The sequence below is a fragment of the Flavobacterium sp. FlaQc-47 genome, assembly GCF_044006475.1.
In the GTDB taxonomy this organism is placed as follows: domain Bacteria; phylum Bacteroidota; class Bacteroidia; order Flavobacteriales; family Flavobacteriaceae; genus Flavobacterium.
In genome coordinates, this window is record NZ_JBIPCQ010000002.1 from 173,014 (window position 1) to 634,386 (window position 461,373).

General features: G+C 33.5%; 392 protein-coding genes, 4 tRNA genes and 1 pseudogene (1 of these 397 only partly in view). 183 read left to right on the forward strand and 214 right to left on the reverse strand.

The features are described from left to right. Positions 1-503 precede the first annotated feature (503 nt). The 3 genes from ACHRVX_RS06810 (at position 504) to ACHRVX_RS06820 (ending at position 3,155) form a co-directional block, all read left to right on the forward strand. A complete protein-coding gene (locus ACHRVX_RS06810) occupies positions 504-941 on the forward strand; it encodes a hypothetical protein (RefSeq protein WP_395330571.1) in 438 nt (145 codons plus the stop codon). Positions 942-1,102: 161 nt separating this feature from the next. Further along, on the forward strand, positions 1,103-2,191 hold the full coding sequence (bioB, locus tag ACHRVX_RS06815; RefSeq protein WP_395330573.1) for a biotin synthase BioB: 1,089 nt from the start codon (positions 1,103-1,105) through the stop codon (positions 2,189-2,191). An 82-nt stretch (positions 2,192-2,273) separates the two neighbouring features. Then, positions 2,274-3,155: a cupin-like domain-containing protein gene (locus tag ACHRVX_RS06820; protein WP_395330575.1), complete on the forward strand. Its 882-nt coding sequence runs from the start codon at positions 2,274-2,276 to the stop codon at positions 3,153-3,155. Between the two features lie 717 nt (positions 3,156-3,872). Here the strand turns inward: ACHRVX_RS06820 and ACHRVX_RS06825 are convergent. The 3 genes from ACHRVX_RS06825 to ACHRVX_RS06835 all read right to left on the reverse strand — a co-directional run bounded on the left by ACHRVX_RS06825 (position 3,873) and on the right by ACHRVX_RS06835 (position 16,825). Continuing rightward, a complete protein-coding gene (locus ACHRVX_RS06825; RefSeq protein ID WP_395330577.1) occupies positions 3,873-7,718 on the reverse strand; it encodes a T9SS sorting signal type C domain-containing protein in 3,846 nt (1,281 codons plus the stop codon). Between the two features lie 173 nt (positions 7,719-7,891). Beyond that, positions 7,892-13,216: a T9SS sorting signal type C domain-containing protein gene (locus ACHRVX_RS06830; RefSeq protein WP_395330579.1), complete on the reverse strand. Its 5,325-nt coding sequence runs from the start codon at positions 13,214-13,216 to the stop codon at positions 7,892-7,894. Between the two features lie 483 nt (positions 13,217-13,699). Beyond that, entirely contained in the window at positions 13,700-16,825 is a 3,126-nt protein-coding gene (locus ACHRVX_RS06835) for a T9SS sorting signal type C domain-containing protein (protein ID WP_395330581.1), read from the reverse strand. Between the two features lie 309 nt (positions 16,826-17,134). Here ACHRVX_RS06835 and ACHRVX_RS06840 point away from each other — a divergent pair, with 309 nt between their 5' ends. Together ACHRVX_RS06840 and ACHRVX_RS06845 are read left to right on the forward strand one after the other, a co-directional pair. Then, positions 17,135-17,596, forward strand: a complete 462-nt coding sequence (locus ACHRVX_RS06840) for a regulatory protein RecX (protein ID WP_395330583.1) — start codon at positions 17,135-17,137, stop codon at positions 17,594-17,596. 364 nt (positions 17,597-17,960) lie between these two features. Next, positions 17,961-22,607, forward strand: coding sequence for an Ig-like domain-containing protein (locus ACHRVX_RS06845; protein WP_395330585.1), 4,647 nt, complete (start codon positions 17,961-17,963; stop codon positions 22,605-22,607). Between the two features lie 61 nt (positions 22,608-22,668). Here the strand turns inward: ACHRVX_RS06845 and ACHRVX_RS06850 are convergent, their stop codons facing one another. From ACHRVX_RS06850 to ACHRVX_RS06960, 23 genes are all read right to left on the reverse strand, one after another. Then, on the reverse strand, positions 22,669-23,835 hold the full coding sequence (locus ACHRVX_RS06850) for a beta-ketoacyl synthase N-terminal-like domain-containing protein (RefSeq protein WP_395330587.1): 1,167 nt from the start codon (positions 23,833-23,835) through the stop codon (positions 22,669-22,671). A gap of 139 nt (positions 23,836-23,974) precedes the next feature. Continuing rightward, positions 23,975-25,246 (reverse strand): adenosylmethionine--8-amino-7-oxononanoate transaminase, encoded by a 1,272-nt coding sequence (gene bioA, locus ACHRVX_RS06855; protein ID WP_395330589.1) that lies wholly within the window; start codon positions 25,244-25,246, stop codon positions 23,975-23,977. Between the two features lie 26 nt (positions 25,247-25,272). Then, positions 25,273-25,926, reverse strand: coding sequence for a dethiobiotin synthase (bioD, locus tag ACHRVX_RS06860; protein ID WP_395330591.1), 654 nt, complete (start codon positions 25,924-25,926; stop codon positions 25,273-25,275). A 167-nt stretch (positions 25,927-26,093) separates the two neighbouring features. After that, positions 26,094-26,708: a hypothetical protein gene (locus tag ACHRVX_RS06865; protein WP_395330593.1), complete on the reverse strand. Its 615-nt coding sequence runs from the start codon at positions 26,706-26,708 to the stop codon at positions 26,094-26,096. After that, positions 26,698-27,201, reverse strand: coding sequence for an RNA polymerase sigma factor (locus ACHRVX_RS06870; RefSeq protein WP_395330595.1), 504 nt, complete (start codon positions 27,199-27,201; stop codon positions 26,698-26,700). Before ACHRVX_RS06870 ends, ACHRVX_RS06865 begins: the two co-directional genes overlap by 11 nt. 7 nt (positions 27,202-27,208) lie before the next feature. Further along, the gene (locus tag ACHRVX_RS06875; protein ID WP_395330597.1) at positions 27,209-28,072 is read right to left on the reverse strand and encodes a TraB/GumN family protein; all 864 of its coding nucleotides are present in this window, start codon (positions 28,070-28,072) and stop codon (positions 27,209-27,211) included. A 53-nt stretch (positions 28,073-28,125) separates the two neighbouring features. Continuing rightward, entirely contained in the window at positions 28,126-28,320 is a 195-nt protein-coding gene (locus ACHRVX_RS06880; protein ID WP_395330599.1) for a hypothetical protein, read from the reverse strand. Between the two features lie 219 nt (positions 28,321-28,539). Continuing rightward, positions 28,540-29,676 carry an aminotransferase class I/II-fold pyridoxal phosphate-dependent enzyme gene (locus ACHRVX_RS06885; RefSeq protein WP_395330601.1) on the reverse strand — a complete coding sequence of 379 codons (1,137 nt, stop codon included), beginning with the start codon at positions 29,674-29,676 and terminating at the stop codon, positions 28,540-28,542. A 78-nt stretch (positions 29,677-29,754) separates the two neighbouring features. Continuing rightward, on the reverse strand, positions 29,755-30,393 hold the full coding sequence (locus ACHRVX_RS06890) for an NAD(P)-dependent oxidoreductase (protein WP_395330603.1): 639 nt from the start codon (positions 30,391-30,393) through the stop codon (positions 29,755-29,757). A 186-nt stretch (positions 30,394-30,579) separates the two neighbouring features. Next, positions 30,580-30,861, reverse strand: a complete 282-nt coding sequence (locus ACHRVX_RS06895; RefSeq protein WP_395330605.1) for a F0F1 ATP synthase subunit epsilon — start codon at positions 30,859-30,861, stop codon at positions 30,580-30,582. Positions 30,862-30,947: 86 nt separating this feature from the next. Further along, the gene (gene atpD / locus ACHRVX_RS06900; RefSeq protein WP_089481317.1) at positions 30,948-32,459 is read right to left on the reverse strand and encodes a F0F1 ATP synthase subunit beta; all 1,512 of its coding nucleotides are present in this window, start codon (positions 32,457-32,459) and stop codon (positions 30,948-30,950) included. Between the two features lie 233 nt (positions 32,460-32,692). Continuing rightward, positions 32,693-34,255, reverse strand: a complete 1,563-nt coding sequence (locus ACHRVX_RS06905; RefSeq protein ID WP_395330607.1) for a G-D-S-L family lipolytic protein — start codon at positions 34,253-34,255, stop codon at positions 32,693-32,695. Between the two features lie 82 nt (positions 34,256-34,337). Next, on the reverse strand, positions 34,338-37,127 hold the full coding sequence (locus tag ACHRVX_RS06910; RefSeq protein ID WP_395330609.1) for a carboxypeptidase-like regulatory domain-containing protein: 2,790 nt from the start codon (positions 37,125-37,127) through the stop codon (positions 34,338-34,340). Between the two features lie 302 nt (positions 37,128-37,429). Then, complete coding sequence (locus ACHRVX_RS06915; protein ID WP_395330611.1) at positions 37,430-38,347, reverse strand: hypothetical protein; 918 nt, start codon at positions 38,345-38,347, stop codon at positions 37,430-37,432. A 605-nt stretch (positions 38,348-38,952) separates the two neighbouring features. After that, positions 38,953-39,567: a hypothetical protein gene (locus ACHRVX_RS06920; protein ID WP_395330613.1), complete on the reverse strand. Its 615-nt coding sequence runs from the start codon at positions 39,565-39,567 to the stop codon at positions 38,953-38,955. Positions 39,568-39,913: 346 nt separating this feature from the next. After that, entirely contained in the window at positions 39,914-40,306 is a 393-nt protein-coding gene (locus tag ACHRVX_RS06925; RefSeq protein WP_395330615.1) for a hypothetical protein, read from the reverse strand. Positions 40,307-40,629: 323 nt separating this feature from the next. Next, on the reverse strand, positions 40,630-41,028 hold the full coding sequence (locus tag ACHRVX_RS06930) for a hypothetical protein (RefSeq protein ID WP_395330617.1): 399 nt from the start codon (positions 41,026-41,028) through the stop codon (positions 40,630-40,632). A 342-nt stretch (positions 41,029-41,370) separates the two neighbouring features. Then, positions 41,371-41,769, reverse strand: a complete 399-nt coding sequence (locus ACHRVX_RS06935; protein WP_395330620.1) for a hypothetical protein — start codon at positions 41,767-41,769, stop codon at positions 41,371-41,373. A 4-nt stretch (positions 41,770-41,773) separates the two neighbouring features. After that, positions 41,774-48,049: an FG-GAP-like repeat-containing protein gene (locus ACHRVX_RS06940; RefSeq protein WP_395330622.1), complete on the reverse strand. Its 6,276-nt coding sequence runs from the start codon at positions 48,047-48,049 to the stop codon at positions 41,774-41,776. Between the two features lie 6 nt (positions 48,050-48,055). After that, complete coding sequence (locus ACHRVX_RS06945; protein ID WP_395330623.1) at positions 48,056-48,502, reverse strand: T9SS type A sorting domain-containing protein; 447 nt, start codon at positions 48,500-48,502, stop codon at positions 48,056-48,058. A gap of 240 nt (positions 48,503-48,742) precedes the next feature. Further along, positions 48,743-50,593, reverse strand: coding sequence for a glutamine--fructose-6-phosphate transaminase (isomerizing) (gene glmS, locus ACHRVX_RS06950; protein WP_395330625.1), 1,851 nt, complete (start codon positions 50,591-50,593; stop codon positions 48,743-48,745). Positions 50,594-50,603: 10 nt separating this feature from the next. Beyond that, positions 50,604-52,217: a DUF4270 domain-containing protein gene (locus ACHRVX_RS06955; RefSeq protein ID WP_395330627.1), complete on the reverse strand. Its 1,614-nt coding sequence runs from the start codon at positions 52,215-52,217 to the stop codon at positions 50,604-50,606. Between the two features lie 21 nt (positions 52,218-52,238). After that, on the reverse strand, positions 52,239-53,045 hold the full coding sequence (locus ACHRVX_RS06960; protein WP_213302755.1) for a glycogen/starch synthase: 807 nt from the start codon (positions 53,043-53,045) through the stop codon (positions 52,239-52,241). Positions 53,046-53,123: 78 nt separating this feature from the next. Between ACHRVX_RS06960 and panC the strand changes: the two genes are divergently transcribed. The 5 genes from panC (at position 53,124) to ACHRVX_RS06985 (ending at position 59,303) form a co-directional block, all read left to right on the forward strand. After that, positions 53,124-54,002, forward strand: a complete 879-nt coding sequence (gene panC / locus ACHRVX_RS06965; RefSeq protein ID WP_395330630.1) for a pantoate--beta-alanine ligase — start codon at positions 53,124-53,126, stop codon at positions 54,000-54,002. A 14-nt stretch (positions 54,003-54,016) separates the two neighbouring features. Next, the gene (gene panD, locus ACHRVX_RS06970; protein WP_026727479.1) at positions 54,017-54,367 is read left to right on the forward strand and encodes an aspartate 1-decarboxylase; all 351 of its coding nucleotides are present in this window, start codon (positions 54,017-54,019) and stop codon (positions 54,365-54,367) included. 312 nt (positions 54,368-54,679) lie between these two features. Continuing rightward, positions 54,680-55,834: an alpha/beta hydrolase gene (locus ACHRVX_RS06975; protein WP_395330632.1), complete on the forward strand. Its 1,155-nt coding sequence runs from the start codon at positions 54,680-54,682 to the stop codon at positions 55,832-55,834. Beyond that, a complete protein-coding gene (gene radA / locus ACHRVX_RS06980) occupies positions 55,834-57,195 on the forward strand; it encodes a DNA repair protein RadA (RefSeq protein WP_395330634.1) in 1,362 nt (453 codons plus the stop codon). The genes ACHRVX_RS06975 and radA overlap by 1 nt, the downstream gene beginning before the upstream one ends. A gap of 143 nt (positions 57,196-57,338) precedes the next feature. Continuing rightward, complete coding sequence (locus ACHRVX_RS06985) at positions 57,339-59,303, forward strand: transglycosylase domain-containing protein (RefSeq protein WP_395330636.1); 1,965 nt, start codon at positions 57,339-57,341, stop codon at positions 59,301-59,303. 116 nt (positions 59,304-59,419) lie between these two features. On the opposite strand, the gene ACHRVX_RS06990 is transcribed toward ACHRVX_RS06985, so the two are convergent. Then, positions 59,420-60,169 (reverse strand): LytR/AlgR family response regulator transcription factor, encoded by a 750-nt coding sequence (locus tag ACHRVX_RS06990; protein WP_395330638.1) that lies wholly within the window; start codon positions 60,167-60,169, stop codon positions 59,420-59,422. Beyond that, positions 60,166-61,986, reverse strand: a complete 1,821-nt coding sequence (locus tag ACHRVX_RS06995; RefSeq protein WP_395330640.1) for a histidine kinase — start codon at positions 61,984-61,986, stop codon at positions 60,166-60,168. The genes ACHRVX_RS06990 and ACHRVX_RS06995 overlap by 4 nt, the downstream gene beginning before the upstream one ends. A gap of 202 nt (positions 61,987-62,188) precedes the next feature. On the opposite strand from ACHRVX_RS06995, the gene ACHRVX_RS07000 reads away from it, so the two are divergent. The 3 genes from ACHRVX_RS07000 to ACHRVX_RS07010 all read left to right on the forward strand — a co-directional run bounded on the left by ACHRVX_RS07000 (position 62,189) and on the right by ACHRVX_RS07010 (position 65,693). Beyond that, on the forward strand, positions 62,189-63,271 hold the full coding sequence (locus ACHRVX_RS07000) for a VWA domain-containing protein (protein WP_395330642.1): 1,083 nt from the start codon (positions 62,189-62,191) through the stop codon (positions 63,269-63,271). An 82-nt stretch (positions 63,272-63,353) separates the two neighbouring features. Next, positions 63,354-63,989: a murein L,D-transpeptidase catalytic domain-containing protein gene (locus tag ACHRVX_RS07005; RefSeq protein WP_395330644.1), complete on the forward strand. Its 636-nt coding sequence runs from the start codon at positions 63,354-63,356 to the stop codon at positions 63,987-63,989. A gap of 57 nt (positions 63,990-64,046) precedes the next feature. Beyond that, positions 64,047-65,693: a DUF4139 domain-containing protein gene (locus ACHRVX_RS07010; protein ID WP_395330646.1), complete on the forward strand. Its 1,647-nt coding sequence runs from the start codon at positions 64,047-64,049 to the stop codon at positions 65,691-65,693. Between the two features lie 121 nt (positions 65,694-65,814). On the opposite strand, the gene ACHRVX_RS07015 is transcribed toward ACHRVX_RS07010, so the two are convergent. From ACHRVX_RS07015 to ACHRVX_RS07035, 5 genes are all read right to left on the reverse strand, one after another. Then, entirely contained in the window at positions 65,815-66,852 is a 1,038-nt protein-coding gene (locus tag ACHRVX_RS07015) for an aldo/keto reductase (RefSeq protein WP_395330648.1), read from the reverse strand. 945 nt (positions 66,853-67,797) lie between these two features. Next, positions 67,798-68,097: a type II toxin-antitoxin system RelE/ParE family toxin gene (locus tag ACHRVX_RS07020; RefSeq protein WP_395330650.1), complete on the reverse strand. Its 300-nt coding sequence runs from the start codon at positions 68,095-68,097 to the stop codon at positions 67,798-67,800. After that, positions 68,090-68,338, reverse strand: coding sequence for a hypothetical protein (locus tag ACHRVX_RS07025; protein ID WP_395330652.1), 249 nt, complete (start codon positions 68,336-68,338; stop codon positions 68,090-68,092). The genes ACHRVX_RS07020 and ACHRVX_RS07025 overlap by 8 nt, the downstream gene beginning before the upstream one ends. 112 nt (positions 68,339-68,450) lie before the next feature. Continuing rightward, positions 68,451-69,395, reverse strand: a complete 945-nt coding sequence (locus ACHRVX_RS07030; RefSeq protein ID WP_395330655.1) for an OmpA family protein — start codon at positions 69,393-69,395, stop codon at positions 68,451-68,453. A gap of 121 nt (positions 69,396-69,516) precedes the next feature. Then, positions 69,517-70,278 (reverse strand): exodeoxyribonuclease III, encoded by a 762-nt coding sequence (locus ACHRVX_RS07035; RefSeq protein WP_395330657.1) that lies wholly within the window; start codon positions 70,276-70,278, stop codon positions 69,517-69,519. A gap of 118 nt (positions 70,279-70,396) precedes the next feature. On the opposite strand from ACHRVX_RS07035, the gene ACHRVX_RS07040 reads away from it, so the two are divergent. Then, on the forward strand, positions 70,397-72,199 hold the full coding sequence (locus ACHRVX_RS07040) for a GNAT family N-acyltransferase (RefSeq protein ID WP_395330659.1): 1,803 nt from the start codon (positions 70,397-70,399) through the stop codon (positions 72,197-72,199). 295 nt (positions 72,200-72,494) lie between these two features. Here the strand turns inward: ACHRVX_RS07040 and ACHRVX_RS07045 are convergent, their stop codons facing one another. The 4 genes from ACHRVX_RS07045 to ACHRVX_RS07060 form a co-directional block, all read right to left on the reverse strand. Next, on the reverse strand, positions 72,495-72,959 hold the full coding sequence (locus ACHRVX_RS07045) for a DUF2752 domain-containing protein (protein WP_395330661.1): 465 nt from the start codon (positions 72,957-72,959) through the stop codon (positions 72,495-72,497). Beyond that, positions 72,934-73,317, reverse strand: a complete 384-nt coding sequence (locus ACHRVX_RS07050) for a DUF4234 domain-containing protein (RefSeq protein WP_395330663.1) — start codon at positions 73,315-73,317, stop codon at positions 72,934-72,936. The genes ACHRVX_RS07045 and ACHRVX_RS07050 overlap by 26 nt, the downstream gene beginning before the upstream one ends. Before the next feature lie 14 nt (positions 73,318-73,331). After that, the gene (locus tag ACHRVX_RS07055; protein ID WP_395330665.1) at positions 73,332-73,703 is read right to left on the reverse strand and encodes a DUF805 domain-containing protein; all 372 of its coding nucleotides are present in this window, start codon (positions 73,701-73,703) and stop codon (positions 73,332-73,334) included. Positions 73,704-73,886: 183 nt separating this feature from the next. Continuing rightward, positions 73,887-74,828: a 2-hydroxyacid dehydrogenase gene (locus tag ACHRVX_RS07060; protein ID WP_395330667.1), complete on the reverse strand. Its 942-nt coding sequence runs from the start codon at positions 74,826-74,828 to the stop codon at positions 73,887-73,889. A gap of 104 nt (positions 74,829-74,932) precedes the next feature. On the opposite strand from ACHRVX_RS07060, the gene ACHRVX_RS07065 reads away from it, so the two are divergent. From ACHRVX_RS07065 to ACHRVX_RS07075, 3 genes are all read left to right on the forward strand, one after another. After that, positions 74,933-75,625, forward strand: a complete 693-nt coding sequence (locus ACHRVX_RS07065) for an aspartate/glutamate racemase family protein (RefSeq protein ID WP_395330669.1) — start codon at positions 74,933-74,935, stop codon at positions 75,623-75,625. 3 nt (positions 75,626-75,628) lie between these two features. Continuing rightward, positions 75,629-76,774: a Na+/H+ antiporter NhaA gene (gene nhaA, locus ACHRVX_RS07070; protein WP_395330671.1), complete on the forward strand. Its 1,146-nt coding sequence runs from the start codon at positions 75,629-75,631 to the stop codon at positions 76,772-76,774. 69 nt (positions 76,775-76,843) lie between these two features. Further along, positions 76,844-77,377 (forward strand): hypothetical protein, encoded by a 534-nt coding sequence (locus ACHRVX_RS07075; protein WP_395330673.1) that lies wholly within the window; start codon positions 76,844-76,846, stop codon positions 77,375-77,377. Between the two features lie 155 nt (positions 77,378-77,532). Here the strand turns inward: ACHRVX_RS07075 and proC are convergent, their stop codons facing one another. The 7 genes from proC to serS form a co-directional block, all read right to left on the reverse strand. Continuing rightward, a complete protein-coding gene (proC, locus tag ACHRVX_RS07080; protein WP_395330675.1) occupies positions 77,533-78,309 on the reverse strand; it encodes a pyrroline-5-carboxylate reductase in 777 nt (258 codons plus the stop codon). 100 nt (positions 78,310-78,409) lie between these two features. Then, positions 78,410-79,759, reverse strand: coding sequence for a magnesium transporter (gene mgtE, locus ACHRVX_RS07085; RefSeq protein ID WP_395330677.1), 1,350 nt, complete (start codon positions 79,757-79,759; stop codon positions 78,410-78,412). Next, positions 79,743-80,528 carry a 16S rRNA (adenine(1518)-N(6)/adenine(1519)-N(6))-dimethyltransferase RsmA gene (gene rsmA, locus ACHRVX_RS07090; protein WP_213302846.1) on the reverse strand — a complete coding sequence of 262 codons (786 nt, stop codon included), beginning with the start codon at positions 80,526-80,528 and terminating at the stop codon, positions 79,743-79,745. Before rsmA ends, mgtE begins: the two co-directional genes overlap by 17 nt. Positions 80,529-80,750: 222 nt before the next feature. Then, positions 80,751-81,062: a DUF4286 family protein gene (locus ACHRVX_RS07095; RefSeq protein ID WP_395330679.1), complete on the reverse strand. Its 312-nt coding sequence runs from the start codon at positions 81,060-81,062 to the stop codon at positions 80,751-80,753. 147 nt (positions 81,063-81,209) lie between these two features. Continuing rightward, positions 81,210-82,991 (reverse strand): tetratricopeptide repeat protein, encoded by a 1,782-nt coding sequence (locus tag ACHRVX_RS07100; protein WP_395330681.1) that lies wholly within the window; start codon positions 82,989-82,991, stop codon positions 81,210-81,212. A gap of 90 nt (positions 82,992-83,081) precedes the next feature. Beyond that, on the reverse strand, positions 83,082-83,924 hold the full coding sequence (gene lgt / locus ACHRVX_RS07105) for a prolipoprotein diacylglyceryl transferase (RefSeq protein WP_395330683.1): 843 nt from the start codon (positions 83,922-83,924) through the stop codon (positions 83,082-83,084). A gap of 85 nt (positions 83,925-84,009) precedes the next feature. After that, complete coding sequence (gene serS / locus ACHRVX_RS07110) at positions 84,010-85,281, reverse strand: serine--tRNA ligase (RefSeq protein ID WP_395330685.1); 1,272 nt, start codon at positions 85,279-85,281, stop codon at positions 84,010-84,012. Positions 85,282-85,537: 256 nt separating this feature from the next. On the opposite strand from serS, the gene ACHRVX_RS07115 reads away from it, so the two are divergent. Then, entirely contained in the window at positions 85,538-86,140 is a 603-nt protein-coding gene (locus tag ACHRVX_RS07115) for a DapH/DapD/GlmU-related protein (RefSeq protein ID WP_395330687.1), read from the forward strand. Between the two features lie 247 nt (positions 86,141-86,387). Here ACHRVX_RS07115 and ACHRVX_RS07120 read toward each other — a convergent pair whose 3' ends face one another. The 5 genes from ACHRVX_RS07120 to ACHRVX_RS07140 all read right to left on the reverse strand — a co-directional run bounded on the left by ACHRVX_RS07120 (position 86,388) and on the right by ACHRVX_RS07140 (position 91,108). Continuing rightward, a complete protein-coding gene (locus ACHRVX_RS07120) occupies positions 86,388-87,815 on the reverse strand; it encodes a tetratricopeptide repeat protein (protein ID WP_395330689.1) in 1,428 nt (475 codons plus the stop codon). Between the two features lie 39 nt (positions 87,816-87,854). Beyond that, entirely contained in the window at positions 87,855-89,393 is a 1,539-nt protein-coding gene (locus tag ACHRVX_RS07125) for a patatin-like phospholipase family protein (RefSeq protein ID WP_395330691.1), read from the reverse strand. Positions 89,394-89,717: 324 nt separating this feature from the next. Beyond that, positions 89,718-90,260, reverse strand: a complete 543-nt coding sequence (locus ACHRVX_RS07130; RefSeq protein ID WP_395330693.1) for a hypothetical protein — start codon at positions 90,258-90,260, stop codon at positions 89,718-89,720. A gap of 68 nt (positions 90,261-90,328) precedes the next feature. After that, entirely contained in the window at positions 90,329-90,499 is a 171-nt protein-coding gene (locus ACHRVX_RS07135) for a hypothetical protein (RefSeq protein ID WP_395330695.1), read from the reverse strand. A gap of 294 nt (positions 90,500-90,793) precedes the next feature. Continuing rightward, positions 90,794-91,108, reverse strand: coding sequence for a hypothetical protein (locus ACHRVX_RS07140; RefSeq protein WP_395330697.1), 315 nt, complete (start codon positions 91,106-91,108; stop codon positions 90,794-90,796). Positions 91,109-91,324: 216 nt separating this feature from the next. Between ACHRVX_RS07140 and ACHRVX_RS07145 the strand changes: the two genes are divergently transcribed. From ACHRVX_RS07145 to ACHRVX_RS07160, 4 genes are all read left to right on the forward strand, one after another. Further along, positions 91,325-91,720: a helix-turn-helix domain-containing protein gene (locus tag ACHRVX_RS07145; RefSeq protein ID WP_395330699.1), complete on the forward strand. Its 396-nt coding sequence runs from the start codon at positions 91,325-91,327 to the stop codon at positions 91,718-91,720. Between the two features lie 203 nt (positions 91,721-91,923). Next, a complete protein-coding gene (locus tag ACHRVX_RS07150; RefSeq protein ID WP_395330701.1) occupies positions 91,924-92,472 on the forward strand; it encodes a hypothetical protein in 549 nt (182 codons plus the stop codon). Between the two features lies 1 nt (position 92,473). After that, on the forward strand, positions 92,474-93,031 hold the full coding sequence (locus ACHRVX_RS07155) for a YdeI family protein (protein ID WP_395330703.1): 558 nt from the start codon (positions 92,474-92,476) through the stop codon (positions 93,029-93,031). An 85-nt stretch (positions 93,032-93,116) separates the two neighbouring features. Further along, positions 93,117-94,019, forward strand: coding sequence for a PhzF family phenazine biosynthesis protein (locus tag ACHRVX_RS07160; RefSeq protein ID WP_395330705.1), 903 nt, complete (start codon positions 93,117-93,119; stop codon positions 94,017-94,019). Positions 94,020-94,051: 32 nt separating this feature from the next. On the opposite strand, the gene ACHRVX_RS07165 is transcribed toward ACHRVX_RS07160, so the two are convergent. Both ACHRVX_RS07165 and ACHRVX_RS07170 read right to left on the reverse strand, forming a co-directional pair. After that, complete coding sequence (locus ACHRVX_RS07165; protein ID WP_395330707.1) at positions 94,052-95,182, reverse strand: DUF664 domain-containing protein; 1,131 nt, start codon at positions 95,180-95,182, stop codon at positions 94,052-94,054. 143 nt (positions 95,183-95,325) lie between these two features. Continuing rightward, positions 95,326-95,553 (reverse strand): CDGSH iron-sulfur domain-containing protein, encoded by a 228-nt coding sequence (locus tag ACHRVX_RS07170; RefSeq protein ID WP_213302895.1) that lies wholly within the window; start codon positions 95,551-95,553, stop codon positions 95,326-95,328. A gap of 776 nt (positions 95,554-96,329) precedes the next feature. Between ACHRVX_RS07170 and metG the strand changes: the two genes are divergently transcribed. The 12 genes from metG (at position 96,330) to ACHRVX_RS07230 (ending at position 108,891) form a co-directional block, all read left to right on the forward strand. Continuing rightward, positions 96,330-98,387: a methionine--tRNA ligase gene (gene metG, locus ACHRVX_RS07175; protein ID WP_395330709.1), complete on the forward strand. Its 2,058-nt coding sequence runs from the start codon at positions 96,330-96,332 to the stop codon at positions 98,385-98,387. Positions 98,388-98,636: 249 nt separating this feature from the next. Beyond that, complete coding sequence (locus tag ACHRVX_RS07180; RefSeq protein ID WP_395330711.1) at positions 98,637-98,912, forward strand: hypothetical protein; 276 nt, start codon at positions 98,637-98,639, stop codon at positions 98,910-98,912. A gap of 411 nt (positions 98,913-99,323) precedes the next feature. Beyond that, positions 99,324-100,757, forward strand: coding sequence for a hypothetical protein (locus ACHRVX_RS07185; RefSeq protein ID WP_395330714.1), 1,434 nt, complete (start codon positions 99,324-99,326; stop codon positions 100,755-100,757). A gap of 262 nt (positions 100,758-101,019) precedes the next feature. Beyond that, the gene (locus tag ACHRVX_RS07190) at positions 101,020-101,295 is read left to right on the forward strand and encodes a hypothetical protein (protein WP_395330716.1); all 276 of its coding nucleotides are present in this window, start codon (positions 101,020-101,022) and stop codon (positions 101,293-101,295) included. Positions 101,296-101,813: 518 nt separating this feature from the next. Further along, entirely contained in the window at positions 101,814-102,701 is an 888-nt protein-coding gene (locus ACHRVX_RS07195) for a DMT family transporter (RefSeq protein WP_395330718.1), read from the forward strand. Positions 102,702-103,032: 331 nt separating this feature from the next. Next, a complete protein-coding gene (locus ACHRVX_RS07200; protein ID WP_395330720.1) occupies positions 103,033-103,740 on the forward strand; it encodes an HAD family hydrolase in 708 nt (235 codons plus the stop codon). Next, a complete protein-coding gene (locus ACHRVX_RS07205; protein ID WP_395330722.1) occupies positions 103,740-104,369 on the forward strand; it encodes a CatA-like O-acetyltransferase in 630 nt (209 codons plus the stop codon). The genes ACHRVX_RS07200 and ACHRVX_RS07205 overlap by 1 nt, the downstream gene beginning before the upstream one ends. Before the next feature lie 110 nt (positions 104,370-104,479). Beyond that, positions 104,480-105,619 (forward strand): OmpA family protein, encoded by a 1,140-nt coding sequence (locus ACHRVX_RS07210; protein ID WP_395330724.1) that lies wholly within the window; start codon positions 104,480-104,482, stop codon positions 105,617-105,619. A 170-nt stretch (positions 105,620-105,789) separates the two neighbouring features. Then, on the forward strand, positions 105,790-107,232 hold the full coding sequence (locus ACHRVX_RS07215; RefSeq protein WP_395330726.1) for a hypothetical protein: 1,443 nt from the start codon (positions 105,790-105,792) through the stop codon (positions 107,230-107,232). Positions 107,233-107,325: 93 nt separating this feature from the next. Continuing rightward, the gene (locus ACHRVX_RS07220; RefSeq protein WP_065451911.1) at positions 107,326-107,844 is read left to right on the forward strand and encodes a ferritin; all 519 of its coding nucleotides are present in this window, start codon (positions 107,326-107,328) and stop codon (positions 107,842-107,844) included. An 80-nt stretch (positions 107,845-107,924) separates the two neighbouring features. Beyond that, positions 107,925-108,110, forward strand: a complete 186-nt coding sequence (locus ACHRVX_RS07225; protein WP_395330728.1) for a hypothetical protein — start codon at positions 107,925-107,927, stop codon at positions 108,108-108,110. A gap of 88 nt (positions 108,111-108,198) precedes the next feature. Continuing rightward, positions 108,199-108,891 carry a DUF2461 domain-containing protein gene (locus ACHRVX_RS07230; RefSeq protein WP_395330730.1) on the forward strand — a complete coding sequence of 231 codons (693 nt, stop codon included), beginning with the start codon at positions 108,199-108,201 and terminating at the stop codon, positions 108,889-108,891. Between the two features lie 59 nt (positions 108,892-108,950). On the opposite strand, the gene ACHRVX_RS07235 is transcribed toward ACHRVX_RS07230, so the two are convergent. Further along, on the reverse strand, positions 108,951-109,280 hold the full coding sequence (locus tag ACHRVX_RS07235; protein WP_395330733.1) for a single-stranded DNA-binding protein: 330 nt from the start codon (positions 109,278-109,280) through the stop codon (positions 108,951-108,953). Positions 109,281-109,456: 176 nt separating this feature from the next. Between ACHRVX_RS07235 and ACHRVX_RS07240 the strand changes: the two genes are divergently transcribed. From ACHRVX_RS07240 to ACHRVX_RS07250, 3 genes are read left to right on the forward strand one after another with little or no spacing between them, the layout of a single operon-like run. Continuing rightward, entirely contained in the window at positions 109,457-110,986 is a 1,530-nt protein-coding gene (locus ACHRVX_RS07240; protein WP_395330735.1) for a GNAT family N-acetyltransferase, read from the forward strand. After that, positions 110,983-111,330 (forward strand): hypothetical protein, encoded by a 348-nt coding sequence (locus tag ACHRVX_RS07245; RefSeq protein WP_213303774.1) that lies wholly within the window; start codon positions 110,983-110,985, stop codon positions 111,328-111,330. The genes ACHRVX_RS07240 and ACHRVX_RS07245 overlap by 4 nt, the downstream gene beginning before the upstream one ends. 12 nt (positions 111,331-111,342) lie before the next feature. Beyond that, positions 111,343-113,736 (forward strand): M28 family peptidase, encoded by a 2,394-nt coding sequence (locus ACHRVX_RS07250; RefSeq protein ID WP_395330738.1) that lies wholly within the window; start codon positions 111,343-111,345, stop codon positions 113,734-113,736. A 60-nt stretch (positions 113,737-113,796) separates the two neighbouring features. Here the strand turns inward: ACHRVX_RS07250 and ACHRVX_RS07255 are convergent, their stop codons facing one another. Then, a complete protein-coding gene (locus ACHRVX_RS07255; RefSeq protein ID WP_395330740.1) occupies positions 113,797-114,192 on the reverse strand; it encodes a rhodanese-like domain-containing protein in 396 nt (131 codons plus the stop codon). 148 nt (positions 114,193-114,340) lie between these two features. Between ACHRVX_RS07255 and ACHRVX_RS07260 the strand changes: the two genes are divergently transcribed. The 10 genes from ACHRVX_RS07260 (at position 114,341) to ACHRVX_RS07305 (ending at position 124,504) form a co-directional block, all read left to right on the forward strand. Next, positions 114,341-115,231, forward strand: a complete 891-nt coding sequence (locus ACHRVX_RS07260) for a LysR family transcriptional regulator (RefSeq protein WP_395330742.1) — start codon at positions 114,341-114,343, stop codon at positions 115,229-115,231. Then, positions 115,228-115,677: a GNAT family N-acetyltransferase gene (locus ACHRVX_RS07265; protein ID WP_395330744.1), complete on the forward strand. Its 450-nt coding sequence runs from the start codon at positions 115,228-115,230 to the stop codon at positions 115,675-115,677. Before ACHRVX_RS07260 ends, ACHRVX_RS07265 begins: the two co-directional genes overlap by 4 nt. A 146-nt stretch (positions 115,678-115,823) precedes the next feature. Then, a complete protein-coding gene (locus ACHRVX_RS07270) occupies positions 115,824-116,648 on the forward strand; it encodes an SDR family oxidoreductase (protein WP_395330746.1) in 825 nt (274 codons plus the stop codon). A gap of 155 nt (positions 116,649-116,803) precedes the next feature. Then, positions 116,804-117,280: a methylated-DNA--[protein]-cysteine S-methyltransferase gene (locus ACHRVX_RS07275; protein WP_395330748.1), complete on the forward strand. Its 477-nt coding sequence runs from the start codon at positions 116,804-116,806 to the stop codon at positions 117,278-117,280. Between the two features lie 137 nt (positions 117,281-117,417). Further along, positions 117,418-118,131: a 3'-5' exonuclease gene (locus ACHRVX_RS07280; RefSeq protein ID WP_395330750.1), complete on the forward strand. Its 714-nt coding sequence runs from the start codon at positions 117,418-117,420 to the stop codon at positions 118,129-118,131. Between the two features lie 62 nt (positions 118,132-118,193). Beyond that, on the forward strand, positions 118,194-119,294 hold the full coding sequence (locus ACHRVX_RS07285) for a winged helix DNA-binding domain-containing protein (RefSeq protein ID WP_395330752.1): 1,101 nt from the start codon (positions 118,194-118,196) through the stop codon (positions 119,292-119,294). A 98-nt stretch (positions 119,295-119,392) separates the two neighbouring features. Next, a complete protein-coding gene (locus tag ACHRVX_RS07290) occupies positions 119,393-120,832 on the forward strand; it encodes a nucleoside recognition domain-containing protein (protein WP_395330754.1) in 1,440 nt (479 codons plus the stop codon). 577 nt (positions 120,833-121,409) lie between these two features. Further along, entirely contained in the window at positions 121,410-121,871 is a 462-nt protein-coding gene (gene tnpA / locus ACHRVX_RS07295) for an IS200/IS605 family transposase (protein ID WP_395330756.1), read from the forward strand. A 227-nt stretch (positions 121,872-122,098) separates the two neighbouring features. Then, a complete protein-coding gene (locus ACHRVX_RS07300; protein ID WP_395330757.1) occupies positions 122,099-122,830 on the forward strand; it encodes a hypothetical protein in 732 nt (243 codons plus the stop codon). A gap of 69 nt (positions 122,831-122,899) precedes the next feature. Beyond that, entirely contained in the window at positions 122,900-124,504 is a 1,605-nt protein-coding gene (locus tag ACHRVX_RS07305; protein WP_395330759.1) for a fumarate hydratase, read from the forward strand. A gap of 172 nt (positions 124,505-124,676) precedes the next feature. Here the strand turns inward: ACHRVX_RS07305 and ACHRVX_RS07310 are convergent, their stop codons facing one another. The 3 genes from ACHRVX_RS07310 to ACHRVX_RS07320 all read right to left on the reverse strand — a co-directional run bounded on the left by ACHRVX_RS07310 (position 124,677) and on the right by ACHRVX_RS07320 (position 126,963). Then, entirely contained in the window at positions 124,677-125,171 is a 495-nt protein-coding gene (locus ACHRVX_RS07310) for a PAS domain-containing protein (protein ID WP_395330761.1), read from the reverse strand. A gap of 98 nt (positions 125,172-125,269) precedes the next feature. Next, positions 125,270-126,352: a DNA polymerase IV gene (gene dinB, locus ACHRVX_RS07315; protein WP_395330763.1), complete on the reverse strand. Its 1,083-nt coding sequence runs from the start codon at positions 126,350-126,352 to the stop codon at positions 125,270-125,272. 104 nt (positions 126,353-126,456) lie between these two features. Then, entirely contained in the window at positions 126,457-126,963 is a 507-nt protein-coding gene (locus ACHRVX_RS07320) for a hypothetical protein (RefSeq protein ID WP_395330765.1), read from the reverse strand. Between the two features lie 157 nt (positions 126,964-127,120). On the opposite strand from ACHRVX_RS07320, the gene ACHRVX_RS07325 reads away from it, so the two are divergent. Both ACHRVX_RS07325 and ACHRVX_RS07330 read left to right on the forward strand, forming a co-directional pair. Continuing rightward, positions 127,121-127,855: a metallophosphoesterase family protein gene (locus ACHRVX_RS07325; RefSeq protein WP_395330767.1), complete on the forward strand. Its 735-nt coding sequence runs from the start codon at positions 127,121-127,123 to the stop codon at positions 127,853-127,855. Between the two features lie 50 nt (positions 127,856-127,905). Then, positions 127,906-128,433 carry a DUF6646 family protein gene (locus tag ACHRVX_RS07330; RefSeq protein ID WP_395330769.1) on the forward strand — a complete coding sequence of 176 codons (528 nt, stop codon included), beginning with the start codon at positions 127,906-127,908 and terminating at the stop codon, positions 128,431-128,433. Positions 128,434-128,618: 185 nt separating this feature from the next. On the opposite strand, the gene ACHRVX_RS07335 is transcribed toward ACHRVX_RS07330, so the two are convergent. The 7 genes from ACHRVX_RS07335 to ACHRVX_RS07365 form a co-directional block, all read right to left on the reverse strand. After that, positions 128,619-131,399, reverse strand: a complete 2,781-nt coding sequence (locus tag ACHRVX_RS07335) for a M4 family metallopeptidase (protein WP_395330770.1) — start codon at positions 131,397-131,399, stop codon at positions 128,619-128,621. 367 nt (positions 131,400-131,766) lie between these two features. Continuing rightward, positions 131,767-132,420, reverse strand: a complete 654-nt coding sequence (locus ACHRVX_RS07340) for a 3-oxoacid CoA-transferase subunit B (protein WP_395330771.1) — start codon at positions 132,418-132,420, stop codon at positions 131,767-131,769. A 96-nt stretch (positions 132,421-132,516) separates the two neighbouring features. Continuing rightward, the gene (bla, locus tag ACHRVX_RS07345) at positions 132,517-133,413 is read right to left on the reverse strand and encodes a class A beta-lactamase, subclass A2 (protein ID WP_395330773.1); all 897 of its coding nucleotides are present in this window, start codon (positions 133,411-133,413) and stop codon (positions 132,517-132,519) included. Between the two features lie 164 nt (positions 133,414-133,577). Beyond that, positions 133,578-134,279, reverse strand: coding sequence for a CoA transferase subunit A (locus tag ACHRVX_RS07350; protein WP_395330775.1), 702 nt, complete (start codon positions 134,277-134,279; stop codon positions 133,578-133,580). 402 nt (positions 134,280-134,681) lie between these two features. Continuing rightward, positions 134,682-136,988, reverse strand: a complete 2,307-nt coding sequence (locus ACHRVX_RS07355) for a penicillin-binding protein 1A (RefSeq protein ID WP_395330777.1) — start codon at positions 136,986-136,988, stop codon at positions 134,682-134,684. Positions 136,989-136,998: 10 nt separating this feature from the next. Continuing rightward, the gene (locus ACHRVX_RS07360; RefSeq protein WP_395330779.1) at positions 136,999-137,478 is read right to left on the reverse strand and encodes a gliding motility lipoprotein GldH; all 480 of its coding nucleotides are present in this window, start codon (positions 137,476-137,478) and stop codon (positions 136,999-137,001) included. Next, positions 137,462-138,838, reverse strand: a complete 1,377-nt coding sequence (locus tag ACHRVX_RS07365) for a stage 0 sporulation family protein (protein WP_395330781.1) — start codon at positions 138,836-138,838, stop codon at positions 137,462-137,464. The genes ACHRVX_RS07360 and ACHRVX_RS07365 overlap by 17 nt, the downstream gene beginning before the upstream one ends. A 410-nt stretch (positions 138,839-139,248) precedes the next feature. On the opposite strand from ACHRVX_RS07365, the gene ACHRVX_RS07370 reads away from it, so the two are divergent. Next, positions 139,249-144,696, forward strand: a complete 5,448-nt coding sequence (locus ACHRVX_RS07370) for a T9SS type B sorting domain-containing protein (protein ID WP_395330783.1) — start codon at positions 139,249-139,251, stop codon at positions 144,694-144,696. Between the two features lie 41 nt (positions 144,697-144,737). Then, the gene (locus ACHRVX_RS07375) at positions 144,738-145,709 is read left to right on the forward strand and encodes a type IX secretion system membrane protein PorP/SprF (RefSeq protein WP_395330785.1); all 972 of its coding nucleotides are present in this window, start codon (positions 144,738-144,740) and stop codon (positions 145,707-145,709) included. A gap of 31 nt (positions 145,710-145,740) precedes the next feature. Here ACHRVX_RS07375 and ACHRVX_RS07380 read toward each other — a convergent pair whose 3' ends face one another. The 10 genes and pseudogenes from ACHRVX_RS07380 to ACHRVX_RS07425 form a co-directional block, all read right to left on the reverse strand. Next, positions 145,741-145,971, reverse strand: a complete 231-nt coding sequence (locus tag ACHRVX_RS07380) for a ferredoxin (RefSeq protein WP_395330787.1) — start codon at positions 145,969-145,971, stop codon at positions 145,741-145,743. Beyond that, positions 145,971-147,212, reverse strand: coding sequence for a peptidase U32 family protein (locus ACHRVX_RS07385; protein WP_395330789.1), 1,242 nt, complete (start codon positions 147,210-147,212; stop codon positions 145,971-145,973). The genes ACHRVX_RS07380 and ACHRVX_RS07385 overlap by 1 nt, the downstream gene beginning before the upstream one ends. A 9-nt stretch (positions 147,213-147,221) precedes the next feature. Next, the gene (locus ACHRVX_RS07390) at positions 147,222-148,586 is read right to left on the reverse strand and encodes a rhodanese-related sulfurtransferase (protein ID WP_395330791.1); all 1,365 of its coding nucleotides are present in this window, start codon (positions 148,584-148,586) and stop codon (positions 147,222-147,224) included. A gap of 201 nt (positions 148,587-148,787) precedes the next feature. After that, complete coding sequence (locus ACHRVX_RS07395) at positions 148,788-149,198, reverse strand: BrxA/BrxB family bacilliredoxin (protein ID WP_056247939.1); 411 nt, start codon at positions 149,196-149,198, stop codon at positions 148,788-148,790. Positions 149,199-149,340: 142 nt separating this feature from the next. Continuing rightward, positions 149,341-149,766 carry a metalloregulator ArsR/SmtB family transcription factor gene (locus ACHRVX_RS07400; RefSeq protein WP_348079925.1) on the reverse strand — a complete coding sequence of 142 codons (426 nt, stop codon included), beginning with the start codon at positions 149,764-149,766 and terminating at the stop codon, positions 149,341-149,343. 306 nt (positions 149,767-150,072) lie between these two features. After that, entirely contained in the window at positions 150,073-151,236 is a 1,164-nt protein-coding gene (locus ACHRVX_RS07405) for a lycopene cyclase family protein (RefSeq protein WP_395330794.1), read from the reverse strand. An 18-nt stretch (positions 151,237-151,254) separates the two neighbouring features. Beyond that, positions 151,255-151,719 (reverse strand): thioredoxin family protein, encoded by a 465-nt coding sequence (locus ACHRVX_RS07410; RefSeq protein ID WP_395330796.1) that lies wholly within the window; start codon positions 151,717-151,719, stop codon positions 151,255-151,257. A 307-nt stretch (positions 151,720-152,026) separates the two neighbouring features. Continuing rightward, positions 152,027-154,287, reverse strand: a pseudogene (locus ACHRVX_RS07415) (TonB-dependent receptor domain-containing protein). Positions 154,288-154,546: 259 nt separating this feature from the next. Beyond that, entirely contained in the window at positions 154,547-155,458 is a 912-nt protein-coding gene (locus ACHRVX_RS07420) for an NAD(P)/FAD-dependent oxidoreductase (protein WP_395330798.1), read from the reverse strand. A gap of 11 nt (positions 155,459-155,469) precedes the next feature. Next, the gene (locus ACHRVX_RS07425) at positions 155,470-155,823 is read right to left on the reverse strand and encodes a MerC domain-containing protein (RefSeq protein ID WP_395330800.1); all 354 of its coding nucleotides are present in this window, start codon (positions 155,821-155,823) and stop codon (positions 155,470-155,472) included. 92 nt (positions 155,824-155,915) lie between these two features. Between ACHRVX_RS07425 and ACHRVX_RS07430 the strand changes: the two genes are divergently transcribed. The 3 genes from ACHRVX_RS07430 (at position 155,916) to ACHRVX_RS07440 (ending at position 158,998) form a co-directional block, all read left to right on the forward strand. Next, the gene (locus tag ACHRVX_RS07430) at positions 155,916-156,308 is read left to right on the forward strand and encodes a Fur family transcriptional regulator (RefSeq protein WP_394775009.1); all 393 of its coding nucleotides are present in this window, start codon (positions 155,916-155,918) and stop codon (positions 156,306-156,308) included. A gap of 74 nt (positions 156,309-156,382) precedes the next feature. Continuing rightward, the gene (locus ACHRVX_RS07435; RefSeq protein ID WP_395330802.1) at positions 156,383-158,251 is read left to right on the forward strand and encodes an Nramp family divalent metal transporter; all 1,869 of its coding nucleotides are present in this window, start codon (positions 156,383-156,385) and stop codon (positions 158,249-158,251) included. Between the two features lie 93 nt (positions 158,252-158,344). Then, positions 158,345-158,998 (forward strand): metal-dependent transcriptional regulator, encoded by a 654-nt coding sequence (locus ACHRVX_RS07440; protein ID WP_395330804.1) that lies wholly within the window; start codon positions 158,345-158,347, stop codon positions 158,996-158,998. A 281-nt stretch (positions 158,999-159,279) separates the two neighbouring features. On the opposite strand, the gene ACHRVX_RS07445 is transcribed toward ACHRVX_RS07440, so the two are convergent. The 6 genes from ACHRVX_RS07445 to ACHRVX_RS07470 all read right to left on the reverse strand — a co-directional run bounded on the left by ACHRVX_RS07445 (position 159,280) and on the right by ACHRVX_RS07470 (position 164,939). After that, entirely contained in the window at positions 159,280-159,678 is a 399-nt protein-coding gene (locus tag ACHRVX_RS07445) for a hypothetical protein (protein ID WP_395330806.1), read from the reverse strand. A 163-nt stretch (positions 159,679-159,841) separates the two neighbouring features. After that, positions 159,842-160,624 (reverse strand): enoyl-CoA hydratase/isomerase family protein, encoded by a 783-nt coding sequence (locus tag ACHRVX_RS07450; RefSeq protein WP_395330808.1) that lies wholly within the window; start codon positions 160,622-160,624, stop codon positions 159,842-159,844. Positions 160,625-160,634: 10 nt separating this feature from the next. After that, complete coding sequence (locus tag ACHRVX_RS07455) at positions 160,635-162,050, reverse strand: sensor histidine kinase (protein WP_395331624.1); 1,416 nt, start codon at positions 162,048-162,050, stop codon at positions 160,635-160,637. 141 nt (positions 162,051-162,191) lie between these two features. Next, positions 162,192-162,731 (reverse strand): CopD family protein, encoded by a 540-nt coding sequence (locus ACHRVX_RS07460; protein WP_395330811.1) that lies wholly within the window; start codon positions 162,729-162,731, stop codon positions 162,192-162,194. 89 nt (positions 162,732-162,820) lie between these two features. Further along, complete coding sequence (hemH, locus tag ACHRVX_RS07465) at positions 162,821-163,834, reverse strand: ferrochelatase (RefSeq protein ID WP_395330813.1); 1,014 nt, start codon at positions 163,832-163,834, stop codon at positions 162,821-162,823. A 232-nt stretch (positions 163,835-164,066) separates the two neighbouring features. Further along, positions 164,067-164,939 (reverse strand): AraC family transcriptional regulator, encoded by an 873-nt coding sequence (locus ACHRVX_RS07470; RefSeq protein ID WP_026982335.1) that lies wholly within the window; start codon positions 164,937-164,939, stop codon positions 164,067-164,069. A gap of 228 nt (positions 164,940-165,167) precedes the next feature. Between ACHRVX_RS07470 and hemA the strand changes: the two genes are divergently transcribed. The 12 genes from hemA (at position 165,168) to ACHRVX_RS07530 (ending at position 176,270) form a co-directional block, all read left to right on the forward strand. Next, positions 165,168-166,418, forward strand: coding sequence for a glutamyl-tRNA reductase (hemA, locus tag ACHRVX_RS07475; RefSeq protein WP_395330816.1), 1,251 nt, complete (start codon positions 165,168-165,170; stop codon positions 166,416-166,418). Between the two features lie 152 nt (positions 166,419-166,570). Next, positions 166,571-166,975, forward strand: a complete 405-nt coding sequence (locus ACHRVX_RS07480; protein ID WP_395330819.1) for a GxxExxY protein — start codon at positions 166,571-166,573, stop codon at positions 166,973-166,975. A 105-nt stretch (positions 166,976-167,080) separates the two neighbouring features. Then, positions 167,081-168,049 (forward strand): hydroxymethylbilane synthase, encoded by a 969-nt coding sequence (gene hemC / locus ACHRVX_RS07485; protein WP_395330821.1) that lies wholly within the window; start codon positions 167,081-167,083, stop codon positions 168,047-168,049. Continuing rightward, complete coding sequence (locus ACHRVX_RS07490; protein ID WP_395330824.1) at positions 168,050-168,724, forward strand: uroporphyrinogen-III synthase; 675 nt, start codon at positions 168,050-168,052, stop codon at positions 168,722-168,724. Between the two features lie 122 nt (positions 168,725-168,846). Beyond that, the gene (gene hemE / locus ACHRVX_RS07495) at positions 168,847-169,872 is read left to right on the forward strand and encodes a uroporphyrinogen decarboxylase (RefSeq protein WP_395330826.1); all 1,026 of its coding nucleotides are present in this window, start codon (positions 168,847-168,849) and stop codon (positions 169,870-169,872) included. Between the two features lie 77 nt (positions 169,873-169,949). Beyond that, on the forward strand, positions 169,950-170,648 hold the full coding sequence (locus tag ACHRVX_RS07500; protein WP_395330829.1) for a hypothetical protein: 699 nt from the start codon (positions 169,950-169,952) through the stop codon (positions 170,646-170,648). Positions 170,649-170,651: 3 nt separating this feature from the next. Further along, positions 170,652-171,029, forward strand: coding sequence for a hypothetical protein (locus ACHRVX_RS07505; protein ID WP_395330831.1), 378 nt, complete (start codon positions 170,652-170,654; stop codon positions 171,027-171,029). A gap of 3 nt (positions 171,030-171,032) precedes the next feature. Then, on the forward strand, positions 171,033-171,584 hold the full coding sequence (locus ACHRVX_RS07510; RefSeq protein WP_395330834.1) for a GNAT family N-acetyltransferase: 552 nt from the start codon (positions 171,033-171,035) through the stop codon (positions 171,582-171,584). A gap of 339 nt (positions 171,585-171,923) precedes the next feature. After that, entirely contained in the window at positions 171,924-172,847 is a 924-nt protein-coding gene (gene hemF, locus ACHRVX_RS07515) for an oxygen-dependent coproporphyrinogen oxidase (RefSeq protein ID WP_395330837.1), read from the forward strand. Positions 172,848-173,253: 406 nt separating this feature from the next. After that, entirely contained in the window at positions 173,254-173,712 is a 459-nt protein-coding gene (gene tnpA / locus ACHRVX_RS07520; RefSeq protein WP_395330839.1) for an IS200/IS605 family transposase, read from the forward strand. A gap of 655 nt (positions 173,713-174,367) precedes the next feature. Further along, positions 174,368-175,309 carry a DUF4421 family protein gene (locus ACHRVX_RS07525; RefSeq protein WP_395330842.1) on the forward strand — a complete coding sequence of 314 codons (942 nt, stop codon included), beginning with the start codon at positions 174,368-174,370 and terminating at the stop codon, positions 175,307-175,309. Between the two features lie 58 nt (positions 175,310-175,367). After that, on the forward strand, positions 175,368-176,270 hold the full coding sequence (locus ACHRVX_RS07530) for a fructose bisphosphate aldolase (RefSeq protein WP_395330844.1): 903 nt from the start codon (positions 175,368-175,370) through the stop codon (positions 176,268-176,270). 97 nt (positions 176,271-176,367) lie between these two features. Here ACHRVX_RS07530 and ACHRVX_RS07535 read toward each other — a convergent pair whose 3' ends face one another. Further along, positions 176,368-178,134, reverse strand: a complete 1,767-nt coding sequence (locus tag ACHRVX_RS07535; protein WP_395330846.1) for a hypothetical protein — start codon at positions 178,132-178,134, stop codon at positions 176,368-176,370. Positions 178,135-178,137: 3 nt separating this feature from the next. Then, entirely contained in the window at positions 178,138-178,770 is a 633-nt protein-coding gene (locus tag ACHRVX_RS07540) for a hypothetical protein (protein WP_395330849.1), read from the reverse strand. Positions 178,771-179,039: 269 nt separating this feature from the next. Here ACHRVX_RS07540 and hemB point away from each other — a divergent pair, with 269 nt between their 5' ends. The 3 genes from hemB (at position 179,040) to ACHRVX_RS07555 (ending at position 180,961) form a co-directional block, all read left to right on the forward strand. Next, the gene (gene hemB / locus ACHRVX_RS07545) at positions 179,040-180,032 is read left to right on the forward strand and encodes a porphobilinogen synthase (RefSeq protein WP_395330851.1); all 993 of its coding nucleotides are present in this window, start codon (positions 179,040-179,042) and stop codon (positions 180,030-180,032) included. A 1-nt stretch (position 180,033) separates the two neighbouring features. Next, a complete protein-coding gene (locus ACHRVX_RS07550) occupies positions 180,034-180,435 on the forward strand; it encodes a c-type cytochrome (RefSeq protein WP_395330854.1) in 402 nt (133 codons plus the stop codon). Between the two features lie 76 nt (positions 180,436-180,511). After that, complete coding sequence (locus ACHRVX_RS07555) at positions 180,512-180,961, forward strand: GyrI-like domain-containing protein (RefSeq protein WP_395330857.1); 450 nt, start codon at positions 180,512-180,514, stop codon at positions 180,959-180,961. A gap of 63 nt (positions 180,962-181,024) precedes the next feature. On the opposite strand, the gene ACHRVX_RS07560 is transcribed toward ACHRVX_RS07555, so the two are convergent. Together ACHRVX_RS07560 and ACHRVX_RS07565 are read right to left on the reverse strand one after the other, a co-directional pair. Continuing rightward, entirely contained in the window at positions 181,025-183,085 is a 2,061-nt protein-coding gene (locus tag ACHRVX_RS07560) for a M13 family metallopeptidase (RefSeq protein WP_395330859.1), read from the reverse strand. Positions 183,086-183,289: 204 nt separating this feature from the next. Continuing rightward, complete coding sequence (locus ACHRVX_RS07565) at positions 183,290-185,350, reverse strand: M13 family metallopeptidase (RefSeq protein ID WP_395330862.1); 2,061 nt, start codon at positions 185,348-185,350, stop codon at positions 183,290-183,292. 203 nt (positions 185,351-185,553) lie between these two features. On the opposite strand from ACHRVX_RS07565, the gene ACHRVX_RS07570 reads away from it, so the two are divergent. The 5 genes from ACHRVX_RS07570 to ACHRVX_RS07590 all read left to right on the forward strand — a co-directional run bounded on the left by ACHRVX_RS07570 (position 185,554) and on the right by ACHRVX_RS07590 (position 189,915). After that, entirely contained in the window at positions 185,554-186,477 is a 924-nt protein-coding gene (locus tag ACHRVX_RS07570; protein WP_395330864.1) for a DMT family transporter, read from the forward strand. A 200-nt stretch (positions 186,478-186,677) separates the two neighbouring features. Further along, positions 186,678-187,343 carry an SCO family protein gene (locus tag ACHRVX_RS07575; RefSeq protein WP_395330866.1) on the forward strand — a complete coding sequence of 222 codons (666 nt, stop codon included), beginning with the start codon at positions 186,678-186,680 and terminating at the stop codon, positions 187,341-187,343. A gap of 104 nt (positions 187,344-187,447) precedes the next feature. Then, positions 187,448-187,687 (forward strand): FeoA family protein, encoded by a 240-nt coding sequence (locus ACHRVX_RS07580; protein WP_017495803.1) that lies wholly within the window; start codon positions 187,448-187,450, stop codon positions 187,685-187,687. Continuing rightward, positions 187,687-189,786, forward strand: coding sequence for a ferrous iron transport protein B (gene feoB / locus ACHRVX_RS07585; RefSeq protein WP_395330868.1), 2,100 nt, complete (start codon positions 187,687-187,689; stop codon positions 189,784-189,786). Before ACHRVX_RS07580 ends, feoB begins: the two co-directional genes overlap by 1 nt. A gap of 6 nt (positions 189,787-189,792) precedes the next feature. After that, positions 189,793-189,915, forward strand: a complete 123-nt coding sequence (locus tag ACHRVX_RS07590; protein WP_395330870.1) for a FeoB-associated Cys-rich membrane protein — start codon at positions 189,793-189,795, stop codon at positions 189,913-189,915. 472 nt (positions 189,916-190,387) lie between these two features. Here the strand turns inward: ACHRVX_RS07590 and ACHRVX_RS07595 are convergent, their stop codons facing one another. The 3 genes from ACHRVX_RS07595 to ACHRVX_RS07605 form a co-directional block, all read right to left on the reverse strand. Continuing rightward, a complete protein-coding gene (locus tag ACHRVX_RS07595) occupies positions 190,388-191,041 on the reverse strand; it encodes an HD domain-containing protein (RefSeq protein WP_395330872.1) in 654 nt (217 codons plus the stop codon). Positions 191,042-191,213: 172 nt separating this feature from the next. Then, a complete protein-coding gene (locus tag ACHRVX_RS07600) occupies positions 191,214-192,206 on the reverse strand; it encodes an acyl-ACP desaturase (RefSeq protein WP_395330874.1) in 993 nt (330 codons plus the stop codon). Between the two features lie 52 nt (positions 192,207-192,258). Further along, the gene (locus tag ACHRVX_RS07605; RefSeq protein WP_395330877.1) at positions 192,259-192,999 is read right to left on the reverse strand and encodes a lysophospholipid acyltransferase family protein; all 741 of its coding nucleotides are present in this window, start codon (positions 192,997-192,999) and stop codon (positions 192,259-192,261) included. Positions 193,000-193,205: 206 nt separating this feature from the next. Here ACHRVX_RS07605 and ACHRVX_RS07610 point away from each other — a divergent pair, with 206 nt between their 5' ends. The 5 genes from ACHRVX_RS07610 (at position 193,206) to ACHRVX_RS07630 (ending at position 197,211) form a co-directional block, all read left to right on the forward strand. After that, positions 193,206-193,475, forward strand: a complete 270-nt coding sequence (locus tag ACHRVX_RS07610; protein ID WP_395330879.1) for a hypothetical protein — start codon at positions 193,206-193,208, stop codon at positions 193,473-193,475. Further along, complete coding sequence (locus ACHRVX_RS07615) at positions 193,463-194,215, forward strand: hypothetical protein (protein WP_395330881.1); 753 nt, start codon at positions 193,463-193,465, stop codon at positions 194,213-194,215. The genes ACHRVX_RS07610 and ACHRVX_RS07615 overlap by 13 nt, the downstream gene beginning before the upstream one ends. 51 nt (positions 194,216-194,266) lie before the next feature. After that, positions 194,267-194,671, forward strand: coding sequence for a ribonuclease P protein component (rnpA, locus tag ACHRVX_RS07620; RefSeq protein WP_395330883.1), 405 nt, complete (start codon positions 194,267-194,269; stop codon positions 194,669-194,671). 81 nt (positions 194,672-194,752) lie between these two features. Then, positions 194,753-195,571: a DUF4349 domain-containing protein gene (locus tag ACHRVX_RS07625; RefSeq protein ID WP_395330885.1), complete on the forward strand. Its 819-nt coding sequence runs from the start codon at positions 194,753-194,755 to the stop codon at positions 195,569-195,571. A gap of 2 nt (positions 195,572-195,573) precedes the next feature. After that, positions 195,574-197,211, forward strand: a complete 1,638-nt coding sequence (locus ACHRVX_RS07630; RefSeq protein ID WP_395330887.1) for a S41 family peptidase — start codon at positions 195,574-195,576, stop codon at positions 197,209-197,211. A gap of 62 nt (positions 197,212-197,273) precedes the next feature. On the opposite strand, the gene ACHRVX_RS07635 is transcribed toward ACHRVX_RS07630, so the two are convergent. From ACHRVX_RS07635 to ACHRVX_RS07650, 4 genes are all read right to left on the reverse strand, one after another. After that, complete coding sequence (locus ACHRVX_RS07635) at positions 197,274-198,269, reverse strand: hypothetical protein (RefSeq protein WP_395330889.1); 996 nt, start codon at positions 198,267-198,269, stop codon at positions 197,274-197,276. Positions 198,270-198,632: 363 nt separating this feature from the next. After that, the gene (locus tag ACHRVX_RS07640) at positions 198,633-199,535 is read right to left on the reverse strand and encodes an alpha/beta hydrolase family protein (protein WP_395330891.1); all 903 of its coding nucleotides are present in this window, start codon (positions 199,533-199,535) and stop codon (positions 198,633-198,635) included. Then, entirely contained in the window at positions 199,532-200,011 is a 480-nt protein-coding gene (locus ACHRVX_RS07645) for a hypothetical protein (protein ID WP_395330893.1), read from the reverse strand. Before ACHRVX_RS07645 ends, ACHRVX_RS07640 begins: the two co-directional genes overlap by 4 nt. Before the next feature lie 59 nt (positions 200,012-200,070). Beyond that, a complete protein-coding gene (locus tag ACHRVX_RS07650) occupies positions 200,071-200,259 on the reverse strand; it encodes a hypothetical protein (RefSeq protein WP_395330895.1) in 189 nt (62 codons plus the stop codon). 291 nt (positions 200,260-200,550) lie between these two features. On the opposite strand from ACHRVX_RS07650, the gene ACHRVX_RS07655 reads away from it, so the two are divergent. Further along, entirely contained in the window at positions 200,551-200,880 is a 330-nt protein-coding gene (locus tag ACHRVX_RS07655) for a helix-turn-helix transcriptional regulator (RefSeq protein ID WP_395330897.1), read from the forward strand. On the opposite strand, the gene ACHRVX_RS07660 is transcribed toward ACHRVX_RS07655, so the two are convergent. From ACHRVX_RS07660 to ACHRVX_RS07710, 11 genes are all read right to left on the reverse strand, one after another. Next, on the reverse strand, positions 200,881-201,327 hold the full coding sequence (locus tag ACHRVX_RS07660) for a GNAT family N-acetyltransferase (RefSeq protein WP_395330899.1): 447 nt from the start codon (positions 201,325-201,327) through the stop codon (positions 200,881-200,883). A gap of 21 nt (positions 201,328-201,348) precedes the next feature. Further along, positions 201,349-202,317 (reverse strand): DUF4837 family protein, encoded by a 969-nt coding sequence (locus tag ACHRVX_RS07665; protein ID WP_395330901.1) that lies wholly within the window; start codon positions 202,315-202,317, stop codon positions 201,349-201,351. A gap of 47 nt (positions 202,318-202,364) precedes the next feature. Then, complete coding sequence (locus ACHRVX_RS07670) at positions 202,365-204,203, reverse strand: LysM peptidoglycan-binding domain-containing protein (RefSeq protein ID WP_395330903.1); 1,839 nt, start codon at positions 204,201-204,203, stop codon at positions 202,365-202,367. Positions 204,204-204,313: 110 nt separating this feature from the next. After that, positions 204,314-205,501: a phosphoglycerate kinase gene (locus ACHRVX_RS07675; protein ID WP_395330905.1), complete on the reverse strand. Its 1,188-nt coding sequence runs from the start codon at positions 205,499-205,501 to the stop codon at positions 204,314-204,316. 144 nt (positions 205,502-205,645) lie between these two features. Next, positions 205,646-206,620, reverse strand: coding sequence for a type IX secretion system membrane protein PorP/SprF (locus tag ACHRVX_RS07680; protein ID WP_395330907.1), 975 nt, complete (start codon positions 206,618-206,620; stop codon positions 205,646-205,648). A 44-nt stretch (positions 206,621-206,664) separates the two neighbouring features. Further along, positions 206,665-224,199, reverse strand: coding sequence for a T9SS type B sorting domain-containing protein (locus ACHRVX_RS07685; protein WP_395330909.1), 17,535 nt, complete (start codon positions 224,197-224,199; stop codon positions 206,665-206,667). Positions 224,200-224,329: 130 nt separating this feature from the next. Further along, positions 224,330-229,081, reverse strand: coding sequence for a PorP/SprF family type IX secretion system membrane protein (locus ACHRVX_RS07690; RefSeq protein WP_395330911.1), 4,752 nt, complete (start codon positions 229,079-229,081; stop codon positions 224,330-224,332). A 1-nt stretch (position 229,082) separates the two neighbouring features. Then, positions 229,083-230,462 (reverse strand): gliding motility protein SprC, encoded by a 1,380-nt coding sequence (gene sprC / locus ACHRVX_RS07695; RefSeq protein WP_395330913.1) that lies wholly within the window; start codon positions 230,460-230,462, stop codon positions 229,083-229,085. Between the two features lie 71 nt (positions 230,463-230,533). Beyond that, entirely contained in the window at positions 230,534-230,950 is a 417-nt protein-coding gene (locus ACHRVX_RS07700) for a hypothetical protein (RefSeq protein ID WP_395330916.1), read from the reverse strand. Positions 230,951-231,053: 103 nt separating this feature from the next. Further along, positions 231,054-232,346, reverse strand: coding sequence for a hypothetical protein (locus ACHRVX_RS07705; RefSeq protein ID WP_395330918.1), 1,293 nt, complete (start codon positions 232,344-232,346; stop codon positions 231,054-231,056). 213 nt (positions 232,347-232,559) lie between these two features. Then, complete coding sequence (locus ACHRVX_RS07710) at positions 232,560-233,012, reverse strand: hypothetical protein (RefSeq protein WP_056247778.1); 453 nt, start codon at positions 233,010-233,012, stop codon at positions 232,560-232,562. Between the two features lie 433 nt (positions 233,013-233,445). Between ACHRVX_RS07710 and ACHRVX_RS07715 the strand changes: the two genes are divergently transcribed. The 4 genes from ACHRVX_RS07715 (at position 233,446) to recA (ending at position 236,823) form a co-directional block, all read left to right on the forward strand. Beyond that, on the forward strand, positions 233,446-234,594 hold the full coding sequence (locus tag ACHRVX_RS07715) for an ATP-binding protein (protein ID WP_395330920.1): 1,149 nt from the start codon (positions 233,446-233,448) through the stop codon (positions 234,592-234,594). A gap of 6 nt (positions 234,595-234,600) precedes the next feature. Further along, the gene (locus ACHRVX_RS07720; RefSeq protein ID WP_395330922.1) at positions 234,601-234,984 is read left to right on the forward strand and encodes a DoxX family protein; all 384 of its coding nucleotides are present in this window, start codon (positions 234,601-234,603) and stop codon (positions 234,982-234,984) included. A 128-nt stretch (positions 234,985-235,112) separates the two neighbouring features. Further along, positions 235,113-235,622, forward strand: a complete 510-nt coding sequence (locus ACHRVX_RS07725; protein ID WP_394772966.1) for an acyl-CoA thioesterase — start codon at positions 235,113-235,115, stop codon at positions 235,620-235,622. A 193-nt stretch (positions 235,623-235,815) separates the two neighbouring features. Further along, complete coding sequence (recA, locus tag ACHRVX_RS07730) at positions 235,816-236,823, forward strand: recombinase RecA (protein ID WP_213304110.1); 1,008 nt, start codon at positions 235,816-235,818, stop codon at positions 236,821-236,823. A 555-nt stretch (positions 236,824-237,378) separates the two neighbouring features. Here the strand turns inward: recA and ACHRVX_RS07735 are convergent. Then, on the reverse strand, positions 237,379-238,137 hold the full coding sequence (locus ACHRVX_RS07735; RefSeq protein WP_395330924.1) for a lysophospholipid acyltransferase family protein: 759 nt from the start codon (positions 238,135-238,137) through the stop codon (positions 237,379-237,381). Positions 238,138-238,373: 236 nt separating this feature from the next. Between ACHRVX_RS07735 and ACHRVX_RS07740 the strand changes: the two genes are divergently transcribed. Both ACHRVX_RS07740 and trpS read left to right on the forward strand, forming a co-directional pair. Next, the gene (locus ACHRVX_RS07740; protein ID WP_395330926.1) at positions 238,374-238,751 is read left to right on the forward strand and encodes a GxxExxY protein; all 378 of its coding nucleotides are present in this window, start codon (positions 238,374-238,376) and stop codon (positions 238,749-238,751) included. Between the two features lie 191 nt (positions 238,752-238,942). Next, entirely contained in the window at positions 238,943-239,917 is a 975-nt protein-coding gene (gene trpS / locus ACHRVX_RS07745) for a tryptophan--tRNA ligase (RefSeq protein WP_395330928.1), read from the forward strand. 76 nt (positions 239,918-239,993) lie between these two features. Here trpS and dprA read toward each other — a convergent pair whose 3' ends face one another. Beyond that, a complete protein-coding gene (gene dprA / locus ACHRVX_RS07750; RefSeq protein ID WP_395330930.1) occupies positions 239,994-241,094 on the reverse strand; it encodes a DNA-processing protein DprA in 1,101 nt (366 codons plus the stop codon). A 255-nt stretch (positions 241,095-241,349) separates the two neighbouring features. Between dprA and ACHRVX_RS07755 the strand changes: the two genes are divergently transcribed. Continuing rightward, a complete protein-coding gene (locus tag ACHRVX_RS07755) occupies positions 241,350-242,312 on the forward strand; it encodes an SPOR domain-containing protein (protein ID WP_395330932.1) in 963 nt (320 codons plus the stop codon). A gap of 136 nt (positions 242,313-242,448) precedes the next feature. Beyond that, positions 242,449-242,895, forward strand: coding sequence for a hypothetical protein (locus tag ACHRVX_RS07760; protein WP_395330934.1), 447 nt, complete (start codon positions 242,449-242,451; stop codon positions 242,893-242,895). A gap of 39 nt (positions 242,896-242,934) precedes the next feature. On the opposite strand, the gene ACHRVX_RS07765 is transcribed toward ACHRVX_RS07760, so the two are convergent. The 8 genes from ACHRVX_RS07765 to ACHRVX_RS07800 all read right to left on the reverse strand — a co-directional run bounded on the left by ACHRVX_RS07765 (position 242,935) and on the right by ACHRVX_RS07800 (position 254,714). Then, complete coding sequence (locus tag ACHRVX_RS07765) at positions 242,935-243,696, reverse strand: hypothetical protein (protein WP_395330936.1); 762 nt, start codon at positions 243,694-243,696, stop codon at positions 242,935-242,937. A gap of 68 nt (positions 243,697-243,764) precedes the next feature. After that, on the reverse strand, positions 243,765-246,044 hold the full coding sequence (locus ACHRVX_RS07770; protein ID WP_395330938.1) for a helix-turn-helix domain-containing protein: 2,280 nt from the start codon (positions 246,042-246,044) through the stop codon (positions 243,765-243,767). Between the two features lie 100 nt (positions 246,045-246,144). Beyond that, positions 246,145-246,723, reverse strand: a complete 579-nt coding sequence (locus tag ACHRVX_RS07775) for an OmpH family outer membrane protein (protein ID WP_213296207.1) — start codon at positions 246,721-246,723, stop codon at positions 246,145-246,147. A gap of 246 nt (positions 246,724-246,969) precedes the next feature. Then, on the reverse strand, positions 246,970-247,818 hold the full coding sequence (locus ACHRVX_RS07780; RefSeq protein WP_395330941.1) for a class I SAM-dependent methyltransferase: 849 nt from the start codon (positions 247,816-247,818) through the stop codon (positions 246,970-246,972). A gap of 97 nt (positions 247,819-247,915) precedes the next feature. Next, positions 247,916-248,380, reverse strand: a complete 465-nt coding sequence (locus ACHRVX_RS07785) for a hypothetical protein (RefSeq protein WP_395330943.1) — start codon at positions 248,378-248,380, stop codon at positions 247,916-247,918. Between the two features lie 182 nt (positions 248,381-248,562). Further along, positions 248,563-250,434: a tRNA uridine-5-carboxymethylaminomethyl(34) synthesis enzyme MnmG gene (gene mnmG, locus ACHRVX_RS07790; protein WP_395330945.1), complete on the reverse strand. Its 1,872-nt coding sequence runs from the start codon at positions 250,432-250,434 to the stop codon at positions 248,563-248,565. Between the two features lie 483 nt (positions 250,435-250,917). Continuing rightward, positions 250,918-251,337, reverse strand: coding sequence for an rRNA maturation RNase YbeY (gene ybeY, locus ACHRVX_RS07795; protein WP_395330947.1), 420 nt, complete (start codon positions 251,335-251,337; stop codon positions 250,918-250,920). After that, complete coding sequence (locus tag ACHRVX_RS07800; protein WP_395330949.1) at positions 251,334-254,714, reverse strand: hypothetical protein; 3,381 nt, start codon at positions 254,712-254,714, stop codon at positions 251,334-251,336. Before ACHRVX_RS07800 ends, ybeY begins: the two co-directional genes overlap by 4 nt. 163 nt (positions 254,715-254,877) lie before the next feature. Here ACHRVX_RS07800 and gltX point away from each other — a divergent pair, with 163 nt between their 5' ends. Together gltX and ACHRVX_RS07810 are read left to right on the forward strand one after the other, a co-directional pair. Further along, the gene (gene gltX, locus ACHRVX_RS07805) at positions 254,878-256,383 is read left to right on the forward strand and encodes a glutamate--tRNA ligase (protein WP_395330951.1); all 1,506 of its coding nucleotides are present in this window, start codon (positions 254,878-254,880) and stop codon (positions 256,381-256,383) included. A gap of 189 nt (positions 256,384-256,572) precedes the next feature. Further along, a complete protein-coding gene (locus tag ACHRVX_RS07810; protein ID WP_395330953.1) occupies positions 256,573-257,553 on the forward strand; it encodes an SPFH domain-containing protein in 981 nt (326 codons plus the stop codon). Between the two features lie 22 nt (positions 257,554-257,575). Here ACHRVX_RS07810 and ACHRVX_RS07815 read toward each other — a convergent pair whose 3' ends face one another. The 5 genes from ACHRVX_RS07815 to ACHRVX_RS07835 all read right to left on the reverse strand — a co-directional run bounded on the left by ACHRVX_RS07815 (position 257,576) and on the right by ACHRVX_RS07835 (position 262,169). Then, a complete protein-coding gene (locus ACHRVX_RS07815; protein ID WP_395330954.1) occupies positions 257,576-257,830 on the reverse strand; it encodes a DUF6327 family protein in 255 nt (84 codons plus the stop codon). A gap of 2 nt (positions 257,831-257,832) precedes the next feature. After that, positions 257,833-258,183: a competence protein gene (locus ACHRVX_RS07820; protein ID WP_395330956.1), complete on the reverse strand. Its 351-nt coding sequence runs from the start codon at positions 258,181-258,183 to the stop codon at positions 257,833-257,835. Between the two features lie 75 nt (positions 258,184-258,258). Next, positions 258,259-258,585 carry a YtxH domain-containing protein gene (locus tag ACHRVX_RS07825; protein WP_394772987.1) on the reverse strand — a complete coding sequence of 109 codons (327 nt, stop codon included), beginning with the start codon at positions 258,583-258,585 and terminating at the stop codon, positions 258,259-258,261. A 91-nt stretch (positions 258,586-258,676) separates the two neighbouring features. After that, on the reverse strand, positions 258,677-259,156 hold the full coding sequence (locus ACHRVX_RS07830; RefSeq protein WP_395330958.1) for a hypothetical protein: 480 nt from the start codon (positions 259,154-259,156) through the stop codon (positions 258,677-258,679). 895 nt (positions 259,157-260,051) lie between these two features. Then, a complete protein-coding gene (locus tag ACHRVX_RS07835; RefSeq protein ID WP_395330960.1) occupies positions 260,052-262,169 on the reverse strand; it encodes a glutamine--tRNA ligase/YqeY domain fusion protein in 2,118 nt (705 codons plus the stop codon). 131 nt (positions 262,170-262,300) lie between these two features. Between ACHRVX_RS07835 and ACHRVX_RS07840 the strand changes: the two genes are divergently transcribed. The 4 genes from ACHRVX_RS07840 to ACHRVX_RS07855 all read left to right on the forward strand — a co-directional run bounded on the left by ACHRVX_RS07840 (position 262,301) and on the right by ACHRVX_RS07855 (position 263,342). After that, on the forward strand, positions 262,301-262,519 hold the full coding sequence (locus ACHRVX_RS07840; RefSeq protein ID WP_395330962.1) for a hypothetical protein: 219 nt from the start codon (positions 262,301-262,303) through the stop codon (positions 262,517-262,519). Next, positions 262,520-262,813 carry a hypothetical protein gene (locus ACHRVX_RS07845; RefSeq protein WP_395330964.1) on the forward strand — a complete coding sequence of 98 codons (294 nt, stop codon included), beginning with the start codon at positions 262,520-262,522 and terminating at the stop codon, positions 262,811-262,813. It abuts the gene before it with no gap. Between the two features lie 5 nt (positions 262,814-262,818). Then, the gene (gene folB, locus ACHRVX_RS07850; protein WP_395330966.1) at positions 262,819-263,178 is read left to right on the forward strand and encodes a dihydroneopterin aldolase; all 360 of its coding nucleotides are present in this window, start codon (positions 262,819-262,821) and stop codon (positions 263,176-263,178) included. Positions 263,179-263,271: 93 nt separating this feature from the next. After that, a tRNA-Cys gene (locus ACHRVX_RS07855) sits at positions 263,272-263,342 on the forward strand. A gap of 254 nt (positions 263,343-263,596) precedes the next feature. Here ACHRVX_RS07855 and ACHRVX_RS07860 read toward each other — a convergent pair. The 3 genes from ACHRVX_RS07860 to rnr are packed head-to-tail and all read right to left on the reverse strand — an operon-like array spanning position 263,597 to position 267,161. Then, complete coding sequence (locus tag ACHRVX_RS07860) at positions 263,597-264,274, reverse strand: LysE family translocator (protein ID WP_395330968.1); 678 nt, start codon at positions 264,272-264,274, stop codon at positions 263,597-263,599. A 14-nt stretch (positions 264,275-264,288) separates the two neighbouring features. Further along, positions 264,289-264,957, reverse strand: a complete 669-nt coding sequence (locus tag ACHRVX_RS07865; protein ID WP_395330970.1) for a head GIN domain-containing protein — start codon at positions 264,955-264,957, stop codon at positions 264,289-264,291. A 23-nt stretch (positions 264,958-264,980) separates the two neighbouring features. Next, positions 264,981-267,161 carry a ribonuclease R gene (rnr, locus tag ACHRVX_RS07870; protein ID WP_395330971.1) on the reverse strand — a complete coding sequence of 727 codons (2,181 nt, stop codon included), beginning with the start codon at positions 267,159-267,161 and terminating at the stop codon, positions 264,981-264,983. 194 nt (positions 267,162-267,355) lie between these two features. Between rnr and ACHRVX_RS07875 the strand changes: the two genes are divergently transcribed. Together ACHRVX_RS07875 and rpiB are read left to right on the forward strand one after the other, a co-directional pair. Further along, positions 267,356-267,589 (forward strand): DUF2007 domain-containing protein, encoded by a 234-nt coding sequence (locus ACHRVX_RS07875; protein ID WP_395330973.1) that lies wholly within the window; start codon positions 267,356-267,358, stop codon positions 267,587-267,589. Between the two features lie 858 nt (positions 267,590-268,447). After that, entirely contained in the window at positions 268,448-268,879 is a 432-nt protein-coding gene (gene rpiB, locus ACHRVX_RS07880; protein WP_055096766.1) for a ribose 5-phosphate isomerase B, read from the forward strand. Positions 268,880-269,037: 158 nt separating this feature from the next. On the opposite strand, the gene ACHRVX_RS07885 is transcribed toward rpiB, so the two are convergent. After that, the gene (locus ACHRVX_RS07885; RefSeq protein ID WP_395330975.1) at positions 269,038-269,307 is read right to left on the reverse strand and encodes a DUF1294 domain-containing protein; all 270 of its coding nucleotides are present in this window, start codon (positions 269,305-269,307) and stop codon (positions 269,038-269,040) included. An 81-nt stretch (positions 269,308-269,388) separates the two neighbouring features. On the opposite strand from ACHRVX_RS07885, the gene ACHRVX_RS07890 reads away from it, so the two are divergent. After that, complete coding sequence (locus ACHRVX_RS07890) at positions 269,389-270,207, forward strand: BRO family protein (protein WP_395330977.1); 819 nt, start codon at positions 269,389-269,391, stop codon at positions 270,205-270,207. A gap of 122 nt (positions 270,208-270,329) precedes the next feature. Continuing rightward, positions 270,330-272,453 (forward strand): Tex family protein, encoded by a 2,124-nt coding sequence (locus tag ACHRVX_RS07895; protein ID WP_395330979.1) that lies wholly within the window; start codon positions 270,330-270,332, stop codon positions 272,451-272,453. A 99-nt stretch (positions 272,454-272,552) separates the two neighbouring features. On the opposite strand, the gene ACHRVX_RS07900 is transcribed toward ACHRVX_RS07895, so the two are convergent. Together ACHRVX_RS07900 and ACHRVX_RS07905 are read right to left on the reverse strand one after the other, a co-directional pair. After that, positions 272,553-273,947 carry a glycosyl hydrolase family 8 gene (locus tag ACHRVX_RS07900; RefSeq protein ID WP_395330981.1) on the reverse strand — a complete coding sequence of 465 codons (1,395 nt, stop codon included), beginning with the start codon at positions 273,945-273,947 and terminating at the stop codon, positions 272,553-272,555. Positions 273,948-274,054: 107 nt separating this feature from the next. Continuing rightward, on the reverse strand, positions 274,055-274,255 hold the full coding sequence (locus tag ACHRVX_RS07905; protein WP_395330983.1) for a twin-arginine translocase TatA/TatE family subunit: 201 nt from the start codon (positions 274,253-274,255) through the stop codon (positions 274,055-274,057). 211 nt (positions 274,256-274,466) lie between these two features. On the opposite strand from ACHRVX_RS07905, the gene ACHRVX_RS07910 reads away from it, so the two are divergent. The 6 genes from ACHRVX_RS07910 (at position 274,467) to ACHRVX_RS07935 (ending at position 280,198) form a co-directional block, all read left to right on the forward strand. Then, the gene (locus tag ACHRVX_RS07910) at positions 274,467-274,967 is read left to right on the forward strand and encodes a peptidase (RefSeq protein WP_395330985.1); all 501 of its coding nucleotides are present in this window, start codon (positions 274,467-274,469) and stop codon (positions 274,965-274,967) included. Positions 274,968-274,978: 11 nt separating this feature from the next. After that, positions 274,979-276,463: a GH3 auxin-responsive promoter family protein gene (locus tag ACHRVX_RS07915; protein ID WP_395330987.1), complete on the forward strand. Its 1,485-nt coding sequence runs from the start codon at positions 274,979-274,981 to the stop codon at positions 276,461-276,463. Between the two features lie 15 nt (positions 276,464-276,478). Next, the gene (locus ACHRVX_RS07920; protein ID WP_395330990.1) at positions 276,479-276,817 is read left to right on the forward strand and encodes a hypothetical protein; all 339 of its coding nucleotides are present in this window, start codon (positions 276,479-276,481) and stop codon (positions 276,815-276,817) included. Continuing rightward, entirely contained in the window at positions 276,801-277,283 is a 483-nt protein-coding gene (locus ACHRVX_RS07925; protein ID WP_395330992.1) for a hypothetical protein, read from the forward strand. Before ACHRVX_RS07920 ends, ACHRVX_RS07925 begins: the two co-directional genes overlap by 17 nt. 105 nt (positions 277,284-277,388) lie before the next feature. After that, the gene (locus tag ACHRVX_RS07930; RefSeq protein WP_395330994.1) at positions 277,389-279,068 is read left to right on the forward strand and encodes a DUF6909 family protein; all 1,680 of its coding nucleotides are present in this window, start codon (positions 277,389-277,391) and stop codon (positions 279,066-279,068) included. Positions 279,069-279,214: 146 nt separating this feature from the next. After that, on the forward strand, positions 279,215-280,198 hold the full coding sequence (locus tag ACHRVX_RS07935; RefSeq protein WP_395330996.1) for a UDP-glucuronic acid decarboxylase family protein: 984 nt from the start codon (positions 279,215-279,217) through the stop codon (positions 280,196-280,198). 54 nt (positions 280,199-280,252) lie between these two features. Here ACHRVX_RS07935 and ACHRVX_RS07940 read toward each other — a convergent pair whose 3' ends face one another. The 6 genes from ACHRVX_RS07940 to ACHRVX_RS07965 form a co-directional block, all read right to left on the reverse strand. Further along, a complete protein-coding gene (locus tag ACHRVX_RS07940; RefSeq protein WP_395330998.1) occupies positions 280,253-281,440 on the reverse strand; it encodes a glycosyltransferase family 4 protein in 1,188 nt (395 codons plus the stop codon). Then, positions 281,440-282,528, reverse strand: coding sequence for a non-hydrolyzing UDP-N-acetylglucosamine 2-epimerase (wecB, locus tag ACHRVX_RS07945; RefSeq protein ID WP_395331000.1), 1,089 nt, complete (start codon positions 282,526-282,528; stop codon positions 281,440-281,442). Before wecB ends, ACHRVX_RS07940 begins: the two co-directional genes overlap by 1 nt. A 210-nt stretch (positions 282,529-282,738) precedes the next feature. Continuing rightward, positions 282,739-283,260, reverse strand: coding sequence for an ORF6N domain-containing protein (locus ACHRVX_RS07950; RefSeq protein ID WP_395331002.1), 522 nt, complete (start codon positions 283,258-283,260; stop codon positions 282,739-282,741). A gap of 43 nt (positions 283,261-283,303) precedes the next feature. Continuing rightward, positions 283,304-284,614, reverse strand: a complete 1,311-nt coding sequence (locus ACHRVX_RS07955; RefSeq protein WP_395331004.1) for a phenylacetate--CoA ligase family protein — start codon at positions 284,612-284,614, stop codon at positions 283,304-283,306. Further along, positions 284,614-284,916 (reverse strand): HigA family addiction module antitoxin, encoded by a 303-nt coding sequence (locus tag ACHRVX_RS07960; RefSeq protein ID WP_395331006.1) that lies wholly within the window; start codon positions 284,914-284,916, stop codon positions 284,614-284,616. The genes ACHRVX_RS07955 and ACHRVX_RS07960 overlap by 1 nt, the downstream gene beginning before the upstream one ends. 10 nt (positions 284,917-284,926) lie before the next feature. Next, positions 284,927-285,208 (reverse strand): type II toxin-antitoxin system RelE/ParE family toxin, encoded by a 282-nt coding sequence (locus ACHRVX_RS07965; protein ID WP_395331008.1) that lies wholly within the window; start codon positions 285,206-285,208, stop codon positions 284,927-284,929. Positions 285,209-285,303: 95 nt separating this feature from the next. On the opposite strand from ACHRVX_RS07965, the gene purD reads away from it, so the two are divergent. Further along, complete coding sequence (gene purD / locus ACHRVX_RS07970) at positions 285,304-286,578, forward strand: phosphoribosylamine--glycine ligase (RefSeq protein ID WP_395331010.1); 1,275 nt, start codon at positions 285,304-285,306, stop codon at positions 286,576-286,578. Here the strand turns inward: purD and ACHRVX_RS07975 are convergent. Then, complete coding sequence (locus ACHRVX_RS07975; RefSeq protein ID WP_395331012.1) at positions 286,570-286,800, reverse strand: uracil phosphoribosyltransferase; 231 nt, start codon at positions 286,798-286,800, stop codon at positions 286,570-286,572. The genes purD and ACHRVX_RS07975 overlap by 9 nt on opposite strands. Positions 286,801-286,941: 141 nt before the next feature. Here ACHRVX_RS07975 and ACHRVX_RS07980 point away from each other — a divergent pair, with 141 nt between their 5' ends. Then, a complete protein-coding gene (locus ACHRVX_RS07980; protein ID WP_395331014.1) occupies positions 286,942-287,871 on the forward strand; it encodes a DUF6427 family protein in 930 nt (309 codons plus the stop codon). Here ACHRVX_RS07980 and upp read toward each other — a convergent pair. Continuing rightward, a complete protein-coding gene (gene upp / locus ACHRVX_RS07985) occupies positions 287,866-288,519 on the reverse strand; it encodes a uracil phosphoribosyltransferase (protein ID WP_395331016.1) in 654 nt (217 codons plus the stop codon). The genes ACHRVX_RS07980 and upp overlap by 6 nt on opposite strands. A gap of 111 nt (positions 288,520-288,630) precedes the next feature. Here upp and ACHRVX_RS07990 point away from each other — a divergent pair, with 111 nt between their 5' ends. Both ACHRVX_RS07990 and ACHRVX_RS07995 read left to right on the forward strand, forming a co-directional pair. After that, a complete protein-coding gene (locus tag ACHRVX_RS07990; protein WP_395331018.1) occupies positions 288,631-289,236 on the forward strand; it encodes a DUF4254 domain-containing protein in 606 nt (201 codons plus the stop codon). A 39-nt stretch (positions 289,237-289,275) separates the two neighbouring features. Next, positions 289,276-290,286 (forward strand): glycosyltransferase family 9 protein, encoded by a 1,011-nt coding sequence (locus ACHRVX_RS07995; protein ID WP_395331020.1) that lies wholly within the window; start codon positions 289,276-289,278, stop codon positions 290,284-290,286. A gap of 84 nt (positions 290,287-290,370) precedes the next feature. Here ACHRVX_RS07995 and ACHRVX_RS08000 read toward each other — a convergent pair whose 3' ends face one another. The 3 genes from ACHRVX_RS08000 to ACHRVX_RS08010 all read right to left on the reverse strand — a co-directional run bounded on the left by ACHRVX_RS08000 (position 290,371) and on the right by ACHRVX_RS08010 (position 292,524). Continuing rightward, positions 290,371-290,769, reverse strand: a complete 399-nt coding sequence (locus ACHRVX_RS08000) for a hypothetical protein (protein WP_395331022.1) — start codon at positions 290,767-290,769, stop codon at positions 290,371-290,373. A 245-nt stretch (positions 290,770-291,014) separates the two neighbouring features. Next, a complete protein-coding gene (locus ACHRVX_RS08005) occupies positions 291,015-291,182 on the reverse strand; it encodes a hypothetical protein (protein ID WP_395331024.1) in 168 nt (55 codons plus the stop codon). Between the two features lie 289 nt (positions 291,183-291,471). Further along, positions 291,472-292,524, reverse strand: coding sequence for a 2Fe-2S iron-sulfur cluster-binding protein (locus tag ACHRVX_RS08010; RefSeq protein ID WP_395331026.1), 1,053 nt, complete (start codon positions 292,522-292,524; stop codon positions 291,472-291,474). A gap of 128 nt (positions 292,525-292,652) precedes the next feature. Between ACHRVX_RS08010 and ACHRVX_RS08015 the strand changes: the two genes are divergently transcribed. From ACHRVX_RS08015 to atpG, 12 genes are all read left to right on the forward strand, one after another. Then, positions 292,653-294,113: a DUF5687 family protein gene (locus ACHRVX_RS08015; protein WP_395331028.1), complete on the forward strand. Its 1,461-nt coding sequence runs from the start codon at positions 292,653-292,655 to the stop codon at positions 294,111-294,113. A gap of 98 nt (positions 294,114-294,211) precedes the next feature. After that, positions 294,212-294,907 carry an ABC transporter ATP-binding protein gene (locus ACHRVX_RS08020; RefSeq protein ID WP_395331030.1) on the forward strand — a complete coding sequence of 232 codons (696 nt, stop codon included), beginning with the start codon at positions 294,212-294,214 and terminating at the stop codon, positions 294,905-294,907. 88 nt (positions 294,908-294,995) lie between these two features. Further along, positions 294,996-297,614 carry a tetratricopeptide repeat protein gene (locus ACHRVX_RS08025; RefSeq protein WP_395331031.1) on the forward strand — a complete coding sequence of 873 codons (2,619 nt, stop codon included), beginning with the start codon at positions 294,996-294,998 and terminating at the stop codon, positions 297,612-297,614. 5 nt (positions 297,615-297,619) lie between these two features. Then, positions 297,620-298,030 carry a polymer-forming cytoskeletal protein gene (locus ACHRVX_RS08030; RefSeq protein ID WP_395331033.1) on the forward strand — a complete coding sequence of 137 codons (411 nt, stop codon included), beginning with the start codon at positions 297,620-297,622 and terminating at the stop codon, positions 298,028-298,030. Next, the gene (locus ACHRVX_RS08035; RefSeq protein WP_213296132.1) at positions 297,996-298,223 is read left to right on the forward strand and encodes an AtpZ/AtpI family protein; all 228 of its coding nucleotides are present in this window, start codon (positions 297,996-297,998) and stop codon (positions 298,221-298,223) included. The genes ACHRVX_RS08030 and ACHRVX_RS08035 overlap by 35 nt, the downstream gene beginning before the upstream one ends. Before the next feature lie 37 nt (positions 298,224-298,260). Continuing rightward, positions 298,261-298,671 (forward strand): hypothetical protein, encoded by a 411-nt coding sequence (locus ACHRVX_RS08040; RefSeq protein ID WP_244860252.1) that lies wholly within the window; start codon positions 298,261-298,263, stop codon positions 298,669-298,671. A gap of 119 nt (positions 298,672-298,790) precedes the next feature. Next, complete coding sequence (atpB, locus tag ACHRVX_RS08045; RefSeq protein WP_395331035.1) at positions 298,791-299,960, forward strand: F0F1 ATP synthase subunit A; 1,170 nt, start codon at positions 298,791-298,793, stop codon at positions 299,958-299,960. A 33-nt stretch (positions 299,961-299,993) separates the two neighbouring features. Beyond that, positions 299,994-300,191, forward strand: coding sequence for an ATP synthase F0 subunit C (gene atpE, locus ACHRVX_RS08050; protein ID WP_008465835.1), 198 nt, complete (start codon positions 299,994-299,996; stop codon positions 300,189-300,191). Between the two features lie 90 nt (positions 300,192-300,281). After that, the gene (locus ACHRVX_RS08055) at positions 300,282-300,782 is read left to right on the forward strand and encodes a F0F1 ATP synthase subunit B (RefSeq protein WP_213296126.1); all 501 of its coding nucleotides are present in this window, start codon (positions 300,282-300,284) and stop codon (positions 300,780-300,782) included. A 4-nt stretch (positions 300,783-300,786) separates the two neighbouring features. Next, the gene (gene atpH, locus ACHRVX_RS08060; protein ID WP_395331038.1) at positions 300,787-301,320 is read left to right on the forward strand and encodes an ATP synthase F1 subunit delta; all 534 of its coding nucleotides are present in this window, start codon (positions 300,787-300,789) and stop codon (positions 301,318-301,320) included. A 37-nt stretch (positions 301,321-301,357) separates the two neighbouring features. Next, positions 301,358-302,935, forward strand: coding sequence for a F0F1 ATP synthase subunit alpha (atpA, locus tag ACHRVX_RS08065; RefSeq protein WP_395331040.1), 1,578 nt, complete (start codon positions 301,358-301,360; stop codon positions 302,933-302,935). Positions 302,936-303,025: 90 nt separating this feature from the next. After that, positions 303,026-303,886, forward strand: a complete 861-nt coding sequence (gene atpG, locus ACHRVX_RS08070) for an ATP synthase F1 subunit gamma (protein WP_395331042.1) — start codon at positions 303,026-303,028, stop codon at positions 303,884-303,886. A 110-nt stretch (positions 303,887-303,996) separates the two neighbouring features. On the opposite strand, the gene ACHRVX_RS08075 is transcribed toward atpG, so the two are convergent. Then, a complete protein-coding gene (locus ACHRVX_RS08075; RefSeq protein ID WP_395331044.1) occupies positions 303,997-310,974 on the reverse strand; it encodes a T9SS type B sorting domain-containing protein in 6,978 nt (2,325 codons plus the stop codon). 795 nt (positions 310,975-311,769) lie between these two features. On the opposite strand from ACHRVX_RS08075, the gene ACHRVX_RS08080 reads away from it, so the two are divergent. From ACHRVX_RS08080 to ACHRVX_RS08125, 10 genes are all read left to right on the forward strand, one after another. Then, complete coding sequence (locus ACHRVX_RS08080; protein ID WP_395331046.1) at positions 311,770-312,216, forward strand: GNAT family N-acetyltransferase; 447 nt, start codon at positions 311,770-311,772, stop codon at positions 312,214-312,216. A 94-nt stretch (positions 312,217-312,310) separates the two neighbouring features. Then, positions 312,311-313,771 carry a lipopolysaccharide biosynthesis protein gene (locus ACHRVX_RS08085; protein WP_395331048.1) on the forward strand — a complete coding sequence of 487 codons (1,461 nt, stop codon included), beginning with the start codon at positions 312,311-312,313 and terminating at the stop codon, positions 313,769-313,771. A gap of 29 nt (positions 313,772-313,800) precedes the next feature. Continuing rightward, positions 313,801-314,235 (forward strand): dUTP diphosphatase, encoded by a 435-nt coding sequence (gene dut, locus ACHRVX_RS08090; RefSeq protein WP_213296114.1) that lies wholly within the window; start codon positions 313,801-313,803, stop codon positions 314,233-314,235. Positions 314,236-314,724: 489 nt separating this feature from the next. Next, positions 314,725-315,741 carry a sugar phosphate nucleotidyltransferase gene (locus ACHRVX_RS08095; protein WP_395331051.1) on the forward strand — a complete coding sequence of 339 codons (1,017 nt, stop codon included), beginning with the start codon at positions 314,725-314,727 and terminating at the stop codon, positions 315,739-315,741. A 211-nt stretch (positions 315,742-315,952) separates the two neighbouring features. Continuing rightward, positions 315,953-317,305 carry a tetratricopeptide repeat protein gene (locus ACHRVX_RS08100; protein ID WP_395331054.1) on the forward strand — a complete coding sequence of 451 codons (1,353 nt, stop codon included), beginning with the start codon at positions 315,953-315,955 and terminating at the stop codon, positions 317,303-317,305. Between the two features lie 14 nt (positions 317,306-317,319). Beyond that, positions 317,320-318,102 carry a DUF4292 domain-containing protein gene (locus ACHRVX_RS08105; RefSeq protein WP_395331056.1) on the forward strand — a complete coding sequence of 261 codons (783 nt, stop codon included), beginning with the start codon at positions 317,320-317,322 and terminating at the stop codon, positions 318,100-318,102. 23 nt (positions 318,103-318,125) lie between these two features. Next, the gene (locus ACHRVX_RS08110) at positions 318,126-319,406 is read left to right on the forward strand and encodes a peptidoglycan DD-metalloendopeptidase family protein (RefSeq protein ID WP_395331058.1); all 1,281 of its coding nucleotides are present in this window, start codon (positions 318,126-318,128) and stop codon (positions 319,404-319,406) included. A 103-nt stretch (positions 319,407-319,509) separates the two neighbouring features. Beyond that, on the forward strand, positions 319,510-319,902 hold the full coding sequence (rbfA, locus tag ACHRVX_RS08115; RefSeq protein ID WP_213296106.1) for a 30S ribosome-binding factor RbfA: 393 nt from the start codon (positions 319,510-319,512) through the stop codon (positions 319,900-319,902). A 1-nt stretch (position 319,903) separates the two neighbouring features. Next, the gene (locus ACHRVX_RS08120; protein WP_395331060.1) at positions 319,904-321,103 is read left to right on the forward strand and encodes an ABC transporter permease; all 1,200 of its coding nucleotides are present in this window, start codon (positions 319,904-319,906) and stop codon (positions 321,101-321,103) included. A gap of 171 nt (positions 321,104-321,274) precedes the next feature. Further along, positions 321,275-322,699, forward strand: coding sequence for an MATE family efflux transporter (locus ACHRVX_RS08125; protein ID WP_395331062.1), 1,425 nt, complete (start codon positions 321,275-321,277; stop codon positions 322,697-322,699). A 92-nt stretch (positions 322,700-322,791) separates the two neighbouring features. Here ACHRVX_RS08125 and dusB read toward each other — a convergent pair whose 3' ends face one another. The 36 genes from dusB to hutH form a co-directional block, all read right to left on the reverse strand. Beyond that, positions 322,792-323,784, reverse strand: coding sequence for a tRNA dihydrouridine synthase DusB (dusB, locus tag ACHRVX_RS08130; protein WP_395331064.1), 993 nt, complete (start codon positions 323,782-323,784; stop codon positions 322,792-322,794). Positions 323,785-323,936: 152 nt separating this feature from the next. Continuing rightward, complete coding sequence (locus ACHRVX_RS08135) at positions 323,937-325,229, reverse strand: phenylacetate--CoA ligase family protein (protein WP_395331066.1); 1,293 nt, start codon at positions 325,227-325,229, stop codon at positions 323,937-323,939. Next, on the reverse strand, positions 325,226-326,893 hold the full coding sequence (locus ACHRVX_RS08140; protein ID WP_395331068.1) for a C45 family autoproteolytic acyltransferase/hydolase: 1,668 nt from the start codon (positions 326,891-326,893) through the stop codon (positions 325,226-325,228). Before ACHRVX_RS08140 ends, ACHRVX_RS08135 begins: the two co-directional genes overlap by 4 nt. Positions 326,894-326,918: 25 nt before the next feature. Beyond that, positions 326,919-327,473 (reverse strand): protein adenylyltransferase Fic, encoded by a 555-nt coding sequence (gene fic, locus ACHRVX_RS08145; RefSeq protein WP_395331070.1) that lies wholly within the window; start codon positions 327,471-327,473, stop codon positions 326,919-326,921. Between the two features lie 98 nt (positions 327,474-327,571). Next, positions 327,572-329,092 carry a phytoene desaturase family protein gene (locus tag ACHRVX_RS08150; RefSeq protein ID WP_395331072.1) on the reverse strand — a complete coding sequence of 507 codons (1,521 nt, stop codon included), beginning with the start codon at positions 329,090-329,092 and terminating at the stop codon, positions 327,572-327,574. A gap of 1 nt (position 329,093) precedes the next feature. Next, positions 329,094-332,774, reverse strand: coding sequence for a 1-acyl-sn-glycerol-3-phosphate acyltransferase (locus ACHRVX_RS08155; RefSeq protein ID WP_395331074.1), 3,681 nt, complete (start codon positions 332,772-332,774; stop codon positions 329,094-329,096). Positions 332,775-333,012: 238 nt separating this feature from the next. Beyond that, a complete protein-coding gene (locus ACHRVX_RS08160) occupies positions 333,013-334,200 on the reverse strand; it encodes a DUF2062 domain-containing protein (RefSeq protein WP_395331076.1) in 1,188 nt (395 codons plus the stop codon). A gap of 18 nt (positions 334,201-334,218) precedes the next feature. Next, positions 334,219-334,704, reverse strand: coding sequence for a hypothetical protein (locus ACHRVX_RS08165; protein ID WP_395331078.1), 486 nt, complete (start codon positions 334,702-334,704; stop codon positions 334,219-334,221). 3 nt (positions 334,705-334,707) lie between these two features. Next, complete coding sequence (locus ACHRVX_RS08170; protein ID WP_395331081.1) at positions 334,708-335,079, reverse strand: 3-hydroxyacyl-ACP dehydratase; 372 nt, start codon at positions 335,077-335,079, stop codon at positions 334,708-334,710. A 6-nt stretch (positions 335,080-335,085) separates the two neighbouring features. Beyond that, positions 335,086-335,700, reverse strand: a complete 615-nt coding sequence (locus ACHRVX_RS08175; RefSeq protein WP_395331083.1) for a porin family protein — start codon at positions 335,698-335,700, stop codon at positions 335,086-335,088. 36 nt (positions 335,701-335,736) lie between these two features. Continuing rightward, complete coding sequence (locus ACHRVX_RS08180) at positions 335,737-336,372, reverse strand: hypothetical protein (RefSeq protein ID WP_395331085.1); 636 nt, start codon at positions 336,370-336,372, stop codon at positions 335,737-335,739. Further along, complete coding sequence (locus ACHRVX_RS08185) at positions 336,338-336,964, reverse strand: outer membrane lipoprotein carrier protein LolA (RefSeq protein WP_395331087.1); 627 nt, start codon at positions 336,962-336,964, stop codon at positions 336,338-336,340. The genes ACHRVX_RS08180 and ACHRVX_RS08185 overlap by 35 nt, the downstream gene beginning before the upstream one ends. 97 nt (positions 336,965-337,061) lie before the next feature. Continuing rightward, positions 337,062-337,847, reverse strand: coding sequence for a polysaccharide deacetylase family protein (locus tag ACHRVX_RS08190; protein WP_395331089.1), 786 nt, complete (start codon positions 337,845-337,847; stop codon positions 337,062-337,064). Further along, positions 337,844-338,905: a beta-ketoacyl synthase N-terminal-like domain-containing protein gene (locus ACHRVX_RS08195; protein ID WP_395331091.1), complete on the reverse strand. Its 1,062-nt coding sequence runs from the start codon at positions 338,903-338,905 to the stop codon at positions 337,844-337,846. The genes ACHRVX_RS08190 and ACHRVX_RS08195 overlap by 4 nt, the downstream gene beginning before the upstream one ends. Before the next feature lies 1 nt (position 338,906). Continuing rightward, on the reverse strand, positions 338,907-340,112 hold the full coding sequence (locus ACHRVX_RS08200) for a beta-ketoacyl-[acyl-carrier-protein] synthase family protein (RefSeq protein ID WP_395331093.1): 1,206 nt from the start codon (positions 340,110-340,112) through the stop codon (positions 338,907-338,909). A gap of 133 nt (positions 340,113-340,245) precedes the next feature. Beyond that, positions 340,246-340,503 carry a phosphopantetheine-binding protein gene (locus ACHRVX_RS08205; protein ID WP_012023174.1) on the reverse strand — a complete coding sequence of 86 codons (258 nt, stop codon included), beginning with the start codon at positions 340,501-340,503 and terminating at the stop codon, positions 340,246-340,248. Positions 340,504-340,505: 2 nt separating this feature from the next. Continuing rightward, a complete protein-coding gene (locus ACHRVX_RS08210; RefSeq protein ID WP_395331095.1) occupies positions 340,506-341,123 on the reverse strand; it encodes a 3-oxoacyl-ACP synthase in 618 nt (205 codons plus the stop codon). Positions 341,124-341,209: 86 nt separating this feature from the next. Then, positions 341,210-341,893: a hypothetical protein gene (locus ACHRVX_RS08215; RefSeq protein ID WP_395331097.1), complete on the reverse strand. Its 684-nt coding sequence runs from the start codon at positions 341,891-341,893 to the stop codon at positions 341,210-341,212. A 146-nt stretch (positions 341,894-342,039) separates the two neighbouring features. Further along, on the reverse strand, positions 342,040-343,176 hold the full coding sequence (locus tag ACHRVX_RS08220; protein ID WP_395331099.1) for a beta-ketoacyl-[acyl-carrier-protein] synthase family protein: 1,137 nt from the start codon (positions 343,174-343,176) through the stop codon (positions 342,040-342,042). Positions 343,177-343,290: 114 nt separating this feature from the next. Beyond that, the gene (locus tag ACHRVX_RS08225) at positions 343,291-343,740 is read right to left on the reverse strand and encodes a thioesterase family protein (RefSeq protein WP_065451727.1); all 450 of its coding nucleotides are present in this window, start codon (positions 343,738-343,740) and stop codon (positions 343,291-343,293) included. Next, entirely contained in the window at positions 343,715-345,004 is a 1,290-nt protein-coding gene (locus ACHRVX_RS08230; RefSeq protein ID WP_395331101.1) for an ABC transporter permease, read from the reverse strand. Before ACHRVX_RS08230 ends, ACHRVX_RS08225 begins: the two co-directional genes overlap by 26 nt. Then, positions 344,994-345,746 (reverse strand): ABC transporter ATP-binding protein, encoded by a 753-nt coding sequence (locus tag ACHRVX_RS08235; protein ID WP_395331103.1) that lies wholly within the window; start codon positions 345,744-345,746, stop codon positions 344,994-344,996. The genes ACHRVX_RS08230 and ACHRVX_RS08235 overlap by 11 nt, the downstream gene beginning before the upstream one ends. Positions 345,747-345,752: 6 nt before the next feature. Next, positions 345,753-346,751 (reverse strand): BtrH N-terminal domain-containing protein, encoded by a 999-nt coding sequence (locus ACHRVX_RS08240; protein WP_395331105.1) that lies wholly within the window; start codon positions 346,749-346,751, stop codon positions 345,753-345,755. Beyond that, entirely contained in the window at positions 346,751-347,155 is a 405-nt protein-coding gene (locus ACHRVX_RS08245; protein ID WP_395331107.1) for a hypothetical protein, read from the reverse strand. Before ACHRVX_RS08245 ends, ACHRVX_RS08240 begins: the two co-directional genes overlap by 1 nt. Before the next feature lie 15 nt (positions 347,156-347,170). Continuing rightward, on the reverse strand, positions 347,171-347,479 hold the full coding sequence (locus ACHRVX_RS08250; RefSeq protein ID WP_395331109.1) for a hypothetical protein: 309 nt from the start codon (positions 347,477-347,479) through the stop codon (positions 347,171-347,173). Then, complete coding sequence (locus ACHRVX_RS08255; protein ID WP_395331626.1) at positions 347,480-347,938, reverse strand: ABC transporter permease; 459 nt, start codon at positions 347,936-347,938, stop codon at positions 347,480-347,482. It abuts the gene before it with no gap. Positions 347,939-347,946: 8 nt separating this feature from the next. Next, the gene (locus ACHRVX_RS08260; protein ID WP_395331112.1) at positions 347,947-348,378 is read right to left on the reverse strand and encodes a hypothetical protein; all 432 of its coding nucleotides are present in this window, start codon (positions 348,376-348,378) and stop codon (positions 347,947-347,949) included. Beyond that, positions 348,378-349,511: a beta-ketoacyl-ACP synthase III gene (locus tag ACHRVX_RS08265; protein WP_395331114.1), complete on the reverse strand. Its 1,134-nt coding sequence runs from the start codon at positions 349,509-349,511 to the stop codon at positions 348,378-348,380. Before ACHRVX_RS08265 ends, ACHRVX_RS08260 begins: the two co-directional genes overlap by 1 nt. Positions 349,512-349,527: 16 nt before the next feature. Then, a complete protein-coding gene (locus ACHRVX_RS08270; RefSeq protein ID WP_395331116.1) occupies positions 349,528-350,430 on the reverse strand; it encodes a dialkylrecorsinol condensing enzyme DarA in 903 nt (300 codons plus the stop codon). A gap of 44 nt (positions 350,431-350,474) precedes the next feature. After that, on the reverse strand, positions 350,475-352,115 hold the full coding sequence (locus ACHRVX_RS08275; RefSeq protein WP_395331118.1) for a phytoene desaturase family protein: 1,641 nt from the start codon (positions 352,113-352,115) through the stop codon (positions 350,475-350,477). A gap of 393 nt (positions 352,116-352,508) precedes the next feature. Next, positions 352,509-353,387, reverse strand: coding sequence for a lipid A biosynthesis acyltransferase (locus ACHRVX_RS08280; RefSeq protein WP_395331120.1), 879 nt, complete (start codon positions 353,385-353,387; stop codon positions 352,509-352,511). Continuing rightward, complete coding sequence (locus ACHRVX_RS08285) at positions 353,387-353,641, reverse strand: acyl carrier protein (protein ID WP_213296048.1); 255 nt, start codon at positions 353,639-353,641, stop codon at positions 353,387-353,389. Before ACHRVX_RS08285 ends, ACHRVX_RS08280 begins: the two co-directional genes overlap by 1 nt. After that, the gene (locus tag ACHRVX_RS08290) at positions 353,634-354,869 is read right to left on the reverse strand and encodes a beta-ketoacyl-[acyl-carrier-protein] synthase family protein (RefSeq protein WP_395331122.1); all 1,236 of its coding nucleotides are present in this window, start codon (positions 354,867-354,869) and stop codon (positions 353,634-353,636) included. Before ACHRVX_RS08290 ends, ACHRVX_RS08285 begins: the two co-directional genes overlap by 8 nt. A 192-nt stretch (positions 354,870-355,061) precedes the next feature. Further along, positions 355,062-355,793, reverse strand: a complete 732-nt coding sequence (fabG, locus tag ACHRVX_RS08295; RefSeq protein WP_395331124.1) for a 3-oxoacyl-ACP reductase FabG — start codon at positions 355,791-355,793, stop codon at positions 355,062-355,064. Between the two features lie 96 nt (positions 355,794-355,889). Further along, positions 355,890-357,116: a WG repeat-containing protein gene (locus ACHRVX_RS08300; protein ID WP_395331126.1), complete on the reverse strand. Its 1,227-nt coding sequence runs from the start codon at positions 357,114-357,116 to the stop codon at positions 355,890-355,892. A gap of 38 nt (positions 357,117-357,154) precedes the next feature. After that, the gene (gene hutH / locus ACHRVX_RS08305; RefSeq protein WP_213296041.1) at positions 357,155-358,675 is read right to left on the reverse strand and encodes a histidine ammonia-lyase; all 1,521 of its coding nucleotides are present in this window, start codon (positions 358,673-358,675) and stop codon (positions 357,155-357,157) included. A 101-nt stretch (positions 358,676-358,776) separates the two neighbouring features. Here hutH and ACHRVX_RS08310 point away from each other — a divergent pair, with 101 nt between their 5' ends. Then, positions 358,777-360,039, forward strand: a complete 1,263-nt coding sequence (locus tag ACHRVX_RS08310) for an NAD(P)/FAD-dependent oxidoreductase (RefSeq protein ID WP_395331128.1) — start codon at positions 358,777-358,779, stop codon at positions 360,037-360,039. On the opposite strand, the gene ACHRVX_RS08315 is transcribed toward ACHRVX_RS08310, so the two are convergent. From ACHRVX_RS08315 to ACHRVX_RS08350, 8 genes are all read right to left on the reverse strand, one after another. Beyond that, entirely contained in the window at positions 360,036-360,632 is a 597-nt protein-coding gene (locus ACHRVX_RS08315; protein ID WP_395331130.1) for a GNAT family N-acetyltransferase, read from the reverse strand. The two genes, ACHRVX_RS08310 and ACHRVX_RS08315, sit on opposite strands and share 4 nt — an antisense overlap. 6 nt (positions 360,633-360,638) lie before the next feature. After that, positions 360,639-360,797 (reverse strand): hypothetical protein, encoded by a 159-nt coding sequence (locus tag ACHRVX_RS08320; protein ID WP_395331132.1) that lies wholly within the window; start codon positions 360,795-360,797, stop codon positions 360,639-360,641. Positions 360,798-361,488: 691 nt separating this feature from the next. Then, positions 361,489-362,094: a hypothetical protein gene (locus ACHRVX_RS08325; RefSeq protein ID WP_395331134.1), complete on the reverse strand. Its 606-nt coding sequence runs from the start codon at positions 362,092-362,094 to the stop codon at positions 361,489-361,491. A 441-nt stretch (positions 362,095-362,535) separates the two neighbouring features. Continuing rightward, on the reverse strand, positions 362,536-362,928 hold the full coding sequence (locus ACHRVX_RS08330) for a helix-turn-helix domain-containing protein (RefSeq protein ID WP_395331136.1): 393 nt from the start codon (positions 362,926-362,928) through the stop codon (positions 362,536-362,538). A 192-nt stretch (positions 362,929-363,120) separates the two neighbouring features. Then, on the reverse strand, positions 363,121-364,806 hold the full coding sequence (locus tag ACHRVX_RS08335) for a sodium/sugar symporter (RefSeq protein WP_395331138.1): 1,686 nt from the start codon (positions 364,804-364,806) through the stop codon (positions 363,121-363,123). Positions 364,807-364,938: 132 nt separating this feature from the next. Then, positions 364,939-365,994: a UDP-glucose--hexose-1-phosphate uridylyltransferase gene (locus ACHRVX_RS08340; RefSeq protein ID WP_395331140.1), complete on the reverse strand. Its 1,056-nt coding sequence runs from the start codon at positions 365,992-365,994 to the stop codon at positions 364,939-364,941. 15 nt (positions 365,995-366,009) lie between these two features. After that, positions 366,010-367,170 (reverse strand): galactokinase, encoded by a 1,161-nt coding sequence (galK, locus tag ACHRVX_RS08345; RefSeq protein WP_395331628.1) that lies wholly within the window; start codon positions 367,168-367,170, stop codon positions 366,010-366,012. 54 nt (positions 367,171-367,224) lie between these two features. Then, entirely contained in the window at positions 367,225-368,280 is a 1,056-nt protein-coding gene (locus ACHRVX_RS08350; protein WP_395331143.1) for an aldose epimerase family protein, read from the reverse strand. 91 nt (positions 368,281-368,371) lie between these two features. On the opposite strand from ACHRVX_RS08350, the gene ACHRVX_RS08355 reads away from it, so the two are divergent. Beyond that, positions 368,372-369,370: a GntR family transcriptional regulator gene (locus ACHRVX_RS08355; RefSeq protein ID WP_395331145.1), complete on the forward strand. Its 999-nt coding sequence runs from the start codon at positions 368,372-368,374 to the stop codon at positions 369,368-369,370. A gap of 335 nt (positions 369,371-369,705) precedes the next feature. On the opposite strand, the gene ACHRVX_RS08360 is transcribed toward ACHRVX_RS08355, so the two are convergent. Further along, positions 369,706-370,395 (reverse strand): NUDIX domain-containing protein, encoded by a 690-nt coding sequence (locus ACHRVX_RS08360; RefSeq protein ID WP_213296024.1) that lies wholly within the window; start codon positions 370,393-370,395, stop codon positions 369,706-369,708. A gap of 619 nt (positions 370,396-371,014) precedes the next feature. Here ACHRVX_RS08360 and ACHRVX_RS08365 point away from each other — a divergent pair. From ACHRVX_RS08365 to ACHRVX_RS08390, 6 genes are all read left to right on the forward strand, one after another. Beyond that, positions 371,015-372,562, forward strand: coding sequence for an alpha-N-arabinofuranosidase (locus ACHRVX_RS08365; protein ID WP_395331148.1), 1,548 nt, complete (start codon positions 371,015-371,017; stop codon positions 372,560-372,562). 318 nt (positions 372,563-372,880) lie between these two features. Then, on the forward strand, positions 372,881-374,572 hold the full coding sequence (locus tag ACHRVX_RS08370) for a ribulokinase (protein ID WP_395331150.1): 1,692 nt from the start codon (positions 372,881-372,883) through the stop codon (positions 374,570-374,572). Then, entirely contained in the window at positions 374,556-375,257 is a 702-nt protein-coding gene (locus ACHRVX_RS08375; protein ID WP_395331153.1) for an L-ribulose-5-phosphate 4-epimerase, read from the forward strand. The genes ACHRVX_RS08370 and ACHRVX_RS08375 overlap by 17 nt, the downstream gene beginning before the upstream one ends. Positions 375,258-375,417: 160 nt before the next feature. After that, positions 375,418-376,926 carry an L-arabinose isomerase gene (gene araA, locus ACHRVX_RS08380; protein ID WP_395331155.1) on the forward strand — a complete coding sequence of 503 codons (1,509 nt, stop codon included), beginning with the start codon at positions 375,418-375,420 and terminating at the stop codon, positions 376,924-376,926. A gap of 136 nt (positions 376,927-377,062) precedes the next feature. After that, positions 377,063-378,247, forward strand: coding sequence for an aldose epimerase family protein (locus tag ACHRVX_RS08385; RefSeq protein ID WP_395331157.1), 1,185 nt, complete (start codon positions 377,063-377,065; stop codon positions 378,245-378,247). Between the two features lie 332 nt (positions 378,248-378,579). Beyond that, positions 378,580-379,041 carry an OsmC family protein gene (locus ACHRVX_RS08390; RefSeq protein ID WP_395331160.1) on the forward strand — a complete coding sequence of 154 codons (462 nt, stop codon included), beginning with the start codon at positions 378,580-378,582 and terminating at the stop codon, positions 379,039-379,041. A gap of 130 nt (positions 379,042-379,171) precedes the next feature. Here ACHRVX_RS08390 and ACHRVX_RS08395 read toward each other — a convergent pair. Continuing rightward, a tRNA-Leu gene (locus ACHRVX_RS08395) sits at positions 379,172-379,251 on the reverse strand. 301 nt (positions 379,252-379,552) lie between these two features. Here ACHRVX_RS08395 and ACHRVX_RS08400 point away from each other — a divergent pair. The 4 genes from ACHRVX_RS08400 (at position 379,553) to ACHRVX_RS08415 (ending at position 383,251) form a co-directional block, all read left to right on the forward strand. Then, the gene (locus ACHRVX_RS08400; protein ID WP_213295997.1) at positions 379,553-380,494 is read left to right on the forward strand and encodes a ribose-phosphate pyrophosphokinase; all 942 of its coding nucleotides are present in this window, start codon (positions 379,553-379,555) and stop codon (positions 380,492-380,494) included. Positions 380,495-380,630: 136 nt separating this feature from the next. Then, on the forward strand, positions 380,631-381,242 hold the full coding sequence (locus tag ACHRVX_RS08405) for a 50S ribosomal protein L25/general stress protein Ctc (protein ID WP_395331162.1): 612 nt from the start codon (positions 380,631-380,633) through the stop codon (positions 381,240-381,242). 584 nt (positions 381,243-381,826) lie between these two features. After that, the gene (gene pth, locus ACHRVX_RS08410; RefSeq protein WP_395331165.1) at positions 381,827-382,501 is read left to right on the forward strand and encodes an aminoacyl-tRNA hydrolase; all 675 of its coding nucleotides are present in this window, start codon (positions 381,827-381,829) and stop codon (positions 382,499-382,501) included. A gap of 138 nt (positions 382,502-382,639) precedes the next feature. Further along, entirely contained in the window at positions 382,640-383,251 is a 612-nt protein-coding gene (locus ACHRVX_RS08415) for a superoxide dismutase (RefSeq protein ID WP_395331167.1), read from the forward strand. Between the two features lie 561 nt (positions 383,252-383,812). Here ACHRVX_RS08415 and ACHRVX_RS08420 read toward each other — a convergent pair. Together ACHRVX_RS08420 and ACHRVX_RS08425 are read right to left on the reverse strand one after the other, a co-directional pair. Further along, on the reverse strand, positions 383,813-385,711 hold the full coding sequence (locus ACHRVX_RS08420; RefSeq protein WP_395331169.1) for an amidophosphoribosyltransferase: 1,899 nt from the start codon (positions 385,709-385,711) through the stop codon (positions 383,813-383,815). 81 nt (positions 385,712-385,792) lie between these two features. After that, positions 385,793-386,716 carry a PfkB family carbohydrate kinase gene (locus ACHRVX_RS08425; protein WP_395331171.1) on the reverse strand — a complete coding sequence of 308 codons (924 nt, stop codon included), beginning with the start codon at positions 386,714-386,716 and terminating at the stop codon, positions 385,793-385,795. Between the two features lie 245 nt (positions 386,717-386,961). On the opposite strand from ACHRVX_RS08425, the gene ACHRVX_RS08430 reads away from it, so the two are divergent. After that, a complete protein-coding gene (locus ACHRVX_RS08430) occupies positions 386,962-387,522 on the forward strand; it encodes a hypothetical protein (RefSeq protein ID WP_395331173.1) in 561 nt (186 codons plus the stop codon). 2 nt (positions 387,523-387,524) lie between these two features. On the opposite strand, the gene ACHRVX_RS08435 is transcribed toward ACHRVX_RS08430, so the two are convergent. Then, positions 387,525-387,920: a hypothetical protein gene (locus tag ACHRVX_RS08435; protein ID WP_395331175.1), complete on the reverse strand. Its 396-nt coding sequence runs from the start codon at positions 387,918-387,920 to the stop codon at positions 387,525-387,527. Next, the gene (locus tag ACHRVX_RS08440; RefSeq protein WP_395331177.1) at positions 387,907-388,491 is read right to left on the reverse strand and encodes an RNA polymerase sigma factor; all 585 of its coding nucleotides are present in this window, start codon (positions 388,489-388,491) and stop codon (positions 387,907-387,909) included. Before ACHRVX_RS08440 ends, ACHRVX_RS08435 begins: the two co-directional genes overlap by 14 nt. 539 nt (positions 388,492-389,030) lie before the next feature. Between ACHRVX_RS08440 and ACHRVX_RS08445 the strand changes: the two genes are divergently transcribed. Beyond that, positions 389,031-389,378 (forward strand): DUF6249 domain-containing protein, encoded by a 348-nt coding sequence (locus ACHRVX_RS08445; protein WP_395331179.1) that lies wholly within the window; start codon positions 389,031-389,033, stop codon positions 389,376-389,378. Between the two features lie 56 nt (positions 389,379-389,434). Here the strand turns inward: ACHRVX_RS08445 and rnhA are convergent, their stop codons facing one another. Further along, positions 389,435-389,911 (reverse strand): ribonuclease HI, encoded by a 477-nt coding sequence (rnhA, locus tag ACHRVX_RS08450; RefSeq protein ID WP_089477971.1) that lies wholly within the window; start codon positions 389,909-389,911, stop codon positions 389,435-389,437. 211 nt (positions 389,912-390,122) lie between these two features. Further along, entirely contained in the window at positions 390,123-390,686 is a 564-nt protein-coding gene (purN, locus tag ACHRVX_RS08455; RefSeq protein WP_395331182.1) for a phosphoribosylglycinamide formyltransferase, read from the reverse strand. A gap of 175 nt (positions 390,687-390,861) precedes the next feature. Between purN and ACHRVX_RS08460 the strand changes: the two genes are divergently transcribed. The 16 genes from ACHRVX_RS08460 (at position 390,862) to ACHRVX_RS08535 (ending at position 409,721) form a co-directional block, all read left to right on the forward strand. Continuing rightward, entirely contained in the window at positions 390,862-391,098 is a 237-nt protein-coding gene (locus ACHRVX_RS08460; RefSeq protein WP_007137004.1) for an acyl carrier protein, read from the forward strand. Positions 391,099-391,341: 243 nt separating this feature from the next. Further along, on the forward strand, positions 391,342-392,595 hold the full coding sequence (gene fabF, locus ACHRVX_RS08465) for a beta-ketoacyl-ACP synthase II (RefSeq protein ID WP_395331185.1): 1,254 nt from the start codon (positions 391,342-391,344) through the stop codon (positions 392,593-392,595). A gap of 9 nt (positions 392,596-392,604) precedes the next feature. Beyond that, positions 392,605-393,345: a ribonuclease III gene (gene rnc / locus ACHRVX_RS08470; RefSeq protein ID WP_395331187.1), complete on the forward strand. Its 741-nt coding sequence runs from the start codon at positions 392,605-392,607 to the stop codon at positions 393,343-393,345. Between the two features lie 125 nt (positions 393,346-393,470). Then, positions 393,471-393,959 carry an IPExxxVDY family protein gene (locus ACHRVX_RS08475; protein WP_395331189.1) on the forward strand — a complete coding sequence of 163 codons (489 nt, stop codon included), beginning with the start codon at positions 393,471-393,473 and terminating at the stop codon, positions 393,957-393,959. A 5-nt stretch (positions 393,960-393,964) separates the two neighbouring features. Further along, on the forward strand, positions 393,965-395,395 hold the full coding sequence (pyk, locus tag ACHRVX_RS08480; RefSeq protein ID WP_395331191.1) for a pyruvate kinase: 1,431 nt from the start codon (positions 393,965-393,967) through the stop codon (positions 395,393-395,395). Positions 395,396-396,063: 668 nt separating this feature from the next. After that, positions 396,064-397,719 carry an arylsulfatase gene (locus ACHRVX_RS08485; RefSeq protein WP_395331193.1) on the forward strand — a complete coding sequence of 552 codons (1,656 nt, stop codon included), beginning with the start codon at positions 396,064-396,066 and terminating at the stop codon, positions 397,717-397,719. 72 nt (positions 397,720-397,791) lie between these two features. Beyond that, positions 397,792-398,805 (forward strand): HAD family hydrolase, encoded by a 1,014-nt coding sequence (locus tag ACHRVX_RS08490; protein WP_395331195.1) that lies wholly within the window; start codon positions 397,792-397,794, stop codon positions 398,803-398,805. Between the two features lie 97 nt (positions 398,806-398,902). Further along, complete coding sequence (locus tag ACHRVX_RS08495; protein WP_395331197.1) at positions 398,903-399,730, forward strand: hypothetical protein; 828 nt, start codon at positions 398,903-398,905, stop codon at positions 399,728-399,730. Between the two features lie 35 nt (positions 399,731-399,765). Next, the gene (locus ACHRVX_RS08500; protein WP_395331199.1) at positions 399,766-401,217 is read left to right on the forward strand and encodes a DUF1254 domain-containing protein; all 1,452 of its coding nucleotides are present in this window, start codon (positions 399,766-399,768) and stop codon (positions 401,215-401,217) included. A gap of 138 nt (positions 401,218-401,355) precedes the next feature. Beyond that, entirely contained in the window at positions 401,356-402,843 is a 1,488-nt protein-coding gene (locus ACHRVX_RS08505; RefSeq protein WP_395331202.1) for a DUF1254 domain-containing protein, read from the forward strand. Positions 402,844-402,921: 78 nt separating this feature from the next. After that, positions 402,922-403,698 carry a DUF2490 domain-containing protein gene (locus tag ACHRVX_RS08510; RefSeq protein ID WP_395331204.1) on the forward strand — a complete coding sequence of 259 codons (777 nt, stop codon included), beginning with the start codon at positions 402,922-402,924 and terminating at the stop codon, positions 403,696-403,698. A 12-nt stretch (positions 403,699-403,710) separates the two neighbouring features. Further along, positions 403,711-405,111 (forward strand): DUF2252 domain-containing protein, encoded by a 1,401-nt coding sequence (locus ACHRVX_RS08515; protein ID WP_395331206.1) that lies wholly within the window; start codon positions 403,711-403,713, stop codon positions 405,109-405,111. A 282-nt stretch (positions 405,112-405,393) separates the two neighbouring features. Then, the gene (locus tag ACHRVX_RS08520) at positions 405,394-405,978 is read left to right on the forward strand and encodes a DUF4136 domain-containing protein (RefSeq protein WP_395331208.1); all 585 of its coding nucleotides are present in this window, start codon (positions 405,394-405,396) and stop codon (positions 405,976-405,978) included. A gap of 127 nt (positions 405,979-406,105) precedes the next feature. Then, entirely contained in the window at positions 406,106-407,290 is a 1,185-nt protein-coding gene (locus ACHRVX_RS08525; protein WP_395331210.1) for a helix-turn-helix domain-containing protein, read from the forward strand. Positions 407,291-407,346: 56 nt separating this feature from the next. Further along, positions 407,347-408,318 (forward strand): transporter, encoded by a 972-nt coding sequence (locus ACHRVX_RS08530; protein ID WP_395331212.1) that lies wholly within the window; start codon positions 407,347-407,349, stop codon positions 408,316-408,318. A 221-nt stretch (positions 408,319-408,539) separates the two neighbouring features. Further along, entirely contained in the window at positions 408,540-409,721 is a 1,182-nt protein-coding gene (locus tag ACHRVX_RS08535) for a BamA/TamA family outer membrane protein (RefSeq protein ID WP_395331214.1), read from the forward strand. A 351-nt stretch (positions 409,722-410,072) separates the two neighbouring features. Here ACHRVX_RS08535 and ACHRVX_RS08540 read toward each other — a convergent pair whose 3' ends face one another. Both ACHRVX_RS08540 and ACHRVX_RS08545 read right to left on the reverse strand, forming a co-directional pair. After that, a complete protein-coding gene (locus ACHRVX_RS08540; RefSeq protein WP_395331216.1) occupies positions 410,073-410,933 on the reverse strand; it encodes a lysostaphin resistance A-like protein in 861 nt (286 codons plus the stop codon). A gap of 79 nt (positions 410,934-411,012) precedes the next feature. Then, on the reverse strand, positions 411,013-411,810 hold the full coding sequence (locus ACHRVX_RS08545) for a helix-turn-helix domain-containing protein (protein WP_395331218.1): 798 nt from the start codon (positions 411,808-411,810) through the stop codon (positions 411,013-411,015). Between the two features lie 245 nt (positions 411,811-412,055). On the opposite strand from ACHRVX_RS08545, the gene ACHRVX_RS08550 reads away from it, so the two are divergent. The 6 genes from ACHRVX_RS08550 to ACHRVX_RS08575 all read left to right on the forward strand — a co-directional run bounded on the left by ACHRVX_RS08550 (position 412,056) and on the right by ACHRVX_RS08575 (position 420,930). Then, positions 412,056-413,252, forward strand: a complete 1,197-nt coding sequence (locus tag ACHRVX_RS08550; protein WP_395331220.1) for an aminopeptidase C — start codon at positions 412,056-412,058, stop codon at positions 413,250-413,252. A gap of 275 nt (positions 413,253-413,527) precedes the next feature. Further along, complete coding sequence (locus tag ACHRVX_RS08555) at positions 413,528-414,487, forward strand: DNA-methyltransferase (RefSeq protein WP_395331222.1); 960 nt, start codon at positions 413,528-413,530, stop codon at positions 414,485-414,487. Between the two features lie 10 nt (positions 414,488-414,497). Next, on the forward strand, positions 414,498-416,504 hold the full coding sequence (locus ACHRVX_RS08560; RefSeq protein ID WP_395331224.1) for an ATP-binding protein: 2,007 nt from the start codon (positions 414,498-414,500) through the stop codon (positions 416,502-416,504). Between the two features lie 6 nt (positions 416,505-416,510). Beyond that, positions 416,511-417,860: a hypothetical protein gene (locus tag ACHRVX_RS08565; protein ID WP_395331226.1), complete on the forward strand. Its 1,350-nt coding sequence runs from the start codon at positions 416,511-416,513 to the stop codon at positions 417,858-417,860. Continuing rightward, the gene (locus ACHRVX_RS08570; RefSeq protein WP_395331228.1) at positions 417,861-419,975 is read left to right on the forward strand and encodes an AAA family ATPase; all 2,115 of its coding nucleotides are present in this window, start codon (positions 417,861-417,863) and stop codon (positions 419,973-419,975) included. Next, on the forward strand, positions 419,968-420,930 hold the full coding sequence (locus ACHRVX_RS08575; protein ID WP_395331230.1) for a hypothetical protein: 963 nt from the start codon (positions 419,968-419,970) through the stop codon (positions 420,928-420,930). Before ACHRVX_RS08570 ends, ACHRVX_RS08575 begins: the two co-directional genes overlap by 8 nt. 72 nt (positions 420,931-421,002) lie before the next feature. On the opposite strand, the gene ACHRVX_RS08580 is transcribed toward ACHRVX_RS08575, so the two are convergent. The 5 genes from ACHRVX_RS08580 to rseP all read right to left on the reverse strand — a co-directional run bounded on the left by ACHRVX_RS08580 (position 421,003) and on the right by rseP (position 423,941). After that, on the reverse strand, positions 421,003-421,392 hold the full coding sequence (locus ACHRVX_RS08580) for a helix-turn-helix domain-containing protein (protein ID WP_395331232.1): 390 nt from the start codon (positions 421,390-421,392) through the stop codon (positions 421,003-421,005). Between the two features lie 367 nt (positions 421,393-421,759). Further along, entirely contained in the window at positions 421,760-422,044 is a 285-nt protein-coding gene (locus tag ACHRVX_RS08585; RefSeq protein ID WP_395331234.1) for a transcriptional regulator, read from the reverse strand. 284 nt (positions 422,045-422,328) lie between these two features. Beyond that, positions 422,329-422,402: transfer RNA gene (locus tag ACHRVX_RS08590), tRNA-Asn, on the reverse strand. 38 nt (positions 422,403-422,440) lie between these two features. After that, positions 422,441-422,514, reverse strand: a tRNA-Asn gene (locus ACHRVX_RS08595). An 83-nt stretch (positions 422,515-422,597) separates the two neighbouring features. Further along, positions 422,598-423,941, reverse strand: a complete 1,344-nt coding sequence (gene rseP, locus ACHRVX_RS08600) for an RIP metalloprotease RseP (RefSeq protein ID WP_395331236.1) — start codon at positions 423,939-423,941, stop codon at positions 422,598-422,600. A 342-nt stretch (positions 423,942-424,283) separates the two neighbouring features. Here rseP and ACHRVX_RS08605 point away from each other — a divergent pair, with 342 nt between their 5' ends. The 7 genes from ACHRVX_RS08605 to ACHRVX_RS08635 all read left to right on the forward strand — a co-directional run bounded on the left by ACHRVX_RS08605 (position 424,284) and on the right by ACHRVX_RS08635 (position 427,741). Next, positions 424,284-424,604: a hypothetical protein gene (locus ACHRVX_RS08605; RefSeq protein WP_395331238.1), complete on the forward strand. Its 321-nt coding sequence runs from the start codon at positions 424,284-424,286 to the stop codon at positions 424,602-424,604. A 63-nt stretch (positions 424,605-424,667) separates the two neighbouring features. Beyond that, on the forward strand, positions 424,668-424,802 hold the full coding sequence (locus ACHRVX_RS08610; protein WP_395331240.1) for a class IIb bacteriocin, lactobin A/cerein 7B family: 135 nt from the start codon (positions 424,668-424,670) through the stop codon (positions 424,800-424,802). A 64-nt stretch (positions 424,803-424,866) separates the two neighbouring features. After that, entirely contained in the window at positions 424,867-425,769 is a 903-nt protein-coding gene (locus ACHRVX_RS08615) for a hypothetical protein (protein ID WP_395331242.1), read from the forward strand. Next, complete coding sequence (locus ACHRVX_RS08620; RefSeq protein ID WP_395331244.1) at positions 425,756-426,391, forward strand: ATP-binding cassette domain-containing protein; 636 nt, start codon at positions 425,756-425,758, stop codon at positions 426,389-426,391. Before ACHRVX_RS08615 ends, ACHRVX_RS08620 begins: the two co-directional genes overlap by 14 nt. 126 nt (positions 426,392-426,517) lie before the next feature. After that, on the forward strand, positions 426,518-426,733 hold the full coding sequence (locus ACHRVX_RS08625) for a hypothetical protein (protein ID WP_395331246.1): 216 nt from the start codon (positions 426,518-426,520) through the stop codon (positions 426,731-426,733). Positions 426,734-426,873: 140 nt separating this feature from the next. Then, entirely contained in the window at positions 426,874-427,341 is a 468-nt protein-coding gene (locus tag ACHRVX_RS08630; protein WP_395331249.1) for a hypothetical protein, read from the forward strand. 220 nt (positions 427,342-427,561) lie between these two features. Next, complete coding sequence (locus ACHRVX_RS08635; RefSeq protein ID WP_395331252.1) at positions 427,562-427,741, forward strand: hypothetical protein; 180 nt, start codon at positions 427,562-427,564, stop codon at positions 427,739-427,741. A gap of 185 nt (positions 427,742-427,926) precedes the next feature. Here ACHRVX_RS08635 and ACHRVX_RS08640 read toward each other — a convergent pair whose 3' ends face one another. The 4 genes from ACHRVX_RS08640 to ACHRVX_RS08655 all read right to left on the reverse strand — a co-directional run bounded on the left by ACHRVX_RS08640 (position 427,927) and on the right by ACHRVX_RS08655 (position 430,993). Further along, the gene (locus ACHRVX_RS08640; RefSeq protein ID WP_395331254.1) at positions 427,927-428,697 is read right to left on the reverse strand and encodes a hypothetical protein; all 771 of its coding nucleotides are present in this window, start codon (positions 428,695-428,697) and stop codon (positions 427,927-427,929) included. Positions 428,698-428,700: 3 nt separating this feature from the next. Beyond that, positions 428,701-429,480, reverse strand: coding sequence for a hypothetical protein (locus ACHRVX_RS08645; RefSeq protein ID WP_395331256.1), 780 nt, complete (start codon positions 429,478-429,480; stop codon positions 428,701-428,703). Then, entirely contained in the window at positions 429,477-430,208 is a 732-nt protein-coding gene (locus ACHRVX_RS08650) for a hypothetical protein (protein WP_395331258.1), read from the reverse strand. Before ACHRVX_RS08650 ends, ACHRVX_RS08645 begins: the two co-directional genes overlap by 4 nt. Positions 430,209-430,576: 368 nt before the next feature. Beyond that, the gene (locus ACHRVX_RS08655; RefSeq protein ID WP_395331260.1) at positions 430,577-430,993 is read right to left on the reverse strand and encodes a helix-turn-helix domain-containing protein; all 417 of its coding nucleotides are present in this window, start codon (positions 430,991-430,993) and stop codon (positions 430,577-430,579) included. A 171-nt stretch (positions 430,994-431,164) separates the two neighbouring features. Between ACHRVX_RS08655 and ACHRVX_RS08660 the strand changes: the two genes are divergently transcribed. The 8 genes from ACHRVX_RS08660 to hflX all read left to right on the forward strand — a co-directional run bounded on the left by ACHRVX_RS08660 (position 431,165) and on the right by hflX (position 442,608). Next, complete coding sequence (locus tag ACHRVX_RS08660; protein WP_395331262.1) at positions 431,165-431,458, forward strand: hypothetical protein; 294 nt, start codon at positions 431,165-431,167, stop codon at positions 431,456-431,458. Positions 431,459-431,694: 236 nt separating this feature from the next. Beyond that, positions 431,695-432,765: an NADH:flavin oxidoreductase/NADH oxidase gene (locus ACHRVX_RS08665; protein ID WP_395331263.1), complete on the forward strand. Its 1,071-nt coding sequence runs from the start codon at positions 431,695-431,697 to the stop codon at positions 432,763-432,765. 175 nt (positions 432,766-432,940) lie between these two features. Beyond that, positions 432,941-433,981, forward strand: a complete 1,041-nt coding sequence (locus ACHRVX_RS08670) for a Gfo/Idh/MocA family oxidoreductase (RefSeq protein ID WP_395331264.1) — start codon at positions 432,941-432,943, stop codon at positions 433,979-433,981. 473 nt (positions 433,982-434,454) lie between these two features. Then, positions 434,455-435,675 carry an MFS transporter gene (locus ACHRVX_RS08675; protein ID WP_395331267.1) on the forward strand — a complete coding sequence of 407 codons (1,221 nt, stop codon included), beginning with the start codon at positions 434,455-434,457 and terminating at the stop codon, positions 435,673-435,675. A gap of 287 nt (positions 435,676-435,962) precedes the next feature. Next, positions 435,963-438,800, forward strand: a complete 2,838-nt coding sequence (locus ACHRVX_RS08680; RefSeq protein ID WP_395331268.1) for a carboxypeptidase-like regulatory domain-containing protein — start codon at positions 435,963-435,965, stop codon at positions 438,798-438,800. 19 nt (positions 438,801-438,819) lie between these two features. Next, complete coding sequence (locus ACHRVX_RS08685) at positions 438,820-440,169, forward strand: DUF5689 domain-containing protein (protein ID WP_395331270.1); 1,350 nt, start codon at positions 438,820-438,822, stop codon at positions 440,167-440,169. Positions 440,170-440,304: 135 nt separating this feature from the next. Continuing rightward, positions 440,305-441,171: a hypothetical protein gene (locus ACHRVX_RS08690; protein ID WP_395331272.1), complete on the forward strand. Its 867-nt coding sequence runs from the start codon at positions 440,305-440,307 to the stop codon at positions 441,169-441,171. 192 nt (positions 441,172-441,363) lie between these two features. Then, positions 441,364-442,608, forward strand: a complete 1,245-nt coding sequence (gene hflX / locus ACHRVX_RS08695) for a GTPase HflX (protein WP_395331273.1) — start codon at positions 441,364-441,366, stop codon at positions 442,606-442,608. A gap of 338 nt (positions 442,609-442,946) precedes the next feature. On the opposite strand, the gene ACHRVX_RS08700 is transcribed toward hflX, so the two are convergent. From ACHRVX_RS08700 to ACHRVX_RS08725, 6 genes are all read right to left on the reverse strand, one after another. Further along, positions 442,947-443,897 carry a DUF3078 domain-containing protein gene (locus tag ACHRVX_RS08700; protein ID WP_395331275.1) on the reverse strand — a complete coding sequence of 317 codons (951 nt, stop codon included), beginning with the start codon at positions 443,895-443,897 and terminating at the stop codon, positions 442,947-442,949. Between the two features lie 78 nt (positions 443,898-443,975). Further along, complete coding sequence (locus tag ACHRVX_RS08705) at positions 443,976-444,485, reverse strand: DUF2480 family protein (protein ID WP_395331276.1); 510 nt, start codon at positions 444,483-444,485, stop codon at positions 443,976-443,978. 72 nt (positions 444,486-444,557) lie between these two features. Then, on the reverse strand, positions 444,558-444,881 hold the full coding sequence (locus tag ACHRVX_RS08710) for an SUF system Fe-S cluster assembly protein (protein ID WP_055097577.1): 324 nt from the start codon (positions 444,879-444,881) through the stop codon (positions 444,558-444,560). Between the two features lie 103 nt (positions 444,882-444,984). Then, on the reverse strand, positions 444,985-445,410 hold the full coding sequence (locus ACHRVX_RS08715; protein WP_395331279.1) for a SufE family protein: 426 nt from the start codon (positions 445,408-445,410) through the stop codon (positions 444,985-444,987). 2 nt (positions 445,411-445,412) lie between these two features. Next, positions 445,413-445,838: a hypothetical protein gene (locus tag ACHRVX_RS08720; protein WP_395331281.1), complete on the reverse strand. Its 426-nt coding sequence runs from the start codon at positions 445,836-445,838 to the stop codon at positions 445,413-445,415. Between the two features lie 10 nt (positions 445,839-445,848). Beyond that, complete coding sequence (locus ACHRVX_RS08725; RefSeq protein WP_395331283.1) at positions 445,849-447,063, reverse strand: aminotransferase class V-fold PLP-dependent enzyme; 1,215 nt, start codon at positions 447,061-447,063, stop codon at positions 445,849-445,851. A 222-nt stretch (positions 447,064-447,285) separates the two neighbouring features. Between ACHRVX_RS08725 and ACHRVX_RS08730 the strand changes: the two genes are divergently transcribed. Continuing rightward, a complete protein-coding gene (locus ACHRVX_RS08730) occupies positions 447,286-448,635 on the forward strand; it encodes a serine hydrolase domain-containing protein (RefSeq protein WP_395331285.1) in 1,350 nt (449 codons plus the stop codon). A gap of 424 nt (positions 448,636-449,059) precedes the next feature. Here the strand turns inward: ACHRVX_RS08730 and sufD are convergent, their stop codons facing one another. The 7 genes from sufD to ACHRVX_RS08765 all read right to left on the reverse strand — a co-directional run bounded on the left by sufD (position 449,060) and on the right by ACHRVX_RS08765 (position 454,322). Next, positions 449,060-450,376, reverse strand: a complete 1,317-nt coding sequence (sufD, locus tag ACHRVX_RS08735) for a Fe-S cluster assembly protein SufD (protein WP_395331288.1) — start codon at positions 450,374-450,376, stop codon at positions 449,060-449,062. 120 nt (positions 450,377-450,496) lie between these two features. Continuing rightward, positions 450,497-450,865 (reverse strand): four helix bundle protein, encoded by a 369-nt coding sequence (locus ACHRVX_RS08740; RefSeq protein ID WP_395331290.1) that lies wholly within the window; start codon positions 450,863-450,865, stop codon positions 450,497-450,499. A 44-nt stretch (positions 450,866-450,909) separates the two neighbouring features. After that, positions 450,910-451,656, reverse strand: coding sequence for a Fe-S cluster assembly ATPase SufC (gene sufC / locus ACHRVX_RS08745; RefSeq protein WP_132032515.1), 747 nt, complete (start codon positions 451,654-451,656; stop codon positions 450,910-450,912). Between the two features lie 14 nt (positions 451,657-451,670). Then, on the reverse strand, positions 451,671-452,159 hold the full coding sequence (locus tag ACHRVX_RS08750; RefSeq protein WP_395331293.1) for a flavodoxin family protein: 489 nt from the start codon (positions 452,157-452,159) through the stop codon (positions 451,671-451,673). 32 nt (positions 452,160-452,191) lie between these two features. Next, positions 452,192-452,398, reverse strand: coding sequence for a DUF2683 family protein (locus ACHRVX_RS08755; protein WP_395331295.1), 207 nt, complete (start codon positions 452,396-452,398; stop codon positions 452,192-452,194). 75 nt (positions 452,399-452,473) lie between these two features. Continuing rightward, positions 452,474-453,922: a Fe-S cluster assembly protein SufB gene (gene sufB / locus ACHRVX_RS08760; RefSeq protein ID WP_395331296.1), complete on the reverse strand. Its 1,449-nt coding sequence runs from the start codon at positions 453,920-453,922 to the stop codon at positions 452,474-452,476. A gap of 70 nt (positions 453,923-453,992) precedes the next feature. After that, on the reverse strand, positions 453,993-454,322 hold the full coding sequence (locus tag ACHRVX_RS08765; RefSeq protein WP_089350107.1) for an iron-sulfur cluster assembly accessory protein: 330 nt from the start codon (positions 454,320-454,322) through the stop codon (positions 453,993-453,995). Between the two features lie 409 nt (positions 454,323-454,731). Here ACHRVX_RS08765 and ACHRVX_RS08770 point away from each other — a divergent pair, with 409 nt between their 5' ends. Next, the gene (locus ACHRVX_RS08770; RefSeq protein ID WP_395331299.1) at positions 454,732-455,589 is read left to right on the forward strand and encodes an MBL fold metallo-hydrolase; all 858 of its coding nucleotides are present in this window, start codon (positions 454,732-454,734) and stop codon (positions 455,587-455,589) included. A 75-nt stretch (positions 455,590-455,664) separates the two neighbouring features. Here ACHRVX_RS08770 and ACHRVX_RS08775 read toward each other — a convergent pair whose 3' ends face one another. The 4 genes from ACHRVX_RS08775 to ACHRVX_RS08790 form a co-directional block, all read right to left on the reverse strand. Continuing rightward, complete coding sequence (locus ACHRVX_RS08775; protein ID WP_395331302.1) at positions 455,665-457,254, reverse strand: T9SS type A sorting domain-containing protein; 1,590 nt, start codon at positions 457,252-457,254, stop codon at positions 455,665-455,667. Positions 457,255-457,421: 167 nt separating this feature from the next. Next, positions 457,422-459,980, reverse strand: coding sequence for a LamG-like jellyroll fold domain-containing protein (locus ACHRVX_RS08780; protein WP_395331304.1), 2,559 nt, complete (start codon positions 459,978-459,980; stop codon positions 457,422-457,424). Positions 459,981-460,162: 182 nt separating this feature from the next. Then, entirely contained in the window at positions 460,163-460,843 is a 681-nt protein-coding gene (locus tag ACHRVX_RS08785) for a hypothetical protein (protein ID WP_395331307.1), read from the reverse strand. Between the two features lie 2 nt (positions 460,844-460,845). After that, positions 460,846-461,373: the final stretch of a T9SS type A sorting domain-containing protein gene (locus ACHRVX_RS08790; protein ID WP_395331309.1), read on the reverse strand. 3,900 nt of this gene lie beyond the right edge of the window; the window shows 528 of its 4,428 coding nt (coding positions 3,901-4,428); the start codon falls outside the window, past its right edge — the gene reads right to left on this strand; it ends in the stop codon at positions 460,846-460,848.

Consider the following 461,373-nt stretch of genomic DNA (forward strand, 5'->3'; position numbering starts at 1 on the left):
GCTGGGACAAAATTAATCTTTTACATTTTTTTTCTACCAATATGTAATCTCTCCGAGATATCTTTTTAATGCGTTAAATATACATTTGAAAAAACAAATCATTTTTCTACCAACATATAATCTCTCCAAGATATCTTTTTTATGCGTTAAATATACATTTGGAAAAAACAAATTATTTTCTACCAATATATAATCTCTCCAATATATCTTCTATAAGCTAAAATATACTCGGAAGAAACAAAATTCATTTACAATCTTCGCAACATACTCCGCTAGGAGTTAAATATTGGTAACAAAAACATCGACGCAAAACAAATAAAATTCCCATCGGGACTATACTTTTAGTAAATAATTTTTTAAATATCTGCGTTACTTTTTATTACTTTTCTAATGACCATTTCTTTTCCTTCACTTTTAAATCATCGTAGCTATATTTTTATTAAATTTGATATAGAACTCTGTTTATCAAAGATTTAATATTAACTTCTATAAAAATAACCATTATGAATTTACCTAAAGAAATTACCAACGGTTTTTTGATTTTCCTCGGAATAGGCATTTATTTTTTATTGATGAGTTTATTAGGGCTTTCTCATTTATTTTACCTGAGAACCTTAAATGTATTTTTTATCTTTTATGGTGTAAACAGAACGATGCAAATGAATCTGAAGGAAGGTGAAACTAATTTTGTATCGAATGCGGTTTCTGCAATGACAACTTCTGTAGTGGGAGTTTCATTTAGTGTCCTGGGATTATTAATTTACAGTTATGCCAGAGGTGGCGATGCTTATGTTGAAACGCTTTCTAAAACTTTTATGTTTGGCGGAGACCCATCTGTACCTACCTATTGCATTTGCCTGCTTTTTGAAGGACTTGCCTCATCTGTCATTGTTACTTTAATGATGATGCTGTACTGGAATAATAAATATGTAGCCGATTAATTCTTAGAAATAAACAAAATCGCCCTAAAATCATCATCACAATTATATGATTTTAGGGTGTTTTTTGTTTTTAGAATATCTCCTAAGAAATCATTTACAAAATTCAACGTTTGGTGATTAAAACAATTTAATTACTTTTGATTCACAAAAACAATGTATCAATGAGCATTACAAAACACAACTGGACTAAAGACGAGATAATCGCCATATATAATAAACCTTTGATGGACCTGCTTTATGAAGCGGCAACAATACACAGAGAAAAACATGATCCTAACGTTGTTCAGGTATCTACTTTGCTTTCTATTAAAACGGGAGGATGTCCTGAAGATTGTGGTTATTGCCCTCAAGCTGCGCGCTATAATACAGGAGTTGAAGGAAATGATTTAATGAGTGTAAGTCAGGTTAAAGCTCAGGCTTTGCGTGCAAAATCAAGCGGATCATCGCGTGTTTGCATGGGTGCGGCATGGAGAAATGTAAAAGATGGTGAAGAGTTTGATCAGGTTTTAGAAATGGTTCGTACTATTAATAAACTGGATATGGAGGTTTGCTGTACTTTAGGCATGATTACCGAAAATCAGGCGCAGCGTTTAGCAGAAGCCGGTTTATATGCTTACAATCATAATTTAGATACCTCTGAAGAATATTATAAAGATGTAATTTCAACCCGTGGTTTTGAAGATCGTTTGCAGACTATTGAAAATGTTCGTAAAACGAACGTTACGGTTTGCAGCGGAGGAATTATAGGAATGGGAGAAAATATCGAGGACAGAGCGGGAATGCTTGTAGCACTTTCAACTTTAAATCCTCAGCCGGAATCTGTGCCAATTAATGCTTTGGTTGCAGTTGAAGGAACTCCGATGGAAGAAGAAAAACCTGTTGAAATCTGGGAAATGATCAGAATGGTGGCTACTACCAGAATCGTAATGCCGGATACACAGGTTCGTTTGTCTGCAGGAAGAACTAATATGAGCCGCGAAGGTCAGGCAATGTGCTTTTTTGCCGGTGCCAATTCTATTTTTGCAGGAGATAAATTGCTTACAACGCCAAATCCTGATGTTCAGGAAGACATGAAAATGTTTGACCTACTAGGTTTGATTCCGCAAAAGCCATTTGTTAAGGTTTCACAACCTCAAACAGTAGAAGCTGCCGATTCTCAGTTTACTCCGCTTGGCGAAAAACCAAGATGGTCAAGACCGGGACATACAATTGAACGCAACCTTGAAGCTTCGATTAAAGCAAAAATTTAATTAAATGAGTTAATACTTCTCGACAAATATTTTTAAATTGCTTGTAGCACTGAGCTATAAGCAATTTTTTTATTTTAAAGAGATGAAGTTACAACAAATCCAAAGGGTAAAAAAGATCTCAAAATCTGATTTTATTTCCCAATATGTCAAAAAACAAATTCCCGTTGTTGTTGAAGAGCTAACCGAAGACTGGCCGGCTTATCATAAATGGAAATTAAACTATATCAAAGATATCGCCGGCGATACTGTCGTTCCTTTATACGACAACAGACCTGTTAATCATGAAGATGGCTTTAATGAAGCGCATACTAAAATGAAAATGGGCGATTATATCAATTTATTAGAGTCAAGGCCTACCAATTACCGTATCTTTCTTTATAATTTAATGAAGGAAGTTCCTACTTTAAAGAGTGATTTTTTATGGCCGGATATTGGTTTGAGATTAGTCAAGCAGTTGCCAATGTTATTTTTTGGCGGTGAAAACTCAAGGGTATTCATGCACTATGATATTGATTATTCGAATATTTTGCATTTCCATTTTCATGGAGAAAAACAATGTATGCTTTTTGCGCCGGATCAATCCAAATATATGTACAAGGTTCCGCACGCTTTAATTTCACGAGAAGACATTGATTTTGACAATCCCGACTATGAAAAATTTCCTGCCCTTGAAAATGCCGAAGGTTTTATCACGAATCTTAAACATGGAGAAATGTTATACATGCCCGAAGGTTACTGGCATTATATGAAATATTTAACTCCCGGATTTTCTATGAGTTTGCGTTCTTTCCCTAAAAGTATTGTCAACTTATCTAAAGCGGCTTATAATATTTTTATTATGCGTCATTTTGATATTTTAATGCGAAAAGTAAAAGGTCAGAAATGGATTGATTACAAAAATGAGAAAGCAATGCAGAATACCCACGGAAATTTAGAAAAGACGTTTTTAAGAAAAGTGTCGTAATATTTTTTATTATAAACTATAATTTCTGCGTTCTATTAATCGTTTTATAATTTCTTCTATAAATAATACTTCTCTCCGGGACTCTAAAAACTCGAGTGGATTGTTATATTTATAGCCAATGATTCATAGGGTTTATAAAGCTCCAGCGGAGCGATATCTTTTACGTTTCTTATTTTTATATTTCACTCTTATGGGGTTGTAGGTCGTTATCTATAAATTTTCTACAAATATAACGTCCCTCTGGGACTCTAAAAACTCCAGCGGAGTGTTACATTTATAGCCAATTATTCATAGCGCTTATAAGCTCCAGCGGAGCGATATCTTTTACGTTTCTTATTTTTATATTTCACTCTTATGGGGTTGGTTGTATGTCGTTAACTATAAATTTTCTATAAATATTACGTCCCTCTGGGACTCTACGAGCTCCAGCGGAGCGTTATATTACGCAGATCTGAAATAATAAGTTTCAAAACCTTTAAAAAAATAGGCTGAAAGCCTAAAAGCACTAGCGTAGTGCAGCGCACTACGAAATTAATTCAGAATAAAATTAGCATGAAATGATAAAAGAAAATTCCGATTAAGCTTTTCGCCATTACAAGGCTTAAATAAAAATCGTTAACGATTCATATTGCTCTTACCCTGCTAGTGATAGAGTTCAGAGCAATCGGTTTTGAAAAATTACATTTGCACATATTCAATCGATAGCCTTTAGTTTTTCTAAAACACAATCTTTCTCGTCACGATAAAATCAGTTTCTAAAATGACTTTCACTAATACAACCTGATTATTTATTGATACATTTTGAATTTGCAAATCGCAAGCATTTATTTTCTTTTTATTGTAAAGTAGTTTTCCAGTGATGTCAAAAACAGTAACTTCTTTTATGTTTTCTTTTGATGATTTTATGTTGATTACTTTATTTGTAACTGAAACTAAAATTTCGTTTTCGGGATTTTCAAAATCTTTTGTTCCTAACGTTTTATCTGTATATTTTATAAGGAATCGATCTTCAAAAGTTCCTGCGATCGTGGTGAACGTATAATTGCTGCTTTGTAAGTTGTGCGTAATTCCGGTTGTTTTATCTTCAATATAAATGGGTTGATTGCTTATATCACCATCAATGTTATCAATTGATATTGTGAATTCTCCCGCAATTTTTGTTTTATATCCTAACGGAATTATATCATTATCTGTAAAGGGTAAAGCACGTCCCTGAATTACTAGATTTTTATGATCAGTAATACTATAAAAATCTAAATATTGATTTCCATTAAAGGATTCTGCATCATAATCTTCATCGTATGAATTTGTTGCTCCTTGGATATATCCCAGTAAAATTTGCTTGAAAACTCCTTGTTTATTTTCAAAATTTAGCCAGACACGTTGTTTTTCAATTTGGTTGGTATTGTTCAGTTTGGTATTTTTTGCGGGTTTGAAAAAACTTGAATTTTTGTTTTGTATTCGCATACTATTATTAAATTCGGCATTGCCTGAATTTTTGCTTGCCACAAAAAAAGCTTGTCCGGAAGCAATTGTTCCGTCCGGAATAGTTTCATTAACTCCTGCAGAAACCGAACTTCGTGTTCCTACACCGCCCAACAAATTATAAACGGCGTAATCACTTGAAGAATATTCACTAAAATTATAGGGCGTATTATGTGTCCAGAAATAAAGCGCTCCTTTTAAGTTTGCTTTATTGCCCAACAAAAATAAATCAGCATTTAGAGCTGATGGATAAGGATTTCCGATTAGATTATAAGTATCAATTCCTACATCTAAATCAATTTTTCCGTTATTGGGAATTCCTTTAAATGTTGCTTCAAATTGTGAAGGAACGGTTGTAGAAAAGTCTTGTGGTCCGCGAATAATATATCCTTTTCCGGATGTCATCATATTAGAAGAATTTTCATCTTTCCAATCTCCCAATTGATAATCAAACGAAAAATATTTATCCCATAATGTATTGGGAGAAACATCTATTAGTTTTTGATCCTGAACCGGCGATGACCAATAGGTATAATCGAATTTTAAAATGGGGGAAGATTTTCTTTTTACACCTACAATTCCAGTATTTACCATATCATCATCTGACTGATATAAGCTGGCTGAATCTTCTAAAATTAATGTTCCAAGTCCTGAATAATTAAATTCAAGACTTAAAGTATTGGAACTTAAAAGTGTTACGGTTTTCCCGATTTCAACTGAACAGCTACAAACATTTACCGAAGTTAAATTGTGATAATCAGCGTTGAAAGTCAATTCTTTTCCGCCTGACGGTAAACCATTTGACCATGAAATACCATTCCAGGTTGTAGATTCCAGGCAAAGTTTAAGGCGCGCAATTCTATGTTTCGAAAGCCCTGAAACGGAATTAAAATCTCCGCCAATCATTAGTCTGTGATCTGATGTAAAAGCCATTGTATTCAATTTTCCATTTAAATCTGCATTGAAAGCATCATCATATTCTCCTGAATTTTGTAAACGAATCAATCGCAAAGAGGAATGGGTTTTATAAGTTCCTGAAAAAGTACCTCCAACCAAAATTCGATCATCGGGCTGAATTAAAAGACTTAAAACATCACCATTACTAAATCCTGAACCGGAATCAAAAGTAGTATCTAAACTTCCGCCAGGATGTAATCTTAAAATTCGTTTTTGAGAGTTTCCGTTGTAACTTAAAAATGTTCCGCCTATGATTATTTTTTGATCTGATTGTAATGCTATTGTGTAGACAAATTTGTCAAAACCAGTTCCAATATTAAAATCAGAATCAATGCTTCCGTCATAATTCAAGCGAACTAATCGAGAAAAGGATTGACCATTAAAAGTATTAAATCTTCCGCCTACCAGAATTTTCCCATCTGACTGAACCAATATTGCTTCAATAATTGCATCTGCGCCAAGACCTGGATTAAAACCCGGATCACGTATACCATTCTCTAATAACCTTACTATTCTTCCGGCTGGTACATCATTATAAGTTGTAAAATTTCCTGCAACAATTACTTTTTCATCCTGCATCGCTACTGCATAGACCTGAGTTTTAAATCCATTACCAATATTGAATGTATTATCAATAGCTCCATCAGATAAAATCCTGACAATGCGGTTAGAAATAATATCATTGTATTTTGTAAAATTTCCTCCTAAAATGATTTTCCCATCTGATTGCAAAACTGCGGTTTTTATAAGATTATTGGCTCCGGATTGTCCTGAATTAAAGGTTGCATCAGATGAACCATCTTCTAAAAGCCTGACTATTCTTGGTGCAAAAAGGGTATTGAATTTAGTAAAATTGCCAAATACCATTGTCTTTCTGTCTTTTAATGATAGCACTTTATGAACCGCATTATCAAAACCAACTCCGGAAGCTAAATATGATGTATCATGTTCTCCTTTTGCATCAACTTTGGCTAATTTACCTTGATTTTGACCATCAAAAACTAAAAATGAACCTCCGATATACCAAGATCCATCTAGAGCGTTTTCGAAAGCAAAAACAGCTGCAGATGCTGGTCCTGAGCCTATATCGAAATTTGAATTTAGAGTTCCGTTTGAATTTAAAAGAAACATTCGGTTTACTTCATTTCCATTATATAAACCTTTGAAAGATCCTCCAACCATTATATTGCCGAAATTATCTGTTTTAATAACCTGAACAGCATCTGTATTTAAACCAGATCCTGATAAAAAGCTTTGATCCATTGTGGCATCTTTATTAAGTCGGATAATTCTATTTGCAGTGATTCCGTTATAAGCTGTAAATTTTCCGCCTAATATAATTTTCCCGTCGGGCTGTAAAATCATGGCGTTAACATCTTCATTAAAGCCTGAACCACTATTAAAACCAGTATCAATGCTTCCATCCGAAAGTAAACGGGCAATCTTGTTTACAGTAAGTCCATTAAATGAAATAAAATTACCTGAGATTACAATTTTATTATCTGATAAAATTACAACATCTGTAATATTCAAAGCGGCGCCTGATCCCGTATTGAAAGAAGTATCTAAAACTCCGGTTGGTAAAATTCTGGCGATTCTGTTTACTGTAACATTGTTGTATTTAGTAAAACTTCCTACGACTATAATTTTCCCATCAGACTGAGGACAAACTTTGTAGATGATTCCGTTAGTCGCTCCTATCGCGGTATTGAATGTTGTATCCTGTGAACCATCCGGGTTTAACCGAATAAGTCTTCCTGCATTATTGCCATTATAAGAGGTAAAATTTCCTGCAACGATTATTTTTCCATCTGCTTGAATAAGCGAAGTATAGACTTTACCATTAAAACCTGTTCCTAAGTTAAAACTATCATCGATTGATCCGTCCGGATTTAACCTGGTTAAATATGACGTTGGAATTCCGTTGAGATTTAAGTATTCACCACCAACGATAAGTGTATCATCTGATTGTAATGATAAAGTCCGAACTGTTTTGTCGAAACCATCGCCGTTTAATCCGTTATCAAGGGTATTAAAGGTGATGTCTAATTTTCCTTGTTGCGCCTGAACCTCAGCGAATAAACCAAGAAATAGTACTAAAAAAAGTAATTTTCTAATCAAAATAAAGAAGATTGAATTACAGCTATTTATTATAATTGTAAGAATTAACTGCAATTATAGTGTTTTTTATCCATCTTTCCATAATAAGATTAAGTGATAATTTCGATCTTCTCCAAAAAAAAATCCATTCCGCATAACGGAATGGATTTTACAAAATAAGTAGTTTAAATGTTTTACTTGAATATTATTTTTTTAGTTTTTGCCGAATTATTTTCAAGAATAACTTTTACTAATAAAACCTGATTGCTGAATGGTAAATTTTGTAATTGCAATTCTGTTGTTCCCACTTTATTTTTGTCATAAAGAAGTTTTCCGGTTATATCAAAAATAGTAACTTGTTTGATGTTTTCTTTTGTTGAAGTCACTTTGACAACTTTGTCTTTAACTGAAACTATAAGATTATTGTCAGCGTTTTCTACATCTCCAATTCCTAATGTTTTGTTGGTATAACGCAATACGAAACGATCTGTAAAATTCCCTGTCGCAGTTTTAAAAGTGTAATTACCAGCTGTCAAATCGTGTACTTTACCGGTTGTTTTATCTTCAAGATAAATGTTTTGATTGCTTAAACTTCCATCAGTTCCATCTATTGCAATAGTAAAGTCACCTTCAATTGTAGTACGGTATCCTAAAGGAACTGTATCAGCATCTGAAAATGGTAATGCACGTCCCTGAATTACATATTTATTGTCGTTAGCCAAACTATAAAAATCAATGTAATCATTACCATCAAAAGTTAAACCGTCATAATTTTTATCAAATTCATTACTGGCTCCATCAACATAACCCACAAGCAGTTGTTTGAATGCACCGCCGTCATTTGTCATATTTAACCATACACGATTTGCTTCTGTTCCGTTTGATGTTGTTCCCGGTTTAAAGAATTGTGTATTATCTACAGATCCTGAACGCATTGAATTATTAAAAGTCACGGTACCTCCTGATGTTCCGGCACTTGCAAAAAATGATTGACCTGCCGCTATTTTACCAGATGGTATTGCAGCATTATTTCCTGGTATTGAACCACTAATTGCAGCTAAAGTCCCTGTTCCTCCTGTAAGATTATAAACAGCATAATCATTTGAACTGTATAAATATCCAGGTGCAAAAACTACCGGTGTATTATGAGTCCAGAAATAAAGAGTTCCATTTAGAAAAGTATTTGCTGCTAAAAACTTCTTAGCATCTAAAGCTGAAGGATAAGGATTACCAATTAAATAAAACTTATTTGCCGCCAGTGTTTCTCCTGAAAGATCTCCGTTATTTGGAACTCCAATAAAAGAAGCTTCATAATCTGCTTTTACAGTTCTTGAATAAGTTTGCGGACCACGAATAATGTACCCTTTACCAACAGTCATTACTGTACTTGAGTTTGTACCTACCCAATTATCTCCATCAAATCCAAAATACTTATCGAATAAAGTTAAAGGGGAAACACCAAGTAATGTCTGAGGACTTACCGGTGTTGACCAGTATGTAAAATCGGCTACGCGAATTTGTGGCGTTATACGTTTATATGTAATATTACCGGTATTAATAGTAGGACTATCATTTAACTGAAGCAAACCTGAATGGTTTTCAAATACTAAAGATCCTGTCGTAGCTACATTTATTGCATTTGTAACTGTTAAAGTATTATCGCTAAAAACCGATAAAGAAGCATTCGCATTTATTGTAAGTGCCTGCGCAGCACCATTTACTCCAGTTCCTGAAATAATAGGTTTTCTTGTTACATTAGGAATCACTACGCAATCTGCAGCACTAGGAATTCCGCTTGGACTCCAGTTTGTTGCTAAATCCCATCTAGTGCTGGTTGCACCAGTCCATGTTTTAACTGTAGCTGCTATAATATTTACTACTGTTATTGGTGATGTACATCCTGAACTATTTTTAGCCGTAACATTGTAAGACCCTACTGCAAGACCTGCAAATATTCCTGTTGTATTTGTATAGGTTGAGCCGTTAATACTATAAGTTGTTCCGGCTCCTGTTGGCGCTGTAATAGTAATAGTTCCTGTATTTACTGCACATGTTGGCTGAACTGTTGTTACAGTAGGAGCTGTTTGCAAAGGATTTATTGTTACTGTAAAAGTAGTTCCAAAACTAGAACAGTTACCTGCATTTTTAAAACTAATAGTTCCTGTGTAAGTTCCTGCAGCAGTATTAGCAGGTACTGAGATAGAAATTGGGTTAGTAATGGCAATATCAGTAACATTCACAAAAGAATTAGTTGGAGTATTGCTCCATACAATACTATATCTATTTGGAGTTCCTGTCGCAGAAGTATATGCTAATGGCGTAGTTTGAATTGTTGATTTTGTACATACGTCAGTTGCAGCAGCTGCAACAGTTGCAGAAACAGTTGATGTTACGGTAGTTGAAATACAAGTTGTTGTAGTACAACCATTTTTATATCGAACATAATAGGTTGTATTTGCTGTAGGAGTCAAAGTTATACTATCACCTTCTCCTACTAATGTTCCTCCGCAAGAATCTGAAAACCATTGTGCATAACCGCCATTTCCTCCTTTATTTCCTCCACTAACAGTTAGAGTAGTTGGATTCCCGGCACAAATTGAGACCGGAGCTGTTATTGTAGTAGGTGCAACAGGTATTTGATTTACCGGAACAATAACGATTGTTTCGCTAGTGTACATTCCAGAAGTTACAGTTCTTTTATACCAAGTCGTAGTGGTAAGTAAGCCCGGAGTATAATCTCTGACATTATTAACTCCCGGTGCAGCTGTAAAACCTGATGTTGCACCTGTTGTACTTACTGACCATGAAAAAGCATAAGTACCATTCCCGCCTGTAGGATCTGAACCTGTAATTAAACCAGGACTTGTATTATTGCAAATTGGTTCTGTGTAAGTAGCCTGAATACTCAGTCTTTTTACTGTACTGTAACAAGGATCTCCAAAAACAGCATTTGTTGCCGGAATCGTTGCAGTTGTATTTCCAAGAAATGTTGTTGCTATTGTTCGGCTATTAACAGCATCACAAGTTCCCAAAGTAAAAGGTGCGGGTAAACCTGAAGGTAATCCGTAACTTGCAAAATCAACATTTATAAAAACAGTACCATAAGGAGCACTGAAAAGAGGACTAGCATTTTCAGCATACGAATTGGCTACTTTTCCATATATCCCTTTTGCATAAGAAGCGAAATTTTTATCAATTGCCGGATAAGCAGGTGTTCCATTAATTGTAATTCTTCCTGAACCGGTAAAATAAGTGTCATTAGTATTTGCAGCTCCTGAACCTGAAGCTCCCCATGTACTTGATAACGGACCTGAACCATTAAGAGTTAGTGTACCCGCTGTATGTGTTGTGATTGTATTTAGATTTATAACAGCCCCAGAATTAACAACTAAATTATTTGTTATTATTGTATTTCCGGCAAATGTTTTAGTGCCACCAGAAAGTGTTAAGTTACCGTAAGTAACACCTGCAACACTTTGAGTTCCTCCTATAAAACTAATAGTACTTGCTGCACCAGCATTAAAAGTTCCACTGCTCGCAAAGTTCCCGCTTATGTTTAATAAACTTGTTGCACTATTCACTAATGTCAGGGAAGCTGAAGCATTTATAGTTAGATTATTGACAACTGCGGTTATACCCGCCGCAATAGTAGGCATGTTGGGAGTTCCTGTCGGAATAATTACATTCGTTGAATTTGTAGGGACTACGTTTCCACACCAGTTTGAAGCGGTATTCCAATCTGTACTTGTTGCGCCTGTCCAATATCCTGCAGTACAAGCAGCAGTAGATGCATTAAGGATTCCTGAAGCAGTAGTACCAAAATAAGCAGCACTTTTATTAGTAGCAGCAGAAGCTGTACTTCCCCAAGATCCTGCATTCTGACCATTACTACTATATGTTAACGTTTTAGCACTATGTGTAAATGAATTTAAACTAGCTTTTGCACCTGATGCTAATGAAAAATCATTAGAAACCGTTGTGGATTTGCTTAAAGTAACTCCAGCAGTATTTGCGATAGATAGATTATTAACAGTAGCTGGTAATAATGCTCCTGTAACCTGAGCAGACGAACCATTAAAAGTATAATTAGCAAGAGGGCTAAAAGTCGGATTTAAATTTGTCGATGAAACAGATCCATTCAATCCATTCACATTTGCAGTTATAACATTTGCTCCTGAATTTACTGTAACTATAGCAGATCCGGCAACTCCTCCTGATGAAGAAACCTGAAAAGTTCCAAAATCAATCGTTCCTGTATTGTTTACTATAAGATCTCCAGTCCAATCAGCCTGACTAGCCGGATCTGCAGTATTTAGTGTTAGATTAGAAGCTAATTTTAATGTACTTCCTGCATTAACGATGTACTTTGCCCATATAGCAGCACCAGCAGTTGGTATATTAATAGTTTGGGTTCCTGCACCATTAAACGTTATAATTCCATTTTTAACCTGTCCGGTTGTTGTTATTGACGCAGCACCTGCAGTATTACTTAAATTTCCTGCTAAATATATATTAGTAGTTCCTGAAGTTCCTGCATTAAAATCAAGAACACCAGCTGTTTGGGTATAATCGCCTAAAATTGTAAATACAAAACTAGAAGCATTATTTAAAACAAAAGTACCTCCTGATAATCTAAAATCTTTGTTCACAGTGATATTTCCTAAAACTGATTTAGTACCACTCCCTGAAATGATAAGATTATTATAAGGCGACGCCGCAAATACTGATTGATTAGTTCCATCATAATTTACAGTTGATCCCGTTCCGTTTAAATTTAATGTACTTGTTCCCGGTCCGGTTTGAGAAAAAGCAGTTGCGTTAGCAAGCAAAAGAGTACCGGATTGAGCACCACTTGCCATTGAGAAAACAGGATTATTATTGGTGTTTTCATTCACGGCTCTGATTTGACCCGTAATATCAAGAGTACCACTTTCAAGATTGAAAATTGCATTATTAGTATTTGTATTTCTGGTACTATTAAGAGTTATATTCCCAGAAACATTAAAGGTTGTAATATTTGAAATTAAGGTAGTTGTAATTAATACTGTAGGATCACTTGTTGTTAAACCAACAATAACAGAACCAACAGAAAGAGTTCCACCGCCATTAATGGCTATAGTACGAAAACTTGAATTAGAAGAATTTATGGTTATTGCGTTGGTGACTATTAATGTAAAACCTGAGTTTACAGTCAGAGTGCTTGTATTAGTATTAAATACCAATGATTTGCATCTAGCATTTGCAGTTACTGTAATTAAATTACTATTTTCAATAATAACGTCGTCACTAGTCATAGGAATAGCTCCCGCTGAACCGCCGCCAGAAGTAGATGACCATGTATTAACATCATTCCAATTTCCCGATTGTCTTGAAAAGAAAGTCGCAGCATTAGAATATGACACAACAAAAAACATCGCCACACAAAGTAATTTTAAACCTGGAATAAAAGACCTTTCTGAAGAAGAAGAATTAAATTTTAAAAATAAAGAACGAACGAACAAAAGTAATTTTTGAATCATACAGGTATTGGGTTTTATATTTTATTTTTGGAATATTTCTTAAAAAAGCAAAGAGGTGTTTTTTAATAATCTATAATTTTCCATCAACATTATTTTGCCTTTTAATTTCTTAAAATATTTTCCATTCGTTTGAAAGCATTTATTTACAAAATAAATCTTCAAAAAGAAACAGGCAAAAACTAACCCAACTACATCAAAAACACAATCATTTAAATTTCAACACTAAAAAGATTTGTCAATCTTCCTTCAAGAAATTATGCGTCAAATAAAGTGCAAAAAAGAGGGTTTCGCAAGTCTTTTTTTTCAAAAACATGCTTATCCGACAAAATGCAAAAATATCCGATGAAATGCATTTTATTGGTTTTAAAAAAAATGTTTCAGCTAAAAAAACTTACTTTTTGAAAGCTCATTTTTTAATTTTTTGCATAAAAAAATCCATTTATAAATCTATAAATGGATTTTTTTAACTGAAAAGTGAATTATTTAGTAAATTATTTTTTTCGAATGAATATTCTGAGAATCTAAAATCACTTTTACAAGCAGTACCTGATTTTGAACTTTTAAGTTATTAATTACTAAATTATTACCTGAAATATCCGTTTTTTTATAAACTTGTTTACCGGATAAATCATAGATAAAAACGGTGCTTATATTTTCATTTCCGAAGGAATTTATTGTAATTATTTTATCTTTTACAGCAATCAGTAAATCAGTATTTTGAGCGTCATTATCTCCTACTCCTAATGATAAATTGCTATACTTTAATACAAATCGATCATCATATGTTCCTGATCTGGTTGTAAAAGTATAATTGCCTGCACGCAGATCATGAATAACATTTTCGACTTTGTCTTCAAGATAAACAGGATGAGTTTCTAAATCGCCTTCTGCATGATCGATTCCAATTGTAAAATCACCGGTAATTGTACTGCGATATCCCAAAGGAACCACATCTGTATCCTGAAAAGGCAACGCTCTGCCCTGAATAACATAATCATTCTCAGCATCTACACTGTAAAAATCCAGGTACGGATTTGCATTGAAACTTTTACCATCAAATCTGTTTTCGTACTCATTGGTAGCTCCATCAACATATGCCACTAACAATTGTTTGAAAGCGCCGCCTTCATTTGTCATGTTCAGCCAAACACGATGCGCTTCAATTTCTTCCTCTTTTGAATTTTCAGATTTAAAAAACTGATTGTTGTTTGCGCCTCCAATTCTCATTAGATTCGTAAATGCAATAGTTCCGGGAGCATTCGCACTTGCAAAAAAGGATTGACCGGCAGCAATTCTACCCGAAGGAGTATTGTTATTATTTCCGGGAATACTTCCGGTTGGTGCCGGGGCAGTTGCAACTCCGCCACTCAAATTATAGCTTGCATAATCATTTGAATTATATTGATATCCCGGTCCAAAAACGACTGCGGTATTATGGGTCCAAAAATACAGCGTACCATCTAAAAATCCATTTGCTCCAAGGAAAGTTTCGGCTTTTAAAGCGGACGGATATGGATTTCCAACTAAATAAAAATTACCTGTTTGTACTGTTTCCGCAGAGATGTTGCCATTATTTGGAACACCAATAAACGATGCTGTATAATCAGCACCCACAGTAGTCGAATATGTTTGTGGCCCGCGGATGATGTAACCTTTACCAATTACCATACTTGAACTTGCAAGAGTTGGTACCCAAGATGTTCCGTCAAATCCAAAGTATTTATCAGATAAAGTCAAAGGAGAAACATCCACTAATTTCTGCGGATTAACCGGTGTGGACCAGTAGATAAAATCCGCAAGACGGATGTTTGAGGTCGTACGCTTATAAACGATATTACCCACGTTAACGGCATTTGTTGTTTGTAACAAACTTGAATTATTTTGAAATGTTAAAGTTCCTCCGCTATTTGTCAGCGCGTTAGTTAAAGTTAAAGTATCAAAAGCCACAATCGAAACATTAACTCCTGGATTTACTGTACAGCTGCAAGCCGTAATTTCTGTTCCCGAACCCGGAGATGTATAATTTCCTGCAAAAATAATGTTTTGATCAGCAGTTGGTGTACCGTTAGACCAGGATGTGGTATAGGTATTGGTAACCAATCCCGGTACTACGGCATTAGCTGAACTTGCAGATGTACAGGTTCCGTTACTAACAACAAATGTATATGTATTGGCAGATAGTCCTGAAACGGTTGCGGTTGTTCCTGTATATGGTTTTACAATTGCACCCGGATTCATAGTCAAAGTACCACCCGAAGGTAATCCGCTTAAAGCAACTGTACCAGTAGGAACCGTACAAGTAGGAAGTGTTATTGTTCCAATGACCGGAGCTGCCGGTAAAGTATTCACCGTCACAGTTGCAATGCTGGAATTTCCAGAAATACAAGGTCCGTTTTGAACAACGGCTCTAAATTGAGTTGTTTGTGTTAATACTCCTGATGTATATGTTGTAAGTCCGGCAGTACCTGAAATATCTGTCCATACTGTAAAAGGACTTACCGAAGATTGCCAGTTCACTACTGTTCCCATTTGTCCTGACAATAATAATGCTGCACTTGTAAAGCCACTACAAATTGTTGATCCTCCCGCAATTGAACCTCCTGCACTTGCTGCCGAAATTGTTACGTTTGCCACATTTGTCACTGAAATAGTTGAGGAACAAACTCCGGATGCCAATGCAGTAATTGTTATGGCACTAGTTCCTACCGTGGTTAAACCCACAGCGGTAAATGTTCCTGTACCTGCTGTACTTACTGTCATCACTGCTGTTAATCCTGTTAGTGCAGGACTACTGCGATTATAAGTTGCCGTATATGTTCCCACAGGTAAATTAGCTGCGCTACCTGTTACTGTAATTATAGAAGTTCCTACTGTTGCGCACGCATTACTTGCTGCTGCACCTGTCGTGCTGTAGGTTGGGCATGTATAGGTTACTTTTATTTGTCCATTTCCGCCATTTCCGCCTTTATTATTTCCAATACCCAGCAAAACCAAACCGCCGCCGCCGCCGCCGCCCGGTGTAACTCCATTAGCTCCATTACCGGCTAAAGTCGCTCCCGAACCTCCAGCTCCACCGCCTGTAACAGCAGCTGCGCCATTAACACCATTTGCATCATTACCATTTGCAGCGGTTCCGGCACCTCCTCCTGCACCTCCTGAAAATAATAATCCCAGTACAAGACTTCCGTTAGATCCTTTTCCGCCGGAAAAAGTTGTGCCCGCGCCACCTGCACCACCAATTCCTGCAGCACCACCAGTTCCGCTTGTACCTCCAACGCCACCATTAGCTACTACAGTTGAAAAACTGGATGCTGTTCCACTAATACCACTTGCATTAGTTCCTGCAGCTCCGGAGCCAACCACATAACTTATTGAAGAATTTGGAGTTACGGTAATTGTAGCTTTACTATAACCACCGCCACCGCCACCACCCGCAGACGTACTGGTATCATTTCCTCCTCCGGCTCCTCCGGCTCCCCAACATTCGGCTGTTACGGATGTAAGTCCTGCCGCCACTGCAAATGAACCATTGCTTGTAAATGTATTTGTGGTCTGAGACCATGAGAAAATGTAAATAAAAAAGGCAAATAAAGATAGTTTTAGTCTCATAATAGTAGGATTAAAAATTAACGGCTATAATTTATTATGTACTATCTATAGGAAATACTGAAAAAAAAGATTTTTTTTGCGACTTTAAGATTAGTCTGAAATCAGCATTTATTACAAATAAAGTACTGTATCTAAGTTACTGAAATAAAGCGATTTATATTTAAAAAAGTGGTATTTACTTACGAAAATTATAAATACTTGAATTATTTAACTTAGTTTTCCCAAAAAAATACAGTTTTAGTTGTAAATTCTTACTTTTTATATAAAAAAAACAAAATTTTATCATTTTAAAAATAACCGGTTAAAGTCATGACAAATAAAGAAGCTTTGTTAAAATTAGAACACTTTTGCGCCTATCAGGAAAGGTGTCATTCTGAGGTTGTCAATAAATTATACAGCCTCAAAATGACAGCTGACGAAATAGATGCTATTGTGGTTCAGTTAATTGAAAGTAACTTTTTGAATGAAACACGCTTTGCATGCAGTTTCGCCAGAGGAAAACATCGCATAAAACATTGGGGAAGAATCAGGATTACAAATGAGCTTAAAATGAGGCATATTTCACCTTTCAATATCACTATGGCATTGAAAGAAATATCAGCTGAAGAATATGAAACGACTTTCGAACAACTTTCTGAAAGATGCTGGAATGGTATTCAGGAAAAAAATGTGCTCAAAAAGAGAAAAAAATTCTGTGATTATATGTTAAGAAGGGGTTATGAAAGTTTTTTAGTCTACGATAAAGTTACTTTTTTAGAGAAGGAATTTTAACCAATATTTGGACAACAAGAAAAAGCAGAAAACCTCTTAAATTTTCTTACTTTTGAATAACTTGATTTTTAGCATATTTTGCGAAATAATCAACTCAACTCGCTTTTTTTTCAATAAAATTTTGTAAATTCATATTTTCAAGCCTATAATTTACGACTTTTCTTATATTTAAAACTTGATATTTATAGGAAATAGCTTGAATATGCATTTTTCACAATGCAGTTCATCGACTTTATTTAACACTTTATCGATTATATATAAGTTCTAAAAACCTTACTGTTTAGTAACACGTAGATGTGTCTATATTTGTGCGGGCAAATTTTATCCTATGCCAGCATAACAAATTGTATAGAAAACATTTAACATGAAAAAAACTTTACTTTTACTTTTATTTTTACCTTTTTTTGGATTTAGCCAAATTGACCTGGTAAAATGGAATGCCGCTAATGCTAATACTTCAAGCCCAACTTATTCTGCTGCCAATATTACATCACAGGATTTATCAGCAAATAACGGAATTACCATCGCTTATACTTCTTACAGCAGCAGCGATACTTTTTTTCAAACCAGCAGCTGGCCAACTCCGGCGGATAATGGTGGAGAATATAACCCAAGCAAATATATTCAGTTTACAATAAAACCCAATACAGGCTATAAAGCTGATTTAAGCACTTTTACTTTTCAGGTTAGATCCGGTTCAGGAAAATTTAGAGTTAAATATTCTAAAGATGCTTCGTTTGCCACTGGTGTAAAAGATTTAATCTTAGAAACTACGACACCAAGCTCATGGACAACTTACAGCGCAAATTTTTCTGCAGAGATAAACCCGGTATTACCATCTGAAATAGTGTATGTTAGAATCTACTCTTATAGCACTTATAACACTTTTGATGTAAAAACGGGAACCGATACTAATAATATTGTACCTGTCATCAGAGGAACTATAAGTACTTTTGACTCTTCTAAAGTGTTGGCTATTAATGATTACGTAAGCACACTAAAAGAATTAGCAGTAAATATCAATCCGTTAAACAACGACGTGAAAAAAGAAACTGTTACTGCCTTAACAATATCTAATCCGGCTGCATCTGAAGGAACTGCCATAATCAATCCGGATAAAACCATCACTTTTAATCCTGCACAGGGATTTACCGGTACATCTACTTTTAACTATACGATAACAGCACCAACAGGAACTTCTACCGCAAGTATCAAAGTAACAATTTCAAATGCCACAGATGATAATTTATCTCTATGGAATGGTTCCTCATCTAGTTTCAATCCTATTACCAGCACTTATGTAAATTCTAATTCACCGGTAACTTCAACAGGAGCTTCACTTGGTTATGTATACGAAAATACGACAAGTGCCTTTTTTCAAACAGGAAATTGGCCGGATCCATCTCAAAATGGAGGTAATTTAGATCTTAATAAATACATTCAGTTTAAAATTAATCCAGCTGATGCAAATCACCAGTTAAACCTGAAACAATTTAATTTTAGCTATAGAGGATCAACAAACGGTCAACGATTTGAGGTAAGATATTCGAAGGACGTTAATTTTGCAACGGGAGTAAAAGTTTTAGTTCCTCAAACAAATAGTGTCGCATCATGGACAGCAGTAAGCACTACTTTTGCTACAGATATAAATCCTGTTCTTCCTAACGAAACGGTATACATAAGATTTTATGTATCTAACACTTACAATACTTTTGATATATTAAACGGAAATGGTAATAGTGTAGGTCCTGTAATTACAGGAACGGTAAAAGATATTAATACCTTGACGGCAAACAATGATTATGTGACACTTCCGGGAGGTCAGTCTACCGTTATTCCTATTATCACGAATGATATTATAGGTGGTTCTGCACTACAACAAATAACAGTCACACAACCAACAAACGGAACTGTAACTGTTAATGGTACTACAAGTGTAACTTTTACGCCTTCAAGTTCTTTTGCCGGAACAACTTCATTTAATTATACCTTAAGAAACGCAGCTTCAAATTATTCATCTGGAACTGTTGGCGTAACGGCAGCTTGTACTGCAGCTTTAACTGCAGGAACAAATTACTGGAAAGGATATGTTTACAATTATACCGGAAACACTCCAGCTGCCACTACTTATGCAGGTTCTGTAGCTGAAAAAGCTAATTTTGACCGAAACATCGCCGATGGTGTAATTACCGGAGACGCTACTGTTGCAGCAGATGCATTTTGTAGTACAGCACCAAGCGATAAGTTTTTTGTACGCTATTTAATGAAAGCTACTACAACAGCAGAGACTTATAATATTACATTAGGTGCAGATGACGGGGTTAGATTATACATTGACGGAACGTTAGTTAATGTGACTCCAGCAAATTCCTGGAGTGATCATAGTTATGTAGGTTACTCGGCACAATATACTTTTACTGCAGGTACACATGACTTTGTGTTAGAATATTATGAAAATGCAGGCTCATCAAGAGTATCATTTTCATACGGTGCTGTAAAAGGTAATCCAACAGTTTACGGAGATAATAAATGGAATGTTTATGGTTATACTTTAGCAGACATCTCTTTACCAGCTGCAAGTTATGCCGGAACTTATGTAGATAATAACTTAAACATAAACACACAGACATTTTGGGACAGAACTAAATCACCATCTTATACTGCTGGCTGGCAAGGTGCTCCTATGAATATTGATCAATTTGCAATTACATACAAACGTCAGGGTTTTCCTTGTGGACGTTACCAGATACAGTTAGTAAATTGTGATGACATTGGAGAAATTTATATTGATGGCGTAAAGGTTTACACTCAATCAGGATATACCAATGCTTCAGTATTAATAAATAGCGGACAACAATATAGTTTAAACAAAAACTCTAAAATTGACGTACGCCTTAGAGAAGATGCAGGTGATGCTAACCTGGCAATTAATTTTATTGATGTTCCTTTTAGTTATGACGGATCAACTGCTCCCCCGGCAAACTCATCGATCATAATCAACAATAACTATACGCTGACAAATGATTTAGAAGTTTGTTCCTGTACGGTAGCTGCTGGTAAAACACTAACTATTGCAACTGATAAGGTCCTTACAGTAAATGAAAACATTACTGTAAATGCAACTGGCAAAATTGTAGTTCAAAACAGTGGTTCATTAGTACAAACAAATAATAGCTCTACTTATACCGGTAGTACAACTTCGTTTGAAGTTAACAGAAATACAACACCTATTAATCGTTTTGATTATACATATTGGTCTTCTCCGGTAATTAATCAGACTTTATACAATTTATCTCCAAACACTTTATTCGACAAATATTTAGAATATGATGCATCAGCAAATGACTGGAAATATTTAAATGGCGGAAATTATGTTATGCAGCCTGGAAAAGGATATATTATTAGAGGACCACAATCATATGCTGCAATTGGGAATCCACAAATTTATCAGGGAAAATTTATTGGAGTACCAAACAATGGTATCATTACCACTCCGGTTACAAACAAGGCTGGTAATGCAACGACAACAAATTTATTAGGTAATCCATATCCATCGGCTTTAAATGCAGATCAGTTTTACGCAGATAATAGTGGTGTAATTAAAGGAACTTTTTACCTGTGGACGCATTCAATCACACCGGTTCCTAATGCAAACGGTCAATTTGTTTATAGCGATTCAAGCTATATCTCGTACAACGCAACTGGTTCAACCGGAGCAGGAGATTTTACAAATTGTCCTACTTGTGGAGGTAATAAACTTACCGGAAACATTGCTTCAGGACAAGGATTTTTTGTAGAAGCAAAAACAACAGGAAATGTTGTCTTTAATAATGCATTAAGAGTAAAAACAACAGCAAGTAATAATCAGTTTTCAAAAACGGCAAAAACTGTAGTAGAGAAAAACAGAGTTTGGCTGAATCTTAAAAATAATGACGGCGCATACAACGAAATGCTTTTAGGGTATATCACCGGAGCAACAAATGAATTAGATGACGCTTACGATGGAGATTCTTATGCATCCGGAACAGCATTGTATTCAATATTAGGCGAAAATAATTTAGTTATTCAAGGACGTGCTTTACCATTTGAAGAACAAAAAGAAATAATTCCGTTAGGATATATTGCAAGTTCAGCTACAGAATATACAATTGGTATTGAAAGTGTAGACGGGTTATTTAGCAGTAAAAATGTTTATTTATTAGACAAAACCAATAATGTAGTAACCAATTTATCTGAATCAAGATATACTTTTGCAACTGAACCGGGAACGTTTAATGATCGTTTTGTCCTTTCATTTTACAAAAAAGCTACTATAGCGCCTAACGAAGAGCCAAAACCTGCAGATCCGGTAACAACTGAACCTTCGACTCCGGTAGTAACCGAGCCTGAAACTCCTGTAGTAACTCAACCGGAAACTCCTGTAGCAACGCAACCGGAAACTCCCGTAGCAACGCAGCCGGAAACTCCTGTAGCAACGCAACCGGAAACTCCTGTAGCAACGCAACCTGAGAATCATGTAGCAACTCAACCGGAAACTCCCGTAGCAACGCAGCCGGAAACGCCTGTAGCAACACAACCGGAAACTCCTGGAGCAACGCAGCCTGAGAATCCTGTTGCAGCTCAACCGGAAACGCCTGTAGTAACACCTGAAAATCCTGTGGCAACGCAACCGGAATCTCCAGTAGTGACTCAGCCTGAGAGTCCTGTAACAACAACGCCGGGTGGAAATCCAACTCCTGAAAATCCAACGCTGGAAGTTCCAGGTATACCGGAAATTACCAAAAAGGAAATCATCATTTATCAGTCAAATAATCAAATCATGATTGAATCTGATCTTTTAAATATTGAATCTGTTTATGTTTACGATGTTTTAGGCCGAAATATTTTTAATAAAGAAAATGTACATACAACATCTTATTCAACGGATCAATTATCGATTCAGCATCAGGTGATAATTGTAAAAGTCAGGACAGAAGACAACAAAATAATTACCAAGAAAGTAATTTTCTAATAACAAAAAACCATTCGTTGAGGCGAATGGTTTTTTTTATTCCTTTTCTTTATTTCTAAGTTTATGGCTTTTCAATCAAAATACTAACCGCATTTCCACCAAAACCAACAGCATTAATTAAAATTCTTTGAATCGATTTCGTCTGATTTTGTTTTGTTCCAAAAGGTACTCCGATAAAAGTATCATGCTGAAACATTAATAGCGCCAGTTCTACACTCAGTATTCCGGATGCTCCAAAAGTATGTCCGATCTTCCATTTGTTTGTTGTCAGTAAAGGCAATTGAAATCCAAAAACTTTTTCGATGGCACGTAATTCCGTTAAGTCCCCTTTTATGGTTCCGGGAGCGTGCATGACAATAACATCGATACTTTGCAAATCAACATCTTTCAAAGCCATTTTCATAGATTTCTGAAAACAGGTTGCTTCCGCAGAAATTGAAATATTATGCTCTAAGATTTCCGTTGCATATCCTACTCCTGTAACGTAAGCAATTGCATTTTCCTTTTCGCCGGATTCTAAACAACAAACTGCCGCACCTTCGCCTAAAATCATTGTATTCTGTGTTTTTTCAAAATCAAAAGCGAGATTCGGCCAAAGTTCATCGTCCTGATTAATTCTGGAATATATTTTTAAAGCACGCATTTGAGCAATCGTAAAATTGGTTAAAGGAGCTTCACTTCCGCCCACCAAAAATTTATCCGCCATTTCGGATTTCAACCAGGCAACACCATTTAATACTGCATGAAGTGCCGTTGAACAGGTTATGGAATGTGAAATTTCAGGACCATTGCTTTGTAAATCGTGCGCTATCCAGGAAGAAATATTTCCTAAAGTAGTTGTTGGAGAAGCCAGAGTTTGTGCTTTTCCGGTATCAAGATATTCTCTATAATGTTTTTCGAATAAATCTGTGGCACCGCGGGAGGAACCAATATTGATTCCGAAGATATCATCTGAATTCCATCCTGCCTGTTGAACCGCTTTTCTGGAAGCTGCTATAGCAAATAAAACCGAATCATCTAAAAACTTATATTTAATATCCGATTCTCTTAAGGCAGCTATAAGCTGCGTCGATTCGGCATCAAGACAAGCTACGGAAGTTTCCTGCTGATCTAGAAACTGCTTGGAAAAACAATGTTGATGGTCAAGATATCTTTCCCAAATTCCTTCGGCAGTATTCCCTAAAGGTGAGATCGAAGAAAAAGCTGTTATAGCAATTTTAGTATTCAAGGTGATATTTTTTTATCAAAGTTCTCAAAAGTTTCTTGAAAATTGTCCACTGATCAAACAGATTAAACGGATTTGCACAGATTACAGTAAAAAAACAGCAAAAATCCGTTTAACCCGTTTAAAACCCGTGGGCAAAAAATCAAACCATTTCAATAGCTTCTTCAATAATAGAATATATTTTTTGAAGCTGTTCATTTGTCGTAATATAAGGCGGAAGAATATAAACAATATTACCAACCGGTCTTAAAATCACTCCTTTTTCAATAAAGAAATTATAGAGTTTATTTCGCATAGAACCATAATAACTTTCCTGAGAATCTGATTTGATTTCAACTGCAAAAATAACGCCCAACGTTCTGGCGGTAATTACTTTTGAATGGGTTTCAATTTTCTGCTGAAAGATTAAATGACTTGCATTGATTCTTTTAATATTGGCTTGCATTTCGTCTGTTTGCAATAAATCCATACTGGCTAAAGCTGCGGCGCAACCTGTAGGATTCGCCGTAAAAGTATGACCGTGAAATAATGCTTTATTGATATCATCATCATAAAAAGCATCAAAAACATCTTGCGTAAAAGTCGTAATCGCCATTGGGATTGTTCCTCCGGTTAACGCTTTTGACAAACAAACCATATCCGGATTTTCAGCCACATAATCCATTGCAAAAGTTTTTCCGGTTTTGCCAAAACCCGTCATCACTTCATCAGCAATTGTCAATACTTTATTTGCTGCACAAATCCTGATCAGTTTTGCTAATGCTTCCGGTTCGTACATCACCATTCCGGCAGCGCCTTGCACTAAAGGTTCAAAAATAAATCCGGCGCAATTATGATTTTGAATTACTTCTTTTAAGGCATCAAAACTTGCTTGCTCCTGCCCTTTTACCGGCACCGGAATCCGAACCACATCTATAAACATTCCCTGAAAAGCCTGTGTATAAAAGGAGATTCCGCTTGCTGCCATCGCTGCAAAAGTATCTCCATGAAATGCATTTTCGAAAGCAATTATCGTAGTTCGTTTTTCGTTTTTATTGAAGAAATACTGCAATGCGACTTTTATAGCCACTTCAACAGCAGTTGAACCATTATCCGAAAAGAAGATCTTTTGCTGATTTTCAGGCAAAATTTCCATTAGTCTTTCTGCCACTTTTATCGCTGGCTCATGTGTAAAACCGCCAAACAAAACATGCTCTAAGGTTGTCAATTGTTTGTAAATCGCATCAGCAATAAATGTATTACTGTGCCCAAACGGATTCACCCACCACGAAGCTATTGCATCTATATATTCCTTTCCGTTTTCATCCCAAAGCAAAGCACCTTCGCCTCTTGAAATTGCAATTGGAGCTTGTGCCGTTTTGTGTTGTGTATAAGGATGCCAAAGGTATTGACTGTCTTTTTCGGTTAACGTCATCTGGTATAAATTGTAGATTTCTGATTTTAGATTTTAGATTCTTGTAATTCGAGAAGATTGTCTCTGAACAAATCAGCGTATTCTTTTATTACATTTTGATCGAAATAAGGTTCCTGGTCAATTCTGCCAATTAATTTTATTCCGGTTTTATTCAGAACAATACTTTCGGTTGATTTGTTTTCGCTTCCGCTGAAGATAATTCCCGAAACTTGCAAACCTTGATTCCTGATCGCTTCTATCGTTAATAAAGTATGATTGATGCTTCCTAAATAATGTCTTGAAACTACAATGATTTTGTAATCGGGCTGAATTAAATCTATTATGGTTTCACTTTCATTTAACGGAACAAAAATTCCACCTGCGCCTTCAATCACTAAATGATTATCGGTTTTGGGTTCAACAATTTTCTTTAAATCAATTGTTATTCCATCTATTTCTGCTGCTAAATGCGGACTTGCCGGCGTATTTAATTTGTAAGCATTGGGATAAAATTGGGATTTGGCACTTGGACTTTGCTCAGTAGGACAGCCTAATAGTTTTTTTACTTTATCACTATCAGAGTTTTCTAAATCTCCCGCCTGAATCGGTTTCCAATAATCCGCTTCTAAGGCTTCAACAATAATTGCAGAAGCTATCGTTTTACCAACATCGGTAGAAATTCCTGTTACAAATATTTTCATAGCTTGTTTGTTTCACAAAGATTCACAAAGAAAAAACGCAAAGACTCGCCAAAAAGGCTTTTTTGCTTTGTGCCACTTTGTGTTTTTTCTTTGTGTATCTCTGAGTAATGACTTTGGCAAAAATACCTAAAAAACAAAACCCATCATTACGATGGGTTTGATTGTTTTTATTCTTCTTTTAATTCGTCAATAACTTTTTTGATTTCTTTCGCATATTTTCCATAATAAAAACTCACCCACCACTCTGTCAAAACACCAATAAGCAACATTGTTATCATGAAAATTACCACTTTTAATACTAATTTTTCATTTTCAAAATTCCCATTTAAAATTTCGGTTGAACCAGGAGTTCCAAAAATCAAATAACCAGCCAGATAGATCATGAAAAAAGGAGCCAGTGCAAACGTAAAAGTTTTGTAAAGTTGCATATTAAGCCTAATATCATAATAGGTTTCATATAAACTGTCTTTCGTTGTTAATGCCGCTTTATCCAATCTCTTATAAAATAGAAAAAGCTTAGACAAATAGTAAATACTTATTGCCGCCACTATTCCGTATAAAAAATAATAAGGGCCTACGAATTTTGAAGGAAATTCATGATATAGTGGCAAAAAACCTATAATGATCAAAGCCAGAATCTGTCCAAAAAGTTCTGTGCGCAAATTTTTCCTAATTTTGTCCAAAGGCATATTTGCTGATTGTATTTTTTCTAAATTATTAGGAACAACAACATTATCCGTCTTTTCGTTATTCCATGCGTTTTGTATATCGTTAAAATCCATATCCCTGATTTTTAATTATTTCTTTTAATTTCTCTTTTGCCCTGTTTAATTTCACTCTTGCATTTCCTTCAGATATTCCCAGGTTTTCTCCTATTTCTTTATGTGAGAATCCTTCTAACTGATAGAAAATAATCGCTTTGTCAATTTTTTCCAGTTTTTGAACCGCTTTGTAAAAATGATCTATCTGACTTTCCTTTATATGCGAATCGCCTTCATCATCTTTAATATTTTCTGAAGCGATTTCGTATTTATCAACTTTCCTTTTTTCCTTTTTCAGGAAAACAATTGCTGTATTTACTGCAACGCGATACATCCAGGTCGAAAACTGACTTTCGTTTCTAAAAGAATCATACGATTTCCAAAGCTGACAAATAATCTCCTGAAACAAATCCTGCTGATCGTCATGATTATCCATGTACATCTTAGAAACTTTGTAGAGTATTCCTTTATGACTTTGGATCCTGTTTAAAAATTCTTGTTCTTTCTCTTTCAAAATAGTGCTAATTCATTACTGGTTTTACCTGATACCCTGCTTTTCTTAACAAATTAATTACTCCCTCTTCATGCGCCAGATGCGCTGCGCCAACTGCTACAAACAAACTTTCTTTTTTCATCATTTCAGGCAACACCTTCACCCAATTCTGATTTCTTTCTTCCAGCATATATTTTTTAGCTTTCGCGTTCATCAAATCTTCAGAAGTACTATTTGTGTATAAATCTTCCAGGTTTTCTGTTTTATAATCTATTCCCAATTGCGTTTTTTGTTCCGCATCAGAGTCTTCTAACATTGCTATCATTTCAGCATCAGAGTACGCATTTGCAAAACTTTCAAATTGCGATTTAACCGTTTCCAGTCCGTCAATTTTTAAATTTCTTTTCTTTGCTCTGTCCATAAACTCATTTTCATAAAATTTTACGTCAGTACAGCCAAAGGTTTTCATTGAAATAATACTCATAACACTCATTAAACTAAAAGCATCTACTTGTTTAACAGTCATTCCTGCCGACTTTCTTAGTATTGCATCTAATTTAGACAATTCTTCCGGTTTTAATTTTTTGCTTAATGGCTCCTTTCCTATCATAAATTCCTGCGCGTCTGCCAATTCTTTTGGATCATTAAAATTGATTTCAATCACTAATTTTTCTGAAGCATCAAAAGCTTTTTTAGTTTTTTCCGAAAGAAAATAATCTGCTGCACAAATCATATGAATGGTTCCATATAAATAAGAAGGTTTTGATAATCCGTTTCCTGATACTTCCCATAAAAGAGAATTTTCAAGTTTTGGAGATTTATCCTGTGCCTGGATTGAAGCACTAAAAATGAATGCTATTGCTACTACTGTTGATTTGAATAAATTTTTCATTTTGTTGATTGATTAATGTTATTAATTGATTGATTTGATGATTAAAACTCCTGTTATTGTTTGTTGTATTTTTCTTTTTTTACCGAAGCGAAAGTAGCGACAAGCAAACAAATAATGATAATAAAAAAAGAGGGATAAGGTTTACCATTTAAATGATGGCTGACCAAAGAATAAGTTACTTGTAATGAAGTTAAAAAAAGCAATACATTACAAATAAATTTTTTGATTGAAGTGATTATTGTTTTCATAATTATTTTGGTTTATTTGATTACGACTCGTAAGTAATCAAACATTCAAAACGTTACAAAAAAATCAAACTTTTTAAGAAATGAGGAAATATAAGCTTTCTAAGAAGAGAAATCTTAAATTTCGCAGAGATTCACAAAGAAAAAAAACACAAAGATTCTCAAAATTATTTTGTGCATCTCTCTAATTTTTCTTTGTGAATCTCTGTGGAAAACTATAAATTAAAATACAAAGTCTCTTAATAATTCTAAAATCTCTGTAATTTCTTCCTCTGAATTAAAACTATGAATACAAAAACGCAAACGCTCCTGTCCTTCAGGAACTGTTGGCGAAAGAATGGGTTTTACATCAAACCCTTTATCCTGTAATTGTTGTGCCAATTGTTTTACGCTTTCATTCCCCGGAACTATTGCGGATTGTATTGCTGATTTACTTCGAACAAACATTGGTTTTAAACCTAATAAGTTTTTCTGCTGATTGAACAACACAATGTTTTGACGCAATTTACTTATTGTTTCCTTTTCAGTTTCTAATTGCTGATACGCTATTAGAATTGTAGCAACAGAATGTGGAGATAATCCTGTTGTATATATAAAACTTCGGGCAAAATTTACCAGGTATTCTTTAAGTTCGATACTTCCTAAAATTACTGCACCATGACAGCCCAAACCCTTTCCGAAAGTCATTATACGGGCAAAAATTCTATTATGTAAATTAAGATATTGAATTAATCCTTCGCCTTTTTCTCCAAAAACGCCTAAAGTATGCGCTTCGTCAACGACTAAAAAGCAGTTGTACTTTTCGGATAACTCAACTAATTCTTCTAAGTTCGGACTATCACCATCCATAGAAAAAACTGTTTCGGTTATAATATAAATATTTGTATCAGAGAATTTTAGAATAAGTCTTTCTAAATCTTCAAAATCATTGTGACTGAATTTATACGATTTGGCATTTGACAATAGAATTCCATCGCGAATAGAAGCGTGACTTAATTCATCATACAATATAACATCATTTCGTTGCGGTACAGCACTAAAAAAGCCCACATTGGCATCATAACCCGAATTAAAAATTAAAGCCGATTCAGCTTCATGAAACTCCGCAATAAACGTTTCTGCAATTTGATACACAGTATGGTTTCCGGAAATCAAACGAGAGCCTGTTGCGCCGTTTTGAAAAATTTCATTTTCCAGCAAATAAGCATGGGTTAACTTAAAAATCGATTCGGATTTTGAGAATCCAATATAATCATTGGAAGAAAAATCTATTAAATTATTAAACACAGGTAATTTCCTAAGCGAATTATGCTGCTTACGAGTTTCAAGCTTTTGAGTCAGATTTTCGGGTAATTTCATAAAAGCAAAGTTATGAAATTGAAGTTGATATTAAATAAACAGCGGGTTTGATATCGCCCGCTGTTTTTAATTCATTCTTTAAATTGTGCTTATAAAAGGCGATTGTCTCTTGTATTTTGAATCAATCATCTCTGCGGTCATAAATTTTGCGATGTAAATAGCGCTGATTTTATCTCCCAAACAATCTTCAATGTTAACCGAAATCTCCGTACTTACATCTGTAAATTCAATAAAAGGAACCCGAACTTGCGTCCAGTTTACTTTACTTTCAACCAATAAGTCGTATGCTTTTTGTCGGTCTTGCTGAATTACAGGAAAATTGGTCTTCATCCAATCGGTTGCCATTTGAGTTTTGGAACTTTTTTTATCAAATGGCGTGTCGATATTTAATCCCGCCAATAAAATATAATGGTGAATTCCGTACTCCTTCATTACATTCAGGATATTATTAGTTGCCTTACTTGCCACAAGAGGTTCGTCTTTCCGTTGTCCGATTGTACTCAAAACTGCCTGACAATCTTTAAGCAATAATTTTATAGATGTTAAGTCAAGGGCATCGCCTTTGATAATTTCAATTTGTTTATTTTGAATCGGGAAGTTTTCCGGATTTCTCAGCAAAAGTTTTATGCTGAATCCTTCTTTTAACAACTGGTTTACAAGATAATTTCCAGTTCTTCCGCCACCGCCTAAAACGGCAACTTTTTTTATATTTTTCATATTTATTTCTTTATAAAATTTGACATAGATAATTTGCGTTTCATCAAACCGATAAAACGAAATAATAAAAGCTTACTGAGCTTTTATAAACGATCAATATTTTATAAAGAGATTCTAATAGTCCAAATATAAAACAAAAAAAGCCAGACATTGCTGTCTGGCTTTTTAATTTATTTTGAAATTGCCTTAATCAACTAATACAATTACTTTATTGTCTTTCATCTCGATAGTTCCTGACTGAATCTCTAATGTATAAGTCTGGTCGTTTACTCTCGTGAATTTACTCGCTACGTCTTTAGAAAAATTGAAATTTGAAGCTGCAATTTTTACAGTTCCTTTTTCCAGAATAGAAACAATAGGAGCGTGATTATTCAATATTTGAAAGCTTCCATCAACTCCAGGCAATGTAACTGACGTTACTTCTCCTGAAAATAATTTTGCTTCTGGTGATACTATTTCTAAAATCATCTTTTTTTGGGTTAGAAGTTATTTGTTAAAGGTTAGAAGTCCAAACAAAACGTTTAACTTCTAACCTCTAGCTTTTAACTTTATTTTTATGCTTCAGCTAACATTTTTTCTCCAGCTTCGATAGCATCCTGAATAGAACCTTTCAAGTTGAAAGCTGCTTCAGGAAGATGATCTAACTCACCGTCGATAATCATGTTGAATCCTTTGATAGTATCTTTAATATCAACCAAAACTCCAGGAATACCTGTAAATTGTTCCGCTACGTGGAAAGGCTGAGATAAGAAACGTTGAACACGACGTGCTCTTGATACTGATAATTTATCTTCTTCAGATAATTCTTCCATACCAAGGATCGCAATAATATCTTGCAATTGTTTGTATTTTTGAAGAATCTCTTTTACTCTTTGTGCACAGTCATAATGCTCAGCTCCTAAAATTTGAGGAGTTAAAATTCTTGAAGTAGAATCTAACGGGTCAACCGCCGGATAAATACCTAGCTCAGCAATTTTACGAGACAATACAGTTGTAGCATCTAAGTGAGCAAACGTTGTTGCCGGTGCCGGGTCAGTTAAATCATCCGCAGGAACGTAAACCGCCTGTACAGATGTAATAGATCCTTTGTTTGTAGATGTAATACGCTCTTGCATAGCTCCCATCTCTGTTGCCAAAGTTGGTTGGTATCCTACTGCAGAAGGCATACGACCTAAAAGTGCTGATACCTCAGAACCTGCTTGTGTAAAACGGAAGATGTTATCAACGAAAAACAATACGTCTTTCCCTTGGTCAGTTCCTGCTCCATCACGGAAATATTCAGCGATAGATAATCCTGAAAGTGCTACACGTGCACGAGCTCCAGGAGGCTCATTCATTTGTCCGAAAACGAAAGTAGCTTTAGACTCTCTCATTCCTGGCATATCTACTTTAGATAAATCCCATCCTCCATTTTCCATAGAGTGCATGAAATCATCACCGTATTTTATAATTCCTGACTCTAACATCTCACGAAGCAAGTCATTTCCTTCACGTGTTCTTTCTCCTACTCCTGCGAATACTGAAAGTCCACCGTGACCTTTTGCGATATTGTTAATCAACTCCTGGATCAATACTGTTTTACCAACACCTGCACCACCAAACAATCCAATTTTACCTCCTTTTGCATAAGGCTCAATTAAATCGATTACTTTAATACCTGTGAATAAAACTTCGGATGAAGTTGACAAATCTTCAAATTTAGGAGCTTGTCTGTGAATAGACAAACCGTTTTCTCCTGTTTTTGGCAAGTTTCCTAAACCATCAATGGCATCTCCAATTACATTAAATAATCTTCCGTATACATCCGGACCGATTGGCATTTGGATTGGATTTCCTGTTCCAACTACTTCATATCCTCTTGACAAACCGTCTGTAGAGTCCATAGAAATGGTACGAACAGTGTTTTCTCCAATGTGAGATTGCACTTCTAGAACTAATAATGTTCCGTCTTTTTTAGTGATTTCTAGTGAATCATAAATTTTTGGAAGTTCAACATCCTTACCGTTGAAAACTACGTCAACTACTGGTCCAATGATTTGAGCAACTTTTCCTATTACTTTTGACATTACTTATGTATTTATTAAATAGCTATTTAGGTTTATCGAAAATACCTCTTTTTTCAGAGCGCAAAGATAATTTTTTAAAATATAAAATCAATATTTTTTTTATAAAAAATACTACGAATATGTTAGATTCATAAAAGTAACGCTTCAAATAACTAAAACAGTAATTTTTATAAAAATAAAAAAAGCCACTCCATTTTTAGAAATGAGTGACTTTCTTACTAAAAAAATTGGCATTATTGTATTGTTAACGGATATTGAATTGGATATAAAGCCAAATCAACATGACGTAACGTTGATCCGTATTTTGCATTAATTGCATCAATAAAAATATTAGCAATCAATCCATATCCTCTGGCACTTGGATGAACTCCGTCAAGCGAAAATGCTCCTCCAACCGCATAAGAGGAAGTCATTGTAAAATTACCAAAACGAATTCCACCGTTTGAAAGTTGCGCCAAAACACTTCTTGTATCGACAAAAGCTAATCCTTTTGCTTCTGCTGCCGCCGCAATAATTACATTATAAGCATCTGTTGCCGTTTTAATTTCAGCAATTTCAGCTGGAATCAAAACATGTTTATCCTGTAACGGAAATGATATTCCAAATGCATTTAGCGGAAATGCAGGAGCAATCCCTAAACCAGAATTAGCAGCCGTTGGCGCTGTGCCAATAGCATCTTTTGTAGTTAATAAAATTAAGTCTGTGGTTTTAGCTTGCCTTGCCTGACCAAATATCGCACCATAAGCACCTGCAGTCTGCGGTCCTAAAGTTGGCGTAAATATTGCTGCTAACTGAGCAGCCAGATTAGGCAATGTTTCATCCTTTATTAACAATGGACTCGTGGCAGTTTCAGATAATAAATTAATTCTGTCTCCCGCACCAAGAGCTGTTAAAGCCTGCTTAAGCGGACCGTATAATTGGGCATTTAGCAATTTAATAGTTCCCAAACCAACTGCTTCATTATTTTTTCCGATTGATTTTGCCGTAAGCGGATTATATGGCACTGTTGTAAAATGAGGCAATGTTGTGATGTAAGGCAAATTTGCAACGACACCTTTTGCGCCATTTGCCGTTAGGGTAGTAACAAGCGTATTGTAAGCAAAATTAAAAGTTGCTGTAGGAGTAATATCGTCTCCCAGCACCGGATCCTGAGATGTTGGCACACCTCCATTTGTTGCATAACCCAAAACATCATTCCCCCCAATAAATAACGAAAAGAATGTAGGTGCCTGCGCTACTGCATCTGCCAAAACACTTGTAGTTGGCGATGAAGCAAAACGTGCAAAATATGGATTTGCCGTTGCAGGAGTTGCAAAAACACCAGCCAGATTACCATATCCAGGAGCAATTAAATGAAAACTTTTTGCTCCCGGAACGCCCAGATTGCTAAAAGAACCCGTTAAACGAGACGTTATTGAAGTAGCTGAAACTCCCGGAACAGTTGCAGGTGAACTTGTTGCTCCTATAAAAGTAAGCCTTACTGGAAATTTAGGAACCTGTACTCCGCCGGAAGAAAACCCTCCAATATTATCCAGCATTAAGGGAGTTGTAAATGCTCCGCCGCCAGCCGCCGCAAATTGTTGTGACAATATATTAGCGTATGAATTACTCTGCCCTTTTGCAAACAAAGCACCATCACTGTACCCGGCAGCAAAAGAATCTCCAAGTGCTATATATTTTGTAAAAACTGCTGATCCTGCAACAACAGGCACTTCGGCAGAAGTATCACTATCATCATTATTACATGCTACAAAGGTTAAGGAAACCAATAATAGCCATTTCATATTTTTTATCATCTTATTAAGTTTAAAATTATTAACTCTTTCTCATTTGAAATAATCAAAAGAAAGAAACCTGCTTCATCACTACTTTTAATAATTATGGATTAATTGTCCAGGAAACAAACCATTGCTGACCAATTGCCCCAGCTCCTATTACCTGAAGATAATCAGACCCGAAAAGATTTGTTGCTCCAACTTTAATTACTGATTTCAATTTTGTGAAAGCATAATTTATCTGAGCATCAAGAACTGTATTTTCCGGAACCATACCATCTCCAAAAGAAGATTGCCATAAATATTCTGTATTCCATCTCACATTAACATTAAAACCTAAATTTTTAATCACTTTAGCATTTCCAAGAGATGCTTTGATTCTATGTTTTGGCGTATTAAAACCTGCAATAAAACTTGGATCATCTGCCTGATTGAAATCGAATTGTGCATAATTGTAATTAGCGCCAATTTCAAAATCTTTATATATTTTTTTAGACAAACCAATTCCAAATCCTAATGAAGAAACCTGAGCAGTAGTATTTGTATAAATCTGATATACTCTTCTGTCACCAAATGCCAAAGCCTGATAAGTTTGCTGTACCGAAGGATTACTTGCATCTGTGCCTACGGTTCCGTAATAAGGCGATATCACTCTTGATGTATTCATGAAATCGTTATAAATATTATAATAAACATTTAAATCTACCGATAAATCATTTTGAATCACAGAACGATATCCCGCTTCAAAAGCCTGAACCTGTTCTGGTTTTACTAATCCGATATTAGCCACTTTAAGATCAGCAGGATTAGCCGAAGCCGCAAAAGCCTGAACCGAAGCTACTGTATAAGCATTGCGATAAGCATTTTGACCAGACATACCAATAGTTGCCGGCTGACCCGCTATCGCTTGTCCTGCAGCACTTACATTTACAGTTTCCTGAAAACGATCTAAATTTTCCGGAGCCGAACCAATTAAAGCGAATGGCCCTAAATCTAAACCAATATATTGATCTTGTGTTGTTGGATTACGAAAACCTGTCTGATAAGACAATCTGAAGTTATGTCTTTTTGACTCTCCGGCAGAATACACAAACGAAACTCTTGGAGAAAGGTTACCGTCAAAATTCTGACTTTTATCATAACGCAAAGATCCTGTAAACTTCAATCTGTCGTCCATGAATTTTTTGGTCAATTGCCCGTAAGCTCCATATTCTCTGTAGCTAATTGGCCCATCATAATCTGTAAAAATAGTTCCCTCAGAATCCATTACATATTCTCTCCAGGAACCACCAACCTGAATTTCTGCCCATTTAATCATATCTCTAAAATTATAATTCACATCTGAATGATATAATTTAGAATGATCTATAAATTTAGCACCCTGAGTTAAATCAGGATTAGAAATTACTGTTGCAAGCGCATTATTAAATTGCGCCGAACCTGGTTCAAATCTAGGCAATCCTTTCGATGCAGGAATAAACGAAAGTGGCGCAGGAAGCACATTATAGTCGGCAAAATTTCTTGCAATTGCAGCAGACTCGTTTGCATTTGTTCCCATAACAGCACCAGAAAACTGATATGCTGTCGCATAATTCGTAAACCATTCCTGATCAGATTTTGCAGCTCTGTTGACATTCCATGCAGCAAATCTCATATCATATGAATTTCCCGCATCTTCATCTGTAGCATAAACTCTTGCAAAAAAGTTTTTCCCTTTTACCTCAATTTTACCTTGCTGCATCATGAAATCCTTCAAAGCATATCTGTTTGCACCTTGATAAATCGTACTTCCAAGACCAATTTTATATTGCAGGATAATTTCTGTTTCATCTGTCGGTTTAATATGAGCAGAAAAATCAGCCTTTATATTTTTTACTTTATTATCTGTTATATCCTGTTCACGATATCCGGTTCTGCTCACTTGCCCCACATTTGGGATAAAAGTAGTCACCTCGTCACCGTAAATATTTAATCCGTCATAATTTTGATTATTTGCATGACCTACAGAACCTCCGGTCATACTTCTCGTATCGGCAGCAATCCATTCTGTTGCTTCCATGTATGTAAAGTTGGCTTTTAATGCAAAATATTTTGTGAATGCTTTTGCAGCTCTTATTCCAAAATCATTATAATCATTCGTTCCGGCTGCTTTTTGACTTGTTTGCCCGTATTTGTAGTATACACTAATTCCTTCATTTGTAAAAGGACTTTTACTGTTCATAAACAAAATACCATTAAAAGCATTCGCTCCGTAAAGCGCCGAAGAAGCACCTGGCAAAAGCTCGACATTCGCCACATCTATATCCGAAATTCCAATTAAATTTCCCAACACAAAGTTCAATGCAGGAGATGAATTATCCATTCCGTCCACTAGCTGCATAAAACGTGTATTCGCTACAGATGCAAAACCACGAGTATTAATAGATTTAAACGAAATACTGCTGGTATTGAAGTTCACCTCTTTTAAATTCTCCAAACCATCATAAAAAGTAGGCGCGGTAGTATTCCTGATTTCCTGAATTCCCATTCTCTCAATTGTAACAGGCGATTCAATTACCCTTTCAGGAGTTCTTGAAGCAGAAACAACAATTTCATCTAGTTTTGTTTCTTCATCTTTCAAAATCACATTTACTTTTTGACTTGCCGATGTAACATTGACCGTTTTAGATTCAAATCCCACCGCTGTTACTTTAAGCGTAAGCGGAAGTTTGACAGAAGTACTTAACTTAAATGTTCCGTCAAAGTCTGTTGAAGTAGCACTTCGATCTCCTACAACACTTACATTAGCACCGGGGATAGATTGTTTGTTACTATCAGTAACAGAACCAGTAATTGTATTCTGCGCAAAGGTTATTCCGCTGAAAAACAACATAATTAGTAAATATACTCTCATTTAGGTTTGTTTTTGGTTAGTTTATCTAGCCAAAATACAAATAATTTTGATATTAATAAAAAAATGTTAAAAAAAATAAATATAATATATAATTTTAGTTACAATTTTAACTATTCATCAATTAGTTTTATTAAATTAAAATCAAATATCAAAGTCACAAAACACTAAATACTATGCATACATATTATTTTTAACCAAAAAAATAAGGATTTAATAAAAATACATATCCCAGAAAAAAAATATGACAATAAAAAAAGCGAGACCTAAAATCTCGCTTTTTTAACATTACTATTGATCTTGTATCATTTTTTACTGACTTCTACTTTTTCTAATCGATTTTTTAAATCGATAATTTGTTTGTTCTGCTCAATCATATAAAGCGTCATTTCCTCCATCTTCTTAAGTAAATTCATATTCATTTCTGCCAGCATTAAACCATTCTTTTCTATTTCCAGAGCTGATGGTATTTCGGGTAAGTGACTGTTTTCTTTGATATATTTTTCAACTTCCTGCAATGACTTTAATTTATAATCGTTCGCAAAAACATAGTCCGGAACTTGTCCTGCGTTTAATGTTACTTTTACTTCCTGAGCATGAATGTTTCCGGCAACAGTAAGTTTTGAACCAGGGTTTGTTGTGCCTATGCCGACGTTGCCATTTTTTAAAATCCTAATAAAACCATAGCTATCACGAAAACTTGCTGCTTTTAAATCTGTAAAATCTCCTGTTTCTTCAGTATATCCTGTTTCAATTATTGAGGTATTTTTCCATGCAGAATTACCGATTGACAATTTAACTCCGTGATTATTTCCAACTGAAAAAGGAGAAGTTGATTGATATGCATCTACAGATAAAGTACCTGCTATATTTTGATTACCCGAAAAGTTATTATTGCCAAGTGTAGTCGCGATTTCGTTCCATGAATTCCAGACACCAACACCGTTATTTGCGTCAGCATTTCTGGTTCGAAATGAGATACGGTTCAAGCCATAATCAGCACTTATCTGACAATCATAACTATTTCCAGCACCTCCAAAACTTATTAGTGCACCATTCCAAGGTGTTCCTGCTTTTGAATATGAAAATGTACAACCTCCTTTAAAATTATCTGCTGCATCAGGAGCTGATATAATATTTGTAGGATTTAAAGTTTGTGCTTTAGCTGTTATTACAAAAAGTAATGCAATTGCGAAGCTTATTACTATTTTATTTGTTTTCATTTTTTTTATTTTTATTAATTAATACAATCTACCTTACATTATAACAGCGCGGCAGTTTTTGTGTTTGAATACTTTATTATTGTTTATTGTTTTATACTTAGCACATATTCTAAAAATTATCCTGTCAGGTATTTTTAAGAATACTTTCTACAGGCAATTTTTATAAAGAAATAGAACCCAAAGAATACTATTAAAATTAATGTGGCTATTCTGAGCTTTGGTCCGTCCTGGAAATCAAAAAAATCTCTAATTCTCATAGTTTTGAATTTAAAAGTTAGTTCCCGTTTTATGTAAAACAGAAATTTAGTTCGTAATAGAGTTATTTGTGGTATTGTGAAATGTGGTCATTATAATCGATGAAGATGGGAAAACATCGATATAAGCGAGGCTATACCTCGCAAACACAATCTATATAAATTATAAAAAGTGCACTGGTATTTTAATTATTTCCTGTTCACTGACATGAACTTATCTTATTGGGATTTGATAAGGAAAATTATGTGGTATTGTTGTCTCTCTAAGAGCTGTTGTATAAAATATTTTAAGTCTTAAATTCTAATCTGTGCTCACAAAGTTGAGCACTTTACCAGGAGATCAGATAGACACTAAAATATCAATTTCTGGATTAACGTTATAGTCACAAAATATAGAATTAAAGAACTTATAATTATTGCGAATACTTTTAGGTATTTAGCAATCAAAGTTCCTTCTTGTCTAAAAACATTATAATTCATCATGGTAGCGAACAACCCTATAACAGCTCCTATAACACCCCCAAAAAAAAGTAACAAGATTGGAATTCCACCCAAAACATATTGAAACCATTTAAGTTTTTCAGCTATATTAATTTTAACCCCATTAATTTCTAATGTCGGAATTGGGTCAGGAAAAGTTTGTTTTGGAAAAGCTTTTAAAAATTCACCATTAACTTTTGGAATAAGAAATGGTTTACCTTTCTCTTTTGATTGTTCCAATTGCTTATTATCCATAAACAATTTTGATCGACCTGTCCAAATTGATACCTCTAATAGAAAATTTGAATCTGGAAAATCCGGTAATTTAAAATGATGTTTTTTAATCTTATTTCTTTTAGACTCAATAGTCGTATTGGCATTGTACTTTATATTGCTTTCATTCATGGGTAATTCAAAACCACAAAGATTACAATATTTAGCATTTGTGCTAATTGCCTGACAATAATTACATTCAATTTCTTTCATTTTTATAGTATAAATTCTAATTATTATTTAAAATGACAGCCCTATTATATTTGGATAACGCGGATTTAAATCCGTGCCCAAACAATTGAAACTCTCTTGATTTAATAATATTCTTAACGTCTTTCTTATCGAAGCGGTTCATTTCCATAGAATCCCCGCTCCCGCACGAATCCTTTCGTGTGGCGCAACAGCTAAATCTCTAAAAATTACAACTCATCAATAAGTCTTTTATGACCTGAATAATCAATAGCACTATCACGTAAATAATCTTGAGCTTTATAGACTTACTATAGCAAACCCTAATCCTTACTGCCACACGAAAGGATTCGTGCGGGAGCGGGGTATCTTAAATTAATTTTGAACCATTAGAATATTGATCCATAATTTCAAAACTTATATATTTACATTTAATCATGAAGTCAGAATTTATATTCTCAATAATTCCGGAACTATAAATTAAAGGAAAGAAGTCAAATGTTATTATATCATCTTCTTGTTTCATCAAAATCTCATTTAGAATTAAACTAGATGAATCCCTAATTTCGATGAATCTGAATGATATAATTTCTATAAATTTTAATTTAACTATTTCATAATCTCCTTCATTGTTCTCAGCTCTTAAATAAACTTCTACGATACCTTTATCAGACCCGTTAGGATTTAAATACCGCTTATAACTAATTTCCGAAATTACTGCATCTGAAAATCCTTTATATTTTTCTTTTATTTTTTGTAACATATTTTAAATAAATTAATGATTTAAATACTTATAAGGAACTAAAATTGGTTCAACATGATTAATGAGAATATGACCACTTCCTAAATCCCCCCGCTCCCGCACGAATCCTTTCGTGTGGCGCAACAGCTAAACCTCAAACATTCTAAAAATCACAACATCATCACTAAGTCCTTTTTGACCTGAATAATCAATAGCAATACCATAGACATAATCTTTGGCTTTATAAACTATATACAGTAAACGCTAATCCTTACTGCCACACGAAAAGATTCGTGCGGTAGCGGGGAATTACATTCCTTTGTTAACTTACACAACTATCTGATTTATTTACTTAATTCATCCAAGAATTCAAGAAAAGTGTTTGAAATCAAAATTGGTTGATGATCGTAAATCTCCAAGAAATCAATCCCAACTATTGTACTTTTATTTTTATCAAAAGCATATCCATAGTTTGAACCATTTGTTCCAAAGAAAAATAAGTTTTCACATTCTATGGAATCTTCATAATACGGGTTAAGTGCAACAATATCGGATATCTTCCAAAGGATAAGAAAATTTACCTGATTTAAAAAGCCTTCTGCCCCATTGAATATCTTATATAATTCAAAAAACTCTTTATCAATGTTAAAATCAATATTTGAAAAAAAAACATTTAATTCATTTAATTCTGGTTCAGCATTCTTTTGAAAAGAATCTAAATATTTTAAGATTTGACTATTCATAAATTTATTATTTTTTTAAATTTTGCTGTTTTAATCAAAATTTGTTAAAAGCACGATGTTCCTCAGGGGTTAAAAATAGTTTATTGGAGAAATCAGTAGGACTTCCCCGCTCCCGCACGAATCCTTTCGTGTGGCGCAACAGCTAAATCTCAAACATTCTAAAAATTACAACATCATCAATAAGTTCTTTTTGACCTGAATAATCAATAGCAATACCATAGACATAATCTTTGGCTTTATAAACTATATACAATAAACGCTAATATGCTTACTGCCACACGAAAGGATTCGTGCGGGAGCGGGGGAGCGGCGGGACACGAAAGGATTCGTACGGGAACGAGGTTAAAATTTAATTTTAAAATCTTCATGAGTATCTACAAATATTTTAAAATCCTGATTAGTCTTAATTGGAAAATCACCCAGCAGAATACTTTTCTGGGGATCTTTTTTATTATACGCTACAACAAATTTATCATTAGTATTGGGTGAATAGGGAAGTTTATAAAATAACATATCATAATTATTTACATAACGAATATTACCTACAATATAAGAATATGTAATGGAACTTCTACCGACATTATGACCGATTGTCCCCCTATTGAAATAAGCTTCTACATTACCAATAGAGAAGTCATAGTCTCCTAAAGAATTTTCAGCCTTACTTTTATTTATTTTATTAGCTACTAATAGCACTATCAGACTAAAAATGAAAATAAGAATATGATATTTTTTATCCATAACATTAACCTTTAAATTTATTTTGTGAAAAATTATAATTATATTTTTGCGGAATTACTGTTCGTTGTGGAACGAAAACATTTGTAGAAGGAATTACTATATTTTGAGGCAAATTTCTAATTGGGACTGATTTTAATTGTAATGATTCTAAAATAGGTTGATTTTGTTTAATAACTTCAATGGACACTTTTGTTGGGTTATGCGCTTTCATCCCCCCATCTAAACCTCCTAATATTGCTCCCGAGACAATATTCACGGGATCTGTAGCTGCTTTAAAACCTGTACCCATATCACCAGTTAAAATTGATGTGGTTATAAAACCAGACATCATTCCACCTAAGGTATTGTTTATTGCCCCTGTTAAAATTGGATTATTCAAATTAAATATGCCATTAGGAAACATTAATCCCATACCTTGTCCAACACCCATAGTTAAATAGCCCCCCACAAGTCCACTTGCTGTACTTGTCAAAGTGGTTGACATATCATCACCATTAATTATAGAATTACTTAAATTTTGAAATCCTGCTGCCCAAACAACTCCATAAGGACCTCCATAAACCGTTAATGCACCCGATACAACTCCCGTACCGGTATATGCGACAAATTTGCCCCACTTAATATCGGAAAACTTGCCTGTTCCTCCTGTTATCTTATCCCAGTTTTGATAAACATTAACTGCTGCACTAACTAAAATAATAGCTCCAACAATTAACGGTATAAACTCTCCACTTTGGTCAGTATAAACTAAAGGATTATTCCAACAATACCCATAACGATTAAAATTCTGAGTATTAAATGGATCCTGTACAAAATTATCCGGCTGTAAAAAACGATGCAATTTAGGATCATAAATACGACCGTTCATGTTAATGAGCCCTACACTCTGCAAATGTTCGTGACCTGTAAAACCTCTGTCTAATACCGTTAATCCCGCCAGTACATTTCCTGCACCATCCTGCACGCTTATAATGGCTCCCCAGGCGTCAAACAATCGTTTTTCTACAACTGAACCCGCCTGATTGGTTATCGCGACAATTGATCCCTGATAATCCCGCTGTAAATATAAATAATCCTGCGTTGTTCCGTTGCTTCTTAACACGATTGGTGCTGTATAGCCATCACCGCCAATGTAAGTTATAAACTCAAATACACCCGTATTTGTGTTTTCCTTAATTTCCATACTGCCATCAGCAGAATAATATTTTTTTAATGGTCTTTCCTGTATTTTTTCCTGTAAACCTCCGTAAAACATGGCGGTACGGCTATTGTCATCATTGTATAAAAAACTTATTTTATCAATGTCTTTATCTTCAATTTGTACGGGACTCTTAAACGCATTATAGGTAATAATTTGTCTGGGCTTAGCTGTGTAATACGACAACGACTCCGGCAGAAGCGCAATTGCTTCATTTTGATACGGTTTTTCTTTTGAGTACGTATACGTTCCCAGGCTGTTTTGCGTAATCCTGCCCTGATCGTCATACAATTGTTTTTCCTGTACTCCCTGAGCATTTGCAAATTCGGTCAAACGATCCTGTGCATCGTAGGTAAAGCTTTCGCTTCTGCCAAACAAACTGTTGCTTCTGCTGGTCAGATTGCCTTTTTTAGCATCAAAAAGAGTGTTCAATGTCAAAATATTTACTGAACCGGAGGTTCTGTCATATTTGAACCGCGAGGCTAAACCATAAGTATCATAAGTGTTTGTTATTGTTAATGGACCGCTTTCAACACTAGTAGACTGACCCCTTGGATCTGTAGTGTTGACTTTCCATAAAATTGCATTTGTTTCGTTGTCTAATAATTGTTTAAACAACCCATTTGTATAAGTCTTTTTAATTGTTTTTGAACTCGATTTTCCGCCAGCTTCTGCAGTTGAAGTTTCGGTATACGGACGCCCAAAACCGTCATAAGTAAACATTTTTGTAAATACTGCGTAAGGTGATGTCTCTACCGTTTTGCTAATTCTTTTTGAAGCATCGTAGGTAAATGAATTTAGTATTGTATTTGTTGTATTAACTAAATCTTTAAACTCAGTACTAATCAATAACTTACTTGATGCATCATACTCATACGTGGTACTTGTATTTGTAAGTGTACCATTGATTGTTTTGCGCGTGACTTTACCGGAAACAGGATCTAAAATATAAGTTGTCATTCCGTTTGGCGTGGTTTCGCTTGTTGTTTCTCCAAAGGCGTTATAGGCATAGGTATAAATACCGGCAGATGAATCATTAAGTTCTGTTTTTCGTCCCCAGCCATCCTGTTTAATCGTGGTTTTTACACCGGCATAATCAGATTCCTTCAGGTTTCCGTTAGCAAAATAGGTATACCTAATTGTTCCACCCGGAGTATCTGTCATGGATACGACATTGCCTATTGCATTTTTGACGGAAGTTTTTGATTTTGTCCCGTCATTTACTGTTGTAGTAAGTCCTGAATATAAAATATCGGTAATTTTTCCGGTAGCCGATGTACTTTGTTTTACTCGGCCATAAACATCATATTTAGTCTCGTTCCACGGACCATAATAGGAATTAAAATGCGGTTCACTCGTTTTATAATTTCTGTCGTGAATATCATAGAAATAATCAGTATAAGAAAAAGATCCCGTTATAGACCTAAATCCTTCCTGTACTTTTCTCCCTAAATCATCAAATGTTTCTACATTTTCTCCACCACCTGCTGGTAATGTTCTCACTATTGTTAAAGAACCATTGCGGCTATAGGTATAAGAACTTCTATTTTTTAAATAATCTATTGTTGCAGTTTTCTTAAACCAGGAATCATATAAATAAGAAGTTGCTAATCCATAAGGGTTTGTTTCAGAATCTAGCAATCCATTATTTGAATTATAAACAAATGAGGTCGATAATCCTTCGATATCGGTGCTTTTTGCCAAAAATCGCCCTGAGGGATCATATTCATAACTTGTAACTCTTGGGGTAAGCCCAGATGCTGTTATTGTTTTCTTAGTAATGTTACCAAACGCATCATATCCATTGTCTTCTGTAATATAATCTGTATTGGTTCCTTTTTTCTTAATTTGAATTAATAAACTGTTTTGATAAAAATACAATTCTTCAGATGTCATTACATCACCGGAAACGGTAACGCTTTGATTTTTACTTTTAGGTCTTCCTATTATATAAGGCGACGCTGTAGAAGTAATATATTCTACATCTGAAACGGTTGTCTGAATTGTAGTGCCGGATTCTTTTAAATAAGTAGTCGATTTTAAAGGATTATTATTGTCATCATAAACTACTCTGGTTTCTGAGCTTGTATCGTCTAAACCATTAAACTGTTTGGTGCTGGTGTTTGTAATTTTAAAAACCTTGTTTGACAAAAGTTCACTTTTGTACTCTAACCTTGATTTTGTTATATAATTAATGGGGGTATTTGAGGCATTATTAGCTTCTTCATTTATTTTGGCCGAAAATGTACTACCTGGTAATATCCATGTATCCGGTTTTAAAATAATACTTTGCGTCGCAACTAGATGATCTGTTCCTGTTACGGTATAATTACCATCTTTAATAATTACACTATCGATTGGATTGTCTGTCACTCTTAAAGGATCGTGCATTCCTAATACAGTATAATTTTCAGTATTGGCACCTCTTAAAGTGATATCATTGCGTGAAATACTTGAAATGATAGCATCATCACGATCGTACCAGTTGGTTCTTACCGTTGATCTGAAACCTAAAAAGCCTAAGCCTTCAACATTAGATACGGCACCATAATAGCTAAAAGATTGTTTTTTAAGGACATCTGCACTTCGTCTTTCAAGTTTTGACACTACCTGAAAGCCGGGCGCAACCAGAATATCAAAATTGGGATATTTTTCTACATAAGCACTTCCTGCATATATTTTATTATACTCGTATCTTAAGGGTTCATAAGTAATTGCTTCTTCGACTTTATTTCCGTTAGTAATTTTTCTCACCAAAACATCTTGCCTGAGATCTTTTGGACTTGTAAATGATTTAATCTTATTATCGAAGATTATACTGTATTCTAAATTTTGATTTACCTGATTATGATTGGTAAATATAGGTATAGCGTTTCTGCCAATTCCAGTAGTTTCATGAGCTGCAATAATCAATGAAAATTTAACCTCAAAATTTGTAACGGTCTGGTTCTCGTACAAAACCAATCTTGTTACTATAGGAGATCCCGCCTTACCAAAGATTCCGTCCCTGGAAGCCGTTAAATTTTGTTGACATAAAATATCTGTTTTACCATCCCCATTGTAATCGTTAGTTATAAAAGTATAATCAATTAAGCTGTAGGCATATCTTTCGACACCGTCCTCACCCTGCACCTGCATATATTTTTCAAAGGGAGATCGAAACGGGATTCCGATAACAGTATTTATTTTATTAAATGAAACACCTGTAGCAAGAAAAAAGTTCCAGCTGTCTTTATCTAACTCATTAGGTATTACAAAATCTATTTTTCCATCACCATTGAAATCCCCCATTAAAATTTGCTTGTCTAAAACAAGTGCTTCATCAGCCTGGGTGAACAATAATTTAAATTGCTTATTATTATCCAATTCATAAACGGAGATTTTCCCTTTGTCAAAAACATATAAATCTAATTTGCCATCTCCGTTAAAATCAGCAACAATAATTTTACTTTCTTCTGTAATCGCAATATAACCAGCCTGATTTACGAAATTTGCACTTACTCTTTTATCCAGATTAACAAAATAGGTTTTACCTCCATTATAGGTCTGAGCCATTGTCATGATACAATCTTTATTGATATAATAAGTAAGTGGTTTTTCTATCACTACAATATCAGTAAGTCCATCACCATTAAAATCGCCGCTAACATAGATTTTAGCAATGTCTTTTTCCACACTTCCGTCTTTATATTTGGGCGGATTTGCCGTTACATTAGAATTTGTATTTTGAGTTTCAGCAGCTTTTAGCATGGGCTCTGCTCCACCACAAGGATAAATGTAACTACGTGTAAATTTTGGAAATATATATAGTTTTTCATTATCCAGAGAAACTCCTGTAGCCCCTTTAATATAAGTCGCAAAACTATTAGGTTTAACCACTGTCCAGGCTTGCCCGGGAAATAATTTATTGTCAGAATTTAAAGAGGTTACAGGAAAAATTTCTTCAAAAGTACCTACTGACTGCTTAATGCTGGAATTGAAATCTGCCGCAATTTTTGTATATAAGCGATATTCCTTTTTTTTGTTATCTCCCGTTTTAGGATATAAAATAAGATCGAGCTGACCGTCACCATCAAAATCACCTGAAACATATTCTGTATTTGTATAGTCAACGCCTGCTATATCAATTGTTCCGGAATTTTTAACTTTTAACGCATCATCATTTGTTTCTGCACTATATTCAAATACTGTCGGGTTATAACTTTTACTTTTATCACCACTTTTTTCCGTTATACTCGTTAACCTTTGATACCCCAGTGATGTACTATCATAACCCAAAGAATAATTTCTAAAGCCAATATTATTACCAGTAACTTCTATTCCATCAAGGATAATGTCCCTAACGATACTCTGACCGCCAATATAAACTTGTTCTGGTCTTTCTTTTTGTTTATATAGAAACTTAATCTGATTTATAGGTGCTGCATTGCCTAACGCACCATAATTAATACTCACAATACTTAAATTATTATTCGTTAAATAGTAAGAATAACGTATTCTAATGCCCTGAGGATTTTCCCATTGGGTAATTGCCCAGTCAGTAATAGAACGAGAATCTGCTGAATTGCCATAATATGCCTTTGATCCATCCGGATATTCTACTATAAAATAAGCAGGTCCATAATTTACCCCACTGGAATGAACACCAAAAGATGTTATTTTTATATTGGAAAAACTTTCTGTTTCGTATACTGTTCCATTAGATCCATAAATACCACTTGTTCCGGTTTTAACCATTAATCGCTGACCATCAAACGCAAAACGATCTAAAGAATCAAAATCAACAGGATCAATTATGCCGTCATGAAATTGGGTAGATGGAATTCTGGTAATGGAGGATACGCCCGAGATGTTCCATCCATAACCTGCAGCACCATTGCCTCCCTGGCTATTATAAACTAAACTTATTTGTGGAACGATTCCATTAATTCCGGGAGGAACTGCTATAGGAACTGCATAATTTGCTCCACCCGATAAAGAAACAGACAATTGCCCTTCGGTAATTCCTACCTCAGAAGAGGTTTGTGCAGAAACCGCGCAACTTACAAACAAAAATAGTATGCTAAAGTAAAAATTCTTCATATTGGTTTATTGTTTGATGATTTTGATAGATTTCTCGCCGCCGTTTTTATAGGAAAGCAAAACGATATAAACTCCCGCAGAATAACTTTGAAAAGGAATATTGAGGTTGCGTAGCTGCTCATTTATAGTATAGATTCGCAGAATTTGCCCAGTAACAGAATAGACATAAACCGAAGTAACATAATTGCTCTCTTTGAGATTCCATTGCAAATACAGTTCTTCTTTTACAGGATTGGGATAATAGGAAATCTGATCTTCTTCAAAAAACTGATCCGGATCAGTGCTTGTAACGGCCTCAATTTCCTTAACTTCTTTAGCTGGTTTAGAGAGACAATTAATACATAATATTCTGCCGGTTTGGTTCCCCGCTGCATCATAACCAAATGTAATTTTGGTTTGTGCCTGTGCTGTACAACAAAACAGCATTATAAAAAAGAGTAGCATTATTCTCATATTGTCGTATATTAAAATATTTCTGACAAAATTGTTTAATATATACTTATAAGTAAAATAAATACTGTTAAATAATTTAACAATAACACAAAAGTAGGACAATTAACACATTCCCTATATAAAGAACAATGAAGGATGGTTAATAATTTGTTTTATGTATTTTATTAACTTAACAAAAAGTAAGGCACAAAAAAAAGCGAGATTTTCATCTCGCTTTTTTTTTATAATAGTATAAAAATGTTATTCTACAGTAACTGATTTTGCTAAGTTACGCGGCTGATCTACATTACAACCTCTCATTACCGCTATATGATAAGACAATAATTGTAAAGGTATTGTTGTGATTAACGGAGACAACGCATCTGAAGTTTCAGGAATCTCAATTACATAATCAGCTAACTCACGAACCTGAGTATCACCTTTAGTAACCACAGCGATGATTTTACCGCTTCTTGATTTGATTTCCTGAATGTTACTTACAATCTTATCATAATGCCCTTGTTTAGGCGCGATAACGATAACCGGCATATGCTCATCAATTAAAGCAATTGGACCGTGTTTCATTTCGGCAGCAGGATAACCTTCTGCATGAATATAAGAGATCTCTTTAAGTTTTAAAGCTCCCTCTAAAGCCACCGGAAAATTATATCCGCGACCTAAATACAAACAGTTTGGTGCATCTTTAAAAGTTGCCGCAATTTCTTTTGCTCTGTCGTTTGTTTCTAAAGCTTCGGCTACTTTTTCAGGAATTATTTCCAATTCTTGTAAATATCCGTGAAAGTCAGTATTTGACAATGTTCCTTTCGCTTTACCTAATCGCAATGCGATCATGGTTAAAACGGTAATTTGAGTGGTAAATGCTTTTGTTGAAGCTACTCCAATTTCCGGACCTGCATGTGTGTAAGCACCGGCATGACTTTCTCTTGAAATAGAAGATCCAACCACATTACAAACACCAAAAACAAAGGCACCGTTTTCTTTCGCTAATTTAATAGCCGCCATAGTATCTGCCGTTTCTCCTGATTGAGAAATTGCGATAACAACGTCATCTTTATTTATAATTGGATTTCTGTATCTGAATTCGGATGCGTATTCAACTTCAACAGGAATACGGGTAAATTCTTCAAAAATATATTCTGCTACTAAACCTGCGTGCCATGAAGTACCACAAGCTACGATTAAAATACGTTTTGCATTTAAGAATTTTTCTAAATTATCCTCAACACCTGCCATTTGAACAATTCCTTCATTGGCATGAAGTCTTCCTCTGTAAGTATCTCTAATAACACTTGGCTGTTCGTAAATCTCTTTTAACATGAAGTGATCGTAACCGCCTTTTTCAATTTGCTCCAAATTCATTTGAAGTTCCTGAATATAAGGATCTACTAAAGAGTCGTCTTTAATTTTTCTGACTTTTAATGGTTTGTGCAATCTGATGTTTGCCATTTCACCATCTTCAAGATAAATAGCATTTGAAGTATATTCAATAAAAGGCGAAGCATCCGAAGCAATAAAATATTCTCCCTCTCCTACACCAATTGCCAATGGGCTACCCAATCTTGCAGCAACAATTTCGTTAGGATTTTTTTTATCAAAAACTGCAATTGCATAAGCTCCTACAACCTGATTTAAAGCAATCTGAACTGCTTTTCCTAATTTAATTCCTTCTTTTTTCTGAACTTCTTCAATAAGATTAATTAATACTTCTGTATCTGTATCAGATTTAAAAGTATACCCTCTTTTGATTAATTCCTCTTTAAGCGGTGCATAGTTTTCGATAATTCCGTTGTGAATAATCACTAATTCTCCGGAATTAGAAACATGCGGATGTGAGTTGACATCATTTGGAACCCCGTGTGTTGCCCAACGTGTATGCCCGATTCCTATAGTTCCGTTTGAAGTAAAATCCTCTTTTGCCTTAGCTTCAAGATCAGAAACTTTACCTTTTGTTTTACAAAGTTTTATACCTGTTTCGGCATCATATAACATGACTCCAGCACTATCATATCCTCTGTACTCAAGACGCTTTAATCCTTTTATAATAATAGGATAAGCCTCTCTGTGACCGATATATCCAACAATTCCACACATATATTATTTATTAATTTGGTTTCGTGTAGTATACTTGCAGCTGTAGTCTTTTAGCATAATTTGCATCGGTTGAAGGAATATTCGACCCAAACAATATTGTACCTAACGGACTCATAACTGAAGCTCTTGGCACATCTGAAATCACGTCATTTTTAAGTTTCAATTTTCCTGAAGTTATTGTATTAATATCTCCTGTAACTACTAAACCTAATCTTACGTTTTTAACAGTTGCATCTTTTATGATATTACGAATATGACTCGTTAATCTAATTTTGTACGTTGTACCTCTTTTTGTAGTTGCATGTACATTAATTATCCCGCTATATACAACCTTAATCATTTTAGCATCAGCAGTTATACTTGAACTTCCATCTGCGCTATAATCTACAATTGGCAGATTATCATCTAAATTATATAAGTAAACCCTTTTTGGTTCATAAGCAGCTTTCATATTTTCTGAATCAATAGAAAAAATTAAATTCGCTTCATTTACCAACCACTTTTCACTTCTTATTTTTTCTAGTTGAGCACCAAAACCATTTAATTCAATTACAGCAAGCGATCCCTGACCTCCTTTTAGATATAGTCTTTCATCTCCTGCGGTTTTGTTAGCACTTTTTACAGCGGCATCATAAATAGCGTTTTTGTTCTCCTGAAGTAATCCGGCCTGAGCACCTGTCAGGTTAATTACTATTGACTTATCTTCTGTAGCGTCACCATCAGTTGTGGCCGCCGTTTTTGCTTTGTATTTGATTGTTATTTTCGCATTACCTGCCTTGGCAAAATCTAATAACGCCATATTAACAGGACTATCTCCTGATCTTTCCACTTTAAAATATAATCCTCTAAAATATTCCTGGAAAGTATTTGCAGAAGAAAGTTTTGAAGCATCGGCTTTAAGTACTTTATCAAGGAAAAACGCTTTATTTAAATTCAGGCGCATTTCCGGGGCTACTCTTGTGGTAACATCTTTACCAGCATCATCTTTCGTCACATCTACAAGTTCTGAAGCACTAAAAAAGAATTCTTCATTTTGCAATGGATTTACATCATCATTTAGCTTAATTCCTTTGCTTGCATCTGCATTAAAGTTAATATTATCAGAATCCGGTGAATCCTGATTTGTATAATACAATTGTGCAAATTGAGCACCTCCGTCAATAAAAGAACTGCGCATTTGAACTTTAGACTCGTAAACACTCAATTTCAGTTTACCATTCACATCTCCATAAATAGAATCTAATGCATAAGTACGGCTTCCGTCAGCATTTGTAGCCGTTACATGACTAAAATAAGGAACACTAAGCACTACACTTTCTACTGATGTCACTTCACCAACAGTTGGCGCATAAGAAGACAAAGAAACCTGACTTACAAAATTTGATGTTGTTGTACCAAAAACCGGATTATCAAAAATACCTAAAGCATTAAGTGTTAATCCGTTTGACTGAACTGGAGTTACTTCCTGATTATAAGCTAAAACGTCATATTTTTCAGATTCAAGTCCAAAATGATCGTCACCGATCAAACCATCACCAATCGCATTAAAATCTTTGTCGCAAGAATATAAAAGAACAACTGTTGCAACTAATAGGATTTTCTTAATAAAAGAAGTATTGTACATGTTTAATAATAAAGTTAAAATTTAAAGCCCCATCGTTTTATAGAAATTGGTATACGCTTCTGCGAATCCATCTTTCCCGGCGAAAGGTAAAAAAGGTTTTCCTGAAGATTCTATAAATTTTGTTAAACTTGGAGATACGTTTTCAGATGCAATAATTACAGCATCAGAGTGTAATATGCTAGCTTTTAAGACATTTTCGTAATTTGGTGTTTCTAAATCAGAGATTGCTTCATGCGGAACTCCGTCAAATTTCACCTTATTTATCATTTCTAAATCTAAATTTTCATCAAAAGATTGCCCATAAACAGAGGTCACAATTTTTGTTTCAGAAAATAAAGCTTCATTTTTATAGTAATGCTTCATGTAAATTGGCAGCATTGCAGCCAGCCAGCCATGAACGTGAATGATATCCGGAACCCAGTTTAGTTTTTTTACCGTCTCGACAACTCCTTTAGCAAAAAATATCGCTCTTTCGTCGTTATCCGGATAAAGAACACCTTCTTCGTCAGCAAAAGTTGCTTTACGTTTAAAATATTCATCGTTATCAATAAAATAAACCTGAATTCTTTCTTTAGGAATAGAAGCTACCTTGATAATCAACGGCATATCTAAGTCATTCACTACCAAATTCATTCCTGAAAGTCTAATAACTTCATGTAATTGGTGTCTTCTTTCGTTGATATTTCCATATCTTGGCATGAAAATTCTTATCTGACCTCCTTGATCATTGATCATTTTTGGAACGTCATAAGACATTAAAGAAACCTCATTTTCAGCCAAATAAGGCACGACTTCAGATGATACATATAATATCCTCTTATCTTTCATAATAGTATTTTACTTAATTTTTGGTAATAAAAACGTTGCAAAATTACAAAAATTTATGCAGTTTATAACTAATATATTATGTTTGCACTAAATTTTAATAATACTGCCATGCATATTTTCTACAGTAAAGTAGCTTTGATAGCCTATTTGAAAACTATCAAAACGGCAAATTCAACCATAGGATTTGTACCAACAATGGGCGCTTTACACCAAGGTCATCTGGCGTTAATGCAAAGATCAATCAAGGAAAACGACGATACGGTGGTCAGTATTTTTGTCAATCCCACACAATTTAACAATCCCGAAGATCTGGAAAAATATCCAAGAACTCTTGACGAAGACGTAAAAAAAATGCGCAATTTAAGCGACAAAATCATTTTATATGCGCCAACCGTAGATGATATTTACGAAGGACACACAGTTTCACAGCCATTTGATTTTGATGGACTGGAAAACCAAATGGAAGGAAAATTCAGACCCGGACACTTTAATGGCGTTGGCACAATCGTAAAAAGGCTATTTGAAATTGTAACTCCTACAAATGCTTATTTTGGAGAAAAAGATTTCCAGCAATTGCAGATTGTTAAAAAAATGGTCGAAAAAACCCATTTACCAGTTAATGTTGTAGGCTGCCCCATTTTTAGAGAAGATAATCAGCTTGCAATGAGTTCGAGAAACGAGCGTTTAACTCCTGAAGAAAGAAAAGAAGCATCTATAATATATAAGGTATTAACCGAAGCAAAAGAGATATTTAAAACCAATACTCCTGAAGAAACGATTAAATTCGTGGAAAATTCCTTCAAAGACAACGAGAGATTTGACCTTGAATATTTCGTTATTGCTGATGAATCTACATTATTACCTATTGATCATAAAAGTAAAGACAAAAACTACCGTGCATTTATCGCAGTATTTGTTAATTCTATAAGGTTGATTGACACCATTTCATTAAATTAATTTACCTTTGCAACATGCAAATTCAAGTTATAAAATCTAAAATTCATCGTGTTAAAGTAACCGGCGCTGATTTAAATTATATTGGCAGTATTACTATTGATGAAACTTTACTGGAAGCCTCAAATATTATTGAAGGTGAAAAAGTATCTATTGTAAACATTAATAATGGCGAACGTTTTGAAACTTACGCCATTAAAGGAGAAAAAAATTCAGGTGAAATCACGCTGAATGGTCCTGCAGCCAGAAAAGTCCAGAAGGATGATATTATTATCATCATATCTTATGCAACTCTGGAGTTTGAAGAAGCTAAAACCTTCAAGCCGTGGATTATTTTCCCTAATGAAAATGATAATTCATTAACCTAAGTTTTTCTTTTACACTTTATCTTACTACCGTTTGTCAAAATTATATTTGAACAAACAGGATTGCTTTTGCCGAATAAATATCGCGCAAAGTTGCAAAGAAAATGTATGTAAACTTGGCGGCTTTGTGACTTTTCGCGATTTTTTTTTAGCCATAATTATCGGGGGGAAACTTAACATAATGACATTGAGATTTTAGTATTCGTGCTAAACTTCATTGCTTTTTTTAAATTCCTACATAAACAAAAAAGCAAATAAAGTATTATATTGCTACACTATTTCAATACTTTTTAATTCACTGAAATGCCCCAAATCATGAAAAAAGTTTACCTGCTGTTTATCTTAATCTCAGTTTCTGTACTTGGACAGAAAAAATTCGACAACATTCAATCTGTAAAACTTGGAGAAGAACGAAGAATAACCATTAGACTTCCCGATTCTTACGAAGCAAATCCTGAAAAAAAATACCCGGTTTTATATTTATTAGATGGCGATTATTTATTTGATCCTTTTTCAGGAGCAGTAAGTTACGGTTCATATTGGGGAGATTTACCTGAAATGATTATCATTGGAGTTCATCAAAATAAAAATGACGAACGTGAAGACGACACCACAATTGATCAAAATACAGGACTTCCTTTTGAAAAAGGAGCGAACTTTTTTGAATTTATCGGTGCTGAACTAATTCCGTATATCGAAAAAAAATACCGTACAACACCATTTAGAATTATTGCAGGACATGATTTAACTGCAAGTTTTCTGAACTTTTATTTATACAAGGAACAGCCACTTTTTAACGCTTACATTGCCTTTAGCCCGGAACTAGCTAATAAAATGGAAGTTAGGATTCCTGAAAAATTTGCAAAAGTAACGGAACCTTTATTTTACTATTTATCTGTAGCAGACGGAGACAATAAAAAAATCAAAGAGCCTATTGAAAAATTAGACAGCAATATTAAAATTGCCAATAATCCGTTAGTGAATTATAAATATGATGTATTTAAAGGTACAACACATTATACGGAGGTTTTACACGCTATTCCAAGTGCTTTATACCATATATTTGAAGTTTACAGACCTATAAATTCTGCTGAATACAATAGTAAAATTGCTGTTCTTGAAACTGGTTATGCAGATTATCTGCAAAATAAATACGACATCATGTCTAAAGTTATGGGAGTTCAGATTCCGGTGAGAATGAGTGATTTCAAAATTATTGAAACGCTTATTTTGAAAAAGAACGCGTATGACGAATTAGGAAAAATGGCGGAAATTGGAAATGTCAATTACCCAAAAGCAATGTTAGGCGAATATGAATTAGGATTGATGTACGAAAAAATGGGAGATCCTAAAAGAGCGTCTAAAAAATATCAGAATGCTTCACAAATGGAACCTATTGGCGATTTGAACAAAGATTTAATGTACGAGAAAATCGACCAGATGAAAACACTTGAAAAAACCACTAAATAATGTCTAAAGTTAAAACTTCCTTTTTTTGTCAGAACTGCGGCACCCAATATGCCAAATGGCAAGGACAATGCAATGCATGCAAAGAATGGAATACTATTGCGGAAGAAATTATTCAGAAGCAGGAAAAGGTGGCATGGAAAAGCGAACCGACTTCAAGCGGCAAAGCACCTCGCCCTTTAAAAATTAATGAAATTGACTCGACTCAGGAAATCCGGATGGATACTACCGATGGTGAATTGAATCGTGTTTTAGGCGGTGGAATTGTTCCTGGTTCCCTGATACTTCTGGGTGGTGAACCCGGAATTGGAAAAAGTACACTTTTACTGCAGATATCATTAAAATTACCCTATAAAACTTTATATGTTTCCGGCGAAGAAAGTCAGAAGCAAATAAAAATGCGTGCCGAAAGAATCACGCCAAGCAGCGACAATTGTTATATTTTGACCGAAACTAAAACGCAAAATATATTCAAGCAAATTGAAGCGATTCAGCCTGAAATTGTCATTATAGACTCGATTCAGACTTTACATACGGATTATATTGAATCAACTGCCGGAAGCATTTCCCAAATCAGGGAAACAACGGCGGAGTTGATCAAGTTTGCCAAAGAAACCAATATTCCGGTTATTTTAATTGGACATATTACAAAAGACGGAAACATCGCCGGACCAAAGATTCTGGAACATATGGTCGATACGGTTTTACAATTTGAAGGCGATCGAAATCACGTTTACCGAATTTTACGTTCGCTGAAAAACCGTTTTGGTTCTACTGCAGAATTGGGTATTTACGAAATGTTAGGAAGTGGATTAAGAGAAGTCAGCAATCCGTCAGAAATATTAATATCACACAAAGACGAAGAATTATCAGGAACTGCAATTGCCTCAACACTTGAAGGAATGCGTCCGTTAATGATCGAAATACAATCGCTTGTAAGTACCGCAGTTTACGGAACGCCACAACGCAGTACAACTGGCTACAACGCCAAAAGGCTAAACATGATTTTAGCGGTTCTAGAAAAAAGAGCCGGATTTCGTTTAGGCGCAAAAGACGTTTTCCTGAACGTAACCGGAGGAATTTCTGTTGATGATCCTGCAATTGATTTGGCTGTTGTTGCCGCAATTTTATCTTCAAACGAGGATATTCCGGTAACAAAAGGATGTTGTTTTGCCGGCGAAGTGGGGCTTTCGGGAGAAATCCGACCTGTAAATCGTGTGGATCAGCGTATTCAGGAAGCCGAAAAATTAGGTTTCACCACTATCTTTGTATCCAAGTACAACAAAATTGCATTAAAGAATACAGGAATCAAAATTGAACTTGTGGCCAAAATTGAAGATGTAGCCGGAATTCTTTTTGGTTAATATTTTTCTTTTACCACCAATTTCACGAATTAGCACGAATTTTTTTATTCTGATTAATATGAATTATTTATACGTAGTATAGAATTAATGAAATTAGTGTAATTCGCGGCAAAACATTCCTTAAATTTTTTGAAATCAACTTTATGAAATTTCCAAAACAAAAAATATACAAAGCACTTCTAATACTTGTAATAGTATTGGTAGTGCTTTTTTTAGGTTTTTACTTTTTTCGCGATTCACTTTTAAAACAAGCAATTGCAAAAGTGACCAACAAAATGAATACGGAATACAACAGCACATTTTCTGTAAAATCGGCTACGTTTGATGGCTTGTCCGGCATTAAATTGACCGATGTTATTCTGGTTCCAAAAAATGCAGATACACTTTGCCACATTCAAAAAATAGAAACCAGTGTTAGTTTATCCAGTTTGTTAATTGGCGATGTTCAAATAGGAACTCTAAAAGTAAACAATGGCTATATTCAATTAGTCAAAAAAGGAAATGTCCGCAATTTTGATGCTTTCTTAAAAAAGGACAAAACTGAATCTGATAAAAATGAAAAACGTAAATATGCGGCTTTTGCCTATAGAATTATCTCAAAATTACTGAATCTGGTTCCAACAGATATGAAACTGGAAAACCTAAATTTCAGAATTGATGATAATGGCAAAAAAACGTCTGTTGCAGTAAATAAACTGGTTTTAGACAACAAACAACTTGAAACCAGTCTTCATGTACAAAGTAAAAATTTTGATCAGCGCTGGAACATAAAAGGTTTTGCAGATCCAAGAAATAAAAAAGCCGATATCCGTTTCTTTAATTTAGATACCGGAGCAATTCGTGTTCCTTATTTAGATGAACGTTATCACTTAAAAGCAAGTTTTGATTCTATTCGTTTAAACGTTGCCAACATTGAAAAAGACGGAAGCGAATTGCATATTGACGGTTATACTTCGATCGCTAATTTAAAAATCAATCATCCTAAAATTGCCAGCAAGGATGTTGTAATTAAAAATGCCCGTTTTGATTATCGTTTTTTATTGGGAGATGATTTTATTTCGGTTGACAGCACCTCAACGATGCAATTGAATAAGATAAAAGTGAAACCTTATATTTCATATAACACAGAAAAAGATACTGTTTATACTTTGAAAGTTGATATTCCGAAAATGAAAGCGCAGGACTTTATTGTTTCGCTTCCTGACGGATTGTTTACGCACTTTCAGGGAATGGAAGCAACTGGAAATTTTGATTATAAACTGGATTTTAAATTCAATAAAAACAGACCAAATACTCTGGTTTTTGACAGTAAACTGAATAAGGAAGATTTAAAAATTATAAAATATGGCGAAGCCGATCTTAATAAATTAAATGGACAATTTGTTTATCGTGCCATAATTCAGAATGTTTTGCAACGACCGGTTTTAGTTGGAAATGCAAATCCAAATTACACACCTTTAGACCAGATTTCACCTTATTTGCGAAAATCTGTATTAACGACCGAAGATCCTTCCTTTTTCTCCCATCGCGGCTTTATTAATGAAGCTTTCAAACAATCGATTCTTAAAAACATCAGAACGAAAAAATTCTCTCGTGGTGCAAGTACCATAAGTATGCAATTGATTAAAAATGTTTTTCTGACGCGTGAAAAAACACTTTCGCGCAAGCTTGAAGAAATTCTTTTAGTTTATATCTTAGAAAATAATCGTGTAGTAAGCAAAGAACGAATGCTGGAAGTTTATTTCAACATTATAGAATGGGGACCAAATGTGTATGGAATTGGCGAAGCAAGTCATTTCTATTTTCAAAAAAGCCCGTCGGCATTAAATGTAGACGAATGTTTGTATCTGGCCACTATTATTCCTAAACCTAGAAAATTCATGTATCAGTTTAACGATCAGGGAAATCTAAGGGACTATGCAGTGCAAAATCAGAAATTTCTAAAGAATTTAATGTTTCGTCGCGGTCTTTTGGTTCCTGAAGATACAATAGGCCAACTACCCGTTTATATTTCCGGTAATGCACGTTCATTAATACGCATTAAAGCTCCGGATTCAACGGCTGTTCCTGCTGATTCTTTGGTAATTAGTGATGAATTTGATTTGTAATATTTGTTTAACCGCGCAATCCCGATAGCTATCGGGACGCAAAGGTTTTCATTTCACAACTTAAAGAAATCTTAGCGCGCATTGCGTAAAACCTTGCGAACCTTGCGGTTAGAAAACTACTTAAAATTCCTTAAAAACTCCTCTTTATAAGTAGGCGAAACTTCAATTTCGGCTCCGTCGTTTAAAGTTACGATTCCGCCTTTATTGTATGATTTTACGCAATTCATATTGATGATATGGGATTTGTGAACGCGGATAAAAGGCAAAGGTAAAATCTCTGAAAAGTGTTTTAAAAATCGGCAGACCATTTTCTTGCTTCCGTTATTGAGATACAAATCGGTGAAATTTCCGTTGCCGCGCAAGCGAACGATTTCTTCCATTTTTACGACTTCAAAACCTTCTAATGTTGGTAAAATAACCTGTTGCTTTTCCGGTTTTGCTTCATGAAAATTCTCAACTATGATTTTATTTCTGTTAAAGATTTCATGATTCATGATTTGATGCTGCACTTTGTTTACGGCAACAATCAATTCTTCAATACTAATAGGTTTCAGCAAATAATAGGCGGCACTTTGGTTCAGGGCTTTTAGCGAATATTCAGAAAAAGCAGTTACAAATATGGTTTCGAACTGCAAATCTTTACACGCTTCAAGGACATCAAAAGCATTCCCAAAAGGCATTTCAACATCCAGAAAAACCAATTGCGGTTTCAATTCATGCAACATGGGAACGGCTTCTTTTATATTCTGTGCTTCGCCAATAACCTCAACTTGCGGACAATATTTACTCAAATAGTTTTTGAGTACTTCACGCGCTGCCAATTCATCTTCGACAATTACACTTTTTATCTTCTGGATGGTCATCATATAGTATCAATTAATGGAAAAACAATTTCGACAATTGTTCCGGATTCCGGCAATTCTTTCTCTTTAATAACAAATGAAATGTTCTTTTTATACAATTCATTCAGTAAACCAATTCGTTCTTTTGTATTATTGAGACCGCGGGATTCATGCACTTTCTGATTGCTGGTTTTAAGTTCCTGACTTTTGGTTAAACCAATTCCGTTGTCTTCAATAACAACGATAACTTTTGCATCAACAAGCTGAAATTTAAGCTGCAGCAATCCTTTTTTATCGAGATAACGCAAACCGTGCCAAATCGAATTCTCTAAATGGGGCTGAATAATCATATTTGGGACAAAAACACTTTCGGCATCAAGCGTTTCATCAACCGTAATTTCAAAATCAAATTTATCCTGAAAACGCAAATGTTCCAGATCCAGGTATTTCTTTAATTGCTCGACTTCTTTATCTAATGAAATAAAATCTTTATTGGAATTTTCCATCATATCCCGCATCAGGTTAGAATAGGAAGTCAGGTATTTATTGGCTTCCAGTTCTTTATTTTCAGATATAAACTGGTTCACGCTATTTAAACTATTGAATATAAAATGCGGATTCATTTCGCGTCGCAGCGATTGCAATGCGATTTCTTTATTCTTGGTTTTTATGGAATACAAGGCTTTTACAATAAATCCGAATAAAAGTAAAAGCAATAAAATGGATCCTAAAAGAAAATAATTAAACGTATTTTTCTTGGTAATCAATTCATCTTTTAATGTTTTTTCTTTTTCAAGCTGACGAATTTTCCCTTCTGTAACCTGAAAAGTTTTTGCGCTGATTAAAGTCGTATCGGATTGAATCAGTTCATCAAAATTTTGAAGGAATTGTTCATAAAGTGCCATACTTTCTTTTTCGTTCCCTTCAGATTTGTAATATTTCACCAGAGCCGATAATGTATTTTTGGCTTCCGCCGAATTTCCTTTTTTAGACGCAAGATCATACGCTTCTTTCAGTGAAACCAATGCTTTTTTTGGTTCTTCCTTTTTAAAATAAAGAGACGCTATAGATTGCAATTGTTTGATTTGTGTATTAAAATCTTTCCTGGTTACAGCTTCTGCCAATAACTTTTCATTGATTCCAATTGCTTTTTCAAACTGATTGTCTGATGCGTAAACATTTGCAATTTCATTTTTAATTTTAATAACCGCTTCGGGTTTGTCTTTTGCGTAAACGAGCGCGTTTTTATAACTTTCAATGGCAACACTTTTGTCTTTTTGCTGTAATGAATTCTCCGCTTTTTGAACATAAGCTTCTGCAACTTCACCGCTTTTCTTTTCCTTTTTAAGCAATTCAATATTGGAGTTTACATAAGTTGCCTGCATTACAGGTTCTGCCTGATTTTTTAAACGGTTTGCATCATTTAAATTGATTTTTTCTTCAGATGCATCTTTTGCCAATGAACCTGCGACTTCATAATTTTTTATTGCTGATCCGAAGTTTTTCTGATTTTCCTGCACTTTTGCAAGACTTCTGGTTACTCTGGTTTTATCATTTACGCGTTTGAGTTTTGTGTAACTGGTAAGCGCTTTTTTAAAATATTCCTCGGCTTTTGCATTATCGCCTTTATTCAGAAATTCATTGGCTAATTGTTCGTAGTTTTCGGCAATTTTCCCTTCATCATTTTTATCTAAAGATTTCTCTAAATTAGTCACTACTTTACTCATTTTTGTAGCCGGCATTGCTTTCTTTTTCGCAATAGAATCCTGTGCCGCAACTCCCAATGGAAATAACAGCAACAGCATTATAGAAAATATAAATCCTGATAATAAACGTCTCATATTTTTAATTTCTTTAAACCCTGGCAATTCAGATTTCAGCACTTGCGAACCTTCAAAAAAACAACAATGTAAAGTAAAGTATTTTATGTTCCGTTTACAACTTGTTTCACCAAGTGAAAGTTGCGTTTCACCCTTTCTGCAAAAAAGGAGGGTTTTTAGTTTTTAAGTTTGGTCTGTAATCAACAATTAAAAACCAGAAATCATGAAATCAAATCTATTTATCACAGCAGTTTTAGCCACTACAATCTCTTTATTAAACTGTTATTCTTCGAATGCAAATTATAAGAAAAATACTAAAATAGAAAACCCAGTTGCAGCAGAAAACACAAAAATACAAGTGGCACTTTTACTGGATACATCCGGAAGTATGGACGGTTTAATCGATCAGGCTAAATCAAGACTCTGGAACATTGTAAATACATTGACTACTTTAAAATACGACGGCAAAACACCGGATATCGAAATCGCTTTGTACGAATATGGAAATGACGGTTTATCTGAAAAATCAAATTATATCCGACAAATCGCGCCTCTTTCAACCGATTTGGATTTGATTTCAGAGAAACTATTTTCGTTAAGTACAAATGGCGGAAACGAATATTGCGGTGCCGTAATTCAGGATGCTACAAACCAGTTAAAATGGGCAAAAGACAATAACAATATGAAGCTGATTTATATTGCAGGAAACGAAGAATTTAATCAGGGGGAAATTAATTATAAAGAAGCGATTAGCAACGCTCTTAAAAATGGCATTTATGTGAATACTATTTATTGCGGAGATAAAACGCAAGGCATAAACGAATTATGGAAAAATGGAGCCGATTATGGAAAAGGGAAATATTTTAATATCGATTCAAACGAAGCCGTAAAATATATTGCGACGCCTTATGACGCTGAAATTACAAAGTGCAACGAAAAAATCAACAAAACCTATATTAGTTATGGCGCTAAAGGTTCGATAAAAAAGATGAATCAGGAAACGCAGGATAAAAATGCCCAGAAAGTTTCTGCTTCTAATTATGCGGAACGTGCGGTGAGTAAATCTAAAGCCGTTTATAAAAACGAAAGCTGGGATTTAGTCGATAAGGTAAAAGATGATAAAACTGCTATTTCGAAAATCAAAAAAGAAGAATTACCGGCAGAACTTCAAAACAAATCTGAAGCTGAAATACACACAATTGTCGCTCAGAAAACAAAAGAAAGAGAAACGATCCAGAAAGAAATTGGCGAATTAGGCAAAAAACGTCAGGTGTTTATTGATACAGAATCTAAAAAAACAGGATGATTTAGGCAATGCCATAAACACATCAATAGTTGGTTTTGCAAAAGTAAAAGGTTACACGGTTGAGAAATAAATTATCATAAAGATGAAAAAGAAAATTGTCTTTTTACTTTCAATGGGAATTTTTGGCGTGAGTTTTGCCTGCAGTAATAAAGAAGAGAAGCCAGGAATGATTAAAAATTCAAAACCGGTTTATTCCTATGAAGAGAAACTAAAAAGTGAGACACTTGAAATCAGGAGTTTTTTGGGGAAATCTCCTAAATACAATTCAAATATTGTCTTTCTTTTAGATATGAAGATGGAGTCTGGGAAAAACCGGTTTTTTATTTATGATTTAAAGCAAAATAAAATACTGAATAAAGGTTTAGTAGGGCACGGAACGGGATCTGAAACCGGTATTCCGGGGCAACTAAAATTCAGCAATCTCAAAGATTCTCATTGTACCTTACTAGGGAAATATGCAATAGGAACTTCCTATCAGGGATCGTTTGGTAAAGCTTATAAGCTGTACGGTTTAGATAAAACGAACAGCAATGCCTTTGATCGCAATGTTGTTTTACATCAATATTCTAAGGTTCCGTTTGAAGAACAGGAAAATCCTATTTGCAACAGTTACGGCTGCCCAATGGTAAATTCAACGTTTTTTAATGCAATTGAAAAGATAATCGATAATTCAAAGAAGAAAATCATTCTGGTTATTTACTATCAGAATTCGATTTAATTGCAGATATTCGTAATCAAAACCTTCCAAAAAAAAGAAAATCTAAATACAAATCACATGATTAAAAAAATAACAACATCTGTTTTATTATTGGTTTGCGCAATTGCATTTGCGCAAAAACCAATTTTCACTACTGCAAAAGTTAAAAACGCCACGGTATATTTTAATGCAGCCGAAATTTCACAATCAGCAAGTGCCAGTTTACCCGCAGGAACAAGTGAAATTGTCATAAAAAATGTAGCTGTTGATTTAAATGAAAGTTCCATACAAATAGGATCTCCTTCGACAGTTACGGTGCTTTCGGTTCAGTTTACCAATAACTATATTTCAGAATATGATACAGATACAAAATCTCCGGAATTAAAACGTGTGCGAGATAGTATTATAATTGTTCAAAAAGAAATACAGAAAGTAAATAATACCATTAATTCTGAAAATAAAACGATTCAGCTTTTAGACAAAAACCAGCAAATCTATGGCGTAAATTCAGGTTTGAATGTTACGGAATTAATGAAAATGGTGGAGTATTATAAAACCAAGCAAATCGAGATTGCCAACAATATTAATACCCTTTCAGAAAAGCAGCAAAAACTAAACGAGATCCTTTATAAACTACAAAGTAAACTGGAGATCAATGCCAATAAAGAGGAGAAAACCTCATCAGGCAAATTGATTGTTCAGGTGATGAATGAAGTTGCCGGAATCGTTCCTTTAGACATTTCATACTTAACAAATAATGCTTCCTGGACTCCTTTCTATGATTTACGTGCTGAAAGTGTTACGGCACCAATTAATATGATGTACAAAGCACAAGTTGTTCAGAATACCGGAATCGACTGGAAAAAAGTAAAACTTACTTTATCAAGCGGAATGCCAAATCAAAACAATCAGGCTCCAATGCTAAGTTCATGGTTTTTACGAGACAATAGTTACGCTCAAAATGCCTATGGAACGCAAAGAAGCAAAATGAATCAGATACAAGGACGAGTTGCTGCGGGAGTTGCTGTAGAGGAAAAAGAATTACAGGAAGTAGTGATAACGGCGGCGCCTATAATGAAAAAATCATCTGTTTCAGATTTCACTACTGTCGAAGAAAATCAATTGAATGTTTCGTTTGATATTGATATTCCTTATGATATTTTATCTAATGGAAAGGTTCACAGTGTTTCTTTAAAAGAAATAAAACTGCCCGCATCTTATAAATATTATGCTGCGCCAAGAGTGGAAAATGAAGCTTTCCTTTTAGCCGAAATAGCAGATTACAGTAAATACAATTTATTAAGAGGTGAAGCGAATATAATTTTTGAAGGCATGTACGTAGGGAAAACTTTTATAGAACCAAATCAAACGAGCGATACTTTGAATTTAAGTATGGGACGCGACAAAAAAGTATCTATTAAACGTGAAAAAGTAGCGGACAAATCAGGAACTAAGTTTTTATCTTCGAAAAAAGAACAGACTTTTACTTATGATATCACAGTAAGAAATAACAAGAAAGAAAACATTGAACTTTTACTGAAGGATCAATATCCTTTGACTACCAATAAGGAAATTGAGGTGGAGTTATTGCAAAGCGACAGTGCAAAAGTGAATACTGAAACAGGAATTTTAACCTGGCAATTGCAGATGAAACCTAATGAAGTCAAGAAATTCCGAATTAGTTATAAAGTGAGATATCCTAAAGATCAAATTTTGAATTTATAAACCAGAAATCCCGATACAATAAGTTTTGTACCGGGATTTTTATTTCTGATGAAACTATGTTGAAGAAACCTAAAAGGGTTTAAAAACCTGTTTGGTTTGTCGAATCACTTAATCAAATTAATTACGGTGCCGGATCAGGAATTATTGCCTGAACAGCGGCAATTTCGGTCAGAACTTCTTTTGATAAAAACACATCAATTGTATCAATGTTTTCTTTTAATTGTTCCATTGTCGTTGCGCCAATAATGGCACTTGTTAAAAAAGGCTGTTGCAATACAAATCCCATTGCAAGTTCTGTCAGTGTCAAACCGTGTTTTTGCGCAATTTCCTGATACAGCTTTGTGGCTTGCGTGCATTGCTCGCTATTGTAACGTGTATATTGAGGAAAAAGATTGATTCTTGCATTTGGATGTGATTCGCCGGTTAAAAATTTACCGGTTAAAACGCCAAATGCTAATGGAGAATACGCTAATAAACCAACATTTTCGTACTTTGAAACTTCGGCAGAACCTACTTCAAAAAGTCGATTTAATAAATTATACGGATTTTGAACTGTTTTTATCCTTGGAAGATTCTGATACTTACTTTCTTCGAGAAGACGCATCATTCCCCAGGCATTTTCATTAGAAACTCCAATGTGTTTTATTTTTCCCTGCTTGATTAAGCCATCAAAAGTTTCAAGGATTTCTCTAAAATTATCTTCCCAGGCATCGTCATGACCTCCAAAACCACGTTGTCCGAAATAATTAGTGTCACGTGCCGGCCAATGCATCTGGTATAAATCGATATAATCTGTCTGAAGACGTTTTAAGCTATTTTCTACAGCATATGTAATACTTTCCGGAGAAAAATCTACTTTCTCACGCATATAGCCAAAATTTGGATTTGGACCTGCAATTTTAGAAGCCAAAACTACTTTTTCACGATTTCCGGTTTTCTTAAACCAGGTTCCTATGATTTTTTCTGTACTTCCGTACGTTGCTTCGCTTGCCGGAACTGAATACATCTCGGCAGTATCAAAAAAATTAATACCTCGTTCAAGCGCATAATCCATTTGTTGATGTCCTTCAGCTTCAGTATTCTGCTGTCCGAAAGTCATTGTTCCGAGGTTGATTTTACTAACCTTTATGTCGGTATTGGGTAAAGTAGTATATTTCATTTGTCTTTGAGTTGCTAAGTTGCTGAGTGACTAAGATTTTAAGTTCTCAGCTTTCAATTATAAAACTCAAATATACGACGGGATTTTTCAAATGAAAATGTGACAAAAGTTAAAAAAAGGATAATAATATAAATTTCAAACTTTTAAAAATCCAAATTCCAAATCTAAATTAATTGAATTATAGTATCAGATGCTCTGGCGGACCGGTATATCTTTAAATTATAATATCTCACCCCGATTGGGTTCTTTGAAAAAATTTAGCGTTTTCTATAAATATAACGTCCCGCTGGGACTGAAATTAAATTCAAATTATTAATCCATACGGGACTTTTTTATTGTGAATATCCCTTTTTCTATCAATATTTAAATCCTAACGGATTATTAAAAGTATAATCAATATATTTCGTAGAGATTAAATGTTGGTAGAAAATTATTTCCATCCAAAACATTATGTCCCGTAGGGACTATACCTATTCAATTTTGGAATAATAATTTTGTAACCGATTATGCTAATCTCATAATGTAACAATTATGACGTCTCAAAATTTTGCAGGTTACCAAAAATAAAAATGGCTCAAAGTTAAAAAACTATGAGCCATTTCTATTTCAAACTTTTTATAGGATTTGTTCACTTTTAATCTTGATCAAGATATAGTCCCTAAGGGACATTTTTTTACTGGGTATATTCCTTTTCTACCAACATTTAAATCCTAACGGATTAGTATTAAAAAGTATAATCAATATATCTCGTAGAGATTAAATGTTGGTAGAAAATTATTCCCATCCAAAACATTATGTCCCGTAGGGACTACACCTATTCAATTTGGAATAATAATTTTGTAAACGAATATGCTAATCTCATAATGTAACAATTACGGCGTTTTCAAAATTTTGCAGGTTGCCAAAAACAAAAATGGCTCAAAGTTAAAAAACTCTCAGCCATTTTTATTTCAAACTTTTTATAGGATTTTGAAACGAATTAAAAACCCTGATTACAAAAATTGAATTTTCTTTAAACTGATATAATACTTTATACTTTCTAATTATAATTCGTCGGCAATCAAACCTATATTCATCTACCTGAAATTGCTCCGCAAATACAATAGTATCCGTACAATTAAACAATTCATCCCTAATTTTGATCGCTTTTTCTTTAGAAATAACTTTCTTTAATGAAAGAAAAATTTCTTTTAAGTCTTCTTTTGCATTCTGAGTCCAAAAAACTACAGGTTTACTATTATTCATCCCAATCCTGCATTTCCTTAGATAAATCTTCTTTTGAAATTATTCGATTGTATTTTACATCATTCAAACCTTCCTCAACTTTATTATTATATTCAGATAAAGTTAGAGGATTTCCTTGCGCATCATATGAAACCACTTCATTTAAATAGTTATCAAATACAGAAGAAACAATTCGTAATACTCTTTCATCAGCAAGGTCTAATTGATGACGTATTTTATCTTTTAATTCTGGAAGTCCCATAATTGTAGCTTTTATAGCTTCAAAGTTACAAAAATATAAAATCAAAAAAGGCTCAAAGTTTTTACTTTGAGCCTTATATCTTAGAACATTAGTCCCTTAGAGACTTAGCATCTTAATTAATACTATTCAACATTTCAGCGATTTCATCTAATCTTGGTGTTAAGATGATTTCGATTCTACGGTTTTTTGCTTTTCCTTCCGGAGTTGCATTACTTGCAAGCGGAGAAAATTCGCTGCGTCCTGCTGCTGTTAATTTTTGTTTGTTGATTTTTGCGTTTTCGCTTAAAATATTCACAATTGCTGTAGCTCTTTTTGTCGATAAATCCCAGTTGTTTGCAATTGGTCCTGATCCTGCATACGGATCGTCATCAGTATGTCCTTCAATAAGAACCGAAAGATCCGGATTATCTCCTAATACTTTTCCTAATTCCACAACGGCTTTTCTACCTTCGGTTCCTACGGCCCAGCTTCCTGAATTAAAAAGCAGTTTATTTTCCATAGAAACATATACTTTTCCGTTTTTCTGCTCAACCGTTAATCCTTTACCTTCAAAACCGTTTAAAGCTTTTGATAATGTTTCTTTTAGTTTGCGCATTGCCTCTTCTTTTGCGGCAATCATTGCTTCAAGTTCGTTTAAGCGGCTTGCAGTTTTATCAAGACGTGCTTGTTCGTCGGCTAATTTTTTAGATTTTGCTTCCAGCTGCGCTAACAATTCACGGTTTTTGGCCATGTTGCTTTCTAATGCGTCGTTGCTATTTTTCTCTAATGCATTATAAGAATCCTGTAAAACTTTATACTTTTTTTGTTGAGCTGCTAAATCTGCTTTTTGTTTTTCAAGATCAGATTTTGTTGCGCTTAAATCTTTCGTTAATGCATCGCGATCTAATTCCAGCTGATTTTTTGATTTTTGTAAATCGGTATTTTGATCAGCAATTGAACGGTTTTCTTTTTTAAGATCTGAATATTTAGTTTCAAGATCATTGTAAATTTTCTTGGATACGCATGAGGTCATAGACATTGCTATAACCAGTAATCCGATGGAGGCCTTTTTAATCATTTTGTTTTCGTTTTTATTTGGGGCGCATTAATAATTCAACAATGTCAAAATTCAATATCAGTTACAATATTAATTTTTGAAATTTAAACTCGCTATCCTTTCAACAAGAACAATACCAAAATTACTCGATTTCGACTAAAACTGGACAATGATCTGAATGCACGGCATCCGGAAGAATCACGGCACGTTTTAATCTGTGCTGCAATGAATCGCTCACTAAATTGTAATCGATACGCCATCCTTTGTTGTTTCCTCTGGCTCCGGCGCGGTAACTCCACCATGAATAATGATGTGCATCTTTATTGAAATGACGGAAACTGTCGATAAAGCCGGATTTCATAAATCCGTCCAGCCAGGCACGCTCTGAAGGTAAAAATCCTGAAACCGTTTTGTTACGAACCGGATCATGAATATCAATTGCTTCGTGACAAATATTGTAGTCGCCGCAAATAATCAAATTCGGAATTGTTAGTTTTAGCTCGTTAACGTAGGTTTGAAAGTCGTCCATGAACATAAATTTATGGTCTAATCTCTCAATATTTGTTCCTGAAGGAAGATATAAACTCATTACAGAACAGTCGTCAAAGTCAGCACGAAGGTTACGTCCTTCAAAATCCATGTGCTGAATTCCGGTTCCATATACTACATTATTGGGTTTTGTTTTAGATAAAATCGCAACTCCGCTGTAGCCTTTTTTGGTCGCAGAATAATAATATTGATACGGATAACCCGCGGCAGTAATAGCGTCAACGGGAATTTGTTCCTCGGTCGCTTTTATTTCCTGAAGGCAAATAACATCAGGATTAGCCTGTTGCAGCCATTCGATAAAGCCTTTAGTTATTGCGGCACGTATTCCGTTTACATTATAAGAAATAATTTTCATCAGTGTTTTTTTAAGGATTCCAAATGTAATAAAAAAGTGGAAAGTTTGTGTTTGAATCAACGAAAAGTAGAGTTTTTTGTTATCTTTGTTCGCTGCTCTAATAAATTAAAAATAGTACATGGGTTTAGTTACCGCGAAAGAAGTTGCAAAGGCAATAAATGTTGATAAGTACGGAGTTCTTGGTACTTTTTCAGGCTGGATTCTTATGAAGGTCCTTAAGATCTCTACCCTTAATAAAATTTACGATCATAATAAACATTTAGAAGATGTTGCGTTTTTAAACGGAGTATTAGATGAATTACAAATTAAGTTTGAAATTCCTGAAGAAGATCTAAAACGTTTACCTAAAGAAGGCGCTTATATCACTATTTCAAATCATCCGCTTGGAGGAATCGATGGTATTTTGCTTTTGAAATTAATGCTTGAAAGAGAACCCAATTTCAAGATTATCGCTAACTTTTTATTACACCGAATTGTTCCGCTTAAAAAATATATCATGCCCGTGAATCCTTTTGAAAATCATAGGGATGCTAAATCAAGCGTGGTAGGAATCAAGGAAACTTTACGTCATTTAAGCGATGGTAAACCATTAGGGATTTTCCCTGCCGGAGAAGTTTCTACTTACAGAGACGGAAAACTGGTTGTGGACAAACCTTGGGAAGAAGGTGCTTTGAAATTGATCAGAAAAGCTAAAGTTCCTGTTGTACCTATTTATTTTCATGCAAAAAACAGCAGATTATTCTATTGGCTTTCTAAAATCGATGATACTTTAAGAACTGCAAAATTACCATCTGAACTGTTAACTCAAAAAGATCGTGTAATTAAAGTTCGTATTGGGAAACCAATTTCTGTCAATGAGCAAAACGAATTTGAATCGTTTGAAGATTACTCGGAATTCCTGAGAAAGAAAACTTATATGCTGGCAAATCCTTTTGAAAAGGACAGCAAATTATTAGATACGGCAAGTTTAAAAATACCAAAATCGCCTAAAAAAATTGTAACGCCCGCAAGCGAGCCAAAAATGATTGACGAGGTTAATGCATTAAGAAACAGCGATTGTCGTTTACTGCAAAGTAAAAACTACGAGGTATTTTTTGCAACAGCAAAATCTATCCCGAATATTCTGCACGAAATTGGGCGTTTACGCGAAATCACTTTTCGTGAAGTGGGCGAAGGAACAAATGAATCTATAGATTTAGACAAATTCGACCAGTATTATCACCATATGTTTTTATGGGATGATGAAACTAAAAAAATTGCCGGCGCTTACCGTATGGGATTGGGTTCTGAGATTTACCCAAAATACGGAATTGAAGGTTTTTATTTGAACGACTTATTTAGATTTGAACCTGAGCTGCACGATATGATGCATAAATCAATCGAAATGGGTCGTGCGTTTATAATCAAGGAATACCAGCAAAAACCAATGCCTTTGTTTTTATTATGGAAAGGTATTATTCATACCACATTGCGTTATCCGGAGCATAAGTATTTATTAGGCGGTGTGAGCATCAGCAATCAATTCTCTGACTTTTCGAAATCACTGATGATTGAGTTCATGAAGTCTAATTATTATGATCCGTACATTGCGCAATACATTCACCCTAAAAAGGCTTATAAAGTTAAACTGAAAGATGCTGATAAAGATTTTATCTTTGATGAAGCTGAATCTGACCTGAATAAATTTGATAAAATCATTGACGAATTAGAACCGGGTAATTTACGTTTGCCTGTTTTAATAAAAAAATACATCAAGCAAAATGCACGGGTTGTAGCTTTTAACGTCGATCCTTTGTTCAACAATGCCGTAGATGGTTTAATGTATATTAGAATCGCAGATATTCCTGAAAGCACTATGAAACCTGTTATAGAAGAGTTTCAAATAGAATTAGAGCGCAAATTAGCCGAGAAAGAAGATTAAATTCAAAACCGATATTAAAAAGAAATCCCATTCGCATAAGCAAATGGGATTTCTTAATTAAATTTTTTTTTCAAACTAGTTAATTGAACTTCTTTCCATTCAATTTACCAAATCTTTATTTTTTCGGATTAGAAATAATTACTTTTATATCTGGATCCGTTTAAAAAGAACAATTTACTTCGTTTAAAGCTGCAATATTACTTTGTAAAAGGTTTTAAAGCCATCCCGTATAAGTCATTAAAGTAACAGAAAAAGACATAAAAAAACTGATTTGTTATCAAATGCATTTTTATGTTTAAAACCATATGGACTGATGTAATATATCATCAAAAGAGCTATTTCTAATAAAAAGAACCAATCTTACCAGATGATAAATGACTAAAAAGTAAGCCATATTGTAGGCCAGTTTACGATTGTATAAAAGTCCGGTAAAGTATTCTTTTTTGGTAATAATTTCTGTCGTTAAGACAATAATGGTCAACCAGCAAAATACAATCACAAAAGGTCCTAAAATATGATAACTGACAGACTTGTACAAATCACCCTGATAGAAATAAACCAATGATTTCGTGATACCACAACCCGGACAAGGAAATCCTGTAACCATTTTGAAAGGGCAAAACGACTGATCTGATTCCAGATGATCATTATGATTACCAAGCATTAAAAAAAACGGAATTATCAGTGTAATTGCTGCACCGATAATTCCGTAAATTTTACGTTTTATTCTGTTATTATTTGTATAATCTATTGATGTCACCCTGTACAATCATTGCTGCTGCGATAGGAAAAAAGAATCCTAAAACAATTAATATTGTTGACTCATCTTTTTGAGGCTGACCTGTTTTTTCATAAACTTTAGGCAATGCTTCTTTTCCTGCCAGGTAATAAAAATAAATATTTACAGGCATACAGCATCCGGCAAAAATGGCGATAGGCTGAGAAATAACTTCTCTTTCGGCTACGGCATTAAAAACCTCAGCTACTTTAATATTCCAGTAAATCAAATATAATCCACAAGTTAAAAAACCTAAAACCAAGACCATTACAGGATCTACCTTAAATACCGGGATTGGTTCACTAAACTTGTTAGATGTATCGTGTAAATTATTCTCCATTTTATACTAAAGTATTACAAATCAACTTTTCCGATTTCGTTGATTTCATTAAATCCATTTTTAGGATCAGGACCGTATTCATTTGCTCCTTTATCACCTTCTGTACAAGCCAAAATTAAATTGTAGATTGGGATAAGAAGAAACCATCCGCTTTTACCTACATCATGCATCCTTCTAACTCCAACTGCAATAGAAGGAACCAAAACTGCAAAACTGTAAACATTTGCCGCCAAACCTAGAGTTGGTGAAATTAGTCCAAGGACAAAACCTAAAACAATACTGATAATAAAGTTAGCCAGAAAAAACATCCAATATTCTTTTCTTCTTGCTCTTCCTTCAAAATTTGCATAGTTTTCAAAAACTACTTTTTTGTACCATTCAATCATAATTATAAAATTAGTTAGTTAATACCTACTCTTTTAGGATTTTCGGCTACTCCTTATTATCTAAAATTTTGTTAAAATCTCAAACAATATTAAAAAAAAATACTTATAAAAACTAATTCTAAATAACTTTATTCTACAGAAAAGACTTGTTATTAAAATCCAAACAAAAAGCTAAGAATTTTATTAGAAAATTAATTTGATTTTATTTACTATAACCTGCGCCAAACGCTCATGACTTTCAAATGTCCATCCGGCGATATGAGGCGTTAAAAGAACATTTTTTGCTTCGAGTAAATATTGAAATGCTGCCGGTGTGTTTTTATCCTGGAATAAGTTTTCAAAAGATAACTTCTCATATTCCAAGACATCCAATCCTGCTCCCAGAATCTTTTTAGACTTCATAGCTTCAACTAAATCTGCTGTAACTATATTTTTACCGCGAGATGTATTTATTATCCAAAATTGCTTTGTAAACGCATTTATAAAAGCTGAATTAATCATTTTATCTGTTTCGGGCGTCCACGGAAGATGCAGACTTAAAACATCTGCTTTTTGCTGTAATTCCGGCAACGAAACCTGTCTGGCATTTTCATCTCCTATATTTTCTACAATATCATGAAATAAAACCTCTACATCAAAACCGCGAAGTTTTTTGGCAAAAGCTTTTCCCATGTTTCCATAACCAATAATTCCAACCGTTTTGCCGTCTAATTCATGACCACGATTACTTTCACGATTCCATTGTCCTGATTTAATTTCGGCATCAGCCAGATTTAAATTATTGAATAAGGACAAAATTACACCAAGTGAATGTTCTGCAACAGCGTTGCGATTACCTTCCGGAGCAGCGATTAGATGAATTCCTTTTGCCTGGGCATAATCACAATCGATACTTTCTAAACCCGCGCCAACTCTGGCAATAAACTTTAAATTGGTAGCTTTATCCAGAAAGGTTTTATCAATTTTAAAACGGCTTCGAATTACGATTCCGTTATAATCCTGAATTTTAGCTTCAATTTCTTCTTTAGAAGATTTAAAATCGGCGTGATTTTCAAAACCGGCGTCTTCTAATTGTTGCCACAAGATGGGGTGATTACTGTCGATATGTAAAATTTTTATGCTCATAAATTAAAGAATTTTATAAGGAAACAAAGTAACAAAAAATAGCCTTTGTTATTATAAACAAATTCAAATCAACAAGAAATGCTTAAATTCGCATAAAACACATTATGAAAACAATTGGTCTAATTGGAGGAATGTCCTGGGAAAGTTCTTCATTATATTATCAAATAATAAACCGAACCATTCAGGAAAAATTAGGCGGTGTTCATTCTTCTAAATGCTTGTTGTATTCTGTCGATTTCGCTGAAATTGCATTATTGCAAAAAGAAGGAAACTGGGAAAAGCTAGGTCAATTAATGATCGAAGCTGCTCAGAAACTTGAAAAAGGCGGTGCTGATTTTATTGTTTTATGTACAAACACAATGCATAAATTATCTGATGAAATAGAAAAAAACACTTCGATTCCTCTAATTCATATTGGCGACGCAACTGCTGAAAAAATTAAAGAAAATAATTTTAAAAAAGTTGGCTTGCTTGGAACATCATTTACGATGGAACAGGACTTTTTTAAAGGTCGGTTATTAGACAAACACCAAATTGAAACCATAATTCCAGACGAGAAACAAAGAGCTAACATACACCGAATTATATATGATGAATTAGTAAAAGGAATAATCAATACTGATTCCAGAAATATTGTTTTAGAAATAATAACCGATTTAATTGATAAGGGTGCAGAAGGAATTATATTAGGCTGTACAGAAATTGAACTGCTAATTACTAATGAATTCACCACTGCCAAATTGTTTAACACCGCTGAAATTCACGCAAAAAAAGCTGTTGAATTTGCATTAAAATAAGATATGAAATTAACCAAAACTTTTAAATCTTTTTTTGAAAACGAAAAGTCAGGAGGATTACTATTGCTTTTTGTTACAGTAATATCCTTATATCTTGCCAATTCTACTTTTCAAACCGAATATATTGCTTTATGGGAAAACGATTTATTTGGACATTCGATCACACATTGGATCAATGATGGGTTAATGACCATTTTCTTTTTATTGATTGGATTAGAACTGGAACGTGAAATTTATCACGGAGAACTTTCGAGTTTCAAAAATGCTTCTTTACCTATTATGGCGGCTTTTGGCGGAATGTTAGTTCCGGCAGCTACTTTCCTTGCGTTGAATTTTGGAACCGCAACTCAAAACGGAGCAGGAATTCCAATGGCGACTGATATTGCTTTTGCAATTGGAATTTTATCACTTTTAGGAAAAAAAGTTCCTGCCTCATTAAAAGTATTTCTAACAGCATTAGCCGTTATTGACGATTTAGGCGCTATTATAGTGATTGCAATTTTTTATACCACTTCAATTGCTTTTGTAAATCTAGCAATTGCAGTAGGAATCTGGGGGTTCTTATTTATTTTAAACCGAATGAAGATTCAAAACCTGATTCCCTATTTAATTGGAGGAGTTGCAATGTGGTATTTTATGCTAAATTCCGGTGTTCATGCTACAATTACCGGCGTAATATTGGCTTTTGTAATTCCGTTTGGCGATGGAGGTGAAAAATCAAGTTCGTATAGATTACAGCACTTTTTACACAAACCGGTTGCTTTTTTAATTTTGCCTTTATTTGCCATTGCAAATACTTGTATTGCCATACAATCAGATTGGCATCAAGGTTTAAGTCATCCCAATACTCTTGGAATCATTTTAGGTTTAGTAATTGGAAAACCTCTAGGAATTATACTTTTTTCCTCAATTGGAGTAAGTGCAGGTTTATGCGCTTTACCAAAAAGTTTAAAATGGGCGCATATTTTAGGCGCAGGAATGTTAGGCGGAATTGGTTTTACCATGTCCATTTTCATCACTCTTTTAGCTTTTAAAGATCCTGAAGTCATTGTTTTTTCTAAAATCGCAATTCTGATTGCTTCGGTGCTTTCCGGAATTATTGGTTTTGTTTATCTCAAATATATTTTGGGAAAGAAAAAAGCCGTTTAATTTTTTTCGGATAACTAAACGTTTAACAATATTGACAAACTAAATGATAACACAGAAAACAGTTTAACTATGAAATCAATCCATAATTTTCTTTTTATTCTTTTCGTAATCTTTTTTTCATCTTGTAATAATAAAGAAAAGCCTGTAGCAGAAAAAGAATCATCTGAAACCGATATCGCACTTCAAACAAATCAAAAAGAAGCATCTATTGAAGGTCTTTACGCAACACAACCAGACGAAAATAATACCGGAGATTGTAAAATTTCGGTCGAAATTAAAAAAGAGAAAAACGGTTACTCGTATTTTCTACAAACAAACCTTAGAAAACTAAAAGGCATTGCGCGTTTTACAACCAATGAATCAGGTGAAAAATATATCATTTTGGAAGGAATAAAATGGGATGAATTTGAAGGAGATATTAGTCAGGAAGAAGAATCTGATTCAATTGCAGATTCAGCAACTAAAGAACCTGAAATTCCAACAGGAATTGATGCCAGCTACGTCAAAGACACGCTTACAATCCAGAATTACGGAAATTCAATGAATTCCTATACTAAAATTTCAGAATGTGGCAGGAAGTATATTCAATTGATTAAGAAGTAAAATTTTTAATGAGATAAATTCCAAATTTTTTAAATTCCAAATTCCAATTATTCGTAATTTTTGTCATTCCGAAGAAACTTAAAAAACAAAATCCCAAATTCCACACTTACAAAGGTTGGAATTTGGGATTTTTAAATATTGGAATTTCTTTAAAGCTAACCCTTAATCTGTTTCAACGAAGTCTTAATTCCTTTAATCAGGGATGAACTGAAACCATTATGTTCCATTTCGTTCAAACCAACGATTGTACAACCCTGAGGCGTCGTTACACGATCGATTAATTGTTCCGGATGTACTTTTTCCTCCAGTAACATTTTTGCAGCTCCTTTTACGGTTTGTGCTGCAATTGCTAATGCAGTTTGAGAATCAAATCCTATTTCGATTCCGGCTTGCATCGAAGCGCGAATATATCGTAAAGCATAAGCTGTTCCGCATGCGCCAAGAACAGTTGCCGCATCCATTAATTTTTCATCGATAACAGGAGCAGTTCCTAAATCCTGAAATAAATCGACAATTGGCAATGCTTTTTCTCTGTACTTTTCAGGGAAAGAAATACAGGTTGCTGATTCTCCAAATTGTGCCGCAATATTGGGCATAATTCGGATTACCGGAAAAGCATTATTTGTTTTTTCCTGAAGCACATCCAAAGATAAACCACTAACTGCCGAAGCAATTGTTTTTCCCTGAATTGCCGGTAAAATTTCGGCTAAAACAGTATCCACCTGATACGGTTTTATAGTTAAAATCACCACATCGGCTTCTTGAATAGTATGTTTATTATCAGATGAAACCGTAATTCCGTATTCTGATAAATATTCGATACTGGCAATATTTCGTCTTGTAACGGTAACCTGATTGTTTTTAGAGAATTTTGCAATTCCTAAGGCTATAGAAACCCCAAGATTCCCTCCTCCTATGATATGTACTTTCATTGCTTATTTATTGGCTGGTTAATAGCATATTTTTCAGCCACAAATTACACAGATTTTACAGATCTTAAATCACTGCATTCTACTAATTTGTTGCAAAAACTTAAAACCCAAGAATCAGTTTGGCTACTCCGAAATAAAGCATAATTCCAAAAACATCATTGGTTGTAGTGATAAATGGACCTGTTGCAATTGCAGGGTCAATTTTGTTTTTATGTAAAAAAAGCGGCACTAAAGTTCCTAAAGTTGCAGCAAATAAAATCACTACAATCATAGAGATTGAAATTGCAATTCCCACTAAATATTGTTGGTACATTACAGAGTGATACGCCAATAAAAGAAGTGATATGATAGTTCCGGAAATCATGGAAACACTAATTTCCTTACTGAAATAACCACGGCTAAATTCTTTTAAGGTTCCGTTAGCCAAACCCTGAACAACAATTGCCGATGCCTGAACACCAATATTTCCCGCGGTTGCAGAAAGTAACGGCACGAAAATAATCAGGGTTGAATATTTTTGAAAAGTAGCTTCGTTTCCTTTTAAAACAAATGACGCCACAATTTCAATCACCATTCCTATTAAAAGCCACGGCAAACGTGCTTTTGTTAATTCCAGAACACTATCATTTGACTCAACATCTTGTGTAATACCCGCCGCTAATTGGTAATCCTTATCAGCTTCGTCCTTGATTACGTCAAGGATATCATCAATAGTAATTCTACCCACCAAACGCCCCAATTCATCAACAACCGGAATGGCCTCTAAATCGTATTTTTGCATAATACGTGCTACCTCAACATCTTCCATATCTACGTTTACGAAATTTAATTTTCTAATATAGATATCTCCAATTTGTGTTTTGGTAGAAGTCGTCAATAAATCCTTTAGAGACAATCTGCCTTTAAGCCGGTTTTCATCGTCAACTACATAAATAGAATGCACTCTGGAAACATTTTCTGCCTGAATACGCATTTCTTTTACGCAAGTAAGTACATTCCAGTTTTCATTGACTTTTACTAACTCCTTTCCCATTAAACCACCGGCAGAATTTTCGTCGTAACGCAACAAGTCAACAATGTCCTTTGCGTGTTCAACGTCAATCATTTCCGAGATAACTTCGGCTTTTATTTCCTGAGATAACTCAGCGATAATATCCGCAGCATCATTTGTTTCAAGCTCATCAAGCTCTTCCGCAATTTCTTTAGGTGAAAGTCGGCTTAGGATGTTTTCACGCAAATCATCTTCTAATTCAAGAAGAATCTCTGCTGTTTTATCACTATCTAATACCTTAAAAATATAAGTTGCTTCGTCAAAATCCAGTTCGTCAAGGATTTCGGCTATATCTGCGTGATGCAGATCGTTAAGTAAAACTTCAAGTTCCTTGTCGTTTCTATTAACAATATGCTCCTCTAACTGTTGGATTAAATCTTTACTAACTTTGAACTCCATCGGCTTCTATTTTTTGAGTCAAAACAATAAATTCTTCTACACTTAATTGCTCCGGACGCTTATCAAAGATAATGTCTAATCGCAATTCATCTGATAAATTTAATGTTTTCAAACTGTTACGTAATGTTTTTCGTCTTTGCTGAAAAGCCGTTTTTACCACTGTAAAAAACAACCTTTCACCGCATGGAAGACTATAATCTTCCTTTCGGGTCATTTTCATCACACCCGATTTGACCTTGGGCGGAGGAATAAAAACATTTTCGTCTACAGTAAATAAATACTCTGTAACATAGAAAGCCTGAGCTAAAACGGATAAGATTCCGTACGCTTTTGAGCCTTTTTTCTCGCATATTCGTTCCGCAACTTCCTTTTGAAACATCCCGGAAAATTCCGGAATCTGATGTTTATATTCTAAAGTTCTAAAAACGATTTGTGTTGAAATATTATAGGGGAAATTTCCAATAATTGCGAATTGTTTATCCTTGTAAACCTCGCTAATATTGTATTTCAGGAAATCCTGAGAGATAATTTTATCTTTTAATTTTGGATAATTTTCACCTAAATACACCACTGATTCCGTGTCAATCTCAATCACGTGTGTATTAATTGGTTTGTCAAGCAAATATTTAGTCAACACACCCATTCCCGGTCCTATTTCTAAAACCTCATCGTATCCTTTTAAGCTCAAAGTATCTGCAATTGCTTTAGCGATACTTTCGTCTTTCAGGAAATGTTGTCCTAAATGTTTTTTGGCTTTTACTTTTTCCATTTTTTATTTTGTTTGCCGCGAAGGCACTAAGGTATTTTTGCCACTAAGATGCTAAAAGACGCAAAGTATTATTTTTTATTATGTTTCACCACAAATTGCACAAATTTTTACAAATTCAAAACCTCATAAATTATCTGTGCAAACCCGTTTAACCCGCTAAACCTGTGGGCAATTTTTCATCCCTTATTTCTGTAACTGAAGACCGAGACTGAAAACTAACTTTTAATGCTCTGAAATCACTTCCAATTCTGTTCTGAAAGAAAGCATTTTATCCGCGAATAAATCCAAAGCTTCCTGATGAAATTTTGGTTCATCTTCAATATAATATTGTTCTAAAGTTTCTTTGCTATCCGTAACATATTGAACAGAATAGGTTATTCCGCCCATTTCTTCTTCAATTAAAACCCTTACAATTCTTGCCGAAGAAAACTTTTGTGTCGCCAGAATTTCCGGTATGTGTTTTTCCTGCATCCATTTCAGCCATTGGTCGTGAACGCTCTCGTGTATATTTGTGGTAACGTTGTAAATAATCATTTTTTTAAGGTTCTGAGATTCTAAGATTCTAAGGTTCTGAGTTTTTTACTGTTGCCTATTAAAATCTTTAAATCATAGTATTACTAATTCTTTTTGTTTAATCGTTTTTCGGTTAAACGGTTAATCGAATAACCAATTAAACCAAACTTATAAATTCTTGTCTCCTCTTAACTCTCTATATTTTTTTCTGGCATCAACAAAGTAAATACTATCCTGATGGTTAAAAATTACCTTTTCATACAAAGGTTTTGCTTTTTCTGTATCTTTTAATTCGTCGTTGTAAATCTCTGCCGAAAAAAACAACGCTTCATCAACATAAATTCCGTCGCTATGATTGTCTATGATCTGCTGGTATTGGCTTAAAGCCGAATTATAATCTTTTTGACTTTCATAGATTTTACCTAAACGCAACAATGTTACGGCTTCAATTTCCTGTCCTTTAAAGGTTTTCAAAATCATCTGAAACTGACTTATCGCTTCCTGTTTTTTATTTTGGTACATTAAAAAATCACCTTTGGCAAACTGTTTTAAAGCTGTTTGTGTCGAATCAGCAACCGTATTGTCATTTATCAGTAAAAAATATTCCAGGGCATCATTTGCAATTAATTGCGTATTTGCCGCTTTCAACTCTTTAAATTGTTTCAAAGCCCATTCAAAATCACCTTTGTAATAACTTGTTTTTGCCGCCTTTAAACTTGCTTCATGCGCCATTACATCATTCTTTAGATCCAATTGAATCTGCGAATAATAAATCAACGCCTGATTGAACTTTTCTTCTAAAAGCAAAATGTCCGCCAACTCCATCTTTGCGTCAGCTTGCTGATACTCATTTAAATTTAATTCTAAAGCTTTTTTCACAATTGCCTTTCCTTCTTCAGTCTTTTTAAGATTGAAAGCCAGGAAATGCGCCTGAATTATTTGCAAAGATAAGGTAAAAGGAGTTATTTCATAGGTAGTAAGCAATTGTTGTAACTCAGTATTGATAATTGGATAGTCTTTTTCCTGCGCTTTATCGATTTTAATTTGCATTAAATACGAATTGGTCTGAATTAGTAAATCCAGATCTTTTGTGTTTTGAAGTATAAAGTTCAAAATCTCAGTTGCCGTATCAGTATCATCTCCGTTTAAGGCAAACTGACTTAAATTGACAATACTCGAAAGTGATTCCGGATCACGTTTATAAATTGCTTTTTCCTGAATAAAGGCTTTACCAAATTCTTTTTGCTGCACATAAAACCAACTCAAATAATGATTCCAGAATACATCCTGATCTTTTTGGGTTCTCAGGATTAATGCTTTACGCATTGCATCTTTAAAAGCTGTGTTATCAGTTTCACCATTCATGAAACGGGATAACTGCGTCTGGATTAAATTAGCATTTTGCTGATTAGTATAAGATTCTGTCAGCAAAAGGTCAATCATCTGATCTGTTTTTCCTAACTGCCCATACAACATTCCAATCTGGAAATTAAAATTGTAATTCGGCTGAACCTGCATTGCCGTTTGATAGGATTTTAAGGCATATTCCAGTAATACTTTTTTCTCAAAAGAATTCCCTATTCCGTAAACATCATTTGGATTTGTTTTGATTTTTTCGATAGCCTGATCGTAGTAGCTTTTGGCTTTCGATTCGTTTTTTTGAAGTTGGAAATTATATCCTAATTCTACTAAAAAAACACCTTGTTTGTATCTGTTATATCGCTCCTGAATTACTTTTTGAGCTAAATCAAACTGTTGTAATTGCTGATAAGATTCAACTGTTCTTAAAAAATATTGGGTATTGGACGGCGAACTTTTTAAAAGCTCTTCATAACTGATTTTTGCTTTTTCAAAATCACCTTTATCATAGTAGTATTGCGCCAGTTGCTCATTTTGAGATATTGCAAAAGTAGACCACAATAAAACGATATAAATAAAGATATTTTTCATATTTCAGTTTTTTTTAGTCTGTCTTTTTAAAGTCGCGGGTTTTCAGTCGCAGTCTCAGTATTCAGTCCCGGTAGCAGTTTTTCAGTACAATTAAACTGGAAACTGTGACTGCGACTGTAGACTTTTCATTTTCCAGATTACCAATACCAAACCTATTATTATAAACGGAATACTTAATATTTGTCCCATATTGATAATCATGTTATTCTCGAAGCTTTCCTGATTTTCCTTGAAAAATTCAATTATAAATCTTGCCACAAATAAAAGCATGAAGAAAGTTCCAAAAATTAATCCGCTGGCATTTCTGATTTTTTCAATTTTATACATGTACAATAAAATTCCGAAAATCAATAAATATGCAAATGCTTCATACAATTGCGTTGGATGCCTGGGAATCATATCATCTCTTTGAAAAACTACGCCCCAATTTCCGTTAGTTGGCTTTCCGTAGATTTCAGAATTCATAAAATTCCCCAATCTTATAAAAGCGCCGGTAACCGGAACTCCAACAGCCATTCTGTCCAGAAGCCACAAGAACTTAACCTTATATTTTCGGCAATATAAAATTATCGCCGTAAGCACTCCAATTGTTCCTCCGTGACTTGCCAAACCCTGAAAACCGACAAATTTATAAACTCCGGCAACTTTTTGGATTGGCAAAAGGATTTCTATTGGATGCTGAAGAAAATAGGAAGGTTCATAAAAGAAACAATGTCCTAATCTCGCGCCTAAAATGGTCCCGACTATTACATATACGAGTAAACTATCCAGATTGTCTAACGAAAGATGTTCTTTTTTGTAAATCCTTCTTACAATTGCATAACCCAATAATAAACCACAGGCAAAAAAAGCTCCATAATATTTTAACGGAAAGCTGTCTGTTATCATAAAAATAACAGGATCAACATTCCAGTTTAAAACTCCATTGGTCATAGTCAGTTTTTAGTCGCAGTCTCGGTTTTCATTCTCAGTGCAGTGTAAAACTGTAAACAGAGACTAAAAACTGAAAACTATATTCTTAATTTATAATATCAAATCCGCAGTAAGGGCGTAAAACTTCCGGTATTACGATTCCTTCCGGCGTTTGGTAATTTTCTAAAATTCCTGCTAAAACTCTAGGCAAAGCAAGTGAACTTCCGTTTAATGTGTGAGCCAAATGGTTTTTACCGTCTTTGTCCTTGAAACGTAATTTCAAACGATTTGCCTGAAAAGTTTCAAAGTTAGAAACTGAACTAATTTCTAACCAGCGATCCTGCGCTGTAGAAAATACTTCAAAATCATACGTCAAAGCCGATGTGAATCCCATATCACCGCCACATAAACGTAAAACGCGATATGGCAATTTCAGTTCTTTCAAAATATCTTTTACATGTTCTACCATTCCGTCCAGTGCTTCATAAGACTTATCAGGATGTTCAACGCGCACGATTTCTACTTTATCAAATTGGTGTAAACGATTTAATCCACGAACGTGTGCGCCGTAAGAACCCGCTTCACGACGGAAACATGGTGTATATGCGGTGTATAAAACCGGTAATTCAGTCTCGCTTAATAAAACATCACGAAACAAATTTGTAACCGGAACCTCAGCAGTTGGAATCAAATATAAATCATCAATTGTTGAGTGGTACATTTGCCCTTCTTTGTCCGGTAATTGTCCCGTTCCATAACCTGAAGCTTCGTTTACCAAATGCGGCACCTGAACTTCATTGTATCCTGCAGCAGTATTTTTATCTAAAAAGTAATTGATCAAAGCACGCTGTAAACGCGCTCCTTTTCCTTTATAAACCGGAAATCCCGCACCTGTAATTTTTACGCCCAATTCAAAATCGATGATGTCGTATTTTTTTACCAATTCCCAGTGAGGTTGTGCACCTTCATGTAAAACCGGAATATCACCTTCTTCAAAAACATTCAAATTGTCGTCCGGAGTTTTTCCTTCAGGAACAATATCAGCCGGAAGATTGGGTAAAGTGTATAATTTATGGGTTAATTCGGTTGCCAGAGCTTCTGCTTTTTCACCTAATTCTTTACTTTTTTCTTTTAATGAAACGGTTTTTTCTTTTAAGATTGCCGCTTTAGCTTTCTCTCCCGCTTTCATCAATTCCCCAATATCTTTGGATAATTTATTAGATTCAGATAAAGTGTTGTCTAATTCTACTTGAGTTGCGCGACGGTTTTCGTCTAATTGCACCACTTCTTCAACAACGCTTTTAGCATCGATATTTCGTTTTGCTAAAGCCTTGATTACTTTCTCCTGATTCTCTCTAATAAATGCGATCTGTAACATAGCTTGATTTTTATAACTATTGTATTTTTTTATAATGGAAGCAAATTTAAGGAAATGTTTCCTAAGATTACGACAAAGTTCAGGAGGAAAAGTTATTTGATGCGCAATTCCGCAGAGATTCGCAAAGGTTACACAGAGGTGCGCAAAGTTTTTTTTAATATTCCTTCGTGAAACTCTGTGAAAATACTTTGTGCACCTCTGTGAAATCTCCTTTCGAAAATAAAAAATAAGTAAATTGCATTTAAAAAATCAGAACATGCTAATCGATAACTTTATTGAAGATTTCTCAAAGACTTTTACAGATTTAAATCAATCGGAACCCTGGAATATTACCAATGATCTCAAAAATATAATCGGAAAGATGATGTTGAATCTTGGAGATGATTATAAAATAGAAAATAATATTGCCATTCATAAATCAGCCACAATTGAAAATAATGTTACAATAAAAAGTCCCGCAATTATAGGCGCGGATTGTTATATTGGCGCAAATGCCTATTTTAGAGAAGGTGTATTTTTAGATAAATCCGTAAAAATTGGTCCCGGCTGCGAAATAAAAAGCAGTATCATTTGTTCCAACACTGCAATTGCCCATTTTAATTATATCGGCAATAGTATTATTGGCAGAAACATCAATTTTGAAGCGGGTTCAATCGCAGCAAATCATTATAACGAAAGAATAAATAAAAAGATATCGGTACTTTATAATTCTCAAATTATTGAAACCAACTCTGATAAATTTGGTTCTTTAGTTGGTGATAATTCCAGAATTGGAGCAAATGCCGTATTATCTCCCGGAACAATATTAGCTAAAAACTCAATTGTAAAAAGACTGGAATTAATAGAACAGGTGAAATAAGATTATTTAGCAGAGATAAAGAAAAATCATACAGTGATTTTTTTAAATTTTGAATAAAATCGAACCCCAGCAGGGTAATATATTTATAGAAACAAATTGATTCGATATAAAACCCCAGCGGGGTGAAATCTTTAACTCCTTAATATATCGCTCCGATGGAGCTTAGAATAAAATACAATAAATTTTCTATAAATATGGCGCTCCAATGGAGCTTTATTTCCAACATAAATAGCTATTACAAATACACCTATTCCTTAATCACTTTAAAAGTTTCTACTAAATCACCTTTCGAAACTTTAAGGACATAAAATCCCGAAGATAAAGTCGAAACATCAATTTTACCATCTGTACTTTTTCCTTTTAAAACCGAAATAGAATCAAAACTAAAAAACTCATAATCAAAATTAACTGAACTAAAATTCATGACTGAAATACTTGCAACAGCAGGATTAGGAAAAACATAAGGCTTTTTAAGATCTGTAATTTCGGGCTGAACATTATTGCAGGCACTTTCTAACAATGAAGATAAATCTGCCTCATCATAAACTAATGCATAATGGAGTTCATTTGCTTTCCGGAACAGTTCGCAGGCTTTTTTGTATTTATGCTGATCCAGATAAATGATTCCGAGATTTTTCATTGCATACGAATTGTTTTTATCCATTTCCAGCGCATATTTCAAATCGGCAATTCCTTTATCTGATTCTCCCAGTTTATGATACAATAAACCGCGAGTAGTTCTTAAATCCCTTCCGCCATAAGCTGTGGTTCTGACTATAATTTCTTTTTCATATTTAAAAGCTATTGTAATATTTTCCATCGCTTTTTGATAGTCGCCCATATCGCTCAATAACCTGGCAAGTGCCCATTGTGCTTGGGGTGTTTCAGGTTTCTCGGCTATAATTTTCTCTAAATAATAGCGTGCTAAATCATATAATTTTCGTTGTTGCAACAAAGTTGCAAAGTTGTATAAAATGCGTAAATCATCAGGTGCATTCTTTATGGCTTTGTGGTAATAATTAAACGCAAAACCTTCCATTTCCAGCGCTGCATAAATGCTTGCTAATCTGTCATAAAGCTTGCTTCGAAAAGCATCACGCTTTTTTACCAATGAATCTGTTAGTACAATATTTTTGTTGCTTGGATCTTTGTCAATAGAATATTCAACCTTTTTTAAATCTTCAAGTGCTAATGTTGTATTGCCAAGACTAATACTCAAAACACCCCTATTAAAAAGATCATTAACTCTCGTGGGATTATAATTTGTTTTGACGTTAATCTCCGTCATTAGTTTTAAGGCATTTTTAACCGTTTCTTCCCTGTCTGTATTAAAAGGCAATTTATGATCTGTTCTGCTTACTAATTTTCCGTGCGAAAAATTCCAGGTGACCAGTTTTTCACCTTGTTTATTGTACTGAAAAGCATCAGCATCTTTCAATCCTTTATCGTCATAATAAAAAATCTCATTTAGTTTTCCGTTTGAATAATAGGTTTTGGTGCTGTCCGGTTTTTTATCGGGTCCAAACCATATTTCAACCGAAACTACATGATCATCATAAAAATAACGGGAAACATTTTCAGGCGTGTTGTCACTTTTTTCCTGACCAGAAAGTAAAACGGGCAGCAACAATAAAGCAAAAATTATTTTTTTATAAATGACGAGTTGGTTTGTCAAAGTGTAAGGTTTAAATAGAACTCCAAATTACGGATAAAATTATTTCTGTTCAACTAACAATTCTTTCAAATCATTAGTTTTTAAAAATGTTGCAAAACGTCCGGATAATAATAACATTTCACGTTCTTCAGGAGTAATTCTAAGTTTTGTTTCAACGTGCGATGCATATTCATACAACATCAACACTTGTCTGGCAGATAAATCCCTGAATTTTTCTTTGTCTAAAGTGGCTACGATTACAATTCCGTCTTTATCCTTTTTAAAGGAATCTTCGCCAAATTTAGTAATCAGTTCCTGCTTGAAATTGGTGTATAATTTGAGCCAACTACTTGATTCATCATTTGTGTTTTTTAATTCAAACACTAAATCTTCATAATTATCGTCCTTTTCCATTTTCATTAAATAATCCCGAATCGTGGTAAAGCCAATAATCTGATAATTAGCAACCGGAATTTTATAACGCTCAAAAGTGTTTTCTATATCTTTATCAAAAGTCATATATCGCGTTTGAACCGTGTATAAAGAAGCGGTTTCAAATAACGAAATCAATCTGATTTTTGCATCGCTTATATATGGTGTTTTTTTTCCTTGTCCGAGGCAATCAATAAAAAGTGCTTTTTTGTTTTTATCATTCACTTTTGTATCGTTATGAAGCAATTCGACCAACGTTTTATAGCCCATATTATCAGAAGCGCCGCCATCAACAATACACAAAATTTTATCCTGATTTTTTACGCCAAATTTCACTTTTGGCAAAACTCCCGGAAATGCAGAACTCGCCGTAATGGCATAAGTTACCGGAAAATTATAACCTTCATTGACTTTGTTTTCGTTCAGGGCAATTTCGGCTTTATTGGGCGCCAAAGACGAATTAAGATTCAAACCTCTGATAATATGCGGCATAAACGGAATACGTTCGCCATTATTAAATGCAGTTCCGTTCGCTACAAACATGGGTAAAGACGGAATTATTTTACTATCCTTTGGAATAAAAAAATCCGACAATAACATTTGTGAATCAAACTTATTGACATTATCCGGATTTATGGCGTCGTATTGCAAAATATCCGAATCAATACGTTGTGTCATCGATATTTTATCGCCTTTTTCATTTCGGCTATTGTTTAATAAAGACAAAATATTAGCCGATTTATCGACATAATCTTTATAGGCATCGGCTTTAGAAAAGTAGAATTCATTGAAAGAGCAATTGTCAAAAAACAGTTTATTCTTGAGAATCGTTAAATAATATCCTGCCGAAAAACAACCGCCGGAAACGGTAGAAAAATAATCTATTTCGTTTAAAAAGTTACGCTGAGAATTGGCTTCCTGAATTTCTTCTAAACCTAAAAGTACGCCCATACTAAAAAACTGAGCTCGTGAACCTCCGCCCGAAATCCCAATTCCCAAAGCAATATTAGGATTCTGAAACTTTTTATCCCTTTCCTGAACAGACTTATAATCGCTCAACGAAACCGAAGGAATCGAATTATAATTAATCTCTGAAAAAAGGTTGATTTTATTTTGAGAAAATCCTGTTTGAAGAAAAAGCAATATTAGGCAGTATCTGTATCTCATTTTGGGCTTTTTTAATCGCTAAATTGCTCAACGCTAAATTAATAAAGTTATTTCAGAAAGTAGTGAGAACAGTTCATAAAGATTCCCTAAGTTTTTCTAAAGAAATTTTAATTTAATCGTGCAAAAACGCAAAGGCGCAAAGTTTTATTTTCTTTGCGCCCTTGCGTCTTTGCGTGAAATCTTGTAGACACGCAAACAACAACTTTGCGAAACTCTGTAAAAAAACTCTGTGAATCTCTGTGGCAAAAAAACCTTTTCCGCTTAAATAAATATTCCAGCTAAAAACCTCTGAACCTTTGCCGCTTGAAACCTCTGGACCTAAAATTAAGCTCTCTTAATCTCATGACCAACATATTCCTCTAATGTAGCAAACATATCATCAACCGAAAGCACTTCAAAGTCAGGGTGGTTTTTAAGGAAATCTGCATTTAGCGTAATCAGATTTTCTTCTATTTCGTAGAAAGTATCGTTGATTAATAAATCTCTCGTTGGGTTTACGCCTTCAAGTTTTCCGCTTAAAAATTTATTCAGCTTAACACTGCTCATCAATTTTACTTTTTTGCTTAATTGCTGGAACAATTCAAGATGTTTTTCGGCGCCAATTAAAGCCAAACCTTCTTCGATAAGTTCGTTTAGTTCCTTGTTCCAACCGGATTTATGCACAAACTGAGCAAAATTTCCTTCGGCATATTGCGAGTAATAATAATCAAGATAATAACTCATCAAAGCATCTTCGTGAATAAACTCATCATCAACACCTTCCTCACGCATTAAATTGATTACCGAAATATTAGAGTGAATCACATCCTGAAGATTTTCACTATTCATTGCTGTTTCAGAAACTATTATTTTACCGAATTCCTCCATTTTGATTTTTTTAAATATTGATTTGCAAATTTCAGTTAAATAAAAACAGAAAAGAAATACAATCCCATTTAAATAGCATCAGATTCGTCGTTATTCTTTTTCTGATTCATTTTTGCCACCAAAGCCTTCAAACGCAAAGCATGCGCTTTTTTCTCCTCTTGGATTTTGGCTTTTTTCTTATTGAGCAATTTAGTATGTAAAGCCTTGTTTTTGGTGTTTTTTTCGGGACCTTTTGCCATGATTTTTGCTTTTAAATTACTTTTGCAAATATAAGAAATTGATGGGAAGAATTTTTTGGGCGTTCCCTCCGGTCGGGCTATTCGCTGCAAGTCCTCGCACTTCCTTCGTCAGGCTGTGGGCTTTTCTCTGCTATCCCTAACGCAACTTGGTTTGATGATAAATTTAGTTTTTTTTGTCATTCAACCAAAGAGATTAATCAATCCCAACATTTACGCATAGTAAACCGGACAGGTTTTAAAAACCTGTCCGGTTTCGCGAACGGATGAAATGACAAGATTTTATTCATCAGCCCTTTAAAAATCCCCAACAAGTACCTCATTCATCTCACTTAACATTTCTAATTCGTCCAAAGGAAACATTTGAAGAACTGTTTCTAAAATAAGACTAACATTAATAGAAGATTTTTTAATTGTATGTTCTTCGTTATCAAGCGCTAAAATGCATAATTTTAACATATTCGTAATAATACAACCAAGTTCATAATAATCTACCAATTTAAGTTGGGCGGTGTGAAACTCTGTTTTATCAATAGATGGATTCAAAGTAGTGCAATATTTGGCAGTTAATTTTCTAAGATTCCTTAAAGTTTTAATTTCATTTGATTCCATAATATTTGTATATTTTAATTGTATTATTATCAATCGCTTTTAAATTCAGTTTTTCAATTGTTTGTTATCCGAAAAATACTACTTTTGATTCGTGCCGCAAGTAAGCATTACATTCATTTGTTAGGAACTACTTATAATGGTTTATCACAAATGCTAACTTGTGTTTTACTACACTAAAACAGAAATTTTTACAAGAATTTTAAATATCTTTGAATTATGAGTACAGCGATAAAACCAAAACATATTGGGCGAAATATTAGCCGAATAAGAGAACTTCGAGGAATGAAACAAGAAGCACTTGCTTTTGCAATTGGCTTAAGCCAGCAAACCGTTTCTAACATTGAAGGAAGTGAGAATGTTGACGAAGAAAAATTAAATGCAATTTCTGAAGTTTTAGGAGTTTCTGTAGAAGCAATTAAAAATTATAGTGACGAAACTGTATTGAATATCATTAGTAATACATTTACTAGTAATGATAGTTCGACTATAAATGCAATTAACTTACAACCTAGTTTTAATCCTCTCGACAAAGTAGTTGAACTTTTTGAAAGATTAGTTCAATCTGAAAAGGAAAAAGTAGAATATTTTGAAAAAATATTAAAAGGCAAATAGCCTTATAAAATTATAATTATTGCAAAAAGAGACTTACGAGTCTCTTTTTAGTTTTAAACTAAGAAACTCGATAGCGCGGATTTGCAATCCGTGTCCGCAACGATATGACAAAATCTTAAAAGCGTAATATTTTAAATCACTTTGTGGGCACGGATTGCAAATCTGCGCTATCGGTCGGCTTACTAAGAACCAAACACTTTATTATGAAAATAAAAATTATACTTATTTCATTAGTTTTATTATTTCTCTTTGGTTGTAAAAAAAAAGAATCAAATGTAGATTTTAAATATTTTGATTTTTCATATAATAATACTTTCGAAACATGTTTTTCAGTAAAATTTACTCCAAATGACAGTGTTTATATTAGAGAACACTGGAATGCCAATAATGCTTTTGATAGTACAAATATTCCTAGAGCCAAAAGAAACTATATTGGTTTAATAAGTGAAAAGGATAAAAAAACATTGATTAATTTAATTTCTAAAACACAATTAGGGAAATATAATTCCGAGTATGAGGAGAATTATAGTGATGGAAAGTATTACATTTTTTATATTGACAAAGATTCGATCAAAAAATCAATTGCAATACATAGTTATAAAGATGATGTTCCAACAGATCTGGATTCTTTAGCAAAATGGATTTATAAATGGAAGAAAAAAGTAAAATTAATCGAAACCGATAAAAAACTAACTTTTTTTAGTTCAAAATATATTCTTCCGCCAACTCCACCTCCATTAAAAACCGAATAAAATGAAACCAACCTTCTTCCCTACCCAAAATGAATTTAGAGCGTGGTTAGAAAAGCATCACCAGAAAGAAACCGAACTTTTAGTGGGTTTTTATAAAGTGAACAGCAAAAAACCATCAATGTCGTGGTCAGAATCTGTTGATCAGGCGCTTTGTTTTGGCTGGATTGATGGCGTTCGAAGATCTATAGATGACGAAAGTTATTCGATTAGGTTTACACCAAGGAAAAAATCGAGTATTTGGAGCGCAATCAACATAAAGAAAATCGAAGATTTAACCAAAGCAGGATTAATGAAACCCGAAGGCGAAAAAGCTTTTGCCTTAAGATCTGAAGATCGATCCGGAATTTATTCGCATGAAAAGGAACCTTCTGTTCTTGATCCCGATTTTGAGAAACAGTTTAAAGCCAATAAAATAGCCTGGGAATATTTTAATACGCAAGCACCATCGTACAAAAAAGTTATGATTCACTGGATTATGACGGCAAAACAAGAAAAAACCAGAATTTCGAGACTTGAAAAAACAATAAACATCAGCGCAGAACAAAAACGAATGCTATAAAAGAAAAACGTTTCATTGTAACCAAGATCAAAGAACAAATAGTAACTTTAATCTATCGTATTAATTTCATCAAACCCAAAACGTAATGAAAGATAGAATAGCCTTAGAATATTTCGTTTTAGATGTATTCTCTAATAAGAGTTACAAAGGAAATCCGTTGTCTGTTGTTTTTACTGATGGCGATTTAGCATTAGAATCGTATCATAACATTGCAAAGGAATTTGGTTATTCTGAGACTTCATTTGTTTATTACTCTATCGCTCAAAAAGCGCTTAAAGTTCGATCTTTTACGCCTGCAGGTTTTGAAGTTGATGGTGCCGGACACAATTTATTGGGCGCCGTTTGTGCTGCATTATTCAAAAATATAAAAATATTTGATGAACAAAATGAAACCGATCATTTTGTTATCATGAAAGATAATCCAATCAAATTAACAACAAGTTTTGATCCCGTTACAGAATTTCCCATTGTGCAAATGCATCAAAAACAAGCGGTTATTGGTCAGGAAGTTCCCGCTTCAAGAATCGCAAAAGCACTTGGATTAACGATTGATGATCTAACCGTTGATGATCTATTACCCACAATAGTTCAAACCGAAGTTGCGCATGTAATGGTTCCCATAAAAAACCGACGATTTTTACACGATTGCATTCCGGACAACAAACGATTAATCGAAATTTCTAAGGAATATGACTTCGAAGGTTTCTACTGTTTTACAATCGCCGATGAAGATCCCCAAAATATAGTCGAAGCCAGATTTTTCAATCCCTTAATTGGTATTGATGAAGACGCCGCAACAGGAACTGCCGCGGGTCCGTTAATTGGATTTTTAACCGCAAACAAATACGCGCAACTTAATACCGAATATAAAATTTTACAAGGTGTAAAACTAAGTCAACCTTCGCTGATTGAAGTTATGTCGCGAGAAAATGACATTTTGGTTGGTGGTTCTGCGGTTATCACGATGCGCGGAGAAATATATCTATAAAAAAAGCTGCGTGATGCAGCTTTTTTTATTGTTTATTTTTTAATTTCCTGTGGTAAAGTTTTCTGTTGTTCTGGCGGAATTCTCTTCTGTAAAAACAAAATTTGTCCCAAATGACTTGACTGATGTTCCATAACATGAAACCAGCAATACTGATTACTCATATCATATTTCGTTTGAATCTGAGTAAACCAGGCATCATCTCTTTTCTTTAATTCTGATATTGTTTTTGCTCTTACTTCATTATAAATATCCAGATAATATTGAATTTCATGCCCTTTAAATTCATCTCGTCCGGCCTGTTCAAGATTCAAAGCGTTCCCCCATTTTTTCTTTTCTTCTTCGTTAAATTCTCTATTTTCAAAAGTAATAACCTGATAGTATTTTTCGGCAGCAGCCAAATGCATTACAAGTGCTCCAATTCGGTTGGCATTTTCATCATGCAAGTAATCAATTTCATATTGATTCATATTCTGAACCGCGTATTCAACACGATCTTTAAGATCTTCAAGCATCGAAATCATGTCGGCAATTTTTGGCGATGCACCTTCAACGTTTCCTATTTTTCCGGTTTCTTTTATTATTATACCACTTCCTTCAATTAGTAATGAATGTTTTCCATCTACGCTTGATTTATCCGAAGAAATCTTAAATTCCTTAACCTTAACATTTTTTTGTTTCGCATTACCTAAATTCCATTTTGGAATATCTGTATTGGTTGCAAGGGTTTCAAAACTTGAATTTAAAATTGTTACAGGTTCAAAAACACCTTTTGCATTTTCGATAAACAATTGAAATTTATCAAAATAAAATTTTCCGTTTAGCTCACAAATTCCTCCAAAAACCAATGTTTTACTATTTTGATCAATCGTTCCTTCAATAGTATAAGATTGCCATTCTTTTGATTTTATTGGTCTGTCGTGCATATTATCAGCAAATCCCTGTTCCTCATCTTTATTAAAAACTCTTGCAAAAACTCCGCACCAGGCTCCCGGATCGTTAGACTCCACTTTTGCCGAAGCAATTATTCTGAATTTTTTCTTTACCGGAGTCTGGATATCTATTGTTTGACGAAAAGCCATCCATTGGCTGGAAATAATTCTTTGAGTCTGAGCTTTTACCGAAGCAAAAGTTAAGAACAATAACAGAAAAGCTATTTTTTTCATTCTTTATGTTTTTAAAATTTTTCGTAAATATAACATACTTTTTTAAGGAAATAACTCAACAATATTTTGAAATTTTTACAAAAATGCAATAAAAAAAAGCTGCATAATGCAGCTTTTATATAATAACCAGAAAATAAGATTTCTTAGCTTGTTTTCATTGGTGGTAAATCGAATGCGATTGAATCGTGCTCGAAGTTATTACGGTGTCCGCCATCGCAAAAAGGTTTGTTTGCAGATAGTCCGCAACGGCAAAGTCCTAATGCAGCTCTTCCTTGTAGTCCGTAAACAGTTCCTTCAGCATCCATGATTTCAAAATCACCTTCGATTTTGATAGATCCGTTTTTATTGATGATTAATTTTGTCTTGCTCATAAAATTGTCTTTGTTTTTTTCAAGGCAAAGATTGCGAAATAAATTTTTAAGATTTTAATTGGAATGCTAGTTTAAACTGGTTCTATTTTAGGTTTTACCACAGAGATTCACAAAGTTTTCCAAGAAGATGCACAAAGTTATTTTTTTCAATCTGAGCGAAGTCGAAGTCCTGCAAAGTTTCTATTGGATTGATCTGAAATAATCGCGCGAAGGCGCTAAGTCGCAAAGGTTTACTCGTTTGTCAGGCTGAGCGAAGTCGAAGTCCGCAAAGGTTTTTATGAATTGGATTGAAATAATCGCACAAAGTCGCAAAGGTTTACTCTTTTGTCAGGCTGAGAGAAGTCGAAGTCCGCAAAGGTTTTTATGAATTGGATTGAAATAATCGCACAAAGGCGCAGAGGCACAAAGGTTTAATATTTACATTCATTTTTGAATAGATTAAAATCCATCCCTACAATATGCTCCAAGCCAAAGGCGCGCTCGAAAAAGTTCCGAAGGAACGATTCATCTTATAGGGCTGGACTTCAGTCCAGTCTAATAACGCAAGAAATTCCGCAATAATGTCGCAAATTTGTGTCAAATTACTAGTGTGATTTCTCCTCAGTCGAAATGATAAACTATACGATTAAGCGTCAACTTTAAATTAAACTTTGCGCATTTGCGCATTTGAAAGATTAAAAAAAATTTGCGAATCTCTGCGAAATTGCTTGCGAAACTCCGCGGAACAACAAAATCTCAATTCTATTGCTTATTTTTGCACTCAATAAAATTGAGTTATGATACAAAATCCAAAGAGATATACTATTACGGCGGCATTGCCTTACACCAACGGACCGATACATATTGGGCATTTGGCGGGGGTTTACGTGCCTGCAGATATTTATTCGAGATATTTACGTTTACAGGGAAAAGACGTTGCGTTTATTTGCGGAAGCGATGAACATGGCGTTGCAATTTCGATGAAAGCCAAAAAAGAAGGAATTACACCACAAGAAGTTATTGATAAATACGACGGAATTATTAGAAAATCATTTGCTGATTTTGGGATTTCGTTTGATAATTATTCCAGAACTTCGGCTAAGATTCATCATGATACGGCTCAGGAATTTTTTAGAAAACTGTATGATAATGGTGATTTTATTGAAGAAATAACAGAGCAATTATACGATGCAAAAGCAGATCAGTTTCTGGCAGATCGTTTTGTGGTAGGAACTTGCCCAAGATGCGGTAATGACGGAGCTTACGGAGATCAATGCGAAAATTGCGGATCGACTTTGAATGCTACTGATTTGATTAATCCAAAATCGACGATTACAGGAGAAACTCCAATATTAAAATCGACAAAGCACTGGTTTTTACCTCTTGACAGATATACTGAATTTTTAACCGAATGGATTCTTGTTGGTCATAAAAACGACTGGAAACCTAATGTTTACGGACAAGTTAAATCTTGGGTTGATGGCGGACTTGAACCTCGTGCCGTAACTCGTGACCTTGATTGGGGAATTGATGTTCCGGTTGAAGGTGCCGAAGGAAAAAAATTATATGTTTGGTTTGATGCGCCAATTGGGTATATTTCATCAACAAAAGAATGGGCGTTGCGCGAAGGAAAAGACTGGGAACCATACTGGAAAGACGAAGAAACGAAACTGGTTCACTTTATTGGGAAAGACAATATTGTTTTTCACTGTATAATTTTCCCGGCGATGCTTAAAGCAGAAGGAAGCTATATTTTGCCGGACAATGTTCCTGCAAATGAGTTTTTGAATCTAGAAGGAAATAAACTTTCAACCTCTAAAAACTGGGCGGTTTGGCTGCACGAATATTTAGAAGAATTTCCGGAGAAACAAGACGTTTTGCGTTATGCATTAACTTCTAACGCTCCTGAAACTAAGGATAACGATTTTACATGGAAAGATTTTCAGGCGAGAAACAACAATGAATTGGTTGCTATTTTCGGTAATTTTATTAATCGTGTCGTTGTTTTAACAAACAAATATTACGACGGATATATCCCGACTCCGAATGAATTATCTGAAGTTGACGAAAATACTTTAACTGAATTAAAAGCGTATCCTGCCGTGATTTCAAGTTCAGTCGAACGTTACAGATTCCGTGAAGCATTGGGTGAATTAATGAATGTGGCGCGTTTAGGGAATAAATATCTTGCCGATGAAGAGCCTTGGAAAGTAATGAAAGACAATCCGGAACGTGTAAAAACCCAAATGTATGTTGCCTTACAAATTGCGGCTGCTTTGAGTATTCTTGCTGAACCGTTCTTGCCTTTTACTGCGGCAAAATTGTCAGGAATACTGAAAAATGAAGGCAAATTGAAATGGAATGATGTTGCCGAAAATTCAGAATTGATTCCGGAAGGTCACCAAATTGGTGAAGCTGAATTATTATTTGCTAAAATTGAAGACGAAGAAATACAAAAACAAATAGACAAATTGGAAGCTACTAAAACGGCTAATATTGCTGAAAACAAACAAGCAGAACCTCAAAAAGATCTAATTCAATATGAGGATTTTGCTAAAATGGATTTACGTGTAGGAACAATAATCGAAGCAGAAAAAATGCCGAAAGCAAACAAACTTTTGGTTTTGAAAATTGATACGGGAATTGACGTTCGTACCATAGTTTCCGGAATTGCCGAAAGCTTTTCGCCAGAAGAAATTATTGGTAAACGTGTTACGGTTTTAGCAAACCTTGCACCAAGAGCTTTACGCGGAGTTGAAAGTCAGGGAATGATCCTGATGACAACAAATGCCGAAGGAAAACTGGTTTTTGTAAACCCGGATACTGATGCGCCAAATGGTGAAACGATAAACTAACTCTTTTTGTGAAAAATTAGATGAGAAATGTTAAACATGGGAATTTTCTCATGTTTTTTCTTTTTAGCCGAGTTTTTAGTTGTACATTCGTCTCGACTAAATATTTGGAAACTTTAGATAAAAACTTATTCAAAGTTAACATAAGCGAACCCTCGCAAAGGTGCTGGAACAGGAAACTGTCCTAAATCTATCTTTCAGATATTTAGTCACACCTAAAGCGAGGGTTTCGTGCGTTTAATATTTTCGATTATGACTAAAGAAAATGAAAAAACATCAGAACAAGCTGTAATGACAGCAATGGCAAAATTTCTATCAGACCTTTGGTTTGAAGAAGATTTTAGAGATCAACCGGAACATTTATCCGAAATTTTTGAGACAATTCTCTTAAATGAAATGGGCGATGATCAGGATCTCAGGATGAAAATGGTAAGTTCCATTAGAACCAGTAAAATGCTGGCAAGTGCGCTTGGCTCTTTTTCGGATAAAGAAATAAGCAATGCCTGCAAGAAAATCATGAATGCATAATACCACACAAAAACAAATTTGACCCTAAATTTTTATTTATAATGCCAATTTAAGGCAGAAAGTTTGTGCCGTTAGGCACTAAATATTGGTAGATAAAACAGGAATAAAAAATTCGTTGGCGTGCCGTAGGTACGCAACAAACGATGGTGTTGCGTACCTACGGAACGCTAAATCTACTTCCTAATCATTGTTTCTACCAATAGTTAGTACCTAACGGCACATTTTTAACTCTGCTTTGTTACTATTAATTAAGAACACATATTCCCTCGCCATGATGTCCCTGAGGAAACAACGGGAAATTTTCTCATAAAAGATTTTTTCATCTAAAGCGAGGGTTTTATGTGTTTTATATTTTCTTTTTTTGCTAAAGAAAAAAATGAGATCTTCGCTCAAAATTAAAAACAATTACTAATGCTTAAAAAGCTATTCTTTGCGTATGTATTTTTTAGTAGTATAGTTTCTTTTTCACAGGAAATTGTTAATTCTACAGCAATTGAGTTAAAAAAGAATACTCAGATTTTTCAGGTTGTTAATGATTCAGCAAAACGGGTTACCTTATTTATGGCAGATGAAAAACGAATTAAAGCCATTCGTTTAGATGATAAAATGAAATTTATTGACTCTACTTCATCACCAAAACCAGAAAAAAGTTATTCGGCAATGATCGGAAATATTGTTTCTGGGAATAAAACAACTTTGTTTTGGGCATCGTCGAACAAAAAGAAAATTCTTGCACAAATATTTGATTCAGAAAACAATAAAACGCTCGATAAAGCTCATGTTTTAGAATTTAAAAATGAAGTTTATCTTCAGGAATTTTCGATTGGAAATAAATTTATAATTTTAACCCTACCAAAGAAAAGTAATGTTTTTAAGCTATACGTTTTTGATTATCAAGGAAATTTAGAAATTAAAGATTTCGATTTAACAAAAAATAAATTCTATCATCGATCAACCTTGTATGAAATATTTGAAGAAGGTTTTTTGCCTTTTGAAAGACCATTTTCATTGGTCCAAATTAATTCTGAAAGTCCAACTTCTTTAATTAATACCGCTAAAAAGAGAAAATGTTATACACAAAACAATAAAATCATTATAACTGTCGATACTGATATTAGTTATACACTAGTCATTTCTCTTGATTTAAAAACGTTTACTGCTACTTTACAAAATATTTTAAATACATCTCACAGTAAATTCAGTCAGGATGATTTTGATATAAAGTCGAATTCGTTTATAAACGATAATAAATTGTATCAAATAAAATCATCTTCAGATAAAATTTTTATGACAATCAAGGATATAAATGGTACTTTAATAAAAGAATATTCTGCGACTGAAGAAACTACTATTGATTTTAAAAATTCTGAAATAAATTTAAAGGGAGGTGATTTTGGAGGGAAAAGAGTACTAGAAACTTCATCACAATTTTTACGAAAAGTAAACAATTTAAATCCCGGTATTTCATGCTATCAGGTTGGAGAAAACACTTTAATGACATTAGGAGGTGTTTCACAAGAACAGCAAAGTACATCACAAGTACTATTAGGTAGTTTCGGGTTTATTGGAGCCGTCCTTTATTACACAGCTGTTTACAGCCCAATTATAGATAATTTTAATTCGTATGAAAGAAGAAAAGTCGTTAAAATAGAGGGATTATTTGACAAAAGCGGTAATCACGTTACAGGAGATTTGCAACCTCTGGCATTTGACAAAATAAGCACGTTTCTGGAAAGCAATAAAGATATTAAAGCGCAAACCATTTTTAAATTAAATAGTTACTATTATTTAGGCTATTATAATAAAGATGCTAAAGAATATATTATTAGAAAATTTGCCGACTAATATAATTTTTGATTGACTTATAAATAAAAGCATGAATTTAAAATGAGAAATTTCTCATTATTTTTTATTTATATATGAAGTTATAATTGTAGGTTTGTACCGACAAAACATTTCTTCGGCGAAAAATCCGAAAACTTAATTAAGTTAACATAAACGAGCCCTCGTTCACGTTGAAGGAGCTAGTGATAGCCCTAATCTCATTCCAAGGAATGTTTTGTCACAACCGAAAACGAGGGCTTCGTGCGTTTAAAATTTTCAGAATATGACAAAAGAAAATGAAAAAACATCAGAACAAGCTGTAATGACAGCAATGGCAAAATTTCTATCAGAGCTTTGGTTTGAAGAAGATTTTAGAGATCAACCGGAACATTTATCCGAAATTTTTGAGACAATTCTCTTAAATGAAATGGGTGACGACCAGGATCTCAGGATGAAAATGGTAAGTTCTATTAGAACCAGTAAAATGCTGGCAAGTGCGCTTGGCTCTTTTTCGGATAAAGAAATAAGCAATGCCTGCAAGAAAATCCTGAATGCATAATACCACACAAAAACAAATTTGATCCTAAATTTTTATTTATAATGCCAATTTAAGGCAGAAAGGCTTTGCCGTTAGGCACTAAATCTTGGTAGATAAAACAGGAATAAAAAATTCGGCGTGCCGCAGGTACGCACCAAATGATGATGTTGCGTACCTACGGCACGCTAAATCTACTTCCTAATCATTGTTTCTACCAATATTTAGTACCTAACGGCACAAATTTTCAACCTGCTTTGTTATTATTAATTAACACATATTCCCTCGCCATGATGCCCCTGAGGAAACAACGGGAAATTATTTTTTCATAAAAAGATTTTTTTCATCTAAAGCGAGGGTTTTATGTGTTTTATATTTTCTTTTTTTGCTAAAGAAAAAAATAAGATCTTCGCTAAAAAGTAAAATCAATCCTACCAATGATAAAAACATTCCCTACCTCCTATTTTTGAGTACTCATCACTTCATTTGAATTATAACAACTCCGGAATTTAAACTCTATTGACTTAGAAAAAGCATAAACAATGAAAATCACCAAACCAAGATTAGCCTTAATTTGCGGAATACTTTGTATTTCAATCTTCCCCATATTGGTTAAATTGAAACTAGCGCCTGGATTAATCTCGGCTTTTTATCGCATGTTTTTTGCTGTGATTTTGCTTTTGCCTTATGTTTTAATTACCAAAAATTTCAAACTCCCAAATACTAAATTTTTACTTTTAGCAGCACTTTGCGGTATTTTATTCGCATCAGATGTTGCGGTTTGGAATATCGCCATTCAGGATTCAAGCGCGACTCAGGCTTCGTTGTTAACGAATCTATCTCCGCTTTGGGTTGGAATTGGTTCTTTTTTCTTTTTGAAAGTTCGACCTGCAACAAATTTCTGGATTGGAACTGTAGTTTCATTATTCGGTATGATTACTTTGGTTGGTTTTAGCTTTTTTATGGAATTGAACTTCAATCAGGCTTTTCTGTTTGCGGTTTTCTCCGGAATCTTATATTCTATTTATCTTTTGGTGAGCAAAAATGTCCTTTCAGATGTCGACGTTCTATCGTTTATGACGATTAGTTTAATTGCATCAAGCATTTATTTGGGGATTATTTGTTATTGTCTGAATCAGCCTTTTACAGGATTTTCGGACACTGGCTGGTTTGTATTGATTTTACAAGCAGTAATTTGTCAATTGTGCGCCTGGCTTTCTATAAGTTATGCCACACAACATATGCGCGCCACAAGAGTTTCGTTAAGTTTATTGAGCCAGGCGGTAATTACTTCAATATTGGCTTGGTTGTTTTTAGAAGAACAAATAACTTTACAAATGGTTTTGGGCGGAATCATTTTACTTTTCGGAATTAGAATTACTTTTTATGATAAGACCATTTCATTAAAAAGACTGTTTTCTAAGAATTAGAATTGAGAAATGGCACGCGGATGACGCGGGTTTAAACGGATTTACGCGGATTGATTTTAAAATAATAGTGAATTCTTGGCGGAAATAGTTTCTCGCAGATTCTTTACTTATTTTTTTAATCATTTATTCCGATAGCTATCAGGAGTGGCAAAAAAATTTGTGAAAATTTGTGAAATTTGTGGTGAAAAAGTTCTCTCGCAGATTTGGCAAATCGACCAGATTCAAAAAAATCATTTTAATCTGTAGCAAAAAAAAATCGAGAAAATTCGATCAATTCGTGGCAAAAAAACCTGAAACAAAGAAAACCTGAAATTAATAAAACAACATCTTTATGTTACATAAAAACAAAATACCAAATTTAAAAGTAATTGCATTTGATGCCGATGATACTTTGTTTGTGAACGAACCTTACTTTCAGGAAACGGAGCATAAATTTTGCGCCCTGATGGAAGATTATCTTTCGCATCAGGGAATTTCGCAGGAATTATTCAAGATCGAAATTGATAATTTGCCTTTATACGGTTACGGAATAAAAGGATATATTTTGTCGATGATTGAAGCGGCGATGAACATTTCGAACAATACAATCCCTATTGAAGTTGTTCAGAAAATTATTCAGTATGGAAAAGAATTACTGGAAAAACCAATTGAACTTCTTGACGGGATCGAGGAAACATTACAGTCCTTACACGGAAAATACAAATTAGTCGTTGCGACAAAAGGAGATTTGAAAGACCAGCATAGCAAATTGCACCGTTCAGGGTTGGGTCATTATTTTCACCATATCGAAGTAATGTCAGACAAACAGGAAATTGATTATCAAAAATTGCTAGGTCGTTTAGAGATTCAGCCTGAAGAATTTTTGATGATTGGGAATTCATTAAAGTCTGATGTTTTACCGGTTTTAGGAATTGGAGGTTATGCCGTTCATATTCCGTTTCACACCACTTGGGAACACGAAAAAATTAGTCACAAAGTCGAACATGAACAATTTAGTTCATTCGAAAAAATTACTGAAATACTTCAGAACTTATTATAATGAAAACACTTTTAGATTTAGAAAACTGGAACCGCAAGGAACATTTCCAGCATTTCAAACAAATGGAAGAACCTTTCTTTGGCGCAACCGTACAAATTGATTGCACAAAAGCATATCAAACGGCAAAAAATTTGAAAGCTTCTTTTTTTATATTTTACTTGCATAAAACATTAGTTGCGGTAAATTCTATCGAAAATTTCAAGTATCGAATCGCTAATGACGCTATTTATATCAATGATCGCATCGATGCTTCGGCAACAATTGGTCGTAAAGACGGTACTTTTGGGTTTTCATTGATTGAATATGACCCGGATTTTAAAGTTTTCGAGCAAAATGCTTTGACCGAAATCGAACGTATCCAAAACACAACCGGACTTTTTACAAGAGCGTTTGATGATGATAATCTGATTCACTTTTCGGCAATTCCTTGGTTAAACTTTACTTCGCTGTCACATGCACGTAGTTACACGTTTCCAGATAGTTGTCCTAAAATTTCTTTCGGAAAAATGATCACTTCGGAGTCAGGAAAAAAAACCATTGCAATGTCTGTTCATGTTCATCATGGCCTGATGGATGGTTTGCATTTAGGACAATTTGTAGATTGTTTTAAGGAAAAAATGAACGCGTAAAAACAGCATAATTATTTTTAACCTTATTCTGTTATATTTATAACTTTTACCGGAGAATAATTCTTACAATAATTCGTTTGTTTGAGGAAATTTTAAAATCTCAAATGACAATGAAAAAAATCGTTCTTACTTTGGCTTTAGCATTGGCCTTAGCAAATGTAAATGCACAAACAAAAACAGAAAACGCAGACAGTGCTGATGGTTACAACAAATGGTCTGTTGAATTAGCTGGTGGTGTAAACAAACCACAAAGCCCATTTACAGAAAACTATTTTACTACTACGCCAAGTTTTTTCACTGGTGATTTAGGAGTTAGATATATGTTTAATAATAAATTTGGTTTGAAAGTAGATGCTGGATATAACAGCTTTACAAGTAAAGACAATTCTGCTGATTTTGATTCAAAATATTACAGAGCAAATTTACAAGCAGTTGCTAACTTAGGAAGAATTATGAACTTTGAAACCTGGACTAAAACTTTTGGTTTATTAGGTCACGCAGGTTTTGGTTTAGCGCAGTTAGAAAATAAAGATCTACACGTAAAAGACAGAATGGGTAATTTTATTGCTGGTATTACAGGTCAAATCAGATTATCTGACAGATTTGCCTTAACAGGTGATTTTACAACTATCGTTAATACTGCACAAAATGTTACGTTTGACGGAAACTCAACAATTGACTCAAGAGGTTTTAGCGGAGTTATCTATAACGGAACAATTGGATTGAATGTGTATTTAGGAAGCAACACAAAACATGCTGACTGGGTTGTTATCTCTAAACAAACAGATCTTACTGACCTGGAAAACAAACTTGCAGAACTTCAAAACTTAGTTAACAATAAAGTTCCTGAGAAACAAATTGTAATCGAAAAACAAATAAGTGCTCCAGTATCTGATAAAGATCTTGTAAAAGAAATGATCAACGACAAATATTACAGCGTTTATTTTGACTTTAACAAATCAACTCCTATCGAAAATTCAACTGCTGCAATTGATGTGATTTTAACTTACTTAAGAAAAAATCCTTCGGCTTCAATTGACATAATTGGTTACGCAGATCAGGTTGGAAGTTCAGAATACAATGATAAATTATCAAACACGAGAGCAAACAACGTAAAAACTATTTTTGAAAAAGCAGGTATTGCATCTTCAAGATTAAACGTAGTGGCTGGTGGAGCTGATACTTCTATCCAAAAAGATTCTGAAGAAGCAAGAAGATTAGCAAGAAGAGTTACTTTTAGAGTAAAATAATTTTTACTACAATCAAAATCAAGTCCTAAAGAAATTCTTTAGGACTTTTTTTATACCTTTAAGTTAAATAGTTGCCTGCTTTATTGAAATATAAAATTGTAATGAACTTATAAATAATGATTTACAAAATAAAGAGATAAATTTGGAATAATTATTGTTGCTTAAAAATCATGAAAAAATCATTACTACTCCTTCTTCTAATCTACAAATCATCACTGTTAGGTCAAACAGTATTGAATACTTATCCGATAGATTTAAAAAGATATGATGAAAAAAATCAAATTCTGAATGTAGAGAATACAACCACACATGATGTTTTTGCTTTTGTAGTAAATTCTCAAAACCTTACCATCTTAAAATACAATAGCGCTTTATTTTTAAAAGATGAATTTACTCTTTCACGCGCAAATATCGCAGACAAAACCCTTATTGGTTATAGTTTTAGTGAAGATGGAAATCCTACGCTGTATTGGTCGGTAAAAGATTTTTCAACCATTTTAGTTATCAAATATTACCTTGAAAATAAAACTTATAAGATTTTAAATTTTAAATATCCTTCTTCGCAAGAGTATGTAGTAGGTGCTTTTCAGAAGAATAATTTATTTTATCTTGTTTCAAAAGACATATCAAAACCAGCATTAACCACTTATACTTTTACAAATGGAATGGTTGAGGAACGAATATTTGATTTTTCGGAGTTCATTTTTAAGAATAGAAAAACACAATCTGTGACCTTTAGTCAAATTCTTGCCGAAAATCCTATTGAAAAAATTGAATCAGATGAATATAGTCCTCTAGATAAAAGCACTAAAAAAAGCAAAATGTACATGATGAACAATCATCTTATTTTGACATTTGACCATAATCCAAAAGAAACTCAAATTTTTGATCTTAACTTGGAAAATCACGAGATTCTCGAAAAGAAAATTTCCCAATCTGTTACTAAAAGTCCCAGAAGATTAAGCAATTCTTTTTTCTATAATAATAAAATATACCAGATCAATGCCACTCAGGAAGAACTTTTATTAGATATAAAAGATTATAATTCCGGTGAAACATTAAAAACTTTTAAAGTATCGCAAAATGATACAATCCGTTTTAAAAGTTCGCCTTTATTAATGCAGCGTGATATTGAAAAACCAAGGGAATTAAAAAAAACAAGTAAGTTTTTACAGCGCCTTTCTTACACAGACATTGGGTTATCTGTTTTTAAAAACAACGAAAACACTTTAATCACTTTGGGAGGAGTTCCAAGAATGGAACAAGTAATGTATGCTGTTAATGATGGATTTAATTCCTGGGACTATACACAGACTTTTCACAATGAAACTGTATTTTTTGAAAGTACATTGAATCAAAACAATGAATTTGTAAATTTAGTACAGCAACCTCTTGCTCTTGATAACATTAACTATTTTTTAGATCATAATAGAAAAGCTTCATTACCAAGTAGTATAAAATTTAGGGATTATTACATTCTTGGCTATTACGACACCTCAAAGAAAGAATATATAATGCGTAAATTCAATGACGGTTTTGTTCAGGATGAACCGCAAAATCCAATTATTGACAAAGCCGTTTTTTCCAAATCTTTTCCGGTTGAGAATCCTTAAACTTATTGAGAATTAATCCAAATGTACTGTGTTTATGGATTTGCAAAAAACGGAATGGATTATTTTTTCTAACTTTACAAAAAAGTCATTATTATGTTATCAAAAAATATAGAAGCAGCATTAAATAAGCAAATTCGCATAGAGGCAGAATCTTCGCAAACCTACCTTTCTATGGCTTGTTGGGCTGAAGTACACGGATTAGAGGGAATTGCACAATTTATGTACACCCAATCTGACGAAGAGCGCGCGCACATGCTTAAATTAGTGAAGTACATCAACGAACGCGGAGGTCACGCTCAGATTACAGATCTAAAAGCGCCTAAAACATCCTATTCTACATTTAAAGAAATGTTTGAAGCTCTTTACAACCATGAAATTTTTGTTTCAGAATCTATTAACGAATTGGTACACATTACTTTTTCTGAAAAAGATTATGCAACCCATAATTTCTTACAATGGTATGTAGCAGAACAAATCGAGGAAGAAGCAACAGCAAAATCTATTCTTGATAAAATCAACTTAATTGGAGATGATAAAGGTGGATTATATTTATTCGACCGTGATATTCAGCAATTAACGGTTACAAGCTCTATTGCTATTAATCCAAAATAAAAAAGTTAAAGTTTATTTAGAATACTTAAAAATAACTATTTTCTTTTATATTTGCTTCTGTTTTTAAATACGGAGGAAAATTGAGCAAGAAAGAAAAAGATAAGGACAAGAAAAAGGACAAAAAGAAAAAGAAGAATAAAGAAGTCCTTGACAAGATCAAAAAGTTGGAAAACTGTAAATCATCTTGTTGTGATAAATACAAAAAAAGCGAAAAGAAACGCTGCTCGCGTTGTCCTATGTTTGATTTATTCAAAAAAACTGCTTAATACAACATATAAAAACCCACCAAGAAATTTGGTGGGTTTTTAGTTTAATTACAGTTACCTTCTTATCTTAGAGATTCAAAATCAACTTATGAAAAACAATACTATTATACCTAAATCCAGCCTTGATTTTTTGACTCAACTCAAAGAAAATAATAACAAAGTCTGGTTTGATGCTAATAAATCCAAATACCTTGAAGAATTAAATCATATTGAAACCTTTGCAGGCACTTTACTTCAGGAACTATCAAAAACTGATGTTTTAGAAACGGCTTCAGGCAAGAAAAGTGTTTATAGAATTTACCGTGACATTCGTTTCGCTAAAGACAAAACTCCTTTTAAAACTTTTTGGGGAGGCAGTTTTACACGTGCAACAAGCCAAAGGCGCGGCGGCTATTATTTTCATCTCGAAAAAGGAAACAGTTTTTTCGCAGGCGGTTTTTGGGGACCTAATGCCGGAGATTTAAAACGTGTAAGAAGCGAATTTGCTCTCGATTCTAAACCAATGCAAAAAATATTAAAGTCAAAAACGTTTGTCAATACGTTTGGAACTTTACAAGGCGAACAAATTAAAACAGCGCCAAAAGGATATGATATAACTCATGAAGCCATCGATTTACTGCGATACAAGCAGTTTTTGATTATTAAGCGTTTTACTGATGATGAAGTATTAAGTCCTAATTTTTTAGAACAAGCTTTACAAACGTGTATCAACATGAGACCATTTTTTGACTATATGAGTGAAGTACTTAGCACTGATAGTAATGGCGCATCTATTGTATAATGCTAAACAAAAAACCCGATTGCTTTAAAACAATCGGGTTGTATAAAATTTGTTAAACGTTATTTGAGCAGCAAAATTTCATTGACAACAACTTCTGTTACATATCTTTTCTCCCCGTTTTTATCATCATAACTTCTGTGTGTTAGCTTTCCTTCTATTGCCACTTCTTTGCCTTTTACTACATATTTTTCAATAATTTCAGCAGTTTTCCCCCAAGCTGTGACGCGATGCCATTCAGTTTGCTCAACTTTTTCACCTTTATCATTGGTGTATTTATCGTTTGTGGCAATATTTAAATGCGCTAATTTTTTACCGTTTTCTAATGTTTTAATTTCCGGATCGTTTCCTACGTTACCAATTAATTGTACTCTGTTTTTCATTGCATTCATGGCGTATATTATTTAAATGTTCATATAAAGAATTCGTTTATCAAATTCAACATGGCAAAGATGCGACAAGCTTCAAAAGTTATTCGGTTGCAAACTACTTACTTTCGGTTGTAACTATTTGTAAGCGTTTGTAAATGGAAACAATTTTTTGTATATTTAACAGAAATCATACTACAATGCAAACAAAAATCAATAAAGTCGAATTAAGAAATTTAGCATTCGATGACTATCAGCAGTTAAAAAATTCAATGGTTGAATCCTATCCAGAAATGGCAAATTCATACTGGAGATCAAATGACATAAAAAAATTACTATCAATATTTCCTGAAGGTCAATTAGTTATCTTAGTTGACGGAATAGTTGTAGGATCTGCGCTATCTCTAATTGTAGACGAAAAGCTTGTGGATAAAAAACACAACTACAGACAGATTATTGGCGATTACACTTTTTCGACCCATAATAAAGATGGCGAAATCTTATATGGAATTGATGTTTTCATCCATCCTCATTATCGTGGTTTACGTTTAGGTCGTCGTTTATACGATGCCCGAAAAGAATTATGCGAACAATTAAACTTAAAAGCGATTGTTTTTGCAGGAAGAATTCCAAGTTATAGTCAGCATGCTAAAAAACTAACTCCAAGAGCCTACATAGATAAAGTAAAACATAAGGAATTGCATGATCCTGTACTTTCATTTCAGTTAAGCAATGATTTTCACGTGTTGCGAATCATCAAAAACTATCTGGAAGGTGACGAGGAATCAAAGGAATTTGCTGTTCTTTTAGAGTGGAATAATGTTTATTATGACGAAAGTCCGAAATTAATTAATCTCGAAAAAAGCGTTATCCGTTTGGGATTAGTACAATGGCAAATGCGCCAACTAAACAATCTGGAAGAATTTTTTGAACAAGCCGAGTTTTTTATCGACGTAGTTTCTGGTTATGGAAGTGACTTTGCTTTGTTTCCGGAACTTTTTATTGCGCCTTTAATGGCCGATTATAATCATTTATCTGAAGCGGAAGCTATTCGTGAACTTGCAAGATATTCTGAACCCATCAGGATACGATTCCAGGAATTTGCTATCTCGTACAATATCAATATTATTACCGGAAGTATGCCTCTTTTAGAAAACAACAATTTATTTAATGTTGGTTTTTTATGCAAAAGAGATGGAACATCAGAAATGTATACTAAAATTCACGTTACGCCAAACGAAGTGCAGCATTGGGGAATGAAAGGCGGATCGCAATTTAAAACTTTTGACACGGATTGCGGTAAAATTGGAATCCTGATTTGCTATGATGTTGAGTTTCCTGAACTTTCCAGAATTTTGGCTAATGAGGGAATGAATATTTTATTTGTTCCGTTTTTAACCGATACTCAAAATGCTTACACACGAGTTAAACATTGTTCTCAGGCGCGTGCGATTGAAAACGAATGTTACGTTGCCATTGCCGGTTGTGTTGGGAATTTACCAAAAGTGAATAATATGGACATTCAATATGCGCAGGCATCTGTATTTACGCCTTCGGATTTTGCTTTTCCAAGTAATGGTATAAAAGCAGAAGCAACGCCAAATACAGAAATGACTTTGATTGTTGATGTCGATTTGAACTTGCTAAAACAACTTCATGAACACGGAAGTGTACGAATTTTAAAAGACAGAAGAACTGATCTCTACGAAATTAAAAAAATTGAAGCATGAAAACGTGTCTCGAATGTTCTGATAAAATTGTAGGTCGGGAAGACAAGAAATTCTGTTCGGATAGTTGTCGGAATGCTTACAACAATAAGATAAATAAGGACAGTAATAATTTCATGCGAAATGTAAACAACAAATTACGAAAAAATTATCGTATTTTGTCTGAATTAAATACGGAAGGGAAATCAAAAGCAACGCGGGATAAAATGATCAATAAAGGTTTTGATTTCGACTTCTTTACCAATATCTTGCAGACCAAAACAGGAAATACCTACTATTTCCTGTATGATCAAGGATATCGCTCTTTGGAAAATGATTATTTTATGCTTGTTAAAAAAGAAATATAGTACGCATTCATCATGAAAAAAAACCCTACCTCAATTCTGGCCATAGTCTGCATTTTAGCAATTCTTGGTATCATTTACGCCTCAATGATGCCACAATGGATTTCTAAAAATGAAGACGCTCTTGCAGAATTTTCTACCGAAAGAGCCTTAAACCAAGTCGAAATTATTGCTCAAAAACCACATTATGTGGGTTCGACCAATCATGAACTGGTTGCAAATTATTTAAAACTTGAACTTAACCGGATAGGATTAGAAACTTCTGTTCAGGAAGGTTTTACGCTAAATGAAAAAGGTCTCTTAGTGAAATCCAAGAATATTCTTGCCAGAATAAAAGGAACAAACAATTCAAAAGCGCTTTTGCTGTTATCGCATTATGATAGTGCTCCACATTCATTTTCAAAAGGTGCAAGTGACGATGCTTCAGGAGTTGCTACCATTTTAGAAGGAATTCGTGCTTTTTTATATGCCAAGCAGCCTCATAAAAACGACATTATAATTCTGTTTTCTGATGCCGAAGAATTAGGTTTAAACGGTGCAGCACTTTTTGTAAACAAACATCCGTGGGCAAAAGAGGTTGGTTTGGTCATCAATTTTGAAGCAAGAGGTTCATCAGGACCAAGTTATATGCTGATGGAAACCAATAAAGGAAATGAAGCTCTTGTAAAAGAATTTTCGAATGCAAAAACGCAATATCCAGTTTCGAATTCTTTGATGTACAGCATTTATAAAATGCTCCCAAACGATACTGATTTAACCGTATTTAGACAACAGGGGAATATTCAGGGATTTAATTTTGCATTTATTGATGGCCACTACAATTATCACACGCAACAAGACGACGTTCAACATTTAAATAAAACTACATTAGCGCATCAGGGAACTTATTTGATGCCATTGCTAAAATACTTTTCAAACGTTGATTTAAACACAACAAATTCAACCGAAGATGATGTTTATTTCAGCGCTCCGTTCTCTTTCATAAGTTATCCTTTTGCATGGGTTTTCCCGATGACAATTATTGCTTTAGGCTTATTGATTCTTTTTATTTTTATCGGAAAAGCCAAACGTGTTATTACTTTCAGAGAAATTTTCAGAGGATTTGTTCCGCTTTTAGGATCAATTATTATTTCCGGATTAGTTACTTTTTTAGGATGGAAAATTATTTTAGAAATCTATCCGCAATATTCAGATCTTCTTAACGGATTCACCTATAACGGTCATGCATATATTGGCGCTTTTGTCACATTAAGTATGGCAATATCTTTTGCTTTCTATCACCATTTTTCAGAAGCAAAAATTACAATGAACCATTTTGTTGCGCCTTTGTTACTTTGGATAATTATTAATGCATTTTTAGCGAATAGCTTAACTGGCGCAGGTTTCCTGATTATTCCGGTTTATTTTGGAATATTATTATTCGGGATTTTCGTTATCACGCAACATTATAGTTTGGGAGTCAATTTATTATTCAGCATTCCGGCTTTAGCAATTGTAGCACCATTTATTGTAATGTTCCCAGTTGGTTTAGGACTTAAAATTTTATATGGAAGCGCCATTCTAACCGTATTGCTTTTCGGATTATTACTTCCTGTTTTTGGTGCGTTCTTTAAAAAAGGAGTATGGACAATGCTCTTTTTTGCAGTTTCAATTGGATTTTTTATCTACGCAGGTTATCATTCAGGTTACGAGCACGGAAAAGCAAAATCAAACAGTTTAGTATACATTTACAATGCTAATACAAAATCAGCAATTTGGGCAACTTATGATACGAATTTAGATGATTGGACTAAATCCTATTTAGGAGAAAAAAATCAAAAAGCTGTTGGTTTAAATTCGCTTCCTTTAGCAAGCAAATACAATTCGAGCTTTACTTATAGTGCTATTGCGCCAGTTGTTGATGTTCCAAAACCAACAATTGCATTTTTAAAAGATAGCGTTGTAGGGAATAACAGATATCTAAAAATTAAAATTACGCCAAACCGAAAAGTAAATCGTTACGATATTTATGCCAATCCTAAAATGAACTTTTTCAACTTTAAAGCTAACGGAGTTGAATCTTCCGGTCAAAAAGGAAATCGTTTAGAACGAGAAGGCGGAAAAATAGTATGTTATTATGTTGTTGGTAATGAACCGCTGGTTATGGATTTCTACATTAACAAATCGTCTATTTTTGATATGGATTTAATCGAAAGCTCATTCGATTTAATGACAAATCCTTTATTGCAGGTCAAACCAAGAAGTGACTGGATGATGCCAACTCCTTTTGTTTTGAATGATGCTATTTTAATTCAACAAAAAATCAAGAGATATACAGAACCTGCAGCTACGTTAACGCCGGCAACTACAGTAAAAGATACTACCGTTGTTGCAAAAGATAGTTTAATACCAGTTGCAAAAACTCAATAAATACATTCCACTTAAAAATAAAAAAAGGCAAACTTCAATTATAAAGTTTGCCTTTTTTTATTAACAGGCACATTCGATTTTTGATCCGGATGTTATTCCATTTGTACCTTCGGTGGCATAACCGTCAAACTTCCACCATTCTATTCCACCCATTAATTCTTTTACTTTAAACCCTAATTTTGCCATATTCAAAGCGCCTTTTGTCGAAGCATTACAACCAATGCCGTCGCAATAGGTAACATACAAAACCTCTTTATCCAGGTGTTTTGTTGATTCGATCGTCATTTGGCGATGAGGAATATTAATCGCCGTTGGGATATGTTCCGCTTCATATCCAAAAGCTTTTCTTGCATCAATCACGATAACTTTTTCTCCATTATTCAAAGCCTCAAACAAATCAGACGGATCCATTTCAAAAGCCAGTTTGTTTTCATAATGTTTAATTTGTTCTTCCATTTTTTTTCAGTTTAGTGTTTTTTAGTTATTCAAAAGTAATCGAACATTATCTTCCATAAAAACGAAAAGAATTCATCAACCTCATTACTTATTTTCATGGATAAGCCATCCTGAAATTTCGTTTCTTTGTATTCTAATTCCCAAAAAAATGGAAATACGTCATTTACGATTAATAAAAGCAATTGTTGAAGAAGGAAGCATCACAAAAGCAATTGACAAATTGCATTTGACGCAATCAGCCCTGAGCCACCAACTCAAAGAAGCGGAATACCAATTGGGAACGCCTGTTTTTTTGAGAACAAACAAAAAATTGGTTTTGACTAAAGCCGGTGAAAAAATCTACGAATTGGCAAATGAAATTCTGGACAAACTTTCACAAGCCGAATCTCAAATTAAGCAAATGGTATATGGCGAACATGGCGAAATCAGAATTAGTACCGAATGTTTTTCGAGTTACCATTGGCTGCCATCGGTTTTAAAACAATTTCATTTTTTATATCCTAATGTCGATTTGAAAATTGTAACCGAAGCTACTCATATTCCGCTACAAAAATTATTAGAAAATGTAATCGACATTGCTATTATCAGCGATCAGATCAAAGACAATAACATCAAATATATTGAGCTTTTTCAGGATGAAGTCGTGATGGCAGTTTCTGAAAATCACGCCTGGGCAAATAAAAAATATGTCGTTGCCGAAGATTTTATCAACGAACACTTGTTGATTCATTCTCTTCCTATGGAAACGGTTACAATTCATCAATTTGTTTTGGCTCCAGCCAAAGTAACTCCAAAAAAGATTACGCCTTTACCTTTAACCGAAGCTTCTCTGGAAATGGTAAAAGCCGATATGGGCGTAATGTCAATGGCAAAATGGGCATTATTACCACATTTAAAAAATAATCCAATTAAAGCTATTAAAATTGGAAAGAATGGTTTGAAAAGAAAACACTTTATCGCGATTAGGGAAAATCAGCAATATCCAGACTATTTTCATCATTTTATTACCTTTTTACAAAACGAAATCAATCTTCAATGAAATATTCAATAAGAAACTGCGAAGTTTCAGATTTATCTCAACTTGTTCTTCTATGTCAAAAACACGCTGAATATGAAAAAGCCAACTTTTATCCTGAAGGAAAAGAGGAAAAATTAAAGGAAGCTTTATTTGGTAAAAGCCCTAAATTATATTGTTTAGTAATTGCTGCAAAAGAGACAATTGCAGGCTACGTTTCCTATACAATCGATTATTCGACCTGGGATGCTGCAACTTTTATGTACATGGATTGTTTGTTTCTCGAAGAAGAAGCGAGAAGTTTGGGAATTGGCGAAATCTTAATCGACAAACTAAAGCAAATAGGAATAGAGAAAAACTGTATTAACATACAATGGCAAACGCCACAATTTAATGAAAGAGCAATTAAATTCTACAATAGAATTGGAGCAAAAGGAAAAGATAAGGTCCGATTTACGTTAGATTTGTAGTAGACAAATTCTAAAATAATCTCGCAAAAGGGAAAAACGGAAAGTTTTTCGTCATTTTTGTTATTCTGCAAAACGAAGGATGCCAATTGAATGTATAAACTTTGAACCTTTGTAACTTGCAACTTTGAACCTCTGAATATTAAAAAATGAAAAAAATAAGCATATTAGGCTGTGGATGGCTCGGTTTGCCTTTGGCCAAAAGGCTAATCGAAAAAGGACATTCTGTAAACGGGTCCACAACTTCTGAAAATAAGCTTTCCATTTTAAAAGCAGCTGGAATTAATCCTTTTTTGGTTGTGCTTGAAAGCGAAAGTATCTCAGAAAGTATAAATGCTTTTCTGGATAAAAGTGAAATATTGATTATTGATATTCCGCCGAAATTACGAGGTAACAATGTTGATTCTGTACATTCGTTAAGAAAGATTTTTGTGGAGAAAATTGAGACTTTGATTCCGTTTATAGAAAAATCGACGGTAAAAAAAGTACTTTTTGTAAGCTCAACTTCTGTTTACGGAGATGAAAACGGAATTATTACAGAAGAAACTATTCCGAATCCGGAAACTGAAAGCGGAAAGCAATTACTTTTATCTGAAGCAATTCTTAAAAAGAATAAAAATTTTGAATCTACAATTCTCCGTTTTGGAGGATTGATTGGAGAAGATCGTCATCCTGTAAAATTCCTGGCAGGAAAAGAAAACCTCGAAAATCCTGACGCGCCCGTAAATTTAATTCATCAAAACGATTGTATTTCAATCATTGAACAAATCATAAATCAGTCAAAATGGAATGACGTTTTTAATGCCGTTGCGCCTTTTCATCCCACACGACAAGAATATTACACTCAAAAAGCACAAGAGCAAAACTTGATTTTACCAAAATTCACTACCGAAAAATCAAATATCAAAAAGACTATTTCAAGTAATAAAGTTGAAAACATTTTGAGTTATCAATTTGAGCTGGACGTTTATTGAACTATATAATTTATATAAGTTCATGTAAACTGCTTCATTAAACTTTGCGTAAGACCTTTATAAATTTACACTACAATCAAAGAAACTTAAATTTTACTTACATAACTTATATGGTTTAAAAAAAACTTAGCGAACTTTACCGTTAAATAAAAACCATGGAAACAGTTTACATCAATTCGCCTTTAGGAATCACCAAAATTGTTGGCGATGAAGATGGTATTGCTGTAATCTCTGTTTCAGATGTTGGCACAGATGTAGTTTCTAAGGAGATTCCGGAAGTTTTAAAAGAAGCAGTTTTGCAACTTCAGGAATACTTCGACAAAAAAAGAACCGATTTTGATTTTAAACTAAACCCAAAAGGAACTGAATTTCAGCAAAAAGTATGGAAATCTTTATTAGAAATTCCATACGGAAAAACTATCAGTTATATGGATCAAACTAAAAAGTTGGGTGATATAAAAGCAATTAGAGCTGTTGCATCCGCCAATGGTAAAAATCCGTTATGGATTGTGGTTCCATGTCATCGCGTTATTGGCACTAATGGATCTTTAACCGGTTATGCCGGAGGAATATCCCGCAAAAAATGGCTGCTCGAACATGAAAACCCGACAACACAACAAAGTTTGTTTTAGTTTTTTACCACTAATTGCACGAATTACCACAAATTAAAATTATAGCTTTATATTTACAAAATACTTAATTTTGTACAATCCTTTTTAACACAATCAATTCGTGCTAATCTGTGTAATTTGTGTTTAAACATATAATAATGATTGAAAAAATAAACCTCAACAATATTTTATTTCTTGATATAGAAACGGTTCCCGAAGAAGAGAATTTCAATTTGCTTGACCCGGAAATGCAAACACTTTGGGATCTTAAAACGCAATATCAGCGAAAAGAAGATTTTACGCCGGAAGAATTTTATGAACGTGCCGGAATTTGGGCAGAATTTGGTAAAATTATTTGTATTTCGGTTGGATATTTTACGATTAAAGGTGATATCCGGAATTTTCGCGTGACTTCATTTTTTGGGGATGAAAAAAAGATCCTGAAGGATTTTAATAATTTACTGAACAATCATTACAATCAACCTCAACATTTGTTGTGTGGGCATAATGCAAAGGAATTTGATATTCCGTTTATTGCGCGACGCATGATTATCAATCAAATCGCAATTCCTGACAAACTGAATCTATTTGGTAAAAAGCCTTGGGAAATTCCACATTTAGATACTTTAGAATTATGGAAGTTTGGCGATTATAAACATTTTACTTCTTTAAAGCTATTGACCAAGATTCTCGGTGTTCCATCGCCAAAAGGCGATATTGACGGAAGTCAGGTAGGACATGTTTATTATGTCGAGAAAGATATTGATAGAATTGTTACGTATTGTGAGAAAGATACAATTGCAGTAGCTCAGGTTTTTCTGCGTTTACGCCGTGAAGATTTATTGATTGATGATGAAATTATCCATGTTTAAAAAAAGATACAAAGGTAAAAAGTAGCAGAGTGACAAAGTTTTAAATAACTTATATCGCTTATATGTTTAATATAATCGTTTTAGAAATGACATATCAGGAAATATCTCATCACAGACTTGTCTCGCAAAAACTATATAAAACAACTAAAAGTTTACCACAAGAAATTGTGCATCATTTTGGCGCCATGCAAGCTCAGGATTATGCAATGGCAAAATGGGCGATTGGTTCCAGATGCGACGCTTTTGAGGCAGCCATTGAGGAAGCTATAAATTCCGCTCAAATTATCCGAACTCATATTTTGAGACCAACCTGGCATTTTGTTTCAGCTGACGATATTTATTGGATGCTGGATCTTTCTGGACCACAAGTCAAACGTATCATTTTATCAGATACCAAAAAATATGGTTATGATGAAAAACAATTTGATAAGATTAATTCGAATATCGAAAAAATGCTATCGGGAAATAATTATTTGACTCGCGATGAAATCATGCAGGGACTTAATATTAAAAAAGTTTCGGGCGAATATGTTTTAAGCCCTGTACTAATTATGATGTATGCAGAATTGGATGGTTTGGTTTGTAATGGAAAAATGAAAGGAAAAAAAAACACTTATACCTTATTAGAAGAAAGAGTTACAAAACCTCCAACTAAATTAACAAAGGAAGAAGGTCTCGCAAAATTAGCAAAGCGCTACTTTGAAAGCCACGGTCCTGCTACACTTCTTGACTTTTCATGGTGGTCTGGTTTTCCGCCTACAACTTGTAAAACCGCAATTAATGCACTAGAGTTGCAATTGAGTTCAATCGATATTGAAGGTCAGACTTATTGGTTTGGAAATCAAATTTTTCATGAAAACTACCTCCGCGAAAGCGTGCATTTTCTTCCTGCTTTTGATGAAATTCTGATTTCGTATAAAACCCGTGAAGCTTCTATCCTGTTAGAAGATCAATCTAAAGCTTTTACAAATAATGGAATCTTCAAACCTGTTATTCTGGAAAACGGTAAAGTTATTGGAACCTGGAAAAGAACCATCAAAAAAGATCATGCGAAAATAGAGACGCAATTTTTCAACGAAACAGAATCTTCAAAAAAAGAAATTTTGTTTGAAGGTATTAAAGCTTTCGAAAACTATTTAGAAATGAAAATTGTTATTGAATAAATGAAAATATTACTGTTCTGATCAATAGTTCCCACTTCATCAATAAAATCTTTATGCATTTTATCTCTAAATAATTACATTTACAAAAAAATAGCATTATGGTATTAAGTAGATTTTGGTTAACGATTTTTATCTCTTCGATTGTCTTTATTGTGGTCAGTTTATTTACTGCCAATACTTATACTATTGATTCTGTTATAAATGGAAAGAAAGACGATCCTGTTCTTGTTTCTGAAAAATACATCAATGAACTTCCTGCTTTTATTAAAGACAGTATTAAAAAGGCACCGGATCAAACTATGATTATCAATCGTGATACGCTTAATTCTGATACTACGTATGTTTACAAGAATAAAACTGTCAAAATTTTCAGCGGTCTTCAAAAATCTGATGGCTTATTACCAACTTGCAAAAGTACGTTAGTAGATTTAATTTTACCGCTTATTGCTTATTTGGCTTTCTTTTGCGGATTAATGGAACTTTTAATTATTTCCGGAGCATCGGGAAAATTAGCTAAGGTATTGAGTCCTGTATTTGTAAAAGTTTTTCCAAGTATTCCTGAGAATCATCCTTCTATATCCTATATGACTTTAAACTTTGCCGCGAATTTCCTGGGATTAGATTCTGCTGCAACTCCATTTGGACTTAAAGCCATGGAAAGTCTACAGGAAATAAATCCCGATAAAGACAGGGCCAGTGATGCTCAAATTATGTTTATGTGTCTTCATGCTTCTGGCTTAACTTTAATTGCAACGTCAATTATTGGATATCGTGCCGCTGCAAATGCCACTAATCCAGCGGATGTTATGCTTCCGTGCATTATTACTTCTTTCATTGGTACAATTGCAGCATTTTTAATTGTGGGAATTAAGCAAAAAATCAATTTTAAAAGTGCTTCTCTTCTTATCGTCTTAATGGGATTAATTGCTGCAATCGTTGGGCTTTTGATGTATGTGAATCATTTGGATATCATAGGAAAAAACTATTTTACATCAAATCTTTCCGGATTAATACTAATTGGAATTATTGCTTTTACGCTGATTTTTTCCTTTAAAAACGAAAAGAAATTTACTGATGCCAATACAACTGTTTTTGACACTTTTGTAGTTGGAGCTAATAACGGTGTTAAAACCGGCGTGACTATTTTCCCCTATGTACTGGGAATGTTAGTTGCTATTTCCCTATTCCGAAACAGCGGTTTATTCGAAATTATTAGTGACGGAATCGCATTTGTTTTTTCGAATATGGGTGTAAGTAAAGAAATTACAAACGCATTACCTGTAGCAATGCTTCGACCTTTTAGTTCTGCCGGTTCACGTGGATTTTTAATTGATTCTATGAATACGTTTGGAGCAGATTCTTTAACGGCAAGATTGAGCAGTATTTTTCAATGCAGCGCCGAAAGTACTTTTTATGTTATTGCGGTTTATTTCGGTTCTGTTAATATCAAAAATACCCGTTACGCTTTAGGTACAATGCTTTTGGTAGATCTTATCTGTGTAATTACTGCGATTTTTGTAGCGACTTGGTTTTTTTAAAAAATCTAATTCGTTACGTAAAAAACTGGACTGAAGTCCAGCCCTACAATATTGGGCGAGCCGATGGCTCTTTTTGTAGAGTTCCGGAGGAACGTTTATTTTTGTAAAGCTGGACTTTAGTAGAGATGTATGAATCGAACCGATACAATGAAAGTTCCAGAGGAACGAATTATTTTGTAGAGCTGGACTTTAGTAGAGATGTATGAGTCAAACCGATACAATGAAAGTTCCGAAGGAACGAATTATTTTGTAGGGCTGGACTTCAGTCGAGACTTACGACATGACCCAAGCCAATGAAAGTTCCGAAGGAACAATTTATATTGTAGAGCTGGACTTCAGTCGAAACGTAAGAGACGAACCGAGCCAATGAAAGTTCCGGAGGAACGGTTTATTTTGTAGAGTTGGACTTCAGTCAAGATATAAGAGACGAACCGAGCCAAATAAAAGTTCCGGAGGAACGGTTTATTTTGTAGAGCTGGACTTCAGTCCAGTTTAAAATGCGAAAAAAAATTTCAATAATTTTGTAAGATTATTTTGTATTATTGTAGTGTCTAATTATAAATAATGCACAATTAAAATGTCAAATACATATTATCAGGTTTATATTCAGGCAGTTTTTGCAGTAAAATACAGAGAAGCAGTTATTTCAAATGAATGCAAATCACAAATATTAAGTGTTATAGGAAATCTAATAAATGAAACCGGTTGCAAAACAATAATTGTAAATGGAACTGAGGATCATGTTCATTGTTTTTTAGGTTTAAAACCTACTATTTCTATTTCGGAATTAATGAAAAGTGTAAAAGGAAAATCGTCGAGATTTATTAATGAACATCAATTAACAAAATATAGATTTGAATGGCAGGAAGGATATGGTGTTTTTTCATACAGTCAATCTCATATTGATGATGTTTATAAATACATCGCCAATCAGGAAGAACATCATAAAAAGCAAAATTTCAAAGATGAATATTCATCTTTTCTGAATAAATTCAATATCAAATTTGATGAAAGACATATTTTTGAAAATTTAATTTAATCAAAACTGGACTGAAGTCCAGCCCTACAATATGATCGAGCCTAAGGCTCTTTTTTGTAGAGCTGGGCTTCAGTCGAGACTTACAATATCAACCATTTCAATGAAAGTTCCGAAGGAACGTTTTATTTTGTAGAGCTGGACTTCAGTCCAGTTTAACAAAATAATTATATTTTAATGCCGGATTTCAATACCGTTAACATATGCAAAAAACACACAAATACCACATAATGAGATTACAAGCCCTTATAATTTTATTGGTTTTAATTGGTTGTCAGAAACCAAAACCAGAAAATCAAATAGCTGCTACAACTTCTGCAACTAAAACAAACGAAATTGCTGCAAAACAAGAAAGCTTTTTAAAAACAGACACAATTTCTATTTCTGAGGATGTGGAAACATATAAAAGTAATTATGCTCTGGCACATCTTTTAGATCAAAAAGTAGATAAGGATAGTGTTGTAACTGCAAAATACAGACTTGACTTTTATGAGAATAAAACCAAAACTGCTTCAACAAATCTCACTATTAAGGGAATCGAAAAGGGATCTGAATGGGGTATGATATACGGATTGAATACAGAAACTGAAAAAAGTTCTCCTTTTATTCAAATCCGCTACGGATATCCTGCGTGTGGTTATATGCAAAATAACTATTTATATTATTTAAAAAATGGTGATGTTCAACTGGTTCATGAATGGTATAATATTTCTGATAGTGGTTGGGGAAACTGGGTAGAATTTAAAAATCCAACATCAAAAGACACTCCTGAATCTTTTTATTGTAAAACTGTTTCGTTTGAGCCTGATGATAATGATGAGAATATGGGAACAGTTAAACATTCGGATTCTATTGTTTTTCGTTTAAATGGAAATCGCTGGAAAAGCCAATTACTTTCAGCAAAAGACAAGTCTTATTTTGAGAAAAGGATGTCTTTTGATGAGTTTCATAAACAAGAGTAAACGCTATAACAGAGCTTATTCAAATTCTTTCTTAGGTAAATAATTTCTAACTTTGTCAAAAACAAAACAATGATTGATTTTATATACCAAGACCCTTATCCTATTTTAAAGGATGATACGCAGTACCGCAAAATTACTTCTGATTTTGTGAAAGTGGAACAATTTGGAGAACGAGAAATTTTGACCGTTGACCCAAAAGGTTTAGAATTATTAGCAGAAGAAGCCTTGACGGATGTTTCGTTCATGTTAAGAACAACGCATTTACAAAAACTACGCAAAATTCTTGATGATCCTGAAGCTACAGATAACGATCGTTTTGTGGCCTATAATTTGTTGCAAAACGCTTCGGTTGCTGCCGAAGGTCAATTACCAAGCTGTCAGGATACAGGAACAGCCATTGTAATGGCAAAAAAAGGCGAAAGTATATTTACAGGTGTTGATGATGCTGAATGGCTGAGCAAAGGAATTTTTAATACGTATCAAAAACGTAATTTAAGATATTCTCAAATTGTTCCGATTTCGATGTTTGAAGAAAAAAACTCAGGTTCGAATCTTCCGGCACAAATTGATATCTATGCTAAAAAAGGAACTTCATACGAGTTTTTATTTATGGCAAAAGGCGGTGGATCTGCAAATAAAACATATTTATATCAGCAAACTAAATCATTATTGAACGAAAAATCGATGGATGCTTTTGTTCGTGCAAAAATAAAAGACTTAGGAACTTCGGCTTGTCCGCCTTATCATTTGGCTTTAGTAATTGGAGGAACTTCTGCAGAAGCGAATTTAAGCGCTGTTAAAAAAGCATCTGCAGGATATTATGATCATTTGCCTACTTCAGGAAATATGTCCGGTCAGGCTTTTCGTGATATAGAATGGGAAGAGAAAGTTCAGAAAATCTGTCAGGAAAGTGCTATTGGTGCTCAGTTTGGCGGAAAATACTTTACACATGATGTTCGTGTAATTCGTTTGCCACGTCACGCTGCTTCTTGTCCGGTTGGATTGGGGGTTTCTTGTTCTGCTGATAGAAATATCAAAGGGAAAATTACGAAAGACGGAATCTTTGTTGAACAATTAGAAGTGAATCCGAAACAATTTTTACCGGAAACAGCTCCACATTTAGAAGCTCCGGTTGAAATTGATTTGAATATGCCAATGGCAGATATGTTGGCAAAACTGACTCAATATCCAATTAAAACACGTTTAAAATTAAGCGGAACTGTAATTGTAGCGCGTGATATTGCACATGCTAAAATCATGGAAATGTTGGAAGCGGGAAAACCAATGCCGGAATATTTCAAAAATCATCCTGTTTATTACGCCGGACCAGCAAAAACTCCGGAAGGAATGGCTTCAGGAAGTTTTGGACCTACAACAGCGGGACGTATGGATGTTTATGTTGATGAATTCCAGAAACATGGCGGAAGTATGATTATGCTGGCTAAAGGAAACCGCACCAAACAAGTTACTGATGCATGTAACAAATATGGCGGATTCTATTTGGGTTCTATTGGCGGACCTGCGGCAATTCTGGCACAGGATAATATCCTGAAAGTTGAAATTGTTGATTTTGAAGAATTAGGAATGGAAGCGGTGCGTAAAATTACCGTTAAAGATTTCCCTGCTTTTATTATTACAGATGATAAAGGAAATGATTTTTTCGAGAATCTTTAATATTTAACCGCTAAGTTCGCAAGGAATTTACGCGAAGAACACAAAGTTTTTTTAAACTAAATTTTAAAAATAAACTGTACAAACAATAAAAACCGCCTTTATGGGCGGTTTTATTTATTAATATACTTTGCGAACCTTGCGTAAATTCCTTGCGAACTTTGCGGTTAAATTTTCACGCAACTTCTTTCTCGAAAGCAATAAAGTGCGTTAGTTTTCCTTTTAAATTAAAAACGGGAACTCCATTTATTTTACATTGATATGTACGGCCGTCTTTTCTATAGTTTCGAATTATTTTTTCAAAAGGAACCTGTAATTTAATAGCTTCTCTTATTTCTTTTAAATCGGTTTTGGAGGTTGTTGGTCCCTGAAACATTTTCGGTGTTTTCCCCAGAACTTCTTCTTCTCGATATCCCGTCATTCGTCTGATTCCGTTTGAGGCAAAAACAATCTTTAAATTGAGATCTGTTACTACAACAACTTCTTCTTTAATACGTTGTTCAATGTCCAGATTCTTTTCATCCCAGGTAAATTGAGTTGCAATTTTATTTACTTTTTTCAAATCGTTGAAAATATTTTTCAGTTCATTTAAATATTCGTAATGAAAATCCCATGCTAAAATAGGAACTGAATTACGATGTGAAACTTCATCAGAATTAGCTTTTTTCATCTTAAATAATTTAATGATATAATATCTTTTACTCAAAGATAAAACGAAAATCACGAATTAACTTACGATTATCCTGATTTAACTAATGTTGAAGCATTTTAAAAAGCAAATTTTAGCTGAACAATAACAGCTTTCTTTTCTTCGGTATTTAAATTATTAAGGGAAATGCCCAGCAATCTAACGGAATCTTTCATTCGTTCCTGATATAACAATTCTTCTACTGTTTCAAGAATCAGGCTTTTATCTGAAATAAAATAAGGAAGCGTTTTACTACGTGTTTGCTGTGTAAAGTCACTGTATTTAATTTTAAGAGTTACTGTTTTTCCTGAAATTTTATGTTTTTTCAATCGTCTTTCAAGTGTTGTTGCGATTATATCGAGTTGTTCGAGCATAAAAATTTCAGATGTTAAATTGACATCAAAAGTGTTTTCTGCCGCTACCGATTTCGTGATGCGATGTGATTTTACTTCGCTATTATGAATCCCACGCACTACATTGTAATAAAAAGCACCGGACTTACCAAAATGCTTCTCTAGAAATTCAACCGATTTACTTTTAAGATCAACTCCGGTAAAAATTCCTAATTGATACATTTTTTCTGTGGTCACTTTTCCAACTCCGTAAAACTTCCGGATTGGTAATTCCTCTAAAAAAGCTTCAACTTCATCAGGATTTACCGTTTTTTGTCCGTTTGGTTTATTGACGTCGCTGGCAATTTTCGCCACAAACTTATTGACCGAAATTCCGGCTGAAGCCGAAATTCCGACTTCATTTAAAATTCTCAATCTAATTTCCTGCGCCAATAAACTGGCACTTGGATTTCCTTTTTTGTTCTGTGTAACGTCCAGATAAGCTTCGTCAAGCGAAAGTGGCTCCACCATATCTGTATAATCGTGAAATATTTCATGAATTTTTGTGGAAATCTCTTTGTAACGATCAAAACGCGGACGAACAAAAATAATTTCCGGACAATATTTCTTTGCCAAAACACCGCTTATAGCACTTCGTACGCCAAATTTTCGGGCTTCGTAACTTGCCGCCGAAACTACTCCTCTATTCTCTGAACCGCCTACAGCAATTGGTTTTCCGCGTAAAGCAGGATTATCCATTTGCTCTACTGAGGCATAAAAAGCATCCATATCAACATGGATTATTTTTCGATATGTAGGCATTTCGGACATGCTACAAATTTAATGAGGAAAGCACAAATATGAGATGAAAATAATCATAAAAAAAAGCTACAGTTACAACTATAGCTTTATAATGCCTTGAAAATAAAAATGTTTTAAAATTCTATTCTCACTCCAATTTGGTTTGAACTTGCAATTAAAGTTGTTTTAGGAGCTGGCTTATATGTATCTGCCAAACCCGCATTATATTTTTCTATTGCTGATTTAACCTTTTTCGAATAACCTATTTTAATGGGTATTGATGCAATTATTAAAACACCGCCAATTATTGCAGCAGTCATATTTGTTTTTTCTGACTGAGCAGAAGGATAATAGCTATTTCCTGAATATGTAGTATTATCAGTAGTCAAACCAATAATCAGATTTGTTGCTACAAGCCCAATTCCTCCGTATAAAAAGACATTCCCAAACGTTTTTTTAGATCTTCCTGAATTGTAAAGAGCTAATGCTTCAGGATTATTGGCTAATAATTGTCTGACTTCGTTTGAAGGAATTTTTTTGTCATCAGAATTATAAACTGTACCTCCGCTTTTATAGGTAAGTTGTTGAGAATAGCCTGCTATCGTAAGCAGAAAAAATAAAACAGATAGTTTTTTAGTCATGGTTGGATTTTTGTTTTTGGTTGTAATCTTAAATTTATAATGTATTGGGCAAGGTATTTATTCAAAATCAATTTGTGGCTGAGCAAAGATTATGAACTAAATGTTCCCAAACAAATCATTTTCTTTATTTTTGTACTTCTACACGAAATAAAATAAAATGCGAACATTTGTTATAGGCGACATACACGGCGGACTGCTCGCTCTTGAGCAAGTAATCAAGAAAGCTGAAGTTACTACTGAGGATACTCTTATTTTTTTAGGCGATTATGTTGATGGATGGAGCCAGTCTCCACAGGTAATAGACTATTTGATTGACTTGAAATCAAAGCAAAAATGCATTTGTATCAGAGGAAATCATGACGAATTGTTATTGTCCTGGTTCAAAACCAAAACTGAGGAGATTGACGAAGAGATGTGGTTCAAACACGGAGGAGAAGCAACTGTTCTGGCTTATAAAAAATTAAGTGAAGACAAAATTAAAGCTCATATTGATTTTTTAGAATCGCTGGAAGATTATTATCTTGACGATCAAAACCGTTTGTTTGTTCATGCTGGTTTCACCAATTTAAATGGTGTGGTTTGGGAATATTTTCCGAAATTATTTTACTGGGACAGAACGCTTTGGGAATCTGCGCTTGCTTTAGATCCAAAATTAAAACCCGAAGATTTATATTATCCTAAACGTTTTACTATTTATAAAGAAATATACATTGGTCATACTCCGGTAACCAGAATTGGAAAAACTGTTCCGGTTCAAAAAGCCTGCGTCTGGAATGTAGATACCGGTGCCGCCTTTAAAGGTTCCTTGACGATTATGAATGTAGACACTAAGGAATTCTGGCAAAGCGATCCGTTAAATGAATTGTATTCTACTGAAAAAGGTAGGAATTAATCCATAAAAAGTTATTTTTGCATTTATAATTATAATTAATATTTAAGTTTATGAAAAAGGTTATTACATTTTTGTTCCTGGTATCATTTGGATTTACACAAGCTCAGCAAGCTTATAAGGGAAAAGGAGATGTTAAGGTTAATGTTGGGGCTAATCTTCAGGATGGCGGTTCAGGAATTCAGGGGTCTGTTGATTTTGGTTTAGGCGAAAATTTCTCTTTTGGTTTTGTTGCGAATTACTTATTAGGTGTCGATAATTTCAATGGTTTTTATCACAATAATCCAACTCCGTATACTGATTACAAACCTGATTTTGGTGACCGTTTTGATGCTAAAGCAAGAATTAATGCTAATTTAAGCAGTGTTATTGGTGTGGAGCAATTAGATGTTTATCCGGGTTTAAGCGTGGGATTACATAATTTTGGCGGGCATGTTGGTGGTCGCTATTTCTTTACGGAAGGATTTGGTGTTTTCACAGAAATTGGTTTTCCAATAGCAAAATATGGTAATAATGACGGTGTATTTGATCATTTAAACAATCAGGCGACTTTTAGTTTAGGAGCTTCTTTTAATTTGTAAACATTGCCAATAATCATAAAAAAGGCATTCATCGAGAGGTGAATGCCTTTTTGTTTTACAATAATCCGTAAAATCATTAAAGATCAAAAAGTTAAGGATTGAATTTAGTAACGACACTAAAACAAATTCATAGAAAAGCCCCGCAAAAGTATTTACGGGGCTTTTCATCTTTACTAATTCAAAACTTATTTTTTGGCGAATTTCTTAACGATTCTTTTACTTCCGTTATTTAATTCAATGATATAAACTCCAGTATGTAAATTACTTACATCAATTGGATTTCCAGAAAGTTCCCCAGTACTTACTTGTTGTCCTAATGTATTTATAATTCTAAAAGTATATCCTGTATTGTTTGATAATGAAACATTTAGTTCCCCGGCAACCGGATTTGGATAAAGAGCAAAACTTGAAGTTTCAGTAGTTTCTACTAATCCCGCTACGATTTCTTCATTAACAATTGCGCCCGAAGCGGTAATGTTTATTGAATAATCTTCGACTTGTCCGTAAGAGAAAGCCTCACAGGCTGTTGGAATTGCGTTGTATTTCATAGAAACCCTAACTCTGGTTGTTCCTAGAGTTGCTGTTGCAGGAATTGCGATTGTTCCTGTTGCCGTAGTTGCTGTTGAAGTTGCTTTTGTATAAACTGTTTCACCTGCATCTGAGAAATCACCATCTTGGTTATAATCTATAAAAACAGCATATGCTTCACTATAAACAGATGATGTCCAGGATGGCGTTATTGTGATTGTATAAGCACTTCCTCTTGCTGCATTTGTAGAAATTGCCGTGTAGTTCTCATAACCGGCTGTTCCTGTTGAAGTATTATTGATGGTTCCAAATACTACTTTACCAATTCTTTCATCTGCAGTACTATTCCCTTGAGATGTACAATATGTTATACCGGCAGCAGTAGTTGTTACATTTACAGTATTGCTTGAAGCTGAAAGATTTCCCGCAGCATCTTTAGCTTTTACGCTAAATGTATAAGCAGTTGATGCTGTTAAGCCTGTTACAGTATAACTTGTAGTTGTAGACGAACCTTTTAGCGTTGTGCCCTGATAAATATTATATCCTGTTACCGCTACATTATCTGTAGAGGCTGTCCAGGTTAAATTAGTAGTTGTTCCTGTTGTTCCTGAAGCTGCAAGAGAAGCCGGAGCTGATGGAGCCACTGTGTCTGTTGATCCTACATAAGCCGCACCTACTCCAACGGCGTAAAACGCATTTGTTGTTGAAATAACTTCGGCAGAACCTGCACCGTATAAATCAATAGCAGATTGAATTCCTGAAGTTCTGGCATTAGCATAAGTTGAGTTTGCTGTTAAATACACACTCTCTAAACGATATGCAATTTTTGCCGCTTTGTCAATTGTGATCCCTGTTACGTTATATACGCTTCCAATATCATTTGTTCCGGATTTCCCTACAGACAAAATATAAAACCAGTGGTTTAATACCCCTGAATTAGTATGAACCCCACATTGATCATTATTGTTTGTTGGCGTACAATTTACATTTACCCAGTAAGTTCCGCCATAAGTATCCGGTTGTCCCTCAGAGTTAGGATCACTCATAGAACGTAGCGCCAGGTGACCGCTTCTTCTTTCTATATCTTCTCCAACTAACCAAGTTGATTTTGTTGGTGCTGCACGATATTCAATACAAGCTCCCCAAATATCAGAGAAACCTTCATTCATTGCGCCTGATTCTTTTTGGTACGCTAAATTTGCTGTATAAGTACAAACGGCATGACCAATTTCATGTCCGGCAACATCCATTGCTGTTAAAATATCAAATCCACCAGTTCCTGTACCGTCACCGTATGTCATAACACTTCCGTTCCAGAATGCGTTATTGTTATTTGGATATCCCGCTGCAACTAAATTATAGTGCACATAACTTTTAATTTTTGCTCCTGCATTATCAAAACTATTTCTTGAGTGTACAGCTGACCAATAATCATAGGTCATTTCAGCACCCCAATGTGCATCTAAAGCACCATTATCTTTATTGGTATTGTTGTATTCAGCTGCTGTCCAGTTATTGTCAGCATCAGTGAAATTTGTTGTTGGATACGTTGCAGTTCTTGCAGAGTTATAAGTCTGAACTCCGTTTCCGCGTGTTACATCAGATAAAATATAAGATGATCCGCTTAAACTGGTCTGAATTGTTTGCGTTCCGCTGTAACGAGTCGCTGCATTTGCTGCTACAAATGCCATAGCAGCTGCATTACTGTTTTGAATTTTGGCTGTAGCCGAAGTTGCTTTCCCATGAACATTATCATGAAGATGTTTTATCGTTGCATTATAAAACAATGCTGCTCCGGTTTGTGCATCAATATAAAGATCACCACGACTTAAAGGTTTAGTAGCATAAATATCAAATTTATACGCCAGTCTCACTTTATCGCTTTTTCTTTCTTGTCCTTGTTCCTCCATTGCAGGTAATAAAACAAGTTCACCTTTAGGTTTTTCATATCCCATTGCTGCAGCATCTTCAGGACTTTCCCATAAATATTTTTGAGCTCCGGTATAAGCAATGGCTTTGGTAAAGGCTGCCTGACTAGATAATTTAGGGGTCGTTTTTACATTTTCAAGATTATAATACTCTCCGTTCATGGAGGTTACTTTTCCTGCTTTTGAATGTAATGTGTAATTGGCAAATTCAACTTTAACTCCTTGTTCGTACAATTGAAATTTTTCATGTGTAAAACCTTCTTTATCCGATTCTGTTTTAATTCTAGAAAAAGATTGATTGTCTTTTAAACCTAGTTGTTCCTTAAAAACAGTATTATAATCTGCTCCCTTATAACTTGATTTGTCATTGAAGGTGATTAAACTGGGTTGTCCGTTTTCTGATACACTTTTCTGGCTAATTCGTTTGTCTGTGCTTTGGGCAAAACCCGCTACAGAAAATGTAAGAATGACAACGGTTGACGCCATAATTTTTGGTAATTTTCTTTCCATAATTAAGTTGTTTTTGAGTTTGGTTAAATGATTACAAATAAAATATTTAATGTAGGTAAATACTTTATTTTGAGATAAAAGTATTTTATTTATGTTAGATAATCGATGAAATTCGCCGTTAATCGATAAAATGCAACATTTTTTACTTTAAATTTACTTTTATTTAACAAACTGTGAATATTTCGTAAAAAAACAGGTCAAAAAATAATTATATGATTGATTTATAACATCTTATACATTATAAAATTGCTGAGATGCCAATTTTACTGGAAAAATAAGTTTTTTAAGCTGTAATTTATTCGTACAAAAAAGGCTGACCTTTTTTAAAAGCCAGCCCTTTTGTGTTTTTATTAAAAAGTAAGAATTTTTAAATATCCATTTCCGGAATATCTCCTTCTATAATCAAGTCGGCTTCAGTTGAAGCGATGATATGCTCAACAGAAACTCCTGGTGCTCTTTCCAAAAGCTTAAAACCCTTTTGAGTTACTTCGAGAACTGCTAATTCTGTTACAATCTTTTTAACGCATCCTACGCCCGTTAATGGCAAAGTACATTTTTTCAGAATTTTTGATTCTCCTGCTTTATTAACATGCATCATGGCAACTATGATATTTTCGGCAGAAGCCACTAAATCCATTGCTCCTCCCATTCCTTTAACCATTTTGCCCGGAATTTTCCAATTTGCAATATCTCCGTTTTCAGAAACTTCCATCGCACCTAAAATGGTTAAATCTACTTTCTGACTGCGAATCATTCCAAAACTAAAAGCAGAATCAAAGAAACTCGCTCCGGGAAGCGTTGTAATTGTTTGCTTTCCTGCGTTGATAACATCCGCATCTTCTTCTCCTGCAAAAGGAAAAGGCCCCATTCCAAGAACACCATTTTCGCTTTGAAATTCAACCGCGATATCTTCTCTGACATAATTCGCCACCAAAGTTGGAATCCCAATACCAAGATTGACAAAATACCTGTCTTTTACTTCTTTTGCAATTCGTTTTGCAATATCTTCTTTTGTTAACATAAATTCTTAATGTGTCAATTTGGAAATTAGATAATTAGATAATGCTATACTTTGCGTAATCTAATTCATTATCTAATTATCACATTTTCTAATTATCTAATTCGTTTTGTCTTTATTCGTAAAATAATCCCAAGTTCTCTTAGCGATATCGGCGATTATTTTTTCGGTAACTTCTTTTTCTTCCGTAATGTTTTTCATAAACACAGCAATAATCAAATGTTTTCCATTGGGAAGTTTTACAATCCCTATATCATTCATTGCAACTCTTAAATTAGCATCGTTTGTTCCTGAAACTCCCGTTCTGTGTGCTAACTCTGTGTTTTCAGGAAGACCTGCTTTCATCCATGTAAGTCCTCTAGACGTTTCTATCATTATCTGATATAAATACTTTGTTGTTGTTTCTTTTAAAATTTCTCTTTTATAAAATTTTTCCAGTAATTCAACTGTTGCTAATGGAGTCGTTGTATTCACATACAGATTCTCCCAAATCATCATTTTCTCTTCGTTTACCTTAATTACAAAATCTTTAATACCTTGTTTATTTATAAATTTTTGGACTGTTTTTGTTCCGCCAATTAGGTTAAGAAGAATATCGCATCCATTATTATCACTGTGCGAAACGGTATATCTCAACAATTGATCTAAAGTTAAATACAGGTCTCCATTTGGATATTCTTCACGAATTGGACTCCAGGTATCGGGAAGAAGATCTTTCTTTTTCACAAATATTTTTTGAGTAAGTGACAATTTGCCTTCGTCAACTTTATTTAACACTGTTAATGCAATATGAAATTTAAAAACACTCATCATTGGTGCTTTTAAATTTCCATTAATGCTTAGAGTATCTTTATCTTCAATATTTTTTATAGCAATCCCAACTGTTGCATTTTTAGATACAATTATATCGTTAAGTTGTTTCCGAAGTTCATTGGTCGATTGAGCAAAAGTCTGAAACGACAAAAAGGAAAACAAAATTATGGTAAGTTTATTCATGTTTTATCTTTCAATTATAAGTGATAATCCGATAATTCCAAATCTTTAATTTGTCACTAAGTCTTAATTTTTTACTTAATGTAATTATCATTAATTATTTAACTTTCAATAAATTAAAAATTAAAATATATTAACGCAACAAGTTTGCATTTGTAGATAGTTATCTAATTTTTCTGCCTTACTGTACGTTGCTCAATTCTTTTCTCAAATTTTTCCCCCTGAAAAATACGTTGTACCATAATTCCGGGAATATGAATTTGATTTGGATCTAAAGTGCCAACTGGAACTAATTCTTCAACTTCGGCAATTGTAATTTTTGCGGCTCCGGCCATACATGCATTAAAATTTCTTGCAGTACCTTTAAAGATTAGATTTCCGGCTTCGTCACCTTTCCAGGCTTTTACAATAGCAAAATCGGCTTTGAAAGCTTCTTCCATAATATGCATTTTACCATTGAATTCACGAACTTCTTTTCCTTCAGCAACTTCGGTTCCGTAACCTGCGGGTGTAAAGAAAGCGGGGATTCCTGCTTGTGCAGCACGACAACGTTCGGCCAATGTTCCTTGTGGAGTCAATTCAACTTCTAATTCTCCCGAAAGCATCTGGCGTTCAAACTCAGCGTTTTCACCAACGTAAGACGAAATCATTTTTTTAATTTGTTTCTTCTGCAAAAGCAATCCCAAACCAAAATCATCAACTCCTGCATTGTTCGAAATACAGGTTAAATCTGAAATTGTCGTATTGACTAATGCTGCAATCGTATTTTCCGGAATTCCGCATAAACCAAAACCACCAAACATAATGGTCATACCGGTTTCAATTCCTTCTGTGGCTTCCTGAACGTTATTTACTTTTTTTGTAATCATAACAAACTGTCTTTATTAGCATATATATTTGATAAAAATAAGATTTTTACATGGAATTATATCGATTTCGTAATAATTTTATTTTAGCAACTTTAATTACCTTGCCAATATTCAGTAATGTAAATATATCTCATAAAGATTAATATGGTAGAAAATATATTTTCCGTAATATTTTGTCGCGTAGGGACTTTATGCACTCCAATTTCTCAACATTAATAAGGTGTAGTTACGGGACATTTAAACGCTAATGTCATATTTGCTAACAACATTTAACTCCTAAAGGAGTGTGAAATCATGTTTTCTTCCGCTTTCAATAAATATTACTCCAAAAAAAATCCTTTTGTATTCTTCCGAAATTCAGAAGCTCACAAAAGGATTTTTTATATGTAAAAGGAATCTAAACTATAGTTCGAATTCGTCTGTATTTTGTTCTGTTGCTGTTGTATCTTTTACAACTGCAGGTCGACTGTAACAATCTACTTTTATCGAAAGATTAGCCGGACGTTCGAACTCTGCTTTTGAAACCTGAAGTCCTGGATCTGCATAACAAAGTTTCATAAAGTAACCCCAAATTGGCAATGCTGCAGTAGCTCCTTGTCCGTAAGTTAAACTTTTAAAACGTGCTGAACGATCTTCGCAACCTACCCAAACTCCTGTTACCAGGTTAGGAACCATTCCCATAAACCAACCATCAGACTGGTTTTGAGTTGTTCCGGTTTTACCGGCAATTGGGTTTGTAAACATATACGGATATCCTGTCCAGCGGTTGTCTCCGCTTCCACCGCCTTGTGTACGTAAACGTGCACCAGAACCGGTTTCTGTAACTCCCTGAAGCAATTTGATTACCGCAAAGGCAATATCTTTATTTAAAACGTCGTGAGATTCCGGAATTGGCTCATAAATAACCTCTCCGCTTTTGTTCTCGATGCGGCTTAAAAATTGAGGTTTTACATAAACTCCCTGATTTGCAAATGTGCTGTAAGCAGCAACCATATCTTCAACTGTAATATCTACTGCTCCAAGTGCAATTGATGGCTGAGCAGGAATTTCGGTTTTTACCCCTAATTTATGTGTCAGTTCTACAACAGCTTCCGGCCCTACACGATCTATTAATTTTGCAGAAACCGTATTGATTGAGTTCGCCAAACCTTGTTTTAACGTCACCATTCCGCGATATCTGTTATCAGAGTTTCTTGGTTCCCAATCTGCAGTAACATTATGACGCCCTTTGTGGATCATAAATGGTCCGTCAAGAATAGAATCACAAGGAGACATGTTTAATTGTTCAATTGCTGTTGCGTAAACAAACGGTTTAAAGGTAGAACCTACTTGTCTCGCTCCCTGCCCAACGTGATCGTATTGGAAATATTTATAATTGATTCCTCCAACCCACGCTTTAATGTTTCCGGTTTGTGGTTCCATCGCCATTAATCCGGATTGCAAAAAGTGTTTAAAATAACGAATAGAATCCATTGGAGTCATTACTGTGTCGCGTTCACCTTTCCAGGTAAAGATGCGCATTTTTGTTTTTACTTTGAAAGAAGCAATGATATCATCTTCGCTTTTATCCAGATCTTTCATGATTGCCCAACGTGTTGAGTTTTTCATGGCCTGCATCATAAGCTTATCTGTTTCTGCCTTAGTGATATTTACGAAAGGTGCATTTTTATTATTTTTCTGTTCGATGAAAAATTGCTGTTGCAGATTTTTCATGTGTTCAGAAACTGCTTCTTCCGCATGCAATTGCATTCTGGAATCAATAGTCGTATAAATTTTCAGACCATCTTTGTAGATGTCATAATCTGAACCATCCGGTTTTTTATTCTCTGCCATCCATTTCTTCATGTAATCGCGAAGATATTCTCTAAAATAGGTTGCTGTCCCTTCACGGTGACTTTCTAATTTAAATTTTAAGGCAATTGGCAAAGCCTGTAATTTCTCCTTTTCAGCATCTGTAATCATTTTTGCTTTTTCCATTTGGGAAAGCACAACATTTCGACGATTTTTTACGCCTTCAGGATTACGAACCGGATTGTATAATCCCGAGTTTTTAAACATTCCGACTAAAATAGCCGATTCATCCATTGTTAAATCTTTCGGATCTTTAGAGAAATACGTTTGTGCCGCAGAACTTACTCCAACAGAATAATTTCCGAAATCATAAACGTTGCAATACATTGCAAGAATCTCATTTTTAGTATATTGTCGTTCCAGACGAATGGCGATAATCCATTCTTTTATTTTTTGCACAATCCTAAACGGAAGAAATTTAGATCCTTCACCATGGAATAATTGTTTTGCTAACTGTTGCGTTAAAGTACTTGCCCCTCCATTAGTTCCTAAACTAAAAACGGCTCTTAAAGTTCCACGCCCGTCAATACCTGAATGCTCATAAAAACGGGCATCCTCAGTCGCAACCAAAGCTTCAACTAAACTTTTTGGCAAATCTGAGTATTTAAGCTGTGATCTATTGGTTTTAAAATACTTACCAATAACTACTCCATCAGATGAAATGATTTCCGTAGCCAGATTAGAATCCGGATTTTCTAAATCTTCAAATGAAGGCATCGATCCGAATAATCCCCATGATGCAAATAGGAAGAATGCTAAAACACCTAATAAAGAATAGGCAAAAATTCTCCAGAATTTCTTTTTATAGTAGTTAATATCTTTAGTACTCTTAGGTTGAATGTTTTTTTTGGTGGCCATAACTATTTTTCTAATCTTTTTGTTCTATTCTAAAACCTACATCTGTAATACCATCTAAAGCCTGAACCCCGGGAATTTTTCCTGATTCCCTAACGGCTTGTTTAATGTGTACTTTGTATTTTCCGTTAAACTTTACATCTTCTTTGTAAAACAATTTACTTTCTTTTATGTCAGTAAAGCCATTTCCAAGTAATGTTCCGTCCGGTTTTGCCATTTCATATTCTAAAGTATCTACTTTAGTGAAACCACTTGGTGTTTCAATAGCCACAATTAAAAACAAATTCTTGAAGGGATAATTGTTATTGTCCCTTAAATTTATAAATAAATTGTATTTTTTGGTTGAATCTAAAACTGGCAGGTCAAAAGTTACAATACTGTCTTTGTTCCATGCACTTCCAACAGATTTGTACTCATCAAATACTCTTTTTTTATCACATGAAAAAAGAAGTATTGCCACCAAAAGAAGAATCCCGCTATTTTTTATTCTCATTTTTAGTAATAATTATAGGTTTTCTAGGTTCAGCCGGTTTAGCATCATTCGAATTTTTAGGTTTGTTCGCTTGATTTGGCTTGTTATTATTAGGTTTGTTTCCTTTATTTGGATTTGGATTCGGATTTCCGTTTCCTGCAAGCTTATTTTGATTTGAAGCTGCCTGAGGTTTATTTTGATTAGAAATTACAGGCGTTTTATTTGGAGTTGCCACAATCGCTGCTTCCGCATTTGGTTTGCGTTTACGATTTGGTTTTTTCTTTCTTTTTGGCTGGTCGAAACGAGTTAAACTTTCCTGACCCATTGCATTATTAAAGTCTTTTTCAGGCTCTGAAATTTCTTCAATAGCAAAATCTTCTAATGATGAAACTTTGTTTTTCAGTTTATTCTCTGCAATAATTTCTTTTACCTGATCAATTTTCAAAACATGCCAGTTTGCAAAATTATTAGTGTATGCAAACCACATTAATCCTTTAAAAATATCTTGTTTCTGACATATTGCATCTCCTTTTTCAGTCACTAATTTAGTGTCATAATCAGGAAAATCTTTCAGTGCATCCATATAAGTATCAAGCTCATAATTTAAGCAACACTTTAATTTCCCGCATTGTCCGGCTAATTTTTGAGGATTTAATGAAAGCTGCTGGTAACGTGCCGCAGAAGTATTGACACTTCTAAAATCTGTTAACCAGGTCGAACAGCAAAGTTCACGTCCACAAGAACCAATTCCGCCTAAACGAGCTGCTTCCTGACGGAAACCAACTTGTTTCATCTCAACTCTTGTACTGAATTCTTTAGCAAAATCTTTAATCAAAAGTCTAAAATCGACCCTGTCATTTGCTGTGTAATAAAATGTGGCTTTTGAGCCGTCTCCCTGAAATTCAATATCAGAGATTTTCATTTCAAGCTTATGTTGAATCGCTAATTCACGCGCACGAACTTTCATTGGTTCCTCACGATCACGCGCGACTGACCAGATATCTATATCTTTTTGAGATGCTTTGCGGTATATTTTAGGTACTTCGTTACTCTCGTGATTGACACCTTTTTTCTTCATTTGAATTTTTACCAATTCGCCTGTCAAAGTAACAATCCCAATATCGTGTCCCGGTGACGCAACAGTTGCTACAATATCACCAATACTTAACGTTAATTTCTCTGAATTTCTAAAAAATTCCTTGCGTCCGTTTTTAAAACGAACCTCAACACAGTCAAAAATTGCCTCTCCATTAGACGGACTCATGTTCGCGAGCCAGTCAAAAACAGTCAATTTATTGCAGCTATCGGTGCCGCAGGTCCCATTATTTTTACAACCTTTTGGTGCGCCACCATCTGAGGTTGAACAACTTGTACATGCCATAATTATATATGTAGTGTTGCATAAAAGCAACTTAAGTTCATAAACATTTGATTTGTAAAGATAGTATTTTTTTTAGTTTGCTTTTTATCATTAAAACTAAAGGGCTGTTAAAAACCAAAATGGCTTAAATATCCCCTAATCTATCATTTTTAAAACTTCTAGTGGTGAGTTTAACTAATTAAACATATGACTTTTGCAAATTATTTAGAAACAGAAAATAAAACCACACATAACAAACTCATTTCAAGCAATTTAAAAGAATAATAAATATAGTTTTTTATTTAAAAATCTTTAAAGTTGGTTTTTATCATACAAAATTTCATTAACATCTCAATTGTTTCCATATGCAAAACACTACTTATAAAAAGCTTAATTGTATCAAGCTAACACTAGTTGTTATTTTATTTTTTATGAGTTTTAAAATCACAGCTCAAAATACCATAACTACAGGTGTAAGTATATTCAAAGGTGAGAGTGGCGAATTAACTGCTACTACTTCTACATCAAATGTAACAAGCTTTACAGGTTACTGGAATGCTGCTACAGATCCTCGGGCATTTATACCTGAAAGTCTTTCTGCTGCATACTTGAAAAATTCCCCTGTTTGCAAATTCTCTACAACTGCCTCAGGAAACTATACCGCAACGACTTTTAAAGTAAATGTGTCAGGTACTTATAATTTTAAAATGACCAACTCAACGAGTATTGATGGGATGGCTTATATTTTTAAAGGAAATTTTACTCCCGGCACCTGTTCTGGCGGTGGTACTTATATAATAGGAGACGATGATTACGACGGCATGGGAGAACCTCCCAGATTGATTACCCATTTAGATGCCGGAGTTACTTATACATTGATATCAACGAAATTTACTACCGGTAATTCAGATTTTGTTGGAGATTATACCTGGACTATTAATGGCGGAACTATTTTATTAGACAATTTAAATTACTGGTATACTACAAGTACAGGGGGAAATCCAATTGGTTGGGGAAATACTTTTAACCCTGTTGGTGTACCTGGTTCTGGTTTACCAGATACAAATACTGCTGGTACAAAAACTTATTATGTCAGTGATGGAACTGGTAATTCTTTAAGAACGCCAGTAAATTTTACCATTTTAGAAGATGTTATTAGTTTAACCTGCGAGGGAGAAATGCAAACAGTCTTAAAAGATGATTTTGGTTCAGGAGTTTCTGACCGAGGATCAAAACCTTCTACAAGTGATTTTACTACTAATTATAATTTTTCACCATCTGGAGGCGTGGGACCAAATTCTTATAGTTTAATGAAAAACGCCAATCAGGCCAATAGCTCCTGGTCATCTGGAGGAGATCATACTACAGGCAAAAATGGAAATGGGTATATGTTGGTATTCGATGCTAATACTACATTGGGAAGTGTTTTTTATGAAAAGAAATATTCTGAGCTTTGTTCCGGAAGCCTGGTTACTTTTTCCATTTATGCCACAAATCTTATTTCTACGGCATATCAAGGCTACAGCATTAAACCAAAGGTTAAAATTGACCTGATAAACCCCTTAAACCAATCAGTTATAAAATCATTCACTTCTGATGAATTACAATTAAGTCAACCAACTGAACTTTTATGGAATGAATTATCATTATCATTTACAATTCCTTCAGGACTTGACACAATAACTGTTAGGGTTAGTAATGCTCAGGCAGATACTAATACCAATGGAAATGACGTTGCATTTGATGATGTTTCTTTTAGTATTTGCGTACCGTCTTTAACAATTTCGACAGATAACAATAAAGTATGCGCAAACGAAAGCGTTACCTTAACTGCACAAAACGAAAAAGCTACTGGATATACTTATCAATGGCAACAATTAAATGGAACAAACTGGATTGATATTCCAGCAGCAAATTCAATACAATATAAGACTCCTGCATTAGCACAAACAACAACATACAGAATTCGCTTTGCTCAAACTGGAGTTGATATCTCTAACAATAAAAATTTATTATGTTCAGGTAGTAAAGAAATGTTGGTAGAAATTACTCCTAAGCCCAGTCCTGTTATAACCAATGTAACAATAAATTGGGGCCAAAATTATACTTGGCCAGCAAATGGTGTCAGTTATAATTCTTCACAATCAGGACTTACTATTGAAAAAGATAATTGTACAGCTAATCAAGTATTAAATCTAACCGTAAACCCAAAAGTTGAGGGAGTTATTATTTGTAAAGGTGGTAGTGGTGAGTTAACCGTTACTAACTCCAGCCAAAGGGTTACCCAATTTTCAGGATATTGGAATGCAGCAACAGATCCTCGTGCATTTTTTCCCGTGATTCAGTCAAACCCTAAGATATGTTCTTTCATTAACTACGCTAAGGGAAACTACACTGCAACAACTTTTAGAGTAACTCAGTCGGGTATTTATAATTTAAAAATGGCCGATCAAGTTCTTGATGGTGTCGCCTACATCTACAGTGGGAATTTTACACCTGGCACATGTTCTGGTGAAGGCACTTATATAATAGGAGACCGTAATTATGATGGGCCTGGAACAAATCCCCGGTTAATTACCTATCTTGATGCAGGAGTTACTTATACCTTGGTATCGACCATGTATCCACCAAATTATGCTGGTTCAACAGATTTTTACGGAGATTATACCTGGACGGTAACTACACCGTCAGGAGGAGAATTTATTATAGATACTTTAAATTATTGGTACACCACAAGTACGGGAGGAAATCCTATTGGATGGGGAAATTCATTTAACCCTGTTGGAGTAGCAGGATCTGGTTTAGCTGATACAAATACTGCTGGAACAACAACTTATTATGTAAGCAACGGAATAGCAAATTCTACAAGAACACCAGTAGATTTTACTATCAAAGCAAAACCAACAACAATCAGCACGCCAATTTCAATATGCTCAGGAGGAAGTTATACCTGGAGCGTAAATAATGAAACTTATACAACTGCAGGAACGTATTCTAAAATCAATGACGGATGTACCGCAGATCAGGAACTGATATTGACCATTGGGGCAAAACCGACAACAATCAGCACGCCAATTTCCATATGCTCGGGAGAAAGTTATACCTGGAGTGTAAATAATGAAACTTATACAACCGCAGGAACGTATTCTAAAATAAATGACGGATGTACCGCAGATCAGGAACTGGTATTGACTATTGGAGCAAAACCAACAACAATCAGCACAACAATTTCAATATGTTCAGGAGGAAGTTATACCTGGAATGTAAATAATGAGACATACAAAACCGCAGGAACGTATTCTAAAATCAATGACGGATGTACCGCAGATCAGGAACTAGTATTGACCATTGGAGCAAAACCAACAACAATCAGCACGCCAATTTCAATATGCTCGGGACAAAGTTATACCTGGAGTGTAAATAATGAAACTTATACAACCGCAGGAACGTATTCTAAAATAAATGACGGATGTACCGCAGATCAGGAACTGGTATTGACCATTGGAGCAAAACCAGCAACAATCAGCACAACAATTTCAATATGCTCGGGAGGAAGTTATACCTGGAGCGTAAATAATGAAACTTATACAACCGCAGGAACGTATTCTAAAATAAATGACGGATGTACCGCAGATCAGGAACTGGTATTGACTATTGAAGCAAAACCAACAACAATCAGCACAACAATTTCAATATGCTCGGGAGGAAGTTATACCTGGAATGTAAATAATGAAACTTATACAACTGCAGGAACGTATTCTAAAATCAATGACGGATGTACCGCAGATCAGGAACTGGTATTGACCATTGGAGCAAAACCAGCAACAATCAGCACGCCAATTTCAATATGCTCGGGACAAAGTTATACCTGGAGTGTAAATAATGAAACTTATACAACTGCAGGAACATATTCTAAAATCAATGACGGATGTACTGCAGATCAGGAACTGGTATTGACCATTGGAGCAAAACCTGCAGATATTGTAACTACTGAAAACATTTGCTTCGGGGAAACCTATACCTGGTCTGAAAACAACACAACCTATTCAACTTCGCAAAATGGAATCAGAATAACAAATGACGGTTGTACCGCAGATCAGGTATTGAATCTGACTATTGGGGCAAAACCCGCAGATATTATAACTACAGAGTCTATCTGTGCAGGTGCAACCTATACATGGCCAGTTAACGGAACGGTGTATTCAACTTCACAAAGCGGACTGAAAATTGTAAATGACGGCTGTACCGCAGATCAGGTATTGAACCTGACTGTAGGAACCAAACCTGCCGATATTGTAACTTCTGAAAACATCTGTTTCGGGCAAACCTATACGTGGACTGAAAACAGCACAACGTATTCAACTTCTCAAAACGGAATCAGAATAACAAATAACGGGTGTACCGCAGATCAGGTATTGAATCTTACCGTTGGGGCAAAACCTGCCGATATTGTAACTTCTGAAAACATCTGTTTCGGGCAAACTTACACGTGGACTGAAAACAGCACAACGTATTCAACTTCACAAAACGGAATCAGAATAACAAATGACGGATGTACGGCAGATCAGGTATTGAACCTGACTGTTGGAGCAAAACCGGCAGATATTGTAACTAATGAAAACATCTGCTTCGGGGAAACTTACACGTGGGCCGAAAACAGCACAACATATTCAACTTCGCAAAATGGAATCAGAATAACAAATGACGGATGTACGGCGGATCAGGTATTGAATCTGACTGTAGGAACCAAACCTTCAGATATTATAACTACAGAGTCTATCTGTGCAGGTGCAACCTATACATGGCCAGTTAACGAAACTGTGTATTCAACTTCGCAAAACGGAATCAGAATAACAAATGACGGATGTACCGCAGATCAGGTATTGAACTTAACGGTATCAACCTCCTTAACTTCTTCAATTTTACCAAACAGTATATTCTCTGAATTATGTGCAGGAGATAAAAATGCATCCTTTGGAATAGAAATTAATGGCGGATTCCGACCTTATCAATTAAGTCTCGACAATGATAAAGGAGTATATCTGCAAATATCAGAAACTGAATATACATTTACAAATCTTGATGGTGGCACACATAAAGTATATATTAAAGACGCTCTAAATTGCACTTCTGATCTTGAGATAATTATTCCAAAAATGATCTCTATCGATCCAATTGTGACTGTAGATTATAGCTGTCTGAATAATAATTCACCAAACTCTGCAACTGTAAATATTAATAAAAACATTACAAATACGACAGATGTCGATTATGCTCTTGATGGCGGTACTTATCAGGCAAAAAATGTCTTTACAAATATTTCACCTGGTATACATACGATAAAGGCAAGACATTTAAACGGTTGCATTCAGTCTACAAAATCCTTTATAATCGATGATATTCAACCTCTAACTTTAAATTTAGCTAATGGCGAATTAAATGAAATTGTAGCAACCGCTATTGGCGGCAGCGGTACTTATCAATACACATTTCAAGATGAATCTAATAACCAGTTAAACAAATTAATCATATATAAATCCGGAAATTATACTGTTACTGTTACAGATTCTAATGGCTGTACAGCTTCTGCATCAAGATATTTTGAATATATAGATGTTTGTATTCCAAATCATTTTACTCCAAACGGAGATGGTATAAATGATGAATGGGGACCTGGATGCAGTGTTAACTACAAAAACCTAACGTTTTCAATTTTTGACAGATATGGCCGCATCATAGGCAATTATAAGTACGGTCAAAAATGGGATGGAAAATATAATGGTACAGAACTGTCTTCAGGTGATTACTGGTATGTATTTAAACTAAATGACAATAAGGACAACAGAGAGTTTGTTGGGCACTTCACTCTTTACAGATAACTAATAATAATATAATTATGTTATCAAAAACTTACAATACAATGAAAAAATTCATAATAACAATAGTACTTATGGCTGTAACTTCAGGTTACAGCCAAGAGTTAAATTTACCGGTTTTTACACAATACTTAGCAGATAACCCATTTGTTATATCTTCAACCTATGCCGGAATTGGTGATAATTTAAGAATAAGAACCAATGGATTAACACAATGGGTTGGCATTAAAGATGCCCCGGACAATCAGTCATTATATGCGGATTTTAGGGTTTTGGACCGTTCCGGAATAGGAATTTCACTTTACAATGACAGCAATGGTTATACAAAACAAATGGGAGGCAAAGTATCTTTTGCACATCATTTAGTTTTGGATTATTATTCAAAGCAATATTTGTCGCTGGGAATATCCTACAATTTTAATAATTTTAAAATTGACGTCAACGAATTTAAACCTACTTATGAAAATCCCACACCTGATCCCGGTATTACTAATGACCGATATACAGCCAACCACAACTTCGATATTGGGGCGTTATACAGAAATAAAGGTTATTTTTTGAGCTTAAACATAAGTAATATATTAGACAAAAAAATAGATCAATTTAGAGGAATTGAGCCCAGTTTGCTTCGCAATTATCAATTGTATACAGGATATACTTTTAAAGGCGCCACTAACAAAGTTGAGTTTGAACCCTCGGTTTATTATCAAATGTTTGCCAGTGACAAGCGATCCAGTACCGATTTTAATTTTAAGTACCGACAATATAATCGGTATGAAGATTATTTTTGGATTGGTATTTCTTATCGTTTCCTGAATGATCAGTTTTTAGAACCTCTAATGGTTGGACCAATGGCAGGATTTAAAAAAAATGATTTCTACTTTGGATATTCTTACCAAGCCTCACTGAACCAACTTGGAGCCTACAATTCAGGAACACATGTTATTACTATAGGAATTGATTTTTTAGGAGGAATTAGTAATTGTTCTTGTACACAAAGCCCTGTACATTACTAATTACCATTTAGACTTGGTGTAGAATTACACACTAAGTCTCTTTAACCGTAATAATTTTTACAGGACATACTTTTGCTGCCAGTTCACAACTTTCAAGAATAGCATGATTTTGTGATTTTAAAGTATAAAATCCTTTTGCATTCTGAGAATGAAGTAAAACCGATTTACCATCTTTTTTAGACATTTGAAAATGCACCGGATCCATCTCAACACAGTAATTGCATCCGATGCATTTATCTCTTTGTAAAGTTATTATAACCATTAAGCCTCTACAATTTTATATAATTTATCAGACATTCTGATCCTAAAAGGCAGTTTAAAAGTACAATCATCCCCTTTTTTTGCTTTTTTAGATACAAGATCATTTACAAACATTTCGTCGATTATCATTTCCTGCGCTCCCGTGCTTGGTCCGGTTATCAGAATTCTGTCTCCAATTTTTATATCGTAAGCTTCAATCTTAAACTGACCAACTTCTGCTTTCGGGAAATAATGCGTTCCCTTACCCACATACACTTTCTTTTGTGTCGCTGCAGATCCGGGAATATCACTCCATTCTCCTAATTCCTGACCCAGATAATAACCAGACCAGAAACCACGATTGTAAACGGTATTTAAAGCTTCCATCCAAACGGTGATTTTATCTTTAGAAAATGAATTTTCATAATAAGCATCTATGGCTTGTCGATAGGTTTTTATTACTGTTGCCACGTATTCAGGTGCTCGGCCTCGACCCTCAATTTTTAAAACCTGAATTCCCGAGTCTATCACCTGATCCAGAAAATCCAGAGTGCATAAGTCCTTAGGCGACATCATATATTCATTATCCAATTCGATTTCAAAACCAGTTTCCTGATCAATAACGGTATATTTTTTACGGCAATTTTGTTTACACGCTCCGCGATTTGCAGAAGAGTTATGAGAATGAAGACTCAAATAACATTTTCCTGAAACCGCCATACACAAAGCTCCGTGTCCGAAGATTTCAATTTCAACTAAATTTCCGTTTGGACCTTTAATTTGCTCTTTCGCAATTTGATCTGTGATACTTTTTACCTGGCGTAAACTTAATTCGCGACTTAAAACCATCGTATCTGCAAATAAGCTGTAGAATTTAATAGTTTCAATGTTTGTTACATTCAATTGAGTAGAAATATGAACTTCCATTGAAATACTTCTTGCCATTGCAATAACTGCCTGGTCAGATGCAATAACTGCGGTGATATTGGCTTCTTTTGCTTTGTTCAACAATATTTTTACGACAGATAAATCATGATCATAAATAATTGTGTTCAAAGTCAGGTAACTTCGAACGTTTTTGGCTTCGCAGCGATTAGCAATTTCCTGCAAATCATTCATAGTGAAATTCACCGTTGAACGCGCGCGCATGTTGAGTTGTTCTACACCAAAGTAGATAGAATCTGCGCCATTATCGAGTGCAGCCTGAAGCGACTCAAAGCTCCCGGCGGGAGCCATAAGTTCAATTTTGTGATTAAATGTCATGATAAATTATTATAAAACTTTATAGATTTTATCCGACAATCTTATTCTGAATGGTATTTGGAATGTACATGTATCGCCTGAAACTGCTTTTTCAGATTCGATATCATTTACAAACATCTTTTCGATTATCAGTTTTTGTTCTCCGGTTGTTGAACCTTTGATTAAAACGGTGTCTCCAACTTTGATTTCGTTTTCTTCAATTAAAAACTGACCAATAGATGGTTTTGGAAAAAAGTGGGTTCCTTTCCCGATATATTGTTTTTTGATTTTTGGTTCTTTCTTAACCGAAGTTTTAGATTTCACTAAATCAGTAAGATTTGGAACCGCTGCCAATGGATCCAAATTATTCTTGAACGTTAAAACATCTGATTTTCCTTTTTTGAAAATCATATTTCCGTTTTTAATGCCGCGTCGAATAGCTTTTTGTTCTTCTTCCGGTAAATGAATTACCGAAACACATTCTGCAGAACAACAGCCTTCCATTGCCTGAGCACATTCTTCACATTGAATAAAAAGCAAATGACAACCTTCGTTCGCGCAATTTGTATGTACGTCGCAAGGTTTTCCGCATTGATGACATTGCGAAACGATATCGTCTGTGATTCTTTCGCCCAGTCGATGATCAAACACGAAGTTTTTTCCAATAAATTTACTTTCTAAACCTTCTGCTTTTACCTGACGCGTATATTCAATAATTCCTCCTTCAAGCTGATATACATTTTCGAAACCTTTATGTTTGAAGTAAGCACTTGCTTTTTCGCAACGAATTCCCCCTGTACAATACATCAACAATTTCTTGTCTTGTTTATGCTCTGCTAACTGCTCTTCAATAATTGGTAAGCTTTCGCGGAAAGTATCAACGTCTGGTCGAATTGCTTGTGTAAAATGACCAATTTCGCTTTCATAATGATTACGCATATCCACCACAATTACATTTGGATCTTCTAATAAATCATTGAATTCTTTGGCTTTCAAATGTATTCCGATGTTTGTAGCATCAAAAGTTTCATCATCTAAACCATCTGCTACAATTTTATCCCGAACTTTTACAGTCAATTTCAAAAAGGAATGATCATCATGCTCAACCGCAATATTCAAACGAATCCCTTTCATAAAATCATATTTTTCTATGGTATCTTTAAATTCATAGAAATGATCTGCCGGAAGTGACAATTGAGCATTGATTCCTTCATGGGCCACATAAATTCGGCCTAAAACCCCAAGCGGATTCCAAGCTAAAAATAAGTCATTACGAAATTGGGTTGGATTTGAAATTTGCGCATAAGCATAGAAAGACAACGTTAATCGTTGTTTCCCGGCATCATCAATCATGATGGCTCTTTCTTCTGCGCTTAAAGTGTTGTACAGTTGCATGCTATAAACTAATTTAAGTTGAGAAATTATTTGAGGTGCAAAGGTATGAAAAAGGTTCAAAGTTACAAAGGCTTTAATAGTTGCAAAGGTTCAGAGTAGGATGGCTCGAAGGCTTTATGACAATAAAAAAGAAAAGCACTATATTTCTATAGTGCTTTTTAAAATCTTTGTACCTCTGGACCTTTGATTCTTTGAACCTAATTAACAGAATTCGTTAAAAGCATCTTGCAGGTTCTCAGCGATTAATTCAGCAGGACGACCTTCAATGTGGTGACGCTCTAACATGTGAACCAATTCTCCGTTTTTAAACAATGCCATAGATGGCGATGATGGAGGAAAAGGAAACATATGTTGTCTTGCAGCATCAACAGCTTCTTTGTCAACACCTGCAAAAACTGTAATTAAATGATCTGGTTTTTTAGCACCTTCTAAACTCATTTTTGCTCCCGGACGTGCATTTCTAGCAGCACAACCACAAACAGAGTTTACAACAACTAAAGTGGTACCTTCAGCTTTGATAGCATTATCTACAGCGTCAGCACTATGTAAATCTTGAAAACCTGCAACCGTTAATTCAGCTTGCATTGGTTTTACCATTTCTTCTGGATACATATTTCTTTATTTTAAATTTTACTTTTGAATTGCAAAGTTACAAAGTTTACTCGCAACTACTTAATTTCAAGTATAAAGTTTTGTTATAGTTCGATTGTAAATCTTCGAATGAACAAAATTGGCGTAGATAACTCCGAAATATCTAAATTGCCTCCTGTATTTTTTTATGAGAAAATTGATAATTGTGTTCCTTTAAATGATGGTTTCGGCTTATTTTATGTCTGGTAGTCAAAACAGTTGTTTTACTTTTTTCGTCAATTTCTATAGTCGAAAGATAACTCGTCAAATATTTTTTAAGTATTTCTATATTATGAACGTCGATAGAATAGATTATTTTCTTTCCGTCGTTTTTTATATTGACCAGATTTGCCTTTTTTAATTCTAATAAATGTTTTGATATTGTCGATTGTGCCAACGGAATTAATTCAACAATATCACCACAAGTTCTATTATTTCTTCTCCATAAAAGGGTCATAATCTGAATTCGGGTTGGATGCCCAAGTGCTTTACAAATTTTTCCTATCGCCTTTGTTTCTATATCAAAATTTAAGTGTTTAGTAACTCCCATATTGGTCAATTTAATCATTATCGTTAATGAACGATTACATCAGATCTACTTTGTTTTCAATAAACAAAATTAGATGTTGAATGACTTTAAAATGACCTCTAGAAGTTCTTAAAATAAAAGAATAAGACATTTTTTACTTAATAATATTGCTTTCGTGTTTTTCACATAAAATACTATTCTAAAGGTATCCACTATTTTTTACGATAATAGTTAATGAAGAAATTGCAAGCAAATTTGGCGGGTTGAGCAGATTATTTATTTGAAACCTCTATTAAAAAAATCCAAAATAAATCTGCGTGAAAAAAATCACTTAAACATTACCCGAAACAAAGCCTTAATAAACGGCATTTTTGGACATTTTAAAATTACTTTCAAATCTTCTGTAAATGTAGTCTCTTCATCTAAAAACTTGAAAATCAAAGCCGGATTTCCCTTTTTAAATAAAGAAGAAAAAATGCTGCTTCCCAATTCATTATGCTGATGCAGAATATCCAAAAGCAATAAATCATAGAACCAGAATTTATTTCTTTTATGAAAGGAGGACATTTTAGTTGAAGAATTTTTCTGAAGAAACTTTATTAATTGGGAAGATTTTTTATCTGAATTTCTAAATGTATAACCTGTACTTGCTTTTGTCCAGCCGCCGGCAGTTCCTATATTCAGAACTCTTTTAGTGTTTTTTTTCCAAAAAGGATAACAAGTCATTGGAATACTGCCTTGCTCCTTCTCCATAATTTGATATTGATCGGCTCCGAGATTTCTTAAGTAAATTTGAATCTCATTTTCATACTCTTCTTTTGGAAGAAGATCTTCTGAAAATAACGTATATTCAACTAAAGCTTCGGTTTTGGAAGTTGGCAAAACATACATAAAACGGGTGTTTCCTCGCTGTTCCACCGAAAAATCCATAAAAGTGGCTTGTTCAGGATTGAAGATTTCAGTTTCGCTTTTTATAAACCAGCCCACAAAATGTTGTTGTAAAACCGGGTATTTCGTTTGATTTAAAGCTAGAGCTTTCGTATAAATGCTATTGAATAAATAATTACATGTATATCGATTGGCTTCTGTTCCAACAAAAACATGAGTTTCTAATTCGTTAATATCGGTCACTTTTTCATTAAGAAAAGTAATATTAGAATATCTTGAAATGGATTTAAAAATAAAACTGTAAAAGTCTAATCCCCGAATTTGATTGTATTGATAAGGCTTTAACTCTAAATCACGATTAAAATTTTCATTGGCAAATAAAGCCGAATTCCATTTTTTAAAGATTATAGAATTCCAAAGTGTTTCTTCTTTTGCCCAAAAACACCACGTTCTGTCGTTGGTCTTTTTTACCTCTTCATCTAATAATAAAATTGTTTTGTCAGTAAACTTGCCTGACAATATTATTTTATAAACGGCCATTAAAGCAGCTAAACCTGTTCCGGTAAAAATGTAATCGAAGTGTTTGATTTGTGAAGATTGCATCCTCAAAAATAGGAAATTTTATTGTTCCAGTTTTTCTAAAAGCAATTTAAAATCCTTTGGACTTAGATAATTATTGTACTGCAATATGATTTCGTTTTTCTCATTCAAAACACACAAAACAGGATAAACAATTTGATTATTGATTGTGCCTAATTCTAAAGCTAGTTCATGAACGCCAACATTATTTCCTGATGGTTTATAGTTAAAAGTCTGATTATTAAATGTGATATCTCGTTTTAACTCGGCGTTAAAATCAATAAAATAAAAATGGGAATTCAGTTTCTCCATTATTTCCTCATTCTTGAAAGTCGTATTTTTCATTCTTTGGCAAAACTGACACCAATCGGTATGAATGAAAACAATTATTTTCTTCTTCTGAAAGTATTGCAAACTATCTACTTCCTCAAAAGATTTGCTTTTAAGCTGGCAGAATCCTGTTGAAGTTACTCCGAAGAAGATTATAAGTAAGATTAGCTTTTTCATTTTGTGTTGGTTTTTGTCACAGATTAAAAGGATAAAAATGATTATTATAAAAAAGTTTGCCACGAATTCCACAAATTATCACGAATTAAATTAGTGTAAATTCGGACAATTCGTGGCAAAAAAAACTGTTTCATCAATATAATATTGCGTAAATTTTAAACACATAGCAAAATAGACTTCTTTTGCTTGTTAAGAATGTCAAAGAAAGCCTGCTTATTCACATAGCTATGTGCATTGATGTCAAGTGAAACGTCTTTTCAGCAGTTTCAAAAACTATGTTTCTATGTGTTTAAAAATCAACATAAACTCACCTCAAAGTATATCTCAACCCAAAAAAACCACGAATTGTCTGGTTTTGTCCGTAGACATAAGTCGTATCAAATGTCAAACCATATGGATTATCCGGAGTAACCAAAACTTTTCCAGCCGCATCATATTGCACATTTTTATCAAAAGGATCATTTGTTCTCGAAATCAAAAACGGATTATGCTGCTTTGGCGTAAAGTTCAATAAATTCTTTATTCCTCCATAAAGTTCAAAATTCTTCCATCCAAAGTAAGTAAACTGAATATTCTGAATACTGTACCAAGGTGATTTCGGGCTTCTGGGATCTAAATCACTCAGCAAAGGCAATTTCATCGAACTGTAAAGATTACCTGTATAGTCCAGTAATAAATTTAAAGATTCTAGTTTATACGAAATACTCCAGGTTCCTGTGAAATTCTCCGTCAAAAAAGGTGTTTCAGAAACTCCGTTTTCCACATTTTTATTATCCAAAAAAGTCGCACCCACAATCATTTTTAATCCTGTTGGAAAATTGACATCAATATTTGTGCTGATTCCCTGGCTGATTGCATGACCATTTATGTTATCATAAATAATTTTGTTTGGATCAGTTTCATAATCAGATATAATTTTATTACTGAATCTGGTATAAAAAGCCGTGGTTTCGATCCCAATAAAAGTGCCGTTTGTAAAGTTGATTTTCTGAATATAATTCAAATTTGCATTTACAGATTGTTCCGGTTTTAAATCACTTTTTATGACAACATCTCTGGAACCTGTGAGCGCTGCGTGATCTTCGGTAAATAAATTCACGACACGAAATCCGGTTCCTGCATTCAATCTGAAAATGGTATTTTCATTTTTCTTCCATCTGTAAGCCACTCTCGGCGTAAAAATAGAACCATGAATAGAATTATAATCGTAACGCATTCCTAATAAAACCTGGCTTTTGGGAGAAAGTGTAATTTCATCCTGAACAAAAATTCCCGGCAGCCAGGTACTTTCTGCTTCTTTTGTTGCGGTTGTATTGTCATCGTAATACGAATATCGGGTAGCAATTCCGGCAAGCAAATCATTCCGACCCAATTTTTTATCCCAGGTCAATTGCAAAAAACCAATTTTCTGATTCGCGATATATGATGTAGTTCCGTACCGACTATCCTGATAATGGACATTTCCGGAGAACGAAAGCATTAATTTTTCCTCAAAAGGCAATTGGTAACTTCCAATCAGTTCCCCTCTTTTCGTATAAATACTTTCGCCGTAAATTTCATCTCCACCTCGGTATTTTTTATCCCATCGAACATCTCCGCCCCAGCGATCTTCATACATTCCACGTGCTGCAATTGTAAACAAGCGATTATTATCCCTTTGAAAACTCCATTTATTAAATACCGAAATCCTTTCAGAAAGCGTTACATCTGTAAAACCATCTTTGTCTTTATCCACCACCTGATTGTAATCGAAATAATTGATTCCCAAAAGTGTCGTTGATTTTTTAGTCGGACTAAATTTCATTCCTAAGTCGACATTCGTTTCTAAATAAGTTGTCGAAAATACATCAACAGAAAATAGCGGTGCATTCGTTGGGTTCTTGGTAATTATATTGATTAAACCACCAACTGCTTCACTTCCGTACAAAGAAGACGCCGGACCTTTTACGATTTCGATCCGTTCCACTAAAGAATTCGGAATCCCTGATAATCCATAAACTGTTGAAAGACTGCTCACAATTGGCATTCCGTCAATTAAAACCAAAGTATAAGGCCCTTCCAATCCGTTTATGTGAATATCGCCAGTATTACAAACACCGCAATTAAGTTGTGGCCGAACGCCGTTGATATTTTGAAGTGCTTCATAAATGCTTGGAGTTGGATTACGCTTAAAGAAAACCGGTGAATAAACCTCAACCGGAACAGCACTTTCTAATCGTTTTACCGCTTTTAGAGTTCCGGAAACTACAACTTCATTAAGTTGATTTTCATTATCAGTCAATTCAAAATCATAAGATTGAATGGAGTCTTTAATAACTTCTATTTTTTTTTTAGAGTCTGAAAACCCATTTGAGAAACCTGAATAGTATAATTTCCAACGGCAACATTTTCTAACTTGAAATATCCCAAACTATCCGTTACCGCTTTATGTCTTGTTCCTAACAAATGAACGCTTACTAATTGTAATTTATGACCTTCACCTGATATAAATCCAGAAATATTTGATGTTTCCTGAGCAAACAAAAACTGCAAACTAAACAAAAGCAATATCAAAAATACTTTTTTCATTATTATAAAATTAAATTTAGACAAAACTAAAAATTAAATTTGATAAATAATGTTTCTAAAGCTAAAAACTTTTATAAATGCTTTAATTCAATACTTTGGAGTTGTTTTAACACATAGAAATATAGGTTAGTATCTTATTTTAGTAATTAAAAAGAAAGCTCGATCTCTAAAACATATCAAAACATGTGAATTGATGCAAAAGTCAAACGCCTCTTTTAAGCGGTTGCAATAACTATGTTTCTATGTGTTTAAAAAAAGTCTAGACAAAGTCCTCGTCGATAATTTCCTTATTAATCATGGCTCCCGCAAAAGAACCTGAAGAAACCGCCATCGCAACAGATCTCGCCTGAATATGACAATCACCGCTAGCAAAAATACCGGGAACCGTAGTTTTTTGAAATCCATCTACTTTCAACAACCCCTGCTCTGTCAATTCACAGCCTAAGGTTTCAGGTAAAGTACAATGTTGTTTAAAGGGAGCTTTGAAATAAATAGCCTTTACACTTATTTTTGATTCATTTCTGAAGATAATATTCTGAACATTTCCGTTTTGATGTTCTATCGCGTCAATTTCATCTTCGATAATTTCAACATTATGCTTCTTCAGAATCTGTGTTTGTTCCCATGTCAAAGTTGATTTTCCGTTTGTAATTAATCTTAAATCTTTTGTCCAATTCGAGATCATTTTCGCATATTCAAAACCCATATCCCCATTTGCAACAACAGCCGTTTTCTCTTTTTTCACTTCATAACCATGACAATATGGACAATGGATAACCGAAATTCCCCAACATTCAGCAAAGCCAGGGATTTCAGGAAGTAAATCTTTTACACCAGTTGCGAACAATACTTTTTTAGCACTGAATACTTTTCCTGATTCGGTTTTGATTTCAAAACCAATATCTGTTTTATCGGCACTTACTGCGAGACTCTGATAAAACTCAACTGTATCATAAAACTCTACCTGAAGTTTAGCTTTAGCCGAAATAATAGCTAGTTTTTCACCATCGTGTGTAATAAAATTATGCGAATGCGGTGTTTGTCTGTTACAAGGCAACCCACTATCAATAACCAATACGTGTCGCAACGAACGCCCCAAACTCATTGCTGCCGAAAGTCCGCTATAACTACCGCCGATAATGATAACGTCATATTTATTTTTATTTATCATAATTTAAATGTTTAATGATTTTTATTTTTGTGAAATTTATAGTTTAGAAGATGTCCGATGATCATTCCAACTCCTCCAATAAAAATAAGATCAAGATGAATATCCAGAAAAAGTTCCGTTAAAACACTCATCCAGATTAAAGCCATTGAAATAATTAAGATTGATGATACTAAAAGACTGGTTTTCTTTATAATTTTGAAAATGGCAAAAAGTCCCAGTGTAGCAAAAAACAAATCAATAAAAGAATTGTGACTTAAGCCCAATGGCAAAACTGTTAAAAGCGGAAAAATTAAACAATGAACCAAACAAACTGTGGCACTCGAAATTCCTAAAATATCGTAAAAGGGTGTGTTTGTTTTCTTCATTTTTGAGTATATTTGCTTAATGCAATTTTGTTGCAAATATAGAGTTTTATTTTAATTGCAACAAAGTTGCGATAATATTTTAATTTAGGAAAATGAAAACAACACGCAATACAGCAGCAAAGACGGCCGTTTTAGAGATATTTGGTAAATCTAAAACAGCTCTGTCGCATACAGAAATTCAAAAACAAATAGGAGATTTATGTGATCGCGTAACAATTTACAGGATATTAGACCGCCTCGTCAATGATGATATTGTACATAAAATCGTAAATCTTGACGGTACCGTAAAATATGCAAAATGCCATCATCATGCCCAACGTGTACACATTCATAATCACGCCCATTTTAGCTGTGAAAAATGTCTGGAAATAACTTGTCTTGAAAATGTGAAGCCGAGTTATATCCTTCCGCACAATTATAAAGTCAACGATATAAACTTTACGTTATCAGGATTGTGTCCAAATTGTTTAAATTCTAACAATTAGGATTTAGACTTGTCTAAAAATATTGTTGAGCGAATGTAATTTTTCTATATATTTGTTAAAACAACATTTTTACAATGGGTAAATCTTTAGAAGAAGTTCACCAATCGGTTGCAACAGAACATAAAAAAACGGGTTTCAGAAAAATATTAGCCTTTTTAGGTCCTGCATATCTAGTAAGCGTAGGATATATGGATCCGGGAAACTGGGCCACAGATATTGCGGGAGGCAGTCAATTTGGATATTCCTTACTTTGGGTTTTGTTAATGAGTAACTTAATGGCTTTGTTACTGCAAAGTTTAAGTGCCCGACTTGGAATCGTTACACAACGCGATTTAGCACAGGCTTCGAGAGAAACATATTCGAAGTTCATTAATTATATTTTATACTTTTTGGCAGAAATTGCAATTGCAGCCTGTGATCTTGCCGAAGTTTTAGGAATGGCAATCGGAATCAATCTTCTTTTTGATATTCCGTTAATCGAAGGTGTTTTAATTACCGTTTTAGATACATTCTTATTACTATTCTTAATCAATAAAGGCATTCGTAAAATGGAAGCTTTTATTATTGTTTTGGTTGCGATTATAGGTTTCTCCTTCATATTTGAAATGATTTTTGCAGAACCGGAACTGGATAAAGTAATTTATGGACTTATTCCTTCGATACCCAATTCTGCTGCTTTGTATATCGCCATAGGGATTATTGGAGCAACGGTAATGCCGCACAACTTATATTTACATTCATCATTAGTACAAACCCGTAAATTCGACAGAACTCCGGCAGGAATCAAACAAGCGTTGAAATACAATTTCATAGATTCGACTATTGCTTTAAACCTCGCCTTTTTTGTCAATGCTGCCATTTTAATTTTGGCAGCGGCCACATTTTACAGAAACGGAATGTTTGAAGTTGCCGAAATTCAGGATGCGCATAAATTTCTGGAACCGTTATTGGGTACCAAATGGGCGCCTGTTTTATTTGCAGTTGCCTTGATTGCGGCAGGACAAAGTTCGACTGTAACGGGAACTTTAGCAGGGCAAATTGTAATGGAAGGTTATTTGAATTTACGCATCCAGCCTTGGGTTCGCCGAATCATAACACGCTTAATCGCCATTGTTCCGGCGGTTGTCGTGATTTTGATTTATGGAGACGGTATAACAGGAAAATTATTGATATTAAGTCAGGTGATTTTGAGTTTACAATTAGGTTTTGCTATTATTCCGTTGATTCACTTTGTGAGCGATAAATCAAAAATGAAAGGATTTCATATTTCCAGAACTACTCAAATTGTTGCCTGGATTATCGCTTTGATCATTGTTTCACTAAATGCAAAATTGGTTTACGACGAAATTAGCTCGTGGCTTGAAGCTGCAAGTCATCCCATCATTCTATGGCTTACTGTTGTTCCGCTTGCTTTTGGCTTTTTGGGTTTACTCCTTTACATTGTTTTTAAGCCTTTTATCGCGCGAGCCAAATCAAATATTGACAATCATTCCCCTCATAATTTAAAACTAAAATACGAGCCGAAAGAAGCCTACAACAAGAAAAACATCGCCATTTTAGTCGATTTTTCCAAAGCCGATGAAGCTGCACTTAACAACGCCTTTGAATTAGGCGGAATCGATGCGCAGTACACCTTAATTCATATTGTAGAAACTGTTGGCGCATTAATGTACGGAGGTCACGTTGACGATCACGAAACCACTATTGACGAAAAATTATTAATGGAATATAAAGAGATGCTTTCGCAGAAAGGCTTCAGAATTGAAACAGAACTTGGTTTCGGAAAACCTAACACTGTGATTCCGAAGATTATCAATGAGGGAAATTTTGATATTTTAGTTATGGGAACCCACGGCCACACTGGATTAAAAGATATTTTATTTGGAACAACCGTAGACAAATTGAGACATAAAATTTCAATACCTTTGTTGATTGTTAAATAAATTAGGCACAAAGGTGCAGAGTTACAAAGGGACAAAGGTTTTCTGCTTTGAACCTCTGCCCCTTTGAACCTTTGTCCCTCAAAAAGAAAAAAAATGACCTTTTCAGAAGAAAATTATCTAAAATCGATATATCATCTTACTACTTCCAATGATTCAGAAGTAAGTACGAACGCTATTGCGGAAATGATGGAAACAAAAGCTTCATCGGTGACGGATATGCTTAAAAAACTGTCTGAAAAAGATTTAGTGAATTATAAAAAGTACCAAGGTGTTTCATTGACTGAAAATGGAAAACTTGCTGCCAAGATGATTGTTCGTAAACATCGTTTATGGGAAGTGTTTTTAGTCGAAAAATTAAACTTTTCCTGGGATGAAGTTCATGATATTGCGGAACAACTGGAGCACATTAAATCGGAGCAATTGATTAATCGTTTAGATGATTTTCTTGGAAATCCGACAGAAGATCCGCATGGTGACCCAATTCCGGATGCGAATGGAAGAATTGTTAAGATCGAGAAATACTTACTTTCTGAATTAACTGAGAATCAAACGGGAGTTTGTGTGGGTGTAAAAGATACTTCATCTGAATTTTTGAAATATCTGGACAAGCAGGAAATTGCTTTAGGTTCGCAAATCGAACTTTTATCTAAAGAATCGTTCGACTTATCTGTTAGGATTAAAATTGATGGTCGCGAATTGTCGATTTCGAATAAAATTGCTTCGAATTTGTTTGTGAAGCTGGTTTAGAGGGATGTTTCACGGAGATTCACTAAGAATTACACAGAGGTTCACGAAGGTTTTACTTTTTTGATTTAGGAAGTATTAATCCGTCGAAAATAACACAATATTGTCATTTCTGACAAACTCGGCGATAAACATTCTTTCGAAATCGAAAGCCATAGCCCCGATAGAAGTGGAAATCCTTTTGTGCCGGGGTTCGGCACAAAAGATTGGAACGAATTGCTTCGCCAGTTCGCACTTTCAGGCTCGGGTGCGGGATTAGCTCCTAAAAACCAATCCCTTCATTATTAAACAATCCCCTTCTCAATCATTTCCAGCATTACCGGAGATGCATTCTTGAATGTTGGCTCTTGTTCTACAATACTTCCTGCATTTTTCTTGTTTACTTTAAATGTCACATCATTAACTGTTGTGAATAACAATGCTGTTAAAAATGGATTTTTGATATAGGTTCCCAATAGCATTAAAGCTTCATCTAAAGTATGAGTGCTTTCGATTTCTTCAGTTTTATAGCGGGTTGTTAATGCAATTGAATAGGTATTATCTTCATTTATCGCCAAACGGAAATAGATGTTTTTAATCTCGGTATCGCCAATGGTTTTTGCTAAAGTAAGTTTGGCAAAAGTACCGGCTTGAATGCTTTCTTTGACACGTTCGCAAAAAAGAGCAAATATAGGTTCGTACATTTTTTTAAGGTTCTAAGGTTTTGAGATGCTAAGGTTCTAAGTTTTTAAAACCTTTGTTTTTATTTAACCGCAAAGTTCGCAAAGATTTAGGCAAGGTTCGCTAAGTTTTTTAATTTCCTTGTGTCCTTTGCGTAAATCTTTGCGAACTTTGCGGTTAAGAAAATTATTTTCCTGTAAATTCAGCTTTACGTTTTTCTAAAAACGCTGTTGTTCCTTCTTTAAAATCCTGCGTTCCAAAGCATTTTCCGAATGATTTTATTTCGGTATCAAATCCATCTTTACCGTCTTTATAATTAGCATTTATTGCTTTTATCGCTTTGCTTATTGCAAAAGGAGCGTTTTTAATGATTTTTTGAGCAATTTGAGTTGTAAAACTTAAAAGTTCAGTTTGTGGCACAACGTGATTAACTAATCCGTATTGTTTGGCTTCTTCGGCGGAAATCATGGTTGCGGTCATGATCATTTCCATCGCACGGCCTTTGCCTACTAATTGTGGTAAACGCTGTGTTCCTCCGTAACCCGGAATTAATCCTAAAGTTACTTCCGGCAATCCCATTTTAGCATTATCTGAAGCGACTCTGAAATGACACGCCATTGATAATTCTAATCCGCCACCTAATGCAAAACCGTTAACGGCTGCAATTACGGGTTTCTTTAAGTTTTCGATAAAATCAAATAACTTTTCTTGTCCTTCGGCAGCTAATTGCGCGCCTTCTTCAACGGTATAATTGGCAAATTCCGAAATATCCGCTCCGGCAACAAATGCTTTTTCGCCACTTCCGGTTATGATAATCACACGCACATCATCATTTTTACCTAATAATTTTACTGCTTTACTTAAGTCGCTGATAGTAGCTTTATTTAAAGCATTTAGTTTTGTAGGTCGGTTAATGGTTACGGTCGCAATTTTTTCTTCAATTGAGATTAAAATATTTTCGTAGTTCATGACGGTCGGTTTATGAGTTTGTGATAGGCAAGGAAACTGTAAAAGTGGTTCCTTTTCCGTAAGTTGATTCAAAGGTAATTGTTCCTTTGTAATTTTCGATAATGTTTTTTATAATTCCGAGTCCAAGTCCCATTCCACTTGTTTTGGTGGTAAATTTTGGCTCAAAAATGCGTGCAGTATCTAATTTCTGGATTCCAATTCCGTTGTCTTTTACGGCAATCTCTACATTATTGTCGCTGCGTTTTACAGTAACAACGATCGATTTATGAAACTGACTTTCCGGAATTGCCTGAGTTGCATTTTTTACCAGATTTGTAATGACACGGATCAATTGCGTACGATCCATTTTTGAGATAATTTCTTCTTCTTCACTTTCAAAAGTGATATAATCTTCGTTGAAAATATCTAAAGCTAATTCAACAACTTCAACCACATTTAAGGTTTCATTTTGCTGTGCCGGCATCGAAGCAAAATTCGAAAATGCCGAAGCAACTGCCGTCATCGTATCAATTTGCTGTATTAAAGTTTCAGAATAATCGTTTAATTTCTGTTTTACGTCAGGTGCCGTTGGATCAAACTTGCGTTGAAAACTCTGCACGGTCAACCTCATCGGCGTAAGCGGATTTTTAATTTCGTGTGCCACTTGTTTTGCCATTTCACGCCATGCTTCTTCACGCTCACTTTGGGCAAGTTTTATGGCGCTGGTTTCTAGTTTGTCCACCATTCCGTTATAAGCCTTGATCAGGAAATTGACTTCCTTGCTATTCGCTTCCAACACAATTTTCTCGTTTTTCTGATCCAGATTGGTTTCTTCTAAACGATCTGAAATTGTTTTAAGTGACTTGGTAATATAGGTAGAAAGGAAATAAGCCAACGCAAAAGCCACAACTAACATAAACGAATATACCTGACTTAACCGAATTAAAAAGGTGTTCAATTCGTTGTCGTAATATCCGTCATCTTCTAAATATGGGAGATTTAAAACGCCAAGTGGTTTAAATTTTTCGTCCTTGATTAAACTATACGATGATCTGTTTTTCACCCCATCGATTGTTTTAATATCTACAAAACGTTTTTCGATAGAGGAGCGGACTAATTTCAGGATATATTCAGGAATTGGCGGCGCTACTTTATCAACTGCAAAAGATTCTTTGGAGGATTTCAGTAATTTCCCGTCAAGGCTATAAATATTGATTTCGATTTTATGAATCTGAGCTAATTCGTGGATTTTATCTTTAAAAATTAAATCCAGATTTCCTGTTTTTAAGGGATAAGTTGTTGTAGAAAGCACATAATTAATATGTTCTTTTACGGCATTTTCTTTGCGCTCAAGACGTTCCTGATGGTATTCTTTGGCTTCATTTTTAAACTGAATAATCGAAATAGAAGCTAATAAAAAAGATGCCACAACAATCAATACAATCATCGAAAGGAAAATCCTGACACGAAGAGAAAGCATCGACATTTTGAAGTTGTTCAGCATATTTTTTTAATTGTTAATTGTTAATTATGAATTATTAGTGCGTTTAAAATTCACCATTAACAATTCATAATTAACAATTTTAAACTATTTTCTTTCTCTTATTCTTTTGTAAAATCGGAAACCCAACATTATTATAATCGAGAATAAAAAGATTCCGATAACACCGAAAATCCAGTTAATCGCGCTTTTTACAATTATTAAAAAAACTACTGCAAAAAGTATAATTGTTGCGCCTTCATTCCATAACCGCATAAAATTATTGGAATATTTTACCTCACCATTTTGCAATTGCTTAAAAATCTGGTGGCATTTTGCATGATATAAATACAATGCAAAAACGAAACCAAATTTAACCTGCATATAATCCAGATATATTAATCCCGGATTGAGATACAATAAACTAAAAGCAAAAATACTCGCCAAAACTGCTGATGGCCAAGTGATAATGTACCACAAACGATATGTCATGATTTTGTATTGCGCCTGCAAAATTTCCTTTTCAGGAGATAGTTTTTCGTTGGCTTCGATTTGATACACAAACAAACGCACAATATAAAACAAACCTGCAAACCAGGTTATTACAAAAATAAGATGCAGCGATTTTAAATAGTTATAATACTCCATTATTATTTGTTTCAAGTTTAAGGTTTCAAGTTTTTTTAAAAGTTGATTTTCATGCAACAATCTTTCTTCTTTACTCTTGCGTCTATTTTCTATTTAGCCCATTCGTTAATCCAGTTTCCAACCGTATCGCACCATTCGTCATCGTCATTCAAACATGGAATTGCCAAGAATTTCTGTCCTCCGTTTTTTTCGAAATCTTCTTTAGCGCGCATCGCAATTTCTTCCAGAGTTTCTAAACAATCAGATACAAAAGCAGGTGTTACAACCGCTAAATTTCTGATTCCTTTTCCTGGCATTTTATCAATTTCAACATCGGTATAAGGTTCTAACCATTTGTCTCCCGCTAAACGTGATTGAAAAGTTAAGCTGTATTTATCTTCAGGAAGTCCTAATAATTTCACCACTTGTTTTGTGGTTTCATAACATTGGTGACGGTAACAAAAGTCGTGCGCCAGCGAAGGCGTGTTGCAACAAGAACCATCAATTTTACAATGTGATTTGGTTACATCTGTTTTACGAATGTGACGTTCCGGGATTCCGTGGTAAGAAAACAATAAATGATCATAATCAAATCCAACTAAATGTTTATGAATAGAATCTGCTAAATTCTTGATATAATCCGGTTTGTTATAAAACGCAGGAACATCGGTAAAAGTCATTTGTGGAAATTTCTTTTTACGGATTTCTTCGGCTTTTACTAAAATAGTCAAAGTAGAAGCCATTGCGTATTGCGGATACAAAGGAAAAAGCAATACTTCGGTCACACCTTTATCATGTAATTCCTGAAGTCCTTTTTCGATTGTCATGCTTCCGTAACGCATTGCTAATGCTATGGGAACATTTACTAAAGGCTGCACTTTTTTCTGCATTCTTTCTGAAAGCACTACTAAAGGAGAACCTTCATCCCACCAAATTTTCGCATAAGCGTGCGCTGATTCTTCCGGTCTTTTTCTTAAAATAATACCGCGAACCAACAATGCTCTTAATAAATACGGAACATCGATCACGTGTTTATCCATTAAAAATTCGTCTAAATATGGTTTTACATCTTTTGGTGTTGGACTCTCCGGAGATCCTAAGTTTACTAATAATACGCCTTTCATTTATTTTTTCCTTTAGGCTTTAAGCTTTAGGCTTTAAGCATTTAATTTGTTTTTAAATTTCGTCAAAAGTATCATTTGTTACTTTTTGGAAATATGATAATTATTATTTTTTATTTATTGTTGAATATAGAAAATCAATTTGCTAGCTATTGGCACACGGATTAAATGGATTAAACAGGTTTTCGCAGATCTTGCAGATTTTTTAATTCGTGCTAATTTGTGAAATTTGTGTTTAAACATTCGTATTAATCGACATCAAATACTTTTTTGGAGTTGTCGCAAACTTCTTTTTGAATGCCGCTATAAAGTGACTTCCGGTGCTGTAGCCAATTTTCAATCCAACTTCATTTACATTATAAGATCCGCTATCGAGTAGTTTTCGAGCGAAATCCATTTTATAATCAAATAGAAATCCATAAACCGTGTCGCCGTAAATTTGTTTGAAACCCATTTTAAGTTTCTTTAAATTCAAACCAATTTCATCTGCCAATTCTTGTAATCCAGGCGGTTCAGCCATATTGGCGATGATAATTTCTTTGGCTTTTCGAATCTTCAAAACGTTATCTTCATCAATCAAAAACGGACATTGTTCTGCATTTGGATCTTCGGTTCTGTTAAAATATAAACTTAGCAATTCATATCCTTTTCCTTTATAATAAAGGTTTTTTATCGATGGATGTAAGTTATAATGAAACAACTGACTTAAAACAATCGCCATCGACGGACTAATATTTCCTTCGTTATAATATTTTTTGTCTTTATTATCCGGACTTAGAAAAGTAATATAGTCCGCTTCTGCAGAAAACAACGCGTGAAATTTCTTTATCGAAACAATTACGGAAATCACCCATGAATTTGGAGCCAACTCTAAATTAAGTGGTAATTCTTTCTGCGGATTGTATAAAAGGAGTGATTTTTCTTCTTTCAAATCCAAAGCATAACTGCCTTGATTGAACAAGAATTTAGCATTCCCTTTTATCCCGAAATGAAACTGTATCAGTCCACTACCTACTTCGTGCTGTCCGAAAAAAGGTTCTAAACTGTCGTTTTGAAAACGAATAAGCGTAAAGTCGTCTTCAATTTTAATAATTTCCTGCGAACTCATAGCGATGTTTTTTTAGAATAAAAATCAAGATAATCACCTGGCCTTATTTAGAATCACTCTAAACAAAACATTTCTAACCAATTGATTTTGCTACAAAAATACTTCTTTTTGCATAAAAACAGTCGTTTAGAAACAAAAAAACATACAGCGATACAAAAAGTACTTTAAGCGTTACTTTTGTAAACACTATAATCATAATTTTGTTGACACTTTTATGAAAGTGAATTTATGGAAAACAATAACGTACCTAAACATCTTTATTTTTACTCAGTTGGTCTGAGTTATAAAAAAGCCGATGCTGAGGTAAGAGGTACATTTAGTCTGGATGCAATTGCAAAAACGCGTTTGCTGGAACAGGCTAAAGAAGAAGGAATTGAAAGTTTGATCGTCACTTCGACCTGCAACAGAACCGAGATCTATGGTTTTGCAGAACATCCATTTCAATTGATAAAACTAATTTGTGATAACAGCAACGGATCAGTTGATGCTTTTCAGAAAGTTGGTTTTGTCTACAAAAATCAAGAAGCTATTAATCACATGTTTCGCGTAGGAACTGGTTTAGACAGTCAGATCTTAGGCGATTTTGAGATTATTTCACAAATCAAAACCAGTTTTGCCCATTCAAAATCTATGGGATTGGCCAATGCTTTTTTAGAAAGACTGGTAAACGCCGTTATTCAGGCGAGCAAAAAAATCAAAAATGAAACTGAAATCAGTTCTGGAGCGACATCGGTTTCTTTTGCATCGGTACAATACATTATTAAAAATGTAGAAGATATTGGCAATAAAAATATTTTACTTTTCGGAACAGGAAAAATCGGAAGAAATACTTGCGAGAATCTCGTTAAACATACCAAAAACGAACATATTACTTTAATCAACAGAACGAAAGATAAAGCGGAGAAATTAGCCGGAAAACTAAATCTGATTGTTAAAGATTATTCGGAGTTACACTTAGAACTTCAAAAAGCAGATGTGGTGGTGGTTGCTACGGGCGCTCAAAACCCAACAGTTGACAAAGCCATTTTGAATCTAAAAAAACCTCTATTGATTTTAGATTTATCTATTCCGAAAAACGTTAATGAAAATGTAGAGGAATTAGAGGGCGTAACTTTGATTCACATGGATTATTTGTCTCAATTGACGGATGAAACTCTTGAAAACAGAAAATTGCATATTCCTGCTGCCGAAGCGATTATCGAAGAAGTAAAAGAGGAATTTGTAACGTGGACAAAAGGGCGCAAGTTTGCTCCAACAATCAATGCTTTAAAAGAAAAACTGAATGCTATTAAAGTTTCAGAATTAGATTTTCAAAGCCGTAAAATTGCAGATTTTAATGAAGCTCAAGCTGAAATCATCAGTAACAGAATCATCCAGAAAATCACTACGCATTTTGCCAATCACTTAAAAGACGACGACACCATGGTTGATGAAAGCATCGAATGGATTGAGAAAGTCTTCAAAATAAAAGCATCTTAAAATTAATTTTTACCATTAAGACATTAAGTTAATTAAGTCTTTGCGGTTAAAAAATAGAATCATTAAGCATAGATAAACAAATTAAGCTTTGTGTTTATAGTCCCTCAATCTTAATTAACTTAATGTCTTAATGGTAAAAAACAAAAAGTTCTATGACAAAAAAAGAGGTTACTCAATTGGCTTATGAAATAACAGGTTTTGCGATAAAAGTCCATAAAGCTTTGGGACCTGGACTTTTGGAAAGCATTTATGAACAATGCCTCAAATACGAATTAGAACAAAACGGATATGATATTAAACAACAATTAGCTGTTAAAATTGATTATTACGACCTTGAATTAGAGTCTGATTTAAGAATTGATTTACTTGTAAACGATTGTGTTGTAGTTGAATTAAAAGCAATCGAAAATCTTTTACCAATTCACGAAGCACAATTACTAACATACATGAAGTTATTACAAAGACCTCAGGGGCTATTGATTAATTTCAACACTTTAAACATAACAAAATCCATGAAACCACTTGTAAATGAACATTTTGCAAAATTAACAGATTAGCTTCATTAACTTAAAAAAATAAAGACAAAGCTTAAAGACAAAGCTTAATGATCCTTAATATCTTAATGGTAAAAAAAATAAAAAACCTTGGTTTTAAAATAAAGAATGGCTGAAAAAATAATTAGAATTGGAACTCGCGATAGCGAATTAGCACTTTGGCAAGCCCATACTGTCGAAAAAAAACTAAATGATTTAGGTTATAAAACCTCGATCGTTGCTGTAAAGTCTACAGGTGATATCATTCTTGACAAACCTCTTTACGAACTGGGAATCACCGGAATTTTCACTAAAACTTTAGATATTGCTATGATCAATGGCACCATTGATATTGCAGTTCATTCGATGAAAGATGTTCCAACGGCCTTACCAAAAGGTATTGTTCAGGCAGCAGTTTTAGAAAGAGCGAATGTTTTAGACATTTTAGTTCATAAAGGAAATCCTGATTTCGCCAATCCAAGTACTATTGCAACCGGAAGTTTACGTCGTCAGGCACAATGGTTTAACAAATACCCAAATCATACGGTGGTTGATTTACGCGGAAATGTAAATACGCGCATGCAAAAATTACAAGACAATAACTGGGACGGAGCTGTTTTTGCTGCTGCAGGTTTGGAGCGTATTAACCTGAAACCAAGCCTCTCCCCGGCCCTCTCCGAAGGAAAGGGAGAAAACGGGAACTTTTCATACACAGATCTTGATTGGATGATTCCGGCACCGGCACAAGGAGCAATGCTGGTTGTGGCGATGGAAAATGATAATTATACGCTGGATGCGCTTTCTCAATTGAATCATATCGAGACTGAAATTTGTACTTATATCGAACGTCAGTTTTTAAGAACGCTGGAAGGCGGTTGTACCGCGCCAATCGGGGCCTTAGTTACTTATAATGAAGACGAAGACACTTTGCATTTTCAGGGTGCTTTACTTTCTGTTGATGGAAAACAAAAACTTGAAATTGAAAAAACGGTTGATATTTCCGAATGGAAAAAGCTAGGTTTCTTCGCCGCTCAGGAAATTTTAAGTAATGGCGGGTCCGATTTAATGGCATCTATTAAAGAATCTCTAAAAAAATAAATGGCAAAAGCAATTCAAATATTATCTACAAAAAAGCTTTCGGGCGAACAAAAACAAGCATTGGCAAAAGCCAATATTGAAGTAATCGAAGCTGATTTTATTCAAACACAAAACAAATCTTTCGAATTAAAAGACCTCAACGAGAATCTGATTTTTACAAGTCAAAATGCCGTCCACAGTGTTTTATCAGATCCTAAATCGGAAGAATTGAAAAGCAAGAATGTATTTTGCGTTGGCTTAAAAACCAAAATTCTTTTATCTGAAAGCGGATTTAATGTTGTCGCTTACACAGGCTATGCAGCTGATTTAGCCGAAATCATCACGTTGATTTATCGCAGCGAAAGCTTTACTTTTTTTAGCGGAAACTTACGCAGAGAAACGTTACCAAAAGCACTAAAAGATGCCGATGTTAAGCTTAACGAAATTCAGGTTTATGATACGTCATTAACACCTCAGAAAATAAAAACTGCCTTAGATGGAATATTATTTTTTAGTCCCTCCGGCGTTGAAAGTTATTTGAAAGAAAATACAATTAAAAAAGAAAAATGCTTTTGTATAGGAGAAACGACCGCAGAAGCTTTAGAAAAAATCACCAAAAATATTATTATTGCAGATCAGCCAACGGTTGAAGATGTGATTGAAGATGTAATTCTTGAATACAGCAATAAGCTTTAAGCCTTAGGCCATAAGCACAAAAATTTATATAGCAATACGCTTTAGGCTTTAAGCCGTAAGCAAATAATAAAACAGAAAACAACGCTTAAAGCCTAAAGCTTAAAGCCTAAAGCAACAAAAAAATGTTAAAAAACGACCTATTTTTAAAAGCATTAAAAGGAGAAACAGTTCAACGTCCGCCAGTATGGATGATGCGTCAAGCCGGAAGATATTTACCGGAATTTATCGCTTTGCGTGATAAATATGATTTTTTTACCCGTTGTCAGACTCCTGAATTAGCAGCAGAAATCACAGTTCAGCCTATTCGCAGAATTGCTCCGGATGCAGCGATTTTATTCTCAGATATTTTGGTTGTTCCGCAAGCAATGGGAATCGAAGTTTTGATGAAAGAAAATTTTGGTCCGTTTGTACCAAACCCAATTCGTTCAATGGCTGATGTGCACCGTGTTTATGTTCCGGACATTCAGGAAACTTTAGGTTATGTAATGGATGCGATTAAATTAACGAAAGAAATGCTGAACGATGAAGTTCCTTTGATTGGTTTCGCTGGTTCTCCATGGACGATTTTCTGTTATGCTGTTGAAGGAAAGGGATCTAAAAGTTTTGATACTGCAAAAGGTTTCGCGTTCTCAAACCCGGCAGCAGCGCATACTTTATTGCAAAAAATTACAGATACAACTATTTTATATCTTAAAGAAAAAGTAAAAGCGGGAGTTGATGCCGTTCAGATTTTTGATTCCTGGGGCGGAATGCTTTCTCCGGTTGATTATCAGGAATTTTCATGGAAATACATCAACCAAATCGTTGAGGCTTTGGCTGATCACGCGCCGGTTATTGTTTTCGGGAAAGGATGTTGGTTCGCTCTTGGTGAAATGGGTAAAAGCAGGGCTTCGGCACTTGGTGTAGACTGGACTTGTTCACCTAGAAATGCGCGTTATTTGTCTGGTGGAAACATTACTTTACAAGGAAATTTTGATCCGTCGAGATTGCTTTCTCCTATTCCAACCATCAAAAAAATGGTTCATGAAATGATTAATGAGTTCGGAAAAGATAAATATATCGTAAATTTAGGTCACGGTATTTTACCAAATATTCCTGTAGATCACGCTAAAGCGTTTATTGACGCGGTGAAAGAATACGGGAATTAAATACGGTAGTCAGTTTTCAGTCGCATTTAAGTCTGAAAACTGCAACTTGGACTGAAAACTTTAAAAACCATGCCTAAATGTTTGCAAACATAAACTTTCATAGAAACTCGCCCTTTTCTTTTATAGAATATGGATTTCAGGCGTATTATGCGTCTGTGTTTTTGATGGTTTGGATGCATCCGGAACAATATAATGTGTTTATGATAAATGATCTGGCTATTTTAATGGCTTTTGAATTTATCATGGTTCATTCGGGAGTTTTTATGGCGGTTATGCCTAAAAAAATATCACTGCTTGTATTTTTTCCTATGTACGGATTGTTTGCATATGGTTTCAATCATTCTGTAATTAATACAAATATCTTTTATATTTATTTACTCACGGTTTTAAACCGAATGCGATTTGCTTTCTCTAACGTAAGTCCGGAAGTTCGGGCAGTACAAATAGGAAAATCTGCTGCAAAAGCAATGTTGTATTTCTTTCTAATTTTTGCCGTATGTTTTGGAAACGCGTTAATTCCACAATTTGGACTAACAGAAGAGTTTTTAGAAAAATCCAAATATTTTGATACTGTAAAAGCAAGCGGATTATTTATAGACAAACCGTATGTCCCAATATGTATGGGATTTATATATTATTCGTTGCCGGTTTTATATTTTATTTACCGAACTATTAAAAAAATTGGCAATAGAAATAATGATCCTTTTCAAGAAAAGAATTTAATCTTTAGCAAAACAACATATAGTCAGAAATTTAACTCTGATAAAAAACGATAAATCATGCTCAACAAAGGACTTAGAGACGAAGAAAGTATCAGAATAGAAAATACTCTCAGAACTTTGCACGCTCTTATTTTTGTTCCTAAATTTTGGAATGCCGAAGATACGAGTCTTATAGATGAGCAGCTTAAAAGTTTTGGCTTAAGCTTAGAAAGAACAATTGAAATACCAGAAGAAGAATTGATCATTCTATTACAACAATGTCACTTCGATTGGAATCAGCAGGAACAATTTGCTGATATCTTAGTTGGCTTATCCCAGCAAAAACAATTTGATTTTTTAGGTAAAGCACTTGCCATTTACCAATATATTCAGCAGGAAAGTAAAGTTTTTTCCTTTGGGATAAATATCAAAATTGCTTCGGCTAAAAACAAATAGAATATGAGTTTTACAGATTGGAAAATAGACCGAATTGAAAATATTCTTCCAGAAGAGTTCTACAACCTCATCGAAAAGAATCGAAATCATATTGGAAAAACGTTTCCAGTAACTCTTGCCAATTCTGATTCTTTACAAAAAGCAGAAGATTTTCTGGCAATCAGCCTTGACAAAGAAAAAAACAGCGAAGGTTTTTATTTTTACGCAAGAGATATTAAAACCAACGCCTTAATTAGTTATTTGTGTGTAAAAACAATTGATTACCGCATTTCAAAATGTGAATTAGGTTATTTTGCTGATGAAGATTATCAGGGAAAAGGTGTCACGTCAAAAATGGTTTCTCAAGCACTTGAATTTTGTTTCAAAGAATTGAGTTTGAATAAAGTTTTTATCTGCACTTCAGAAATTAATGTTGCAAGCCAGAAAATTGCATTAAAACACAATTTTAAACAAGAAGGAATTTTACGCGACGAGTTCAGAAATGGTGATGGCGAATTACAAAACACCGTTTATTTTGGCTTGTTAAAATCAGAATATAATACAAATGAAAGATAAATCAACATTTGGATTTACTGAATCCGTTTTAGATGCAAAATTTATAGAAAGAGTAAAATTAGTTTTTAAGATTCTTTATTTTGGGTCTTACTTTTTTTGCTTTTATTATCTGATCAATTTTTATTTTTTTACAAATCGTACTGCAACAACATCCAATGGCGCCTGTGCAAATGGTTTTTCAATCCTTTTTTATCCATTTTTTGTAATTTTTATTCCTGCTTTTTATCTCCTTTGTACTTCACATTTTTCACAAAACGCAAAACACAAAAACTTATACTATAAATTAATAATAATCCCAGCTATTATTTTAGCAATATCATCCTATTTATACATAACAAGATGAAAGATAAATTTTACGCATACATACAAAAATTACAAGACCAGATTTGTGCTGGACTAGAAGCTGTTGACGGAACTACAAAATTCCGTGAAGATCTCTGGGAACGTCCGGAAGGCGGAGGCGGAAGAACACGCGTAATTGAAAACGGAAATGTTTTTGAAAAAGGCGGTGTCAACATTTCTGCCGTTCACGGAAAATTACCTGAAGCCATGCAAAAGATGTTTGGCGTTGGTGAAGCTGATTTTTTTGCCTGCGGACTAAGTTTGGTTTTACATCCTAAAAACCCTATGGTTCCTACGGTGCACGCCAATTGGCGATACTTCGAAATGTATGATAATTCGACTTCGGTTAGTACAGGTTCTCCCAAAATAATCGAACAATGGTTTGGCGGCGGACAGGACTTAACGCCTTATTATTTGTTTGAAGAAGATGCAAAACACTTTCATCAAACGTGCAAAACGGCATGTGACAAACACAATTCGGAATTTTACCCAAAATACAAAAAACAATGTGACGCTTATTTCTGGAATGCTCATAGAAACGAAGCGCGCGGCATTGGCGGTTTGTTCTTTGATTATTGCAAAGCAAATGAGCAAATGTCAATGGAAGACTGGTTTAATTTCGTAAGCGAAGTTGGCGATAGTTTCTTAGAAGCGTATGTTCCAATTGTAGAAAAAAGAAAAAATCTCGAATATACTCCTGAAAACAAAACCTGGCAGGAAATCCGTCGTGGTCGTTATGTTGAATTTAATTTAGTTCATGACAAAGGCACATTATTCGGTTTAAAAACCAACGGAAGAATCGAAAGTATTTTAATGAGTTTGCCTCCGCACGTGCAATGGGTTTACGATCATCATGCAGCAACGGGAAGTGTTGAAGAGAAATTAGTGAATGTACTGGAAAATCCTGTTGACTGGATTTAATATATTCAAACTTTATGGCAATAAATTGTAACGATTTATAGAGTCATTTTTATTAGAATTTAATATTTCGCTCCTATTGAGTTATTAAAGTTTATAAATGATTAATTGAATAAATTATAGTGCAATTGTTGACTGGATTTAATACAATTAAAACTTATAGGGGTAATCTATTTATAACGGTTTTGTAAATTTATTTTATTGAAAAATCATGAAATAAATATGTCGCTCCTCTGGAGCTAAACTGTAATACTAAATGCTTTTCTATAAATATTACGCTTCTCCGAAGCTATTAAAATTAAAATATAATTTTATTGCATAAGTCCCAGCGGGACAATATATTTATAGAACCATATTAATTTATTTTAATGAACCCCAGCGGGGTGACATCTAATTAAATTACACATTCATGGCAAACACCTATTCGCAATTGTACATTCATGTCGTTTTTGCTGTGAAAGGCAGACAAAATTTAATTTCAATAATCTGGAAAGATGAAATCTATAAATTTATCACTGGAATTGTAACAAATAAGGAACAAAAACTGATTGCTATTAATGGAATGCCGGATCATGTTCATATTCTCATTGGGTTAAAACCTGATAAATCAATATCGGATTTAGTCAGAGATATAAAAGCGAATTCATCAAAGTTTATAAATGACAAAAAATGGATTAACGGAAAGTTTGAATGGCAAACAGGATTTGGAGCGTTTTCATACAGTCATTCTCAATTGACAAATGTTATAAATTATATTCATAATCAGGAAGAACATCATAAAACAAAAACGTTTAAAGAAGAATATATTGAATTTTTAAAATTGTTTAATGTCGATTTTAAAAACGAATATTTGTTTGAGGATGTTTAATTTCCATGTTTGAATAAAATTATATTTCGCTCCGCTGGAGCTCTGTCAAATATATATTATTATTTTTCTATAAATATATTGCTCCGCTGGAGCATTTCAAAACAAATGATATTAATATTATTTCATCGCTAAAATTAAAAAAGATCTGTATTTCCTTTAAGTATATACTTCGCTAGAGCTCAAATTCAATAGCGAATGTTTTTTATAGATATATTGCTCCCATTGAGCATTTCACAATAAACATTATTAATATTATTCCATAGTTAAATAAAAAAGATCTGTACTTCCTTTAAGTACATGCCTCGCTAGAGCTCAAATTCAATAAAGAATGTTTTTTCTATAAATATATTCCTCCGCTGGAGTATTTCAAAACAAATGCTATTAATATTATTCCACATCTAAAAATTAAAAAAGGTCTGTTTTTGCTATAAATATATTGATCTGCTAGAGGTCAAATCCAACACGTAAAAATATTTCTCAAAAACATACTACTCCGCTAAAGCATTTTAAAAAGAACCATTCATTAAATCCCATCGGGATGATATATTTATAGAAATCAATGAATTTAGTTATAAAACCCCATCGGGGTGACATATTTTTTATATCATCAAAATTAAAATGCATAAATTAGCTATAGACTATTATCGAAATAAAAATGAAGCTAAATCTGATTTATATAGTATTTTTTGGAAGCATTTTTGGGTGTTTTGCCCAAAAAGATTCATTACAGAATCCCTATTTTAAATCTTACGATGATAAGGTCACAGCCAGTATTTACTATTTAGATACTTCTAATAATTTTGAGATTGCGTATAATTCTGTAGGTCAAAAAAAATATGTGGATCTTAATCCTAACCGACGTGAACAAATGGGCGTTGGTTTAAGTTACAAATTTGTTGATATCAGTTTTGGTTTTGCACCAAAGTTTCTTAGCGAAAACAAAGACAATTCAGATTCTAAGCTCTTTAGTTTTAATACCCGTTTTTACTATAAAAAATGGATGCAGTCTTTTACTTTTATCAATCAAAAAGGGTTTTATATCAGTGAAGGTCCGGTAAACGTTTTTTTACCCAAAATGCGTACTACCAAGATTGGCGGCACAACTTCATACATTTTTAATGATAATTTCTCCTATAAAACGTTAGTCAATCAAAATGAATGGCAAACGAAAAGCTCAGGAAGTTTTATTCCCACTTTTTCATTTTATTACACCAATCTTAATTTAAACACTGAGCCTGATTCATCAAATGGTGATATTTATGTTTTTTCATTGGCTCCCTCCTATTTTTACAATTTTGTAATCAGTGATCGCGTTTTAATAGGAACGGGACTTGCTTTTGGAGCAGGTATTAATGATGTTGACGGAGATGTTTCGGCATTGTACCAATTAGATTTTAATTTAAAGCTTGCCTATAACAGAGATCGTTTCTTTGCTTTTGCGAGTTTAAATACGCTGAATTTCCTTCAGAATGATTCGGCGGAAGCCCGATTAAATGACAATATATCAACTGTGAAATTTAATATCGGATATCGGTTTGATCCTCCCAATAAAGTAAAGGAGGTTTACGAAAAAGTAAATCAGAAAACAGGACTGTAAATATTTAAATTAAGCAACCCCGATAGTGATCGGAAAATAGAATCTAAAATTAAATACTATGAAAAATAGAGAAAGATACATCGCACAATTACACCGCATGCATTCCGGAAAAGGGTTTATTGCCGCATTAGATCAAAGTGGCGGAAGCACGCCCAAAGCATTATCGCAATATGGAGTTGAAGAGAGCAGCTTCACGAATGACGACGAAATGTACACGCTTGTTCATGAAATGAGAACCAGGATTATCAAAAGCCCTTCGTTTGATAGTGAATATATCTTAGGCGCTATTTTGTTTGAAAACACAATGGACCGCAAAATCGACGGAGAATGGTCTGCGGACTATTTATGGGAAAATAAAAAAATAGTTCCCTTTTTAAAAGTAGACAAAGGACTTGCTGATCTTGCAAATGGCGTACAATTAATGAAACCAATTGCTAATTTAGATGAATTGTTAAACAGGGCTGTGGAACGAAATGTTTTTGGCACTAAAATGCGCTCTGTGATTAAAGAAGCCAGTGCTACAGGAATTCGCGAAGTAGTCGAGCAGCAATTTGCGGTTGGTTTACAGATTTTCGCAAAAGGACTTATCCCAATTATAGAACCTGAAGTCGATATTTATAGTGCTGATAAGGAAAAATCAGAAGAAATTTTAAAAGATGAAATCATAAAGCAACTTGCTTTACTTGATAAAGATGTGAAAGTGATGCTAAAATTGTCCATCCCAACGGTGAATGACTTTTACCTTGAGCTAATGTCTGATCCGCATGTTGTACGTGTTGTAGCTTTATCTGGTGGATATGATCAGGACGAAGCCAATCTTAAACTTTCGCAAAATCACGGCTTGATTGCAAGTTTCTCGCGAGCATTGTCTGAAGGATTAACTGCCGGACAATCTGATGATGATTTCAATACTAAAATAGGAACGACAATTAAAGAAATTTATACCGCTTCGATTACATAAAAATCCATTTTTTTAAGAATTTACATTAGCGAAAGCAAGTCATAAAAATCCCCGTGAAAGAATATTCCGGGGATTTTTGGCTTTAAATATTTATAGATTATTTACTTAATTCATCAGCTAAATCTAAAGTTTGTAAAATGATATTCTTATCAGATTTTATAGTATTTAGCTTAAATTCAAAAATCAACTTATTATCTATTAGTTTTTTAGGAGATTCAAATGTGATATCTCTAAATTGCTGTGATACGATTTTTATTTTCTTTGATTCACTTTCTTTTGCATCAGTGGTTTTATTGTATGCATTGGCAATTCCGTCAAAATTTAACTGACCTGAAATGTAGTTTTTCTTTAAGGTTTTTTTTGCTTCTTTAGTAAAAGATCCTTTTCCTGTATTAAAATAATCAAGCGTATTGGCGATAATTACAACATCGTTGTCTTTTTTAATAAATACATTTCCGTAATATTCTGTTCCGGTGATCTGGTAAAAATCGCCTTTTTGAACTAACATCTTTTTGCGAATTCCTAATTGAATCAGTTTGTCTCCAAATGTAGGATGCGTTGAAGTAAAAACTACTGAAAACAATGGAATATTTTTTTTTACTCTTTGCTCTGTTACTGTTTCTTCATAATTTTCATCATATCCGTACGATTTTGTTGTTACTTCAATTTCTTTCATATTGTACAAAAACATACTCAAATCACCATCAAAAAGCGTTGCTGTAGCTTCTTCATCGACTATTGTCGATATTAAATCAGCCACAAGAGTGACATCTTCTTTAACAAGTTGCGGGTTTTGAAATAACTGAGCTGTTAGTGACGGAAAATTTTCAAGAGCTGCTTTGCTGTTAATGTGGTAAGACATATATCCTAATGGTTTTTGATCAGGAAAATAATTAAAGATATTCTTGTTTACTTTTCTGCTTATTATTTTTTCAGCGACTGCTGTCATTGATTCAGAATATTCAATTATTTCTTCAACACGCGCGTTATTATTATCAAAATAAAAGTCCAGGTTAATTCCTTTTACAAGATTTGAGGCATTTTGCTGTAGTGGCAAAAATTTATTATAGCTGGCAAATTGAGATAAAGCGCCATACGTATCCTTAAATTTACTCATTACTGAACTGTAATTAAGCCATGACGAAATATCAGCAGTACTATTTACTTTTTGTGAAGCTGGTGCTACAAAACCATTTTCGAATAATGACTTGATAAAAAGGTTTTGCTTTTCTGACCGCAAAGCGTTAAAATCTGCTTCGGCTTTTTCATATTCAGCAGTATTAATTCCGGAATAATCTTCTTCCGTCTGATCAGTTACCGCTGTGTCAACCGCGATTTCTGCTGCTTCATCATAAGGTTCCGTAACTGAAATAGAGTCTTGATAATTCCAATTGTATTTCTCAGAAGTATATTTTTTAGTCAATTCTACAATTACCAAATAATTATCATTCCATGCAAATGACATTTTTTGATTTTTTGGAACATAAACGGAATATTTAACCAAGTCCTGAATTACTGGAACCTCAATAGAATCCGTATGTTTTTGGATCATAAATTGTCGAAAAGATTCCCTGCTTTTTATCGGAATAGTAACTTGATAATACGGAATACTATCCGTGAAATTTCCGTGAATCGTTATATTTTGATCCAGTTGAAAAAGAGCTGCATACTTATTCAAATCAAGATAATCTTTACTTTCCTTGTATTTGTTCATCAAGGGATGATTTAATACATCGCCAACATTTACTTTTTTAGAAAGCTGGTTTCCATTAAATTGAACAAAATAATCGTATTGTTGTTGATTGGCCTGACCAAAAGTCAAATGAATGGCGAATAATAAAAGGAACGTATAAAAATACTTCATAAATCAAGGGGTTAATTGGATGGTATTGTTCATTAATGCCGATTTTTTAAGTACGCTGTACATACTTTGTTTTAAAAATACGGTCTTTTTGTTTTTGGAAATTTTACTGTTTGGATTTTCTACTGCCTGGACATCTTTATCAAATGTGTAAATAGAAATTATACTAGCCGCTTCAAGATCTTGTTTTTTCTTGGAGTCTTTTATCAGTTTTTCAGGAATTGGATACGATGCAATCCTTTCGAAGTTTTTGACATTACTGCTAAAATGAATCTGATCGCTTTGATTATTTATGCTATTGACAACGGCATTAAGTGCTTTGACATTTGCATAATTAAGTTTGATAATGAAAACATAATTTTGAAAATCAGTTTTTGTAGTGACATTTGAAACGCCGTCAATTTTTGAAGCTTTTGCTTTAAAGTCTTCGAGTTTTTTAGTGATTTCCTGTTCGTTAGGAATTTTAACGCCATCGACTTCTTCGAGCCAAATAGCTGATTTTGTCTTGAACCAGGATTTTGAAAAGTCGACCATCAGCGTATATTCGCCACTTTGATCATAGTGATGTTTGATTCTTTCTGTTATTTCGAAACAACTTGTTAAGAGTAAACAACAGCATAAAGCGAGAAATTTCTTCATTTGGCAAATTTAATCGGAAATTTTCTAAAAGCAATAGTAAATTCAATTCTTAATGTAATCTGTAAAAATGTAAATTTTAGATAATATTAACGGATTCCGGCTGAACGTAAACACCTTATTCTGTTGATTTTTCTTTAACTTTGCACCACATTAAAAAGTTGAATAATCTTCAAAAAAACAACTCCGTTTTAGAAACACTGATTTAATCCGATGTATGTAAAAAAGAATCAGATTAAAATCTAAATCTAAAATCTAAAATCTAAAATTATATGTTCCCATTACAAAGAAACCGCCGTTTAAGAACCAATGAATCTATTCGTTCTCTAGTTCGTGAAACAAGTTTGAGTCCGCAAGATTTTATGCTTCCAATGTTTGTTGCCGAAGGAAAAGACGTAAAAGTTGCTATCCCGTCAATGCCCGGAATTTACAGACATTCGTTAGATAATACTATCAAAGAAGTTAAAGAAGCTTGGGATTTAGGTATCAAAGCGGTAAATATTTATGTAAAAGTAAGTGATAATTTAAAGGATAATAAAGGTGTTGAAGCCTGGAATAAGGATGGTTTAATGCAACAAACTATTCGCGCCATTAAAGATGCTGTTCCTGAAATGATTGTAATGCCGGATGTTGCTTTAGATCCCTATTCAATTTATGGTCACGACGGAATTATCGAAAACGGTCAATTAATTAATGATGCAACAGTTGATGCTTTAACCAGAATGAGTTTAAGTCATGCTGAGGCCGGAGCCGATTTTGTTGCGCCAAGCGACATGATGGACGGACGTGTTTTAGCAATCAGAAAAGCATTAGAAGAAAACGGACATCACAATGTTGGAATCATGAGTTATAGTGCAAAATATGCTTCGGCATTTTACGGCCCTTTTCGTGATGCATTAGATTCTGCTCCGGTAGATTCTCAAAATATCCCGAAAGACAAAAAGACATATCAAATGGATTATGCGAACCGAATTGAAGGAATTCGTGAAGCATTATTAGATGTTGAAGAAGGTGCAGATATTGTAATGGTGAAACCGGGAATTGCTTATTTAGACATCGTTCGTGAAGTAAAAAATGCAGTTCATGTTCCGGTTGCCGTATACCAGGTATCTGGTGAGTACGCTATGGTAAAGGCCGCAGCGGAAAGAGGATGGTTAGATCATGACAAAATTATGATAGAGCAACTTTATTGCATTAAGCGTGCAGGAGCAAGTATTATCTCTACTTATTTTGCCAAAGAAGCTGCTTTACTTTTAAATAGATAACATGAAAAATATTTTATTTTTAGCTGCCGTTTTAGCTTTTACATCTTGTAAAAAAGAAACTACTGAAACTTCGGTTCAGGATCCAACTGAGAATTATTCAGAGGGACATTCGGCGGAAGCCAAAACTCCGGAAGCTTTGGGGAAACAAATTTTTGAAGGACAGGGAAATTGTATTTCATGTCATCAGGCTGATCAAAAAGTAATTGGACCAAGTCTTCAGGAAATTGCTAAAATTTACAAAGATAAAAAAGGCAATATTGTTACTTTTCTAAAAGGAAATGCAGATCCAATTGTTGATCCCGATCAATTTGCGGTGATGAAAACGAACTTTCCAATAACACAGGCAATGTCTGATGAGGAATTAAAAGCGATAGAAAGCTATATTTACAGCTATTTAAAGTAATATTTTCAATTACTGCTGACATACTCTTGTCATTGCATCATTTTACATTTACAGCTTAATTTAAAATGAAAGCAAAATGATCAGTCAAAAATTCAGTGTAATTGGTATTTCGGTAAGAACTACAAACGAAAACGGGAAATCAGGAGAAGATATTCCTGCTCTTTGGAATAAATTTATAACGGAGGAAATCCAGCATAAAATTCCAAACAAAGTTTCGGATGCTGTTTTTTGCATTTATACTGATTACGAAAAAGATCATACTCAACCTTATACCACTATTTTGGGTTGTAAAGTGGATAGTTTAGATGTGATTCCGGAAAATATGATGGGAAAAACAATTGAAACAGCCCATTACGAACTGCTGATTGCCAAAGGAAATCTGGCCGAAGGTATGGTTTACAACAAATGGCTTGAAATCTGGAACTCAGATTTAGATCGAAGTTTCACTGCAGATTTTGAAGTTTATGGAGAGAAATCCAAAAACATTAAAGATGCAGAGGTTGATATTTATATCGCAATACAATAAAACACAGAAACAAAAACGGCGCTAAATTAGCGCCGTTTTTTATTTTATTGTAATTATTATAGATTACCAGATTTTAACTCTTTTTTCTGGTTCTATGTACATTTTATCCCCTTTCTTAATTCCGAAAGCCTGGTAAAAAGTATCTAAATTCTGAATTGGCACAACAGCTCTGTACATTCCCGGAGAGTGCGGATCAGTTTTAACCTGGCTTTTTATAGCTTCGTCTCTTGATTTAGTTCTCCAAACGGTAGCCCATGAAATAAAGAAACGTTGCTCAGGAGTAAATCCGTCGATTAATCCAGGATTTCCATTTTCTTTTAAATACAATTGCAAACCATCATAAGCAGCATTTGTACCACCTAAATCTCCAATGTTTTCACCTAAAGTAAATTTACCATCTACGTGAATTCCTGGCAATGGTTCTAATGCGCTGTATTGAGCAGCAAGTTCTCCGCCAAGAGCCGTAAACTGTTTTAAATCTTCCGGTGTCCACCAGTCAACAAGATTACCATCTGCGTTGTAACGCGCACCTGAATCATCAAATCCGTGAGAAATCTCATGTCCAATTACAGCTCCAATTCCACCATAATTAACCGCTTCATCAGCTTGGTAATTGTAGAAAGGTGGTTGCAAAATTGCAGCAGGGAAAACAATCTCGTTATAAGATGGATTGAAATAAGCGTTTACAGTTTGTGGAGACATTCCCCATTCTGTTTTATCAACCGGTTTACCCAATTTAGCTAAATTTTCAGCATACGCCCATTTTGATATGTTTTTCATGTTATCAAAATAAGTTCCGCCTTCATTCACATTTTTAAGTTCTAAAGCTGAATAATCTTTCCATTTGTCAGGATATCCAATTTTAATAGTTAATTTATTCAATTTCTCAATTGCCTTAACTTTTGTTTCAGCAGACATCCAAGGCAAAGCATTGATTCTGTTTTTGTAAGCTAACATTACATTAGCGATCATTTTCTTCGCTTTATCTTTTGCTTCAGCAGGGAATAATTTCTCTACATACAATTTTCCTAAAGCTTCTCCAGTTGCACCGTTAATTACCTGCAATGCCATTTCTTCACGAGGACGTTGTTTTAATGCTCCTGTTAATGTTTTTCCGTAGAAATCGAAATTAGCATTTTCAATATCTGTAGTTAAAGTTGAAGCAGTTCTGTTTAATAACGACCATTTCAAATACTCTTTCCATGCTTCTACTTTCTTTTCAGTAAAAGTTTTCTCAAGAGCAACCATATAACGTGGCTGCGCAACATTTACTGTATCTAATTTAGACATTCCAATTCCTGTGAAATATTTTTCCCATTGAATTGAAGGTGTATTCTTTTTTAAATCAGCAACAGCTGTTGGATTGTATTGTTTTCTGCGATCTCTGCGTTCAACACGGTCTAATCTTGGAGCAGACAATTCAACTTCCAGCGCTAATATTTGTTTGGCACTTTCTTTTGCTTTTGCCGGAGATTCTCCAATAAACTGCATCATTCTGGCAACGTGTACTTCGTATTTTTCACGTTTTTCTTTTGAATCCTTATCATCAGAGTTATAGTAATCTTTATCAGATAATCCTAAACCTCCGGGGCTTAAGTTAACCGAGTTTTTATTACTGTTTTTTGCATCAGCTCCTACATAAACTCCAAAAAAACCAATACCGCCCTGAGGTTGCATTTCAACAAAGAAATTTTGCAAATCAGTTACGTTTTTAATTGCATCGATTTTCTTTAAGTAAGGCTGAAGTTGTGTTATACCTCTTTTATTACGTCCTACAGTATCTAAAATAGTATTAAATAAAGCAATTGCTTTTCCCTGATCTGTACTTGATTTGTACTTAGGATCTTTTGATGCTTCTTTTAAGATTGCAAGTGCATCGTTATCTGTCTTTTGACGTAATTCATTGAAACTTCCCCATGAATTTCTATCACCTGGAATTTCAGTTTTGTCTAACCAGGCTCCGTTAACATAACGGAAGAAATCTTGTCCCGGACTAACTTTAGTGTCCATGTTAGAAAGATTGATGCCCGGCTCTTTAGGTTTTGCATTTTGAGCGTTTACTGCAGTTATGGTAATCATTGCAGAAACAACACAAAACATAGGATTTCGTAGTTGTTTAATCATTTTAATTTATCGTTTTTAGTATATCCACAAACATATTCTAATTATTTCATAATTTATGTTAAATTTTTCTAATAATTAAGTCCAAAATTATTGATGCTATTACAAAAATGAATTTTAACCAAATTATATTTATAAACTACAATTTCAATATTACTTTATTAAATAAAAAACGGCGCTGAATCAGCGCCGTTAATAATATATAAATTACCAGATTTTAACTCGTTTTTCCGGGCTCACATACATTTTGTCTCCTTTTTTAATAGCGAAGGCATCGTAGAAAGCATCAACGTTTTGAATTGGCACCACTGCTCTGTACATTCCAGGAGAGTGCGGATCTGTTTTTACCTGATTTTTAAGTGCTTCATCTCTGGTTTTTGTTCTCCATACAGTTGCCCATGAAATAAAGAAACGTTGTTCAGGAGTAAATCCATCAATTAATCCAGGATGTGGATGCGATTTTAAATACAATTGCAAACCATCATAAGCAGCATTAATTCCGCCTAAATCCCCAATGTTTTCACCCAGAGTAAATTTACCGTCAACGTGAATTCCAGGCAAAGGTTCTAAAGCACTATACTGATCTGCCAAAGCAGTTCCAAGTACTGTAAATTGTTTTAGATCTTCTGGCGTCCACCAGTCTACTAAATTTCCTTCGGCATTATAACGTGCTCCTGAATCATCAAAACCATGAGAAATTTCATGACCAATAACAGCTCCAATTCCGCCATAATTAACCGCTTCATCAGCTTGGTAATTGTAGAAAGGAGGTTGTAAAATTGCAGCTGGAAACACAATCTCGTTATAAGACGGGTTGTAATAAGCATTTACAGTTTGCGGAGACATTCCCCATTCTGTTTTATCGACCGGTTTATCTAATTTTTCGATTCCCTTTTTAAAATTCCATTTGTCAAGATTACGGTCATTTTCAAAATAACTTCCACCTTCGGCAACACTTTTAATTTCAAGTGCCGAATAATCTTTCCATTTATCAGGATAACCAACTTTTATCGTGATTTTATTTAATTTTTCATTTGCTTTCACTTTTGTTGCCGCAGACATCCATGTCAAATTATTAATACGATTCTGGTACGCTAAAATAACATTGTGAATCATATCAACTGCTTTCGTTTTTGCTTCAGCAGGAAATACTTTTTCTACATATAATTTTCCAAGTGCTTCACCAATAGTTGTATTTACAATTTCCAATGCTTTTTCTTCACGCGGCAATTGTTTGATAGCACCGCGTAATGTTTTGCTGTAAAAATCAAAACTGGCTGTTTCAATATCTGTAGATAATTTTTTTGAATTTGAATTTAGCAAATCCCATTTCAAATATTCTTTCCATTGTGCTACTTTGTTTTCAGTAAAAACAGTTTGTAAAGCTTTCATATATTTAGGCTCCATAACCACTACTGTTTCTAACTTTGCCAATCCAAGACCTGTAAAATAAGCATCCCACTTAATCGCCGGAGTTAGTTTTTGAAGTTGGGCAATTGTCATTGGGTTATATTGCAAACGACTGTCTCTGCTTTCAACGCGGTTTAATCTTGGTTTTGACAATTCAGTTTCCAAAGCCAAAATCTCAGCTGCACTTTGTTTTGCTTTCTCAGGAGATTCCCCAATAAACTGCATCATTTTTGCCACATGAAGCTCGTACTTGGCACGTTTTTCTTTAGAATCTTTATCTTCAGAGGTGTAATAATCTTTATCCGGTAACCCTAATCTGTTTACTGCAAGACTAACAGTATTTTTAGAACTGTTTTTTTCATCAGCTCCAATATATATTCCAAAGAAACCAGAACCGCCTTCCTGCTCCATTTCAACTAAATACTTTTGAAGATCAGCTACATTTTTAATAGCATCAATTTTTTTAAAGTAAGGCTGTAAAGGTGTAATTCCAGCTTTGTTTCTTCCAACTGTATCTAAAACTGTTGAGAATAAATTAACTGCTTTTCCCTGATCTGTATCTGATTTATATTTGGGATTTTTAGATGCGTCTTTAAGTATCGACATTGCATCTTTATCTGTTTTCTTGATCAGTTCATTAAAACTTCCCCAGGTTGTACGGTCATTAGGAATTTGAGTTTGCTCAAGCCATGTTCCGTTTACATATTGAAAGAAATCCTGACTTGGACTAATTTTACTATTCATATATGAAACATTGATACCCGGTTCCTTTGCAGTTGCATTTTGAGCTTTAACAGCTGTAAATGAAACCGTCATAAATAAGGCGCAGAACAAAGGTCTGCTAAGTTGTTTTTTCATTTATATTTAAATTTTTGGTCTTTATACAAACGTATTCCTAATATTTGAAATGCTATGTTAAAATTTTTTAAATAATCGCAAAAACGCAAAATTATGACAACATTCTGAATACAAACCATCGAATATTTTCATGTATTTAAAGTTTGTTTTCTACTGTTTATTAAAATTGTTTTCGGAATATTTGCTAATCGAATTTAAGACAAATGAAAACAAGAATACATAGTGCTGCTTCAGGAAAAATTGATGCTATCGGATTACCTATATTGGCATTATGTTGGGTGAGTTTTTTTTGGGGAACAACCTGGCTGGCTTCAAAAGAAGGTGTACGATATATGCCGGCGTTGCAATTGGTTACTATTCGTCAGTTTTTAGGCGGAATATTATATGTGGGTTATTTTTTTTTAAAGAAAGAGCCCTGGCCAAAAGGCAAACAATGGCGTACGATTTTAGTTCTGGCTTTTTTGAATTTTGTATTAAGTAATGGTCTGAGCACTTGGGGCGTTAAATACATGAGCAGCGGATTAGGCGCCATAATTACTGCGCTTTTCCCAATCTGGATTATTATTATCAATTTTTTTAACGGTCATAAAATTGCACGAATGGCTTTGTTTGGAATTCTGATTAGTTTTGGAGGTATTTGTATCATTTTCATCGATTATATTGCTGATATTTTAAAACCTGAATTTCAATTCGGAATTATTCTAATGGTTGTTTCAACTTTTACGTGGGCTTTTGGACTCTTGCAAACAAAGAAAAAAGCACTGAGTTTTAATCCGTACTTCAGTTTAGGATTGCAAATGCTGATTTCAAGTGTGTTTTTATTCGGAATTACGGAAGCTTCAGGAATTAATATTCCGCTTAGCGAAATTCCAATGCCTTCATGGTGGGCAATTGTTTATCTGGTGCTTGTAGGATCGGTTTTAACTTTTATCGCTTTTATTTATTCATTGCAAAATCTTCCTACTGAAATAAGCAGTATTTATGTTTACATCAATCCCATTGTAGCAATGGTTTTGGGCGCTTTTATCTTTGGAGAAACCTTAACCGGGGCAATCGCCATTGGTGCAGTTGTAACTTTAACGGGGGTTTATATGGTCAATAAATCTATCCGGAAAATTAAAAAGTAAGTTTGCTACGAATTTCACGAATTAGCGCGAATTTTTTTTCTCAAGATTTAGATGAATTGCAAAAAAAGAAAGTTTTAGATTAGTGAAAATTGGTGGAATTCGTGGCAAAAACCTTTTTTAGAATATGTTGTGTTATTAAAAGCAATACTTAATTAGCGTTTTAAAAAGTGCTTTTTGTATTTTTGCGCCAAATTGTTTTTATGAAATCGTTTCTGTACAAATACCGAAAATTCTTTATTGTTCTAATTGTATTTTCAGCTGTAACCATATCCTTATTTTATTCGGCCTTAAAGCCACAAAAAACATTACCAATTTATAATCCTGCTGACGTAAATCCTGAATTGGTTGACAGTACAATTCAATACAAAAGTAAATACCATACCATTGCAGATTTTAAGTTTGTAAACCAAAACGGTGATACGATTACTCAAAAAAACTACGAAGGAAAAATTTACGTTGCTGATTTTTTCTTTACAACCTGCGGTTCTATTTGCCCAAAAATGTCAACGAATCTTGAAGAAGTTCAAAAATCAATTTTAAATAATCCAAAGGTAATGTTGCTTTCACATACCGTTTTTCCTGAAGTTGACAGTATTCCGGTTTTAAAAGCTTATGCTATAAAACATCATGTTGTTGACAGTAAATGGAATCTGGTTACCGGAGATAAAAAAGAAATTTATACAATGGCCAGAAAATCGTATTTGGCGGTGAAACTAGGTCGCCCGGATCAATTGTATGATATGGTTCATACTGAGAATTTTGTTTTAGTGGATCAAAAAAGACGTGTTCGCGGTTTTTATGACGGAACAAACAAAGAGGAAATCAAACGACTTTTAGAAGACATCGATTTCTTGTGTCACGAGTAAAATCTCTTATTTTTAGAAACATTTAGCATTTAGAAAAGTGTTAAATACCTTTGAATAAAGAATAATTGCCTACTTTTGCAATCTAAATTCAATCTAAATAAGCTTTGCAAAATACAATACATACCCTGAAAAAAGGCGAAAAAGCCATTATCAAAGATTTTGATATCGATTTGATTCCTTTAAAATTATTAGAGATGGGATGTTTGCCGGGAAATTTAGTTGAATTACTTCAAATTGCTCCTTTTGGAGATCCGTTATATTTAGATATCAATGGTTCGCACGTAGCCATTCGTGTTGAAACTGCTCGTGAAATTGAAGTTGAACTTATCAAAACCAATTTGTAATGAGCATTCAAAATATTAATGTTGCCCTTATTGGGAATCCAAATACAGGAAAAACTTCCGTTTTCAATCAGCTTACAGGACTAAATCAACAAGTTGGGAATTATCCCGGAATTACGGTTGAGAAAAAAATCGGATTTTGTAAACTTCCTCATAATATCAAAGCTAACATTCTGGATTTACCCGGAACCTATAGTCTGAACGCAAGTTCTATGGACGAAAGTGTTGTGATTGAACTTTTATTAAACAAAAATGACAAATTATATCCTGATGTTGCGGTAGTTGTTACAGATGTTGAAAACCTGAAACGAAATTTACTAATTTATACTCAGATAAAAGACCTTGAAATTCCGACTATTTTAGTGATAAATATGTCGGATCGTATGGAAAGTAAAGGAATTACGTTAGATATTCCGTATCTGGAAGAAAAACTTCAGACTAAAATTGCTCTTGTAAGTTCTCGTAAAGGTTTGGGAATTGACGAATTAAAAGAATTAATTGTTTCTTATAAAACGATTCCGCATCAGCCTTGTTTAAACGCTTCGGTTATTGATGCTGAGTATTTTAAAAAATTACAACATGCTTTTCCCAATCAGCTTTTATATAAATTATGGCTGGTGATTACGCAGGATGTTAACTTTTCGAATTTAGACCGAAATGAAATCAGAAGCACTTTTACAAAGTCGCATTCAGAATTAAAGCGTTTACAGCAAAAAGAAACTATTAAAAGATATCAATTCATCAATGATGTTTTGAAAGAAGGTTTAAAAGTCGATGCCACGATGGCAAAAGACATCAGAGCCAAACTTGATCGTGTTTTGACGCATAAAGTTTGGGGCTATGTTATTTTCTTAGCTATTTTATTTGTCATTTTTCAATCGATTTTTAGCTGGTCAACTATCCCGATGGACTTCATTGACAGCACTTTTGCTTCTTTAAGCAGTTGGGTAGCGCAGGAATTACCCAGCGGTATTTTAACTGATTTACTTTCGCAGGGAATTGTACCCGGAATTGGCGGCGTTATTATTTTTATTCCGCAAATTGCCTTCTTGTTTTTGTTTATTTCCATTTTGGAAGAAAGCGGATACATGAGTCGTGTTGTCTTTTTGATGGATAAAATCATGCGTAAATTTGGACTTTCAGGAAAAAGTGTTGTGCCTTTAATTTCAGGAACCGCCTGTGCGATTCCGGCAATTATGGCAACCCGAAATATTGAAAACTGGAAAGAACGCCTTATTACGATATTAGTAACGCCGTTCACGACTTGTTCTGCCAGATTACCGGTTTATACTATTATTATTTCTTTGGTTATACCAAATGAACGTCTTTTTGGATTTCTAAATCTGCAGGGATTGGCTTTGATGTTATTATACTTGCTAGGTTTTGGTACTGCAATTCTTTCGGCTTATATCTTAAACAAAATATTAAAAATTAGTGCTAAAACGTATTTCGTTGTCGAAATGCCGAGTTATAAATTACCGCTTTTCAAGAATGTTGCGATCAATGTTGTCGAAAAAACAAAAGCATTTGTTGTTGGAGCAGGAAAAATCATCTTAGCGATATCTGTTATTTTATGGTTTTTAGCCTCTTACGGACCCGGAAGAAATTTTAACGAAGCGGAAGAAATTGTAAAAGAAAGATTTGTCAACACAGGAATTGACGAAGCAACTTTTGAAAACGAAGTGGCTTCACAGAAATTAGAGAATTCATATATCGGGATTATGGGTAAAGCGATTGAACCTGCCATTTCACCGTTAGGTTACGATTGGAAAATTGGCATTGCGATTATCAGTTCATTTGCTGCACGTGAGGTTTTCGTGGGAACTCTTGCTACAATTTACAGCGTGGGAAGCAGCGATAATGAAGCAACTATAAAAAGCAAAATGCAGGAGGAAATAAATCCTGAAACGGGTCAGAAGATCTTCAATTTTGCTTCTGGAATTTCATTGCTATTATTTTACGCTTTTGCTATGCAATGTGCGAGTACGCTTGCCATTACTAAAAAAGAAACCAACTCATGGAAATGGCCGGCTATGCAGCTTGTTTTAATGAGTGGTCTTGCTTATTTTGTTGCGTTGCTTGCTTATCAACTTTTAAAATAAACGATTATGGTGCAAGAAATTATTGCCTTCGTTATATTATTTATTGCCGTAGGATTTTTGATCAAAAAGTTCTTTTGGAAATCCAGAAAGAAAAAGGATTGCGGGGATGGAAATTGTGGATGTTCTTAGAGGAAGGTACAAAGGTGCAGAGGGACTAAGGTTCTGAGGTTTTTCTACCACAGAGATTCACGAAGTTTCCCAAAGATTTTTTTAGCATGTTTGTTAAGGTGAGCGATTCAGAAACTTCGGAGAAGCAAGCAAAGATTTTCTGCCACAGAGATTCACGAAGGATTCGCAAAGTTTCGCAAAGAGTTTTTTAGCATGTTTGTTAAGCTGAGCGATTCAGAAACTTCGGAGAAGCAATCAAAGATTTTCTGCCACAGAGATTCACGAAGGATTCGCAAAGTTTCGCAAAGAGTTTTTATTGTCAGACTGAGCGAAGTCGAAGTCCGCAAAGATTTTTTTGTATTATCCATAAATCTAGCTTTGCTAGAAGTTCACAAAGCAATGTATAAAGGTAGAATTAGAATTAAAACATAAAAAAATGGCTTCATAATTGAAGCCATTTTTTATTACTGAAAACTGAGACTGAGACTGAAAACTATTTAATCCCCTCCCACTCTGCATAGAACTGAGCCAAAAATAACTCCATGTATTTATGCCTCTCGGCAGCAATTTGTTTTCCGGTTTCGGTGTTCATTTTATCTTTTAGAAGTAAAAGTTTTTCGTAAAAGTGATTTATCGTTGGCGCATTATTCTTCTTGTATTCTTCTTTTGTCATATTGGTTACGGGTGCAATTTCAGGGTTATATAAGGTACGATTTTTAAATCCGCCATAATTGAATGCCCTTGCGACTCCAATTGCTCCTATTGCATCTAAACGATCCGCATCCTGAACGATATCTAATTCTATTGAAGAGAACTTCTTTTCAAAATTTCCGCCTTTATAAGAGATGTTTTCGATGATGTTCACGACATGTTGAATAATTTCTTCTGAAACACTTTGAGATTCCAGAAACAAGCGCGCTGTTTTTGGTCCGATTGTTTCGTCTCCGTTATGAAATTTACTGTCGGCAATATCATGAAGCAAAGCTCCTAATTGAACCACAAGTAAATTGCATTCTGTTCCTTTTGCTATTAATTGTGCATTTTTATATACACGTTCGATATGAAACCAATCGTGTCCTCCTTCGGCATCATTAAGTTTTTCTTTTACAAAAGAGATTGTTTTGTTTATTAAATCAAAATTATTCATATTATGTTTTTGTTGCTTTGAGAAATGGAATTGAGAAATGGCACGCAGATGACGCGGATTGAACGGATTTACACAGATTATCTTTATATAAAAAATGTTGATTGCCAAAGCTATTAACTTCAACAATCAACAATATATTTTTAATCTAAACTCTAAGATCAGAAATCTAAAATTAAAGTCTGGCAGGTTCCACCCATTTAAAGATATGTGATTCTTGCGGAATTACTAATCTCTCAGAGATTCTAGACATACGACCTGGTAATTTCATTAAATAATCACGTGCTTTTTCAGCTTCATCTGTTAAACCGGACATTTTATCAATTTCCCACTTGTCCATTAATTTCTGCATGATATCTACATAATCGCTTGCGGTGTAAACACCAATACGTTGTGCAGAATCAGAAAACTGTTCGAAAGCAGAACTGATCTTTTGACCTGATTCTCTTAAAAAGTGTGCCGGCATAACGATTTTCTGTTTCATCATGTATTGAAACGCTAACATCATTTCGCTTGGATCCACTGCAAAAATACGGGTAACAAATTCGCTATAGGCATGGTGATGACGCATTTCGTCACCTGCAATCATTTTACACATTTTAGATAACTTGTTATCACCAAATTTTTTCGCCATTTGAGCTACTCTATTGTGTGAAACATATGTTGCTAATTCCTGGAAACTGGTATATACAAAGTTTTTGTATGGGTCAGATCCGGTTCCAATATCAAAACCGTCGTTGATTAAATGCTGTGTTGTCATTTCGATTTCACGCATGTTAACACGACCGGACAAATACAAGTATTTATTTAAAAGATCACCATGTCGGTTTTCTTCTCCAGTCCATTGTCTGATCCATTTTGACCAACCGTTTCCACCGTTTTCTATTTGATTTATTCCTTCTACGTCCATTAACCATGATTCGTATGTTGGCAAAGCCTCTTCGGTAATTGTATCACCTACAAGCGTAACCCAGAAATCATATGGCAATTCTTTGGCAATTTCACGTAACTCTTTTACCTCCTCAAAGAAATTTTCTCCTTCAGAATTAGGTAAAAAGTCTGACGGCTGCCAAATTTTTTCTACCGGAATTAAATACTGTTCAACGAAGCTATCCACGTTTTTTTCCAAAAACTGCATTACTTCTAATCTAATGTTTTTTATAGACATTACTTATTTTAGATTTGGGATTTATGCTTAGAATAATTTCTAAACCATAAATCTATTTATACTCGTTTACTCCTTCTACAACTGCCTTCTCTGTCATTTCCATTAAATCGGCAAAATTATAGTCTTTTACTGCCAAAGCTTTATGAACGGTAAAGGTAAGGCGATTTCCTAAACCAACAGGGAAAAAACCATATCGCACCATTTTCCATGAATTGTTGATACTTACCGGTACTATATACGCCGAAGGTGCATATTTGCAAAGAATCTTCAAACCATTTTGAGCGAATTCTTTCGGTTTTCCTGTCTTACTTCTTGTTCCTTCAGGAAAAATAACCGCAGACCTTTTGTATTTTTCTATATATTCTGACAAACCTTTGATTGCCGGAATGGCTTGTTTAGGGTCTTTACGGTCAATTAGCACAGATCCTCCGTGGCGTAAATTAAAAGATACGCTTGGCACTCCGCTTCCTAACTCTTTCTTGCTTACAAATTTACAATGAAAACGTCTAAAGTACCAAATCATGGCTATGATATCGTACATGCTTTGGTGATTAGAAACAAATATAATAGGAACTCCTGTTGGAATTGTTTCTCTGTTTTCAATCTTATACGTTGTTCCCACAAGATTTGTACATCTTAAAAGGAAAAAATTTAAATAATCTACACTTTTTTTATGAGCCTGATAACCAAAAACATTTAGGCAAATCCACTGTATTGGATGAAATACAAGCAAACACAAACTAAATATTATGTAGTATATGGCAGATATTGGATATGAAATTATTTTTTGCATGCTTTAAAAATTAATGCCCAAAAGTAATAAATAAATTTTTAGCCGTATAAAAATTGAAAACAATAACCGTTTTATTGTTTAATTGTACCTTTGTACTATAAAATTGCAAATTTTTTTTGAATTAAATGACGTTCGCACAGGATATTTGATTGTTCTAAATCAGATAAAAATCGTAAATTTGAAATTAAACTTCTTTTAAGTAAGACATGAAAAGTAAGATAGCCCGCTTTGTAATAAAGCAACATAAAGATAAACTTAATACTAATGAAACAGATATTCTTATAAAATCTGCTTCAAGAAGTTCAAGTTATGCTATTAGAGAATCTAAAGCTTTAGGGCTAACTATAAAATCAATCTCAGGAAAAAAACTAATTGAAAAACTTCCTAACGGAGAAATTAAAATACTTCGAGATCTTCAGGGAAAACATACTACTGAAATAGGTTTGAAAAAAGGAATGGTTTTATGCAGGAGATAAAAAAAAGACTGAGAATATTTGCAGGACCAAACGGATCTGGAAAAAGCACTCTTTTTGAAGAATTTTCTAAAAACTATAATACCGGACATTTTATAAATGCAGATCATTTAGAAAATATATTAAGAACTAAAGGCTTAATAGATTTAGATTCTTATGACATAAAATCATCTCATGAAGAATTAATAAATTTCTACAAAAAAGAGAACACAAAAACTTTAATTGAAACGGCGAATGATAAAGGATTTCAAATATCTCTTGAGATAAAAGAAAACTTTATAATTTCTATCTCAAAAAATCCCAACAGCTACGAAGGCTCACTTATATCCTCTTTTTTAAGAGAAAAACTCCTTAAAGAAAATAAAAGCTTTTGCTTTGAAACTGTCATGAGCCACGTTTCAAAATTAGACGATATTACTGAAGCAAATTCTTTAGGATATACATCGTATCTTTATTTTGTATGTATAGATGATCCTGAAGTAAATATTTCCCGTGTTGAGAATAGAGTTCAAAAAGGCGGACATGCTGTTGACAGTGAAATTATTAGAAACCGATATACACGAACTCTTAATAATTTATTTCCGGCAATAGAAATTTCAAATAAGGCGTATCTATTTGATAATTCTGGAGAGAAACTCCTTTTAATAGCTGAAATAAATGGTGCTAAATCACTAAAACTTTATATAAATGAGGAAGATTTTCCAAATTGGTTTAAAGAATTTGTATTAAATCACTTCATATAAAAACAGCTATTGTACCTTTGCTGTAAAAATTGCAAATTTTTTCTGAATTAAATGAACTTTACCTACCCAAAAAATGAACGCTTAAAGAGCAAAACGACAATTGATTTACTTTTTTCTGATGGAAAATCGGTTTCTAAATATCCGTTGCGTTTGGTTTACCGTCAAGCGGAAGTTGGTGCAGAAGAAAAAATCAAAATGGGTGTTTCGGTTTCTAAGAAATATTTTAAAAAAGCCGTCGATCGCAACTATTTCAAACGCGTCCTTCGAGAAACGTATCGATTGAACAAACATTTACTTTTAGATAATATCGAACAACCGTATTCTATTATGTTTTTTTATCAGACGAAAGACAAGTTATCTTACGAAGAAATTAATACAAAAACGATTCAGCTGTTTGAAAAATTCCTTCTTCAGGTAAATAAAACTAGTGATTCTGACGATAAAACTATTTTGTAATCCTTCAATTACAACTTTGTGAATCAAATTAGATTCAGAATTATAAAAAAATTGTAGTTTTAGCTTTAATTTGAATTAGATATGAAATATATTTTCTTTTTATTCTTTGTTCTTTTGAGTTTTTCAGGTTGCAGCAAAAATGAAGAACCTATGGCAGAGATGGCAGTTAGTGCCATTAAGCTTGCTCCAAAAAATGAATCTGCTGCCAGTTCAGATATACAAGCTGACCTTGCTTCTCCTCAAATTCCACAAAAAATCATCAAAGAAGCTTCACTTCGATTCGAAACTGATAATCTGGAAGATACTTTTAATCGAATTCAAACTGCAATTGCAGCAAATAAAGCCAGCATACAGAATGATTCTGAAGGAAAAGATTATGATAATATCTATAGAAATTTAACTATTCGTGTTCCTAGTCAAAATTTTGATTCCTTTGTAAATGCTATTTCAAAAGGGGTTTCTTATTTTGAAAGAAAAGATATTTCTTCTCAAAATGTTACCGAACAATATATTGACTTAACTTCAAGACTAAAGACGAAAAGAAAACTTGAAGAGCGATATCTTCAAATCCTTCAAAAAGCCACGAAAATAAGTGAGATTCTGGAAATTGAAAAACAAATTTCAGCCATTCGTGAAGAAATTGAAGCTAAAGAAGGACAACTGAAATATTTAGAAAGCCGCGTTGCTGAAAGTACTGTTACAATTGAATTTTACAAAACCATTGCCCAAAAAGAAGGCGTTAAAACTTCTTACGGATCTAAACTCTGGACGGCAATTCAATCCGGATTTTTTAGCCTTTCAGAATTTTTGATATCAATCGTTAGTCTTTGGCCGTTTATTATACTATTTTGCGTACTCGCTTATTTTATTAGAAAAAGATTTAAAAGAAAAAAAATATAATCATGTATCCTTATTTCAAAAAGAAATTCATCATACCCACTGTTGCGGCAGGATTTTTATTTATTGGAACCAGTTTCAAAGATGACTTTTTTGAAATTGCCAAACAAATCGAAATTTTCACAACACTATTCAAAGCCGTTAATACTAATTATGTCGATGAAACTAATCCCGGCGATTTAATGGACAAGGCCATTAAAAGCATGTTAGGAAGTTTAGATCCTTATACTGTTTATTTTAATGAGCAGGATGTTGTGAACTTCAAGATCAATAATACTGGTGAATATACCGGAATTGGCGCTTTGATTTCAAGAAAAAAAGATCGCTTAATTGTTCGTGAACCTTATAAAAATTATCCTGCTGATAAAGCCGGACTTAAAGCAGGTGATGAAATTATTCAGATTGGTGATGTTTTAATTGCTGATTTTAAGGATGATGCTTCGCAATTATTGAAGGGAACTAAAAACACTAAGATTACTATAAAATATCTTCGTCAGGGAAAAACGTTTACAACCGAATTGATTTTGGATGAAGTGGATATTAAATCGGTTCCGTTCTTTGGCAAAATTGATGATAAAACGGGTTATATTGTTTTAGCGCACTTTAGCCGAAAAGCATCAAATGAAGTAAAGGACGCTCTTGAAAAGCTAAAAGCCGATGGTGCTAAACAAATTGTTCTTGATTTAAGAGGAAATCCTGGTGGTTTACTTAACGAAGCAATTGATATCTGTAATTTATTTGTGCCGAAAAATGAAGTTATTGTAACTACAAAATCAAGAATCGAAAAACACAATAATACTTATAAAACAACGAAAGAACCTGTAGATACTGAAATTCCGTTAGCAATTTTGGTAAACGGAAGAAGCGCATCAGCATCTGAAATTGTTTCGGGAGCTTTACAGGATTTAGATCGTGCTGTGATTCTGGGAAGCCGTAGTTTTGGTAAAGGTTTGGTACAACGTTCTGTTGACCTGACTTACGGAACGCAATTAAAAGTTACTATTTCTCGCTATTATACACCTTCTGGTCGTTGTATTCAGGCGCTGGATTATGCTCATAAGGATAAAAACGGAGTTGCTCAAAAAACGGATGCTAAAAACTTCAATGCTTTTAAAACCCGAAAAGGAAGAACGGTTTATGATGGTGGTGGTGTTTTACCGGACATTGAATTAGACGAAGCTAAAATGAGTTCAATTACGACTGCGTTATTAAGAAACGACGGAATCTTTGACTATGCAACAACGTACTATTATAAGAATCCGAATTTAGGAGATAAAATTCCAACAATTTCAGATGCTGATTACCTGAGTTTCAAACAATACCTGAAAGCAAATAAAATAAGTTTTGATACTGAAACTGAAGTAGCATTGAAAAATACTTTGGCTGCTGCCAAAAATGAAAAAATAGATGAAACTATTGCTCCGGAATACCAGCAATTATTAGCAGCGTTGGAAAAAAGTGAAACTACTTTATTAGATAAAAATCAAAAGGAAATTAGAAACCTGATTCAGGAAGAACTGATAAAGAGATATCAATATCAGGAAGGTTTATACCAATATTATATTAAAAATAACTCAGAAATTAAAAAAGCTGTTGGTGTTTTAAACAATCAAACTGAGTATAAAACGATTTTAAAAATGTAGAAAATCTTATTAAAGATGCTTAAATTGAACTAATTCAAGCATCTTTAAAATCAATAAACTTACTAGTCAATACTATCTTGCATAAAAGCTTTTTGGTTACTGAAATAATTGATAATGTATGTTTCTATTTCATTTCTCGAATTAGGCCAATTTTCCTGCCACAATTGTAATTTGCCGGGCAAATCAATATCTCTGCATCCAGGATCGAGCATTTCTAAAAATGACTTACCTGCTTTACTAACAATTAAAAGTTCCTTTTTATTTTTTTCCAATAAACCTGAATCTAAAAGTCCATTTAAAATTGAACCAATCGAATGCGGATTACCAATTCCAAAAACGGACGCTGGATAAGTTCGGCTTCCTTTCCAGTTCTGTGCCATTAATACGGCTTTACCTGTAGACATTAGTCGTCTTTCATGTAATTTATATAAAAGCTGCAATGAGTATTTACTAATATTGTAGTCTTTTTTCACTACTCCTATTTTGCGCAAACAGAAAGTAAAAAAATGCAGGGAATTAATATTATAATTGTAATCAAAAAAGCGTTTCGCCATACCGGAATCCAGTAACTTGTAAAATTGCGGATTTTCGGTAGTTATAGGATTGTTAAGAGCATATCTAATTGCCGGTCCGGTAAAAATCTCAGGCACAATCACTACCCTTTCTTTATTGGCTTCGTGGAAACCCAGACATTCGTTTAATAAAATATCATAATCAATAATAAACGAATACCATAAATCACCTAAATATGAAATTGTATCGGCATTTTTAAGTATGTTAACTGCACCGTGTCGTTTGACTTTTATACTTTCATTTGTAATATGCAATACCAACCCATATTTTTTAACATTAGATGTATACTGCGGAAATTTAATGACGGGGAAAAATGCCGGATGCACATTATTATCATAATTGAAAGCAAACCTATATTTAGGAATTATCCGAAAAACATAGATAGTGAATCCTGGCCAGCGTTGTAAAAGATGTGGCTTTATGATGTTTAACTGATAATTAGTAAGACTACTTACAAATACAATGCTGTTGTTACTACTATTCATTTTTAAGTATTTGAATTTGCATTTTGAAACCAATTTTCCATATTCAACAATGATCATAAATCATTGTAAATTAATTAGTTAAAGAATAAAAAACGAAATTACTTTAAAATATTTTACTTGTTTAGCACTAAACGACATTAAACTAACAGATTAAGTCAAAACGAATTGTCCTAATATTTTAAACTTTAATTTTAGGTGTGCATTCATTATATTTAAAAAGCCCAAAATCACTGATTTTGGGCTTTTTAATTTATCTATTTCTTATCATCTTAATATGCGGAATATCATCTTCCAAATATATAAACATTAACTAGTATCATTTTGAAAATGTAAGTAATTAGAATTCCTAATTCTAAGGCATTCCTAAATTAATTCTGAGTTAAGCCAAGAGATAATGTCATTTATCACTTTTTCAAATTGATTGAATAAACTATGTTCTGAATTTTCAAAAAGTATAAATTTTGACTTATAGCCATATTCTTTAGTCTTTCCATAAAGTTCTCTACTATGAGCAATTGGTACTTTCTCATCCTGATCTCCATGAATAAACAGAAAGCTTTCTTTTTTATTTAAAATTGAATCTATCTGGAAGATAGGAGATATTTTATTGGAATAATAAACAGAATCTAATAAATAATTTTTGATTCTGTTTTGATAAACAACAAACATTTCTTTTCTCTTTGTTTTCAAAATATCACTTGGTCCGGCGATATTAATGGTGGTCCTGATTTTGTTAGTTCTTTTCAATAATTGAAAATTAGTAATCCCTCCTCTACTCCAGCCTATTTGCGCAATTTTAGAAGTATCAGCTATTTCTATGTTGTTAATGATAGCAAATAGTGACATTACATCATCAATATCTTTGCCTCCAAATTCATCGACACCTTCGCTTCCTTCTGATCCTCTTAACTGAGACGCAATAATAATAAATCCTTTACTGGCAATTTTAGATAAAAAAGTTACAATATATTGATCATTGACCATTCCATAACTACCATTTCCACCACGATTAAAGATGATAACGGGATACTTCTTTCCATCTTCATTTGGTAATAATAAAAACCCTTTGACCTTTGTTTTATCAAAAGAATTATAGGTTATATCATAGATGTTTACATTTTCAAGATGCTTTTGGATTTTTTTCATTTTACTGTATTTTTCCAAAGGAAATCTTTCAATCATAGAATAGTCTTTAGTTTCTATTTTTGACTGAGCATTTATGCCAAGTACAAAAATCAAAGTAAGTATAAGTAGATAACGTTTCATCTAATAAGTTCTTTAATTTTCTCACTTGAATACTTTTCTGCAAAATCTTTATACCATAATAAGAGCGTTTCTTTACCAAGCAAATCGAAAATAATAGAATATTGATTCTCTACACTGTTCAAATATGATTTGATATTTTTTTCAATGTCTTGTCTCCATTCTTCAGATTCCTTTTTTGTGGTTGGAAGATGATGAATAAAAAAGCCAAATTTATCTAAACAATATCTTTCGTAATCTTTTGTAAAAAAAATAAAATTATGCCACATTTCATCAATAATCAAAATTGAATCATCAATAAACAGAGGTGTTTTTATTTCTGAATATACAGCTTTATAACACAGCCAAAGCCATTTTTTTGTTTCTTCAAAAAGTAAAATCGATTGCTCTTCTGAAACATTATAAACTTTTACAAATCTAAAAATGACATCTTCATTTTGGTAATCTAATGCATCTTCTAGTGTACATTTCTTTTTCATTTTTTCTAATTATATTTGAAGCTGTTTAAATATGTTAAACAGCTTCTATTAATTAATATTTATTGAGATTGAGCCATACAATGGTTCAGACAATTTGCAGGGCAATCACCAACGCAGTAGCCTGGACCACACCCAATTCTCTTTCCTGAACATCCTTTACCTCCGGAAATTTTGGATAATTCTTCTTTTTTCAGTTCCACCAATTCGCTAATAATTTCTTCTTTTAATTCCTCTAAGCTTAATTTCATAATAAAATCTTTATGTTACTAATTAATTTTGTTTCATTATTAATAAACAAGAACAAATATGTCGACCTAAAAGTTACATGTAAGTAATGTAGAAACCAATTGTCAAAATTATAGCTTAGCCTAACTTAAACCTATGCGGAATTATGCGAATTTATTTGCATAATTAATTATAGAATAAAACAATATCTTACAAAAAATTAAGATATTTCATCAAATTAAAAAAAATATTCAATATGGAGTTTTGTTTTATAATTATAATTCGTCTAATATTGTCAGAAAAAAAAGTCAAATATGAGCAAGACAAAACTTATACAAGCAAGATTATCGAAAGGATTTTCTCAGGAAGAATTGGCTGATTTAATTGGTATGTCCCAATCTAATTATAGCCGCAGAGAAAGCGGGCGTACAAGCATTACGGAATTAGAATGGAAAAAAATCGCCAAAGAATTGGGCGTTAATAAAGAAGTTATATTTGAACCTGATGAACAAAATAAAGAAAAAAGGGATGAAATAAACATGGTTTATTTTAACATCCCTGATTTTGTAATGGAACATATTGAACTGCTTAAAAAAGAGAACAAGAAACTAAAGGAACAATTAAAAAAATTAAAAAATCTTTAATTACTCTTTTATCATCTCAATATGCGGAATATCATCTTCAAGATACATTTCACTGGTTTGAACAAATCCATGGCTTTCGTAAAACTTCTTTAAATATAACTGCGCACCAATGGTAATCTTATCTTTATTGAAGTTTAATTTTATACCTGCAATGGCTTCACGCATTAAATCATGTCCCCATTTTTTATCGCGATAATTGGCATCAACTACAACGCGACCAATGGAAGCATTATCAAAACTTATTCCTGCATCAAATAAACGTGCATAAGCAACAATTTTATTATCATATTCACCAATTAGGTGTAATGCTTGCTTATCTTTTCCGTCAAGGTCTAAATAAACACAGTTTTGTTCTAATACAAAGATCTCACTTCGTACTTTGAGCAAATCATATAACTCATGAACCGTTAATGCTTCAAACGGCTTTATTTTCCATTTTAATTCCATTCTTTACTCTATTCTTTAAAATTATCTTCTGTCTACTTTAACTGATTTTATAATGGCTTCAAGATCCAGCATTAAATCTCTTTCCTGATTGGAGGGAGAATAACAAAATCCTTCAATAACTAAAATTCTGTTGTACTTTTCGTCTACAATTGCATAATTGATAAAAGGTCCTGCCATGAAATCATTTTTTAACTCCCAGGTTCCTTTAGTTTCAAATGTATTTTTTTCGTCTAAAATTGTAGCTGAAAAATAAGGCGCGTAGGCTTCACCAGTAATCATTCGGGTATTAGGTTCCCTGCCTTTGATGTAACTTCCAACTGAATCGCGCATTTTGATAATATTTCCAATAACATTTGAACTCTTTTTAAAATTGCGAAGCGGAATTTGATATATAAGTAAACTGGTATTACCGCTTATTATATCTTTTTTAAGCCAGATAAAGTTCTTTTTATGCAACATGTATTCATAACCTGTTGGAATTTGCAGGTCAATATGGAATTTGTTTTTTATAACCGCTGGATTCAATAATGATTTGCTGTTATCTTCCTGAATTTTCCCGATTTCTGCATCTCGGATGATTTTAATTATTTGTGCCGAATTGAGTTCGATACTGCAAATAATATCATCGACAGATTTTCCGTAGATACGAAATGTATTATGGGGTAAGGATTTGCTGTGTGTGATTTCGAATTTATCTGTGGTGGCTTTTTTTACTACAATAATGCTACGGCTATCGGTTACAAAACCTTCCAGTAAACGCGCAGGATATTGATTTATGGTAAATAAAGGTTCTTCCTGGGTGAGGCCCAGAACTGGTGAGGCAAATTTATTTCTGATACTGTCGCCTACTTCTCCGTACCATAATTGATCATCGATAATAATCGAAATCGAATTTGTTTTACCAGAAACGGGCTGTGGCTGCTTTTCGCCTTTGAAACAGGATAAAAGCATCAACGGAATTAGTAACAATAAAAAATGGGTTTTATTCATTTTCTTAATTTATGAAATAAAACCCAAATTTATGTAAGATTTTTTAACTATCCGTTTATTTTAAGTTTCATTCCTGGTTTAATTTCTCCGTCTTTAATGTTATTCCATTTTTTAATATCTGAAATCGTAACTCCTGGATATTTTTTTGAAATACTATATAACGAATCTCCTTTTTTAACGTAATAATCTTCTCCAAGATCTTTTGATGATGTCGCTTTTTTCTTGAATGAATCAATTGAAGAGTTGGAAGCGATTGCTGTTGTTACTGCATTTTCATCAATATTTTCAGGAACTGCTTTAGAAATCACTAATGTTTTCCCTAAACCAATATTGTTTGAAGTTAGATTATTAAGTTCTTTCAGGTCAGCAATAGTCATACCGAATTTTTTTGCGATACTGCCTAAATTATCACCGGATGCAACTTTATATTCTTGTGATTGTGTATTCTTTTTATCTTTATCATCAGTTGAGGCAATAGCTTCTTCTGATTTTTTCTCTACAGCAATAGTTGATTTTAGTTCCTTAAAGCTTTTAGTTACAGGATCGTAATCTGTTTTAATTTTTAAATTTCTTCCTAGTGCAACTGCATTTGATTTAAGGTTATTCCATTTTTTTAAATCGATAACATCAACATGGTATTTAGAAGCAATTGTACCTAAATTATCGCCTTTTTGAACTTTATATGACTTATAATCAGTATCGATAATGTTCTCCAGTTTCGCTTTTGCCTTAGGAGTAACTTTCAATGCTAAACGAGTTGGCATTGTTTTATTTTGTGATTGATATGCAGCATATGCATAAATCTTATCTTCATTTGAAACAAATGTGGCTACTTTATCTTTTGGCAAACGTAAATAATGTGGTTCACTTTGATAAAAAGGTACAATGTTTAACTTATAAGAAGGATTTAAAAGTTGTATTTGAGATTGTGGCATATCTAACAAATCTGCGATTTGCTTGAATGACATTTGAGCTTTAATTTGAACTGTATCTGTTTCAAAGTTTTTAACTAATGCTCTTTGAGGATTGATACCATGTTCTTTATGATATTCAAAAAGATACATTGTTGCTAAAAAAGCGGGAACATAACCTTGAGTTTCTTTTGGAAGATGGTTACGAATGTCCCAGTATTTTGTTTTTCCGCCAGAACGACGAATTGCTTTGGTAACATTTCCAGGTCCTGAATTGTAGGATGCTAAAACTAGTTCCCAATCGCCAAACATGCTGTACATTTTAGTCATGTACTCTGAACATGCGGCTGTAGCTTTCATTGGATCGCTGCGTTCATCTATATACGAATCTATTTTAAGGGCATATTGTTTACCTGTTCCGTACATGAATTGCCAAAGTCCTGTGGCGCCCATTTTAGAAACTGCTTTAGGATTTAAAGCAGATTCTACAACGGCTAAATATTTAATTTCCAAAGGCACGTTTTGTTTTGCAAAAGCGTCTTCAAAAATTGGGAAATAATATTCTGATAAAGCCATTAATCGAGAAAACGATTTTTTACGGTTCTTAAGAAATGACTTTATTATATTTTCTAAACCTTGATTGTATTCAATATCAAAGGGTGATTTCTCATTCATTGCCTGTAAACGCTGTTTAAGCAATTCTGTTGGCAACTCTTCATCTACAGTTACGTCTGTATTAATTGTCTGAATGTCTTTTGTAAGATCATCATAGATGTCTAAGCTTACTAATTCGTTCATCCATAGACTGTCTACGCGGGTTGCGAGTTCATCTTTTTTGAAAGAGCTTTTAACTGAGTCTAAATACGATACTTTTACAATTGGTTTTAATTCAATTTCTGTCTTTGCAATTTCCTGCGAAAACATTGACATTGAAAACAAAACCGAAACCATTATTGATACTTTCCTTACAATCATATAACATTTTTTTAAAATTCTATAAATCAAACGATTATACAAACCTTATTTTTGCAAACTTAAACAGTTTATGCATGTAAATTATGTAAAAAAATGTTAATTGTGATAATTTAGTCTAAAATCGCTGCGATTCCAGGTAAAACTTTTCCTTCTAACATTTCAAGCATTGCCCCGCCACCAGTGGAAACGTAGCTCATTTTATCTTCGAAACCGAATTGTTTTACTGCTGCAACTGAATCTCCTCCTCCAACTAGTGAAAAAGCTCCTTTTTCTGTCGCTTCGGCAATATATTCACCTAAAGCGATGGTTCCTTTTGCGAAAGATTCCATCTCAAAAACTCCTAATGGACCGTTCCAAAGAATTGTTTTTGACTCTAAAATTACTTTTTTGAAGTTTTCTAATGATTTAGGACCTGCATCAAGACCTTGCCATCCGTCTGGAATTTCTTTTACGTCTACAACTTTTGTATTTGCTGTATTGGAGAAATCATCAGCCGCAATAACATCTACCGGAATGTGAATTTGTACTCCTTTTTCTTTTGCTAATCTTAAAATTTCAAGTGCCAGTTCTTGTTTGTCATCTTCACAAATAGAATCTCCAATTTTACCACCTTGTGCTTTAATGAATGTAAAAGTCATTCCGCCTCCAATGATCATGTGATCTACTTTGTCTAAGATATTTTCTATTACTGTAATTTTAGAGGAAACTTTTGATCCTCCAAGAACTGCAGTAACTGGCTTTTCGCTATTTTTTAATACTTTGTTTAAGCTTTCTATTTCTTTTGCCAATAGTGTTCCGAAACATTTTTCTGTTGGAAAAAATTGTGCAATAATAGTGGTTGAAGCGTGTGCTCTGTGAGCTGTTCCAAATGCATCGTTTACATAGATATCGCCAAGTGAGGCTAATTCTTTTGCAAAGGCAACATCTCCAGCTTCTTCTTCTGCATGAAAACGTAAATTTTCAAGTAGTAAAACTTCTCCTGGTTTTAAATCTTTGGCAGCAGCCTGAGCTACTTCTCCAACGCAATTTTCAGCAAATTTAACCTCAACTCCTAAAATTTCTGAAGCTGTTTTTAAAATATGCTTTAAAGAATATTTTTCTTCAACTCCTTTTGGTCTTCCTAAATGCGACATCAAAATTACGCTTCCTCCTTGTGCTAAAATAGCATCAATTGTTGGTTTTGCAGCTTCGATACGTGTTGCATCAGTTACCTTAAAATTTTCATCCAGTGGTACGTTAAAGTCTACACGGATAATTGCTTTTTTATTTTTAAAATCGAAATCGTTTAAAGTTTTCATTAGATAATTTTTTAGTTTTTTTGAAAGAAAAACAAATATAGAACTTTTAAAGTTTCAATAAATATAAAAATAACCTATCTGTAACAGCGAAAACGTTATAAGTTGAGAAAAAAAACAAATTAGCTCTTAAATTGTTGAAAATGCTTAATCGTGAACAGGACTTTGCGTACAAGGACAATTACTGATGGCCTGCAGGAAGTCGAAACCAATAGTTATGGAGTGTGTACCTGTATTGTAGTTTCCTAAATCGTTGAACATTACCTGGTAAGAATATCCAAAATAGAACTTGGACTTCATGAAACCAACCATTGGCCCAACTGATAATGGTTTTGGAAACTGGTCGTTTAAGAAACGATATGAAACTCCTATCCAGTAGTAATCTTCGTAACGATTGTAACGTCTGTATTTGAAGTTGAAATCGGTTGTGGAACGTTGATCACTTGCGAAGTATTGGTAATAAATAGACGGCTCATATTCGATACGGCTGTTTTCTCCATCTTTAAACACATATCCTGAATATACCTGATAATTGGAAAGTAAGCTAGGCTCAACTCCTCTGTATTTATCGGTATTTTTCTTTAAAACGTTATTGGCATTAAAACTCACATAGAAACTTTTGTTACGGTATAATGCACTAATATCAAAATTACTATTAGCATTATAGCGATTGTCTGTAACTCCCGGATCAATAAAAGGCTGATTAGGTGTACTAGTAAATTCATCTGTATCAATACGGAAAGTATTGATGTTATACGAAAGTCCAAAGGATAAATATTGCTTAGAATAATAATCTAAAATAATATGGTGTGCAAAGGAAACTTTTGCTCCTGTTTGTCTTGTGTAACCATTTTTATCGTTATAAACATTTATACCAACTCCTGAACGATCCAAAACTCTAAAATCGGCATATACCGATTGGTTGTCGGGTGCATCTTTAATACCAACCCATTGGGTAAGTCCATTGGCTCTAATTCTAAGGTTATCCCCAATACCGGCAAAGGCAGGTGAAATAACAAAAGGATTGTCCGCTAAATATTGCGTAAAAACCGGTAGGTTTAACTCTTGGCTGTAACTTGTTGTTACAGCCATGAGTACTAAAGATAAAATAAACTTTTTCATTGTGATAATTTTTTTAGATAACATGATTAGGGGCTCTTATTTTGTTATCTGTATAAAGTGAAATGTCCTACAAACTCCCTCGCATCTTTCTCGTCATTCAATTTAAGAACATACCAGTAATCTCCTGATGGTAATTCTGCACCATTATATCTACCATCCCATTTTTGACCGTAGTGGTATTTAGCAATTATACGACCGTATCTGTCGAAGATTGAGAATTCAAGGTTGTTGTAAATATTAGTACAACCAGGTCCCCAATTATCATAAACACCATCTCCGTTAGGAGTAAAGTAATTATCAAGACACACATCGATATATGTTGAAGGAACAGTTATTGTTGCTGTACATCCGTTTTGATCTCTTACTACAACTACATAATCTCCAGATTTGTAAATTTTGTATTTGTTTGAAGATGTAAACGGCTCTCCGTTGAAACTGTACTCATAAGCAGGTGAACCACCGGCTGCAGTAACTGAAATGATATTCATTTCTGCTTGTCCTGTAGATTCTGCAAGAGTCAATGGATCGTATGCTTTTATGTCAAAACTAATCGTTGGTACTTTACAACCGTTTGTATGTCTTGCGATAATAAAGTGTCTACCCGGAGCAACATTTGTGAAGATGTTACCTGCCTGGAATGGACCTGCATCATTGTCAAGTGCATAATCAATTTGTGTAAAGTCGATATTGCTCTCGTCAATTGTAATTGTTACCATGTTAGATTGTGCATTGTTCACACAGTCATAGCTGATTTCTACAGTTGGATCAAGAACTACCGGTAAAGGCATATTCTCTACAAACTCGAAACTACATCCCTGAGCATCGTTAACATACACGGTATGAACACCACCTGAAAGGTTCGTAAAATCAAATATTGTCTGATCTATAGCTCCCTGTGTATATGTACCATCTTTTTTATCAAGACTTACGCTATATGGCGCTGTACCTCCTCTAACTTCGATACTAAATGCTCCGTCTTTATCATCTTTACAAACTTCTGGAATCATAGAGTTTGCAAGTTCAGTAACAATAAGCGGTTTAGGTTGTGTAATTTCAATTTCATCTACTACATAACAACCATTTTCATCTTGTGTAACTATAGTATAAATACCCGCAGTTAATTTCTCGAATGTGTTTTTAGTATCAAACTGATTCAAGTCTGGTGAGATAGCATATTTAACTAAACCTGTACCACCAGCATAAGTCATCACGATTTTACCATTGTTATCTCCAAAACAAGAAACATTTGTTGCAACGTGTGTTGTGCTTAAGCCTACAGCAGGCTCTTTGATTTCAACAGGTTTTACTACTGCATCACAATCACCACTTACTACTCTTACGTTGTAAGTTCCTGCGATCAGTCCTTCGAATCTACCATCTGCCTTAGGTCCTTGTAATATACCTCCGGCTGTAGTTTCTAATGTATAAGCGTAGTTTCCTAAAGCTCCGTTTGCAACTGCTACGATAACTCCGGTTTCTTCACCTGTACATTTTACAACTGCGTTAGTCGTATCTAAGTCTAAAGTTAAAGGCTCTAAAGTATCAATTTTAATTTCATTAGAAATACTAGCCACACAATTATTAGCATCTTTTACAAAGTATTGGTATTTACCAACCGGCACTTGTATTGTAACAGATCCTGTAAATGGAGGAGTACTATAAGTAACACCATCTGCGCTATAAGTGTACGGAGCGTTTCCGCCTGTTGCACCTAATGTAAGGATAGTTTCTGTATCACATGTTTGTGATGATGCTAAAGTTAATTCAGCAATAATTTCTGTTGGCTGATTAATGACAATATTAGTTGATGTTACTGAACAGTTATATCCGTCAGAAACAGTAATACTGTACGTTCCAGCAGGTAAGCCTGTGAAAACAGGATCAGTTTGCGGACCTGAAACAGCAACCGGGTTCACTGATAAGTAATTTAATGTATACATATAGTTACTTCCCTGACCACCTGTTGTTGTATTTACAGTAATTACACCGTCTCTACCTCCAAAACAAGATAACATTGCTGCATTTGGTGTAGCATTTACCTGAATAGGATCCGGTACCACTAATTCAACTATTTCAGAATCGATACATCCTTTACCATCTTTGGCGCTTACTGTGTAAGATCCAGCTTTTAATCCTGTAAAGTTTCCATCAGTTCTATAAGCAACAATTACAGCACCGTTTAATGCTAATTCATAAGTATAATTATTATCCCAACCACCTGTTGCAGAAGCAGAGATTTCACCATCATCATAATTTAATGATGTACATGTTATTGGGCTACTTGTTATTTGAATGTCTAATTTAACTGAAGGCTGTGCGATTGTAAACACAGTTGAAACAGTACATTCTGGTTTCCCTTTTAATTTAGCCGTTACAGTATATGTACCTGCAACAAGGTTTGAAATCAATTCCGGACCAGCACTTGCAGATGTTCCTGAAATTACTGCAGGACCTCCTGTGATAGTGTAATCGAAAATACCTGCTTCATCTGAAGGATCAGTTTGATTGTCGACAAAGGTTAATTCAACGCTTCCTGTATTTGTACCAAAACAAACTTCTGTTACAATTGGATTAACTTTAATCTCAAATGTATTAGGATCTGCCACATAATGTGCTTTTTGAATGCTACATCCTGTTGCCGGATTTGTTACTGTTATGATATAACTTCCTATTGTTAAACCTGTGAAGTTACCATTTGTTTTTGTCTGGTCATAAGTGTTATCCGTTCCTTTAACCGTATAGTTTAAAAGAACAGGCGTTCCTCCTGTTGTTCCCACAGTAATTGTAATTTCTTCATTAGAAATACAAGTGATAGCAACATTTGCAACATTAACCACATCTAAACTAATGAATGGATTAACTTTTACAGGTCCTGCCGGAGCTCCTGCACAACCGTTACTATCCGTAACGTTCACAGTATAATTACCTCCTAAGAAATCAGATTCTGTATAAACGTTTTTATCGCCTTTTTGAACTGAAGCTCCGTCTCTGAAGAATTCATAAGTATACACTTTTGAACCTCCGATGTCGTTACCAACTGTACCAACTGTTACTGTTGCATAGTTAGAAGCATTAGTACCAGCTGTACAACCGTATTGTACTACTACCGGAACCGGAACCACAATTAATGCTGGTTGTGGTACTGTAATATCTTCTGATGCCTCACAGTCTCTACCGGAAACAACTGTTACAGAATAATCACCTGCTTCAAGATTTTCAAAAACAGAACTTGTTTGAAGTGGTCTGGTAACAGCTACTCCTAAAGCAGTAGTACCTGATAATCTATATCTGTAGATTGGGTTATCATTTATACCTGGTAACAAACTTGCTGTAATTGTTCCATCGTTTCCACCGAAACACGTTACCGGAGTTTGTTCAAGGGCAATTCCTGTAATTAATGTAGGTTCAGATACATTTACTTTTACTATAAATTCACAACCTGTATTTACATCTCTTACTCTTACAATATGATCACCCGTAGTAACATTGTTAAATATTGCAGGAGTAGTTGTAACAATAGCTCCGCCATCTAATGTATATCTGTAATTTGCAGTTCCAGAACCACCAGTTGCAGTTGCTGATATACTACCACCATTTGTAACATTACAAGTTGGCAATGCAGTAATCGTAGCTTCTAATTGTAATGCAGGTAAAATAACTGCCGAAGCTGGTATTGTTACCTCACATTCATTAACGTCTTTAACTGTTACATCATAAGTTCCTGAAGCTGTTACTGTAAATTTATTATCTGTTTGGAAACCGTTTCCAATGCTGTATTGGAATGGAGCCATACCGCCAGTTACATTAACAGTGAATGTATACTCACCAGTTGTAGTTGGACATTGACTAGCAATTACAGTTGTAAAAGTTGGTAATGGATCTGTATCAATTACTATTGGAATGAATGTTTCACAATTTTTAGCATCGATAACATAAGCTCTCCACGTCGTACTTGTAGCAGGATCTAAAATAGTACTATTACTAGTTTTGTAATCCGCTGCTATTGGAGTACCAGTTCCCTGAATAAATGCGTATTTGTAATCCGGAGTTCCTCCCGCTGCGATTACAGTAACCTCAGCACCTTTATTACAATTAGCATTAATATTTACTGTTTCAGTTAATGATAATGCAGCTGGCTGACCTACAGTTACTGAAGCAGTAGCCTGACATCCTGTAATATTATCAGTTACCTGAATTGTATATGTACCTATTGGTAAATTAGTTAAAGTAACCACTTTACCTGTCTGAGTTAATGTACCAGTCGTAGGACCAGCAATTAAAGCAGCTGTATATGTTCCTGCGAAGTTATCAACGTCGAATTTAACAGAACCATTTGATTCACCGTTACAAACAACATCATTTATTAACTGACCCGCAGTTGTAATATTAATTAGCGCATCAACAGTGTAAGTTGCCTCATCTGTACAACCGTTGTCATCTGTAACTTTAAAAGTATAAGTTCCTGCCGGTAATAAAGTGAATACTCCACTAGTTGCTCCGGAAGTGTTTGTAATAGCACTTGCAGGAGAAGTAATTTCATAAGCTAATGTTCCTACACCATGACTAACATTTACAGTAACTGTACTTGTAGTATTTGCTGCCGGTGTACACCAGATTGGCGTTCCAGTAACAGTATCAATAGTTGGAGGATCTAATGCTGGTATAATAATATTTACCGGAGCAGCAATTACACAGTTATTAGCATCCTTAACATAAGCAGTTACAGTTCCTGAAGCAGATGTTACGTACGTATTTGTTGTTCCGTAAGTAATTCCTCCGTTGAAACTATATTGATATGGAGAAGTACCTGTTCCTGTAGTTACATTAATTGTAACCGTTGCAGGTTGTGCAGCATTTCCAGCATCACAAGTTAATCCCTGAGTTAAAACAGCTGTCGCCGCTAAAGCTAAAGGTTCTGTGACAGTAGCTTTTATTAATACTGATTCACATTCTTTGGCATCTTTTACTACGATATCATAAGTACCTGCAGCTAAATTTGTAAAGATGTTTGTATCTACAAAAGCACCTCCGTTGATACTGTACTTGTAAGGAGCTAATCCATTAGAAGGAGTAACTACAATACTACCATCTGTACCACCTGTACAACTAACATTATTTTGTATAGATGATGCACTTGGTGTTGTTCTTGCCGTTACTTCTACCGAAACAGAAGTTGCCTGACATCCCTGACTATCTGTTACTCTGAAAGTATAAATTCCAGGAATATTAGTTGTATACGGCAATGGTAACGCTACCGCAGTAAATGTTCCTCCATTGAAACTAACTTCAAAAGTATTGTAAGTTAAAGTTCCCTGAGTTGCTAATAAATTTATAGTAGCATCACCAGCACAAGTATAATCATGTGTCAGGGTAGCTTTTAATAATAATTGCTGATTTAATGTGTAAGGTCTTGATACAATACAACCATTTCCATCTTTAATGTAGAATGTGTAGTTTCCTGGCGCATTCAATACAAAATCAGGGCTAGATTGATATCCGTTTCCAATACTGTACATTGGTGTTCCAACATAAGTTCCAGTAATAGTAATTGGAACCGGACCTCCTGTGTAGCAATATGGAACTGTAGATGTACCAATTGTAGGTGGTAAATCTGAAGCGATTACTACATCTAATTTAGTAGTACAACCGTTAGCATCCATTGCATAGAAATCCCAGTTTGTACTTACTAGTGGGTCAAGTACTGCATTTTCAGCAGTATCATAATCACCGGCAACTGGTGTAAATCCGTCAATACCAAATGCATATTTGTAACCAGGTGTTCCGCCAGTAGCTCTTACGATTACTTGCGCTCCAAAATTACAGTTAGCATTTTTATTACTGATTAAATTAAGAATAATAGGACTTGGCTGTGTAACATCTACTGAAGTAGTTGCTGTACATCCTGTAATTCCGTCTAAAATTTGTACTGTATAAGTTCCCGGTACTAAACCAGTAACATTTACAGTATTTCCTGTTTGAGTTACTGTTCCTGTTGCAGGAGTTACTGTTGCAGTATAAGTTCCTGTATAGTTAGCTACTGTAAATTTAACAGCACCTGTAGCTCCTCCGTTACAAATAACATTGCTTACTAATTGACCGGCAACTGTAATATTTGTAACAGGTTTAACGATATATGATTCCTGATCTTTACAACCATTACCATCTGTAACTTCAAATAAATAAGTAGCATCAGCTAATCCTGTAAAGATTCCGCTTGCAGCACCTGAAGTATTTGTTATTGCACTTGCCGGAGCAAGAATGGCATAATTTAAAGTACCAACACCATTTGTAGTTGTTATTGTAACTGTACTTGTTGTGTTAGCCGCAGGAGCACAATAAATAGGTGTTCCTGTAATATTTGTGATTGTTGGTGGGTTTAATGCCGGAATATTTACTCCATTTACAAAAGTGAAGATACATCCTTTAGCATCTTTTACTAAAACATTAAACGTTGTTCCAACAAATGACTCATATGTATTTGTAGAACTGTAATTAGTTCCATCAAAACTGTATAAATATGGTGAAGTTCCGCCAGATGCAGTTACGGTAACAAGAGCTTTTGTTGCTGCATTACCAGTAGTACATGTTAATGGAGTTGTAAGTACACTTCCCGCTGTTAATGGCGAAGGTTGTGTAATTGTAATTGAACCACTTGGGTATAAACATGATTTAGAATCTCTAACTGTAACAACATAAGTCGTTCCGGCAGCTAATCCTGTAAACACATTTGATGTCTGGAAAACTCCTGCTCCTAATTGATATTGGTATGGACCAACACCAGAAGTAACATTTACAGTAATTGTACCATCTGTACCACCATTACAACTAACATTAGTTTGAGTAGTTGTAAATAATGTTGGCTGAATAGGATCTAATTTGAAAGTTGTCGTTGCCTGACATGCAATTGGCAATTTAGCATCGCTTACTCTAAAGATATAATCTCCTAATACACTTGTAGAAAGAACATTCGTTGGCATAGTAGTATATGTACCTCCACCATCTGTAGAATATTCGTAAGTATAAAGTGTGTTATATCCACCAGTTGCAGTCAAAGTAATTTGAGCATTTGGTGTTGGAGTACAATCTAATTCTCTTGTTAGTTTAGCTGTCAGGAATAATTGCGGTTTAACTTCATAAGGAACAGTTGCAGTACAACCATTACCATCTTTAATTACCAGATTATAAATTCCTGCTGCATTAAATGTAAATGTTGGACTTGCCTGGAACGCACTACCGTTTACACTATAAGAAGCTGCTCCAATAATTGCCGGATCAACACCCCCTGTAATTGTAAATGTAAATGGAGTACCTGCATAACAAATAGCTGCAGGTGCAGTAATTGTTGGGTCTGCATCTTTATCTAATGTTATATCAAAATCTTTAATACAACCATAAGCATCTTTAGCATAAACGGTATAACTACCTGCATTTCTATTAAAAGTATTATTAGTTAACCAACCTGTACTTGCAGCAGTTGGTGCCGCATCTGTTGCTAACAATAATTGATAGGTATATGGTGCTGTACCATCATGTCCAGTAGCCGTAATAACACCTGAATTAGGATTACAATTTGCATTTTTAGAAACTGCAGCCGTAACTGAGAACAAAATTGCAGATTGAGTAATGTTAAACGGAACCGTAGCAACACTACATCCTGCATTTGTAGCACCAGCAGTTTCTTTTATAAGAACAAAATAATTACCAAAAGGCAATGGTCCAAGATTAGAAAGCGTAAGAATTCCGTTTGCAGGAACTGAACCTGTTCCGGTAATTCCTGTTGATACTAATGATTGAGAATTAAATATCTCGTAACTAATAGGTGTTGCAGCAGGATATGTACTTGAAATTGTAAAAGTTACTTTACCATCTGCACTTCCTGTACATGTAATATTATTTGCTATAAGAGCATTTGTTTTTAATGTTGAATTTGTTGGAATTGGAGTTGTAGCTGTTTCATAATAGTAACAACCTGTTCCGGTTCCACCGTGTGCTGCGTCAGCATCATATACAATAAAAGTATATGTCACACCTGGCAATAAGTTTGTAAAGGTTGTTTTTTTACTTCCTGTAGCATCTTCAGGTAACCACGTACCTGCAGGATACACAGGAACAGTTCCTGTATAAATACCAAAGTAAAACGGACCTGTACCAATAATTGTCGTTGACGTTCCTATAGATACAACTGCAGATCCTCCAGTAGAACAATCTGCTGGTGGTGAAAATACATTTATATCCAAATCGTCTGGTGGAGAAGCAACTAATATGTTATTTACTGATTTAGTACAACCGTTTGCATCAGTAATAATGATTTCGTATAAACCAAAATCAACTACATCAAATACTGCTGTTGCACCAGTTTGATTTGTAAATTTTTGATCATAACCATTAACTCCTGTTACATGATAAATATAATTTGGAGTTCCGCCACTTACACTGTTAATTGTGATTCTTCCTAAAGAAACGCCACCTGTAACACATGTTATTGGTGTTGCTTTGTAATCAAGTAAAATAGGTGTTGGTTCATTAATTGTAATAGGGAATGTATCTGTACATCCTTTTGCATCAGTTACTTTAATAGTATATACACCTGCGGCTAAGCCAGAGGTTTGAGTACCATAATCAAATCCTGTTGTAGTATTTAAAACATTGAATACAAATGGTGCTTGTCCTTTTGTATTGTCAATAGTAATAGAAATTGCAGCTGTAGCATCACTATTACAATTTATAAATGCTGTTTGTACAACATTTGTAATATCCGGATTTACCGTTGGGTTTACAACAATTGGCGTTGTAGTTGTAACTGTACATCCTTTAGCATCTGTTACTGTAAAAGTATATGATCCCGGTGTGTTTGTAGTAAAAACTGAACCAGCAAAAGTACCTGTTGTCGGTGAACTTGTATAAGTAAATGGACCGCCGCCACCTGTTGTTGTTAAAGTGATTTGAGCTGCAGTTGGTGTACTACAAGTAATGTCTTTGTCTAATACAGCTGTTAATGCCAATGGATTATTAACTATAACAACATTGCTGTCTGCTGTACAACCGTTTCCGTCTTTAATTCTAACAGTATAACTTCCCGGTGTAGTAATTACAAATGTATTACCAGTTTGGTAAGAAGCACCATTATCAATACTGTACGTTACCGGAGCAACTAATCCAGCACCCGGAGTTGCTGTAATAGTATAAGTTCCTACACCAAAACACTGACCTGTTGCTGAAGCAGTAACAGTTGGAACAACATCTTTTGTGATTGTAATATCTAATTTGAATGTACAACCATTTGCATCAATAATATGAACATCCCAATCTGCATTTACTGCAGGATCTAAACTGGCAGTATTTGAATTAACATATGCTCCGATAGGTGCATTATTTTGTACAAATGAATATCTGTAAGCTGGTGAACCACCTGTAACATTTACTGTTACACTTGCAGTTGTAATAGAACAGTTTCCGTTTACAGTTGTATATGTTGCTGCTAAAACTGCAGGCTGGTTAATTAAAACCGAAGCTGTCGCTGTACATCCAGTTCCCTCATCTGTAACAATAATAGCATAAGTTCCCGCTGCCTGATTAGTCAAATTGATAACCGAAGCAGTTTGTCCCGTAACAGCAGTTCCGCCATTAACAGTATAGCTATATGTAGTTGCATAACCTGCAACTGTGTATCTCGCAGAACCGGTAGTTCCAGCGTTACACAATACATCGCTTGTTTTTGTTCCAATAAGAGTTATTGGAGTAACCGGATTTATAGTGTGAGCTTCTGTATAGAAACATCCGTTTGCATCTGTAACTTTAAACAAATAAGTTCCCGGAGCAAGATTAGCAAAGCTGTTAGATGTTTGTTTACCAATAATAACCGGAGACGGAGCAATAGTTTCGTATTGTAAAGCACCTACTCCATTTACAGCCGTTAGTGTTACTGTAGTAGTTGTAGCTGTACAAGTAACTGCTGCTGCTGCAAAAGTTAAATCTGTTGGAGGGTTTAATCTCAACAATGTACCTGAACCCGTAATTGTACATCCTTGTGCATCTTTTACAGAATATGTATAAGGTTGATCTGCACCGTTATCATTTAATGTAAATGTATTTGTAGTTACAAAACCACCTCCGTTGAAACTATATTCATATGGAGACGTTCCTGTCAATGGTGTTGCATTAATTGTAATTGTACCGGCAACTTTTCCATTGCTGGTGTTACAAGAAAAAGGAACTTCAGTTACCGTCGCTGCCAATTGTGTTGGAGCTGTTAAAGTAACACTAACTGTTCCTGTACAGCCTTTAGCATCTTTTACATAAAAAGTATATGTACCTGCTGCTAATCCTGTAAATAACGATTTTTGACTGTAAGTTATATCATCATTACTATATGTAAATCCTCCTGCACCACCTGCACCTGTTAATTGTACAGAACCATTATTTCCGCCATTACATGTTGGATTAATGTGTGTATCAGTAACAGTTGGGCTTGTAATAGTATTTACTGTCGTATTTGTTGTAGAAGTACAACCATTCGCATCCGTCACTACAAAAGTATAACTATCTGCATTTGCAAGAGTTACCGGATAAGTAAATGAAGCTGTTGAGAAAGGCGCGCTTGGAGTACTTGCAGCACCGCTTCCTTTTGCAACAGTATAAGTAAATGGAGCTTTACCACCAGAAACTGCAACAGTAATAGTTGCGTTTGGTGTTGGAGAACAATCCAACTCTTTTGTTACTGAAGCAAGAGCAACTAATTGAGGGAAAATCGTTAATGAAGTTGCTGCCACAGCAGTACATCCGTTTCCGTCTTTTATTGTAACTGTATATGTTCCGGCCGGAACATTAAATATATTGCTTGCCTGGAAAGATGTTCCATCAATACTGTATGATAAAGGAGCTATTCCACTACCATTAGCAGTAATTGTAAACGTAGTTGCTGCACCAGAACATTGGTTGTTATTTGTGGCAGTTACTGTAGGCAGAGCATCTGTGTCAATATGAATACTATTTGTAGTAATACAACCATTAGCATCTTTAGTATAAACATCCCAGTTTACATTTGCACCAGAATTTGTATCCACAAAAAGAACATTACCACTTGCAAAAGTTGTTGGAGCTGTTGCTCCTGCTGTTACAACTGCATAAGTATAGTTTGGAGTTCCTCCTGTTGCTGTAACTGTAATTTCTGCATTGTCGTTATTACAATTGATTTTTGTTGACGTTGCTGTAAAAGTCAATGCGTTTGTTGGCTCACCAACTGTAACTGTAGCAGAATTAAGACATCCTGTTGCATTATCTCTAACCTGAACGGTGTAAGTACCTGCTGGCACATTAGATAAAGTTAATGTATTTCCTGATTTTACTAATGTTCCTGTTCCTGCAGTTAATGTTTGTGTGTAAGCACCAATTGTTGCATTTCCTGAAACTGTAAAAGTAACTTTACCTGTTGAACCACCTTTACATAATACATCATTGTCTTTATTTCCAACTATTGATATTGGAGTAACGGCATCAATTGTATATGGTTTATCAAAATAACATCCGTTAGCATCAGTAGCTCTAAAGTTATAAGTTCCCGCTGCTAATCCTGCAAATATACCTGTAGTGTTTGAAGCAACAGAAGCTGCCGGAGATGTAATTGAATAAGTAATTGTTGGTACACCATTTACAGCTGTTGCCGTAACTGTTGTTGTAGTTGCTGTACAAGTAACTGCAGCAGCACTAAATGTAATATTTGTTGGAGAGTCTAATTTATTAATAGTAATGGTCTGAACTCCGGTTTTACAACCTTGAGCGTCGCTAACTACATAAGAAATTATTTGGTTCGTACCATTATCTGTAACAGTTAAAGTACGTGTATTTGTAAACGTTAATCCACCATCAAAACTATATTGGTAAGGTGAAGTTCCTGATGTAGGAAGTGCAATAGTAACTGTAGCCGACTGTTTTACATTTGATGCATTACAAGTAAATTTAGTAGCACTTGCCGTAGCAGTCAAAGTTGTTGGCTGAGTAATACTAACAGTTGCCAATACAGATTTACATCCTTTGCTATCCATTACCTGGTAAGCATAAGTTCCTGCAGCTAATCCTGTATAATTTGATTGCGCTATAAATGCTGTTGGTGCCGGTACAATAGTATTATTATAAAATAAATAAGTATATCCACCTGATCCGCCTGATCCCACTAATTGTACTGATCCTGTTGAAGCACCATTACAAGTAGCATTAACCGGAGTAGCTTTTACTGTTGGGTTTACAATTGGGCTTATGATTGCACTTACAATTGTAACACAACCTTTAGAATCTGTAATTTCAAAATAATAAGTATCTGCTGTATCTGCAGAATAAGTAAATGAAGTTCCGATTACAGCAACACTAGCACTGTAAGTTCCTGTACCTTTTTTAACTTTATAAGTAAAATTAGCAGAACCTCCAACAATATCAACTTTAATCGTTGCATCTGGCGTAGCAGTTGTACAATCTAATGTTTTAGAAATTGTTGCACTACCTTTTAGTTCCGGTGCAATTACGATATTGCTTATTGTTGCTTTACAATTATTACTGTCAGTTACCACAATAGTGTGAGTTCCAACTCCAACATTTGCAAATGTATTTGAAGCCTGAGCTGGCTGACCGTCTAAACTATAAGTTAATGCTCCTGTTCCTGTCGCCGTTACAACAAGTGTAGATTGATTTACAGTATCATAACATAAGTCTGAAGTAGCAGCTAAAGTTGCAGTTGGTGCTACTGGTGCATTAATATCTACACGTACTGAAGCCGGAGATGCACAAGAATTAGCATCACGTGCTACTACTGTATAAGATCCTGCAGCTACATTAGTGAATACGTTAACACTTTGAAATGGAACTATTACAGTAACACCATTTGATGCACGTAATTCATATTGATAATTAGGAGTTCCTCCAACAGTCGTTGCTGTAATAGAAGCTCCATCAGTACAAGTAGGCTGTTTTGTAACCTGAGCTGTAACTGTTAAAGCCGCTGGCGCTTTTACTTCATGTGTTAATGGAAATACACAACTAGTAGCAGAAGCATCATAACGAACTTTTATATCATAATTTTTATTTGTTAATCCGGTAGCTGTTACAGGAGAGACTTGAGAGTTAATCCAGGTAACACCATTATCTAATGAATAATCAAATCCGTAAGGTAATTTGAAGTTTTGAGCCGAAATTGTGATTTCACCATTATTAGATCCCGCACAAGTAAGATCTTTTGATCCTGTAACTGCTGCTGTAAAGGCTTTGTCTGTACCTACAACAACCGGGAAATCTTTTGTAGCAAGACAAGATTCTGGTATCTGACGAACCCAGATATCATCTATAAGTACATCATTACCATTAAAAGCATTATTGTAAGATCTAATTACAAAACTTAAATTAGTGTAAGCTCCAGGATTTAATGACAATTCTTTATATTCCCATTTATCAGATTTAGGTACAACCCATGGACTTGCAACCGGAGTTGTAGCCACAATAGTTTCTGTACCGCCTACTCCATTCAGGTTATTTACTAACTGAATTGTTAATTTTGGATCGTCATAATTCGGAAATGCTTTCTTAATTAAATTCTCTGCCCATAATGAAATTATTACAGGTTGGTTTACGATAACATCTTTAATTGGTTTACTATATAAAATACCTCCAATACCAGCTGTTCCTCCAACATTTACGCATAAAAACCTTCCGTTTACATTAGTCGGTGTAGTATGGTCTTTAGCGACTAACCAAGTACCAAAAGTTGTTTTAATACTACTTGCTACGGCATACTTTCCATCATTAATCTGGTAATCTGTAAAAGAACCGCAAGGATAACCAACAGGGTGAGGTGTAGATTCATCTTCAAAACAATACGCAGGATTAATTCCCGGAGTTGTTGTATAACCTCCTAAACCAAAATCTTCCTGAAGTAAATTACTATAAGTAGAAACTGTAGTTACAGTATATTTAACCGAAATTGTATGAGTACCAGATGGAACATTTAAAAATACATTACTTGTAATTGGAGTGTTAGGAACCCCATTTCTAAAATATTCATAACTATAATTTCCAGAAGTACCGTTTGTAACCGTTACAGTACTTGTTGCAGTACCATTACAATTAAATACAGGATCTTCAACTTTAATAGTTGGTTCAGCTGGTTTTTGATCTAAAGTAACCGTGTAAGGAATTGTATATTCGCAACCAACAGCATCTTTAATTTTTAAGATGTATGAACCTGGCAACACATCTTTTTCACTTGTAGCCTGCCATGTAGCACCACCATCAAAACTATATTGATAAGGAAGAGTTCCTCCTTGTGCATTATTAATTCTTAATTTACCACCCATTTGACCAAGTGTACATCCTGCCAAAGCTGCAACACCACCTGATGCTGTAACAGCAGAAGTTGGACCTGCAATGATTTTTTGTACTGCCGGATCTGAACAATATTTAATTGTAGGCTGACCAAATTCTGGCGTATACGTTATACCATATCGAACTATTACATTATAAGTTCCCGGTTGTAAATTAGAGAATACAGGATTTGTTTGAAAAGTTCCACCATTATTAATACTGTAAGACATACTATATCCGTTAGCATTAGTAACATTTACCCTAATTTCAGAGTTATCATTATAACAAACACTATTTGTATTTGTAATTGTATAGGTTGGTTTTGTATTATTTGCAACTACAACTGTTCTGGTTAATGTACAGTTATTTTTATCTACAATTTTAATTACATAGGTTCCCGGAGCAGTAACGATGTACTCATTTGAACTTTGAAAAACGGTATCACTATTTATAAAATAAGAGTACGGAGAATTTCCGCCTTCAGTAGTAATTTTAATTTTTCCGTCACTACAAGATGTTAATGGTTCAACTAAAGCAGCTGTTGCTTTATATTCGTTCCATACCTGACCTATATAAATGTATTTTGTATCCTTACAACCGTCATCTGTAGAAACTTCTACTGTATAGTTTTGGTTTGTAGCTAAATTATCAAAAGTATATTCAGCTGCAGCAACCGGTCCTATATTATATAGTAAGTTTCCGTTATTATAAACTTTATAATAGTATTGTGGGTTAGCATCATTTACAGCAACTTTAATTCTACCTTTTTCTCCATAACACAATGGTTGAGTTACTTCTGAAACAACAGCAAAATTTCTTTGTCTGATTTGAATATTAGGAACTGTAAAAATACAAGGATTTTGAGTTACGCCAGTTTGTCTGATGTATACCGTGTAAAATCCTGCTGTAGTTACATTAAAAATATTACTTGCCTGATAAGTTGTACCATTAATACTGTACTCATATCCTGCAGGAACACCTCCAACTGTAATAGTTCCGGGTTTTCCACAAATAATATCGGTATGTTTTTCAGTTGGATTTAATGAATTGGTAAATACATTAAAGTAGAAACGGTTAAAACAACCACCTGCATAATTTAATGTCAACCTGTATTGTCCCGCTATTTTCGCTTCATAATTTGGTCCGGTCGCAACCTGAGTCCATGAACATGAAGTACCTTCATTAGCACAACTTGCACTAATTGGAGCGGCACAACTTGCCTCATCCAGTTTTTCCCAAACAAGGGTAGAACCATCAGATATATGAGTTTCGATTAATCTGGAATCATTTGCACCACACAAGAAAAGATTAGGTAATTCTTTTCCGTTATTAGGACAAATTAATACCTCACCTTTATAAGGAGCTTTTGCATATGGAAGAACCGGATTAGTTGTTGTTGTACCAAATCTGGTTACTGTAAAAGCCTGGTAAATTGATCTACATGGCGCAGCAGCTAAATTGTAAACGTAATATACTCCAGGATCTTTTACTTTCAGAATTTGTCCTGTTCCTATTTGTTTAGTACGAGCCTCGTCACTATACCAGGTATAAGAAGTATATCCGTTAGCAGCAACCAAATCAACATCCTCTTTACACAAAGTTGCAGTTGCAGTATATTTACAGCCATCAACACCTACTAAAAAGTTAGTCGCTTTTGGAGTTAATATACATCCTGTATTGGTGTTAACACTTGGATCATCTGAAATTTGGAAATCAGGATTTAAAGTACCTTTGTAAGTTGCATATGCCGAGTTATCGATACTATTAGAACATGCCTCACTTAATGAATTACAATCAGGAACAACCTTAACTTTAAAACTGATGACTTTATCTGATATTGAATTCGCTTTAACAACAGAATCATCAATTTTAAATACAATACTTCTGGTAGCAGGATCATAACTTTGAATAGTTACACCTGCCGGTAAAGGATTTATATCTGTAGGATAATTAAATATAATATTAATAGGCAACTGATCTCTAATTGTTAAACCTTTAGCATCATCATTACCTGTGTTTTTAAAACCTATTTCATAATTTAATTGTTGCCCTAATGTTACATCCTGGTTTCCAATATCTACACCCGCAGAGTTTTTTACGATTTTAGTAAGTACAATATGCGGTTCAATAATGTCTACCGCAAAGGCATTAAAATAATAAAAATAAACATCCTGCGTACTTCCTAACCTAATATTTGCCGAAGTCGCATTATTATCAATTACTATTCCCCCGGGTTTTAAGAGCGTTCCCGGATTATTAATATTTAAAATACCGGCATCATACCCTAAAGTATTCTCACTTGCCGGGTTTCGATTTAAGAAATTTTCTGTTTTATCCGTAGCCGGATCAACATAAGTTACACTACTGTTAAAGAAGTTATTTGATGGTCTGATAATTGTATTTGCTGCATTTGTAGCAGTAATTGTCGTTCCGTTAATTTGTAAATAATCCCCTTGAATAGGTTGATCACCTTCTAAGGCTGCAAAGGCAAATTTCACACGAACCGGACCGGTAGGAATGGTTTTAAATCCAGAAACTGGAATATCTAATGTAGTAGCCCCGCCAATTCCGCTAAAACCGTCAAATGAAGTAATAAATTTTGCAGGTAAAGTTGGATCTTCATAAACAACAAAAATAGACCAACCTGCAGACAAACCAGTTCCGCCATTAGATCCTTCACTGGATTTAACATTTGCCACAGTATACAATCCCTGAGCATTTGTTTGTCCCGCAACTAACGAAGTAATATCTGCATAACATGCATATGCTTTGTTATTATCACCACCAATTGGTGCTGCATTAGCATCATGAATAATTTGACCAGTAATATCATTATAGCCCCCTGTAGGTAACTTAATCTTTACTTTTTCTATACCTGTACGATCATTTTGCTGAAGAATAGCTCCCCAATACAAACCGGCATAGACGATTTTATAACAGGCAGGTTTCGGTACAGTCAACGTAGCACTACTAGAACTAAAAGTAGTATTATCATTATCGACATCAATATATTTCATACTGAAATCAGAATTGAATCCAGCACCATTATAAGCGTCTTTTGGACTCCTATTATTGGTTTCCCTGTTCAGGATATTGTTACCAATAAGTAACATATCTCCTTTTAATCTCTTGTCAAATCTTGGCGTAAATGGCTTAAGATTTTGAGAAATTACAAAGTAACTTTGAAAGAAAATCAAAGCTATTAAAATCAATCTTAGGTTAGTAGGTTTTTTCATAATCATTTTTTTGTTTACTTACATCTTATCCTCTAAGGGGCATTAGTGAATAAAACAATTAGTATTCTATAACATTTATTATTATGCCCTTCTTAATTGCTTAAGAAGGACCGACTCAATCTTATTCTTATTAATTCTCCACTTTTACGATAGCCATTTTCCCGTTGTATGGTTTATTTCCTTTAGCTTCTAATGCTTTAGTTGCCTCAGATAAACCTTCAAACTTCTCGTAATAGATGTAATATTTACTTGTTGTTACATTGTAAAAGAAATTAACATCTGAACGTCCTGCTGCCACCGCTTTAGTTAAGAATTGATCTCTTTTTTCAACACTGCTGTGAACCGCAATAATTAAATAATAACCATTTTCAGAATTTTTAATATTCTTGATAATCTGCATATTTGACTGGTCTTCACCAAAATCAAAATCACTTGCAGTTAATGGTGTACTACTTGGTTTAGTTGTCTCTTTAATACGTTTAAGAGCAGCAACGTCCTGTGCATATCTTCCCTGATCGTTTTCGTAAGCTGCACGTTTAATTCTACGTTTTTTCTCAATTTCAGTTTCAGCTTTAATACGTTCTAAATTCGAAAGTAAAGTAGCACTGTCTTCTTCCATTTTTAATTGTGCTGCTTTCAACTGGTTGATCTTTTCAAGATACGCCTTGTTCAAAGCATCATTTTTATTAGGGAATTTTTTAAGTCTTTCGTTATATAAATTAGTAAGCTTATTGATTTCATCTTTCTGCGCTCTGTTTGCTTCAGCAAGTTGTAATTTTAAAGCTTCTAGCTGACTATTTTCTGCCGCAACACTTTTAAATGGTTTCGGTTCTTTGTAAATTCCTTTTTCACTTAAGTCATTCTCTTCTCTCAAGTCATTCAAATCTCTTTGTTTGTTTGCCACTGTTGTATTGAACTGAGACAATAAATCTTTTTGATTTTTAGTTGAATTCTCAATAGATTGAGTTAAATCCTCAATAGCTTTTGCTGTATCATCTCTTGGAGCCGAAGCCGCTTTTGCAAGCGCATCTGCAGCTGCATCAGCTTTTGCTTTTGCATCTGCTAATAATTTTGCTTCACGTGCCTCTTCAGCTACTCTTAATAATCTTGATTCTTCTTCAGCCTTTAATTTTTCATTAGCTTCTGCATCAGCTTTCGCTTTTTGATCTGCTAATAATCTTGCTTGTTCTGCCTGCATATCAGCTTTTGCTTTTGCATCAGCAGCTAATTTTGCTTGTAATGCTTGTGCATCTGCCTTAGCTTTCGCGTCGGCATCTAGTTTAGCTTGTTTTGCGTCAGCATCTGCTTTTGCTTTTGCATCAGCAGCTAATTTCGCTTGTAATGCATCAGCATCCGCTTTCGCTTTTGCATCAGCAGCTAATTTTGCTTGTACTGCTTGTGCATCAGCTTTAGCTTTGGCATCTGCCGCTAATTTGGCTTGTTGAGCTTCTGCATCAGCTTTTGCTTTTGCATCAGCAGCTAATTTTGCCTGAAGTGCATCTGCATCTGCTTTCGCTTTAGCATCAGCAGCAAGTTTTGCTTGTATGGCGTCTGCATCAGCTTTTGCTTTTGCATCGGCAGCTAATTTCGCTTGTTGAGCTTCTGCATCGGCTTTCGCTTTTGCGTCAGCAGCAAGTTTAGCCTGAAGTGCATCTGCGTCTGCTTTTGCTTTTGCATCAGCAGCAAGTTTCGCTTTTATGGCGTCTGCATCAGCTTTTGCTTTTGCATCGGCAGCTAATTTCGCTTGTAATGCTTCTGCATCAGCTTTCGCTTTTGCGTCTGCAGCAAGTTTAGCCTGAAGTGCATCTGCGTCTGCTTTTGCTTTTGCATCTGCAGCTTGTTTTGCTTTTTGTCCTTCTGCATCAGCTTTTGCCTTATCAGCAGCTAATTTCGCCAAACGAGCATTTTCAGCTTCTTGCAATTTCTGTGCTTCTGCATCGGCTTTTGCTTTTTCAGTCGCTTCAGCATCAGCTTTCACTCTTGCATCAGCAAGTAATTTAGCTTGTAATGCTTCCATATCAGCTTTTGCTTTTGCATCAGCAGCTAATTTTGCCTGAATTGCGTCTGCATCAGCTTTTGCTTTTGCATCTGCGGCTAATTTGGCTTGTTGTACTTCGGCATCAGCTTTCGCTTTAGCATCTGCAGCTAATTTGGCTTGTAATGCTTGTGCGTCTGCCTTAGCTTTTGCATCTGCATCTAGTTTAGCTTGTTTTGCGTCTGCATCAGCTTTTGCTTTTGCATCAGCAGCTAATTTTGCTTGTTGTGCTTGTTGTGCTTCGGCATCCGCTTTCGCTTTTGCATCTGCAGCTAATTTGGCTTGTAATGCTTGTGCATCGGCCTTAGCTTTTGCATCTGCAGTTAATTTTGCCTCGATTGCGTCTGCATCAGCTTTTGCTTTTGCATCTGCAGCTAATTTGGCTTGTTGTGCTTCGGCATCTGCTTTTGCTTTTGCATCTGCAGCTAATTTTGCTTGTTGTGCTTCTGCGTCAGTTTTCGCTTTGGCATCAGCAGCAAGTTTTGCCTGAATGGCATCTGCATCGGCTTTTGCTTTAGCATCAGCAGCTAATTTTGCTTGTATGGCGTCTGCATCGGCTTTCGCTTTAGCATCTGCCGCTAGTTTTATTTTCAATGCTTCAGCATCAGCTTTGGCTTTTGCATCAGCTTCTAATTTTGCTTTCGCAGCAGCTTCTGCATCAGTTTTCGCTTTTGCATCGGCAGCTATTCTTGCTTCTCTTGCTTCTGCATCAGCTTTCGCTTTCGCATCAGCGGCTAGTTTTTCTTTTAATGCAGCATCTTCAGCAGCTTTTGCTTTTGCAGCAGCAGCTAATTTGGCTTTTGCAGCAGCATCAACATTTGCTTTGGTGTTTGCAGAAAGTGCAGCAGCAGCTTTTGCTTCAGCAGCTAATCTTGCCTGGTAAGCATCAGAATCTGCTTTTGCTTTTGCATCTGCAGCTAAAATAGATTGTAAATCTGCAGCTTCAGCTTTTGCTTTCATGTCAGCTTTACGTTTTGCTTCGGCGGCATCCGCTTTTGCTTTTGCATCGGCAGCTAACTTAATTTTTAATGCTTCCGCATCGGCTTTTGCTTTTTCATCAGCCGCTAATTTTGCTTTTGCAGCATTTTCAGCATCAGCTTTTGCTTTTTCAGCAGCTAGTTGTGCAGCAGTTTTTTGTGGTGTCACAGCTTCGGCAGCTTTTGCTTTTGCAGCAGCTTCGGCATCAGCTTTAGATTTATCTGCGGCCAACTTAATTCTTAATGCTTCGGCATCTGCTTTTGCTTTATCAGCAGCTAATTGTGCAGCTGTTTTTTGCGGTGTTGCACTTGCGGCAGCTGCTTTTCCTTTTGCAGCAGCTTCAGCGTCAGCTTTAGATTTATCTGCGGCTAACTTAATTCTTAATGCTTCAGCATCTGCTCTTGACTTATCAGCAGCTAATTGTGCAGCTGTTTTTTGTGCAGCTGTAGCACCTGGTTTATTTGCAACGGCTTGTGCTCTTGCAGCAGCAGCAGCATCAACTCTAGCTTTGTTATCAGCCGCTAATTTTATTCTGCGTGCTTCAGCATCTGCTCGTACTTTATCTGCAGCTAATTGTGCTTGTGTTCTTTGTTCAGCTCCAGCTGCTTTGTTTGTTGTTGCAGTTTGTGCTCTTGCAGCAGCAGCAGCATCGGCTTTTGCTTTAGCATCAGCAGCTAATTTTATTTTGATTGCTTCAGCATCTGCTTTAGCTTTGTTACTTGCTTCTAATTTTGCTTTTGCAGCGGCTTCGGCATCAGCCTTCACCTTTTCTGATGCGGCAAGTCTTGCTGCTTTTGCTTCAGCATCTGCTACAGCTTTTGCTTCGGCTGCTAATCTTGCTTTTTCTACACCATCTGCTCTGGCTGCTGTTGTAGCAGCTGATGGTTTTGCTAATACGGCTTTAGGTTTAGAAGGATCTATTAACGAACCTTCTTCATCATCACCATAATAGTAGTTTTTATTTTTGAATTTATAGGCAATAGCAAATTCGTGTGAACCACCAAGATTGGTAAAGTTGCCCATTCCTCTTTCGTAGTTATATTCGATTGCAATACTAGGAGAAATATTAAGTCCTAATCCTGCCGAAACTCCATATAGAGTATTGTATCCTGCCTGTGCCCACACTCCTTTTGGAATAGCGATCATGGCAAGACCTGAAATTATGGTTTTATCTTGTTTAACTTCTGTTTTTACAATTCCTGAGAATTTACTTCTGTCAAAAAATCCAAAGCTATCGATATAACCTGTATACATAGCGTGCAATTCGATGGCTCTTTCCGGATCTTTTTTAACGATTCCGCCACCAAAATTGTACAGAATCAAATTGTTTACCGAAACTCCAAAATCAAGGAATGCCGTACCGTAGTTAATTCCGGGATTAACAGTCAATAATGTATTTGAAGGATAATCTAAATTTGAAAGACTTGAGTCATCAGATATAATTTTTCCTTTGTTTAAACCACTTTGATAAACACCAACGTTCATACCAAAAGTTAAATTGCTGTCTTGTTCTAAAACGATGTTGTGTGCAAAGTTTCCTATTCCGCCAAAAACGGTCATAAGACCATAATTTTGCTGGAATAAGCCAAAAGCAAACGCTTCATTTTCTCTAAAACGACCTGAATAATTAGCTAAATATGTGTTTGGCGCATCTTCAAATTGAACCCATTGTCTTTTATTATAAAAACTTGCATAAGCATTAGTTTCTCTAACAAAACTGAATGTTGGGTTAATTAAATATCTATTAAACTTTAAAGAATTTCTGATAGGTAACGAAAACGAAACAACTCCATTCTCAGGAGCTTCCTGTGAATAGAGTGCATTTGAAAAACCGTAAAATAAAGTTATGAATAGTAAAATTTTCTTCATATTATCTTATCACAGTTATTGATCCTTTTTTTTCACCTGTGTCGGATTGAATGACATAGTAATATACTGGATTTACATTTTTAAAATCTATTGAGGTCTGAGGCCAATCTCCCTGATAATCGCTGACATCGAGCACCATATCTCCATTTGAACTTATTATCATAACCTTGGTGCTTGCATTTTTGTACTCATCTGGTATATTCCAATATGGACTTGTACCACTCAAATTAATTATATTAGGAATAACTGACGATGGACCTGCTTTACCAGTAGCTTTAAAGATAAATTCTCTTGAAGATAAACATCCTGAAACCTGTGAAATCTTTACCTTATAAGTTCCGATAGCTGTAACAGAAAAAGATTCAGTTGTTGCAGTCGGAATAATAGTATTGTTCAAATACCACTCAAAAGTTGGACTTGAAGCATCTGTTGTTATAGTAACACTTACGGTCTCGCCTTCGTTAAGTTCAAATTCATCTGCTACGTCAATACTGGCATTGAAACTATTGCTTTTAAGATCAATAGTACCTGTAGCACTACATCCTCCAAAATCAACCGCTACGGTATAAACTCCGGATTCTTTTGCAGTAACTGTACGCGTATCACCAGCAAAGGCAACACCATCTTTTTTCCAAACATAATGATTACCCTGAGTTGCTGTTAAAACAGTACCATCAACACTTGCACAATACGGATTTCCTAAACTTGACGTAATTGTAACTGCTGATCCTCCAGAACCTGATGTTGTCACAGTAACACGATTAGAACTAAAATTCACATCTGAACATAATCCGTAATCAATTTCTGCGTAGTATTTTCCAGGAGTAGTGATCACTAACTCTTTAGAACTTTGTCCTGCAATTGCAACATCATCTTTGTACCATTTGTATTTAATTTTTGAATAATTAACTGGTGATGAGCTGATATCAGTTGGTGTATCATTATTGATAGAAAGTGTCAGGCTGCCGCCAGCACATATCAATGCAGTATCATTTTTATTATTAATAATAAAAGATCCTTCGTATTCTTTAAAATAAACGGGGAAAGAGGTGTTTCCTAATGTGTTTTTGAACCTTGCACTTGGTTGCGCACTTGCAAGGGAACTTTTAACCCTAAAACTATAAGTGTCTGCACCAACCAATGTAGTTGGTACAGCAAATTTTATAGTTTGTGAAGTAGCAGAAACATCTGTAGCCAATAGTTTAGTAGTAGCTATAGGAGATGTAAAATTACCCTGACTGTCTGAAAGCTCAATCACAAAGGTAGTTCCTGCAGGAAAATCTATATAACTAAATGTGGCGTAAAATTCATTGAAATTATTACCCGCGCATAACTTCTCCAGACCATCAAGTGTTTGTGGTGCAATAGTTTGCGCTTGCATTTTTGAATTCACAACGAAAAAAACACTCAAAAAAAGAAAGCAATTAGTTAAAGATAGAGTAATTTTTCGAATCATATAGTGCGTTTTCTGGCCAAATCTATATTCTCAAAAAACAAAATATCTATAAATGTTTCTGAAAAATCATACTTGTAGTTTTCTATAATGTCCTTTGCAAGAGCAGAATAAAAAGCAGTTACAGATACGTTTTCATCACATTTTAAAGTCTGATCATTATTCATTTCAGTCACCATAACAAGGCTATCCTTGGGGATGGATAGCCCTACTATAAACTGATTAGAATTAGTATCTAATTTGCCGATAACATTATCAGCTGTACTATTTTCTTGGTTATTAGACGCAGCCATTACACAGCTAGATTCAATAGAAACCGTAGGCTTATCTACTGAGCTTTGTGCAAACAGACTTAACGTAATAGGTGAAACCAAAAATATTATATTTAAAAAATATCTTTTTCTAGATTGAGCCATTATGTTTTGATCTTTATTTGGTCCGGTTTAAGACGAATACATAAATTGTGTCTGGGGACTTTATTAATAAAATTTACGCTTTGAAATAAAAATCTAAATCTATTTATCTGTTTCCGCTTGAAGCTGTGATTTTTCCTAATTGAAGTCTGAAATCAGGTTTTTTAGCATTGAAGATATCAATAAATGTTTCTTTGTTGTCACTTTGAGAGTAAACGTTAAAGAACACACTATTACCATACCAGCTCTCTAAATCTTCGTTGTTAGAATTGTACTCTGTAAAGATATTTCCGTTACATAAGTTGAAGTACATTTCTTCAAATTTGATCTTTTTAAGATTAGCATCATTGATTTCTGTTTTGCTGTCTAATAATACTGCAGGATTAAATCCAGAGATTACACTTCTTTTCATTTCAAGAGAAGCATTTTCAGCCACATAAACAGCTTCTTTAACTAAACCAGCCTGAATATCTGCTTTAATGTTTTCACTGTCATTAAGCATAGTAATATTAGTTGCAACTACTAAAGTTTGTTTTTTAGTAAAATCAGTTTCGCTTTTCTTTTCGTAAGATTTTACTTCCATACAACGAGAACCGTCTTTCGTACTGGAGAAGTATGAAGATCTAACAGCTAGTGAGTTATAGAAACGACATTGAACTCCTTGAGTAAATTTATAATCGTCGTTGATTGATTTGTAAGAAACAAATTTTGTCGCATTAATATCGCCACCCATGATTCCAAATGAATCACCACCAGCGTAGCTTACCATAATGTTTTCAAGAACTGTTTTGTTACCAACACCAGCTAAAGTTAAACCGTTGAAAGTATCAAGTCCTTTTACTTTTTTTCCAGCAAATTCGATTCTAACATATCTTAAAACTCCAGAGTTTGAAGCTACATTATCTCCACCGTAGGTAGTAAGAGTTGGATCAAGATCAAGGTTATAAGAACCTACATTTCCAAATTTATTGATTGGAGCATCACCTAAAATTACAACACCACCCCAGTCTCCAGCTTTTTTCTGGCTGCGGTTTGATGTAAATACAATTGGATCAGTTTCTAATCCGTCTGCAACAAGTTGAGCACCTTTTGTAACTACCAATGTTCCTTTAGTTTCAAAATCACCAATAATTAAAGTTCCTGGCTCAATTGTTAAAACAGCATTGTTCGTAACATAAACGTTCCCTTGCAAAACATAAATATTCCTTTTCAGCAATTTAGTATTAACAGAAATGTTTCCTGCTAAAATTTGGTTTGCTTCTCCATATTCTACTTTGTGAGGCTTAAATTCGGTCCAGTTGTTCAACCAATTGTTGTAGCCCATAATTCCTTTTTCTTGTTGAGCACTCATAGCAGTAACTGTCAAAAGAACGCAGATCATTTGAGTAATTTTTTTCATGATAAGGGGGGTATTACGGTTAATAATAAATTTGGGTATGCGTAAGCGTAATCGTATGCGTAAATGAAAAAACTCATCTCGATTTTTCTGATGAAATTCAGAACTCATCGAGAACGAGTCGTTTTTTTAATATCTTTTTTCAAAATGGCGCAAAAAATTTAACTCATCTACGTAAACACTTCAAAAAAGGTTTTAAAAAAAATTTATGTTTTATTACATTTCGTTCAATTCGTTGAACTCATGTAAAGATTTCAATGTGTTTTCGTAAAATAAAATTGCAGCAATTAAATTTCCTTTGTCAGAATATGGCATCATCTTTCTTTGAAACTCTACTGTAGTATCTAAAAATGTAGTTGTACCAACAGCCTGAGCATCTAATACTTTTTTGTGCTCACTGTCGTCCGGAATACCTAAGTCTGCCATCGTAACGCCAGGTTTAGTAACCAAAGCAATGTAAGGAAGGGTTTTAACCAAAACTTTAATACGCTCAATGTATAATTCCAAAAGTTCTCCTTTTTGCATACCGCTCAATTCTTTTTGATCATGGTATTTGCGAATAAGAGCCGTTGTGCTAATAATACTTCTCGGAGCATTTTTTGCCTGAGCCGAAATAGCTCCGGTTGTCATGAAAAAAACTGCGCTTAATAAAATAATTTTCCCTTTCATAGATTCTTTTTATAAATGGTTCTTGATGAAAACAAAAATATATAAATTAACTTAAATTGCAACTTTATTGATTTCTTTTTTAAAAAAAAAAGCTTAAAAAAACCTTAAAAATCAGTCTTATGTCGAGAAAATGTGCGTTTTAACGAGGATTTAGTTAAAATTGTTAAAATTCAAACCGTAAGATATTCGCTATAAAAAAATTCAATTCCTTTAAATTAATAACCAAAAAAACCTTACGTTTACCGAATTATTGAAAAAACTATTAACAAAAAAGTATTGATATCTGCTCGATTTATGCTCGTTATTAACAAAAGTTGGTTAACAAACTTCAAAAAGTTACAAATAAAAATCTTATAACCACACAAATAAAAAGCCGGTGATAAACTTTTAGACGAAAATTTTTGACTACATCATTTTCTTCTATCTTTGCTTCATGCAATTTTCTCAAATTTTAGGTCAGGATTACATCAAAAGCCACTTAATAAAAAGTGCAGCTTCAGGACGAATTCCACATGCACAATTATTCATTGGGCCAGAAGGAAGCGGTACACTATCTACAGCTATTGCCTATGCGCAATATATTTTATGTAATAATACAGGAAACGAAAACTCAAACGGAAATGACTCCTGTAATTTGAAGTTTCAAAACCTTTCCCATCCCGATTTACATTTTATTTATCCAACAGTTACGACCGAAGATGTAAAAACTAAACCAAAAAGCTTAGATTTTATTCAGGATTGGCGCACATTTATTCAGGAAATGCCTTACGGAGGATTATTTGACTGGTATAAAATTCTGGGCGTTCAAAATAAACAAGGAGAAATCAGGGTGGAAGATGCAACAGAAGTTTTAAAATCACTTTCGCTGAAATCCTACGAAGGAGGTTACAAAATTATGATCATCTGGATGGCAGATAAAATGAATATTGCCGCTTCAAATAAATTATTAAAACTTCTTGAAGAACCATCTGATAAAACTATTTTTATTCTGATTTCTGAAAATGAAGAAGATATTATCCAAACCATACGTTCTCGTTGTCAGGTAATTCACTTTAACGGTTTACCGGAAAAAGTTATTGCCGAAGCTTTAATTTCAAAAGAAAAAATCGACGAGAAAGAGGCTTTTAAAATTGCACATCAGGCGCAGGGAAATTTCAGTAAAGCTTTACATCTTTTAAAAGAAGACGATTCAGAATATCCGTTTGAACAATGGTTCGTTAATTGGGTTCGTGCAGCTTTCAGGGCAAAAGGAAATGCAGCCGCAATTCAGGATTTAATTTCCTGGAGTGAAGAAATTGCAGCTCTTGGACGTGAAAGCCAGAAAAAATTCATTCAGTTTTGTATCGAAATGTTCCGTCAGGCACTTTTGCTTAATTATCAGGCTCCAACTTTAGTTTATATTGAACCAAAGGTTGATAAATTCAAACTGGAAAATTTTGCCCCTTTCGTAAACGGAAATAATATTCACGAAATTTTCAAAGAACTTTCAGATGCGATGTATCACATTGAAAGAAACGGAAATGCAAAAATAATCCTAACCGATTTATCTATAAAACTGACTCGTTTAATTCATAAAAAATAGTTTCAAATGAATAATGTTGCCTCCATTTTATTATTAGCATTTTTAGCCTTAACGTTTTTACAATCAGGATATGAAAAAATATTTTATTGGAAAGACAATGTCGATTGGCTTAAAGGACATTTTGCGCAGACACCTTTAAAAAATCAAATTCCCCTCGCCTTATTTCATCTTTTAGTAATGGAATTAATTTCCGGAATTTTATGTGTAGTTGGTGCCATACAATTATTAACAAACAGTGGTCGTGAATTTGGTCTTTATGGCGCAATTTTTTCCTGTATCTCGTTGTTGATGATGCTTTTCGGACAACGATTAGCAAAAGATTATGACGGAGCAAGAACTATCGTTATTTATTTTATTCCAGCTGTTATGGCTGTTTATTGGCTGAATTAAACTGACCAATTTATTTAAAAAATAAGCCACGGATTTCACAGATTATCACAGCTGTTTTATGATTATAATCTGTGGCAAAAAATAGTTCGCTTTAAGCGAACAGCAAAAAAAAATTTTATATTTAAAAAATGAATCCAAAACATCCTTCAGAATCTCTAACTATTTTAACCGATTTAGTTTTACCAAGCGAAACAAATCCTTTAAATAACCTTTTTGGTGGCGAATTATTAGCCAGAATGGATCGTGCGGCCAGTATTGCAGCACGCAGACATTCACGCCGAATTGTGGTTACAGCTTCTGTAAATCACGTCGCTTTTAACAGAGCCATTCCTCTTGGAGCCGTAGTAACAATAGAAGCAAAGGTTTCCAGATCTTTTAAAAGTTCTATGGAAGTTTTTATTGATGTTTGGGTAGAAGACCGTGAGTCCGGAAGCAGAACCAAAGCTAACGAAGCCATTTATACTTTTGTTGCAGTGGATGATAGCGGAAGACCTGTTGAAGTTCCGCCAATTGCTCCTGAAACTGATCTTGAAATACAACGTTTTGAAGCCGCGCTTCGTCGTAAACAATTGAGTTTATTACTTGCCGGTAAAATAAAACCATCAGAAGCAACAGAATTAAAGGCTCTTTTTTTGTAGTACAATTTGTGACAATTTGTAACAATTTGAGACAATCAAACTCCAAAAAAAAGAACTAATTTTACAAAAAATATAAGCCCATAGAAATCTAAGTCAGGAAGTTATTTAAATTTTCGGATTTGTTTTTGAAAATGAAAGAATTATAAAAATTTAGATGAAAGAAAAAGTAAAAGAAGTAAAAGAAAAAAAAGAGATGAGTTCAGAAAAAGAAGCCAAATTAAAAGCGCTCCAACTTACGCTTGACAAACTAGATAAGACTTACGGAAAAGGAACTGTAATGAAAATGGGCGACAAAGCCATTGTAGAAGTTGAAACGATTTCTTCAGGTTCTCTTGGTGTTGATTTAGCTCTTGGAGTTAATGGTTACCCTAGAGGTAGAATTATCGAGATATACGGTCCGGAATCTTCTGGTAAAACGACATTAACCTTACATGCAATTGCCGAAGCTCAGAAAGCAGGCGGAATTGCTGCATTTATAGACGCTGAGCACGCCTTTGATAGAAATTATGCTGAAAAATTAGGCGTAGATATCGAAAACCTGATCATCTCTCAACCAGATAACGGGGAACAAGCTTTAGAAATTGCTGAGAATTTAATTCGTTCAGGTGCAATTGATATCGTTGTAATTGACTCTGTTGCGGCATTGACTCCAAAAAGTGAAATCGAAGGTGAAATGGGAGATTCTAAAATGGGTCTGCACGCACGTTTGATGTCTCAGGCATTGAGAAAATTAACCGGAACTATTAGCAAAACAAACTGTACTGTTTTCTTCATCAACCAGTTGAGAGAGAAAATTGGTGTAATGTTCGGGAATCCTGAAACTACAACAGGGGGTAACGCCTTGAAATTTTACGCGTCTGTACGTTTAGATATTCGTCGTTCTTCTCAAATTAAAGATGGAGAGAATGTTATAGGAAACAGAACTAAAGTTAAAGTGGTTAAGAATAAAGTAGCTCCGCCTTTTAAAACTGCCGAATTCGACATCATGTACGGAGAAGGAGTTTCTAAAACAGGAGAAATTCTTGATTTAGCGGTTGAATTTGAAATCGTTAAAAAAGCAGGATCATGGTTCAGTTACGGAGATACAAAATTAGGACAAGGTCGTGATGCTGTAAAATCTTTAATTAAAGATAATCCGGAATTAGCTGATGAATTAGAAATTAAAATCAAAGCGCATATCAAGGAATTGGCAAACGCTTAAAACAATAATAGCCAGTAATTTACTTGCTTACTTATTTCAACCCGACAGATATTAAAATCTGCCGGGTTTTTTTATTTTAAAATAATTATAAAAATGACGCAACCATTATAACAAATTAACATCTAGTAAGAAGACATGAGATTTGATGGTATTATTAATACAGGATATCGAAGGTTTTTTTTAGAATAAATTTGGTTGTTTGTTCGATAGAAATCCGTTAGTTTTTTGGTGCTAACGGGTTTTTTATTTTTTTTACTAAAGAATTTTTCACAATTCACGCAACCATTTTCTTTTTTTACTCTCTATACTATTATGACATTAACTTGAGTTTAGAGATTAAACTCTTTATTATCAACCATAAATATTTTTAACCATGAAAGAGAAAATAGAAGTGTTGTACAGTAAAAATCGTAGAAAAACCAAATTGAGATTTAAGAAGGTATTGCGTTTTATTTCAGAAAAAATCATACATCGATAGTATTTTTTGAATATAAACTGGGGAATTTTAATTCAAAAGAAAACCCGACAACTTTAACGAGCTGTCGGGTTTTATAATTATAAATCCTGATTTTTTTTCTTTTTAAATTCAAGCAATCCTTTATAAATCAATTGCCTAACTTCATCACGAAGAGATTTTCTATTATCGATTGTTAATCCTTCTGTTGCTATAAAAGGCAGGATTTTTATTCGCATTTTACCAGGACTTCCACTCAAAAAAGTATAGGAAAATCGTTCCTTATTGTCAGCAAATACTATGGGTACAATTGGAATTTGATGATCGATCGCTAAACGAAAAGCACCATCCTTAAATTCATCCAGTAAAATTGTTTCATCATCCGGAACTCCCCCTTCAGGAAAAATGCAGATACTAAGTCCCTGATTAAGCCTGTCTTGTGCTTTCTTAAAAACTTCATTTTTACTTCTGGAAGAATTTCTATCGACCAAAATACAGGTTCTTTTATAGAAAAATCCAAACAACGGAATCTTAACAAGTTCCTTTTTCCCCACAAAAACAAATGGATTTTTTATAATAGCCAGCATTAGCATAATATCAGTGATCGAAGTGTGATTAGCAACAATCATGTAGCTTTTACCTTTCTCCAGTTTTTGCATTCGTTCGATTGTATAATAAAAACCCATCCCGAAAAGGATGAATTTAGCCCAAATGCGAGCCATTTTAAAGAAATAGGGGTATCCACTTTCCGAGATAATAGAAATCAGTAAAAACGGCAGCATAATCAATATCGGAATAGCCATCAAGATATAGAACCAAATACGCCACAAAACCCAAAAAATAATCTTTAATCCTTTCATGGTTTCAAATGTAAGAAAACAGAAGTGAATTTTCCTAAAATAATTTAGTGTCAAAATTTAATGTTTTTTAACGCAGAGTTCACAAAGTTTTTCGCAGAGGAAAGAAGAAATATCAAAACATATAATTGCAAGCAACGAGCTCACAAAGCTGTTCTGTAATTAAAATCGAAAATTGTAGCTATAAACAATACAAAATATAAGAAAATAATTATTAAATTTGTTGTTTTTATATTTTTATGACAGAAAATGAAATATCGAATATTATAATCGGACTGGCAATTGATATTCATAAAGTGCTTGGACCAGGTTTACTCGAAAATGCTTATCAAGAATGTTTGCTTTACAAAATTAAACAGCGTGGACTTTCAGTTGAAAAAGAAAAATCCATTCCATTAATTTTCGAACAAGTGAAATTAGATTGTGGATATCGTATCGATATTCTAGTAGCAAATAAATTAATAATTGAAATAAAAAGTGTCGAATCTCTAACTGTTAAACACTTAGCTCAAACCTTAACCTATCTAAAGCTAGGAAAATATAAACTTGCACTGCTAATTAACTTCAATGAAGTTTTACTAAAAAATGGAATTAGAAGAGTTGTTAATGAATTATAGATATAGCTTAGTAAACTTCCAAAAAAAACTTTGTAGAAAACTTAATAAACTTTGCGACAAAACTTTGTGAACTCTGCGTTAAAAAACACACCGCTGAAAGAAAAACAGCCTTAATAAACTTTGAGACTAAAAAAATTACACAGTTTGCAGTAAAAAAACGAACTTTGCGTTTAGAAATAAGAAAAACTGGAATGGCAAAAATACTTACTGGTGTTCAGAGTACCGGAACCCCACACTTAGGCAATTTATTGGGAGCGATAATTCCCGCAATTGAATTATCAAATAATCCTGCAAATGAATCTTTTTTGTTTATCGCTGATTTACATTCGATTACGCAAATTAAAGATGGTAAAACATTAAGAGAAAATACATACAGCACTGCAGCAGCCTGGCTGGCTTGTGGTTTAAATCCAGATAAAGTAACTTTTTACAGACAGTCTGATGTAACACAAACGGCAGAATTAACCTGGTACCTGAGTTGCTTTTTTCCGTTCCAACGTCTGACTTTAGCGCATTCTTTTAAAGACAAAGCAGATCGTTTAGACGATGTTAATGCCGGACTTTTTACGTATCCGATGTTAATGGCGGCTGATATTTTATTATACGATGCTGAATTTGTTCCTGTTGGAAAAGATCAATTGCAGCATTTAGAAATTACACGAGATGTAGCTTCACGTTTTAACCACCAAATGGGCGAAACATTTGTAATTCCTGAAGCTAAAATTCAAGAAGACAGCAAATTGATTCCCGGTACAAACGGCGGAAAAATGAGTAAATCTGCAAATAATATTATCAATATTTTCTTGGATGATAAAACCCTTCGTAAGCAGGTCATGAGCATTGAAACTGATAGTACACCGCTTGAAGATCCTAAAAATCCGGATACCTGTAATGCCTTTGCTATCTATGCGCTTTTAGGAACTGAAGATCAGATTGCCGAAATGAGAGCGAATTATTTAGGTGGAAATTACGGTTATGGTCACGCCAAACAAGCTTTGTTTGAACTGATTACCGAAAAATTTAAAACCGAAAGAGAAAAATACAATTACTACATCAATAACCTGGACGAAGTAGATGCTTTATTGAAAAAAGGAGCAGGAAAAGCTGGAGTTATTGCTGACGGGGTTTTAGCTAAAGTTCGTGAAATACTCGGCTTTGGAAAATAGATAACTTGCCACGAATTACACTAATTTTTGCGAATTAATTTATGCAAATTAGTGTAATTCATGGCCTATTTTTATTCTAAATCGCCTCAAATAATTTCCCCGGAAGCGGTCTGATTAAGCCTTTGAGTTCCATATTCAATAGCAAACCCGAGATTTTATAAATAGGAAAATCACATTTGAGCGCAATCGTATCCAGTAATTCTTTCCCGTTTTTTAAAAGAAAATCATATACCTTTTGTTCTTCAGGATCCAGCTCCACAAACAGCATTTTCTGAATAGGTTTTACTTTATTTTCGATGTCCCAATTGAGGATATAAACTAAATCTGCTGCACTTGTCAGGACGTTTGCTTTTTGCGTTTTAATCAAGTTATTACAGCCTTGACTGTATTTATCAGTAACTCGACCGGGAACGGCAAAAACGTCCCTGTTATAATCATTTGCAAGATTAGCCGTAATCAATGAACCGCCTTTATCTGCAGATTCAATTACGATGGTAGCTTCGGTCATACCCGCAACAATACGGTTTCGGCGTACAAAATTTTCTTTATCCGGATTAGACGAACTCCAAAATTCAGTTATAAAACCGCCGTTTTCCTCCATCTTAGCTACATACTTCTTATGTGTTTTTGGATAAATCTGGTTTAAACCATGTGCCAGAACTCCAATCGTTTGAAGGTTATAATCCATAGCTAACTGATGTGCCGCAATATCAACGCCATATGCAAAACCACTAACAATCACAGGATCAAGCGGTGCTAAATCTTCGATCAGTTTTTTACAAAATTCCATTCCGTAGGATGTAATCTGGCGTGTTCCCACAATACTTATTATTTTTTTGCTTTTTAAATTTATATTTCCGATAGAAAAAATCAGGACCGGAGAATCGATACAATGCTTCAGTCGTTCCGGGTAATTTTCGTCCTGAAAAAAGGAAACTTCTATATTATTTGCCTTGATAAATTCAAGTTCTTTATTTGCTTTTTCAAAAACAGATTTATCCTTAAAATTCTTCAATAAAACACTTCCAACTCCATCAATAGCCGCAATTTGATTCATTTTTGTTTTAAAAATTGCTTCAGCATTTCCACAATGAGTAAGCAGTTTTTTTGCCATTATATCTCCTACTCCATCCACTTTTAATAAGGCTAATAAATAAAATAAATCTTGATCTGACATGAATGTAAATAGAATTAAATGGCGTCGAAAATAGTTTGAAAAAATAGATCTAAAGCAAAATTAAGATCGTCAAAGATATAAATTAGAAGTAAATTCTTCTTAAAAAATTATTAATAAATATAGTGGCTTAATTTAACTAAAAAGAAATATATTTGTAACTAATTGAAAATAAACATTCTGTAAATTTATTCGAATTGTTAATAAAAATTGTGAATAAAATTTTGATAACTATATTCGTTGCCTAACTTTGTTACTATGAAAATCGAAACTTACATAGCACAGTTATTGTATCGTTATCAGTGTGTAACGGTTCCAGGATTTGGAGCGTTTTTAACCGAAATTCAATCGGCTCAGCTGAATGAAAGCACTAATTCGTTTTTTCCACCCAAAAAAATGATCTCTTTTAATAGCCATTTGAAAAACAATGACGGGCTATTGGCAAATCATATTGCAAATGCAGAAAAAACATCTTACGGTTTTGCTGTAAGCACTATTGCTTTTGAAGTTTTAAGCTGGAAAAAAACCTTAGAAGAAAATGGCGTTATAAGTCTAAAAAATATCGGAGAAATACGTTACAACTCTGAGCAAAATATCATCTTTACACCTAACGATCAAACCAATTTCCTAACGAGTTCTTACGGATTAAGTCCTTTTGTTTCTCCACTTGTGAAGAAGGAACTTTTTGAGAAAAAAATTCAGAAAATCGAAGATAGAGAGCCAATTGCTTTATTTGAAGAAGACGAAAAGTCATCCGGTTCATTCTTAAAATATGCAGCAATTTTTGTTCTTGGATTAGGAATTACAGGAAGTATTGGATATCCTTTGTACCAAAATCAAATTGAAACAAAAACACTTATTGTAGAAAGTGAAGTACAGAAAAAAGTACAAAACAAGATACAAGAGGCTACATTTTTGATTCAAAATCCATTACCTGCCGTAACACTTTCAGTTGATTCTGCAAAAGTAGAAACTGTCGAAGAAAAAGTGATGCCGTATCATATTATGGCAGGAGCATTTAGAAGTGAACAGAATGCAAGAAAAGCGTATAATCAATTGATTAAAGATGGTTATAAAGCAAGAATGCTTGGTGAAAACAAACATGGTTTATTTCCTGTTTTATACGGAAGTTATACTACAATGCGTGAAGCTGAACTTGCTCAAAAAGAAATTCAAAAAGGTGAAAATCCGGATGCCTGGATTCTGATCGAAAAATTATAATAATTACGAAGAAATAAAAAAAACCTATTCAATTGAATAGGTTTTTTTATGCCTTAATTTATCATTAAAAAGACTTTATCAGGCCTTCTTTTTCCTATGTCAAATCTATTTTTGTATTCTAATTTTAAAGAACAAAATGATGAAGCACGCACTTAAATTACTTTTTGCCCTATTATTTATTCTGAATTCAAATTCTTTTTTCGCCCAACAATCAGCAATAAGCGAAACTTCTCAACAAGTACTACAGAAAAAAGCCGACAAAGAAGCTCAAAAATCAACAGATGAGTATCGTAGAAAACTGCAAGATGATCAATCTCAATTAAAAAAGGAACAAAAGAAAGTTGAAAAACATCAACGTGATCTTAAAAACTCACAGAATGATCTTGACGCCACAAACAAAAAAATTGACAAGTTAGAAACTGCTAATCAGAAACTGGAATCAAAAATAAATTCAAGTTCTATTTCTCCGGAAGACTTGCAAAAACAACAAATTAAATTGAAAGAGAAAGATCTTGAAATTCAAAAACTTAAACTCAAAAAAATAGAACAACAGAAGAAACTGGACAAAGTTAAATCTGAGTAAACAAAAAAATCCTATTCTTATCGAATAGGATTTTTTTGTTTAACGTGGAACAATTTTAGCTTCCTGATTGAGAATTTCTTTTCCGTTTTGAGTAATAATCAATCTCGCGGGAGGCGAATCTTTCTCGCCAAGAACTATGATATCACAAGTATAAATATAATTTCCTTTTTTGAATTCAAAACTATGATTTCCACCGGTTCCGTCTGGTATAAATTTCCCGTTAGTTATAATAAGATCAGGCTTTTCACTCATGGATTGTTTCAAAGACCACGAAGCGTATCTGTAATTATTATTTCCCAGATCATCAATTCTAATCCTGAATTTTGACGTTTCTAAAATGTTGACAGGTTCTTTAAAATTAGCTAAAGCCGGATTTAATTTCCCTTTTTCGGAGGCAATTAATTTATTCTTTAAATTCTTTTCAAATTGAGATTGATAATTTATAGACATTAATCTTCCGTCAGTATCTATCCAAATATCCCCCTGATTCAGCATAATGCCGCGCCAACCCACTTCAGACCAATCTTTTGCGGGATTTGATTTTATGATTTTGTTCTTTAATGCAGTATCAAAAATCTGATCGTATCTTTTAATAAATTCAGCCTTGTTTTTTATTGCCGGAATTGGATAATCCCTTGCAAAAGGATATTTAATACTACCTCCGACTGCCTCCTTTTTTCCGTTTTTCACGTTGTCAATAAAGCTTTTAATAAACTTTTGATATTCAGGCTTCAAGTCCTGACTAAAAGCAGTGTAATGAAGTGAAAAAAGTATGAACGTGATATAAATTAGTTTTCTCATGACTTGTATTTTACATAATGTTTTATAAATAATTTCAAATTTGATATTCTAAATTACAAAATCTAAAATTAATTAATACTGGCTTTGAACATTTTAAGTTCATCCCAGGTAAATGTATCGCCGTGTTTTTCTTTTAAACCGTTCAAAGATTCCTCCTGATAAAACTCAAAAGCATCACGAAGCGCCAGAATTTTATCATAAGGCAAGATATCTGAAATCTCCACTTTTTTAGCCTGAATTAGTTTAACAAAGTGCATTTCAATAGTTGCAACCGTAAGTTTTCTAATTCTTGCAATATCCTGAATCGAATTTTTCTCGAGCCATAAATCATGCGTTTCTTCTACTGTCGTTTTCTTAGCCGTTTTAGGTTCATTTTTATCCAGTTTTCTCGCCGTATAACGCACTACAGGTTCATCAGATTTAAAAATATCAGTGTTCGTCATATTAAAATCCTCGCGAATCTTGGCAACCTTGTCTAATTTATAGTTTTTAATCGCCGTAGAAGTCAATTTTTCTTTACAGATGGTTTGGCCTGCCACGACAATTTCTATGAGCAATTTGGCCTTCATTAAGCGCAAAACAGCTTTAGTCTGTAAATCATCCAGAAAAGCTAATTCTTCATAAAATTCTTTTACTTTTTTAAACTTCTGGATTTCAGCCATTTTATTCAAAAGATCCGTCACCAATTTATCCATTGGTTTGAAAAAATAATCATAAGCAGCCACTACCCTTTCCTGAACAAAAAATAAATCGACGGTTTCCTTATTAAAAATTTTATTAAGCTGATTCACGAATTTCTGCGAAGGATCTATTAACGCGTCTATTGTTTCTAAACGTTTATGCGCCCAAACCGAATGTTTGGCTTTTTCAGAATTTGCAGCATTTTCATTATAACTAAAACGATGATTGCGCCATTCCTGAGCTACATCAGTCCAATTAAAACTGTTAATCAAATAGTTATGAATAAAATTCTTGGTTTCAAAATGCAGGGAATGTTTTAAAACTTCTTCTGTAGCTTTATTTAAAGCATAATCCATCACATCCTGATCGTTAGAAATACCATTCATTTGCAACGGAGAAAGCAAAATAAGCCCGTTTAAGGAAGTTAAACGTGATAATGCAACATATGCTTGTCCCGGCAAAAAAACTTGCGATACATCGAGCGCAGCTTTCTCAAAAGTCAATCCCTGACTTTTATGAACTGTAATAGCCCATGCAAGTTTAAGCGGATAGTGCGCAAATGTGCCTAAAACCTCCTCTTCTATCTCTTTTGTGAGTTCGTTTACTTTGTAACGGATATTTTTCCATTCATATTTTTCAACTTCAATAGTTTTATTCTCTTCCGGAAAATGTATAAAAATTTCCTCCGGAGAAAGGGATTTTACAACGCCCATTTTTCCATTAAAATAACGCTTTTCAAATGATGCATCATTTTTGACAAACATTACCTGAGCGCCAATTTTTAGCTTTAGGTTTTCTTCTACAGGAAATATTTTTTCGGGAAAATCACCCACTATAAACGGCTGATACGAGAATTCATTTCCTGCTAAATCGTCAATAGCCTGCTCGTTAATAGAATCTGCTTTAGCATTATGCGTGGTTAATGTGATATAACCGGGATTGTTTTTTAAATCGAAATCCGGTTTCACATATTGGTTTAATATCTGAATATCCTCCGGAGTAATCTGATTGTTTCGAAGGTTGTTTAAAACCGAAATAAAAGAATCATCTGTCTGACGATAGATCTTAGATAATTCAATATATAACGGCGGAAATTGCTGCATTACATGCGAATGAAAAAAGAATTTTCCTTTGTAATAATTGCGCAAAGTTCTCCACTCTTCGTCCCTGATTACGGGCGGAAGCTGCAATAAATCACCAATAAAAAGCACCTGAACTCCCCCAAAAGGCTTCGAATTTCTACGAACCGTCTGCATCATAAAATCGATAGCATCCAGTAAATCAGCACGTAACATACTGACTTCATCAATAATCAAAAGCTCCATGTTTTTGATCACATTACGCTTGACATTGTTCATTTTAAAGTGTCTGCGCAAGGTTTCCTTATTCTCAAACTTTACAGTTTCGGTAAATTGAGAAGCTTCGTCATACGAAGGAATAAAGGCAGAAAATGGCAATTGAAACATCGAATGAATCGTAACACCGCCGGCGTTTAATGCTGCTATTCCGGTTGGGGCCACAACTACTGTGCTTTTATGCGTTGTAGCAATGATTTCACGCAAAAGCGTCGTTTTTCCGGTTCCTGCTTTACCAGTCAGGAAAATCGATTTTTGCGTTTGATTGATGAATTGTAAGGTATAAGCAGCTGCTTCTGTAACGTTTTGCATTGGGCTTGTATTGAAAAACTAAAAGTATCGCATTTTTATAAAAGAAAAAACCTAAATCTTACAGATTTAGGTTTTTAAATTTAATTCGTTTTGTTTGGTATTATTTTTTAACAGCTTCTCCTTCTTTTACAGCTGGTTTGTCTGTTTTAGGCTCAGCTTTATATTTATCGTTCAAAGCTTTAATAATATCTTTTGTGATATCAAATTTCTCTTCTGCGTATAAAATTGAGGCAGCATCTCCAGTCCCGTAAATATAAGAGTAACCGTTTTTCTTACCGTAATCCTTGATGAATTTTTTAACTCCGCTTACCAGAGAATCCATTTCAACACCACTTTCTTGTTGCAATTGTTGAGACAAAGCTTGTTGAGCATAACCCAATTGTTGTTCTCTTTTTTGTAACTCAGCACCTCTTTGTTGTGCCCAGGCTTGTCCGTTTGCTTGTGCCTGACTTTGAAAACTAGCAGCGTCTTGTTTAAATCGCGCAATTTCAGCTTGTAATTGTCTTCCCTTTTCTTCTGCCTGTCCTTTGTATTTTGCTTCAAGATCTTTTGCTTCAGTATACTCTTTCATTAAAACTGAAGTATCTACGTAAGCTGTTTTTACTTCCTTAACTTCTGCTGTTTTACCACATGAAACAACCAAAATTGAAAGTGCGATAATTACTAATGCTTTTTTCATTTTTTAAATTTCTAATTTTTTAATGTATAGAAGACAAAAATATAAAAAAATAAATAGCATCAACATAAAGTTTAAAAAATGCTATAATTTTATGATATTGTTTTTATTTATAGAAAGAAAAATGTCAATAATTCAACACTATCAAAACCGACTTCAATAGCTTTTATTACAAACATTATCTCTAAATAGACATAATAAGTCTTCACTCACACAGAGAAAACACCTTAAATACGCTTAAATTGTGTTTTACTTGTTTTTTATCACGTAAATGTGCGACGAATACTCTTTTGTAGTGCCTGCTTTTAAATTTGATTTTAAACCAACGAAAAAAGCACTGATATAATTCATTTTTCCGGTTTTATATTTTTCAGACAATAAACTAACATAAAAAGAATCAAATTTCATTGGAAGTACTTTTTCCAACTTCATATCTACTTTTTCAAAAAGAGACTGAATCGCTTTTTTTGAGAAATGCCAAAAGTGAATTGGAACATCATAAGCTGCCCAAAATTTATCGTAATGTTTTGCATCGTAAGATTTAAAATTTGGAACCGCAACAATTAATGTTCCAGTTGGTTTTAACAAACGCTTCAATTCCTGAATTTGCAATTCTAAATTTGGAACGTGTTCTAAAACGTGCCACATCGTAATTACGTCGAATGAATTATTTCCCAGATCACCAATTTCATTTACAAATGAAATTCCTTTTTGAATCGCAATATTTTTTGCCTTGTCGCTTGGTTCCACTCCAACAGTTTCCCAACCGTCATTTTTTGCCGTCAGCAAAAAATCTCCCGTTCCGGCACCAATGTCTAAAATTCTTCCTTTATAAATTTGTTCCGAGTTGATTAGATTCAGTTTATTCTTTAAAGCGATATTTTTCACAAAGTGATATGCTTTTTCAAATAACGAACGTTTGTTATCAGTATGCGAAATATAATCTTCGCTTTCATAATATCGTCCCAGATTTTCTAAATCAGGTTGCGGCGATGTAATCAACATGTCTAAAGTTTCATCATGATACAATTCGAAAATTTCTTTAGATACAGAATGGTCTTTTACGGTAAGAAAATGTTTTTTGTTTAAAACGTCCATTTTTTAATTATAGGGATTTTGGTTTAATTTCATAGCAAACCCTAAAAGCAAAAATATCACTTTTAGGGTTTATAATTTTTTATATTATATTTATTTTTTAACGTGTCCAATTTATTTTTACGCCTGACATTTTTTCGTTTTCAATTCTTATTTCTGAGCAAAAAGTAAAACCATTTTTAATATAAAATGGCATTGGAGATTTATACAATTCGTTATTTTGTTTTATTTCGTTTTCCTGATCAATTACCCAACCATTCAAACTATCATTATTCTTTTTTAATTTGTTAATCAAAAAAGAACCATTTCCTTTTCCCTGAATTTGACTGTCTAAAATTATAGCAAACCAATTTTCATTTTCTCTTAAAAAAGTAAACGCCCAGCCATTAATTTTATTTGAATAATCAAACAGCAAATAATGTTTTTTGTTCGAAATTCCGTTCAAATACGATTCAAAATCTTCGATCGTTTTTAAATGTAATCTTGCCGGATATTCTTTATTCCAAAGATCACATAAAACTTCTTTCTCTTCTGCCGATAAAATATCTTTCTGAACAATTTTCATAGTAGAAAAAATTTTAAAATCTATCTTTTAATTATTCCATTTTAAATATGTTTCACGTGGAACAAATTCAATTTAGAAAATTATAAAAGACAATTGGTTTCACGTGGAACAATCAAATCAAAATCACATTCTAACAAACTTGAAACTTGAAACATGAAACAAATAAAACATGAAACAAATTTCTACCTTCCCATATAAATCAACAAAACCGAAATATCACTTGGTGACACTCCGCTTATTCTTGAAGCCTGAGATATTGTTACAGGACGTATCTTGCTCAACTTTTGCTTTGCTTCAATCGACATTGATTTAATTTTATCATAATCGAAATTTTCGGGAATTTTCACATCTTCTAAACGAGTTAGTTTATCAGCGTTGTTCCTTTCCTTTTCAATATAACCAGAATATTTGACCTGGATTTCGGCTTGCTCCAAAATTTCCTGATCAACATCATTTGCCTCTATATATTCCTTTACTTTTTCAAATTTCATCATATCCTCCAAATCAATTTGTGGACGTGAGAAAACTTTAAACATTTTATCTCCTTGTGTAATGGGAGCTGTTTCTTTCGCTTCCAAAATTGGATTTGTTTCTGCAACCGAAACACTTGTCTCTTTAAAGAAAGCAACCATCTTTTCAGATTCATTTAATTTCTTTTCCATTCGGCGTAAACGAGCTTCTGAAGCCAGACCAATTTCATGCGACATTGGTGTTAATCTGAAATCGGCATTATCCTGACGCAACAATGTTCTATACTCTGCTCTTGATGTAAACATACGATATGGTTCTTCCGTTCCTTTCGTAATCAAGTCGTCAATTAAAACACCAATATATGCTTCGTCACGTTTTAAAATCAACGGCGCTTTTTCATGCACTTTTAAATGCGCATTTATTCCAGCCATCAAACCTTGCGAAGCAGCTTCTTCATATCCTGTTGTTCCGTTTATTTGTCCGGCAAAATACAAACCTTCAATTAACTTCGTTTCTAAAGTATGTTTCAATTGTGTTGGTGGAAAATAATCATATTCGATTGCGTAACCCGGACGAAAGAATTTCACCTTCTCAAATCCTGCAACAGAACTCAATGCTTTAAACTGAATATCCTCCGGAAGCGAAGTTGAAAATCCATTTACATAAACCTCACAAGTATTCCAACCTTCCGGCTCAACAAATAATTGGTGACGTTCTTTATCAGCAAAACGATTTATCTTATCTTCTATCGAAGGACAATATCTTGGTCCAAGACTTTTGATTCTTCCGTTGAACATTGGCGAACGATCAAAACCTTCTCTCAAAATATCATGAACATCCAGCGACGTGTATGTCATGTGACAAGATCTTTGATGCGTTAACGGAACGGTTAAATCCGAATAAGAAAACTTATCCGGTTTTGCATCTCCTTTTTCTTCGTTCATTTTCGAATAATCCAGAGAACGTCCATCAACTCGTGGTGGAGTTCCGGTTTTCATTCTTCCGGATTCAAAACCCACTTTTACTAAATCTTCCGTAATTCCTGTTGCGGCACTTTCTCCTGCTCTTCCTCCTCCAAATTGTTTTTCTCCAATATGAATCAAACCATTTAGAAAAGTTCCGTTTGTCAACACAACCGACTTAGACCGAATCTCTACTCCTAGCGAAGTTCTGATTCCTTTTATTTTTCCTTCCTCGATAATCAAACCTTTTACCATCTCCTGGTAGAAATCCAAATTTGGAGTTCCCTCCAACATCATTCTCCATTCTTCAGCAAAACGCATTCGGTCACTTTGAACTCTTGGCGACCACATAGCTGGTCCTTTTGATTTGTTCAACATCTTGAATTGAATTGCAGTTCTATCAGAAACAATTCCTGAGTATCCACCAAGCGCATCAATTTCACGCACAATTTGTCCTTTTGCAATTCCTCCCATCGCTGGGTTGCAAGACATCTGTGCAATGTTCTGCAAACTCATGGTAACCAATAAAGTTTTTGATCCCAAATTTGCGGCCGCTGCCGCGGCTTCAGATCCGGCATGACCTGCACCAACCACTATAACATCGTATTCTTCTAAAAACATTTTATTTTTTATTCTCTGGGAAACCGTTTAAGTCGGTTCTCAGAATTAAATCCTTTATTCTTTTGTTCCACGTGGAACTGCGCTTACGCGCAAAATTCAATTTCTGAAATTGCAAATTCCAAATTCCAAACTAAAACCTAAACTGTTTCACGTGGAACATCATTCATATATAAACTTAAAATTAAACTTCGTATACTTTCTTACTCTGTTCCACGTGGAACAGATTGAATTTATCTTAAATTAAAATTTAGATCATTCTTATAAAACAATCTTTCTTATTCCACGTCTAACGTATTCTGTCAAAAGTAAAAAAAAGTCAAAAATTTTTTCCTAAACGTTCCACGTGAAACACTATTTTTAATCTAAAACAAAATCACAAACGTTTCACGTGGAACAATTGGAATTTTAAATTTGAAATCTATTTAATTTACTGTTCCACGTGAAACAATTGGAATTTGGAATTTAAAAAATTGGAATTTTATTCTACTGTTCCACGTGAAACATTGCAATCTTTTCATCTTCTTTAGAACGCATAAGTTCTGCATCAGCATCACTTTTGTCCTTGTATCCACAGTAATGTAATATGCCGTGAGCCAAAACCCGTTTTAATTCATCATCAAAAGAAACATTAAAATCTTTTGCGTTATCTTCTACTCTTTCAACAGAAACAAAAATATCTCCGTTTAATTCGTTTCCAACTGTGTAATCAAAACTGATAATATCAGTTAAAGTATCGTGATTTAGATATTCTACATTTATCTTATGAAGATATTCATCATCACAAAATATGTAGTTTATCTCTCCTTCGTTTTTGTTTTCAGAAACTATTACAGCACTCAACCAATCTGCAAAGGCTTGTTCGTTATCTAAAGTAAATTCGGTTTCGTAATTAAAGTCGATCATTTTGTATTAAAATATTCTTGAACCTTTTGATTAAAATTCGAGCGCAAAGGTAGTGATTGTCTGTTTAAAATCTCTACACTGTTTAAATAATCCAATAACGAGCTTGGTAAAGCATTCGAACGATTAGAAAATTCAGCTTTATTTGTTTCAGATTGACGCTTTGTATCTTGACCTTGTTGCTGAACTGCATTGTTTAATTTTAATAATTCTTGCTGAATATTAAGGATGCGTTGCAAGTTCTCGTTTTTAAAACCTTTATTTAAAAGTTGCTTTTCCGAAGCTTTCATTTGATCTATTACAGATTTACCCTGAGAATCTAAACCTTGTTTTGCTAATTCTTTTTGTAATGCTTCACGAAGTTTTACCTGTTCTTTGTAAATTTCCATGATTGCTTCAGCATCTCCTTCTCCGTCATTTCCATCTTTTCCTTCATTTCCTTTTCCACCATTTTTATTACCTTGTCCATCTTTACCATCTTTACCTTCTCCGCTTTTATCTTGTCCATCTTTCCCTTGACCTTGTTTTCCTTCTCCTGATTTTCCTTGTTGTCCTTCTCCAGGTTTGTCCCCCGGTTTCATTCCAGCTTTCATTTTATCAGCAAGACTTTTTTGTTTCTGAATAATATCCGGCAATTGCATTCCCTGACCATCTCCCGGTTTTGGTTTTCCTGATCCCGGTTTAGACATTGACATCTGCATATTATTTAATAAATCACTTAAAAAATCGGCAAGTTTATTGGCAGATGAAACAGCATATTGTTGATGCGAAACTCCTTTTGGGATTTGAACGTCGCCTAAAGTTTCAATTGCTTTATCTATATTATATTGTACATTTCCTATTTCCTTAGTAACATCTTCAGCAACTTTAGGATTACGAAGTGACAAGGCAAACAAACTATCATCGACATATCTAAACTGCTGTTTCAAATTCTGCTGGATTTTTATATTCTTAGTAAAAGCAGATGAACCCAATTTCATAGATCTAAATTGTTTCATCACATCTTCCTGCGATAATGAATAAGCAAGAAGATTATCAAGAACCTGACGAAGCATTGCAACATCTTCTTCTAATTGTTCTTGTTCTCCACCTTCCATACCAGCATCCATTTGCTCTGCCATACTCTTCATTTTCTTAGCAGCATTTTTTTGTTTTGGCTTAGCCGAAGAAGAATTCTTTTTACTCAATTCTTCAGATGCTTTTTTTAAATCATCTTTCAAATCTTTCTCTTTTGAAGCATCAGCAGGAATATCCAAAGGCGCTTTTAATGTTTTATTTTCTTCTTTCAGATCTTTTAAATCTTCCTGAATTTTATCAAATGCTTTATTGATATCATCCTGTTTCTCCTGTGTATTTTCTTTTTCTTTATTTGAAAGTTGCTCTTGTTGATCTGCTAACTTCTTTAATTTATCAGCAACTTGTTCTGCTTTTTTAGAAACATAAAAACGTTTCGTAAGTTCTACTAATTGTTCAAGATTACGAGATTGGTTTTTGCTTATCTGTTTGAATTTTTCCATCTTATCAAACAAATCTTCGCTATTCAATTTGTCATTTAAGTTCTTCAACTCATCCATTAACTTCTGATTTTTTTCTAAATCTTTCTCTGCATTATCTAAACGCTTTTGCAAATCATCAGCCGTTTTATCTTTCTTTTCAGACTGAAACTTATCTAAATTCTTATTCATTTTCTCAGCAAATTGTTTCATCAATTCGTCTTGCTGTTTCTGACGTTTAATAAAATCATTTACTTTTTGTTGATCCTTAAATTCTAAATTATCTTTTTCTTTTCCTGCTTTCTGAATCTTATCCATTTCAGAAAATTGTTTGGTTTGATTCTTTAAAGACTTTTGCAGACTATTGATATTCTCATTTTGTTGTTGCAATTCTAAATCATGAACTTCGTCTGTTGTAGAAACACGATCAGAAAAAACAGAAGACTTTGTACTCTTAAATCCATGAGGCGCATCATTATCAAAAACCTCAAAATAGTATTCATAAGATACTCCTTCCTGAACAGCAAGATTACTTGGGAAGTTAAAAACAAACTGATCAAATACTCCGGACTTAACAGGTATCGTTCCTCGCTTTGCAGTATTTGGCTTGTTACGTTCGTAGTACACCACTTGTAATTTTGACAAACCATAATCATCCCCTAACCTACCCAAAACATAATTTTTATCCAGCTTTAAACTGTCCGGTGCAGGACTAACTGTGATTGTTGGATGCTGGTCTTTGATTACAGATAGCTGATAATCCAGTTTTTCATAGTTTTTAACCTTATTATTCGAGGTAAGAATTTGATATTCTGTATTTTGACTGATATTTTTAGCCAATTTAAACTCATTTTCGGCTTTATTGAACTTAAAAGTCGCATTATCATCCTTCCAAACAATTTCCTGAGTCGACTGTGTATTCATTTTCCAGGTTACTAAAGTTCCTTCCGGTACGATTGCATTTCCTGTTCCCTGAATAATTTCTGATTTCTTTTTAAGATAACTTGGAAAATTCAACACCATTTCAAAGTTGGCAATTGATGGAACCGTGATTACTTTCAAATCATAATCCTGAGATGAGACAGAATTTCCTTCAAACGAAAATTCAACATCAGAAACTGGTTTTTCAATTTTGAATTCGAACTTTCCAGGCTGAGATGATTCCATAAAATAACTTTCGCTACCAATATGAATCATTACATTCTCCGGAACTACGTTTCCAACAGATTCCATTTTAATAACGAAATCTTTATTTTGTTCTGTTTGTAAATTGGGATTTAGCACCACAAATTTAAAAGGAGCCGGTGGTAAAAATGTAGCATTAAAATGTACCACTCTATTTAAACTTTGAGAAATCACATTGCTGTTTCCTGAAATATAAAACACAGCGAAAAGCAAAACTGGAATTAATGCTAATGGTAAATACTTTTTATTTGATTTAAAATTGATCGCATTCCCAAATGGAATTGGCTGCAAAGAATTTGCTTTTTGTTCTATCGAAGCTATCATTAATTCTGAACTTTCTATTGAATTCTCAGACGCCGACAATTGCAAAAAGTTAGTTAGCTTATCACTTACTTCACTAAAATGATTTCCAATAATAGTGGATGCCTGATTATAATCGATTCCTTTTTGAAGTTTGAATAACTTGAAAATTGGAAACAAGATAAATCGAAACAAAAGAAAAACTTCTACTCCTATAAATATCCAAAACAATATTGTTCTACCTAATGGTTTTAGCCAAAGAAAGTACTCAATAAAAAGCGTAAATAGAAAGTATAATAAACCGAAACCAATAAAAAGAAGTCCTCCTTTTATTAATTCATTGGTATAATATTTCTTTATAAATGCTTCTAACTTTTGATATATCGCAGATGTTGTTTTCAATGTGAATCACTTTTATTTATAACCCATAAAAGTAGTAATTTTAAGTATAAGTTTGAAAGTCCAAAGTCGAAAGTCCAAAGTTATCATCCTGACGCAAAACCTTTCAGACTTTCGACTTTTGACTTTTGACGAATGTTGTATCTTTGCATCAAAATTTAAACAAATGTCAAAGCAAGTTCGTGTGCGTTTTGCACCAAGTCCAACAGGACCTTTACATATTGGCGGAGTTCGTACTGCCCTATTTAATTATTTATTTGCCAAAAAAAACAACGGAGTTTTCTATTTAAGAATTGAAGATACAGATCAAACCCGTTTTGTTCCAGGTGCCGAAGCTTATATTATGGAAGCGCTGGAATGGTTAGGAATTTCTCCAGAAGAAACTGTTGGGAAAAATGAAAAATTTGGTCCGTACAGACAAAGTGATCGTAAAGATTTATATCAAACTTATGCTGATCAATTGATCAATTCTGGTTGGGCATATTATGCTTTTGATACTCCGGAAGCTCTTGATGCTTTGAGAAAAGAACAAGAAGCAGAAGGAAAAACATTTATTTATAATCATACGATTCGTGAAAAGCTGGATACTTCTCTGGTAATTTCATCTGAAGAAGTTGCTAAAAGAATTGCAAATGGAGAACATTATGTGATTCGTTTTAAAACTCCGGTTGATGAAACTTTGCATTTAAAAGATATTATTCGTGGTGATGTTAAGTTTGAAACCAGTTTACTTGATGACAAAGTATTGTTTAAAAGTGACGGAATGCCAACCTACCATTTAGCGAATATTGTTGATGATCATTTGATGGAAACATCACATGTAATTCGTGGTGAAGAATGGTTGCCATCTATGCCACTTCACGTTTTATTATACAGAGCTTTTGGTTGGGATGCTCCGGAATTTGCACATTTACCTTTGATTTTAAAACCGGTTGGAAACGGAAAATTATCAAAAAGAGATGGTGACAAATTAGGATTTCCTGTGTTCCCATTAGAATGGAAAACTGAAGAAGGTATTTCATCCGGTTACAGAGAGAATGGATTTTTCCCGGAAGCAGTTATAAATTTCCTCGCTTTGTTAGGATGGAATGACGGAACTGATAAAGAATTATTTTCATTAGAAGAATTAGTGGAGTCTTTTGACTTGAACAGAGTTCATAAATCCGGAGCAAAATTTGATCCTGAAAAAAATAAATGGTTCAATCACCAATACCTAATCAAACAAAATGACACTGATTTAGCGAAAAGCTTCACTCCTGTTTTAGTTGAAAAAGGTGTTGATGTTTCTAAATATGATGTTACAAGAATTGTTTCTTTGATTAAAGAAAGAGCTCATTTTGTTTCTGAATTTTGGGATTTGACTGATTTCTTTTTCCAAGCTCCAACATCATACGATGAAAAAGCAAGTAAAAACTGGAAGGAAGAAACATCCGCATTAATGCAGGAATTGATTTCAACACTTGAATATATTGACGGTTTTGATTCGGTAAATATCGAAGCAATCGTGAAAGACTGGATGACTAAAAATGAAATTGGAATGGGTAAAGTAATGCAGCCTTTCCGTTTGAGTTTAGTTGGAGCTCTTAAAGGTCCTCACCTATTTGACATTGTAGAAATAATCGGAAAAGAAGAAACTATTTCAAGAATTCAGAAAGCAATTGCCACATTATAATTTTTTTCTACAATACGAGATTAAGGAAAATTAAGTCAAGCTTTATACACTTAATATCTTAATGGTAAAATAACTTCAGCGCTAAGAACATTATTAAAATGTTCTTAGCGTTTTTTTTATCCTTTAAAAAATTGAATTTGGCAGATTATTCGTAATTTACCCGATCATAAAAACTAAATCTATATCATTATGAATCCAGTACTTATTATCTTTTTAGTCCTTGCTTTCTTTATTTTCATGTCTTCTTTTTTTACCGTCAAACAACAATCATCAGTTGTAATTGAAAGATTTGGTAAATTTTTAAGCGTGAGAAATTCAGGTTTACAACTTAAAATTCCGATCGTAGACCGAATTGCAGGACGTGTAAATCTTAAAATTCAGCAGTTAGATGTTATCATCGAAACCAAAACCAAAGACAACGTTTTTATTAAAATGAAGGTTTCGGTTCAGTTTAAAGTGATTCAGGAAAAAGTATACGATGCTTTTTATAAATTGGAATATCCACATGATCAAATTACAGCGTATGTATTTGATGTTGTTCGTGCCGAAGTTCCTAAACTAAAATTGGATGATGTATTTGAAAGAAAAGATGATATTGCCATTGCAGTAAAAAGAGAATTGAACGAAGCCATGACTACTTACGGATATGATATTATCAATACATTGGTTACGGATATTGATCCTGATATTCAGGTAAAAAATGCGATGAACAGAATCAATGCTGCAGACAGAGAAAAAACGGCTGCAGAATTTGAAGCTGAAAGTTCAAGAATCAGAATCGTTGCAAAAGCAAAAGCCGAAGCCGAAAGTAAACGTTTGCAAGGACAAGGTATTGCAGATCAACGTCGTGAAATTGCAAGAGGTCTGGTAGAAAGTGTTGAAGTTTTAAACAGTGTTGGAATCAATTCGCAAGAAGCTTCAGCATTAATTGTAGTTACACAACATTATGATACATTGCAAGCAATTGGTGCAGATGCAAATTCTAATTTAATATTGTTACCCAATTCCCCTCAAGCCGGAAGTGATATGCTAAATAATATGGTTGCATCGTTTTCAGCATCTAATCAGGTTGGAGAAATGATGAAAAAAAACAATAAAAAAATTGTGAAACCAAAACCTATTGAACCGCAATCTGGTTATGAAGATGACATTGAACCGGAAACAAAATAATTATATAAAACGAAAAAGAGGCTTAATTGCCTCTTTTTTTATTGATAAACCAATTGATTGCATAAGGCAAAACTGATCTTAAAATTTGTGAATATGAGTGAGAAAAATATTCTGTAAAGGAAGAAAAAAGCCCTCCAAGTACGTTTTGCGGAGTTATAGATTCTTTTGTTTTCTGAAAACTTAAAACCAATTTGTGATAACTAATTTCTTTTTCCAGTTTTAAAATTTCTAAATCTCTTTCGATTTCTGCGTACGATGCGTATTTTTTACTTTCCATAATTAGTCATTAAAAAAGATTTCTGAAAATTTCTCCAGGATTGGGCCTTCAACAACTTTGTCTTTTAAGAAGAAAAGTAAAATTGTTAAGAATAAATAGATCCCTCCTACTGCTAAAAATCCAAGTGCATTACTTTCAAATAAAGCTCCAAAAGCATATGCTGCGGCGAAAGATCCAAAAAACATAACCATACTAAAGCATAATAAAATAAGGGTAAACTTAAAAATTAAAGTAGTCGATTTCATGGCAACTTTAAATCCCCAGAGTTTATAATATGCAAAATGACTATCCAGATAAACTTTAGCCTGATCCTGAATATTTTCAGTATTTTCTTTTAAATCTTCAAAAGCCATAATTAAATTTTTTATTAACAAAAAAGCACAAACTCACCTATAGAATAAGTAAGTTTTGTGCTCTTTGAATTATTATTATTTTTGAAGTTTAGCGTTTTGTGATTTTAAATCAGATAATTTAGATTCAAGAAAAGAAATTACCTCTTCGGTTTTATGACTCACATTTGAAAGTAAATCATCAAAAGTTCCATCAAGATTTTGCGTAGCATTAGCAAATTTTTCACGTAACACTTCAGAACCTGCCGAAAGTGAATCTTGCAAATTATGTTTCGCATCATCTAAACCTTCTTTTAGTTTAGCACGAGTTTTTGATCCTTTATCCGGGGCAAATAAAATTCCGATTGCTGCTCCTACTGCAGCACCAGCTAAAATTGCTGCAACTGTATTAACGTTTTTTGACATAATATTTAAATTTAAATGATTACTAAAGGTACTCTTTTTTTGAATTACAAATTATTCAATACTGGTAATTAAATAAATATTAACAATAAAATTAATACACATACGCAACCGCTTCATAATTCCCATCTCCGTTTTCAACTATACTCACAAACGGATATCCGTTAGATGCTGATTCTGTTTTGATTCTCATAGCAGTATGATTTTGATTTGCAATTGGCGGTTCTCCTTTTGTCTTTGTCGAGACTCCTGAAAAATTAGCCACTTGTTTTAAACCTATTGTCTTTTCCTGAGATAAAACAGTTACGAATTTATAATCTGATTTTGAATCTACTATCACTTTATCAGTAACTTTTTGAGTTTGATTCGATTGTTTGTTGGTGATTTTTGAAACAGCATATTTGCTGATTTTATGTTCTTCAGAACTTCCGTTGAGGGAATAATAAACTAAATCATTTTCGAATTTGATAAAATTGACATCTAGTTCTTCACCGTTGTGTTTAGAAACTTGATGTGTTTGAGAAATTGCAACATTCGCAAATAAAATAGACAGCGTAAAAAATAGAATTTTCATAATAATAAAATTTAAGGATTAAATTGTTTGATGCCAAAAACAAACGACAAGATTTCAAATAACCCATAAAATTAATTTCATGAAATTTTTAAATTATGAAATGCTCCTGAAAAAATACTTCCATATTTTTAGTATTATCAAAATACAATCACAATTACAACTGACCATAAAATCAATTTGCAGATTCTGATTTAGAATTCAATCTAAAAGCAAAAATTATTTATTTCCACGATTTAGAAAAACTCAGATTCGATTCATAAGTGTTGTTTAAAAAATTTGACACTTTTGATTTGACCTCGGATAAAAATAGGAACTTTATAAACAATTGTATGTTAATAACCCGTTAAACTAAGAAAAACGATGTCTAAAACTTAAATAAAGCTTAAAAATCAACAATAATTCAAAAGATGATTAATGAGGTGAAAGAAGTAAAAAATAGGCTTAAAATCCATTTATGAAGGTCGGTTTTAATTATATTCATCTATTAAAATTAAAATAACCATAGTTATATTAAATAATAATTAAAAACATTTATTTTTAAATTACCATACTTTAAATTGATTTAATAAAACGGTGATATTTACAAAATCACTTTTAATAAATTGAACATAAAATAATTTAAAAGAATGGAAACTCTATTTTAAGGTTATAAACAATTACATGTTAACAATCCTAAATACAAGGAAAATAGAGACTAAAATCAAAATAAACCCTCCTCTTTAACGATTTTTAAATAGAGGATTAACGAGGTGGAGAAAATGAAAAACAAGCTTAAAATTAATTTATGAAGGTCGTTTTTTATTTAAAAAATCTATAAATAAATTAATATTGATAGAATTTATATATAATAAAAAAAGCGCTTATAAAAAGCGCTTTTCAATAGATTATAATGATATTATTTTTTGACCATCTCGGCAAGAATTTCATTTTCTCGCTCTGAAGCATTTTTTGGTGGATTTGAATATAATTTTAAAACTTCATCTTCAAACTGTTTTCTTAAACTTAAATCTTCAATATCTCTTAAATTTAAAAGTGCTTTTGATCGAACATAAGTCGATTCACTTCTAAGAGACATTGTATATAATTTTTTAATATCTTCTTCTTCAAAATCTGACGAATTCAACTTAGAATATTTCAAAATAAACTGAGCAAATAACAATGATCCTTTATTATTGTTGATATTCTTTTTTAATGAATTTTGTAATAAAGAAAAACTTGAAACATTTTTGATGCTCTCCCCTATCGCACTTTCAATTGCAATACGTTCCGGTTTTGTTTCAACTTTAAAATATTTATTGATATCTTTTAAAGAATTATTGATACTGTTTTCTTCTTTTTTGCCTTTTTCTTCCCAGGCGTCTTTAAGTCCAACAGTTTTGTTAAATACTAATTTTGAAGTAGTTGAATCTTTATCAACAGTAAAATAACCCAAACGTTGAAACTGAAATTTATCTTCATTTTGAGCTGTTGATAAACTTGGCTCCACAAATCCTTTTATAATTTCAAGAGAATTTGGATTAACAAAATCTAAGAAATTTTTGTCTTTATAACTGTCCGGAGCTTCATCTGTAAACAAACGATCATACATACGAACTTCTGCTTCAACGGCATGCGAAATAGAAACCCAATGTAATGTTCCAGACACTTTTCTTTGGCTTGCTTCTGTCCCACTTCCACTCAAAGAATCTGTATCATAAGTTACGTGAATTTCAGTAATATTTCCTTCTGAATCTTTTATAACACTTTCTCCTTTAATGATATACGCATTTTTAAGACGTACTTCTTTTCCTAAAGTCAAACGGAAAAATTTAGCCGGAGCTTCTTCAAGAAAGTCTTCTCTTTCGATGTATAATTCACGAGAAAAAGGCACTTTTCTGAAACCGGCATTTTCATCTTCCTGATTATTTTCGGCTTCAAGCCACTCCTCTTTTCCTTCCGGATAGTTTGTAATTACCAATTTTACAGGATCTAAAACCGCCATTACACGAGGTGCAATTTTGTTTAAATCTTCACGAATACAAAACTCTAAAACCGATACATTTATTAAATTATCACGTTTTGCAATACCAATTGTATTGGCAAAATTACGCAACGAAGCAGCTGTATAACCACGTCTTCTTAAGCCTGAAATAGTCGACATTCTTGGATCATCCCAACCGTTAACATGCTTTTCCTTAACTAGTTGCTGTAATTTTCTTTTACTAACAACGGTATGTGATAAGTTACGTCTTGCAAATTCTCTTTGTTTTGGACGTATCTTATTTTCTTCTAAAATTTGATCTAAAAACCAATCGTATAATTCACGGTGTGGTAAAAATTCAAGCGTACAAAATGAGTGTGAAATTCCTTCCAGATAATCACTTTGCCCATGTGCCCAATCATACATTGGATAAATTTTCCAAGAGTCTCCAGTTCTATGATGTTCTTTATGTAAAATCCTGTACATGATAGGATCACGCATCAGCATATTGGTTGATTTCATGTCAATTTTAGCACGAAGAATATGAGTTCCTGCCTCAAATTCACCATTTTTCATTCTTTCGAATAAACCTAAATTTTCTTCAACAGAACGGTTTCTGTACGGACTATCCGTTCCAATTGTAGATGGAGTTCCTTTTTGAATTGCCATATCTTCAGAAGACTGACTATCAACATAGGCTTTATCTTTTTTAATTAATAAAACTGCCCAATCATACAATTGTTGAAAATAATCAGATGCATAACGTTCTTCTGACCAATTATATCCTAACCATTCGACATCTTGTTTAATGGCGTCAACAAATTCCTGTTCTTCTTTTTCAGGATTTGTATCATCAAAACGTAAATTCACAGGAGACTGATAATCAATTCCTAAACCAAAATTTAACGCAATAGAACTTGCATGTCCAATGTGTAAATAACCATTTGGTTCTGGTGGAAAACGAAAATGAAGTTTATTTTGTGACAGACCTGATTTAAGATCTTCTTCTATAATTTGTTCAATAAAATTGAGTGATTTTTCTTCTGAAGCCATTATTTTATAGTAATTTTAGCAAAGATAAAAAAGTTTACAGTTTTAGGTTTACAGATTACAGTTTTCTTTAGAAACTTCTTAGTAAACCTGAAACTTAATTTATTTGTACTTTTGCATAAATATTAAGCGTTATGAGACAATTAACTGTTACAATTCCAGACGATTTTTACGAAACTTTTGTTAGTTTTTTTAAACATGTTCCTGATGTTTCTATCAATGAAAACACAGAGAATGAAATTCCGCTATGGCAACAGGAAATGGTTTTAGAACGTATGAAAAATGCAAAACCAGAAGATTATATTAGCTGGGAAGAATCTAAAAAAAGGCTCAATGCTAAATGGAATAAATAAATGTTTGAAATAATTATTCTATTGCGCGCTGAATTAGAAGTAGATGAAATTGCAGAATATTATGAATCTTTATCTAACGGTTTGGGAACCAAATTCTTTAATGAATATCAGGATTATGTTGACACATTAATAAAATTTCCTTTTTTTGAGGAAAAATATAACACTGTTCGCACTTTACCTTTAAAGAAATTCCCCTACACTATCCATTTTACAGTTGATGAAATTACAAAAATAGTTTCTATACAAGCTGTTACATCAAATTATCAAGATCCAAACATTACAAGAATAAAATAATAAAAATGGGAGTTATAAAACTTAAAAACATCCGAACTTTTTCGTACCACGGATGTTTAATTGAAGAAGGAAAAATAGGATCTGACTATACTGTCGATCTAAAAATTAAAACTAATTTACAAAAATCAGCTGAAACAGATCACTTGTTAGATACTGTTGATTATGTTCATTTGAACAAAATTGTTACTGAAGAAATGGCAATTCGTTCGCATTTATTAGAGCATGTTGCTAAAAGAATCAATATTCGTGTACTTGCAGAGATTGAAACGATAGAAAAAACTACGGTTTGGGTTTCTAAAATAAATCCTCCTATTGGTGGTGATGTTGAATCAGTTACTATAAAAATGAAAGAAGTTAGAAAGTAATTCTTTCAAATAAAATATTTATTTTTTAAAATACTTCATTTTAAACTTTTGAAATTTAAAGATTTTAGTTACTTTTGCCATCCGTTCAACTACGGCGTCGTGGCCGAGCGGCTAGGCTGGGCTCTGCAAAAGCTCCTACTCCGGTTCGAATCCGGACGATGCCTCTAAAACCTTCAAGGAAACTTGGAGGTTTTTTTTGGTTAATTTTTCGCATTTTGTGTCATTTCGACGAAGGAGAAATCACATACAGAGAGCGACGTTATGTGTGGTTACGTTATGTGATTTCTCCTCCGTCGAAATGACAAACTTGAATATAGTAAAATTACTTCATTGCTCTCAACGACAAACTTTGAGTCATAAACACAAAAAAACCTCTGAAATTCAGAGGTTTAATTTTATATTTTGCAGTTATTAACAACTACTTTTTCTCAATCTTTTCAAAAGCGTTTTTAACCATTTCTTTTTCTTTTGGAAACCATCCCTGAGTTATTAACACAAGTCCAAAAACCATTAAAACAATACTGATTGCTCTTTTAATTTTTATAATGTTGGTTGGTGTCATTTTTGTTTTTAACTGTTTGGCTAATAATATCTTAATACAATCTACTACTAAATATGTAATAATAACTGCAGTAAAAAAAGTAAACATTCTAGAGTTTTGCATTTCTAATTTTGGTCCTACAGATATAATTACGGCTAACCAAAAACCTAATACTCCAATGTTAATAACGTTGAGTAAAAAGCCTTTTATAAACAAACTTCCGTAGTTTCTTTTTATAATATCGCGATCTATTGCTTCGTCATCAATCTCTACATTTTTTAATCTTACGAAAGAAATTAAACCATAAGCGAGCATAAGAATTCCGCCAAAAATAAAAAGAGCCGGTTTATCTTTTAAACTTTGAATTAGTCTATAACTTCCTAAATAGGCAATACCTATAAAAAAAATATCACCTAATACTACACCAAGATCAAAAACTATGGCAGCTCTGAATCCTTTTGTAATACTGGTTTCCAGTAGTATAAAAAATACCGGACCTACCATAAAACTTAAAAAAAGTCCCCATGGCAGTCCAGCTAAAATATCATTTATCATTCAAATACAATTTCTTATTTTACTTCTTCAATTTTACCTCCAAAAACCGTTTTCTGATTAATTTGTTTCGGTTTACCGTAAATGTAAATAGAGCCTCCTGCGCTTACTTTTGCATCTACAAGGGTTGATGCATTCACATCTGCTTTTCCTCCCGCAGAAACGCTTACTTTAGTCTGAGAGGTTGCTAATTTACTTCCCAGGAAATATCCACCTGCTCCTAAACTTGCATCAAGGTTTGCTGCTTTACCTGTTGTCGTAATTTCTCCTCCTGAAACTGAACTTACTTTAAGTTTATCAACATCCAGATCTACATTAATTTTAGCACCTTCTTGTGCACTTACTTTAAACGAAGTAGCTTTTATTGTTCCGTCACTTGTTACAGCTGCACCTTCATTAGCATCAATCAATTCTATATGTTTGTAATACAAAGTAACTTCAAGATCATTTCCTGATAAAAGTTTAGGAAAAGGCATTCTTATTTTTAAAATACCATTTTTATTAACAGCTTCTAACTCTGCTTCCCTTGCTCCTTTTATAACTACTTTATTTTCAGAGGACTGAACTAACTTAACACTTAATTTATCGTAAACTTTAACGGTGTCAAAATCACCTAATTCTTTGGTAACCTGACCAAAAGACATTTGAACAAATAAAATTGCAGCTCCTATAATTAACTTTTTCATACTTTTATTTTTAAATTAAACTTCTATTCTGCTCTTCGCAAAAAATGAAAATCCAGTTGTTTTTTAACTAAATCAGCATTTTTAACTTTTACATATATTTCATCTCCCAGTTGTAAAATACTGTTTGAAGTGGCTCCAACTAATGCATATTGTTTTTCATCAAAAGTATAATAATCATCTTTAATTTCTCTGATTCTTACCATTCCTTCACATTTATTAGAGACAATTTCAACATAAATTCCCCATTCTGTAACTCCTGAAATAACTCCCAAAAATTCTTCGTCCTGGTGATCCTGCATGTATTTAACCTGCATGTATTTAATACTATCACGTTCAGCATTAGTTGCTAAACTTTCCATATTAGAACAATGCAAGCATTTTGCTTCATATACTTCTTCATTTACAGATGCTCCGTTATCCAGATAATATTGCAGCAAACGATGTACCATTACGTCAGGATAACGACGAATTGGTGAAGTAAAATGGCTGTAATAATCAAAAGCTAATCCGTAATGGCCAATGTTTTCTGTCGAATATTTAGCTTTACTCATACTTCTAATCGCAAGAGTATCAATTAAATTTTGCTCTTTTTTACCATTTACTTCTTCCATCAAAGCGTTCAATGATTTCGAAATATCGCCTTTGTTACGGAAATCTATTTTATAACCAAATTTAGCAATTACGGTTTGCATCGCAATTAATTTGTCTTCGTTTGGTTCATCGTGAATCCTGTAAATAAATGTTTTCTTCTGTTTACCAATGTATTCAGCCACTTTTCTGTTGGCTAAAAGCATGAATTCCTCAATCAGATGATTCGCATCTTTTGATACTTTAAAGTACACTCCTTCAGGTTCACCTTGCTCATCTAAGTTGAATTTTACTTCGACTTTATCAAAAGAAATAGCACCATTTACCATTCTTTTCTTTCTTAAAATCTTCGCTAATTCATCCAGTTTTAAAGTTGCCTGAGTAATTTCATCAGAAACTACATAGGATTCTCCTGTTATCGAAATATCAACCGGAATTGTATTGTCTTTAGTTTCAATGATATATTGTGCTTCTTCATAAGCAAATCGCTGATCTGAATAAATTACCGTTCTTCCAAACCATTGATTGATAACTTGTGCGTTTTCTGAAAGTTCAAAAATGGCTGAGAATGTATATTTCTCTTCATTCGGACGAAGTGAACAAGCAAAATTAGATAAAACTTCCGGAAGCATTGGTACAACTCTATCGACCAAATAAACCGATGTAGCACGTTGATACGCTTCATCATCCAGGATTGTTCCTTCTTCAAGATAATATGAAACATCGGCAATATGAATACCAATTTCGTAATTTCCATTTTCTAACTTTTTGAAAGACAAGGCATCATCAAAATCTTTTGCATCTTTTGGATCTATCGTAAACGTAAGTGTATCACGCATATCACGACGTTTTGCAATCTCAGATTCCTGAATCGAAGTATCTATTTTTTGTGCAAATACTTCTACTTCTACCGGAAAATCTGATGGCAAACCATATTCAGCCAAAATAGCATGAATCTCAGTATTGTGCTCTCCTGGTTTTCCCAGAACTTTTATTACAGATCCAAATGGACTGTCAGCTCTCTTTGGCCAGTCTTCAATTGTAACCAAAACAACGTCACCGTTTTCTGCTTCTCCAATTTTATCCTTTGGAATAAAAATATCGGTATACATTTTAGGATTTGCAGTAGATACAAAAGCAAAATTTGCCTGAATATCTATGACTCCAACAAACTCTGTCTTATTTCTTTCTACAACTTCAATTACTTCACCTTCAGGTCTTTTTCCTTTTCTTCGGTTATAAACATAGACTTTTACTTTGTCTTTGTCCAGCGCACGATTCAAATTATTGGTGGGTATAAAAACATCTTCGGTAAAATCAGGACAAACAAAATATGCCGTTTTTCTACTCGTCATATCAATTGTTCCTTCGTAATAATCCTGACTTTCGGCTTTAACTAAATATTTTCCCGGTTCAGATTCTATAATTTTCTTTGAAGCAGCCAGAATTTTTAAATCTTTTATAATCTGATTTCTGCTTTTTGTATCATCAAGTTCAAGCTTTGCTGCTATCTGTTTGTAATTAAATGCTTTATTAGGACTTTGCGATAAAATTTTTATTATTTTACTGGAGAGATCTGTCTCCTTTTTTATCGGCTTTCTAATTTTCTTACTCATATATCTTTTCTTAAAAAGTTAAAATTACAAATAAGATCTCAGATTATAGATTTTAACAAATAAATTATTAAAAATATAACTTTCAAAAGGAGCGTTTTATTGATTTTAAATATCATTTAAATTACCTTATTTAAATTAGTATCAGGGACAAATTAAGTAATGCTCATTTCGTATCTTTATAAAAAGACACTTTTATGGAAAGCTTTAAAACTATCGCTATATTCAATTATCAGCACGAAACAGTTGTTCTAAAGCACTTATTAGAGCAAGAACACATTCCGTATTATTTTGAGAACGAAATGACGCTTTCTGTTGTTCCAATGTATACTTCGGCGCTGGGTGGAATCAAACTCCGAATTCATCCCAACGATTTCGAAAGAGTGCAGCAAATTCTTGACAATCTTAATAACCCGCTTAAAATTGTTTAAACTCCTCTATTTTTCAATTTCAAAAAATTAATTTTTCTTTTTAAACTTTCAAAGTTGTCAACATATATTAAATACAACAAAAAGAAAAATTTAAATTTAATTAATTTATGGTTGTTATTATAGCGTGTTAATATGTGCTATAAATTTATTTTTAAATGTATTGAAATCAAGTTTCTCTTAGTTATATAGAGTTATCAACATAGTTATATTGAGTTAAAGGATTAATTTCTAAGACTTTTTAGATTTTAGTTAACAATGGTTAACAACCAAAAATGAATTGATTTTGTAGATAACTTGATAACTCGATTTATGTTGAAAATAGCATTTTTAATATTGATAACTTTTCTAAAAATTCATCAAACTTTATTAGGTTATTTCATCTGGGTTTTGGATTAGGTTTTTTTTCGACACAACCAAAAAAAACTTCTAATTTTCTATCTCAACTTATCAACAAATAATGTTAACTTAAAGTTAACTGAATATCAACTAATTAGCTTTTGCTATTAACAATATAAAATTTTAACAAAATTTACATTTATTTCTAACTGATTTTCAGATAATTATGGAGATAGTAAAATTGTTGATAAGTGTTAACTTTTTGATATAATGATAGTTATAATTTAGCCTGATTTTACTGGAAAAGGGGTTATATATTACGCAAAGTTAATAAAGTTTAAATCTACATATTTGTATTAAGTGTTGCTAAAAAATTACACCAAATCAACATACATTATATAGGAACCGTTGAAAATTATGTTTTTAATGTGATTGAGTAAAAAATTAGCGATAATTAGTGAAATTCGTGGGGAACATTTATTTATTGAGTAAATTTGTACCACACAACTTAATAGTATTATAATGAAAATTTCGATAGGAAATGACCACGCAGGTCCAGATTACAAAAAAGCAATCGTTGAGATGCTTAAAGCAAAAGGATACGAAGTAACCAATTACGGAACAGATTCTGAGGATTCTGTTGATTATCCTGATTTTGGTCATCCGGTTGCAAATGATGTATCTGAAGGAAAAGCTGATTTTGGAATCGTTATCTGCGGAAGCGGAAACGGAATTGCAATGACAGTGAACAAACATCCAAAAGTGAGAGCCGGTTTATGCTGGACTAAAGAAATTGCTTATTTAACACGTTTACATAACGATGCAAATATTGTAAGTATTCCGGCACGTTTTACTTCGATCCCACAAGCGGTAGAAATTGTTGAAACATTCTTAACAACTGCTTTTGAAGGTGGAAGACACCAAAACAGAGTGAATAAAATTGCTTGTCAGTAAAAAGTCAAAAAAAAATCGCGGTGCTTCGCACCAAAATAAATAAACACACCGGGCGGATTTTTTAATTCATCCGGTTTTTTTTGTTTAAACATATTAAAAGTTTAGTATTTAAGTATTTGATAAATAGATTTTTGTGGAGTTATTAACAATGTAAATGTTTATATTTTACCTGTTAATTTTAGATAAACTAATACGATCTGAAGCAAAAGAATTATTCCAAATTTTATAATAAAAGAAGTTTTACTCGTTTTATGCCTGAATAATAACATGGCTAATAATAATCCGATTGAACCGCCAAAAAAAGCGATTGTAAATAACGTATTTTCTGGAATTCGGCGTTTATGTTTGACAGCCAAATATTTATCGTATCCGGCTAAAATAAATTCAATACTATTTATAACAAAAAGCGATACTAATAAAACTTCCATTGGCTAATAATTAAAAACAAAGATATTATTTTAGCTGTATCAAAATTTAAGTGAAGGTTATAATAATTTAAATCATAATCGATGAGTCCAGTACAATTATTTGAGCAAAAAAAGGTAAGAAGTCATTATGATGGTGAAAGGGAGATTTGGTATTTCTCAGTAATTGATGTGATTGAGATTTTAACAGGAACAGATAGACCGAGAAAATATTGGGGAGATTTAAAAAGTAAACTTTTAAAAGAAGGAAGTGAACTGTCCGATAAAATCGGACAGTTGAAAATGGAAGCGACAGACGGTAAACAAAGAGTTACAGATGTTGCCGATACTGAACAACTTTTACGTTTAATCCAATCTATCCCATCTCCAAAAGCAGAACCTTTTAAGCAATGGCTGGCTAAAGTAGGATATGAAAGAATACAAGAATTGGCAGATCCAGCTCAAAGTTTAGATCGCGCTCGTGAAAATTGGCAAAATTTGGGAAGGAGCGAAAAATGGATTCAGCAAAGAATGACAGGACAGGAAACTCGTAATAAATTAACTGATTACTGGAAAGAATCAGGTGTAGAAAAAAAGGATGAATTTGCAATGCTGACCAATATTATTCATCAGGAATGGACGGGATTATCTGTGAAGAAGCATAAAGAAGTAAAAGGATTAAAATCTCAAAATCTGAGAGATCATATGTCTGAAGCAGAATTGATTTTTACTGCTTTGGCAGAACTGTCGACAAGGCAAATTGCCGAAAGCGACGAAGCAAAAGGACTTTTAGAAAATGCAAATGCCAGTAAAAAAGGAGGAGCGATTGCAAAAAATGCCAGATTAGCTTTAGAAGACAAAACGGGTAAAAGTGTAGTAACGGGAGAAAATTTCTTGCCTCCAGGTAAAAAAAAGCTGGAGTAAATTGGATTAAAATAGTATAAAGCTTTATTTTAATTTTAATCCGCCTTAAACAAAAATATAAATAAAAAACATTACAAAAATTGTAAAACACTTTGCATATTTGTAGTTCAAATAAAATAAGAATGACTAATATTCAATTCATTGCCAAGATTGTTCAAACAGCAGCAATCAACATTCAGAACACTGTAAAATTATTAGAGGAAGATTGTACGATTCCGTTCATTTCCCGTTACCGAAAAGATACAACCGGCAATCTTGATGAAGTTCAGATAGAGAATATTGCAAAACTCCAAAAAGAATATGAAACGATTGTAAAACGTAAAGAAGCGGTTCTAAAATCTATCGAAGAACAAAAATCGCTTACACCGGAATTGAAACAGAAAATTGAGCAAAGTTTCGATTTACAAGAAATTGAAGATTTTTACCTTCCGTATAAAAAGAAGAAAAAAACAAAAGCAGATGTTGCACGTGAATTTGGATTAGAGCCTTTGGCAAAAATTATCATGTCGCAAAATGATGTTGACGTTGATTTTATTTCGACGCAATATTTAAATGATAATGTTATTAATGAAGAAGCTGCTATACAGGGTGCAAGAGATATTATTGCCGAATGGATCAATGAAAATATTTATGTTCGTAAACAATTACGACGATTATATCAACGAAAAGCAACGATAGGAACTAAAGTCGTAAAAAAGAAAAGTGAAGAAGAAGGAGCGCAAAAATTCAGTCAGTATTTTGATTGGGAAGAACCATTGACAAAAGCACCTTCACATAGATTATTAGCTATGCTTCGTGCCGAGAACGAAGGTTTTGTGAAGATGAAAGTTGATGTTGATATTGATGAAGCGTATGATATTATTGATGAATTAATCATTAAAAAGCAAAATAGCACAACAGCACATTTGCAATTAGCAATTGAAGACAGTTATAAACGATTGTTGAATCCGGCGATTGGAAATGAAAGTTTGCAGGAAGCAAAAGCAAAAGCCGATGCCAATTCTATTCAGGTTTTTGCGAACAATTTAGGTCAGTTATTATTAGCGCCACCTTTAGGCGAAAAACGTATTCTGGCAATCGATCCGGGATTTAGAAGTGGTTGTAAAGTAGTTTGTCTGGACGAAAAAGGCGATTTATTATACAACGAAACCATTTATCCGCATGCGCCACAAAATGAGGAAGCCATGGCGATCAAAAAAATCCGTTCGATGGTAAACGCATATCAAATTGATGCGATTTCTATAGGAAACGGAACGGCTTCAAGAGAAACAGAATTTTTCATAAAAAAAATTGCCTTTGATAAACCATTACAAGTTTTTATAGTTTCTGAGGCCGGAGCTTCGGTTTATTCAGCATCAAAAATTGCCAGAGAAGAATTTCCTAATTATGATGTTACCGTTCGTGGCTCAGTTTCTATCGGGAGAAGACTTTCAGATCCTTTGGCAGAATTGGTAAAGATTGATCCAAAAGCCATTGGCGTAGGACAATACCAGCACGATGTTGATCAAACCAAACTTAAAGAAGAACTTGATGCGACGGTAATTCGTTGTGTGAACTCAGTTGGAATCAATATCAACACGGCGAGTAAACATTTACTAAGTTATGTGAGTGGAATAGGAGAGAAACTGGCAGAAAACATCGTTCAATATCGCTCAGAAAATGGTCCGTTTGAAGATAGAAAACAGCTAAAAAAAGTGCCTCGCTTAGGCGAGAAAGCGTATCAGCAAGGCGCGGCTTTTATTAGAATTTCGAATGCTAAAAATCCGCTGGATAATTCGGCAGTACATCCGGAAGCTTATCCGGTTGTAGAGAAAATGGCAAAGGATTTAAAACTTTCGGTCAACGATTTAATTGCGAATAAAGAGAAAACAGCTTTAATTAAGGCCGAAAACTATATTACACCACAAATTGGATTACTAACTTTAAAAGACATCATAAAAGAGCTTGAAAAGCCAGGATTAGATCCAAGAAAGTCAGCCAAGGTTTTTGAATTTGATGCCAATGTAAAATCAATTAAAGATTTGAAAACCGGAATGATCTTACCTGGAATTGTGAATAACATTACCAATTTTGGCTGTTTTGTTGATATCGGAATCAAAGAAAGCGGATTGGTTCACATTTCGCAATTGAAAGCCGGTTTTGTGAGTGACGTAAACGAAGTGGTAAAATTACACCAACATGTTGATGTCAAAGTTACTGAGGTTGATGAAGACAGAAAGAGGATTCAGTTGACGATGGTACTTTAGAATTAAATTTCAAGAAAGAAAATCCAAATTCTAATTTGGAAAATTGATAAAAAAAATCCCAAACTACAATTGTAATTTGGGATTTTCAATTTTTATGAATTACTTTAAAATAACTTTTTTCGTAACACTTTTATTTTCGTTTGTAATTTTTATCAAATACAAACCAGCGGAATAATTCGCTAAATTTATCTCTGTATTTTCAGCAGTTGTTTTTTGTTCTGAAATAACTTTTCCTTGAGGAGAAATTACAGAAATCACAGATTTTTCCGGAGCAAAAATGGTAAATCGATCACTGCTTGGGTTCGGATATAAAGTAACTGTTGATTTTTCGATATCAAAATCTTCATTGGCTAAAGTAGCAATTTGCGGCAGATAAAAATTTCCTGTCAATAAAAACGAATACAAGGTTTTCAGTGTATGATTGAAATAACTATTTGGTTCGTTTAAATTTTTTAAATCTGTATATGAGGCATCTAAATGTGCTTGATTTTCACCGCCCATCGCCGCACAGGCAAAAGCACCAACAAAAGTTGCATTGTGCCATTGTCCGTTTAAAGATCCGTTTTGGTTATAACCATCTTTTATATTAGCAGTTCCGCCAAGATTTACACGAACAAAATCAGATGATTTTTTTGAATATGCTTTCGCATCTGCAGTTCCAAACCAAACATAGTCAACAGCTATTCTCCATGGCGTTCTTGCAGCATCATAAGTATACGTTTTTCCTTCTCTGTTATAACCGCTAGCCTGCGGAGAATAAGCTCCGGTTCCTGTGCACCAGTCGGAAACTAAACCTCCAACAGCATTATTTACAGTTAAATTACTGTTGATAATTGTGTATGATTTTGCAGCAACAGAATTCCAGAAAGAAGTATCATTAGTAAAAGTTCCAAAAACTCTGTAATAACCAGGTGAAAAATAAGAAGGATTTGTAATCTGGCTTCCGCCGAATTGATCTCCGGGTTTCAGGACAAAAGTACTGGCTTCAACTTCATGAGCCTTAATAGCGGCTATTAAAGTTTTGGCGTCATTTTTATAATTAATTGTTCCTGCACTTGCCCATTGATAATCGGCCATTATTAGAGCAAAAGCAACATCTAATTCTGCATCAGTCGCTCCGTTTGCACCATTAATTCCGGAACAGCCATTGATTTTCCAATTCATAACACCATTAGAATTCACATTGTCTTTGTAGTATAACCAAAGACCGTCAAATAGCGTTTTATCGGTTGCATACACGGCAAGGAGCATTCCGTACCCAATTCCTTCAGAAACAGTTTCAGACGGATTGTCAAATTTTATTCGATATCTGCCATTAGAACAGGCTTCAACAAAATTGGTTTTCCAGGTATTATAATTGTTTTGGGCATCCTGGCCATTTTTACCAGAAGCCATTAAACCATTTGCAAATACAACATTTGCCGGAAAGGGTTGCTTTTGTGCATTACTTTTAAGGCACAAAAAAGCAACAGTAATCAGAAGTAGGTTTTTCATAATTATTGTTATTTAATTTAGGGATCGTAAAAGTAAGATTTTTTAGATTAAATAAAAAGCCCCAAACTACATTTGTAATTTGGGGCTTGTAATAAGGTTTTAAATTCTTATCTAATTTCTTCCTCTTCTTTTTTAACAGAAGGTGCAGGAGGTGGAGTCGGAGCAGTATGATCGTCTTTAGCAGCGTTTTTAAATTCCTTTATTCCGCTTCCTAAACCTTTCATTAATTCCGGAATTTTTTTACCTCCAAAAAGTAATAACACGATACCTACTATTACGAGGATTTCTGTAAGACCTAATCTTCCCATGGTTTATATATTTAGTGCCGAAGCAATTGTTTTTCTAATTGAACCGCAAATGTATATAGAATATACGAAGAACGAGAGGATTTGGATTAAAATATTCATATCTTATAGCGTTAAATATTTTATAAAATGATGAAATAACTATATTCCTTTATTGTTATCAGGCGTTAACAAGATGATTAATTATTATATTTGCTCGTATTAAACAACCATAATGGCTAAGAAAAAATTCAATTTCAGAAAAAATTTATTTATCAAAAACCGATTGGTAATTTTGAATGAAAACACTTTTGAAGAAATTTTTTCTTTCAAACTTACCCTGATGAATGTGTTTGTAACATTTACGTTAGGCGGAATATTTTTGATTTTAATTACTACTTTCATTATTGCTTTTACACCTTTGCGGGAATTTATTCCGGGATATTCTTCTTCTGAATTAAAAAAGAATGCTACCGAATTAGCCATTAAATCGGATTCATTAGAAACTGCTTTAAAGAAAAATGAAGCTTATATACACGGAATTCAAAAAGTATTAAGAGGGGAGTTAGATTATGCAAAATTCAATAAAGATTCTATTTTAGCAGAAACTGATGAACATTCTGATGTTAATATGACAGCCTCTGAAGTAGAACTTAAATTAAGAGAAGAAGTAGCTAAGGCAGAGAAGGATTCAGGCGAAAAAACGCGAAGTAAAAACAAAAGTGACAAAAAATAATACTATAGCAAATGTCTATAAAATCTGTAGCAGCAAAATTATTTGCGAGCAAAATATACTATAAAACACAGGCTTGGGCTAATAAACCGGTCGAAACTCAAGAAGCAGTATTTAAAAGTTTAATAAATAGTGCCAGGAATACCGAGTTTGGAACAGATCATCATTTTGAAAAAATAAATACAGTCCATGATTTTAAAAAACGTGTTCCGGTTCGTGACTATGAAGATTTAAAACCTTACATAGACAAGGTTCGAACGGGCGAAAAAAATATTCTTTGGAAAGGAAAACCACTCTATTTTGCTAAAACTTCAGGAACTACTTCCGGAGCAAAATACATTCCGCTGACCAAAGAATCAATGCCGTATCATATTGAAGCGTCACGAAATGCGATTTTACATTATATATATGAAACCGGAAATGCCGATTTTGTTGATGGAAAAATGATTTTCCTGCAAGGAAGTCCAATTCTTGTTGAAAAGTACGGAATCAAATTTGGAAGATTATCCGGAATCGGAGCACATTTTGTTCCAAAATATCTGCAAAAAAACCGAATGCCTTCGTGGGAAACTAATTGTATCGAAGATTGGGACACAAAAGTAAATGCAATTGTAGAGGAAACTATCGATCAGGATATGACCATTATTTCAGGAATTCCGTCCTGGGTACAAATGTATTTTGAGCGATTGCAGGAAAAAAGCAGAGGAAAGAAAATAGGAGATTTATTCAAAAACTTCAATTTGTTTATTTACGGAGGAGTCAATTACGAACCGTATCGTGCGAAATTCGAAAAAATGATTGGCCGTAAAGTAGACAGTATTGAGTTGTTTCCTGCTTCTGAAGGATTTTTTGCCTATCAGGATTCGCAAAAATCAAAAGGAATGCTTTTGTTGTTGAATTCAGGAATTTTCTATGAGTTTATAAAAGCGGATGAATTTTTTACGGAAAACCCAAAAAGTTATACAATTGGCGAAGTAGAAATGGGCGTTAATTATGCTTTGATTGTTTCTACAAATGCGGGACTTTGGAGATATAATATTGGTGACACGGTTCAGTTTACATCATTGTTTCCGCACAGAGTTATTGTTTCCGGTCGAATCAAACATTATATTTCAGCTTTTGGCGAACACGTTATTGCCAAGGAAGTTGAAAGTGCCATAAAAGAAGCTACAGCAGGAACCAAGATTGTCATAAACGAATTTACTGTTGCACCACAAATAAATCCTTCAAGCGGATTACCGTATCACGAATGGCTGGTAGAATTTGAAAATGAACCTGAGAATATCAAAGATTTCGCCGAAGCAATTGACGATTCAATGCGAAAACAAAACATTTATTACGACGATTTAATCACAGGAAATGTGTTGCGAAAAGTAGTTGTAACCAAAGTTTCTAAAAATGGCTTTCAGGATTATATGAAATTACAAGGAAAATTAGGCGGTCAGAATAAAATTCCGAGATTATCAAATGACAGAAATATTGCAGATAATCTCAAATAGGGAAAACTTTATTTTATGAAGTATAAATATCATTTAAGACCCGGATATAAAGCGCAGGAATTACTTATTGACATATTTAGCGGTGCTGAAAATGAAGATTTTTTTCCTGATTTTTTTGATTCAATTGCAGCAATAAATCCAGAAGTTAATACAATTAATGATCTTTGGATAAATGACGAATACTTACTTGATGTTAAGTCTGATATTGGTTCTTTTTCCATTTCAAAAGACATTTGGGGTTTCGCCTTTATAATGGCAGATGAAAATCAGGAATGTATTCATAAAATAAGTTCCATTTTACTGCAAGATGAGAATTTTGAAAAAATAGAAGTCGATTTTGACGATTATAGATAGTCACATATTTAAAGTTTTATCTAATAATAAAGATATTGCTGATAAATTGAAACAGGAGACAAAAGTGAATAATCATATACCATATGAGCAAGTCAGAAATAGGGAATGCGATTTTATAGTTCAGTATCGTTTTTTCTCTGAAGAAGAAGGAGGAAGAAAAACAGCAAATCCAATTCAGGGATATCGTTCAGATTTTATGTATTCAGGTGATGAAAATTTAAAACAATTATGGATGATTTGGCCTGAATTTTTAGATAATGAAAATAATATCATTTTAGATAAATCTATACGCGTTTCAACTTCAGGTAAGGCAAAAATGTGGATATTAAATGAAACATTATATGAATTACATAAAGATAGAATTAAAATAGGATTAAAAGGTTTTTTTATGGAAGGACCCCATAAAGTAGCGGAATGTGAGGTAATTCAAGTTGTTACTCTTAGTTTAGTAAATGTTATTAAATAATGACATGAGCAGATTTCAGTTGAATTAACATTTTTAATTCCTAATTTCGTTTAACAAAATACATATTACATCTTCACAAACAGAAGATTTTTTAAATAAACAAGCATGAAAGAAACCAAAAATATATCAAGATCAAGAGCGCAGGAATCATCTGCGGCAATCGAAAAAATGTACATTACAATGCGTCACTTATTCAACCGTGGTTTTTATAAACCAATGGGAGTTTCTGGTGATAGTTTACGTGAGTCATTATTAGCATTACGTCCGGAAATTTACGGAAACATAGGCGAAGAAAAAGTAGAACTTAACGGACTTTTGTACGTTATAGAACGTTTACCAATAGGAATTGAACAATGTCGATTTATCAACTTAACTTCAGACGAAGGATATTCTAAATCGCATTTTCAGGCAATTGTTCCTCCAAAAAGGAGAAGAAATTGCTACAGAATCGATGAAGAGCAAATGAATGTTGAAATCACTCGCGGGAGATCAGACATTTATGATATCCTGACTCATTTGACATTCATCTTCATAGAATCCCATAAAATTAAAAACAGAGTTTTATTAGACGATGGCGGTGAAGTTTCACGCGATTGGATGAAATTAGAACAAGCTGTTTTACAGACTAAAAAGCTTTCTCAGATAGAAAAGGAAAAGGCAATCTCGCATGTTGCTAATATTTTGGCAAGAACATTCGAAGAGGTTTTAGACATTTATGATGCTTTTGGATCAGAAAATGCTCCGGATCGTTTCCTGCATGTTATTTATTGGTTAGGAAAATTAGCGATAGAAGAAGTAATAGAAAATAACAAACGCACGATAACTTTTAGTCCAGTTTTAAGAGAGCGTTTAGGACACCACATTCACGGTGAAATATGGGCAACAAATATCAAGGAAGTTTTAAAGGCAAATGATCTTTTAAAACGACCAATTCACGTAATAAGTGCTAATATGCACAGTGTTATGAATTCTATTTTTGCAACACCGTTGTTAAAAACGAAATTCAAGGAAAAGTCTGATTTTTATATTTATGAAGAATTAAGTAAATCCGGCGCTAAAGAAACCAGAAGTATTGTAGAAGAGCTGGCTTTAAAAAACGGAATGATTCCGGTACTTGATAGTTCAGGAACAAATATCGATGTTCAAATTTTTGATACTGCAAAAATTGACTGGGCAAAAACAGCATTTCCAAAAACAGTTCTGGACGAAGCAGCTCCTGTTATAATTGTAATGGATTATGCGTTTGGTGAACAGGCTTATGAAACCATCGACGAACTTTTAAAACCCTATAAAAAAGAAACATTACTAAATGTAAAATCGGTTTCGATAATGGGTAAAGCCGGAATTCTGGAAGGTGGAAAAGGAGATATCATGATCCCAACGGCACATATAAACGAAGGAACGGCAGATAATTATTTCTTTGAAAATGAATTAACAGGCGCAATGTTTGAAGGAAATGACATTGCAGTTTTTGAAGGAGCAATGGTTACCGTTTTAGGAACATCATTACAAAACAGAGATTTATTGAAATTCTTTCACGAATCGACCTGGGGAGTAATTGGTCTTGAAATGGAAGGTTCTTATTACCAGAAAGCGATTCAGTCAGCATCAAAAATCAGAAAAAGTGTACCACACGATATCAAAGTTCGTTATGCTTATTATGCATCAGATAATCCGTTGGAAACCGGAAGTACATTAGCTTCAGGTGGATTAGGAACTACAGGTGTAAAACCGACGTATTTGATTACTATTAAGATTTTAGAACAAATTTTTAACGTAAAATAGTAGTAAACAGACTGAAATATATCAAACAAAGAATAAAAATAACTTCTAAAGAAGTTTGTACTGCCTAATTATTTTAGGCAGTTTCTTTTTAGAATAGTTTCCAGAATTTCCAAATCACTTACATTTGCGATGTATAAATAATTACTATGAAAAGAATACTTATTACCGGAGCTGCAGGATTTTTAGGATCACATTTGTGTGACCGTTTTATCAAAGAAGGCTATTATGTTATTGGGATGGATAATTTGATTACCGGAGATCTTAAAAATATAGAACATTTATTCAAATTAGAACATTTCGAATTTTACCATCATGATATTACTAAGTTTGTACACGTTCCTGGTGATTTAGATTATATTTTACATTTTGCTTCACCGGCAAGTCCTATCGATTATTTAAAAATTCCAATTCAAACGTTGAAAGTAGGATCTCTGGGAACACATAATTTACTAGGATTGGCAAGAGTTAAAAAAGCAAGAATTTTGATCGCTTCAACTTCTGAGGTTTACGGAGATCCATTAGTTCATCCACAAACCGAAGAATATTACGGAAACGTAAATACAATAGGTCCGCGTGGCGTTTATGACGAAGCAAAACGCTTTCAGGAATCAATTACAATGGCATATCACACATTTCACGGCGTAGAAACCAGAATTGTACGTATTTTTAATACTTACGGACCAAGAATGCGCCTGAATGACGGTCGTGTAATTCCGGCATTTATAGGACAAGCACTTCGCGGAGAAGATTTAACCATTTTTGGAGACGGAATGCAAACGCGTTCCTTCTGTTATGTAGACGATCAGGTCGAAGGTATTTTCAGATTATTACATTCAGATTATGTATTTCCTGTAAATATTGGAAATCCGGACGAAATCACGATTAAGGATTTTGCAGAAGAGATCATTAAATTAACCGGAACCAACCAAAAGGTAGTCTATCACCCATTGCCAGTAAATGATCCTTTACAACGCCAGCCAGACACTACAAAAGCAAAAGAGTTATTAGGTTGGGAAGCAAAAGTAAATCGGGCAGAAGGAATGAAAATCACTTATGATTATTTCAGATCACTTTCAAAAGAAGAACTTTCAAAAGAAGAACACAAAGATTTTTCAAGTTATATAAAATAAAAAAACGGGCAGATATTAATAAATATTTGCCCGTTTTCGTTTATATCATATTGATTAAAAAGCATTATTTTCAATCAATTCCTTCATTTGGCGATCAAGATTAAAATGGTTCTGGGCATGTAGAAAAATATTCTTTTTCATTTTTTGAATTTCATCTTTTCCTAATGCCGAAATTTGGATTAAAGTTGCATTTAATTGCTTAAAATCTTCCACAGGAACAACCCAACCCAAATTATTTTCTTTCACAATATCTTCACCTTCACCTCCTCCAAAATAAAGAGAAGGAAATCCTAAAGCACTATATTCAAATATTTTTGAAGGAACAGAACCGTAAATGCGGGTTTTAAGCGGAACAAGAGCAATATCAAAACCTTTTAAAGTTTCATGCAAAACATTTCGTTCCAACATTCCGTGAAAAAACACTTTTTTCTTCGGATTTTGGTTGAGGTAATTTACAATCTGAGTTTTCTCAGCACCATCACCAAAAATATGCAATTCGATGTTCGTATTTTCTAAATTCAGTTGTTGAATAAGTTCAAAAACACCTTGCGCAACACCTAATAATCCTGCGTAAAATAATTTAATTGGTTCGTCTGAATTATCTTTTTCTTCAAGAAAATCTTCAACAAAATGGTCTGGATAATTACGATACAAAAAGCATTTTTTTTCAGGAAACATGGAATGAATATGCGTAATTATCTCATTAGACTGACCGAAAATATGCGTTGCTTTTTTATAAATAAAACGTTCTATAAAAAGTAAAACTTTATGAGAAAAGCTGTTTTTCTTTAATACTTCAAGTTCAATAGCAGCTGTTGGCCAAAGATCTGAAACATTTAGAATTATTGTTTTTCTTTTAAGCCAAAGTGTAAAAACAGAAATAAAAGAAAGCAATAAAGGCGGAGATTGCACAATTACTTTTTTTTGAGTTTTAGCAAACATTAAATAGAAAAATAAAGCAGTTGAAAATGAAAGGGTTGAAACAATTCGTTTAAAGATATTCGAACTGTTACTTGGATAAATCCAAAGACGTTTTAGCGTGATATTCTGAACCTTTTCAGTAACAGAGAATTTGCCTTTATATTCCGGAAACAATTCCCCTTTAGGATAATTAGGTAAAGGTGAAATTACCGAAACTTCATATCCGTTTTGATTTAATTTTAAAGCCAGTTGCTCAATTCTATTGGCGGCCGCACCTTTTTCCGGCGGATAATAATTGGATATAATTAAAATGTGACTCATTATTTTTTATTCAATAAAATTGAAATAATTCTTTCAGATGCTTTCCCTTCCCATAATTCCGGAATACCGCTTTTTCGTGCACCATTTTTCAAGAACAGTCCAAAGACATTTTTTAAATTTTCTAATGATGTTCCCACAATAGTATTCGATCCTATAGTTTCTGTTTCAGGACGTTCTGTATTATTTCGCATCGTAAAACAAGGAATGCCAAGAACAGTTGTTTCTTCAGAAATTCCGCCGCTATCTGTAATAACAGCAAAACTATTTTTTATTAAGTACATGAAATTTAAGTAGCCTTGCGGGGCAACAAAAATGATATTTTTGAATTTAATTTCAATTTCACCTAAAATTGCCTGAGTTCTTGGATGAATAGGAAACAGTATTTTTTTGTCTTGAACTAAAGTATCGATTCCATGAAGAAGTTGGATCAAAGAAGAAACTTCATCAACATTTCCGGGACGATGTAAAGTTAGAATAATATAATTTTTTTCGCTTAACTGATGTTCTTGCCAAAAATCCGGAGCAGAGATTCTATTGATATTTTGGTATAAAGTATCGATCATAACGTTGCCCACAAAATGAATATTTTCAGGATTTGATCCCAATTTTAGTAAATTTTCTGAAGCTGAAGTTGAGGTTGTAAAAAAGTAATCGGTAATACTGTCCGTCAACATTCTGTTAATTTCTTCCGGCATTGATAAGTCGCCGGAACGAATCCCAGCTTCAACATGTGCTACTTTTGTGTTGCATTTTTTGGCTACAATCGAACACGCCATAGTCGAATTGACATCGCCAACAACTAAAACCAAATCACAAGGATTTTGTAGCAATTCTTTCTCAAAAGCAATCATAATAGCAGCGGTTTGTTCTGCCTGAGAACCACTTTTCACTTCTAAATTGACATTGGGTTTTGGGATATTTAATTCTTCAAAAAAAGTATCGCTCAGGTTTTTATCATAGTGCTGACCAGTATGAACCAATCGGAATGAAACATCAAAACCTTCATTTTGTTTGCTTTTTATAGCATTGATAATAGGTGCAATTTTTATAAAATTAGGTCTTGCACCAGCGATTATAGTGATTTTCATAGTTGGATTGGATTCTTTCTAAAAACTTTCTTTTGGCAAAAGTAAAGTTTAAATTGGAATTTGGATAGATTGCAATGTTTTCTTCAATTTTTAGAGTAAATTTTCGAAGCACGTTGCTTAATCAATCTTTCAAAATTGGAGATCACAATTTGTGACCTCCAATTTTTTATTAATTTTTTAAGGTCGCAATTTGCGACAAAAGGCTGAGAATTATTTTTTATACCCAATTTTTACTCGTTCACTTTCGTCTTCTTTCTTCTCTGTTAATTCATCCAAATAAGAAAAAACCAATTCAATATTTTTATCATGATTTTCTAACTTCTTTTGAATCTGAAGAATATCAACTTTAATTTCTGTTGTATCTAAAAGCATTTGTCTCACTTTCATGAAAATACGCATGATTTGAATATTAGTTTGAATTGCTTTGTCACTTTTTAAAACACTGGAAAGCATTAAAACACCATGTTCTGTAAAAGCGAAAGGTAATTTTCTGATCCCTCCCCAACTTGATGTCGCAATTTGCGACATCAAGTTTTCAAGTTCAATTTCAGTAAGTTGAAACATAAAATCAGAAGGAAATCTTGAAATATTTCTTTTGACTTGTTCGTTTAATCTTCTGGTTTCAACTTCATAAAGTGCTGCTAAATCAAAATCAAGCATTACTTTTTGACCACGGATAATGTATATTTTATTAGAAATTGTTTCTTCAGAAAGTAAAGATTGATCATTCATAAGTTTTTAATTAAAAAAAAACAAATGTAAGATTTTATTTATATTATAAATACGATTTAAATTGTTTTAGTTTGCCGCTTTTGCTTCTTTCCAAAACTGCTTTTCGAGAAAAAGTGAAGTGTAAATTGGGTTCGAGATACAAAGCAATTGCCTTTTCTATTTTTTGAATTTGATCTTTATCTAATGCTACATCAGAAACATATTCAATTTCAAAACGATCTAATTGCATTTGTTTAATGATAAATTCTTTTACATTTCCATCATCTTCAACGATGCTTTTGGTCACGTAATAAAAAGTTAATCCCGGCGATTTTTTTCCGCTTGGGAGAATTGCAATATCATTGGTTCTGCCAATTAGTTTTTTTAAAATAGGTTTTTGTGGTGTACTTTTCTTATCCAGAATTCCGATGTCACCAATATCATATCTTATAAAAGGATGCGCTTTATTGAAAAGGGAAGTAATCACAATCCGGCCTTCTTCCCCGTAAGGTAAAACCTGATTATTTTCGTCTAGAATTTCAACAAACAGCGTTTCAGCATTAACCTGCCATTCTCCGTTTGGATTTTCAAAAGCAATCAAATCCAGTTCTGAAGCGCCATATTCATTGATAATCGGGATTCCGAATTGCTTTTCTAAAAGCTTTTTATCTGATTCAAAAAGCATTTCCGAAGTTACAAAACACGCTTTTAAAGTTGGACAAATTTCATTTAGAATGATATTTTTCTTTTCTAAATATTTAGCAAATAAAACGATAGAACTCGTATAACCATTAATATAATCGAATTTTTTCGTTTTGAATTTCTTTAGAAATTTCTCCAGAATTTCATCAGATAAATCGAAAACCGGAAAACGAAAGCGATGTGTCAAAAAGTCTTTTAGACGTTCTTTTTTATATCCAATAAAATCCATCGGAATACCATAAAAACGCGCTTGATACGAATGATTAAAATCAATTTTGTACCAGCCAAATCGCATAAAAATCGAAGTCCAGGTTAAAGCATGACAATTTTTATCTTTGGCAAAAACAAAAGGAGTTCCGCTTGATCCGGAAGTTTTGTTGAGGTATACATTTTTTCTGGAATATCCTTTAGAAAGCCTTTCTTCAAGAGGTTTCTGTAAATTTTGTTTGTTTAAAATGGGTAAGTCTTCCCATTTTAGGTTCGTTTTATTGCCAATTAAATCCTGATAAAAAGAGTTGTTTTTTAAATGGAAATCAACAATTTCTTCTTTTTTATTTTGAAGAAATACAACATAATCTTCTTCAGATAAATTCACGATTTTATCCAATTCGGTTTTTGCTTTCTTTATCGGAAAACCATTTAATTGAAGCGAAATATCAAAAATAGAAATCATTAAACAGCTTCTTTTAAATCGTAACGTTTAATCGATTTTAGTTCGTCGCTTTTGTTGGATTCTTCTTCTTCAATATCGAAATCGTCTTGAAGTCCCAACCAAAATTTAGCTGAATTTCCAAAATATTGACTTAGTCGCAAAGCAGTATCAGCAGTAATTCTGCGATTTCCTTTAATGATTTCAGAAATTCTGGTTTGTGGAATTTTCAAATCTTTAGACAAACGATAAGGCGTGATATTTAGCGGAATTAAAAATTCTTCTAATAAGATTTCTCCGGGATGTATATTTTTTAGTTTTTCCATTTTAATCTTTTTAATGATAATCAACAATTTCTACACTTGATGCATTTCCATTTTCCCAAGCAAAAATTATTCGCCATTGATTATTAATTCTAATACTGTAAAAATGGTTTAAATTGCCTGCCAGTTTTTCTAAGCGATTCGAAGGCGGAATTCTCACATCAGTTAAATTTTGAGAGTTATGCAGCATTCTTAGTTTTCTTCTGCCAATTTGCTGTATCTCAATCGAAGGTTTTTTGACCACAATACCATTCCAAATTTTTTCAGTTTCTTTAGATCCAAATGAGATTATCATACCTTTCGCATTACTAACGCCAAAAGTAAGTAAAAAAAATTATTATTTAAGGTTAAAACCCACTATTTTTGCACCACAACTAAATACAACAACACATGACAATTTTACTATTGGGATCAGGCGGAAGAGAACATGCATTTGCATGGAAAATGATTCAGAGTCCGCTTTGCGAAAAACTTTTTGTTGCACCAGGAAATGCGGGAACGGCTGCAATTGCTACAAACGTTGCAATGTCTCCAACTGATTTTGAGGCGATAAAAACATTTGTATTGCAGGAAAATGTAAAAATGGTGGTGGTTGGACCAGAAGATCCTTTGGTAAAAGGAATTTACGATTATTTTAAAAACGACGAAAGTCTACAGCATATTCCGGTTATCGGACCATCAAAATTAGGTGCTCAACTTGAAGGAAGTAAAGAATTTGCTAAAGAATTCCTGATGAAACATAACATTCCAACTGCTGCTTATGACAGTTTTACTGCCGAAACAGTGGAGAAAGGGTGTGATTTTTTAGAAACATTACAACCTCCATACGTTTTAAAAGCCGATGGTTTAGCTGCCGGAAAAGGAGTTTTAATCATTCAGGATCTTGAAGAAGCGAAAACCGAATTGAGAAACATGTTGGTTCACCAAAAATTTGGAGCAGCAAGTTCAAAAGTAGTGATCGAAGAATTTCTGGACGGAATAGAATTAAGCTGTTTTGTTTTAACAGACGGAAAAAGCTATAAAATCCTTCCAACAGCAAAAGATTACAAACGAATTGGTGAAGGGGATACAGGATTAAACACAGGCGGAATGGGAGCAGTTTCTCCAGTTCCGTATGTTGATTCTGTTTTAATGGAAAAAATCGAAACCCGCATCGTAAAACCTACAATTGAAGGTTTCCAGAAAGATGGAATCGAATATAAAGGTTTTGTATTTATTGGTTTAATCAATGTAAAAAACGAACCAATAGTTATTGAATACAACGTGAGAATGGGTGATCCTGAAACCGAAGTTGTAGTGCCAAGATTAAAATCTGATTTGGTTGAATTGTTTCAAGCTGTGGCAGATCAAAAACTAGATACTTTTAAATTAGAAGTTGATCCAAGAAGTGCTACAACCATTATGGTAGTTTCCGGCGGATATCCTGAAGATTTCGAAAAAGGAAAAGTGATTACAGGATTAGAAAATATTACAGATTCGATAGTTTTTCACGCCGGTACAAAATTAGATGGCAATAATGTCGTTAGTAATGGAGGACGTGTATTGACTGTAACATCATACGGAGATGATTTTCAACAGGCCATAAAAAAATCTTACCAAAATATAGATAAACTAAATTTTGATAAGATGTATTTTAGAAAAGATATTGGCTTCGACTTACTTTAAAAAAGAGTGAGCTGTAGTATCTTGGTTTTCTGTTCCTGCTGCATCAAAAATGCGTAATTGTTTAATCCAATAAACGATTGCGCATGCACAAATGATCATAAAAATCCAGTTAATAGTATTAGCACCAAACCATGTAATACGTTCTAAATGACGTAAAAAGTCAAGCGGAGCAAATAAAATGTTAACGAATAAGTACTGTATTCCTTCGAAAAAAGCTGTCATAATTTATAAAATTATATGTTATTTATTGTTGTGTAACGCATTGAAGTTAAAATTCAGATAATAGAATCTTTTTTCAACTTGTTGGGTTTTCCTTTTTAAACAAGTATTATATTTACAATCACAAAAGTATAAAATATCCTTATGATAACAAGTGTTTTTAAAAAATCTACGCCATTAAATTATTCACTGGTCGTAATTTTAATACTGGTTTTCTTTTTTATTTTTCAAATCAAAGATCCATCATGGGTGAGTTCTTATTTTTTGGCGTTCCAGAAAGTAAGTTTGCTGTGCTTTATTTTAGCGTCTTTTTTCCTGATTAATTTTATCGTAAAAAAGAACGGACTCAGTAAAGACAACGGTTACGCGATATTTTTCTATTTATTATTTATATTGTTTTTTCCCACCATATTTGCAAATGCAAATGTTGTATATGCTAACTTTTTTGTGCTTTTGGCACTTCGGAGATTAATTTCGCTACAATCCTTAAAAGCTTCAAAAGAAAAAATATTTGATGCTTCTTTTTGGATTTTAATAGCTGCTTTATTTCAATTTTGGTGTGTTCTTTTCCTGATATTGGTTTTTATATCGATTATTTTCCACGCTTCAAGAGATTATAGAAACTGGATTTTACCTTTTATAGCACTTTTAGCAGTATCAATAATTTTTTTATTTATCTCATTAATCTTCCATATTGATATTATAGAATTTTTCCAGAAACGTGCCGTAATCGATTTTGATATTACATATTTCAAGAATAATTATGAGAATGGAGCACTTTCAATATACGTTGCAGTAGCTTTATTTTTTATATTTTCAATGTTAACAACGTTGTCAAACAGACCGCAAATTGTACATTCGTCGTACAAAAAAGTAGTTGCGTGCTTTTTTATTGCCGCCTTTGTTTATATAGTTTCACCAGATAAAAGCAATGATTTATTGCTATTTAGCATTGCTCCTTTGACTATTATGGCCGCAAGTCATGTAGAATATATGCAGCAAAAACTCAATAACGAAATTGTTTTTTATGTATTGATTTTGTGTAGTTTATTTACGTATTTCTCTCAATTATAATTTACTTCCGTAAGCAAGATCGCCTGCATCCCCAAGTCCGGGAACAATGTAGTTTTTCTCATTTAGTTTTTCGTCAAGAGAGGCAACCCATAAATGACAGTTTTCAGGAAGACTTTTTTCAAGAAAAGCAATTCCTTCAGGCGCAGCAATAACCACTACAATATGAATCTCTTTAGGTGTAGCGTTCTGAACTAATTTTTCATGAACAGCTACAATAGACTGACCAGTTGCCAACATTGGATCAAGCAATAAAACCGTTTTGTTATTTATATCTGAAACAGCTTGATATTCAACCCGAATTTCAAAATTATCATCATTATTGGGATGATATCTGCAAGCCGAAACAAAGCTATTTTCGGCATGGTCAAAGTAATTTAAAAAACCATTATGAAGCGGTAATCCGGCTCTCAAAATCGAACATAAAACCAAATCACTTTCGATTTCGGTTGTTTTTTTAATGCCAAGCGGAGTCTGAATTTCCACATTTTTGTATGATAAATCCTTGCTCAGTTCATACGCCATAATTTCACCAATTCGCTCAATATTTCGTCGAAAACGCATACTGTCGTTCTGAACATTTACGTTTCTGATTTGACCTAAAAAGTGATTTAACACGCTATTATTCTCAGATATATAATGGATTTTCATAATGAATTTTTAGTATAATCAATTGATTGTTAAAGGTAAACGAAAAATTAAATGTTTTTTTCGGACTATAAAAGTATAAAAAGTATCTTTGTGTCTCTAACAAATAAAGACATGTTTTCAAAATTAGCATATTCTGTTTTCGAACAAAGCATCAAAGATTATCATCAATTTGATAATGTGGATCAGCCTATAAGTAATCCTTTTCCTAAAGATAAATTTGAGCATTTATTATATTTAAAAAACTGGATTGACACAGTTCAATGGCATTTTGAAGATATTATTCGTGATCCGCAAATTGATCCGGTAGCCGCTTTAACTTTAAAAAGAAGAATCGACGCTTCAAACCAGGAACGTACAGATATGGTAGAATACATCGATAGTTACTTTTTGCAAAAATACAGCGATGTAAAAGCAAAAGACGGAGCAAAAATCAACTCTGAAAGTCCGGCATGGGCTTTTGACAGATTATCTATTCTGGCTTTAAAAATTTATCACATGAATGAAGAAGCTACTCGTGCAGAAGCTTCACAGGAACACAGAGATAAATGTCAGGAAAAATTAAATATCCTTTTAGAACAAAGAAGCGATTTGTCAACAGCGATTGATGATTTACTTGCCGACATCGAAAACGGAGATAAATTCATGAAAGTGTACAAACAAATGAAAATGTACAATGACGATGAATTAAATCCTGTTTTATATCAAAATAAGAAATAATTGGCAGAATTGTCCAATAAAATTAAACATATAGCCGTCATGAGACTCTCCGCAATGGGAGATGTCGCCATGACGGTTCCTGTTTTACGTACCTTTGTAAAACAGTATCCAGAGGTAAAAATCACCGTCATTTCACGTCCGTTTTTTAAACCATTTTTTGACGGAATCCCAAATCTTGACTTTTTTGCTTTTGATGAAAAAGAACGTCATAAAGGTTTTTCAGGGCTTTTGAAATTGTTCCGCGATGTCAAAAAACTAAAAATTGACGCTTTTGCAGATCTTCATAATGTTTTAAGATCCAAAATTGTGAGTTTACTTTTCGCTTTAAGCGGAAAAAAAAGAGCTACAGTTGACAAAGGAAGAGAAGGCAAAAAGGAATTAACCCGCAGTGAAAATAAGGTTTTCAGGCAATTGCCAACAATGTTCGAAAGACACGCAAAAGTATTCGAAGAACTGGGTTTTCCTTTAGATTTATCTAATCCGAGTTTCCCTGAAAAGGCAAAATTAAGTTCCGATATTTTAGAAATTATCGGCAATCAAAATCAAAAATTAATCGGAATTGCGCCTTTTGCACAATATGATTCTAAGGTTTATCCGCAAGATTTAATGCAGGAAGTAATTGCAAAATTAGCAGATAATAAAGACAATAAAATTTTACTTTTTGGAGGAGGAAAGAAAGAAATCGAAATCTTGGATTCACTTTCAAAACCATTTGAAAACGTAATCAATATAGCTGGAAAAATTAAATTTCAGCAGGAATTACAATTGATCAGCAATCTTGATTTAATGCTTTCCATGGATTCCGGAAACGCACATATTGCTGCAATGTCAGGCGTAAAAGTAATTACACTTTGGGGCGCAACACATCCTTTTGCAGGATTTTTGCCTTTCAATCAAAATATTGAAAATGCTTTAGTTTCAGACAGAAATCAATATCCAAAACTACCAACATCCGTTTACGGAAATAAAATTGTTGAAGGTTATGAAGATGCGATGAGAAGTATCTCGCCAGATGAAATAGTTAACAGTATTCAGTCGCAGTTAGATTAGAAATTCCAATAAAAAAATTCCAAATTCCAACTTGACAATTGGAATTTGGAATTTGGAATTTTTTTATTGGAATTTTTTAGACTATTATAATTCAAGAAGAAGATATCCCATTGGTTTCTTTTTGTTTCTATCAACTACGACTTTAACAAAATGATTTTCTTTTTCAGTAGCTAGTAAAATATGTTCAAAATCTTCTGTTGAATTTCTATAAACTTTATGTACTAGTTCAGATTCTTTAATTTTTTTTGATAAAATCTTGGCTTCTTTTAATTCATTAACATAAGGCCAGATATTAAAAAAACTATCATTAGTAACTGATATTTCTCTCATTCCATGAACCATTGATGAGTTATATTTTTCTTTCGAAATTAGTTTGGGAGCTTTTCTGTTTCTTCTTTTTTTAATTATAAAATAGATGCAAAAAAAAGATATTACTACAAAAAGAAATATGAAAGATATACGAAGGTAGTGATGCATTGCCATAATATTTAATGTTTAAAAGTTGACAATCAGAAAATTATACTACTAATATAATAAATTTTCAGCAAGTTTTTTAAAAAATATTTAAAATGTCATACACTTTTTTGTTTATAATGTTTTCAGATGAACACTACACTTTCAAAACAGAAAAGACAATATTATAAAATCCTGAAAAAAACAGTTCACAAAAAAATCCAAATCCCAATTGTAAAAGTTGGAATTTGGATTTTTTTTATTGGAATTTATCCCTATTCTAACCATATTTTCTCGTCACGGCAACGTCTAAAAATATAATTTTTAAGATTCGAAATTGTTGCTTGATAATCAGGAGCTTCATAACCAAATCGTTCATGTTCCATTTGTTCTTTTTCGATTTCATTGCATCCCTTTATAACTTCTCTGAGCATGTCTAGCATTGCCAGTTCTTTATTGTTTGTTTTCTGAAATTTTAATTCAACAATTTCATCTTGAAGTTCTTCACACAATATTCTACAAGTTTCTCGACTTCAGGTTCGTCCAAAAGATATTCTTTGCTTTTAAAAATTTCTCGTACAGATTTCATAAAATAAAAGTTTAAATTCCAATTTCTCTTTGTAATAAGAGTTAAAAAGACAAATATTACAATAATTTATCAAACAAAAAAAATTCCAAATCCCAATGATAAGTTGGAATTTGGAATTTTAATATTTATGTAGATTTTAATGATTACACATCATCATAATCTACATAAATAGACTCAGATGTTGGATGCGCCTGACAAGTTAAAATCAATCCTGAAGCAATTTCCTTATCTGTCAAAATGGAGTTTTTTGTCATTTCTGCCGTTCCAGATGTTACACGGGCTAGACAGCTGCTGCAAATTCCGCCCTGACAAGAATATGGAGCATCAATTCCTTGTTTTAAGGCTGCATCTAATATGGTTTGTTTTTGAGACATTTCGAATGTAACTTCGTCATCATCCACTAAAACAGTAATTTTTGTATGTCCTTCTAATGAAGCTTTTATTTCATGTTCCTGAGATGATGAAGTAAAAAGCTCAAACTTAATCGCTGAATCTTTTACGTTTTTCTCTTTCAAAATTCCGGAAACAATATTGATCATTTCTTCCGGTCCGCACAAGAAAAATTTATCAAATTGTAATTCTTTGTGTTTGTTGTTCAGTACAAAATTTACTGCTGATTTTTCGATTCTCCCAAACAAAGCATTGTCGGCTTTAGCCTGACTAAAAACATAATGCACAAATAAGCGACCTACATATTGCAATTGTAAATCATGCAATTCCTGATAAAAAATAGTTTCGTCAGGAGTTCTGTTTCCATAAACCAATACAAATGAACTTTTAGGCTCACTTTTCAACACCGATTTTATGATCGAAAGAACAGGCGTTATTCCGCTTCCGGCAACAAAAGCTGCGTAATTTTTTTGTCTTTCAGCGTCTGGTTCAAAAGTAAATATTCCTTCTGGCTGACCTACTTCAAGAACATCACCTGCTTTAAGTCTGGTATTTGCAAATTGAGAGAATAAACCATTTTTAACGGCTTTTACTGCAATTCGCAATTCGCCGCTTTCCGGTGCAGAACAAATAGAATAAGCACGACGAATTTCTTGATTATCAAGGGTTAATTTTAAATTTATGTATTGTCCGGCTATAAATTTATAGTCGGTTTTTAGTTCTTCGGGAACATTAAAAAGTATAGAAACGGCGTCGGTTGTTTCGCGTTTTACCTCTTTAATTATAAGTTTTAAGAATGAAGGCATGATTGTATATTTTATGCAAAAGTAGCAAACGGAGATTAAATGTTAGGCACTAAATTATTATTTTTAACTTTTTTTGTAACGTTTACTTACATTTGAGCTCTTACTACAAAACTGAAAACCAAATAACCATGATTAAAAAGTTTATTTATCTGGAATGGAAAGCCTTTACCAGATCTGCATCATTTGGTGCAAATGTGGCGATGAAAATTTTAATAGGCTTTTTGATGGTCTATTTTTCGTTAATTTTTATTGGCATGGGTGTTGGAGCATTTTATGTACTTAGAAAAATGAATCTCGAACCCTTATCAACTATCAATAAATTTTTGATTTATTATTTTTTGCTCGATCTTGTGATTCGCTTGTTGATGCAGGCAATTCCGGTATTGAATATCAAACCATTATTGATTTTACCTTTCAAAAAGCCAACAATTGTTCATTTCTCACTAGGTAAAACTGTTTTATCATTTTTTAACTGGGTTCACGCACTTTTCTTTATTCCATTTTCGATTGTGTTAGCTCTGGAAGGTTACAATATTGTCGGAATTACTTTTTGGCTTTTGGCAGCTTTCTCATTAATATACATCAACAATTTCCTGAATATTATATTAAGTAATATTGACAAATTATTTGTTGTTTTTATTGGATTAATTCTTGCTTTGGCTGCAGCACAATATTATAAAGTATTTGATATTACGACTTTTACAACTCCTTTTTTTCAAGGATTTTATGAAACAAAAGGATTGTTTTTAATCCCCATTGTGTTGTTAGCGGGATTGTATGTTTTTACATTTAAGTATTTCAAAAACAATCTGTTTCTGGATGCCGGACTTTCTAAAAAGGAGGATATTGCTACAACCGAAAACCTTTCCTGGCTCAATCAATTTGGTACATTAGGTACTTTTCTTAAAAACGATATCAAGTTAATCAAAAGAAATAAAAGGTCAAAAACCACGATATTCATGAGTGTTTTCTTTTTGTTTTACGGATTCCTTTTTTTCGGAAACACGCATCAACCTGAAGTAACGCATATTTTTGCCGGAATCTTTGTTTCCGGAGGTTTTTTGTTTGTCTTTGGTCAGTTTGTACCAAGTTGGGACAGTTCATATTATCAATTAATGATGACACAAAACATTCCGTATCGCGGTTATATCACTTCAAAATGGTGGCTGATAGTTATTGCTACTTTTATTTCGACTATAATTGCTTCGTTTTATCTTTTTTTTGGGTGGGAAATTTATCTTACTATCGTTGTTGGGGCAATTTACAACATTGGAGTCAATTCGCACTTAGTACTTTTAGGTGGAGCCTTTACAAAAACACCAATCGATTTAAGTTCCGCCGGAGGAGCTTTTGGAGACAAAAAAGCCTTTAATGTAAGTGCTATGTTATTGACATTGCCAAAATTATTATTGCCTCTGGGACTTTATGCAATTGGACTTTATTTAGGAAACAAATCCATTGGATTAGCATTAGTTGCAGGAGCCGGAGTTTTAGGTTTTATCTTAAAAGACAAGGTTTTTTCCTTAATTGAAAAAAGGTATAAAATTGAAAAATACAGTACAATAAGTGCTTATAAACAAAAGAATTAAATTAAAGAATTTGCCAGTTTGATAATGAGATAATTTTTTATCGGATTGAAAACAAACAAATTAACGATTAACCCAATCAACAATTAACCCAATAAAAAATGATACAAGTAAATCAACTTTCAAAAAAATATAATGAAACTACAGTTTTAAATATTAACAATCTTGAAATTCCAAGAGGTCAGAGTTTTGGATTAGTGGGAAATAACGGAGCAGGAAAAACGACTTTTTTCAGTTTGTTGTTAGATTTGATTCAGCCTTCGACAGGAAATATTACAAGCAATAATATTCAGGTAAATACCAGTGAAAAATGGAAATCTTTTACGGGATCATTTCTGGATGAAAGTTTCCTGATTGGGTATTTAACCCCGGAGGAATATTTTTATTTTATTGGAGATTTACGCCATCAGAATAAAGCCGATATCGATTCACTTTTAGCACAACATGAAGAGTTTTTTAATGGTGAAATCCTGAATAGCAAAAAATATTTAAGAGATCTGTCAAAAGGAAATCAAAAGAAAGTGGGGATTATTGCCACACTTATTGGTAATCCTGAAGTAGTTATTCTTGACGAACCTTTTGCAAATTTAGATCCAACAACCGTGAGCCGATTAAAAAAAATTATAAAGGATTTAGCCGATAATCCAAATGTTACCGTATTGGTTTCCAGTCATGATTTGCAGCATACAGTAGAGGTTTGTGATAGAATTGTGGCACTTAATAAAGGCGAAGTTGTGAAAGATATTCAAACTTCGGAAGAAACCTTACAAGAACTGGAATTGTTTTTTGCAGTTTAAACCACTATAATTTCAAAAAGAAGCGTATTTTTACCCGTCATTATACTAAAAATCTAATTTAGAAGTTAATTGATTTAAACTCTTTCTATTGAAAAACAATACACTTAAATATAGTCTTTTTCTTGTCTTTTTGTTTCTTTTGATAGCATGCTCTACCAAGAAAAACACTTTTTTGGCTAGAAATTCGCATGCTCTAAGTACAAAATATAACATTTTGTACAATGGAGGAATTGGTCTTGATAAAGGATTAAAATCTATTCAGGCAAATAATCAGGATAATTTCTGGGAAACGCTGCCAATAGAAAAAATGCAAATCGATGAAAGTTTTTCAGAGGTTGACAAAGCAAAAAATCCGGATTTTGAAAAGGCAGAAACTAAAGCTACAAAAGCCATCCAAAAACACTCCATGAATATTGGAGGAAGAGAACGAAATTCACAAATTGATGAAGCTTATTTAATGTTGGGAAAAGCCAGATATTACGATCAGCGTTTTATTCCGGCTCTCGAAGCATTCAATTATATTTTATATAAATATCCAAACAGTAGTAATATTTATACAGCAAAAATCTGGCGCGAAAAAACAAACATGCGTTTAGGAAATGATGCTATTGCTTTAAAAAACATCAAGCTTTTATTAAAAAAGACAGATTTAAATAAACAGACTTTTTCTGATGCAAATGCATTACTGGCAGAAGCGTTTTTAAATTTAGAACAAAAAGACAGCGCTGTTGCAAAACTTAGAATTGCAGAACAATTTAGTAGAATAAATGAGGACAAAGCAAGATATCGTTTTATTTTAGGTCAGATGTATCAGGAAGCCGGACAAAAAGATAGCGCAAGTTATTTTTATGACGGAGTAATTGATATGAATCGAAAAGCAGATAGAAAATACATGATGCATGCATATGCTAAAAAAGCACAAATGTTTGACTATGAAAACGGAAATAAACAATTGTTTTTAAAAGCCTATAACAAGTTAGTGGCAGATCGCGAAAACCGACCTTATTATGATGTTCTCTTTTATGAAATGGGTGTTTTTTACGATAACTATAAAGTACAGGATAGTGCACTGATGTTTTATAATAAATCGTTAGGCAGAAAATCTAAAGATCCCTATTTAGTTGCCTCTGCTTATAGAAATATTGGAAACATGTATTTTAAAGATACAGATTATTCTATGGCTGCAAAATATTATGACAGTACATTGGTAAAATTAGATCCTAAAACGAGAGAGTTTGCGTTTATCCAAAAAAACAGAAAAAATTTAGACAACGTAATTAAATACGAAGCAATTGCAAAACGTAATGACAGTATAATTAAAGTGTACGGTTTACCTGCGCCTGACAGAAAATTATACTTTGAAAATTATATTGCAGAGCTTAAAAAGAAAGACGAAGTAAAACGAATTTTAGAAGAGAAAGAAAAGGAAAGATTAGCAATTATAGAGCGTAATACAAATTCTAATAACGGACCAACGGCTATAAATCCTAATTCGGTGGGAAAAAGCGATCCGGGAATAGGAGCATTTAATCCTCCATCAGGAAATGAAACAGCGAGCACAAGTACTTTTTATTTTTATAATCCAACAACAGTTGCTTACGGAAAATTGCAATTCAAAAAATTATGGGGTAATAGAACCGTGGGCGGAAACTGGAGATTAGCATCCATTAAATCTGCTAATAATGCCGCAATGAATGATACGATAAACAACGATCAGGATTTGGCGAATGCATTAAAAGACTCGGTTGTGGTTGAAAAATATACTACTGATTTTTACGAAAAACAACTTCCAAAAACCCAGTTGGCAATTGATAGTATTGGAGTAGAACGTAATTTTGCTTATTACCAATTAGGGCTTATCTACAAAGAGAAATTTAAGGAATATAATTTAGCTAGTGGAAAATTAGAGCAACTGTTGCGAAATAATCCTGAGGAGAAATTGATTTTGCCTACAATGTATAATTTGTATAAAATATATCAAATTACAAATCCTGCCAAAGCAGAATCTGTTAAGTTTGATATCACTACAAAATATCCAAATTCCAGATATGCACAAATTTTAAATAATACCAACCCAGATGATTTAGCTTCGCCTGATAAAGAATATCAAAAATGGTATAAATTATTTCAGGAAGAACAGTTTGATACCGTCTTAGATAATATCGATAATCTGATCAATCAATATGCCGGTGATGAAATTGTTTCTAAATATGAATTGCTAAAAGCGAATGCATTAGGAAAAGTATACGGTCTTGCAGCTTATAAAAAAGGGTTGGAAACAGTGGCGGATGATTATCCAAATAGTGAAGAAGGAAAAAATGCCCGCGAAATTTTAGAGAAACAAATTCCGGGTTTAGAAAAACTTGACTTTACATCAGTAGATACTAAAAGCTGGAAAATTTTATATTTGATTCCTAATAATGATACTAAAACGCTTAAAAAAATTGAAGAAGCAATCAGGGTATTTTTGTTAGTTGAAAATTTTGAAAGACTAACAACTTCTTTTGATAAGTATAATAAAACAGAAAGTTTTATAGTTATTCATGGTATAAAATCAGAGGCATACGCAAGAGATGTTTCAGGAGTTTTAAGAGAAGATAAAAAATATACAATCTCGCATCCGGCAATTATTATGTCGAATGAAAATTATAAAGTAATACAAATTAAAAAAAATCTTGAAGCTTATTTAGCTCCTAAAAACCCATAACAATCATGTTTGATAAAGTCAAAAAAAACGGAACAGAACTTTTAGGAAAAACAAACAGAATCGTTGAAGGAACATCTATTATAGGTGATATTGTTTCGAAAGCTGATTTTAGATTAGATGGTGAATTGATAGGAAACTTCACTTCGCAGGGAAAATTAGTTATAGGAGCATCAGGCGTTGTAAAAGGCGAAATTATTTGTAATAATGCAGATATTGAAGGTTTGTTTCAGGGAAAAATAAAAGTTTTAGAAATCCTTAATATAAAAGCATCTGCAAAAATTCATGGCGAAGTAGCTGTAGGTAAACTTTCTATTGAACCGGGAGCTGATTTTACAGCAACATGTACGATGCTGACAAATAATAAAGAAGTAACTTTAAAAGATGGAAAAGGAGCCGAACAAAAACAGAAGGAATAAATGGTTACCGCTTATTAATATTCCCGTGCAAATGGGAATTATTATTTTTGTGTTTTCGTATTTTGGCACATGGTTAGATGAAAATCATCCAAGTCCAAAAGTATATTATAATACTATTTTTGTAATGTTAGGCGTTGGCCTTGCATTATATAATGTTATCCGTCAGGTTAACGACATCAATAAAACAAAGTAATTTATGTTTTAAAGCACTTTAAATAAATGTTGCATCTTTGCAGAAAAATATTTCAATGCTTTTAAAAAATTACAAATCCATCTTACATTTATTCTTATTTGCTTTGGCAGCTTTTATTTTGCACAAAGCAGCATTTTTAGTTTTTGGGGTAAATACTCAAAACTTTTATTATAGTATAGAATTTTTGTATTTGATTTTTTTCGGAATCTCCGCTTTGCTATACCTTATATTATTAATAGTAAAAAAGAAGAATTTTGAGATCATCGGGATGGCTTTTTTATTTGGAACCTTTACTCAAATGTTAATAGGATATTTAATTTTGAGACCGATTTTAGAAAACCATAACGCAGAGGTCATGGTTGAAAAAATCAATTTTTTTGTAACATTTATTTTATTTTTGTTATTTGAGACGCTTTTAACTGTCCGATTATTAAATGAAAAGCATTAAAATAGCGATTCTGTAAAACAAGGTTCAAAAATAATTTTTCATATCCTTTTGAATATTAATAAAAAATGTACCTTTGCACCAAATTTTAGAAACGTAAAAAAATAAGATTTTTAACAGATATGGTGATTTCCAACAAACCGCTCAAATTTATTCTTGCAGCTTTAGTAGCTTGTTCTCCAGTAATGAGTTTTGCAAATTCAGAGAATGACTCAACGCACGTACAGATCGAGACCGCTCATGAAGAGAAAGTAATTTCGCATAACGCACCTTTGGAAGAAGAGCATCAGGCTCTTGATCCAAAAGCAAAAGTGGATGCTTTTATTGATCATCACTTACAGGATTCCCACGATTTTGTTTTCTTTTCAGATGAAAAGGAAAACAAACATTATGGTTTTCCACTACCCGTTATTCTTATTGACGGAGGTTTGAAAATTTTCTCGTCTGCAAAATTACACCACGGTGAAGAAGTTGCCGCAGTTGATGGAAATTTCTACAAATTAGTTCACGGTAAAATTTACAAAACAGATGCTGCCGGTACCATTACTTTTAATGAGCACGGACATCCTGAAAATGTTAAGCCATTAGATTTTTCTATTACAAAAAATGTTGTATCAATGCTTTTTGTTTCAGTACTATTATTTTTAATGTTTACCGGATTAGCAAAATCATATAAAAAAGGACCAATCCCAACGGGATTTGGAAGAGTATTAGAACCGCTTATTATTTTCATCAGAGATGAAATCGCTATTCCTAATATTGGTGAAAAAAAATACAGAAAATATATGGGTTACTTATTAACCGTATTTTTCTTTGTGTGGTTGTTAAACTTATTAGGTATGACTCCACTAGGAATTAACGTTACAGGAAATATTGCCATCACAGTTTGTCTGGCTGCATTTACTTTTATCATTACTCAGTTTAGTGCGAACAAAGAATATTGGGGACACATTTTCTGGATGCCGGGAGTTCCTGTACCAATGAAAATTATTTTAGCTCCCATTGAAATCTTAGGAACATTAACAAAACCATTTGCATTATTAATTCGTTTGTATGCAAACATTACTGCTGGTCACGTAGTAATTATGAGTTTGATCGCAATGATCTTTGTAGGTAAAAATTTAGCTGCAGATTTGCCAATCTCTATGGGATTAACATTATTTATTTCGGTTATCGAAGTTTTAGTTGCATTTTTACAGGCGTTCATTTTCACAATGTTATCATCATTGTTTATTGGTATGGCTGTTCAGGAGCATGATCATCACCACGCTGATGAAAATGTAATTATCTAATTTAGAAGTTTAATTTTATATATATAAATAGTTATGGGAACAATTCCAACTTTAGTAGGTGCTGGATTAGTAGTAATCGGAGCAGGTTTAGGTTTAGGTAAAATCGGTGGATCTGCTATGGACGCTATTGCTCGTCAGCCAGAAGCTGCAGGTAAAATTCAAACTGCGATGATTATTATCGCGGCTTTATTAGAAGGTTTAGCATTTGCTGCTTTAATCTTAGGAAAATAATAAAGAAAGAAATAACAACATCTTTAACGGTTGGTTAAAGGTGTTGTTACTTTTAAAAAAAGAAATTAAATATTTTAATATAGTTATAAAATGGATAAGTTAATTAACGATTTTTCATTCGGTTTATTCTTTTGGCAAGCTTTAATCTTGTTGGTTTTAATTTTACTTTTAGTAAAATTTGCATGGAAACCAATTATGGAATCTATTACCGCAAGAGAAGAAGGTATTAAAAATGCATTACTTTCTGCTGAAAATGCAAAGAGAGAAATGGAAAATTTACAAGCTGACAATCAAAGAATTTTGAATGAAGCTCGTGCAGAACGTGACGCGATGCTTAAAGAAGCTCGTGAAATGAGAGAGAAAATGATTGCTGATTCTAAAAACGAAGCGCAGGAGCAAGGTCAAAAAATGATTGAGCAGGCTAAAGCGGCTATCGAAAGTGAAAAAAATGCTGCTATGGCTGAATTGAAATTACAAGTTTCAACTTTATCATTAAGCATTGCTGAAAAATTGTTGAAAGAAGAATTATCTAACAAAGAATCTCAAACTAAATTAGTGGAGAAAATGTTAGGTGACGTAAAGTTAAACTAATATTATGGCAAGTACAAGAGCAGCAATTCGTTATGCAAAAGCAATTCTGGACTTAGCAAATTCTAAAGGAGTTGCTGAAGCTGTGAATGACGATATGAAGTCGATTGCTACAGTAATTGACACCAATGCAGAATTGAGTACCTTTATTCAAAACCCAACTACAAAAGTTGAAGTTAAGGAAAGTGCTCTTTTAGAAGTTTTTGCAAATGTAAATGGAGTAACCAAAGGTTTGTTTCATTTACTATTTGAAAACAAAAGATTCGAAATTCTGGAAGCAATTGCTCTGGAATACAAAAAATTATTTGATGAAAGCAATGGAGTTGAAGTAGCAAAAGTTACAACAGCAATTCCTATGGATGCAGATCTTGAAGCTAAAGTTTTAGCTAAAGTTGCTACATTATCAGATAAAAAAATAACAATAGAAAATATCGTAGATCCATCAATTATTGGAGGATTTATTTTAAGAATAGGTGATCAACAATACAATGCATCTGTTGCAAACAGATTGCAGGTATTAAAAAGAGAGTTAAGTAATTAGTTTTATTACACATAAAGTGTCTAAATTATAAATTAAGATGGCGGAAATCAAACCTGCTGAAATTTCAGCAATATTAAGAAAGCAAGTAGAAGGTTTTGAATCTGGTGCTACGCTAGAAGAAGTAGGAACAGTACTTCAGGTTGGAGATGGTATTGCTCGTATTTACGGGCTATCGAATGTACAATACGGTGAGTTAGTTGAATTTGACAACGGACTTGAAGCTATTGTATTGAATCTTGAAGAAGACAATGTTGGTGTGGTACTTTTAGGACCATCAACAGGAATCAAAGAAGGTTCAACAGCAAAAAGAACACAGCGTATTGCATCTCTTAAAGTAGGTGAGCAAATGGTAGGACGTGTTGTTAACACTCTTGGTTTTCCAATTGATGGAAAAGGACCAATTGGTGGAGATTTATACGAAATGCCTTTAGAAAGAAAAGCACCTGGTGTTATCTTCCGTCAGCCAGTAACTGAGCCATTACAAACAGGTATTAAAGCAGTAGATGCTATGATCCCGGTTGGTCGTGGACAGCGTGAGCTTGTAATTGGTGACCGTCAAACAGGTAAATCAACTGTTTGTATCGATACAATCTTAAATCAAAAAGAATTTTACGATGCAGGAAAACCTGTATTCTGTATATATGTTGCAATTGGGCAAAAAGCATCAACTGTAGCAGGAATTGCTAAAATGTTAGAAGAAAAAGGTGCAATGGCTTATACAGTTATTGTTGCAGCTAATGCTTCTGATCCGGCTCCAATGCAAGTTTATGCTCCTTTCGCAGGTGCTGCAATTGGAGAATATTTTAGAGATTCAGGTCGTCCTGCACTTATTGTGTATGATGATTTATCTAAACAAGCTGTTGCTTATCGTGAGGTTTCTCTTTTATTAAGAAGACCACCGGGACGTGAAGCTTACCCTGGAGACGTTTTCTACTTACACTCTCGTTTATTAGAGCGTGCTTGTAAAGTAATTGCAGATGATGGAATTGCTAAAAACATGAATGATTTACCAGATTCTATCAAGTCTATTGTAAAAGGTGGTGGTTCATTAACTGCATTGCCAATTATCGAAACTCAGGCTGGTGACGTTTCTGCATATATCCCAACAAACGTAATTTCGATTACAGATGGTCAGATTTTCCTTGATGGAGATTTGTTCAACTCTGGAGTTCGTCCTGCGATCAACGTAGGTATCTCAGTTTCTCGTGTTGGAGGTAATGCTCAGATTAAATCAATGAAAAAAGTTTCAGGAACTTTAAAATTAGACCAGGCTCAATTCCGTGAATTAGAAGCTTTCGCTAAATTTGGTTCGGACTTGGATTCAGTTACTTTAAACGTAATTGAAAAAGGTAGAAGAAACGTTGAGATCTTAAAACAAGGTTTGAATGATCCTTATACTGTAGAAAATCAAGTTGCTATTATTTACGCTGGTTCTAAAAACTTATTAAGAAACGTTCCTGTAAATAAAGTAAAAGAGTTTGAAGCTGATTTCTTAGCTTACTTAAACAGTAAACATAAAGATACGCTTAATGCTTTGAAAGCTGGTAAATTAGATGACAACATTACTGATGTTATTGAAAAAGCAGCAAAAGAAATTTCAGCAAAATATAACTAATTAGATAATTAGTAAATTAGATAATTAGAAAATGTCTCAACATCATTCTAATTATCTAATTTTCAAATTGTCACATTTTCTAATCAATAGATGGCAAATTTAAAGGAAATCCGTAATAGAATTACTTCCGTTTCATCGACGATGCAAATTACATCGGCAATGAAAATGGTTTCTGCTGCAAAGCTTAAGAAAGCACAAGATGCAATCACTGCAATGCGCCCTTATGCCGAGAAATTAACAGAGTTGTTGCAAAACCTTTCTGCTACACTTGATGGTGAAGTAGGAGGAGATTACACAACGCAGCGTGAAGTAAAAAAAGTATTGCTTGTTGCTATAACTTCAAACAGAGGTTTATGTGGAGCATTTAATACCAATGTAATTAAAGAGATTAAAAATCGTACTGTATTTTATGCAGGAAAACAAGTTGACGTTTTTGCTATTGGTAAAAAAGGAAATGATGTTTTAACTAAAACACATAAAGTACACGGTCATCATAATGCAATTTTTGATCATTTAACTTTTGAAAATGTTGCAGGAATTGCTGATAATTTAACTGAAAAGTTTTTATCAGGAGAATATGACAGAATCGAATTGATCTACAATCAGTTTAAAAATGCTGCAACTCAAATTGTTCAAACAGAACAATTTTTACCGTTAGCTCCAATTAAATCTGATGTACCGGTTTCAACTGGAGATTATATTTTCGAGCCTTCAAAAGAAGAAATTGTATTGACTTTGATTCCTAAATCATTAAAAACACAATTGTATAAAGGTATTCGTGATTCATTTGCTTCAGAACACGGAGCGCGTATGACAGCTATGCACAAAGCAACTGACAACGCAACTGAATTAAGAAACCAATTGAAATTGACTTACAATAAAGCACGTCAGGCATCTATTACTAACGAAATCCTTGAGATTGTTGGTGGAGCAGAAGCTTTGAATGGATAATTTATTCAACACATACAAAAAAAGAGCCGACAAGTAATTGTCGGCTCTTTTTTTATATAATTTATTTTTATTTTAAGATCCATCTCTTTTATTTTTAAGTATCTTATAAATTACCTGTAAAGAGTAAAATGTCCCGTGAACTCTCTACTATCTTTTGCATCATTGAGTTTTAATAAATACCAGTAATCACCAGATGGCAATTCATTGCCATTATATTTTCCGTCCCATTTTTGTCCAAAATTATAATTAGCTATTATGCGACCGTATCTATCAAAAATACTGTAGGTTAAATTTTTGAAGTTTACTGAACACTCAGGTCCCCATTCATCATTGATACCATCACCATTTGGTGTAAAGTGATTGGGGATACAAATATCGATATACTCGAAATATTTTGATATTGTAGCTATGCATCCATTTTTATCTGTTACCGTAACAGTATAAATCTGAGATTTATAAAAAATTAATTTATTAGTTGTGCTAGAGGATTCTTCATTAAATGAGTATTTGTATGGTGCCTGGCCGCCGGTTACTTTTGCCACAATTTCATTTAATTCACTATTATTTAGTATAACCGTTAAAGGTTGAATATCTTCTACAGTGAAAGGCAATGTCATTTGTACGCACCCATTTGTATGTCTGGCTTTGATTGTATGCTCGCCGGAAGGAATATTTGTAAATATAGTATTGCGTTCGTATTTAGTACTGTCATCTAATGCATAATCGATATCATCTATATTTATGTTGCTTTCCTGAATTGAAATAATTACAGAATTTGTTGTATTATTATTTATGCAATCATAAATAATTTCAGTTTTAGGTTTAAATATCACACCTTCTTCCATGTTCACTTCAATGTCCGTTATACAATTTGCATCTTTAATAAATACCTTATATTTTTTGCCACCGGTAAGTTGTGTAAAATTATATTCACCATCTGAAACTGCTTTATAAGGACCATCAATATTATCAAGACTCACACTATATGGTAGAGTTCCTCCAGAAATTAAAATACTAAAAACACCATTTTTATCTCCTTCACAAATTTCCTGTAGTACTGGATTAATAACTTTTGCTTGTAAAATATCTGGTTGCTTTACTTGTAAAATTGACAGTCCGTTTCCTGAACAACCTGATTCATCCTGAACTAAAATTTGATAAGTACCAGGGGACAAATTATCAAACTCAAATTTATTAGTAAACTGTGTTAAGTCTGGAGATATAGCATACTTAATAGTACCAGTTCCTCCTGTGGCTGTAATTTTGATCTTACCGTTATTAGCTCCATTACAAGTAATATTAGTTACTTTGCCATTAAATTTAAGAGGCACAGGTTCCTTAATTATAAAATCAATCTGATCGGTACATCCTGATATGTTATCAGTTATGATGAAAGTATATTTTCCAGCTGATAATTCTGTATAAGATATTAGGTTACCAGTTTGAGAAGATACTAATCCCGAAACATTAGGTATCAACTTATAGGTATAATTAGTTGAAGATATAAAGTTACTCACCATAAAGACTATAGATCCTGTATTTTCGCCATTACACATGATATCAATTTGTGATGTTGCTTTCACACTAATTTGTGGTGCTTTTAAAACTTTAATAGACTTGGTTATATAACATTTCGAAATATCATCTGTTACTTTAATTTGATAAGTTTGTGGTAATAATCCTGAAAAAACACCTGTAGAATTTGCGGTAACAATTCCACTAGGATATATAATTTCATAGGTATAGGAAGAACCCGCAATTGCCCCAATTATATTATTTACAGTAACTGTTGCGACGCCGCCATTTGTATTGCAATAGATTGGTGTTATTAAGATTTCTAAATCTGTTGGAGGATTATAGCCGGGGACCAATACGGTACCTGTAACATTACAACCGTTTTCATCTTTGACAAAGTAGTTTATTGTTTGTTCATAATGTACATTAATAAAGTTTATATCCGAAAAAGTAGTTCCATTATCAAAACTATAACTATATAATTCATTTTTTTTAACTGGAGTAAGGGTTACAACTGCATCAAGTAAATCATTGTCAACAGAACATCTAAAAGGGGTTACTTCTATTTTAATTTCTGGAGCTTTTAGTTTCTTTAAGGTCAATTTTTTAATTTCGAAACAATCGCTGGTTTTACTTTGAAATCTGACCCAGATTTCTGTGATTCCAACTGGGATCATGTAAGTTGATAAAGCTGATATTGGAATCGAATTAGTAAGATTTGAATTTTGAGCATCAGATAAATTGTTGTAAAATCGAATGTCTAAATTACTCAGTAAATCAGGGAATGCATTTATAGTATTGATTTGTGAAGTCATATTAAGGACTTCATGCGATAAATTTACTGTGGTTTTTGTTTTTCCATCTAATTCAAATTCACAAATATTTAAATTAGCATAATCATTAGCCTTAATATACGGGTATATTTTTAGTTGGATTGATGCAATATTATCGCAATAACCTGAGGCGTTAACTCTAACATATACAGTATGGTCATAAGGATTAAGGTTCTGCCAATTGTCAAAATTTATTATTTTATGGGTGTTTTTTTGCGCGTCTTCTTTGGTTGGATAATAATTAAACTTAACTCCGGTTATTGTAGAAATCTTATTTTTTACAGAGGACAAATCAAATTTTGTTTTCCCATTACTACCTGATTCATCACATTTAAAAATCTTTGGCTGAACAGGGTTTACAAAAACTTTTTTATTAATCTGAAAGGTAATCTTTACCACAGAAAAACATCCTGTATTATCTTGTTTGTCAATTCTCGTATAAATAATATGGGAATTGGGCTTAGGATAAATTTCGGGATTTATATCTTCTTCTGTAAATGTATAATTTAAGTTACTAATGGTATTTCCATTTCCGGCAGCTGCATCACTCAGATTTTTATAATACTTAAAAATATATAAATGATCAAGATGGGGTTCTCCGGTAATGATTTTATTTTTGTAAATATGTAAATCAGGAATGGTATAAATCCCATCTAATTTTCCATCTGACTCATCACAAATTTCAGATAAAACACCTTGTGCTTTAGGCGTGCTGTACATAATTACACTTAGTTTTTTAATGATATAGCACCCTGTTATTTTTGATATAAACTTTATCCAGATATCACTTTCCTGCGTTACATTGTATTGTGTAATATCAGAGGTTATAATAATATTATTTACTGAGTTAGCACGGGAAGTGTGATAACTTATATAAAAATCATTTAAGCTCGCTGCTGCTGTTATCATTTGTGACGGATAATTTTTTAGATCAACTTCCTTTGACATTTCTCCACTTGAACAAATTATAATTTCAGAATCTTTAAATATATTTTCTAAAGAAGATGTTTGTTTAAAAATAATAGATTTGATAGAAACACATCCCGTAGGAATATAAGTTACCCTGGCCCAAATAGTTTTAGGAAAAGAAGTTATGGTATATGCTGAAGAGGTCTTGTAATTTCCTCCAATTGCATCCTGTTCACTGCTGTCATAATAGGTAAATGCATAATTCGCATTTACAGGAAATCCCAAAATATCATTTCTATATTCATCTAAAATTACATTTTCACTGATTGCACCGTTTTCATTTCCTGTATTATTATTGCAAATAGTGTAGACAAGTTCTTTTGTTTCTAATAGGGGAGGCTTTACGAGATTAAATTTCAATTCAATTATTATCGGACAATCACCGACATTTTGCTTAATATTAGCCCAAACCGAATTAGTTACAGTTGCTTCAAAAGTGGTAAGAGAAGTTTTTGCAGCAGCAATTGCTTCAGCCTGAGTTGCATAAAATTTATAGTTCATAATGGAGGAAAGACCTGAATTATTACTAATAAGCTGTGCTTGTATATAACTTGTATTTAGAATTTCCTTGCCATCATTTCCAAAATCGCAACTGTTTATAATAGTATTATTAAGAACAGGAGTTTTAACCAGTGTAATATTAAAGCTTAATATTTTCCAACAAGTAGTAACTTTATCATATACACGTAAATAAATAGTAGTGGGAGAAACCGTTACCAAATAATTTAATGCCAATGTGGCTGAGATAAAGAATGGCGAGGTTTCATTTCCAGATTCAGCAGCAGCAAGAGTTCCGTAAAAAGTAATTTCAGCATTTTGATTATTACTTATAATGGCATCATTTAGATTGATAAATTCCTGATTATCATTATTGGTATCGCATACTATTAAATTTTTAAGCAGCGGCAAAGCAACAGCACTGGTAAACTGAAATTTAACTTGAACGAGAACGGAACATTCATTTTCAATATTTAATCTTGCAAATACTGACATTTGCAAAGTATTAATCTCAAAATTAGTTAGATTATCAATATAATTATTTGTGCCTTCATGAGCTTGAATCAATGTTTTGTAATATCTAATTGGTGTTTGTAATCTGGATAATTGCAAAGCTGTCAACTCATTTTTCACATCTGTTTCGTTATTGGTTATTTCTATTAAGTTTACAAATTCTTTTTTATCATTATCGAAATCACAAACTACATAAGCCGGGTTGATTAATTCTTGCTGAAGCTCAAGTAAATTAAAATTTATTTCATGTGTATAAATGCATCCATAATATTTTACATAAACATAAACAGTAGTTAAGGGCTTTGTTAAGTTGATACTGCTGACAATTTTACTAGTATGAACAGCACTTTCAGGATCCGTTTCATAATTATTCAAATCTTCTGTATTGGTAAAAAAATGAATAATTGCATTAGGATATTCTTTTTCAAAAGTTGCTTGCCATTTTGGTTTAGGACTGTTATTTGTTTTTAAATTTATGATTTCAGTTCCATCATTATAAATATCACAGATATCAAAAATATCTGGATTTATTGTAGCTTTTTTTGAAGCACTTACCGGAAAATTAACGTAGGATTCCAAACCTGTTGCATTTATTTTATATCGAGCCTGAATTACTTTAAAAAAGGGAGGTGAAAAAGTATAGTTATAAGGTGCGTTATCAGTCAATAAGGAATTATTAGTGGAATCATAGAAACCAATAATAGTAATATCTGATAAAGTGAGACCTCCATATAAATAGAATTTAAGATAATCGCTATCCAGATTTATTGTAATGGAAGTTTCTATAGTATCGCAAATTGAACCGCCGCCGCCGCCAGAACCTCCGGGACCAATCGCACCGCCACCACCGCCACTTCCACCAGCAATACCATCGCAATTATCATCTGCCGACACAGTTATTTCGGTAAATGCATCACAATATCCTAAAGCTGTAGCTTTTACATAAAAAGTACTATTCATGTTAAACTTTGCAGATGCAGGATCAGGAACTTTATAAGAGGCGGAGTAACTTGAATTAGTATAATATTCTAAATTTACACCTGTAACAGGAAAATCAAGAAGTTGTGTATTATATTGAGTTAAATCGTAATTTTTTATTGTTTGTCCCTCGACAACATAGCAAATTAGAAAAGGCTTTTCAGGCTTTTTAACTTTTATAAATTGTTTTAATTTTATTTTAAAAGGAACTATACTATAACAATCCGGATCGTTAAAGGCAGCATTCCACACTCTTAAAAATAACGTTTTTGTATTATCAGATTCAGCAGTCACATCCAGCGAATAATTATTAAAATTGCTTATTTCTGGGCTTCCCGCAGTTGCTGTTTCTAAAGATTCAAAATACTTATATCGGGTATTGTTTAAGCCTGTAATTCCTAGAGTGCTTAAATTCAAAGTCTCTTTTGCATCATTATTTTCGTCACATTTTTCAAAAATTTGATTGGGAGTAATCACAGGTTTTTTATTTGATCTCAAATTTATCTTTGTTACATTATAGCAAACGCCACTTTTTAAGATCTTGACAAATACTGTTTTGTTATTTAAAAAAGCATAAGATTGTTTTGGAGTAGATATCGGAATGGTGAGATTTTGGTCTTCAAAATAAGAGAAAGAAAGAGATGAATCCGGGTTTATTTCAGTTTCATATGAAGTTAAATCAACAATATAATTTTCGCCATTACTGACACAAAATGCCACAGTAGTTTTTTCCTTTGCCGTGGGGAAATCCAATGAAAATTTCACCTCTATATCATTCGTAACTGAAACAGGAACACATAAATTATAGTTTACGAGTACTTTATATTTCGTGTTTTGAGTGGGATATACCAATATTTCTTTTAAATTTCGAGTTCCGGAAATTTCGATGTTATTTTCATTAAACCATTGAATTGTAATATTAGTATTTCCATTTGGAGAGAACCTCCATGCTTCATTATGCGCTTCCCAATTGCCACTGTCTCTACCAGGAGCAGCAATTCCTGCGCTTGAATCATAATTAGTAATACCAATGACTGCATTTTTGCGAAATACGCCGTTTCCATCAAAAACAGAATCGGTACTTTCATTAATGAATCGGTCTTTTACATATACATCAATCGTGTTAGAGGTTTCATATAATACGATTTGCGAAGTAGAGTTTTTAGTGTCTAAATATGAAAATTGAGTAATATTGTTATAATTAATAATAACTTTTCTATTTGGGTAACTTCCTTTTACTATGTATGTTACCCTGTCTAAGTTATTCATATCATGAAAAACTCCAAAAATAGAGTTCTTGGGAAGACCATTAGGAAGAGGTGCAGCGGGAGCAAGTGCAGATTCTAATTCTGCCAAAGTTGTATCAAAACTTACAATGCCATTATCACTTATTATGATTTGAGAATATAAATTACCATAAAAACAAAAAGAAAAAGGTAAATCTATTGCTGCACTATAAACATCATCCTTTTTGAAAGTGCCATTTGGTTTTAGAAAACCCTTTATTTCAACCATTTCTCCTTCATCAAAATTTCCTTCGGGAGCATAATCAATAGAGGAAACCGTATAACTGTTAGTCTCGCGTATATCCGGAAATTGAGCTGTTAACTGAATTCCTTTATTTGACAAAAAATCATAATCACAATCAACATTTATGAAACCTGAGTTTTTTTTGTGATCATTTATAATCACATAAGGATTAATGACATTTTGTGAAAAAACTTTTTTTAAAGGAAATAGTAGGAATGTAAAAATTAGTAATTTGATATTTATTAATTTCATAATGCTGTAATTTAATTAACTCATTTATGCTCTTTAAAGATTTAAGCAATGATTTACCTCAAATAATCTACCTGCATCAAAGTCTTGAAACATTTTAGCAAAATATTTTGTGGAATATATAAACAAGAAAGTTAAATAAGATTTGATATTGTGACAGCCACTATAAGTTTTATAAGTTGTAGAATAAGACTAATTCAATTATAAATATTAGAGTCAAAACAAAAAAAGAGCCGACATCCCCACATGTCGGCTCTTTTTCTTAATATAATAGTTTAGTTTTTTTGAAGTTGAACTTATAAAATGGTGATTCCCAATTATCCATAAAACTGAGAATCAGTACCATTTTATAAAATTATTTCGCAGATTTATCACCCTGCATCGCTTTGTCTTTTATGGGAACAAACTAGCTTTATTAGTCCCAATGCTCTGTTTTTTTGAGGGTTACATTTCAGCAGAATCAATCCCTATATGCTTTGTCTTTTATGGGAACAAACAAGCTTTATTAGTCCCAGGGCTCTGTTTTTTTGAGGGTTACATTTCAGCAGAATCAATCCCTATGTGCTTTGTCTTTCGTGGGAACAAACTAGCTTTATTAGTCCCAATGCTTTGCTTTTTTTGTAAGGGTTGTATTTTAGCTTTACTCATTCCCTTTGATACAAAGTTAGTACAGAAGTACTTCTTAAAATTTATACAATTTTTAATGTTTATTATAGATTTCACATGTAGCCTTGAAAATGAATTATATAATGAGGCAATCAAATAAATTGAGTATTTTTGAAATCTATTTTTATTACAATGAAACTACAAATAAAAGAGCTTACAACTATAGAAGCAATGCTGATTCATATAGAAACTATGCGATTTCTCTATCCTAATTTATCAGTTGAAAAATACCAAGCATATCTTTCTCAAATGGTTCCGCATAACTACATTCAAATAGGAGTTTTTGATGAAGATGTTTGTTTAGGAATTACAGGTTGCTGGTCTGCTACTAAATTATGGACAGGTAAATATCTGGAAATAGATAATTTTGTAGTAAACCCAAACTATCGCTCAAAAGGAATAGGAAAATTACTAACGGATTATATCGAACAAAAAGCAATAGATCTAGATTGCAGCAGTATAGTTTTAGATGCCTTTACAGGAAATTTTGCGGCGCATAGATTCTATTATAATCAAGGTTACGAACCAAAAGGCTTTCATTTTGTTAAAATTTTAGATGAAAACAAATTAACACACTAAAATTAAAGCCAAGTTTTTTTATTGAACCAGCAAAATCAACAATAAACCAAAGAATTGGTTATTTTTGTTCCATAAACTTTATTACATATATATTTTGGGATTATATAAAAATCTGTTCAAACAAACTGCTATTTACGGATTAGCAACGGTTTTGCCGAGAATGCTAAGTTTTTTATTGGTAAGATTATATACTGGTATTTTACCAACAGCAGAATATGGCGAGGTTTCGATCGTTTTGTCCTGGATGGTTTTCTTTAATGTCGTTCTTTCATACGGAATGGAAACAGCATTTTTTAGATTTTACAGTGCCGAAGAAGACAAGAAAAACGTAATTGCAACTTCGACAATATCAATATTCTGGTCGTCGATTGTTTTCCTATTTGTGGCTTTGATTTTTAGAAACACACTTGCAAATCTTGCAGATGTTGATGTACAATATATAACCTACACCGTTTGGATTTTAGTTTTAGATGCTTTGGTTTTAATACCATTTTCTAAATTAAGAGCCAATCAAAGACCAATGGTTTACGCCGCAATTAAAATTGGGAATGTGGTAATTAATTTATTACTCAACATATTCTTCCTAATATATCTGCCAAAGCTTGCTGCTTCAAATCCTAACTCAGTTTGGGATAATTTATATGTAGAGAATTTTCAAATCGCTTATATTTTCATCGCAAATCTATTGGCAAGTTTAGCCACTTTTATAGTGCTTTCGCCAAATTATCTTTCCCTTGGAAAAAAATTCGATCCTGTACTCTGGAAAAAAATGATGAAATATGGTTTGCCAATTTTGGTAGCCGGACTTGCATTTGCAGTAAACGAACATTTTGATAAAATTCTATTAGGATATCTTTTACCTGAAAATCTTGCAAAGTCAGAAGTTGGAGCATATTCTGCTTGTTATAAGTTAGGATTGTTCATGGTTTTATTTGCGACAGCTTTTAGATTAGGTATAGAACCTTTCTTTTTTAGTCATGCAAAAAATGCAAACGCACCACAAACTTATGCAGTAATCACAAAATATTTCGTTATTCTGGGTTCCTTAATATTATTAGGAGTAATTGTTTTTGCCGATGTTTTAAAATATCTTCTGCTTGACAATAAAGCCTATTGGGAAGCGATGAAAGTAGTGCCGCTAATTATTTTGGCGAACTTCTTTTTAGGAATTTACAACAACTTATCAGTTTGGTATAAACTAACGGACAAAACAAAAATTGGAGCATATATTTCAATTGTTGGAGCTATAGTTACTTTGGTTTTAAACTATTTTTTAATTCCAAAATACAGTTACTACGGTTCAGCCATTGCTACTATTTCTGCTTACGGAAGTATGATGTTAATATCATATGTTTTAGGAAATAAATACTATCCAATACCTTATGATATGAACAAAATTGGTGCTTATTTAGGAATTTCAATCGCATTTTCGGCTATTTCCTTTTACGGATTTAGAGAAAATTATTTCGTTGGAATTCCGTTATTATTAGCCTTCATGTATTTTGTGTACCACAACGAAAAAGAAACAATCAAAGGAATTATGAATAGAAAGTAGTTATACTTTTTAATCTTTTTAAATAAAAAATGAAAATACAAATTATCAACAAATCACAGCACGCTTTACCCAACTACGAAACAATTGCTTCGGCAGGAATGGATTTACGTGCCAATTTAACTGAATCTATTACGTTAAAACCATTAGAAAGAACCATTGTAAAAACGGGACTTTTTATAGAATTACCAATTGGTTACGAAGCACAAGTTCGACCAAGAAGCGGTTTAGCAGCAAAAAGAGGAGTTACGGTTTTAAATTCTCCGGGAACGGTTGATGCCGATTATAGAGGAGAAATAGGCGTAATTTTAGTAAATTTATCAAATGAAGAATTCGTAATCGAAAACGGTGAACGAATTGCACAATTAATTATTGCCAAACACGAAAGAGCAGAGTGGATGGAAGTTGCAGAGCTTTCGGAAACATCAAGAGGCGAAGGCGGGTTTGGAAGTACTGGAGTGAAGTAGTTTTAAGTCGCAGTTTTCGGTCACAGTTTTGAGTTTCTGAACTTTGCGAACTTAAAAATGAAATGTAAAAACTTGTAATCTTTGCGAAAAACCTTTGCGAACTTTGCGGTAAAATAGTTTTCAGTGGCAGTCGCGGTAGACAGTTTTCGGTCACAGTTTTGAGTTTCTGAACTTTGCGAACTTAAAAATGAAATGTAAAAACTTGTAATCTTTGCGAAAAACCTTTGCGAACTTTGCGGTAAAATAGTTTTCAGTGGCAGTCGCAGTAGATAGTTTTCTGTCGCGGTTTTCAGTTTCTAAACTTTTTGACCTTAAAAATGAAATGTAAAAACTTGTAATCTTTGCGAACTTTGCGGTAAAATAGTTTTCAGCTGCAGTTGCAGTAAACAGTTTTCAATCGCAGTTTTCAGTTTCTGAACTTTTAAGTAAAAATTAGAACCAAACTAAGAGGATTTTTATAAATCTTCCCATAAAAATAAAAAAGACAAAATGAAAATAATCGTTCCAATGGCAGGTCGGGGATCAAGACTTAGACCACATACACTAACAGTTCCTAAACCATTAATTCCAGTTGCAGGAAAATCTATCGTACACCGTTTAGTCGAAGATATTGCTAAAATATTAAAACAACCAATCGAAGAAGTTGCTTTTATTTTAGGAGACGAAGCATTTTTTGGAGATGATTTAGTTACAAGCCTGGAAGAATTGGCAGGTAGTTTAGGAGCAAAAGCTTCAATCTACCGTCAGGATTTACCTTTAGGAACAGGTCACGCCATTATGTGTGCCAAAGAATCTTTATCAGGTCCGGCAGTAATTGCTTACGCAGATACTTTAATCAGAGCAGATTTTGAATTAGACCCGGCTGCAGATGCTGTAATTTGGGTAAAACAAGTAGAACAGCCGGAAGCTTTTGGAGTTGTAAAATTAAACACCAATAATGAAATTATAGAATTGGTTGAAAAACCAAAAGAATTCGTAAGCGATTTAGCCGTTATCGGAATTTACTATTTCAAAGAAGTTGGAGATTTGAAAAAAGAACTTCAGGGAGTTCTGGATAATAATATTCAAAATGGTGGAGAATATCAAATCAATGACGGAATCAAAGCGATGATGGCAAACGGTAAAGTTTTCAAAACCGGAAGCGTTGACGAATGGATGGATTGCGGAAACAAGGATGTTACCGTGGAAACAAATTCCAGAATGTTAGGATTTTTGCACAATGACGGAGAACATTTAGTAGATTATGATGTGCAATTAGATAACTCAACGATTATTCCTCCATGTTATATTGGAGAAAATGTAGTGTTGAAAAATACAACAGTTGGACCAAATGTATCTATCGGGAAAGGATGCCACGTTATTGACAGTACCATCAAAAATAGTTTAGTACAAACCTATTCTCAAATAAAAAATGCTAACTTAGACAATGCAATGATAGGAAATCATGTTGTTTATGATGGTAAATTTACCAGTATTAGTATTGGAGATTATTCGGTTTTAGAATAAATATAAGTTTAAAGAGGTACCATTTGATACAATTACAAAATCAACACGAATTTCACTAATTGACACTAATTTAGTTTGTGAAATTAATTTCACAAACTAAATTAAGCCATTAAAATTTGTGCAAATTCGTGAAATTCGTGTTGAAAATTAATTTATAGTATTTGGTAGGTTTAAAAAAGATTCGTTTTTGTTTAAAGATTAAATTTTAGAGATGATACAAAAAGGAGTTATAGTCATTTTATTTTTCGTTTTGCTTAGCAATCCAATTTCCGTAATGGCTCAAACAGAACCGGAAGATATTGCTATGGCTACAGATGAATATCAGGACTCTTTTTATGAGTCATTAAAACAAAAAGGAATCGAGAATTATGATAAAGCCATTGTATCATTAGAAAAATGCATAAAGCTAAAACCTAATGATGCTGTTGCTTATTTTGAATTAGGAAAAAATTATCTTTCTTTAAGACAATATCAAAGTGCACAGGATTCTTTTGAAAAAGCAACGCAGTTAAATCCCAAAAATAAATGGTATTGGTTAGGGATTTATGATGTAAGTTTTCAAACTAAAAATTATCCTTTGGCAATTGAAACAATTCAGAAAATAATTGTTTTTGACGAAGAGTACAAAGATGATTTAATTTCGTTGTACATGATCACCAATCAATTTGACAAAGCACTATTGGCGATTAATGAAATGAACGATAAATTTGGAAAATCAGAAGATCGTGATCGTTACAAATTGCAGATTTTATCTCAGGGGAAATATCAAAATGTAGAAATATCAAAACTGATAGATCAGATAAAACAGCATCCAAAAGAAGAATCGAATTATGTAAATCTGATTTTTTTATATTCAAAAGCAGAAGAAACTGATAAAGCGTTAGATGTTGCGAAACAATTGGCGAAAGAAATTCCAAATTCTGAATGGGCACAAGTAAGTATGTTCAAGGTGTATTTAGATGCTAATCAAGCTGATAAAGCAATTAAATCGATGAATGTGATTTTGTCCAGTTCAAAGATTGATTCAAAAATAAAACACCGAACCTTAAATGAGTTCTTGATTTATGTGAATAAAAATCCACAGTATGCTCCTGATTTAGAAAAAGCAATCGCCTATTTTGATAATGATAAAGATGTAGATGTTGCAAAAGAAATTGGTAAATTTTATCACAGTAAAGGTCAGTTTGAGAATGCGATCAAATATTATGAGAAAGATTTAAAAGCAAATTCAGAGACAGATCGCGAAACAAATTTGTTATTGCTTGAAGCTTACACACAAGCAAAACAATTTGAACCAATGACAAAAAAAGCCATGAATATGATCGAAGTTTATCCTAGTCAGCCTCAATTTTATTACTACGCAGGATTAGGAAACAATCAGTTAAAACAATTTAAAAATGCAAAAACCGTTTTAGAAATGGGACTCGATTATGTAGTCGATGATAAAACGCTCGAAGCAAATTTTAATATACAATTAGGAGAATCTTACAATGGTTTAGGAGACGCAAAGAAAAAAGAGGAATACTTTTTGAAGGCTAATGAATTATTAAAGAAAAAAAAATAAAAGACTAAATGCAGATGAAAAAATATATAGCATTAATTGTAGTAACGGTTTTTATGGTTTCTTGTAAATCAAAAGCTGTTGCAGTACAAAATAATACAGGAAATACTGAAGTTGCAGCAAAAGAAGATAAAAAAGCAATAGAGAAACATTACGATAATAAATTAGATTTTTCGACTTTGTACATAAAAGCTGCAGCAAAATATGTTGACGAAAAACAAAGTCAGAATGTTACTGCAGAAATTAAGATCAAGAAAGACAAACAAATTTTAGTAAGTGTTCGTTTCTTAGGAATCACAATGGCAAAAGCATTGATAACACCAACAACAGTAAGTTATTACGAAAAAATAAACAGTACCTATTACGAGGGTGATTTTACAAGTTTAAGTAAATGGCTGGGAACGGAATTAGATTACAGCAAGGTTCAGAATTTATTGGTTGGAGAAGCGCTGGATGATTTAAGAAAAGGAAAATATACACAAACAATTGTAGAGAATCTTTTTCGTTTAGAAGATGCAAAAGATGCAAAGCTGAAAAAATCCTTCTATTTAGATACTGATAAATATTTGTTGCAAAAAGAAGAGATTTCACAACCATCTGAAAACAGAATGTTAGAAATTTTATATGCTGACACCAAGGTTTTTAATCAGGGAATATTGCCAACAAGTATTGAAATAAATGCAACTCAGCCAAAAGGGAAAACCAATATTAATTTGAATTACAACACTATTTCATTTAATGAAGAACTTTCTTTCCCTTATAGTGTGCCAAGTGGTTATAAAAAAGTTATAATTAACTAAATTTGCAAAAAGAAAATATAAACATGCCAAAATTTCTCCTAAGCCTAATTTTTATATGTGCCACTACATTTATGTGGGCGCAAGATTCGCAACAAGAAAAACTTGAACAGCGAAAAGCTCAGATTCAGCAGGAAATTAGAGATAACGAAAAAATGTTGCAGTCTGTAAAGAAGAAAGAAAAATCAGCAGTAAACGTATTTTTAATTCAGGCGAATAAAATTAAACTGAAAGAGAAACTGATTAATACTACGGCAAAACAAGAAAAACTTTTAAGCAATGACATGTATATTAACCAGGTGAAGGTTAATAAACTAAAAAAAGAACTGGCAATACTGAAAGCAGATTATGCAAAAATGATTTTAAAATCATACAAAAGTAGATCAGAGCAAAGCAGAGCCATGTTTATTTTATCCTCAGAAAGCTTTTTACAAGCCTACAAAAGAGCACAATATTTAAAACAGTATACCAATTTCAGAAAAAATCAAGGTTTAGAAATTCAATCCAAAACAGCAGAATTAGTAGATTATAATGCAAGATTAGATGGACAGAGAACCGTTAAGAAAAAAATCATCGCTGAAAATCAAAAAGAAAAACAAAGCTTAGAAGTTGAAAAGCAAGAACAGCAAAAGATTGTTAATTCTCTTAAGAAAGATAAAAATAAAATTATTGCAGATACAAAATCCAAACAGCAGGAATCCAGAAGAATCGATTCTAAAATTAAGGATCTTATCCGTGAACAAATTAGATTAGCGAATCAAAGAGCTGAAGAAGAAAGACGTAAAAGAATAGCAGAAGGTAAAGCCAGCGAAGCAGATAAAGCAGAGGCTGCAGCACCCAAAAGTTATTCATCTGATAGAATTACATTAACACCGGAAGGTAAAATTTTAGCTGCTGACTTTAAAGCAAACAGAGGAAAACTGCCTTGGCCAGTTGAAAAAGGATTTATATCTCTTGGTTACGGAGATCAGCCGCATCCTCTATATCCAACGCTGACTGTTCACAATTCCGGAGTAGAGATTACTACTGAACAAGGAGCAAGTGCGCGTGCTGTATTTGAAGGTGTAGTATCAAAAGTTATCGCGTTGTCACCGGTAAACAGAGCTGTTTTTATTCAACACGGAGATTACTTTACAGTATATCAAAACCTAAGTCAGGTATCTGTTGACCAAGGTGATAAAGTAAAAGTGAAACAAGTTATTGGAAAAGTAAGAACAAGCGGAGACACAGGAAAAACAATTATTAAGTTTTTGATTCTTCAAAACACAAGTAATAACAATCCGGAAGGATGGTTACAAAACAGATAAAGTTGCAAAACGAGTAATAAAAAGGGAGCTAATTAGCTCCCTTTTTTGAGATTAATCATATTGAAATTGTATGGTTTGAATTTTAAAATAGTATTTTTGCACCATGGAAACAAATAGACAGAAAAAAATAGGCGGTGTCATCCAAAAAGATTTGGTTGATATTTTGCAAGGTGAAGTGAGAAAAAACGGAATTAATAATTTGGTAATTTCCGTATCCAAAGTTAGTGTTACTTCAGATTTATCTGTGGCAACAGTTTATTTAAGCATTTTTCCTCAGGAGAAAGCAAAAGAAACTTTAGAAGGCATAAAATCAAACAGTACTTTAATCAAACACGATTTGTCACAACGTGTACGTTTACAATTGCGCCGCGTACCAAATCTGGTATTCTTTATCGATGACTCATTAGATTATATCGAAAAAATTGATAATGCTTTATCAAACAGAGAAAACCCAATTGAAAACCGTGATCTTTTAGACAAAAGAAGAAAATCATAAATTGAATTTCCCCCTTTACATAGCCAAACGTTATATTTTTAGCAGAAGTAAAAACAATGCTATCAATATTATTAATCGCATTGCCAGCATGGGAATTATTGTTGGCACAATGGCTTTGTTTGTGGTTTTATCTGTTTTTAGCGGATTGAAAGTTTTTAGTCTTTCGTTTACAAACGAAATTGATCCCGATTTAAAAATTACCAGTACTTACGGAAAATCATTTTTAATTTCGCCGGAACAACAAAATGAAATTAAAAAAATAGATGGCGTAGCTTCATACACCAAAATTATTGAAGAGCGTGTTTTGTTTTTATTCAAAGACAAACAACAAGTCACTTACTTAAAAGGAGTTGACACAAATTATCCCGTAGTTAACAATATCAGAAAAAAACTTTTTAACGGCGATTGGCTAAAACCAGATACCTATCAGGTTGTAATTGGTTACGGAATTGCTCAGGATTTTTCGATGGGAATTCTTGATTTTGAAAATCCATTACAAATATTTGCACCTAAACCAGGAAAAGGAGCAATTGAAAATCCCGACGAAGCTTTTAATAAAACAGAGGTTTTACCAGTAGGAATTTATTCGATAAGTGAAGATTTAGATTCAAAATACGTGTTTGCAGATTTAGGTTTAGCACAGGAATTATTAATGTACAAACCCAATCAAATTTCAGGAATCGAATTTAAACTCAAAGAAAACGCCAATGAAAATGCTATTAGTTCGCAACTGCAAACAGTTTTCAAAAACAAAATCACAATAAAAAACAGGGCACAACTTAACGAGTCTTTGTATAAAATGCTCAACACCGAAAATATAGTGGTTTACCTGATTTTTACCTTAGTAATTATTGTGGCTCTTTTTAATTTAGTCGGAGCATTAATTATGATGATTTTAGAAAAGAAAGGAAACTTAAAAACCCTTTTTAATCTTGGAACAGAAATCAATAGTTTGCGAAAAATATTCCTGTTGCAAGGAACATTGTTAAGTGTTTTTGGTGGTATAGTTGGACTTATATTAGGTATTATTTTAGTGGTAATTCAGCAGCATTTTAATTTGATTATGCTTACGCCAACATTAGCTTATCCGGTAGTTTTCAATCTCGAAAACGTACTTATAGTTATGGGAACTATTGTAACACTTGGTTTCGTTGCTTCGTTAATCGCCAGCAGCAGAGTAAGCAAAAAGTTATTAGATTAATATTTCTCGCTAAAAAATATTACTTATATTTATGCTCTTAAAAACTACAGAGTATGATTGTTTCTGCCTAATCCTATTTTATTTCTTCGAATAATTAGGATACTTACGTTTATTTTTCTTCAGTTCAGATTATTAAATCCGGACCAATTTTATCATTTATCCTAACACATCATGACAGAAACAATACAGAAAAGTTTATTTTCTAAAATTTATACTACTTTAAAACAAGCCATCAAAGGAGATGAATCTTTTGATTATACCACAGGAAGCATTAAAAAAGCAGTGATTCTATTAGCCATCCCGATGGTTTTAGAAATGATGATGGAATCGGTTTTTGCTTTGGTCGATTTATATTTCGTAGGACATTTAGAACATAGCAGTTTTGCTATTCAAACAGTTGGTTTGACGGAGTCTGTACTTACTATTATATATTCTGTAGCAATTGGGATGAGTATGGCAGCAACAGCAGTTGTTGCACGGCGAATTGGCGAAAAAGATCCTGTTGCTGCAGCAAAAGCCGGAATGCAGGCTATTATAGTGGCATTTTTAATTATCAGCATAATCAGTATACTGGGCGTTATTAATGCTAAAGAAATTCTGATCCTAATGGGCGCATCTCAGGAAGCTGCCGAACATGGTTATCTCTTTACACAAATTATGACAGGCTCAAGTTTGGTTATCATGCTTCTGTTTTTGATTAACGGGATATTTCGTGGAGCCGGAAATGCAGCAATTGCCATGAAAAGTCTTTGGTTGGCCAATATTTGCAATATCATTTTATGTCCAGTATTAATTAACGGTTTCGGACCAATTCCTGCTTTCGGATTAACAGGCGCAGCTATTGCTACAACTTTAGGAAGGAGTATTGGAGTATTATATCAAGTATATCATTTGTTTTTTGGAAATGGTATTTTAAAAATTAAAATTTCATACTTCGCCCCTGATTTCAAACAGATAAAAGCATTGGTTAAAATTGCGGCTCCCGGAGTTTTACAATTCGTAATTGCATCTTGCAGTTGGATATTTCTCGCACAATTGGTAGCAACAACAGGAGGAGATCACGGTTCGGCAGGATATCAGACAGCGCTTAGAATTATGATGTTTTTTATTCTTCCGGCTTGGGGATTAAGTAATGCTGCCGCAACTTTAGTAGGACAAAATTTAGGAGCTAAACAAATTGATCGTGCTGAAAAATCAGTTTATACAACAGCCAGATACAATGTTATTTTTATGACGACAATAATGTTGATTACATTATGTTTCGGAAAATATATTGTTTCCTTTTTCACGAATGATGAATTAGTAAGAACAATTGCGATCGAAGCGTTACAAATTATGAGCGTGGGATTTATCTTTTACGGAATAGGGATGGTTTTAATCAATACTTTCAATGGAGCAGGAGATACCTGGACGCCAACCGGAATTAATTTCTTTGGTTTTTGGTTGTTCCAGATTCCGTTAGCATATGTATTGGCAAAACATTTTAATATGGGACCAAAAGGTGTTTTCATTGCGATTCCAGTTGCAGAAACTGCTATAACAGTCGCAAGTATTTTCTTTTATAAAAGAGGGAAGTGGAAACGTATTCAGGTATAATCTATAATACAAAAAAGACCTTCAAATTTGAAGGTCTTTTGCATTTTACATCTTTGTTAAAGCTTTAAACGTTAACGAAGATGATCTATAATTTATACAAATTCATATCCGGCATAAACTTGTTCAATTTCTTTCATAACAGCAAACAAATTTTCAGGCTCATCAGTGGTAACCAGTTTTTGTTTGTATTCTTTAAAGGAATGAATTCCTTTGAAATAATTGGTATAATGACGACGCATTTCAACAATTCCAAGACGTTCACCTTTCCATTCCATCGACCACATTAAATGATTTCTGGCGGCTCCTACACGATCAGCAACTGTTGGGGCAGGTAAGTGCTCTCCGGTTTTAAAATAGTGCTTGATTTCGTTAAAAATCCAAGGATAACCAATTGCGGCTCGACCAATCATAATTCCATCGATACCGTATTCATTTTTATATTTTAATGCTTTTTCGGGACTGTCAATATCGCCATTTCCAAAAATAGGCATTGTAATTCTGGGGTTATTTTTTACACGTGCAATATGCGACCAGTCGGCGTGACCTTTATACATTTGTGCGCGCGTTCTGGCGTGAATCGTCAAAGCCTGAACACCAATATCCTGAAGTCTTTCAGCAACTTCATCAATGTTGATAGAGCTATCATCCCAACCCAAACGTGTTTTGACAGTAACGGGTAAATCAGTACTTCTGATCACCGCTTTTGTCAAGCGAATCATCAAATCTACATCTTTTAGAACTCCGGCTCCTGCACCTTTACAAACTACCTTTTTTACCGGGCATCCAAAATTAATATCCACTAAATCTGGTTTTACGGTAGAAACAATTTTAGACGAAAGTGCCATTGCCTCTTCATCACCACCAAAAATCTGAATTCCAACCGGACGTTCGTAATCAAAAATATCCAGCTTCATTCTACTTTTGATCGCATCACGAATCAATCCTTCAGACGAAATAAATTCAGAATACATCATGTCAGCGCCATGCGTTTTGCATAATCTGCGAAACGGTGGATCACTAACATCTTCCATCGGTGCGAGTAATAAAGGAAATTCGGGTAATTCTATGTTGCCAATCTTGACCATCTTCAATATTTTGTGCAAAATTACAACATTTAGTTCAATTTGTACCAAATTGAGGTTCAAAGGTTCAGAGAGGCAAAGGTTCAAAGGTTTTTTATCGGGCTAATAGAAAAGAAAACCTCTGTCCCTCTGAACCTTTGCCACTTTGTACCTTTTTATGAAACTCTGTAATCAAAAAATCGAATTGGTTTTCGGCTCATTGGATTAAAAACCAAAGGATTTAAAGTTTCCTTTGAAGCGAATTCGATCTTTGGAGTTACTCTTAATTTCGCTCTGAAGTGATCTTTTATTTCTTGTAAAAATTCGGCAGATTGATTTTTTGCGGCTATTTTTATGAGGATTTCATCTGTTCCTAAATCGTTGGTCGAGATTTCGATAATATGATTTTCGATATTATCAAAACCACTCAAAACATCGCTCATCGCTGGCGGATAAAGCGTTGTTCCTTTGTATTTTATCATTTGTTTTTTACGACCCACAACCGGACCCACACGCAACGTATTTCTTCCGCAAGCACAAGGACTATTGTGTAACTGAACAATATCTCCGGTTTTAAAACGTAATAAAGGCATAGCTTCAATCCCTAAAGTGGTAAAAGTCAATTCGCCAATTTCACCGTCTTTTACAGGAATATTATTTTCGTCGAGAACTTCCACAATAATCAATTCCGGATGATGATGACCGCCAACACCATGTTCACATTCTGTAAAAGCAGTGCTCATTTCTGTCGAAGCATAAGTTGAAAACAACTTAATATTCCACTTTTCAGTAATTTTATTAGATAATATATTCATCGAAAAATCCTGATTTCTTAAAGATTCTCCAATGCAGATTGCACCTTTTATGCTCGAATTATTATAGTCGATTCCGTGTGCTTCGGCATATTCAATTAACTTTAATAAAAATGACGGAACCGTAATTAAATAAGAAGGTTTATATTTTAAAATAGAATCCCATTGCAATTCCGGAATTCCGGCACCAACACGAATAACGCCCACTTTTAGTTTTCGTAATCCCAGAAAATAAGCCAGTCCGGCCATGAATTTTCTGTCGATTGTAGTCATTAATTGTACCACATCGCCCTCTGCAATTCCGGCGCAGGCAAACGAAATCGCTTCATTATAAGCCAATCTGTCTAAATCAGAATCGGTTAAGCCAAAAGTTACCGGATCGCCTAAAGTTCCTGAAGTTGATGCATAATCAATGATTTTGTTTTGAGGAACACATAAAAAATCATCGTTGTATTCTTGTAGATTTTCTTTTGTGGTAACAGGTAAATATTGTAAATCTTCGAGTGTTTTAATTTTCGAAATATCAATATTTTGTCCTGCAAAAAGACGTTTATAAAAAGGAGAATTTTGACTGATATATTGTAAAAGTTCGGCTAATTTCTGCTCTTGAAAATTTTTAATTTCTTCTAAAGAATCTTTTTCTATTAATGGAATCATTGTAATTTTCTTTTGATTTTTTTTAAATATTTTTCAATTGCTGTTTTATCAGGAACTGTAGTAATTTCTGTGGTTAATGCTTTTTCAAAATTAGTCTGAGAAAGCTTGTATTCTTTTTTTTGATAAAAGTACAACCCTGCTTTGTAATACACAACCCAATAATCAGGGTTTAAGGATTGATATTGTTGGATAAATTCAGGACTGATAAATTCTTTGTTTTTTAGATAAATGTCGATTTTGTCATCTTCAATTCTAAATTTCTGATAATTTTTATATTGAATAGTTTCTAAAAAAGGATCTTTTGCAATATTTAAATTTTTCTGTTGAAAGGAAGTAATTGTTTTCACTTTTCTTTCTTTAAAAACAGAATCCAGATTATAACAAACAAATTCTCCCAATTGATACGGATTTGCCGATACCCAAACCAATTTTTCTTTTGGTTTAAAAATAACGCCATGATGCGCCATCAGTTGATTCAATGCTTTTTCGTTGCCATAACCCAAAGCAATGTTTTGTAAACCGTCTTTATTTCTAAGAATTTCAGAAGCAATTTTAGGATTGATTTTCGGGTTTTCTGCAAAAAGTTCCTGCATTCTTTCAAAACGATATTCCGAATGACTGTTGGCAATTTGGAACTGATTTCGTTTTTCGTTTTTTAAATCTTCTCCCTGAAAATGATTTGCGCAGAATAATTGATTACTATTTGGGACTTCGTACACATCCATTTTTTTAGGTGAAACTTCAATCAAAATAGCTTTGTTGTCATTTGCACTTCCCACCATAATCGATTCTGAAACAAAAACTTCGCTTTTTTTAGCAATGGCAATTGCTTCGTCAATATTTTTAGCATGTTGTAAAATTTCGCGTGTCAAAATCGAAATCGGCGTTTTGGCAATCAACGGGATTTTAGATTTCGAGGCATTTATCGTAACCGTTAAACCTTCGATATTCATTCCGGAAACGGCACCAACCATTCCGGGCCAGGTGACCATCATAAATTTGTTGCCCTCCTTCGGGTTTATAAACGCAACGATTTTATTTTCCGCGAAAGCGTCATTAACATAAAAGTCAAAATTGCGTCCGAGAATTAAATTTCCATCTTCGGATTTTTCTCCCCAGGCAGCAAAAGACGAACAGCCCACCAAAGCCAGATCTTGCAAAGCATGACCAATATCGTGCGCGGCATGCAAGTACAAACTGCGCTGAAATTGTGGTGCAATATTGTCAAAATCATGTGTGGTATATTGCGAAACGCCAAAAATCTCCGTCTGATATTCGTCAGGAACATTGGTATATAATTTACGATTGTACCATTTTAGAAAATTACGAAGTAAGTTCTGCTGAAATTTTGAGGGAACTATATCCTTTATTTTAGAGAAAAATATGTGTTCCTGTTTTTTTAAAAGTGAATCAGATAAAGCGCCCGTGTTGAGTCCAATTTCAAGGGGATCGCCTTCAACATATAATTCCCAAATACCTTGTTTGTTTTTTGAAAATGAATTTTTTCCCGAAGTAAAGACACTATCAGATTGTTTTGTTACAAGAGGTTTTGCAGTATTATAATGTGAAATGTCAGGCTGATGACGCATCGATTTTGATGTTCCGCAAGATGCCAACATCAACAAAAAACCAACGAAAAAAAATAATTTAATTGGGCTTTTCATACCTACCTATCCAAGAATAATGGACTCATTCATTGTTATCTTTCTCATAACCTTCATAGTAATATGACTGTTCGATTCCTTTAAAAATAACTTCTCTATTGTTAACTTCATCAGTTAGATTTTCCTTTAATAAAGTTCTTAATTCCAAATCGTTAATAGGACTTCTTTCCATTGACTGCAAATAAAGAGTTTTGTCAACGAATTGCCAGTTGACAACTTTATGGAGTTGTTTTTTTAGAATCATATCCAGCCATATTCTCATAGATCTGCCATTACCTTCCATAAAAGGATGAGCAATATTCATCTCAACATATTTAGCAATAATTTCTTCAAAACTGTTTTCTGGCATTTGCTCAATCTTTACTAGAATTTCATTAAGATATAATGCATTTGCAAATCTAAAACCAACTTTTGAAATATTGAGTTTTCTTATTTCTCCGGCAAAATCATATAAAGGATGAAATAGATAATGGTGAATTGTGCTAAGGCCTGTTGTTGTACCAATTTGTATTTCGTCAATATCGTTCGATTCAAATAATCGATAGGCATTTTCTAAACTGTTCTTGTCAATATTTTTCATAGAGATCTTGTACCAAATTTAAGTCGCAATCAAAATTACAATTTAATTCCTAAAATTCGGAATTTAAAGTTTTCGTTTCGGAGTCATGTTCTGATGAATTACATATCAGCTGCCTCATTAATTTTAGTGACAAGATATTCTTTTCCAAGAATTTCTGAGCAAGTTACAACCGCTCCAATTGTTACACCTAAAACGCCGTGCATATTAATACTTTGGCCCGTAAGATATAAATTATCCAGCTTGGTTTTTGACGGAATCAAGGTTTTCATCGGATTATTGGAATCTTTAACATATCCGTACATATTACCGTTATCTCCACCAATATAATCACGATAGGAGAGTGGTGTCGAAGTGTGTACAGATTGAATACAATCTCTGATACCGGGAAATTTTATCTCGATTTCATCTAAAAACTTCGCTGCCTTCCGTGATTTGAATTCTTCATAGCTTTCTCCGCGATCATTTTCATCAACCGTGGTATTAAAAGTATCCATCCACGGAGCAACATCATCATATTTCATGTAAGTGATAAAAGTCATTCCTTCTGCCCAAATTTCCTGTTTTTTTGAAGCATTCATAGAAGCCATAAAAGCTTTTGGCCACGAATTCTCGTCATAATCATGCGCTGTCCAGACTTCAGAACTTTTCTTGAAATGATAATGATTGTGATTGATATATTTAAAAGTTTTCGGTTTAAAAACGATATATAAACTAAATGCCGAAATAACGCCTTCAAGACTTTGAACCCTGCTGTAAAATGATTTTCTAAAGTTTTCTTCACCAGCCATTTTAAGCGTCGTTTTTGGCTCAATATTAGAAATAAAATAAGAACCGGAAACCTGAGTTCCGTCTTTCATATCTACTGATATTACTTTTTTATCTTCAACATTAAATTTGGTGACTTCTTTGTATTTATAAAATTCACCGCCGTGTTTTTTTAACTGTTTTAAAAGTTGTTTTGTAATTTGACTTCCGCCATTAATGCAGCGCCATGAACTTTGAATGTATGAGTTTACAGAAAGGGCATGAACGTAAAAAGGCGATTTATCAGCAATGCCGGCGTATAAAAAATTAGAACCTGATAAAACAGCTTTTAATTTTTCATTTTGTGTACATTCTTCAATTGTTTCTTTGGCATTAAGACTTAAAATTTCATTATCATATTTGCCATCCCATTCTAAATTATAGAGCGGAAAGCACTCGCAAATAGCCTTTATTTTTTTGCAGTAGTCTTCAATATTTGCTTTTTCGTCAGGGAAAAAACGCACTAACTGATTGGCAAAATTATCATAACCCTGCGCATGAGGATATTGGTTTTCATCATCTTCAAAAGAGATAACGTCGAAACCGTTTTCATCTAATTTTTTAAGATTCAGATGATCCATAATGCCCAAATATTTGAAATATTTGTATAAATTTTGCCCTTCACCTAAACCTCCGATGTAATGGATTCCAGTATCAAAAATGGTTTTATCGCGTACAAAAGTTTGTAGATTTCCGCCGTATTGATTGTTTTTTTCCAGCACACAAACGCGATAACCTTCCTTCGCCAGAATAATTGCCGAGACTAATCCGCCTAAACCGCTGCCCACAATTACAACATCGTATTGCTCTTTCATCCTAAATTTTCTTTAATACGATTATAGAATTATCCTCTGAAACAGATTCAAAAGCAAAGTCAATTATGGTGTTTTTTAAACCCGGACTATTCATTAAAATAATACAGGAAGTTGCAGCAATTACTTTTTCAAGATCATCTTTATAATTTTCATCAGAAATTAAAACAGCATCATATCTATTTTCTAAAGCTGGTTCAAGATTATCCAGATAAGAGATTTTTCTCTTTTTCAGGAAATAATTTGTTTTAGCAACTTCACGTTTTTCGTGGTCAGAATTGTATGAAAGTACTTTTCGTTGTGGTTCCTGTAAAGTCAGTAAAACGTCTAACTGACCGTAATCATTTGATAAATGTAATATTTTGGCTTTCGCCGAAAGGTGTTTATTGAGTTGATAATACGTTTCTAAATTGTTTTTTAAATCGCTTTTTACACTACTTATGATTTCAATTTCTTTGTAATCAAAACTATGAATAATCATTTTTTTGAAATAATCCGGACCTTCTAATTCCTGACGCACTTTATGAAATTCTTCTTTGAAATAAGCACTTAATTTTTTCGTTCTTTCGACATAATTTCTCCCGAAAGAAAGGTTATCAGGAGCAATTCTTTGTAAAATTGAAAGGGTAACAAAACTATGATGAATCACAAAATCGCCTTTAGGGATTGCTTCTGAAGCACCATGAATCAAAACGGGAACAATATCCAGATTAAATTCCTCGGCAAGATAAAAAGCACCTTTATGAAAACGATTGATCTGGTTACTTTCAGAACGTGTTCCTTCAGGAAAAATCATTAGTGAATATCCTTCGTTTACTTTTTGTCGCAAATGTTCAACTCCGCCTTCGAGACCTTCAGAAACCGGATAAAATCCTGCTTTTCTAACTGTGCCACCAAAAATAGGAGAGTTGTAAACCCAGTCGTTTACCAGAAATATAATTTTTGGACTCAACATTCCCATCGCCAGAATATCAATAAACGAAGAATGATTGGCAATAATTATCGCTGGTTTTTCAAAAGTTTCATTAAAATTATTGATGACTTTTTTATGTAAAAACGGATTTGAATACAATACGGAATTCATGAATTTTGAAATACAATAACGGAATGCTTTCATCTTCGTTTTTTCCTTTATCGGAAGAATTGGCATTATTGTTATACTGAAAAGCGACATCAAAATTCCGCCAAGTCCGTAATAGGTAAATGAAATTACACCGTGAATGAAAGTTCGCAATACAAACGGCGGATTTCCTTTTTTCGAACGATTTGATATGAATAATTTAAACAGAATCGGGTAGAAAATAAACGTAATAATCAACGCTGCAAAAACTCCAATTAATGAAACTGAAGAGATAGAGCGTAATGCCGGATGACGTGCAAAAATCATCGCGCCAATTCCTAAAATAGTAGTAATAACCGCCAGAATTATTGAAGTTCTGTAAATCGCGATTTCGTTTTTTCCGGTTGTATATTCTTTTTGAAGTGCGCTTGTCATGAAAATACTAAAATCGACACCATGACCAAAAATCAGCGTACAAACAATCATGCTGAAAATATTCATTTGAATACCAAAGATTCCCATAATTCCAGCCGTAACAATTCCGGTTAAAGCAATTGGAATACAACTTACAATAACTAATTCCAGTCTTCTGAAAAAGAAAAACAAAATCAGGATTACAGCCACAAATGAATAATTGACAAGCGAATTAAAATCGGTTTTTAGAGTACTAAAAAACGTTTCATTCATTTGCTGGCGATCAATTGCAATCAGGTTATTTTTAGCTGAAGCCGATTTTACAAAAGAATCTCGTTGTTCCGGTGTTACTTTTACTAAAGTAGAAATCGTGAAAAATCCGTTTTTTTCGGTTACAAATTCTTTCAATTGTAAAGCCTGAACTTTCAGGTAATCCTGCGCTGAAATTGGTTTAAAATTAAAATCTAAATGATCAAAAAAAGCAGTGTAAGTTGTGGGTTTGAAACCAAGTTTTGAACCTTCGGCAATTAACTGCGATTCTAAAAGTTGCTTTTTATTGGCATCCCAAAACGAATTCCATTTGTCAATTTTTTGTTGTTGTGCCGCCTGCGAAAGCATAATTCCTCCAACGGAACTGAAATTTAATATTTTGTTCGTTTGCTTTTCCTTCGATAAATCGGCAAAAAGCTGCGAGTTGTTTTGTAAAACTTCCTCCATACTGTTGCCATATGAAGCCACATAAATGGTTTTGGAAGTTAAACTCGTGCTTTCTTCAAGGTCTTTTTCTGCTGCCTGGATCTCTTTAGGAACAAAATTCAATTGCGATAAATCGTTATTGAAGCCAACGTTGTTATAGGTAAAGCAGCAAATAATGGTAATTAAAACGCAAAAACCAATGAGATATTTATTGTTATGAAAAGAGAAATGTGCAAGTTTATCGATGACATTTTTCTTATGTTCGAAATTATTTTCTTTCGGTTTATACAAATGCGGCACAATCAAAAGAGAGAAAATACCCGTTACCATAACAATTACGGCGGCGAAAATTCCGAGGTCATTTAATGCATCTGACTTTACAAAAAGTAAACATAAAAAGGCAACAGCCGTTGTTGAGCTGCTCATAATGACCGGCATTGTAATGTCTTTGTATAACGTTTTTACATCGCTATTGTGTTTATAATGCGTTAGAATATGAATCGAATAATCAATTGTGATTCCTAATAAAATAGATCCGATTCCGAGAGAGATTGCAGAAATTTGTTCCTTCACAAAATATAAAAAGGCAACGGCAAATAAAGCACCAAAAACGGTTGGGAGAAAAATAATCAGCGGAATCATTACTTTTCGATAAAACAAAATCAAGATCAACATTAGCGTAATCATCGCGATTGTTGTGGTTAAAATAATATCGCTTTTGATTTGATTGGCATTGGCAACCGCAATCAAAGCTGAACCGAAATAACTAATCGAGGTTTTGCCTTTGAATTTTGTATTTAAATTCTCCTGAATCGATTTTAGTTTATTCGCAAAAATTGTATTCTTTTCTGTTTCGCTTGACGGAATATTTGACGTAATAAAAAGTAACAGTTTCTTTTTGTCTTTGGTCATTACAAAACCATTATCAAGTGTGAAATCGTCACCAATATTTAGCTGCTGTAATTTTTTTAAAGCAATAAAGGAAATCCCAAGTGGATCCTGTAATATAAAATCTTTGGTTATAAATCCTGAAGGAGAAATAATAGACTTGTAATTTCCCTGAATTGTTGCTGCAATACTGTCTTTTTGAAGTTTGTTCTGAATGGCAGCATAATCTTTATTCTCCAGAAAAAGCGGCAAATTATTGTAGACAAAATCTATGGTTTCCTGAATGTTTTCTTCGTCAATTTTTCCCTGAATTCCGGTAACGTAAGGTGTACAGGATTTGGCAACACTATCTGAAAAAATAGTAGCCATTTCTTTTAGATCTTCGTCCGTTCCGTTTTTATCCAATTTGAAAATAACCGTGATTTTATCAGCAAAATTGAGTTGTTTCAACACTTTTGCCGTAACATCTGCCTTATCGTTTGTTGGGATAAGTTTGGTAATGTCTTCCTCAAACTTAATTCGGGAAGCAAAAAATCCAAATGCCAAAAGCATCAAAATAGCCAATACCACCGATAATTTTTTTCGTCGGTTTACAAACAAGTGAATGGCGTAGAAGTATTGATGCATAATTATTTATTGTTGTTTTTGCCTATTGTTTTTTTCGCCACGAATTTCACGAATTTTCACTAATTAATTCCTGTCTAATTTTAAATGTTTAAATCATTGTAATCCTTTAATCTTTGGCATTTTTTTTCGTTGCGTTTCGTAATCGATTAAAAATTAATTCGTGCTAATTTGTGAAATTCGTGGCAATCCGACACAGATTATAAAATCAGGCTAAATTCTTTTAATCTGTGGCAAACTTTTATGTAATATCTGTTTTATTCCTAGAACTAAAAGCCGTTAAAAGTAAATAACTTATAAGACCAAAAGTCAGCGCCAAAACGGATGCTAAAATAAGACTTCCCACGATATATTGCGTAGCATTTTTTTGAATATCATCAAGTGTAACCGAACTATCTAAAATTAGTGGTGCATCATTTGATACAAAGTAACTTCCCATTTTTAAGGAACCGTAAATAACAAAAGGAATAAAAGGCGGAAAACTCACATTTGAAGCCAGATAAGCGATTACTTTATTGAGCCTGAATAAAGCCGCAAAAGTAAAAAGCAACACAGTTTGAAATCCCCAAAATGGAGAAATTCCTATAAAAATACCTAAAGCTATTGCTGCCGATTTTTTAAAATTAGAGTCAGAACTTTCTAGAATATCTTCAAGAAAGAATTTTTTAAAGCCTTTTTTTTTTGCTCGCCTGAAGAAATCTCTTGGTTTGATGTACAATAAGGCGTTGATTACCAAAACGGTATTTAAAATACTGATTCGGGTAAAATCTTTGAAAGGGCGAAAATGGGAAACACGTTCTGCAGGATCGTATAAAATTTGAATCGGAATGTTTTTGACCACAATTCCTTTCCAGGCAGAACGAACAATAACTTCAATTTCGAATTCAAATTTATTGGTATAAAATTGCTTCGGAATTAATTGTAAAGGATATAATCGAAATCCTGACTGCGTATCTTCTAATACGATTCCGGTTTCAAACTTAAACCAGAAATTCGAAAATTTATTACCGAAACTACTTTTCTTCGGCACATTTTCCTGTGTCATATTTCGGCTTCCAATCAAAAGAGAACTAGGTTGTTTTTGAATTTCTTCAATAAAAACCGGAATATCGTCAGCAAAATGTTGTCCGTCAGAATCTATTGTGATGGCATATTCAAAATTCTGTTCAATTGCTTTTCTAAAACCATTTCGGAGCGCTCTTCCTTTTCCTAAATTCTTAGGATGGTGAATTTGAGTCAGCTCCGAGTATTGTTTTAAAATTTCGCTGGTTGAATCTGTTGAACCGTCATTGACGATAATAATATGTGAAGTGAAATCTAAAATAGAATCCAGCACTCTTTTCAGCGTTTTGTGATTATTGTACGTGGGAACAATGACACAAAAAGAGGTTGAATTAAGCAGATTCTGCTGTGATAAAGTAGGTTTCATTTAGCGTTTTTCGTGAGCTTACTTCACAAACTGTTTTTCTTTTTCAGAGAAACTTTTAGATTGTAAAACAAATTCTTTTAGATAATCTTTCAAAGCACCGCTTTGCTCTGCATAATGCGTTGTTATGAATTTTTTATCTTCTTTAATATTTTTTTTGTAACCGGTAATTCCCGGAACATCTTCCTGAATACTCAATCGAATCATTCTGATTTCGATATTATTCGGGTCACTTTTTAAAGTTGCTTCAAGTAATTTTGCACCTTCTTTAAAGCGGGAAATTTTACTACCTATTAAATTTTCAAACTTAGAATCGACCAAAATTGAAGCTGCTTTGTAAGCCACTAAAATTTTGTCGTCGGTATTTGAAATTCCAACAAGTTTATCCGTAAATTCTTTTGCATTAGCTTCTGATTTTGCAACATCAGGATACATTTTTCGAATAGCTGCCAAATCTGGGTTTACCGCAAAGTTTATCCATAGAAGCAGAGAGAATAGTAATTTCATAAATTATAATTTTTTATACACATTGCTTAATTTTAAAGCAACCGTATCGTTAAAATATGTGGTGTTTTTTACCTTTACCAAATCATCTTCTGTGGTTATAATATCAAGTTCTAAACGCAATTCCGGATTTGTTTCCGGATTGATTAATGCCATGAATTTTACATTGGTCAGTGTTTGTATCATCAACGAACTTTTAGTAATCGACTCTGTAAGTTCTTTAATAATCTGAATCATGCAAACGCCCGGCATAATTGGGTTTCCTGGAAAATGACCTTTAAAAACCTCGTGATTGGCATTAACTAATATACGAAAATTAAATTTAGCATCTCCTGTTTTTTCTTCTGAAAGAACTTTATAAAAGTCTTTTAAAACCATATTTTTTTATTTTACTTTAAAAGTGTAACTAATACCAATCTGGAAAACCTGATTTAAAATCAGATCGTTATAGTAATAATCATCGTTATCATATTCGATTCCGTCATAGCCATAAATATCAATTAAACCTTGTTTAAATCGTGCTTCAAAAGTCAGTCCGTTTGGTAATGTGTAACCTACTCCGGCAACGATAGAAAAGTCAAAATCGATTGGGTCAAAACCATAACGGCCAAAATTATCACTCGTTTTAAAATCAGCTGAAGGCCCCGCTAAAATATGAAAACCTTTTCCGCCAAAGTTAAATTTAGCAACAACTCCAAGCGATAAATAATCCAGTTCATATTTTGCAGGTGTTCCAAAATCCGGATTTTGATCAGTGTAATATCTTCCTTCAGAACCTTGTCTGGAATAGGTTAATTCCGGCTGAAGCGTAAAATATTTATTGAATTTTATCTCGACTAATCCACCAACATAAAAATCTGATTTCATACCATTATCATCAATATTACTTAAACTCGACAGCGTTAAACCTCCACGAAGTCCCGGACTAACCGTTACTTGTGCATTTGACGTTACAATACCTATAAATAAAACAAAAGCAATTACGGTTAATTTTTTCATTTTGGTTTGATTTAAAGTTTATGATTAGTTTAAATTTTATTCTGATTTCAAATAATTCAAAACAATTTTCAACTTAATATTTTGATGAACAATTTCAATCTTCTCGGCAAAAATATTGTTTTCTGAAGTAAATGTCAGCGTAAATTTTTCTTTTGTTTTAGAAGAATGAACCACTTTTTCTAATTTTTTATCTTTTTTTGAGATGAAAAGATAATTGTCGCGTTTTCCATCTTTCGATTTGTAAATATTATCTGCATCATTTTCAAATTGTTCCTGAATCAAATATTCTTTTTTGAGCAGTAATCTAAAATCTTCTTTTAAAGTATTGATCAGGATTTTTCGGTCTAATTCTGAAACGATCGAATTGACTTTGAAATCAGTATCAGATATTTCAAAATCTAACAATTTGTTACCAAATTCGGTTGTGAAAACAATTCGATGCGTTGTATCATTTATTTTTTTTGCGATGAAAATTCCGCTGATTTCATTTCCATAAACCGTGATATTGGTTTTATAAACATAATCTTTTTTTGAATCTGAAAAGTAGGGAACCTGATAAGATGCTTTGTCTAATTTTTTGGGTGTATAATTTTTGGTGACTGAGCCACAAGAAACTAAAACAATAGCCAGAAGGCAATTAATTATTAAAAACTGAATCGTCGATTTTTGCATTGATCACTTTATTTTTAAGTACAATTCTGGTATAATCTTCAGATGATTCTAATAGTTTTACCTGAACAACGGTTGCTTCTTCTTTATCAAAAGTCAGTTCAATTTGTTTGATGTATTTTTTAAGAGTAGCATCTTTCGGAACAAATTTTGCCAGATTCTGACCTTTTAATTTAAAATATGAAATCGTAAATTCTTTATCGTCAAACATATTTCCGCTCACACTGCCAACAATTAATTTATTGATACGTCCAAAGATTTTGCTGTTGCCAATATCAACTGCGCTTTTCTTTCCTTCGTCATTAATCAGGATTTTCCCGTTTTTAAAAACAATACTATAATTGTATGGTTTTTTATATTGCCATTGCAAAAGACTCGGTTCCTTGAAAATCATTTTCCCCGAAGTTTCAATGTCTTTCGATAAAAAATCCAAATGTTTGTACTGAACGAAATCAGTACTTAAAGTCTTGATTTTTTTTGAAACTATATTTACATCTTGCTTAAAAGCAGCGACTTCTGCGTCGCTCATTTTTTGTTCCTGAGCAAATAAATTGCCTGAAATAAATAGAATTAGTAGTGCTATTTTAGTTTTCATATTTTTTTAAATTGTGCTTTAAAATTTTTGCCACAGATTACTATTTAATTTAGTAAAATCCGTTTTTTATCCGCGTCTTCGCTTTAGCGAATCCGTTTCATCCGCGTTCAATTTCATAAGCTTTAAGATTCAAAAGTTCTTCGATTGAAATCACTTCGTAATTGTTTTGTTGCAAAAATTGCAAAAACTGTTCCAATACCAAAACGGAGTGTGACGCCGTGTCGTGCAAAAGTACGATTCCGCCGGGAGAAACAAGTTTTATAATGCGATTGAAAATTAAATTTTGATTTTTTGTTCCGCCGTCGAGCGATCGAATATTCCAGCCAATTACTTTATGTCCGGTTATTTTCAAAGCTCTTCTGATCGATGGTGTTGTAACTCCGTAAGGCGGACGAAAGAAGTTTATTTTTTTTGAAGTGAATTTTTCCAGAAGTTTATCTGTTTTCTCAATTTCTTCTTTGATTGTTGCAGCATTATAAAAATCAAAAAATTTAGAATGACTATAGGAATGATTCCCAACCAAATGTCCGTCATTAATAATTTGTTTTAAGATTTCAGGATGTACTTCAATATTTTTCCCGATGCAGAAAAAAGTTGCTTTTACATTGTATTTTTTCAGAATTTCTAAAACTTCTAAAGTAAAAAAGCTTGGTCCGTCATCAAACGTAATTGCAATTTTTTTTTCGGTTTCTAACGGATTATTGCAGAACGCTTTTACGTGATAATTAGATGAAATTCGTGCAGAACCAATAGCATTTATTCCCAGCCAGATTAAAACAATTGTGATAAACCATACCCAACTAATTGCCGCATAAAAGTTCAGAAGAACGAGTAAAAGCAATAAAAAGAGAAAGAATAACGAAATGTTTTTATGCGTTATCATTTTGATATCAAAGTAAAACTATGATTTTTTCCGTTTAACTGATTGTACAATAAAATGGTATTATAAACTGGTTTTTCAACCGAATTTGCTTTTGTAATTTCAGGAATTTCCTGAGTTTTTATAACTTTAGATGCCATCCATAAAGCAAAGGCCGAAGCTGTATCATATTCGCCGCTCAAATGTTTGTAATATAATTGAGGCGTTTCTGCGAAAGCATTTTCAGCAATATTTTTATAATAAATATCAGAATCTACATTTCCGTTAAAACCTAAAACCAACGCATCAATATCTGAAACTTGTAAATTATTTACTTTTAAAAAGCTGACAATTTCATTTTCAACTTCATTTGGATCTAAAGTATTTATAATGGCAACATCCAGAATTTCGGCGTAAGTGCTTTCTTTTTTCTCGTTTTCTAAAACAAAAAAACTTGCACCTTCACCATAAATTGCACCCGGTGTTGTTGAATTTAGCATGTTTGATGGTAAATTACTTTCGTCTTTTACACGACCGGCCAATTTAAAAAGTGAGATCGTATAATCTCCGGTTTCGTCAATTCCGCCTACTAAAATAGAATCTGCTTCATTTTCTTCAATTTGCATTTTAGCATCTAAAAGTGCTGATTCGAAAGAAACAACTCCGTTTACATAGGTGAAATTATAGCCTTTACATTGTAAAGTCAGAGCAATTTGTGCTCCAACGGTATTATGTGTTGATTGAATAAAAGAAGTGGGCGTTAAAAATTCTTCATTATTATCCAGAATGTTTTTCAGGAATTTTTCAGAATCTTCGATACATCCCAAACCGGTTCCGGTAATAATGGCATCAACGTTTTCGATATTTGCATCTTTTAAGGCTAAAGCCGAAGATACGATTCCGTTTTTTACACCTTTTGCCATTCTTCTGCTGGCAGCGGGAGAAATATAATCTTTATAAACAGGCGAAATTACAGTAAGTACCGTTTCGTCTGTGTGCGGAATTGCTTCTTCTAAAAAAACTGTATCAAATGTTTTTTGAGTCGATATACAGCCTACTCCATTTATATATGTTTTTTTCATTTTAGCTTTTTGAAAATATAAGGGTAGAACAATTTCCTCCAAAACCAAAAGAGTTGGATAAAACGTGTTCGATAGTTGCATTTTTTAAGGAAGTCTGCGGTTGCAAATCAAATTCTTCCATTGGATTTTCGAAATTAAGATTCGGATATACCACGTTATTCTGAATCGCCAAAACACTGTAAACCGCCTCGATTGCTGCTGCTGCGGCTAAAGTATGTCCGGTAAAAGGCTTAGTAGAACTAAAGTCTGGAACTTTTTCGCCTTGGTAAATTCGTAATAAAGCTCTTCCTTCGGATAAATCATTGTTGGGAGTTGCAGTTCCGTGCACGTTGATATAGTCAATTTGCGAAGGTTTTAAACCCGAAACATCAAAAGCCTTTTTCATTGCTAAATAAGCGCCATCTCCATTTTCTGAAGAAGCAGTTTGATGAAAAGCATCGTTTGCATTGCCATAACCAGAAACCCGGGCGAGTACTTTTTTATTTTGTTTCGCTACAATTTCATCTGATTCTAAAACCAGATATGCCGCAGCTTCGCCAAGATTTAATCCTTTACGTTCGTTGTCGAAAGGTTTGTTGAAATCGTCTGATAAAATCATCAAAGTTTTAAATCCATTAATCGTAAATTTTGCCAAACCATCGGCTCCGCCTACAATTACGCGATCTAATTTTCCGGTTTTTATCAATCTGGCACCCAACATAATCGAGTTTGCTGCAGATGAACAAGCCGTGCTTATAGTCGTAACCATTCCTTTTAAACCTAATTCTTCGGCAATTTTTTCAGCCACATCGCCGCCATCGTGACAAGCAATATATTTGACCAATTCAGGATGTTTGAAATAATCGTAATAATGTTTTTCAGTCATGTCCATTCCGCCTACACTTGTAGCAGAAATAAGTCCGGTTCTGAATTCATTTATCGATGTAATTCCGGCGTTTTCAACAGCTTGTTTTGCTGCCAAAGTACCAATCATCGCCGTTCTCGAAAAGTTATTATCGTCGTCTAATCCCAATTCAGCAATCAACTCTTCATTGGTTTTTTTGATTTCGCCTACCTTAATAACATCTGCGTGAACTGTCGAAATATTTGTGATACGCGAAATACCAATTTTATTTTCGATTAACGAAATATAATTTTCCTCGACTGAATTTCCAATCGAAGAGATAATTCCCATTCCCGTTATTGCAACACCTTTTATTTTAGACATCTTAGATTGTTAGATTTTTAGACTTGCTTAGATTATTTTTATTAGACTTGCTTAGAATTTTAGATATTAGACTTCTTAGATTTTTGTAAAGCATTGTCTAAGTAGTCTAAAAATCTAAGCCAGTCTAAGCAGTCTATTTCGTTCTGTTAGCGCTAATATAAGCTGCCATAGTTTCGATCGATTGGAAAATAGTTTTTCCTTCTTTCGGATCTACTAATTTAATTCCGTAATCTTTATCTAAAATCACGATCAATTCAAGCGCATCAATGGAGTCTAAACCTAAACCGTCTCCAAACAAAGGATCGTTATCAGCAATGTCTTCGATTGTGATATCTTCAAGGTTAAGAGTAGTAATGATTTTGTTTTTTAATTCTTCTTTTAATGCTTCCATGATTATTTATTATATAATGTATTGATAGTTTCGTTTTTATATTTTTCGTTTTCGTCTTTACTAATCGTGCAAAGAAAAGCTTTATAACTGTCATTAAAAAATTCTACCCAGCCACAAAGAACTGTATCAGCTTTATTTGTGTTTAACAGAATGCCTGAATAGTTAAACAGAAATTCAGTATTGAAAGCATCAAATATAAAGAAAGAATTCTCACTTTTAAGCTGATGACGAATACTTATTTCACCCAAACATATATTTGGCAGCGTATAAACAAAAACCGCCGGACTCGGAAAATAGTTTTCCTTGTCGGAAATTGATTCCTGATACTTAACATCTGTATCTAAACTCGAAGATTTATTGGCCAAAACCAAAGCAATATTATTTTCTTTTTCTGATGAAATAATAGGACTCAACAGCAATTCAGATCCTAAAAAAGCCAGTTTACTCAAAGCATCCATTTTGAAAAACTTTGGATATTGAATGTCAAAATTGCGATACGCTTGTTTTGAGAAATCGCTGAAATCTGTTGAGTCTATTTTGAATACAGAAGTTCCGTTCAAAACAATTTCGTTGTTTTGGATGGTTATATAATCGTGTATATATGTTTTGTTTTGAGTCATTTATTTAATTTAACACTAATTCCACAAATTAGCACGGATTGGTTTGGGTTTAAATAGCAATAATTATTTAATGTAATTGGTTCTAGTTATGAAAGCCAGGTCTGAATAATTTTTGCAATTTTCCATTTTCCGGATTTCTTTTCAATTATAATTACAAATCCTCTTCCACATTTTCCGCCACCACAAGAAGCGCCAGCAGCTAAAATTCCGAAAGTTTTTGTTTTGTTAAATTGAATTCTTGATACTGAAATAGTTCCAACAGGAAATAGTAAATTACTTTTATCATTTAAATCCCATTTTTTTTCATGAGGATATTTTGATGTATTTTGAAAATTAAACTTTTTATTATTTTCAAAAACTTTAAAAACAAATTTGTATTCTTCCGTTTCTTTTGAAATGTCATAAGAATATCCAGAAACATTAATTTTTTTAACAATCATTTCAGTTTCTTGAGGACTAATTTTTTTTACATCATCATAAACACCAATTAAAATTCTTGTCTTATCATTTTTGATGCTATCTCGGTTCCGCCAATACTCCTTTAATTCTTTATGAAAACTAATAGTATCTTCTTTATTAGTTTTAAAATCAATTCTTGGTGTTGGTGGAGGAAGTATAACTCTTCTATCCATATAAATAGAATCTACAATTTCGACAAAGACATTATTTAAGACATCTTTCTCAAATTGTAATTCGTCAATTTTCTCCTTTTTGCATCCAAAAAGAGAAAGTAGAATAAAAACTATAGATATGACTTTTGATAATTTCATTTATTATTTTCAACTATATTGAGCTTGTAAGATTTATTTACAAGTTGAGCTTTTTATTTGAACTGTTCGGAATTTCCGAACAGTTCAAATTATATATACACAAAAAATCAAGTAACATAATTAGTGAAAATTAGTGCAATTCGTGTTTAAACTTTCTCAAAAACCACAGCTGTATTACAACCTCCAAATCCGGAAGCCGTTTTCAAAAAACACTCAATATTAGCCTCTTTGTTTTTCTCAATAACATTTATCGTTTCGCTTACGCCGATTTCGTCAAAACCTTTCGATTCAAAAAGCATATTTTTATTTGCCGATTCAATGGCGATTACCGTTTCTAATAATCCCGAAGCACCTAACGTATGACCGTAAAAACCTTTTAAACTATTTATAGGTACGTTTTGTAAACCTAAGCGATTTAATGCAATGGCTTCCATTTCGTCGTTGAATGGAGTTGCTGTTCCGTGTGCAGAAATATAATCGATTTTGTCCACTTCAATTTGGGCTTCTTTCAAAGCATTCTGAATACTTCTAAACAAACCTTCACCCGTTCTTGAAGGACCCGAAATATGATTCGCATCGTTTATCGAACTGTCTCCAATCACTTTTATTTTTGCGTTTCTGGCTTCCGCCGAAATTAAAACAGCAGCCGTTGCTTCGCCTAAACTTACGCCGGTTCTGTTTTTAGAATACGGTTTACAAGGCAATTCGCTCATCGCCTGAAAAGAATTAAAACCGGACAAAACAAATTCTGAAACTTCGTCTCCGGCTACAACAAAAACATTATCGTACAACTCAGATTGAATCATCCTTTTAGCAACTGAAACCGCTAAAATTCCGGAAACACAAGCATTCGAAACGACAATTGGCTGTGTTTTGAATCCGAAGAAGTCAGCAACATTTTGAGCTAAAACATCTAAATGTGCATTATTAAAACTTTCCTCTGAATCATTTTTTAATGCCGTAACATTTCCTTTTGTAGTAGAAAGTATAAAAGCAGTTTTCGAATTTAATTCGATTTGGGATTTTTTGATAATTGGCTCTAAAGCCAAAATCATCATTTTCTCTAAACGAGAATATTTTGTGTCAATACTTATTTTTTCAAAAGCACTTTTTATTTTTTCATCAGGAATAATAGAAGCATAAAATTGAATTGGCATTAAAGCAATATCCTGATGCAATTGAATACCGGAATCGCCACGAACAATCGCTTCAATGTTTGATGCAACATCAAAACCTAAAGGCGTGATACAATTCGTTTCGTTGATATATACTTCTCTTATCATTTTATCTTATTTTCTGGCTGCTAAATGAGCCACAGATTGTACAGATTAAACGGATTAACGCGGATTTTTATTAATTTTTAATTCGTGAAAATTAGTGTAATTCGTGTTTGTCTTTTATTTTAATAACCCCACTTTTCGTTTCCATTCTTCATAGAAAGGAGGATTTGTCAGCATCAAATTTCCGTCGCCATCTAAAAAAACCTGAACAGTTTCTCCGGTGCAGGCCACTTCGCCTTTTGCATCTATAATTCTAAAACGATAGATCATTTTGGCAGCGGGAGTATCTACAACCGTTGTTTCTATGGTTACGACATCGCCGTAGCGTAAAGACAATTTATGCTCACATTTCGATTTTACAATTGGAGTCGTATAACCGGTATTGCCAATGTCTAAATAGGTAAGTCCGTGTTGGCGGCCAAAAGCTTCTCGTCCATCTTCAAAATAGGTGATATAGTTTCCGTGCCAAACGATTCCAAGCGGATCAGTTTCGTTAAAACGAATTCTGATTTCGTGAGAGACGGTTAGTTCAGTGGCTTCGTTATACTGTTCTTTTCTTTTTGTCATAAAATAAGGCAATGGATGTTGTGATAATAAAGAACAAAAATAACAAACTTATTTTTGGGATGATTTCGAGGAAAGAAACGTTGCGCAATAACACATCGTAAAAAGCTTCTAATCCCCAGTTCATAGGTGACGATTTTGCGATATATTGCATGATCGTTGGCATGGCAAAAACAGGTACCCAAACACCACCTACGGCAGCGAGAATAAGGACACTTGTTGCGCCAAAAGGTGCTGATTGTTCTTGTGTGTTAGCTACAGTTCCTAATAAAATTCCGAAACCTATGGCGGCGAAACCTGAAAATAAAGCCACGACACTCATTAAAAATAAATGCCCTTCGATATTTAAGGAAGGCAAACCAATATGTGGAAATAATAACACCGCCACGGCAACCATCATATAAAACTGAATCATACAAATGGCTGAATAAGTAATGGTTTTACCAATTATCACGACTAAATTAGAAACAGGATTGGTCAATAACCGAACGAATGTTCCTTGCGATTTTTCTTTTACTATATTAATAGACAACGGAATCACGATAAAAAATATCGCAAAAAGTGTCCAGGCCGGAACATTGTGTTGTACCGAGTTTGGTCGAACCTCTTTGTTGTTTATTTTCGGGATTATTTCTTTGAAAGTAATGAAACTTTTTTGCTCAAATTCTGTAGTTCCTTCTCCTAATTGGTTTTCGAAAGTGGTGTAAATTGATTTGCTTTCGATTTGAGAAATCATCTTATCAATCGAACTCATTACGGCATTTTTGAAACTCATTTGCACTGCAGGATCAAAATACAATTTGACTTCTTTTTCCTTTATTACTTTAGGTTTTTCAGTCTGTGCGGTACTATCGGTTTCTGTTAAGCCCATTTTACTGATGATGTTCTGAACATTCTGATCGATTTTGGCTTGTAAATCAACGCTTAAATCTTTCGGAATTACAATTGCCAACTGAAATTTTCCTTTATAAACAGCTTCTTTAGCAACTTCTTCAGTAATGGGTTTGTTGTCGATTTGCGTGACAACGCTAAACAAATTGCTTTTTTCGAGATTATCAAAAACAGTTTTAGACACAGAACCATTATCATTATCGACTAATAAAATCGGAATTTTATTATCGCTAATGGTTTTAAAAGTACTATCCTGAATTAAAGTTACTGTGATCACCAGTACCAACGGCATGATGAATAAAATAATCAATCCGCCTAAATCGCGTTTAAGCAAGAGAAATTCTTTTACAACCGACATCCAAATTTTATTGACCATCTCTAAAATCTTTACCGGTTAATGAAATAAAAACTTCTTCGAGATTGCGTGCTTCAGCTGTAGCATTTATTAAACTTGAAGGTGTTCCCTGCGCATAAATTCTGCCTCGGTCGAGAATGGCAATATGCGTACAAAAATCTTCGGCTTCAGCCAAATGATGTGAGGTATATATAATCGTAGTTCCGTTTTGGTTGAGAACTTTTAAGTAATCGATAATGGCATTTTTAGACTGAACATCAACACCAACTGTTGGTTCATCCAGAAATAAAACTTTAGGATTGTGCAAAATTCCGGCAATCAAATTGACTCTTCGCTTCATTCCGCCAGAAAAGGTTTCGATGCGTTTGTCGGCGAATTTTAGTAAACCCAAAAGATCCAAAGTTTCAACAACTTTATCTTTTAAGTAAGCACCTTTTAAACCGTACATACTTCCAAAATAATGTAGATTTTCTCTCGCTGTCAAAGTGGGATATAAGGCATATTCTTGCGGAACAACTCCAATGATTTTTTTAATTTTTGAGGAATGATTGGTATAGTTCAACTCATCAATAGTAAAATGTCCTGAGGTTGGTTTGATCAATCCGCAAAGCATGGAAATCAGGGTAGTTTTTCCGGCACCGTTCGGGCCCAATAAACCAAAAATCTGTCCTTCGTTGATATCCAGCGAAACGTTGTTCAAAGAATACTGGTCTGCATCTTTGTACTTTTTCGAAAGGGATTCTATTTTTATAATTGGTTGCAAAATATATTAGCTAATGGCTTTTTTTAGTTTTTTGAAAAAGATTTCTTCTCTGTTGGCAATGCTCAAAAGTTCATCGGCAATGGCGTTGTAAGCATCTTCTTTGGCACTTCGGTTTTTGTAAATTCTGGAAGCTTCTACAGCAAAATCACGCCATGAATCTCCAATCAAGGTCATTTCTTTCGAAAGAACTTTCAATTCTTCATTTCCTAAAATAACCGAAGCTTCTTGTAAAAAAGCAGCGTAAATAAATCTAAAACCTCCGCCGCCGGTTCCTATTTCTTCCTGCATACGAACCATTTGTGCCAGATAGTGATTGGCTTTTTTGGTGCCGTGTTTTACAGGCCATTTACGGATTTGTTTCGATACGAATTTTATTCCGCGTACACCAACAATAGGCACTGGCGCTAACATATCGCGACAGGTATTTTTGATTCCTTTAATGATGGCACTTTTTAAATCAACTTCCTTTGGAATCTGAATCGGGTAATACATTTGTCCTCTTGGAGCAAAAGCACCTTTGGCAAAACGTACTTTGTCTAATTCGTCATGCGTTAAAGTCGTAACAGTTTCCATCACAGGATCGCTGACTAAATAATCGGTTTCGGTTTTTCCGTAAACGACTAAATTGTGCGCGTTGAAATGGAAGCGATATTCATCAGGAAAATAACTCAAATGATAGACGCCAACCTGTAATCCGGTTGGAATATTATTTTTTAAATTCTCGTCTAATGCTTTGTTTGCATTTGTTGTTGATGAGAATTTTTGTCTTTTTATTTTTAGATTTAAACGGTTTGCCAGTTTATTAAAAATTTGTCCGGGCAAAGTTCTATAGCTAATTGCAGGGGCGTGATTTACTTTTATAAAAGGCAAATACACAAAAAAAAGTCCGGAACCAATACCAAAAACCATCGGTTCGCTGATGTTCAGTCCGTTGTTTTTCAACAAATTCGAAGCTACTCCATTCTCACAATGAGCAGATTGATGATGTGTAAAATTGATTTGCATTAGTCTTTTTTAATATTTTTTAATTCGGCTATTGAAATTTCAAAAGCGTCGGCATATTTTTTTAAAATTGAATCGCTTAATTTGGCAAAATTAGCTGGCTTAAAATGTCTTTTTACACGCCATTTCCACATGCCAACATAACTGGACAAAATAGTAAGGTCCATTTTGTTGATTTCCATATAATAAACAATAGGACTTACTTGACCAATTTCTACTTGCTGTTTTGCTTCGGCAATTCGCTCGTTTATTTCGTCTATTGAATTTGAAAGTGCGATGGTTTTGGGTTCCCAGCCGGTACTTAGAGTTGTAGTATAATCTCCGTTTTCATCGGTAGCATACAAAAGTTCTTTAACGTTGTTTTTGGTTAAGTTGCTTTTGTCTTGTGGTACTTTTTCTTTTTCCATATCATTATTAATTTATTAGATACATAAGGCTAATGCGATACATAAACTAATTATTAAAAACCCCAGATTTGTGAAGGCTAAATTTTGTTTTTTCTTCACAAATAAATATATCATTTCTATCAGTAGTCCCCAAAAAAAAGACTGTACTATAATAAATGCCATAATAAACATTCCTAAACCTCCATCAACGTGTTTATGACCGTCTTCGTCACAATATTTATGAGGATCAAAGGTAAAATACCAAAGTAAAAAAACCAATGAAAGTAAAATAACTAAAATCCCAATTCGGATTAATAAATGGAAAACAACTTTTTTAGCATTCATTTAAACCGAAACTATCTTTTGAATGAACAAATTAATTTCACATTCTAAGAGTAATTTATGTCCCCATATACTTGCGCAGCGCATTGTACATAAGGTATAATCGTCGCCTTCGAATTTTGAAACCAAAGTTGCTTTTGTGATAATGGTATCTCCAACTTTTGGAAGCAAATGTATTTTAAGGTTTTTTATCGCACTTATAAAACCAAGTACATTTATGTTTTCATTTTCTGTGCCGTCTTCCTCAAAAAAATATTTTTTACCTACAATAGACGAACAGGTTTGTGCTGTATTTTCGATTAAACCCGCTTCGATAAAAACGTTATTGTCAATGAAAACATTATCCTTTTTTATCAAAAAGGTAGTTTCTACAAAGTTGGCATCTATATCTAAAATTAAATCCACCATGAGCATTGGCGCACGGTGCGGTAAGTAATTTTGTATATCAACTCCGGTTTTCATTGTTGTAATCATTTTGCTAAAACAGTTTTCATTTGTCCGTTTGCAATTTCTTCATTGTTCAAAGTCGTTACAATATCAACGAGTGTAATTCCGGCAAATTCCTGTAAAATAGTTACCGTTGATTGAATTGTATCATTAATTTTTGGCAGTTTTTTAATCTCAATTTCCTTTATAGAACCTATATATCCTGTTGGAGCTATTTCGTTTTTCAGAAAAAATTGATAACCTGTGTGTAACGCAACAGATTGTGCCATATGTTCGATTAAACCTGCTTCCAGAAAAGTATCGTTGTCAGAAAATATGTTATCGTTTTGAATTTTAAAACCTGAAATCAATGAAGTTTCGGTAAACGAATACATTTTATCTACCATAACAAAAGGGAATTTTTGCGGCAGTAAATTTTCGACAGCTTCTTTTTCTAAAAGTAAAATCGTCTCCATTAGCAAACGGTTAAGTAAGCATATGCAAACGAGAATCTTCCACTTTCAGGAACAGATAAAAGGATACGATCTCCCTTTTTTAAATTTCCTGAATTCATCAATTCTTCCACAGCCAGATAAATAGAGGCCGAACCTACATTTCCTACTCTTGAAAGATTCATGAACCATTTTTCATCCGCCATTCCGATTCCTTTTTCGCTTAATCCTTTCTTCAGTCCTTCAACAAAAAAGTTTGAAGAAACGTGAGGAATAAAATAATCGACCTGATCTGAACTAATATTATTTTTAGACATGGCATCGCTCATACTTTCGGCTCCTTTAGAAAGTATAAATTCATCCAATAATTTTACATCTTGTTTAATGGCAAAAACCGATTCGTTTAACCATTGTTCCGGAGGATAATCGCTCCATGATTTTATTTCGCCATTTTCTTGTTTGTCTCCACCGGCGTACATGCAGGTTTCTAATTCATAAGCATATGAAAAAGCTTCCATCCATTCGATTTTTAAAGAAATAGGTCCGCTTGGTTTATTTTCTAATAAAAAAGCTCCCGCTCCGTCAGACAACATCCAGCGTAAAAAATCTTTTTTGAAGGCAATAATCGGTTGCTCTTCCAGGCTTTTTAGATTGGCTGCTTCGTGATTGTACATTTGGGCATTTAGCCATGATGATACTTTTTCTGATCCTGTGCAAATTGCATTTTTAGAATTTCCTGATCTTATTGACAGGAAACCAAATTTTAATGAATTCATTCCGGCACAGCAAACTCCGGTTGATGAATTTAATTCTACCGATTTGTTTTTTAATAAACCATGAACCATCGCGGCATGCGAAGGAAGGAAAACATCAGGTGTTGAGGTTCCGCAGGAAAGTACTTCTAAATCTTGTGCTGTAAAGTTTTCATCAAATAACTGCACAATTGCATTTTGGGTTAACTCAGCATTATTATGTGTACTTTTTCCTGTTTTGTCAATGGCGTAATAGCGGCTTGTAATTTTATTATTGCGCAAAATAATACGTCTTGCTTTAGAAGCAGCATCATTGATGAGTCCTAAATACTCTTCCATTTCGTCATTAGAAACAGCTTCATTTGGCAAATACTTTGCGGCTCTGGTAATATATACTTCAAACATAATCTAATTTCGTCTTCTAAACTCCTTGATAATATCGAGTTTCTTTTTTTATGGTTTTTAACTTAAACGGGTAGGTAATAAGGTGCAATATATAGACTATTGGTGAGATTAACCATATCGCAAGGAATAAATAAACATTAAATACTTTAAGAAGCTGTTTTCTGTTATTTTGATGTTTATAAATCAAATTTGACCATTTATTGAAAATTTTATTTGCGGTTCTGTCAACCGTAACTAAATATGGGCTAATTTTCACGGCACCAATTGTAAGTAATTTTGGCTGTAAATCATTCAACTTATTCTCTTGTAATGCCGAAAACATTACTTCTCCAAACTTATCCGACTCCTGAATGTCTTTATCAGAAACTCCCGGTAGTGGAAAAATGCCCAGATATTTTTTCTTAACTCCGGAAAACATCCATTCTACAATTGTGATTACGCTGATTAAATTTCCAACGCGATCGACCAGAGCAACATTTCCCACTAGTTTTGCATTCGCTTCTTTTAATAAAGTTTTGATTTTTTCCTGTGCCATAATCCACATATTACGCGAACCGCTAATGGTAATAACCGGCGTATCGTTTAATAATTTTTTAGCATCATTACTTTTCAAAAATGAATTGACAGGAATCGACGGCGACAAATACCAAACCTGATAATGAAAAAGTATTAAATCAAATTTTGTATTTAAAATCTCTTCCGGAACGGGTTTTAATTCTCTTGGAATTTGCAGAAAAGATTCAGGGAAGGCATCGAAAAAAGAATCTTTATCCCATGGAAAAGGAAAAGGTTTTTCTAATTTTATTTCGTGAAAACTTACATTTATTTCTTCTGAATTCAGGAAAGGTTTTGCAATGTTTCGCGCAATCTCTTCTAATTGTCCTGACTGGGAATAATAAATAACAAGAACATTTTTCATTTTGATTGATGGCTTTGGTGGTTGCGCAAAAATAAGTATTTTTTTTAAACGAATTTCCTTATTTTGTCTGATCGTTTGGTATGAACCCAATCCGGCCATGTTGACGAATCTTCGGCATCATAAATTCTGATTTTTTGATTTTCATCTTCAATTATTAAATCATCAGATGTGCAGCCCAGAATTGCTGCCGCCGCCGAAACTCCTGAATAAGTCGCTCCTGCAACGCCATGAGATAAAGTACAGGCACCACAAAGAAAGAGATTTTCGATTTCGGTTTTGTTTTTATAGGAGAATGGACCCACCTGGTTTAATGTTTTTTCGGTTCCGTAAACATTTCCTTTTGTCGAATTAATGTAAAATTCGTTGGTTTTAGGCGTTCCTAATTCTGCCTGTATAATATGTTGTTTCGCGTTTGGAATTATTTTTTCGACGTTATTCATCAGTTTGTCGATGACTTTTTCTTTGAATTTTTTATACTCTTCGTTATGATAATCCTCCAGACCATTAAAATCGTTCATATGGTCATAATTAACATAGGTTACAATTTCGAAATTATGATAACGTCCGTTAAAACTTGCCGGATCTTTGAGTGTTGTGCAACTTATAAATACAGAAGGAAATGAATCTCCGGAATCAATAGTATCGCTCATTAAATGTTCAAAATTAGCATCGTCATTTTCATCTTTCATCATCCAGAAATTTCCTGAATCTATATTATAGAGTGTAACATCAATATCTAGTGTCAAAAATAAAATCAGAGAGGTAACGGAATATTTAGTTTTGTCCAGTTTTTTAAGAAGGGATTTACTGATATGTTCTTTGTCAATTAGTTTTAAATAAGTGATGGAAGGATCTGCATTTGAAACAATATTTTTGGCTCTGATTTCTTCACCATTTTCAAGCTGAATCCCTACTGCTTTTTTATTTTCGATAATAATTTTGCGAACATTTTGTTTTACCCTGATTTCTCCGCCTTGTCTTTTTATGCCGTTTGTCATGGCTTTAACAATCCCGCCGCCGCCGCCCATTGGATAAAATCCTCCATCAAAATAATGATTCATAACGGAACAATGAACAGGAAAACATGCGCGATTGGGAGGAAGTCCGTGATCACCACACTGAATATTTAAAACTGCTTTTAGTTTAGGATCCTTAACATGCCAGCTAATTACTTTCTTTAAAGGAAATAAAGCAAATTTGCCAAAATGTTTAGTACGAAATGGAACGGTAATATTTTGCCAGAAACCTTTTAGTTTTGGAATTAACTGCAATTCGTAACTCACTTTTTTAACCAGTGAAAGATATTCGTGTATGTTTTTTTCTTCGTGCGGAAAGTGATTTGAAAGTGTTTTTTTAAGATTATCAAGTCCTGCGGGTAAATCAAAAGTTTCATCCCCAATCAAACAATGTTCATAAGCGTTTTTGTTCATTCTAAAAAAAACCATATCATTGGCAATTCCTAAACCTCTGTACAATTCGTTTGTTGATTGTCCTTCTTCAAGCAATCCTACATAATGTACGCCGGGACTAAATCGCTGCCCGTTTAAGGTAAAACTATGACTCCATCCTCCGGGAACATAATGTTGTTCGAGTACCAGAACTTTTTGTCCTGCTCTTGCAAGACAAATTGCAGTTGATAATCCTCCTACTCCTGAACCTATGATAATTGTGTCAAATTCCTGCATACTTTACTTTAAAAATTGTAAAGTATAAAAGAACGATTTTTAATCAGATAATTTTAATTCGTTAGGCTGTAATTTTAAAAAAACATTAAACACATAGAAATATAGATTTTGTAATGACTAATGATTCTTAACCGCAAAGTCCGCAAAGTTTTATGTATTGTTATGTTTAGAAAACACAAAGTTCGCAAAGCTTTGTATTGATTTAGCTTTGCGAACTTTTTGTTTTGATTCTTAACCGCAAAGTCCGCAAAGTTTTATGTATTGTTATGTTTAGAAAACATAAAGTTCGCAAAGCTTTTTATTGATTTAGCTTTGCGAACTTTGTGTTTTTATATAATTCGATATGTAAAAAAAGTACTTTGCAGACTTCGCGGTAAAATTTATCCTTAATATTTATTTCAATTGATTCCAAAAATCAAAGTAGTTGAACCATTGCAAAGGATATTTTGCCAGCATAGATTCTACGCTTTCCACATAGGCTTTTAGTAAACCTTTTTCGTCGCGGTGTTTCCCTATGGCTTCACGTGCATAAAGATGATAATGCAAGTTTGGTTCTTTCATTACATAAACAAAAACAACAGGAACTTTTAATCTTGAAGCAATTAAAAACGGACCCGCTGGAAAATGTGCTTCTTCGCCAAGAATTTTTTCAGAAAGTGATTTTGTGCCTTCAAAATAGCGATCTCCCGTAAAACAAATGAGTTCATTATTAGCAAGTGCGGCATTAATTTCAAAAATATGCGAAAGATCGTCGCTGATAATAATAAACTTTACGGTAGGTTTCTGGGCAACGCTTTCCAGATAATTTTTAATAGCAGAATGTTCTAAATCTGTAGTGACAAGATTAATTTGAAAGTCAATATCAATATCACCTAAAAAATGTTCGGCGATTTCAAAATTTCCAATATGTGCACTGATTAAAACGCCGCCTTTTTTTTCTGCCAGAAGATTTTTCAGGGTTTCGATTCCGTCAAATTCATAGGTGAATTTATTTCGCATTCCTGCCGAAATAGAAATTTTATCAATGATGGTTTGTCCAAAAGTGTAGTAACTTTTGAAAACCATTCTTTTAGATTTGAACCAGGAATACTTAAGCCTTTCTTTAAAATAATAAGAAATGGCTTTATTGCTTTTTTTTAGGAATAAAAAATAATACGAAGCAACAAAATAAAGTAAAACATAAGCAGATTTAACACCCGCTTTTTGTATTAAAAAAACGAATATTCTATACCCTAAAACAGTTCCTTTTGATTTGCCATCCCATTTGCTCATTAAGCAGTTTTGGCTTTTAATTTATTTTCGATAAGATCATAAAAACTTTGAAAAGAAGCGATTCCTACGAAATCTACTTCTACGAGCTTTACGCCAAAGTTAGCTTCAATGGAAACTACTAAATCAACATAGTCCAAACTATCTAACCCAAGTGTGTCTTTTAAATTAGCATCTGGTTCAATATCATCATTATCTACTTCAAACTCATCAACTAAAAAACCATTAATTTTTGCTATAATCTCTTCTTTATTCATCGTCTAATTTAAACTTTTTAACCACCAACGCAGAGTTGGTTCCTCCGAATCCGAAGGAATTGGACAAAAATATGTCAAATTTTTTGTTTAAAGTAGTTTTGACCAAATTTAATTTGGCAGCATCTTCGTCAGGATTGTCTAAATTTATGTTTGGAGCAATGAAATCGTTCTGCATCATTAAGATAGAGTAAATTACTTCGCTGGCTCCTGCCATCCAACATTCGTGACCAGTCATTGATTTCGTTGAACTTACATACGGATTTTTCTCACCAAAAACTTCAAAAATGGCTTTGGCTTCATTACCGTCTCCAACCGGAGTTGAGGTTGCATGAGCATTTATATAATCAATATCACTTGCTTTTAATTGTGCTTCGTCAAGCGCTCGTTGCATGGCTATAGATGGACCTTCGACATTTGGGGTAGAAATATGTCCCCCGTTTGATGAGAAGCCGTAACCTACAACTTCGGCAATAATAGTGGCACCCCTTGCAATCGCAGATTCGTAACTTTCAAGAATTAAAGTTGCACCGCCGCCACTTGGGATTAATCCGTCGCGATCAGCATCAAAAGGTCTTGAGGCTTTTTCAGGTTCATTTTCTCTATTTGAAAAAACACCTAAACCATCAAAACTACTCATGGCAAATTTGTTGATTTCCTGAGCACCTCCTGTAATAATAATGTCCTGAAAACCGCTTTTTATTAAAAAATAAGCTAGTCCTATAGAATGAGAACCGCTTGCACAAGCTGCACTTATGGTAAGATTGATGCCTCGGAGTTTAAAAATCGTAGATAAATTCATCGTTACCGTTGAATTCATCGATTTAAAAATGGCTCCGGAACCTATTAATGCGGTATCTTTTTTTTCACGGACAATATCTGTAGCGTCAATAATAGCTTTTGAAACGCTGTCATTTCCATACATGATTCCTACTTCACGATTGTCAAAAAAAGCATCATCTATATTTGCATTTTTCAACGCTTGAATAGTTGCCATATAAGCATATTCGGTTTCTTCACCAATGCTCATACGTTGTCTTCGGGTCAATAAATTTTTTAAATCAGCTTTAGGAACCATTCCCGTAAGGGCAGATTGAAAACCAAATTCTTTTCTTTCAGTATCAAACTGAATACCGGATTTTCCGTTGTATAACGATTCCTTAACCTCATCTAAAGAAGTTCCGATACAGGAATAAATTCCCATTCCAGTGATTACAACTCTCTTATTCATCGTCTTTCAAAGTAATTTTAGTTCGTTAGGCGTAATTGTTTTAACACATAGAAACATAGTTTTGTAAATTCAAAAAAGGCGTTTCACTTATTTGAAATACACAAAGCGAATCTATGTGAAATGAAATATATTTCGTTTTTGTATTCTTTTAGCACAAAAAAATCTATGTTTCTATGTGTTTAAATATAATTTTTAAGAATATATTCCTCCGTTTATATTGATAATTTCTCCTGTAATATAGCTTGCTTTTTTTGAAATCAAAAAGCTTACCAAATCTGCGACTTCTTCGGCTTCGCCAAAACGATTAACGGGAATTAGCTTTAATAATTCTTTTTCGTCTAACTCGCTTGTCATATCAGTTTTAATAAAACCCGGAGCTACAGCATTTACAGTAATATTTCGTTTGGCAACTTCCTGAGCCAGAGCTTTTGTAGCGGCAACAATTGCGCCTTTTGCTGCTGAATAATTGGTTTGTCCAGCCGTACCTTTTACGCCCGAAACCGAAACTATATTTACGATTCGGCCATATTTATTGCGCAACATTTTTTGAATAAAAAATTGCGTAACATTAAAAAATCCGTTTACGCTAGTGTTCATTACTCCGTTCCAGTCTTCGGGAGTCATCCACATAAAAAGACCATCTTTTGTAATTCCGGCATTGTTTACAATTGCTTCTACAATCGCCTCAGGATTTGCTTCCTGCCATTGCGTTAATGTTTTTTGTACTTCTTCAAAATTAGAAACATCAAAGCCCAAAATTTCTCCGGTTGCTCCTAATGTTTGTATTTCCTGAAGTGTTGCTTCGGCAGCTGTTTTATTCGAATGATAATTGATCAGAATATGATAACTGGATTCAACGGCTAATTTTTTACAAATAGCACTTCCAATTCCTCTTGAACCGCCTGTTACTAATACACATTTCATATGTAAGTTTTATTTTTTATAGGTCATAATTGCGATCGCTTTTTTATTATTGGTTTTGACACAATTTTTTTAGTGGCGATTTCATTTATGTAAATTTTATTTTTTCTTTTTTGCCGCGGGTTTGGTTACTGGTTTTGTCGCAGGCTTTGCTTCTGTTTTTGGTTTTTCAGCAGCGACTTCAGTTACAACTTTTTCTTTTTCAGCTGATTTTGAGAATAGTTCAGCGTTTTCAAACCATTGGTTGCCTAATACAGTTCCGTCTGGTTTAAGAAATCCCCATTTTCCTTCGTTTTTTACTCTCGCCAAACCATCAATAAATCCTTTGTCCTGTTGTACAAATAATGCAATAACGAAGCCGTTTGAAGTTATCCCGTATTGTGTTGGAATTATTAATTTTCCTGATTCATTGATAAATCCCCAGTTTTTTTCTTTTACCGGAGCGATTCCGTTTGAACTGAAAACCTCTGCATCACTATAGGTTGGCGGAATCACAAATTCAGCTTTTGGGTTAATATATCCCCATTTAGAACCTACGCAAACCGGTGCCAGGTTTTTTGAGAAAGCTTTTGCCTTATCATAAATAGGTAAAATGGTCCAGTTTCCTTTTAAGTCAATGAAGCCAATTTTTCCGTTCTTTTTGGCATAAGTCAGATCCTGAGTTTCAAAATCCCAGATTTTTTCGGCATCGTCAACCGGAATAAATTTTCCTGCGCTTACAATTCCAAAAGTTTTATCTTTTCTTGCCCAGGTTGTATTTTTAAAATAGTTACCTATTTCATCATAAACAGGTTCTACAACTTCTTTACCGTCTGCACTTATAATACCCCATTTTTTATTGCTTTCAACTCTTGCAAAACCATTTTCAAAAGATTTGATTTGGTCGTATTTTGGTTGTAAAACAATTGCCATTTTTGAATTGATTAATCCAACTTTGTCTGATTGTCTTATAAAAGCAACTCCGTTATTGAAGTCAAATAATTTTTCTGTTGGCGGAGGAGTCTGAATTTCTCCTTTAGTATTAATATAAACCCAATCCTTATCTTTTTTTACAATTGCAATTCCGCTGTTAAAATCTTTTGAATCAACAAAAGCTGCCGGAATTACCCAGGTTCCTTTTGTATCAATAAAACCCCATTTTCCTCCGTTTTCTACAGCAGCCAAACCTTCAGAAAAGCTTTTTGCCGATTTGTACTGAGGCTCGATTTTAAAATTTCCGTCTTTGGAGATATATCCAATTTTAGCGTTTTTCTTAACCAAAGCCAGATCCTGACTATTAACAAATTGAATAAATAATACGAATAAAAAAATAAGTGGTTTTTTCATGATTTTAAAGGTTCAATATTAATAATGTGAAAAAGGTATTAACTGTTGATCAGATAATCTTTTACTTTTTGAACAAAAGGATACATTACCTGATCTTCTGAAAACACAGGAATGATGTTTCTAATGTCATCGTACCATTTTCTTGTTACCGATGAAATTTTATCTTTTTGTACCAAATAATCAATTGCCTGAACGATTGTAATTAATTCTATCGCTAAAACTTCAAAAGAGTTTTCGATTACTTTTGATGTAATTACCGCAGCATTTGTTCCCATACTTACAATATCCTGATTGTCGTTGTTGTTTGGGATACTGTGCACGTACATTGGATTCGATAACATTTGGCTTTCGGCAGTTGTTGAGGTTGCAACGAACTGAACGCCCTGCATTCCGAAATTAAATCCTAATGTTCCTAAATTGACAAATGGAGGAAGAATTTCGTTGATTTTTGAATTCAGTAAATAATTCAACTGACGTTCTGCCAACATCGTTAATTTAGTAATAACAATTTTTAGTTTATCCATTTCAAGTGAAATATAATCGCCGTGGAAATTTCCTCCGTGGTAAACGTGTTTGTTTTTTACATCTATAATTGGGTTGTCGTTTGCCGAGTTAAATTCGTCTTCCAGAATTGAAGCTACATTATTGATGGTTTCTAAAACCGGACCTAAAATTTGAGGCACACAACGTAACGAATAATATTCCTGAACTTTTTCCTTGAAAATTTCCTCGGTATTTTCACCGGAATATAAATGGTCTTCTCTTTTACGGATCAAAGTACTGTCAGAAAGATTTTGTCTCATTCTTAAAGCCACTTCTTGTTGTCCTTTATGACGTTTTGTTTGGTTTAATTCTTCAGAGAAATGATCATCATACGCCTGAACCAATTCATTTATGGCGCAGGAAGCTTTTAATGACCAGTCTAATAATTTATTAGCGTGATGAACATTTACAACTCCAATTCCTGTCATTACAGATGTTCCGTTGATTAACGCAAGACCTTCTCTAATTTCTACCTGAATTGGTTTTAAACCTTCAATTTCAAAAACTTCAGGAGTTGGTCTTCTGTCGCCTTTATAAAAAACTTCGCCTTCGCCTATTAAAACTAAAGCTAAATGTGATAATTGTACTAAATCTCCGCTTGCACCAACACCACCGTGTTCAAAGATTAAAGGTGTAATATCTCTGTTGATTAATTCGGCCATTAAGTGGATAACTGACGGATGAACGCCGGAATTTCCTAATGACAAAGTATTTAATCGTGCTAAAATTGCTGCTTTTGCACAAACCGGGCTAAGTGGTTTTCCGGTTCCTGAAGAGTGACTTCTAATTAAATTGTATTGCAGCTGAATTTGGTCAGACTCTTTAATGCGGTATTGAGCCATTGGTCCAAAACCAGTATTTACGCCATATATTACTTTGTTTCCAGAAAATTCTTTCAGGAAATTGAAGCTTTCATTTACCCGGTTTAAAACAGCATCACTTATCGAAACTTTGTTATTTCCAAAGATTATGGATTCGAATTCTGCTAAACTTAAATATTCATTAATTGTATTCATTAAATTGTTTTTGGTTGTGCTAATTTAATTTTATTTATTAAAATAATTGTAGTTATTTTGATGATGGCAAATGTAGGCTAATAATTGATAATATTTTTAATATGATACAGGAGTTTGTTGATGTTTTAGTGATTGGTGCAGGACCTTCGGGATGTGTATCAGCATCTTATCTTCATAAAAACAATGTTAAGGTAAAAGTTGTTGAAAAAACAAAGTTTCCAAGGCTTGTGGTTGGTGAAAGCCTTATACCGAGAGTAATGGACCATTTTGCTGAGGCTGAGCTTTTTGAAAGCTTAGATGCAATGAATTTTGAAAAAAAATTAGGTGCCCGATTTATAAGAGGAGAAGAGATTTGTGTTTTTGATTTCAGTAAAAAATTTGGTGAAGGCTGGGATTGGACCTGGCAAGTGCCCAGAGCTGATTTTGATAATACTATGGCGCAGGAAGTGGTTCGAAAAGGGATTGATCTTGAATTTGAATCAGAAGTATTGGAAGTTTCCTTTGAAGGAAAAAAATCCAAAACGATCGTAAAAGACAAACACGGAAATTTAAAAGAAATTCACGCTAATTTTATTGTGGATTCCAGCGGATACGGTCGCGTTTTACCAAGACTTTTAGACCTTGATACGCCATCGCAATTAGATCCGCATTCGTCGATATTTACACATGTAAAAGATATTAACAGACCGGAAGGCGAGGAAGGAACTCAAATTTCTTTTGATATTCTGGAAACCGAAGTTTGGTTATGGGTGATTCCTTTCTCAAACGGAAATACAAGTTTAGGAGTTGTAGGCCCAACGGATTTCATTAATTCATTATCTGAAAATAAAGACAATGCCGAAGCTTTGCGAAATGCGATTCAGAAGTCAGATTACTATATTAAGAGATTCAAAGGAACAGAGTTTTTATTTGAACCTGTAAAACTCGAAAATTATTCAAGAGCCGTAAAAAGAATGTACGGTGATGGTTTTGCCTTAACGGGAAATAGTTCTGAATTTTTAGACCCTGTGTTTTCATCCGGAGTCGCTTTTGCAACCGAATCAGGAATGCTGGCAGCAAAATTATACCTTAAAGAATCACAAGGAATTGTAGTAGACTGGGAAGTTGAATTTACGGAATACATGAAACGCGGAATTGGTGTTTTTACGACTTACGTGAAAGAATGGTACACAGGAAACCTTCAGACTTTATTTTTCCACCAACCTGAAAACCCTGATGTAAAAGAGAAAATCTGTTCGGTTCTGGCAGGTTATGTCTGGAACGAAGAAAATCCGTTTGTAAAGAAACACGATCATGTAATTAAAAATATGGCGTATTTACTGAATATGCAGAAGGAAGAAAAAGAAAACCCTAGTGTAAACTAGGGTTTTTTATGTATAAATTTTATTCTTGAATTTCCGCATTTAAGTACGGGGGTTAAATCTAAGAACACTTGTCTTGTATCTTCATTTTTGTCTTTATCAGATAAATATATAAATCCCATTTTTTCGTAAAATCCTAATGATTTTTTATACGTATCAACAGTTATAAGTTTACAGGCACAATTAGTATTATGGTCTATGCTAAAAGAAATTATAAAATCAATAATCTTTTCACCTATACGTTGTCCTTTTTTATCTTTACTCACAGCTAATCTGCCAATTTTTATTGCAGGGATATTTTTAAGATGTCTTTTAGGGTGGGAAACCAAATTTGAAAGAAATTTTTTTAAAGCATTTTTAGAATTAAAATTACTTTCTTCAATTGTTAGACTATCATTAAATATACTATAATAAGCAACGGTACTAGTTTTATCTTCAAGAATGTATGTTGTAGCCAGCAATTCAGAAGAATAGTATTTTGCTTTTGAAAAAAGAAAATCATTTAAATCAGCATCATCTTTATCATCTCCGCAATTAAAGTTATTTATTAAAGTATTAGCTTTGAGTTTAATTAATGAATAGTCACTTAATGGCATTCTGTATTATTTCTTTAAAATTGCTTTAAACTGATTTGCAGTTTCTCTAATTTGCATTATACGTGCTGTACTAACTTTAGAAGTCTTATTCTCTTCCAGTTTTTTATAAAAAACGGCGGCATCTTTGTTTCTTAATACAGGAGTTATTTTAATTGGCTTAGCCATAACATTTATTATTTGATTAAAACACATAAATGTGTCATAGAATTATGTAAGATAAATCTGTTCTGCAAAGGTAAACGTTATATTCAATAAATCAATTCAAATATGTAAGTTAGTTACTATAATTATATATATATTCACGAACGGGAAGCTAGCATAATGTCATTAAGATAAGAAAAAAGGATAAAAAAGATTTAAGATTTTTGATTGTGGGAAACAGCATAAAATCGACAATCATATTATTTCATGACAATCACGATTTGAAAATTTACTATTTGTGCCGTTAGGCACTAAATATTGGTAGTTAATATGAAATGAAAATAAATATAGCGTGCCGTAGGTACGCAACAAATGATAACTATTGCGTACCTACGGCACGCCGACATACTTCTAATCTATATTAACTACCAATATTTAGTGCCTAACGACACATTTTAACTATTGGTTTGCACTACTCATAATTATCAAACAAAGCTTAACTTAATGACATTGGGCGCTAGCGACAATAGCAAAACAAAAAAATGCGTAATACCGTTTTAGATTTTACGCATTTTTTCTAAAAATTCATTCTTCTCTTTTTCCCTGCTTTCGCGAGCGTCGCGCTTGTGAACGCAATCAAAGTTAAAATATAGTCACGAGCGATACATTCGCTGTAAAATGAAATAAGCCCGAATTAACTCGGGCTTATTTTATGCTATTTATATGCTTTTTTCAATATCATTTTTGAAAGAGATTTTGCTGTTTTAGCATATCCTTCTCCAATTCTTGATTCGTTACTAAAGTTGTTTCCCCATTGATCTCCCGGAGATTCTTCGCTTGTAATTTCTAATAAAACATTTGATTTGTTTGCAGTTTCAACAAACTTTAAATTAGTAGTAACTTTTGCAGGTTGTTTCATAATTCCTGCATCCCAACCCGGATAAATCCAAACAGTTTGTACAATTAATGTATAGGGTGTATTTAATCCCTCCTGAAAATTTAAATCTTTTTTTCCTTTAGATAATACAATGTTTCCTATTTCTAAAAATTTTGGTGTCCATATTAGTTCTTTAGCTGAAATCCATTTTTTTTGCCAAAGGTTTCCGTTTCCTTTTGCTTTTTTATCTAAATCGGCTTTGTGTTCTTCAACATATTGTGCTTCGGGTTTGTTTTCTTTCATCATAGTAAAATTACTATAATCAAATTCGGTGTTGATTTCCTTTTGATCTTTAAGGAAATCAAAATTACCCTGAACAATATTCATGTCTTGAGAAAATACAGCTCTGGAAATAAGGAACAATGCAAATACTATTTTTTTCATTTTTTAATTATGAGTTAATTACTTGGTTGTAAATGTAAGTGAAATCTTTCTAAATTTAAAGAATCCTACCAACCTTTAAAAAATAGGATGAAAGCCTAAAAGCAAAAATGTAATGCAGCGCACTATTAAATGTGTGCCGTTAGGCACTAAATATTGGTAGTTAATAGTAATCGGGATGAATATAGCGTGCCGTAGGTACGCAATAGTTATCATTTGTTGAGTACCTACGGCACGCCAACGTATCTCTAATCTATATTTAATTACCAATATTTAGTGCCTGACGGCACATTTCAACTTTTGGTTGGATTACTCTAATTATCAAAAAAAGTTTAACTTAATGACATTGCGCTGGCGCGAGCGACAAAGATCGAAACAAAAAAATGCGCAAACGTCTGAATAGACGTTTGCGCATTTTTTATAAAAGCTATGTTGTAAAGAATATTATTTCTCTTTTAGCATTTTTTCTAAAAATTCATTCTTCTCTTTTTCAACCTGAACTAAACGTTCGTAAAGTTCAATCACTTTATCCAGAGGATTAAAGTTGCAGGTAGTATTGTCGTTTCCAAAGAAGTTATTAGGACTCTCGTTGAAAGTATTAAAATAATTAATCATATTTTCTTCTGAAAAGTTTTCGATTGCTTCTACACTAACTCCAAGGACTTTTGCAATTTCGACAAGTCTTTTAAATTCAACTTCCTCGCTTCCTTCAATACTGGAAACCGTTTGTTGGCTTAGTCCAATAGCTTCTGCAAGTATTTCTTGCTTAATACCGCGAAGTTCTCTGATTCGGCTGATATTTCTGCCAATGTGTTTTGGTTTAGTTGCTGTGCTCATAATTCAAAGGTATTTAAAATTCTTTTACAAAATATAATTTGGTAAAAAACAGGCTTTTTTAGTGAAATACAATTTTTTTAAATGTAGCCAATTTCTTTCGGTAAATGTAAGTCAAATCTTCGGAAACAAAAAAAGACTACCAAAAAATGATAGTCTTTAATTCTTCAAAAAATAATATAGTAAAAAATAATACTACCAGAATTTTACATATAAAGCCACGATAATCAATAATGTAATTACGATTAAAACGGTTGTTTGTGGTTTTACTTTAAACATTTCAGCATCTATTTCGAATGCTTTAGGATTTACTTTTGGACCAGTGAAACTGATTGCAATCATCGCTAACATCGTAAAGAAGAATGATAATCCCATACAAATATGAAACGGAATTTCGAATGCACCTTTTCCGTTAGGATAAGCGGTGTATAATAAGGTTTCGTTTCCAAATAACATTGGAGCATATTCGTTGAATAATACTGACAATACAAATCCTAAAATTACACCCACAATTGCAGCCGTTCCGGTAGTTCTTTTCCAGAACATACCAAGAAAGAACATAGCGAAAACTCCAGGGCTAATAAATCCTGTATATTTTTGGATATAAGTAAATCCACCCACTCCGCCAATTCCTAAAATATCATTCCATGTAAATAAAACGGCTAAAAGCATTGCAGCAAAAACGGCAATTCTACCAATGTTTACTTGTTGTTTTTCACCCGCTTCTTTCTGGATGTATTTTTTATGAATGTCTAAGGTATAAATTGTCGAGATACTGTTTACTTTTCCGGCTAACGAAGCTACAATTGCAGCTGTTAAAGCCGCTACCGAAAGTCCTTTTAATCCGGTTGGCAAGAAAGTCAATACCGCAGAATAAGCGCCGTCTTTTCCTCCAACTAATTGAGGTAAATGTCCGTTTTCGTGTAAAACGAAAGCTGCAATACCTGGCAACATTACAATTAATGGCATTAATAATTTTAGCATACCTGCAAATAAAATACCTGTACGTGCAGTTTGCAGATCAGCACCAAGAGCTCTTTGTGTAATGTATTGATTACAACCCCAGTAATTTAAATTGATAATCCAGATACCGGCAAGATAAGACATCAAACCAGGAAAAGTCAAATATTTATCAATATCAAGTTGAGAGGATGTCGCAGTAGGTTTTGGAATAATCATTTTGAAATGCTCAGGAGCTTCTTTCATTAAAACTTTGAAACCTGCAATGGCATTTTCACCAACTCCAAAATATTGTCCAACCGTTGTAAGGGCGATATATGAAGTTACTAAACCCCCAATAATTAAAACCGCAACCTGAATAACATCCGTATAAGCGACAACTTTCATACCTCCAAGAGAGATAAATAAAGCAAATACAGCTAAACCAATCATGATTACGTGAAGATATTCTCCTCCCGCTAAACCATTAATAGCAACTGCTCCTAAATAAAGGATAGAAGTTAAGTTGACAAATACATACAAAAACAACCAGAAAACCGCCATGATTAATGCCGTAGATTCATTATAACGTGTTTTTAAGAATTGAGGCATTGTATAAATCTTATTTTTAAGATATACCGGAATAAACCAGACTGCAACAATAATCAAAGCTACAGCAGCCAGCCATTCGTAAGCAGCGACAGCAATTCCTAAAAAGAAACCTTCACCGCTCATCCCGATGAATTGTTCAGCCGAAATATTTGAGGCAATTAAAGATGCTCCAATAGCCCACCAGGTTAAATTTCCTTCGGCCAAAAAATATGCTTTAGCATCTTGTTCGTCCTGTTTACGTTTGCGGTAAACGGTATAACCGTAAGTAGAAACTACGATGAAATAAATAATAAATACCGCATAATCTGCGAAAGCAAGGTTCTGGTTCATTGTTAGTAGTATTTTAAAAATTAATATATGTGATTGTTTGTTTTCATTGGGGTTTTTAAAATCTTAGTTTAAAAAACAATCTAAACTAAGATTGTGTTATATAATGGTTTAGAACAGGTGTTTTTTATTGTATTATTTTTTCTTCAGTTTATAATGAATATCTGATTGTTGTCTTAAAGTTTCGGCACTTCTTTCAGCAGTAATATCACGCTGGGATTCGCCTAACATTTCATATCCAACCATGAATTTTTTAACGGTTGCTGAACGCAATAATGGCGGATAAAAATGCATGTGAAAATGCCATTCAGGATGTTCTAAACCATCTGTTGGCGCTTGATGAATTCCTGATGAATAAGGAAAAGAAGTACTAAATAAATTGTCGTACTTAATTGTTAATTGCTTTAAAATTACAGCAAAAGCATTCGTTTCTTCAGCAGTAAAATCAGTGATTTTATTCAGCGCTCTTTTACTGATAATCATGGTTTCGTAAGGCCAGATTGCCCAAAACGGAACTAACGCCACAAAATGATCGTTTTCGATTACAACACGTTCTCCGGTTTTTAATTCGGCCTGAAGATAATCCTGAAGAAGTGTTCTTTGATTTTTATCAAAATAAGATTTCAGGCTGTTTTGTGTTTTCTCTACCTGAGTTGGCAAGGATGATTGCGCCCATATTTGCCCATGCGGATGCGGATTACTGCAACCCATCACGCTTCCTTTATTTTCAAAAATCTGAACGTGATTGATGTATTTTATATTTCCTAAATCCGTGTATTCTTTTTGCCAGGTTTTGATTATATTTTCAATTCCGTCGATTTCCATTTCCGGTAAAGTAAGATCGTGTCTTGGAGAAAAGCAAACTACTCTTGAAATTCCCTGTTCCGGTTTTGCCTTAAAAAAAGTATGTTTAATATCTTCTTCAAAAATAATTTCGTCCTGCTTCATTGCAGCAAAATCATTTTCAAACACAAAACTGTCTTCGTAGTTGGGGTTGTTTTCCCCGTTTGCCCTAACATTTCCCGGACATAAATAACAAGTTGGGTCGTGTTTTGGTAATGTTTCAGCTGTAACTGTTTCGTTTTGTCCTTGCCACGGGCGTTTTGCACGATGAGGTGATACTAAAATCCACTCATTAAGTAAGGGATTAAAACGTCTGTGAGGGTCTTCGTTAATGTCAAAATTTTTCATTTTAATTTTTTGGTATTAAAGTAGTGTTGTTCCGTTTGCGATTTTTACATCATAGAATTTTAATTCAATCCCAAATGTATCTAAATAAAGATTCGAAAACTTACGCTTTACCTCATTTTCATGACCTTTTTTAATCAAATTGATTGTACATCCACCAAAACCACCTCCCATTAATCGTGAGCCAACAATTGCATCGTCAGATTTTGCGGTATCTACCAGCATATCCAGCTCCTCGCAACTCACTTCATACTCATGTGATAACCCATAATGTGTTTCAAAAAGCAATTGTCCTAAAAGTTTTATATTTCCATTATCAAGAGCCTCACAAGCCTTAATTACGCGATTAATTTCTTTCACTACAAAGTGAACTCTTTTAAAAACAGTCTTATTTATTTTATCCTGAATGCTCAAAAGTTGTTCTTCGGTACAATCGCGAAAACTTTTTACTTCAGGAAAATTATTCTTAATAATGGCTAAACCTTGTTCGCATTCAATTCTACGGGTATTATATTCAGATGTAAAAAGCGAATGTTTTACATTACTGTCAAATAAAATCAGCGAATAATCTTTAAAATCGGCATTATGATATTCATAATCCAGCGTATTACAATCCAGTTTTATTACTTTGTTTTCAAGACCGTGAACGCTAGAAAACTGATCCATAATTCCGCAATTAATTCCAACCCAATGTTCTGCTTTTTGTCCTAATAAGGCAATGTCCACCTTTTCAATTTTTAGATCAAAAAGTTCCTTTATCCCGAAAATCATTCCACATTCTAAAGCCGCCGAAGAGGATAATCCCGAACCAACCGGAATATTACTGCTAAAAACACAATTGAAACCTTCAAACAAAAAACCGTTATCCTGCAATTGTTTGATAACGCCCCGAATATAATTTGTCCAGACAATTTCATTTAATTCGACTTCTTTATACAAATCAATTTCAAACTCTTCGTTTAAATCGATTGCGATTATTTTTGATTTTTCAGAATTATTTTTTTCGAAAGCAAAACAAATAACCTTGTCAATTGCCGCCGGTAAAACATAACCGTCATTATAATCAATATGTTCACCAATAATGTTGATTCTTCCCGGAGAAAGAACCACTTTTTGAGGAACTGATCCAAATGATTTTTCAAAAAAAGCAGTCGTATTCTGTATTAAAATGTCATTCATTATATTTAATTCAATGGTAATATCTTGTGATTCAGAAATTTTATCCAATAAAATTTAGTTTATATTCTCAAATTTATAAACCGTTTTTTGATGATATTCGTCTCCTTTTTTCAAAACCGAATTTGGAAAATCTTCGTGATTAGGCGCATCAGGGAAATTTTGAGTTTCAAAACAAATTCCGCTTGACGGATGATAATTGGTGTTTTCTTTTCCTTTTAAAATATCAAAACAATTTCCGCCTACATATACATGAACGCTTGGCTGATTTGTGTAAACGCTCATTTGCAAATTATTTTTTGAACTCAATAATTTCGCCACAACATTATTTGTTGGTTCAATTACAAATGAATTATCAATTGATGCAGGACATTTTTTTACTGTTCTAAAGTCAAAATCATGATTAGAAAGATTCGTAAAATTTCCGGTTGGGATATTCTCTTCATTTGTTTCTACTATTTTTTCGGCAGCAATAAACATAGTCTGATCCAGAACACTTGCATCATGACCGTCCAGATTAAAATAACTATGATGCGTTAAATTGATAATCGTATCTTCTGTAGTTGTAGCTTTGTATTCAAGCTTCAATTCATTGTCTTCGGTTAGCTTATAAGTCAAATCTACGTGTAAAGTCCCGGGAAAATTTTCGTCCAGATCTTCGCTCGAAAGACTTAAAGTTATCGATGGATTTTCGCCGGAAGTCAAATTGATAACGTTCCAGGCTTTTTTTCCAAAACCAACATTTCCGCCATGCAAAGTGTTTCCGTTATTATTGGTGTTTAAACGGTATGTTTTTTCGTTTAATGTAAAAGTTCCTTTATTTATTCGTCCTGCATAACGACCTACAGTTGTTCCAAAATAAGGAGGACTTGGCAAATTATAAGAAGCGATATAAGATTCTAATGTATCAAAGCCTAAAACCACATCAACAATATCACCATTTAAAACCGGAATTTTTAGTGAAGTTACAGTTGCACCATAATTAATGATTTGAACTTTCATCCCATTTTTATTTGATAATTCAAAAGAAAGAATTTCTTCATTATCCGGCATTATACCAAATGATTTAGGAGTAGATTCGTTTTGAAAATGCGATATATGTTTTATTTCCATACAAAAGTGAAATCCAAAAATAGAAACATTCTTTAACTATGCATACCAGTACCTACCAGTTTTTTGTATATTGCCCTAAAATCTATTTTTTATGAATATTATTTCCATTCAAAACAATATTGGATTACCAAAATATAAGCAGATTATTCTTTCAATAGAAAAAGCAATCGAGGAAGAAAAATTGGTAAAAGGCGATAGGCTTCCGTCTGTCAATAAAGTTTGTCTGGCGTTTTCATTATCGCGGGATACGGTTTTATTAGGATATGATGAACTCAAAAAAAGAGGAATTATTTATGCCATTCCGGGCAAAGGATATTACGTTAAAAGCGTTGAAACCACTATAAAACAAAAGATTTTTTTATTATTTGACGAATTAAACAGTTTTAAAGAAGACATCTATAATTCGTTTTTAAAAAACATTGGAAAAAATGTTCAGGTGGATATTTTTTTCCATCATTTTAATGTTCCCGTTTTTCAAAAGCTAATAAACGACAGTAACGGGAATTATACAAAATACATCATTATGCCAACCAACTTAAACGATGTAGTTAAATTTATAAAAACCCTACCAGTAAGCGAAGTTATCATACTGGATCAGACTAATCCTGACCTGAAATTATATCCTGCAATTTATCAAAATCATGAAAAAGATATTTTTGAAGGGTTACTAAAAGGGAAATCTAAATTAGGAAAATATAAAAAACTGATTTTGATTTTTCCGGGATTTCGGGAACCACTCGGAATGAAAATTGGATTTGAAAATTTTTGTACCAATTATAATTTTGAACATGAAATCATAACCGAATTTACAGACAGGGAAATTACTTCACGAGATTTATATATCATCCCTAATGATCGTGATTTGGTTCGTGTGATTGAAAAAGCCCGGGATCAAAACCTGAAATTAGGAATTGACTTTGGAATAATATCATACAATGAAACGCCATTAAAAAAAATTGTAGCAAATGGCATCACAACTATTTCTACTCATTTTGAAACTATGGGTAAAATTTTAGCAGATATGGTCATCAAAGGAAGGAAAGAACAAATAGAAAACAAATCATCCTTAACGATTCGAAATTCTCTTTAATCTAAATCTTCAGGCAGAATTAATTATACCTGATTTTTTGTTTTTGTAAAATTATTTTATTTACATTTGCAAATGTAAAATTTACACTTATTTTGGTTTTAAGTGAAAATAACAAGAATTCTGAGTTAAATAATTAGTTAGTTTTTTAATAGTAGTTTTTATTGAAGAAAAAACCCTGAGAGTTTGTGGCTTTCAGGGTTATTTTTTCTCGATGATTTGAGAGATTTTCAATTCTTGTATTGGTACAATTTGCTAAATCAGCACTTGAAATTTATAAGTTTTTCAATAATATCTGTGCAAATCAGTTTTAATCCGTTCAATCTGTGGGCGAAATTTTATAAATTCAACACAAAATCGTTCAATAATTTTTCTTCGTATTTCTCTTTATTAAACGTGTAGAGATAAGATCCTTTTCTGGAAGACTGCATGTCTTTTTCCTCTAATTTATTTAAAATTTCTAAGGAGTTAATTTTGCTGATAAAGTTTCGTTTGTCTAATTCCTTACTCAAAATTGCTTCATATAATTCCAGCAATTGACGCATAGTAAATTTTTCCGGCAATAATTCAAAACCAATTGGTTTAATCGAAGTTCTGTAGCGTAATCTTTTAATAGCATTTTGTACCATTTCGTTATGGTCAAAAATTAAATGAGGAGCTTCGGCAATACTAAACCATTGCGCGTGATAATTTTTAATCAACTCTGCATTATGATTTTCGATATTAATTAAAGCGTAATAGGAAACCGAAATAGTTCTTTCGACAGGATCACGATCAATTTCACTGTAAGCATATAACTGCTCCATATAAATGTCGTTTAAACCCGTGTAAGTATTTAAAATTCTAATTGCAGCATTGTCTAATACTTCATCTCTTTTTAAAAAACCTCCAATCAAAGACCATTTTCCTTTTTCAGGCTCAAAGTCTCTTTTGATTAAAAGTATTTTCAACCCCTCATGGTCAAATCCAAAAATGATACAATCAACTGCCAATAAAACTTTATCTGCAGAGCTATAACTGTTTAGCATACTCAATATTTTAGCTGTAAATATATAAACTTCTTAATTCGTATCACAATTATTAATGTGGTTTTTACACTTAAAAAATGTAACTTTTTTTGAATGGTTATATTGATAGTTGTGATTTCAATTCAAGTGACAAAAGTAATAGTTTTTTAATGTCAAAATCACTATTAAACCTCTCATTTTTAACTTTTTTAAATATTTATATTAGTTTAAAACATGTTGTGTCAAATTGTCATTTTAACCATTTGCCATCATTATCAAAAAAATATTTAGTAAAATAAAAAGTGTTTTTTATTATTTGTTCTGTATTCTAATTTGCGAAATATTCTTTTTTCACTTCTTAATTTATTCATTCACTTTCTTTAGCATATTAATTTTACAAATGTTCGTTCAACACTTATTATTTTTATATTTGTTTATTGGATAAGCTTTAAAACGTGATAATAAAGCTTGTATGTTATTAGTATTAGAAGAAATTGTTCTGAGATGCTCTTTTATTTGCTTAACTGAAAACCGACATTTAATCCATTATATAAGGATTAATTTTTTTTTGAATTAACACAACCCAATATCAAAACCAGATTTCTGAGCTTCTGTCTGATATTAAAACCAAACCAATATTATGAAAAAAGCACTTTTTGTTACACTTCTTTTTGCGATTTCTACTCAGTTGAGTTTTGCTCAAAACCAGACAACCGTTATTAGTATACAACATAAAGCAGATGCGCCAATAATCAATAAAAACATTTACGGACATTTTGCCGAGCACTTAGGACGATCTGTTTACGGAGGTTTTTTTGTGGGCGATACCTCCAAAATTCCCAACACAAAAGGCGTTAGAAATGATATTATTAAAGCTTTAAAAGAGTTAAAAATTCCCAATTTAAGATGGCCTGGCGGTTGCTTTGCTGATACCTATCACTGGAAAGACGGAATTGGACCTCAGGAACAAAGACCAACTATTGTAAACAAATGGTGGGGTGGCGTAACAGAAGATAACAGCTTTGGCACGCATGATTTTTTGAATATGTGCGAATTGTTGGGGGCGGAACCGTATTTGTCAGGAAATGTGGGAAGCGGCACCGTTCAGGAATTGGCTGATTGGGTTCAATATACCAATTTTAGCGGAAGAAGTCCGATGAGTGATTTACGCAAAAAGAATGGCAGAACTGAGCCGTGGAAAGTTAAATTTTGGGGAATTGGAAATGAAGCCTGGGGATGCGGAGGAAATATGACGGCAGAATATTATGCAGGTGAATACCGCAAATTTGCCACATTTATGTCGGATTGGGAAAATACGGGCGGTTTTACCAGAATTGCTTCCGGATCAAATAGCGCTGATTATAATTGGACGGAAGTCCTGATGAAAAATATTCCGTTAAATATGTTAGGAGGAGTTGGGGTGCATCATTATGCTGTAATAGATTGGGCTAAAAAAGGCGATGCTGTTGATTATACCGAGGATCAATATTTTAAAACCATGAAAGAAGCCCTGAAAATGGAAGAACTCGTTACCAAACATAGTGCTGTGATGGACAAAAACGATCCTGAGAAAAAAGTAGCCATAATGGTTGACGAATGGGGTGCTTGGTATGATGTTGAAAAAGGAACAAATCCCGGGTTTTTATACCAGCAAAATACAATGAGAGATGCGGTTTTGGCAGGAGCAACGCTAAACATTTTTAATAATCATGCTGATAGGGTTCGTATGGCAAATTTAGCACAATGTGTCAATGTTTTGCAAGCCGTTATTTTAACTGATAAAGCAAAAATGATTACTACGCCAACCTACCATGTCATGAAAATGTATAATGTGCATCAGGACGCGACATTATTGCCTTTAAATTTTCAGCCACCGTTATATACTTTTAAAGGAGAAACACTTCCGGCTGTTTCAGCTTCTGCTTCTAAAGATAAAAGCGGACTGGTTCATATTTCATTAGTAAATATCGATTCAAAAAATAAAAATAAAATAGAGATTGATGTAAATGATCTGGGCGTTAAAAACTTTACCGCTACTATTTTAACCGCTTCAAAACTTCAGGATTATAATTCATTTGATACTCCAAATAAAATTGTGCCGATAATTTTTAAAGCGTTTGAAAATAAAAAAGGGAAACTGGAAATTACAATTCCTCCTTTTTCAGTAGTTGTTTTAGAAGGAAAATAGAAAGCGATATTCTGTATTAATAATACCTTTTAAGAATTGATTTAAATCAAAATCTATTCAAAATAGCGTGAATTGAATGTAAAATAAAGTAGTGATGAAAGTGATTATATAAGATTGGCTTTTAGAGTTTTGAAGATAATCATGAAATAATCGCAAGATAATAAATGTAAAATCAACGTTTGATTTCTGTTTTAATGCTAAAGTGCTGTTTTTATGCATTATCTGTAAAAATTAAAATGATAATTTTTGTTAAGTGTTTTTTATACACTTATGAATTAATTATATTTATATTTGTCATTATTTTAAAATGACTTTCGAATGAAAAATTACGTTATAGGATTGGACTATGGAACAGATTCTGTCCGGGCGATGCTAATTGATACTGAAAATGGGCAAGAACTGGCATCAAATGTTTCTCACTATAAAAGATGGAAAAACAAACAATATTGTGACGCATCCATAAATCAGTTTCGTCAACATCCTTTAGATCATATCGAAGGTTTAGAAATAACGATTCAAACGGTTATAAAAGAAAGCAAAGTTGATCCAAAATTAGTACGAGGAATTTGTATTGATACAACAGGATCTTCGCCTGTTCCGGTTACAAAAGAAGGAATTCCACTGGCTTTGACAAAAGGTTTTGAGGAAAATCCGAATGCGATGATGGTTTTATGGAAAGACCACACAGCGATAAATGAAGCAAACGAAATCAATGAATTAGCAGTAAGCTGGGGCGGAGAAAACGTAACCAAATATGTAGGCGGAATTTATTCATCAGAATGGTTTTGGGCAAAAATCCTGCACATTGCGAGAGAAGATGAAGCGGTTCAAAATGCAGCGCACACCTGGATGGAGCATTGCGATTTAATGACCTATTTATTAATTGAAGATAAAGATTTAAAAACCTTTAAAAGAAGCCGCTGCGCCGCGGGTCACAAAGCGATGTGGCACGCAGACTGGAACGGTTTGCCTCCGGTTGAATTCTTAGAAAAATTACATCCGTATTTGGCACAACTTCGCGGCAATTTATATGATGAAACCTATACATCTGATTTAGTTGCCGGAAATTTAAGCAAAGAATGGGCTGATCGTTTAGGACTTTCTACAGATACAGTTGTAGCCGTAGGAACCTTTGATGCGCATTCCGGAGCTGTTGGAGCAAAAATTGGAGAAAACACTTTAGTTCGCGTTATGGGAACTTCAACCTGCGATATTGTGATAGGCTCAAAAGAAGAAATAGGAACAAAAACGGTTCGTGGAATTTGCGGACAAGTTGACGGATCTGTAATTCCGGGATTTATTGGTCTTGAAGCCGGACAATCTGCTTTTGGAGATTTATTGGCTTGGTACAAAGAATTATTGCTTTGGCCAACAGATCATTTATTAACGGCTTCAACTGTTTTAAATGAAGAACAAAAAGAACAATTAAGAGAAGAATTCAGCGATAAATTAATTGTAGAATTGACAAAAGAAGCCGAGAAAATTTCGGTTTCGGAAAGTCTTCCAATGGCGCTGGACTGGATTAACGGACGCAGAACTCCGGATGCAAACCAGGAATTAAAAAGCGCGATTTCAAATTTATCATTAGGAACAAAAGCGCCGCATATTTTTAAAGCTTTGGTAAACGCAATCTGTTTTGGAGCGAAAAAAATAGTGGATCGTTTTGAAGAAGAAGGTGTAAAAATCGACAGCGTTATCGGGATTGGTGGCGTTGCAAGAAAATCTCCTTTTATCATGCAGACTTTGGCAAATGTTTTAAATAAACCAATCAAAATCGCAGCTTCAGACCAAACTCCGGCTTTGGGAGCAGCAATTTACGCAGCCGTTGCAGCCGGAATTTATCCGAATGTAATTGAAGCAAGCCAAAAAATAGGAAGTGATTTCGACGGAGAATATTTTCCTCAATTAGATCAAGTTGCAGCGTACAACAAATTGCTGATTGCTTATGATCAATTAAGTGCTTACGAAGATCCAACTATAAAAAAATCAAAAGATGAGTTCTCTTTATAAAGATTTAAAACAGGAATGTTACGAAGCCAATATGCAATTAAATGCATTGAATCTGGTGGTGTATACATTTGGAAACGTGAGCGCGGTGGACAGAAAAAACGGTGTTTTTGCCATTAAACCAAGCGGCGTTCCGTACGAAGATTTAAAACCGGAAGATATTGTAATTGTTGATTTTGATAACAATATTATTGAAGGTTCGATGCGTCCGTCATCAGACACAAAAACACACGCTTATTTATATAAAAACTGGCCAAATATTGGTGGAGTTGCACATACACACGCAACTTATTCGGTTGCCTGGGCACAATCGCAACGCGATATTCCGATTTTTGGAACAACACATGCTGATCATTTAACAGCTGATATTCCGTGCGCGCCGCCAATGGCAGATGCGCTGATTGAAGGAAACTACGAACACAATACCGGAATTCAGATTTTGGACTGTTTCAAAGAAAAAAATCTTTCTTATGAAGAAGTAGAAATGGTTTTAATTGGAAATCACGGTCCATTTGCTTGGGGAAAAAATGCAGCAAAAGCAGTTTACAACAGCAAGGTTTTAGAAGTCGTAGCCGAAATGGCGTACCTGACTTTACAAATTAACCCAAACGCACCAAGATTAAAAGATTCCCTAATAAAGAAACATTACAACCGCAAACACGGAAAAGATTCGTATTACGGACAGTAGAAAAGTTTGTTTCAGGTTTCAGGTTTTTTTTTGTTTCAAGTTATTGGAACGTGAAGCCTGAAACTTGAAACAAACAGAAACAAAACAATAAAATAACAAATTCAAGATTTTCAGATTCCAACAAACTTGAAACCTGAAACTTGAAACAACAAATAAAGAAATGATAGATATCTCTCAAAAAGAAGTATGGTTTGTAGTAGGAAGCCAGGAATTATACGGTGAAGAAACACTAAGAAAAGTAGCGGAACATTCGCAGATAATTGCAAAAGGACTAGGAGCTTCGTCTCAAATTCCGGTGAAAGTGGTTTATAAAGATGTGGTAAAATCGCCATCACAAATTTTAGATGTTTGTTTAGCGGCAAACAATACTAAAAATTGTATCGGAATTATTGCATGGATGCATACTTTTTCGCCAGCCAAAATGTGGATTGGCGGCTTGAGTATTCTGAAAAAACCATTATGTCATTTACACACACAATACAATGCTGAAATTCCGTGGGGAACTATCGACATGGATTTCATGAACTTAAATCAATCTGCTCACGGAGACCGTGAGTTTGGTTTTATCATGTCCAGAATGCGCAAAAAACGTAAAGTGGTTGTTGGACACTGGGAAGACGAAAGAGTTCAGAAAAAATTAGGCATCTGGACAAGAGTTGCTTTGGGTTGGGATGAACTTCAAAACTTAAAAGTAGCCCGTATCGGAGACAATATGCGTGAAGTTGCCGTTACGGAAGGGGATAAAGTAGAAGCTCAAATTCGTTTCGGAATGTCGGTTAACGGATTTGATTCTTCAGATGTAACCAAATATATTGAGAAAGTTACGGATAAGGAATTGAATGATTTATTAGCCGTTTATGAGAATTCTTATACTTTAACCGATGCTTTAAAAGAAGGCGGAGCGCAAAGAAGTTCTTTAGCGGAAGCGGCAAAAATTGAATTAGGTTTAAGAGCTTTTCTTGAAGAAGGAGGTTTTGGAGCTTTTACCGATACGTTTGAAAATTTGGGAGTTTGGAAACAATTACCAGGAATTGCAACACAAAGATTAATGGCCGATGGTTATGGTTTTGGTGGAGAAGGAGACTGGAAAACGGCTGCAATGGTTCGTGCCTTAAAAGTAATGAATGTGGGGCTTGAAGGCGGAACTTCTTTCATGGAAGATTATACCTACCACTTTACACCTCAAAAATCATACGTTTTAGGATCGCATATGTTAGAAATTTGTCCGTCTATTGCTGATGGAAAGCCTTCTTGCGAAGTACATCCTTTAGGAATTGGAGGAAAAGAAGATCCTGCTCGTTTGGTCTTTAATTCACCTGCGGGAGATGCAATCAACGTTTCTTTGGTTGATATGGGAAATCGTTTCCGATTGATTGTAAACGAAGTGGAAGCAATTAAACCAATGGCAGAATTACCAAAATTACCGGTTGCAAGAGTTTTGTGGGATTGTAAACCAAATCTTGATATCGCTGCAACGGCGTGGATTCTTGCCGGAGGAGCGCATCACACGGTTTACAGCCAGTCAATTACAACAGAATATATGGAAGATTTTGCCGATATCGCCGGAATCGAATTATTGGTTATCGACGAAAAAACAACAATTAGAGATTTCAAGGATAAAATTAACGCCAACGAAGCGTATTATCATTTGTTTCAACATGGACTTTAGTGTTGTAAAATGTAATTTGTGAGTTGTAAAATGTGAAAAACCTAAGCAGATGATTTTTTTTACATTTTTAAATGATTAAATTTCACATCTTATATTTTACATCTAACATCTCACAATAACCACAAAATTATCATTTATGAATGTATTAAAACGTTGCGTTTTCGGAATTACTTTATTGAGTTTGGCAGCAGTTTCGGTTCAATGTAAAAGCGATAAAAAAGCTGATACAGAAATTGTTTCTTCGGATAAAAAAAATGCAGTTACAATTGAAAAATCAGAATACGGAACAACGGCAAAAGGAGAAAAAGTAGACAGTTATAAATTGAAAAACCAAAATGGGATGGAAGTTGATATCATCACTTTTGGTGGAAGAATTACAGATTTGAAAGTTCCGAATAAAGAAGGTGTTTCTGAAAATGTAGTAATCGGATTTACTTCTTTGGCACAATATGAAAAAGAAAATCCATTCTTTGGAGCTTTAATAGGAAGATACGGTAACCGAATTGCGAAAGGAAAATTTACTTTGGACGAAAAAGAATATTCATTAGCCATCAATAATGCGCCAAATGCTTTGCACGGAGGTCCACAAGGTTTTTTCAACGTTGTTTGGAAAGCTGATGAGGTTAAATCAGGAAATGCTGCTTCTTTAAAATTATCTTATTTAAGTAAAGATTTAGAAGAAGGTTATCCAGGAAATCTTCAGGTTTTTGTAACTTATACATTAACAAATGATAATCAGTTAGAAGTTCTTTATGAAGCAAAAACAGATAAGAAAACGGTTGTGAATTTAACGCAGCATTCCTATTTCAATTTATCAGGAGATTTCACAAAAACAATCTTAGATCACGAATTGACTTTAAATGCAGATAAATTAGTTCCGGTTGATGCGACTTTAATTCCGACAGGAAAACTAGAAGATGTTGCCAATACGCCTTTCGATTTCAGAACTCCAAAACTAATTGGGGCAGCCATTGAAGTTAAAAATGAGCAAATAGAAAGAGGAAAAGGTTACGATCATTGTTGGGTATTGAATAATACTGAAAAAGGAAAAACAATCATCGCAAAAGTATACCACGCTGCAAGCGGACGAGTTCTTGAAATGACAACAGATGAACCCGGAATTCAGTTTTATTCCGGAAATTTCCTTGACGGAACTTTACCAACACGTGACGGCAAAAAATATGCACACAGAACCGGACTTTGTTTAGAAACAGAACATTATCCTGATTCTCCAAACCAGAAAAACTTCCCGACAACGGTTTTAAACCCGGGAGAAAATTATAAAACTAAAACTACTTTTAAATTCTCAGTGAAGAAATAGTTTTAGGATTTGTTTTACTAGTTCAATTCTCTAAGAAACCTCGGAAGTTATGCTTTCGAGGTTTTTTTTATGGAGAATTTTTCGCAACGAATTTCTCTAATTTTCACGAATTGACTACCTCATTTTTGTCATTTCGACGAAGGAGAAATCTCCACGAGAAGCTCTACAAAGATTGGATTTTCGTTGCGGAGTTACTTGCGAATATTTCTCCTTCGTAATTGACAAGATTGGGTAAAAACTTTGCGTCTTCGCTCCTGTTAGCTATCGGGATTGCGAGATTAATTCATCGGCATCTTTAAAAATCATAACTTAGCGATAGTAAAAAAACGATAATGAAACATCTATTCAAAGCAGTATTAAATTGGAAATCTAATCAAATTCAAGAAGATTCAAGGAAGCGATTTTACAACAAAAGTCATCAAATTAAAATTGAAGGAAAACCAGTTTTAAATGTTTCTGCAGCAAAAGCTTTTAAAGGCGATCCGGAATTATACAATCCCGAAGATTTATTGTTAAGCAGTTTGGTCTCTTGCCACATGATGTCCTATTTATACGTATGCTCTCAAAACGGAATAGAAGTTCTGGAATATTCAGACAATGCGGAAGCCACACTGGAAGTAAGTCCAGATGGAAGCGGACGTTTTGTTGAAGTTCGATTATGTCCTAAAGTAAAAATATCACATCCGGATCAAATTGAATTGGCTTTAGAACTTCATACAAAAGCAAATCAATTGTGTTTTATTGCGAACTCTTGCAATTTTCCTGTTTTTCATGAGGCAAATTGTGAGGTTTAAACCATATAAGCTATATAAGTAAATATAAGGTTGAGTTAACACAACAGCTACATTCAATGAAGTTATATAGCTTATATGGTTATAAAATGGGTTAAAACCAAAAAAACCTCTTCTTTCGAAGAGGTTTTTGTACCCGGAGCCGGAGTCGAACCGGCACGGTTTCCCACAGGTGTTTGAGACCAGCGCGTCTACCAATTCCGCCATCCGGGCTTAGCAGACGAAAAAATAACTAATAAATCAATTATTTTAACGCAATAGAATAAGTAATTATGTTACCATAACTGTGCTTATTCCTTTAACACGGTGCAAATGTAAAAAATAAAATTAAATGTTCTACTAAAAATACTTAAATTTTTCCTTTCAGTGTCCAATAAATTTTCTAAATTTGCACCTCGTTAAAACGACGCACACACAACTAACTACACCCGAGGCATTTATACTGGTCTTGCTTTACTTAAAATTGTAAAGCCGAATCGTGCAGAGCGCAGCGGAGCAAAAACAACAAATTATAATGTCGCACCTAGAACCAGAAGCTAAAATTTTTGCTTGTTCACAAAGTGTTTATCTTGCAGAAAAAATTGCAGAGCAATACGGAATTCCGTTAGGAAGAGTAACGATGTCAACGTATAGTGATGGAGAATTTCAGCCATCTTACGAAGAATCAATAAGAGGTTTACGCGTTTTTATCGTTTGTTCAACTTTTCCAACTGCTGATAATTTGATGGAATTGTTATTAATGATTGATGCAGCAAAACGCGCATCAGCCAGACACATTACAGCTGTTATGCCTTATTTTGGTTGGGCAAGACAAGACAGAAAAGATAAACCAAGAGTTCCGATTGGAGCGAAATTAGTAGCTAATCTATTAGATGCTGCAGGAGCGACAAGAGTAATGACAATGGATTTGCACGCAGACCAAATTCAGGGGTTTTTCGAAAAACCTGTAGATCATTTATTTGCATCTACAATCTTTTTACCATACGTAAAAAGTTTAAATTTAGATAATCTAACAATTGCATCTCCGGATATGGGAGGTTCAAAAAGAGCATATGCTTATTCTAAGTTCCTGGAATCAGATGTAGTAATCTGTTACAAACAAAGAAAAGCAGCCAACGTTATCGACACTATGGAGCTAATTGGTGAAGTAAAAGGGCGTAACGTAATATTAGTAGACGACATGATCGATACTGGTGGAACACTTGCTAAAGCAGCAGATTTAATGATCGAAAAAGGAGCATTAAGCGTTAGAGCAATTTGTACACACGCCATTTTATCAGGTGACGCATACGAAAAAATCGAAAACTCAAAATTAAGCGAGTTAATAGTTACCGATTCTATTCCGTTAAAGAAAGAATCAAAGAAAATCAGAGTAGTGAGTTGTGCGCCTCTTTTTGCAGAAGTAATGCACATGGTACACCACAACAATTCCATTAGTGGAAAATTTATAATGTAATAAATGGCAATATGCTATAGGCTGTAAGCTTTAAGCATTAAAAAATGTCGATAAATTTATTACGAAGAAAGCTTAAAGCCTAGTGCTTAAAGCTTATAGCAAATAGAATATTTATTAATAACTATATTTTTTTACAATGAAATCGATTACAATTAAAGGATCAGAAAGAGAAAGCGTGGGAAAAGTGGCAACTAAAGCCTTACGTAATGCTGGAGCGGTTCCTTGCGTGTTATACGGAGGAAATCAAGCAGTACACTTCTCAGCAGACGCTGCAGCGTTCAAAACCTTGGTTTACACTCCAAACGCACACACAGTTGTGATTGAGCTTGGAAAAGGAAAATCATTCAACGCAATTTTACAAGACATTCAGGTTCACCCGGTATCTGATAAAATTTTACACATTGACTTCTTTCAATTATTTGATGACAAAGAAATCACTATGGAAGTTCCTGTAAAAGTTGTAGGTACATCAAAAGGTGTTCTTGCAGGTGGTGTTTTACGTTTAAACACTCGTAAATTAAAAGTAAAAGCTTTACCTAAAAATCTTCCTGATTTTGTTGAAGCTGATATTACTCCACTTGAAATGGGTAACAAATTATACGTTACTAAAGTTGGTACACCAGACTACAAAGTTATGCACCCGGAGAACACAGTTGTTGCTCAGGTAAGAATTTCTCGTGCTGCTATGAAAGCTGCTCAGGAAGCTGCGAAAGCTGCAAAAGCTCCTGCAAAAGGAAAGAAAAAATAATTTTTTTCAAATTCAATACAAAAGCATCAATCGAAAGATTGGTGCTTTTTTTTTGCTTTAAGATTCTAAGATGCTGAGGTTCTAAGATTTCTACTCAGAAAATATCCAGTGTCAGGCTGAGCGGAGTCGAAGCCCCTTTTGATGTTTTGTGTTTGTTTTCTCTGAAGCAGAAATTTTCAGTTTCTTCAAGACCGAACGTTCCTGCCATCCGCTATATCTTTTCCTTGCTAAAGAAGCAAGAAAAAGGATACCGCTTCTGTCAGGGCTAGCCAGAGAATTAGTTTTTATAATTTTAAAAAGGTTCAAAGAAGCAAAGTTGCAAAGGGACAAAGGAAAATTCCGTAGTATGTCAGACTGAGCGGAGTCGAAGTCCCGTAAGTGGCTCGACAATCTAAGTGAAATACTTTGTGTGGACTTCGACTCCGCTCAGTCTGGCAAAAATGAAAATAAAAAATCTGCCCAAATCTGCTAAATCTGCGTGAAACCCTTTTTCTTCGCACCAAGAATAATTATCTCATTGCTACATTTCCTAATTATCTAATCAACCCATTGGCACATTCCCTAATTAAGTTTATTTTTGTATCATGATAAAATGGATAACGAAACTGTTTTCATCAACACAAAAAGAAGAGAAGACAGATAATATGAAACCGGAGGTTCACGAACACCCAAAAAACAATATAAAAAGCGTGAGTAAAAAATATTTAATCGTAGGACTTGGTAATATAGGGGCCGAATACGTAAATACAAGACACAATATAGGATTTAAAGTCCTCGATTTTTTAGCTAAAAAAGAAAGTCTTTCATTCGAAACTGTAAAACTTGGGGCTTTAGCCGAATATAAATTCAAAGGAAGAACGTTTTTACTGCTTAAGCCAAATACTTATATGAATTTAAGCGGTAAGGCTGTAAAATACTGGATGGACAAGGAAAACATACCTTTAGAAAACATTCTGGTTATTACAGACGATTTAAACCTGTCTTTCGGAACCATCCGTATCAAACCAAAAGGCAGTGACGGAGGTCATAACGGATTAAAAAATATCAATCTCATTTTGAACACGCAGGCATATACCCGTTTCAGATTTGGTATTAGCGATCAGTTCAAAAAAGGGCAGCAAATAGATTATGTTTTAGGAGATTGGGACGAAGAAGAAAAAGCAAAATTACCGGAACGTTTAGAAGTATCTTCGGAAATTATTAAATCTTTTGGAACAGCCGGACTAGAAAACACGATGACAACTTTTAACGGAAAATAAAGATTTACAAGTATTTAACGCTGAAAAAATCAAATTATCAGTTAATTAAATCGAATTATAACGAAATAGTATTTTCTATTCCAAAGTTAAATGTCTAAATTTGGTATAAATTATTATAAATCATAAAATCATAATATCATGGCTTTTGAATTACCACAATTACCTTATGCATATGATGCATTAGAACCACATATTGATGCTCGTACAATGGAAATCCATCATACAAAACATCATAATGCATATACAACAAATCTTAATGCTGCAATTGCAGGAACGGATTTAGAAGGCAAAACAATCGAGAATATCTTAATTAACTTAGATAAAAAAAACGCAGCAGTTCGTAACAATGGTGGAGGTTTTTACAACCACAATTTATTCTGGACAGTTATGTCTCCAGACGGTGGCGGATTACCAACAGGTGATTTATTAGCTGCTATTGAAGATTCTTTTGGAACTTTCGAAGAGTTTAAAGCAAAATTTGCTAAAGCCGGAGCAACTCAATTTGGTTCAGGATGGGCTTGGTTAACAGTACAAAAAGGTGGTAAACTAGAAGTTGTAGGAACTCCAAATCAAGATAATCCACTAATGCCGGAAGTTGCTGGTAACGGTGGAACTCCAATCTTAGGAATGGATGTTTGGGAACATGCTTACTATTTAAACTACCAAAACAGAAGACCAGATTATATTGAAGCTTTCTTCAGCGTAATTAACTGGACAGAAGTTGCAAGAAGATATGCTTTAGACAAATAGTCTTGAGATAATAGAATAAAGATTAAAGAAAAAAGACGGATGGCTTAATTGCTATCCGTCTTTTTTTATGTTTTATCTTTTTAATCGACAAGTATTCTATAGTCTTTCTTCTATACTCTTTCTTCTATACTCTTTCTTCTATACTCTTTCTTCTATACTCTTTCTTCTATACTCTTTACTCTGTTTTTCTTTCTCATAAACATAAATAAAAAAGGCGGAATCTCTTCCACCTTTTTTGCCCCAAATCTACCATAAACTTAACCTACTAATGTTATGGTTCAGTAAATATATGGTAGCTATTTATATGAAAAAAACTTTCTAGATGAATGGTAAATATATCCGATTAAGTGCTTAAAATCCTACTTTAGAAATAGTTGACTTTATTCCAATAAAAAAGGTGGAATTGCTTCCACCCTTTTTGCCCCAAATCTACCATAAACTTAACCTACTAATGTTATGGTTTTCCAAAAGTATTGCAGCATTTCAATTCTACCAAACATATAGGATGAACGGCAAAAAAAACCGATGAAATGCACAAATTAACCTTTTGTTAGTATTTTATTAATACGCTCTGGCGTCTTTTCCTTCATAAAAATTCATAAAAGCTCTATTTACAACACGATTTCCTCCTGGTGTAGGATAATCTCCTGTAAAATACCAATCACCAAGATTTTTAGGACATGCAATATGCAAATCTTCTACTTTCTGGAAAATGATTTTTACTTCGGCATTGATTTCAGGAGAACTTAACATTTCGGCAATTTTAGCCGAAACTTCTTCAGGAGTAAACTGATCATAAATAGCAGTAACATAATTCACAACATCACTGTCAATATAGTTTTCCTGTGCTTTACATTTTGCATAAACTTCATCAACAATGTGATAAAGGTTTCTTTCTTTTAATAAAGCCAAAGCTGCTCTAAAAGCTACAAGACCTTCTAGTTTTGCCATGTCAATTCCGTAACAATCAGGATAACGAATTTGTGGAGCCGATGAAACAATTACGATACGTTTAGGATTTAAACGATCCATCATTTTTATGATACTCATTTTAAGTGTTGTACCACGAACAATACTATCGTCAATAATAACTAAGTTGTCAGTTGGTTTGATTACTCCGTAAGTTACGTCGTAAACGTGCGCCACTAAATCATCACGGCTGCTGTCCTCGGTAATAAAGGTTCTAAGTTTAGCATCTTTAATAGCGACTTTTTCTGTACGGATTTTTACAGCCAATAATTCCTGTAAAGTTTCAGCAGTAAGGGTATCTCTATTATTTAAAATATAATTGTTTTTTCTTTGGTTTAAAAAATCCTGAGCAGCTTCAACCAGACCATAAAATGAAGTTTCGGCAGTATTCGGGATATAAGAAAAAACAGTATTATCTGTATCACTGTCAATTGATTCAAGAACGGCAGGCAAAATTAATTTTCCTAAGTTTTTACGTTCCTGATATATTTCAGCATCACTTCCTCTTGAAAAGTAGATTCTTTCAAAAGAACATGCTTTTTTTACAGTTGGTTCAAGGATTTGTTCCATAGAAACTTTTCCGCTTTTCTTGATAATCAAAGCATTTCCTGGCTCAATTTCCTGTACGCTTTCAAAAGGCACATTAAAAACAGTTTGAATAACGGGTCTTTCAGAGGCTACAACTACAACTTCGTCATCCTGATAAAAGTAAGCTGGACGAATTCCTGCAGGATCCCTAAAAACAAAAGCATCACCATGACCTAATAATCCGGCCATTGCGTAACCTCCATCTAAATTTTTAGCAGAACGGGCTAATATTTTTGCAATATCTAATCTTTCTGCAATTACAGGAGAAGCTTCTCTTTTAGAATATCCTTCTGTTTTGCAATCCTGATAAAGCTGCATCACTTCTTTGTCAAGAAAGTGACCTATTTTTTCCATAACGGTAACAGTATCCGCCATTTCTTTTGGATGTTGTCCCAGTTCTACTAAATTTTCGAAAAGTTCTTTAACATTCGTCATATTAAAGTTCCCGGCCAAAATTAAGTTACGGTGCATCCAGTTACTCTGACGTAAAAATGGGTGAACACTTTCAATGCTGTTTTTCCCAAAAGTTCCGTAACGAACGTGACCTAAAAATAATTCTCCTATATAAGGTATGTTTGCTTTTTGTTTGGCAACATCATCTGCATATTCAGGATGCGAAGTTAACTCTTCGTTGATACGCTCATTGATTTGTTTAAAAACGTCCTGGATAGGCTGTGCATGATTCGAACGAACCCGGCTGATATAACGTTCGCCTGGTTCAACATCTAATTTGATACTGGCAAAACCTGCTCCGTCTTGTCCACGGTTATGTTGCTTCTCCATCATTAGATACATTTTTTGTATCCCGTAAAAAGCAGTTCCGTATTTTTCTTTGTAATATTCAAGCGGTTTAAGAAGTCTAACTAAGGCTATACCACATTCGTGTTTTAAAGCGTCGCTCATTGTTTTTGTATTTGTGTTGTTGTTGTAAGTTGTGCGTAATAACGTAATAAAAAAGCCCCGTGTTATCGAGGCTTCAAGGCATTATATTTCTATGTCAAACTGAGTTAACGACTTAAATTGTTGTAATCGAATCGCTACTTCTGCTTTGCTTAATGTTTCCATCCTTTCGGTTCCAAATTTCTCCACACAAAATGAAGCTAAATTAGATCCATAAATTATGGCATTTTTCATATTGCCAAATGAGATGTTTTCGCTTTGTGCAATGAATCCTGAAAAACCACCTGCAAAAGTGTCTCCGGCTCCTGTTGGATCAAACACATCTTCTAGTGGTAATGCCGGTGCAAAGAATACTTCTCTGTTATGGAATAAAAGTGCTCCGTGTTCTCCTTTTTTGATCACCACATATTTTGGTCCCAATTCCTGGATTTTGTTTGCCGCTTTTACTAATGAATATTCTCCTGAAAGTTGTCTTGCTTCTTCGTCATTGATTGTAATTACATCTACACGTTTAATTACGTCAAGTAATTCCGGAAGAGCGCAATCCATCCAAAAGTTCATAGTATCTAAAACTACTAATTTTGGTTTTTTCTCCATTTGGTCTAAAACACTACTTTGTACTAACGGATGTAAGTTTCCTAACATCACAACATCAGCATCTTTAAAGTTTTGAGGAACTTTTGGTTGAAAGTCAGCCAAAACGTTAAGTTCAGTTACAAGAGTATCTCTTGAGTTTAGATCGTTGTGGTATAAACCGCTCCAAAAAAAGGTTTTTCCGCCTTTTACAATTTCGATACCAGAGATATCAATATTTTTTGAAGTTAAAAGATCTAAATGTTCTTGTGGAAAATCGTCGCCAACTACAGAAACAATGGCCGATTGTAGGTTAAAAAATGAAGCTGATAAACCAATGTAAGTTGCAGCACCACCTAATATTTTATCTGTTTTTCCGAAAGGAGTTTCGATAGCGTCGAAAGCAACCGTTCCAACAATCAATAATTTATTCATTTTATGAATTTCGAATTAGGGTGCAAAGATACTTCATAAGTTACAATATTGCAACGGTTTAGGTTCTCAAAATTTTCATAAAAAAACAATATCGTTTGCGGGGCTAAAACTATTGTAAATGAATGAATTAAATTTGATTCATCTGAGTGCTTAAAATATGTTTTTTCGATTTAAAATACAATAATTATTTTCGAAAAAAGCGTTGAAGATTTTAGTTAGATTTGTTTAAATATCAAATTTCATTCATGAAGAAAAATATAATCTTATTAATGCTGTTTTGTTTTTTGATTTCTTGCGAAAGAAAAGAACCTAATTTTTCTGAAGAAATGATTGAGAAATTGGCATATATGCACGAAGATCCAAAATTAGGTTTATTGCCATCTCACTATTTAAGTTTTGATTTATATGTTAAGAAAAGAGGCAAAGAAATTTATAAAACAAACAATCATGATTTATTCTCTTATTATAAAAAGAATTATGTTGAAAAATTTATTTCATTTGAAAAGTTTTTAAATGCTGTCTTGAATCAAGATTATCTTTTAGATGAAAATTTAGATGACAAATATTCTTTTAAATTAGATCAAAAAATACAGAAGGAATGTGTCAGTTTAGGATTTAATAGATTTCTAAAAAAGTATTCAGAAGGTAATATTGGAAAAGAAAAACTTAAACTCAATAGATCTATTATTCAAAAAAATGAATTCCGGACAATAAAATATCTTTTGTATAAAAATAAATATGATGTTGGTTTTGATGATTATCATGACATATATTATATTTGGAAAAGAGAGGATTCTTTCAAATAATTCTACAACTCATACTTCTTATCAAAATAATTTTTCAAAACCCCAATCTGAACCAAAATCATAAAAGGAACGACTAATAAAGCGTAAAGTACATTTTTAGAAAAATGAATTCCAGAAAATAAAGCAGAAGCTTTTTCAGAATAGGTTTTGGCAATTTCAAAATTAGCAACATCATTATTGGAGTAAACAGTATAAGCAGTCAGAGCAATTAAACTCATACCTATAAATATCCAGGCAGATCTGGAAATTAAAGGTTTGTAAACTTTGATTTTGCTTTTTTCTATTGCTAAAACCTGAGACATGATTTTTGAAGTAAAGTCAATAGATGTTGACTCCAAAGTACTTTCGGTCATCATTTTCTCAATCAGATTTTCTATTTCTTTATCATTTTCTTTCATAACATTCTATTATTTCTGGTTCTAATTGCTTTTTCAAAATTACAGCTAATTTTTGTCGGCTTCTAAATAATTTCACCTTAACATTATTAGCGTTGATGTTCATGACTTTTCCAATTTCTTCTAAACTCTGATCTTCAAAATAAAATAAAGTTAGGAGGAAATTTTCTTCACTCGGTAATAAATTCAAACAATTCTGAATAGTTTGCTTTCTTTCTTTTTCTTCCAAAGCACTTAAAGCATTGTCCATAGTTTTTATTAAATGAGCGGAAAATTCATCTATCGATATATTATTATCTTCTTTTTTATTTTTCTTCAGTCGATCTAAGCATGTATTGTAAGCTATTTTGTAAATCCAGGTCGAAAACTTAGAATCTCCTTTAAATTTATTTAGAGAACTGTACACTTTTATAAAAGTATCCTGTGCAACTTCCTCAGCTTCTTCCCTGTTTTTGATCATTTTATGAGCCAGCGAAAAAATCATGTCTTTATAACGATCAACCAATACGGCAAAAGAATTAGTCTCTCCCTGAAGAATTTTATCGATATAATGTTGATCACTTATTGTACTCATAATTATATAAGACGAGACGTTTTGTGTTTAGGTTACAAGAATCATAAAAAAAAATAATAAACCCCAATCTTTTTAAATTCCAAATTCCCCAAATAGTAATATAAAGGATCTTCATAAGATCACAATATTGTCATCGACGGAGGAGAGATCACACGCGAAACTCTAAAACAATTGGTGATTTTGATTTAGTATGAAGGATTAATCCCGATAGCTATCGGGACATCCTTACAATATGTCTGGTTCCTCCGGAACTTTTATGAAAATTCCGAAGGAATGATGTATATTGTAGCGAGGGATTTTAATCCCTTGGACACAAAGTAACCCTAATATTTGTCATCCTTCGTTTCTGAATACTTAAATTTTGACAAGATGGCAAATTAAGTTTAATTTCAAAAGAAATTCAAACTCAAAATTAACTCATAATCAGTAAGTTTTGGGATTTGGAATTTAAATTTTAAATTTTTTTCATCAAAAGTTGTAACCTCAATTCAAAACATGTCGTCATATGGGTATCAATCAATTATAAAAACAAAAAAATTATGGGACCAGAAATTTTAATACCAATTAGCATGTTCTTGATGATCTTCGGGATTGTCTATCTTATTTACTCAACAAGAAACAGAGAGCGTTTAGCACTTATAGAAAAAGGTGTTGATGCGAGTATCTTTTTAAAAGGAAGAAATAATGGATTTCCTGCATGGAAAGTACTTGTTGTTAATCTGGCTTACTTATTAATAGGAAGCGGAGTTGGAATTTTCATTGCTTTATTAATCACAACTTACACATCTTTAGAAGATGGAGCAGTTTATCCTTCAATCATTTTTATCCTGGCCGGAGTTGGTTTGCTTTTTGGATTTAACAAAGCAAAAGATTTAGATAAAGAATAAATCAATATTTGATTAATATAAAGCGCGTCACAAACAATGTTGGTGACGCGCTTTTTTTATGATTTTGAACCTATGGTTTCGTAATAAACATCTACAGAAAGGTTTTTCTGTAAAGATGCCATTACAGCTAATTCATCGCAACGCTCATTTTGAGGATGATTATTATGCCCTTTAATCCATTTAAAATCGACTTGGTGTTTTCTATAAATAATTAAAAATCGTTTCCATAGATCCGGGTTTTTTTTGCCGGTATAGTTTTTTTTCTCCCATCCAAAAACCCACTTTTTTACAACAGAATCAATGACATATTTAGAATCTGAAACAACTAAAACCTTCATATTCGGGTTTTTTAGTTTTTCCAGTCCCACAATTACTGCCAAAAGCTCCATTCTGTTATTAGTAGTAAGACGAAAACCTTCGTAAAATTCTTTTTTATGCGGCGTTCCCACCAGTTCCATTACTACGCCGTAACCTCCATTTCCGGGATTTCCTTTTGCAGCGCCATCAGTATATATATGTACTTCGTGATTCATTGTTATTTTTTTTCACCATATAAGTTATATAAGTTCATTTAAATAATGCAGCTTATATTTCTTTGTCAAGTATTGAAACAGTTAATTAGAGTCCAACTGATATACGTTCACTAAATAATACAGCTTATATTTCTTTGTCAAGATTAAGAGAGTCAATTAGAGTTCAACTTATATATTCTTATATGACTTATATGGTTTAATTTTTTACAGTTTAATCCTCCAATAATCTTGAAATAATTTCCGGAAAATACTTTTGTTCCAGTTCATGAATCTTTTCGGCTACTGTTTCCGGCGTGTCTTCGTCTGTTAGCGCTACATTTTTCTGAAAAATAATACCGCCTTCATCATAATGTTCATTTACATAATGAATAGAAATTCCGGTTTCTTTCTCCTTATTATTCACTATTGCCCTGTGTATGTGCATACCATACATTCCTTTGCCGCCATAATTGGGTAAAAGTGCCGGATGAATGTTGATTATTTTATTAGGATATTGCTCTATTATATGATCTGGAAATTTCAATAAAAAACCCGCAAGAACGATCATATCCGGATCGATTTCTTGTATTTTTTGTAAGAGGTTACGCTCTAATAATTCGTTTTTTGAGAAGATTTCGGTCGGAATTTGATGATTTTTTGCTCTTTCGATCACTTTTGCCGAAGCATTATTCGTAAAAACAGAAACGACTTTTGCAATTTTGGTTTTCGCAAAATATTTTATGATGTTTTCAGCATTAGTCCCTGATCCTGAGGCAAAAACAATAATTTTTTTCATAATCGAATTTAATTTGAGAATGCAAAAAACGGAATAAAAATCGAAAATAAATAGTATTAAAAGGGCTTTCTTGAAATTAATTTTATAAATTAGTGTTACATTTATAAACTAAATCGTGGTTTTAAAATAAAGTTTTTTATTTTTGCCAACAAATTAAATTCTAAAATTAAAGATTATGTCAGACATTGCATCAAGAGTAAAAGCGATTATCGTAGACAAATTAGGTGTTGACGAAAACGAAGTTGTAACAGAAGCAAGCTTCACTAATGATTTAGGAGCTGACTCATTAGACACTGTTGAGCTTATTATGGAATTCGAAAAAGAATTTGATATTCAAATTCCAGACGATCAAGCAGAAAACATTGCTACTGTTGGTCAAGCTATTTCTTATATCGAAGAAGCTAAAAAATAATAATACTGCACCCGAAATTTAAAAAAAGCAATTTTTAAAATTCCAAACTCCAATTTTGGAATTTGTTTTTTGAAAATTGAAATTTGTTAAAAGTCGGGTGTTATTATTTTTTTTAAAATTTAAATTTCGATTGTTTTTTCAATCAAAAAGATATATTTATATTGTAATGCCCATGGCTCTTAAGTAAACAATACAGTTAAGAAAGCATGGGTTTTATTTGTTTAAAGTACAAAATACATATTTATGACGTTAAAGCGAGTTGTTGTAACAGGATTAGGTGCTCTTACTCCTATCGGGAATAATATCCAGGATTATTGGGAGGCACTTGTGAATGGGGTAAGCGGAGCCGCTCCTATCACGTATTATGATACAGAGAAGCATAAAACGAAATTTGCCTGTGAAGTAAAAAACTTCAATATTGAAGATTACATGGATCGCAAGGAATCTCGAAGATTAGATAAATTCGCTCAATATGCAGTTGCTGCAAGTGATGAAGCTATTAAAGATGCCGGACTTACTGATGATAATATCGACAAAACAAGAGTCGGTGTTATTTGGGGAGCAGGAATTGGAGGTTTAGAAACTTTTCAAGACGAAGTAATTTATTATGCCAAAGGAGACGGAACACCAAAATTCAATCCGTTTTTTATTCCTAAAATGATTGCCGATATCGCACCAGCACACATCTCGATGCGTAATGGTTATATGGGTCCAAATTATACTACTGTTTCTGCATGTGCATCTTCTGCAAATGCATTAATTGATGCTTTTAACTACATTCGTTTAGGAATGTGTGATGTAATTGTATCCGGTGGTTCAGAAGCTGCGATTACTATTGCGGGTATGGGAGGTTTTAACTCTATGCACGCTTTATCAACAAGAAACGATAGCCCTGAAACGGCTTCAAGACCTTTTGACGGTACTAGAGATGGTTTTGTATTAGGAGAAGGAGCAGGAGCACTGGTTCTTGAAGAATATGAACATGCTAAAGCCAGAGGCGCAAAAATTTATTGCGAAGTTGGCGGAGGCGGAATGTCATCTGATGCTTACCACTTAACTGCACCACATCCGGAAGGAATTGGCGTTATTGCAGTAATGAAAAATACATTAAGAGATGCAGGATTGAAACCTGAAGATATTGATCATATCAATACTCATGGAACTTCTACTCCGTTAGGAGATGTTGCCGAATTAAAAGCCATTAGTGCTGTTTTTGGAGAACATGCAAAAAATATTAATATAAACTCTACAAAATCAATGACGGGACATTTACTTGGTGCTGCCGGAGCTATTGAAGCAATTGCTTCGATTCTTGCAATGCAACATGGTATTGTTCCTCCAACTATCAATCATACTGTAGTTGATGAAAACATTGATCCGGCATTGAATCTTACCTTAAACAAACCTCAAAAAAGAGAAGTAAATGTTGCTATGAGTAACACATTTGGTTTTGGTGGACACAATGCATGCGTATTGTTTAAAAAATTAGTTGACTAATTTCTGTATATGAATATTATCAAAAAAATATTTTCTAAATCCCGTTCTCTAGAAGACGGGATTTTTTTTGACACTATTCAGAAAATACTTGGTTTTGAGCCTGCTACGATCGATTTTTATAAGAAAGCTTTTACCCATAGATCTTCGAATAAATTAGACGAATCAGGACATCCAATAAATTATGAAAGACTGGAATTTTTAGGAGATGCTATGTTAAGTGCTGTAATTGCAGCGCATTTATTTGATAAAGCGCCAAATGGCGACGAAGGTTATTTGACAAAAATGAGGTCAAAAATTGTAAGCCGCGAACATTTAAATGAATTAGGTAAAGACTTAAACCTGGTTCGTTTTGTAGAAAGCAAAGTGCCAATTCAGCATTTTGGAGAAAATATCCATGGTAATATTTTCGAATCTTTAGTAGGTGCTATTTATTTAGACAGAGGATATTCTTATTGTGAAAAGTTTATTCAAAAACGTGTCGTTGCACCATATGTAGATATTGCAAGACTTGAAGGAAAAGTAATTAGTTATAAAAGTTTGGTTATCGAATGGTGTCAGAAAGAGAAAAGAGTTTTTCATTATGACATTTTTGAAGATAACGGTATTGACGGCCAACGCTTATTTGGCGTTAAATTAAGTATAGACGATAAAGTAATCGCAAGAGCGCGTGCAACTTCAAAAAAGAAAGCAGAAGAGAAAGCTTCACAAAGAGCCTATTTTGCATTTCAGGAAAAAATAGACAAGAAATAGCTACAACTTTACTGTAACTATCTTAAAGCTATAACGTTTTCGTTTATAAATTAATAAAAACAAGCACATCTTAACTATTTAAGCTCCGCTAGAAATAGTATATTTACACCTTGATTTTTCATGACATGGCTATTCATAGATTGGATTTAGACGAATTTGACGAAATTGATTATTATTTAATGGCAATCCATACTTCATTAGAAGATTACAGATTGGCCTATTTTATCAATAAAAACCTTCCGATAAACTTAAGTAAGAGCAAAAACGAGATCCATGCTCAAACTAAAGAAGGCGAGGCAAGTTTTTCAAGATTCTATTACTATGATGCCGAAAAAACAGTTTCATGGAATTTAATTCAGAATAAGAATGAGATCATTTCTGCGAGTAGAAGTGATTCCCAAGATTTGTTTTCCAATGAAACAAGTGAGGTTTCAACAACAATTCATTTACTTCCTGAATTCAAAAAAGTAGATTTTTTCCTGAAAATAGAGAATAGCGAAGAGGCTCTTGATTTTTCAGAAATTCAACAAAAATTAAATACCATCGAGAGTATTGCGGCTATTTATGCTGTAGATACTGATAAAATAAAATCAAAAAACAATCTAATTTTTTAAAAAAAATGTTTACAAACAAAAAAACCAAAATTGTAGCTACACTTGGTCCTGCATGTGGTACGAGAGAGATCATCAAAGATATGATCGATGCAGGAGTTAATGTATTTAGAGTTAATTTTTCGCACGCTGATTACGAAGGAGTAAAAGAAAAGATCAATATTATTAGAGGTCTTAACGAAGAGTTTGGTTACACAACTGCAATCCTTGGAGATTTGCAGGGACCAAAACTTAGAGTTGGTGTGATGGAAGAAGGAACTGTAGTTCACGATGGTGATTTAATCACTTTTACAACTGCAGAAGATATTTTAGGAACTGCTCAAAAAGTGTTCATGAAATACCAGAATTTTCCAAATGATGTTAACCCTGGAGAGCGTATTTTGCTTGATGACGGTAAATTGATTTTCGAAATTATCTCTACTGATAAAAAGACTGAAGTTGTTGCTAAGGTAATTCAGGGTGGAGAATTGAAATCTAAAAAAGGAGTTAATCTTCCAAACACTAAAATATCTTTACCGGCTTTAACTGAAAAAGATATTGCAGATGCTATTTTTGCTATTGAACAAAAAGTAGACTGGATCGCTCTTTCATTCGTAAAAACACCTCGCGATTTACAGGATTTACAAGAATTGATTGCTAAACATTCAGAATATAAAATTCCGATTGTTGCTAAAATTGAAATGCCGGAAGCTCTTGTTAACATCGATAAAATTATCGCATATTGTGATGGTTTAATGGTGGCACGTGGAGATTTAGGAGTTGAACTTCCTGCACACGAAGTACCATTAGTTCAAAAAGATTTAATCCGCAGAGCTAAAATTGCAAGAATTCCTGTTATCGTTGCTACTCAAATGATGGAAACAATGATTACAAGTTTAACACCAACAAGAGCGGAAGTAAACGATGTTGCAAACTCTGTAATGGATGGAGCTGATGCTGTAATGTTGTCTGGAGAAACTGCTACAGGAAACTATCCGGTACAGGTTATTCAAAAAATGACTCAAATTTGCGAGGCTGTTGAAGATTCTCCGCTTATTCAGGTTCCACAAAATACACCACAAATTAAAACAAAACGTTTTGTAACTAAAACGGTTTGTCACCAGGCAGCTTTATTAGCTAATGAAATCAAAGCCAAAGCAATTTGTACATTAACAAATAGTGGATATACAGCTTTCCAAATTTCGGCTTGGAGACCATCAGCACATATTTTAGTGTTTACTTCAAACAGAAGAATCTTAACTCAATTGAATTTATTATGGGGAGTAAAATCATACTTCTACGATAAAGACGAAAGTACAGATGATACTGTAACAGATGTTAACGAAATAGCAAGAGAAAAAGGATTTGCTGTAAAAGGAGATTATTTAATCAACCTTGCAGCTATGCCAATTAAAGATAAAGGAATGGTAAATACCATGAGAGTTTCTGAAATAGAATAATTTTCTTTTAAGATTTATATAAAGCCATTCGTTGCAACGAATGGCTTTTTTTTGCTTCAAACTTTTCGGTTTTAATTTTTAAACTCATGATAATGTCATGAGTTTTTTATTTAGAGCTTTTGCTTTAATAGAAAAAACAAAAAATTACTTCAGATAAATGATTTTCAGAATCATTTAATTTTTATGATTGAAGCTAAAATCTAAAAAAAGTATTAAAAATTGCAAATCGTAAGTTCAGGATTAAGTAGTATTAAAAATCCAGCCTTATTTTTTACGGGATTTAAATAAAAATGACAAATAATTTTAAAGTGTTTATTGTACGTTTCTTATTTCTTTAAGATCAAAAATAAATCTAACTGCCTAATTAAATGATTTTTGAATGTTTCATTTTATAAGATGGAACATTGCGGAGCAAAATAAAACATTTTTATTGTTTCATTTTATAAAATGAAACAATGTCAGACCTTATAAATACTATTCTTAGATTTATTATTAGTTAATTTTGAGTCAGTTAAATAAAAGTTAAGAAAATTCTTGTTTCAAATTACCCTTCTTCAGAAATTTCATAAACTGAAACAACCTCAATTTAAATTTACCTGACAAATATTTATTAGTACTATTTTTCTTATATTTACAACAATAAAGAATTATTAACAAATTTTATTACCATGAAACAAAGTAGACTTAAAAATGGATTTAAAAATTCGATAATGCTATTTGCATTAGCTTGTTTTTCAATAACTGAACTCCAAGCGCAGGATACAAAAAAGCCCAATGTTTTAATAATTTGGGGAGATGATATTGGTATAAGTAATATCAGTGCTTATAGCAATGGTTTAATGGGATATCAAACTCCTAACATTGACAGAATTGGTAATGAGGGCATTAAATTTTTACACTATTACGGAGAACAAAGCTGTACAGCGGGACGCGCTGCATTGTTAACAGGTCAGCAGGGAATTCGTACTGGTTTAACTAAAGTAGGATATCCCGGAGCTCCAATGGGCATGAGTCAATTAGATCCTTCTATTGGAGGTATCATGAAAAATCTGGGTTATGCAACAGGTCAGTTTGGTAAAAACCACGTAGGTGACAGGAATGAAAATCTTCCAACAGTAAATGGATTTGATGAATATTTTGGAAGTTTATATCACTTAAACGCTTCAGAAGAACCGGAATTAGCCGATTACCCTAAAGATCCTGCTTTCTTTCGAAAATTTGGTCCCAGAGGTGTTTTAAAATGTGTAGCCACAAGTAGTGATGATGCAACCGTAGATCCTCGTTTTGGAAAAATTGGAAAACAAAGAATTGAAGATACAGGTCCGCTAACAAAAAAAAGAATGGAAACAATAGATGATGAAACATCTGCAGCCGCTATTGATTACATCAAAAGACAAAATGCTGCCGGAAAACCATTTTTTGTTTGGTACAATGCCACACGTATGCACTTGCGTACTCACGTTAGAAAAGAACACAGAGGAAAATATACACATGGCGATAGTGAATATATCGATGGTATGATCGAACACGATATGACGGTTGGAGATCTTTTAAAAGCATTAGACGATTTAGGAATTGCCAATAATACAATCGTAGTATATTCTTCAGATAATGGACCACACATGAACAGCTGGCCAGATGCGGCAATGACACCATTTCGTTCTGAGAAAGATACTAACTGGGAAGGTGCTTTTCGTGTTCCATGTTTAGTACGCTGGCCTGGCGTTATCAAACCGGGACAAACCAGTGACCAAATGATGGCACATAATGACTGGATGCCAACATTAGCAGCAATTGCCGGAGAACCGGACCTGACAAAAAAATTATTGACAGGATATAAAGCGAATGGACTTAATTATAAAGTGCACTTAGACGGTTATGATCAATCAGCTTATCTGGAGGGGAAAAACCCAAATAGCGCCAGAAATAAATTCTTCTATTCTGATGATGATGGTATGCTTGTAGCCATGCGAAAAGGAGATTATAAATCAGTTTTTGCAGAGCAGCGTTCACCTGGAACTTTAGCACTTTGGGGAGAACCATTTACAAAATTACGTCTTCAAAAAATGTACAATTTATACCAGGATCCATTCGAAAGAGCAGATATTACCTCTAACACTTATTGGGACTGGATTTTGAATCATGTATATTATGGCTATGAATTTATTGCCGAAGTAGCTGAATTTGCAGGAACTTTTAAAGAATATCCTCCAAGAGCGATTCCGCCAAGTTTTTCTCCTGCAACTATTATGGAAGAAACTCTGGACGCCATTAAATTAAAAGGACAGCTAAAAGCATCCGAAGCAGCTCCAAAGAAAAAATAAAAATAGAATTAAGATAAGAGCTTGAGTTTCCCCCATAACTCAAGCTTTTTAATCCTCAAACAAATCAATATCATGTATAAGAAAATATATATATTGCCCCTGTTTTTATTATTATTCGGGTCATTTAATAAAGTTGATAGCGCTGCAACAGTACTTGTTTCAGATACTATAAATTTTGTAAAAACATCAGATCCGCTGCCAAGTTGGAATGATGGTGCACTAAAAAAAGAGATTATTGCTTACGTAACTAAAGTTACAAAAACCGGAAGCCCTGATTTTATACCCGTTGAAGACAGAATCGCCACTTTTGATAATGATGGAACACTTTGGGCTGAAAAACCTTATGTTCAGGAACTATTTGCTTTTTACAGAGTGAAGAAAATGGTAGAAGCCAATCCTTCTTTAGCACAAAAACAGCCTTTTAAAGCCGTTATTGAAAAAGACAAAACATATTTTGAAACAGGAGGAGAAAAAGCACTCATCGAGTTAATCGCCGCAACACATACAGGTATGACCGAAGATGAGTTTGAAGCCGGTACAAAAGAATTTTTTGCAGCAGCGCAATATCCCGGAAAAAATGTTCCCATAAAACAAATCAGATACCAGCCGCAATTAGAATTACTGGATTATCTACGCGCAAACGGATTCAAAACGTTTATTGTAACAGGCGGAACAGTAGAGTTAGTTCGCGCTATATCATCTGATTTTTACGGAATACCAAAAGATCAGGTTGTGGGAACTTCATTCAAATACAAATTTGATGATGCAACAAACAGTATTCAAAGGCAACCAGCTTTAGATCTCTTAAATGATAAAGAAGGAAAACCGGTTGGCATACAATTGCATATTGGGCAACGTCCTGTTTTTGCCTGCGGAAACGAAGGTGGAGCCGGAGATCTTGCCATGCTTAGATATTCTCAGGGAAGCAAATATCCTTCCTTTCAAATGATTGTTAATCACAACGATGCTGCAAGAGAATACAGTTATGAGGAAAAAGATAATTTATCGTTAAATACTGCTGTAAGGTATAAGTATCACGTGATTAGTATGAAAGAGGATTGGAAAAAGATATTTCCGGATAAATAATGATTTAATAAATTAAATGAAACAACTTTTACCAGTTGAAAGCTGTTTCATTTTAAATTTTTAAGAATGATTAAGCAATCTTTTAAAGTGTCACATTATGAAAACTGAAATACCACACAGTATCAAATTATTCTTTAGCGTAACTTTTTTTCTTTTAAATCTAGTTGTATTCGCACAAGATGAGCCTGCAAAAGCCGGATCAAGTGCTCAGGAATTAGCAGATAAATTGGCTAATCCTGTTGCCAGTTTAATTAGTGTTCCTTTACAAAATAATCTTAGTTATGGCATTGGACCATTCAATGGTTCAAAGTACACTATAAACATACAGCCCGTTATTCCTTTTAAATTAAGTGACAACCTCAATTTAATTACCCGTTACATTCTTCCGGTTGTAGATCAAAGAGATATTACAGGCGAAAACACCCATCAATTTGGTTTAAGCGATGCTACAGTAACCGCTTTTTTTGCCCCTAAAACAAAGGGAATTATTTTTGGGTTTGGACCTGCATTTTTAATACCAACAGCTACCGAGAAATTTTTAGGTACAGAGAAATTTGGTGTAGGTCCCAGTGTATTAGTAATGCATCAGGGTAAAGGACTTTCAGTAGGTTTTATAGCCAATCAAATCTGGTCTGTTGCAGGAAATGAAGACAGAGCTGATTTCAATAGTTTTTATACTCAAATTTTCATGTCCCACAGTTACAAAAGTGGTGCAAGTTTAGGGGTAAATGCCGAAATAACTCAAAATTGGGAAGCAAACACTACTATGATTTCCTTAAATCCATCAATTGGCGCAGTTACTAAATTAGGCGATCAGGTAGTTCAGTTTGCAGTTATGCCATTAATACCAATAGTGGGTCCGCATGAAATCAGACCAGATTGGGGATTAAGAGCTGTTGTAGCTTTTGTATTTCCTGGATCATAAGATGTTATAAGTTTTTCACCATAAAATAGTAAAGCATGAAATCAAAAATTTTATCCATTGTATTCATGAGTTGTCTGGTGTCATGCACTAATTCTACAACAAAAAATGAAACAACAGTTATTACAGATACCTTACAAGCAAAGGAATTTAAACCTGTAGATTTTGAGGAACAATTAATTTACAATCGCGCATTTCAAGCCGTTATTTGGGGAATGCCTGCTGTAAATTCAGAATTAATGCATGAAAGTCTTATAAAAGTAAAAGGAGATTATAATCAAATTGTCTACTGGTCGAAATTAATCAATTCGAAAAATCAGACTTTGACACCCAACCCTGACGTTATCTATATCAACCCTTTTTATGATACAAGGCAAGGTCCGGTCGTATTAGAGATTCCGTCAGTGGAAGGAGTTTCTTCTCTTACCGGCAGTTTAGATGATGGTTGGCAAACTGCGATCGAAGATATTGGTCCGGCGGGTGTAGATAAAGGAAAAGGTGGCAAATACCTCATTTTACCGCCAAATTACAAAGAAGTAATTCCTCCAGGTTATATCCCAATGCCATCTTCTACCTACACGGGTTATGCAATTCTTCGCTCAAATCTAACAGACGGAAGCCCTAATGATGTTAAAAGAGCAGTTGAGTATGGAAAAAAAGTAAAAATTTATCTACTTTCTCAGGCAGATAATCCACCGGAAACAACCTTCGTTGATTTAATTGATGTCTCTTTTGGCAATATAATTCCGTATGATTTTCATTTTTTTGAAGTGTTGAATCAATTTGTTCAAAGAGAGCCCTGGCTGACCCGTGATTTAGTTATGATCGATCAGTTAAAAACGATTGGAATCGAAAAAGGAAAAACTTTTAGGGCTGATGCCAGAACACAAGAAATTCTTAATATCGCGATCCGGGATGCACATCGGTGGATAGATAAAAAATTCGAAGCCATTTTTACACCTCCTTTTTACGAAGGAACTCATTGGGCTTTACCCGCATCTCAGGATGTAGTAAAAGCTATCACTACAAATTATGAAAGTCCTAATATATATCCGGTTGATGAAAGAGCAATGAGTTACTCGATTGCATATTTCAGCGCAAAACATTTAGGAACAGGGCAATTTTATTTAATGAGTCCAAAAGATAATAAAGGACATGCTTTAGAAGGTTCAAAATTATACAAACTGCATTTGCCTGCTAAAGTACCAGTAAAACTATATTGGTCTGTTACGGCGTATGACCGTGAAACACATGCTCTTATTCTGGACATGAAATATTCGAGCCGGGCCTCTACAACTCCTAAACTTCAAAAAAATACAGATGGATCTGTCGATCTTTATTTTGGTGCTAAAGCTCCGCAAGGGAAAGAATCAAATTGGGTTCCAACTGATCCAAAAAGAAAATTTGAATTATTAGCCCGCTTTTATGGTCCTGAAAAAGGATTTTTTGATAAAACATGGAAAATGGGAGATGTTGAAGAGGTGAAATAAAGATAAAAATCTCTAAAAACGAAAGCAATTCCTAATTTCAGAACCTATGTTCCTAAAAAAATTAGTTAAGGATGGGCAATGGTTTCCTGCGCCAATTGAGCCAAAATATAATTAATGATTTATATAAAAAACAAAATCATGAAAAAAATAGTTATTCTTCTGTTAGCAGTTTTATCATTGATAAGCTGTAAAAAAGAAACCGCAACCGGAAAGGAAAGTAGTAATGGCATAGTTGCTGAAGATTCATTGGCAGTTGAAACTGGTATTCCTGCGGGGCCGGTGGCAAACACAATTTTGACAGATGAATATGTAAAGCATATAGGGACACTTGCTTATTTATGGGGTTGGCCAATGGTAAACATTCACAATCGAAAAGTAACTTTTGAGAAATTGCCGGAACCAGTATATAAAGGAGGAATAGTTCCTTTAAGTCCGCCAAATCAGTTGTGCATGCTTACAGACTATATCAAACCGGGAGAAAAAGATGTGGCTTGTCCTAATCAGGATGTCGTTTACGGTTTTGGATTAACTGATTTTACAAAAGATGCATTAGTAGTTCAGGTTCCTGATTTTGGAGACCGTTTTTGGGTGTATCAGGTTTGTAATCAGCGAACAGATGGTTATGCTGCTTTAGGGAAAATGTACGGAACAAAACCTGGTTTCTATTTACTAACCGGAACAAAATGGAAAGGAAAAGTTCCGGACGGTATTACAAAAGTATTCAAATGCGATACAGATTTAGGAGTGGTAATTCCGCGTGTTTTTCAAACAGATGATCCATCCGATAAAAAATCAATTCAGCCACTTATTCAAAAAATAATGATGTATCCGTTAAGTCAGTTTGACGGAAAGGAAAAAACGAAAGACTGGACAAAAATTCCGGTATTGCCATCGCCTGAAAAAGGAGGTAATGAAGAAACCAAATGGGTAAAACCAGAAGTGTTTTTTGATGAATTGCCGGCTATTTTAAATGAAGTTCCCCCAATGGCTGGCGAAGAAGCTATTTATGGACAAATTCAATCTGTTTTGGCTGCAGCTGCAAAAGATCCAAAGATAAAAGCAATACTTAAACAAGCAGCAATAGAAGCAGATCAAAAATTAATTACGCCTTTATTTCAATTTTCCAATGTAGGTTATCCATTAAAAGACAATTGGACAACCCAGGGAAACGGAGCAAAGTTTGGACTAGATTATCTAACGAGAACCGCCTGCGCAAAAGCAAATATTTTTGTAAATAAACCAAATGAAACAAAATATTTCTATCAGGACAAAGACGTTTCAGGAGCAAGATTGCACGGTAACAGTAAGTACACAGTAACTTTTGCAAAAGGAGAAATACCACCTGTAAAAGGATTTTGGTCACTTACATTATACAATCAATATCACTTCTTTTCACCAAACTCAATAAATCGTTTTTCTTTAGGAACAAAAAATAAGGACTTAAAATATAATGCAGATGGTTCTCTGACACTTTATGTGCAAAATACGCCGCCATCAAATGATAGACTGAGTAATTGGTTACCATCACCAAAACAAACGTTTTCTCTTTATATAAGATGTTATTGGCCCGAAGACCGTGTTGTAAAAGACAATTGGCTTCCGCCTGGGGTTTTCAAAATAAATTGATATTTAAATATTGTTAAGAAGTTCTCCGGCAATTTTTTTAAAATAGATTAAGTAATTGAAAACTAATTTGATTGATCCATGAAGAGAATCAATATTTCTAAAGCTTTGTTTATTGTCACGTTTACGCTCTTTTGTGGCAGTAAAATAAACGCCCAGAAAATGGCGCAAAATGTTGCGGCTTGGGTAGGTTATGAAATGTATCTGCCTTTTAAGGAAGACGGAAGATGGGGTTTGTTGCTTGAAGGATATTCAAAAGGAAATGATTTTGTATCAGAACTTCAGGGTTCTTTTTACAGGGCTGGAGCCAATTATTATCTTAAAAACGGAAATAGATTAGGTGCTGGTTTCGCTTATCAATGGGATTTGCCATACGATGAAATTTCTTTGCCTTATAACAATCCGGATTACAGGATATACGAGCAATTTATCTGGCGAATTGTCAAAAAAGAAGGAAATGAAGTCTGGTCACAACGTTTTAGAATGGAACAGCGCTGGTTAGGACGAAAAGACGATCCCTACAGCGAAAGCGATCATTTTGATTATTACAAATTCGAAAATACATTACGATATCAGGTACGATATCAATTGTGGTTCAAGCCAAGATGGGCAGCCGTTGTTTATGACGAAGTACATATAAGAACCAATGCTGCAAGCGGAAACGAAAATTATCTCGATCAAAACCGGTTGTATGTAGGAACTGCTTATAGTCTGGATAAACGCAGGGAAATTAGAATGGAATTGGGTTATATGAATCAGATTTTCTGGAAATCACCTGATACTGAAAGTGGCTTAAGCCGAATGAATCATACGATTAGGATTACGCTTACGACAGATTTGCCTTTTAAACGAAAATAAAATGGAGCAACTATGACCGATGAATTCAAAGAAATCAGCGAAAACAGATTTGATCCTGTAGCATCAAAGTTAGAGCGTTTTGATAAAGGCGTCGCTATTAGAAAAGTTACACCCCGTTCTGTTCATCAGGAATGGAGTCCAAAGGAGAATAGGGAAGATCCGGTAGAAATTTTGATTCAGACAAGCATTGGAAGAGTCGAAAGTTTATTGCCTATTCGATATACCAGAATGATGGAATCGCCATTTGCATTTTATCGGGGAGCTGCGGCAATTATGGCGGCTGATTTAGCCCAAACGCCCAATACAGGAATTGATCTTCAGCTTTGCGGAGATTGTCATTTAATGAATTTTGGCGGATTTGCAACACCGGAACGAAAACTGGTTTTTGACATTAATGATTTTGATGAAACATTTCCGGGACCATGGGAATGGGATTTGAAAAGATTAGCCACCAGTTTTGTAATTGCCGGAAGATGGAGAAAATTCCCGAATAAAACCTGTAAGGAATTTGCCCGGACTGTAGCGGACAGTTATAAACGTCATATGTTAGATTACAGTAAATTATCGGCACTACAAATTTGGTATGCTGATATTGATTTAACAAAATTAATTGAAAGAGGAGAAGACGAGGAGATAAAATCATTTCAGCATAAGCGAATAAAAAAAGCGGGAGAATTCACAGCCCATGAAAAAGAATTTGCAAAAATGACTTATCAGGAAGGATCACGTGCACGAATAAAAGATAATCCACCCTTAATTTATCACCCAATAGGAGACGAAGGAAAAAGAATATTGCTAGACGCTGAAGCCATTCATAACAGGTATTTGAAAACATTATCTGATGAAAAAAAAGTATTGTTAAGCAGATACAATTTGCATGATATTGCCATTAAGGTCGTGGGAGTAGGAAGTGTGGGAACACTTTGCGGCATTAGTTTATTAATGTCAGCAACAGGAGAACCTATTTTTTTACAATTTAAAGAAGCCCGAAAAAGCGTTCTGGAGGCTAATGTAAAATCAAAAAGCAATTACACAAATCAGGGCGAACGCATTGTGAAAGGACAAAAGTTGATGCAATCCGCATCGGATATGTTTTTAGGATGGACGAATGACGATAATGGCAAGTTTTTTTATATCCGTCAGCTTCGTGATGCAAAAGTAAAACCTGTTCTTGAAATCATGAAAGCCAAAAACATGAATGATTATGCAAAAGCCTGCGGTTGGGCACTTGCAAGAGCACATGCACGTACAGGAGATCCATCGATATTATCAGGTTATATGGGTAAAAGTGATGAGTTTGCAAATGCAATTTCCAGATTTTCTGTTTCATACGCCAATCAAAACGATATAGATTATAATAAAATGTTAGTGGCAATAAAAGAGGGGAGATTACCCATCTCAGCAGAAGTCTGACTTTTAATAATTAATAGATAGAATATAAGGGTAAAAAGACTCGTAACGGTCAATTTCAATTTAAATATATATTCTCAATAAATAAGTAAGAATTTTTCTATTTCAAATATGTCAGTTTAATAAAAATAATTTATCTTTGGGTATTCAGTAAGATATTGTATAGTAATAGGTTACAAAAATAGTAACAAATATTTAACATGACTTCCCGTATATTCAGGATTTAAGCAGGATTTTAATAATTGTAAGTAAAACTAATTGAATCATTAATTTAAATACCACACCATGAATATTAAAAGAAAGAATCTTCGTATAATCCCACTAGTATTAATTTTGGGTTTAGTTTGCAGTTGTTCTCCAACCGTAAAAGTCACAACTGATTATGATCATGCAGCGAATTTTGGCGAATACAAAACATTTGCATTTTATGATCTAAAAGCACAGGAAGGTCAAATAAACCAATTAAATGCGGATCGAATTACTAAAGCAATTCGTGCTGAATTAATCAGCAAAGGTTTTACAGAAACAACGAATAATCCGGATTTAAAAGTAAATGCAGTAACGATTTTAAAAAATAAAACATCAGTCTCTGCAAACACTGATTTTTACGGATATGGCGGCATGTATCGTCCGTACGGATATTGGGGCGGAGGTGCCATGATGGGCGGAGCCAATACAACATTTAATACGTATGATTATGTTGATGGGTCACTTATAATTGACATTGTATCCTCAAAAACTCAAAAACTGATTTGGCAGGGAATTGGTAATGCTCAAATTGACAGCAAACCAGACAATCCGGACGAATTTGTTACCGGTTCTATCAAAAAAATACTGGCTGGATTTCCTCCCGGAGCAGTAAAAAAATAGGTTAAAATATTGTTTTTAAATAGCTGTACTTATCGCTGGCAGATAAGTACAGCCTTATTGCCGACGAATTCATTTAAATTTCTTTAAAATAAAGGAATAAACTAAATAAAATTAAAGCTTAAAACTCATGTTCGATATCATCCTTTCGCTTTTCTTTTTTATAGCTACAATAGTTGGTTTTGCGACATCTTTTATGGTTCTTTTTTCTAAAAAAAATTACTCAAAAAGTTTTTTTCTGGGACTCTTTCTGTTCAGTCTTGCGGTAGTCAGCATCTATAATTTTTACTTATCTGCAAATGGATTCAAAGAATTTCCGGATCTTTTTATGGTCACAAAATCGTTTATTTTCCTGGTTGCACCTTCTGCTTTTCTTTATGTAAGAAGTATTTTATTCTCTGACAGAATTTTTAGAAAATACGATTGGCTGCATTTTTTACCATTTATGATATATTTCAGTTTAAGTCTTTTTGTATGGATAGGCAATTTTATTAATCCACAGTTAATTCATTATGTTTCCGTAAAAATAAACAGTCCTTTTTCAATGTTGAGTCTTACTATTTGGCTTTTGTATGCATTTTGTCAGACCATGATGATTTTGAATTATGACCTGAAAAAATTTAAGGAAAATCATTTTAACCGAATCAAGGTTTTGAGCTGGATCCGACTTTATAATTTGGTAATACTATTTTTATTTTCGACACTTTTTGTACATTATTTTTTAATTACCCGTGTGGACAGCATTGATTTTTCCTGTTACATATTAATATCATCTGTTTTAGTTTTTACCGTAGGATGGCTCTATTTCAGACCGCAGATATTTTATGATGCAACTGAAAATACAGAGTTTGTCGAAGAAAAATTAATTGTTATAAAAACAAGTGAAAGTAAAACATTACCACTTGTTAAAGAATTAACTCCCGAAAAAAAATCACTTTATCTTAATAAGTTAGACAGCATTTTTGCATCAAAAGAACTCTTTTTGAAAAAGGATTTAGTAATACGCGATATTGCAGATGAAACAGGAATATCAGTACATCATATTTCAAATTTAATCAATTCAGAATATAATCTTCATTTTCAGGATTATGTCAATCTAAAAAGGATAGAATATTTTAAAGATAAAATAAACGATCCGGAATGGAAAGATTTATCGCTTGAAGGTATGGCTTGGGGTTCCGGTTTTAAATCCAGAACAACCTGTTTTAGGGCTTTTATAAAACATACAGGAAAATCGCCTTCTGAATATTTCAAAGTAATTAGAATTAATCCGGAGAAAGCCAATACTTATTACCTCAAACAAGCTTCAAATTAAATGGAATAGTTTGTAAAAAGAAGTATGGAGTCTCATTAATTTTTAAAATAACCACTATGAAAACAAAATTTAATAAGCACTTACCAACCATACAATCCCTTTTTACACTATTATTTCTTTTGGTTGGTTTTTTAAGCCATGCACAGCTAAAAGGCGGACATATTCTGGGCGCAATGGGATTACAGTCCGGAACTCAGACACCAGAAAACACATTGAGCGTTTATGTACCGGGATATTTTTATACGGCATCCTCATTACGCAATGCTAATGGAGATAAATCTATCGCAAATCCTGATCTTAATATGTTCATTACAGGAGTGGGCGCAACCTATGTAAGTGATTTTAAAATTCTGGGAGCAAATTATGGAGCTACAGTTTTACTGGCTTTTGCATCTAATAGAATTCAGGGAAATACCGTAGACTCAAAAAGTCCTTTTGCCTTGACCGATACTTATATTGTCCCTATTCAATTAGGCTGGCACAATAAAAGAGCCGATTTTGTTTTTAGCTATCAGGTTTATTTACCAACCGGGAAATTTGATATTGGAGCCTCGGATAATAGCGGATTAGGAATGTTTATGAATGAACTTTCTGCCGGAACAACCTTATTTTTTAATGATAAAAAAACCTTTCATTTTTCGGCTTTAGCTTCTTACGAAATGAACGGAAGAAAAAAAGATACCGATATTAAAACCGGAGATCTTTTAAGTATTGAAGGTGGTTTGGGGAAAACCTTTTATGCAATGAATGCCGAAAAAACGGCTCCAAAAGGAATACTAAACGCGGGATTGATTTATTATTTGCAATATAAAACAACAAATGATCAAATTCCTGTTCCTGTTTTTGGAAATATCGAAACAACAAAAGATCGCATTGGCGGAATAGGAGCTGAGGTGAATTATTTTCATATAGGTTCAAGTACGTCGGCAGGATTTAGATGGATTGCTGAGGTTGAAGCTATAAACAGGTTTCAGGGAAATACCTTTTTCTTAACACTTGCACATGTATTTAGTTTAAAGAAAAAATAATTTTATACTCTTTTTGCCCTCAATTATTTAACAAATAGAAACATAGATAATAGCTAATAAAGGCATTTTACTTTTATTGGAGCAAACGAGATTGCTATGTGAAAGAAACAGGTTTCTTTTTTAAGTTCTTTTTTGACATTTAGAGCCTATGTTTCTATGTGTTTAAAATAATTGCTTTTAGTTGATGTTTTTTAAAAATGTGAATTTCTAAAGTTGTTTAAATGGAAAATAAATATTTTGATTCTATTATGAAAAACATAAAAATCTTCCCGGCATTTCTTCTTATAAATATTTTTTTCCTGTTGTCTGTTACTACCATAAAAGCTCAAAAACAGCATATTAGTTTAAGAGACTCCATAGACGGCGCCATAGATTTAAGCGATTATATTATTTATGCACACGGTTTTATTGTTGTTCCAACCGTGATTACAGAACCTGCTCTGGGCGGAATTGGTGGCGCAATTGTTCCGGTTTTTCTTAAAAAGCATGCACCCGTTATTGATGAAAATGGCAAAAAACGTTTTATAAATCCTGATATAACGGGAGGAATTGGTATGTACACCGGCAATAAAAGCTGGATGGTAGGCGGATTTCGTTCCGGAAGTTTAATAAAATCAAGAATTTTATACAGGGTAATGGGCGGTTATGGTGATATGAATCTATCCTTTTATGAAAACCTGCCAACGGGTAAAGATGTAGAATTTAAACTTAATTTTAAGTCGTATGCATTTTATACGCAATGGCTAAAACAATTTAGAAATCCTAAATGGAGTGCCGGTCCGCAATATTTATTTCTGAACTCAGATATAAAACTGCCTACAGAAAACCTGCCTTCGTTTATACAGCCAAAAGATATTAAAAGTACTGTAAGTCAGTTAGGAGGAGCGATTCAGTTTGACGGTCGGGATAATATTTTTACGCCCGATAAAGGAATCCGTTTACAATCAGATTTCTTTTGGTCAGATAAAACAATAGGGAGTGATTATAATTCCTGGCGATTGAATTTGTCTGCAATAGGCTATCATCCCATAACAAAAAAATTAATAGGCGGACTTCGGTTTGAAGGTGAACAAGCCTTTGGGAAACCACCGTTTTATATGCTGCCGGGAATTAATTTAAGAGGAATCCCCGCGGGACGATATCAGGGAAAAACCAGTTTAATATTTGAAGGTGAATTAAGATGGGATTTGTATAGAAGATGGAGTTTAATGGGTTATGGCGGCGTTGCAAGCGCTTTTGACGATTGGGACAAAGCTTTTTCAAAACCGGTTGTCTACAGTTACGGATCTGGTTTTAGATATTTACTGGCTCGTAAATTCAAACTCCGTATGGGTGTTGATGTTGCAAAAGGTCCGGAAGACTGGGCATATTATATTGTTTTTGGAAGTAATTGGCTGAGGTAAAATATTCGCCACGAATTACAAAAATTTCTACGAATTGAATTTGTGGTAAAAAACTATTCGTTTTTAATCCTTGGAATCTTTAATCTGTGGCAATATTTTTACATGTATAAAAAAAATATTCGCCACGAATTACTCAAATTCACACAAATTCAATTCGTAGAAATTAGTGGCAAAAAAAAATTATTCATTTTTTATTCTTTGAATCTTTAATCTGTGGCAAATGTTTTACACATAAAATCAAAAATATTTACCACAAATTGCGCAAATTTTCGCAAATTGAATTCGTGAAAATTCGTGAAATTCGTGGCAAAAAAACTTTCCCTTTACAATAATTAAAGTCAAAAAAGAATTTTATTTCTTCCAATATGGTTTTATGATTTGATTATTTCTTTGGCTTAAAGCCAATAAAACAATCGTACCAATCAAACAGAATAGTATTGCCTGAATACTTCCTTCAGGACCAAATGCGCCACCGGTAATAAATTCAGGACCTTGTATTTTAGCTTCTAATAAACTACTCGTTTTTTCGTTTCCGGAAGTGATTGCGCCAAAAATACCCGATTGTGTAAAATTCCATGCAAAATGCAAGGTAATTGGTACCCATAAATTGCGACTGTAAATAAAAGCAGCACCCATTAAAAAACCTGCAGTAGTAATGCATATTGATGAAATCAAAGTTCCGTTAGGATTTGCCAAATGCAAAGCACCAAATAGTAGAGAAGAAATAGTTAAAGAGATATAACTTCCTAATTTTTCTTCCATAATTCTGAATATAATCCCACGTACCAAAACTTCTTCTATAATGGCAACTGTAAACATAAGAGCAAACGGAATCAGGATAAACGAAATAGGATTGATGTTTACAACGCTGTAACTTCCGTTAAGGTAAATCACTAAAATAGTCAGCGATTGCAGAAGAAAACCAATTGAAGTACCAATAATAAGATTTTTTGCAAGTCCTTTTGAGGCAAATTCGGTTACGGTTCTCTTGTCATATTTTTTAAAGAAAAGTATATAAGTAAAAACACAAGATGCCGAAACGAAAAGTCCTTTTAAAAGATTTCGATAGTCTTTATCGAGAGAAGTTAGCGATAATAATTTTACTGCAATTTGCTGACCAATAATAACAACCGCCATAAAAGTAAGTAAGGCAAGAATAATTTTGGTTATTGGAGAATTAAAAGTTCTTTGTTTTAAAGTAAGCGTTTCCATTTTGATTGGGTTTAATGATTTATGATGGGACAAATGTATGCGACATCAAAACCAAAAAATAGAATGAAATTTGCCTCTCTTATAATTTTTGAAATTGTTTGGGTAAAAATCCGGTTTGACTTTTAAACGTTCTGATAAAATGGCTTTGATCTGCAAAACCACACTGAAAACCTATTTCGGTCAAATTGATATTGTTGGAACCAATCAGCGAAAGCGAACGATTTATTTTAATCCTGCGCATGTATTCGCCTAAAGTACAGCCAAAATACTTGGGAAAATGTTTGGATATAGTGATAGGATTCAGGTTTAAAACCTGAGCAAGATCCTTTAAATTAGGGTTTTCATTCCAGCAATCGTTCAGTAATTCGTTGAGGCTTTTTACCCAATACGGACTTTTTTCAAATCGTTCTAAATGATTATTGGCATTGGATAACTGAGCAAACAACATATTAATTGTATCGCCGGAAAAAGCATCGGCAACCATTGATTCCTTAAATATTTTCAGAATCAGGAATTTAGTCAGCGTAGTATTCTGAATCGATTTTTCGATAGTAGCTTCAGAAATCTGAAGTTGTTTCAGGAGATCTTCTTCAATTTCGATATTAATATTTTTAGACGGAAAAAGCGTATCCTGATTCAAATGCAATTCGTCACTATGGTAAAATAATAACGAACCCGGACCAACAACTGTACTGGAATTTTTACGTTTTTCGGCAGTTCCGCCCTTCAGGAAAAGTGTAATGTGCGCGTTATTGTGCGAATGCCAGCCTTCGTAAACCTTTTGCTGATACTCGGTTTCAACAACTGCAATTCCCTGCGTGTTGTTGAAAATGTTTTTAGTATTGCCTAAGTATTTTTCTTTTTCCAGTTCGTACATTTTCCTGATGTATTGCGTGCCATTTCAGCGACTAAATTACTACATAATAAAGGAATATAAAAAGTGAAATGTTTTTGATTCTATGATAGTTAATGATTTTGCAGTATTTGTAAGGTTTTGTAGCTTAAAAAAAACATTTTGTAAAAATTAACGGTTAAAGTTTAGTTTTATTAACTGAAATTTAATTGTTTTGTAACAAATTGTAAATTACAAAGACTAATTTATCAAATCATTAAATATAAATTATGAATACATTTTCATTCAAATCAGTACTTGCTGCTTCGGTATTTTTTGTAGGCGCAACGAGTGGTTTTGCACAAGACATTTTAGTGAATTCACTAAAACTAAATGCAAGCGAAAAAAGTAAAGAAGCTTTTAAATTCACTGAGGTAATTAATTTAGGAACTACATCAGTAAAATTGCAAGGTTCGTCAGGAACATGCTGGAGTTATTCTACCAACTCTTTCCTGGAGTCAGAAATGATTCGTTTAGGAAAACAACCTGTAGAATTGTCTCAAATTTACTCGGCAAGAAACGTTTATGTTGAAAAAGGAATTAATTATGTTCGTATGCACGGAGCAGTTACTTTAGGTGACGGTGGTGCATTGCACGATGTAATTAATATGTACAAAAAATACGGAACCGTACCAAGAGAGGTCTACACTGGATTGAACTACGGAACTGATAAAAATAAATTTGGAGAAATGGCAGCGCTTATCGAAGGCGTTTTGACTGCTGTGGTTAAAAACCCAAATGGTGAATTGACGCCAAACTGGCAAAAAGCATACGCTGCAGTAATTGATTCGTATTTAGGCACTGTGCCGGAAAACTTTACTTATAAAGGAAAAAACTATACGCCTCAAACTTTTGCTAAGGAAGTAGTAGGAATTAATCCTGATGAATATGTTGAAATTTCATCGTTTACCAATGCGCCGTATTACCAAAAAACAACTATGATGGTGCCGGACAACTGGTCATTTGATCAGGTTTACAACGTGAAAGTAAATGATATGACAGATGTTATTGACAATGCTTTGAAAAAAGGATATACTGTAGCGTGGGCGACAGACGTGAGCGAGAAAAGCTTTAGCTGGAAAAATGGAGTAGCTTATGTACCAACAAAGAAATTTGACGATATGACGGCTGAAGAAAAGGCAGACATGTTTAACGGACCAAAAGCAGAACCTGAAATTACGGCTGAAATGCGCCAGACTGCATTTGATAATTACACAACGACAGACGATCACGGAATGCACATTATAGGTCTTGCAAAAGATCAAACCGGAAAAGAATATTACATTGTAAAAAATTCCTGGGGAGCAACAAACGACTACAAAGGTTTCTTGTTTGTAACCAAAAATTTCGTAAAATATAAAACTACTGCTTTACTAGTAAACAAAGGTGGAATTCCTACTGAGATTGCTAAGAAGTTGGGGGTTTAAGAGTTTGATTTTTTTTTATGATATGAAAAAGCGCTGCAAGTGATTGTGGCGCTTTTTCTATAGATTATAATTTAACAGTAGTTTTTTTTAACTTCTAAATTATTAAATATAATATATATCTTATTACATACCCTTCTTTGTCAGATTATTGTTAATATATAAAAAAACAATACCTCTGTTTTTTGTAAAAAAAATATTATTTTACAAAAAGTATTAATACAGAATAAATTAAATATATTTGATTTGGTACAAATTGAAAAAGCAGAATGAACAATATGAATATAGAACTTAAAACAGATCTCGGAAAATTAATAAAAGGAAATTCTATAGAGCTTTTAAGTAAGGAATTAAGAGAGAGTTTGAAAGGTAAAGTCAATCTAATTATTACATCACCTCCCTTTCCGTTAAATAATAAAAAACAATATGGAAATGAAAAAGGAGATGAATATTTAAAATGGTTTATAGACATGGCTCCTGTTTTTTCAGATTTGCTTGCAGATGATGGTTCGTTGGTTATTGAAATAGGAAATTCTTGGGAACCAGATAGACCAATACAATCAATTTTGCATTTAGAGTGTTTATTTGGTTTAGTGAAACATCCAACAGGTAATTTAAGACTTATACAAGAATTTATATGTTATAATCCTTCAAAATTGCCTTCTCCAGCACAATGGGTAACAGTTAATAGATGGAGAACGGTTGATAGCTATACACATGTTTGGTGGTTAGCAAAATCTGATTTTCCTAAAGCAGATAATCTTAAAGTCCTAAGGCCTTATAGTAAGAGTATGCAAAAATTATTAGCTAAACAGAAGTATAATGCTGGCAAAAGACCTTCAGAGCATAATATTAGCAAAACTGGTTTTTTAAAGGATAATGGAGGAAGTATTTCTCATAATTTTTTTGAAATGGAGCAATTAGATCCTGATAGAGAAGTAAGATTACCACATAGTGTTTTAAGTTTTTCAAATACAACCTCAAATGATTATTTCCTAAAAACATGTAGGAAAGAAGGCATAAATCCTCATCCTGCGAGAATGTCGGGAGGATTAGTAAATTTTTTTATTGAATTTTTGACTGATCAGGGAGATTTAATTCTTGATCCTTTTGGGGGAAGCAACACAACAGGATATTGTGCTGAGATACTTAAAAGGAATTGGTTGTCATTTGAAATAAAAGAAGAATATATTAAACAAGCTGTTATAAGACATAGTAATCCTGAATTAATTCCGTAAAAATAATAATATGGAGGATTTTAGACAAGCATTAGAAAACATAGCAAAAACTGATATTTTTGAGGTTGCACAAGATTCAAAGAATTTCATTGGCAATCCTTTTAAAATTGATTATGACAAGACAAGTATTCTTACTTGCGATGATTGGAAACATAACGTTGGTGGAATTGCACAAGGTTGCTTTTTATTAGCATTTTACGAAAATGATTTTGGAGGACAAGAAGTTCATGAAGCAATATTACTTAGAGCGCTTAAGCCTTGTTCGATACCTAGTGATAACAATGTTATTAGCTCTAGAATTGAATATTTCAAAGAAGAATTAAAAACATCTGGACAAGATAGACAAATAGATTCATTTACTAGATTTGAATTCAGTTGCTCTGGACTAGAATGCTCTATACTTGGGACGTTTTACAAAAATTCTAATGGTAATATAGAATTCGGTGCCGATATTGAAAATTTTTACTCTCCCCATTTATATAAAGTATATAAACCATCGGGAAAATATCTAAGATTTATTGCAAATTTGAGGGACACAGACGGTCCGTTAATGCCTGATTCTAATTTTCAAATAGGAACGGTTCGATATAGTTCAACTAGGCAAAATTTATTAATGGAAAATAATAAAAATGAAGAAGTTCTTATGCATACTAAAGATATTTTAGGTAAGAGAACTGCCTTGTTTGGAATGACTAGAACTGGTAAATCGAATACTGTAAAAAAATTAATTGATGCAACAGTTTTAATATCTCAAAAAGCTCCATTAGTCCTTCAAAAGTCAAATGAAAATTTTGATGAAAATTCTAAAGCTTTTAATGATAAAGAGCAACCTAAATATCCTGTTGGTCAATTGATATTTGATATAAATGGAGAATATGCTAATAAAAATCTACAAGATGGGACTGCAATTTTTGAAAAATATACACCCATCACTAAAAGATATAGCATCCTTGAAAAAAAAGAAAAAGGCTTTGAAATTATGAAAGTAAATTTTTATAGTGATGTTCAGACTGGGTTTGAATATATTCTTCAATTCTTAAATGAAGATAACACTATTTATCTAGGAGGTTTCAAAGTTATCGATTTTACCAGACCTCAAGATGATGATTTTAATGGATGGAATATTTACAATAAACATAAATCAATTTACTTCTGTTGTTTACAAAAGGCAGGATTTGATGTGCCCCATGATTTAAAAGTTAAAATCAAATCAAATGCCGAAATTGACTCGTTAATTGCAGAAACAGACAAAAAATTAGATGTTTCAAAAGAATTGACATTAAGTGAAGCATATTATTTTTGGGAGATAGTATGGAAAAATAGAAATCACGAATGTTTTGCAAGATTAAAAAAAACTAATAAAGGAAAAGAATGGCTAACGGAGGAAATTAAATCATTACTTGTAATGTTATTTCAAAAAACGGAATCAGGAGCTCAAGTTGGAGGATATCAGAAATTAAAAATTGCATCAAAACTTCATACAAGTACAACTAATGCATCTTTCCAAGTAGATATAACAAATTATTTAAGACTTGGAAATATCGTAATTGTTGATTTATCACAAGGAAATCCACAGGTACAAAAAATTTTTTCGGAGAAGATATGTCAAAACATTTTTAATAAATCAATGGAAAGTTTTATTGAGGCTAAACCAAATAATTTTATTCAATTTTATTTTGAAGAGGCTCATAATTTATTTCCTAAAAAAGATGACAAAGATTTGAGTTTAATCTATAATAGAATTGCAAAAGAAGGTGCAAAACTTAATTTGGGAATGATTTACGCCACTCAAGAAGTTAGTTCAATAAGTTCAAATATTTTAAAAAATACTCAAAACTGGTTCATTTCACATCTTAATAATGATGATGAAGTTAGAGAGCTTCGTAAATTTTATGATTTTAGTGATTTTGCAGATTCACTAATAAGATTTAGTCCAAAAAACGATAAAGGATTTGTAAGAATGAAAACTTATTCCAATCCATTTGTTGTTCCTGTTCAAATTGATCTTTTTAAATAAAATAATATGTCTGACAATTACAGCGGAGGAGGTTTTGAAAGGGGAAGTCGAATTTCTCACAGTTATATTATTAATGACGATGAAGTAAAAGAGTACCTTAATAATTGTGCTATTCCTGTCGATTTTGAAAATATTGAACTTGATGAAAGTTTAAAGCATAAAATAATTTATCCCTCAGTAAATCCAATAGAATATATTGTTGCTGTTGATGGAGAAAATGTAACAATTCCAGTTAGAAAATCTTTTCCTTCTTCACTAATTACTTTTTTCCAATTCGGTTCATTGCTAATACAAAGTTCACATCTTGATGAAATGAATAAAAAACCTTTTATTTCGCCATCTGATATTAAAGAACTTAAAAAGATAAAGAGAGAAAAACTTGTTTTGCCTACAAAGAATGTTTCACTAAAAAAAGATATTGATTTTAAAACAAGTGTTAGAAATGCAGTACATGATTTTTTTAAAAAAAAGCATTCTGGTAAAACTTCAATGCTTGAAACTATTTATTGGTTCATTTTTGAAACATATAATTTAAATTCGCTAAAGACAGAATATAAACTTTCTCAGTGTCCACATTGTGGAACAAATGGAATTGTATTAGAAAAAAGCAAGTTAAATTTTTTGAATTTTTCTTGGGAATGCACACACCCAAAATGTAAAAAGGAAATTCTAATTACGGATATCTTTAGATTATTTGAAAAAATTGATAATGAAACAGGCTCAGAAGGAATTATAACTTATTTAGGAAGTACGATAGAAACATTCTTTATAATTCATACAATTAAAAGCCTTCTTGAAATTGAAAAGGGACTTGTTAATAGATTTCTTTTTGTTAAAGATGGACCTTTAAGTTTTAGTGGTGAAACTGCAAATATGCATAAGCCTATGCAAGCCTTATTAAATCATTTAAAGGTAACGGATAAGATAAATTTAGTTGGTGTTGAAAATTCAGGACCTTTTGTTGATCATGCAAAACAAATAAAAGATAAGCTTGATCCTGGTGAATTGTTTTTATTAAATAATACTCATATTTATAATTATATTCAGGTAGGGAATCATAAAGAACAACAATATGGAAGTACATCATATTATAGTGGAAAAATGATATACAAAACCCCTGATCAAAGAATTTATGTTTTGACAGTTCCCGTTGAAAATCATAATACATATTATGCAAGACCCCAATTAAATGATTTGACGAATATAGAAGAAATTTTAATGAATATTGACAAATTAAGATGTGATATCTATGAGAATGCAATTATTCCTGTAGCTCTTGCAAATAAATTAATTTCTTTATCAAATCATCCAAGCTTCGAAATACTTGAAAAATTTGCTAAAAAACACTTAGGATAAATGATTAAAATTGATAAAGGTAATATTCCTGATTTTCTTAATTCTGACACCGTTTCTCTAGCAATAGAAAAACTTCAGGAATTTTACGGAATGAAAAATAGAGGTCAAAAAAGATATGATTTTTCTTTTAATTCAGCGGTAGACCATTCGGTTGAAGGAATTTTATATAACATTTTTAATGGTAAATGTGGGTACTGCGAAAATAGTATTTCAGGATTCTCACAAGGGGTAGTTGATCGCTTCAGACCATACAATGGAGTTAGAGATAAAGAAACATATATGCCAGATTTGTACTGGTGGCTAGTATATGATTGGACAAATTTAGTTTATTCTTGTAAAGAATGTTGCAATTATAAAGCTAATTACTTTCCTATTAGTGGAATAAGAGCAAAAGCTAGGAGTTTCAATCTAAAAGAAGAAAAAAAATTATTAATAAATCCTTGCGAAGATTCTCCAGATGAACATTTTTTATATTCCGAAGATGGAATGATTTTTCCTATTACGGAGGAAGGGAATCAAACAATTGAATTACTTAGATTAAATAGAACAAATTTATGTAAATTGAGATTAGAAGCTCGAAAAGAGGTTCTAAATTTAATTTATGAAATTAATGAACATGGGGCTAGTATTATTCGAAATGAAATTGTTTATCTGAAAGAAATTTATAATGGAAACGCTGCAATAGATTTTTTAGCATATAAGAAATGGTGTCTCTTAGAGCAGATTGAGAAATTCCCAATATTGATAAGATACTTGGATTTAGAGGATTTTCCATTTCAAGAAGGAATAACAGAGTTGGAGGATTATAAAGCAAAAAAAGATATTACAATAAGAAATTCAACACCGAAAATTCAAAGTGACTATTTTCCAATTGAATATGTAGAAATTTTAAATTTTAAGGGAATTTCAAATTTAAGGATAGATTTTAAAGCTGATAGTATTGATAAAAAATCTTGGTTATTTCTTTTAGGAGAAAATGGAGTTGGAAAAAGCTCTATTTTACAGGCAATAGCACTAGGTTTAAAAGCCGATAAGCCTATTCTACCTAATATACAAGATTTAATTAAAAAAGGAAAGACAAAGGCTATAATAACTATTAAGGAGCGAGACAATGATAATATAATAACAACTGTATTAGACAGAAAAGCCAAATCTATAACTCAATCAGGGGAATTCAACTCTTTTTTAATTGGATATGGTTCTTTAAGGCTTTCAATCGAGGAAAATACTTTAGAAACTGAAAGGGATTTAAGCAAGATTAGTTATGAGAATATATTTAAACCTGTTCTACCCTTAAATAATGTCACACAATGGTTAAAAGAAATACATAGAAATAGACCTAATTTATTTGATAGAGTTGCTTACTCAATAAAACAGTTACTTCCACATGATTTTGTTAATAATGAGCTTACAATTAATAGGGGTAAGATAATGTTTAAAAATTCAGAAAAGAATTTTTCTGAATTGAGCGATGGTTTTAAAAGTACAATTATTTTAGCAGTAGATATCATGATGAAATTATCTACTGCAAATGCAGATATGGACAAGATGTCTGGAGTTGTGTTAATTGATGAGCTTGGAAACCAACTACATCCAAGATGGCAAATGAGGATCGTAAAGCAATTAAGAATAGTTTTTCCAAATATAAACTTTATTATTTCGACCCATCATCCTTTATGTCTTAGAGGTTCTGAGCATTCAGAAATTGTTCTATTAAAAAATCTTGAAGATAATATCAATATAACAACAAATCTTCCAGACATAGCTTCACTTAGGGTGGATCAAATTTTATCATCTGAATTTTTTGGTTTAAGTAGCTTAATTGATCCAGAATTAGAGGCGAAATTTAATAGATACTATTTCTTATTAAGTAAGGAAAAAAATATTAATTCTGAGGAAGCAAGTGAGCTAAGAGAGTTAAAAGACACGTTAAGAGACAAAAACCAATTAGGTTCTTCACTTAGAGATGAATTGATGTACACAGTGATAGATAAATTACTGGCTCAGGAAGTTTTATTCGATAAGACTCCAATAAACCGTCAAGAACTTAAGGAAAAAGCTGTTACACGTGTAAAAGAAATCTGGGATAGACTTAATAAAATTAATAATGATTAAGGTTGAAAGAGTTGATTGTCCTAATTTATTGAAATGGAATGAAATTCCACAAAAGGAAGGTGAGATAGAAACAAGAGATTCTATATTATTTTTTAATGATATTTCTAACCATAATTCAAAATATCAGAAAATGGGGATTAGGGGGGCTAGAATAAAAGAATCTTATTCTGCTTATTCTGATAAAACAGTTAGAAAAGTATTAAAAGAAATGTTTAATGGAAAATGTGCCTATTGTGAAAGTAAAATTTCAGCAATCTATAATGGAGATATTGAGCATTTTAGACCCAAAGGAGGATACAATGATATGTCAGGTCAGCCTTTGATAAATCCGGGCTATTACTGGTTAGCTTCTGAATGGGAAAATCTTTTATTTGCATGTCCTTTTTGCAATCAAACGAATACTCAAGAAATATTTGATGGTATAAACACAAGAGAGGTCGTACAGGGAAAATTAAATCAATTTCCTTTACTAACAAATACTTACAGATTAAATTATAATGATGGGAATAATTATATAAACGACAAAAGTGAATATGAAAAAGCATTTAATTTAGAGGAGTCTGAAAGATTGTTATTGAAGCCATGTACAGATATTGATGTCGAAAAACATTTTAAATATGATGATTTAGGCTTAATATACAAAAATGCTGGTTTAAATAGCTTAGAAGAAAATAGGGCCGAGACCTCAATTAAAGTTTATGCATTACAAAGACTCGGATTAATACAAACAAGAAAAGAAAAAGTCATACAAATTAAGGCGCAAATTAGACGTGTCGAGCAAGCTCTATTAAATTATAATAAATATTTAGATAAATCTGAAGAGGAGAATATTTGGTTTGAAGGAATATTAAGAGATGAAATGAAAATATTAAAAGCTTTTAAAAACTCAGATCAGGAATATGCCGGCTTAGCCAGGTATATCATTGAGAAGTATTTTAATGCCTTTATAATCTAAATATCTGTAGAATTATTTTGTAACAAAGAAGTAATTCTTGATTAAAATTATTCAATTTCAAAAAAGAAGATCTTACTTCCCTTTCAACAACTTCTCCAAATATTCAACCTTCTCTTTCTCAGCCAAAACCAAACGTTCAAAAAGTTCGACCATTTTATCAAGCGGATTGAAATTACAACTATACGCATTTCCATTAACAACATTGCTGTCGTTATAAGTATTTCCAATAATATTTAAAACCGCTTCTTCAGAGAAATTCTTAATTCCTTCAACAGACACGCCTAAAACTTCAGCAATTGCTTTAAGTTTTTCTTCATCGATGGTTTCACTGTTTTCAATAGCAGAAACGGTTTGCTGGCTCGTTCCTAAAGCCTGAGCTAATGCTTCCTGCTTCATATCACGGAGTTCACGAATACGGCTTATTTTTCGCCCTATATGATTTGGTTTTGTTAATGTGCTCATAATTCAAAGATATTCAAAATTCTTGAGAAAATTATTGGTGGGGTAAAATACGGGGTTTATCTGTATGATACTTTTTTTGTGATTCTGTTATTGAATCATTCAAGTTGCTTTAAATGATTCAATAATAATGGCGACTCAAAAAGTATAATCCCTACGGGATATTCTAATGTGTGTCTTGTATTAATTCTACCAATATTTAACTCCTAACGGAGTAAAAAAGATATCTCGGAGAGATTACATATTGGTAGAAATAAAATTTATTACGTGTTATTTTTTGTCCCTTAGGGACTACACTTTATTAATTATATAAATGTCAATCAAAAATACAATTTTTAGTATTTGTTTTAAGGTAAACTATATTCGTTTCTTAACAAATTTCAAGAGCCGTTTCAAGTTTACTTATCATTTCTAAAGTTAGATCTTGCTGTCCTTTAAGAATGTTGTTCAATTGATGTGTTGAAATATTCATTTTTTGGGCAAGATCTTTTTTCGACCAGCCTTTTGCGTTCAAAACTTCTAAAACATTTACAGCTGGCATTGTCGCTTTATCCAACCAATCTTTATTGGCTTTATAATAGGAGAACTTATCTAAGAAGCCTGACTGTTCATTAGAAACTAGTTTTTCGAAATTTTCTAGATTTTTGGATTTCATTTTTTAAAGATTTGAAATTTGCCTGTCTTTGTCGAGTTTCTTGCGAAGATTTCTCCTTAAGTCGAAATGACAAGAAACCCCTCAGAAAACTCAAAATTCATAAATCTAAATCAATAAAAAGCTTTGCGAACTTTGACTTTATATAAAGCTTAATACTAAAAAAACTTTGCGCACTTTGCGGTTAAATTTTTCCTGTTCAGATTATCTTGTCTTTTTGCCTAATATCCAGGGAAATAAAGCCAAAAAAAAATACCACTTACAATTTGTAAGTGGTATTTAATAAGCTCCCTCTCTTGGGCTCGAACCAAGGACCCTCTGATTAACAGTCAGATGCTCTAACCAACTGAGCTAAGAAGGAATCACCTTAAAGGTAAATATGTTTGCTAAAAAAAGTTGCTCCCCCTCTTGGGCTCGAACCAAGGACCCTCTGATTAACAGTCAGATGCTCTAACCAACTGAGCTAAGGAGGAAGTTGTTGCTCTTTTTAGCGAGTGCAAATATAGAGGATTTTTTAGTTTCGCAAAAATATTTTGACACTTTTTATAATTTTTTTTTACTTGCCTACAATTGCCTTGTAAATATCGTTTCCGTTAGCAAACAGTAGTAGTGCTATAAGTAAAACGAAACCAACCATTTGTGCATTCTCTAGGAATTTATCACTAGGTTTTTTACCACTAATAATTTCGTATAATAAAAACATCACATGACCACCATCAAGCGCCGGAATTGGCAATAAATTCATAACTCCAAGCATAATTGACAATAAAGCGGTGATTGACCAGAAAACTTCCCAGCTCCAAGAACTAGGGAAAATGTTAAAAATCGCTGCAAAACCACCTACTTGTTTGTATGCTTTAGTTTCTGGATTAAAAATCATTTTAAGCTGTTTTCCGTAACCTATTAATTGATCCTTACCTTTTGTTAGTCCAACCGGGATTGATTCAAAGAAACTGTAGTTTTTAGTGCTTACTTTATAATAACCTAGTTTTTCTAAAGATTCAATATTTAGACTACCAACACCAACACCTAATTTTCCAGCATTAGAAACTTTAACTGTAACAGGTATTTGTTTAAAATCACGTAAAACAACAGCAGGAATAGTTTTTCCTTTATTGCTTTCTAAAATAGTTTTAACCTGATCAAAATATTTTGCTTCCTGACCATTAAGGCTAATAAATAAATCTTTTGGTTTTAAACCTGTATTTCCAGATTCAGGCGTAACACTAGCTACTGCAAAAGGAATTCTCATGTCGACAAGAGGAGCTTTTTTCTGTTTTGATAACTGATCAACAAAATCAGTAGGCATTTTGATAGTTTGTTGTTGTCCGTTTCTTTCAATCAAAACTTCTTTAGCCATGATAATTTTCATGTTGATATCGTTATCGAAATTTTCGATTTTTTGTCCGTCAACGCCTAAAAATTTATCACCGGTTTTAAAACCAGCTTTAATCATTGCAGGATTATCAACTAAAACACCATCTTTTAAATCAGCATTCGCCACATACGTATCACCATAAGCAAACGCCATACCTATATATATGATAAAAGCCAGAATAAAGTTTACCGTAACTCCGCCTAACATAATAATTAAACGTTGCCACGCTGGCTTAGAACGAAATTCCCACGGTTGAGGTGGTAAAGCCATTTGTTCTTTGTCCATGCTTTCGTCGATCATTCCGGAAATTTTTACATAACCCCCAAGAGGTAACCAACCAATTCCGTATTCTGTTTCTCCAATTTTCTTTTTTAACAGAGAATATTTAACATCAAAAAATAAGTAAAATTTTTCGACTCTTGTTTTAAATAATTTTGCGGGGATAAAATGCCCTAATTCATGAAGAATAATAAGTAAAGATAAACTCAATAGAAATTGAGAGAGTTTGATAACTATATCCATTTTGTATTTTTAGTTCGTAATTAACGCACAAAAGTAGCGTTTTCTGATTTAATTTAATACCGCAAGATAATACTTAAGGTTTTAAATGTTTGTTAATAATTGGCCTTACTTTAATAAATTAAGTACAACTTGTTTTTGTTTCTCCTTATTAGTAACTCATTCTGTACTAATGTTACACTTATCTTATTCTATTACTATTAAAACTTATAAAGGTAGTTTACTGATTATATCTGCTTTAATTTCATTTTTTATTAAAAAACGACGGTATTCATAAATTGTTAACATAACCAACTGTGGATTCTTAATAAAGTATTCTTTCTATTAATTTTTAAACCTCCTACTATGAATTTCATTAAACAAATCGAAAGGATTAAAAAAATGCATAAGTTAATTTGCGCTGAAAAAACGGGTACACCAACTGCTTTTGCAAGGAAATTATGTCTAAGCAGAAGCCAGCTTTATAATGTGTTGGAAGTGATAAAAGAACTTGATGGACCATTAAAGTACTGTAAAAAAAGAGAAAGTTTTTATTACGAAACCTCTTTCGACTTAATATTAAATTATTCTCTCAGGATAATTAAAGACGACGAAGCCAAAGAAATTTTTGGAGGTTCTAACTTCTGTCCAATTTTATTAGACGGAACTCTCATAAGTTTGCTGTAACAAAAAAGTTCTCGAGAAAATAATTTGTTGAATTTATTAATTAACATTTTAAAAATTAAAATTATGAATTTAGAAATAGTAAATTTTGAAGAATTAGGTTTGGTTGAATTAAATGCGCAAGAGTTGCAAGAAATAGAAGGTGGTATATGGCCTTTACTTCTTCTAGGCTATTTATTATGGACAACACCCGCATACTAACAAATCTCAGCAGGGTTTTAAAACCCTGCTTTCTTAAAGTTTTAAATGAATATTATAATTAAAAATGATAAAAATTTTAAAATATTTAATACTAATTAGGTTTAGAAAAATATTGCCAAAAGACGATTATGTAGCAATTGGTTTATTTTTACTTTTTTATGTTGGGGTCTTTTATTTTTTAAACAAATTATTTCCGCAATACCCTTATTTGTTTTTATTTTCAAGTGTTGAATTAATCATTTATCATCGAAACAGAGAAGATCTTGATTTATTAAAATTTGGTAAAAATTTTAAAATTTTACTTTTCATTGAGTATTTAATTTATAGTTTTCCTTTTATTCTTATTTATTTACTAAACAAGAGATGGGATATTTTGTTAATTCACATTTCTACCCTAATGCTATTAATAGTAATAAAAAAAAGAGATTTTAAAATTATTAGTTATCCATTTAAATTGTTTGACCCATTTTGGCATATTTGTTTTAGAAAAGACAAGCTTCTTATTTTTATTCCATTGGTCATCTTTCTTAATATATTAGGAAATGAATATCATAATGAGAATTTGAATATCTCTACATTATTGATTATCACTATTATTGTTTGCTTGCCATCCTTTAAGAGAGAGAAATTAATTTATTTAAAAGTAAGCCCGTTTGATTCAAAAACATATCTCAGAAAACAAATTCAAGTTGGATTATTAAATACTTCTATGATAAGTTTTGTCTTATTGGTGTGTTTGATTCTTTTTAAACAGTGGAATTTATTATTGTTCATGCCTCTTGTTTTTATATTTTCTGTAGTAAGTGTTTTGTTTAAGTATTCTTTTTTTAGCAATCCTTTATTGCAGCAGATATTTTTTATCTTTTTTATTGGAACGGCGCAATTTGGTTTGCCCTTTTTAATGATACCTTTTTTATACTATAAGTCAGTAAAAACAATAAACGAAGTAAACAATGTTAAAAATTAATATAATAAAAAAGACTTTTGGTAATAAAACTATTTTGGAGAATATTGATTTTACCATCTCAATGAACGGAATTTATGGCGTAGTTGGAAAAAATGGAGAAGGAAAAACTACTTTCTTTAAATGCATAACTAACCTTACTAACTTTAGTGGAGATATATCTTATGATAATTTGCCTATAAAAAATAATGAAATTGCATTTTTCCCTACAGAAGTACCATTATATGATGAACTGACAGCAAGGGAATTTTCTAATTTTTATAAAGAATTATTGAATCTAAAAGGCAATAATAAAATCAATCTTTTTGATGTTCCCCAAGATAAACTCATTAAAACTTTTTCAACAGGAATGAAAAAGAAAGCATATATGAACGCTGTTTTTCAAAAAGAATATGCAATTTATATTTTCGATGAACCTTTCAACGGACTTGATTTAGAGTCTAATTATATTTTGATGAATTATATACGACAATTATCTAAAACTAGTATTGTTTTTATTTCGTCGCATATTCTTGAAATACTTTATAAAGATTGCGACAGTATTTTTTTAATAAATAGCGCTATGATAAAGAAGTTTGAAAAATGTAGATATGATGAAATTGAAAGGGAATTATTTTCAAAATAAAAAATCACAATTAATAGTTCCGTCCAAATTATTAGACGGAACTATGATAAGTTTGCTGTAACGAAAACGTTCTCGAGAAAAATGATTTTGTTTAATTTATTAATTAACATTTAAAATATTAAAATTATGAATTTAGAAGATTTAAATTTAGTTGAGCTTAATGCCCAGGAAATAAATGAAGTTAATGGTGGAGAACTTTTTACATTTATTGGGCTTGGTATAATAATTATTGGAGTTGGTTTGATATCGAATAATAACGGCAAAAAAGTTAATGGCCCTGGTGGAAATGGGAATGAGATGGGTTATTATAATGGCGGTTTAATTACAAATGCAATGTTTTAATTTATTAATGAGTCTTGACTTGGTTCAAGACTCATTTTAAATTTCAATATCAACAAAAAAAGACATCATTTAAAAGGAAAAAACAATAAATTATTCAAATCCAGTTTTAACCTAGATATAAAAAAACTAATTCAAACAATATGAAAAATTATTTACTACAATCAATTAAATTTTCAATTTTTTCTCTAATTATATTTTCAATTTTTTCATGTGGTTTAAAGCCAATACCCTCTGAATATTCTTTTGTTAAAAACGCATCTGAAACTTTAGAATTAAGTAAGCTTGGAAATGGAAAGGTACTTATTTATAACGGGGCAGATATTTTACATAAAATTGATAATACTTCAAGATTAAATATTTGGATTGATGATAAACCTTTAGGGCAGTTAAGAGCAAGCGAGTATGTAATCATAGAACTTGAAAAAAGTAAACATACATTCAAAGTATTGCACCTGGATATGGTTAATATGAGAAGTATAAAGGAAATTGAAATTGATTCAAATACTAAAGTTATTAAAATCAAACCAAATCTTACTTCTAATAAATTGACACTAACAAATGAATTACCCAAAAATTTAGATAAATTTAGTTACGCTGAAAAAAGATAGAAGATTATTTATTTTTCAGCAATGTATTTTTCTTTTACAGTCTTAATTAAGTTGTTGATATAAAAATGAAAACTCTAATGATATATAATTAATATAAAGTATTTGATTTATAATTAGGAACTATAATTTAGTGTTTATGATTTATAGATTATTCAAATTAAGTGACATGATTAGTAAAAATTAAAATTAATTTAATTAGCCTTTATACGAAATTGCAGCTATGAAAAAACGTATCGTCTTCGTTACAACTATTTTATATTTTACGATTATTATTTTATCAAGAAAATATTCAGATAATCATTTTGTTTCTTTTATTTCAGGTATTTCTTGTGCTCTTGCTCTTGCTTTTTTTGTTTATATGATTGACAAAAAAAAGACATCATTTAAAAAGCAAAATTAAAGTATGAATTTCAGTTCAGATCCAGTAAACACAATTGAAAACCTTATATCTAAAAACAAAACCAAGAGTATATCAATTTACTTTGTAATTGTTTTAGGACTTATAGTTTTTCTAGCCTTATTACCTGTAATTAAAGTAGATATTAGTATAGACAAGCCTAATCAAACCAATATTCCTTCATTTCTTTAATTCACTTTAACCTCAAAAGAAATTGTATCATTAATAACCGACTTTCCTTTATCATTAAATTCATATTTAACGATAGCTCTTATTTTATTGATTCCCTTTTTGATTAGTATTTCTTTTATTTCAAGACCAGTTTGAGATGTTTTTTTGATTGTTCGATTCACTTTTGTATTATCAACGCCTTGATTTTCTATTTTAAGAGTACGTTTAGCATTTGGGATATTCGCTATTAAATAATGCTGTTTTAAAGTATCTCCAACTTTAAGATGTTGTTCAATTTTTGTTTTAAATTGTTCTTTGTTTGCGATTTTATATTGGTAAATTTCTATTAATGGTAAACCTTCGTAGCTTTTCATATTACCAAGTTCATCATAACGAATTAAAAAATCAAGTATTCCAAAATCATCATACATTAGATATTTCATAATCTTTCCATTTGGATAATTATACGTGCTTTCTTCTGTAATTTCAACATTTTTTCTATAATGAATTGATTTTATAATACCACTATCAAAGTAATAAATACTCTTTCCTTTTATGTGTCCATTTAAAAATCTCCCTTCGGCTATTTTATTGCCTTTTGTATTATATTGTTTAAACTCACCTTCAAAAACAGTGTCTCCATTTCTAATTATATATTGGAACACATCTCTTGTTGTTTTATCTGGATAATAACTTTTTATAGTATAAACTTTCTCTTTTTTAAAATAAAAATGTAACACTATCACAGCAATTACTATAGCCGGTATTAATAAATATTTCTTTTTCATTATTTAATTTACATTTATATCAAAAGAAATAGTATCATTTTTTACTAATGTAGCTTTATCATTAAATATGTATTGAGTTATTGCTTTGATTCGGTTAAGTCCTCTTTTGGTTAAAACTTCTTCAACAACTATGCGAGTTGGTTCCTTATAAGTAATGGTTCGTTTAACCGTAGAATTCTCAATTCCTTCAGTTGCTATTTTAAAAGTCCTTTTGGTATTTGGGATATTGGCTAGTAAATAATCATATTTTATCACATCACCTACTTTTAGAGTGTCTTGAATATTAATTTTATACTTTTTTCCTCTTTCTATTTTATACTGATTTACTGGATATGTTGCATAACCATCGTACATTTTTACTGTTTTTTCATCAAACTCAATAATGAATTTAGGCTCACTAAAATCATTACACATTACATACTTTCTTATTAACCCCTCTTTATTGTAGTAAGTAGCTTCAAGATCAACTTTACTATTTTTTTTATAATAAACAGATTTAATTTTTCCATTATCATAATAGTAAGAACATATTCCTTTTGGTTCATTATCTATAAATTGACCTTCGGATATTTTAATGCCTTTTTCATTATAATTTATAAATTTACCTTGCAAGATTGTATCTCCATTTCTAATTATATATTCATTTGTTCCTAATAATTTTCCTTCCGGACTATATTCCTTTAAAACACGAAGTTTTTCATCATGAAAAAAAATATTGAATACTATTAATGCAATAAGTACAACAAAGAGCATGGCGAATGCTATTTTATATTTCTGTTTCATAATTTATTTTTTTGTTGTGCTTCTAAAATATCTCTTCTTATTTGCACATTGTTATTTGGATTTTTAGGATCATTAACAATTCGAATCATTTCAGATTTCTCTACCTCTTTTTTGTTGGCCTCTTCGATTGCAGATTTCACCGCCTTTGCTCCATTCGCACCATTATCAAAAGCATTCATCACATCATCGTTTTTATTATCTATTGTTCGTTTTCCTCCGTTTGTTCCTTTTCCTTTTGGAGTACTTGTAGTGCTGCTCTTTTCAAATGCCATTAAAACAATAAGAGCCTCAAATAGACCGCCAAAATCAATCCAGGTAACATTTCTTCCGCCTCTTGGTAAAGCACCGGGATTTTGAAACGATCCTCCGTCAGATAGTGCAATTCCTCCACTAAAAAATGATGATTTCTTTTTCTGGAAGTTATGGATGACTTCTCCGTTATAATATATTTTTTTCGTGTCTCCGTCCAATAATATTCTGTTGTTGTTACTAAAGGTTTTGCCCCAGGTATGTCCTAAATTAGAATAATGGTCAATTTGAGCTTTTCCGTCGAGCCAAATTATTTCCCCCGTTCTTTTATTTCGATACCAATCAAATGGAGTTCGTCCGTAAAAATCTACTAAACGTAATAAATCGTTGTTATAAGCTGAATATGAAGAATATTGTCCGAGATCTTCCTCTATCTTAAAATTGTCAAAAGTATGAAAGTTATCAAAGTTTTTAAACATGGCTAATTAATTTTGTAAGCTATTACTTATTTTAAGTAATGATACGTGCAAAATGATTCACCTGCAATACCGTGTTTTAGTGATTAACATAATTTTGAATAAAATAAAAAAAGAGTCGTGATTCTCTTTTTTTTAAGCTTTAAAAAAGGTTATTCTGGTTCATTAAATTTTTTAAATGTTCAATCTCGCCTTTGCCACAGGGCAATAACATTTTGGCGATCATTTAATTATTAAGTTATTGATTATTTTAAGCATATACGCAATAAAATAATAATATACAATACCGCATTTTAGTGATTAACATATTGACAAAAAACAAAAAAGAGACTCGAAAGTCTCTTTTTGTTTTAAAATATATCTTATAAAAGCTATTTCGTTTTTATGAAATTTTCTAAATATTCGATTTTATCTTTATCCGATTGTAACAAACGCTCATATAATTTTTTGTTTTCTTCGTAAGCTTCAATTAGTTTATCTAAAGGATTGAAGTTGCAAATATTTTGAGCACCTATTGGTCCCTGATTAATACTATGATCGTTAAAACTATTGAAATAGTTGATAACACCTTCATCACTATAATTTTTAATAGCTTCAATGCTAACACCTAAAACTTCGGCAATAGCATTTAATTTTTCGTCATCAACATTTTCGCTTCCTTCAATATTCGAAACAGATTGTTGGCTTACACCAATTGCAATCGCAAGAGATTCTTGTTTCATTCCACGAAGTTCTCTGATTCGGCTAATATTTCTGCCAATGTGTTTTGGTTTTGTTGCTGTGCTCATAATTCAAAGATATTTAAAAATTCTGTAAAACTTTTCTTTTGGTAAAATACAATATGTATTAGTGGCGGACAATTGTTTATAGTTCGCTACCTCAAAATCTATTGATTAGTTTTGAACCGTCAAACAAAAGTACGATTTTACTTATAATCAAAAATAACAAAACATATAATTATGGAAATCATCGAAATCAAAAAATTACAGCATCTTAGAAAAATACTTTCTTCGTATTTCAATACTTTAAAACCTGTCGATGACAAATTAGAAGTTGAAACTAAAATAAAAAAACTGGATTATTATGAGCTGGGTTGTGTTATAACCAATATGCTAAAAATGTGTGTTTTGACGTTGGAGCAAGATGCAAACAAAAGTCAATCAATAAATGTGGCTCTTATTTTAGAAATGGTGATTGAAATGTTTCCTCTAGATGAATTTGAGTTTTTAAATGAAATCAGTCAAATGAAATAGTAAATGCAGATACCATTTTAGTAATGAAAAACGGTAGTATAATTGAATCTGGAAATCACGTCAATTTGCTGGAACAAAAAGGAGAATATTACAATTTGTGGAAAAAACAAAATTTAATCTAAATGTTTGTTAATTAATAAACATTTAGATTTCTACTTTTATCAAGAAGCTTTAACTTTACTTTTTCAAACACTATTGTACTCAATAAGTAGTGTAAAATCATTAAAAGTTACAATATGGCTTCAATATTATTTTCTCCGCTTACTATAAAAAAAATTACTCTAAAAAACAGAATCGTTATTTCGCCCATGTGTCAATATTCGGCAATTGACGGATTTGCAAACGATTGGCATTTAGTTCACTTAGGCAGCCGCGCCAGCGGTGGAGCAGGTTTAATTATTCAGGAAGCAACGGCAGTTTCTCCTGAGGCAAGAATTTCTCCTTCAGACTTAGGAATCTGGAAAGACGAACATATCGAAAAACTAAAAACGATTAACGAATTTATTGTTTCTCAAAATTCAGTTCCCGGAATCCAGCTAGCACATGCAGGACGAAAAGCGAGCGTTTCGATTCCGTGGGAAGGCAATAAAAAGTTAGATTTCGCTCAAGGCGGATGGCAAACAGTTTCCGCAAGCGCAATTCCGTATCACGATGATGAACCATTTTTACCCGAAGCTTTAGACCAAAACGGAATCCAGCAAGTAATTTCAGATTTTAAAACCGCAACAAAAAGAGCCGTTCAAGCCGGATATAAAGTGATGGAAATTCACGGTGCACACGGTTATTTATTACACCAGTTTTTGTCTCCCTTAACCAACGTGAGAACAGACGAATATGGAGGAAGTTTTGAAAACAGAATCCGTTTTACATTAGAAATTGTAGCTGCTGTTCAGGAAGAATGGCCTTCAGATTTGCCTTTGTTTGTTCGAATTTCGGCTACAGATTGGGCAGAAGGCGGTTGGAATCCAGAAGAATCCGTACAACTATCGGCAATCTTAAAAGAAAAAGGAGTAGATTTAATTGACGTTTCATCAGGCGGATTAGTTTCACATCAAAAAATAGAATTAAAACCGGGTTATCAGGTTTCGTTTGCAGAGAAAGTTAAAAAAGAAGCTTCCATTTTAACCGGAGCAGTTGGCTTAATTACCGAAGCACATCAAGCCGAAACTATTTTAGAAAACAATCAGGCCGATTTAATTTTATTCGCCAGAGAATCTTTAAGAAACCCAAATTTGCCTTTAAGTTTTGCCAAAGAATTAAACGACGATATTCAATGGCCAAAACAATACGAAAGAGCTAAAAATTAAATAGCCACTGATTGTACATTAAAGAGATTTTTTAAAATAAAGGCTGCCACGAATTTCACGAATTTGCACAAATTGATTGAGCGCAAAAAGAATAAAAATTAGCGAAAATTAGTGAAATTGGTGGGAGAAAAAATCTTTTTAATTGCGGGATCTGTCTTAGAAAAAAACATACAAAATGCAAAAAATAAAAACAGCACTATTATCATACGGAATGTCAGGGAAAGTTTTTCATGCTCCGTTTTTAAATATACATCAGGGATTTGAATTATTAGGATCTTGGGAAAGAAGCAAAAAACTAATTCAGGACGATTATCCTACTGTAAAAAGTTACCCAACAATCGATGACTTATTAGCAGATGATGTTGATTTAGTAATTGTAAATACACCCGTAGGAACGCATTACGAATATGCTAAAAAAGTATTACTGGCAGGAAAACACGCCGTTGTAGAAAAAGCATTTACAACAACTGTGGCTGAAGCCGAAGAATTAGCCGCAATTGCAGCAGAAAAAGGAGTGAAATTAGCCGTTTTCCAAAACAGAAGATGGGACAGCGATTTTAAAACTGTTCAAAAAATAATTACTGAAAAAACTTTAGGAGATTTAGTAGAAGCCGAATTTCATTTTGACAGATACAATCCGTTGTTAAGTCCCAAAGCACATAAAGAAACCGTGAATGACGGAGCCGGAATACTTAAAGATTTAGGACCGCATTTAATCGATCAGGCAGTTTGTTTATTTGGTTTGCCCAAGTCTGTTTTTGCAGATATCAGGTATACCAGAGAAAATTCGGTAGTAGATGACTGGATGGATTTATTACTGATTTACGAAGATTTCAGAGTGAGATTAAAAGCCAGTTTTTTTGTCAGAGAAGCAAATCCGGCCTATACCATTCACGGTAAAAAAGGATCGTTCTTAAAACCTCGCGGAGATGTTCAGGAAGATGAATTAAAATTGGGCAAAAAACCAAACTTAGATTCCTGGGGAACAGAATCAGCATCCTTACAAGGACTTTTACATACAGAAGTTAACGGAAAAGAAATCAAGGAAAAAATCCCAACACTTCAGGGAAATTATTTCTCCTTTTTTGATGGCGTTTATGAGTCAATTGCTAACAATAAGTTAGAACCGGTTACAGCGCAAGATGGTGTAAAAGTAATGCAGATTATCGAAGCTGCAATTGCAAGTAATGAACAACGAACCGTAATTAATTTGTAAATAAAATTGCCCACGGAATATACGGATGAAACGGATTTACGCAGGTTTTTAATTCTAAATGTGTAGTAAAAAAATTAAATATCTTATATGGAGACCGTAGAGGCGCACAGAGCAGTGCGTCTCTTTTTTTTGCGTATTAATTTGCCCACTGATTAAACGGATGGAACAGATTGACGCAGGTTTTTAATTCTAAATGTGTAGCATAAAAAAAATAAGATAACCTTATTGTTTGAAACGTAAGACGCACTGCAGTGCGGCTCTACAAAAAACCTAAAAAAATCTGTGTAAAATCCGTTTCATCCGTATAATCCGTGGGCATAAAAAAACTTTGTCCCTTTGCACCTCAGAACCTTTGCCCCTTTTAAAAAAAATTATAAACATATAACGTTATAAATTTAGGAACCAGTTGGGTTTTATAGTCTTTGAAGTAGCTTTTTAGTACTTTTATGCTGTCAAACCTAAAATGCATTATTTTGATAGATTTCAATCCATTATCGCTATTCCAAACCAAAGGGAAAATCAAGAAAGTTTACAGAGAAGCAAAAGCCTCTTATTTAAACCGGATTCGTATTGCTGTAGGAATGTTTTATTTCGGGATGGGATTAAGTTTTGCAACCTGGGCAAGTAGAATTCCGGACATTAAAACTGCCTTACATTTAACCGAAGGCGATTTGGGTTCGATACTTTTTGCACTTCCAATGGGACAATTGATTATTATGCCCTTTTCAGGGAAAATGGTAACGAAGTTCGGAAGTCACAGAATTCTGGTTTTCTCCTTAATAATGTATGTTTTATGTTTGGCAAATTTAGGTTTGGCAACATCAGCATTACAATTATCCCTGGGATTATTTCTATTTGGAATCTTCGGAAATCTAGCCAACATCGCTGTCAATACTCAAGGCGTTTATACCGAAGTACTTTTCAAAAAAACAATCATGTCAGCATTTCACGGTATGTGGAGTTTTGCAGGATTTACAGGAGCTTTGGTAGGTTTAGGAATGTTGACTTTAAAACTGACACCACTTCATCATTTTTTAATTGTTGGAGGAGTTGTCCTTATAATGGTAGCTTTTAATTTTAAATTTTTGGTCAAAGCCAAAGAAAAAATAAAACATAAATCGGCTGAAAAGAAAAAGTTATTTTCAAAACCGGACAGTTCTTTACTTTGGCTTGGCGTCATAGGATTTTGCAGTATGGCCAGCGAAGGAGTAATGTTTGACTGGAGCGGGGTTTACTTTAAGGATATTGTAAAAGCACCAGGAGCGTTGGTTATTTTAGGATATACCTCTTTCATGATTATGATGGCAAGCGGAAGGTTTTTAGGTGATAATCTAATCAATAAATTTGGTCGTGAACGCGTCATGCAAATTAGCGGCGTGATGATTTCTGCCGGACTTTTCACTGCCGTTTTTCTCCCTTATATTATACCATGTACCATTGCTTTTATGGCAGTTGGTTTAGGAGTTGCAACCATTGTTCCTACCGTTTATAGTATGGCAGGAAAAAATCCAACTGTTCCGCCAGGAGAAGCATTAACGATTGTTTCCAGCGTAAGTTTCCTTGGTTTCTTAATGGGACCTCCAGTAATTGGGCATATTGCGGAGAGTTTTGGACTTCAGTTTTCTTTTGCTTTTATCGGAATCTTTGGTGTTCTGATTGCTTTTATGGTTTCTAAAATTAGAACTACGGAATAAATCATTTGCCCACTGATTAAACGGATAAAGCAGATTATCACAGATCTATTTGCTTTTAATTGATCGCTTGTCTGTAAATAAATTTTCTAAGTATAGCAGAATTAGTAAGAAATTACTTTATTAATATTTTTTGTCTATATTTGAATTTTCGAATCTATTTAATATAGAGTTTAGAATTTACCAATGTTTTCCAAAAACCAATTTTATCTTTTGATGTAAGAATCGAAATGTTTTGAATTCAAAACAATTCATTCTGAAAACTAATTATTAAAGTAAATTGGGTCTTCATGGGAAAAAATTATATGCTGTTTTTTATTTTATTGTCTTTCGGAGTTGCTTTTGCACAACAGGAAACTATTTATTCAGGAATAGTAATCGATGCAAAAACACAAAATCCTATTGAAAATGTTGTGGTAAATATCCAAAATTCTTCCGTTACACAACTCACCACTTCACAAGGAAAATTTGAATTGCGTTCTTCCATCAAAGGGCAGCAATTATTGTTGCTTCACAGTCAGGGCTATAAAGATTTGCTTCTAAAAATAAATTCAAATCCGGAACAAACGGTTAATCTTGGAATATTACAATTAGAAGATAATTTTTTAGATAATACTCCGGCAACTTTAATCACATTATTAGACAGCGATTTATCCGATGATAATAGCTCGTCTGAAATGACTTCAGGACTTTTACAATCTTCAAAAGATGCTTTTATGCAGGCTTCAGCTTTCAATTGGGGACAAGCCCGATTTAGAGTTCGCGGTTTAGACAGCGAGAATGGAACCATGATGCTTAATGGCATGGTCATGAATAAAATTTACGACGGGCGACCACAATGGAGTAATTGGGGAGGTTTAAATGATGTGCTCAGAAATCAGGAATTTTCTGTTGGAGCAGCAGCTTCAAATTTTTCCTTTGGAGGAATATTAGGAACGCAGCAAATTTCTACGCGTGCTTCAACATACAGAAAAGGAATAAGACTGTCGTTTTCCGGAAGTAACACAACTTATAATTGGCGCGCCATTGGCACATATGCTTCAGGGATGAATTCTTCCGGTTGGGCATATACAATTTCGGCGGGGAAACGTCTTGCGAATGAAGGTTATTTTGAAGGAACCACTTTTGATGCCGAGTCTTTTTTTGTAAGTATCGAAAAAAAATTGAGCAATAAACATTCCCTGAATTTTACAGGATTTTATACACCTGCTTCGCGTGGAAAAAACTCAGCGAGTACAGATGAAGTCATACAATTAACCAATGAAAAATACAATTCATATTGGGGTTTTCAGAATGGGGAAAAACGAAATGCGAGAGTAAAAAAAGTCGAAGAACCCTTGTTGATGCTAAATCATTATTTTAAAATAAATGAAAAGACAAACCTAAATTCCAGCGTAATGTATCAGTTTGGACAAGTGGGCAATAGTACAATAGATTATCAAAATGCCAATAGTCCGGATCCTGCTTATTATAGAAAATTACCCAGTTATTACACTTCACTTTATGGAAAAGATCAGGGAGAATTTTCGGGTGATTTTACTCCGGATTATATAAGTGCAGAAAAAAACAAAATTCTATTTCTTGAAAATCCCCAAATCAATTGGGATGAATTGTACCAAGCCAATCAAAAGCCAATACTAAATTTTCAAGGAGACATTACAGGATATCAACCCTCAAAAAGTCATTATGTTTTATATGAAGATCGAACAGACGACAAGACATTTGCAGCCAATACAAACCTAAATATTCAAATAACCGAAAATAGCACTTTTGATGGCGGAATCACTTTTCGGAATTTGAAATCACATCAATTTCAATCTCTTTTGGATTTGCTTGGAGGTGAATATTTTGAAGATATTGACGCATTTTATAGCGGTGATCAGGCACAATCTGATTTGCAAAAACCTAATCGCCAAGTAAAAAAAGGAGATACTTACGGCTATAATTTTAATCTTTTAGCGACTACTATTGATGCTTTTACACAGTTTAAATTCAATTATAACAAAATTGATTTTTATTTGGCACAAACTTATTCGGTTTCCAATTATCAAAGGGAAGGTTTATATCAAAATGGGATTTATCCAACATCTTCTCTTGGTAAAAGTCAAAAAGTAAATTTTGAAAATTTTGGTTTCAAAGGCGGATTTACCTATAAAATTTCAGGCAAACAATTGTTGTTTTTTAACGGAATGCATCTTACAAGAGCGCCTTCACTTCGAAATACTTTTTCAAATTCCCGCTTGAATAATTCAGTTGTTGATGGCGTTGAAAATGAAAATATCAGTAGTGCCGAAGCCAACTATATTTTGCGTTCGCCCAAACTTAAAATCAGAACAACAGTTTATTATACTTTGATAAAAAACAGTACGAAAACTTCCTTTTTCTATGCTGAAGGAATTTTTGACAGAGGTGCGAGTTACAACAATACAGATGCATTTGTAAGTCAGACTTTAACCCATTTGGACAAGAAAAATATTGGAGCAGAATTAAGTTTTGAATATCAAATTTCTTCCACGCTTAAAAGTACTTTGTCTGCCGCTTATGGCAATTATACTTATAATAGTAATCCTAATGTTTCCATAACAAATGATGCTAATGCTGCAAAAGGTGATACACAAGAAACATTTGATTTTGGAGAATCCTATCTTAAAAATTACAAGCAATCCGGTATGCCACAACAAGCATATTCAATAGGATTAGAATATAGGGATCCAAAATATTGGTGGTTAGGAGCAAACATTAATTATCTCACAGAAAGTTATATTGATGTTTCGCCCATTGCAAGAACAGCCAGGTTTTATAAAAATCCCATAAGTGGTCTTGTTTTTCCTGAAGCGACAGAACAACGGGCATCTGCTTTATTAAAACAGGAAAAGTTTGACCCTATCTCATTATTAAATATTACCGGAGGCAAATCCTGGCGTTTATCCGGAAAGTATATAGGGCTTTTTGCCAGCGTAAATAATGTATTTGATCTCACTTATAAAACAGGAGGTTTTGAACAAGCACGAAATGCCAATTTCAGGGCGCTTAATCAGGATGTTTCGAGTGGAACACCATCATTTGGTCCTAAATATTTTTATGGATACGGACGTACTTATTTCGTGAATCTTGCTATTAGTTTATAATCTTTAAAACACATTTGAAATGAAAAATAAATTTTTAATTGTCTTTTTTGCATTGTCATTCCTTATTTTTTGTGGTTGTAACAATGAAGTTGAAATTCCGAAATTAGCCTGTACACAACCTGATTTAACAATAAATCAAACGGTTCAAAAAGTAAAAGATCTTTCAGGATCAGTTCCTAAACTTTATAGTTACGATGATATAATTGAGGCTTATGTTGTTTCGAGCGATGAAGGAGGTAATTTTTTTAAGGCAATTTCTTTTCAGACTCTTGCAACGGATAAAACGCCAGCAATAGGATTTAGTATTCCCGTTGATGTTTCTAATACGTATATTGATTTTCGTGTAGGGAATAAAGTGTATATAAAGCTTAAAAATCAATTTACAGATTTGTATTTTGAAGGGATGCGAATTGGAAGTTTGTATGTAAGTAATGCCGGTGATCCAACAATTGGAAGAGTTTCCCAGAATGATTATAAAAATGTTCTGAATGCTTCATGCACAGTAATTGATGAAAACGAATTGGTTGAGTCTATTTCTATCGAAGAAGCATTAAATGATGCAAGGCTTAATACTTTGGTAGAATTAAATGATGTACAATTTGCCGAAGCAGCCATTGGACGTCATTATTTTGAAGAATCAAATAATGTTGGCGGAGCTACAAATTGGAATCTCCGTGATAAAACAGGTAATCAGATCATTTTTAGAACGAGTAGTTATGCGAGTTTTGCAGATAATCCTGTACCTGAAGGAAGCGGAAAAGTCAGAGGGGTTTTGACAAAATTTGGAACAGATTACCAATTGATGATCAGGTCAGAAAAAGATTTGGAAATGACCGGAAAAAGAACAGTTCCGTTTTTTGCCGAAGATTTTCAATCTGTAAAAAACAATGTAAATTTTGCACTTCCGGGTTGGAGTAATATCGTGGGAAAAGCTTCAAAATTATGGAAAAGCATGTTGTATGCCGGAAACGGATATGCAGAATTTAATACAACAAGTACAACAGCCGCAGAAAATATAGCTTGGCTTGTTACTCCAAAAATTAATTTAACTACTTATAAAAATGCAGTGTTTTCTTTTAGAAGTGCACAACATGACCTTAAAGTTGATTCGCCATTAAATTCTTTAGAAGTTTATATCTCCGATAATTTTGACGGCTCGAATATTACAAAAGCAAAGTGGACAAAGTTAGAAGCAAATTTGCCTTCGCTTTCAACACCAACTAGAAAGTTTATAAGTTCAGGCGGCATAGATTTATCGGCTTATTCAGGAAACGTTCATATTGCATTTAAATATATAGGTTCCGGTAAGGACAAAACATTAAATGGTGCTTTTATGGTTGATGATGTTAAAATATTTGGAGAAAAGTAACGGTTTCAATTTTTAAAAATGAAATTAAAGTGCTGATTTTTAGATGATAATTTAATAGTATATTGTTTTTGAGATTTAAACTGTTAAAATTTGATTGAATTTTGTATTTTGGTCACCCCAAATCGATACAAAAATATGAAAACCTACTTTATTGCCATCATGATGATGGTTTTTCCATGCTTGTTGCACAGTCAGGATCAAAATGCACCTGTTAGATTAAAACAAATCAATATTGTAAAAACAAATTACCAAAACTCAAAAGATGGCGAAATTGTAAATAAAACGGTTGTTTTTAAAGACGGAAAAATACAAACAATTACCACATCTGATGTTGTTCAGCATTTTTTTTACAATACAAAAGGATTGCTTGACATGACCGTCAAAGATAAGATTGGAAGCGACTGGAAAGAAGTTGTAAACTATACTTATGATGTGGATAATAACATTACAAAATTCGTTAAAAAATATCAGGAAGGTAATGACTATATTACTAAAACTGTAACTTTTGGCTACGAAGGAGCAAGAGTAAAAGTAATTACAAAAAAGAGTACAAATCACCAGAATTTAGTAGATGATATCGAATATATTGTAGAAAACGGAATCATAGTTCGACGTACATCAAGAGATAGAAACAAAGCTATTATTGGTAAAATTGAATACGTTTATGTGAATGACAATGTAATAAAACATAAAGGTCTTGTAGGAGATAAAATATCTAAAACATATACTTTTGATGATAAAAAATCTGTTGACCAACTGATTGTTCAAAGCTTGTTTGGCGATAATTATAAAATTATCGTTCCAATGATTTCTTATCATGAAGAAGAGTTTAGTTTCGAAGCGATCTCCTATAATAATGAAATGAACTTTAGTCCATCATCTACAGTTTTAGTTGGTGTGAGCAGAAAGTTTAAATACAATAAATTAAACTATCCAATTTCTTGTTCTCAAATTGAAGAAAACGGAATTGTAAAAACAGAAAAGACTTTTATTTACGAATAAAATTCACTCTTTTTAGGTACTTGAAACCATTTAGAAATTAAGTTTTGTAAAGATTAAAATCTAACAATTCATAATGTTCTAAATGGTTTGGTTTTTTATAGCAATACTATTTTTTTTAAATAGAACTTAAAAAAGAAATTCTATAAGCGTTAGTACCTTACAAATCATTAAATTTGCACCTTATTCAAAGCTATGATAGAAAAAGAAATTATAAATTTTGAGAGAACTGCCATTGTTGGTATCGTAACTCAAAATCAAAGTGAAGAAAAACTTAACGAATATCTTGATGAATTAGAGTTTTTGACTTTTACCGCAGGCGGTGAAGTTATCAAACGCTTTTCTCAAAAAATGGAACGCCCAAATCCGAAGACTTTTGTTGGAACAGGGAAAATTGAAGAAATCAATCTTTTTGTAAAAGAAAACGACATATCGACTTTAGTTTTTGATGATGAATTATCACCTTCACAACAAAAAAATATATCTAAAATTATAGATTGTAAAATCTTAGACAGAACGCACCTTATCCTGGATATTTTTGCTCAAAGAGCTGAAACATCTTATGCAAGAACGCAGGTAGAATTAGCGCAATGTCAGTATTTGTTGCCTAGACTTTCTGGTATGTGGACTCACCTTGAACGTCAAAAAGGGGGTATTGGAATGCGTGGACCCGGAGAAACTGAGATTGAAACAGACAGACGTATTGTTCGTGACCGAATTGCACTCTTAAAAGAGAAAATAAAAACGATCGACAAGCAAATGGGCGTGCAACGCAGTAATCGTGGTGCAATGGTTCGTGTGGCTCTCGTAGGATATACAAATGTTGGTAAATCGACATTGATGAATGCAGTTGGTAAAAGTGATGTTTTTGTTGAGAATAAATTATTCGCAACTCTTGATACAACGGTTCGAAAAGTGGTGATTAAAAACTTGCCTTTCCTGCTTTCAGACACAGTAGGTTTTATTAGAAAATTGCCGACACAATTGGTAGATTCTTTTAAAAGTACACTTGATGAGGTTCGTGAAGCCGATTTGCTATTGCATGTAGTAGATATTTCGCATCCTGATTTTGAAGATCATATTGAGTCTGTAAATAAGACTTTGTTAGAAATCAAAAGTAATGATAAACCAACAATTATGGTTTTTAATAAAATTGACGCCTATAAACATTTGACAATTGACGAAGATGATTTGATTACTGAAAAGACAAGAAAACATTACACGCTTGAGGAATGGAAACAAACCTGGATGAGCAATGTTGGGCAGAGTAAGGCATTATTTATTTCGGCTACGCAAAAAGAAAACTTTGAGGAATTCAGAGAAGTAGTTTACGAAGCAGTTCGTCAGATTCATATCACCAGATTTCCTTACAATAAGTTTTTGTATCCTGATTATAAAGATGCAATCGAAAAAGAAGAAGAAGAAGAGGAGCAGGAATAAATTAATTTACCGCAAAGAGCGCTAAGATTATATTAAATATCTTCATAAAACAAAAAGTTCGCAAAGCTAAATCTATATAGCTTTGCGAACTTTGTTTTTTATAAAGCCGATATAAAAAGGTATTTGCTTGCTCTTATGTTTATTCATTTAATTTGTAAACTGAAATGTTTTAATCTCGAAAAGACGCAGATTATCAAAGCTTTAAGCTTGTGTTAGTAGGATTAATTTTGCTAAGATGCACAAGTCATCCATAATGTAATCTTTGCGTCCTTGCGTCTTTGCGCTATTATTTGAGCGCAGTAAAAAAACCTTCCGTTTGCGGTAAAGTATAATTGATTTTAGAATCCAAAATTAATCCCTAAACCAAAAACTTCCCTGGTTTGAAAACCACTAAAAGCATTATCATCATAAATCGTCTGAAAAGATAAATTAGCAGATAAAAATTTATTCACTTTCATGATAATGTTTAGCGAGTAATTGATATCTACATTTTGTGGATCTTCTAAATAATTAGAATAAAGATTCAAGGTATTTTCTGCAGTTACGTTTGTCATTATCGCTAATTTGTAATAAACAGAAGCATAGAAACCCAATTCATAGCGCATAGTTTTATTAGCATCTACACCAAAATAATCGCCATCAACATACGGTAAGCCAGTCGCCTGATCGATTCCGGCTGTATAAGCACCGTCAACAAAAGTGAATTTGGAGGTTAATGGAGCAAAGTTTATTTTTAAATTATCGTCTTTTGTCCAGTAAATACCGGGACCGGTCGTGAGATAACCCGGAGACATGAATTGTGTATTTTCTGTTCTGATTTCTTTTCCGTTCTCATCTTTTCCATACAAATAACCTGTTGAAAATTGAGTTCTGAAATTCAGGAAATAAGAATAATACCATTGACCGAAAGCTCTTTTACCTACAATTGAATTGAATTCCAAACGGTCATCAGTCTTTTTTTCATAGTCGGCATTTTTAGTTTGTAAAAGCCCGTAAGAAGCCAGAACTTTATTATCCCAGGTAACATCGTCTTTTTTGTAATTGAAATCGTAGTTGATTCCCAACGTTCCTGAGAAACTGTCTTCACCACCGGCAATCCAATTGTTGAAGCTCGATTGGTTTAGTAAAAGAGAAACTGTTCCTTTTGCTTTCCAGCCTTCATCTTCAATCGTATCGTTTATTTTCTTTACTGCTTTCTCCGTATTCTGAATTAATTCTTTTTCTGAATTTTGGGCTTGAACAAAAGTTAAGTTCGCTAAAATAAAAAGTAATAACGTTAGCTTTCTCATGGTATATAGTTTAAATGTGTAAGAACAAATATACTAAAAACCGTTATAAGGATTGGGATTATTGACTCTAAAAGAAAGTTATTTCTTAGCTTCTTTGTATAAAGGTACTGCTGAACAAGCTTCTCCGTACATAATACTTCTTGCAAAAGGCTGTAGATAAGTTGCGGCTAAAATATAGGCTCGTGTTGGAACTGGCTTTTTTGAACAGCCTTTTATAATAACAGGTTTGCCTTTGTATTCTGAATAATCAAGATTGCTTAAAAGCTCTTCATATAAAGAGGCATCTAAATCTTCTATTGTCCCGTTAACGACTTTTTTTGCGTAAGGTGCTAATTGAATCGCAACTAAAATCGAAGACCAGGCAGGAACGATTGCATCTGTACTGCAATTTATCGCTACATATTGATCTTGATATTGTGACCAATCGTGATTTTTTAAATGTTCTCTAAAGTCTTTTTCTTTTAATAGAAAACCTTCTAAAAGCCATTGCGAAATGTCAATTTGTACACGCATTCCTTTTGGATAATAATCCTCAAGATCAAAAACTTCTAAGGCACTATTGGCAACTTTATTGATAATTTCTTCCATATGAAAAGTTAGTTTCAAGTTTCAGGTTTCAAGTTGCTGGAACGTGAAACCTGAAACTTGAAACAAATTTTATTAAAGCATTCCTAATTCTAATTTTGCTTCTTCACTCATTAAATCTTTACTCCAGGGCGGATCGAAAGTAATCTCAACATCAACATCTTTAATGTTTTCGATTGTTTTTACTTTTTCTTCCACTTCTCTTGGTAAACTTTCCGCAACCGGGCAGTTTGGAGAGGTTAATGTCATCAGGATTTTTACTTCGTAATCAGTATTTACCATTACGTCATAAATCAACCCTAATTCATAAATATCAACAGGAATCTCTGGATCATAAATGCTTTTTAAAACTTTTACAATTGATTCTCCTAATTCGTTTGTGTCTATTTCTTGTTCCATATTTTTTTGTTTTTGTTTTTTTGCCACGAATTTCACAAATTTCGCGAATAAGTATTTGTCTTAAAAATTCGTGATAATTCGTGAAATTCGTGGCGAAAGAAATTTAATTCTTATTTTTTGCGTCAAAAGCCAAAGCGTACATTTTGATATTTTTAATCATCGAAACCAATCCATTTGCACGAGTGGCAGACAAATGTTCTTTTAATCCAATGTCGTCAATAAACTGAGTGTCGGCATTTATAATATCTGCTGCTTTTTGATTAGAGAAAGCACGGATTAAAATGGCAATAATTCCTTTTGTTAAAATTGCATCACTATCTGCAGTAAATACAATTTTATCATCATTTTGTTCACCCTGCAGCCAAACTTTTGATTGACAGCCTTTGATTAAATTCTCTTCTGTCTTGTATTCTTCTTTGATTAACGGAAGACTTTTTCCCAGTTCGATGATGTATTCATAACGTTGCATCCAATCATCAAACATCGAGAATTCGTCTATTATTTCGTTTTGTATCTCTTTTATTGTCATAATTATTCTTTCGTAAAATCAACAAGTAAATTTACTAATTTTTCTATTTCCTTTGGAGGATAACCATTGTCGAAACCTTGCGTTTCATATGTTTTTTGATTCTGAACCACCTTTAAATTTCCAATGGCAGCACCGTCATAAAAACGTTTTTCAGTTGGAGCTTTTAAAGTTGGAATACTTTCAACATTAATTTTTGAAAATTCGGCTACAATCTGTTTCCATTTTGCATCGCTTATTTTGGTTTTAACCGGTTCAGTATTTTTTCCATTGATAACAGAAACTGTCTTATTTTCAACAATTACCTTTTTGTAAAAACCACGAGAAACCGCAGAATATTCCATTTGTATTGCCGTCATATCGTTTGCTTTTTGGCTTGAACAGCTCGTTCCAATAATAATAGTAAGCAGTAATAAAGATAATATTCTCATAATTTGTTTTTTAACTTAACATGGTTTTCGCCTTCTTAACCGCTTCAATCATTACATCAATTTCTTCTATAGTATTGTAGAAAGAAAATGAAGCACGAATGGTTCCGGGAATACAGAAAAAGGTCATAATAGGCTGAGCACAATGGTGCCCTGTTCTAACTGCAATTCCTAATTTGTCAATAATTGAACCAATATCATAAGGATGAATCCCATCGATATTAAACGAAACTACAGAAGCTTTATTTTTTCCGGTTCCGTAAATTTTCAAACCTTCAATTTCCAATAAACGTTTTGTAGCGTGTTCTAATAATTTTTCTTCTTGCTTTTGAATATTATGAAAACCAATATTGTTTAAATAATCAACAGCTGTTCCTAAAACAATTCCACCGGCGATATTTGGTGTTCCGGCTTCAAATTTATGAGGAAGATCAGCATAAGTCGTTTTCTCGAAAGTAACTTCTTTAATCATTTCTCCACCACCTTGATAGGGAGGAAGTTTGTTAAGCCACTCTTCTTTACCATATAAAATTCCGGTTCCTGTGGGACCGCACATTTTGTGTCCTGAAAAAGCATAGAAATCACAATCTAAATCCTGAACGTCAGGTTTTAAATGCGGAACTGCCTGCGCGCCATCAATTAAAACTGCAGCGCCAACAGCGTGTGCTTTTTCAATGATATATTTGATAGGATTTATAATTCCTAATGCGTTTGAAATATGATTTACGGTTACGACTTTGGTTTTTTCTGAAAGTAAAGCTTCAAAAGCTTCCATAATCAATTCACCATCCTCGTTCATCGGAATAACTCTAAGAGTTGCTCCGGTTTTCTCACACAACATTTGCCAGGGTACAATATTACTATGATGTTCTAAAGAAGAAACAATTACTTCGTCACCAGGTTTTAAAATAGAAGCAAAACCGTTAGTAACTAAATTAATTCCGTGAGTTGTTCCGGAAGTAAAAAGTACTTCGTGAGAAAACTTAGCATTAATATGATGTTGGATTTTTACCCTTGAAATCTCATATGCGTCAGTTGCTAATTGACTTAATGTGTGAACGCCGCGATGAATATTCGCGTTTATTTCCTGATAATATTTCGCCTCGGCATCGATCACAATTTGTGGTTTTTGCGAGGTTGCTCCGTTATCGAAATATACCAAAGGTTTTCCGTTTACTTTTTCCGAAAGTATCGGAAATTCAGCTCTTATTTTTTGGATGTCTAACATGTCTTATTTAGAAAAATTCTATTTACAAAAGTACTAAAACTAAATTGGTTTACCCATCAAAACTATAATTTCCTTTTATGATACTATCAGTCGAAGGTGTAAATATTGATTCTGCAAAATTAATTGTGTTTTGTAAATTATGTCGAATTCACAATGTGAAATAGATGTTAAATTGTTGCGCATAAATTATTTATATTGCAGTAAAATTATCTTGTAAAGAATATGAAAAAAATCATCAAATTACTTGCGCTTGTTATACTGATTGTAGTTTTTTATTTTGGATTTACCACTTATCCAAAGCTGGAATTAATTTCCGGCTTCTCGGCCAAAAGTATTGCTTCGGGGCATTTTTTAGATCATAGATCGAAAGAATTAATAGAGAAAAGCGATAATGATATTCCCTTAATGGAATTAGCGACTAATACAATCGATGAAGCCGGAAAATTTGCGACATCTTCGGTTTACGGTTTAAAAGAAAGAAAAGCAATTTATCGTGAAGGTTTAGGTGCTACTTTAATTGATGATGATTACGATATTACGAAACCATATTTGCTTCCAAAACGAACCAAATTGATAAATAATCTAGCTTTTCCGTATGGGAATAATGAACCAAAAGACACATTGTTTTCCAATGTTGATTATTCGAAATTAAAAAAAGCAGTCGATGATTCATTTGATAAAAAAGGAGGAAAAGCAAAGCGTACACGTGCCGTTGTGGTTTTGTATAAAGATAAATTGATTGTAGAACAATATGATACAGGTTTTAATAAAGAGAGTAAAATTTTAGGGTGGTCGATGACAAAGAGTATCGTGAATTCTGCTTTTGGAGTTTTATCAAAACAAGGAAAAATCGATATTTATAAACCTGCACCAATCGCCGAATGGAAAAATGATGAACGTAAAATTATCACGATAAATGATTTGCTGCACATGAATTCCGGTTTAGAATGGGAAGAGAATTACAGCAAAATTTGTGATGCCACAATAATGCTTTTTCAATCCGGAGATATGGCAAAAATACAACGCGAAAAACCGGCAGAATTTAAACCCGATACTCATTGGAATTATTCTTCCGGAACATCAAACTTATTATCGGGAATTTTAAAAAGTCAGTTTAAGACCCAACAGGAATATCTTGATTTTTGGTATGGTGCAGTAATCGATAAAATTGGAATGAATTCGATGATTGTCGAACAAGATATGGCAGGAACTTTTGTAGGGTCATCATATGCGTGGGCAACAGCTCGTGATTGGTCAAAATTTGGATTATTATACTTGCATAAAGGAAACTGGAACGGAGAACAAATCCTTGATGAAAGCTGGGTAAAATATACGGCAACGCCTACGAATACATCTGACGGAAAATATGGAGCGCAATTTTGGCTGAATGCAGGAGGCAAATTTCCGGATGTGCCTCGTGATATGTTTTACTGTATGGGATATCAAGGGCAAATGGTGGCTATTATTCCGTCTCTTGATATGGTAATTGTACGAATGGGACTGAAAGAAGATGATCAGGGATTTGATTTTAATGAGTTTTTGAAGGGGATAATTGATAGTGTGAAGAAATAATCTAATGGAATATCTTGAAATAAGAAGAATTGTATTATTGTCAATTCAAAAAGCACTATTAGGAATGATATATCCTGAAAATTAGAGCTATTGCGGTTAGATTTGAAGGATTATGAAAACTAACTGTGATTTATTATCTGGACAGAGAGCCTAATAGTGACGATTTTGAAAATATTAGTGATGTAACAGCAGAGGTTTTAGCAGATATTAATTTTTCTGAAGTAGAAGAAAAATGTTTTCTTTCTGATGAAATAATTGCTAAGCTTAATAATCTAGATTCATGGGTTTACGTAAGAAAAGAAAACTGATGCGCAATCCCGATAAACTATCAGGAGCAAGGATATAAAACCGCAAAGTTCGCAAAGCTTATATAAAAACTTTGCGAACCTTGCGTAAATCTTAGCGAACCTTGCGGTTAAGCTTATTACAAATCAAATCCTAAATTCACGCCTAATTTCATGGCAATGATTTTAGTAATACGTTGTTTTAATTCCGGTATTTTTATGCTTTCGATAACAGCATTTGAAAATGCGTACATTAATAAAGCTTTAGCTTCTTTTTTAGGGATTCCGCGTGATTGCATGTAGAACATTGCTGTTTCATCTAATTGTCCTATGGTACAACCGTGAGAACATTTAACATCATCAGCAAAAATTTCTAATTGTGGTTTTGCGTTAATAGTAGCTTTGTCACTCAATAAAATATTATTGCTTTTTTGGAAAGCATTTGTTTTTTGAGCTTCTCTTTCTACCAATACTTTTCCGTTGAAAACCCCTGTTGAGCGATCAGAAAAAATTCCTTTATAATCCTGGAAACTTTCACAATTTGGCGTTGAATGTTTTACTAAAGTATAATGATCAACGTGTTGTTTATCACTTAGAATAGTAATTCCGTTAAGCGTACTTGTTAATCTTTCACCATAATGATAAAAGTTTAAGTTGTTACGGGTCAGGTTTCCTCCAAATGAGAATGTGTGTACAGATGCGTGGCTTTCTTGTTGTTGAGAAACATAAGTGTTGTCAACTAAGTTCGCTTCGCTATTGTCGTTTTGAATTTTGTAATAATCAATAATGGCACGTTTTTGAGCAAAAATCTCTGTAACCGAATTGGTTAAAACAGGATTTTCATTCAAACTTTGGTGACGCTCGATAATTTGAACATGTGAATTTTCACCCACAATAACTAAATTTCTTGGCTGAACCATTAAAGCTGCTTCATTTCCTGTTGAGAAATACATAATCTCAATAGGTTTATCTGCTACTTTCTTTTTAGGAATATTGATAAAAGCTCCTTCACTTGCAAATGCAGTATTCAACGTAGTCAAACTTTCGTCTTTGCTTGCAATTTGATTGAAGTAAGTATCAATTACCATTTTATATTTTGGTTTGGTCAATGCCGATGACATTAGGCAAACGTCGATTCCGTCATGCGTAGTAGAAGACAAATGCGAACTAAAAACGCCATCGATAAACACTAATTTATAAGTGTCAATTTCATGTAAAAAGTATTTTTTTACCTGATTAAATTCGATTGCATTCTCTGCTTTTGGAAAAACCGTAAAGTCATTTTTTAAGATGGCATTTAGCGATGTATATTTCCAAGCTTCTTCTTTTTTGGTTGGGAAACCTTTATTTTCAAAGTTTTTTAAGGCATTGGTGCGAATATCATGTAAATCTGAATGTACATCGACACGCTCTTCAAAAGCCATAAAAGACGATACTAATTTTTCTTTTAAATCCATTGTTCTTTTTTAGTCTTAAAGTCGAAAGTCGAAAGTCAAAAGGCTTTAGATTGTCGACAATTTTGCAAAACGTCATTAATTAATTGAAGTTGAAAGTTGTAAACTTTACAACATGGAACTTTATGACTTTTGACTTAAATATTTAATGAAACCGCTTAATAGCTTCGATATTTCTGTTATCGATTCTAAAAGTATTTCAAATTCCTCTTTAATAATATATTCTAAATCAAATGCTAAATATAATTGAGAACGAACTTCTCCTGCTGAAGCTTTTGCTACATATAAAAAGTAGATAAACTCTTTGTCTGTATTTCTTTCAAAACCTTCAGCTATATTTGATGATATAGAAATTGATGCTCTTCTAATTTGTCTAACAAAATCAAAGTCTTTTTTGAAACTGGAGTTTTCAGTAATCAGATATATTCTTTTGTTGAAAATTCTCGATTTTTTCCAAGAATTTATTTCTTCGAAAGAACTGAATTTACTCATAATTTACTTTTGACTTTATGACTTTCGACTTTATAGACTGTTTTTTAGTTCTCTGCTTTAATCCAGTCGTATCCTTTTTCTTCCAATTCGTAAGCCAATTCTTTTCCACCTGATTTTACGATTCTTCCGTTGTAAAGAACGTGAACGAAATCCGGAACGATATAATCCAGCAAACGTTGGTAGTGTGTGATTACAATAATTGCGTTTTTCTCGCTTTTTAATTTGTTAACTCCGTTAGCAACAATTCTTAAAGCATCGATATCAAGACCAGAATCGGTTTCGTCAAGGATGGCTAATTTTGGTTCTAACATTGCCATTTGAAAAATCTCGTTTCTTTTTTTCTCTCCACCAGAAAAACCTTCGTTTAAAGAACGGGATAAAAATTTACGGTCGATTTCTAATAATTCAGATTTCTCACGAATTACTTTCAGCATTTCGTTCGCAGGCATTTCAGCCTGACCATTTGCTTTACGAGTTTCGTTGATAGCAGTTTTCATAAAGTTAGTAACGCTAACTCCGGGAATTTCTACAGGATATTGAAACGAAAGGAAAACTCCTTTATGTGCTCTTTCTTCAGGAGCAAGATCAGCAAGATCTTCTCCGTCAAGGAAAACAGCTCCATCAGTAACCTCATAGTTTTCGTTTCCGGCAATTACAGCCGAAAGTGTACTTTTTCCAGAACCGTTTGGTCCCATGATAGCGTGTACTTCGCCAGCTTTAACTTCTATATTAATTCCTTTTAGGATTTCTTTATCACCAATTGAGGCGTGAAGGTTTTTTATTGATAACATTGTTTTTTTTTATTTTATATAAATGTCAATTCTATTTTTGTTGTTTGGTTTAGGATGTTGGCATTAAAATGCGCGTGTCCTAAATATTCCATGCCTAAATAATCGGCTGTTTTTTTGAACGGAATGTAAAAACTTTCTTCAATTTCATTGTCATGTGAATTTGATATCACGCCAATTTTCTTTCCTCTAAGTTTTCTCCCGGTTTCTTTTTCAATTCGGATTAAATCCGAAATACGATCAAAGAAAACCTTCATGATACCGCTCATATTATACCAATATATGGGCGTTGCAAAAATTAAAGTATCGTAATTTTCTATTATTCCTTTTATTAATGGGAAAAAATCATCTTCTCTGTTTTTGCTTTCGTAATCGTAATAGGAAATATTAAAATCACTCAAATTAATTACCTCTATTCCATGTTCTTTAGAAATCTCGTCTACAATTTTTGTTGTATTTCCGTTTTTTCTGGATGAACCTAAAATGATTACTTTTTTGTTTTCCATCAATACTTATTCTTAATGTCTCTCAATGGAAATCATTGTTTCCACAAATTTTTCAAATCTTCAGCATTTATTTTAATCCCTTTTCCATCTTTAATGCTTTGTTCGGCTTCCAGAATTTCTTTCACAAATTCAGGGTTATATGGCTTCTCTTGCACTTCAATTTCAAAATCAAGACGTTTTGCTAAAGCTTTTAAAACTGGCAGGTCTTTTTTCTTTACATTTTTTAGAAGTAAATCCATAACGTCTATTTTTTAATTCAAGATTTTCATTTTTGTTCAAACCAACAACTTGAAACTTTAAACTTGAAACAAATTTTATCCAACAGATCCTTCCAAAGAAATCTCTAATAATTTTTGAGCTTCAACAGCAAATTCCATTGGTAATTTGTTCAATACATCTTTACTGAAACCGTTTACAATTAAGGCAATCGCTTTTTCTGTCGGAATACCTCTTTGGTTACAGTAGAAAACCTGATCTTCTCCAATTTTACTTGTCGTTGCTTCGTGCTCTATTTTAGCCGATGGATTTTTACTTTCGATATAAGGGAAAGTATGAGCTCCGCAATTGTTTCCCATTAAAAGAGAATCACATTGTGAAAAGTTTCTTGCATTTTCAGCTCTTGGGCTAATCTGAACTAATCCACGGTAACTGTTTTGTGATTTACCAGCCGAAATACCTTTAGAAATAATGGTCGATTTAGTGTTTTTCCCTAAATGGATCATTTTAGTTCCTGTATCGGCTTGTTGGTAATTATTGGTAACGGCGATTGAATAAAATTCACCAACCGAATTATCTCCTTTTAACACACAAGAAGGATATTTCCAAGTTACAGCAGAACCTGTTTCTACTTGTGTCCATGAAATTTTAGCGTTTGTTTCGCATAAACCTCTTTTGGTTACGAAGTTGTAAACTCCACCTTTTCCTTCTTTGTTTCCTGGGAACCAGTTTTGAACGGTAGAATATTTAATTTCAGCATCATCCAAAGCGATTAATTCAACTACAGCAGCGTGCAATTGGTTTTCGTCACGACTTGGAGCTGTACATCCTTCCAGGTATGAAACATAACTTCCGGCATCAGCGATAACAAGAGTTCTTTCGAATTGTCCTGTTCCTGCCTGATTGATTCTGAAATAAGTTGAAAGTTCCATAGGGCAACGAACGCCTTTTGGAATATAACAGAAACTTCCGTCAGAGAAAACTGCTGAGTTTAATGCTGCGTAGAAGTTGTCTTTTTGAGGTACAACGCTTCCTAAATATTTACGAACTAATTCTGGGTGTTCTTTGATGGCTTCAGAAATCGGACAGAAAATAATTCCTTTTTCTCCCAATGTTTTTTTGAAAGTAGTAGCTACAGAAACAGAATCGACAACAATATCCATAGCGACATTGTTCATCATTTTTTGCTCATCGACAGAGATACCTAACTTTTTATACATTTCTAAAAGTTCCGGATCTACATCATCAAGGGTTTTAGTCGGATCTACTTGTTTTGGAGCTGAATAATATGATATTGCCTGAAAATCCGGTTTTACATAATGAACATTTGCCCATTCCGGTTCGATCATTTCTTTCCAGGCACGAAAAGCCTCAATGCGCCAGTCGGTCATCCATTGCGGTTCTTCTTTTTTAAGAGAAATAGCTCTTACGATATCTTCATTTAAGCCAATAGGAAACGTCTCTGATTCAATATTGGTATAAAATCCGTATTCGTATTCTTTAGTTTCGAGTTCGATTTTTAAATCGTCTTCAGTATATTTTGACATTTTTTAGTTTTTTAAAACGCTTAAGAAATTGAGTTTCTTAAGCGTTTAAATTTTGCTTTTAGACTTTTATTTATAGCGAAAATGATTCTCCGCAACCACAAGTTCTGCTTGCATTTGGATTATTAAACACGAAACCTTTTCCGTTTAATCCACCTGAGAACTCAAGTATTGTTCCGGCTAAATATAGAAATGATTTTTTTTCAACTGCAATTGTTATGTCGTTGTCTACAAATATTTTATCGTCGTCGCCTTTGGTTTTGTCAAATTTTAAATCATATGACAAACCAGAGCATCCGCCACTTTTAACGCCTACTCTTACATAGTCGATAGCGGCATCAAAACCATCATCTTTCATCAAGTCGATGATTTTCTTTTTGGCTGTATCAGAAACTTTTATCATTGTTTATGGTATTTGTTTTTACTTTTATTTGAATTTGCTTTTAAAAACGTAATTCAATTATTACATTTAAAATGCTGTCTTTCAATATTCAAATAAAATTATCTGCAAATATACGACTTAAAAACCTTTTTCCATAACGCTTCACATTATTATAACAAATGTTAAAATAGATAATAGTTATATAATAAATCACAATGTAATAGTTGAAGTATTTTAAGTAAATAAAAAGTACTTTGTTTCTGTTTCCAATAATAATGTGCATTTTGAAAATCAGACTTCACGATGTTCGAATATAAATATTGTCAATCATCACATATTCTTAATAATTGATTAGAAGTTTTAAACGAAAATTTTTAGCATAACGAGATTGGATTTCCTAGCTTTGTTTCCATATTAGAAATTTATTGTCATGAAATTATACCCAATAGAATCCGGAAATTTTAAGTTAGATGGTGGCGCGATGTTTGGAGTTGTGCCCAAAACAATCTGGAACAAAACCAATCCTGCAGATGCCAATAACTTAATTGATATTGCCGCTCGTTGTTTACTTATTGAAGATGGAAATCGTCTGATTTTAATTGATACCGGAATGGGGGATAAACAATCAGAGAAATTTTTTGGCTATTACTCGCTTTGGGGATCGCATTCTATCGATAAATCATTAGCCAAATATGGTTTTCAACGAGATGATATTACGGATGTTTTTATGACGCATTTACATTTTGACCATTGCGGAGGGAGTGTGCAGTGGAACTCTGATAAAACTTTTTATGAGCCAGCTTTTAAAAATGCTACATTCTGGACAAATGAAAATCATTGGGAATGGGCAACAAAACCTAACGCTCGTGAAAAAGCTTCTTTTTTATCAGAAAATATTCTGCCCATGCAGGAAAGCGGACAATTGAATTTTATAAAACGTCCTGAAAGTGATTTTGGCTTTTCTGAGGAAATGAATTTCGGAATTTATTATGTTGATGGTCATACCGAAAAGCAGATGATTCCGCACATTCAATATAATGATAAAACGATCGTTTTTTGTGCTGATTTATTGGCAACAGCCGGACATATTCCGTTACCATATGTTATGGGTTATGACACCCGACCATTACTGACAATGCCGGAAAAATCAAAATTCCTGAACGCAGCAGCAGATAATAATTATTATTTGTTTTTAGAACACGACGCACACAATCAAATTATAACGGTTGAACATACAGACAAAGGTGTTCGCTTAAAAGAGGTTTTTACTTGCGAAGAAGTACTTTAGTGAATATTTTAAAACATAAAAAGTCCCATTTTCAGTATATCGAAAATGGGATTTTTACTTTAATTAAATTTATAATTATTCAACAATAACTTTCTTGGCCGAAGCCGCATCCTGATTAATTAGGTATACATAATAAACTCCTTTTGGTAAACCGGATAAGTTTATTGTATTATTAGTATTAGCTGAATTAAGCGTAAATGTTTTTACCAATTGTCCTGATGAATTGTAAACAGTTGCTTTTTCTAAAGCGATGTTATTAATGTTTACTTCACCTTTAGTTGGGTTTGGGTATAAAACGGCTTTATTAAAAGCAGAATCTTGTATGCCTAATGTGGAACAATTTGTTGAAAATAAAGCTGTCAGATCTTTTTTAGCAGACCACGTAGCATTTGAATAATCAACATCGTCTACTAGTATACAAGTAAGATTTGAATTGTTGCTGAAGTTAGTATAGTATAGCTTAAAATTGATGTTATTTCCATTCTTTACACTCAAATAAGTTAACTGATTGTCGTTACAATCAAATTCGGTAATTTTTGAATTTTTTGAGATGTCAATACTTGTAATTTGATTTTCATAGCAATCAAATATATTCAACTCAGGATTTTTTGAGACATCAATAGCAGTAAGTTTGTTGCCAACACACACAAATTCCGTAAGTAACAGGTTCTCAGAAAGATTTAAACTAGTGATTTTATTATAATGACAGCCCAAAGAGGTTAAAAGGGTATTGTTTGATATGTTTAGACTGGTTAGGCTATTTTCCCCACAATTTAACTTTTTTAATAAAGTATTATTACCAATGTTTAAGTTGATTATTTGATTTTTTTGGCAATCAAGATTTCTTAATAAGACATTTGAGGTAATGTCTAAGATAGTTAATTGATTTTCTGCAACGTCCAAATCGGTTAGCTTTGTATTTTGACTAATATTTATACTTGCTAATTGGTTTTTATCGCATTTTAAAATCTCTAATGATGTGAAGTCTTCAATTCCTGTTAGATCAGTAATCGCAGAATTAAAGAGATTTAATGATGTCTGTGATGCAACATTTGCTGTTAGTACTTTTCCGTCAGCAATTCCTGAATCAAGACCTAAATCAATCAGTTTATTTTCGAAATTAACATCCGGAATTAACGTGTATTGCGCAACAGGTTCATTAATATCAACAACAGAAACATTGTCCAGCAAAATATCAGAACCTGTAACTCCTGTTGCCCATATATCAATCTCAATGTTTTCAGCAACTGTTGATGTATAGACCAACTCTAATTTTTTCCATTGAGAGGTGGAAAAAGTTATATCGTTAATTTGAGTAAATTTTTCTTTAAAAGTATTGGGTTGATGATACAAACTTAATTCAACAGAAGAAAGTGTTCCTGAAGCAACTCGATGATACATAGTAACGCGATAGGTTTTGTTTGCCTGTACAGCAAAAGTCTTACTATTTATGAAGTTTGTTGATCCGGTAATTTTCATTTTAGTACTTGAGGATCCATTTTGAGCTGTTGCACTTTGAGAAACAAAACCACTAAAAAAACGAAACCAGTTATCTGGTTGCGAAGATGAAGACCAGTCTTCGAAATCTCCATTCGGGACTAAATTGGTTTGGGAATAAATAGAAAAATTTGCTAATAAAAGCAATAGGAGTAGTTTTGTTTTCATAGATTAGTTTTATGATTAATAAATGCGATGCAAGTATACAATTTGTAGTTGGCTTTTTTTTACGGTAAGACGTAATTGCTTATTTAAATTTAAGACTGAGAAAATCATAAAAAAGTCCCATTTTCAGTATATCGAAAATGGGACTTTTTAGTTTATTAAATTTATAATTATTCAACAATAACTTTCTTGGCAGAAGCCGCATTCTGATTAATTAAGTATACATAATAAACTCCTTTTGGTAAACCGGATAAGTTTATTGTATTGTTAGTATTAGCTGAATTAAGCGTAAATGTTTTTACCAATTGTCCTGATGAATTGTAAACAGTTGCTTTTTCTAAAGCGATGTTATTAATGTTTACTTCTCCTTTTGTTGGGTTTGGGTATAAAACGGCTTTATTAAAAGCAGCATCTTCAATGCCTAATGCGGAACAAGTTGCAGAATAAATGGTGGTTGGTTCTTTAATTTTAGACCAATTTGCATTTGAATAAACAGGATCATCTACTTTAATACAGCTTAGAGTTGTAAGTCCTAAAAAGCTTGTATATAAAGCGGCAGTTTTTTTATCTGTTGAAGATGATAAAACAAAATTTCTATTATTACCATTTTGAAGGTTTACTGATATTAATGGATTATTTGTTATATAAACAATTTTTAGTTTAGTGTTTTTAGAGAAATCTAATGTGGTGATCTGGTTTGAAGAAGCATTTAATGTTTCTAAAGCCAAATTCTTGCTCACATCTAAAGTTTTCAATTGATTATCGCTGCAATCTAAAAAAGTTAACGCGGTAAAATATTCAATTCCGGTTAAATCTTGAATGTTGCTGTTTGAAAGATCTAAAGACGTAATTGTACTAATGTTGGCGGTGGTTATTCTTCCGTTTAAACCATCAGTATCAATTCCTAAATCGATCAGTTTTTGTTCGAAACTAGTGTCAGGTAATAATACAAAGTCAATTGAACAATTTGTATTAAAAGTAGCAGCAGCATCTTTTTTACTGCCCCAGTTGGTGTTAGCAAATTCAACATCATCTACCTGAATACAAGTTAAATCTGGATTATTTTTAAAACCATTAGTATAAATATTCAAATTTGCATTATTACCATTTTTGACATTTACAGTAACTAGTTTGTTATTATAAGTATTTAGTTTTATTAAAGCCGTATTTTGAGAAACGTCTAAAGTTGTTAATTGATTCGTATGGCACCATAAAGCTGTTAAAGCTTTGTTTTCAGAAATATTTAGGGTTTTTAATTGATTCTCATAACAATGTAAACTCTCTAAAGATTTATTGTTAGATACATCAATATTTGTTAATTTGTTTTGTTGACAATGAAAGAACGTTAACGCTTTATTATTAGAAATATTTATCTCTGTTAATTGATTCGTTGAACAAACAAACTCTTTTAAAGTGGTGTATTTTGAAATATCAAGAGAGGTAAGTTTATTATCATTTAGATATAAAACATCTAAATTATCACTATCCGGAAGAATAACAGACGATAATTGATTTTCGCCACACCAAACAGTTTCTAAAACAGTATTTTTAGAAATGTCAAGCATTGTCAGTTTATTTCGATCTAAAAATAAAGTAGCTAAATCTTTACTCTTAGAAAGATTAATATTTGTTAACTGGTTGTCTTCAGCACTCAAATTTCTCAATGAATCACATTTTGAAACATCCAGAGATGCTAAATTATTACGATCTAAGTAAATATGATACAGTTGATTATTTTCAGGAAGTTTGATGGATGTTAATTTATTATCTCTACCAAAAAAAAGAAATAATTTATTGTTTTTTGAAAGATCAACATTCGTTAATAAATTTGAACTAAAGTACAAAGCATCTAAATTCTTAAAGTCTTCAATACCTGATAAATCACTAATTGAAGATGAAGAGACGTCAAGATTTGCCAATGAAGCTATATTTGAAGTAGGAACTTTTCCGTCGATAGCTCCAGAGTCAATTCCTAAATCGATTAATTTTTTCTCAAAATTAGCATCAGGGATTAACGTGTAAAGATTGGCAGGCTTTCCTGATTCGTATAAATCTGTAATTTCTTTTTGAGTTAATGCACGATTCCATATTCCGATATCATCTATTGAACCTTCGAAATAATCTTTTGAACTGTTTTTACCTATTTCGCAAATACCTCCAAATCCATTTGTAAACGCATTAACAGTTCCGGTTAATTCAAGAACATTGTTTATGTACAATGAAAAAACGTGAGTGTTTTCATCAAAGACCATTGCAAAAAAGGTCCATTGATCGTTGAAGAAATTCTTTTGGGATTCAAAAACCTGAGAATCAAAATTCACATCTAAATATCCTTTACGATAAAAGCTTATTTTAAATGAATCTGCAACAGCTCCATAACTTGCAAGGCAAAAATCAAAAGAGCTGGAACTAACAGGATCAGTCGCTTTAAACCAACCCGCAATGGTTCTTGTGTTCGTAACTTGTGGCTGATTTGATAAATTTATGCTCATCGCACTATTTATTCCGTTGAAAGAATAAGCAGCATTACTATTTCCAGATCTGTCAGTTGTCAGAGTCAGATTTTGTGGATTCCCATTGACACCATTTCCGCTTTGATCAGCTACATTTCCGTCAAACGGATAATATACTAATAATCCATTTGTTGGTACATAAGTTGGAACATTTGGTGTTTGGGCAGAAACAGAAAAGGTAGCTAATAAAAGCAATAAGAGTAGTTTTGTTTTCATAGATTATATTTAGAATTTTGGAAGTACAAGTATACAAATTATAAAATGTTTTCTTTCTTAAATAATCGCGTTTGTTTGTTGTTTTTTAGAGGTTTGAGTGAAATAAACCTACAGTAAAAAAATCCCATTTTCAACTGATGATCAATGGGATTTTTTAGTTAACTAATTGTAATTTTAAAATTTTAATTCGTCTTGAATTTCCAGACCTGACCGGCTGTTTCTCCTCCTTTATTGTCTTTTACAACAACTTTCCAGAAATATTCTGTCGAAGGTTCCACTGTAACATCAAAAGAGATTGTACTTGTATTTGTGGTTACTTTTGCTGCCGGAGGATTTGTTTTTCCAAAATAAACATCATACGTCAAAACATCTGTTAAGTCAACATCTGTAGCTTTCCATTTTAACGAAGCCGTTGTAGTATTCAACACAGAGTCAATAGTTGGCTGTACTAATTCAGGAGAAAATGGTAAATGATTCACGACCGCTTCGCCGGTTGTATAAAGCTTGAAAGTAGCAGAATAAGTACTTGCTAATCCTTTACTGTCCGTTGCTTTTACTCTCCAGTAGTAAGCCGTATTTTTATCTAAGGCAATTGATGTATTGTTAGCTGTAATCTCAGTCGTTTTTACAATTGGAGCAAATGTATTGTCTTTTGCTATCTGAATTTGATACGTTATAACATCTTTTTCAGTATCTGTTGACAAATCCCATTGAAACGAAACGGTATTATCGACACATAATTTATTATCAGTTGGTGTGACTAATTTCGGTACAGTTGGCGGCGTATTTTCTGGTTCTGAATCATCTCCACCGCATGAAATAAATAAAAAACCAATGATTGCGAGGTATATAAAATTCTTCATTTTTATTTTTTTATAATTTTAATGTATTCCGGAGTATCTAAATAGATTTTAGCAGCATAAATTCCTGAAGGATGATTTTCAAGATGCAATTGTGCTTTTCCGTTTTCGATGATATAATTGTTATCAGAAATCAATTGACCTCCAAAATTGTACATTTCTATTTTAACTTCTTTTTTATTTGTTGGAATTTCAATTTCAAAATATCCCGATGTTGGATTTGGATAAGCTGAAAGTGTTCCCGATTCAAAATCTGATATTGAAACTTTTTTAGCATAAATTCCTTCACAAGCTTTTGAAGTTACTACTTCAACCAAGGCATTTTTACTAACCTCTACAGAAAATTCAGCTTCATTAGTTTGAAATTGTTCTGTTCCATCAACAAAAACAGTAAATGGTGCAGTTCCTTCTGTAATTTCTACAGCAACTGTTTTAGAATTTACAGTAGATTTACCTGTAATATTAGCTCCTTTTGCAATTGAAAGGGTAAAAGTTTGCTCATATACTTCTCCCGGAATTGTGACAATAATAGT

What these genes read in the sequence shown, in the direction of transcription:
- ACHRVX_RS06810 (WP_395330571.1), top strand. Translation starts at nt 504, where the DNA reads ATGAATTTACCTAAAGAAATTACCAACGGTTTTTTGATTTTCCTCGGA.
- bioB (WP_395330573.1), top strand. Translation starts at nt 1,103, where the DNA reads ATGAGCATTACAAAACACAACTGGACTAAAGACGAGATAATCGCCATA.
- ACHRVX_RS06820 (WP_395330575.1), top strand. Translation starts at nt 2,274, where the DNA reads ATGAAGTTACAACAAATCCAAAGGGTAAAAAAGATCTCAAAATCTGAT.
- ACHRVX_RS06830 (WP_395330579.1), bottom strand. Translation starts at nt 13,216, where the DNA reads ATGATTCAAAAATTACTTTTGTTCGTTCGTTCTTTATTTTTAAAATTT.
- ACHRVX_RS06835 (WP_395330581.1), bottom strand. Translation starts at nt 16,825, where the DNA reads ATGAGACTAAAACTATCTTTATTTGCCTTTTTTATTTACATTTTCTCA.
- ACHRVX_RS06840 (WP_395330583.1), top strand. Translation starts at nt 17,135, where the DNA reads ATGACAAATAAAGAAGCTTTGTTAAAATTAGAACACTTTTGCGCCTAT.
- ACHRVX_RS06845 (WP_395330585.1), top strand. Translation starts at nt 17,961, where the DNA reads ATGAAAAAAACTTTACTTTTACTTTTATTTTTACCTTTTTTTGGATTT.
- bioA (WP_395330589.1), bottom strand. Translation starts at nt 25,246, where the DNA reads ATGACGTTAACCGAAAAAGACAGTCAATACCTTTGGCATCCTTATACA.
- bioD (WP_395330591.1), bottom strand. Translation starts at nt 25,926, where the DNA reads ATGAAAATATTTGTAACAGGAATTTCTACCGATGTTGGTAAAACGATA.
- ACHRVX_RS06865 (WP_395330593.1), bottom strand. Translation starts at nt 26,708, where the DNA reads ATGGATTTTAACGATATACAAAACGCATGGAATAACGAAAAGACGGAT.
- ACHRVX_RS06875 (WP_395330597.1), bottom strand. Translation starts at nt 28,072, where the DNA reads ATGAAAAATTTATTCAAATCAACAGTAGTAGCAATAGCATTCATTTTT.
- ACHRVX_RS06880 (WP_395330599.1), bottom strand. Translation starts at nt 28,320, where the DNA reads ATGAAAACAATAATCACTTCAATCAAAAAATTTATTTGTAATGTATTG.
- ACHRVX_RS06885 (WP_395330601.1), bottom strand. Translation starts at nt 29,676, where the DNA reads ATGAAATTACCCGAAAATCTGACTCAAAAGCTTGAAACTCGTAAGCAG.
- ACHRVX_RS06890 (WP_395330603.1), bottom strand. Translation starts at nt 30,393, where the DNA reads ATGAAAAATATAAAAAAAGTTGCCGTTTTAGGCGGTGGCGGAAGAACT.
- ACHRVX_RS06895 (WP_395330605.1), bottom strand. Translation starts at nt 30,861, where the DNA reads ATGATTTTAGAAATAGTATCACCAGAAGCAAAATTATTTTCAGGAGAA.
- atpD (WP_089481317.1), bottom strand. Translation starts at nt 32,459, where the DNA reads ATGTCAAAAGTAATAGGAAAAGTTGCTCAAATCATTGGACCAGTAGTT.
- ACHRVX_RS06905 (WP_395330607.1), bottom strand. Translation starts at nt 34,255, where the DNA reads ATGATAAAAAATATGAAATGGCTATTATTGGTTTCCTTAACCTTTGTA.
- ACHRVX_RS06910 (WP_395330609.1), bottom strand. Translation starts at nt 37,127, where the DNA reads ATGAGAGTATATTTACTAATTATGTTGTTTTTCAGCGGAATAACCTTT.
- ACHRVX_RS06915 (WP_395330611.1), bottom strand. Translation starts at nt 38,347, where the DNA reads ATGAAAACAAATAAAATAGTAATAAGCTTCGCAATTGCATTACTTTTT.
- ACHRVX_RS06920 (WP_395330613.1), bottom strand. Translation starts at nt 39,567, where the DNA reads ATGAAAGAAATTGAATGTAATTATTGTCAGGCAATTAGCACAAATGCT.
- ACHRVX_RS06925 (WP_395330615.1), bottom strand. Translation starts at nt 40,306, where the DNA reads ATGTTACAAAAAATAAAAGAAAAATATAAAGGATTTTCAGATGCAGTA.
- ACHRVX_RS06930 (WP_395330617.1), bottom strand. Translation starts at nt 41,028, where the DNA reads ATGAATAGTCAAATCTTAAAATATTTAGATTCTTTTCAAAAGAATGCT.
- ACHRVX_RS06935 (WP_395330620.1), bottom strand. Translation starts at nt 41,769, where the DNA reads ATGGATAAAAAATATCATATTCTTATTTTCATTTTTAGTCTGATAGTG.
- ACHRVX_RS06940 (WP_395330622.1), bottom strand. Translation starts at nt 48,049, where the DNA reads ATGAAGAATTTTTACTTTAGCATACTATTTTTGTTTGTAAGTTGCGCG.
- ACHRVX_RS06945 (WP_395330623.1), bottom strand. Translation starts at nt 48,502, where the DNA reads ATGAGAATAATGCTACTCTTTTTTATAATGCTGTTTTGTTGTACAGCA.
- glmS (WP_395330625.1), bottom strand. Translation starts at nt 50,593, where the DNA reads ATGTGTGGAATTGTTGGATATATCGGTCACAGAGAGGCTTATCCTATT.
- ACHRVX_RS06955 (WP_395330627.1), bottom strand. Translation starts at nt 52,217, where the DNA reads ATGTACAATACTTCTTTTATTAAGAAAATCCTATTAGTTGCAACAGTT.
- ACHRVX_RS06960 (WP_213302755.1), bottom strand. Translation starts at nt 53,045, where the DNA reads ATGAAAGATAAGAGGATATTATATGTATCATCTGAAGTCGTGCCTTAT.
- panC (WP_395330630.1), top strand. Translation starts at nt 53,124, where the DNA reads ATGTTTGCACTAAATTTTAATAATACTGCCATGCATATTTTCTACAGT.
- panD (WP_026727479.1), top strand. Translation starts at nt 54,017, where the DNA reads ATGCAAATTCAAGTTATAAAATCTAAAATTCATCGTGTTAAAGTAACC.
- ACHRVX_RS06975 (WP_395330632.1), top strand. Translation starts at nt 54,680, where the DNA reads ATGAAAAAAGTTTACCTGCTGTTTATCTTAATCTCAGTTTCTGTACTT.
- radA (WP_395330634.1), top strand. Translation starts at nt 55,834, where the DNA reads ATGTCTAAAGTTAAAACTTCCTTTTTTTGTCAGAACTGCGGCACCCAA.
- ACHRVX_RS06985 (WP_395330636.1), top strand. Translation starts at nt 57,339, where the DNA reads ATGAAATTTCCAAAACAAAAAATATACAAAGCACTTCTAATACTTGTA.
- ACHRVX_RS06990 (WP_395330638.1), bottom strand. Translation starts at nt 60,169, where the DNA reads ATGATGACCATCCAGAAGATAAAAAGTGTAATTGTCGAAGATGAATTG.
- ACHRVX_RS06995 (WP_395330640.1), bottom strand. Translation starts at nt 61,986, where the DNA reads ATGAGACGTTTATTATCAGGATTTATATTTTCTATAATGCTGTTGCTG.
- ACHRVX_RS07000 (WP_395330642.1), top strand. Translation starts at nt 62,189, where the DNA reads ATGAAATCAAATCTATTTATCACAGCAGTTTTAGCCACTACAATCTCT.
- ACHRVX_RS07005 (WP_395330644.1), top strand. Translation starts at nt 63,354, where the DNA reads ATGAAAAAGAAAATTGTCTTTTTACTTTCAATGGGAATTTTTGGCGTG.
- ACHRVX_RS07010 (WP_395330646.1), top strand. Translation starts at nt 64,047, where the DNA reads ATGATTAAAAAAATAACAACATCTGTTTTATTATTGGTTTGCGCAATT.
- ACHRVX_RS07015 (WP_395330648.1), bottom strand. Translation starts at nt 66,852, where the DNA reads ATGAAATATACTACTTTACCCAATACCGACATAAAGGTTAGTAAAATC.
- ACHRVX_RS07020 (WP_395330650.1), bottom strand. Translation starts at nt 68,097, where the DNA reads ATGAATAATAGTAAACCTGTAGTTTTTTGGACTCAGAATGCAAAAGAA.
- ACHRVX_RS07025 (WP_395330652.1), bottom strand. Translation starts at nt 68,338, where the DNA reads ATGGGACTTCCAGAATTAAAAGATAAAATACGTCATCAATTAGACCTT.
- ACHRVX_RS07030 (WP_395330655.1), bottom strand. Translation starts at nt 69,395, where the DNA reads ATGATTAAAAAGGCCTCCATCGGATTACTGGTTATAGCAATGTCTATG.
- ACHRVX_RS07035 (WP_395330657.1), bottom strand. Translation starts at nt 70,278, where the DNA reads ATGAAAATTATTTCTTATAATGTAAACGGAATACGTGCCGCAATAACT.
- ACHRVX_RS07040 (WP_395330659.1), top strand. Translation starts at nt 70,397, where the DNA reads ATGGGTTTAGTTACCGCGAAAGAAGTTGCAAAGGCAATAAATGTTGAT.
- ACHRVX_RS07050 (WP_395330663.1), bottom strand. Translation starts at nt 73,317, where the DNA reads ATGGAGAATAATTTACACGATACATCTAACAAGTTTAGTGAACCAATC.
- ACHRVX_RS07055 (WP_395330665.1), bottom strand. Translation starts at nt 73,703, where the DNA reads ATGATTGAATGGTACAAAAAAGTAGTTTTTGAAAACTATGCAAATTTT.
- ACHRVX_RS07060 (WP_395330667.1), bottom strand. Translation starts at nt 74,828, where the DNA reads ATGAGCATAAAAATTTTACATATCGACAGTAATCACCCCATCTTGTGG.
- ACHRVX_RS07065 (WP_395330669.1), top strand. Translation starts at nt 74,933, where the DNA reads ATGAAAACAATTGGTCTAATTGGAGGAATGTCCTGGGAAAGTTCTTCA.
- nhaA (WP_395330671.1), top strand. Translation starts at nt 75,629, where the DNA reads ATGAAATTAACCAAAACTTTTAAATCTTTTTTTGAAAACGAAAAGTCA.
- ACHRVX_RS07075 (WP_395330673.1), top strand. Translation starts at nt 76,844, where the DNA reads ATGAAATCAATCCATAATTTTCTTTTTATTCTTTTCGTAATCTTTTTT.
- proC (WP_395330675.1), bottom strand. Translation starts at nt 78,309, where the DNA reads ATGAAAGTACATATCATAGGAGGAGGGAATCTTGGGGTTTCTATAGCC.
- mgtE (WP_395330677.1), bottom strand. Translation starts at nt 79,759, where the DNA reads ATGGAGTTCAAAGTTAGTAAAGATTTAATCCAACAGTTAGAGGAGCAT.
- rsmA (WP_213302846.1), bottom strand. Translation starts at nt 80,528, where the DNA reads ATGGAAAAAGTAAAAGCCAAAAAACATTTAGGACAACATTTCCTGAAA.
- ACHRVX_RS07095 (WP_395330679.1), bottom strand. Translation starts at nt 81,062, where the DNA reads ATGATTATTTACAACGTTACCACAAATATACACGAGAGCGTTCACGAC.
- ACHRVX_RS07100 (WP_395330681.1), bottom strand. Translation starts at nt 82,991, where the DNA reads ATGAAAAATATCTTTATTTATATCGTTTTATTGTGGTCTACTTTTGCA.
- lgt (WP_395330683.1), bottom strand. Translation starts at nt 83,924, where the DNA reads ATGACCAATGGAGTTTTAAACTGGAATGTTGATCCTGTTATTTTTATG.
- serS (WP_395330685.1), bottom strand. Translation starts at nt 85,281, where the DNA reads ATGTTACAGATCGCATTTATTAGAGAGAATCAGGAGAAAGTAATCAAG.
- ACHRVX_RS07115 (WP_395330687.1), top strand. Translation starts at nt 85,538, where the DNA reads ATGCTAATCGATAACTTTATTGAAGATTTCTCAAAGACTTTTACAGAT.
- ACHRVX_RS07125 (WP_395330691.1), bottom strand. Translation starts at nt 89,393, where the DNA reads ATGAGATACAGATACTGCCTAATATTGCTTTTTCTTCAAACAGGATTT.
- ACHRVX_RS07130 (WP_395330693.1), bottom strand. Translation starts at nt 90,260, where the DNA reads ATGGAGGAATTCGGTAAAATAATAGTTTCTGAAACAGCAATGAATAGT.
- ACHRVX_RS07135 (WP_395330695.1), bottom strand. Translation starts at nt 90,499, where the DNA reads ATGGCAAAAGGTCCCGAAAAAAACACCAAAAACAAGGCTTTACATACT.
- ACHRVX_RS07140 (WP_395330697.1), bottom strand. Translation starts at nt 91,108, where the DNA reads ATGGAATCAAATGAAATTAAAACTTTAAGGAATCTTAGAAAATTAACT.
- ACHRVX_RS07145 (WP_395330699.1), top strand. Translation starts at nt 91,325, where the DNA reads ATGAGTACAGCGATAAAACCAAAACATATTGGGCGAAATATTAGCCGA.
- ACHRVX_RS07150 (WP_395330701.1), top strand. Translation starts at nt 91,924, where the DNA reads ATGAAAATAAAAATTATACTTATTTCATTAGTTTTATTATTTCTCTTT.
- ACHRVX_RS07155 (WP_395330703.1), top strand. Translation starts at nt 92,474, where the DNA reads ATGAAACCAACCTTCTTCCCTACCCAAAATGAATTTAGAGCGTGGTTA.
- ACHRVX_RS07160 (WP_395330705.1), top strand. Translation starts at nt 93,117, where the DNA reads ATGAAAGATAGAATAGCCTTAGAATATTTCGTTTTAGATGTATTCTCT.
- ACHRVX_RS07165 (WP_395330707.1), bottom strand. Translation starts at nt 95,182, where the DNA reads ATGAAAAAAATAGCTTTTCTGTTATTGTTCTTAACTTTTGCTTCGGTA.
- ACHRVX_RS07170 (WP_213302895.1), bottom strand. Translation starts at nt 95,553, where the DNA reads ATGAGCAAGACAAAATTAATCATCAATAAAAACGGATCTATCAAAATC.
- metG (WP_395330709.1), top strand. Translation starts at nt 96,330, where the DNA reads ATGATACAAAATCCAAAGAGATATACTATTACGGCGGCATTGCCTTAC.
- ACHRVX_RS07180 (WP_395330711.1), top strand. Translation starts at nt 98,637, where the DNA reads ATGACTAAAGAAAATGAAAAAACATCAGAACAAGCTGTAATGACAGCA.
- ACHRVX_RS07185 (WP_395330714.1), top strand. Translation starts at nt 99,324, where the DNA reads ATGCTTAAAAAGCTATTCTTTGCGTATGTATTTTTTAGTAGTATAGTT.
- ACHRVX_RS07190 (WP_395330716.1), top strand. Translation starts at nt 101,020, where the DNA reads ATGACAAAAGAAAATGAAAAAACATCAGAACAAGCTGTAATGACAGCA.
- ACHRVX_RS07195 (WP_395330718.1), top strand. Translation starts at nt 101,814, where the DNA reads ATGAAAATCACCAAACCAAGATTAGCCTTAATTTGCGGAATACTTTGT.
- ACHRVX_RS07200 (WP_395330720.1), top strand. Translation starts at nt 103,033, where the DNA reads ATGTTACATAAAAACAAAATACCAAATTTAAAAGTAATTGCATTTGAT.
- ACHRVX_RS07205 (WP_395330722.1), top strand. Translation starts at nt 103,740, where the DNA reads ATGAAAACACTTTTAGATTTAGAAAACTGGAACCGCAAGGAACATTTC.
- ACHRVX_RS07210 (WP_395330724.1), top strand. Translation starts at nt 104,480, where the DNA reads ATGAAAAAAATCGTTCTTACTTTGGCTTTAGCATTGGCCTTAGCAAAT.
- ACHRVX_RS07215 (WP_395330726.1), top strand. Translation starts at nt 105,790, where the DNA reads ATGAAAAAATCATTACTACTCCTTCTTCTAATCTACAAATCATCACTG.
- ACHRVX_RS07220 (WP_065451911.1), top strand. Translation starts at nt 107,326, where the DNA reads ATGTTATCAAAAAATATAGAAGCAGCATTAAATAAGCAAATTCGCATA.
- ACHRVX_RS07230 (WP_395330730.1), top strand. Translation starts at nt 108,199, where the DNA reads ATGAAAAACAATACTATTATACCTAAATCCAGCCTTGATTTTTTGACT.
- ACHRVX_RS07235 (WP_395330733.1), bottom strand. Translation starts at nt 109,280, where the DNA reads ATGAATGCAATGAAAAACAGAGTACAATTAATTGGTAACGTAGGAAAC.
- ACHRVX_RS07240 (WP_395330735.1), top strand. Translation starts at nt 109,457, where the DNA reads ATGCAAACAAAAATCAATAAAGTCGAATTAAGAAATTTAGCATTCGAT.
- ACHRVX_RS07245 (WP_213303774.1), top strand. Translation starts at nt 110,983, where the DNA reads ATGAAAACGTGTCTCGAATGTTCTGATAAAATTGTAGGTCGGGAAGAC.
- ACHRVX_RS07250 (WP_395330738.1), top strand. Translation starts at nt 111,343, where the DNA reads ATGAAAAAAAACCCTACCTCAATTCTGGCCATAGTCTGCATTTTAGCA.
- ACHRVX_RS07255 (WP_395330740.1), bottom strand. Translation starts at nt 114,192, where the DNA reads ATGGAAGAACAAATTAAACATTATGAAAACAAACTGGCTTTTGAAATG.
- ACHRVX_RS07260 (WP_395330742.1), top strand. Translation starts at nt 114,341, where the DNA reads ATGGAAATACGTCATTTACGATTAATAAAAGCAATTGTTGAAGAAGGA.
- ACHRVX_RS07265 (WP_395330744.1), top strand. Translation starts at nt 115,228, where the DNA reads ATGAAATATTCAATAAGAAACTGCGAAGTTTCAGATTTATCTCAACTT.
- ACHRVX_RS07270 (WP_395330746.1), top strand. Translation starts at nt 115,824, where the DNA reads ATGAAAAAAATAAGCATATTAGGCTGTGGATGGCTCGGTTTGCCTTTG.
- ACHRVX_RS07275 (WP_395330748.1), top strand. Translation starts at nt 116,804, where the DNA reads ATGGAAACAGTTTACATCAATTCGCCTTTAGGAATCACCAAAATTGTT.
- ACHRVX_RS07280 (WP_395330750.1), top strand. Translation starts at nt 117,418, where the DNA reads ATGATTGAAAAAATAAACCTCAACAATATTTTATTTCTTGATATAGAA.
- ACHRVX_RS07285 (WP_395330752.1), top strand. Translation starts at nt 118,194, where the DNA reads ATGTTTAATATAATCGTTTTAGAAATGACATATCAGGAAATATCTCAT.
- ACHRVX_RS07290 (WP_395330754.1), top strand. Translation starts at nt 119,393, where the DNA reads ATGGTATTAAGTAGATTTTGGTTAACGATTTTTATCTCTTCGATTGTC.
- tnpA (WP_395330756.1), top strand. Translation starts at nt 121,410, where the DNA reads ATGTCAAATACATATTATCAGGTTTATATTCAGGCAGTTTTTGCAGTA.
- ACHRVX_RS07300 (WP_395330757.1), top strand. Translation starts at nt 122,099, where the DNA reads ATGAGATTACAAGCCCTTATAATTTTATTGGTTTTAATTGGTTGTCAG.
- ACHRVX_RS07305 (WP_395330759.1), top strand. Translation starts at nt 122,900, where the DNA reads ATGATTGATTTTATATACCAAGACCCTTATCCTATTTTAAAGGATGAT.
- ACHRVX_RS07310 (WP_395330761.1), bottom strand. Translation starts at nt 125,171, where the DNA reads ATGAAAAAAGCTAATTCTGATGAAGTTTCACATCGTAATTCAGTTCCT.
- dinB (WP_395330763.1), bottom strand. Translation starts at nt 126,352, where the DNA reads ATGTCCGAAATGCCTACATATCGAAAAATAATCCATGTTGATATGGAT.
- ACHRVX_RS07320 (WP_395330765.1), bottom strand. Translation starts at nt 126,963, where the DNA reads ATGACTAAAAAACTATCTGTTTTATTTTTTCTGCTTACGATAGCAGGC.
- ACHRVX_RS07325 (WP_395330767.1), top strand. Translation starts at nt 127,121, where the DNA reads ATGCGAACATTTGTTATAGGCGACATACACGGCGGACTGCTCGCTCTT.
- ACHRVX_RS07330 (WP_395330769.1), top strand. Translation starts at nt 127,906, where the DNA reads ATGAAAAAGGTTATTACATTTTTGTTCCTGGTATCATTTGGATTTACA.
- ACHRVX_RS07335 (WP_395330770.1), bottom strand. Translation starts at nt 131,399, where the DNA reads ATGGAAAGAAAATTACCAAAAATTATGGCGTCAACCGTTGTCATTCTT.
- ACHRVX_RS07340 (WP_395330771.1), bottom strand. Translation starts at nt 132,420, where the DNA reads ATGTTAACAAAAGAAGATATTGCAAAACGAATTGCAAAAGAAGTAAAA.
- bla (WP_395330773.1), bottom strand. Translation starts at nt 133,413, where the DNA reads ATGAATAAACTTACCATAATTTTGTTTTCCTTTTTGTCGTTTCAGACT.
- ACHRVX_RS07350 (WP_395330775.1), bottom strand. Translation starts at nt 134,279, where the DNA reads ATGATTACAAAAAAAGTAAATAACGTTCAGGAAGCCACAGAAGGAATT.
- ACHRVX_RS07355 (WP_395330777.1), bottom strand. Translation starts at nt 136,988, where the DNA reads ATGGCCACCAAAAAAAACATTCAACCTAAGAGTACTAAAGATATTAAC.
- ACHRVX_RS07360 (WP_395330779.1), bottom strand. Translation starts at nt 137,478, where the DNA reads ATGAGAATAAAAAATAGCGGGATTCTTCTTTTGGTGGCAATACTTCTT.
- ACHRVX_RS07365 (WP_395330781.1), bottom strand. Translation starts at nt 138,838, where the DNA reads ATGGCATGTACAAGTTGTTCAACCTCAGATGGTGGCGCACCAAAAGGT.
- ACHRVX_RS07370 (WP_395330783.1), top strand. Translation starts at nt 139,249, where the DNA reads ATGAGTTTTAAAATCACAGCTCAAAATACCATAACTACAGGTGTAAGT.
- ACHRVX_RS07375 (WP_395330785.1), top strand. Translation starts at nt 144,738, where the DNA reads ATGAAAAAATTCATAATAACAATAGTACTTATGGCTGTAACTTCAGGT.
- ACHRVX_RS07380 (WP_395330787.1), bottom strand. Translation starts at nt 145,971, where the DNA reads ATGGTTATAATAACTTTACAAAGAGATAAATGCATCGGATGCAATTAC.
- ACHRVX_RS07385 (WP_395330789.1), bottom strand. Translation starts at nt 147,212, where the DNA reads ATGACATTTAATCACAAAATTGAACTTATGGCTCCCGCCGGGAGCTTT.
- ACHRVX_RS07390 (WP_395330791.1), bottom strand. Translation starts at nt 148,586, where the DNA reads ATGCAACTGTACAACACTTTAAGCGCAGAAGAAAGAGCCATCATGATT.
- ACHRVX_RS07395 (WP_056247939.1), bottom strand. Translation starts at nt 149,198, where the DNA reads ATGTATCCAGAAGAAATGGTAAAACCAATGCAAGCTGAATTAACGGTT.
- ACHRVX_RS07400 (WP_348079925.1), bottom strand. Translation starts at nt 149,766, where the DNA reads ATGGGAGTTACTAAACACTTAAATTTTGATATAGAAACAAAGGCGATA.
- ACHRVX_RS07405 (WP_395330794.1), bottom strand. Translation starts at nt 151,236, where the DNA reads ATGCAATCTTCACAAATCAAACACTTCGATTACATTTTTACCGGAACA.
- ACHRVX_RS07410 (WP_395330796.1), bottom strand. Translation starts at nt 151,719, where the DNA reads ATGAAAAAGCTAATCTTACTTATAATCTTCTTCGGAGTAACTTCAACA.
- ACHRVX_RS07420 (WP_395330798.1), bottom strand. Translation starts at nt 155,458, where the DNA reads ATGATAAATAAAAATAAATATGACGTTATCATTATCGGCGGTAGTTAT.
- ACHRVX_RS07425 (WP_395330800.1), bottom strand. Translation starts at nt 155,823, where the DNA reads ATGAAGAAAACAAACACACCCTTTTACGATATTTTAGGAATTTCGAGT.
- ACHRVX_RS07430 (WP_394775009.1), top strand. Translation starts at nt 155,916, where the DNA reads ATGAAAACAACACGCAATACAGCAGCAAAGACGGCCGTTTTAGAGATA.
- ACHRVX_RS07435 (WP_395330802.1), top strand. Translation starts at nt 156,383, where the DNA reads ATGGGTAAATCTTTAGAAGAAGTTCACCAATCGGTTGCAACAGAACAT.
- ACHRVX_RS07440 (WP_395330804.1), top strand. Translation starts at nt 158,345, where the DNA reads ATGACCTTTTCAGAAGAAAATTATCTAAAATCGATATATCATCTTACT.
- ACHRVX_RS07445 (WP_395330806.1), bottom strand. Translation starts at nt 159,678, where the DNA reads ATGTACGAACCTATATTTGCTCTTTTTTGCGAACGTGTCAAAGAAAGC.
- ACHRVX_RS07450 (WP_395330808.1), bottom strand. Translation starts at nt 160,624, where the DNA reads ATGAACTACGAAAATATTTTAATCTCAATTGAAGAAAAAATTGCGACC.
- ACHRVX_RS07455 (WP_395331624.1), bottom strand. Translation starts at nt 162,050, where the DNA reads ATGATTGTATTGATTGTTGTGGCATCTTTTTTATTAGCTTCTATTTCG.
- ACHRVX_RS07460 (WP_395330811.1), bottom strand. Translation starts at nt 162,731, where the DNA reads ATGGAGTATTATAACTATTTAAAATCGCTGCATCTTATTTTTGTAATA.
- hemH (WP_395330813.1), bottom strand. Translation starts at nt 163,834, where the DNA reads ATGAAAGGCGTATTATTAGTAAACTTAGGATCTCCGGAGAGTCCAACA.
- ACHRVX_RS07470 (WP_026982335.1), bottom strand. Translation starts at nt 164,939, where the DNA reads ATGAGTTCGCAGGAAATTATTAAAATTGAAGACGACTTTACGCTTATT.
- hemA (WP_395330816.1), top strand. Translation starts at nt 165,168, where the DNA reads ATGGAAAACAATAACGTACCTAAACATCTTTATTTTTACTCAGTTGGT.
- ACHRVX_RS07480 (WP_395330819.1), top strand. Translation starts at nt 166,571, where the DNA reads ATGACAAAAAAAGAGGTTACTCAATTGGCTTATGAAATAACAGGTTTT.
- hemC (WP_395330821.1), top strand. Translation starts at nt 167,081, where the DNA reads ATGGCTGAAAAAATAATTAGAATTGGAACTCGCGATAGCGAATTAGCA.
- ACHRVX_RS07490 (WP_395330824.1), top strand. Translation starts at nt 168,050, where the DNA reads ATGGCAAAAGCAATTCAAATATTATCTACAAAAAAGCTTTCGGGCGAA.
- hemE (WP_395330826.1), top strand. Translation starts at nt 168,847, where the DNA reads ATGTTAAAAAACGACCTATTTTTAAAAGCATTAAAAGGAGAAACAGTT.
- ACHRVX_RS07500 (WP_395330829.1), top strand. Translation starts at nt 169,950, where the DNA reads ATGTTTGCAAACATAAACTTTCATAGAAACTCGCCCTTTTCTTTTATA.
- ACHRVX_RS07505 (WP_395330831.1), top strand. Translation starts at nt 170,652, where the DNA reads ATGCTCAACAAAGGACTTAGAGACGAAGAAAGTATCAGAATAGAAAAT.
- ACHRVX_RS07510 (WP_395330834.1), top strand. Translation starts at nt 171,033, where the DNA reads ATGAGTTTTACAGATTGGAAAATAGACCGAATTGAAAATATTCTTCCA.
- hemF (WP_395330837.1), top strand. Translation starts at nt 171,924, where the DNA reads ATGAAAGATAAATTTTACGCATACATACAAAAATTACAAGACCAGATT.
- tnpA (WP_395330839.1), top strand. Translation starts at nt 173,254, where the DNA reads ATGGCAAACACCTATTCGCAATTGTACATTCATGTCGTTTTTGCTGTG.
- ACHRVX_RS07525 (WP_395330842.1), top strand. Translation starts at nt 174,368, where the DNA reads ATGAAGCTAAATCTGATTTATATAGTATTTTTTGGAAGCATTTTTGGG.
- ACHRVX_RS07530 (WP_395330844.1), top strand. Translation starts at nt 175,368, where the DNA reads ATGAAAAATAGAGAAAGATACATCGCACAATTACACCGCATGCATTCC.
- ACHRVX_RS07535 (WP_395330846.1), bottom strand. Translation starts at nt 178,134, where the DNA reads ATGAAGTATTTTTATACGTTCCTTTTATTATTCGCCATTCATTTGACT.
- ACHRVX_RS07540 (WP_395330849.1), bottom strand. Translation starts at nt 178,770, where the DNA reads ATGAAGAAATTTCTCGCTTTATGCTGTTGTTTACTCTTAACAAGTTGT.
- hemB (WP_395330851.1), top strand. Translation starts at nt 179,040, where the DNA reads ATGTTCCCATTACAAAGAAACCGCCGTTTAAGAACCAATGAATCTATT.
- ACHRVX_RS07550 (WP_395330854.1), top strand. Translation starts at nt 180,034, where the DNA reads ATGAAAAATATTTTATTTTTAGCTGCCGTTTTAGCTTTTACATCTTGT.
- ACHRVX_RS07555 (WP_395330857.1), top strand. Translation starts at nt 180,512, where the DNA reads ATGATCAGTCAAAAATTCAGTGTAATTGGTATTTCGGTAAGAACTACA.
- ACHRVX_RS07560 (WP_395330859.1), bottom strand. Translation starts at nt 183,085, where the DNA reads ATGATTAAACAACTACGAAATCCTATGTTTTGTGTTGTTTCTGCAATG.
- ACHRVX_RS07565 (WP_395330862.1), bottom strand. Translation starts at nt 185,350, where the DNA reads ATGAAAAAACAACTTAGCAGACCTTTGTTCTGCGCCTTATTTATGACG.
- ACHRVX_RS07570 (WP_395330864.1), top strand. Translation starts at nt 185,554, where the DNA reads ATGAAAACAAGAATACATAGTGCTGCTTCAGGAAAAATTGATGCTATC.
- ACHRVX_RS07575 (WP_395330866.1), top strand. Translation starts at nt 186,678, where the DNA reads ATGAAATCGTTTCTGTACAAATACCGAAAATTCTTTATTGTTCTAATT.
- feoB (WP_395330868.1), top strand. Translation starts at nt 187,687, where the DNA reads ATGAGCATTCAAAATATTAATGTTGCCCTTATTGGGAATCCAAATACA.
- ACHRVX_RS07590 (WP_395330870.1), top strand. Translation starts at nt 189,793, where the DNA reads ATGGTGCAAGAAATTATTGCCTTCGTTATATTATTTATTGCCGTAGGA.
- ACHRVX_RS07595 (WP_395330872.1), bottom strand. Translation starts at nt 191,041, where the DNA reads ATGAATAATTTTGATTTAATAAACAAAACAATCTCTTTTGTAAAAGAA.
- ACHRVX_RS07600 (WP_395330874.1), bottom strand. Translation starts at nt 192,206, where the DNA reads ATGTCTATAAAAAACATTAGATTAGAAGTAATGCAGTTTTTGGAAAAA.
- ACHRVX_RS07605 (WP_395330877.1), bottom strand. Translation starts at nt 192,999, where the DNA reads ATGCAAAAAATAATTTCATATCCAATATCTGCCATATACTACATAATA.
- ACHRVX_RS07610 (WP_395330879.1), top strand. Translation starts at nt 193,206, where the DNA reads ATGAAAAGTAAGATAGCCCGCTTTGTAATAAAGCAACATAAAGATAAA.
- ACHRVX_RS07615 (WP_395330881.1), top strand. Translation starts at nt 193,463, where the DNA reads ATGCAGGAGATAAAAAAAAGACTGAGAATATTTGCAGGACCAAACGGA.
- rnpA (WP_395330883.1), top strand. Translation starts at nt 194,267, where the DNA reads ATGAACTTTACCTACCCAAAAAATGAACGCTTAAAGAGCAAAACGACA.
- ACHRVX_RS07625 (WP_395330885.1), top strand. Translation starts at nt 194,753, where the DNA reads ATGAAATATATTTTCTTTTTATTCTTTGTTCTTTTGAGTTTTTCAGGT.
- ACHRVX_RS07630 (WP_395330887.1), top strand. Translation starts at nt 195,574, where the DNA reads ATGTATCCTTATTTCAAAAAGAAATTCATCATACCCACTGTTGCGGCA.
- ACHRVX_RS07635 (WP_395330889.1), bottom strand. Translation starts at nt 198,269, where the DNA reads ATGAATAGTAGTAACAACAGCATTGTATTTGTAAGTAGTCTTACTAAT.
- ACHRVX_RS07640 (WP_395330891.1), bottom strand. Translation starts at nt 199,535, where the DNA reads ATGAAACGTTATCTACTTATACTTACTTTGATTTTTGTACTTGGCATA.
- ACHRVX_RS07645 (WP_395330893.1), bottom strand. Translation starts at nt 200,011, where the DNA reads ATGAAAAAGAAATGTACACTAGAAGATGCATTAGATTACCAAAATGAA.
- ACHRVX_RS07650 (WP_395330895.1), bottom strand. Translation starts at nt 200,259, where the DNA reads ATGAAATTAAGCTTAGAGGAATTAAAAGAAGAAATTATTAGCGAATTG.
- ACHRVX_RS07655 (WP_395330897.1), top strand. Translation starts at nt 200,551, where the DNA reads ATGAGCAAGACAAAACTTATACAAGCAAGATTATCGAAAGGATTTTCT.
- ACHRVX_RS07660 (WP_395330899.1), bottom strand. Translation starts at nt 201,327, where the DNA reads ATGGAATTAAAATGGAAAATAAAGCCGTTTGAAGCATTAACGGTTCAT.
- ACHRVX_RS07665 (WP_395330901.1), bottom strand. Translation starts at nt 202,317, where the DNA reads ATGAATAAAACCCATTTTTTATTGTTACTAATTCCGTTGATGCTTTTA.
- ACHRVX_RS07670 (WP_395330903.1), bottom strand. Translation starts at nt 204,203, where the DNA reads ATGATTGTAAGGAAAGTATCAATAATGGTTTCGGTTTTGTTTTCAATG.
- ACHRVX_RS07675 (WP_395330905.1), bottom strand. Translation starts at nt 205,501, where the DNA reads ATGAAAACTTTAAACGATTTCGATTTTAAAAATAAAAAAGCAATTATC.
- ACHRVX_RS07680 (WP_395330907.1), bottom strand. Translation starts at nt 206,620, where the DNA reads ATGAAAAAGTTTATTTTATCTTTAGTACTCATGGCTGTAACAACAAGT.
- ACHRVX_RS07685 (WP_395330909.1), bottom strand. Translation starts at nt 224,199, where the DNA reads ATGAAAAAACCTACTAACCTAAGATTGATTTTAATAGCTTTGATTTTC.
- ACHRVX_RS07690 (WP_395330911.1), bottom strand. Translation starts at nt 229,081, where the DNA reads ATGAAGAAAATTTTACTATTCATAACTTTATTTTACGGTTTTTCAAAT.
- sprC (WP_395330913.1), bottom strand. Translation starts at nt 230,462, where the DNA reads ATGCAAGCGCAAACTATTGCACCACAAACACTTGATGGTCTGGAGAAG.
- ACHRVX_RS07700 (WP_395330916.1), bottom strand. Translation starts at nt 230,950, where the DNA reads ATGGCTCAATCTAGAAAAAGATATTTTTTAAATATAATATTTTTGGTT.
- ACHRVX_RS07705 (WP_395330918.1), bottom strand. Translation starts at nt 232,346, where the DNA reads ATGAAAAAAATTACTCAAATGATCTGCGTTCTTTTGACAGTTACTGCT.
- ACHRVX_RS07710 (WP_056247778.1), bottom strand. Translation starts at nt 233,012, where the DNA reads ATGAAAGGGAAAATTATTTTATTAAGCGCAGTTTTTTTCATGACAACC.
- ACHRVX_RS07715 (WP_395330920.1), top strand. Translation starts at nt 233,446, where the DNA reads ATGCAATTTTCTCAAATTTTAGGTCAGGATTACATCAAAAGCCACTTA.
- ACHRVX_RS07720 (WP_395330922.1), top strand. Translation starts at nt 234,601, where the DNA reads ATGAATAATGTTGCCTCCATTTTATTATTAGCATTTTTAGCCTTAACG.
- ACHRVX_RS07725 (WP_394772966.1), top strand. Translation starts at nt 235,113, where the DNA reads ATGAATCCAAAACATCCTTCAGAATCTCTAACTATTTTAACCGATTTA.
- recA (WP_213304110.1), top strand. Translation starts at nt 235,816, where the DNA reads ATGAGTTCAGAAAAAGAAGCCAAATTAAAAGCGCTCCAACTTACGCTT.
- ACHRVX_RS07735 (WP_395330924.1), bottom strand. Translation starts at nt 238,137, where the DNA reads ATGAAAGGATTAAAGATTATTTTTTGGGTTTTGTGGCGTATTTGGTTC.
- ACHRVX_RS07740 (WP_395330926.1), top strand. Translation starts at nt 238,374, where the DNA reads ATGACAGAAAATGAAATATCGAATATTATAATCGGACTGGCAATTGAT.
- trpS (WP_395330928.1), top strand. Translation starts at nt 238,943, where the DNA reads ATGGCAAAAATACTTACTGGTGTTCAGAGTACCGGAACCCCACACTTA.
- dprA (WP_395330930.1), bottom strand. Translation starts at nt 241,094, where the DNA reads ATGTCAGATCAAGATTTATTTTATTTATTAGCCTTATTAAAAGTGGAT.
- ACHRVX_RS07755 (WP_395330932.1), top strand. Translation starts at nt 241,350, where the DNA reads ATGAAAATCGAAACTTACATAGCACAGTTATTGTATCGTTATCAGTGT.
- ACHRVX_RS07760 (WP_395330934.1), top strand. Translation starts at nt 242,449, where the DNA reads ATGATGAAGCACGCACTTAAATTACTTTTTGCCCTATTATTTATTCTG.
- ACHRVX_RS07765 (WP_395330936.1), bottom strand. Translation starts at nt 243,696, where the DNA reads ATGAGAAAACTAATTTATATCACGTTCATACTTTTTTCACTTCATTAC.
- ACHRVX_RS07770 (WP_395330938.1), bottom strand. Translation starts at nt 246,044, where the DNA reads ATGCAAAACGTTACAGAAGCAGCTGCTTATACCTTACAATTCATCAAT.
- ACHRVX_RS07775 (WP_213296207.1), bottom strand. Translation starts at nt 246,723, where the DNA reads ATGAAAAAAGCATTAGTAATTATCGCACTTTCAATTTTGGTTGTTTCA.
- ACHRVX_RS07780 (WP_395330941.1), bottom strand. Translation starts at nt 247,818, where the DNA reads ATGGACGTTTTAAACAAAAAACATTTTCTTACCGTAAAAGACCATTCT.
- ACHRVX_RS07785 (WP_395330943.1), bottom strand. Translation starts at nt 248,380, where the DNA reads ATGAAAATTGTTCAGAAAGATATTTTATCGGCAGAAGAGAAAGAAGTT.
- mnmG (WP_395330945.1), bottom strand. Translation starts at nt 250,434, where the DNA reads ATGTTTTTAGAAGAATACGATGTTATAGTGGTTGGTGCAGGTCATGCC.
- ybeY (WP_395330947.1), bottom strand. Translation starts at nt 251,337, where the DNA reads ATGATCGACTTTAATTACGAAACCGAATTTACTTTAGATAACGAACAA.
- gltX (WP_395330951.1), top strand. Translation starts at nt 254,878, where the DNA reads ATGTCAAAGCAAGTTCGTGTGCGTTTTGCACCAAGTCCAACAGGACCT.
- ACHRVX_RS07810 (WP_395330953.1), top strand. Translation starts at nt 256,573, where the DNA reads ATGAATCCAGTACTTATTATCTTTTTAGTCCTTGCTTTCTTTATTTTC.
- ACHRVX_RS07815 (WP_395330954.1), bottom strand. Translation starts at nt 257,830, where the DNA reads ATGGAAAGTAAAAAATACGCATCGTACGCAGAAATCGAAAGAGATTTA.
- ACHRVX_RS07820 (WP_395330956.1), bottom strand. Translation starts at nt 258,183, where the DNA reads ATGGCTTTTGAAGATTTAAAAGAAAATACTGAAAATATTCAGGATCAG.
- ACHRVX_RS07825 (WP_394772987.1), bottom strand. Translation starts at nt 258,585, where the DNA reads ATGTCAAAAAACGTTAATACAGTTGCAGCAATTTTAGCTGGTGCTGCA.
- ACHRVX_RS07830 (WP_395330958.1), bottom strand. Translation starts at nt 259,156, where the DNA reads ATGAAAATTCTATTTTTTACGCTGTCTATTTTATTTGCGAATGTTGCA.
- ACHRVX_RS07835 (WP_395330960.1), bottom strand. Translation starts at nt 262,169, where the DNA reads ATGGCTTCAGAAGAAAAATCACTCAATTTTATTGAACAAATTATAGAA.
- ACHRVX_RS07840 (WP_395330962.1), top strand. Translation starts at nt 262,301, where the DNA reads ATGAGACAATTAACTGTTACAATTCCAGACGATTTTTACGAAACTTTT.
- ACHRVX_RS07845 (WP_395330964.1), top strand. Translation starts at nt 262,520, where the DNA reads ATGTTTGAAATAATTATTCTATTGCGCGCTGAATTAGAAGTAGATGAA.
- folB (WP_395330966.1), top strand. Translation starts at nt 262,819, where the DNA reads ATGGGAGTTATAAAACTTAAAAACATCCGAACTTTTTCGTACCACGGA.
- ACHRVX_RS07860 (WP_395330968.1), bottom strand. Translation starts at nt 264,274, where the DNA reads ATGATAAATGATATTTTAGCTGGACTGCCATGGGGACTTTTTTTAAGT.
- ACHRVX_RS07865 (WP_395330970.1), bottom strand. Translation starts at nt 264,957, where the DNA reads ATGAAAAAGTTAATTATAGGAGCTGCAATTTTATTTGTTCAAATGTCT.
- rnr (WP_395330971.1), bottom strand. Translation starts at nt 267,161, where the DNA reads ATGAGTAAGAAAATTAGAAAGCCGATAAAAAAGGAGACAGATCTCTCC.
- ACHRVX_RS07875 (WP_395330973.1), top strand. Translation starts at nt 267,356, where the DNA reads ATGGAAAGCTTTAAAACTATCGCTATATTCAATTATCAGCACGAAACA.
- rpiB (WP_055096766.1), top strand. Translation starts at nt 268,448, where the DNA reads ATGAAAATTTCGATAGGAAATGACCACGCAGGTCCAGATTACAAAAAA.
- ACHRVX_RS07885 (WP_395330975.1), bottom strand. Translation starts at nt 269,307, where the DNA reads ATGGAAGTTTTATTAGTATCGCTTTTTGTTATAAATAGTATTGAATTT.
- ACHRVX_RS07890 (WP_395330977.1), top strand. Translation starts at nt 269,389, where the DNA reads ATGAGTCCAGTACAATTATTTGAGCAAAAAAAGGTAAGAAGTCATTAT.
- ACHRVX_RS07895 (WP_395330979.1), top strand. Translation starts at nt 270,330, where the DNA reads ATGACTAATATTCAATTCATTGCCAAGATTGTTCAAACAGCAGCAATC.
- ACHRVX_RS07900 (WP_395330981.1), bottom strand. Translation starts at nt 273,947, where the DNA reads ATGAAAAACCTACTTCTGATTACTGTTGCTTTTTTGTGCCTTAAAAGT.
- ACHRVX_RS07905 (WP_395330983.1), bottom strand. Translation starts at nt 274,255, where the DNA reads ATGGGAAGATTAGGTCTTACAGAAATCCTCGTAATAGTAGGTATCGTG.
- ACHRVX_RS07910 (WP_395330985.1), top strand. Translation starts at nt 274,467, where the DNA reads ATGGCTAAGAAAAAATTCAATTTCAGAAAAAATTTATTTATCAAAAAC.
- ACHRVX_RS07915 (WP_395330987.1), top strand. Translation starts at nt 274,979, where the DNA reads ATGTCTATAAAATCTGTAGCAGCAAAATTATTTGCGAGCAAAATATAC.
- ACHRVX_RS07920 (WP_395330990.1), top strand. Translation starts at nt 276,479, where the DNA reads ATGAAGTATAAATATCATTTAAGACCCGGATATAAAGCGCAGGAATTA.
- ACHRVX_RS07930 (WP_395330994.1), top strand. Translation starts at nt 277,389, where the DNA reads ATGAAAGAAACCAAAAATATATCAAGATCAAGAGCGCAGGAATCATCT.
- ACHRVX_RS07935 (WP_395330996.1), top strand. Translation starts at nt 279,215, where the DNA reads ATGAAAAGAATACTTATTACCGGAGCTGCAGGATTTTTAGGATCACAT.
- ACHRVX_RS07940 (WP_395330998.1), bottom strand. Translation starts at nt 281,440, where the DNA reads ATGAGTCACATTTTAATTATATCCAATTATTATCCGCCGGAAAAAGGT.
- wecB (WP_395331000.1), bottom strand. Translation starts at nt 282,528, where the DNA reads ATGAAAATCACTATAATCGCTGGTGCAAGACCTAATTTTATAAAAATT.
- ACHRVX_RS07950 (WP_395331002.1), bottom strand. Translation starts at nt 283,260, where the DNA reads ATGAATGATCAATCTTTACTTTCTGAAGAAACAATTTCTAATAAAATA.
- ACHRVX_RS07955 (WP_395331004.1), bottom strand. Translation starts at nt 284,614, where the DNA reads ATGATTTCTATTTTTGATATTTCGCTTCAATTAAATGGTTTTCCGATA.
- ACHRVX_RS07960 (WP_395331006.1), bottom strand. Translation starts at nt 284,916, where the DNA reads ATGGAAAAACTAAAAAATATACATCCCGGAGAAATCTTATTAGAAGAA.
- ACHRVX_RS07965 (WP_395331008.1), bottom strand. Translation starts at nt 285,208, where the DNA reads ATGATAATCTCATTTGGATCTAAAGAAACTGAAAAAATTTGGAATGGT.
- purD (WP_395331010.1), top strand. Translation starts at nt 285,304, where the DNA reads ATGACAATTTTACTATTGGGATCAGGCGGAAGAGAACATGCATTTGCA.
- ACHRVX_RS07975 (WP_395331012.1), bottom strand. Translation starts at nt 286,800, where the DNA reads ATGACAGCTTTTTTCGAAGGAATACAGTACTTATTCGTTAACATTTTA.
- ACHRVX_RS07980 (WP_395331014.1), top strand. Translation starts at nt 286,942, where the DNA reads ATGATAACAAGTGTTTTTAAAAAATCTACGCCATTAAATTATTCACTG.
- upp (WP_395331016.1), bottom strand. Translation starts at nt 288,519, where the DNA reads ATGAAAATCCATTATATATCTGAGAATAATAGCGTGTTAAATCACTTT.
- ACHRVX_RS07990 (WP_395331018.1), top strand. Translation starts at nt 288,631, where the DNA reads ATGTTTTCAAAATTAGCATATTCTGTTTTCGAACAAAGCATCAAAGAT.
- ACHRVX_RS07995 (WP_395331020.1), top strand. Translation starts at nt 289,276, where the DNA reads ATGAGACTCTCCGCAATGGGAGATGTCGCCATGACGGTTCCTGTTTTA.
- ACHRVX_RS08000 (WP_395331022.1), bottom strand. Translation starts at nt 290,769, where the DNA reads ATGGCAATGCATCACTACCTTCGTATATCTTTCATATTTCTTTTTGTA.
- ACHRVX_RS08005 (WP_395331024.1), bottom strand. Translation starts at nt 291,182, where the DNA reads ATGCTAGACATGCTCAGAGAAGTTATAAAGGGATGCAATGAAATCGAA.
- ACHRVX_RS08010 (WP_395331026.1), bottom strand. Translation starts at nt 292,524, where the DNA reads ATGCCTTCATTCTTAAAACTTATAATTAAAGAGGTAAAACGCGAAACA.
- ACHRVX_RS08015 (WP_395331028.1), top strand. Translation starts at nt 292,653, where the DNA reads ATGATTAAAAAGTTTATTTATCTGGAATGGAAAGCCTTTACCAGATCT.
- ACHRVX_RS08020 (WP_395331030.1), top strand. Translation starts at nt 294,212, where the DNA reads ATGATACAAGTAAATCAACTTTCAAAAAAATATAATGAAACTACAGTT.
- ACHRVX_RS08030 (WP_395331033.1), top strand. Translation starts at nt 297,620, where the DNA reads ATGTTTGATAAAGTCAAAAAAAACGGAACAGAACTTTTAGGAAAAACA.
- ACHRVX_RS08035 (WP_213296132.1), top strand. Translation starts at nt 297,996, where the DNA reads ATGGAAAAGGAGCCGAACAAAAACAGAAGGAATAAATGGTTACCGCTT.
- atpB (WP_395331035.1), top strand. Translation starts at nt 298,791, where the DNA reads ATGGTGATTTCCAACAAACCGCTCAAATTTATTCTTGCAGCTTTAGTA.
- atpE (WP_008465835.1), top strand. Translation starts at nt 299,994, where the DNA reads ATGGGAACAATTCCAACTTTAGTAGGTGCTGGATTAGTAGTAATCGGA.
- ACHRVX_RS08055 (WP_213296126.1), top strand. Translation starts at nt 300,282, where the DNA reads ATGGATAAGTTAATTAACGATTTTTCATTCGGTTTATTCTTTTGGCAA.
- atpH (WP_395331038.1), top strand. Translation starts at nt 300,787, where the DNA reads ATGGCAAGTACAAGAGCAGCAATTCGTTATGCAAAAGCAATTCTGGAC.
- atpA (WP_395331040.1), top strand. Translation starts at nt 301,358, where the DNA reads ATGGCGGAAATCAAACCTGCTGAAATTTCAGCAATATTAAGAAAGCAA.
- atpG (WP_395331042.1), top strand. Translation starts at nt 303,026, where the DNA reads ATGGCAAATTTAAAGGAAATCCGTAATAGAATTACTTCCGTTTCATCG.
- ACHRVX_RS08075 (WP_395331044.1), bottom strand. Translation starts at nt 310,974, where the DNA reads ATGAAATTAATAAATATCAAATTACTAATTTTTACATTCCTACTATTT.
- ACHRVX_RS08080 (WP_395331046.1), top strand. Translation starts at nt 311,770, where the DNA reads ATGAAACTACAAATAAAAGAGCTTACAACTATAGAAGCAATGCTGATT.
- dut (WP_213296114.1), top strand. Translation starts at nt 313,801, where the DNA reads ATGAAAATACAAATTATCAACAAATCACAGCACGCTTTACCCAACTAC.
- ACHRVX_RS08095 (WP_395331051.1), top strand. Translation starts at nt 314,725, where the DNA reads ATGAAAATAATCGTTCCAATGGCAGGTCGGGGATCAAGACTTAGACCA.
- ACHRVX_RS08100 (WP_395331054.1), top strand. Translation starts at nt 315,953, where the DNA reads ATGATACAAAAAGGAGTTATAGTCATTTTATTTTTCGTTTTGCTTAGC.
- ACHRVX_RS08105 (WP_395331056.1), top strand. Translation starts at nt 317,320, where the DNA reads ATGAAAAAATATATAGCATTAATTGTAGTAACGGTTTTTATGGTTTCT.
- ACHRVX_RS08110 (WP_395331058.1), top strand. Translation starts at nt 318,126, where the DNA reads ATGCCAAAATTTCTCCTAAGCCTAATTTTTATATGTGCCACTACATTT.
- rbfA (WP_213296106.1), top strand. Translation starts at nt 319,510, where the DNA reads ATGGAAACAAATAGACAGAAAAAAATAGGCGGTGTCATCCAAAAAGAT.
- ACHRVX_RS08125 (WP_395331062.1), top strand. Translation starts at nt 321,275, where the DNA reads ATGACAGAAACAATACAGAAAAGTTTATTTTCTAAAATTTATACTACT.
- dusB (WP_395331064.1), bottom strand. Translation starts at nt 323,784, where the DNA reads ATGGTCAAGATTGGCAACATAGAATTACCCGAATTTCCTTTATTACTC.
- ACHRVX_RS08135 (WP_395331066.1), bottom strand. Translation starts at nt 325,229, where the DNA reads ATGATTCCATTAATAGAAAAAGATTCTTTAGAAGAAATTAAAAATTTT.
- ACHRVX_RS08140 (WP_395331068.1), bottom strand. Translation starts at nt 326,893, where the DNA reads ATGAAAAGCCCAATTAAATTATTTTTTTTCGTTGGTTTTTTGTTGATG.
- fic (WP_395331070.1), bottom strand. Translation starts at nt 327,473, where the DNA reads ATGAAAAATATTGACAAGAACAGTTTAGAAAATGCCTATCGATTATTT.
- ACHRVX_RS08150 (WP_395331072.1), bottom strand. Translation starts at nt 329,092, where the DNA reads ATGAAAGAGCAATACGATGTTGTAATTGTGGGCAGCGGTTTAGGCGGA.
- ACHRVX_RS08155 (WP_395331074.1), bottom strand. Translation starts at nt 332,774, where the DNA reads ATGCATCAATACTTCTACGCCATTCACTTGTTTGTAAACCGACGAAAA.
- ACHRVX_RS08160 (WP_395331076.1), bottom strand. Translation starts at nt 334,200, where the DNA reads ATGAAACCTACTTTATCACAGCAGAATCTGCTTAATTCAACCTCTTTT.
- ACHRVX_RS08165 (WP_395331078.1), bottom strand. Translation starts at nt 334,704, where the DNA reads ATGAAATTACTATTCTCTCTGCTTCTATGGATAAACTTTGCGGTAAAC.
- ACHRVX_RS08170 (WP_395331081.1), bottom strand. Translation starts at nt 335,079, where the DNA reads ATGGTTTTAAAAGACTTTTATAAAGTTCTTTCAGAAGAAAAAACAGGA.
- ACHRVX_RS08175 (WP_395331083.1), bottom strand. Translation starts at nt 335,700, where the DNA reads ATGAAAAAATTAACCGTAATTGCTTTTGTTTTATTTATAGGTATTGTA.
- ACHRVX_RS08180 (WP_395331085.1), bottom strand. Translation starts at nt 336,372, where the DNA reads ATGCAAAAATCGACGATTCAGTTTTTAATAATTAATTGCCTTCTGGCT.
- ACHRVX_RS08185 (WP_395331087.1), bottom strand. Translation starts at nt 336,964, where the DNA reads ATGAAAACTAAAATAGCACTACTAATTCTATTTATTTCAGGCAATTTA.
- ACHRVX_RS08190 (WP_395331089.1), bottom strand. Translation starts at nt 337,847, where the DNA reads ATGATAACGCATAAAAACATTTCGTTATTCTTTCTCTTTTTATTGCTT.
- ACHRVX_RS08195 (WP_395331091.1), bottom strand. Translation starts at nt 338,905, where the DNA reads ATGAAAAAAACATATATAAATGGAGTAGGCTGTATATCGACTCAAAAA.
- ACHRVX_RS08200 (WP_395331093.1), bottom strand. Translation starts at nt 340,112, where the DNA reads ATGTCTAAAATAAAAGGTGTTGCAATAACGGGAATGGGAATTATCTCT.
- ACHRVX_RS08205 (WP_012023174.1), bottom strand. Translation starts at nt 340,503, where the DNA reads ATGGAAGCATTAAAAGAAGAATTAAAAAACAAAATCATTACTACTCTT.
- ACHRVX_RS08210 (WP_395331095.1), bottom strand. Translation starts at nt 341,123, where the DNA reads ATGACTCAAAACAAAACATATATACACGATTATATAACCATCCAAAAC.
- ACHRVX_RS08215 (WP_395331097.1), bottom strand. Translation starts at nt 341,893, where the DNA reads ATGAAATTATCAAAAGTCATATCTATAGTTTTTATTCTACTTTCTCTT.
- ACHRVX_RS08220 (WP_395331099.1), bottom strand. Translation starts at nt 343,176, where the DNA reads ATGATAAGAGAAGTATATATCAACGAAACGAATTGTATCACGCCTTTA.
- ACHRVX_RS08225 (WP_065451727.1), bottom strand. Translation starts at nt 343,740, where the DNA reads ATGACAAAAAGAAAAGAACAGTATAACGAAGCCACTGAACTAACCGTC.
- ACHRVX_RS08230 (WP_395331101.1), bottom strand. Translation starts at nt 345,004, where the DNA reads ATGGTCAATAAAATTTGGATGTCGGTTGTAAAAGAATTTCTCTTGCTT.
- ACHRVX_RS08240 (WP_395331105.1), bottom strand. Translation starts at nt 346,751, where the DNA reads ATGCAAATCAATTTTACACATCATCAATCTGCTCATTGTGAGAATGGA.
- ACHRVX_RS08245 (WP_395331107.1), bottom strand. Translation starts at nt 347,155, where the DNA reads ATGGAAAAAGAAAAAGTACCACAAGACAAAAGCAACTTAACCAAAAAC.
- ACHRVX_RS08250 (WP_395331109.1), bottom strand. Translation starts at nt 347,479, where the DNA reads ATGAATGCTAAAAAAGTTGTTTTCCATTTATTAATCCGAATTGGGATT.
- ACHRVX_RS08255 (WP_395331626.1), bottom strand. Translation starts at nt 347,938, where the DNA reads ATGAAAACCGGAGTTGATATACAAAATTACTTACCGCACCGTGCGCCA.
- ACHRVX_RS08260 (WP_395331112.1), bottom strand. Translation starts at nt 348,378, where the DNA reads ATGGAGACGATTTTACTTTTAGAAAAAGAAGCTGTCGAAAATTTACTG.
- ACHRVX_RS08265 (WP_395331114.1), bottom strand. Translation starts at nt 349,511, where the DNA reads ATGTTTGAAGTATATATTACCAGAGCCGCAAAGTATTTGCCAAATGAA.
- ACHRVX_RS08270 (WP_395331116.1), bottom strand. Translation starts at nt 350,430, where the DNA reads ATGAAAAATGTTCTTGTTATTTATTATTCCCAGTCAGGACAATTAGAA.
- ACHRVX_RS08275 (WP_395331118.1), bottom strand. Translation starts at nt 352,115, where the DNA reads ATGCAGGAATTTGACACAATTATCATAGGTTCAGGAGTAGGAGGATTA.
- ACHRVX_RS08280 (WP_395331120.1), bottom strand. Translation starts at nt 353,387, where the DNA reads ATGAGCAAATGGGATGGCAAATCAAAAGGAACTGTTTTAGGGTATAGA.
- ACHRVX_RS08285 (WP_213296048.1), bottom strand. Translation starts at nt 353,641, where the DNA reads ATGAATAAAGAAGAGATTATAGCAAAAATTAATGGTTTTTTAGTTGAT.
- ACHRVX_RS08290 (WP_395331122.1), bottom strand. Translation starts at nt 354,869, where the DNA reads ATGAATAAGAGAGTTGTAATCACTGGAATGGGAATTTATTCCTGTATC.
- fabG (WP_395331124.1), bottom strand. Translation starts at nt 355,793, where the DNA reads ATGAAATGTGTATTAGTAACAGGCGGTTCAAGAGGAATTGGAAGTGCT.
- ACHRVX_RS08300 (WP_395331126.1), bottom strand. Translation starts at nt 357,116, where the DNA reads ATGAAAAAACCACTTATTTTTTTATTCGTATTATTTATTCAATTTGTT.
- hutH (WP_213296041.1), bottom strand. Translation starts at nt 358,675, where the DNA reads ATGAATACAATTAATGAATATTTAAGTTTAGCAGAATTCGAATCCATA.
- ACHRVX_RS08310 (WP_395331128.1), top strand. Translation starts at nt 358,777, where the DNA reads ATGATACAGGAGTTTGTTGATGTTTTAGTGATTGGTGCAGGACCTTCG.
- ACHRVX_RS08315 (WP_395331130.1), bottom strand. Translation starts at nt 360,632, where the DNA reads ATGCCATTAAGTGACTATTCATTAATTAAACTCAAAGCTAATACTTTA.
- ACHRVX_RS08320 (WP_395331132.1), bottom strand. Translation starts at nt 360,797, where the DNA reads ATGGCTAAGCCAATTAAAATAACTCCTGTATTAAGAAACAAAGATGCC.
- ACHRVX_RS08325 (WP_395331134.1), bottom strand. Translation starts at nt 362,094, where the DNA reads ATGAAAAAAATAGTATTTGCATTGTTCCTTATTTCCAGAGCTGTATTT.
- ACHRVX_RS08330 (WP_395331136.1), bottom strand. Translation starts at nt 362,928, where the DNA reads ATGAGCACAGCAACTAAACCAAAACACATTGGCAGAAATATCAGCCGA.
- ACHRVX_RS08335 (WP_395331138.1), bottom strand. Translation starts at nt 364,806, where the DNA reads ATGAACCAGAACCTTGCTTTCGCAGATTATGCGGTATTTATTATTTAT.
- ACHRVX_RS08340 (WP_395331140.1), bottom strand. Translation starts at nt 365,994, where the DNA reads ATGAAAAATTTTGACATTAACGAAGACCCTCACAGACGTTTTAATCCC.
- galK (WP_395331628.1), bottom strand. Translation starts at nt 367,170, where the DNA reads ATGAATGACATTTTAATACAGAATACGACTGCTTTTTTTGAAAAATCA.
- ACHRVX_RS08350 (WP_395331143.1), bottom strand. Translation starts at nt 368,280, where the DNA reads ATGGAAATAAAACATATATCGCATTTTCAAAACGAATCTACTCCTAAA.
- ACHRVX_RS08355 (WP_395331145.1), top strand. Translation starts at nt 368,372, where the DNA reads ATGAATATTATTTCCATTCAAAACAATATTGGATTACCAAAATATAAG.
- ACHRVX_RS08360 (WP_213296024.1), bottom strand. Translation starts at nt 370,395, where the DNA reads ATGCTAAACAGTTATAGCTCTGCAGATAAAGTTTTATTGGCAGTTGAT.
- ACHRVX_RS08365 (WP_395331148.1), top strand. Translation starts at nt 371,015, where the DNA reads ATGAAAAAAGCACTTTTTGTTACACTTCTTTTTGCGATTTCTACTCAG.
- ACHRVX_RS08370 (WP_395331150.1), top strand. Translation starts at nt 372,881, where the DNA reads ATGAAAAATTACGTTATAGGATTGGACTATGGAACAGATTCTGTCCGG.
- ACHRVX_RS08375 (WP_395331153.1), top strand. Translation starts at nt 374,556, where the DNA reads ATGAGTTCTCTTTATAAAGATTTAAAACAGGAATGTTACGAAGCCAAT.
- araA (WP_395331155.1), top strand. Translation starts at nt 375,418, where the DNA reads ATGATAGATATCTCTCAAAAAGAAGTATGGTTTGTAGTAGGAAGCCAG.
- ACHRVX_RS08385 (WP_395331157.1), top strand. Translation starts at nt 377,063, where the DNA reads ATGAATGTATTAAAACGTTGCGTTTTCGGAATTACTTTATTGAGTTTG.
- ACHRVX_RS08390 (WP_395331160.1), top strand. Translation starts at nt 378,580, where the DNA reads ATGAAACATCTATTCAAAGCAGTATTAAATTGGAAATCTAATCAAATT.
- ACHRVX_RS08400 (WP_213295997.1), top strand. Translation starts at nt 379,553, where the DNA reads ATGTCGCACCTAGAACCAGAAGCTAAAATTTTTGCTTGTTCACAAAGT.
- ACHRVX_RS08405 (WP_395331162.1), top strand. Translation starts at nt 380,631, where the DNA reads ATGAAATCGATTACAATTAAAGGATCAGAAAGAGAAAGCGTGGGAAAA.
- pth (WP_395331165.1), top strand. Translation starts at nt 381,827, where the DNA reads ATGATAAAATGGATAACGAAACTGTTTTCATCAACACAAAAAGAAGAG.
- ACHRVX_RS08415 (WP_395331167.1), top strand. Translation starts at nt 382,640, where the DNA reads ATGGCTTTTGAATTACCACAATTACCTTATGCATATGATGCATTAGAA.
- ACHRVX_RS08420 (WP_395331169.1), bottom strand. Translation starts at nt 385,711, where the DNA reads ATGAGCGACGCTTTAAAACACGAATGTGGTATAGCCTTAGTTAGACTT.
- ACHRVX_RS08425 (WP_395331171.1), bottom strand. Translation starts at nt 386,716, where the DNA reads ATGAATAAATTATTGATTGTTGGAACGGTTGCTTTCGACGCTATCGAA.
- ACHRVX_RS08430 (WP_395331173.1), top strand. Translation starts at nt 386,962, where the DNA reads ATGAAGAAAAATATAATCTTATTAATGCTGTTTTGTTTTTTGATTTCT.
- ACHRVX_RS08435 (WP_395331175.1), bottom strand. Translation starts at nt 387,920, where the DNA reads ATGAAAGAAAATGATAAAGAAATAGAAAATCTGATTGAGAAAATGATG.
- ACHRVX_RS08440 (WP_395331177.1), bottom strand. Translation starts at nt 388,491, where the DNA reads ATGAGTACAATAAGTGATCAACATTATATCGATAAAATTCTTCAGGGA.
- ACHRVX_RS08445 (WP_395331179.1), top strand. Translation starts at nt 389,031, where the DNA reads ATGGGACCAGAAATTTTAATACCAATTAGCATGTTCTTGATGATCTTC.
- rnhA (WP_089477971.1), bottom strand. Translation starts at nt 389,911, where the DNA reads ATGAATCACGAAGTACATATATATACTGATGGCGCTGCAAAAGGAAAT.
- purN (WP_395331182.1), bottom strand. Translation starts at nt 390,686, where the DNA reads ATGAAAAAAATTATTGTTTTTGCCTCAGGATCAGGGACTAATGCTGAA.
- ACHRVX_RS08460 (WP_007137004.1), top strand. Translation starts at nt 390,862, where the DNA reads ATGTCAGACATTGCATCAAGAGTAAAAGCGATTATCGTAGACAAATTA.
- fabF (WP_395331185.1), top strand. Translation starts at nt 391,342, where the DNA reads ATGACGTTAAAGCGAGTTGTTGTAACAGGATTAGGTGCTCTTACTCCT.
- rnc (WP_395331187.1), top strand. Translation starts at nt 392,605, where the DNA reads ATGAATATTATCAAAAAAATATTTTCTAAATCCCGTTCTCTAGAAGAC.
- ACHRVX_RS08475 (WP_395331189.1), top strand. Translation starts at nt 393,471, where the DNA reads ATGGCTATTCATAGATTGGATTTAGACGAATTTGACGAAATTGATTAT.
- pyk (WP_395331191.1), top strand. Translation starts at nt 393,965, where the DNA reads ATGTTTACAAACAAAAAAACCAAAATTGTAGCTACACTTGGTCCTGCA.
- ACHRVX_RS08485 (WP_395331193.1), top strand. Translation starts at nt 396,064, where the DNA reads ATGAAACAAAGTAGACTTAAAAATGGATTTAAAAATTCGATAATGCTA.
- ACHRVX_RS08490 (WP_395331195.1), top strand. Translation starts at nt 397,792, where the DNA reads ATGTATAAGAAAATATATATATTGCCCCTGTTTTTATTATTATTCGGG.
- ACHRVX_RS08495 (WP_395331197.1), top strand. Translation starts at nt 398,903, where the DNA reads ATGAAAACTGAAATACCACACAGTATCAAATTATTCTTTAGCGTAACT.
- ACHRVX_RS08500 (WP_395331199.1), top strand. Translation starts at nt 399,766, where the DNA reads ATGAAATCAAAAATTTTATCCATTGTATTCATGAGTTGTCTGGTGTCA.
- ACHRVX_RS08505 (WP_395331202.1), top strand. Translation starts at nt 401,356, where the DNA reads ATGAAAAAAATAGTTATTCTTCTGTTAGCAGTTTTATCATTGATAAGC.
- ACHRVX_RS08510 (WP_395331204.1), top strand. Translation starts at nt 402,922, where the DNA reads ATGAAGAGAATCAATATTTCTAAAGCTTTGTTTATTGTCACGTTTACG.
- ACHRVX_RS08515 (WP_395331206.1), top strand. Translation starts at nt 403,711, where the DNA reads ATGACCGATGAATTCAAAGAAATCAGCGAAAACAGATTTGATCCTGTA.
- ACHRVX_RS08520 (WP_395331208.1), top strand. Translation starts at nt 405,394, where the DNA reads ATGAATATTAAAAGAAAGAATCTTCGTATAATCCCACTAGTATTAATT.
- ACHRVX_RS08525 (WP_395331210.1), top strand. Translation starts at nt 406,106, where the DNA reads ATGTTCGATATCATCCTTTCGCTTTTCTTTTTTATAGCTACAATAGTT.
- ACHRVX_RS08530 (WP_395331212.1), top strand. Translation starts at nt 407,347, where the DNA reads ATGAAAACAAAATTTAATAAGCACTTACCAACCATACAATCCCTTTTT.
- ACHRVX_RS08535 (WP_395331214.1), top strand. Translation starts at nt 408,540, where the DNA reads ATGGAAAATAAATATTTTGATTCTATTATGAAAAACATAAAAATCTTC.
- ACHRVX_RS08540 (WP_395331216.1), bottom strand. Translation starts at nt 410,933, where the DNA reads ATGGAAACGCTTACTTTAAAACAAAGAACTTTTAATTCTCCAATAACC.
- ACHRVX_RS08545 (WP_395331218.1), bottom strand. Translation starts at nt 411,810, where the DNA reads ATGTACGAACTGGAAAAAGAAAAATACTTAGGCAATACTAAAAACATT.
- ACHRVX_RS08550 (WP_395331220.1), top strand. Translation starts at nt 412,056, where the DNA reads ATGAATACATTTTCATTCAAATCAGTACTTGCTGCTTCGGTATTTTTT.
- ACHRVX_RS08555 (WP_395331222.1), top strand. Translation starts at nt 413,528, where the DNA reads ATGAATATAGAACTTAAAACAGATCTCGGAAAATTAATAAAAGGAAAT.
- ACHRVX_RS08560 (WP_395331224.1), top strand. Translation starts at nt 414,498, where the DNA reads ATGGAGGATTTTAGACAAGCATTAGAAAACATAGCAAAAACTGATATT.
- ACHRVX_RS08565 (WP_395331226.1), top strand. Translation starts at nt 416,511, where the DNA reads ATGTCTGACAATTACAGCGGAGGAGGTTTTGAAAGGGGAAGTCGAATT.
- ACHRVX_RS08570 (WP_395331228.1), top strand. Translation starts at nt 417,861, where the DNA reads ATGATTAAAATTGATAAAGGTAATATTCCTGATTTTCTTAATTCTGAC.
- ACHRVX_RS08575 (WP_395331230.1), top strand. Translation starts at nt 419,968, where the DNA reads ATGATTAAGGTTGAAAGAGTTGATTGTCCTAATTTATTGAAATGGAAT.
- ACHRVX_RS08580 (WP_395331232.1), bottom strand. Translation starts at nt 421,392, where the DNA reads ATGAGCACATTAACAAAACCAAATCATATAGGGCGAAAAATAAGCCGT.
- ACHRVX_RS08585 (WP_395331234.1), bottom strand. Translation starts at nt 422,044, where the DNA reads ATGAAATCCAAAAATCTAGAAAATTTCGAAAAACTAGTTTCTAATGAA.
- rseP (WP_395331236.1), bottom strand. Translation starts at nt 423,941, where the DNA reads ATGGATATAGTTATCAAACTCTCTCAATTTCTATTGAGTTTATCTTTA.
- ACHRVX_RS08605 (WP_395331238.1), top strand. Translation starts at nt 424,284, where the DNA reads ATGAATTTCATTAAACAAATCGAAAGGATTAAAAAAATGCATAAGTTA.
- ACHRVX_RS08610 (WP_395331240.1), top strand. Translation starts at nt 424,668, where the DNA reads ATGAATTTAGAAATAGTAAATTTTGAAGAATTAGGTTTGGTTGAATTA.
- ACHRVX_RS08615 (WP_395331242.1), top strand. Translation starts at nt 424,867, where the DNA reads ATGATAAAAATTTTAAAATATTTAATACTAATTAGGTTTAGAAAAATA.
- ACHRVX_RS08620 (WP_395331244.1), top strand. Translation starts at nt 425,756, where the DNA reads ATGTTAAAAATTAATATAATAAAAAAGACTTTTGGTAATAAAACTATT.
- ACHRVX_RS08625 (WP_395331246.1), top strand. Translation starts at nt 426,518, where the DNA reads ATGAATTTAGAAGATTTAAATTTAGTTGAGCTTAATGCCCAGGAAATA.
- ACHRVX_RS08630 (WP_395331249.1), top strand. Translation starts at nt 426,874, where the DNA reads ATGAAAAATTATTTACTACAATCAATTAAATTTTCAATTTTTTCTCTA.
- ACHRVX_RS08635 (WP_395331252.1), top strand. Translation starts at nt 427,562, where the DNA reads ATGAAAAAACGTATCGTCTTCGTTACAACTATTTTATATTTTACGATT.
- ACHRVX_RS08640 (WP_395331254.1), bottom strand. Translation starts at nt 428,697, where the DNA reads ATGAAAAAGAAATATTTATTAATACCGGCTATAGTAATTGCTGTGATA.
- ACHRVX_RS08645 (WP_395331256.1), bottom strand. Translation starts at nt 429,480, where the DNA reads ATGAAACAGAAATATAAAATAGCATTCGCCATGCTCTTTGTTGTACTT.
- ACHRVX_RS08650 (WP_395331258.1), bottom strand. Translation starts at nt 430,208, where the DNA reads ATGTTTAAAAACTTTGATAACTTTCATACTTTTGACAATTTTAAGATA.
- ACHRVX_RS08655 (WP_395331260.1), bottom strand. Translation starts at nt 430,993, where the DNA reads ATGAGCACAGCAACAAAACCAAAACACATTGGCAGAAATATTAGCCGA.
- ACHRVX_RS08660 (WP_395331262.1), top strand. Translation starts at nt 431,165, where the DNA reads ATGGAAATCATCGAAATCAAAAAATTACAGCATCTTAGAAAAATACTT.
- ACHRVX_RS08665 (WP_395331263.1), top strand. Translation starts at nt 431,695, where the DNA reads ATGGCTTCAATATTATTTTCTCCGCTTACTATAAAAAAAATTACTCTA.
- ACHRVX_RS08670 (WP_395331264.1), top strand. Translation starts at nt 432,941, where the DNA reads ATGCAAAAAATAAAAACAGCACTATTATCATACGGAATGTCAGGGAAA.
- ACHRVX_RS08680 (WP_395331268.1), top strand. Translation starts at nt 435,963, where the DNA reads ATGGGAAAAAATTATATGCTGTTTTTTATTTTATTGTCTTTCGGAGTT.
- ACHRVX_RS08685 (WP_395331270.1), top strand. Translation starts at nt 438,820, where the DNA reads ATGAAAAATAAATTTTTAATTGTCTTTTTTGCATTGTCATTCCTTATT.
- ACHRVX_RS08690 (WP_395331272.1), top strand. Translation starts at nt 440,305, where the DNA reads ATGAAAACCTACTTTATTGCCATCATGATGATGGTTTTTCCATGCTTG.
- hflX (WP_395331273.1), top strand. Translation starts at nt 441,364, where the DNA reads ATGATAGAAAAAGAAATTATAAATTTTGAGAGAACTGCCATTGTTGGT.
- ACHRVX_RS08700 (WP_395331275.1), bottom strand. Translation starts at nt 443,897, where the DNA reads ATGAGAAAGCTAACGTTATTACTTTTTATTTTAGCGAACTTAACTTTT.
- ACHRVX_RS08705 (WP_395331276.1), bottom strand. Translation starts at nt 444,485, where the DNA reads ATGGAAGAAATTATCAATAAAGTTGCCAATAGTGCCTTAGAAGTTTTT.
- ACHRVX_RS08710 (WP_055097577.1), bottom strand. Translation starts at nt 444,881, where the DNA reads ATGGAACAAGAAATAGACACAAACGAATTAGGAGAATCAATTGTAAAA.
- ACHRVX_RS08715 (WP_395331279.1), bottom strand. Translation starts at nt 445,410, where the DNA reads ATGACAATAAAAGAGATACAAAACGAAATAATAGACGAATTCTCGATG.
- ACHRVX_RS08720 (WP_395331281.1), bottom strand. Translation starts at nt 445,838, where the DNA reads ATGAGAATATTATCTTTATTACTGCTTACTATTATTATTGGAACGAGC.
- ACHRVX_RS08725 (WP_395331283.1), bottom strand. Translation starts at nt 447,063, where the DNA reads ATGTTAGACATCCAAAAAATAAGAGCTGAATTTCCGATACTTTCGGAA.
- ACHRVX_RS08730 (WP_395331285.1), top strand. Translation starts at nt 447,286, where the DNA reads ATGAAAAAAATCATCAAATTACTTGCGCTTGTTATACTGATTGTAGTT.
- sufD (WP_395331288.1), bottom strand. Translation starts at nt 450,376, where the DNA reads ATGGATTTAAAAGAAAAATTAGTATCGTCTTTTATGGCTTTTGAAGAG.
- ACHRVX_RS08740 (WP_395331290.1), bottom strand. Translation starts at nt 450,865, where the DNA reads ATGAGTAAATTCAGTTCTTTCGAAGAAATAAATTCTTGGAAAAAATCG.
- sufC (WP_132032515.1), bottom strand. Translation starts at nt 451,656, where the DNA reads ATGTTATCAATAAAAAACCTTCACGCCTCAATTGGTGATAAAGAAATC.
- ACHRVX_RS08750 (WP_395331293.1), bottom strand. Translation starts at nt 452,159, where the DNA reads ATGGAAAACAAAAAAGTAATCATTTTAGGTTCATCCAGAAAAAACGGA.
- ACHRVX_RS08755 (WP_395331295.1), bottom strand. Translation starts at nt 452,398, where the DNA reads ATGGATTTACTTCTAAAAAATGTAAAGAAAAAAGACCTGCCAGTTTTA.
- sufB (WP_395331296.1), bottom strand. Translation starts at nt 453,922, where the DNA reads ATGTCAAAATATACTGAAGACGATTTAAAAATCGAACTCGAAACTAAA.
- ACHRVX_RS08765 (WP_089350107.1), bottom strand. Translation starts at nt 454,322, where the DNA reads ATGATAAAAGTTTCTGATACAGCCAAAAAGAAAATCATCGACTTGATG.
- ACHRVX_RS08770 (WP_395331299.1), top strand. Translation starts at nt 454,732, where the DNA reads ATGAAATTATACCCAATAGAATCCGGAAATTTTAAGTTAGATGGTGGC.
- ACHRVX_RS08775 (WP_395331302.1), bottom strand. Translation starts at nt 457,254, where the DNA reads ATGAAAACAAAACTACTCCTATTGCTTTTATTAGCAAATTTTTCTATT.
- ACHRVX_RS08780 (WP_395331304.1), bottom strand. Translation starts at nt 459,980, where the DNA reads ATGAAAACAAAACTACTCTTATTGCTTTTATTAGCTACCTTTTCTGTT.
- ACHRVX_RS08785 (WP_395331307.1), bottom strand. Translation starts at nt 460,843, where the DNA reads ATGAAGAATTTTATATACCTCGCAATCATTGGTTTTTTATTTATTTCA.